The sequence below is a fragment of the Diaminobutyricimonas aerilata genome (assembly GCF_002797715.1).
GTDB classification, from domain to species: Bacteria; Actinomycetota; Actinomycetes; order Actinomycetales; family Microbacteriaceae; genus Diaminobutyricimonas; species Diaminobutyricimonas aerilata.
Window position 1 is genome coordinate 2,257,016 of record NZ_PGFF01000001.1, and the last position, 455,562, is coordinate 2,712,577.

The window sequence follows — 455,562 nt, forward strand, 5'->3', positions numbered from 1 at the left end:
CTTTGAGTCGCGCGTTCTCGGCGCGCACCGCGGCCTGGGTCGCGCGCTCGGTCACGAGCCACTCGGGCATCTGCTGGAGCAGTTCGGTGATCTGCTGCGTCGTGAGGGCCTCGTCGATGCCGGCGCGGGCCAGTCCCGACACGGAGACCCCGAGCTTCGCCGCCACGACGGGACGCGGGTGCGGTCCGGTGCGTCGCAGCTCGGCGAGCCACTCCGGCGGTTCCGACTGCAGGCGGTCGAACTCGCTGCGCGAGATGTCGCCCTCGCGGAACTCCTCCGGGGTCGCCGGAAGGTACACCCCGAGCTTCTTCGCCGCCGTGGCCGGTTTCATGAGCTGCTCGTTGCGTGCCATGCCCCCAGGGTATCGGCGGCGCGGCCGCCCACGGGCTGGCTACCCTGGGCGCATGCCGGATCGTCTCGTCGTCGCCTTCGTCCCCGGCGTCTCGCCCTCGAAGTGGGCCCGCGTCTGGAACGACCGGATGCGCGGGGTCACCCTCGAGCTGCGTGCGGTGAGCGAGGCGGAGGCCGTGCAGGCGCTCGAGGACGGGTCGGCGCACATGGCGCTCGTGCGGCTGCCGATCGAGAAGGAGGGGCGGCACGTGATCCCGCTCTGGGACGAGCCACCGGTCGTCGTCGCGTCGCGCGACTCCGCCGTCGCCGCCGTCGACGAGCTGTCACCGGAGGATCTCGCGGGCCTGGGTGAACCCGTGCTCGAGGGCCGCGACGCGGCCGTCATGGAGCTCGTGGCTGCGGGAGTCGGCGTCGCCGTCATGCCGCAGCAGGTCGCGCGGGCGCTGTCGCGCCGCGATGTGCTCGCCCGGCCGCTCATCGGCGGCACGCCGACGCGCATCGGACTCGCGTGGCCCAGCGAGCATCCGTCGCCCCATGCCGACGAGTTCATCGGCATCGTGCGCGGACGCACGGCGAACAGCTCGCGCGGAAGCGATCCGATCCGCCGTCCCCCGGCCGGCGACGGTCCCCGTCGACGCCCGACACGCGGCGGAAGACCCGAGCGACGGTGACCTCCGGGTCGGCGATTGTCGTCGTCCCGCTGCGCCCCCGCGCCTCGAGCACGACTCGAACCGATCGGCCACCGTCGCTCCCTAGCCCCCCGGCTAGTTCACTGATGACGCTACGCGCCGACGCGGGGGCGCGCTGCCCCCAGTCCGGTTGTCGGCGAAAAGGAGGACAAGCGGGGCACGTCACGCGAACGGGGGCGCGCGCACCAGGTGCCTCGGCTTCTATCGTGAGGGGACGGTGAGCCCCGGCCACTGCACCAGGTACCGAGTCAGGGGACACACGACATGATCAACGGCTTCGACTGCTTCGGACCCGGCGTCGAGCCGCTCCAGTTGCGCTTCGTCGACGACGATCGCGAGTGGGTGGCGGAGGTCGGCTTCGTGACCGGTCCGCTCGGCGATGGCGACGTGCACGCGATCGTGCAGTTCCGCGCGACCGACGGACGGGTGCTGCCGAGCTACTACTGCTCGACCCTGCTCGAACGGCCCGCCCGAGCCCGCCGTTCGCTGCGCTCCGCCGACGGTTCCACGGCGATCGGTGCCGAGACCATGCGGGCGGTCGAGGATTGGATGCGCGGCGCCCCGCGCAGCGTCGGCACGGCGACCGATGGCGAGCTGCTCGTCGACGGTCGTCCCGCGGCGTCGCTGCGGGAGGTCGAGCTCGCGCTCGGCACCCCCGACGGGACCTCGCGCGTCGCCTGGGACTCGAACGGACGTCGAACCGGCATCACGGTGCGCTCGAAACGGATCCAGCGCGCGTCGTAGGCTCGCCGCATGACCCCGCTCGCCTCCGCGCTCGAGCGCGGTCCGATCGTGCTCGACGGCGGCCTCGGCACCCTGCTCGAGGCGAACGGCCACGACCTCTAGTCGTCGCTGTGGTCTGCGCGACTGCTCGATGACGACCCCGACGCCATCCTCGACGCTCACCGCAGCTATTTCGCCGCGGGGGCCCGGGTCGGCATCAGCGCGTCGTACCAGGTGAGCTTCGATGCGAGCGGCGACCGGGCGCGGCACCTGCTGCGGCGGAGCGTCGAGCTGTGCGCCGCCGCCCGCGACGAGGCGGTCTCCGCCGACGGTGTGGAGCGCTGGGTGGCCGCCTCGGTGGGACCGTACGGCGCCATGCTCGCCGACGGCTCGGAGTACCGCGGCGACTACGGCGTCGACGTCGGCCACCTGCGCTCGTGGCACGCGCGTCGCCTCGACGTGCTGTGCGAGACGGATGCCGATGTGCTCGCGGTCGAGACCATCCCGAGTCTCGACGAGGTCGGCGCGATCGCTACGGAGCTCATGGGACGCGGCAGGCCGGCCTGGATCTCGGTGACCGCCGCGCGCGGCACGTTGCGGTCGGGCGAGAGCCTCGCCGAGGCCTTCCGGATCGCCGCGGCCGTGCCCGAAGTGGTCGCGGTCGGCGTGAACTGCACCGATCCGGTCGAGGTGGCCGGGGCGATCGGCGCGGCGCGGTCGGTGACCTCGAAACCCGTCGTCGTGTACCCGAACAGCGGCGAGCAGTGGGACGCCGGGGCGCGCACCTGGACCGGCAGGGCCGGCTTCCCGCCCGTGCTCGTCGCGGAATGGATCGCCGCGGGCGCCGCCCTCGTGGGCGGCTGCTGTCGTGTCGGGCCGGCCGAGATCGAGTCGATCGTCGGAGCGTGCGATTAGGCTCGAATCATGGTGTCGGGGATGCGGCGAGCGAGTCTCGAGGTGCTGCGCGCGGAAGCGCGCGACGAGCTCCAGACCGTGATCCTCGAACGCTGCCGCCACGGCGAGGACCCCTGGGAGTTCATGTCGGAGCTGCCCACGATCGACGAGCTCGTCGTCTACATCCTGCGCGCCGACGCGATCACCGCGAACGGCGGCGCGATGCCGAACCCGACGCGCGAGTACCGCGTGCTGCGGCAGATCGCGCTGGATCATCCACCACTGACACGCACGGTCTGGTCGCTCATCGGGCGGCTCGCCGCCTGACGAGCCCGCCGCCGCTCAGTCGAGCGCGGCGCCCGCCTCGCGGAACCGCTTCGCCGCCCGCTTCGCTTCACGCAACGCCGCGCGAGCGGCGTCGTTCTCGCTGTCGGCGAGCGCCCGCAGGTGCCCGGGCGCATCGGACGTGCCGAGCCGCGCGGCGAGCGCCGACGCGTCCCGGTGCTCGCCCAGCGCATCCTGCAGCGCCTCGGCTGCCTCGCCGAGCGCACGGACCTTGCCCCCGAACAGCGGGGCCGCGTCGGAGGTGAGCGCCTCGGCGAGGTAACGGGTTCGACGAGCCGCCTTACGGGCGGCGTGGCGGGACGCGTCGTCGTCGGCCTTCTTCCACCGCTTCTCGGCGCGACGGGCCGCGCGCAACAGCTGTTCACGCACGAGCGGCCGACCGGGCTCGAGGGCGTTCTCGCCGAGCGGCGGGCGCGCGACGAGATCATCGAGCGCGTCGAGGGCGTCGAACCACCGCGGGGAGTCGAGCACCTCGGTCACCGCCTCGTAGGCGGTGCGGTACTCGTCGAGCGCTTCGCCGATGAGCGCCGGCCCGAGTTCGGCGAGCTCGTCGCCGACGGCCTCCGCCTCCGCTCCCAGCAGTGCGGTCAGGCGGGCCCGGCGCACTTCGGCGTCCCGGGCACGGCCGAGGGCTCGGCCGACCTCGCCGAGCGCGTCGCGCACGGGATCGACGGCCGACGCGTCGAGCACTCCCCGGAGGGCGGCGAGCACCGCGCGGACACGCCGGATCGCGGTGCGGAGGGCATGCACCCCGTCCGTCTCGTCGGTGCGGGCGCCCGGGTCCGCCGCGACGAGGGCGTCGAGCTGCGCCGCGATGAGGGCGCGCGCGATCTCGAGGGCGCTCGAGTCCCGCCCCGCCGCCGCGACGGGAGGCAGATCGGTCAGGCTCGATCGACCGAGGGCCCGCGCGAGCTTGGACGCGCTCGAGGCGGGTTCGGCACCGGCGGTCTCGAGTTCGCGCTGCACCGCGTCGAGCAGCGCGGCACGCTTCTTGCCCCCTTCGGGCGCGCCGGAGAGCAGCTCCACCTCCCACTCCCGCCAGATGCGCAGGATGCCCGTGCCGACGTCGGTCGCCGAGACGAGGTCGTCGGCCACCTCGAAGAGCGGTTCGCCGTCGTCGCCGTGCACGCGCGTCACCGTGCGGCTCGTGCTCAACCGGGCCACCTCACGCAGCGGACGACCCCGCAGCACGCCGGCGACGTGCGTCAGCAGTTCGGCGGGGGGCTCGTCCGCGAGCGGAGCGTGCAGTTCGACGCGCCCGAGCCGAGCGGGCAGCTTGATGTGCCAGCCCTCGTCCCCTCCCCCGGCACGGCGTCGCAGCGTGATCAGTCGGCGGGCGAGATCCCGACGTTCCGTGTCGAAGTAGACCGCCCGCAGGATGACGGTCTCCTCCGGATGCACCTCGCCGAACCGGGCCAGGGGCGGAACCGCGATGCGGTCATCCACGTCGTACTTGCGTTCCGATTCGAGCGAGCGGGAGACGGCCATGGAACCTGTCTACCGCGTCGTGGTGCGTGCCGGCTGGGCAGAATGTACTCATGACGCGAACCGCGCTGGCCATCCTCTCCCGTCCCTCCCTCGACGCCCCGGCGCACGACGGCGCGATCGAGCCCTTCGCGCTCGTCGACCCGACGAGCCCGCAGCTCAGCGCCCTCGACCTCGCCGCCACGCGCGGCGACGGCGTCTTCGAGACCATCAGCGTCGGCGACGGCCGCCCGCAGGCGCTCGAGCCGCACCTGCGTCGCTTCGCGCGCTCGGCCGCCACACTCGACCTGCCCGCCCCCGACGTCGACGCCTGGCGTGAGGCGATCCTGTCGGTCGTGGCGACACTCGATCCGGCTCCGGAGGCGGCGATCAAGACGGTGCTGAGCCGCGGCGTCGAGGGCGATGGGCGGCCCACCGGGTGGGTGTACGGCTGGATCGTCGGCGACCACTCCCGCGTGCGCACCGAGGGGGTGCGGGTCGTCGTGCTCGACCGCGGCTACCGGCACGATGTCGAGCGCACCTCCCCGTGGCTGCTCGCGGGAGCGAAGACGCTCTCCTACGCGGTCAACCGGGCCGTGCTGCGCGAGGCGGCCCGGCGCGGCGCCGACGATGTGATCTTCGTCTCGAGCGACGGCTACGTGCTCGAAGGGCCGACCTCGACGGTGGTCTATCGGCGCGGTGGCGCGCTGTTCACCCCCGGCACGGGCCTCGGCATCCTCGAGGGCACGACCCAGGGGTCGCTCTTCACCTTCGCCGAGGAGCGCGGGATGTCGACCGGGTACGAATTGCTCACCCCCGCCGAACTCGCGGAGGCCGACGACATCTGGCTCGTCTCGAGCGTGCGGCACGCGGCACCGGTGCGCGAGTACGAGGGTCGACCGATGCGCGTGGACGCGGAGTTCACGGCGGCGATGAACGACTACTTGCGCACGCGAGTCGACTGATCCCGCACCGGCGCGCTCAGCACGCTCTCAGGCTCGCACCTCTTCTCCAGCACGCGCCGCTACCGTTCCCGCATGAATGCGACGACGGAGTGCCTCACCGACTGGTTCCGGCGGCAGCGCTGGTACGGCGGGAAGGGCAGGCTCCCTCAGTTGCGCAGCATCGGCTCGTGGGAGCTCCCGAGCGACGAGCCGGGCGTGCGCATCCGCACCCTCCTCGTGATGGACGACGGGGGCGCGACACCCACGCTCTACCAGGTGCCGGTGACCGAGCGCCCGACCATCCCGAAGGGATGGGGACACCACCTCATCGGTCGCGTCGGTGACGACGCGTACCTGTTCGACGGCCCGCACGATCCCGCGTACGCGCGGGCTCTGCTGCGCCTGCTCACCGGCGGCGCGTCGATCGGGGAGGACCGCGCGTCGGCGCGCGGGCACCTCACCGACGCCTCCCTCCTGGCCGACGCCCCGCACATCGAGTCGAAGGTGCTCAGCGGGGAGCAGTCGAACACGTCGATCGTGATCGACGTCAACGACGGCACGGTGTCGCGCCCGATCATCTGCAAGGTCTTCCGCGCCCTGCACCACGGGGAGAATCCCGACGTCGTGTTGCAGACCGCCCTCTCGGCGGCGGGCTCACCGCACGTGCCCGCCTGCATCGGATCGGTGACCGGCGAGTGGGACGACGAGGGCCGCCCCGGCGGGCGTGCTCTCGGACATCTCGCGTTCGCGCAGGAGTTCCTTCCGGGCGTCGAGGACGCGTGGAAGGTCGCGTTGCGCGCCGCCCAGGACGGCGTCGACTTCGCCGCCCGGGCGGAGGCGCTCGGCCAGGCCACCGCGAACGTCCACCGCACCCTCGCCGAGGTGATGGCGACGCGCGAGCCGAGCCTCGGCGACACCGTCGCCGCCGTGAGCACGTGGCATCAGCGTCTCGCGATCGCGATCCACGAGGTTCCGCAGATCGCCGAGCACCGCGCCGCGATCGAGGCCGTGTACGACACCGCCCAGCAGTCCCCGTGGCCGCGCCTGCAGCGCATCCACGGCGACTACCACCTCGGGCAGGTGCTCGCCGTGCCGGGTCGCGGATGGGTGCTGCTCGACTTCGAGGGCGAACCGCTGCGTCCGATGCACGAGCGGGATCAGCTCGACTCGCCGTTGCGCGACGTCGCCGGCATGCTGCGCTCGTTCGACTACGTCGCCGGATCCACGGCACTCACCCGTCCCGGCACCTCGGCGGCGGGCTGGGCGTCCGACGCGCGCCGGGCGTTCCTCGACGGCTACATCGCCGCCTCCGGCCACGACCTGCGGGCGCACCGGGCGCTGCTCGATGCGTTCGAGATCGACAAGGCCGTCTACGAAGCGGTCTACGAAGCGCGCAACCGCCCGGATTGGCTGCCCATCCCCCTCGCGGCGGTCGCACGACTGGCCTCGCGCGGCATGGCCGACACGTCGGCGTGAGCGCGCTCAGGCGTTCTTGAGCGGGTCGTTGCCCCAGTTCATGAGCGAGTAGCGCCAGCGGGAGTGCTCGACGTCGTCGGCCGGCCCCTGCGCCCGGTGACGGTGCACGTACCCGACGACCTTGCGCATCCATTCGACGTCGTCGGCATCGAGGTCGGATTTCTTCTTGCCGAGGATCTCGACGATGCGTCGGCCGGACTTGTGTCCCGTCGACTCGCCGCCGTCGCTCTTGTCGCCGACGGAGCGGGACTCCTCCGTCTCGAGCCACTCCTCGAGCTCGTGAGCCGTCATGTTGACGGCCTCGTTCCAGTCGGTCCACACGTCGTCGAGGCCGTCCACGTTCGCAGTCATGCAGCCATGCTCGCCCCGGGAGCGGTCGCCCGCCATACGTCGAGGTGAGTCCCACGGAACGCGCAGCCAGCGATGGCAGAGTGACCATGCCCGACCGATCCGACTACCCCGACTCTCATCACATGGAACCCACACGAGTACTGCTCGGCTACGCGCCGCTCGCGGTCGGTGCGATCCTCCCTGTGCTCGTCATCTGGGACTCCAGCATCCGTCGTCGCTCGCACCCCGGTTGGCCGGCCGTCCTGCAGGGCGTGCTCGGGGTCGGCATGCTCGTCTGCGCCGCCGCGGCGGTGATCGTGTCGGTGTCGCTGCTCGCGAGCTACTCGGTGCACGACACCCGAGCGCACGACCAGGTGATGTTCGCCCTCATCGTCGGCGAGGTCGTGCTCGGTGTCTTCTGCGCCATGACGCTCGTCGCCGGGCTGGCGTGGCCTGCGCAGCCGGTTCCGCGGCGCGGTTTCACGATCCTCGTGCTGCTCGCCGACGTACTCATCGTGAGCGCGGGCACCTGGTACGCCACCTCGATGCTGCCGGATGCGGCAGCCATGATGATCCGGCAGTTCTGAGCGCTCCCGCCTCGAGCGGCCTGTGGACACTTTTTGGCGAACGCTTACCCGCGCCGTAGTCTGTCGATCGACCCCCGTAAGGGGCACGGAGTCAACGACGATGAAGTGGTGGGGCGATGAAGTCGATTTCGAGACGGCAATTGCTGAGTCTGGGCGTGGGGGCGTCCGCGGCGGCGGTGCTCGCCGGGTGCTCGACTCCCGGCAGCAGGCTCGTGAACGCGGAACCGGCCATCGCGCCGGCGGCCGCGGGTGAGAAGGTCCGGCTCACCTACTGGGCGTGGCTGAAAGACCTGCAGAAGGTCTGCGACATCTGGAACGCCAAGAATCCGGATGTGCAGGTCGACGCCATCTGGATCCAGGGCGGCAACGCGGGCGGCTACCAGAAGATGTACGCCGCCCTCGCCGCGGGCGGTGGCCCCGACATCGGGCAGGTCGAGATGCGGCAGATCCCCGAGTTCCTGCTCGCCAACGGTCTCGTCGATCTCGGCCGGTACGGAGCCGAGGAGTACGCGGACCGCTACGACGAGGGCATCTGGAGTCAGGTCAAGTTCGGCGAGGGCATCTACGGCATTCCGCAGGACAGCGGCCCGATGGCGTTCTACTACCAGCCGGAACTGCTGGATGCGGTCGGTGCCGCGCCACCGGCGACGTGGGACGAGTGGCTCGAGGTCGCGGCCGCCATCCGCGAGACCGGACCGGGGAACTACCTCGAGTGCTTCCCCGTCTCCGACGCTTCGCCGTTCACGGCGTACGCGACCCAGGCGGGCGCGCGATGGTTCGAGATCGACGGCGACGAGTGGATCGTCAACATGACCGACGACGCGAGCATCGCGACGGCGGAGTTCTTCGACCGCGCGATCGACGAGGACCTCGTCGAGACGGGGTTCGGCGCCTACAGCCCCGGCTGGTTCGCCGCCGCGGGCGACGGTCGCATCGCCGCCGTCACCGGAGCCTCGTGGGCAGACGCGCTCATCCAGGGCGTCAGCGGCGGTGAGGGCAGGTGGCGCGTCGCGCCGATGCAGACGTGGCCCTCGGGCGGCTACGGGTCGACGTACCTGGGCGGGTCGACGGCCGCGGTGCTCGCCAACTCGCGGCATCCGAAAGAGGCCATGGACTTCTGCGTGTGGATGACCACCGACCCCGAGGGCATCGACGCGATGATCAAGTACTGCGGCATCGGCTGGTCGCCCGCCTCCGACTACATCGGCGAGGCGCGACAGCAGCCGAGCGAGTGGTTCAGCGGCCAGAACTACAACGAGGAGGTCTTCGTGCCGGCCGCGAAGGAGCAGAACCTCGACTGGACGTGGTCACCACTCACCCAGTACGCGCTCAACACGCTGCAGGACAACTTCCGTCGCAAGCTCACCGGCGGTCTCACCCTCGTCGACGCGCTCGAGCGCACGCAGTCCGCCGTGGTCGACGCCTTCCGCAACAAGGGACTCACCGTGAGGAGCGCCGCATGACCGTCGCACCGACTCCGGTCGCTCGCACCGGACAGCGCCCCACTGCCGCGGACTCCTCCTCCCCCGCCCGGCCGCGCACCATGCGGCGGGCGCAGAACCGGGCGCCGTGGATCCTCCTCGCCCCGTTCCTGCTGCTCTTCGTGCTCACCTTCCTGCTGCCGATCCTCGTCGCCATCGGCCAGAGCTTCACCGCGATCGACCGGGAGGGTCTGTTCGGCGAGGAGGGCGTCACGAGCCGGTTCGCCGGATTCGACAACTACGCCCTCGCGCTCGCCAACGACGGCTTCGTCGCCTCGATCGGGCGGATGCTGTTGTTCGGCATCGTGCAGGTGCCCGTGATGATCGTGCTGTGCACGGTGCTCGCACTGCTGCTCGAGTCGGCGAGCGCCAAGTGGCCGCAGTTCTTCCGCGCCGCGTACTTCATGCCGTACGGCGTGCCTGGGGTGATCGCGACGATCCTCTGGTCGTTCCTCTACGTGCCCGGGCTGAGCCCGTTCATCGACGTCGCCGGCGCGCTCGGGATCCGACTCGACTTCCTCGGTCCCGACACGGTGCTGTGGTCGATCGCGAACATCGTGACCTGGACGTACACCGGCTACAACATGCTCATCGTGGTGGCGCAGCTGAAGTCCATCCCCCGGGAGGTGTACGAGGCCGCCCGCGTCGACGGCGCCAACGCCTGGCGACTGGCGTGGACGGTGCAGCTGCCGCTCATCCGCCCGGCGCTCGTGCTGACGACCGTGTTCTCGATCATCGGCACCCTGCAGTTGTTCGTCGAACCGCAACTGCTGCAGAACGTCGCGCCGGCGATCGACTCGGAGTACACCCCCAACCTCAGCGCGTACACGAACGCGTTCGCGTTCAACGACTACGGCGTCGCCTCGGCGCAAGCGGTGCTGATCGCCCTCGCGGCGTTCGTGCTCTCGTACGTGTTCCTGGCCCTCAGCAACCGGAAGGCGAAGCGATGACCGACGCACTCACCCGCCCCGTGACCGCCGAGGCGGCGCGGCCCCGCTCGGCCCGTGAGGCGGCACGCCCGGCTCGCAGCCATCTCGCCGCGAGCCGCCGCTCGACGATCATCGTCACGGCCGTGCTCGTGGTCGTCGCCCTGTACTTCCTCGTGCCGGTGTACTGGGTCGTCGTCGCGGCGACGAAGACCACCGAGGACCTCTTCGCGACGAGCGGATTCTGGTTCGGGTCGACCTTCAACCTGTTCGAGAACCTGCGGCTCGTCTTCACCTACGACGACGGCGCCTTCGTGCGCTGGTTCCTCAACAGCCTGCTGTATTCGGGGATCGGCGGGGTGCTCGCGACCTACTTCGCGGCCGCCGGCGGGTACGCGCTCGCGAAGTACGACTTCCGCGGCCGCGAGCTGGTGTTCGGGTTCGTGCTCGGCGGGGTGCTCGTGCCGGCGACGGCGACGGCCCTTCCGCTGTTCCTGCTGTTCAGCCAGATGGGACTCACGAACACCTACTGGAGCGTGCTCATCCCCTCGCTCGTGTCGCCGTTCGGGTTGTTCCTGTGCCGCATCTACGCGCAGGCGTCGATCGACTCGTCGATGCTCGAATCCGGGCGCATCGACGGTGCGAGCGAGCTGCGGATCTTCCACTCGATCGCCCTGCGCACGATGATGCCCGCGCTCGTGACGGTGTTCCTGTTCCAGCTCGTGGGCATCTGGAACAACTACTTCCTGCCGCTCGTGATGCTCGCCGACGATCAGCTCTATCCGATCACCCTGGGCATCAACAACTGGCGGGCCCAGGTCGACCGGTTGCCGGAGTTCTACCAGCTCACCACGGGAGGGGTGCTCGTCTCGATCATCCCGCTCGCGATCGCGATGATCGTGCTGCAGCGGTTCTGGCGCGGTGGTCTCACCGACGGGGCGGTCAAGGGCTGAACCGGCGACCGAGTCCTCCCGTGCGCTGAGCAGTTGCGGAGCGAGCGCTGGGCAGGGTCTGCACGAACGCCGATCCCCCTCGACCTCGCCGCGCGACCCGCGTAGACCGGGAGGATGCGAGCACTCACATGGCAGGGTAAACGGTCCGTCAGCGTCGAAGAGGTGCCCGACCCGCGCATCGAGTTCCCGACGGATGCGATCGTGCGCATCACGTCGACCGCGATCTGCGGATCGGATCTGCACCTCTACGAGTTGTTCGGCCCGTTCATCGACAAGGGCGACGTGCTCGGTCACGAACCGATGGGCGTCGTGGTCGAGGTGGGATCGGCGATCACCGGGCTGAAGGTGGGCGACCGCGTCGTCGTGCCCTTCAACATCGCGTGCGGCGAGTGCTTCATGTGCCGGCACGGGCTGCAGTCGCAGTGCGAGACGACGCAGGTGCGTGAGCACGGGAACGGTGCCGCGCTCTTCGGCTACACGAAGCTCTACGGACAGGTCCCCGGCGGTCAGGCCGAACTCCTCCGCGTGCCCCTCGCCGACTACAACACGGTCAAGGTCGGCACCGGACTGCCGGATGACCGCTATCTCTTCTTGAGCGACATCCTCCCGACCGCGTGGCAGGGCGTGAAGTACGCCGACGTGCGCCCCGGCGGGTCCCTCGTCGTGATGGGACTCGGACCGGTCGGGCAGTTCGCGAGCCGAGTCGGCCGCCACCTCGGATACGAGGTGCTCGCGGTCGACCCGGTGCCCGAGCGCCGGGCGATGGCGGAGCGGCACGGCATCGAGACGTACGACCTCACCGACGACATCGTCGATCGGCTGCGCGACCGGACCGACGGGCGCGGCGCCGACGGGGTCGTCGACGCGGTCGGCATGGAGGCGCACGGCAACACCGGCATCGCCCTCGCGCAGCAGGCGGTCGGTCTGCTGCCCGACGCGATCGCGCAGAAGGCGATGGACAAGATGGGCCTCGACCGGCTCGCGGCCGTGTACGCGTCGATCGACGTGGTGCGCCGCGGGGGCGTGGTCTCCCTGAGCGGCGTCTACGCCGGCGAAGCCGACGTGCTGCCGATGAAGACGATGTTCGACAAGCAGATCGGTCTGAAGATGGGCCAGTGCAACGTGAAGCGCTGGATCGACGACCTGCTCCCGCTCGTCGAGGATCCCGCCGATCCGCTCGGGGTCGAGGACCTCACGACCCACCGTGTGCCGCTCGACCGCGCGCCCGAGCTGTACGAGACGTTCCAGAAGAAGAGCGACGGCTGCATCAAGGTGGTGCTCGAGCCGTGACCATCCCCCGCATCCCCGGCGATCAGTCGATCGCGTTCCTCACCGAGGGTTACCGTTTCGCGTCGCGGCGGTTCGACCAGGTCGAGGGCGACGCGTTCGCCACCCGCCTCATGGGCCGACCGGTGTCGTTCCTGCGGGGACCGGACGCCGCGCGGTTCTTCTACGAGGGCGGACGGTTCACGCGCGATCGCGCGCTCCCCCGCTCCGTGCTGCACACCCTGCAGGACGAGGGCAGCGTGCAGACCCTCGTCGGTCATGCGCACGGTCATCGCAAGGCGATGTTCCTCGACCTGATGACCGAGGCGGGCGTCCGGCGACTGCGTGACGCCTTCGCCGAGGAGTGGTTGCGCTGCGTCGACGGGTGGGCGACGCGCGACCGCGTCGTGCTGCAACGCGAGCTCCCGCTGCCGCTCACCCGCGCCGCGTGTCGCTGGGTCGGTGTGCCGACCGGCGACGACGGTGCGCGGGCGCACGAGTTCGCCGAGATGGTCGCGCGCGCCGGCACCTTCGGACCGGCGAACTGGTACGCCCGTGCGCTCCGGCGTCGCACCGAGCGGTGGGCGCAGCAGCTCATCCGCGACGTGCGTGAGGGCATCCTGCCGGTCGACGACGACACTCCGGCGGCCGCGATCGCCCGCCACCGCGACGAGCGCGGCGAAGAGCTGCCCGTCGAGGTGGCGGCGGTCGAACTGCTCAACGTACTGCGACCCACCGTGGCCGTCGGCCGGTACCTCGTGTTCGTGGCGTGGGCGCTTCATCGTCATCCCAACTGGCGCATCCGGTTCGCCGCCGGCGACGACGCGTTCGTCTACCCCTTCGCGCAGGAGGTGCGGCGGTTCTTCCCCTTCTTCCCCGTCGTCGGCGGACGCGCGGCGCGCGCGTCCGAGTTCGCGGGCCACTCCTTCGAGGCCGGCGACTGGGTCATGCTCGACCTGTTCGGCACGGACCGGCATCCCGGCGTCTGGCCGGACGCCGACCGGTTCCGCCCCGAGCGCTTCCACCACGGGGCCCCGGGTCTCAACGAGCTCGTCCCGCAGGGCGGCGGCCACCCGCACGACGGTCATCGGTGCCCGGGCGAGGACCCGACGATCGAGCTCATCGCCGAGTTCGCGCGTCTGCTCACCCGCGAGACGGAGTACGAGGTGCCCGAGCAGGACCTGCGCATCAGCCTGCGCCGCATGCCCGCGCAGCCGCAGAGCGGGATGGTGCTCACGCACGTGCGGCGCAAGGACGCGTCCGCGGTGCGCGGCACCGCGCCGGTCGGCCCGCACACGACCTGACCGTCGCGTGCCCGCGGGCCATAGGGTGGGATCGAACCCAGCACCCGTCCGGAGGAGCATCGTGGCCGCATCCGAGAACACCTTCCGCGCCGCCGTCGTGCAGTTCGAGCCCACGCCGGACGCGCCGGAGGTCAACCTCGCGACGGTCGAGCGGATGGCCCGGGCGGCGGTCGCCGACGGCGCACGCCTGGTCGCCTTCCCCGAGATGTGCCTGCTCGGCTACTGGCATCTCACGAAGCAGTCGACCGCGCGACTGCGGGAGCTCGCGGAACCGGTCGACGGGCCGAGCCTGCGCGCCGTCCGCGCCCTCGCGACCGGACTCGAGGCGGGCATCGGTGTCGGGTTCCTCGAGCACGGCCCGGATGACCGGCTCTACAACTCCTACGCCGTCGCGCTTCCCGACGGCACCCTGCACGTGCACCGCAAGCTGCACGCGTTCGAGCACGAGTCGATCTCCAGCGGAGACCGCTACACCGTGTTCGACACCCCATGGGGCATCCGGATGGGCGTGCTCATCTGCTGGGACAACAACCTCGTCGAGAACGTGCGCGCCACCGCGCTCGCCGGGGCAACGGTGCTGATCGCCCCGCATCAGACCGGCGGCACCTCCTCGCGCAGCCCGCACGGGATGCGGCCCATCCCGATGGAGCTGTGGGAGGCACGCGAGAGCGATCCGGCGGCCATCGAGGCGGCGTTCCGCGGACACAGCGGACGGGAGTGGCTGTTGCGCTGGCTGCCCTCGCGCGCCCACGACAACGGCATCTTCGTGTTGTTCTCGAACGGGGTCGGGCGGGACGACGACGAGGTGCGCACCGGCAACTCGATGATCCTCGACCCCTACGGGCGGATCGTCGCCGAGACGTGGGCCGCCCGCGACGACACGGTCATCGCCGACCTCGACCTCGACCTCGTGCCGCTCTCGACGGGACAGCGATGGATCCGCGGCCGTCGACCGGAGCTGTACGAACCGCTCACGCGGCGCACCGGCGACGAGCTCGAACCCCGGGCCGCGCGGTTCTCCGACGACCCGGTGCGCCCTCTCGGCGAGCCGGCTCAGGGCTGAGGAGCGAGCGCGCGCTCCGGCGGATTCGGGTCCCCGACCCAGGCGGACGCCCCGTGCTCCAGGCGCCGGAACCGCACGCCCGCGGCGTGCAGGCGGTCGAGGTGACGCTCGAGGCGGGCGTGGAACTCCCCGAAGTCGCGCTCCCGACCCGGTTCGAGGCGGCGGCGCCACACCGTCTCGGCGAACGCGCACAACCGGGGGAACATCATGTACTCCGCATGCTCCGTGGTGGGCACGTACTCGGTCCACAGGTTCGCCTGGGCGCCGACGATCCGCCCTGCCGCCTCACCCAGTTCGGCAGGGTGCGGTTCGAACGCGAACACGCGCTCGAGTGACACGACCGGGTCGGGGAATCCGACCGGCTCCGCCGGGTGCGTCGACTGTGGCAGGTCGAAGTACACCTCGTCGCGCGGCGACATGACGACGTCGTGCCCGGCTCGGGCGGCGCGCACCCCCTCGGCGCGACCGCGCCACGCCATCACGAGGGTGTCCTGCGGGGCGCCGCCCTGCACGACCTCGTCCCACGCCACCAGGCGGCGCCCGTGCGCCCGCAGCAGCTCGTCGACCCGGGCGGTGAACCACCCCTGCAGCGCCTCCTCGCCGGCGAGGCCGAGCTCGGCGATCCGGCGCTGGGCGACCGGGGATGCGCGCCACTCGCGCTTGGGCACTTCGTCGCCGCCGGCATGGATGTAGGCGCCCGGGAAGATGCTCGTCACCTCATCGAGCACGGCCCGCACGAAGTCGAGGGTGGCCGGTCCGACGTCGAGGACGCGGGTGCTCACTCCCCAGCGCGTGCGCACCTCGGCGGGTTCGCCGCTGCCGAGCTCCGGATACGCCGCAAGGGCCGCCTGCACGTGACCGGGCAGGTCGACCTCGGGCACCACGGTGATGTGCCGTCGGGCGGCGTAGGCGACGATGTGCTCGAGCTCTTCGCGCGTGTAGGCGCCGCCGTGCGGGGTGCCGTCGTAGTCCACGTCGTCGCGTTCGTCGTCGTAGCCCACGAGCGACTCGGGCCGCCGGCCGCCGACCTCGGTGAGCCGGGGGTAGGCGGGGACGGGGAGGCGCCAGCCCTGATCGTCGGTGAGGTGCAGGTGCAGCACGTTGAGCTTGTGCGCGGCGAGCTGGTCGATCACCCGGAGTACGAACGACGCGGGCATGAAGTGCCGGGCGACATCGAGCATGAATCCGCGCCACCGGTACTCGGGTTCGTCCTCGATGTGCACGTGCGGCACGCGGATCGGCTCGGATCCCGTCGCCGGGTCGATCAGGCGGGTGCGATCGGTCGGGATGCGATGGGCCGGATACAGCTGCAGCAGCGTCTGCCGGGCGAGGAAGACGCCGGCCGCGTCGCCACCGCGGATCCGGACTCCGTCGTCGTCGATGTCGAGCCCGTACGCCTCGGGCGGGAGCGCCGGGTCGATCCGTTCGTGTACCTGCCCCTCGCTCGAGAGGAGGAACGTGCCGTGTCCGCGCCGCACGAGGCGGGGTCGCGGCACGAGGGCGAGGTCGTCGGGAGGCAGCATCGCGTCCATTTCGCTATGGGAACGATGTCACCCTAACTTCTGCCCCGCGCCCGGGGCAACGCGCGCGGACACCTGTGCGCGGGGCATCCGGTCGACGGACGCCCCACGCATCAGGGGTCAGCGTCGGCGCGCCACCGCTTCGGTGAGCAGCGCGACGAGCGCCTCGAGCTGCACCGTCGACTCGGCGCCGATCTCCTCGTCGCTGCCGTCGAGGGCACGCGCAGCGAGCCCGGCCTTCGAGTCGATGAGCTCGGCGATCTTCGAGTCGAGCGTCTGCGCCGCGAGGATGCGCCACGCGGTGACCGGCAGCTCCTGGCCGATCCGGTGCACCCGGTCGATCGCCTGGGTCTGCTCGGCATCCGTCCAGCTCAGCTCCGCGAGCACCACGTTCGAGGCGACCTGCAGGTTCACACCGACACCGGCCGCGGTGAGCGAGCAGACCGCGACGGAGACGTCGGGATCGGTGAGGAACGCGTCGATCTGCGCCTGACGGGTCTTCGCCGTCTGATCGCCACGGATCGAGATCGTACGCAGTCCCGCACGGGCGAACTGCTCCTCCGCCGTGTCCATCACGTCGATGTGCTTGGCGAAGAAGACGACCTTGCCCACGTTGCGGGCCAGATTGACGGTGTAGTCGGCCGCGAGGCCCGCCTTCGCCTGACCGATGCGTCGCACCATGCTGAAGACGTTGTCCCCGGCGCTGCTCGACTTCGATTCCTCGAGATCGGCGTGCGCGACGGTGCGGATGACCGTGGCCGGGTCGGCATCGGGCCGCGAGGCCATCACGCGGTCGAAGCGCTCGAGCAGTCGCGCGACGAGCTTGCGCTCCGACTCGCGCACCGAGCGTCCCACCTCCCCGTCGAGCTCGACGGTGATGTCCGCGATGCGACGGGCCGGGATGTCGGCGGCGACGTCGACCTTCTTGCGGCGCACGATGCCCATGTCGATCACGGCTTGACGCGCCGCGGCGAAGAATCCGGGGTCCCCCGGAGTGAGCCCCGTCTCGTCGAGGCGGCGCATGAGCTCGGCGCGCGGCTTCTTCTCGTCGATCCAGCCGAGGAACTGCCAGATCATCCGGAAGTCCTCGATCTGGTTGATCAGCGGCGTTCCGGTGAGCGCGATCATGAGCGCTCTCGGGGACACGGCGCGGATGCTGCGCGAGAGCGACAGCACGTTCTGCGAGCGCTGGGACTCCTTGTTCTTGATGAAGTGCGCCTCGTCGACGATCATGCCCTTGAAGCCGCGCTTGGAGAGCCAGTAGACATGGCGGTCGAGGATCTCGTAGTTGACGATCACGACGTCGGCATAGGCATCGATGTTCTCGCCGTCACCGTTCACGACCGTGGCGGTGCGCTTCGGCGTCCAGAGCGCCACCTCGCGAGCCCAGTTGACCTTCACGACGTTGGGGGTCACGACGAGCAGCGGGTACGACCCGGTCGCGTTCGCCGCGAGCAGCGCCTGTGCGGTCTTGCCGAGGCCGGGCTCGTCGGCGAGCAGGTAGGTGCGGTGACCCTCACGGGCGGATTCGACGAAGCGGGCCTGGTGCGGCATGAGCTGCAGTCGTCCCGGCGTGTCGAGGCTCTCCACCGGCGGCAGGTCCATGCTCGCCGCCGTGCCGCCCGCGCCGTACTCGAAGGAGCGGAACAGCGGCTCGATGAGCTCCCAGTTCGCCAGGCGGCTCGAGGTCGGTTCGACCGGCTGCACGGCGCTGAAGTCGGGCGCGAGGAAGGGGTTCGACATCTGGTAGCGGCGCACCGGCGCAGGGACCACCTGGCGTTCGGTGGACGCGTCGGGCTGCGGCGCCTCGTCGGTGATGATGAGCTCGTCGGGGCTCAGCTCCACGCCGGCCGACATGAGCAGGTCGCGGCGCATCTCCCGCGCGGCGGCGCTCACCGGGGCGTCGTCCTGCAGCAGGGTGATGAGCGAGGTGTCGCGAGCGGCGGTCTTCGCGAGGATCGCCGCGAGTCCGTCGAGTCGGCGCTGCGCTTCGACGCGTTCGGCGTCGGGGATCGTGGTGTCGGTCTTGATGCGGGCGCGTTCCTCGCGCAGCAGCACCGTGGCGACCTGGAACCGCGTGCGGTTCGCCGCGCGCACCGGGCCGCGCTGCGCGGCGGCCTCGACCTCGCGCGCGACGCGGGCGAGCACGGGGATGACGCCCGCCTCGTCCGAGTGGGGACGCCTCGAGCGTCCGCGCGCTGCCGCACGGGCGCGACCGGGGGCTTGACGTTGGGCCGGGTTGGCCATGCTCCTCCTGAGCTTGAAAATCCGGGACCGTGGCGATGGTGGCGGGATCCCCGGATGCTGCGCCGACAGAGTTCGTCGGCCGTGTACTCGGCGCGTGCGAGTTGTCCAGACCCAGCAGGGAACGCTGGTGGGTTCGCGGCGCTACAGGAAGTGTACGCCCTCCGGCCGCGCGGCGGGGCACGCCGAGCGCGAAAACGCAACGACGCGTGCCGAGTCGGTCGGGGTCAGCGCGCGGCGAGGTCCCGGACCGTCGGACCCTCGAGGCGCGTACCGTCCGCGGCGAAGCGCGACCCGTGCGCCGGGCAGTCCCAGGTGCGCTCCTGGTCGTTCCACGCCACCATCGCGTGCAGGTGGGGGCAGAGCGCCGACACCTTGCACGTGACGCCGTCGACCGTGGAGATCGCCGTCGCCTTCAACCCGTCCCGGCCGATCTCGCCCTGTCCTTCGGCGGGCGGCTGATCCGGCAGCGGCTTCGCGACCGCGGCCGTCCACCCCTTGAGGTACTCCCACGCTACCGCGGCGTTCATGCCGAGACCGACCGCCATCGCTCGCGGAGTCGTGACACGGCGGTGCAGCGTCTTCGCCCACGGCTGATGTCCGCCGAGGATGTCGCTCGCGAGGGTGAGGCCGCACTGCACGGCGTTCGTCATGCCCCACTTGTCGTAGCCGGTGGCCAGGAAGATCCGCCCGCGCCCGCGCGGCATCCAGCCGACGAAGGGCACGCCGTGCGGCGTCTCGTAGTCCTGGGCGCTCCAGGTGTGGGTGCGCTCGGCCCCGGGGAACCAGCGCTCGGTCCAATCGACGAGGTCGTCGACGAGCGACGCGGGCGACGGATGGCGGCCGACCTCGTGCCCGTTGCCGCCCACGAGCAGCAGTTCGCCGGACTCGTCGGGGGTCGTGCGCAGCGACCGGGTCGGGCCGTCGACGCTCACGTACATGTCGCTCGGGATGTCGCCGGGAACGCGGAAGCTCAGGCCGTAGGAGCGCTTCGGCCGCAGCTTCGCCCAATAGAGGCCGCGGTCGAGGATCGGCATGCCGGTCGCCACGATGAGGTGACCCGCGCGCACCTCGCCGCGCGTCGTGCGTACCTCCACGGGATCCGAGGCGCGCGCCCCGGTGACCCGCACGTTCTCGACGACCTTGCCGCCGTGCGCCCTCAGGTCGAGTACGAGGGCGCGCAGCACGTCCATCGGGTCGAACTGCGCCTGATCGGCCAGCCGCACCGACGCGGTCGTCTCGAACGGCAGTCCCGCGTCTCCCGAGCGCACGACGGGCAGCCCGGTCGAGCGGGCCGCCTCGTACTCGCGGTCGATGGTGGCCGCACCCTCGACGGTCGTGGCGTAGCTGATGGCGTCGCGCCGCTGCACCGGGATGCCGTGCTCGTCGGCGTAGCGCAGCAACCAGGCCTGTCCCTCGAGGTTCGCCTCGACGTATGCGTCGAGCACCGCCTGGTAGGTGCGGTGCTTGATCTTCTGCAGCTGCGAGCCCTGCAGCACGCTGAGCTTCGCGGTCGTGTTGCCCGTGGTCAGGGCGCCCACCCGGCGCGACTCGAGCACGACCACCCGCCGGCCCGCGCGGGCGAGCAGCAGGGCGGCGACGAGCCCGGTCAGACCGGCGCCGACGACGACCTCGTCGTAGTGGGCGTCAGCCTCGAATTCGTCGGTCTCGATGTTGGGGGCACGATCCAGCCACAGCGATGTCATCGGTTCTCCTCACGACCCGCCCACGGTATCCAGCCCGCCATCGGCGCCGGGCGGCGTGCGGGGAATCCCCAGGAGGGCGGCAGGAAGCCGCCCCGTGTCTAGGGTCGGAGCATGCAGATCGAGATCGTGCGCGGGGATATCACCCGGCAAGAGGTCGACGCGATCGTCAACGCGGCGAACAGCTCGCTGCTCGGCGGAGGCGGCGTCGATGGGGCCATCCACCGCGCGGGCGGGCCGGAGATCCTCGAGGAGTGCCGTCGCCTGCGTGCCACCACCCTTCCGGACGGCCTTCCGACCGGACACGCGGTCGCGACCGGGGCGGGACGCCTGCCCGCGCGGTGGGTCATCCACACCGTCGGGCCGGTGTGGAGCCGCCGGGAGGACCGCACCCCGCTGCTCGAGAGCGCCTACCGCGAATCGCTGCGCGTCGCGGCCGAGCTGGGTGCCGAGAGCGTCGCGTTCCCCGCCGTGTCGGCCGGGGTCTACGGGTGGCCGATGGACGACGCGGCGCGGGTCGCGGTGCGCACGGCGCAGGCGACGGGAGGGGTGCCGCTCGTGCGGTTCGTGTTGTTTTCGGACGACGCCCTCGCGGCGTTCGAACACGCGGCGGCCGGATCCGGTCAGCGCGACGAGGGGTAGGCGAGGCGGCGGAGCGCCCACTCGGCCGGCCCGCGGCGCCCCGCACGCTCGAGGAGCACCGCGAGCACGACGGTGAGCAGCCAGGTCGCGACGGCGACGAGGGCGATGGACCAGCTGCTCAAGTGGGCGCCCACGCCGAGCCCCCACGCGCTCATGAGGGGGGCGAAGACGATCGACTGGGCGAGGTAGCACGAGAGCGAGCGCTTGCCGACCGCCTGCAGCGCGCCGCTGAGCGCCCCGACCGGACGGTCCCTCACGTGGGCGGCGACGAGCCCGAAGACCGCGACGTAGCCGAGCGCGCAGGCCAGACCCGCGAGGGCGTTGACGCCGAAGAACACCCAGTCGACCGCACGCGGGATGCCCAGCAACCCGGCGTTCTGCGCGGCGACGACCGCGCCGACGGTCCACCCGCACGCGATCCCCCCGATCGCGACACGGCGCAGCAGCAGGTGATGGCGCTCCGGCTCCTCGAGCACCCGATGCCGCGCCGCGAGGAACGCGAGCAGGATCGCGATCGGCGTGACGAGGCCGAGCACGCCCTGCCCGGGTGCCAGGAACGCCCAGAAGCCGAGCCGCGCGATGACCGATGCGCCGTAGTCGGTCTCGGCGTTGGGCCCGTGCAGGCTGAACTCCTCCGGGCCGAGCAGGGTGTCCTCCGGGATGGTCGCTAGGAGCGCGCCGCCGACGGCCATGAGGATCGAGGCGAGCGCCAGGAGCGTGGTGAGCACCGTCGCCCACACGCGCAACGTCGCATCTCGGCGGTCGAGGAACAGCCAGGTCAGCAGCAGGCCCGCGAGTCCGTACGCGCCGAGGATGTCGCCCATCCACAGCAGTCCCGCGTGCACTGCGCCGAAGGCGATCATCCACCAGTGCCGCCGCCGCAGCAGCCGCCGCGCCCGCCGACGGTCGGCGCCCGCCTCGCGCTGACGGCGGTACAGCTGCACGATGCCGTAGCCGAACAGGAACGCGAACATGGGATAGGTGCGGCTGTCGATCGCGATGATCGCGAGGGACTGCACGATCCGGTCGGCGAGCGAGGCGTCGAGCGGATGCGCGCTCGTGAGCGGCGCCGGTTCGTCCCACAGGTACACCGGTGCGTTCGCGATCGCGATGAGCAGGAGCATCGCGCCTCGCGCGAGATCGGGGGCGATCGCGCGTCCGCTCAAGCCGAGCGGCACCATCGGTGCGGGACGGGTCCGGGTCATGCGGTCCAGTCTCGCGATCCGATCGGCCGCGCACATCGGCCGATCGGCCGAGCCCCCATCGACCGGTGGACCGTCCACCCGCTTCCGGCGAACGGGCGGCGCCGCTAGCGTGCCCCCATGACGTACACGCCCGGCTCCCTCGAGTGGCTGCTCGATTCCGACCCGGCACTGCGTTGGCAGGTCGAACGCGACCTCGCCGGCGCACCGCGCGAGACGTGGGAGGCCACCCGCGCCCGGGTCGCCACCGAGGGCTTCGGGGCCCGACTGCTCGCGCTGCAGGATGCCGACGGACAGTGGGCGGGCGGGGCCTACTTCCCCACGAGATCCACACCCGATGCGACGGGCCCGGTCGGGGAGGACCGGCAGCCGTGGACCGCGACCACCTGGTCGCTCAACTCGCTCCGCGAATGGGGCCTCGACGCACGCGCGCTCGGCCGAACCGCCGAACTGCTCGCCGAGAACAGCCGCTGGGAGTACGACGGGCTGCCCTACTGGGGCGGCGAGGTCGACTGCTGCATCAACGCGTACACCCTCGCCAACGGCGCCTGGCTCGGTGTGGACGTGTCCGCGCTCGCCGAGTGGTTCCCCGCCCATCGGCTCCCCGACGGCGGATGGAACTGTCAATGGGTCGAGGGCTCGACGCGCTCCTCGTTCCACTCCACCCTCAACACGCTCAAGGGCATCCTCTCCTACGAGGCCGCGACGGGCGGGTCGGACGAGCTGCGGGCCGCGAGGCATGCCGGTGAGGAGTACCTGCTCGAGCGCCGGCTGCTCCACCGCCGCTCGACGGGGGAACCCGTCGGGCCGTGGGCGACGCACTTCGCGTACCCGTTCCGCTGGGTCTACAGCGCACTCAACGCGACCGACTACTTCCGCGCGGCGGCCCTGCACGAGGGAGTCGCCCCCGATGCGCGCCTGTCCGACGCGATCGACGTGATCCGTGCGGCTCGGCGCGCGGACGGCACCTGGCTGCAGGAACGACGCCACGGCGGGCAGGCGTGGTTCGAGGTGGACGTGCCGCCGGGCGAGCCCTCGAAGTGGCTCACCCTCTACGCGACTCGCGTGCTCGACTGGTGGGACCGGGCGGTCTGATTCCCATCGCCGGTCGGCCACGCGGGGCGGCTGCTCAAGCGGAATCCGCGTCCCGGAGGAAGTCGAGGATCGCGCGCGCGAGAGCGGTAGGGGCCTCGAGCGCGACGTAGTGGCCGACGCCGTCGAGATGTACCGAGTCGATCCTCCCCACCGCGATCCGTTCGACGGTGCGCAGGGTGAACGGCCCACCCCCCGCTCCGACGGCCAAGACGGGCATGGCGAGCGGACGCCGTGCCGCGAGCGACCGAAGGGCTTCTCCCTCTGAGAGCATCGACCGATAAAGACCGGCCGCCCCGTGCCACCCGTCCGCGCGGGAGTACGTACGGGCGAACTCGTCGATGTCATCCGGCCCGACCGCGCCGGCGACTGCGATCATCCCCGGAAACGCCCAGTCGCCGAGGAACTCCCGCTCCCTCCCCTTGAGGAGCATCTCGGGCACGCCAGGGGCGGCCATCACCCCGATGTGCCAGGAACCGCCGCGGGTGACATCGGCGAGGTCCTCGAGTCCGAACCCGCCGAGTCCCATCTCGATCGCCGTGAAGCTGCGAACGAGGTCGGGATGCGTCGCGGCCATTCGGAACGCGGCGGCTCCGGCGATGTCCTGCGACGTGAGGTGTACCGGGCCGACGCCGAGGTGCTCGACGAATTGCTTGAGGTCGATCGCGGCCGTCTCGCTGTCGTGGTCGACGTCAGCCGCGCTCGAGTCGCCGAAGCCTCGGAGATCGACGGCGAACACGCGATGTTCCTCCGCCAGCGATGGGATCACTTCGTGGAATGCCCACCAGGTCTCCGGGAAGCCGTGTACGAGGACGATCGGTGTCCCCGCCGATCCGGCGCTCACATAGTGAAGGTCCGCGCCGTCGAGGTGAGCGGTGTGGTGGGTGATACCGGCGATGGTGGCGCGGTCGGTGGACATGCGGGCTCCTCAAATTGACAACCTAGTTGTCTGATAATAGACAGCTTGGTTGTCTTTGTCCAGACCGTATCCTGGGACCATGTCGCGATCCGGCGCCGACCTGGCGCTTCTCCTCCTCGGCGGGTATCGCACGCTCGTGGAGAGCGCGATGACCGAGCTCGCGTCGCATGGCCACGGCGACTTCCGTCCCGGACACGAGTTCGCGATGCGGGCGATCGCCAGCGGCGCGGACAGCGCGTCGGAGCTGGGTCGTCGGATGTCCGTGACGAAGCAGGCCGCCGCCAAGACGATCGCAGTGCTGACGGAGCGCGGCTATGTCACGAGCGCGCCGGACCCGGCCGATGGCCGGCGGAAGCGCCTGCAGGTGACTCCGCGCGGCATCGAGGCCATGGAGCTGGGCGAAGCGGCATTCGAGCGGTCGCGCGCCGCCTGGGAGGAGCGGCTCAGCACCGCCGAGCTGGTCCGAGTGGAGTCCGCCCTGCGGACCGTCGTCGGCGATCGCGTCGTCGATCCGGAGGCCGCCGGATGGAGCACCGACTCCCCGGCCTGAGGCGCCCTCGACCTCACGCCCCGCGCGGTGCCGCTCCGTCGCCCGTGTGGATCTCGAGCTCGTCGCGGGTGGGTGTCCCGGGCCGGCGGGCGACCGGCCGGTCGAGGTAGAAGATCGCCGTCGAGGCGATGTCGTCGCGCAGCGGCAGGTACCGCCAGCCGCTGCGCCAGCCGAGCGCCTGGATGTCCACCCGCAGCGCCGTGGCGAAATGGATGGGGTCGGCGATGTGCCAGCGGTACATGCCGAACCGCTGCTGCGCCGTGTACAACCCGTCGGGCCGGATGACCTGCGGCATCCCGAGGTAAGGGGTCGAGTACTCGGTGTAGCCCTGTCCCGGCACGTCGAAGTTCCATGCCCCGCCGAAGTAGTCCTCCGTGCCGGTGCCGCAGATGGTCGGGTACTCGTCGTCGTCGTCGAGGTAGAACTTGATCTCGCCCTCGCCCCACCAGCCGTTCGAGTTGACGCCCCACGCGAGGTAGGTGCCGACGTACCGGCCGGCGCCCTCCACGCCCTCGACGATGGTGTGCGGGGTGAGGTGCTCGAGCGGATTGCTGCGACGCCACTGCGCGTGGAAGTAGTCCTCGCCGGAGTAGTCCCCGCCGACCTCGTAGGTGATCTGGTAGTACACCCGCACGTCGCTAGGCGAGAGGTTCTCGAGCGTCAGCCGGGCACTCTCGCGGAACGGCATGGGCCAGTACGAGTTGAACCCGCCGTTCGGGTTCGCCGCGACGGCTTGCGAAGTCACCTGGGCGAAGCGCCCCCAGCCGTTGCAGAAGAAGTCGCCGTAGGGCACCTCGACGGCCGGCTCCTCGGCGCCGTCCCAGTACGCGCGGAGGATGAGCTCCCGCCAGTTGTCGACGTGCGTCGTGATCCAGATGTGCTGGATGCGCCCGCCGCCGGCGATGGCGGCGAGTTCGAACGTCTCGCCCGCCCTGATGTCGACGCTCGGGGAGATCTTCCATCCGGGGCCGAGATCGCGGGCGCTCTCGGCCCCGGTCCCCTCGGTGGCGCGCCCTCCCCCGCCGGGAGCACCGTCGAAGTTCTCGGGGCTGATGGATCGGGTGCGCACGTCGCGACGCGTCGCCAGGGTGCTGATGTCCGACAGGACCACGGTGTCCCCTCCTCGCGCGCCACGGCGCGACCGCTTGGAATCGATTTCGTCACAGTAGGCTTGGCGCCACGGCGTGTCAACCGGAGGCGCCGCGCGACGGGCGCGGCGTGGCGCAGCGGAGGGAGGCGGCATGGCGACGATCTACGAGGTCGCGGCCCTCGCCGGGGTGAGCCCGGCGACCGTCTCGCGGGTGTTCAACGGCGCGCGCGTCTCCGAGGGCAAGGCCCGCGCCGTGCGGGACGCCGCGGAACAGTTGCGTTTCGTGCCGAACCGCACCGCCCGCACGCTGCGGCGGCAGAACTCCGAGGTCATCGCCCTCGTCATCCCCGACATCGAGAACCCCTTCTTCACCTCGCTCGCCCGCGGGGTCGAAGACCGCGCGCAAGCCGCCGGGTACTCCGTCGTGCTGTGCAACACCGACGAGGATCCGGCGAAGGAATCCACCTACCTCGACATCGCCATCAGCGAGAACATGGCGGGCGTCGTGCTCGCCCCCGCGTCGGATCACAGCGACCTGCACCGGCTCATCGAACGCAACCGGCCGATCGTCGCGATCGACCGGGGCACGAGCTTCGAGATCGACGGGGTGATGACCGACAACCGCGCGGCCGGCCATTCCGCGACCTCCGCCCTCGCCGCGGCCGGGCACCGCCGGATCGCGCTCATCACCGGCCCGGAGGGCATCGAGACGGCCGACGAGCGGCTGCGCGGGTGGGCCCAGGTCGTCGGCGCCGACACCGCGCACGACTACGTGCGCCGGGCGAACTATCGCGTCGACGGCGGTCGCGCCGCGATGACGTCGCTGCTCGAGATGCCCGAACCACCCGACGCCGTCGTGGCGGGCAACAACCTCATGGGCGTCGGCGCTCTGCAGGTGCTCACCGGCGCGGGACGGATGCCGCCCGAGTTCGGGGTGGCCGTCATCGGCGACCTTCCGTTCACCACGCTCCGGCCGACCGCGATCACGCGGGTACAGCTGCCGGCGCGGCAGATGGGGGTGACGGCGGCGACGATGCTCATCGAGCGCATCGGCGGCGACACGCAGCCCGCCCGCACCGTCGTGCTGCGCAACACCCTCGTGCCGGCGACACCGGGCGTCCGCGCGCTCTGAGCTGAGAGCTGCGCGTGCGCGCCTCCGATGTCGTTGCATCTTGAAATCGATTTCTGGCATGCTGGCCGCATCGGCGACGGAGACGACGGGAGGCGACGTGGGAACAACGGCGCCCCCGGGACCGCTCCGGCGCGACTCGAGTCCGCAAGGAGCACCATGACCCTCGTCTACGACGTCCCCGCCGCACCGCAGCGACCGGCCCTCGAGCCGCGCACCGCGTGGCTCATCTCGAGCGGCGACCTGCGCGAATCCGCGAATCTCGCCGGCTGGCCCACGCAGGCCGCGATGGAGGAGGCGATCGGCACGGCGTTCGCCGAGCTGGGGTGGCGCGTGCACCGTGCGAATCCGGTCGACCCGGCACTCGGGCACGGGTTCATCCGCAGCCAGCGCATGGGACTCGAGGTGTTCAAGGGCATCCCCGTCGACGCGCCGCTCGTGGTGGCCGAGGCGGTGTGGCAGTACAGCCACCACGTGCTCGCCGGACTCCGCACCCACCGCGGGCCCATCCTCACCGTCGCGAACTTCGCCGGCGACTGGCCCGGCCTCGTCGGGCTGCTCGGGCTCAACGCCGGCCTCACGAAGATGGGCGTCGAGTACTCCACCATCTGGAGCGTCGACTTCACCGACGCGTGGTTCCGTGACGGGCTGCGGTCGTGGGTCGAGACAGGATGCATCGAGCACGACGCCTCGCACGTGCGCCCGCTGCCGGCGCTGCCGCCGAGCGCCGAGGTCGAGCTCGGACGCGCGCTCGCCGACCAGTTGCTCGCCGACAAGGCGATCATCGGCGTCTTCGACGAGGGCTGCATGGGCATGTACAACGCGATCTTCGACGACGAGCTGCTCAACCGGATCGGTGTCTACAAGGAGCGGCTGTCGCAATCGGCGCTCTACGCCGAGATGCTCACGGTCGACGATGCCGAGGCGGATGCGGTCGGCGAGTGGCTGCGCGACCGGGGCATGCGCTTCCGCATCGGCACCGACGAGGCGACCGAACTCACCGAGGCGCAGCTGCGCTGGCAGTTCAAGATGTACATCGCCGCGCTGCGGATCGCCGACGACTTCGGGCTCGACGCGGTGGGCATCCAGTACCAACAGGGCCTGAAGGACCTCGTGCCGGCGAGCGACCTCGCCGAGGGGCTGCTCAACGCGACCGATCGGCCGCCGGTCACCAGCCGCGACGGCGGCCGGGTGCTGCACGAGGGGCGCGCCTTCCCGCACTTCAACGAGGCCGATGAGGGGGTCGCCGTCGACGCGCTCGTGACCGACCGCGTGTGGCGGGCCATGGGGCTCGTTCCCGACAACACCCTGCACGACGTGCGCTGGGGCGAGGAGTTCGACGGCCGCTTCGTGTGGGTGTACGAGATCTCGGGCTCGGTCCCCGCGTCCCACCTCGGCGGCTACGAGCACGCCGAGGGCTGGCGGCAGGGTCCGGTGTTCTTCCCGGCCGGCGGCAGCACCATCAACGGGGTCTCGAAGCCCGGAGAGGTCGTGCTGAGCCGCGTGTTCATCGCCGACGGCGTGCTGCAGGCGGATGTCTTCCGCGCCTCCGTCGTGGAGCTCCCGGAGGAGGAGACACGGCGCCGCAAGGAGGCGACGAATCCGGAGTGGCCGATCGCGCACGTCGTGCTGCACGGCGTCACCCGCGACCAGTTCATGGCCCGGCACAAGGCCAACCACGCCCAGCTCGTCTACGCTCCGGACGCTGAGACGGCCGACCGGGGGTTGCTCGCGAAGGCCGCCATGCTCGACCGGCTGGGTGTGCGCGTGAACCTCGTGGGCGACGTCGCGCTGTGACCGGGGTGCGACCCGCACGCGGCTAGGCTCGCGCCATGACGGCGCCCTCCTCCCCGGTACCGCGCTCCGCCCGTCCGCTCACCGATGCCGACCGGGCGGCCGTCGAGAACCTGCGCGCCCTCGTGCGCGTGCCGACCGTGTCGCTCCCCGACGCCGTCGACGCGTCGACGCTCGACGCCTTCGCCGCGGTGCTCGCGGACCGGTATCCGCGGGTGCACGCGCGCGCGGACGTCGAGCGGATCGCGGACCACTCGCTGCTGTTCCGGATCCATGGCCGGGGCACGGCCGATCCGGTCGTGCTCATGGCGCACTACGACGTCGTGCCGGTCGACGAACAGGCGTGGACGCGGCCGCCGTTCTCCGCCGACCTCGTGGGCGAGGGAGTCGACGCCGTCGTGTGGGGTCGCGGAACCCTCGACGACAAGGGCGTGCTCGCGGCGATCCTCGAGGCGTGCGAGCGCATCCCCGAGTCGGCCGAGCGAGCGGACGGCGACATCTACCTCAGCTTCGGCTTCGACGAGGAGACGACGGGCAGCGGCGCCCTCGGCGTCGTTGCGGAGTTGGAACGCCGTGGCGTGCGCCCGCGTCTCGTGCTCGACGAGGGTGGAGCCGTCGTCGAGGGGGCGTTCCCCGGCGTCGAGCGCCCACTCGCCGTGGTGGGAGTGAGTGAGAAGGGGATCGCGACGCTGCGTCTGCGCACCCGGGAGCCGGGCGGGCACGCCTCCACTCCCCCGACACTTCCCGCGACGGCGCGCCTCGCGCGGGCGATCACACGCCTGCAACGCCGTCCGTTCCCGGCACGGCTGGATGCGCCCACCCGCGCGATGGTCGCCCGGCTCGCCCCGCATGCGACGGGGCCGCTGAGGACGGTGTTCCGCGCCGTGCGCGTGACGGCGCCGCTCGTGTGCGCCGTGCTCGCTCGCGCGACGCCCGAGACGCGCGCGATGGTTCGCACCACCCAGGCGGTGACCGAGCTCACCGGCTCCCCGGCCGCGAACGTGCTCGCGCAGCAGGCGACCGCGAGCGTGAACATCCGCATCGCCGTCGGATCGAGCGTCGACGAGGTCGTGCGTCACGTCCGTCGGGCGATCCGCGACGACGCCGTCGAGGTCGAGGTCGTCCATGCGACGGAGCCGTCGCCGGTGTCGCCGAGCGAAGGGCCCGCGTGGGGGCTCCTCGAAGCGGTCATCGGTGAGGTGTACCCCGACGCGATCGTAACCCCCTACGTGATGCTCCAGGCGAGCGACAGCCGTCACTTCACTCGCATCAGCGATGCCGTCTACCGGTTCCTGCCGTTCGATCTGACCACCGCGGAGCGCGCGAGCATCCACGCGGCCGACGAACGCATCCGGGTCGACACGTTCCTGCGGGCGGTGCGCTTCTTCGAGCTCCTGCTCGCGCGGCTCTGACGCCGCCTTTCAGTACCCGGGGAGCCGGATCGCGCCGCTCATCGGCGGCTGCTCGCGCAACCGTTCGAGGGCCGGTCGCAGTTCACCGAGCACGGCTTCGTAGCCGGCCGTCGAGAAGTGCAGCCGGTCCTCCGTGTACTCCGGGCTCAGCTCGCCGTCTTCGAGCGCGAGCACCGGCCACAGGTCGAGGTACTGGCCGTGCACCGTGGCCACGAACTGGCGGAGGTGGCGGTTGGCGTCCTGGATGCGGTCGGCGAATTCGCGCCCGCGCGGCGGGATCGAGACGAGCAGCAGGCGCGCGCCGGGAAGGTCGCGGCGCAGGGTCACCATGATCGTCTCGACGTTGCGCACGACGTGCTCGACGGAACGACGGGCGCTCAGGTCGTTCGTGCCGACGAGCAGCACGACCTCGTCGGGATCGGCGTCGACGATGCGCTCGATGCGGGCGAGCACGTCGTCGGTCGTGGCGCCGCCGACGCCGTGGTTGATCACCTCATCGTCGATCCACTCGTCCCAGTTGCCGCCTTCGATGAGGCTGTCGCCCACGAAGGCGATCCGTGTCGTCGCGTCGGTCATCCGTGCACTCCTTCGTCGGATCGGGTTCTGAGGGGGTCCTCCATCTTCCGCCGCCCGACCTCGGCGGCGCCACCCGAGCGCCGGATCCGCAGGCGATCGTGACCCTCGAGCAGTTCGACGAGCTCGGGAGGCCCGAGCACCTCGAAGGGCCACTGCAGCCAGATCAGCGCGCCGGCGAGCGGTTCGAGGTACCGATCGGACGGCGACCAGATGGTGCGGTCGCCGTCGGCTTCGAAGTCGTCGGCGTACGCACCCATCCATTCGCGAACCGCCTCGATCGGAGCGTCGATGCGGATGCGTGCGGTGAATCCGGTCGGCAGGCCACCGAGACGGTCGACCACGAATGCGGCGGCGTCTCCTCCGGGCACCTCTCGCGGGGTGAAGCGCACACGGGTCTCGAACACGTCGTCGATGCGGTCGACGCGCAGGGTGCGCCAGTCCGCGCGCTGGAGGTCCCAGCAGACGAGATACCACCGACCCGAGTGCCAGACGAGCCGGACCGGCTCCACCTGCCGACGACTCTCCTCACCGGCCCCGCTCGAATACCGCAGGCGCACCCGCTCCGAGTTGCGGCAGGCGAGTGCGAGCACGGCCAGCACCTCCGCGTCGACCGGGGCGGAGACCCGACGCGGCGTCGTCGGGGTCGTCGCTGCGGCGAGTGCGGCGATGCGGCCGCGCAACCGCGACGGCAGCACCTGCTCGAGTTTCGCGAGCGCCGCCACGTTGAGATCGGCGATGCCGTCGAGCGCGCTCGAGGTGCGCAGGCTGACCGCGAGGGCGACCGCCTCCTCGTCGGTGAAGACGAGTGGGGGCAGGTCGGTGCCGGCGTCGAGCTGGTAGCCCCCGTCGACGCCCCGGTTCGCGTTGACCACGTAGCCGAGGTCGCGCAGCCGCTCGATGTCGCGGCGCAGCGTCCGCCCGCTCACCCCGAGCCGGCGAGCGAGTTCGTCGCCGCTCCAGTACCTGCGGGTCTGCAACAGCGACAGCAGGTGCAGGATGCGCGAGGTCGTCGTGGACTCGGTCATGGAAGCAGTCTGGCGCGGATTGCGGACGGTATCCGTCCTTTTCTCCAGGCGCCGGACCCCTCAGCCGCGTGCGCGGCGCCGACGGCGTCGCGAGATGACCGCCGCGGTGATCCCGGCGGCCAGGAGGAGGGAAGCGAGCACCGCGCCGGCGACGACGGTCGTCACGGATCCGGTCTCCTCCGGCACGGGCGCCGGCGTCGGGGTGTCGTCCGGTGCCGGTCCGGTCGGTGAGGGCGACGGCGTCGACGGATCCGGTGACGGGGTCATCGACGGCACGACGGGCGCCGGGTCGTCGCCTGGATCGATCGGCGTGAACGAGGGTTTGACCGGTTGCGGGATCTCGGTCGGCGCCGGATCCGGTTCCCCGACGGCATCGAGCGGCGCGGCCGGCAGTCCCGCAAGAGTGAGCACGGCGGCGAGCGCCACGGCCGCCGCGGTCATGTCGCCGCTCCCGCTCGGAGCTGCGCCGCCCGCGCGATGCGGCGGGCCATCCCGGCGAAGATGACGCCGTGGAAGGGCAGGATCGCGAACCAGTACAGACGCCCGCCGAGCCCGCGGGGGAAGAACACGGCACGCTGGCGGTACACCGACCCCGTGCCGGCCGGCTCGGTCGCGAGTTCGAGCCACGCGCGACCGGGCAGCCGCATCTCGGCACGCAGCCGCAGGAAGGAGCCGCGGTCCAGCCGCTCGACGCGCCAGAAGTCGAGCGCGTCGCCGGGGCTCAGCCGCTCGGGATCGCGCCGTCCCCGCCGCAGGCCGACACCGCCGACGAGCTTGTCGACCCAGCCGCGCGCAGCCCAGGCGACCGGCATGGAGTACCACCCGTTGTCGCCCCCGATGCCCTCGACCACGCGCCACAGGTCCGCAACCGGCGCGGTGGAGACCACCTCCCGGCGGTCGGTGTACACGATGTGCCCCGTCCAGCGCGGGTCGCTCGGCAGTCGATCGCTCGCCGCTCCCGCGACCGCGGCGTTCTGCCAGCTCGTCTCGATCTCTCCCGCGCGCATCCGGTCGAGCGCGAGCCGCACGGCTCTCCGGTATCCGGTGAGTCCACCGTCGGGTGGCGGGATGTGCTGCGCGATGTCGTCCTCCCGCACGACCGCATTGTGCTGCAGCGATTCGATGATCGGCACGGCGAGCACGCGCGGGATGGGCGTGACGAGGTTCACCCACTGGGAGGCGAGCCACGGGGTGAGCACCGGCAGGGCGGCGATGGGCCGCTGCGGCAGCCCGGCCTCGACCGCGTAGCCGTTCATCATCTGGCCGTAGCGCAGCACATCCGGCCCGCCGATGTCGAAGGTGCGGTTCACCGACGGCGGCAGATCGACCGCGGCGACGAGATAGTGCAGCACGTCGCGCACGGCGATCGGCTGGATGCGGTTGCGCACCCAGCGCGGCGCGGGCATGTAGGGCAGCACCTCGGTGAGGTGGCGGATCATCTCGAACGATGCGGAGCCCGACCCGATGACGACACCGGCCTGCAGCGCGACGGTCGGCACTCCGCTGTGCAGCAGGATCTCTCCGACGGCGGCCCGGGAGGCGAGGTGCCGGCTGAGCGGCCCGTCGGGGTGCAGCCCGCCGAGGTACACGATCCGCCGCGCCCCCGCGCGCGCCGCGGCCCGCGCGACGGTCTCGGCGATGCGCCGCTCGACGTCTTCGAACGCGCCCGCACTCGACATCGAGTGCACGAGGTAGTAGACCGCGTCGCAGCCGTCGACCGCCCGGGCGACGGCCTCCGGGTCGCGGAGGTCGCCCTCGACGACATCGACGTCCGGCGCCCACGGCACGTCCCGTATGCGTTCCACGTCGCGCACGAGCACCCGCACCGTGTGGCCGGCATCGAGCAGGCGCGGCACGAGCCGCCCGCCGATGTACCCGGTCGCTCCGGTGACGAGGATGCGCATGGGCTCACGCTAGGTGCGTGGGCCGTGCGGCGCCTGCGAGTGGCTAGAGCATCCCCTTCGGATGCCACACGGTCTTCGTCTCGGTGAACCGCGTGACGCGTTCGAGCGAACGTCCCGGGATGCCCGGCTCCGGTCGTTGCACGCGCTTGAGCGTCTCCGCCGCCGCGATCTCGAGATCCACCCAGTCGAGGGCGCCCGCCCCGGTGAGGTCGAGCGCGTTGACGTCGGCGTGCGACGCGAGCCACGGCGCGATCTCGGCCGGCGAGCCGGTGAGCACGTTTACCACGCCGCCCGGCACGTCGCTCGTCGCGAGTACCTCGGCGAGGCTGATCGCGCTGAGCGGGAACCGCTCGCTCGCGACGACGACCACGGTGTTGCCGGGCACGAGCGCCGGCGCCACGACCGACACGAGGCCGGCGAGGCTCGACTCCTGCGGGGCCACCACGGCGACGACACCGGTCGGCTCCGGAGCGGAGAGGTTGAAGTACGGCCCGGCGACGGCGTTCGCGTTGCCCGCGACCTGCTGGTACTTGTCCGTCCAGCCGGCGTACCAGACCCAGGTGTCGATGGCCTCGTCGACCTGCGCCTCGGCGACGGACGTGCGCACGCCCTCGACCGACGCGATCTCGTCGACGAACTGCGCACGGCGACCCTCGAGCAGTTCGGCGATCCGGTAGAGCACCTGCCCACGGTTGTAGGCGGTGGCGCCCGACCAGCCCGAGACGGCGGCGCGGGCCGCGACGACGGCATCCCGCGCATCCTTGCGGCTCGCGAGCGCGGCGTTCGCCAGGAACGCGCCCTTCGGGGTGGCGATCTCGTAGGTGCGACCGGACTCGCTGCGCGGGAACTTGCCCCCGATGTAGAGCTTGTACGTCTTCGGCACGGTCAAGCGGGTCACTTCGCGGCTCCTCGGTCGATGCGGGCGGGGCGCGGGGACGACGCCGGTTCGAGGTACGCGGCGAGTCCGTGCCGGCCGCCCTCGCGACCGTATCCGGACTCCTTATAGCCGCCGAACGGCGACGCGGGATCGAAGCGGTTGAACGTGTTCGCCCAGACCACGCCGGCGCGCAGGCGGTCGGCGACGGCGAGGATGCGACTGCCCTTCTCGCTCCAGATCCCGGCGGAGAGTCCGTAGGGCGTGTTGTTCGCCTTCGCGACGGCCTCGGCGGGCGTGCGGAAGGTCAGCACGGAAAGCACCGGACCGAAGACCTCGTCGCGGGAGATGCGGTGGCTCGTCGACACGTTGGTGAAGATCGTCGGGGCGAACCAGAAGCCGTTCTCCGGGATCGCGCACTCCGCCGTCCAGCGCGTCGCGCCCTCCTGTTCACCGATGTCGGAGAGCTCGCGGATGCGGTCGAGCTGTTCGCGGGAGTTGATCGCCCCGATGTCGGTGTTCTTGTCGAGCGGATCGCCGAGCCGCAGCGTCGACAGGCGCTGCTTGAGGCGGTCGACGACCTCGTCGTGGATGTTCTCCTGTACGAGCAGGCGGCTGCCGGCGCAGCACACGTGGCCCTGGTTGAAGAAGATGCCGTTGACGATGCCCTCGATCGCCTGGTCGATGGGCGCGTCGTCGAAGACGATGTTCGCGGCCTTGCCGCCGAGTTCGAGGGTCACCTTCTTGTGCGTGCCGGCGACCGAGCGGGCGATGGCGCGACCGACGGCGGTCGACCCGGTGAAGGCGACCTTGTCGACGTCGCCGTGCTCGACGAGCGCCTGCCCGGTGTCCCCCGCGCCGGTGATGATGTTGACGACACCCTTGGGCAGGTCGGCCTGCTGCACGATCTCCGCGAACAGCAGCGCGGTGAGCGGCGTGGTCTCCGCGGGCTTGAGCACGACGGTGTTGCCCGCGGCGAGCGCCGGTGCGATCTTCCACGCGAGCATGAGCAGCGGGAAGTTCCACGGGATCACCTGCGCGGCCACGCCGAGTGCGCGCGGAGCGGCGCCGAGGCCGGCGTGATCGAGCTTGTCGGCCCAGCCCGCGTAGTAGAAGAACCAGGCGGCGACGAGCGGCACGTCGACGTCGCGGCTCTCCTTGATGGGCTTGCCGTTGTCGAGCGACTCGGCGACGGCGAGCTCGCGCGCCCGCTCCTGCACGAGCCGGGCGATGCGGAACAGGTACTTGCCGCGGTCGCTCCCGCTCATCCGCGACCAGGTGCGGTCGTGGGCGCGGCGGGCGGCCGCGACGGCGCGGTCGACGTCGGAGGCGTCGGCGCTCGCGATCTCGGCGATGCGCTTCTCGGTCGCGGGCGACACCGTCGAGAAGCTCTCGCCGTGCCCGTCGACGAACTCACCGTCGATGAACAGTCCGTAGGAGTCGCGGAGCTTGAGGATCGACGCCGACTCGGGCGCCGGTGCGTAGTCGAGGAATGACATGGGGTGTTCCTTCCGCCGTCGAGGCGAGGTCAGTCGATGGTGACGTAGTCGGCGCCGCTGTAGGCCCCGGTGCGCAGCTTCTGCCGCTGCAAGAGCACGTCGTTGAGCAGGCTCGAGGCGCCGAAGCGGAACAGACTCGGCACGAGCCATTCCTCCCCCGCCGTCTCGGCGACGGTCACGAGGTACTTGATCGCATCCTTCGAGGTGCGGATGCCGCCGGCGGGTTTCACGCCGATGCGCTCGCCGGTGAGCCGATGCCAGTCGCGCACGACGCCGAGCATGAGCAGCGTGACCGGGAGGGTCGCGTTCGTGGTGACCTTGCCCGTCGAGGTCTTGATGAAGTCGCCACCGGCGAGGATCGCGAGCCAGGATGCGCGACGCACGTTGTCGTAGGTGACGAGCTCGCCGGTCTCGAGGATGACCTTGAGGTGGGCGTAGCTGCCGTCCTCGCGACGGCACGCCTCCTTGACGGCGACGATCTGGTCGAACACCTCGCCGTACCGTCCGGAGAGGAAGGCGCCGCGATCGATGACCATGTCGATCTCGTCCGCCCCCGCGGCCACCGCGTCGCGCGTGTCGGCGAGCTTCACCGGCAGGCTCGCCCGGCCGCTCGGGAACGCGGTCGCGACGGCCGCCACCTGGATGCCCTCGTCGCCTCCCGCGGCGTGCAGCGATCCGAGCGCCTCCACCGCGTAGGGCACCATGTCGCCGTAGACGCACACGGCCGCGACGCGCGGTGTCGACGGGTCGGTGGCGTCGGGGGTGATCGCCTTCGCGACGAGGGAGCGCACCTTGCCGGGGGTGTCGGCGCCCTCGAGCGTCGTCAGGTCGATGAGTTCGATGATGCGGTCGAGCGCCCACGCCTTCGAGGTCGTCTTGATGGAACGGGAGCCGAGACCGGCCGCCCGCTCTTCGAGGCCGACGGCGTCGACGCCGGGCAGCCCTTCGAGGTGCAGGCGCAGGCTCTTCTCGGTGAGATCGCCGCCGATGAGCTGCACCGCTCGTTCGGCCGGCGCGAGCGCCGCTGTCGTGGTCTGATTCACCCGGAGAGTCTACCGAGTGGTCCCGTCCGACGGCCGAGAGAGCACCGACGCCGTGAAGGCGGCGTAGTCGTCGTCCCAGCGCTCCCACACCACCGGATGTCCGTGGAGCAGGTCGGCGAGCGCTTCGAGGTGCGCCGCAGCGTGTGCACGGCCCTCCGCGGGCGCGCCGGGGACGTCGACGCGCAGACGGGTGCGGGTGCCGCGCGGCCCACCCGGGGTCGCCTCGAGCCGGAGCACGACAGCGATGTCGCCACCGAGTTCGAGCTCGTGCTCGGTCGTGGCGTGCACCACCGTGGTCACGGTCGACCCTTCGTGGTGCGGGTCGAGCCACTGGATGACCACGTGCGCGCCCGCCGTGAGGGGCGCGCTCACCCGGCCCAGCCAGCCCTCGAGCAGCACCGGATCGACGAGGGCGTCCCACACGATCGCGGGCGCCACGTCGTAGACGCGCTCGAGTTCGCGGGGGGCCATGTTGCGAGCCTACGCGTGGCCTCCGACGGCGCGGCAGCCGATACGCTGGCACCCATGTCGTCGACGGGGTCCGCCGCGCGCCGCAGCGCGGTCGTGCTCGATCTCGTCGTCGGGATCGCCTTCGTCGTGCTGTCGGCGGGGGTCACCGCCGTCGCGGCGATCTACGGGGGCCGCATGCCGGCCGCCGTCGGGATCCCGGTGATCATCGCATCCGTGCTTCTCTGGATCGGAGGACTCGTGCTTCTCGTGCGCGCCCGTCGGACGGGTCGGGTCGGCTTCCACTGGCCGCTCCTCGCCCTCGTCGCCACCCTCGCCGCCCTGTACGGCGGTCTCGCCATCACCGCGGCGGTGCTCTCGTGAGCCTCGCCCTCGCCGTCGACGTCGGCGGCACGAAGGTCGAGACGGGGTTCGTGGCCCCGGACGGCACCGTCGTCGAAGGCAGCCGGATGCGCCGCCCCACCGGCGCGAGCTCGAGCACCGAGGAGCTGTGGTCGAGCGTCGCGGAGTGCATCCGCGCCACCATGGCGACGCTCGGCGACCGTGAGCTGCTCGGCGTCGGGATCGGGTCCGCCGGCCCGATCGACGTGCAGGAGGGCCGGGTCTCCCCCCTCAACCTCGTGGCCTGGCGCGGGTTCCCGCTGCGCGACCGGGTGCAGGAGCTGGTGCCCGGCGTGCCGGTGACGCTCCGCATGGACGGCCTCGCCATCGCCCTCGCCGAGCACTGGGTGGGCGCGGCGCAGGGGTACGACGACGTCATGGGCGTCATCGTGTCGACCGGGATCGGCGGCGGGCTCGTGCTGCACGGCTCGACCGTCGCGGGGCCGACCGGCAACGCCGGACACATCGGTCACATCGAGGTCGGCGGCTTCGACGACCCGTGCGCGTGCGGCGGCACCGGCTGCGTGGAGGCCATCGCCTCCGGGCCGAAGACCGTCGCGTGGGCGCGCCGCCAGGGGTTCACCGGCCTCACCGGTGAGGATCTCGCCGCGGCCCACGCCGCCGGCGACGAGATCGCCATCGCGGCCGTCGCGCGGTCCGGGCTCGCCATCGGGCGCGCCATCGCGAGCGCCACGGCCCTCGTCGATCTGCAGATCGTCGCCATCGGCGGCGGCTTCTCGCACGTCTCTCCCGCGCTGTTCGACCACATCCGGGCGGCCATCGACGAGCGCGTGCAGTTCGGGTTCGTCACGAAGGTGAAGGTCGTGCCTTCGGGCCTGTCGGGTGCCGGTCCGCTCATCGGAGCGGGCGCCCTCGTGCACCGCGCGGAACTCGTCCCCCCGCTCTGAGCCGCGGGGAGGTCAGCGTCGGCGGGCGACCTCTTCGTCGACGAACACGGGCCGCCGCAGCAGGAAACCGGCGACGACCGCGACGATGTTGGTCGAGAGCAGGAACACGATCGCTCCCGTCCATTCGCCGCTCGCGTCGTGCATGAGTCCGACGAGCACGGGGCCGGAGCACCCGGCGACGTAGCCGATGCCCTGCACGAACCCGCTGAGCGCGACCGACTGGCGGTGACCGCGAGTGCGCAGGTTGATGAGCACGAGCGCGAGCGGGAAGAGCATCGGACCGAGTCCGATGAGCAGCACCCACAGGACCGTCAGCGGGGCCGGCGCGACCAGGAGTCCGCCGTAGCCGAGGAGGAAGAACGCGACGCCCGCGAAGGCGAGCGGACTCGCGTCGCGCATCCGGGACGCGAGGATCGGCACGATCACGGAAGCGGGCAGACCGGCGATCGCGAACAAGGCGAGCAGCGCACCCGCTTCCGCTTCGCTGCTGCCGGCGAGATCGCGCACGATGGAGGGCAGCCAGGCGAAGGCCGCGTACGCGTTGAGGCTCGAGACCGCGAAGACAGCGGTGATCGCCCATGCCGTGGGTGAACGCCACAACCCGCCGGCGAGGGGCGCACCCTGATCCGGGTCCTCGGGAGCACCGCCTGCCGCGCGATGCGCCGCGGCCTGCACGACCCACGGGATGAGCGCGATGAACGCGACGAGGAACCAGCTGCCGAGCGACACCCGCCAGCCCGCCGCATCCGCCACCGGCACCGCCACGAGGGCGGGCACGGCGGTGCTGATCGCCATGAGGGTCGCGTAGCCGGAGGTGATGAGGCCCACCCGGTCGGGGAAGTACCGCTTGATGATCGGCGGCAGCAGCACGTTGCCGACGCCGATGCCGAGCAGCGCCACGATGGTGCCGACGAGCAGCAGGGTGGTGTTCGGCGCGAGGGCGCGGCCGAGGTGCCCGATCGTCATGGCGAGGATCGCGACCATGAGCGCGCGTTCGAGTCCGAGCGCGCGCGAGAACAGCGGCGCGAGCAACCCGCTCACGGCGAATGCGACGGGAGGGGCCGCGCCGATGAGGCCGAGCGTCGGGGCGTCGATCGGCAGTTCGTTCGAGATGCGGTCGACGATCGGCGAGACGGCGGCGACGGCGGTGCGGAGGTTGATCGCGACGAGCACGATGCCGAGCAGGGCCGCCGTCCGTCCCGCCCAGAGCGGACGCAGGGAAGCCGGAGGCACCCGTCGATCCTAGGCGCTCCTGTGTGGGCCGTCGGTCGCCGGTCGGCACCGCTCACGTCGTCGCCGAGGTCGCGGCGGCGCACCCGCTCGTCGACGCCGGGGGTCGCGCCGATGCACCCGCTCGTCGAGCGCACGCGACGCCGCCGGTCGACGCTGCGACGCATCCGCTCCTCGAGTGCACGCGACGCCGCCGGTCGACGCTGCGACGCATCCGCTCGTCGAGTAGCGACGAAGGAGCGTATCGAGACGCCCACGAACCGCGTCGATCTGCGTGACCGTCGAGCGCCGCTCGCTCGACCCGCTGCCGACCCGGAGAACCCGGTCGCTGAGCCTGTCGAAGCGACCCCGCGAACGCTCTTTCGCCACTCCTTCACAACCGGTTGGAGATCGCACCTATCCACCGCGAAACCTCCGCCTGATCGGGGGAAACGGAATGTCGGTGGTCCGGTTCACACTCTTCATATGGACGAAGCAGCGGCGCTCATCGAGCAGGCGGAACACCTCCTCCGCCGCGCCGCCGCCCTCCCGGTGGAGCACCTCACCGACACGGCCCTGTGCGACCTGACCGGTCGCACTGAGCAGGTGGGTCGTTTGGCTGACGCGCTACGCGTTGCAATGGCTGGTGAGATCGCCGAACGCTCCCGACCCGAGCTTCGCACGGAGGGCCTCGGCTACCGGCACGGGTGCGCACGCCCGCCGCACCTGATCGAGCGCATCACCCGCATCTCGCAGGCCGAGGCCGCGAGGCGGATCCGCCTCGCCGGCGCGCTTCGGCCTCGGCTGGCACTCTCGGGCGAGGTGTCGCCCGCCTCACGTCCGATGGTGGCGGATGCGGTGCGGAGTGGACGGATCGGTGTGGAGTCGGCAGGGCACATCGTCCGCATCCTCGACAGCGCCGACACCGCCACGCCCACTCAACTCGAGAAGGCCGAGCGGATGCTCGTGGAGGCGGCCGAGACGGAGTCGGCGGATCTGGTGAAGACCCAAGCCGTGGTGTGGCGCGAATACCTCGACCCCGATGGTGCCCGCCCCCGCGACGAGGTCCTCCGCGCGCAGCGTCGGTTCTCGATCGGACGGGAAGTGAACGGGATGACCCCGTTCACCGGACTCGCCGACCCGCTCTCCGCGGGGCTGTTGCGTGCGGCGATGGCGGAGGGCACCGCCCCGGACCGGCAACCACGTTTCCTCAACGCCGACGACCTCGACGCGAGCGACCCACTTCTGGACCCGCGGACGCGGGATCAACGCCAGTTCGACATCCTCATCGGCCTCGTGACGGCGGGCGTGCGGGCGCCGGGCGGATCGTTGCGACCGACCGCGATGGTGAACATCGTCGTCCAAGCCCACCACCTCGACCGCGGCACCGGGGCGGCGTGGATCGACGACGTCACCGAACCGATCAGCGCGTTCACCGCCCGCACCCTCCTCTGCGACGCAGACACCAGCACCATCGTTCTCGGCGCGAACGGCGAAGTACTGCACCTCGGCCGTAAGGAACGGCTCTTCAGCCCAGCGCAACGCCGCGCTCTCGCGGTCCGGGACGGTGGATGCGTGTGGCCCGGGTGCACCGCCCCACCATCCTGGTGCCACGCCCACCACCTCCTCGAATGGGAACACGGCGGCCCCACCGACCTCGACAACGGAGTACTGCTCTGCGCCGCCCATCACCACATGCTCCACAACAGCGGCTACCGGATGAAGGCGATCCGCGGGAAACCCCACCTCCTCGCCCCACCCCACATCGACCCCCACCAGAGGTGGCGCCCACTCGGACGACAACGCGCCACCCGAACACCCGCCGCCGCACGCTCCGGCTGAGCAACACGGTCGCTGGCCCGGTGAAGCGACGGGTCGTACGGGGTGTTCCCTTCGACAAGCTCAGGGAACGGAACAGGGCCGACCGCGGACGCGCGACGGGTAGGGTGACTGCGCCATGGATCTCGCCGACCACCTCCCGCTGAGCCACCGCCGCGCGGTCGACGAGACGGGCGTGTCGAGCGACTGGTCCACCTCCGCCGCCGAGGTGCTGCGCGGGTTCGCCGCGCTGCTCGACCCCACGGCGGACGACGCCTCCACGGAGCCGACCACGTCGACCGACTCGACCGGTTCACCCGACGCGCAGGCCCTCGTCCGTGCCGTGCTGGAGCGTCTCGGACGAACCACCGATGCGCACGCCGTCATCGACGCCACCACCCTCCGCTCCGCAGCCGACGAACTCGAGGCGAGCAGCGGCCGGGTGCGGGTCGAGACCCTCGGCGAATGCCTCGCCGACCTCGTGCTCGCCGGGCGGGCCGCCGACCTGCCGGTGCGCATCGATCCCGTCGCCGCGGGAGCCGCGGTGCTCGCCCGCGCCCTGTCCGGTCCGTCCCGCATCCGCGGTCTCGTGCGTGGCCGCACCCTCGTCGCGACCGACGGCGACTGGCGCCTCGGGAGCGGGCCGGTGCTCGAACGCACCTGCGCCGAGTTCCTCGTGCTGTTCTACCGCTCCTGAGCCGCCGCGGGCACGTCGAGGATGCGCCGCGCGGCCGCCTCGTCCGCCTTCAATTGCACGATGAGCGGGTCGATGCCGTCGAACTTCGCCATCGGACGCAGATACTCGACGAACTCGACCTCCACCTGACGGTCGTACAGGTCGAAGTCGCGGTCGATCGCCCACGCCTCGACCTGGCGTGCGGGCACACCCTCGAACGTCGGGTTGTTGCCGATCGAGATCGCGGCCGGATGTCGTTCACCGTCGACCACGAGGTATCCGGCGTAGACGCCGTCGGCGGGCAGGAACCCCTCGAGCCGCGGGTGCAGGTTCGCCGTGGGGAACCCGAGCAGCCGCCCGCGCTGTTCGCCGCGCACGACGGTCGACCGCACCGACGGGTGACGTCCGAGCAGCAACGACACCTCGCGCACCCGGCCCTCCTGCAGCAGCTCCCGGATCCAGGTGGACGACGCGCGCCGTTCCCCGTCCGGACGCACATCGGGGATGAGGTCGACCGTGAAGCCGTGCTCCGCACCGAGGCGTCGCAGCAGCTCCACGTCGCCGCGACCGCGGCGGCCGAACCGGAAGTCCTCTCCCACGAGCACGAGACGCGCGTGCAGGGCCTCGACGAGCACCTCGCGCACGAAGTCCTCGGGCTCCTGGGTGCTGCGCTGTTCGTCGAACCGCAGCATGAGCGTCGCGTCCACACCGGCGGCGGCGATCAGTTCGAGCTTCTGCTCGTTGCTCGTGAGCGACTCCGGGCACTTCTCGGGTGCGAGGAGGCGCAGCGGATGACGGTCGAACGTCACGACGACCGACCGTAGGCCGGCCGCCTCCGCCCTCGCACGCAACTCGGCGATGACGGCCCGGTGTCCGGCATGCACGCCGTCGAACTTGCCGATCGTGACGGCGCTGGCTGCCCAGTCCGACGGCACCTCCGCGGGTTCGAAGAAGCGCTGCATCACGCCTCCTCGGGCGACGGGCGGTGACGGGCGAGCCAGATCAGGCCGAGCACCGGCAGCACGAGCGGGATGAACACGTAGCCGCGGCCGTAGACCGACCACACCGTGTCGGCGGGGAACAGCTGCGCGTCGACGATGCTGAGCGTGCCGATGACGAGCACCCCGAGCAGTTCGAAGGCGATCGTCGCCCACGCGACCCGGTACCAGGTGCGCCCCTTCGCGACGAGCGCGACGGTCGCCGCGATGTAGACGACACCGGCGAGCGCGGAGAGCAGGTACGCCACGGGCGCCTCCTCGAAGCGGGTGGCGATCTGCACGATCGATCGGGCGGTGGCGGCGAGCGCGAGGATCGCGTACACGGCGACGAGCACGCGGCCCGCGCCGACCGCGCGCGACGAACGGCGCGGTGTGGTCTCGGTGGACATCCCCTCCAGGATAGAGCGGCGCGCCGGGTGCACCGTGTCAGGCGACCTGCACGAACCAGATCTGGTTCATACGCCACACCATGACAGCGACGGCGAGGGCGGCGACGCCGAGGATGACCGTGCTCCACCGGTCCCGCGTGATGAGCGCCCATAGGGCCGCGAGCGGCGGCAGCAGCGCCGCGCTGATCAGGTACACCCAGAACTCGAGACCGTCACCGGTGGGCAGGTTCCCGAAGGCGGGGGCGGCGATCGCCACCACGACCTGAGCGATGAGCAGCAGCTCGACGAGGGCGAGCGCGCCGAGCGTGTAGTCGTTCGGCGCACGCCCCACGAGACCGAGCACGAGGGCGAACAGCCCGGCGGCCACCGCGACGACGACCTGGACGGTCGTGAACCACTCGATCACGCGAGCACCTCCGCGGTCGGGAAGTTGACCAGCGGCCGCAGCACTCCGCGTTCGACGCGCGCGATGCCCGCGAGTCGTCCCTCCGGAGTCGTGACGGCGATCGGCCCGCCGTCCTCGGCGCCGTCGACGCTCACCCGCTTGCCGTGGGCGAGGTCGCGCACTCCGTCGGCGTCGAGCCGCAGTTCGGGGTACAGCGCCGTCGCGACGGTGACGGGCGCGAGGGCGCCGTCGCGCACGTGCTCGTCGAGCGGCACCGCATCCGTCACCCGGAACGGCCCGACGCGCGTGCGCCGCAGTGCCGTGAGGTGCCCGCCGACGCCGAGGGCGGCGCCGAGATCGCGGGCGAGGGCACGGATGTAGGTGCCGGACGAGCACACGACCCGCACGTCGACGTCGAGGTACGGGTGGCCCTCGTCGGTGGTCCCACGGTCGAGGCCGCGCACCTCGAACTCGGCGACGGTGACCGGGCGCGCGGGGAGGTCGACCTCCTCCCCCGACCGCACGCGGGCGTAGGAGCGTCGGCCGTCGACCTTGATGGCGCTCACCGAGCTCGGGACCTGCAGGATCTCGCCGGTGAGGTCCGCCACCGCGTCACGGATCCGGGCCTCGTCGACCGCGCCGACGAGTTCGGCGGAGGCTCGGGAGACGATCTCACCCTCGGCGTCGTCGGTGACCGTGGCGGCACCGAGCCGGATGACCGCCTCGTACTCCTTGTCGAGTCCGACGAGGTAGGTGAGCAGCCGGGTCGACGAGTCGAGTCCGAGCAGGAGCAGGCCGGTCGCGGCGGGATCGAGGGTGCCGGCGTGGCCGACCTTGCGCGTGCCGGCGAGGCGCCGCGTGCGGGCGACGACGTCGTGGCTGGTGAGCCCGAGCGGTTTGTCGACGAGCACGATGCCGCCGGGATGCCGGGCTGCTCCACGGGAGCCGTCGACGGGCAGGCGGGGCTCGGTCACCGGGACAGGGTAGCAACGCGTCGGGTGGGAGGAGCGCCCGCGTAGGATCGCGGCATGCGGGCGGGCGTGATCGGGGCGGGTGCCGTGGGCGGCGCGCTCGCGGCGCTGCTGCACCGCGGCGGCCACGAGGTGCACGTGACGGCGCGTGGCGAGCATCTCGCGACCCTGCGCGAGAGCGGCCTGCATCTCACGGGCGCGTGGGGCGAGCACCGCGCCGCCGTCTCGGCGGCGGAGACGCTTCCGGCCGGTGTGCAGTTCGTCATCGCCGCCACGAAGGCCCAGGATGCGCCGGCGGCGATCCGCGCCAACGCCCCGGTGCTCAAGGGCATCCCCCTCGTCGTCGTGCAGAACGGGCTGGGCGGAGTCGACGCGGCACGCTCGGCCGCCCCGGACGCCGACGTGATCGGCGGGCTCGCCGTCTTCGCGGCCTCCCATCTGCGACCCGGAGAGGTGGAGGTCACGGCCGCGGGTCCGCTCTACCTCGGCGGCGGGGTGGGCGAGCACGACGTGCCCGCTCGGTTCGCCGCATCCGTGCTCTCGCCGCTGCTTCCCGTGGAGGTCGTGGCCGACTTCACCGGTGCGCAGTGGAGCAAGCTCGTCGTCAACCAGGTGAACGCCCTGCCGGCGATCACCGGGATGAGCGTGCAGGAGGTGGTTGCGCACTCCGGCCTGCGCCGCGTGATGACCGACAGCATGCGGGAGAACGTGCGGGTGGGACTCACGCGTGGGATCGAATTCGGTCCGCTCCAGGGGCTCACCCACCGGCGGTTGAGGCTGTTCGCGGCCCTGCCGCTCTCGATCGGGCAGCTGCTCCCGCGGCTGATGGCCCGGCGCATGGGCGCGGTGCCGAATCCGGGTTCGACGCTGCAGAGCATCCGGCGGGGTCAGCCGAGCGAGATCGACCACCTCAACGGCGCGGTCGTGCGCGCATCCGAACGCACCAATCAGACGGCGCGCGTCAACCGGCTGCTCGTCGAGCTCGTGCACGAGGTGGAGCGCACGGGCCGGTTCCTCACCCCCGACGAGGTGCTCGAGCGCGTCGCCGCGCCGGGTCGCTGACCAGCGTCCGCGCTCAGCAGCTGTCGGCGAAGTTCCGCCGCGGATGCTGCGGGTCGGTCACGTCGACGATGGCCGTCGAGAGCCGATCGGCCGAGCCGGGCACCGGGTCGCCCGAATCGAGCCAGAAGGTGTAGCTCCAACTGCCGCTCAATGGCGGGGCGTGGAGTCCGGTGCCGTGCGCGACGAGGATCGCCGCCCCGTCGCCGGCGCGGAAGGGCCCCGCGACGCGGTCGGGGAAGTCCTCCGTGACCTCGGCGGTCTCGGCGTCGTGCCCGGCGCGTCGCAGCGCCTCGGCGAGATGCTCGGCGAACTCGGCACCCACCTCGGGGCGCGTTCCGTCCACACCGACCAGGCGGCGACCGGTGCGGTAGTTGTGCAGGATCTCCGTCGCGAAGGCGTCGTAGGAGGCCGTGGTCGGGTCGGTCATGGGCCGAGCCTAGGGTGAAGGGATGGGTGACGCCTCGGAACGTGCACCGGCTGCGATCGCACAGAACGTGATCGCCCCGGCGGTCGTCGCCTGGTACCGCGAGCACCGGCGCGACCTGCCCTGGCGGGAGCCCGGCTTCCCCGCGTGGGGCACCCTCGTGAGCGAGTTCATGCTGCAGCAGACGCCGGTCGCCCGGGTCATCCCGCGGCTCGCCGAGTGGCTCGACCGCTGGCCGACACCCGGCCACCTCGCCGCCTCGCCGGCTGGCGACGCCGTGCGGGCGTGGGATCGGCTCGGCTACCCGCGACGGGCCCTCAATCTGCACGCCGCCGCGGTCGCGATCACCGAGCGGCACGGCGGTCGGGTTCCGCCCGACGTCGACGCGCTGCTCGAACTCCCCGGCGTCGGTCCGTACACCGCCCGCGCGGTCGCCGTCTTCGCGTACGGGTTGCGTCATCCCGTCGTCGACACGAACGTGCGGCGTGTGCTCGCCCGCGCCGTCGACGGCGCCGCTCTGCCGGGCCCGGCGTCGACCCGGCGCGACCTCGCCGCGATGGAGGCGTTGCTGCCCGACGACGACGCCGACGCGGCCGTGTTCAACGCGGGGGCGATGGAGCTCGGCGCGGTCGTGTGCACCGCACGGTCGCCGCGGTGCGAGGAGTGCCCCATCCGCTCGGCGTGCGCGTGGCGCGCCGCCGGGTACCCGGCGCACGAGGGACCGCGCGCACCCGTGCAGAAGCGGTACGAGGGCTCGGACCGCCAGGCTCGCGGGGTGATCCTCGGGGAGCTGCGCCGGAGCGAGGTGCCCGTACCGGAGGGTGCGCTCGCCTCCCTCTGGCCGGATGCCGCGCAGTTCGCGCGCGCTCTCGCCGGGCTCGAGCGCGACGGTCTCGTGCGCGCCCACGACGACGGCTGGGTACTCCCCGACTGAGCGTTCGCCCGACGGCGTCGTGCGGCGATGCGACGACACCTAGCGTGGTCGCACCATCACCGAGGAGGACCCATGAGCGACCCCATCGACCCGGCTCCGAGCACCGACGACTCCGCGGCGGGCAACAACGCCGATTTCGGCGACCTGCCCGACGACCTCCCCCTCACCGACGACGACGCGCTGAGCTCCGACGACGCCCCGTCGACGGCGGATTCGCGCGACGACGTCGACGGCGCCTTCGACGGCATCGACATCACTCAGAGCGACGGGCCCGACCTGCAGGCGGGCGACGACCTCGACACCGGCGCCGGCCGCTGAGATCCTGCCGACGCGCTTCTCGTCCGCGAGGAGGGCGCGCCGGCGCATCCGGTCGCTCTAGCGTCGAAGGATGCCCGAGACCGCTCTGATCCGCTGGCGCCACGGGGACCGGATCTCCGGCGCCTACCCGACCCACGTCATCACCGACACGGCGGAGGAGGTCGCCCTCTGGCAACCGGCCGGCGTGGTCGGATGGCGCTCCAGCGGAGACCGCGGCGGACCGCGGGGGCGCAACATGCTTCCGGGTGGCTGGGACGGCGCGTATGAGCCCCACGAGTGGACCGGCGACGGGGTGCTGCGCGTGTACCGCCCGGGCGACCCGTGGTCGGTGTGGCGGTGGCTCGGCGACGACGGCTGGTCGTCGCACTTCTACGTCAACCTCGAGACGCCGTGGCGTCGGACGGCGATCGGCTTCGACTCGTCCGACTGGTATCTGGATCTCGTGGTCGGACCGGACTCGTGGCGCTTCAAAGACGAGGACGAACTCGAGTGGGCGACCGGGGCGGGCATCCTCACCGCCGGGCAACGCGCCCGGATCGATTCCGCCGCGCGCGACGCGGTCGCGCTCGTGACCCGCCGCGGCTGGCCCTTCGACGCGGACTGGGACCGGTGGTCGCCGTTGCCGCGATCGCTGCCGCCGCTCCCCGACGACTGGGCAGACACCCGGATCTGACGGGCCCGGGTCCCCCTGCGCGACCGCTGAGCGGCGCCGCGGCGGGCGTTCCGTTCGTCGGCGGCGCGATGCACACTGGGGTCGTGCCCGAACTGCCCGAAGTCCACGCCCTCGCGGCGGACCTCGACGCCCGCCTGCGGGGCCGGGTCGTCGACCGCCTCGATGTCGTGTCGTTCGCCGTGTTGAAGACGTTCGATCCCCTGGTCTCCGCCCTCGCGGGGCAGACGGTGTGGCGGGTCACCCGTCACGGCAAGTTCCTCGACCTCGCGATCGGCGACCTGCACCTCGTCGGCCACCTCGCGCGGGCGGGGTGGATCCGCTGGCGCGACGGGGCCCCGGCCGCGTCCGGGCGGCCCGGGAAGGGTCCCCTCGCGGCGCGGCTCGTGCTCGACGAGGGCGACGGGCTCGACATCACCGAGGCGGGCACGAAGAAGAGCCTCGCCCTGTACGTGGTCACCGACCCGACACTCGTGCCGGGGATCGCGAGCCTCGGCCCGGATCCGCTCGACGGCGCCTTCACGGTCGACGTGCTGGGAGGCATCCTCAAGCGCGCCGGACGCGCTCAGATCAAGGGCGTGCTGCGCAATCAGGGGAACATCGCCGGCATCGGCAACGCCTACTCCGACGAGATCCTGCACGTCGCGAAGATGTCGCCGTTCAAACCGGCGACTCTCGACGAGGACGAGACGGCACGACTGTACGACGCCATCCGCTCGACCCTCGGTGATGCGATCGCCCGCTCGGAGGGACTCGCGGCGTCCGAACTCAAGAAGGAGAAGAAGTCGGGCATGCGGGTGCACGGTCGCACCGGCGAGGCGTGCCCGGTGTGCGGCGACACGGTGCGCGAGGTGATCTTCGCCGACTCGACGCTGCAGTACTGCCCGACGTGTCAGACGGGCGGCAAGCCGCTCGCCGACCGGCTGCTGTCGCGCCTCGTGAAGTGAGGCGGGGGCGGCTCAGCGCTCGTCGTCGTCTTCGTCGTCCTCGTCGTCCTCACGCGGCTTGACGTACGGGTCCTCGTCGCCGGCGTAGGTCGCGTTCACGGCGAGCGTCGACACCTCGGTGTCGCGCTGGCGCGCCTCGGCGAGCAACCGCTCGATCGAGGCTGCGTTCTCCGGCACCGCGTCCGCGATGAACTCGAGGCTCGGGGTGAGCCGCGCGGTGATGTTGCGGCCGACCTCGGTGCGCAGCATGCCGGTCGCCGCCTTGAGGGCCGCGGCGCTGTCCTCGCGCTCCTGGTCGGTGCCGTACACCGTGTAGAAGATCGAGGCGTGCTGCAGGTCGCCCGTTACGCGCACATCCGTGATGGTCACGAATCCGAGCCGCGGGTCGCGCAGGCCGCGGTCGAGGCGGCGCGCGACGATCTCCTTGATCCGGTCCGCCATCTTGCGGGCCCGCTGCGGATCAGCCATTCCACATCCTCTTCTCTCTCCCACATCCGGAGCGGCGACGAACCGCGTCAGGGTCGCAGCCGTCTCCCTCCCTGGGGAATCGGGGTAGGGGTCCCCGCCGTCCCCAGGGAGGGAGACGGCGGAGACCCCACCACGGGCTTACGCCCGAGGCTTCTCGCGCATTTCGATCGTCTCGATCTCGTCGCCGATCTGGATGTCGTTGTACTTGCCCAGACCGATACCGGCCTCGAAGTCGGTGCGCACCTCGGTGACGTCGTCCTTGAAGCGGCGCAGCGACTCGATGGCCAGGTTGTCCGCGATGACGACGCCGTCGCGGATGACACGGGCCTTCGCGTTGCGGGTGATGGTCCCGCTGCGCACGATGACACCGGCGATGTTGCCGAACTTGCTCGAGCGGAACACCTCGCGGATCTCGGCGACACCGCTCTGCACCTCTTCGTACTCCGGCTTGAGCATTCCCTTGAGGGAGTTCTCGATCTCCTCCAGGGCGGAGTAGATGACGGAGTAGAAGCGGATGTCGACGCCCTCGCGCGCGGCGCGCTCGCGGGCCTTCGTGTCGGGCCGCACGTTGAAGCCCACGATGATCGCGTTGTCGATCGTCGCGAGGTTGACGTCGCTCTCGGTGATGGCACCGACACCGCGGTGGATGATGCGCAGCTGCACGGAGTCGTCGACCTCGATCTTGAGCACGGCCTCTTCGAGCGCCTCGACGGCACCGGAGACGTCACCCTTGATGACGAGGTTGAGCGATTCGACCTTGCCCTGCTCGAGAGCACGGGTGAAGTCCTCGAGGCTGATGCGCTTGCGGGCCTTGGCCAGCGTGGCGTTGCGCTCGACGGCTTCGCGCTTCTCGGCGATCTGACGTGCCGTGCGGTCGTCCTCGGTGACGAGGAACGTGTCGCCGGCTCGCGGGACGCTCGAGAGACCCTGCACCTGCACGGGCCGCGAGGGCTGCGCTTCGGTGACGGTCTCGCCGTTCTCGTCCATCATCGCCCGCACACGGCCGTAGGCCGTGCCGGCGACGATCGCGTCGCCGACCCGCAGCGTTCCCGACTGGATGAGCACGGTCGCAACCGCACCGCGCCCCTTGTCGAGCTTCGCCTCGATCGCGACACCGCGCGCATCCTTGTTCGGGTTGGCGCGCAGGTCGAGTCCCGCGTCGGCGGTGAGGAGCACCGCGTCGAGCAGGTCGGGGATGCCCTTCTGGGTGAGCGCGGAGACGTCGACGAACATCGTGTCGCCGCCGTACTCCTCGGCCACGAGGCCGTACTCGGTGAGCTGCTGACGCACCTTCGCCGGGTTCGCGCCTTCCTTGTCGACCTTGTTCACCGCGACCACGATCGGCACGTTGGCCGCCTGGGCGTGGTTCAGGGCCTCCACCGTCTGCGGCATGATGCCGTCGTCGGCCGCGACCACGAGGATCGCGAGGTCGGTGACCTGCGCACCACGGGCACGCATGGCGGTGAACGCCTCGTGACCCGGGGTGTCGATGAAGGTGATGGCGCGCTCGAAGCCCTCGTGCTCGGTCCACACCTGGTAGGCACCGATGTGCTGGGTGATGCCACCGGCCTCACCCGCGACGACGTTCGCCTGGCGGACCGCATCGAGGAGCTTCGTCTTACCGTGGTCGACGTGACCCATGACGGTCACGACCGGCGGACGGATCTCGAGGTCCTCGTCGCTCTCGTCGGCGAGTTCCTGGTCGAGGTCGATGTCGAAGCCCTCGAGGAGCTCCTTGTCCTCGTCCTCGGGCGAGACGACCTGCACCTTGTAGCCGAGCTCGGCGCCGAGCACCTCGAAGGTGGCCTCGTCGAGCGACTCGGTCGCGGTCGCCATCTCACCGAGCTGGAACAGCACGGTGACGAGGTTTCCGGGGGCGACCTGCATGCCGGTCAGCGACTCGATCTTGTCCGCGAAGTCGGAGATCGACGCGCCGCGGCGCATGCGGATGACCGTGTTGCCGTTGCCGCGGGGAACGCTGACGCCGCCGAGCGACGGGGCATCCCGCATCTCGAACTCTTGCCGCTTCGTCCGCTTCGACTTGCGCGCCTTGCTCTTGCCGCCGCCGCGACCGAAGGCACCCGCGGTACCACCGCCGGGGCCACGACCGCGACCGCCGCCACCACCGGGACGGGGGCCGCTGAAGCCGCCGCCGGGACGCTGGAAGCCGCCGCCCGCACCGCCGCCGGCACCGCCGGGACGCTGGAAGCCGCCGCCGGCACCGCCGGGTCGACCACCACCACCGGGGCGCTGCTGGAAGGGCGCGTTCGGACGCTGTCCGGGCACACCGGGACGCGGGGTGCCGGGGCGCGGCGCGGCCGGACGGGGTCCGCCGGGGCGCTGCATGCCCTGCGAGGGCGCGAACGGGTTGTTGCCCGGACGCGGGATGCCGGGCCGGGGTCCACCCGGTCGAGCCATGCCCTGCGAGGGGGCGTAGGGGTTGTTGCCGGGGCGCGGGATGCCGGGGCGGGGGCCACCGGCCGGGGTGCCCGGCTTGGCCGCGCCGGGCGCGGCCGGAGCGGCGGACGACGCCGCGGGTGCGGCGGGCGCCTGCGGACGCTCGGCGGCGGGGCGCTGCGGCGCCGGAGCACTCGGAGCCGCCTGTGCTGCGGGAGCCGGCTGAGCGGCGGGTGCCGCCTCGGCGGGCGCGGGCTGCGCGGCCGGAGCCGCGGGTGCGGCCGGGCCGGGACGCGGCGCGGACGGCGCCGACGGGGTCGACGCGGCGGCCGGCTTCGCGGGCGCAGCGGCGGGCTTCGCCGGAGCGGCGGAGGCGCCGTCGGCCTGCAGTGCGGCCCTCAGCCGCCGGGCGACCGGCGGCTCGATGCTCGAGGACGGTCCCTTGACGAACTCGCCCATCTGCTTGAGCTTCTCAAGCGCGGTCTTGCTGTCGACGCCGAGTTCGCTCGCGATCTCGTGTACGCGTGGTTTTGCCACAATTCTCCTGTCTGGGGCCCGCCCAGACAGGGCGGACGCTAGTGGGTGACGGGTCTCATTTCGAGCCGCTCATTAGTTGTCCATGTGCCGTTCAGCCTGTTCCGTCAGCTGGTAGATGGATTCGGGTGGTTCCCGAGATATGTCAGAACCGGTTCCGCGGCGAGGGGGCCGTCGACCCGGAGCGCACGACCGAAGGCGCGGCGCCGGATGGCGGTCTCGACGCAATCGCGGGTGGGGTGGACCCACGCGCCACGACCCGGCAAGCGGGCTGCGACATCCACGATCACCTGGCCATCGCGCGCGATCACGCGCAGCAAGGCCGATCGTGAGTCACGCTGCCGACAACCGAGGCAGGTTCTGACGGCTTCCAGTGTAGTCCCTCCCGGCCGGAGGTCGACCCCCGGGCGCACGATCTCGCGTTCAGCGGAACGCGCTCAGGCCTCGTCCTCGAGGATCGAGTCGGGCTGGATGTCGATGCGGGCGCCGGTGAGCTTCGCGGCGAGGCGGGCGTTCTGCCCCTCCTTGCCGATCGCGAGCGACAACTGGTAGTCGGGCACGAGCGCCCGCACGGCCTTCGTCGCCGGGTCGATCACGAACGCGCTCGTCACCTTGGCCGGAGACAAGGCGTTCGCGACGAACGTGGCGAGGTCCTCCGCGTAGTCGACGATGTCGATCTTCTCGTTGTTGAGCTCGGCGGTCACGGCCCGCACGCGCTGTCCGAGTTCGCCGATGCAGGCGCCCTTGGCGTTCACGCCCGGCTCCTTCGCCCGCACGGCGATCTTCGTGCGGTGACCGGCCTCGCGGGCGAGCGAGGTGATCTCCACGACGCCGCTCGCGATCTCGGGGACCTCGAGCGCGAAGAGCTTGCGCACGAGCGACGGGTGGGTGCGGCTCACGGTGATCGACGGGCCCTTGAGCCCCTTCGACACGCTCGTGACGTAGACGCGGATGCGGGAGCCGTGCGTGTACTCCTCGCCCGGCACCTGCTCCTCGGGGGGCAGGATGGCCTCGATCGAACCGAGGTCGACGTGCACCATGCGCGGGTTCGGTCCCTGCTGGATGACGCCGGCGACGATGTCGCCTTCGCGTCCGCGGAACTCGCCGAGCACCTTGTCGTCACCGATGTCGCGCAGCCGCTGGTTGATGACCTGCTTCGCGGCGAACGCAGCGATGCGGCCGAAGTCGGACGGGGAGTCGACGGCTTCGCCGATCTGCTCGCCGTTCTCGTCGAACTCGGGCACGTACACGGTCACGTGACCGGTCTTGCGATCGAGCTCCACCCGCGCGCCGGGCGCCTCGGGCTTGTGCTCGCCGGCCGCCTTGGTGTCGCCGGGCGTCTTCTGCTCGCCGACGTGCTTCAGGTAGGCGGTCAGGATGGCCTGCTCGATGATGCGGACGAGCTCGTCGAAGGGGATCTCGCGCTCCCGCTCCAGCATTCGCAGCACGCTGAGGTCGATGTCCACGGGGGCCTCCACTATTCAGATCTCGACGCCGGTACCGCTCTTCCGGCGTTCTCCCTACGATACCCGAGCCGAGCGTCCTGGATCACGTCCCGGTGTTCAACGGACGGCAGGCGAATTGACGATTCGCGTTCACCTGGCGTCGACACGGTGGGCGAGCCGCACTCGCGGCCCCCGCTCCCCCAGCCAGATTGGACCCTCGGTGACCCCTGACCGTCCGCGCTCCCGCCGCCGGCGCCTGCTCCCCGCCTTCGCGGCGACGGCAGCCGTGCTCGCGCCGCTCGCCGCCGCACCGCTCCCCGCCACCGCGGCGGAGGACCTCGCGTCGCGCTTCACCCTCGCGGTGCTGCCCGACACGCAGTTCTACGCCCGCTACTCCGCCGACCAGTTCATGCCGCGCTACGGCAACGACCCGTTCGCCGTGCAGACGCAGTGGCTCGCCGACCACGCCGAGGAGCTGAAGGTGCCCTTCGTGGCCCACCTCGGCGATGTCGTCGACCGGGTCGGCACGACGCGCGAGTGGGAGGCCGCCGACCGTGCGATGCAGACCCTCGACGACGCCGACGTGCCCTACTCGATCCTCGCCGGCAACCACGACGTGCGGAACTCGGCCGACGACTGGTACGACACCGACTACGACCTCGCGAACGAGCCCTTCGTGCAGTGGTTCGGCGCCGAGCGCGCAGCGGAACAGTCGACCTACGGCGGCAGCGACCCGACCGGGTTCAACCAGTACCACGTGTTCGAGGCGGAGGGACAGCAGTTCCTCGTGCTCGCGCTCAGCTGGCGCGCCTCCGACGCGACCCTCGCCTGGGCCCAGGAGGTGCTCGACGCGAACCCCACCCTCCCGGTCATCCTCACCACCCACTCGCTGCTGAACATCCAGCCCGACGGCGTCTCGCCCAAGGAGGACCCGTACGGCCAGCGCCTCTGGGAGAAGCTGATCCGCGCGAACGACCAGATCTTCCTGACCTTCAACGGCCACTTCCACGGCTCGACGCAGCTGACGAAGACCAACGACTTCGGTCACCCGGTCACGCAGGTGCTCATGGACTACCAGATGGCGTACGAGGGCGGCAACGGCTTCCTCGGCCTGCTCGAGTTCGACCTCACGAACAACCGGATCTCGGTGCAGACGGCGTCGCCGTGGGTGGTCTGGAAGCCGCGCGAGTCGCTCACCTCGTACGACCAGGCGTTCCTCGAGGAGCCGAACCAGCAGTTCACGATCGACCTCGACTTCGAGGAGCGCTTCGCCCGGTTCGCGCCCGACTTCACCGCGGGCACGCCCGACGAGCCGTCGCTCACCCAGAAGGCGCGCGACATCCTGCTCGACGGGTTCGAGGGCCCGGAGCCGATCGACCTGCAGCAGCCGGGCTCGCGTGACGACTTCGTCGAGGTCGAGGGCACGCTCGCGCACTGGCGCTTCGGCGGCACCGGGGAGGGCGTCGTGGCCGAGGGTCAGACCTTCGAGGACATCGCCGGCGACGCCGACCTGCACCGCGTTCCGATCACCGCGAGCGGCTCCGACTCCGCCCAGGTGGGCGATGTGACCGTGGACGACGACGCGAACCCGTTCTCGTCGGATTCGGCCGCCGTGTGCTTCGCGAACAGCGACAAGCGCACCGACCGGTTCAGCATCCTCGCCACCGAGGACACCGCGGCGGTCAACAACGCGCAGCTCGAGAACGGCTACACGATCGAGACGTTCCTCAAGATCGACGAATCGTGGAACTCGGATGCGAACAGCTGGATGAAGGCGATCGTGCGCTCCGGCAACCGCAGCCAGCTGCCCGGCATGCCGTGGTCGCAGTGGGACTACACCGCCTCACCCGTCGCTCTGGGACTCTCGAACCTCAAGGAGTTCCAGTGGACCGAGGTGCCCGTGACGACCACCAAGGGCGACCGCACCGCGTGGTCGGGCGAGATCATCCTCGACCGCTGGGTGCACGTCGCGATGGTGAACGACCCGGCGAAGCAGACCACCACCATGTACGTCGACGGCGCCCCGGTGCTGCGCAATGCGACCGACACCCTCGGTCACAGCCTCAACGAGGACATGCCGTGGGTGTTCGGCGCCGACTGGGTCGACGACCACGCCACGAACGGCTGGGCGGGCTGCATCGGCGAGACGCGCGTGATCGACCACCCGACCACCCCGGAGCAGTGGCTCACCGCGCGCCCCGACCTGTCGGGCTTCTCGGCGGAGCTCCCGACCGGCACCCTGCCGGCCGGCACCGTGATCGACGAGATCACCGGTGAGGGCACCCCCGGCGCCACGGTGACGCTCACCGGCGACCTCGCCGGCACCGCCGTCGTCGCGGAGGACGGCTCGTGGAGCATCCCGGTCGGCGAGCAGGTCGCCGCCGGCGGCGCCGCCCACGCGGGCATGCGGAGCGCCGCCGTGCTCCCCCGCGCCGCGCTCGCCCCGGGCGAGTACGCGGTCGAGGTGCGCCAGGGCTTCGGCCCGCGCGTCTCCGACCCGATCGGCAGCACGTTCGCGATCGCCGCGGCCCCGACCGACCCCGGTACGGGCACCCCGGGCACGGGCACTCCCGGCTCCGGTACACCGGGCTCGGGCACTCCGCGCCCGGCCGGTGACGGTCTCGCCTCGACGGGCGGCACCGTGTCGCCGATCGTGCCGATCGGCGCGGGCGTGCTGCTGCTCGCCGGTCTCGCCGGCGTGCTGATCGCCCGACGCCGCCGGACGGGCGCCGCCCAGGCCGGCACCGAGTCGGCCGAGTAACACCTCCCACGGGAAGGGCCCCGCACGACTCGCGTCGTGCGGGGCCCTTCCTCGTGCGCTCGCGCCCTCGACGTGTCGGGTCAGCCGATACGGGCGACGACCTCGTCGACCGAGAGCTTGACGCGCTCGCCGCTGCGGCGGTCCCACAGCTCGACGAATCCCTCCGCGGCGTCGCGGCCGACGATGACGATCGTCGGTACTCCGATGAGCTCCGCGTCGCCGAACTTGACGCCCGGCGAGACCTTCGGACGGTCGTCGTAGAGCACCTCGAGTCCGCCCTGCTCGAGGCGGCCGGCGAGCGCATCCGCGACCTCGAACACCGCCGCATCCTTGCCGGTGGCGACGACGTGCACGTCGAACGGGCTAACCTCGGCGGGCCAGATGAGGCCCTTCTCGTCGTTGTTGCTCTCGGCGATGACGGCGAGGATGCGCGTGACGCCGATGCCGTAAGAGCCCATCGTGACCGTCACGAGCTTGCCGTTCTCGTCGAGAACCTTGAGCCCGAGCTCCTCGGCGAAGAACCGGCCGAGCTGGAACACGTGCCCGATCTCCATGCCGCGGGCGATCTCGACCGGTCCGGAACCGTCGGGCGACGGGTCGCCGGGGCGCACCTCCGCCGCCTCGACCCATCCGTCGCCGACGAAGTCGCGACCGGCGACGAGACCGAACACGTGCTTCTCGTGCTCGTTGGCCCCGGTGATCCACGAGGTGCCGTCCACGACGCGCGGGTCGAGCAGGTACCGGATGTTCGTCGCCGACTCGAGGCCCAGCACGGGTCCGGTGGGCGACCAGGGGCCGATGTAGCCCTTCACGAGACCGGCGTTCGAGTCGAAGTCCGCCTCGGTCGCGGGCTCGACGTCGGCGGGCGCGAACGCCACCTCGACGCGCTTCATGTCCACGTCGCGGTCACCGGGGATGCCGATGACGACGAGCTCGCGGGTGCCGTCGAGGTGGGTCAGGGCGAGCACGACGTTCTTGAGGGTGTCGGCCGCCGTCCAGGCGCGGTCCTCACGCGGGTAGCGATCGTTCGCGAGGTCGACGAGCGTCGCGATCGTCGGAGTTCCGGGCGAGTCGAGGATCGTCGCCTCGGGCAGCCCCTCAGTGGGCTGCGGGTCAGGGGCGACGGTCGTGAACGCCTCGACATTGGCGGCGTATCCGCCGTCCGTGCGCACGAAGGAGTCCTCGCCGATGGGAGTCGGGTGCAGGAACTCCTCGCTGCGGGCACCGCCCATCAGGCCGTTGTCGGCGGCGACGATGACGTACTCGAGGCCGAGGCGGGAGAAGATCCGCTCGTAGGCGTCGCGCTGCGCCATGTAGCTGATCTCGAGCCCCTCGTCGGTGTAGTCGAACGAGTAGGCGTCCTTCATCGTGAACTCGCGGCCGCGCAGCAGACCGGCGCGCGGGCGGGCCTCGTCGCGGTACTTGTCCTGGATCTGGTAGATCGACAGGGGCAGGTCCTTGTACGAGGAGTACAGGTCTTTGACCATGAGGGTGAACATCTCCTCATGGGTGGGTGCGAGCAGGTAGTCGGCGCCCTTGCGGTCCTTGAGACGGAAGATGCCGTCGCCGTAGGTCTCCCAGCGGCCGGAGCGCTCGTAGGGCTCCTTCGGCAGCAACGCCGGGAAGTGCACCTCCTGGGCACCCGCGGCGGCCATCTCCTCGCGGATGATCTTCTCGATCCGGGCCTTCACCCGCAAACCGAGCGGGAGCCAGGCGAAGATGCCCGGTCCCTGCCGGCGGATGTAGCCGGCGCGCACGAGCAGGCGGTGGCTCTGCACCTCGGCGTCGGCGGGGTCTTCGCGGAGGGTGCGGAGGAAGAGCTGGGTCAGGCGAGTGGGCACCGCCCCATGCTATCGACGCGGATGCGGAGCTTCGTCGGCGCGGCCGCGTTGCGGCTAGGCCCGGTGGGAGCAGGGGGGCTGCCCCCACCGGGAAGGTCGACGGGGACGGTGTTCGGCCCACCCCCGGACCGAGCTTCATCGTCCCGTCTCAGCGCACTCTCGGCGCAGCCCCAATCCGGGGGTGCCGCACGCGGATGATCGACCACAATCCCGGTCGCCGAGCCTGTCGAAGCGGCCATCCCGCGCCACCCACTCCGCCTCCACTACTCCTCCACAGGAGCCTCCGTGAACCGGTTCTCCACAGCGAAAGGCGCTCCTGATCGGGATAAATGCAATGTCCGTGGCACCCCTCACACTGAGGACATGAACACAGCAGCGGCCCTCATCGAGCAGGCGGAACACCTGCTCCGCGAGGCCGCCGCGCTGCCCACCGACACCCTCACCGACACGGAAGTGTGCGACCTCACCGCCCGCAGCGAAGCCGCGGGCCGGGTGCTCGACGCACTTCGAGTGGTGGCCGCCGGTGAGCTCGCGGGACGGTCGCGGCGCGAGCTCGGCACCGAGGGGCTCGCCTACCGTCACGGCTGCACCCGGCCCGCGCACCTGATCGAACGGCTCACGCTCGTGTCGCAACGCGAGGCAGGCGCTCGCATCCGCCTCGCCGACGCGCTGCGTGACCGTGTCGCCCTCACCGGTGAAGTGCTTCCCGCCCGCCACCCCGCGGTCGCGGACGCGGTACGCGACGGGCGCATCGGCACCGAATCGGCCGCGCGGATCGTCGACATGCTCGACACCGCGGCCGACGGATGTGCCGACTACGAGGCACTCGAGCAGGCGGAGCGCGACCTCGTCGACCTCGCCACGTTGCACTCGGCCGACGCGCTGAAGGCAGCGCTGGCGGTGTGGCAGGCGCGCCTCGACCCGGACGGCGTCCGCCCCCGTGACGAGATCCTCCGCGCACAACGCCGGTTCACGATGGGACGAGAGCGGGACGGGATGACACCGTTCTCGGGTGTCGCCGACCCGTTCTCCGCGGGCCTGTTGCGCGCCGCGATGGCGGACAGCGCTGCACCCGACCGAACGCCCCGGTTCCTGGACCCCGACGACCTCGACCCGGCCGACCCGCGCCTCGATCCGCGAACGAGGGACCAACGGCAGTTCGACACCCTCATCGGACTGGTCACCGCTGGACTGCGAAACCCGGGCGAGAGCGGGTCGCTACGTCCGACGGCGTTGGTCAACATCATCGTCACCGCCGACGACCTCCGCACCGGTGAAGGGGTGGCGTGGATCGACGACATCGACACCCCGATCAGCGCGTTCACCGCCCACGCCCTCACCTGCGACGCCGACACGTCCACCATCGTGCTGGGCGCGAACGGCGAAGTGCTCCACCTCGGTCGGAGGGAGCGCCTCTTCACCGCCGCGCAACGTCGGGCCCTCGCTGTCCGAGACGGTGGCTGCGTCTGGCCCGGCTGCACAGCCCCACCGTCGTGGTGTCACGCGCACCACATCGTCGAATGGAGCGACAACGGCCCCACCGACGTGAACAACGGGGTGCTGCTGTGCCCCGCGCATCACACGATGCTGCACGCCAGCACCTACCGGCTCCGGATGATCCGCGGCAAACCGCACCTGCTCGCCCCACCCCACATCGACCGAGAACAGCAGTGGCGCCCCGTCGGACGACAACGTGCAACCATGCGCGCCCCCGCCACCGCGAGATCCCGCTAAGCCCCACGCTCGCCGCGCCCGTCCGAGCGCCGCGCAGACGCCGCCCGGCGAAGGTCAGACGGTGACGACCTCGGGGGTGCCGGTCTCGCTCGCGGGCATCTCGGCCGCGAGGCGGTTCGCCTCGTCGATGAGCGTCTGCACGATCTCCGACTCGGGGACCGTCTTGATGACCTCGCCCTTGACGAAGATCTGGCCCTTGCCGTTGCCGGAGGCGACACCGAGGTCCGCCTCGCGGGCCTCGCCCGGTCCGTTCACGACGCAGCCCATGACCGCGACGCGCAGCGGCACCGTCATGCCCTGCAGGCCCTCCGTCACGCTGTCGGCGAGGGAGTACACGTCGACCTGGGCGCGGCCGCACGACGGGCACGACACGATCTCGAGCTTGCGCTCGCGCAGATTGAGCGACTGCAGGATCTGCAGGCCCACCTTGACCTCCTCCGCGGGAGGGGCGGAGAGCGAGACGCGGATGGTGTCGCCGATGCCCTCCGACAGCAGGATGCCGAACGCGGTGGCGGACTTGATGGTGCCCTGGAACGCGGGGCCGGCCTCGGTCACGCCGAGGTGGAGCGGCCAGTCCCCACGCTGGGCGAGCAACCGGTACGCCTGCACCATGATCACCGGGTCGTTGTGCTTGACCGAGATCTTGAAGTCGTGGAAGTCGTGCTCCTCGAACAGGCTCGCCTCCCAGACGGCGCTCTCGACGAGCGCCTCCGGGGTCGCCTTGCCGTACTTCTGGAGCAGTCGAGGGTCGAGCGATCCGGCGTTGACGCCGATGCGCAGTGAGACGCCCGCATCCTTCGCCGCCTTCGCGATCGCGCCGACCTGGTCGTCGAACTTGCGGATGTTGCCCGGGTTCACGCGCACGGCCGCGCATCCGGCGTCGATCGCCTGGAAGACGTACTTCGGCTGGAAGTGGATGTCGGCGATGACCGGGATCTGGCTCTTCTTCGCGATGATCGGCAACGCGTCGGCGTCGTCCTGGCTCGGCACGGCGACGCGCACGATGTCGCAACCGGACGCGGTGAGCTCGGCGATCTGCTGGAGGGTCGCGTTGATGTTCGTGGTGGGCGTCGTGGTCATCGACTGCACGCTCACGGGTGCGTCACCACCGACCAGCACCTTGCCGACCTTGATCTGGCGGGACTTGCGTCGGGGGGCGAGCACCTCCGGCTTGCGGGGCATTCCGATGTTCACTGCGGGCACCCCCTCAGCCTACGCGCGAGGCGGTGAACGGATGCTGTGGTGCGCGCGTCGGACGGGTGGCGTCCGCTAGCCGACCAGGGTGATGGGCTTGACGATGTCGGCGTAGATGAGCAGCACGCTCATGCCGCCGAGCAGGATCACGACCGCGAAGGTCAGCGGGATGATCTTCGCGGTGTCGACGGGGCCCGGATCGGGTCGGCGGAAGAGCTTCGCGAACCCGCGCCGGATCGCCTCCCACAGCGCGCCGGCGACGTGTCCGCCGTCGAGCGGCATCAGCGGGATGAGGTTGAACACGAACAGCGCCACGTTGAGCGAGGCGAGCAGACCGATGAGCGCGGCGACGCGATCGGCGACCGGCGCGGTGTCGATGCTCGCGATCTCGCCGGCGAGACGACCCACCCCGACGACCGAGACGGGACCGTTGGGGTCGCGCTCCTCGCTGCCGAACGCCGCGTTCCACACGTCGATGAGTCGCTGCGGCAGGTTGAGGATGAGCTGACCGACCCGCACGACGTTGTCGCCGACCGCGGGAAGCACCTCGGTGATCGGCTGTCGCACGTTCTCGGTCGCGGCACCGATGCCGACGAAGCCGACGTCCTGGGTGATGGGCTCCCCCGCGGCGTCGGTGCGCACCTGTCCATCCGCGTCGAACGCGTAGCGCTCCGACAGCAGCGGCGTCACCTCGAGGTCCACCTGCTCGCCGTCGCGCTCGACGACGACCGCGAGTGGTTCGTCGGGCGATTCGCGGATGATCTCGGTCGCCTGCTGCCACGACGTGATGCCGGTGCCGTCGATGCTCACCAGCCGGTCCCCCGGCCGGATGCCGGCCTCCGCCCCGGGCGCGGCCGGATCGTCGGCGGCGCACTCCTGCCGCTCGCTCGTCGCCGGAAGCACGCACGCGCTCACCGATCCGACGGTCGTGCTGAGCTGGGCGACGCCGAAGCCCATGAGCAGCACGCCGTAGAGCACGACGGCGATCACGAGGTTCATGAACGGTCCGCCGAGCATGATGACGATGCGCTTGAGCACCGGGAGCTTGTAGAAGACCCGCTGCTCCTCGCCCGGCGTGATGGTCTGGGCTGAGGCGTCCCGCGCATCCTGCACGAGGGTCTGGAAGAACCCGGTGCTCGCCGTGCGGGCCATGCCGCCGGGGCGCGTGGGCGGGAACATGCCGGCCATCGAGATGTATCCGCCGAGCGGGAGCGCCTTGACGCCGTACTCGGTCTCGCCGCGGCGCCGCGACCAGAGCGTCGGGCCGAAGCCGATCATGTACTGGCCGACCTTGACCCCGAACAGTTTCGCGGGCACGAGGTGGCCGATCTCGTGCAGGCCGATGGAGACACCGAGCCCCACGACGACGACGAGGATACCGACGACGTAGAGGAGCACCGATTCCACCTGCTCAGCGTAGGGGCAGCCACCTCCGAGCATGCTGCGGACCGGTCCCCCGATGGTCCTCCGATGGGGGGACACGGCCTACCATGAGCCCCATGACGACCATCGACACCGGCGAGGGCGTCGCCGCCCTGGGTGGCGTCGGCCATCTCTTCGGCGGCCGCTACCGCGCCGAGGAACTGGTCGGCCGTGGCGGCATGGCCTCCGTGTACCGCGCGGTGGACCAGTCGCTCGGCCGCACGGTCGCGCTCAAAGTGTTCCGGCGCGATCTGGCCGATGCCGACGACGTGCGTCGGCAGCACGAGGAGATCCAGCTCGTCGCCTCGCTCAACCACCCCGGCCTCGTCACCCTCTACGACGCCGTCGCGGACGAGGACGGTCGCGCGTTCCTCGTGCTCGAGTTCGTCGCCGGCCGGGAGCTCCGGCTGCTGTTGCACGAGGGCCCTCTCGATCCCGCCTCCGTCGCCGTCATCGGCGCGGATGTCGCCGAGGCGCTCGCCTACACGCACGCCCGGGGCATCGTGCACCGCGACGTGAAGCCCGGCAACATCCTGATCCCCGACGGCGAAGCCGCCTCGACCGGTCCCCGGGCGAAGCTCGCGGACTTCGGGATCGCCCGCATCGTGGACGGCACCCGGCTCACCTCCACCGGATCGGTGCTCGGCACGGCGAGCTACCTGAGCCCCGAGCAGGCGGTCGGGGGCGCAGTCGGCCCGGCGAGCGACGTGTACTCCTTCGGTCTCGTGCTGCTCGAGTGCCTCACCGGCGCCCGGGCCTTCGAGGGCAGCGGTCTCGAGGCCGCGGCTGCGCGCCTGGCGCGCGACCCGGTGGTGCCCGACCACCTCGGCGCGTGGGCGCCCCTGCTGCGCGAGATGACGACGCGGGAGCCGCAGCAGCGCCCGTCGGCCGGACAGGTCGCGGAACGCCTGCGGATGATCGCCGCGCATCCGGCGGAGCTGCTCGAGCCCACCCGCCGGCTCCCGGCGACCCCGCTGCCCTCCACCGAGGCGATGGCTCACGCCACTGTGCCCTCGACCGCGGAGACGAGCGGTTCGGAGCCCGGAGTGCCAGTGCCGTCGCCGTCGCCGTCGCCGTCGCCGTCGCCGTCGCCGTCGCCGTCGCCGTCGACCCAGCAGCTGCCGGCCGCGACGGTGGACTCCACCGATCGGGCCGACCGGCGCCCCCGCCGCCGCCGGTGGGTGCTCGCCGCCGTGCTCGCCCTGCTTGTGGTCGCAGCGGTCCTCGTGCCCCTCCTGGTGCCCGGCATCCTCTCCGGCGCCGCCGAGCCCTCGGCCACACCGGACTATCCCGCCGTCGAGGGCACCCTCGGCGAGCACCTCGACCGGCTGCAGAGGAGTGTGGCGCCGTGAGACGACGACTGACGCTCGCCGCCGCGACCGCGGCGATGACGGCGGCTCTGCTCGCCGGCTGCGCCGCGAACCCCTACCCCGCCGAGACCGCGGACGCGTTGCAGCAGAAGGTGCTCACCGTGTCGCAGACGATCGCCGCGGGCGACCTCGCCGCGGCGCGCACCCAGCTCGACGAACTGCAGGCGAGCATCGACGCGGCCCACGACGACGACCGCCTCACCGCGGATCGACACGACGACATCGCGACCGCGATCGCGCTCGTGCGCGCCGACCTCGAAGCCACCCTCGCCCAGCAGGCTCAGCAGGCCGCCGAGGCCGAAGCCGCGCGAATCGAGCAGGAGACGGCCCTGCGCGAGCAGGAGGAGGCGCAGCGTCAGCAGGAGGAGGCGCAGCGCCAGCAGCAGGAGAACGACGACGACGACGAGAAGGGCAAGCCCGAGGGACCGGAGAAGCCCGAGAAGCCGGAGAAGCCCGAAAAGGGCGACTGACGCCGGACCGTCACCTCGACGCGTTCACCGGTGCGTCAGCGGGAGCGGGCGATGAGTTCGTCGGCCGCCGCGCGGGCCTCGCGCTCCGCCTCGAGCACCCCGTCGAGCGTCATCTCCAGCGGGTCGTGGGCGTCGACGACGGCGCGCACGGTATCGACGATGTCGAGGAAGCCGATGCGCCCGTCGTGGAACGCGTCGACGGCCTGCTCGTTCGCGGCGTTGTACACGGCGGGATAGGTCGCCCCGGCGAGGCCGACCTGCTTGGCGAGTCCCACCGCGGGGAACGCCTCGTCATCGAGCGGCTCGAACGTCCAGGTGGATGCCGTCGACCAGTCGAGCGGTCGCCCCACCCCGGGCACGCGGTGCGGCCAGTCGAGCCCGAGGGAGATCGGCAGCTTCATGTCGGGCGGCGAGGCCTGCGCGATGGTCGACCCGTCGACGAACTCGACCATCGAGTGCACGATCGACTGCGGATGCACCGTGACCTCGATGCGCTCGAAGGGCACGCCGAACAGCAGGTGCGCCTCGATCACCTCGAGGCCCTTGTTCACGAGCGTCGCCGAGTTCGTGGTGATGACCCGGCCCATGTTCCAGGTCGGATGCGCGAGGGCGTCCGACGGCGACACGTTCCTCATCTGCTCCCGGGTGCGGCCGCGGAACGGCCCGCCGGACGCGGTGACGACGAGGCGCGCCACCTCGTCCCCCGAGCCGGAGCGCAGGGCCTGCGCGATGGCGGAGTGCTCGGAGTCCACCGGCACGAGTTGTCCGGGTGCGGCCCGCTCCGTGACGAGCGAACCGCCGACGATGAGGCTCTCCTTGTTCGCGAGAGCGAGCACGCGGCCCTCGTCGAGCGCGGCGAGCGTGGGCGCGAGGCCCACCGAGCCGGTGATGGCGTTGAGCACGACGTCCGCCTCGACGTCGCGCACGAGCTCAGTGGCCTCCTCGGCGCCGATCGCGATCGCGTCGACGCCGAACCGCCGCGCCTGCTCGGTCGCGAGTTCCCGGTTGCGACCGGCGGCGACGCCGACGAGTTCGAACCGGTCGGGGTTCTCGGAGATGACCTCGAGGGCCTGCACGCCGATCGACCCCGTCGACCCGAGCAGGAGGACGCGGCGCACGGTGCGGCTCAGTTCGTGGCGAGGATGTCGACGACGAAGACGAGCACGCTGTCGCCCTTGATGAGCTCGCCGCTCCCGGCCTCGCCGTAGCCCTCGCTCGGCGGGATGACGGCGATCACCTGGGAACCGACCTTCTGGCCGACGAGTGCGGCCTTGAACCCGGGGATGACGCCGTCGGTCGGGAAGGTGGCGGGTTCGCCGCGCTCCCAGCTGCTGTCGAAGACCTCGTTCGAGTCCCAGATCACGCCCGTGTAGTGCACGGTGACGCTCGCGCCCTCTTCGACCGTGGGTCCGTCACCGACGATCAGCGGAGCGATCTCGAGTTCCGTCGGTGCCGGCTCGTCCGGGACGGTGATCGTGGGCGCCCCGTCCTCGTCGAGTTCGACCTTCGGGAACTCGGTCGGAACATCGGCCACCTCGCCCTCGGCGCGCTCGAGGGGCGGGTCGGCGATCGCGACGAGGTCGGCGATGATGACGGCGGAGCTGCCCTCCTGCACGAGCGGCTGCTGGCTGTTCTCGCCGAAGTCGCCGGACGGCGCGACCGAGACGATGCGCGTGCCGGCGGGCGAGCACTCGAGCGTCTTCACGATCGCCGGCACGAAGCTCTCGTCGAGGGTGATCTGCTCGGGGGCCGAGCCGTCGTGGCCGCTCGAGAGGATCTCGTCGCCGGTCGCCCCGTCGAGCAGGGTGATCTCGGCCGTCACGGTGTCGCCCTCGCGGGCGACCGGACCCTCGCCGTCGATGACGACGGTGCGCTGCATCTTCTCGACGGTGAGCGGGAAGTCGAAGTTGACCTCCGGCTTCGCGCCGAGCTCACCGTCGACGGTCACGCCGTTGGATGCGCCGCCCGCGGCGGGTGCCTCGCAATTGCCGCCGGAGGTGCTGTCGGCGACATCGCCGCCGCCGCCTCCCGTTGCGGTGCACGCGCTGAGGGTGAGGAGCAGACCCGCCGCGGCGGTGAGAGCGAGACGGGAACGCATGGGGGAACTCTTTCGTCGGTCGACACGCAAGGCTCCAGTCTGACAGGCCTCACCTGAAGACGCCCACCGCATCCGCTGCGACGTAGCCTGAAGGCATGACGTTCACGGTCCCCCAGCAGCGCCACCTCGTCACCGAACTGCCCGGGCCCCGGTCCCGTGCCCTCCAGGAGCGACGCGAGCGCTCCGTCAGCCGCGGTGCCGGCACCCTCGCCAACATCTACATGGATCACGGCTCGGGCGCGATCCTCGTCGACGTCGACGGCAACCGCCTCATCGACCTCGGCTGCGGCATCGGCGTGACCACGATCGGTCACGCCCACCCGGAGATCGCCGCCGCGGCGTCGGAACAGGCGTCGAAGCTCACCCACACCCTGTTCACGGTGACGCCGTACGAGAACTACGTTCGCGTCGCCGAGAAGCTCGCCGAGATCACCCCGGGCGACTTCGAGAAGCACTCGATCCTCGTGAACTCGGGCGCTGAGGCGGTGGAGAACGCCGTCAAGATCGCCCGCAAGTACACGGGCCGGCGCGCGATCGTCGCCCTCGACCACGCCTTCCACGGCCGTACCAACCTCACGATGCAGATGACCTACCGGCCGTGGCCGGAGCGGGCCGGCATGGGCCCCTTCCCCGGCGAGATCTACTCGGTGCCGGTGAGCTATCCCTTCCGGGACGGGCTGAGCGGCGAGGAGGCGGCGGAGCGGACGATCGACTACATCCGCACCCACATCGGGGCGACGGAGGTCGCCGCCTTCTTCGTCGAACCGATCCAGGGCGACGGCGGCATCGTCATTCCCGCGCCGGGCTTCTTCCAGCGCATCGCGGAGTTCTGCGCGGAGAACGGCATCGTGTTCGTCGCCGACGAGATCCAGGCGGGCATCGCGCGCACCGGCACCTGGTACTCGATCGAGCACCACCCGGGCGTCGTTCCGGACCTCGTGACGAGTGCGAAGGGCATCGCGGGCGGGTTCCCGCTCGCCGCGGTCACCGGTCGCGCCGAGATCATGGATGCGGTGCAGCCCGGCGGAATCGGCGGCACCTTCGGCGGCAACCCGGTGTCGACGGCGGCGGCCCTCGCCGTGTTCGACCTCATCGAGCGCGAGGATCTGCTGGGCGAGGCGCGGCGCGTCGAGCGCGCGCTGCAGGCGCGGATCGGCGATTGGGCGGACCGCTTCGACGTGGTGGGCGAGGTGCGCGGCAAGGGCGCCATGTTCGGCGTCGAACTCGTGAAGCCCGGCACCCGCACCCCGAACCCGGAGGCGCTGCAGGCGGTGCTCACGCACGCGACGACCAACGGCGTCATCGCCCTCGACGCCGGCAGCTGGGACTCGGTGCTGCGCATCATGCCGAGCGTCGTGATCAGCGAAGAACTCATCGACGACGCCGCCTCGGTGCTCGAGGAGGCGCTCGAGCGTCTCTGAACGACGTGAACGGCCCCGCGGATCGAGCATCCGCGGGGCCGTTCCGTCGAGTGGGGTCAGCGGCCGGAGGGCACGACCGCGAAGGACTCGTCGAGCTCGACCTCGACCTCCGTGCCGTCCGCGAGGCGCACCTCGACCTCGAAGGCGTGGTCGGCGTCGTCGCTGCGGTCGACGTCGACGACCTCGCCGCCGCCGGTCTCGGCGAGCGCCGCGTCGGCCGCGCGGGCGATCTCGTCGTCGGTGAGGGGTTCGAGAGTCGTCGAGCCGGTGGCGTCGTCGGTCGTATCGGTCGCATCGCCTTCGTGCTGGTCGGCGTCCGCCGCGTCGCCGTCGCGGCCGTCGTCCCCGCGGTCGACCGCGACGACCTCGTAGTCACCGTCGAGCAGCACGTCGATCTCTCGGCCGTCGGGCCGGGTGATCTCGAGCTCGAAGCCGCCCCCGTCGCGACGCTCGGAGTCGGTCACGCTGCCGTCGCCGACCTCGGCGAGCGCCACCTCGCTCGCGCGGTCGAGCGCGTCGCCGGCGAGGGCGTCGTCGTCGTTCTCGGAGAGGGCCCACGCGGTACCGGCGCCGCCGAGCACGAGCACGCCCGCGGCGAGCGAGCCGATCCAGATGACGCGCTTGCGCGAACGCCGCCGCTCCGAGCCCTCCGTCGACGGGGTCGTCGCGTGGACCTCGGTGGCGGCGGACTCGTTGGGGGTGGACTGGGGCTGGGGTGTCGTCTCATCGGTCATGGCTCCACCCTCGCGGGCGGGCACTGAAGCGCGGCTGAAGCGACCTGAAGGCGCGTTCAGCCGGCCGACGACGGGAGCGTGACGCGGAAACGCGCCCCGCCCAGGGGCGAAGTCTCCACCCGTGCCGCTCCCCCGTGGGCGCGCGCCACGTCGGCGACGATCGCGAGTCCCAGTCCCGAGCCGCCCGCGTCGCGCGCGCGTGCCTCGTCGAGGCGCACGAACCGCTCGAACACCCGCGCGCGCTCCGACTCGGGAATCCCGGCGCCGTCGTCGTCGACGATCAGCTCCACGTGGGCGCCGAGGTCGGTGAGCGCGACGTCGACCCGGGTCACCGCGTGCCGCCGCGCGTTGTCGACGAGGTTGCGCACGAGCCGCCCGAGCAGCTGCGGTTCACCGTCCACCCGCGCCGCACCGATGCCGCGGCCGTCGACCCGAACGCGCTGGTCGGTCCGGCTGCGCTCCACCTCGGCGAGCACGAGGTCGTCGAGGTCCACGGCGCCCGTGGGCAGGGCGCGGCCGCGCTCGTCGAGGCGACTGAGCAGCAGCAGCCCGTCGACGAGCTGCTGCAGGCGCTCCCCCTCCTCGAGCACGGCATCGGCGAGTTCACGGCCGGGAACCCGCTCGGGGTGCGCGTACGCCACCTCGGCGAATTGCCGCATGGAGGCGAGCGGAGAGCGCAGCTCGTGCGCCGCGTCGGAGACGAACCGGCGCTGTGCGCGCTGTGCGGCCTCGAGCCGGTCGAGCATCCCGTTCATCGTGCCGGCGAGCCGGGCGATCTCGTCGCCCGACGCGGGCTCGGGCACGCGGCGCTCGAGGTCGTCGGAGCCGATGCGGTCGACCTCGGCCCGGATGCGCTCGACCGGCGCGAGGGCGCGCCCGACCACGATCCAGGTCGTCGCCGCGACCAGCATGGCGAGCACCGGCGCGGCGAGTGCGAGCAGCCAGGTCGTCGTCGACACCGCGTCGTCGACCTCCTCGAGGCTGCGCGCGACCACGAGGTCGTACTCCTCGCCGGCGATCTCGACCTCGTCGCGCACCAGCACGTGCTTCTCGCCGTCGATCCGGATCGTCGTGTCGCCCGCGTCGGGCACCCGCGGCGGGTCGTCGCCGTCCCCGTCGCCGTCGCTCTGCGACACCACCTCGCCGTCGCGGCTCAACAGGGCGACCCCCTCGACGTCCTCGGGCAGCTCCGGTCGTCCGCTGCGCTCCAGACCGCTCGCGATGCCCTCGAGCTGCTGCTCGGCGGCGAGCTCGACGGTCTCGGTGAGCGAGCCGTCGAGCAGGGCGACGAAGCCTGCGGAGCCGGCGAGCAGCGCGAGCGCGACCACGACGGTCGCCCCCGCGGTGGCGCGGAACCGCATCGAGGCGCTGCGACGGAAGCCCCGCATCCGTCAGCCCCCGTCGGCGGCGAGTCGGTAGCCCGACCCCCGCACCGTCTGGATGGCGTCGCGACCGAAGGGGCGGTCGAGCTTGTTGCGCAGGTGCCGCACGTACACCTCCACGATGTTCGGGTCGCCCTCGAAGTCGAAGTCCCACACGTTGCCGAGCACCTCGCGTTTGGAGACGACCTCGCCCTTGCGTCGCATGAGGAAGTCGAGCACGGCCAGCTCGCGCGCGGTCAGGTCGACCTCGGTGCCGCCGCGGCTGACGCGCCGCGCGGCCGGGTCGTAGCGCAGGTCACCGGCTTCGAGCACGACCGGCCGGTCGCGCGCGCCGCGCCGCACGAGGGCGCGGATGCGGGCCACGAGCACGGCGAACGAGAACGGTTTGGTGAGGTAGTCGTCGGCGCCGGTGTCGAGCGCCTCCACCTGGTCCCACTCGCCGTCCTTCGCCGTGAGCATGAGCACCGGCGTCCAGTCCTCTTCCGCACGGAGCGTCTGGCACACCCGGTAGCCGCTCATCCCCGGCATCATGATGTCGAGCACGATCACGTCGTAGTCGTTCTCGCGGGCGAGCCACAGACCGTCGGTGCCGGTGTGCGCGAGATCCACCGCGAACCCCTCCGCCTCGAGCCCGCGGCGCACCCCGTCGGCGAGACGGCGCTCATCGTCGACGACCAGGATGCGCATGCGATCAGTCTGGCGTGCCGGTGCTGAAGCGGGGCTGAAGCGGCACCGCGGTCACCGGTCTCCGCGGCGAGCGCGCTGTCGACTATCCGGCGAGCGCGCTGTCGCCTATGCGGCGAGCGCGATGTCGCCTATGCGGCGAGCGCGATGTCGCCTATGCGGCGAGCGCGATGTCCGGCCGGCGCTCCGAGTACGGGGCCGGCAGCGGCGCGATCTCGCGCACGACGTGCAGTTCGGTCGGCCGCACGTCCACGGTCGGCGTGAGGTCGAGCACGAGCGCCTCATCGGCCACCTCGCGCAGCAGGTCGAGCAGCGTCAGGTCGAACACCCGCAGGATGGTGTCGAGGATCTCGCTCGACGCCTCCTTGCGCCCCCGCTCGATCTCGCTGAGGTACGGCATCGACACGCTCGACCGCTCGGAGAGCTCACGCAGCGTCAGCCCGCGCTCGAGGCGGATGCGCCGCAGCGCCTGACCGAGGACGTGTCGCAGGAGCATGACGGCACGGTATCGCGGGTGGCCCGTCCGCCTGAAGCGGATTCGCCGTGAGCGGAATCCGACCCCGACCGGGCCTTCAGGCGGTCAGCGCGACGGGTTCGTGATGCACGGGGAAGTTGACGGATGCGGCGATGAAGCACTTCGCCGCGGCCTCCGCGTGCAGCGACTGGGCGAGCTCCGTGTCGCCGCTCGCGATCGTGACGCGGGGGCGCAGGGTGACCGATGCGAACGCTCCACCGCCGTCCGCCGTCGTGTGCAGCGTGCCGACCGCGTCGTCGCTGTACTCGGTGACGATGACGCCGTGCCGGGTGGCGACGTGCAGGTAGCTGAGCAGGTGGCACTCCGACAGCGCGGCGAGCAACAGCTCCTCGGGGTTCCACCGGTCGCGGTCACCGTGGAAGACGCGGTCGCTCGACACCGCGATCTCGTGTTTGCCGTCGGCGCGCAGCACGCCGTCGCGGCCGTAGTCCCGGTAGCCGGAGGTGCCCGTACCGCGATTGCCCGTCCAACGGATCGAGACGGCGTAGTCGTGGTCGGTGCGCATGGCGGCTCCCGGGGGGTGTCGAGGGGCGGGAATAGACTCATCCCACCATGACTGACATCCTCGCCGCCCCCGCCACCACCGTTCCCCAGGAGCGCAAGATCGTCACCGCGATCCCCGGTCCGCGGTCGCAGGAGCTGCAGCGACGCCGACTCGAGGTCGTCAGCGACGGGGTCTCGTCGGCGCTGCCGGTGTTCATCGAGCGCGCGCACGGCGCGATCGTCGAAGACGTCGATGGCAACCGCTTCATCGACCTCGGCGCCGGGATCGGCGTCACGACCATCGGGCACACGGTCGAGTCCGTCGTCGCCGCGGCGACGGCCCAGCTGCAGAAGGTCACCCACACGCTGTTCACGATCACCCCGTACGAGGAGTACGTGCGGGTCGCCGAACTGCTCGCCCAGCACACGCCGGGCGACTTCGCGAAGAAGACGGTTCTCGTCAACTCCGGGGCGGAAGCGGTCGAGAACGCGGTCAAGATCGCCCGCAAGCACACCCGTCGCCCCGGTGTGGCGGTGCTCGAGCACGCGTACCACGGCCGCACGAACCTCACCATGGCGATGAACTTCAAGGCGTCGCCGTACTCCACCGGATTCGGTCCGTTCGCAGGCGATGTGTACCGCGCCCCGAACTCCTACCCGTTCCATGACGGTCTCGACGGACAGGCCGCCGCGCAGCGCACGATCTCGTACCTCGAGAAGACCGTGGGCGCGAGCGACCTCGCCTGCCTCGTGGTCGAGCCGATCCAGGGCGAGGGCGGATTCGTCGTGCCCGCCGACGGGTACCTGCCCGCCCTGCAGGAGTGGTGCACCGCGAACGGCATCGTGTTCGTCGCCGACGAGATCCAGAGCGGCATGGCCCGCACCGGCGCGTACTACGCGAGCGAGCACTTCGGACTCGTGCCCGACCTCGTGCTGAGCGCGAAGGGCATCGCCGCGGGTCTGCCCCTCGCCGCGGTCACCGGCCGCGCCGAGATCATGGACTCCGCCCAGCCGGGCGGACTCGGCGGCACCTTCGGCGGCAACCCGGTGGCCGCGGCCGCCGCGATCGCCGTGTTCGAGCTCATCGAGCGGGAGGATCTGCTCGGCGCCGGTCGCCGCATCGAGGCGACGCTCAAGCCCGCCCTCGAGCAGCTGCGCGCCAAGTACCCGGTGATCGCGGATGTGCGGGGCATCGGCGCGATGCTCGCGATCGAGCTCATCGACCCGGCGACCGGCGCTCCCGCCGCCGACGTCGTGACCGACGTCGCGGCCCGCGCCGCGCAGGAGGGCGTGCTCGTGCTCACCGCGGGCACCTACGGCAACGTGCTGCGCTTCCTTCCCAGCCTCGCCATCAGCGACGAGCTGCTGCTCGACGCGATCGGCGTGCTCGACCGCGCCCTCGCCGCCCGGTGACGGCTCCGCTCGACGCGAGCGGCGTGCGCGAGCTCGCCGTGCTCGAACGCTCCGGTTTCCTCGAGTCCCGGCATCTCGGGGTCGCCGCGGTGGTCGCGCCCGACGGCTCCCTCCTGCGCGCCGTCGGCGATGTCGAGGCGCTCATCTTCCCGAGGTCGAGCCTCAAGCCCGTGCAGGCGGTGGCGGTGCTGCGCGCCGGAGCGGTGCTCGACGACGATCAGCTCGCCCTCGCGACGGCGAGCCACAGCGGCACCGATCGGCACCTCGCCGTGGTCGCGTCGACGCTCGCGTCGGTCGGTCTCGACGAGGGCGCCCTCGGCACTCCGGCCGACCGACCGCTCGACCCGGCCGCGCGCGCCGCGCATCCGGAACCGCGTCGGATCGCGATGACCTGCTCGGGCAAGCACGCCGCGTTCCTCGCCGCGTGCGTCGCGAACGACTGGTCGACCCACGACTACCTGGACCCCGCCCACCCGCTGCAGCAGCGCATCCGGGATGCCGTCGCCGAGTTCACCGGGCAGCCGGTGGAGCACAGCGGTGTCGACGGCTGCGGGGCGCCCGTGCACGCGGTGAGCACGCGGGGGCTCGCCCGGGCGATCGGCCGCATCGGTCGTGAGGGTTCGGACGACCCGCACGCGTCCCGGCTCGCCGCCGCCGTGCGCGCGCGACCGTGGGCCGTCGCCGGACCCGGCCGACCCGACACCGTCGCGATCGAGCGCCTCGGCGTGTTCTCGAAGTTCGGGGCGGAGGGCATCATGGTCATGGCCACCGCCGACGGCACCGCCGTCGCGCTCAAGATGCTCGACGGCAACGGCCGGGCCGCGACCATGGTCGCGCTCGAGTTGCTCGTGCAGGCCGGCGCGGTCGCCCGCGACGCGGTCGACGAGGTGATCGCCGCGACGACGGATCCGGTCACCGGCGGCGACACCGTGGTCGGACGGCTGCGGCCCTCGCCGGAACTCGCCGCCGAGGCGTAGAGGTCGCTCAGGCGTAGAGACCGGCGACCGCGTCGCGGAACGCCTCGGTGTGCCGGGCGACGTCCTCCGACGTGGTCGACGGCGCCATGAGCGCCATGTTGTGGAACGGCGTGATGAGCAGCCCGCGGTTGAGCGCGTGCAGGTGCAGGTACTGCTGCAACGGGAAGTCGTCGGCGTCCGCCGCCTCACGTCCGTCGCGCGGCGCGGTGGCGCGGAAGCTGTACTCCGCGCGGGCCCCGAGCTGCGTCACCTGCCACGGCACCTCGAACTCGTCGATCGCGGCCTGCACTCCGGCGGTCCACTCGGACGCGCGCGCGATCATCCCGGGATACACCTCGGCCGTGAGCACCTCGCCGAGGGTCGCGCGGATGCCCGCGAGCGAGAGCGCGTTGCCCGCGAGGGTGCCGCCCACTCCCCCGACATCGATGTCCTCGAGTCCGTGCTCACCGCCGCGGAGCCGCACGCGCACCCGCTCGGCGAGCTCGGCCGTGAGCCCGAACGCGCCCGCCGGCACGCCGCCGGCGATCGTCTTGCCGACGACGACCGCATCCGGACGCAGCCCGTCGCGCGCGGTCATCCCGCCCGGTCCGGCGCACAGCGTGTGGGTCTCGTCGATGACGAGCACGACCCCGAACCGATCGCACAGCTCGCGGACGGCGTCGTGCCAGCCCGGCTCGGGCAGCACGATGCCGATGTTCGTCATCGCCGGTTCGATGAGCACCGCGGCGACCTCGCCCGTGGCGAGCGCCGCCTCGAACGCGGGCACATCGTTGAACGGCACGACGACCGTCGTCTCGTCGAGCGGCACCGGCGCGCCGATGTTGCCGCGACGCGCGACCACCCGACCGGAGTCGTCGAGGGTCGCGAAGGCCTCGTCGACCGAGCCGTGGTAGCTGTAGTCGATCACGAGCACCTTGCGCCGCCCGGTCACATGCCGGGCGTAGCGGATGACGGAGCGGTTCGCATCCGTGGCCGACAGGGTGAACTGCCACGACGGCACCCCGAAGCGGTCGGCGAGCAGCTCCGCGGCGGCCGCGGCGTCGTCGGTCGGCAGCATGAAGGTCGACCCGCGCGCGAGCCGCTCCGAGAGCGCCCGCACCGCCGCCTCGGGGGCGTGACCGACCATCGCGCCGGTGTCGCCGAGGCAGAGGTCGACGTGGTCGATGCCGTCGACGCACGTGAAGTGCGAACCGGCGGCACTGTCGACGTACACCGGCCAGGGGCCGGGCCACTTGCTCATCCAGAGCATCGGTACCCCGTCGGGCAGGTGCGCGGAGGCGTCACGCCAGCGCTCCTCCGAGCGCGGGCGGGCAGCGCGGAACGCCGCCACCTCCTGATCCCAGAGCCGCTCGAGCCGTGCCCGGTCGAGGGTGTTCACGAGGTGCTCCCCATGCGCTTGCGGCGCGCCGCCGCGGTCAGCTGCGCGACGATCACGATGGCGATCGCGAGCAGGAACACCGCCGACGCGATGACGTTCGCCTCGGCGGGGATGCCGCGGGCCGCCGCGGTGTAGACGTACTTCGGGAAGGTCACGACCGGGCCCGAGTTGAAGTTCGTGATGATGAAGTCGTCGAAGCTCAACGCGAACGACAGCAGCGCCGCGGCGATGATGCCGGGCAGCAGCAGCGGGAACGTGATGCGCCAGAACACCTGCGCGGGCGAGGCGTAGAGGTCGCGGCCGGCCTCCTCGAGCGCCGGGTCGAGCGACGCGACGCGCGCCCGCACGGTGACGACGACGAAGCTGATGCAGAACATCACGTGCGCGAGGATGATCGTGCCGAGCCCCTTCTGCACGCCCGCACTGAGGAACTGCGCGGCCAGGCCGGCGCCGAGCACCACCTCGGGCGTCGCCATCGGGAGGAAGAGCAGGAGCGTCGTCGCCGCGCGGGCACGGAAGCGGTACCGCACGAGGGCGATCGCGATCGCCGTGCCGAGCGCCGTCGCGATGACGGTCGACACGGTCGCGATGAGCACGCTGTTGCCGAACGCCTCGCACACGCCTTGCGAGTTGCAGACGGTGAGCCAGTTGTCGAGGGTGAACCCGCGCCACACGATGTTCGTGCGACGGGAGTCGTTGAACGAGAAGGCGATCGTGTACGCGATCGGGATGAGCAGGAAGACGAGCGCGATGATCGCGTAGATCGCGAGTCCCCACCGCCCCACCCCGAGCCGGAATCCCCGACGGGCTGGGCGCGGCGGTGTCGTCGCCGCGTCGGCGACGGCGGCGCCGGCCTGGATGGTCACAACAGGTCCTCCGTTCCGCTCCGCTTCACGTACACGCTCACGAGGATCAGGATGGCGGCCATGAGCACGACCGAGAGGGCCGCCGCCGCCGGATAGTTCTGCAGCACGAGGAAGTTCGTCTCGATGACGTTGCCGATCATCGCGGTGTCGGTGCTGCCGAGGAAGTCGCGGCTCGCGTTGATGTAGTCCCCCGCGGCGGGGATGAAGGTGAGGAGGGTGCCCGAGACGACGCCGGGCATCGACAACGGCAGGGTGATCCGCCAGAACGTCGACGCGGGCGGGGCGTAGAGGTCCGCGCCGGCCTCGACGTAGCGCAGGTCGAGCCGTTCGAGGCTCGTGTAGATCGGCAGGCACATGAACGGGATGAAGTTGTAGGTGAGGCCGAAGATCACCGAGAACGGGGTGCCGGTCAGGTGCGCGTCGGCCGGGAGCAGCGCGAACGCCTGCAGCGCGGTGACGAGCGGTCCCTCATCCGACAGCACCTGCTTCCACGCCAGGGTGCGCAGCAGGAAGCTGATGAAGAACGGCGCGATGACGAGCGTGAGGGCGAGCGCCTGCCACAGCGGGTAGCGGCGCAGCTTGACGCCGATGAAGTAGGCCAGCGGATAGCTGAACAGCAGGGCGAGCACGGTCGCCGCTGCCGCGTAGCCGAACGACCGGAGCACGTGCGGCCAGTAGCCGTCGAGCACCTCGAGGTAGTTCTCCCAGCGGAACGCGTAGTCGAACTGCCCGATGTCGCCGAACTCACGCGGTGCCTGCAGGCTCGTCATGACGAGCGCGATGAGCGGGGCGAGGAAGAAGACGGCGAGGTAGAGCAGTCCGGGCAGCAACAGCCAGAGGGCGATGAGCCCGCGCCGCCGGGGCGCCGGTTCGGTGGGCGGGGCGGCGGTGGCGAACGCTCCGAACGCCATGGGTCAGGCGCCTTCCGCTTCGGCCTCGAGCTGCTGCAGTCGCTGCTGCGCGATGGACTCCGTGTCGGCGTCGGCATCGAACCGCACGGCCGCGCCCGGCTCGTCGGACAGGCCGAAGCCGTGCTCGATGCGCCAGCTCACCCACACCTCCGCGCCTTCGTTCACGACGGGCCCGAACACCATGTTCTGCGCGAACACGGTGACGACCCCGACACCCGGCACGGCGACGAGATACGTCGTGCTGACTCCGCTGAACGACACGTCGACGACGCGGCCGGGGCCGAGGATGTTGACGCCCGCCGCCGGGGCGGGTTCCTCGGTGTGCAGCAGGAGCTTCTCCGGGCGCACGCCGACCGTCACTTCGCCGGTGTGACGCTGCGCGCGATCCCGCGGCACCTCGAGGCGCCGCCCGGCGACGTCGACCACGATCGATGACGCGCTCGCCGTGGCGATCGGACCGGTGAACAGGTTCGACTGGCCGAGGAACGTCGCGACGAAGGCGGTGCGCGGCAGCTCGTAGAGCTCTTCCGGGGCACCCATCTGCTCGATGCGTCCCTTGTTCATGACCGCGACGGTGTCGGCCATGGTCATGGCCTCCTCCTGGTCGTGCGTCACGTGCAGGAAGGTGAGACCCACCTCGCTCTGGATGCGTTTCAGTTCGAGCTGCATCTGGCGGCGGAGTTTGAGGTCGAGCGCGCCGAGCGGCTCGTCGAGCAGGAGCAGTGCCGGGCGGTTCACGATCGCCCGGGCGAGCGCGACGCGCTGCTGCTGCCCGCCGGAGAGCTGCGACGGACGACGCTGAGCGAGGTGGTCGAGCTCGACGAGGGCGAGCGCCTCGTGGGCGCGGGTCGCGGCGTCCTTGACGCCGCGCCGCTTCAACCCGAAGGCGACGTTCTCGATGATCGACATGTGCGGGAACAGCGCGTAGCTCTGGAAGACCGTGTTGACCGGCCGCTGGTGCGGTTTCGTCGCGGTGACGTCGTCACCGCCGATGAGCACCCGCCCGTCCGTCGGCTCCTCGAGCCCGGCGACGAGTCGCAGGGTCGTCGTCTTGCCGCAACCGGAGGGGCCGAGCAGGGCGAAGAACGACCCGGCGGGGATCGAGAGGTGCAGGTCGTCGATCGCCGTGAATCCGGGGAACCGCTTGGTGATGCCGTCGAGCTGGAGGTCCGCGCCGGCCTCGTCGAACTTGTGTGTCACGTTCAGGCGCCGAGCAGCACGCTCTGGAAGTCCGACCCGTACTTCTGTTCCTCGGCACTCGTGAGGGTGCGGAACGCGTGCACGGTCGACAGGGTCTCGTCGTCGGGGAAGATCAGCTGGTTCTCGGCGAGCGCCGGGTCGATCGCCGCCGCGGCCTCCTTGGCTCCGACGACGGGGGTCACGTAGTTGACCCAGGCCGCGACCTCGGCGGCGACCTCGGGCTCGTAGTAGTAGTTCATGAGCGTCTCGGCGTTGGTCTTGCGGGTGGAGCCGATCGGCACGACGAAGGTGTCGTTCCAGATCGTGCCGCCCGCGGCGGGGATCGCGAACTTCCACTTCTCGCGGCCCTCTTCGGCGTTGAGGGTCGTGATGTCGCCTGACCAGCAGATGGCGGCGAGCGTGTCGCCGTTCGCGAGGTCTTCGAGGTAGGCGTTGCCCTTGACGTTGCGGATCTGACCGGACTCGACATGCTCCCGGAACACGTCGAGGCCCTTCTCGAAGTCGGCGTCGTCGAAGTCGGTGATGTCGAGGCCCTCGTCGAGCATGATCACCCCGATGGTGTCGCGCATCTCCGAGAGCACGCCGACACGGCCCTTGAGCTCGGGCGCCCACAGGTCGCTCACCGAGGCGAGGCCCTGAGGGAGCTCGTCGACGTTCCAGGCGATCCCGGCGAAGCCGCCCTGCCACGGCAGCGACTTCTTGCGCCCCGGGTCGAAGTCGGGGTCGGCGAGGCTCGGCGTGAGGTTCTTGATGTTCGGGATGTTGTCGTGTTCGAGTTCCTGCACGTACCCGAGGCGGACGAGCCGGGCGACCATCCACTCGGTGAGGCACACCGTGTCGGCGCCGATGTCCTGTCCGAGGGCGAGCTGGTCGCGCACCTTCGCGTAGTACGTGTTGTTGTCGTCGACGTCGACGTTGTAGGTGACGTCGATGCCGGTCTGCTCGATGAAGCGCTCGAGCGTGGGGTAGTTGCCCTCGTCGTCCTCGTCCATGTAGCCGGGCCAATTGGCCCAGACGAGACGCTTGTCGGAGTCGGACTTGTCCTCGGCCGGCTTCGGCGGTTCGTTGCCGCCTTGGGCGCAGGCGCTGAGCGTGAGGGCCGCGGCACCGAGACCACCGGCGGTCATCAGCGACCGCCGGGAGAGCTGCGCGCGCCGCGCTCCCGCGATGAGCTGCCGGATGAGGGGGTCTTCGGGAAGACGACGAGACATGTGCGACTCCTTCTCGTTGGGCGCGAGGGTCCGCGACCGGAGCCGCGTGGAACGATCCTGGCACAGCGCGGATTCGATCGGTACGCCTGGACGCCCGATTCCTGCACTGCGAAACATAGAATTCACGAAATCAGCGGTTCTGCGCCGAAATCCTTGCGGATTCCATCGTGCTCGCTCGCTAGCCTGGTGCCATGAGGATCGCCATCCCGACCGAGGTGAAGAACAACGAGTTCCGTGTCGCGATCACCCCGTCGGGTGCTCACGACCTGGTCGCCCGCGGCCACGAGGTGCTCGTGCAGTCCGGCGCCGGCGAGGGATCGTCGCTGCCCGACGCGGCCTACGTCGACGCCGGGGCCCGCATCCTCCCCGACGCCGAGGCCGCGTGGGGTGAGGCCGAGCTGCTGCTCAAGGTGAAGGAGCCGATCGAGAGCGAGTACGGGTTCTTCCGCGACGATCTCGTGCTGTTCGCCTACCTGCACCTCGCCGCCGAACCGGAGCTCACCCGCGCGCTCACCGGTGCGCGGATGACGGCGATCGCGTACGAGACGGTGCAGCTGCCCAACCGCGCGCTTCCGCTGCTCGCACCGATGAGCGAGGTGGCCGGTCGACTGGCTCCGATCGTCGGGGCGAACGCGATGCTCAAGCCGAACGGCGGACCGGGGCTCCTCGTCCCCGGCGTGCCCGGCACCTACCCGGCGAAGGTCGTCGTGCTCGGGGGCGGCGTGGCCGGTACGAACGCGGTGTCGGTCGCGGTCGGCCTGGGCGCCGACGTGACCGTGCTCGACACGAACCTGGCCCGGCTGCGCGAGCTCGACGCCCTCTACGCCGGCCGCATCCGCACGATCGCGTCGAACGCGTACGAGATCGAGCGGGCCGTGCTCGACGCGGACCTCGTGATCGGCTCGGTGCTCGTGCCGGGGGCGAAAGCGCCGAAGCTCGTGAGCAACGCGCTCGTCTCGCGCATGAAGCCGGGCAGCGTGCTCGTCGACATCGCCGTCGACCAGGGCGGCTGCTTCGAGGACTCCCACCCGACGACCCACGCGGACCCCACCTTCCCGGTGCACGGGTCGCTGTTCTACTGCGTCGCGAACATGCCCGGGGCCGTGCCGCACACCTCCACCTTCGCCCTGACGAACGCGACCCTGCCGTACGTACGGGCCGTCGCCGACTCGGGATGGCTGCCGGCGGCACGCGCCGATGCCTCTCTCGCGGCCGGCCTGAACACGCACGACGGCGCCGTGGTGAACACCCCGGTCGCGGAGGCGCACGGGATGCCGCACTCCGAGCTCGCCGACCTGTTGGGCTGACGGACGTCACGGCGCCGCTCGACGGCGACGCGGCGCACCGCCGGACGTCGGCGGAGAGCCTGTTTCGATCGCTGCACGTCTCAGCCGACCGTCGGGCTCGAGCAGCCACCCGGCGACGTCCGGCGGTAGTGGCGGCGGCAGCTCGCGCCGCCGGGTGAGGGTGCGCAGCTCCGCCACGGTGCATCCGTCGAAGAGGACCGGCAACCGTCTGCCGAGCTCGGTCACCGCGTTCCAGTGGCCCTGCCACACGTCGGGATCGCCGACGAGCACGGTCGGCGCTGCGCCGGAGCCGACCTCGAGCTGCGGGCGGTCGTGGGCAGCGACGTCGGCGATGCGGAGCGCCGGACCGGCGTCCCGCCAGCGGGCGATCAGCTCACGTGGTCGTGCCGAGACGACGACGAGGCCCTCCCGGCCGGGATGCACCCGTACCGCTCGGACGTGCTCGTCGGCCGCCGGCAGCCGGTGCGGGAGGGCGACCTGCAGCCGCCGACCGTCGAGGTGTGCGCCGCCGGGTGGCAGCCGCGGCCCCCAATTGTCTGCGGATCCGCCGGCCATGAGGTGCTCCTGCCGGTCGTCGATGCGCAACAGCAGTCGCGTGCGACATGCGGCCAGCACGTGCGCGAGCCGACCGCTCGCGCGGGCGACCGTCATGGCGGCCCGCACGCCGCCGGCCGGTCCCTCCCGCAGCAGGCGGACCAGCCGGTCGAGCATCACCGTCGCGTACTCGTCCCCCGCGGCGTGCAGCACCGCATCGAGGTCGTCGAGCAGCAGGAGCGCCGGCACAGCTCCGGCGAACGCCTCCTCGGCGTCGTCGAGGGCGTCCCACACCTGCGCGAGTCTCGCCGCCGGGCGGATGACCGGAACGCGGGCCTCGGCGTGGAGGGCGGCCAGGAGGGTCGATCTGCCCGACCGGGCGGAGCCGACGGCGACGAGGTGTCCCTCCGTCCAGGTGAGCACCTCCTGCCGTTGCTCGGAAGGGACGTCGAGCACGCCGACGACGATCCCGTCGTGGTCGCCGAGCGTCGACCGCGGAATCGCCGAGGGCAGCGGCGGCAGCCAGGGACGGTGCACGGCCACTGTCGGGTGGAGGGCTGCGACGCCGGCGATGTCGGCGGCGCCGGCGAGGGCGACCTGGACCGGCACGGCCGGTTCACCTCGCCGCACGACGAGCGCGCGCCCGGCCGGGGTGGCCGCGAGTTCCGCCGCGTGCGGCACCCCGAGCACCGCCGTGCTGTCGGCGGCCGAGGTGACCCGCAACGACACGCGCAGTCCCGCGTTCGCAAGCACCGCGTCCCGCACGACCCCTGCCGGTCGTTGAGTGCAGAGCACGAGGTGCACGCCGAGCGAGCGTCCGCGCGCCGCGAGATCGGCGACGAGGGAGTGCAGATCGGGGAACTGTTCGGCGAGCACCGCGTACTCGTCGACGAGCACCACGAGCCGTGCGAGCCCGGCGACCTGTTCAATCGAACGGGCGCCCACCTCGGCGAGCAGTCGTTCCCGTCGCCGCAGCTCCGCGCCGAGGCTCTCGAGGGCGCGGCGCGCCTCGCCGTCGTCGAGGTCGGTGAGCACGCCGACCACGTGCGGGAGCGATTCGAGCGGCGCGAACGCGGCGCCGCCCTTGAAGTCGACGAGCAGGAAGGTGACTCGATCGGGGGCGTGACGCGCGGCCATCGCCAGCACCCAGGCGATGAGCAGTTCGCTCTTGCCGCTTCCCGTCGTGCCGGCCACGACCGCGTGCGGACCGTCGACGGCGAGGTCGAGGGCGAACTCCCCTTCACCGTCGTGACCGATGGAGGCGTCGAGACCGCGACCGCCGGAGGGCGAGTTGGTGAGCGTCGAGAACGGCACCGCGGCGGGCGGCGCGGGAACGGCGCCGAGGTGCTCCGCCGCTCGAGCGAGCGTCGAGGCGAACTCCTGCGCCTCGGATCGGGTGAGGTAGGGCACGTCGAGGCGGACGTCGACTCGACCGTCGGGGTGGCGCTGCAGGCGCGGCGAGCCGTCGCCCACCCGCACCACGACGCGGCAGTCCCGCGGCAGACCCGCCGCATCCTCCGCCCAGGCGACACACACCGAGCCCTCGTCGCCGACGAGATCCACCCGGGCCGGATCGCGCCCGGTCCGATGCCGGTGCGGGAGTCGGAGGAACTCCTCCTCCGTGTCGCCGACGACCGCGGTTCCCGACGGCGGGAGACGCGAGGCGAGCTGCGCGAGCACTCCTCGCACGTAGGCGCGGGCGACCACCTCCGGACCGACGACACCGATGCCGAGTCGGGCGTCCACCGCCACCGGCGCGTCGGTGAGCGTCCGCGCGCGACGACGCAGTGCGGCGATCGACTCGTGCTCACGGGCCGGCGCTTCGGGGCTGACCCGCACCCTGCTCGGCGAGTCGCCGCGGCCCAGCATCACGGGGACCGGCGACGACGCGGGATGACGCCATCGCTCCGGGTCGTTCGCCGCCATCGCGACGACCGCCGCGGGGCCGGCTACCGCGAGGTCGAGGGCCGCCCGCTCCAGCGCGTGCAGCGCGGCGAGGGCACCCGTCCGCTCCTCGCATTCGCGCCGGATGCGCTGCTCCTCGCGGCGGGCGTGCCGTCGTCGGTGCACGCGGCCGTCGACGGTGCTCGCCACGGCGATGAGCGGCCCGAGCAGAGCGAAGGCGAGCGCGAACGGCGAGCGGGTGATCGCCCACAGCACGACGGCCGCCGCGACGGGCGCGAGGGTCGCGAGCACCGGGAACGGCGCCGGCTGGTGGGGGGTGGCGGGGTCGGGCAGCACGAACCGGAGGTCGTCGACGGGAGGAGCGGACATCCCTCCCAGCACATCGCGCCGCGGCGTGCCGCGGTGCCCGGATCGGGCGATCGGTGCGTGCGAGCCGGTTCGAGGGAACTGGGGAGGATCAGCTCACGACGAAGAACTGCTCGCCGATGTCGACGCGCGCCCCGCGGGCCACGACGTAACGGCGACCAGGCTCGCAGCGCCGGGGTGCCGCGTCCGGCTCGCGCACGATCGTGCCGTTGCCGGAGAACCGGTCGAGCACCCAGAACGCGCCGCCCTCCTGGCCGAACTCGAGGTGCGTCTTCGACACCGACTTGCCCGGATCGAGCAACGGCACGAGATGGTCGAAGAACTCGCCGGGCTGCGGCACGGGATTGCGGCCGAGCAGGCCGGTCCCGAACACCGTGACACTCTCCCCCGTGCTGAACTGGAGCACGAATCGCGCCCCGGCCGGTCGATGCGAGACGAGCCGGGTGGCCTCGACGTCTTCGAACGACTCCGGATGCGCGGGCGCCGCCGCCGGCGACGCAGGAGCGGCGGGCCACGCAGGCGCGGTGGGCGACGCAGGCGCGGTGGGCGACGCGGGAGCGGTGGGCGCGACCGGAGCGGCGTGCTGCGGGTGGGCGTGCGGCAGCACTCCACTCGGCCGGGCACCGAGCGGCGGCTGCACGAGCGGCGGACGCGGTGCGTCGGGCGGGACCGGAGCGGCATGCCGGGCGTGCAACTCGGCCGATGCCGTGGCCGTCCGTTCGGCGCGCGGCGCGGGCTCCGGCTCGGCGGAGGGCACCGCTTCGACGGATGACGCGGGTTCCGGCGCGGCGGAGGGCGCCGGGTCCGGCGCGGCGGGACGCGCCGCGGGCGCGTCGGACGGAGCGTCGTCGCTCGGCGGCTCGGGCGCGGGTGTGGCGGGTTGCGGCCGGAGCCGGGGTGAGGTCTGAGCCGCGGGAGAGGCGGGGTCGAGCGACGACCACGAGGGCAGATCGAGATCGAGCACACGCTCGGGGCGCGCCGGGGCGTTTGGAGCCGGCGGCTCCGCCGACTCGACAGGGGGCTCTCGCAACTGCAGCGGCGTGATCCGGATCGTGTCGTTCACGGCGGTCGGCGGTGGTGTCGCGCGGACCGTCACCGCGCGACCGCATTCGCCGCAGAACAGGGCACCGCTCGGGAGCGGTGTGCCGCAGTACGCGCAGTCCACGTGTCTCCCCCTACCGTGCCGGTCGTCGTCCAGCATAACGACGCAGTGATCGCAGTGAGAGGCGTGCACGGAGACGCTCCCAGCGGGTGAGCTTGGCATCCATCGCCTGCTTCAATTCGTCGACGCTGCGCCACACGCGATCCGGGTCGTCCTCCGGCGGGGCGCCCGGTGCGAACGACGCGCGGTCGGCGATGTAGGCGAGGATGCGCGACTTCGTGCCTCCCACCGTCTCGGCGACCTCGCTGCGGGTGGCCGTCGCGGTCGGCCGGTACCCGTGGTCGAGGGCCGCGTCGGCGAACTCGTCCCACCCGCCGCGGATCCGGTCCCGCGGGTCCGCGGCGCGACGACGACGGCGGGCACGCAGCACCTTGCTGCCGATGATGGCGAGGAACGGGGAGGCGAGGATCGCGAGCGCGAGCAGCGACCATCCCGCGACGGCGAGCACGGTGAGCAGGAGGGCCAGCAGCGGGTCGAGGGCCTCCGGCTGCTCCTGGTCGCTCTCGGGCGGCACCTGGTCGTCGCGCTCATCCGGTTGCGTCGCCGGCGGCGGCACGACGGGCTGGGGCCGCGAGACGGGCGTCGGTTCCTCGGGCGGAGCCTCCGGGATGGGCCGCACGGCGGGGTTGGGGTCGACGGCGACCCAGCCGCGTTCCGCCGTGTCGATCTCGATCCACGCGGTCACGTCGTCGCCGCGCACGGTGGTGGTCGAGCCGACCTCCTCGGGCGCGAAGCCGAACACGACGCGAGCGGGGAACCCGAGCTGCCTCGCCATGAGCGCGGCGGTGACGGCGTACTGCTCGGCGTCGCCGATCATGAGCGGTTCGGTGAGCAGTTGCGTGATCCGGTCCGCGGAGTGCCCGGACCGGCTCGGCGGTTCGTCCTCTTGCCCGTGGCTGATGTACCCGTCGCGCGCGAGTCCCTCGAGCGCGTCGACGAGGGCGGCGCCCGGCGTCGTCGCCGCCGCGGCGTACTGGTCGAGCCGCTCCGCGAGCTCTTCGGGCACCACCTCCGGGTCGGGCACGACCGCGGCGCCGGGGTTGATGCCCTCGAGCTCCTCGATCGTCGGCTCGTCGGGCACGATCGCCTGCAGCCGGTACATGTCACCCGGCCGGAGCCCGTCGACGACGGCGGCGGTGTCGGTCACCGGATTGAAGTAGAACCGTTCGCTGAGCGCGCCGGCATCGGCGCCGGCGAAGTCGATCGCCTCGAACGCGCCGACCGTGGGCAGCCACACGCCCGAGTAGTCGCGGATGCGCACCTCGAGCTCGACCGGATCGCCGGCGAGATCGCCCTGGTCGAAACGGTCCGGCACGCGCGTGAAGCGCCCCGAGGCATCCGCCGCATCGCCGGAACCCACCGCGTAGACGACGCCGTCGTAGCTGTCGAGCGTCGCGATCCGCACCCGGTCGCCTTCGCGCAGGCCGTCGATGTCGAACAGCGCCGCGTCCTCGCGGTCCTCGCGCAGGTATCCGCGGAAGCCCGAGAGCGGGCTCACGTAGTCGCGGGGGTCGAAGGGACGGGCGACCACGGTGCGCAGGACGTCGCGTTCGGAGGTCGTGGGCAGGGCGGATGCGGCCGCGAACGACGCGCCCGCGGCGAGCGCGACGAGCACTCCGGCGGCGACGAGGGCACGGGTCGCGCCGGCGAGCGTCGAGCCCCGGGTCTCCAGTTCGTCGCCCGGCGCGCCCTGCCGGGCGAGCAGGGCGATCGACGCCCGCCGCCGCGCCCAGCGGCGCCAGACCACCCAGAGCAGCACGCTCGCGACGAGCAGCACCGGCACCCAGAAGCCGAGCTCCCGGTCGTCGGGACCGAGCGCGAGGGCGATCACGAACACGGTCAGCGGGGCGATCGCGCCGAGCTCGCCGAACCGCGCGCGCAATCCGACCGAGAGTCCCACGACGGTCGCCACCAGCAGCAGCACGAAGGCCGGCACGAGCAGCGCCTGGTAGGCGCCGACCGGCAGGGCGATGGTGAGCAGTTGCTTCCAGCCGAGAGCGATCGCGAGCACGAGCTCCCGGAGGCCCTCGAGCGTGGGCAGCACGCCGCGCAGGGCCAGCCGCGGCACCGCGAGCGGCACCCCGAGGGCGAGCACCGCGAGCAGCCCCGCGAGGAACACGAGGAACGACGACCAGCGCAGCAGCGCTCCGAGCACGGCGACGACGGTTCCGCCGAGCACCGCCCCGACGGCGACGACGAGGAACTGCGGGTCGCGGTAGATCGGGTAGAGCGCCGCGGCCGCGCACGCGATCGCCGCCCAGAAGAGCAGCACGGTGCCGAGTACGGTCACCGCATCCGGTCGGCGCCTCATGTCGCCGCCGACCGGGCGAGGGCCTTCTGCAGATCGGCGAGGTAGCCGATCGTGAGCACCCGTAGCCCCGCCACCTGGCGCAGTCCCGGCACGGTGTCCGGATCGCACACGATCGCGACGACCTCGACGCCGATCGGGAAGAAGGCGGATGCAGTGCGCAGCTGCGCCGGGGTCGGCAGCGAGCCGCAGACGAGGAAGGCGACCGAGACCCCGCCGATCTTCGTCGCGGTGACGCGGGCGAGGTCGACGACGCCGAGCGCCGAGTCGGCCTGTTCGACACCCGCGAGGTCGTCGAGCAGGCGGGTGCGGGTGACGGTCGAGAGGGTGCGCACCGCGAACACCTTGCGCTTGGCGAACTCGGGCGTCCGCTCGCTCGCGACGACCGAGAGGGTGCGCGTGTCGCGGATGGCCCGCGCCCCGAGCGACGCGGCTGCGCTCACCGCGAGTTCGAACTCATCCTCGGTGGCGTAGTCGCCCGTCGCGAGGCTCAGGGCCACCACGAGGTGGCTGCGCCGGGTCTCCTCGAACTGGCGCACCATGTAGGTGCCCGTCTTCGCGGTCGACTTCCAGTGGATGTAGCGCCGGTCGTCACCCGGCGAGTACTCGCGCAAGGCGTGAAACGATACGTCGGCCGAGCTCAGATCGCGGGTCGGACTGCCCTCGAGGTCGCGGATGAACCCGGTGCTCGTGCTCGGTATCGCGATCGTGTGCGGGTGCACGTACAGGCTGCGGCTCCCGGCCCAGACGACCTCGCGGCGGACGAGCCCGATCGGATCGGCGCGCACGCTGCGCACCGGCCCGAGCTCGATGACGCCGCGCCGCGCGGTCGGCACGACGAACCGGCGGCGCGCCTCCGCTCCCCCGCGCAGGCCGGGGAGGGCGAGTTCGGCGAGACCCCGGCCCACCGGGATCTCGACGGTGAGCCCGAGGATCGCCCGTCGGGCCGGGTTGCGCACGATGACCTCGCCCTCGGCGGGATCGCCCACCGTCACTCGCGGCGCGGGCAGGTCGAGGTCCACGTCGACCGTGAGCCGGCCGATGAGGTACAGGGCACCGACGACGAGCAGCACGAGCCCGAGCCACGCCACCACGACGAGTTCCTGCAGTCCGAATCCGTAGCCGGCGAGGAACGCCGCGGGCACGACGGCGAGCGCCGTCCAGCCGAGCGGGGTGACGACCGAGGCGGCACGGCGGGCGTGGGCGCCCACCCGCTCCCGCGCGAGACGCAGCAGCCGCACGATGCCGACCACCGCATCCGCCCCGGCTCCCGTGCGGTCGCCGACGATGCGCGTGCGCGCGTTCGTGAGACCCTGCGTCGAGGAGACCGTCTCGGAACGGGGACCCGTGCTGCGCGAGGTACGTCCGGAGTCGGTGCGGTACGTCACACGGCGAGCCTGTCGCTCGGCGGCGGCGTCTCGATGAGCAGCTGGCTCACGATGCTCGGCGCCGTGACGCCGTCGAACTCCGCCTCCGGGTCGAGCACGAGTCGGTGCGAGAGCACCGGGTCCGCGAGCTGCTTGATGTCGTCGGGCACGACGTAGTGCCGGCCGTTCGCGGCGGCGAGGGTCTTGGCGGCACGGATGAGGGCGAGGGCGCCGCGCACGCTCACGCCGAGCCGCACCTCCTGCGCGGATCGGGTCGCGTCGACGAGGCGGCTCACGTAGTCGTTGATCGAGGGGTCGACGTGCACGGTGCGGGCGAGGTTGGCCATCTCGACGACGGTCGCCGCGGAGATCACCGGCGGCACGGTGACCTCGTGTCCGCGGTGGGTCGCACCCTCGAGGATGCGCAGCGTCGAGGCGTGGTCGGGATACCCGATGGACGCCTTCATGAGGAACCGGTCGAGTTGCGCTTCGGGCAGGCGGTAGGTGCCGGCCTGTTCGATCGGGTTCTGCGTCGCGATCACCATGAAGGGCGCGCCCACGGGGTGCGTCTGGCCGTCGACGGTGACGTGGTTCTCCTCCATGACCTCGAGCAGCGCCGATTGCGTCTTCGGGCTCGCCCGGTTGATCTCGTCGGCGAGCACGATGTTGGAGAAGATCGGCCCGCGGTGGAACTCGAAGTGGTTCGACTGCTGGTCGAACACGCTCACCCCGGTGATGTCGCCGGGCAGCAGGTCGGGGGTGAACTGCACCCGGTTGCTCGTGCCGTCGACGCTCTGCGCGATCGCCCGCGCGAAAGAGGTCTTCCCGGTGCCCGGGTAATCCTCGAGCAGCAGGTGCCCCTCGCTCACGAGGGTCACGAAGCCGAGGCGCACGACGAACGTCTTGCCGAGCAGCACCTGCTCCACGTTCGCCACCAGCCGCCCGAAGATCCCCGAGAACCAGCCCGCCTGTTCCGGCGTCATCGTCATGCCCGTGCCCCTACTTTCCCCAGAGTGTCCATCATGGCGTGCACGCGCCCTCCCCGTAGCCGGGGTCCTGGTATGTCGCCACGGTCGCCTTCACCCGCGCGGCCCTGGCGCCCTCAGGTGCGGCGGTGTCGGATGCATAGTTGAAGTCCGTCCACTCCCAGCCGCCCGTCGGCACGCCGAAGATGTCCTTCTCAGGAATCTCGTAAGCAAGCACAAAAGAATCTGGCGCCACACCGGCGTTGTTTGGCGCCGTGAGCTGCGGGAGCTGCGCGGGGGCGCAGGAGGCGACGTCGGCACGGGTGTCGATCGGAACAACGGCCGCGGTAGCCGCCGATTCAGGCCCGCAATACGTGTCAGAAGCGTCCCTACAGGCGCGAACGGTCACTGAGAAGGGTGTCCCGTATACGACAGACCCGAACTCCGTCAACCAGTCCCCTCTTGATACGTTCTTCCAGTCATCGTTCGCACTTAGGCGGTACTGGAACTTGTTCGCGATTCCGGGCGCGGCGATGGAATCGATACGCACGTCGAACTGTCCAGAATCAGAACGCGCGGCCACTTCTAACGTGGCGGAGGCCTGACCGGGGGGGCGCTTCGCTTCAATCGGCGGTGTGGACCCGACCGAGCAGAAGAATCCGTTGTAGGCGTACACGTGATAGGTGTACTGCCGACCATCGTCGAACTCAGTGTCTTCGTATGGCGAACTCTCGACAGCTGCGGAAGTAGGACACGACCCGGCGCCTTCGCCAGTCGACCGCGCGACAAAATACTTCACGTTCTCCTGAGCAACGCCGTTAGGAGAACTCGGCGCCCATTCGACGATGATCCTGCTAGTGCCTGAAGGGTCTCGAGTCATTGATGCGTGAGGCTCCGGGGCGCTTGGTGCCCCGACTGTCCGGGTCACCGGAGAACTTGTGCGCGCCCACTGGTCGTCAGATTGAACTTGCGACGCGTTGCGCGCGAATACGGTGACAACCACCGTGACATTGGGCGGCAGGGTGATGCCGCGCGCCGAGGTCGACAGGCTCGTCGTGCCGGCCGACACGTCGAAGCGCTCGTCGATGCCGGCTCCGCTGATCTGCACGCCGTAGTTGCGCACGGCGCTCCCCGCCCCGGTGTCCGGCACGGCCGGCCAGGAGATCCGCAGGTCGCCCTCGGCGGCCGATGTCGCGACGGCGTTCACGGACGTCGGCGCCGGCGGCACGTTGTCGGCGCTCAGCGGCACGCTGGGAGCGCCGGCGGCCGAATCGCCGACCGCGTTCGTGGCGATCACCTGGAAGCGGTAGCTCCGGCCGAGCTCGAGGCCCTGCAGGCGGCACAACGTCTGGGTGCCGCAGTCGAAGGAGTACCCGCCCTCCGTGCTGACGACGCGGTAACCGGTGATCGGCGCGTTGTTGAAGGCGGGCGGGGTGATCCGCAGCGTCAACTCCCCGCTGACGAAGCCGCCCTGGCGTTCCGGAGCCGCCGGCGCGTCGGGCACGTCCTGCACCGACACCGTGACGAGCCCCCACACCGTCCGGTCCGGATCGCCCGTCGCATCCGTCACCTGGTATTGCAGCGTCGTGTCGCCCGGTGTCGCGCTGTCCGCGACGGTGACCGAGAGCCGGGAGTTGTCGGAGCTCGGCGAGATCTGCACTCCGCGTGGCACGCCGGCGTCGAGCCCGCGGATGGCGGTGACCCGCAGCGCACTGCCGGGGAAGGGGTTGGTCGCCTCGTCGTTGGCGAGCACGTCGATCGTCGTCGACGCGCCACGGCGGGCGAGTCCCTGGTCGGGTGCCGGGCGGGCGAGAGGCCGCGTCGATGCGACGACGTTGAGGGTGATGCGCCCGGGCTGGCCGGCGTTCACCTCGTCACGTACGCCGAGGCCGACCGACGCGGAGGTGCCCTTCACGGCGCTCTCGTCAGCCGTGAGCGTCAACCGCTGACCGTCGACCCGGGCGGTGAAGCCCTGCGGCGGCTGCACGACGGAGTAGGCGAGCTCGTCGAGGTCGTCGTCGTACGGATAGCTGGTGAGGCGCACGAGGTCGATGACCTTCTGCTGACCGGGCTCGAACTCGATGACGCCTCCGGTGAACGCCGGCGGCTGGTTCTCACGGGGTTCGACCCGGATGGGCAGCACGAGGGTCGCCACACGGCCCCGCGGATCGTCCGCGGTCGCCCCGTCGGTCACCTCGAACGAGATGGACGCCGGGCCGAAGTAGCGGTCGGCCGACACGAAGCGCAGCGTCGTCGAGTTGACGACGAGATCACTGCCGTCGGAGTGCGTCGCGCGCACCGAGCTCGTGTCGGTGAGCCGCACGCCCCGGCCGCCCACGGCGAGCACGCGATCGTTGAGGTCGATGGTGAGCGTCTCCTCGCTCTTGACCACGAGCGGCGGGGCGGTGCGATCCAGCTGCGGCAGCGCGTCGTCGAGTCCCGGCACCCAGATGAACGCGTAGGAGCGCACGGAGTCGTCGTCCGGATGGGAGACCGAGAAGGGGATGATCTGGCTCTTCGCCGTGACGGCCACCCGGATGCGCTTGTCGGCCGTCACCTCCGCGGATCCGCCCCATCCGGGCAGTACCCGCACGCCGAGGTCGCGCACGTCACCCTCGGCGAAGAACACGTTCCGGAGCACATCGACCTCGAGCTGTTCACGATCGAGCACGTCGGAGAGGGTGAGCACCGTGTCGTCGGCGAGCGGATGCGCGAGCGGCGCCTCCGGATCGACGATCACGCGCACGAAGTTCGAGCTCGTGCCTCCCACCGCGTTCTCGATCGTGTAGACGAGTCCGTAGGCGCCCGGAGCGGACGGGGGCGTGACCCGCACGACCGTGTCGTCGATGATCTCGGCGGCGATGTCGGCGGAGTTCGGCTCGACGGCGGCCACCCGCAGCTCCCGGCCGTCCGGGTCGGAGTCGTTGCCGAGCACCTGCACCGAGATGGAGCCGCCCGGGCGCATGAACACCTCGTCCTCGATCGCGACCGGATTGCGGGCGCCGTCCGAGCGGGGCACGATGCCGACCCGCACGGTACCGACCGCCCGGGCGCCGAGGGAGTCGATGACCGAGTAGGTGAAGCTGTCGGTTCCCGCGGAGTAGTCGCCCGCCTCGTACTCGATGACGTTCGACTCGACCGAGACGACCGAGCCCTTCTCGGGGTTCGTCTCCTGTCCGAGCAACTGCACCGAGTCGCCGTCCGGGTCGATGCCGGTGAGCGGCACCTCGACGCGCACGGTCTCCCCCGCGAGTACGCGCGCGGTGATCGGCCGCGGCACCGGCGGGGCGTTGACGTCGGGGTTCGCCTCGCGCACGGTGATGCGCACCTCGGCCTGCGCCGTCTGCTCCGACGGTCCGCCGATCTGGTAGACGGCGGTGTACACCCCGGCGGCCTCGGGGGCGAGGTAGCGCAACCGGTCTCCGGAGGCGAAGAGCAGTCCCCCGCCGTCCGGCACGCCGCGCACGAGTGCGGGAAGCAGCCGCACCTGCTCGCCGTCGGGCTGCTCGTCGTTGGCGAGCACCGGGATGTCGACGACGTCGCCGACGCGCACCGATGCGGTGTCGTCGCGGGCGATGGGCGGTTGCAGCTGGTCGGGGTTCGGGATCTCGACGACCGTGATGCTGCCGTCGGCTTCGGCGAGTCCGTTGCTGATGCGGTAGCCGAACGTCACCGGACCCTCGAGCGGCGCGGTAAGCGTGACGCGCACCCGCGACTGGGTGAGGACTTCGGCGCGCACACCGGAGTCGGGGGCGAGACCGCTGACGCCGGTCACGACGAGCACGCCGCCGGCCGGGTCGCGGTCGGTGCCGGCGATGTCGAGCGTCTCGCTGTTGAGGGTGCGCACGAAGACGGTCTTCGGCGTCGTGACGGGCGGGGTGTTCGGGTCCGGCGGGGCGGTGACGTCGACGCGGATACTGCCGGTGGCCGTCTGGTCGCCGTCGGTCACGACGTAGTCGAGGTAGTGCACGCGCACCTCGCTGCTCACGAAGGTGAACGTGCCGTCGTCGTAGTTGGGCACGATCGTCGCCCCGGTCTTCTCCGGCACGGCGCTCAGGGTCACGGTGCCGCGGCCGCCGCGCACGTGCTTGAGCGGTTCGATCGTCTTCTCCTCGCCGGCGTACGCGGCTTCGGGGAACGAGTCGGCGATGAGAGTCGTCGTGTCGCGCACCGTGATCTCGAGCGAGCCCGTACCGCTGTCGCGGCCGTCGCTCACGGTGAGCGCAACCGACCGGCGGTCGCCGCCGCCCCCGCCCTCGATGAAGCGCACCGAGCCCTCCGGCTTGAAGGTCGCCTGATCGGGCGCGGTCGCGACCGCCGCGGTCAGATAGAAGGGGTCGGCGTCGGGGTCGATCCAGTCGCCGAGCACGTGGCTCGTGACGCGCAGCGTCGGCATGACCTCGGCGCGGGTGGGTCGAACCTGCGCGGGCGCGGAATTCTCGTCCGCTCCGCGGACGGTGACGGTCGCGACGGCGCTCGCCGTGCCGCCGCGCCCGTCGTCGATGGAGTACGGGATGGTGAGCACCCCGGTCGCGGTCGGCTCGAGCGTGAGCTGCAGCTGCTGCCGTTGCGCGATGACGTCGATGCGCCCGAGCGACTCGTCGACGGCCCCGACCTCGGTGATGACGATCACGTCGCCGTTCGCGTCGTAGTCGTTGAGGAGCACGGGAAGGATGTTCGACCGCCCCGGTCGTGCGCCGAGGTCGTCGTCCACCGCGACGGGCGGCAGCTGGGTCTTCTCCGTCTCGGGCGGGGTCGTCGTGTCGTTCTCGGTGACCTCCTCCTCGTCGCGCTCCTCGTCGATGAGGTCGGCCCAGTTGTCGATGTGCTGGCCGGCGGCCTGAACGGCCCACGCGTCGCCGGCGGTCGCGTCGTTGAGCACGATGTGGGTGCCGTGCGCGGTGAAGCGCAGCTCCGGGTTCGACGCCATGCCGCTCAGCCGGAGCGTCTCCGCCTCGCCGCAATCGCGCCACGCGACGCCGCCCGCCCAGGCCGCGAAGTCGCATCCGTCGAGATGCTGCGGCCGCGCCGCCTCGCCCGCCCCGTCGATCTCGGCCACCACGGGGTCGCCTCCGAACGGCGCCGCGACGACGCCGCCGTCGAAGGCGACGAGCACCCGGTCGCCGTCGGCCGACGCGGTCTGCAGTTGCGGGGAGCCGTCGGCCGGGATGAGGTCGGAGAGGTCGATCGACTCGCCGTCGACGACGAGCTCGCGCGAGTCCCGGTCGAGCACCGCCCATCGACCGGCGACGGTCGTCACCTGCACGTCGTCGGCGTCGTCGAAGCCCGGATCGTGGGTCGATACGACGCGCGCCGTCGAGTCGGTGTCGACGACGGACACCTGCCCGAGTTCCGGCGAGTACACGACCGCGCGGCCGCGCTCGTCGACGGCGGCGACCGAGTCGGCGCCGAGGGCGAGATCGGGTTCACCGGCGGCATCGAAGGTGTCGAGCTCGCTCGCATCCGTCGCCCACAGTCCGCCGGAGCCGCGTTCGTGCACGACGACGCGATCACCGGCGAGGAACACCTCACCCTCGTCCGGCGGGAGCGGGATGCTCTCACCCGCCTGCGCGGTCGCGGGGTCGATGACCTCGAGGCGCGCGTTGGCCGCGTCGTGCACGAGCACGGTCGAGCCGTTCTGCAGCACGTCAAGGTCGCTTCCGGCGAGCGGGAGCACCGTGTCGAGTTCGAAGACCTGGGTGTTCGCGCGACCGACCGCCTGCTGGGAGCCGTTCACCACCCACACCGAGCCGTCGTCGAGGTCGACGCGCTGCTCGACGTATCCGTTCGAGGTCAGCGCGACCGAGGCCACGAGAGCCGCGACCACGGAACCGCTCGTCAGCGTGGCGACGAGGGAACGGTTCCCGGCGATCCATGCGCCGATCCTCACGACTCAGCCCGACGCATCCGCGCACTTCTCGCCGCTGGTCCGGCCGGTGCGCCCTTCACGGTTGACCGTGACGGTGATGCACACGCGCTCATCGGGGGCGGCGTCGACCACGTAGCGCGAACCCTGCTGAACACTCGACGTGCCTCCGGCGACGTCGACCTGGTAGCTGTCCCCCTCGGCGAGACCGGGGTCCGCCCACGAGAACTCGACCGCTCCGCTCTGCCGTTCGGCCCGGATGTCGGCCACGACGGGGATCTCGTCGGAGCCGGCGCGGATGAGCACCCACGTGGCCATCGCGCCGAGTCCGATCACGAGCACCGCGCTCGCGACGAGACTCCACGCGAGCACCTGCATGCCGCGGGTCTGCTGCGCGGGGCGCGTGCCGGTGGAACGCGGACCGGGCACCTCGTCCCGCAGCACCGTGCCGACCGAGCTGTACGCGCCCGCCGCGGCGGCCGGCCGACGGCGTCGACGACGGCCCGCCGCGGCGACGGGAGCGGAGGCGCCGCGCACGCGGGTGCGGTCTTCGAGGTCGGCGACGGTCGCGAGCGCCCAGTCGTCCATCGCGACCTCGATCGCGGTCTGCGGCACGCCGAGTTCGCTCTCGACCTGCTGGAGCTCGTGCACGAGTTCGAGCACCGACGCGGGGCGGTCCTCCGGCTTGCGGGACATCGCCCGGCGCAGCACGCGCTCGAGCGAGGCGGGCACGTCGGGCCGGTCGATCGGCTGCGGCTTGCCCTTGTTGATGCGCGACATGAGGTCGGTCGACGAGTTCGCCCCTCCGACGATCTCGAACGGCGAGCGACCGGCGAGCAGCGAGTACACGGTCGCGGCGAGCGACCAGACCTCGGTCGCCACGGTGCCCGGGGTCTCGTCCATGAGCACTTCGGGGGCGGACCACGGGATCGACATGCCGACGGAGTCCTGGTGCTGCGATTCGCTGAGGGTCGCGGCGATGCCGAAGTCGGAGAGCACCGGATGCCCGTAGGCGGTCATCAGGATGTTGGAGGGCTTGATGTCGCGGTGCAGCACCCCCTGGCGATGGGCCGTCTCGACGGCGCTGCCGATCTTGACCGCGACCCGGAGGACCTCGGGCACCGGCACGCGCTCCCGGCGGTACCGCTCGCTGAGCGACGACGAGCACAGCTCCATGACGAGGTAGGGGCGCCCGTCGGCGGAGACGCTCGCCTGATAGACGGTGAGGATCGACGGATGCGCGCTGAGCTGGGCCATGAGGTTGGCCTCGGCCTGGAACATCTGCCGCACCTGGTCGTTGACGACCTCCGACAGCATCACCTTGACGGCGACCTGCCGCCGCGGCATGTTCTGCTCGTAGAGGAACACGTCGGCGAACCCGCCGGATCCGAGGATGTGCAGGTGGGAGAACCCGGGCAGCACGGGAGGCTGGGACGGCAGACGACGCACCACGAGAACCCCCTCCTCGGCTCGGGAAACTGCCTCATTGTAGGCAGGCAAATGGCCGATCAGGACCGACTTACCCCCGAACGGGGGGACGTGGTGTCCAGCTCGTTCCCAGCCGGGGCGTCGAGCACGTCGAGCACGATGACGCTGATGTTGTCGCGGCCCCCGGAGGCCAGGGCGGCGTCGACGAGGGCGTGTGCCGTCTCCTTCGCGGCGAGGCCGGCGCCGAGGTGGAGGCTGAGCCGCTGGCGGTCGACCTCCTTGGTCAGACCGTCGGAGCAGACCAGCAGCCGCATGCCCTTCTCGATGGGCAGCAGCCAGTTGTCGGGCTGGGGTCGCACGTTGAACCCGACGGCGCGCGTGATGACGTTGCTGTCGGGGTGGAATTCGGCATCGTCGGGGTGCAGCACCCCGGAGTCGACGAGCTCCTGCACGATCGAGTGGTCGACGGTCACCTGGGCGAGTTCGCCCTCGCCGTAACGGTAGACGCGGCTGTCGCCGATGTTGAACACGGCGAAATACGGGTTCCCGCTCTGCAGCACGAGGGCGGCCCCGGTGACGGTGGTGCCGACGCCGAGCTCCCCCTCGTCGGCGATCCCGCCGATGTCGGTCGTCGCGGACTCGAGAGCCTCGACGAGTTCGTGCAGCTCGAGGTAGGGCTCTCCCGCGATCTCCGACAGCCGCGCGACGACGGCGGCGCTCGCCAGATCCCCGGCGGCGTGGCCGCCCATCCCGTCGGCGACGGCGAAGATCGGCGGCTCGGCGATGAGGCTGTCCTCATTCGCGGCACGACGCAGACCGACGTTGCTCACCGAGGCCCACGACAGCACGATGCGCTCGTCGCGGCCCGGCACCGTCACCTCGTGCCGCTCCGAATTCCGGCCGAGTTGTGTCACCGTCGATCTCCCATGGCCCTCAGAGCCTAGCCGAGCCGCTCGCGCCCGAGCACCTCGACGGCCGCGCCGTCGCCGAGGTCGAGCACGGTGCCGGGCGTCACGACGACCGATTCCCCCGGTCGCATCATGCGCGGAGGCGCCCCGGGGGTGGACAGCCGCGTGCCGTTCGTGGAGCGCAGATCGGTGACGACGAGGGTCGTGCCGGAGGGCCGGATCACGACGTGGGTCGAGGAGACCTCGCTCGTCGGCGACGGCACCGTCACCAGCCGGGGCGGCACCGGGCCGGGCACCCGGGGCGGGCTCGGCCGACGGCCGATGAGCACGACGCCGTCGACCGGCACGACCTCGTCGGCGATCCGCAACCGGTATGCGGCGGCCGGAGCTGCGGGCGGCGGCGCGACCGCCGGCGGGCGTGCAGCGGGAACCACGGGTGCCGGGGCGGTCGAACGCACGAGCACCGTGTCGTCGACGTCCGCGGCCGCGCCGCGCGCCCGGAGCACCGTGTCATCGGTGTCCGGCGGGGCGCCGACCCCGCGGTCCGGCGCGCCCGCCGGCCGCAGGACGGTGTCGTCGAGATCCGGCTCGTGCTCGGAGCGCGGGCCGCTCACTCGCCGATGTACGACATCACGTGCTTGATGCGCGTGTAGTCCTCGAAGCCGTACGCCGAGAGGTCCTTGCCGTATCCGGAGTGCTTGAAGCCGCCGTGCGGCATCTCGGCCACGAGCGGGATGTGGGTGTTGATCCACACGCAGCCGAAGTCGAGGTGCTTGGCGAACCGCATCGCCCGGCCGTGATTGGAGGTCCACACGCTCGAGGACAACCCGTACTCGACGCCGTTCGCCCACTCGAGCGCTTGCGCCTCGTCGCGGAACGACTGCACGGTGATGACCGGCCCGAAGATCTCGTTCTGGATGGCGTCGTCGTCCTGACGCAACCCGGTGACCACCGACGCCTCGTAGAAGTAGCCGCGGTCGCCCTGACGGGCACCGCCGAGCCGCACGTCGGCGTGCGAGGGCAGCGCGTCGACCATGCCGGCGACCCGGTCGAACTGGTCCGCGTTGTTGAGCGGTCCGAACAGCACGTCCTCGTGCGGCGCGCCGGTGCGCGCGTTCTCGCGCGCCCAGGCGACCATCGCGTCGACGAACTCGTCGTGCACGTTCTCGTGGACGAGCACGCGGGTGGCCGCCGTGCAGTCCTGCCCGGCGTTGAAGTAGCCGGCTGTGCCGATGCCCTCGACCGCCTTGGCGATGTCGGCGTCGTCGAACACGACGACCGGTGCCTTGCCCCCGAGCTCGAGGTGCACGCGTTTGAGGTCGCCGGCCGCCGCCCGGGCGACCTCCATGCCGGCCCGCACGGATCCGGTGATCGACACGAGCTGCGGCGTGCGGTGATCGATCATCGCCGCGCCCGTGCCGCGATCGCCCGTGATGACGTTGAGCACGCCCTTGGGCAGGAACTCGGCCGCGACCTCGGCGAGCAGGAGCGTCGACGACGGCGTCGTGTCGCTCGGCTTGAGCACGGTCGTGTTGCCCGCGGCGAGCGCCGGGGCGAACTTCCACACGGCCATGTTGAGCGGGTAGTTCCACGGCGTCACCTGCCCGACGACGCCGATCGGCTCGCGGCGGATGAAGGAGGTGTGATCGGCCATGTACTCGCCGGCCGACTTGCCCTCGAGGTTGCGGGCGGCGCCGGCGAAGAAGCGGATCTGGTCGACCGAGACGAGGATCTCGTCCTCGATGAGGCTTCCGCGCGGCTTGCCGGTGTCCTTCGACTCGAGGTCGGCGAACTCCTCCGCGCGCTTCTCCACCGCGTCGGCGATGCGGAACAGGGCGAGCTGCCGCTCCGCGGGGGTCGTCTCGCCCCACAGCTCGAAGGCCGCGGCGGCGGCGCGGTACGCGGTGTCGACGTCGGCGGCGGTCGAGACCGGGGAGGTGGCGTAGACCTCCTCGGTCGCCGGGTCGACGAGGTCGATCGACGACTCGGCCGAGCTGTCGACGTAGCGGCCGTCGATGAAGTTGCGGAGTTCGGTCATGCGAACCATGATGACCCACCCCGCTGCGGGATGCCACTACGGATTCCGGCGGATTCGACCCGTTCGGGTTGCGGATCCGCTTGTCTGAGCCCGGTCGCGCTGACAGAATCGACGCATGAGCGCCCCGGGCCGCCCTTCCGCGAAACCGATCACCCTCGACGACGTGTCGAAGGCGATCATCGAGCAGCTCCAGGAGGACGGTCGCCGTTCGTACGCCGAGATCGGCAAGGCCGTCGGACTCAGCGAGGCGGCCGTGCGGCAGCGCGTGCAGAAACTGACCGAGTCCGGCGTCATGCAGGTCGTGGCCGTCACCGATCCGATGCAGCTGGGCTTCTACCGCCAGGCGATGATCGGCATCCGGGTCTCGGGCGACACGACGATCGTGGCCGACGAGCTCGGGCGGCTGCCCGCCGTGGACTACGTCGTGCTCACGGCCGGCAGCTTCGACCTGCTCGTCGAGGTCGTGTGCGAGAACGACGACGACCTCATCGAGCTGCTCAACCGCCGCATCCGCGGCATCGAGGGTGTCCAGTCCACCGAGACCTTCGTCTACCTCCGACTGCACAAGCAGTTCTACAACTGGGGAACCCGATAACCATGACCACCACCGAACAGCCCGTCACGACGGTCGGCGACGCCGACCTGCAGCAGAAGGCCAAAGACCACCTCTGGATGCACTTCGCCCGCCAGTCGGTGATGGAGTCCGGATCGGGTGTGCCGATCATCGTCAAGGGCGAGGGCCACCACATCTGGGACACCCAGGGCAAGCGGTACATCGACGGCCTCTCCGGACTCTTCGTCGTCAACGCCGGTCACGGGCGTCGCCGGCTCGCCGAGGTCGCGGCCCGGCAGGCCGAGGAACTGGCCTTCTTCCCGCTGTGGTCGTACGCGCATCCGTCGGCCATCGAGCTCGCCGATCGTCTCGCCGCGTACGCGCCGGGCGATCTCAACCGGGTGTTCTTCTCCACCGGCGGCGGCGAGGCGGTCGAGACCGCGTTCAAGCTCGCGAAGTACTACTGGAAGCTGCAGGGCCGCCCCACCAAGCACAAGGTGATCTCGCGGGCCGTCGCCTACCACGGCACCCCGCAGGGCGCCCTCGCGATCACCGGCATCCCGGCGATGAAGCAGATGTTCGAGCCCGTCACCCCGGGCGGCTTCCGCGTTCCGAACACGAACTACTACCGCGCCGAAGAGATGGGGTTCACCGCTTCGACGAGCTCCACACTCGGGGCGGAGGAGCAGTTCGGCCTCTGGGCGGCCAACCGCATCGAGGAGATGATCCTCTTCGAAGGCCCGGAAACGGTCGCCGCGGTGTTCCTCGAGCCGGTGCAGAACTCCGGCGGATGCTTCCCGCCGCCTCCCGGGTACTTCCAGCGGGTGCGTGAGATCTGCGACCAGTACGACGTGCTGCTCGTCTCCGACGAGGTCATCTGCGCGTTCGGGCGGATCGGGCACATGTTCGCGTGCGACGAGTACGGCTACGTGCCCGACATGATCACGTGCGCGAAGGGCATGACGAGCGGGTACTCCCCCATCGGCGCGACGATCGTGAGCGATCGCCTCTACGAGCCCTTCAAGCACGGCGACACGTCGTTCTATCACGGGTACACCTTCGGCGGGCATCCGGTCTCGGCCGCGGTCGCCCTCGAGAACCTCGACATCTTCGAGGAGGAGCGGCTCAACGAACGCGTCCGCGAGAACTCCCCGGTGTTCCGCTCGACGCTCGAGCGGCTGAACGACCTGCCCATCGTCGGCGACGTCCGCGGCGACGGCTACTTCTTCGGCATCGAGCTCGTGAAGGACAAGGCGACGAAGGAGACCTTCACCGACGAGGAGTCCGAGCACCTGCTGCGCGGCTTCCTCTCGAAGGCGCTCTTCGACGCGGGCCTCTACTGCCGGGCCGACGACCGCGGAGACCCCGTCGTGCAGCTCGCGCCGCCGCTGACGACCGGCCCCGCCGAGTTCGACGAGATCGAGAGCATCCTGCGCGGAGTCCTCACCGAGGCCTGGACGCGGCTCTGAGCGGCGCGGCGGCGGAGCGCTCCGGATACCGGGCACTCAGCTTCTGGCACGACTCGGTGCCGGAGCCGCTCGCGCCGCGGGAGCCGCTGAGTCCCGGGGAACGAGCCGACGTCGCGATCATCGGCGGCGGTCTCACCGGGTTGTGGACGGCGTACTACCTCACGGAGCTCGACCCGTCGCTCGAGATCGTGGTGCTCGAGAAGGAGATTGCCGGCTTCGGCGCATCCGGGCGCAACGGCGGCTGGTGCAGCGCGCTGTTCCCGCGCTCGGCGTCGTCCCTCGCCCGCGCGCACGGCCGTGATGCGGCGATCGCGATGCGCCGGGCGATGATCGACACCGTCGCCGAGGTCGGCAGGGTCGTCGCCGCAGAGGGCATCGAGTGCGACTTCGTGCGCGGCGGCACCGTGTCGTTCGTGCGGGGTCCGGCGCAACGCCGCGCCGCGCAGCACGAGCTCGGCGAGGCGGCGGCGTTCGGGGTCGACGAACTCGAGTTCCGCAGCGGGCCGCGCGACCACGTGTTCGACCCGCACTGCGCTCGTGTGCACCCGGCGCGCCTCGTGCGGGGACTGGCTCGCGTCGTGGAAGCCCGGGGGGTGCGCATCCGCGAGCAGACCGAGGTGCTCGACTGGGCACCGGGGCGCGTCAGCACCGCGCTCGGCGACCTCGAGGCCGGCGCGATCGTCGTCGCGCTCGAGGGGTACTCGGCGACGCTTCCCCGCACGCGCCGCGAGGTGCTGCCGCTCTATTCGCTCATGATCGCGACGGAACCGCTCCCCGAGTCGACCTGGGATGCGATCGGCATCGCGCACGGACAGACCTTCACCGATTACCGCCACCTCCTCGTCTACGGCCAGCGCACCGCCGACGACCGCGTGGCGTTCGGCGGCCGTGGCGCCCGGTACCACTGGGGCAGCAGCGTGCGGCCCGGATACGACCGCGTCGACCGGGTGTTCGAGCATCTGCGCAGCGCCCTCGTCGACCTCCTGCCGGAGGTCGGGGATGCGCGGGTGAGCCACCGCTGGGGCGGACCGCTCGGAGTTCCGCGCGACTGGCACGCGTCGGTGCGGTTCGACCGGGACACGCGCATCGGGTCCGCGGGCGGCTATGTGGGCGACGGCCTCAGCACCACGAACCTGGCCGGACGCACGCTCGCCCGGCTCATCACGGGCTGGGACGACGAACTGACCCACCTCCCCTGGGTGCAGCACCGTTCCCCGCGCTGGGAGCCGGAGCCGTTCCGTTTCGCCGGCGCGAACGCGGGACTCCTCGCGATGACCGCCGCCGACGCCGAGGAGCGACTGACGCGTCGCCCGTCGCTCGCCGCACGGCTCATGGGTCCGCTCGTCGGGCACTGACCCGGCCGGTCCCTGAGCCTGTCGAAGGGCCCGTCCTGAGCCTGTCGAAGGGCCCGTCCTGAGCCTGTCGAAGGGTCGCCAGGTTAAATCTTCGTGACACGTCAACGAAATGGGGAATGAATCGTCGCTCCATGCGATTGCATGGAGTCATGAGCATCACGACAGACATCCACCCGCAGTACATCGTCGGCACCTGGCGCCTCGACCCGACCCACTCCGAGATCACCTTCTCGGTGCGTCACCTCGCCATCAGCAAGGTGCGGGGCACGTTCGAATCGTTCGATGCGACGATCGTCACGGCGGAGAACCCGGCCGACTCGACCATCGAGGCCACCATCGACGTCGGGTCGATCAACACGAAGCAGAAGGACCGCGACGCCCACCTCCGCACGAGCGACTTCTTCCTCGTCGACGAGCACCCCACGGCGACCTTCCGCTCGACCTCCATCTCGGGCACGCCCGACGACTTCCAGGTCACCGGCGATCTGACGCTGCGCGGCGTGACCAAGTCGGTCGTGCTGACCGGAGAGTTCGGCGGGATCGTCACCGACGGCTACGGACAGACCAAGGCCGGCGCCACCGCCCGCACCAAGATCAACCGCCACGACTTCGGCGTCAGCTGGAACGCCGCGCTCGAGGCCGGCGGCTTCACCCTGGGTGACGACGTCACCATCGACTTCGACCTCCAGGTCGTGCTCCAGAAGTAGCGGTCCCGCAGGTGTCGGAGGGGTCGCGTCATGCGGCCCCTCCTTTCTTTCGCCCGGACGACCACTGAGCTAAGCTCGTGAGGTCCGCGCCCCCGATCGGAGCACCTCGTGATGATGTCGATACGCAAGCGCATCGCGCCGCCGGTTCCCGGCCGCGCGACAGCGCGCTAGTCGTCCCCCGCTAGCCCCGCGCGCCCCCGGGACCCGGCCCACTCCCCCAGTGGCCGGGCCAGCTCTGCTGTGCCCTCGTTCCGGAAGGCAGCGCATGTCGCGCACCCCGTCGAACCGAGCGCGGTTCTCACAGAATTTCCTGCACTCCCCCGAGGCGATCGAGCGCATCGTCTCCGTCGCACGGCCGCGCGGGCTCGTGCTCGAACCGGGTGGGGGCGGAGGAGCGCTGACCCGTGCCCTCACGCCGCACGCCACCGTCTGGACGTGGGAGATCGACCCGCGGTGGGCGGCCGTGCTCCGCGACCGCACCGATGCGCGCGTCATGCTCGGCGACTTCGCCCGCTCCCGCCCACCGGACCGCGACTTCCAGGTGGTCGGCAACATCCCCTACTCCGCGACGGCGCGCATCATCGACTGGTGCTTGCAGGCGAGGGGATGCCGCAGCGCCACCGTGCTCGTGCAGCTCGAGGTCGCCCTCAAGCGGTCGGGCGGCTACGGGCGGTGGTCGAGACTCACCGCCGCGACGTGGCCGACCCATCGGTGGAGCTACCACGGCAGGGTCGACGCCACGGCGTTCCGTCCCGTCCCTCGCGTGCACTCCGGCATCCTGCGCATCGAGCGCCGGGACCGTCCGGTGCTCGATGCGACCGGATCCCGCGTGCACGCGCGCGTCGTCGAGGCCGCATTCGGCGGCGCAGGGGGCAGCGTCGCGGCGTCTCTCGCGCGCACGTTCGGGGCGCGGAACGCTTTCGCCTGGTCGCACCTCGCCCGGGGGCGGGTCGCGTCGGGCGTGCACCCCGACGAATGGATCACCGTGGCCCGGCGGCTGGTCGCGCGCGGCGGACGTGACCGGTGAGCCGCCTCCCAGGCGTGCTGCCTAGCGTCGAGGCATCCGCCCGCTCGGAAGGAGCCCGCCGTGACCGCGACCGCGCTCGAGCACCGACCCACCTCGCCGGGCCGCTCCGCGCTCGCCCTCGTGCTGTTCCTCCTGATCGCCTATGCCGTCGCGGCGTTCGGATCGCTCTCGACGATCGCGAACGTCGACGGCTGGTACGCCGAGGCCGAGAAGGCCTCCTGGAGTCCGCCGAACCAGCTGTTCGGGCCGGTGTGGACCGTGCTCTACGCGCTCATGTCGATCGCGGCGTGGCTCGTCTGGCGTCGTCGCGACCGGCCCGGTGCGCGTGCGGCGCTCGCGCTGTACGTCGCGCAGCTCGTGCTCAACGCCGTGTGGACGCCCGTGTTCTTCGGCGCCTACCCGGCCCTCGGGCCCGCAGCGCTGTGGATCGCGGCCGCGATCATCGTCGCGCTCGACGTCGCGGTGCTGCTCACTATGCTGCGGTTCCGGCCGATCGACCGCCGGGCGGCCTGGCTACTGGTGCCCTACTGGGCGTGGGTGCTGTTCGCCACGACGCTCAACGTCGCCGCCGCCGTGCTCAACAGCTGAGCGCGGTCTCGCTCCAACGCACGCTCCCGGTCGCTCAGTCGAGCGGGAAGAGCTCGGTGATCCGGTCGAGCTGCTCGCCGTCCGGATGCCAGGCGTCCGCCGCGACGGCGTTGCGGGCGATCTGCTCCGGCGTCGTCGCCCCGGCGATCACGCTCGCCAGCTGCGGGCGCGACAGGAGCCAGACGAACGTCGCCTCGAGCATCCCGACGCCCCACTCCTCGCACAGGGACCGGAACCGCTCCACCGCATCCCACGGCACCTCGTCGAGCACGTGCGGGCGCTGCCTCATGATGCGACTGTCGGCCGGGCCGCCGTCGCGGGTGAACTTGCCGGTGAACACGCCGTTGAACAGCGGGAAGTAGGGCAGGAAGCCCATGCCGGTCTTCTCGAGCGCCGGCAGGAGCTCCCGCTCCACTCCGCGGCGGAGCAGGCTGTACTCGTTCTGCGCCGAGACGAATCGGGTGAGGCCGGCGGTGCGCGCGGTCCAGTCGGCGTCGACGGCCTGCCAGGCGTCGAGGTTGGAGTGACCGATGTAGCGCACCTTGCCTTCGCGCACGAGGTCGTCGAGCACCGAGAGCGTCTCCTCGATCGGCGTCGCCGGGTCGGGCGTGTGCAATTGGTAGAGGTCGATCCAGTCTGTCTGCAATCGTCGGAGCGAATCCTCGACGGCGAGGCGCACGTACCGACGTGACCCCTTCGCACCCCAGGCCTCGCGGGGACCGTGCCGGTCGCTGTGACCGAACTTCGTGGCGAGCACCACCCGCTCTCGGCGACCGCGCAGCGCCTCGCCGAGCAGCGTCTCGCTCAGTCCGAACTCCTCGCCATAGATGTCGGCCGTGTCGAACAGCGTCACCCCGGCGTCGATGGCTGAGTCGATGAGGGCCGTCGTCCCCTCTTGCGAGTAGCTCGCCGTGCCCGGTCGACCGAGGTTGTTGCAGCCGAGTCCGATGACCGAGACGCGCAGTCCCGAGGTGCCGAGGTTCCTGTACTCCATGGCACTCATCCTCCCCCACATCGCGATCCGGGCGTCCGTCCCCGATGTCCGAAATCCGCGAGTGGATGTCCGGGGCGCTCGTTACAGTCGGATCATGCTCAGCACCGCGACCCTTCCCGACGCGCTCCGTCGCGTCGACAGCCCCATCGGGCGCATCCTGCTCACCGGCGACGGCGAGGCCGTCACCGGACTGTCCATGCAACGTGCCGGAGCGCTCCCGCTCGATGACGCGCCCGAGCAGTCCGACGACGTGCTCGACGCCGCCGCGGCTCAGCTCACCGAGTACTTCGCCGGACGGCGGCGCTCGTTCGACGTGCCGGTCCGGCTGGTCGGCACGGACTTCCAACGCGCCGTGTGGGACTACCTCGCCACCATCCCGTACGGCGAGATCGTCTCGTACGGCGCCATCGGGCTCGCCACGGGCCGCCCCACCGCGGGTCGAGCGGTCGGCGGCGCCGTCGGCGCGAATCCGGTTCCGCTGCTCGTCCCGTGCCACCGTGTGCTCGGCATCTCCCGACGCATCACCGGCTACAGCGGCGGCGACGGCATCCCGACGAAGGCGTGGCTGCTCGCCCACGAGGGCATCGAGCACCGCGCGTGACCGACGACCCCGAGCGCTGCGGATGGGCGGGCACAGATCCGGAGTACCGTCGCTACCACGACGAGGAGTGGGGCTTCCCGCTGCACGGTGATCGACCGCTCTTCGAGAAGATCAGCCTCGAGGGATTCCAGGCCGGCCTGTCCTGGATCACCATCCTCCGCCGCCGCCCGGCGTTCCGGGAGCTGTTCCACGGCTTCGAGATCGATGCCGTCGCCGCGATCACCCCCGACGACGTCGACCGACTCATGACCGACACCCGCATCATCCGCAACCGGGCCAAGATCGAGGCCACGATCGGCAACGCGCGCGCGGTGCAGCAGCTCACGGCGCACGATCCGGGAGCGCTCGACCGTCTCGTGTGGTCGTTCGCACCGGTCGCGCACGCACGGCCCGCGACGCTCGCCGACATCCCCGCGGTCACGGCCGAGTCCACCGCGCTCTCGAAGGCGTTGCGGGCTCACGGGTTCCGATTCGTCGGTCCCACGACGATGTACGCCCTCATGCAGTCCGCCGGGCTCGTCGACGATCACGTCGCCGGATGCTGGCGTGCCGCCGAGGCGGCCGTCGGCGCGTAGGGAGCCGGTTCAGACCGGGTTGCGTCGGCCGTGGCCGGCGTACGGACCCTGCCAGCCGTTCTGCGCGAACACCTCGGGACGGTACCGGTGCTCGGCGAACGCCATCACGAAGAGCCAGACGACGGGCGCGAAGACGCCGAGCACGACCCACGCGCCCTCGCGCCCGAACGCGAGCCCCGTACGTTACATGCCGATGCAGAGGAAGACGAACGTGACGATGCTGCCGCCGGGGATCAGCCCGAGCAGGGCGAGCCAGCCGGGTTGCCCGCCCACCTCGAGCCAGACCCAGACGTTGTAGAACGGCACCCACGCCTTCCACTGCTCGACGCCGACCTTCGTGAAGAAGAACATCAGGGCGATCGCCTGCACCGCGTAGACGAGCGCCGCGATGAGAAGGAACGACACGAAGAAGGTGCCGAAGAACAGCGCCATGAACTCCGGAGGCAACACCGGGTTCACCAGGTCGTCGTCGTGCATGCGCGCTCCCGTCGTCGGCGGTCAGACCACGAGGTCGAGCACACCCGCACCGCTCGGCGTGAGCCGGAACCCCGCGGACGGCGCCCACTCGATCAGCGACGCCAGGTCCGCATGAACGATACCGGAGTCGAGCACGGCTCGCGTGAAGCGGCCCTTGCCCGACTTGTTGAAGTGGTTGAGCGCCTTGCGGGTGCCGTCCGGCGTCTCGGTCACGACACGCACGTAGGCCGCGTCCGGTCGCACGGGCGCCGGCCCGAGGGCGACGTAGCCCTCCGAGCGGAGGTCGAGCACGACGCCGTCGTGCTCGGCGAGCCGGGCGGAGACGCCCGTCGCCCAGTGACGACGCAACACGAGGTCGGGCAATCGCGAGTCGTGCGACAACCGGTACGCCGGGATCGGGTCGAGGGCGCCGACGAGTCCGAAGAGCGCCGAGTGCACGACGACGTGACGCCCCGCGAACCCGCGCTCCGGGGCGCCGAGCGAGGCGGCGTCGAGGGCGTCGTAGAGCACACCCGTGTACCGGTCGATCGCCGGCATCACCGGCGAATGGCGGATGTTCCGGTTGCGGTCGATCTCGAACCGCTGCGTCGGGCCGAGCTTGAGCGCCGCGGCGGCGGTCGTCGCGTTCCGGCTCACCCGGGCGAGGGCCGCGAGGGCGGCGCGGCGTTCCCGGGTGAGTTCCGGAAAGCTCAGCGCGGCCAGGTCGAGGCTCGACTCGGCGACTCCCCCGTCGCGCTTGGTCTCGGAGGGAGGAAGGATCAGGAACATCAGTCCGTCACGAAGGCGATCGCGCGTTCCGCGTTCGCGTCGATCGGATGCACGGAGTCGAGGGTCACCCGCGGGGCCAGCGCGGCCTCACCCGACCATTCCGCGTACTCCTCGAGACTCTGCTCGACGGCGTGCCAGGTGGGCTCGGCGAGGTGCGCGAGGTTCCGGCGCCGCTTCTCGAGCCGGCGCCGGTGGACCTCCGGGTCGCTGCACTCGATCTCGACGAATCGCAGCGGCACCTTGTGCTTCGCGGCGAGACGCACCCACTGCTCACGGGCGGGACCGACGGCGTTGACCGCGTCGACGATGACCGTCTGCCCGGCCGCGAGAATCGCGTCGGCGAGGGTCTCGGCAACGAGGTACGCCGCGAGCCCCGTCGGCTGATCCGGGTCGATGCCCGCGGTGAGGATCGCCGACTCGAGCGGATCGACCGAGACGGTCGCCACGCCGAGCCGGCGCCCCACGAGGGCCGCGATGGTGCTCTTGCCCGCGCCGGGCAGACCCGCCATCGCGATGAGCATCGTCAGACCAACGCGGCGTTGCGCGCGACGATCGTCACGGTGTCGTGCTCGACCGAGAGGAACCCGTCTTCGGCGTTGGCGGTGACGTTGCCGCCGCCCGCGACCGTGACACGCACCTCACCGGCACCGAGGATGGCGAGCAGCGGCTCGTGCCCCGGGAGGATGCCGATCTCGCCCTCGGTGGTCCGGGCGATGATCTGCGACGCCTCGCCGGACCACACCTCGTGATCCGCCGAGACGACGCTGACCTTGAGAGCGGCCATGATCAGCCGTTGTCCTTCTGGATCTGTGCCCACTTCTCCTCGACGTCGGAGATCGATCCGACGTTGAAGAAGGCCTGCTCGGCCACGTGGTCGAAGTCACCGCGCACGATCGCGTCGAACGACTCGATCGTGTCCTTGAGCGGAACCGTCGAGCCCTCGACACCGGTGAACTTCTTCGCCATGTAGGTGTTCTGCGAGAGGAACTGCTGGATGCGGCGCGCACGCGACACCGTGATCTTGTCCTCTTCGCTCAGCTCGTCGACACCGAGGATCGCGATGATCTCCTGCAGCTCCTTGTTCTTCTGCAGGATCTGCTTCACGCTCGTCGCGACGCGGTAGTGGTCCTCACCCAAGTAGCGGGGGTCCATGATGCGGCTCGTCGAGCTCAGCGGGTCCACGGCCGGGTAGAGACCGCGCGAGGCGATCTCACGGCTGAGCTCCGTGGTGGCGTCGAGGTGCGCGAAGGTCGTCGCGGGGGCCGGGTCGGTGTAGTCGTCGGCCGGCACGTAGATCGCCTGCAGCGAGGTGATCGAGTGACCGCGCGTCGAGGTGATGCGTTCCTGGAGCACACCCATCTCGTCGGCGAGGTTCGGCTGGTAGCCCACCGCGGACGGCATGCGGCCGAGCAGCGTCGAGACCTCGGAACCGGCCTGCGTGAAGCGGAAGATGTTGTCGATGAACAGCAGCACGTCCTGCTTCTGCACGTCGCGGAAGTACTCCGCCATCGTCAGCGCCGACAGCGCGACACGCAGTCGCGTTCCCGGCGGCTCGTCCATCTGGCCGAAGACGAGAGCGGTCTTGTCGAACACACCCGCCTCCTCCATCTCCTGGATGAGGTCGTTGCCCTCACGGGTGCGCTCACCGACACCGGCGAACACCGACACACCACCGTGGTCCTGCGCGACACGCTGGATCATCTCCTGGATGAGCACCGTCTTGCCGACACCCGCACCACCGAAGAGACCGATCTTGCCGCCCAGCACGTACGGGGTGAGCAGGTCGATGACCTTGATGCCGGTCTCGAAGAGCTGGGTCTTCGACTCGAGCTGGTCGAACGCCGGGGGCTTGCGGTGGATGGGCCAGCGCTCGGTGACCTCGAGCGTCTCGCCCGGAGTGCCGTTGAGCACCTCGCCGATGACGTTGAAGACCTTGCCCTTGGTGACGTCGCCGACGGGCACCGAGATGGCCTCGCCGAGGTCGCGCACCTCCTGGCCGCGCACGAGCCCGTCGGTGGGCTTCAGCGCGATGGCGCGGACGAGGTCGTCACCCAGATGCTGGGCGACCTCGAGCACGAGGCGCGTGCTCTGCTCGCCGATCGTGATCGTCGTCTCGAGCGCGTTGTAGATCTCGGGGATCGAGTCGTGAGGGAACTCGATGTCGACGACCGGTCCGGTGACGCGTGCGATGCGTCCGACGCCGGTCGTGGCCGACGCCTCGGGCGTCGTGACGGGGACTGTCGTGCTCATGGCTTCCCTTTTCTCCTGGTTAGTGCTTCGCCGAGGCCAGGGCGTCCGCGCCGCCCACGATCTCGGAAATCTGCTGCGTGATCTCGGCCTGGCGCGCGTTGTTCGCCAACCGGGTGTAGTCGAGGATGAGCTTGTCGGCATTGTCGCTCGCCGACTTCATCGCCTTCTGGGTGGCGGCGTGCTTCGCGGCCGCCGACTGGAGCATCGCGTTGAAGATGCGGCTCTCGATGTAGACCGGGAGCAGCGCATCCAGCACGTCGCCGACCTCGGGCTCGAACTCGTAGAGCGGCAGGATCTCGTCGCCGGGCTCGTCCACGCCCTCCACCACTTCGAGCGGAAGCAGGCGCACCGTCTCCGGCACCTGCGAGATCATGCTCACGAAGCGGTTGTAGACGATGTGGATCTCGTCCACGCCGCCCTCGTCGGTGGGCTGGATGAAGCGCTCGACGAGCGCCTGACCGATCTCCCGGGCCGTCTCGACGTCGGGGTTGTCGGTGCCGCCGGTCCACTGCCGCTCGGAGTCGCGCTTGCGGAAGGTGAAGTACCCCACCGCCTTGCGCCCGATGAGGTAGTGGATGACCTCTTTGCCCTCGGCCTCGAGCCGCGCCCGCAGTTCGCCCGCCTCGCGGATGACCTGCGAGTTGAACGCTCCGGCGAGGCCGCGGTCGGAGGTGAACAGCACGATCGCCGCGCGACGCGGGTTCTCGGGCTCGGTGGTGAGGATGTGGTCCACGTTCGAGAAGGTCGCGACGGCCGAGACCGCGCGCGTCACCGCCCGCGAGTACGGAGTCGAGGCGGCGACGCGCTGCTGCGCCTTCTGGATGCGCGACGCCGAGATCAGCTCCATGGCGCGGGTGATCTTCTTGGTCGTCTGGGCAGAACGGATCTTCTGCCGGTAGACCCGGAGTTGCGCTCCCATGTCGTTACTTTCCCTCTAGCTGGAACTCGTCGGCCGCGTTCAGCGACGGCCCTTGACGATCTTTTCCTGGTTGATGTCCTCGTCGGCGAGCTCTTCGAACTGCTCCTTGCCCGGGCCGCTCAGCGAGGAGCCGTCGCCGGTCTGGAACTCGAGCTTGAACTCGTCGATCTTCTTGTCGAGGGCGGCGACGGTGTCGTCGTCGAGCACGTTGGTCTCGCGCAGGGTGCTGAGGATCTCGGTGTTGCGACCGAGGTAGTCCAGCAGCTCACGCTCGAAGCGCAGGATGTCTTCGACGGGCACCTCGTCGAGCTTGCCGTTGGTGCCGGCCCAGATCGAGACGACCTGCTCCTCCACCGGGTACGGCGAGTACTGCGGCTGCTTGAGCAGCTCGGTCAGACGCGCACCACGGGCCAGCTGGCGACGGCTCGTCGCGTCGAGGTCCGACGCGAACATCGCGAAGGCCTCGAGCGAGCGGTACTGCGACAGCTCGAGCTTGAGCGTTCCGGAGACCTTCTTGATCGACTTCACCTGGGCGTCACCACCGACGCGCGACACCGAGATGCCGACGTCGACCGCGGGACGCTGGTTCGCGTTGAACAGGTCGGACTGCAGGAAGATCTGCCCGTCGGTGATCGAGATCACGTTGGTCGGGATGTACGCCGAGACGTCGTTCGCCTTGGTCTCGATGATCGGGAGTCCGGTCATCGATCCGGCACCGAGCTCGTCGGAGAGCTTCGCGCAACGCTCCAGCAGGCGGGAGTGCAGGTAGAACACGTCGCCCGGGTACGCCTCGCGGCCCGGCGGGCGGCGCAGCAGGAGGGACACGGCGCGGTACGCCTCGGCCTGCTTCGACAGGTCGTCGAAGATGATGAGCACGTGCTTGCCGCCGTACATCCAGTGCTGGCCGATGGCCGAGCCGGTGTAGGGCGCGAGGTACTTGAAGCCGGCGGGGTCCGACGCGGGCGAGGCGACGATGGTGGTGTACTCCATCGCGCCGGCGTCCTCGAGGGCGCCCTTCACCGCGGCGATGGTCGAGCCCTTCTGGCCGATCGCGACGTAGATGCAGCGAACCTGCTTGTTGACGTCGCCCGACTCCCAGTTGGCCTTCTGGTTCAGGATCGTGTCGATCGCGATGGCGGTCTTGCCGGTCTGGCGGTCGCCGATGATGAGCTGACGCTGTCCGCGACCGATCGGGATCATCGCGTCGATCGCCTTGATGCCGGTCTGCATGGGCTCGTGCACGCTCTTGCGCTGCATGACGCCGGGCGCCTGCAGCTCGAGGGCGCGACGGCCTTCCGACGCGATCTCACCGAGACCGTCGATCGGATTGCCGAGCGGGTCGACGACGCGGCCGAGGTAGCCGTCGCCGACGGGCACCGAGAGCACCTCGCCCGTGCGGGTGACCTCCATCCCCTCCTCGATGCCGGCGAACTCGCCGAGCACGATGGTGCCGATCTCGTTCTCGTCGAGGTTCTGCGCGAGCCCGAGGGTGCCGTCCGCGAAGCGGATGAGCTCGTTGGCCATCACGCCGGGGAGGCCCTCGACGTGCGCGATGCCGTCGCCCGCGTCGGTGACGTACCCGACCTCGGTCGTCGACGCCTGGCTCGGCTCGTACGCGCGCACGAAGTCCTTGAGTGCGTCGCGGATCTCATCCGGGCTGATCGTGATGTCTGCCATGGGTTGTTCCTTCGGGGTTTGCGCTGGGATCAGCCAGCGAGCTGAAGTCTGAGGTCGTTGAGCTTGGCGGCGATGCTGCCGTCGATGACGTCGTTCCCGACCTGCACGCGGAGTCCGCCGAGCACGCGGGGGTCGATGACCTGGTTCAGTCGCACGTGGCGCCCGTACCGGGCCGTGAGGCTCTGCTCGAGGCGGTCCAGCTGCGCCGGCGCCACGGGTGTCGCACTCGTGACCGTGGCCACCAGCCGACCGCCCTGGTCGGCCACCACGGTCGAGGCGTACCGCAGTGATTCTCTCAGGCTGCGGCCGCGAGGCTGCTGAACGAGGTGACGCACGATCGCGATGGTCTGCGGCTGGGCCTTGCCGGTGAGCAACCGGTCGACGAGGCCGACCTTCTGGTCGACGCCGCTCAGCTTGCTGCCGATCGCGAGTTCGAGCGTGGGGTCCGACGCGACCGCCGAGGCGACCGTGAAGAGCTCCCGCTCGAGGCCGTCGTCGGCCGACGCTGCGATCGCGCGCAGCCCGAGCTCCTCGACGCCGCCGAGGAGCTCCTCGGGGGTCGACCAGCGGGTCGAGGCCACCGAGTCGAGCACGGCCCTCGCCGTCGCGCCGAAGCCGGCGAACACCGCCGCGACGAGCGCGCGCTTCTCGGCCGCTCCCGCGGAGGGGTCGGCGAGTGCGGACCGGAGCTGGGCGGAGCCGCCCAGCACACGGCCGGCCTGGAGCAGCTGCTCACCGGTCGAGGCGTCGACGTTCTGGCCGTCGAGCACCTCGCGCGCGGCGGCGAGTGCTTCTCTCGTCGCTGATCCCACGGGTTACGCCTTCGCCTGCTCGGAGGCCTCGAGGTCCGCGAGGAAGCGGTCCACGATCGCCTGCGACTTCGCGTCGTCGGAGAGGCTCTCGCCGATGACGCCCGACGCGAGGTCGATCGCCAGCGTGCCGACCTCGGAACGCAGGGACACGAGCGCAGCCTGCCGCTCGGCCTCGATCTGCGCCTGGGCGTTCGCGGTGATGCGCGCCGCCTCGGCGTTCGCCTGCTCCTTGAGCTCGGCGAGGATCTTCTGGCCGTCGACGCGGGCCTGCTCGCGGATGCGAGCCGCTTCGCTGCGCGCGTCGGCGAGCTGCTTGTTGTACTCCTCGAGCGCCGCGGCCGCTTCGGCCTGGGCGTTCTCGGCCTTCTTGATACCGCCCTCGATCTGCTCCGCGCGCTCGTCGAGCGTCTTCTGGATGCGCGGGAGCACACGCCAGATGAAGAACGCCGCGACGATCGCGAAGATGACCGCCGACCAGAAGATGTCGTAGAACTCCGGCAGCAGCGGGTTCCGCGCAGTCTCGGCCTCGCCGTGCGTCTCGAACGGTGCCAACAGGAATGCGTTCAGCATCCTGCCTCCTTAAGCGGGGTCGAGATTACGGGAAGGGGATGAAGGCGACGGCGATGCCGATGAACGCCAGCGCCTCGGTGAAGGCGATGCCGAGGAACATCAGGCCGGTGAGGCGGCCCTGCAGCTCGGGCTGGCGTGCGACCGACTCGACGGTCTTGCCGACGACGATGCCCACGCCGATGGCGGGTCCGATCGTGGCGATGCCGAAGGCGACAGGGGCGATGTGACCCGTGAGTTCAGCGACGTTCACGTGTATTTCCTTCCGTGGTGAGTGGACTCGGCGGGCGCCGGGTCCGCTTAGTGCTCTTCAACCAGCGCGAGCTGGATGTAGACAGCGGTGAGCAGGGTGAAGACGTAGGCCTGGAGGGCGGCCACGAGCAGCTCGAAGAGCGTGAACGCGAACCCGAAGGCGAAGGTGCCGACGCTGAACAGGCTGTAGAAGCCGCCGGCGGTGAAGAGGAAGAAGTGCGTCGCCGAGAAGCAGAGCACGAGCAGCATGTGGCCCGCGACCATGTTCATGAGAAGACGGATGGCGAGCGTCACGGGGCGGAGGATGAAGGTCGAGACGAACTCGATCGGCGTCACGATGATGTACACCGGCAGCGGAACGCCCGAGGGGAACAGCGAGTTCTTGAAGAACGCCCCGGGGTGCTTGCGCACGCCGGCGTAGATGAACGCGATGTACGAGACGATCGCGAGCACGATCGGGAGCCCCACGACCGACGATCCGGCGATGTTGAGCAGCGGCACGATGCCCGTGAGGTTCAGGAAGATGATCGTGAAGAACATCGGCACGAGCAGCGGCAGGAACCGCTTGCCGTCCTTCTCGCCGAGCGTGTTGAAGACGATGTTGTCGCGCACGAAGCCGACCGCGAGCTCGATGACGCTCTGACCGCGGCCCGGGATGGTGCGCATGCGTCGCGTGCCGAGCCAGAAGACGAGCAGCAGCACCGCGATGGCGATGAAGCGCACGAGGATGATGCGGTTGATCGCGAACGGCGTGCCCTCGAAGAGGAGCACTTCCGGGAAGAAGTCGTCGAGGGACGGCCCGTGGAACTCTCCGCCGTCGGAGGCAAACGGTACGACCAGATTGAGAGCGTTTGCTAGCAGCGCTGACTCCTGAATCGGGGCGTGCGAGCACGCGGCGATCGGGCAAGAAGGGGGGCTTTCGTCCCCCAGCCTAGCAAGGAAGAATGCCCCCCGACGAATCGGGAGGCGGATCCGGTGTCAGCGGCCGCTGCGGGGCTCCCCCGGCAGGTCGATGTCGCTCACGTACGGGATGCGCGCACGCACGAAGGCGAGCACGTCCGCGGCGAGCGAGCCGAGCACCGCGACGACGATCGTGATGAAGAGCACGTACGGGTTGAGGAAGTCCTGGCCGCCGAGCAGGATCACGAGCACCAGGAAGATCACGAGCTTGAGCAGCCAACCGCCCATGACGATGCCGAAGAAGAGCGGGCTGAACAACTCCCCCTTCGACACGCTCACCGCAGCGAGGATCGTGAGCGCGGTCAGTCCGAGGAACACCGCGGTCATCGCCGCCCCGACGAGGGCGCCGAGCAGCCCCGGCACACCGTCGACCGCGAAGCCGATCGCGCCGCCGATCACGGCGATCGCGAGGGCGAGCAGTGCGCCGTACAGGGCGGCGCGCTTGAGCAACGGGGCGGCGGTCATTCTTTCCTGTCCTTCAGTCGTCGGAGTGCCGCATCCGTCTGGCGCGGGTCGGGCTGGTCGTCGATTTCGTTGGACGCCTCGTCGAGCGGGTCGAAGCGCGCGGTCGCCTCGTCGGCGCCGAGTTCGTCCGGGCTGAGCGACTGGACGGCGGTCTCGACCGCCTTGCGCCGGGTGAGCGGCAACAGGGTGACGACGGTGCACGCGACGAGGCCGACCGAGATGAAGGCGAGGGCCCACGCCCAGTGCACGAACAGCGGCAGCAGGCATCCGACCGCGACGACCGTCGTCCAGGCGTAGAAGATGAACACCGCGTGCTGGTGCGTGTGCCCCATGTCGAGCAGGCGGTGGTGCAGATGCCGACGATCGGCCGAGAACGGGGACTTGCCCGCGCCGAGCCGGCGCACGACGGCGAGCCCGAAGTCGAGCAGGGGCACGACGAGGATCGCGAACGGCAGGATGATCGGGATGAGCGACGGCAGCAGTTGCGACCGGCTGATGGTCTGCGGATCCACCTGCGTCGTCACCGCGATCGCGGAGGCGGCCATCAGCAGTCCGACGAGCAGCGCCCCCGAGTCGCCCATGAACAGACGCGCAGGCCGCTTCAACTGGCCCCGCACCTCCACACGCCAGTTGTACGGGATGAAGCCCAGACACGCACCGCCGAGCAGCACCGTCAGCAGCGACGCGAGGTTGAAGTACTCGGTGCGTCCGCCCGCCTGCAGCAGGTAGGCGTAGATGAAGAAGACACCGCTCGCGATCATCGCGACCCCGGCGACGAGTCCGTCGAGCCCGTCGATGAAGTTCATCGCGTTCATGACGAGCACAACGGCGAGCACGGTGAGCATGAACGACTGCGTCGGCGAGAGCAGGTACACCCCCACGACCGGCTCGCTCGTCTCCGACGGTACGACGATCGGCAGCGACACGAGCTGGATGCCGCCCCAGGCGAGCACACCGCCGGCGAGGATCTGCGCGCCGAGCTTGATCGTCCAGTCGAGATCCCACAGGTCGTCGACGACGCCGACCACCACGATCAGCAGGGCCGCGAGCAGGATCGCGAGGATGCGGTCCGGATGGTCGAAGACGATGTCGAACTCGTCGAGCTGCGACGCGAGGGCGAGGGCCGCGAGCACGCCGAGGAACATCGCGACGCCGCCGAGGCGGGGCGTCGGGCTCGTGTGCACGTCCCGGTCGCGGATCTTCGGGTACAGCTTGAAGCGCAGGCCCAGCCGCCACGTCACGTAGGCGAGCACGGCGGTCGATCCCGCCGACACCACACCGACGAGCGCGTAGAAGACTATGCGCACTTGTCGGCCCCGACCACCTCGACGATCTGCTCGTCGGGGATGACGCCGTGCCGCACGATGCGCAGCTTGCCGCCCTCCGCGAGCAGTCCCGTCGCGTCGACGATCGTCGACGACGGTTCGGCGGCCCCGGGGTAGTCCTCCCCCGCGCGTCCGTCTTCGAGGTAGACGGCGACGCTCTCGCCGAGCATGACCTCGGCGTCCGTCGCGGTCAGCGCGGGGGGCTGACCACTGAGATTGGCGCTCGACACGGCGAGCGGACCGGTCTCGGACAGCAGCTCGAGCGCGATCCGGTTGCGCGGCATGCGCAGCGCGACGGTGCCGCCGGTGTCGCCGAGGTCCCAGTGCAGCGACGGCTGCGCGGGGAGGATGACCGTGAGCCCGCCGGGCCAGAAGCGCTCGACGAGCGCGTCGACCTCCGGCGGCACGCGCTCGGCGAGTGCGGCGAGGGTCGGGATGCCCGGGATGAGCACGGGCGGCGGGGCCGTGCGGCCCTTGGCCGCGAGCAGCCGCTGCACGGCGGCGGGCGAGAACGCGTCGGCCGCGACGCCGTACACCGTGTCGGTGGGCATCACGACCAGTTCGCCGCGGCCGATCGCCGACCGCGCCAGGCGCATACCGGTCAGCAGCTCGTCGTCACGCGAACAGTCGTAGATGGGGGCCATGTCGCCCTACATCGTAGTGCGACCCTCGAGCGGGGTCGTGGAGGGCGGACTCAGGCGCGCGTGGCCGAGGTCGCCCGATCGCGCCCGAGCAGGTCGCGATGGGTCGCCGGAGCACGCCAGCCGTCCGAAGTGAGGAGCGCCGCGATCTCGGCCGCCTGCAGTTCGCCGTGCTCGATCACGAGCGTGCCGCCGGCGCGCAGCAGCCTGCTCGCGGTGCGCGACACCTGTCGCACGACGTCGAGGCCGTCGTCACCGCCGTAGAGCGCCGCGGCGGGATCGAACAGCCGCACCTCGGGATCGCGGGGCACCGCATCCGCCGGGATGTACGGCGGGTTCGAGACGACGACGTCGACGACGCCGTCGAGCTCAGGCAGGGCGTCGGCGAGATCGGCGAACACGAGCCGGGCGTTGTCGGCGCCGGTCTCGCGGAAGTTCTGCTTCGCCCAGATGAACGCCTGGGGCGAGTTCTCGACGGCGTGCACGCGTGCGTGCGGCACCTCGGTGGCGAGGGCGAGGGCGATCGCTCCGCTGCCGGTGCCGAGGTCGACGCCGACGGGTTCGGCCGACGGCACGGCCGCGAGCGCGTCGATCGCGATCTGGGCGACCGACTCCGTCTCCGGTCGGGGCACGAAGACCCCGGGTCCGACGGCGAGATCAAGGGAGCGGAACCCGGCGCGACCGGTGATGTGCTGCAACGGCTCCCGGGCGGCACGGCGCTCGACCGCCTCGGTCGCCGCGAGCAGATCGTCGGACGCGAGCTGCGCATCCGTCACCAGTCGCGCCTGCAGCGCTCCGCGCCCGAGCCCGAGCACGTGGCCGAGCAGCAGTTCGGCGTCGGCCTCCGGCGTGGGCACGCCGGCACGCGTGAGCACGCCGACGGCGTGGTCCCGGAAGGCCCGCAGGGTGACGGGGTTCATGCGCGGGGGCTCACTGGTCGCCGAGGTCGGCGAGCCGTGCCTCCTCGTCGGCCTGGATGCACGAGTCGATGACGGGATCGAGCGCGCCATCCATGACCTGGTCGAGGTTGTAGGCCTTGTATCCGGTGCGGTGGTCGGCGATCCGGTTCTCGGGGAAGTTGTAGGTGCGGATGCGCTCGGAGCGGTCCATGCCCCGGATCTGGCTCTTGCGGGCATCCGAGGCGGCGGCGGCGAGTTCCTCCTGCTGGCGCGCGAGGATGCGGGCGCGCAGCACGCGCATGGCGGCCTCGCGGTTCTGCAGCTGGCTCTTCTCGTTCTGCATCGACACGACGATGCCGGTCGGCAGGTGCGTGATGCGCACGGCGGAGTCGGTCGTGTTGACGGACTGGCCGCCGGGGCCGCTCGAGCGGTAGACGTCGATCTTGAGGTCGTTCGAGTTGATCTCGACCTCGCCGGGCTCGTCGACCTCGGGGAAGACGAGCACACCGGTCGTCGAGGTGTGGATGCGTCCCTGCGACTCGGTCGCCGGCACGCGCTGCACGCGGTGCACGCCGCCCTCGTACTTGAGGTGCGCCCACACGCCCTGCGCCGGGTCGGTCGAATTCGACTTGATCGCGACCTGCACGTCCTTATAGCCGCCGAGGTCCGACTCGGTGCGGTCGAGCAGCTCGGTCTTCCAGCCCTTCGACTCCGCGTAGTGCAGGTACATGCGCAACAGGTCGGCGGCGAACAGGGCGCTCTCGGCCCCGCCTTCGCCCCCCTTGATCTCCATGATCACGTCGCGCCCGTCATCGGGGTCGCGCGGGATGAGCAGCCGGCGCAGCTTCTCCTGAGTGGCCTCGACCTGCTCTTCGAGCGTCGGGACCTCCTCGGCGAACGCCGCGTCCTCCTTGGCGAGCTCGCGCGCCGCCTCGAGGTCGTCGGTCGCCTGCTGCCACGCCGTGTGCGCGGCGGCGATGCGGCTCAGTTCCGCGTACCGCCGGTTGATCCTCTTCGCTCTGGCCGCATCCGCGTGAACGGCGGGATCCGACAGCTGCTGCTGCAGATCCTCGTGCTCGGCCAGCAGCACCGCCACCGACTCGAACACGGGTCAGTCGTGGTGGCCGTGGCCGTTGCCGTTGCCGTGCCCGTTGCCCGGCTGCGGCAGCGACTTCTGGATCTGCATGAGGAACTCGACGTTGCTGCCGGTCTCCTTGAGCTTTCCGAGCACGATCTCGAGCGCCTGCTGCGGGTCGAGGCCGGCGAGGGCACGACGCAGCTTCCAGGTGACCTTGACCTCGTCGACACCGAGCAGCATCTCCTCGCGGCGGGTGCTCGACGCGTTGACGTCGACGGCCGGGAAGATCCGCTTGTCGGCGAGCTGCCGCGAGAGGCGCAGCTCCATGTTGCCGGTGCCCTTGAACTCCTCGAAGATGACCTCGTCCATCTTGGACCCGGTCTCGACGAGCGCGGTGGCGAGGATGGTCAGCGAGCCGCCGTCCTCGATGTTGCGCGCGGCGCCGAAGAAGCGCTTCGGCGGGTACAGCGCCGACGAGTCGACACCGCCGGAGAGTATGCGACCCGACGCGGGAGCGGCCAGGTTGTAGGCGCGGCCGAGGCGGGTGATCGAGTCGAGCAGCACGACGACGTCGTGTCCGAGCTCGACGAGTCGCTTGGCGCGCTCGATCGCGAGCTCGGCCACGGTCGTGTGGTCCTCGGCGGGGCGGTCGAAGGTCGAGGCGATGACCTCACCCTTCACCGTGCGCTGCATGTCGGTGACCTCTTCGGGCCGCTCGTCGACGAGCACGACCATGAGGTGGGCCTCGGGGTTGTTCTTCGCGATCGCGTTCGCGATGGCCTGCAGCACGACCGTCTTGCCGGCCTTCGGCGGCGACACGATGAGACCGCGCTGCCCCTTGCCGATCGGCGACACGAGGTCGATGATGCGGGTCGAGATCTTCGCCGGCTCGGTCTCGAGGCGCAGTCGCTCCTGCGGGTAGAGCGGCGTGAGCTTGCCGAATTCCACGCGCTCGGCGAGCTCGTCGTGGGGCAGCCCGTTCACGCTGTCGATCTTGACGATCGCGTTGTACTTCTGGCGGCCCTGGCCCTGCTCGCCCTCGCGGGGCTGGCGGATGGCGCCGACGACGGCGTCGCCCTTGCGCAGGTTGTACTTCTTGACCTGCCCGAGCGAGACGTAGACGTCGTTCGCCCCCGGCAGGTAGCCGCTCGTGCGCACGAAGGCGTAGTTGTCGAGCACGTCGAGGATGCCCGCGATCGGGATGAGCACGTCGTCGTCGGAGATCTCCGGCTCGAACTCGTCGTTCTGCGCGCCGCGTCCACGCTTGCGGTCGCGGTAACGGCCCCGGCCGCCGCGTCCGTCGTCCTGGGCGTCGCGCTGCTGCTGGGTCTGCTGCTGGCCACCCTCGGTGCGGCCGCTCTCGCCCTGCTGCTGACGGTCACCGCGCTGGCGGTCACCCTGCTGCTGACGGTCGCCCTGCTGACGGTCACCCTGCTGCTGACGGTCGCCCTGCTGCTGACGGTCGCCCTGCTGACGGTCACCCTGCTGCTGACGGTCGCCCTGCTGACGGTCGCCCTGCTCCTGGCGGTCGCCTCCGCGGTTGCGGTTGCGGCGCCGGCCCTGACGCTGCTCGCCCGAGTCGGAGGACGACTCGACGTCACCGTCGGCGGACTCCTGGGCGTCGTCCGACGAGACCTCGGCGGCGTCCTGCTGCGGCTGCTCGCCGCGGCCGCGTCCGCGGCGGCGCGGCGACTCGGTCGACGGTGCCTGCTCGGCGGCGGGCTGATCGGCCGGACCGGCCTCGGTGGCCTGCTCGGTGGCTTGCTGGTCGGTGGGCTGCTGGGCGGTGGTCGGCTGGTCGGCGGCCGGCGCGACGTCGGCGAGCGGCACGAGACCCGTGTCGGCCGAGTTCACGTGCGAGACGGCGGCGACGGGCGCCTCGCCCGGAGCGGCGGTGACCCGTCGGCTGCCGCGACGTCGCGGAGTGGCGGTTGCGGTCGGGGCGGGGGCCTGCGGCGCCTCCACCGGGGCGGCGGCGGGAGCCGTCTCCACCGGAGCGACGTCCGCCGGCGCGGCGTCGGCAGCGGGGGCCTCGACCTCGACCGGCAGGTCGAGCTGCGGGGCGTCGGCGGCGACGGTCTCGCCGCCCTGGCTGTCGGAGATCAGGTCCACGAGTTCTCCTTTACGAAGTTTCGAGGCAGCGGGGAGGCCGAGCCGAGCCGCGAGTGCCTGCAGCTCGGGCAGCCTCAGCTTCGCGAGATCGGTGCGGGACTCCACGACGGGAGGGTGCGAGGGCGCGTCAGTCAAGGGGTGATTCCTTATCTCCCGAGCAGAGAACGTTCTCGGGCTTCAGCATCGGCCGGATCGCCGGCGTGTGATGCTGCGGTAAGCGAGTGCTTGAAATGGATGCTGTCCGGGGCCGCTGCGTCAAACCAGCGCGTCAACCGAATGCGGCACCACTGTAGCACCTTTGAAGTCGACGGCCAGCATGAGCGCCTGCCACGCCGTGTCGGCGTTCGCGTCGACGAGGGCGGCGGCGACCTGCCGTTCGGCAGGGCTGCTGCCGAGCACGAGGATGGACGGACCGGCACCCGAGACGACGGCCGCGAGACCGTTCGCGCGCAGCACGGTGATGAGCCGATCGGTCTCGGGCATCGCGCTCGCGCGGTAGCTCTGGTGCAGCTTGTCCTCGGTCGCCGCGTGCAGCAGCTCGGGGCTCTGGATGAGCGCGGCGATGAGCAGGGCGGAGCGTGAGACGTTGAAGATCGCGTCCTCGTGCGGCACCGATGCGGGCTGCAGGCTGCGGGCGAGCTTCGTCGACATGGTGGCCTCGGGCACGAGGATGAGCGGCGAGACGCCGCGGTGCACGGTGAGCTTCTTGTGCTGCGGGCCGTCCGGCGTCATCCACGCGATCGTGAGGCCGCCGAAGATCGCCGGGGCGACGTTGTCGGGGTGGCCCTCGAGGTCGGTGGCCAACGTCAGCACGTCTTGCGCGTCGAGTTCGACGATGCCCTCGAGCAGCCCCTTCGCCGCCATGATGCCCGCGACGATCGCCGCGCCGGAGCTGCCCATGCCGCGGCCGTGCGGGATCGAGTTGTGCGCGACGAGGTCGAGGCCCGGCATCGGGACTCCCGCGCGCGCGAAGGCGTGGCCGATCGAGCGCACGACGAGGTTCGACTCGTCCGTCGGCACCTCGCCCTCGCCGACACCGCGCACGTCCACCGTGGCGCCGGGCTGCTCGCGCACGGTCACCTCGAGCTCGTCGTAGAGGGCGACCGCGAGTCCCAGGGTGTCGAACCCCGGTCCGAGGTTGGCGCTCGTCGCCGGGACCTTGACGTGGACCGACCGGCCCACCGGGACGGCGGTCATGACCGCCCGAGTCCGAGCACGCCGGCGATCTCGTCGACGTCGACCGGCACGACCGTCGGGCTCGCCTCGACGCCGTCCGGTCCGCGGAGGGCCCACTGCGGGTCCTTGAGTCCGTGCCCGGTCACCGTGAGCACGACGGTCGCGCCGCGCGGCACCGCGCCCGCTTCCGAGCGCTCGAGCAGCCCGGCGACGCTGATGGCGGAGGCGGGTTCGACGAAGATGCCGACCTCACGGGAGAGGATGCGGTGAGCGGCGAGGATCGCGTCGTCGTCGATGGCCCCGAAGTACCCGTCGGTGGCTTCGCGCGCCTCGAGGGCGAGCTTCCACGAGGCGGGATTCCCGATGCGGATCGCGCTCGCGATCGTGTCGGGATGGCTGACCACCTCGCCGCGGACGATCGGGGCGCTGCCTGCGGCCTGGAAGCCGAACATGCGCGGCAGCTTGGTGCTGATGCCCCGCTCGAGCTCCTCGCGGTATCCGCGGGTGTACGCGGTGTAGTTGCCCGCGTTGCCGACGGGGATGAAGTGGAAGTCGGGGGCGTCTTCGAGCACCTCGACGACCTCGAACGCGGCGGTCTTCTGCCCCTCGATGCGGTCGTTGTTGACCGAGTTGACGAGGTGCACCGGGTAGTTCGCGGCGAGATCGCGGGCGATGTCGAGGCAGTCGTCGAAGTTGCCCTGCACCTGCAGCAGCTCGGCGTTGTGCGCGATGGCCTGGCTCAGCTTGCCCATGGCGATCTTGCCCTCGGGCACGAGCACCGCGGCGGTGATGCCGGCGTGGGTCGCGTACGCGGCGGCCGAGGCGGAGGTGTTGCCGGTCGAGGCGCAGATCACGGCCTTCGCGCCGTGCTCCACGGCCTTCGAGATCGCCATCGTCATGCCGCGGTCCTTGAACGACCCGGTCGGGTTCATGCCCTCGTACTTGACGAACACCCGCGCGCCCGTGCGCTCGCTGAGCGCGGGCGCCGGCAGGAGCGGAGTGCCGCCCTCGCCGAGGGTCACGACCGGGGTCGCGTCGGTGACGTCGAGGCGGTCGGCGTATTCGCGGAGCACGCCGCGCCACTGATGAGCCATCGCTCTATAGTCCTTCTACTCGCAGAACGGATTCGACCGAGTCGACGACGTTCCGGGATTCGAGCGCATCGACGGTCGCGGCCAGAGCGGCCTCGCTCGCCTCGTGGGTGCCGATCACCAGGGTAGCGGTGGCCGGTCCACTCTCCTGACCATCGCCGACATGCTGCTCGACCGCTTCGACCGACACGCCGTTGTCGCTGAACACCCCCGCGATGGCGGCGAGCACACCCGGCTGGTCGAGCACGCGCAACGTGATCTGGTACCGCGTGGTGACGGCGGTGATGGGCAGCGCGGGCAGGTCGGCGTGGGTCGATTCCGCGACGCCGGGGCCGCCGACGACGTGCCGGCGTGCGGCGGAGACGAGGTCGCCCAGCACCGCCGACGCCGTCTCGAGCCCACCCGCGCCGGCGCCGTAGAACATCAGGCTGCCCGCGGCCTCGGCCTCGAGGAAGACCGCGTTGTTGGCTCCGTGCACCGCGGCGAGCGGGTGCGCGAGCGGCACGAGGGCCGGGTGCACGCGGGCGCTCACGCCGTGCACGCCGGTCGCGGGGTCGGTCGCGCGTTCGCAGATCGCGAGGAGCTTGACGACGTAGCCGGCCTTGCGGGCGGCCACGACCTGGTCGTGCGTGATCGAGGTGATGCCCTCGCGGTAGACCGCCTCGAGCGGCACGCTCGTGTGGAAGGCGAGACTCGCGAGGATCGCCGCCTTCTGCGCCGCGTCGTAACCCTCGATGTCGGCGGTGGGGTCGGCCTCGGCGTAGCCGAGCTCGGTCGCGACGGCGAGCGCGTCGTGCAGGCTCTCCCCCGTCGAGTCCATGCGGTCGAGGATGAAGTTGGTCGTGCCGTTCACGATGCCGAGGATGCGCTCGACCCGGTCGCCGGCGAGGCTGTCGCGCAGCGGGCGGATGATCGGGATCGCCCCGCCGACGGCGGCCTCGTAGTAGAGCTGGGCACCGACCTGCTCGGCGGCCTCGAACAGCTCCGGCCCGTGCGTGGCGAGCAGCGCCTTGTTGCCGGTGATGACGTCGGCGCCCGAGTTGATCGCGGTGAGGATGTGGGTGCGGGCGGGCTCGAGGCCGCCGATGAGCTCGACGACGATGTCGGCGCCGAGGATGAGCGACTCGGCGTCGGTCGTCAGCAGCTCGCGCGGGATGTCGGCACGACGGGGGGCGTCGAGGTCGCGCACGGCGACGCCGACGAGCTCGAGCCCGGCGCCGACGCGCTGCGCGAGCTCCTCCCGGTGCTCGAGCAGCAGTTTGGCGACCTGCGAGCCCACCGACCCCGCTCCGAGGATGGCGATGCGCAGGTTGCGGTACTCGATCATGCTCGATCTCCGGTGTCGGTTCGGGTGGCGGGGGCGGTGGCCGTGGTGAGGCCCATGTCGCGGGCGAGGAGGTCGTCCTCCGTCTCGCCGCGGACGATCAGGCGGGCGTCGCCGTCGCGCACCGCGACGACGGGTGGACGCCCGAGGTAGTTGTAGTTGCTCGCGAGCGACCAGCAGTACGCGCCGGTCGCCGGCACGCCGAGCAGGTCGCCGGGGCGGATGTCGCCCGGCAGGTACTCCGCGTGCACGACGATGTCGCCGCTCTCGCAGTGCTTGCCGACGACCCGCGAGAGCACCGGCTCGGCGTCGGAGGCGCGGGAGAGCACGCGGGCGGAGTACTCGGCTCCGTACAGCGCCGGTCGGATGTTGTCGCCCATGCCGCCGTCGACGCTCACGTAGAGCCGGGTCGCCGAACCCGTCGGCGCCACGCGCTCGACCGGCTCCCCCGCCTGCACGGGGTCGGGCACGGGGAGGGAGACCTCGACGGGCTTGATCGTGCCCACTTCATACACCGTGACGGTCGACGGACCGATGATCGCGCGGCCCGGCTCGACGGCGACGGCCGGCACGGGGATGCCGAGCTCGGCGCACGCGTCGGCGACGATGTCGGCGAGGGCGGCGGCGATGCCGGCCACATCCGGTGCCTCGTCGACCTCGGTGTAGGCGATGCCGAATCCGCCGCCGAGATTGAGCTCGGGCACCGGCCCGCCGGCGAGCAGTCGCGCGTGCACGGGCAGCAGCCGGTTCGCGGCCTCGGCGAAGCCCTGGGTCTCGAAGATCTGCGACCCGATGTGCGAGTGGAGCCCGAGGAACTCGAGCGAGTCCTCGGCGCGGATGGCCGCGACGAGCCGCTCGACCTCGGTGAGGGGTACGCCGAACTTCTGGTCCTCGCGGGCGGTGGCGAGGAACTCGTGGGTGTGGGCGTGCACGCCGGAGTTGACCCGCAAGCGGACCGCCTGGCGCCGGCCGTGACGGCGGGCGGTCTCGGCGACCCGGCCGATCTCGGCCTCGCTGTCGAGCACGATCGCGCCGAGCCCGACGCTCACCGCACGATCGAGTTCGCGGTCGGACTTGTTGTTGCCGTGCAGTCCGAGGGCGGCGGGCTCCACCCCCGCGGCGAGCGCCACGGCGAGTTCACCGCCGCTCGCGACGTCGATGCGCAGTCCGGCCTCGCGGACCCAGCGTGCGACCTCTGTGCTGAGGAACGCCTTACCCGCGTAGTACACCGCCGCGCGGGAGCCGACGCGCGCGAACTCACGATCGAATGCCGCCCGCACGTGCTCCGCACGCCCACGCACATCAGCCTCGTCGACGACGTAGACGGGGGTGCCGAAGCGCTCGCGGATCTCGTCCACGCCGACGCCCCCGATGCGCACGACCCCGTCGGCGCCGCGTTCCACCGCCGACGACCAGACGCGGTCGGGCAGGGCGTTCACATCACGCGGCTCACGCAGCCACTCGGGAGCGAGCGGATTGACGGGCACGAGACCTCACAGGGGATCGGGTTCATCGACGGTGAGGCGAGCGGACCCGGCTTGGTCCCTGAAGCCACACGCATAGTACCGAACCCGGCACCCGCCTCAGTGCTTCGACGAGCTCAGCAGGACCGCTTCGACGAGCTCAGCACAAGCGCTTCGACGGGCTCAGCACGAGCGCTTCGACGAGCTCAGCACGAGCGCTTCGACGAGCTCAGCACGAGCCCCGGTCGGAGAGGGTGTCGCTCGAGAGCACGAGGTCGCGCGCGCTCACGGTGATGACCAGCGCGTCGGCCTGGATGATCGCGTCCTCCAGCACGACGCCGCGCGGCAGTAGCTCGGCGGCGCAGAAGGGCACCTCGAGGCGGGAGATGTCGGGGAAGATCTGGTCGAGCCGCAACGACGCTCCCCCACCGGTGAGCGTCACCTCGGCGGGCGTGAGGAGGATGCGGCCGTCGTCCACGGACGGGGCGAGATCGGCGAGGAAGCTGATGTCGAGCCCGAGGAACTCGGTGGCGCCTTCGTAGCGCACCACCCCGTCGACCAGCTGGAAACCGCCCACCGCGTCGACCGGGGTCACGACCTCGTTGAGCGCCTCGGAGTCGATCACGAGCCGGCCCGTGCCGCTGCGCACCGGCGTCGTGCGATCCGTGGGCACCCCGTTCGCGACGATGCTCGCCGACGCGGTCGTGCCCTCGACGGCGATGCTCGGGGCGTCGAGGATCACCTGGTCGAACGAGCCGGCCAGGTACTGGGCGAGGAACGAGAAGCCGCCGATGTGCACGTCGACCGCGCCCGAGCCCTCCGGTAACCGCGAGGCGATCTCCGCCTCGAGGCGCTGCTGGGCGTAGTGCCGGCCGAGGGAGTCCGCCGCGACGAGGCCGCCGACGATCAGCACGAGCAGCACCGACAGCACGATCGGCCACCGCTTGCGCCGCGGGCGCGGCGTGGCCGGCTCGAGCACCACGGTCTGCTGCTCGCCGCTCATGTCACATCCGGTCCGGGGCGCTCACGCCGAGCAGATGCAAGGCGTTGCGCAGCACCTGACCCGTCGCGTCGTTGAGCCACAGCCGCGTGCGGTGCAGATCGCCGACGGGCTCGTCGCCGAGCGGGATGATGCGGCAGTTGTCGTACCACTTGTGGTACGAAGCGGCCAGTTGCTCGGCGTAACGCGCGATGCGGTGCGGCTCACGAAGCTGCGCGGCCTGGGCGACGATGCGCGGGAACTCGGCGAGCGCCCCGAGCAGCACGCTCTCGGTCTCGTGCTCGAGCAGCCCCGCGTCGAATCCGGAACGATCCACTCCCGAGTCGATCGCGTTCCGCGCCACCGAGCGGGTGCGGGCGTGCGCGTACTGCACGTAGAAGACGGGGTTGTCGTTCGTGCGCTTCTGCAGCAGCTCGGGGTCGAGGGTGAGCGGCGAGTCGGCCGGGTAGCGAGCGAGGGAGTACCGCAGCGCATCCGTGCCGAGCCACGCCTGCAGGTCGTTGAGCTCGATGACATTGCCGGCACGCTTCGACAGTCGCGCCCCGTTGATGCTGACGAGCTGTCCGATGAGCACCTCGATGTCGCGGTCCGGATCGTCGCCGGCCGCCCCCGCGAGCGCCTTCAGCCGGTGCACGTAGCCGTGGTGGTCGGCGCCCAGCAGGTAGATCTTGTGCGCGAAGCCGCGGTCGCTCTTGCTCAGGTAGTAGGCGGCGTCGGCGGCGAAGTAGGTGTACACGCCGTTGCCGCGCCGGATGACCCGGTCCTTGTCGTCGCCGAAGTCGGTCGTGCGCACCCACACGGCGTCGTCCTCGTCGAAGACGTGGCCCTGCGCGCGCAAGCGGTCGACGGCCTGGTCGATCGCGCTCGGCACGCCGCCGTCGCCGGGAGCGTGGAGCTGCCGCTCGCTGAACCACACGTCGAAGTGCACGTTGAAACGCTCGAGCGATTCCCGGATCTCCGCGAGCTGCAGCTCGTACCCGAGCTCACGGGCGACGGCGAGGGCCTCGTCGGCGGGCAGCTCGAGCAGGTCGGGACGCCGCTCGAGTGCCTGCTGGGCGAGCTCGCCGATGTAGGCGCCCGGGTACCCGTTCTCCGGCGTCGGCTCGCCCTTCGCCGCGGCGAGCACCGACGCCCCGAAGTTGTCCATCTGGTTGCCGGCGTCGTTGATGTAGAACTCGCTGGCGAGAGCGGCGCCGGACGCCTTGAGCACCCGGGCGAGGGAGTCGCCGAGGGCGGCCCACCGCGTGTGCCCGATGTGCAGGGGTCCGGTCGGGTTGGCCGACACGAACTCGAGGTTGATGCTCTGCCCCGCGAGGGAGTCGTTGCGCCCGTACTCGTCGCCGGATTCGACGATCGTGCGTGCCACCTCGCCCGCCGCGGCGGCGTCGAGGGTCAGGTTGATGAACCCGGGTCCGGCCACCTCGACCGACGCGATGCCCGGCAGGGCGCGGAAGCCCTCGGCGAGCTCGGCCGCGAGATCGCGCGGCGGCACGCCGAGCGGCTTCGCGAGCCGCATGGCGATGTTGGTCGCCCAGTCCCCGTGATCCCGGTTGCGAGGCCGCTCGAGCGGCACCTCGGACACGTCCGCTCCCCCGCCTCGTCGCTCGACGACGTCCGTGACGACGGTGAGCAGGAGGGCGGAGAGGTCGGCGGGATTCACGGTGCCCGATCCTACCGGCCCCCGTCGCGGGGGCGGCCGGGTCATCCTGCAGACGGATTTCCCGGGCCGGGGCGATTCCCGTTCGTGTCGGCGCGGCACTGGCACGCATGATGGGGGGCATGGGTCAGGTCGTCGTCCGTCCGTTCGCTGCGCTCGCCGTCGTCGGCGCGCTCGCCGCCGCGCTCGCGGCGTGCACCCCCACCGGAGAGGGAGCGGAGCCCGATCCGACCTCGACACCGCGACCGAGCGCATCCGGGTCCGCCTCGGCGACGCCCGAGCCGACTCCGACCGAAGACCCGATCGTCGGGGAGCCGGTCGGGGTGGACTGCGATCAGCTGGTCACGCCGGATGTCATGTACGCCTACAACCCGAACTTCGCGCTGCTGCCCGAGCCGACGATCGACGAGGGCTCGGATGCCGCGATCGCGCAGGAGCAGAAGGGGCTCGTCTGCCAGTGGCAGAACCTGACGAGCAACGAACTGCTCACCGTCGCGGTCGCGAAACTGCCCGACGAGGCCTTGACGCTGCAGAAGAACCGCGCGTTCGGCGAGAGCACGATGGTGCCCACCTACGGTGTGGAGGGATACTTCACCGTCGCAGACGGGGTCGGCGAGGCCGACGCGTTCGATCGCGACTACTGGGTCTCGACGCGGTCGAGCTTCTACCTCGAGCCGGGCGACGCCATCGACATCGTCGCGGCTTCGCTCGCCGCCCTTCCCTGATCGGCGTGCTCAGCCGAGCTGCACGGGCGCGGTGTGGTCGTCGCCGGGCAGTTCGTCGACGGTCGCGCTGACCTCGAGCCGGGTGAGCTCGAGGTCGGCGAGCGTGTTCGTGAGGAACGCCGTGTCGGCCGCGTCGCGCCCGGTGGAGATGCGCAGGAGCGACTGCCGCGGGGCGAGACCCGTCGCGTCGAGCACGAACCAGCGACCATCGACCGCCGCCTCGACGACGGCGTGGAAGTCCATCGGGGCGAGGCCCGGCGCGTACACCGCCACGAGGCGCGCGGGCACGTCGAGGGCGCGGAGCATCGCGATCACCAGGTGTGCGAAGTCGCGGCACACCCCCCGCCGGGACAGCAGCGTCTCCATCGCACTGTCGGTCGGTGAACTCGATCCCGACACGTACGCCGTGCGCCCGTTCACCCAGTCGCGCACCGCCCGCAGGAGGTCGTGCCCGGCGAGTCCGGCGAAGAGTTCGCGCGCGGTCGGCGTGAGCGCGTCCGAGGGGCAGTAACGGCTCGGCCGGGCGTAGACGATCGCGTCGAGCGGTGTGACGGACGGCGGTTCCGCCTGCCCGCTCACGACCGCGCGGTACCGCAGCGCCAGCCGGCCGGGGCCCGCGCGGAGGGCGTGCAGCCGTGTGTCGTGCAGGTCGGCGAGCTCGGTCGCCTCGACGGGGCGTCCGTCGAGGGACAGCTCGAGCTCCTCGTCCCGTTCCACCCCGTCGGCGACGGCGACCGCGAACGCGAGTGCGGTGGAATCGCCGAGAAGAGCCTCGATGTCGGCGGTGACGACGCGTCTCACGGCCACAGCCTGTCGCGACGCCAGCCGACTCCGAACCGGCGGTAGCGCACCCGCATCTGGTCGCGATCCGGCGTCGCCTGCCAGAACTCGACGGTCTCCGGTTCCACGTAGTACGCCGTCCAGTCCTCGGGCACGAAGTCGGGCTGCTCCGCGACCAACCGCTGGGCGTCGGCGAGCTGCTGCTCGGCGTCGTCCGGCATCTCGCTGCTCTGGCGGCCGGCGATCGCGCCGGCGCGGGCGATCGGATGCCGCGAGAGGAAGTCGCGCTCGGCGATCTCGCGTTCGGCGACCCGCACGGTGCCGGTCACCCGCAGCTGGCGACCCTGCTCCCGCCAGTAGAGCACGAGCGCGGCACGGGGGTTGCCCTCGAGCTCGAGGCCCTTGGGTCCGGAGTTCACCGACGCGAACCAGAGACCGCGCTCGTCGACGTCTTTCAGCAGCAGCGTGCGCGCGTTCGGCACCCCGTCCTCGGTCGCCGTGGCGAGCGTCATGGCGTGCGGCACGGCCACGCCGGCGTCGATGGCCTGCTGCACCCACTCGATGACGGCCGGCAGCGGCTCCTCCGGCAGCGCGTCCGGGTCGAAGAGGGGCAGCCGAGCCTCGAAGGGCTTCAGGGAACGCAGCCGGGAGCGCAGGTCGTCGGGGGTGGCCATGGTCTCAACCTAGGCGGCCCACACCCCCGCCGACAGCCCGGCACGGCGACCACGGAGGCGCGGTCGAGGGCACCGCGGATGGTCTAGGGTTGGAGCGCACGCCTCCGTAGCTCAGGGGATAGAGCGCCGGTTTCCGGTACCGAAGGTCGGGGGTTCGAATCCCTCCGGGGGCACCAATGCCCCAGCGCCCATGGCGCTGGGGCTTTTTCTCTGCGGCACGACGGTGCGGGCCTCGGCGGTACCCTTGGCCCTCGTGCGTGTCGTCATCGCCCCGGACTCCTTCAAAGGCTCGCTGACCGCTCGCGAGGTCGCCGCGGCGATCGCCGCGGGATGGCGCGAGCAGCGCCCCGACGACGAGCTCGTGCTCGTGCCGCTCGCGGACGGAGGCGAGGGCACCCTCGACGCGATGGAGCAGGCGATGCCGGATGCCGCGCGTCGCTCCGCGGGCACGGTCACCGGACCGGACGGGCGGCCCGTCGCCGGCGAGTACCTGGCACTGCCCGGCGGCGTCGCGGTGGTCGAACTCGCGCAGTCGTCGGGGCTGCCGCTCATGGGCGGCCTCGACCCGCTCCACGCGACCACGCGCGGGCTCGGTGAGGTGATCGGGCGCGCGCTCGACGACGGCGCGACCTCGATCGTCGTGGGACTCGGCGGGTCGGCCTCGACCGACGGGGGCGCGGGCGCCCTCCGCGCGCTCGGACTGCGGCTGCTCGACGAGCACGGCGCCGACGTGTCCGACGGAGGGGCGGCACTCCTCGAGGTGCGCACCGTCGACCGGTCGGGCCTCCGTCCCATCCCCGGGGGCGTGACCCTTCTGAGCGACGTCACCGCCCCGCTGCTCGGCCCGACGGGCGCCGCGGCGGTGTTCGGGCCGCAGAAGGGCGCCGCCGAGCACGACGTCGCACTGCTCGACCGTGCCCTCGCGCACTTCGCCTCCCTGCTCGGCGGCGATCCGTCCGTGGCGGGCACGGGCGCCGCGGGTGGCACCGGGTTCGGTCTCCTCGCCGCCTACGACGCCCGCATCGTCTCGGGCGCCGACCATCTCGCGGCGCTCGTCGGCCTGCCCGAGCGCATCGCCGCATCCGATCTCGTCCTCTCCGGCGAAGGACGCTTCGACGAGCAGTCGCTCGGCGGCAAGATCGTCGGCCGCACGCTCGCCACGGCCCGTGCCGCGGGGGTGCCCGCCGGGGTGATCGCGGGACAGATCACCACGGCCCCGCCGCAGTGGGGCGTCGCGCTGACCGCGATCGCCGGCTCGGTGGAGCAGGCGATCGCCGAGCCGGCGAAGTGGCTCGAGGCCGCCGGGCGCATGGCCGCCCGCGAACTCGGCTGAGCACTCCCCCAACGGAACGTCCTCCCCGCCCGTCTCAGTAAGGGAAGGGAGGATCGCCGTGAGCACGACACTGCTGCCCGCCGGCGTCCACGGCAGAATGGCGTCGACACCGAGGAGCACCGTGCCGCACGACCGCGAGGCAGCCGGGCCGGACGAGCCCTCCGCCGTGCGCCGTGAGGAGCCCTGGGAGGCCGTCGTGGCGCGGCTCGTCGCCGACCGCGGCGACGCGTTGCTGCGCTACGCGCAACTGCTGTGCGGCAGCCCCGATGACGCCGCCGACCTGGTGCAGGACGCGCTCGTGAAGACCTTCGGCCGGCTGCGGGCCGGACTCACGGTGCAGAGCGCCGAGGCGTACGTGCGCCGCAGCATCCTGACCACCCACGTGGACCGGGCGCGACGACGGCAACGCTGGAGGCGCATCGCCCACCTCGCGTACCGGCCCGACGAGGTGCCTGCAGCGACCGACGCGCTCCAGGAGCGCATGGATCTCACCGAGCAGTTGCAGCGACTGTCCCCGCGCGAGCGGGCCTGCGTCGTGCTGCGCTACTACGAGGACCTCAAGGTCGACGACATCGCCGAGTGGCTCGGGATCAGCCCCGGGACGGTCAAGCGCTACCTCAGCGACGCGCTCGCGAAGCTCGCGATCGCGCTCGATCCGGCGCACGACGCGGGAAGCGGAGGGGGGCACCATGGCCGATGAACGCGGACTCCGCGACGCCTTGGATGGGCACCGGAACGACCCGACGCCGACGATCGACGTGGGATCGGTCGTGCGTCGAGCGCGCGGACGGCGCCGCGTGCGAAAGTTCGCCGCCGGCGCGGGTGTCGTGGCGTCGGCGGCCGCGGTCGTGACGGCGGTCGTCGTGACGCTCCCGCCCCAGGCGACGGTCACCTCCGGAGGCGCCGAGTCGGGCGCCGCGGATGGCGCACCGGGAACCGGCGCCCCCGACTCGGCGGAGGAGTCGACCGACTCGTTCTCGACGACCGACCTGGCCCCGGCCTACAAGGTGAACGGATGCGAGGGCGCCGTCGCCCTCCCCGTCGCCGTGGACGGCCTCACGGTCGACGTCGAGTTCCCCGCGGACGCCCCGGTCGGCACTCCCCTCGCGGGCGTCGTCGTGCTGACCAACGACGGCGTGGCAGCGGTGCGGGGCACGGCCTCGGCGCCTCCGGCCACGACCCTCGGCGAGGAGGGGATCGTGCGGTGGCACTCGAGCGACCTCGGAGCCGTCGCCGTCATCGACCTCGCGCCCGGCGCATCCGTGCGTCTCGACGCGACCGTGCAGCCGGTCCGGTGCACGGCCGACGACGAGGCGCTCCCGAGCCTGCCCGACGATCTCCCCGCCGTCCCCGCCGGCGAGTACACCGTGTCGGCGGCCCTCGACGTGACGCTGAGCGACGGACGGGTCGTGCAGCTCGTGAGCGCGCCGGAACCGGTCACCCTGCGCTGAGGATGCCGACATCCGGCGTCGCTAGACTCCGAGCCACGTTCCGTCGGTGGAGGGAGATCCGGACGATGCGGTCGGTGCGCACCCTGGCGGTCGCCGCCCTCGCGGCGGTGCTCATCGCGGCGCCGACGGCGGCGCAGGCCGCCGCCCCCATCGACCTCGGCGGCGAGTACGTCGTCGACCAGGTCGGTGCCCTCGAGGACCGTGGACCCGAAGTGCTCGACGCCCTCGACCGGCTCTACGACCAGTCGGGGCTGCAGTTGTTCGTGGTCTACGTCGACCGCTTCGACGGGGCCGAGGACGGCTGGGCCGACGCGACCGCCGAACGCAACGGCCTCGGACGCAACGACGTGCTTCTCGCGGTCGCGACCGACGACCGCAACTACGAGCTCTCGACCGACCTCGACATCCCGCTCACCGAGGCGCAACTCGACGACGTCGAGGCGATCGCCCTCGAGCCGAGTCTGCGCGAGAACGACTGGGCCGGAGCCGCCGTGGCCACCGCCGACGGGCTCGCCGCGGTCGCGCAGGGGCTGCCGGTGCCGGAGCCCGACATCACGCCGGGCGAGCCCGACCCGGGCCAGCGGAACGCCTTCCCCTGGGGAACGGTGCTGCTCATCGGCCTCGGCGTGCTCGCGGCGGCCATCGTCGTCTTCCTCGTCGCCGCCGCCGTCGCACGCCGACGTCGTGCCGCCGAACTCTCGCGCGCCGCCGCCGACCGGGAACGTGAGCTCGAGACGCGCGCCGGCGGCATGCTCGTGGCGCTCGACGACGCGCTCACCACCAGCCGCCAGGAGCTCGGATTCGCGATCGCCGAATTCGGCGAGCAGGCCACCCGCGACTTCGCGGTCGCGATCGACGAGGCGGCGGCGCAGGTCGGCGAGGCGTTCCAGCTGCGCCAGCAGCTCGACGACACGACGCAGGAGACGCCCGAGCAGCGGGCCGCCATCTCCCGGCGCATCATCCAGCTCTGCGAAGGCGCGGATGCGGTGCTCGACGCCCAGCTCGACGCGTTCGAGGCGCTGCGCGACCTCGAGAAGGCGGCCCCCACCCTCGTGCCGGAGCTCGGGGCGCGGCTCACCCCGCTCCGCGAGCGGATCGCCACGACGGCGGCCACCCTGACGGCGGCCGGGCAGCGCTTCGACGAGGCCGCGCTCGCCGCGGTGGCGGGGAACGCCGAGCAAGCCGACGAGGTGCTCCGCATCGCCGACACCTCGCTCACCGAGGCCCGTGCCCGGCTCGCGGCGGGCACCTCCGCCGCCGGCCCCGCTCGCGCCGCGCAGGTCGCGCTCGCCCAGGCCGACGCGCTGCTCGACGCGGTGGGCACGCACCTGCGCAACCTCGATGAAGCGGCGCAGCGCCTCGACGCCGCGATCGCCGACACCGAATCCGATCTCACCGCCGCCGGGTCGGCGCCGACCGAGGAGGTGACCCGCGCCATCGGCGACGCACGTGCCGCCCTCGACCGGGCGCGTGCCGGACGCCGCTCCCCCGTCGAGGCCGCTCAAGAGCTGCTGAGCGCGAACGCGCAGCTCGACGCGGTGCTCACGGCCGTGCGAACCGAGCAGGAGAACCGGGCACGGGCGACGACCGCACTCGTCACGGCGGTGCAGGCCGCGCGCACCCGCGTCGCCGCGGCGGCGCAGTTCATCGACACCCGACGCGGGGCCGTCGGCGCCGGCCCGCGCACCCGCCTCTCCGAGGCCCAGCGTCAGCTGCTCGACGCCGAGACCCTCGGTCAGACCGACCCCGTGGCCGCCCTCGGTCGCGCCCAGCATGCCTCCGCGCTCGCCGACTCGGCACTCGGACTCGCTCGCGCCGACCGCGACAGGTGGTCGGCCGCGCCGCACCCGGCGCAATCGGGTGCCGCCGAACTCGGCGGACTGCTCGGCTACCTGCTCGGCGGAGACGACGACGGATACGGCTACGACGGAGGCGGATGGTCCTCGGGCCGTCGCAGCGGCGGTTGGTCGGGCGGTTCCTCCGGAGGCCTGTTCGGCGGGTCCTCGGGCGGCTGGTCCTCCGGTCGGTCCTCGAGCAGCGGATCCCGACGCTCCTCCGGCGGCAGCCGACGCAGTTCCCGGAGCAGCGGCGGATCGCGCAGCAGCCGGCGCGGCAGATTCTGACTCGAACCCACCCGAACGACACCACGACAGGAAAGGACGCCAGCACATGGCCAAGCAATCGATCCTCGGGCGCATCGCCCAGCTCGCGAAGGCGAACATCAACGCGCTGCTCGACCAGGCCGAGGACCCGCAGCTCATGCTCGACCAGATGGTCCGCGACTACACGAACAGCATCGCGGAGGCCGAGAGCGCCGTCGCCGACACCATCGGCAACCTGCGGATGCTCGAGCAGGACCACCGCGAAGACGTCGCCGCCGCGCAGGACTGGGGCCGCAAGGCGCTCGCCGCGAGCGCGAAGGCCGACGAGCTGCGTGCGGCAGGCAACCCCACCGACGCCGACAAGTTCGACCGGCTCGCCAAGGTCGCGATCGGCAAGCAGCTCGCCGCCGAGAACGAGGCGAAGCAGGCCGAGCCGACGATCGCCTCGCAGAACGAGGTCGTCGAGAAGCTCAAGACCGGTCTCGGCACGATGCGCGACAAGCTCGAGCAGCTGAAGACCAAGCGCAGCGAGCTCATCGCGCGCCAGAAGACAGCGGAGGCGCAGTCCCGCGTGATCGACGCGGTCAAGAGCATCGACATCCTCGACCCCACGAGCGAGATCGGACGCTTCGAAGACAAGATCCGCCGCGAAGAGGCCCGCGTGATGGGGCAGCAGGAACTCGCCGCCTCGACGCTCGACTCCCAGTTCGAGAGCCTCGAAGACCTCGATCGGGAGACCGAGATCGAGGCGCGGCTCGCCGCCCTCAAGAGCGGCGGCGCGAAAGCGGTGACCGCTGGCGAGTGACGCGGTGCGGTCGGGGCGGTTCCGCGCCGCCCCGACCACCTTCGGACCCGATCGCCTCCCGGGTCTCGACATCGCTCGTGCCCTCGCGGTGCTCGGCATGTTCGCCGCGCACACGATCGCACGTGACGGCGCCGAGAGCCTCGTCAACGGGCGCTCCTCCGTGCTGTTCGCGACGCTCGCGGGGGTGTCGCTCGGCCTCATGACCGGCGGTCCGACGCCCTCGCGCGGGACCGCCCGGTTCGCCGGGGCCGCCTCCATCGCGATGCGGGGTCTCCTGCTGCTCGCGCTCGGCCTGCTGTTGTGGGGCCTCCGCACCGACATCGCCGTGATCCTCGACTACTACGGCGTGATGTTCCTCCTGCTGCTTCCGGTGCTCTTCGCGCCGCGCTGGGTGGTCGCGATCGTGGGCGCCGCGGCGGCCGTGGTCGGCCCGGTCGCGAAGGAGGCCGCCCTCGGCGCTGTGCCGGAGGGCGGCTCGCTCGTGCTCGATCGCCTGCTCACCGGCTACTACCCCGCCCTCATCTGGCTCGCCTACCTCGCCGCCGGGCTCATCGCCGCCCGCAGCGACCTGCGCCGTGCGCGCACCCAGACCGTCGTCGCGGTCACCGGACTGCTCGGCATGGTGCTCGGCTACGGCGGTGCCGCCCTGCTGCCGGGAGTCGACGCCGAGGCGCACTCGGACTCGACCGCCGAGGTGCTCGGTTCCGGCGGACTCGCTCTCGTCGTGATCGCGATTCTCGTCTGGCTCACCTCGCCCGAGCGGCGAGCCCTCGGGCGCGCAGCCCGGATCGTCACGTGGCCCCTCGCCGCGACGGGGTCGATGGCCCTGACGGTGTACGTGGCCCAGCTGCTCGTGCTCGCCGCGTGGATCGACACCCGACCCGACCGCTTCGACGTCGACTACCCGCCGACGTTGTTCGCCGCGCTCGCGGTCGGCTCGATCCTTTTCGGCACGGTGTGGCGCGCCACCCTCGGCGCGGGGCCGCTCGAGCGACTGTTCCGCGCGCTGACGATCACCCCCTTCCGGCGCACCCGCTGACCGCACGTCCCGCTCCCGCCGGCGCGGTTTCCCGTCAGTAGATGCCCTTTCGCCGCGCCGATGAGGGCATCTACTGACGGGAAACGGACCAAACCGGTGATCCGCTGGGTGCGCGGAGCAGCGGGAATCCCCGCGGGGGCGGAGCAGTTGGGGCGGACATGACGACCATCGGATTCATCGGTTCAGGACACATCGGCAGCCAGCTCGCGCGCCTCGCGGTCGCGCAGGGCCACGACGTGGTGCTCAGCAACTCGCGCGGCCCGGAGACCCTCGGCGACCTCGTCGCCGAGCTCGGCGACCAGGCGCGAGCGGGCACCGTGCAGGGAGCGGCCGAGGCGGCCGACATCGCCGTCGTCACCATCCCGCTGCGCGCGATCGACAGCGTGCCCGCCGAGCCGCTCGCCGGCAAGGTCGTCATCGACACGAACAACTACTACCCGCAGCGCGACGGCCACATCGCCGAGCTGGACGCCGAGACCACGACGAGCGCGGAGCTGCTGCAAGCGCGCCTGCCCCAGTCGCACGTGGTGAAGGCGTTCAACCACATCTACTCGAGCGCGCTCACGCAGGAGGGGCAGCCCGCCGGCACCGAGGACCGGCGTGCCCTCGTCGTGGCCGGCGACGACGAGGACGCCAAGCGCGTCGTCGGCGAGCTCATCGACTCCTTCGGATTCGACGTCGTCGATGCCGGTCCGCTGAGCGAAGGCTGGCGCATCCAGCGCGACACACCCGGATACGGCCCGCGGCGCACCGCGGACGAGCTGCGCGCCGACCTCGCAGCCGCGAAGCGGTACCGCGACATGTGAACCGTCGAGGGTGGGGGCGGTGCCACACTGAAGGCATGGCCCTCACCTTCGTCGTCGTTCCGCAGTGGCAGGGATCGGGCTCGTCCCGCGCGATGCAGCTCGTCGACGGGGCGGAGGCGATCCGCGGAGACCTGCCGAGCACCGCGACGCGCGTCGTCGAGGTCCCCCTCGAGGCCGGCGACGGCGAAGGCTCCGGCATCGAGCGGTGGAGCTCCGTGCGCGTCGTGCGCGAGCGGCTCACCGACCAGCTCGCGCGCCTCGACGGCCCGGCCCTGACCGTCGGAGGCGACTGCGGCGTGGAGTGGGCCGCCGTCGAGCACGTCGCCCACCGCGACATCGCGCTCGTCTGGTTCGACGCGCATCCCGACCTCAACTCCCCCGCCGAATCGACGAGCGGCGCCTTCCACGGCATGGTGCTGCGCACGCTGATCGAACGCGGCCTGCCCGCCGACCGCGTGGTGCTCGCGGGCACCCGCTCGTTCGACGATGCCGAATCGGAGTACGTCGCGACCTCGGGCATCCGACACGTGCCCGTCTCCGATCTCACGACGCCGGATGCGCTGGTCGCCGCGGTCGAGGCGACGGGCGCGCGAGAGGTGTACGTGCACGTCGACCTCGACGTGCTCGATCCCGAGGAGATCACCGGCCTCAGTCATCCGGAGCCGTTCGGCCTCGACGGGTCCACCCTCGCCACGCTCATCGGAGCCCTGCGCGACCGCTGGCCCCTCGCCGGTGCGGGACTCATGGAGTTCGCGCCCGCGTCGCCCGCGGCGGCGAACGACGACCTGCCGGTCATCCTGCGGGTCATCGGCGCCCTGACGGCCCCGCGTCCCGCCCCGTAGCATCGGCAGATGGAGTCCCGGATCACCGTCGACCGCGACGGACACGTTCTGCTCATCGGCCTGAACCGCACCGACAAGCGCAACGCCGCCGACCTGCCGATGCTGCAGGAGCTCGCACTCGCCTACGGCGAGCTCGAACGCGATCCCGAGCTGCGGGCCGGTCTCGTCTACGCGCACGGCGACCACTTCACGGCCGGTCTCGACCTCGCCGACATCGCGCCCCGCATCGGCCCCGACGGCATCGACACGGTTCCCGACGGTGGGCTCGACCCGTGGCAGGTCACGGGCGCGCGACGCAGCAAACCCGTGGTGCTGGCCGTGCAGGGCATCTGCTTCACCCTCGGCATCGAGCTCGCGCTCGCGAGCGACATCGTCGTCGCCGCGGACTCGACCCGGTTCGCGCAGCTCGAGGTGAGTCGCGGCATCCTCCCCTTCGGTGGCGCGACGCTACGGTTCCCGGCCGCGGTCGGCTGGGGAGCGGCCATGCGGTGGATGCTCACCGGTGACGAGTTCGACGCCGCCGAGGCGCACCGCATCGGCCTCGTGCAGGAGGTCGTGCCGCACGGCGGGCAGTACGACCGCGGGCTCGCGCTGGCTCGACGCATCGCCGCGCAGGCGCCGCTCGCCGTGCAGGCCACCCTCGAGAACGCCCGTCGTGCCCTGCACGACCGCGCCGGCGCGGCGGAGGCCCTGCAACCCGCTCTCGTGCGTCTCGCCGCGAGCGACGACGCCCGCATCGGCATGGAGGCGTTCCTCGCCCGCACCCCCGCGGAATTCACCGGCCGCTGACCCGATCGCGGCGCTAGCCTCGAGCCATGACTGAATACGACCTGATCGTCATCGGTGCCGGCGCAGTGGGAGAGAACGTCGCGGACCGCGCCGTTCAGGGCGGATTGTCCGCCGTTCTCGTCGAAGCCGAACTCGTGGGCGGCGAGTGCTCCTACTGGGCCTGCATGCCCTCCAAGGCGCTGCTGCGCAGCGGCTCGGCGCTGCGCGCCGCGCGCCGCGTCGCCGGAGCCCGTGAGGCGGTGACCGGAGACCTCGACGTGCGCGCGGTACTCGACCGACGCAACGCGTTCACCAGCAACTGGTCCGATGCGGGACAGGTCGACTGGGTGCGCGGCGCCGGCATCGACCTCGTGCGCGGACACGCCCGCTTCACCGGCCCGAAGCGCATCGAGGTGACGGGTGAGGATGGCACGGTCACCGAGCTCGTGGCCCGCCACGCGGTCTGCGTGAGCGTCGGCACCGACCCGAAGATCCCCGACATCCCCGGTCTCGCCGAGGCGAACCCGTGGGGCAGCCGCGAGGCCACGAGCGCCCAGGAGGTGCCCGCGAGCCTCGCGATCCTCGGCGGCGGTGTCGTCGCCTCCGAGATGGCCACCGCGTGGGCGACCCTCGGCAGCAGGGTCACCCTCATCGCCCGCAGCGGCCTGCTCGAGGGCATGGAGCCGTTCGCCGGCGAGGCGGTCGAGCGGTCGCTGCGCGAACTCGGCGTCGACGTGCGCCTGCACACCGCGACGGAACGCGTGACGCGCTCGGAGGACGGCGTGCACATCGAACTCGGCACCGGCGAGTCGGTGACGGCGAGCGAGGTGCTCGTGGCCACGGGCCGCACGCCGCGCACCGGCGACCTGGGCCTCGAGACGATCGGACTCACCCCCGGGGACTGGCTGCGCGTCGACGACACGCTGCAGGTCGAGGGTTTCGACTGGCTGTACGCCACCGGCGACGTGAACCACCGCGCCCTGCTCACCCACCAGGGCAAGTACCAGGCCCGTGCGGCCGGCGACGTCATCGCCGCGCGCGCCCGCGGACTCGCGGTGTCCGACGCGCCGTGGGGCACCCATGTCGCCACGGCCGATCACGCGACCGTGCCCCAGGTGACGTTCACCGACCCGGAGGTCGCCTCCGTCGGGCTCACCGCGCGCCAGGCCGAGGAGGCCGGCTACGACACCCGCGTCGTCGACTACGAGATCGGCTGGGTCGCCGGGGCGAGCGTGCACGCCGACGACTACGCGGGAACGGCTCGGATGGTCGTCGACGAGAGCCGCGGCGTGCTGCTCGGCGTCACCTTCGTCGGGCCGGACGTGAGCGAGATGCTGCAGGCCGCGACCATCGCGATCGTCGGCGAGGTGCCGATCGAGCGGCTCTGGCACGCGGTGCCCGCCTATCCCACGGTGAACGAGGTCTGGCTGCGGCTGCTCGAGGCCTACGGTCGCCCGGGGGCGGAGGCGCGCACGCCGGCGTAGACGCCGAGCAGCGAGGTCGCCGTCGTCGCCCAGCCGAAGCGGGCGGCATGCTCGAGCGCGGCAGGGCGGGCGCCGGATCGATCGGCCGCCAGCACGCGGTCGAGTACGGCCGCCCACGCGCGCGGATCGCGACCGTCGACGAGTTCGCCGGACGCGCCGTCGGCGACGGCCTCGCGAAGTCCGCCGCTGCGTGCGGCGACCACGGGCACCCCCACGGCGGCGGCCTCGAGCGCGGAGGCCCCGAAGAGCTCGCCCCACGAGGGCACGAGAACCACGGAGGCGGCCGCCATCAGGCGGGCCCGCGCGCGGTCCCCGAGGGGACTCACGCGGCGCACGTCGGCGCCGACGCCCAGTCGGCGCGCCAGCTCGAGCATCCCGGTCGCGTCCCCCGCGCCCGGGGCCACGAGCACCGGTACCCACCCGCGCAACGCGTGTAGTTCGGCGAGCGCGAGCACGGCGAGCTCGTGCCCGCTCCACGGGGTGACCGCTCCGGGGATGACGATGAGGGGCCGTGACGGGTCGATGCCGAGGTCGAGGCGCACCGCCTCGGCCTCCGCCTCGTCCGCCGTGCGGAACAGCTCGGTGTCGACGCCGGGCGGCACGACCCACACCCGGTCGGCCGGGGCCCCCACCTGGTCGAGGAGCGCGGTCGCCTCCGCCGACGAGGACGCGACGACGGCGTCGGCCTGGTTGACGAGGAAGGTCTCGGATCGCCGGCGCCGTTCGGAGGGCGACGGCACCCCGGGCGGGCGGTCGGCGTCGAGTACGGCGGCGAGGCTCGCGAACGAGACCACGAGCGGCAGCCCCAGCTCGATCGCGACCGGCAGGGCGGCGAGCCCGCTCGTCCAGGAGTGGGCGTGCAGCACGTCGTAGCGCGGGGACCCGGCGCGGGCGAACACCGCGATCGCCTCGCCGAACTCGTCGACGGCGGTCGACGGGTCGTCGCCGAGGGCGACGGGCAGGTCGCGCAGGGTGACGCCGTCGACGGTGCGCACCCCGCCGGACCCGGGTGACACGACCTCGACCGGCACGTCGAGCCGTGCGAGAGCGCGCGCCGTACCGAGCAGGATCGGATCCGGTGCGGTGACCTCCGGGGCGTCCGGATGCGGCATCGACACGAGAGCCACTCTCGGCAGCACGCTCATGCCGTCACTGTAATGTGCGCAGCATGGCGGCTCCTGGGGTTCCGATCGCCCTGCGCGGCGCCGTGGCCTGGGCGTCGCGGCGGCGTCCGCTGCGCGCGGTGCTGCTGCACCCCGCGGTCGCACGACCGGGGTACTGGCTCGCCAGCGCGTGCGGAGCCCTCTGGGGCGGGCTGCTCGGCGGTTTCCGCTACCGGCGGCGCGGCGGGGTGGTCGTCTGCGCCGGCCTGCCGCGATGGGCCTTCGGCCGCGGGGGCACCACGATCGGCGCGGTGTACCTGACGCGCGACACGGTCTCGGATGCGGTGCTGCGTCACGAGGCGGTGCACCGGGCGCAGTGGCGGCGATACGGCCTCGTGTTCCCGGTGCTGTACTTCGCGGCCGGCGTCGATCCGCACACCAACCGCTTCGAGGTCGAGGCAGGCTTGCGAGAGGGAGGGTACCGATGAGCACCATCGTCATCACCGGGGGCAGCTCCGGTATCGGCGCCGCCGCCGCCCGCGAGCTCGCGCGGCGCGGCCACGACCTCATCGTCGTCGGCCGTGACGCCGGGCGCACCCGGTCGGTCGCCGCGGAATGCGGCGGCACCGCCCTGCTCGCGGATTTCTCTCGACTCGACGAGGTGCGCGGGCTCGCCGACGAACTCGCCCGCCTGCCGCGCATCGACGTGCTCGCGAACAATGCGGGCGGTCTCATGCACCGGCGCGAGCTCACGGTCGACGGGTTCGAGCGCACGCTGCAGCTGAACCACCTCGCCCCGTACCTGCTGACCCGGCTGCTGCAGCCGCGCCTCACCGCATCCGGCGCGCGGGTGCTCCACACGGCGAGCGTGGCGAACCTCGTCGCGTGGCGCCGGTTCGAGACCCTCGACTGGAGCGACCGCCGCTGGGGCGGGGGCTGGCGGGCGTACGGCACGAGCAAGCTCGTCACGATCCTCTTCGCCCGCGAGCTCGCGCGGCGCACCGGGCTCGAGAGCTACTCGTTCCATCCGGGCTACGTGCGCACGTCGTTCGGCGCCGAGTCCCCGATCCTGCGCCGCTTCACGAACCTCGTGGAGTCGGCGCAGATCTCGCCGGAGTCTGGCGCGGCGCCGCTCGTGCAGCTCGCGACAGCGGACGAGGTGCCCGGCGAGAACGGCGGCTACTTCTCGCAATTGCAGCCGGAAGGGCGCGCGCAGCGTCGGGCGAAGGACCCGGAGCTCGCGGCGCGCATCTGGGCGCGCAGTGCCGAGCTGCTGCACCTGCCCGTCGATTGACGAGCGACGGTACAGGCGGGTTCAGCCGAGCTCGGACCGGCCGCGGCGCCAGTACCCCATGAACGCGACGTCGGAGCGGTGCAGTCCTACCTCGCGCACGAGGTGCCGACGCAGCCCGGCGATGCAGCCGGCCTCGCCGGCGAGCCAGGCGTAGAGCTCGCGCGACGGGGTTGCAGCGGGCACCTCCCACAGCGCGTCGGCGTCGACGTCGATCTCGTCGAGGCCCTCGCCCCCGTCGTCCGTGACGACCATCTCGCTCACGTAGGCGCGCACGGCCCGGTCGAGGGCGACGCCGTGCTCCAGTTCCGGCCGGCTCTCACGGGCGAGCCAGGTGACCGTCACTCCCCCGGGTGCGGCCACGGGCTGCACGTCGGCTTCGCTCGGCACCTCGATGAACGCGCGACCGCGGGCCTTGCGCGGAAGGGATTCGAGGATGCTGCAGATCGCGGGCGCGGCCGACTCGTCGCCGGCGAGCAGCACGCGGGCGGCGTCGCCGGGGTTCCATTCGACGCCGGGGGCCGGAGCGTCGGCGGCGACGGGTCCGATCGCCTCGGGCGCGACGAGGTGGATGATCTCGCCGACGCGGGCGCGACGCACCCAACGCGTCGCAGGACCCTCGTCGCCGTGGACGACGAAGTCGACGTCGAGTTCGCCCACCTCGGGTCGGGCGGCGCGGATCGTGTAGGTGCGCAGCACGCAGCGTTCCTGTTCGGGCATCGCCCGCCACGCGGCGAACCAGTCCGTGGCCCGGGGGATATGGCGCGACCCGGTGACCGGATGCGGGACCGCGATCTTGATGCGCTGGTCGAAGCCCGCCGCGTGCACGGAGCGCAGCTCGTCGCCGCGGAAGGTCACGCGCACGAGGTGTCGTCCCACCGGCGTCACCGCGGCGACCTCGGCCGCGAGCACGGCGTACTCGACGCGCGTGGGCAGCGTGATCGGGGTGGTGGGGAGCGACATCACGCCAAGTATGGCATGCCTAACCTAAGCCGTCACGGTCAGGAGGTCGGCTCGCAGCTTCACCACATCGACGGATGCCGTCGCTGCCACCGCAGCCGGCGCTCGAGCTGGGCGCCGATCGCGAGCAGCACGTCCTCCCGGCCCGGGCGACCGATGAGCTGCACACCCATCGGCAGGCCGGCCGAGGTCTCACCGACCGGCAGGGTGATCGCGGGCAGCCCGCTCACGTTCACGAAGCTCGTGAACGGGGTGTACTGCACCTGCTGCGCGAAGTTCCGCTCGCCGTCCTCCGCATCCCACCATCCGATCGGTCGCGGCGTCTGCGCGAGCGCGGGGGTGATGACGGCGTCGAACGGGGCGAACGAGCGGATGACCCGCCGCTCGAACCCGGTCAGCACGGCGAGCGCCTCCGCGAGCTCCCGGGCGGAGAGGGCACGTCCGCGCTCGACGAGCCAGCGGGTGAGGGGCTCGAGCAGGTCGAGCTGCTCGCCCTCGGCGGGGATTCCCGCGGCGCCGGCCTGCCAGATCGTGCGGAAGGCGGGCGCGTATTCGGGTGACGGACCGAAGTCGAGCTCCTCGATGCCGTGCCCGAGGGCGTCCAGTTCGCGCAGCGCGGTGTCGAGCACGTCGCGCGCGGCGGGATCGAGCGCGATCTCGTACGCCTCGTCCCACGGGCTCGAGGTCATGACGGCGAGCTGGAAGCGACCCTCGCCGCGAACGGCGGCGTTGAGCAGCGCACCCCCGTCCCATGCGGGAGCGCGGGTGGAGAACTCCCACGCTCCCTCGCTCATGGCGTCGAGCAGGAGCGCGGCGTCGGCGACCGTGCGGGCGAGCGGGCCCGGGACCACGAGCCCGGCCAGCCGGTCGAGGCCGCTCCCCGCGGGGATGCGACCGCGCGACGGTTTGAGTCCCACGAGGCCGGTCGCCGCGGCGGGGATGCGCACGGATCCGCCCCCGTCGCTGCCCGGCGCGACCGGCAGCAGACCGGCGCTCACCGCGACGGCGGCGCCGCCGCTCGACCCACCGGGTCCGAGGGCCGTGTTCCACGGGTTGCGGGCGGGAGGCGCGGCGAGCCCCTCCGTGTAGCTGGGCAGTCCGAACTCGGGCGCGGCGGTCGCGCCGAGGCTCACGGCGCCCGCCGCATCGAGCACGTGCACGAGCTCGTCGGATTCCGCCGGCACGAAATCGCGGAACAACCGCGAACCGAAGGTCGTGCGGGCACCGGCACGACGGGTCAGGTCCTTCTCGGCGAGCGGCAGCCCCCACAGCGTGGCCGCGCGGGAGGCCGAGCGGGCGATCGCGTCCGCCCGGTCGAGCGCGCCCTCCGCCGAGACCGTCGTGAACGCCCCGAGCACGGGATTGAGGCGCGCGATGCGTTCCAGATAGTGCTCGGCGAGCTCCCGCGGCGACACCTCCCCCCGGCGCAACCATTCGACTTGCTCCTGGGCGGTGAGGTGGTGCAGCTCGAACACGCGTCGAGCCTAGATCGCTCCGGGCGGCGCCTCGAACGGCCGGCGCGCTCCCGCGGCCCGCATCGCGCGCCTCGCGGAGGCGAGCGGCTCGTCGTCCTCCCAGCGGCGGATTCCGATCGTCGCGAGGGGTGTTAGATTCCCCCGGGAAAGGGGCGACATGCGGGGACGTGCGACGGCACTGGCCGGGATGGCGGTGCTCGTGGCGGTGGTGAGCGGTTGCTCCGCGGAAGCCGCCCCGGATGACGACGCCCCCGCGCACAGCGCCCCGCCCGAGACCGGTCAGACGCCGGAACCGGCCGCCACCTCCGAACCCGCCCGCTTCGAGCAGCCGGAGTCGTGCGAGGAGCTCGTGCCGGAGAGCCGCCTGACCACGTTCGAGAAGACGGGGTTGACGCTGCTCGGCGGCCCCGGCGGCGTCTACGGCACCGACTACTTCGCCGACCCGACCCCGGAGGAGCAGTCCGGCGGGATCACCTGCATCTGGGGTGTCGACGGCAACGACGGCACGACGATGGTGTTGTCGGTGGCACCGATGTCGCCCGCGAATCGCGCCCAGGTGGTCGGCGACCTCGTCGCGCAGGGTCTCAACGAACGCAAGGCGGGCGACGCCGTCGTCTACGAGGTCATCGGCGACACGGAGGGCTTCCCCGCGATCGTCAACGTGCTGCGCAGCGACAGCTGGATGTCGGTGCTGAGCGCGACCGGCGGCCAGGCCGCCTACGACGACGCGATCGCGATCTGCGACGAGATGACGGAACTGGCCTACTCGTCCTGACCGGGATCGTCGAGCTCCTGGAACGCGGTGATCTGCAGCCCACCGGGTGCCTCGAGGCGCGCGTTGAGCGAGCGCCACGGCGTCTCGACCGGCTCGGCGACGACCTCCGCTCCCCCGTCGGCGAGGCGCCGCGTGGTCTCGGCGGCGTCATCGACCTCGAATGCGACCCGGATGCTCAACGCATATGGTCGCGCGGTCGGTCGGCCCACCTCCACATCGTCGATGTAGCGAATCTGGGCAGGATTGGCGATCTCGAGGGTCGCAGCGGGCACCTCGAGGATCGTGACGTGCGCGCCGCCGCCGGCGGCGAACGCGCCCTGTTCGCGCAAGCCGAGCACGTCGCGGTAGAAGGCGACGGCGGCGTCGTAGTCCTCGGTCTCGACGACGAGGCGGAGTTGTCGTGCGGTCATGATCCGAGCCTGGCAGTCCGCACCGACACAGGCCAGTCCCGAACAGGACGGAGAGGGGTCGTCAGCGCTTCTTCAGCGACTTCTGCATGAGCACCGTGCCCAGCCAGCGGTCGAACTTGTAGCCGACCTTGCCCATGTGCCCGATCTGCTCGAAACCGAAGCGCTGGTGCATGGCGATCGACGCCTCCGCCCCGCGATCCGCGATCACGGCGATGATCTCGCGCACGCCGGCCTCCCGGCTCGTCTCGATGAGTTCGGCGAGCAGCGCCGTGCCGAGCCCCTTGCCCGTCGAAGCGGCGCGCAGGTAGATCGAGTTCTCCACCGTGTACCGGTAGGCCGCCTTCTCCTTCCATGGGTACACGTACGCGTAGCCGAGGATCTGCCCGCTGGGGCTCTGCGCGACCAGCCACGGGAAGCCCAGCTTGCGCACGTGCGCGAACTTCGAGCGCAACGCGCGGAGGGTCGTCGGCTTCTCGTCGAAGGTCACCGTCGAGTTCGCGACGTAGTGGTTGTAGATCTCGCGGATGTCGGGCAGGTCCGCCTCGGTGGCCGGCCGGATGCTGAAGGCGAAGGGCGCCTCCGGCTCGGGCTTCTTCCGCAGGTGAGGAGGCAGTTGCCGTCGCGGGGAGTATTCCTCTTCGAGCACCGAGCCCCTCCTGTCGTCGCGTGCGATTCTAGGCGGCCGGCGCGGCGCTCACGCGCCGAGCGACCAGTCCACGGGAGCCGATCCCTGCTCGGCGAGCAGCGCGTTGACCCGGCTGAACGGTCGTGAGCCGAAGAACCCCTTCGACGCGGACAGCGGGCTCGGATGCACCGATTGCACGACCGGCACGTCGCCGAGCATCGGCCGCAGTGTCGCCGCATCCCGGCCCCACAGCACGGCGACGAGCGGGGTGTCGCGCGCGACGAGCGTGCGGATGGCGTGCTCGGTCACCTCTTCCCACCCGCGGCCGCGGTGGGAGCCGCTCGCGCCCGGCCGCACGGTGAGCACGCGGTTGAGCAGCATGACACCGGAGCGCGCCCACGGGGTGAGGTCGCCGTGCTCGGGCGGGGTGATGCCGAGGTCATCGCGCAGCTCGCGGTAGATGTTCTGCAGGCTGCGCGGGATCGGGCGCACGTGCGCGTCGACGGCGAACGACAGGCCGATGGGATGCCCGGGCGTCGGATACGGATCCTGCCCGACGATGAGCACCCGCACCTCGGCGAGGGGGAAGGTGAACGCCCGCAGCACGTTCTCGCCCGCGGGGAGGTATCCGTGGCCCGCGGCCGTCTCGCCGCGCAGGAAGTCCCCGAGCTCCGCGATGCGGCCCGCGACCGGTTCGAGGGCGGTGGCCCAGTCCGGGTCGACGAGCTCCGCGAGCGGACGACGCGTCCCCGTCGTCATGCGGACCCGGTCACTCGGCGCCGAGCGTCGCCACGAGCACGCCCGTTCCGTCGTCGGAGACCTGCCACACGCTCCCCCGGCCGGCGACGTGGAAGCCTCCGTCGCTCACGACGAGCACGGTGCTCTCGTCGATCGCGACACCGCCGTCGACGAGACCGGCCTCGGTCGCGGCGATGAGCCGCCCGAGGGTCCCCCACTGGGCGGCGTGGGCGTCGACCGCGATGTCGACGAGGGCGAGCCCCTCGAGAACGGTCACCTCGTCGAGGTCCTCGCCGGCCTCCTCGGGGCACACCGGCACGCCCGCGATCCGCCAGCCGCCGACGATCGCCCGGTCGGCGGCGATCGCCGCGCCGGCGGAGAACCCGAGGTATGGCAGCCCGTCGGCGACGAGCAGTCGGATCTCGTCGATCCGCGGCGCGATCGCGGTGAGGTAGGCGGGGGTGAGTCCGCCGCCCACGAGCAGGGCGTCCACGGCGGTGAACGCCGACGAGGGCAGCTCCTCGCCGGGGTGGAGCACGGTCGCGACAGGATCGCAGCTCGCGGTCGAGCGCAACAGGCCGGTCCAGCGTTCCAGCTGTTCCGCGCCGTCGTCGAGCGGGCCGTCGGTGACGATGACGACCCGGATGCGCGGGACCACGCGCCCCGCGCCGGCGGCGCGCGCTTCGGCCTCGGCGATGAACGGACGGTACAGGTCGTCGGCGACCGAGGCATCCCATCCACCGCCGACCAGGTGAATGCTCATTCCGAAAGCCTAGATGCCCTAGCATCGCGGCATGACGTCGGCGTCGGCCCGCACGCGCGCCGGCGCGGTCACGTTCCGGCTGGTCGGCTACCTCTTCCTCGTCGAGATCGTCAGCGGCGTGCTACAGGGCTATTACGTGCCCCTCATCCCCGACCTCGTCGAGCATCTCGGCATCCGCGATGCGGACTTCAACTGGTTCGAGGCGGCGCAGCTGCTGCTCTCGGCGATCGTCGTGCCGGTGCTCGCGAAGCTCGGCGACATGTTCGGTCACAAGCGCATCCTGCTGGCCTCCACCGCGCTGACGGCCGGGGCGAGCTGGTGGCTCGCCTTCACGGGCGACTTCACCTCCTTCCTGCTCGCGTGGGCGCTGCAGGGCTTCTACGTCGTGTGGCTGCCGCTCGAGGTCGCCCTCATCTTCGACCGCGGTCGCGCGACGGGCACGGCGGCGAGCGCCACGCGGCGCGCGGCCGGGCTGCTCGTCGTCGCACTCGAGGCGGGGGCGATCATCGGAGCACTCGGCGGCGGACGCATCTTCCGCGCCCTCGGCGAGCAGGTGACACCCACCCTCGCGGTGCCCGCCGTCGCCGTCACGCTCGTGTTCTTCGCCGTGTTGTTCGGGGTGCCCGAGTCGACCCCGGTGCCCGGCCGGCGGCTCGACACGGGCGGATTCGTGCTCCTGACCCTGGCGCTGCTGACGATCACGAGCGGGCTGACGTTCCTGCGGCTCTCCGGTCCGGAGTCGTGGTGGGTGTACCTGCTGATGGCGGGCGGGGTCGCGCTCGTCGTGCCCTTCGTGCGGCGGGAGCTGCGGCACCCCGATCCGGCGATCGACGTGCGCGTGCTGCGGCAGCCGTCGATGTGGCCGATCCAGCTCACCGCGGGCCTCGTGGGCATCAGCATCCTCGGCGCGCAGGCGCCGCTCAGCACGTTCGCCGGCACCGACCCCGTCAACGGCTACGGGCTGGGGCTGGCCGCCGACGAGATCTCGAACGTCATCGGCGCCTACCTCGTGGCCATGATCGTCGGCGCGCTGCTGTTCCCACTCGTGTCGACCCGCTTCTCGCCCCGGGTCGCCCTCATCGCCGCGGCCTTCCTCGTCGCCGGCGGCTACCTCGCGTTCGTGCCCTTCCACGACTCGGTGCTGCACGTGACGGTCAACATGATCGTCGCGGGCATGGGCTCGGGAGCGCTCGTCGGCGCCCTGCCGGCGGCCGCGGCGGCCGCCGCCCCGCGTGGGCAGACGGGAGTGGCGACCGCGCTCACGAACACGACGAAGACGATCGGCGGGTCGTTCGCCTCGGCCGTGTTCGCGGTGCTGCTCGTCGCCGCGGGTGCCGAGGCGGTGACCGCGACCGCGTCGAGCCTCGCCGGCTACCTCGCGGTGTTCGCGATCTGCGGCGTCGGCGCGCTCATCGCGGCGGTGCTGCTGTTCCTCGTGCCGCGGCTCGCCTTCGCCGACCCGGCCCCCGATGCGCCCGACCCCGGTCGGGTCACTGCTTGACGCGGAGCTCGCCCTTCATGACCTTGTGCGGTGCGGCCTGCGCCACCGGCTTGATCGTGAGGGAGTCGATGTTCACGTGCGCCGGCAGGTCGAGCGCGTGGGCGATCGCCTCGGCGACGTCCTCGGCGACGAGGGGTCCGGGCACGTTCGCGTACACCGAGTCGGCGCGCTCCCTGTCGCCGCCGAAGCGCACGAGCGAGAACTCCTCGGTGCGCACCATGCCCGGGGCGATCTCGACCACCCGCAGCGGCTCCCCCGCGAGTTCGAGCCGCAGCGCCTCGACGAGTGCACGTTCGGCGAACTTCGCCGCGTTGTAGCCGGAGCCGCCCTCGTAGACCACGTGGGCCGCGATCGAGGTGACCGTGAGGATGTCGGCGACCCCCGCATCCGTCGCGCCGCGTCGCAACTGGGGCAGCAGGGCAGCCGTCACCCGCTGGGTGGCGAGCACGTTCACCTCGTACATGCGCCGCCAGTCCTCCGGGTCGGAGTCCTCAACCGAGGCGAGACCGAACGCGCCGCCGGCGTTGTTGACGAGCGCGTGCAGCGGCGCCCCGCCCGCGATCGTGTCGCGCAACCGCGCGACGTCGGCGGCGGAAGTCAGGTCGGCGACCACGAACTCGGCGCCGATCTCGTCGGCGAGCGCCTCGAGCCGGTCCGCGCGTCGCGCGACGGCGACGACCTCCCAGCCCCGTCGACGCAGTTCCCGGGCGGTCGCCGCCCCGATCCCCGAACTCGCCCCGGTCACCACAGCCCGCCGCGTCATCCGCGCTCCCTTCCGATCCGTCGGCACCACGCTAGCGGCGCCGGGAGCACGGCCCGGCCGTCGGTAGGCTGACCGGATGACGACCACGCTGCCGGAGGGGGCGGCCGCCGCCGCTCAGCGCCGGGTTCCGCTGTGGGACAACGCCCGGTTCGTGTGCGTGACCCTCGTCGTCATCGGGCACGCGATCCAGCGGCAGATCAGCGACAGCGACAACGCCCTCATCGTCTACCTGTTCGTCTACGCGTGGCACATGCCCGCGTTCGCGATCATCAGCGGCTACTTCTCGAAGTCGGGCGCGCCGAACGGGCGGCAGATGAAGAAGGTGCTCACCGACATCCTGCTGCCCTACCTGATCATGGAGACCATCTGGACCTCCGTGCAGTTCCTCGTGGAAGGCAAACGCGAGTTCAACCCCACCCAGCCGTCGTGGACGCTCTGGTTCCTGCTCGCGCTCGGCATCTTCCGGCTGATCCTGCCCTACCTCGCCCTCATCCGCTGGCCGTTGTTCTGGGCCGTCGCCCTGTCGATCGGCGCCGGATACTTCGACAACATCGACACGACGTTCTCGCTCTCGCGGGCGATCGGCATCCTGCCGTTCTTCGTGCTCGGCTGGAAGGTCCGCGAGTGGGGTCTCGTCGAGAAGTACCGGCTGATGGACGCCCAGGCGTGGTGGCTGCGTCTCGCCGCGGTCGTCGTCGGTGCGGCGTGGCTCGTCGTCGTGGTCGCGTACCTGCCCTTCTGGCGGCAGATCGAGTTGCGGTACTGGTTCTTCTACGACCGCTCCTACGTCGGCATCGGTGAGGACCAGTGGTGGGGCGGCATCGTCCGCCTCGCGGTCATCGCCCTCGCCGTGCTGCTCTCGGCGTGCTTCCTCGTGCTCATTCCCCGCGGTGAGACGTGGATGACCGGGTTCGGTCAGGCGACGATGTACATCTACCTGCTGCACTCTTTCGTGCTCTACCCCATCCGCGAGACCGGGCTGTTGAAGGACGCGCACGCGACGAACGTGTGGCTGCTGTCGATGGTGTTCGCGAGCATCGCCATCTCGATCGCCCTCGCGAGTCCGCTCGTGCGGCGCGTATTCCGGCCGATCATCGAGCCGAAGCCGGACTGGTTGTTCGTCGACAGGGACGCCGGGCGCACCAGCAAGGTCGATCCGACCGGGTCGCGGCGCCGGGGCTGACCCGCGTTACGGCGTGTGTCACCCGGCGTTGACCGCGACGGGCGCGATGCCTAGCGTGGCCCGGTGACGGTGCGACGACGGCGCCGCGACGACAGCCCCGGAGGAACCCGATGACCGACTGGAAGTTCGAGACCAAGCAGATCCACTCGGGCGCCGCGCCCGACCCGGTGACGAACGCCCGCGCCACCCCGATCTACAAGACGACCTCGTACGTCTTCAACAACGCCGACCACGCGAAGAACCTCTTCGCCCTCGCGGAGTTCGGCAACATCTACACCCGCATCATGAACCCGACGCAGGACGTCGTCGAGAAGCGCGTCGCCGCGCTCGAGGGCGGCACCGCCGCTCTCGCGGTCGCCTCCGGCTCGGCCGCCATCACCTACGCGGTGCTCAACATCGCCCAGGCCGGCGACCACATCGTCTCGTCGAGCTCGATCTACGGCGGCACCTACAACCTCTTCAAGTACACGCTGCAGAAGCTCGGCATCGAGGTCACCTTCGTCGAGAACCAGGACGACGCCGAGGAGTGGCGTCGCGCGGTGCGTCCGAACACGAAGCTGCTGTTCGCCGAGACGATCGGCAACCCGCGCATCAACGTGCTCGACATCGAGCTCGTCGCGGAGGTCGCCCACTCGAACGACCTGCCGCTCATCGTGGACAACACGATCGCGACGCCGTACCTGATCCGTCCGTTCGAGCATGGTGCCGACATCGTCGTGCACTCGGCCACGAAGTTCCTCGGCGGGCACGGCACGGTCATCGGCGGCGTCCTCGTCGACGGCGGCAAGTTCCCGTGGTCGCAGCACGTCGACAAGTTCCCGGGGCTGACCGAGCCCGACCCCTCGTATCACGGGGCGAGCTACACCGGTGTGCTCGGCGACGCGATCGCCTACGTCATCAAGGCGCGCGTGCAGCTGCTGCGCGACACGGGCGCGGCGCTCGCCCCCGACAGCGCGTTCACGCTGCTGCAGGGCATCGAGACGCTCAGCCTGCGCATCGAGCGTCACGTGCAGAACACCCAGGCGATCGCCGAGTGGCTCGAGGGCCACGACGACGTCGCGTCGGTGAACTACTCGGGCCTTCCCTCGAGCCCCTGGTACGAGACGGCGAACAAGTACGCTCCCCTCGGCGTCGGCGCGGTGCTGTCGTTCGAGCTCAAGGGCGGCGTGGATGCGGGTCGCGCGCTCGTCGAGAGCGTCACCCTGTTCAGCCACCTGGCGAACATCGGCGACGTGCGCAGCCTGATCATCCACCCCGCGTCGACGACCCACTCGCAGCTCACCCCGGAGCAGCAGCTCACGGCCGGCGTCACGCCGGGCCTCGTGCGCCTGTCGGTGGGACTGGAGAACGTCGAGGACCTCAAGGCCGACCTCGAGGCGGGCTTCACCGCGGCGCGCAACGTGTCGCGCGCGGCCGCCTCGGCCTGATCCGCTCCCAGGGCCCCGACCCCGCGTCCGCGCGGGGTCGGGGCCCTGTGCCGTTCCGCACGTAACACTGCGCCGGGCTTCCCGCCCGGCCCGACATACTGGCTGCACCATGGATTGGCAGACCCCCGAGGACGCCGTGCCGTCGGCGTTCGTCACCGAGGCGAACGTGCGCTCCCTGCTCGGCAAGCCCCCGGCGACCGGCGCCTGGCGCGAAGGCGATCCCGTCGGCGACCGCCGCTTCGCCGCGCTCGGTCCGCTCGCCCTCGAGGGCGGCGGCCGGCTCCCCGCCGTGCGCCTCGCATACGAGACGTGGGGCGAGCTCGACGCGGACGCCGGCAATGCAGTGCTCGTGCTGCACGCGCTGACCGGCGACAGTCATGTCACGGGTGCGCCCGGTCCGGGGCATGCGACCGGCGGCTGGTGGCCGGACCTCGTCGGACCGGGTCGCGCGATCGACACCGACCGCTTCTTCGTCGTGGCGCCCAACATGCTGGGCGGGTGCCAGGGCTCGACCGGTCCCGCGTCGTTCGCCCCCGACGGCCGGGAGTGGGCCGCCCGGTTCCCGTACCTGACCATCCGCGACCAGGTGGCGGCGCAAGCCGCGCTCGCCGACGCGCTCGGCATCGAGCGGTGGGCGGCGGTCGTCGGCGGTTCGATGGGCGGCATGCAGGCGCTCGAGTGGGCGGCGGGGCTCCCCGACCGCGTGGAGCGGCTCGCCGTGCTCTCCGCCCCGCCGTCGTCGACGGCGGACCAGATCGCGCTCAACTCGGTGCAGCTCGAGGCGATCCGGATGGACCCGACGTTCCGCGACGGCGACTACTACGACGCCCCCGACGGGGAGGGACCGCACCGCGGACTCGCGCTCGCCCGCCGGATGGCGCTGCTCAACTACCGCGCGCCGGCGGAGCTCAACGACCGGTTCGGCACGTCGTGGCAGAGCGGGCTCAGTCCGCTCGGCGGCGGTGGTCGGTTCGCCGTCGAGAGCTACCTCGACTTCCACGGCAACAAGTTCACCCGCCGGTTCGATGCGAACAGCTACATCACCCTCGTCGACGCCATGAGTTCGCACGACGTCGGTCGGGGTCGCGGCGGCGTGGAGGCCGCGCTGCGTTCCGTGACCGCCCGCACGCTCGTGGTCGGGATCGACTCGGACCGGCTGTTCCCCGTCTCGGGGCAGCACCGCATCGCCCGCGCCATCCCGGGCACCGTGCATGGGGACGAGGCGGTCGTCATCGAATCGCCGTTCGGGCACGACGGGTTCCTCATCGAGCACGCGGCGGTCGGCACGCGCCTGTCGGAGCTGCTCGCCTACTGACCCCCGAATCGGGACAATCGAGTGTTGTTCAGGAGTCTGTACACTCGTCAGCGGGGGTGATCAGATGGGGAACCCGAACCCATCGGTCGCTGACCGGGAACACATCAGAGTGAGCCTCGTCGACGACCACCGGCTCGTGCTCGACGGCCTCGAGGCGCGATTGCGCGACGCCGATGGCATCGAGCTCGTCGCGGTCGAGACGACGTGGTCGCAGCTCGTCGCGCACTCGCGCTTTCCCGGTGACGTGACCGTGCTCGACCTGTATCTCGACGACCACATCCCGGTGACCGCGAAGCTCGGCACCATCGCCGCGGCGGGGGGCCGCGCCGTGGTGATCAGCAGGCACGCGGATCCGGGCGCGGTCGCCACGGCCCTGCGCGCCGGAGCGAAGGCGTTCGTGCCGAAGACCGCCGGAGTCGACGACCTCCTGGCCGCGATCCGCTCGGTCGCCGACGGCGGCGAGTATCTCGCGCCGGAGCTCTCGGAGCGCGTGCAGGCCGCCGGCAGCACCGCCGACCCGAACCTCGGACGCCGAGAGCAGCGCGCGCTGGTGCTCTACGCCCGCGGACACAACGTGCGCGAAGTGGCGGCCGAGATGGGCACCACCGAGGAGACGGTGAAGTCGTACATCAAGCGTGCCCGACGCAAGTACCGAGAGGTCGGCGTCGACATCGGCACCCGCATCCTGCTGCGCCGGCACGCCGTGCGCGAGGGATGGCTCGCTCCCGACTCGCGCTGAGCGCGCCCGGCGCCCAGCCGGGCCGCTCTACGATGACGGGATGCGCGCACGACCGGTCTCCCTGACGGGCGCGATCGCCGTGACCGTCCTCGGGCTGCTCACGGGGTGCGGCGCGCCTGCCGAGGTCGTGCCGCCGCTCGACGGGCTTCCCGACGGCGTGAGTGTCGAGGTCGTGCAGAACCGCAGTGACGTCGTGCCCCGACGACTGCAGATCAAGGTCGTCAACGACCTCGACGTGCCGCTCGAGGTCAACTCGGTCACCTTCGATTCCGCCGCGTTCGTCGAGCCGGCGGTGTGGGAGCGCGGCACGACGGTGCCCGCCGGCACCGCGCGGGATCTGCCGGTGGAGCTGCCGGAGGCGAGTTGCGCGACCGAGGAGGCCCGCGCCTCCGTCGCCATCTCGTTCGAGGTCGAGGGGCGCCGTGCCGTCGCGACCGTCGAGCCGGCGGACCCGCTCGACCAGTTGCCGGAACTCACCCTCGCCGACTGCGTGCGCGCCGACGTGGAGCGCGCCACCGAGGTCGAGCTCGGACCCCTCGTGGGAGGCGGCCCCGGCGTGCCCGCCCTGCTCGAGGTGAGCGCCCGCCCGACCGGAGACACCGAGGCGACCCTCGAACGCATCCGTTCGACCGTGCTGTTCACCGTGCTCGACGCGAGCGGGGCACGCGCGACCGATGTGGCGCTCGCCGACCTGCCTCAGCCCACGCCGGCGGAGGGATCGACGGAGGATGACGCCACGCGACGCTGGGCCGTGCCGATCGCGCCTTCGCGGTGCGACGCGCACGCGCTCGCCGAGGACAAACAGGGCACGCTGTTCGGCTTCGACGTGACGACGACCCGCGGAAGCGCGGTCTACGAACGGGCGGCCTCGGAGGAACTGCGTCACGACCTCTACGCGTTCTACGCCCAGTACTGCGGCCTGACGGGCCCTTAAACGGAGCCGGGGCCGCGCGATCACGCGGCCCCTGGCCGATCCCCCGATACGGGTCGCGTCGAGACGCTTCCCCCAGTGCCGTGTCCGGGTTCCGGCACCGTTCCGGTCCTCCCCGCTAGGTCGGTGAGGCCCGGAACATGATTCTGTGTGGCTCCACCGTGGTGGATCGCCCCTCTTGTTCCGAGTAGAACTGTACCGGCCGTTCCACCCCGCGGGGAGCCGGGGTTACCCCCACTTCTGGTGATAACTGTCAGAATGGGTGCGGCGTTGCGGACAGGGGGATCCTCGAACGGCATGGAACTGATCACCAGAGAGCGTGACCGACTGCTCCACCGCACCTCACGGGTGTACGGGTTGAGCTTCGCGGTGGTGTCGTTGCTGTGCCTGGTGATCCCCGGCGCGGTCGACACCACGGCGCTCGTGCTCGCCGCCCCCTTCTACGTCCTGCTCGGCGTCGCGTTCTGGCGGATCGGCGCGGCGACCTCCTCCGCCTGGATCCTCACGGCCGCCGCCTCCGGCCTGATCGCCGTCGTGCTCACGACCCTGCTCTCGGCGACGCCTCCGGAGGCCAACGGCATCACGGCCGTCATGCAGCTCGCCGCCGGGTCGCTCGGCGCGCTCGCGGCCCCGCTCACCGTCAGCCCGCGCCGCATCGTCGTGCTCGTCGGACTGTTCGTGCTCATCGCCGGAACGACCCTCATCGCGACGTGGGACCTGCAGGACCCGCTGCGCACCGCCGCTCTGCTCGCCCTCGGCTGGGGCCTGCCGACGGTCATCGGCCTGTGGGTGTGCGCGGCCGTGCCGCGGGCGGCGAAGCGCATCGGCAGTATCGGACGCGCACACCGCGCGGAGCGGCAGGCGAGCGAGCTCGAGGCGCAACGCCGTCAGGGCGCACGGCTGCTGCACGACACGGTGCTCGCGACCCTCACGCTGCTCGCCCACTCCGGCGTCGGCGTCTCCCCCGAGGCGCTGCAGCAGCAGGCGGGCGACGACGCCCGACTGCTGCGCCAGCTGCGGCTCGGGGGCACGCCCGTGCCGCCGCCGACGAGTCCCGTGTCGACCGAGCCCGTCGAAGAGACCGTGCTCGGCACGACCCTCGAGTCGGTGAAGCAGCGATTCGGGCGGATGGGCCTCGAGGTCAGTTGGCACGGCACCGGGCAGGTGCTGCTGCCGAGCGACGTGCTCGACGCATTCCTGCTGTCGCTCGCCGAGTGCCTCGAGAACGTGCGCCGCCACTCCGGGGTGACGCAGGCGCACGTGACGATCACCGACGACGAGACCACGGTGCGCGCGCTCGTGACCGACTCCGGCGTCGGATTCAGCCTCGACGGGGTCGAGGAGCACAAGCTGGGCTTCAAGGAGTCGGTCGTCGGCCGGTTGCGCGAGGTCGGCGGCAACGCCCGCCTGTTCTCGGCGCCGGGCCAGGGCACCACCGTCGTGCTGGAGGTACCGCGATGAGCTTCTCCCGCCCCGACGAGAACACCCTCGGCGCGCCCATCACGCGCAGCGGCCGCCGCGCCACGGAGGTCGCCCGCCGGTTCGCCCGCCCGGGCACCGCGCACCGCGGCAGCCTCGGCACCACCTTCCTCGCCGCGGGCGCCGCGATCGTCGTCGCGATCCGCCTGCTCTACGGCTTCGCCTGGTTCGTCGTCTACTGGGACGAGTACCCCGTGCCCCTCGCGGCCCTCTCGGCGTGGGCGGTGCTGCTCGCCGTGAGCATCGCCGCGGTCGTGCTCTTCCGGGTGACCGGCGAGCGGATGGCCGACTGGATGTTCGGGCTCTTCCTCGCCGCACTCGGCGGAGCGGTCGCCCTCGACCTCATCGCCATCTGGGGACTGCACGACGTCGGACGCTACGCGACCGCCGCCGTGAGCGCCGGGATGGTGCTGCTGCTCGTGCTCACCCTCCGCTCCTCGGGCGAGATCATCGCCGCCGCGGGCGCCATCGGGCTCGCCCTCGCCGTCGCCATGGCGGTGAACACGCGGCCGCTCGTCGAGCACCTGGCCCAGCAGATCAGCACCCTCGCGTTCGCGGTGCTGCCCGCCGTGATCGGCGTCGTCGTCGTCCGCGGGTTCCGCCGCATGGTGCGCATCGAACTCGACCGCGTGCTCGTGCAGAGCACCGTCTCCGCCCCGCGCTTCGCGGTCGGCATGCTCGCGTCGGAGGAGCTCGCCCGGCTCGACCTCGACGCCGAGAAGCTGCTCGACTCCGTCGCGAACGGCGAGGTGGCGCTCCCCCTCGACCCGCGCACCGCATCCGTGGCCGCGTCGCTCGCGACCGAGCTGCGCCTGCACCTCATCGAGGGCCGCCGGGAGACCTGGCTCTACCACGCCATCACCGAGTCGGGAATGCTCGGCCAGTCGGTGACCCTCACCGACCCGTCGAGCCTCGCCGGACTGCTCGATCCGTCGCAGCGCGACGGTCTGCTCTCCGCCGTCTGGCTCGTCATCAGCGACGGCGCGACGACGAACCCCAACCGCTCCGTGCACATCACCCTCGGCCCGGTGCGGCCGACCGGTCGCCCCGACCGCCGCATCCTCGTGCCGATCGTCATGAAGACGACGGGACTCCCCCGCAATCGTGTCGATCCGGCGGTCTGGGATGCGCTGGGTAAGGTGGGGCCATACGACGACTCGACCGAGGATGCGAGCCTCCGCGTGCAGATCGACTGCGCCGTGGACAGCCCCGCCGAGGTGGCCTCGACCCACAGCTCCCAGGGAAGGTAAGCACATGGCAGATCAGCCGCGCATCCGTCTGGCCCTCGTCGACGACCACCGCATGCTGCTCGGCGCGCTCACGGAGTGGATCCGCGGCGCGGCCGACGACATCTCGATGGTCGCCGCCGTGGCGACGTGGCCCGAGCTGCTGACCCATCCCGAGTTCCCGGTCGACGTCGTGCTGCTCGACCTCGACCTCAAGGACAACATCCCGGTCGCCCTCAAGATCTCGACGCTCAAGACGACGGGCGTGAAGGTCGTGCTCATGAGCACCTACTCGGAGCCGAACGTGGTGCGCGAGGCGCTCGCCGCCGGCGCACTCGGCTACCTCGTCAAGAGCGAGGACGCGAGCATGATCGTCGAGGCCATCCGCGCCGCCTACGCGGGCGAGTCGTTCGTGTCGGCCGAGCTCGACCTCGCCCTCAACGCGAACGACGTCGGCGGCTCGCCGAAGCTCAGCGCGCAGGAGCGACGCGTCATGGCGCTCTACGGCGGCGGCGAGCCCGTGAAGGCGGTCGCCTACCAGCTCGGGATCTCCGAGGAGACGGCGAAGAGCTACCTCAAGCGCATCCGCGAGAAGTACCGGGTCGCCGGCTTCGACGTCGGCACGAAGGTCGCGCTGCGCAAGCGCGCCATCCAGGACGGCATCCTGCTCGAGACCGGCCAGCCGCGCGACTTCTGATCCGCGTCCGGCCGCCTAGGGCAGCGGGATGGAGTCGGTCGCCGGATGGGTGTGCGGCACGCGCCGTGAGCTCACCGCGCTGATGACGGCGACGATCACGCCGAGACCGCAGAGCACGAGCCCCACCCACGCCGGGGCGATGTAGCCCCAGCCGGCGGCGATGACGATGCCGCCGAGCCACGCGCCGAGGCTGTTGCCGATGTTGAGCGCGGAGTGGTTGACGGCCGCCGCGAGGGTCTGACTGTCGCCGGCGACATCCATCAGCCGGGTCTGCACCGCGGGCGACAGGGCGGATGCGGTCGCGCCGATCGCGAACAGGAACACGAAGAGCGTCGCAGCCCATTGGGCGGTGAGCGCGAAGCCGAGCAGCGAGACGGCGAAGAGCGCGAAGAACACGAACATCGAGCGCAGCACGTCGCGGTCGGCGAGCCAGCCGCCAGCGAAGTTGCCGATCGTCATGCCCAGGCCGAGGGCGATGAGCGCCACCGGCACGAGCGTCTTGTCGAGCCCGGTGACCTCGGTGACGACGGGCGAGACGTAGCTGTAGACGGCGAAGAACCCGCCGAAGCCGATCGCCCCGACCGCGAGGGCGAGCCACACCTGCGGGCGACGGAATGCGCCGAGTTCGCGCTTCATCGTCGCACCGGGGTCGCCCGCCTGCCACGGCACGAACGCGAGCACCGCGACGAAGGTGAGGGCGAAGATCGCGGCGACCGCGAGGTAGGCGATCCGCCAGCCGGCGACCTGCCCGAGCAGGGTGATCGACGGCACGCCGATCACGTTGGCGACGGTGAGTCCGGAGAGCACGAGGGCGACACCCTGAGCGCGCTTGCCGGGGCCCATCAGTTCGGCGGCGACGAGGGATGCGATGCCGAAGTAGGCGCCGTGCGGCAGCGCCGCGGCGAAGCGCGCCGCGAGCACCCATCCGAAACTCGGCAGCAGCGCGGAGGCGATCGTGCCGACGGTGAAGGCGGCGAGCAGCGTGAGCAGCAGCGTGCGGCGCGGGAATCGGGCCGACGTCGCGGCGATCGTCGGGGCGCCGACGACGACCCCGAGGGCGTAGGCGGAGATGAGGAGCCCCGCCTGGGCGATCGCGTGCTCGGGAGAGGCGTCGTACTGCTGCGGCAGCAGGTCCGCGGCGAGGTCGGGCAGCAGACCCATGGCGACGAACTCGGTCGCGCCGATGCCGAATCCGCCGAGGGCGAGCGACAGCAGGGCCAGGCGCACCCGGCCGGGGGTGAGAGTCTCCACGAGCGGACCGTTCTTCGAAGGGTGGATGGGACTCGCCGTCGAGCGTCGTCAGCCTACCCGCGTCGCACGCCCCTCCCCGCTGGTCGAGGTGGCTCCGGCCGACCGGCGATCCGCAGTCACGGAGTTCCTCGCCGGTCGAGTAGGCGCGGCGAAGCCCGCCGTATCGAGACCTCCCCGATCGGACCCGGCTCGCCCCAGCCGAGACGCGCGATCAGTCGTTCCGACGTTCGAGTGCCGCTTCGAGGCGCTCGAGCTTGCCGTCGAGCTCTCCCGTGCGGCCGGGGCGGATGTCGGCCTTCAGCACGAGCGAGACCCGCGTGCCGTAGGCGGCGACCGCATCCGTGGCCCGTTTGACGACGTCGAACACCTCGTCCCACTCCCCCTCGATCTCGGTGAACATCGAGGAGGTGCGGTTCGGCAGGCCGGACTCGCGCACCACCCGCACGGCGGCCGCGACCGCGTCGTGCACCGAGTCGGATCCGGAGCCGCCGCTGGGGGCCACCGAGAAGGCCACGATCATGTCCTGCTCCCGTCGTCGAGGTCGTCTCCAGGGTACGGCGGAACGGATCCCGGGGCCCCTGTCGATCCGGGCCTCGGGCGGCGGCGGCCCCCTGTCGGCGGCAGCGGGAGCGGAACTCCTCCGCGACACACCGGTGCAAGCGGCACGACGCGCGGCCGCGGCCGCGGTCCATCCGCGCTCAGTGCCACAACGGATCCATGTGCATCCGCGCTCAGTGAGGCGGTCGCACCCGCGCGCAGCCGCGCTCAGTGCCGCGGTCGCACCCGCGCGAGCCGCGCCACCGCCCACCCGAGCAGCACGACGAGCAGCGCGTTCCGCAGGGTGAGCATGGCGAGCATGAGCGGCTCGAGCGCGAGCAGGTGCCCGTACAGGTACGGGTACACGACGTGCGTGAGCGCCGCGATGGCGAGCACGAGCACGACCGGCACGCGTGCGCCGCGGCATCCGGTCACGAGCCACAGCACGACCGGCACGGCGAGCCACGACGCGAACTGGGGCGAGCCGACCTTGTTGACGACGATGAGTGCCGTCACGAGCGCGAGCGACAGCGGCGCGAGGAGGTCGGCGAGTGCGGCGCCGCGGGCGGCGGCGCGGATGCCCAGCACGACGATGCCCGCGACGACGACGAGCATGAGCGGGGTGGTGAGCGCGCTCGCGATGTCGACACCGGGACCGCGGATCTGGAACGTCAGGATGTCGCGGTCGTAGTACAGCAGCGACGGATCGACCGCCCACGCCCGCCACATCCACCACGTGCTGACGGGCGCCTCGATCTGCAGCCCGCGACCGGTCTGGGTCGTGATGAAGCTGAACAGCTCCGTTCCGGCGCCGTAGAGCGCGGGCACGAGCACCACGAGCGAGCTCGTGACGACGGCGACGCCGAGCAGCGGCGCACGGTGCCGGGCGGCGACCAGCAACGCGGCGAAGAGCGCCGCGGGCCACACCTTGACCCACGCGCCGAGCACGAAGAGCGCGCCGGCGACCCGCGGATGCCGCAGCACGAGCGTCGCCGCGACGATGCCGAGCGGCACGGTGACGGCGTCGATGCGCGACAGCGCGATCGGTCCGAGCAGCGCGAGGAACGCCAGCCACCACCACGCCGCGCGGCCGTGCCGCAGCGGCCCGTGCAGACCGAGCAGCGCGGCGAGCGCCACCGCGTCGAGCAGCAGCACGATCGTGAGCCACGTGCTCGCGTACAGCGCCGGCCCGAAGGCGTGCGCGACGAGCATCGGCGCGAGGGCGCCGATCGGGTACACCCACGGGCCGTCGACGCCGACCCAGAAGTCGTTCGTGAACGCCTGCTCGACCCAGTACTTGTAGACGAGGGTCACATCCCCCATCGGCAGGCTCGGGTGGAACAGCGCCACGAGCCCGTAGCCCAGATGCAGCACGCAGAATGCCGCCCACGCGGCGGCCCGCTGGCCAACGAGCGGCGCGAGGGGGTGACGGATGCGCTCGGCGGCGGGCGCGTGCGTCATGCCGTTCAGCGTACCGACGTAACAATCCGTCAACCGTCGCCCGCACGACGCGCGCCGCGCCCCACAATGGACGGACACCGCACCCGAGGAGTCCCGTCATGCCCTTCCGCCGCTCCCGCGCCCTCGTCGGCCTCACCGCCGCCGCGGCGACGCTCACCCTCGCCGCCTGCACCGCCGGCGGCGACACGGATGCGGGCGGGTCCGGGGATTCGGAGTGGGTCACCGAGGGCAAGTTCACGGTCGCGACGGGCGAGCCGGCCTACGGTCCGTGGGTCGTCGACGACGCGCCCGAGACCGGCGAGGGGTTCGAGGCGGCCGTCGCGTACGCCGTGGCCGAGCAGCTCGGGTTCGACGAGGGTGACGTGCAGTGGGTGCGCACGGGGTTCGAGGAGGCGATCCAGCCCGGCCCAAAGGACTTCGACGTGAACCTGCAGCAGTTCTCGATCACCGACGAGCGCCGTCAGGCGGTCGACTTCAGCTCGCCGTACTACGAGACGACCCAGGTCGTCATCGCGACGGGGTCCTCTCCCGCGGCCGAGGCCACCTCGCTCGCCGACCTCAAGCCGCTGCTGATCGGCGCGCAGACCGGCACGACGAGTTTCACCGCGATCGAGACCTCGATCGCGCCCGACCAGCCCGCGCAGGCCTTCACCACGAACGACGACGCGAAGGCGGCGCTCGAGGCCGGCCAGGTCGACGCGATCGTCGTCGACCTGCCGACCGCGTTCTACCTGACGTCGGCCGAGCTCACCGACGGGGTCATCGTCGGCCAGCTGCCGCAAGAGGAAGGCACGGGCGACGAGTTCGGTTTCGTGCTCGAGAAGGACAGCCCGCTCACCGAGCGCGTCACCGAGGCGGTCGACGCGCTCCGAGAGGACGGCACGCTGCAGGAGCTCGCGGACCAGTGGCTCACCGAGGCGGGCGACGCGCCCGTGCTCCAGTAGTACCGTTCTCGGGGTGACCGCACCCGCATCCCGCACGCTGAGCGAGCTGGAGCTCGAACGGCGCACGTACCGCCGCAGGCAGGGCGTGCGTTCCGTGCTGGTCAGCGCCGCCTCCACCATCGTGTTCGCGGTCGTCGTGTATCTCGCGATCATCAACACGCCCGGCTGGGCCCGCGTGCAGCAGACCTTCTTCGACCCCGTCGTGCTGGCGGATGCGTGGCCGCGGGTGATCGAGGGTTTCCTGCTCAACGTGCGGGTGCTCGTCGTCGCCGCCCTCGGCGTGCTCGTCGTCTCGTTGCTCGTCGCGACGCTGCGCACCCTGCGCGGACCCGTGTTCTTCCCGCTGCGGGCCCTCGCGGCCGGCTACACCGACCTATTCCGCGGCATGCCGCTCATCATCGTGCTCTACCTCGTCGGCTTCGGCATCCCCGGCCTGCGCTTCACCGACTCGCGCATCCCCGCCGAGGTGCTCGGCACGATCGCCCTCGTGCTCGTGTACTCGGCGTACGTGTCGGAGGTGTTCCGCGCGGGCATCGAGTCGGTGCATCCGTCGCAACGTCTCGCCGCGCGGTCGCTCGGGCTCAGCCACGCGAAGACGATGCGGCTCGTGGTCGTTCCGCAGGCGGTGCGGAAGGTGACGCCCGCCCTCATGAACGATTTCGTCGCGATGCAGAAGGACGTCGGGCTGATCTCGGTGCTCGGGGCGGTGGATGCGGTGCGCGCGGCGCAGATCGAGACGGCGCAGGCGTTCAACTTCACCCCCTACGTGCTCGCCGGTCTGTTGTTCGTCGCCCTCGCTCTGCCGATGATCCGCTTCACCGACTGGTACACGGCGCGCCTGCGCGCCCGCGAGCAGATCGGGTCGCTCGTATGACCGCCGTGCTGCGCCTCGAGGGCGTGTACAAGGCGTTCGGCGACACCGAGGTGCTGCGCGGCATCGACCTCGCGGTGGCCGAGCACGAGGTCGTCGCCCTCATCGGAGCGAGCGGCTCGGGCAAGTCGACGCTGTTGCGCACCGTGAACCTGCTCGAGCGCATCGATGACGGACGCATCCTGTTGCGCGACGACGACATCAGCGACCCGAGGGTGAGGGCGGATGCGGTGCGTTCGCGCATCGGGGTCGTGTTCCAGCACTACAACCTCTTCCCGCATCTCTCGGTCCTCGACAACGTGACGCTCGCCGCGCGGCACGTGCAGGGTGTTCCCCGCGTCGAGGCGGAAGGCCGGGGTCGTGAACTGCTTGCCCGCATCGGACTCGCCGACAAGGCGAAGGACTACCCCGACCGGCTCTCCGGTGGTCAGCAGCAGCGGGTCGCGATCGTGCGCGCGATTGCGACGCGACCGGAGCTGCTGCTGCTCGACGAGATCACGAGCGCCCTCGATCCGGAGCTCGTCGGCGAAGTGCTCGACCTCGTACGCGACCTCAAGAACGAGGGCACCACGATCGTCATGGCGACGCACGAGATGGCGTTCGCGCGCGACGTGGCCGACCGGGTGGTGTTCCTCGACCGGGGCGTGATCGTCGAGCAGGGCCCGCCCGAGCGCATCCTCGTCGATCCGGTCGAGCCCCGCACCCGCGAGTTCCTCGCCCGCTTCACCGCCTGACGCGCCGCCCGTCAGCTCCCTTCGACAGGCTCAGGGAGCGTGCGGCTCCCTTCGGCAGGCTCAGGGGCGGTTGGTCAGCGTTCGGCGAGCAGCTCGGCGATCGTCGCCGGCAACGCCGCGATGAGACCGAGCACGGTGACCGGTCCCCCGCCGGATGCACGCTCGCCGGCGAGTCCGTGCAGCACCGCGGCGGTCGCGGCGAGGCGGGCCGGGAGCGTCGGGTCGTCGGCGACGCCGTCGGCGTGCGTCGCGAGCAGGGCCCCGAGGATGCCGCCCAGCGCATCGCCGGACCCGGCTGTCGCAAGCCAGGCGGGCGCGCTGCGCGCCGTGAGTCGCACCCCGCCCCCGACGACGTGCGTCGTGTGTCCCTTCAGCAGCACCGTCACACCGAAACGGTCGGCGGCGCGCTCCGCCCAGTCCGCCGGATCCGACTCGATGTCCGCGCGATCGGCGCCGAGCATCCGGGCCAGCTCCCCCGCGTGCGGAGTGATCACGGCGACACCGCCCGCCCGTTCGGCGAGGTCGAGCGCGCCGGCGTCGAACACCGTGGGCAGCCCCTGCTCGATCGCCTCGTCGAGCCGCCGTGCCGCCTCCGGTTCCCGGTCCGCCGCATCCATGCCGCTGCCGAGCAGCCACGCCTGCACGCGGCCCGGTGCGGTGACCGCCTCGGGCCGCCGCTGCAGCACGAAGTCGGCGGCGCGTTCGGGCCCGAGGTAGCGCAGCATCCCGACGCCGGTGTGCAGCGCCGCCTCGACGCCCAGCACCGCCGCCCCGGGGTAGCGGGTCGAGCCGGTCAGCACCCCGAGCACGCCGCGCCGGTACTTGTCGTCGTCCTCGCGCGGCACCGCGATGTGGCGTGCCGCGTCGTCCCGCCCGAACAGTTCGGTCATCCGGCCACGATAGTTTGGGCGGGTGAGTCTGAGCATCCCCGGTCGTGTCGTCGTCTTCGATTACGGGGAGGTCATCTCCGTCACCCCGTCCGATGCGGATCGGGCCGAGATCCTCGCGCTCGCCGGCGTCGACGAGGAGCCCTTCTGGGCCGCCTACTGGGCCCACCGCGACGGCCTCGATCAGGGCACGGTCACGATCGAGCAGTACTGGCGCGCCGTCGCGGCCGAGACCGGCGCCGACTGGAGCACCTCTCGCATCCAGCAGCTCTGGTCCGCCGACTTCCGCGGTTGGATCAGCGTCGACCCGGCCGTGATCGACCTCATCGAACGGCTGCACGCCGGCGGCACCCGCATCGCGCTGCTGTCGAACGCCGGTTTCGACTACTCGAGCCCTTTCCGGTACTCGCCGATGGGTCGATTCTTCGAGCGGATGTTCGTGAGCGCCGAGATGGACGCGATCAAGCCGGACCCCGCCATCTACTCCGAGGTCGCCGCCGAGCTCGGCATCCGACCCGACGAGATGGTGTTCATCGACAACAAGCTCGTCAACGTCGAGGGCGCCCGTGCTCTGGGCGTCGTGGCGCACCACTTCGAGGGCGTCGAGGGCCTCCGCGGCTTCCTCGAGGGTCTCGCCGCGTGAGCGCGCTCTTCACGCCGTTCGAGGTGCGCGGCACGCGCATCCGCAACCGCGTCTGGGTCTCGCCCATGTGCCAGTACACCGTCACTGCACGCGACGGGGTGCCGACCGACTGGCACCTCGTACACCTCGGTTCGATGGCCCGCGGCGGCGCCGGCCTCGTGATGGCCGAAGCCTCGGCGGTCGTGCCCGAGGGGCGCATCAGCCCGGAGGACACGGGCATCTGGAACGACGCGCAAGCGGCCGCCTGGGCCCCGGTGGCGCGTTTCATCGCCGATCAGGGCGCGGTGCCCGCCATCCAGCTCGCACACGCCGGACGCAAGGCGTCCGTGGTGCGCGAATGGGGCGAGGGCGGCCGGCGCGGCACCCTGCCCGCCGAAGAGGGCGGCTGGTCGACGGTGTCGGCGAGCGCGGAACCGTTCCCCCGCTTCGCCGCGCCGCGCGCTCTCGAGTCCGACGAACTGCCCGGCATCGTGGAGGCCTTCGCCGCGGCCGCACGCCGCGCGGTGGAGGCCGGGTTCGAGGTCGTCGAGGTTCACGCGGCACACGGCTATCTGCTGCACCAGTTCCTCTCCCCGCTCAGCAACTTCCGCGACGACGCCTACGGCGGGTCGCTCGAGAACCGCGCCCGACTGGTGCTCGAGGTCGTGCGCGCCGTGCGCGCGGCCGTCGGTGACGACGTGCCGGTGTTCGTGCGATTCTCCGCGACGGACTGGACGGAGGGCGGCTGGGACGTCGAGCAGACCTCCACCGTCGCCGGCTGGGCGTGCGACGCCGGCGCCGACCTCGTCGACGTGTCCACCGGCGGACTCGTCCTCGCGAAGATCCCGACCGGCCCCGGTTACCAGGTGCCGTTCGCGGAGGAGGTCGCAGCCACGTCGGGCGTGCCCGTCAACGCCGTCGGGCTCATCGACGACGCCGAGCATGCGGAACGGATCGTCGCCGCCGGGCAGGCGGACGCGGTGATGGTCGGGCGCGGATTCCTGCGCGACCCTCACCTCGCGATGCGCTGGGCGCAGGAGCTCGGCGAGACCCTCGAATACTGGCCCGGCCAGTACGCCCGGGCGCTGCCGTTCGCCTGACGGTCGCACGGCGGTCCCCCTCGACAGGCTCAGGGAACGAACGGTCACTGAGCCTGTCGATGCGGTCAGCGCGGCGGTCCCCCTCGACAGGCTCAGGATCGAACGGTCGCTGAGCCTGTCGAAGCGATCAGTTGCGCCTGGTCGCGTCCTGCACTTCGCCGACGAGCTCTTCGATGATGTCCTCGAGGAACAGCACCCCGCGGGTCGCCCCCTGCTCGTCGAACACGCGCGCCACATGCGCACCCGTGCGACGGAGCGTCGCGAGGGCGTCCTCGAGCTCCATGTCGCGGAACACCGACACGAGCTGACGGATCCGCTTCGGCGGCACCGGGTCGGTGAACTCGTCCTCGGGCAGGTCGATGACGTCCTTCAGGTGCAGGTACCCGGTCGGCTCCCCCCGCTCGTCGACGAGCACGTACCGGCTGAAGCCGCGCTGTGCGACCGCGCGTTCCACCTCCGCCGGCGTCGCATCCTCCCCCAGCGTGACGATCTTCTCCAGACCGATCGCCACATCCCGCACCCGCTTGCTCGTGAACTCGAAGGTCGCCGACAGCGTGCCGCTCGCATCCGTCAGCACGCCCTCGCGGGTGGACTGCGCCACGATCGTCGCGACCTCGTCGAGGGTGAAGGCGCTCGTCGCCTCATCCTTCGGCTCCACCCGGAACAATCGCACGGCGCCGTTCGCGATGGCGTTGAGCGCGCGGATGATCGGGCCGAACACCCGCCCGATCGTCACGAGCGGCGGCGCGAGCAGCAGCACCGCGCGATCCGGGATCGAGAACGAGAGGTTCTTCGGCACCATCTCGCCGAGCACGACGTGCAGGAACGAGACGATGACCAGCGCGATGAGGAACGAGACCGTGCTGATGACCTCCTCCGACCAGCCGGTGAGGGCGATCGGCGCCTCCAGCAAGTGGTGGAGCGCCGGCTCGGACACGTTCAGGATGAGCAGCGAGCACACGGTGATGCCCAGCTGACTCGTTGCGAGCATGAGCGTCGCGTGCTCCATCGCCCACAGCGCCGTCTTCGCGGCGCGGGATCCGGATTCGGCGAGCGGCTCGATCTGCGACCGGCGTGCGGAGATCACCGCGAACTCGGCGCCGACGAAGAACGCGTTGGCGGCGAGCAGACCGAACAACCAGATGATGCCCCAGACGTCGTCGCTCATCGGGCGGCCTCCGTGCTCTCGTCCTCACGGCGCGGGGTGAACCGCACGCGGTCCACGCGGCGGCCGTCGAGCCGTTCGACGCGGAACGTGCCCGCGGCGACCTCGACGGTGTCCCCGACGACGGGAAGGCGGCCCAGTTCGCTCATGATCCAGCCGCCGACGGTCTCGTACGGACCCTCTTCGGGAACGCTGACACCGGCGCGTTCGCGCAGTTCGTCGGGGCGCAGCATGCCGGGGAAGGTGAGCCAGTCGCGGCTGCGCACGACGTCGACGCGGCGCCGGTCGTGTTCATCCGACACCTCGCCGACGAGTTCCTCGACGAGGTCCTCGAGCGTCGCGACGCCGGCCGTGCCGCCGTACTCGTCGAGCACGACGGCCATCTGGTATCCGCGGCCGCGCAGCTCGCCGAGGAGCGTGTCGAGCGGCATCGTGTCGGGCACGCGCAGGGCATCCGTCTGCAGAGCCGACACGGGCACATCCGCCCGACGCTCGCGCGGCACGGCGACCGCCTGCTTGACGTGCACGAGACCCACGACGTCGTCGATGCCGTCGTCGGTCACCGGGAACCGCGAGTAGCCGGTGCGGCGGGCCTGGTCGATGACGCTCTCCGCGCTGTCGGTGCGGGCGACGGCGACGACGCGCGGGCGGGGAGTCATCACGTCCTGGGCGCTGTGATCGCTGAAGGCGAGGCTGCGCGCGAGGAGCGTCGCCGTGTCGGCCTCGAGGCTGCCCTCCATGGCGGACCGGCGCACGAGGGAGCTCAGCTCCTCCGCCGTGCGCGCGCCGGAGAGCTCCTCCTTCGGCTCGATGCCGACGGCACGCAGGAGGAGGTTCGCCGTGTTGTTCAGCAGGCTCACCGCAGGGCGGAACACGATCGTGAACGCCCACTGTGCGGGCATCACGAGCTTGGCGGTGTGACGCGGCAGCGCGAGCGCGAAGTTCTTCGGTACGAGCTCGCCGACGATCATCGACAGCAGGGTCGCGAGGGCCACCGCGACGACGGTCGCGATCGGTTCGACGGCCCCCTCGGGAACGCCGGCGGCCCCGAACGGACCCGACAGCAGCGCGGTGAGCGCCGGCTCCATCGTGTATCCGGTGAGCAGCGTGGTCAGGGTGATGCCGAGCTGCGCACTCGAGAGGTGGGTGCTCGTGATCTTGAGCGCGCTGATGGTGGGGCCGAGGTTGCTCTCGCCCCGCTCCTGCCGCGCTTCGAGGTCGGAGCGGTCGAGATTGACGAGCGCGAACTCGCTCGCGACGAAGATCCCGGTGCCGATGGTCAGGAGCAGCCCGACGCCCAGCATGATCAGCTCATACACGACGAGGGCCCCCGATCACCGGCGAGGGTCTATGGGAGGGCGCTGACGTACTAGACGGAGGGTCATCCATTGTGGCGTCGAGTATACGGGTGCCCCGCCCGCCCGCGGCTGGACGCCCGCCGCATCCGCCCCGACTGCTCGCCGCCGCCCGCCGGGGACGCACTCCCGAACGCCGTTCTACAGAAGCGCGCCTTCGCCCCCCGCGGAGAGCACTCTGACCAGCCGTCCACGCCCCGTCGCGCCACAACAACGCGCTCCCGCTACAGCCGACCCTTCGTCACGCTACTGAAACGCGCTCCCGCCATCGTTTCTTCTGCTGCGCTAGCGCGGAAGTGGCGCGCGAGCCGCGCCGCCGCGACTCCTCCACATTGGCCTTGGCCACGCCGCTGCGCGCATCCTCGCCTCGCGACGGGCACGCGGGAAGGCGCGCGGCGCAGGCTGATGCGTGTCCGAACATCCCGCACTCATCACAAGCCAGGACTTCGAGTCCATGGGAGCACATCCCGGGTATCTCCGGACCCAGGCGAAGCGGGGACGGCTCGTGCGAGTCGTCCCCGGTTCGTTCCTGGACGCGGAGCTGTGGCGAAGGCTCGATGATCGGCAGCGACATCGGCTCCGCGTGGCGGCGATCGCAGAGCGAACGCACGTCGGGTACGTCTACTCGCATCACGCGGCGGCCGCGGTGCACGGCATGGAGCTGCTGCGTGACTGGCCGACGACGGTCGACGTGACGGTCGATCGGGCTTCGGGCGGACGGAGCACCGGATGGCTGCGGCGGCGCGCACTCGGCATCCCGCCGGCGGAGCACCTCGCCGAGAGGGACGGACTCGTGGTCACCTCCGCGGCACGCACCGCAGTGGATCTGGCGCGGGTGCTGCCGTTCGGTGACGCGGTCGTCGCGATGGACTCGGCGCTCCGACACCGCGAGGGCGGGCCACTCGCGACCGCGGAGGAAATCGGCGCCGTTGTCACCGACCTGGCGGCGGAACGGCGTATTGCCCGCGCCCATGCCGCGCTGGGCTCGGCGGCCGTCGGCGCGGAATCGGTCGCGGAGTCGGTCAGCCGACTGGTGATCAGGGAACTCGGCTTCCCCGCGCCGACGCTGCAGCACGAAGTCAGCACCGCGGAGGGCGAGCGCTTCCGTCTCGACTTCTACTGGGCCGGAGTCGGTGTCGGCGGCGAATGCGACGGGCGCGCGAAGTACCGCGATCCCATGATGTTGAGCGGGCGGCATCCCGCCGACGTGGTCATCGCGGAGAAGAATCGCGAGAACCGCCTCCGCCGGGTGCTCCGCGGTCTCGCCCGATGGGAACCGGTCGACGTGCTGCGGCCGGCGTCGCTCTTCGACATCCTGTCCGACGTGGGCCTACCGAGTACCCAAGCCCGGCCGTCGCGCGACACTTCCGCGTTCCAGCTGCAGTGTTTCCGGTGGCCGAGGCGCGAAACCGTAGCGCGACCGCTCTGAGGGGTGCCCCGGCCGACCGCGGCCCGGTTGCGGGGCATGAGCCCGTGCCGCCCGGGTGCCCGGGCCCGGCCGCGATGAGGAACCCGTGCCGCCCGGGTACCTCGCCTGTGTCGCCGCTACCAGGAGACGGGGAGCGCCTTGCCCTCCTCGTACCCGGCGGCGCTCTGCAGGCCAACCACGGCGCGCTCGCGGAACTCGGGCACCGTGCGGGCGCCCGCGTAGGTGAAGGAGCTGCGCAGGCCCGAGGTGATCATGTCGAGCAGATCCTCGATCGAGGGGCGCAGCGGGTCGAGGTAGATCTTCGAGCTCGAGATGCCCTCGGCGAAGAGCTCCTTGCGCGCGAGCTCGTAGGGGCTGAGCCGGCCGAACCGCGCCTGCACCGCCTTCGTCGACGCCATGCCCCAGCTCTGCTTGTACACGCGGCCGTCGTCATCCGTCTCGAGAGTGCCGGGCGCCTCGATCGTGCCGGCGAACCACGAGCCGATCATGACGGATGCGGCGCCTGCGGCGAGCGCGAGGGCGACGTCGCGCGGGTAGCGCACGCCCCCGTCGGCCCACACGTGGGCGCCGAGCTCGTGCGCGGCCTGCGCCGTCTCGAGCACGGCGGAGAACTGGGGACGACCGACGGCCGTCATCATGCGCGTCGTGCACATCGCGCCGGGGCCCACCCCGACCTTGAGGATGTCCGCCCCCGCCTCGACAAGGTCGCGCGCACCCTCCGCGGTGACGATGTTGCCCGCGACGATGGGCACACCGAGGCCGAGGTCGGCGACGATGCGGATGGCGCGGAGCATCGACTCCTGGTGACCGTGCGCGGTGTCGATGACGAGGGTGTCGACGCCGGCTTCGACGAGCGCGCGCGCCTTGCGCTCGACGTCGCCGTTGATGCCGAGCGCCGCCGCGACGCGGAGGCGTCCGGATGCGTCGACGGCGGGCTGGTAGATCGTCGAACGCAGGGCGCTGCGGCGACTGAGCGTTCCGACGACCTGTCCGTGGTGCAGCACGGGCGCGAACTGCAGGTCCGCGGCGACGAGGAGGTCGAACGCCGCGCGGGGGGTCTCGATGTCGTCGACGTCGATGGAGGTGAGCGGACCGTGCAGCAGGTCGCCGAGTCGCGCATCCGGCAGCGCCGTGCCGAGCCGGGTCGCGGCGATGCAGCCGAGGTACTCGCCGTCGGCGCCGATGAGCACGACGCCGTGCCCGTCGAGGGCGGGGATGAGGGTGCGCGCGTGCGACACGGTGTCGTCCGCGGCGAGGGTGAGCGGCGTGTCGAACCAGGTGGGCTGGCGCTTGACCCACCGGATCGCCTCATCCAGCTGCTGCAGCGGCATGTCCTGCGGCAGCACCCCGAGTCCACCCCGCCGGGCGAGGGCGGCGGCGAGCGTCGGACCCGTGACCGAGTTCATGTTGGCCGACACGATGGGGATGCGCGCACCCGTCCCGTCGTCGGGTGCGAGGTCGACGTCGAGACGGCTCGTGACGTCCGATCTGCTGGGCACGAGGAAGACGTCGGAGTAGGTGAGGTCGTGAGGGGCGGACCCGCCGGTGAAGCGCATGGGTCAACGGTAACCGGGCATGCCCAGCGGGAGCCGAGCGAAGTGCTTAAGATTGACAGGGCGTCCGACGGTGGATGCCGTGTGTGCACGAGCGAGAGACGAGAGTGGGCGGTCGGCTGTGTCGAGCCAAGTGACCGGAACAACCCCTGGCGACGAGTCGTCGGCGGAATTCGGCGCGAACGAGTGGCTGGTGGACGAGATGTACGAGAAGTACATCAACGACAAGGACTCGGTGGACCGCTCCTGGTGGCCGATCCTCGAGGAGTACCACCGCGCTGCGGATCCCACTCCCACCACCAGCATCCCGGTCGTCTCCGCCGATGGCGAGGGCGCGAGCCCCCGGCGAGACGCGCCGAGCGCCCCGCAGCAGGAGGCGCCGCAGAGCGCGCCGCCGCAGAGCGCGCCGAGTGCTCCCCAGGCCACCGCGCCGGCGCCCCAGCCGCCGCAGCCCCAGCCGGCCGAGTCGACGGATGTGCAGGCGCAGCCGGGCGCGGAGCAGCAGGCGACCGGCGGCGAGCCGCAGATCCCGACCGAGGTCGCTCCGGCGCAGGACGTCGCTCCCGCCGCGCAGGCCGACGGCGCCGCGGCACCCGCCCCCGCGAAGTCGGACGAGGGCCCCACGACCGGCAGCCAGCCGGTGGCGCGCACCACGTCGGTGCAGCCGAAGCCCCAGCCGATCCCCGCCGACGCCCCCGTCACCGCCCCCGTCGCGGTGCAGGAGCCCGAGCAGGACAAGGTCACCCCGCTGCGCGGCGTGAGCAAGACCATCGCGGCGAACATGGACGCGAGCCTCACCGTGCCGACCGCGACGAGCGTGCGCACCGTGCCGGCGAAGCTCATGATCGACAACCGCATCGTGATCAACAACCACCTGAAGAGGGCGCGCGGCGGCAAGGTCTCGTTCACGCACCTCATCGCGTGGGCGATGGTGCAGGCAATCAAGGAGTTCCCGAGCCAGAACGTCTACTACGACGAGGTCGACGGCAAGCCCTCGGTCGTCACCCCGGCGCACACCAACCTCGGAATCGCGATCGACCTCCCCCGCCCCGACGGCACGCGCACCCTCGTGGTGCCCGGCATCAAGCGGGCGGACACGATGGGCTTCGGCGAGTTCCTCACCGCCTACGAGGACGTCGTCAAGCGCGCCCGCGACAACAAGCTCACCGCGTCGGACTTCCAGGGCAACACGATCTCGCTCACCAACCCGGGCGGCATCGGCACGGTGCACTCGGTCCCGCGCCTCATGCGCGGGCAGGGCTGCATCATCGGCGCGGGCGCCCTCGAGTACCCGGCCGAGTTCCAGGGCTCCTCCCCGAAGACGCTCGTCGAGCTCGGCATCGGCAAGACGATCACGCTCACGAGCACCTACGACCACCGCGTCATCCAGGGCGCAGGTTCCGGCGAGTTCCTCAAGAAGGTGCACGAGCTGCTCATCGGCCAGCGCGGCTTCTACGAGGCGATCTTCGCGGCGCTGCGCATCCCGTACTCCCCCATCCACTGGAACCCCGACATCAACGTCGACCTGTCGGAGCGGGTGAGCAAGACCTCCCGCGTGCAGGAGCTCATCAACTCCTACCGCGTGCGCGGCCACCTGATGGCCGACATCGACCCGCTCGAGTACCGGCAGCGTTCGCACCCCGACCTCGAGATCGAGAGCCACGGGCTGACCTTCTGGGACCTGGACCGCGAGTTCGTCACCGGCGGATTCGGCGGCAAGCGCGCCGCCCTGCTGCGCGACATCCTCGGCGTGCTGCGCGACTCCTACTGCCGCACCGTCGGCATCGAGTACATGCACATCCAGGATCCGGCCCAGCGCGCCTGGTTCCAGGAGCACCTCGAGCGGCCCTACACGAAGCCGACCCACGACGAGCAGATGCGCATCCTCGGCAAGCTCAACGAGGCCGAGGCGTTCGAGACGTTCCTGCAGACCAAGTACGTCGGCCAGAAGCGCTTCAGCCTCGAGGGCGGCGAGTCGACCATCGCGCTGCTGGATGCGATCCTGCGCGGCGCGGCCGAGCACGAGATGGAGGAGGTCGCCATCGGCATGGCGCACCGCGGCCGTCTCAACGTGCTCACCAACATCGCCGGCAAGACCTACGGACAGATCTTCCGCGAGTTCGAGGGCACCCAGGACCCGCGCACGGTGCAGGGTTCCGGCGACGTGAAGTACCACCTCGGCACCGAGGGCACCTTCACGAGCACCTCCGGCAAGGAGATCCCGGTCTACCTCGCGGCGAACCCCTCGCACCTCGAGGCCGTCGACGGCGTGCTCGAGGGCATCGTGCGGGCCAAGCAGGACCGCCGCCCGCCGGGCACCTTCAACGTGCTGCCGATCCTCATCCACGGCGACGCGGCGATGGCCGGCCAGGGCGTCGTGGCGGAGACGCTGCAGTTCTCGCAGCTGCGCGGCTACCGCACCGGCGGCACGATCCACCTCGTGGTGAACAACCAGGTCGGGTTCACGACCCCGCCGGAGGAGAGCCGCAGCTCGGTGTACTCCACCGACGTCGCGAAGACCATTCAGGCGCCGGTGTTCCATGTGAACGGCGACGACCCGGAGGCCGTCGTGCGCGTCGCGGAGCTCGCGTTCGCCTACCGGCAGCAGTTCAAGCGCGACGTCGTGATCGACCTCGTCTGCTACCGCCGCCGCGGCCACAACGAGGGCGACGACCCGTCGATGACGCAGCCGCTCATGTACAACCTCATCGAGGCCAAGCGCAGCGTGCGCACGCTGTACACGGAGGCCCTCGTCGGCCGCGGTGACATCACCAAGGAGGAGTACGAGGCCGCGCACCGCGACTTCCAGGACCGCCTGGAGCGCGCCTTCGCGGAGACCCACGCCGCGCAGACCGGCTCGATGCCCGTCATCTCGAGCGACGAGAACGCCGTCTCCGACCTGGAGCGCCCGGACTCGCAGCAGGACGACCGCACCGGCGAGCCCGCGTCGACCGGCATCGACAAGTCGGTCGTCGACCTCATCGGTGACGCGCACGACAACCCGCCCGCCGGGTTCACCATCCACCCGAAGCTGCAGGCCCTGCTCAGGAAGCGCGTCGACATGACCCGCAACGGCGGCATCGACTGGGCGTTCGCCGAGCTGCTCGCCCTCGGCTCCCTCCTCGTCGAGGGCACCCCGGTGCGTCTTGCCGGGCAGGACAGCCGTCGCGGCACGTTCGTGCAGCGTCACGCGGTGCTGCACGACCGCGAGAACGGTCAGGAGTGGATCCCGCTCAACAACCTCACCGACAACCAGGCGCGCTTCTGGATCTACGACTCGCTGCTGAGCGAGTACGCGGCGATGGCGTTCGAGTACGGCTACTCGGTCGAGCGGGCGGATGCGTTGGTGCTGTGGGAGGCCCAGTTCGGCGATTTCGCGAACGGCGCCCAGATCGTGATCGACGAGTTCATCTCGAGCGCGGAGCAGAAGTGGGGCCAGCGTTCGAGCGTCGTGCTGCTGCTGCCGCACGGCTACGAGGGACAGGGTCCCGACCACTCGTCGGCCCGCATCGAGCGGTACCTGCAGCTCGCGGCGGAGGACAACATGACGATCGCGCGTCCCTCGACGCCGGCGTCGTACTTCCACCTGCTGCGCCGCCAGGCGTACGCCCGCCCGCGCCGTCCGCTCATCGTGTTCACCCCGAAGGCGATGCTGCGGCTGCGCGGCGCGACGAGCGACGTGTCCGCGCTGACCGAGGGCCGGTTCCTGCCGGTGCTCGACCAGCCGCACGAGAACCCGTCGACCGTGCGGCGCGTGCTGCTGCACTCCGGCAAGCTTCACTACGACCTCAAGAACGAGATCGACAAGCGCGGCGTCGCCGACCAGTTCGCGCTCGTGCGACTCGAGCAGCTGCATCCGCTGCCGGTGGCCGACCTGCAGCAGGTGCTCGACCGCTACCCGAACGCCGACCTCATGTGGGTGCAGGAGGAGCCGGAGAACCAGGGCGCGTGGCCGTTCCTGTGCCTCGAGCTCAACCGGCACCTCGGCGACCGTCGCCTCACGCTGTCGTCGCGTCCCGCGGCGGCGTCTCCGGCGACCGGATCGACGAAGCGCAGCGCCAAGGAGCAGGTCGACCTGATCGAACGCGCGCTCGCGCTCTAGCGAGCCACGGTACGACGAAGGGCGCCGGGAGGGATCCCGGCGCCCTTCGTCGTCGTGCGGCGTCGTCGCCGGTGTCCCGGCGGTCGCGCCGGGGATGCGTCGGGGTCTACGCGGGGGTGCTCAGCCGGGCGAGCACCGCGTCGCGCAGGTGCGCGGGGGCGGTCTCCTGGCACGCCTTGCGCACCTTCTCGGTGAGGGTGAGGCCCACGAGGTGCTCGGCGCTGCAGTCGGTGCAGTGCGCGAGGTGCTCCTCGATGTCCTGCACGTCCTGCGAGCTCAGCTCGCGGTGCAGGTACTCCTCGAGTTCGGCCTTCGCCTTGTCGCAGCCGCAGTCGGTCATTTCGTTCTCCCAGTGGCGGGCACGGTGATCCCCCGATCCCGTGCGTAGTCGGTCAGCAGCGTGCGCAGCAGTCGTCGGCCGCGGTGCAGACGACTCATCACGGTGCCGACCGGCGTCTTCATGATGTCGGCGATCTCCTGGTACGAGAACCCCTCCACGTCGGCCAGGTAGACGGCCAACCGGAAGTCCTCGGGCACCTGCTGCAGCGCATCCTTCACCGCGCTGTCGGGCAGATGGTCGATGGCCTCCGCTTCGGCCGAACGCGTCGCCGACGAGGTGGCCGACTCGGCGCTGCCGAGCTGCCAGTCCTCGAGGTCGTCGATCGTGCCCTGGTACGGGTTCCGCTGGTTCTTGCGGTACCCGTTGATGAAGGTGTTGGTGAGGATGCGGTAGAGCCAGGCCTTCAGATTGGTGCCCTGCTGGAACTGGCCGAACGCGGCGAACGCCTTCACGAACGTCTCCTGCACGAGGTCGCCCGCGTCGCTCGGATTCCGCGTCATCCGCATGGCGGCGGCGTACAGCTGGTCCATGTACGGCAGGGCCTGCTCTTCGAACAGGCTGCGCACATCCGGCTGCTCGCGCTCGGTGTCGTCCGGTGTCTCGTCCATCGCGGTCGAGTCTAGAACGGGTGCCTCCATGACGAGCATGCGCACCCCTCCGTTCCTCGTTCCCGTGCCGATACTCTGGTAACCGATGCAGATCACCAGGTATTCCGCTCCCGAGTTCGATCCGTACGGCGACAATCGTCCGGTCGACGATCCGGATGCCTCCGGCTGGATCGCGCCGACGGCGACGGGGCCCCTGGATGCCCGGCTGCGACTGCCCGGATCGAAGAGCCTGACCAACCGCGAGCTCGTGCTCGCCGCCCTCGCCGACGGCCCGTCGACGTTGCGCGCCCCGCTGCACTCGCGCGACACATCCCTCATGGTCGAGGCGCTGCGCGCCCTCGGTGTCGGCGTCGAGGAGGTCGGCGACGACCGCGGGTTCGGTCGCGATCTGCTCGTGACCCCGGCGGAGCTGTTCGGCGGGTCGACGATCGACTGCGGGCTCGCCGGCACGGTCATGCGCTTCCTGCCCCCCGTCGCCGCGCTCGCGCTCGGTCCCGTCGCGTTCGACGGCGACGAGGCGGCGCGACGCCGCCCGATGCGCACGACGATCGACGCCTTGCGTCAGCTCGGGGTCGACGTCAACGACGACGGCCGCGGCGCCCTGCCCTTCAGCCTGTACGGCACCGGCTCCGTGCGCGGCGGCGAGGTCGCGATCGACGCCTCCGCGTCGAGCCAGTTCGTCTCCGGACTGCTTCTCGCGGCCCCGCGGTTCGAGCTCGGGCTCACGCTGCGCCACACCGGCGAGCGCCTCCCGAGCATGCCGCACATCGAGATGACGATCGCCGCCCTCGCCGCCCGCGGGGTGGGTGTCGAGACGCCGGAACCGGGCGTGTGGATCGTGCCGGCCGCCCCCATCCGCGCCCTCGACGTCGACATCGAACCCGACCTCTCGAACGCGGCACCGTTCCTCGTCGCCGCGCTCGTCGCCGGCGGCACGGTGCGCATCGAGGGCTGGCCGGAGGCGACCACCCAGGTCGGCGCGGAACTCGAGCGGCTGCTCCCCCTCTTCGGTGCCCGCGTCGAGCGCGACGGCGACGACCTCATCGTCGACGGCGGACGCGGCGTGATCGGCGGGGACGCACCGAGGGCCGTCGATCTCGACCTCTCGATCGGCGGGGAGCTCACCCCCGCCCTCGCGGCCCTCGCCGCGTTCGCCGACGGTCCCAGCCGCATCACCGGCGTCGAGCACCTCCGCGGACATGAGACCGACCGCCTGGCGGCCCTCGCGGCCGAGATCACCGCCCTCGGCGGCGAGGTCTCCGAGCTCGACGACGGGCTCGCGATCACCCCGCGCCCGCTGCACGGCGGCGCCTGGCGCGCCTACGAAGACCACCGGATGGCCCACGCGGGTGCGATCGTGGGTCTCGCCGTGCCCGAGGTCGCCATCGACGACATCGCCACGACGTCGAAGACCCTCCCGCAGTTCCCCGAGCTGTGGACGCAGGGGCTGTTGCGACGCGGGCTCGCGGCGTCCGCCGACGCGGTGTGAGTCGATGAGCTGGCTCACCGACGTCGAGGATGACGACGAGTACTCCGACTACGACGAGTCGAGCGCGCGTGTGCGCCCCAACCCGAAGGGCAACCGGCCGCGCACGAAGACCCGCCCCGGCCACGAGGACGCGATCCCCGGCCGGGTGCTCACGGTCGACCGGGGGCGGTTCACCGTGCTGGTCGGCGAGGACACCGCCGAGGAGCGCACCGTGCTCGCCGCTCGTGCTCGCGAACTCGGCCGCACGGCGATCGTCGCCAACGACACCGTCGAGCTCGTCGGCGACACCACGGGCACGGTCGGCTCCCTCGCCCGCGTCGTGCGCGTCGCCGAGCGCAGCACGCTGCTGCGCCGCAGCGCCGACGACACGGATGCGGTCGAGCGCGTCATCGTCGCCAACGCGGAGCAGATGCTCATCGTGATCGCCGCGGCGAATCCCGAGCCGCGGCCGCGACTCGTCGACCGCTACCTCGTCGCCGCGTTCGACGCCGGTGTCCGTCCGATCATCTGCGTCACCAAGACCGATCTCGCCGATCCCGAGCCGTTCCTGGCCAACTTCGCGGGACTGGACCTCGAGGTGTTCCGACGCGGCCAGGACGACGATGTCACGGAGCTCGCCGCCGCCCTCCGCGGCCGCGTGACGGTCGCCGTAGGGCATTCGGGGGTCGGCAAGTCCACGCTCGTCAACGCCCTCGTGCCGGGCGCGCACCGCGCTATCGGTCGGGTCAACGCGGTCACCGGCCGCGGACGGCACACGTCGTCGTCGACCGTGCTGCTGCGCCTGTCCGGAGGCGGCTGGGTCATCGACACTCCCGGCGTGCGGTCGTTCGGCCTCGGGCACGTCAACACCGACAACATCCTGCGCGGCTTCGACGACCTGGCGCGGGTCGCGGCGGAATGTCCGCGTGGATGCACGCACCTGCCGGATGCGCCGGACTGCGAACTCAACGAGGCCGTCGCCCGGGGCGAATTGAGTGCGGATCGCGTCGATTCGCTGCAGCGACTGCTGACGACCCTCGTGCCCGAGCACGGGGCTACGCTGAACCGGTGACCGACTTCTCGCTCGCCGACGACCTCGCTCTCGCCCTCACGCTCGCCGCCGACGCCGATCTCATCTCGTACGACCGGTACCGCGCCCGCGACCTGGATGTGACGCTCAAGCCGGACAGCAGCTTCGTCACCGACGCGGACACCGCGGTCGAACGCGCCATCCGTGCCGGCATCGAGGCGGCCCGCCCGGGCGACGGCATCTACGGCGAGGAGTACGGCGTCCAGGGCGACTCCACCCGGCAGTGGATCATCGACCCGATCGACGGCACGGCGAACTTCTTGCGCGGCCTGCCGATCTGGGGCACGCTCATCGCGCTCGCGGTCGACGGGGTGCCGGTGGTGGGCGCCGTCAGCTCCCCCGCGCTGCAGCGACGGTGGTGGGCCGCCCGCGGGCACGGCGCCTGGGTGTCGGAACAGCACGGCGAGCCGCACCCGTTGCGGGTCAGCAGCGTCGGCGACCTCGCCGAGGCGAACATCAGCTACAACCGCATCCAGGGCTGGGATGAGAAGGGCCGCCTGGACGCGGTGCTCGAGTTGACCCGCGCCGCCTGGCGTTCCCGCGCCATCGGCGACATGTGGTCGTACATGCTGCTCGCCGAGGGCGCCCTCGACGTCGTGACCGAACCGGAGCTGCAGCCCTACGACATGGCCGCGCTCATCCCGATCATCGAGGAGGCCGGGGGCCGGTTCACCGACCTCGACGGCACGCCCGGCCCGTGGGGCGGCAGCGCGCTCGCCACCAACGGCGCATTGCATACCGCCGCGCTGGCGATCGTCAAGGGGTGACCGGAGCGAATCCGTTTCGCTAGGCTCGCAGCGGCGTGATCGCGCCGCTCAGCACCCGCACAGCACCCGGAGCCGTCATGTCGTCCTCTCCCCTTGCCCGCACCCTCGCGGTGGCCGCCATCGCCCTCGCGGGCGTCACGCTGAGCGGCTGCAGCCTGCTGAGCCAGTTCGGCGGCGCGGGTTCCGCTCCGCAGCGCGACGAGCAGAACCAGGTGACCGAGGCGCAGGATGACGCCGACGTCTTCGCCATCATGGTCGGCGACTGTCTGAACGACGGCGAGCAGACCGACACCGAGGTGATGACCCTGCCGATCGTGCCGTGCGACGAGGAGCACGACAGCGAGGCCTTCCACTCGGAGGACCTGCCCGACGGCGAGTACCCGGGCCAGGAGGCGGTGGCCGCGTCGGCCGAGGAGATCTGCGCCGCGCAGTTCCCCGCGTTCGCGGGCATCGCGTTCGAGGAGAGCACGCTCAACTTCGGCTACTACAGCCCCACCCAGGAGAGCTGGGAGCAGCGCGACGATCGCGAGATCCTCTGCACGATCTACGCCCTCGACCCCGAGACCGGGGAGCCCGTGCGCACGACCGGCACGCTCGAGGGTGCCGCCCGCTGATCCTCGCCGCCCGAGGCGCGCTAGGCTCGCCGCGTGACTGCAAGCGCTTGCACTGACGACCCGCTCGCCGCGTTCGACGCCTACACCGACGCTCTCGTCGCCTCCGTTGCGTCCCGGGCCGACGTGCTCGGGCTCGTGCTGCTCGGGTCCGGCGCGGAACCGCATCGGATCGACGAGTGGAGCGACCACGACTTCTACCTCGTCGTCGACGACGGCGCGGCCGAGGACTACCGCCTGGACCTCTCCTGGCTGCCGGACGCGGAGCGCATCGTGCTCGCGCCACGCGAGACGGAGCACGGACTCAAGGTCGTCTACGACGACGGGCACGTGCTCGAGTTCGCCGTGGCGACCCTCGGCGAGGTGGCCGGCTTCGGCACCAACCACTGGCGCGTCGTGCTCGATCGCGGCGAAGTGGAACCCGTCATCCGTGCCGCCGCCGCGCGCTCGGCGCTGCTTCCCGAGCCCGACCCGGCGCGCGACATCCGCCTCTTCCTCGCCCAGCTGCTCATCGGCACCGGTCGCGCGCGACGCGGTGAGCTGCTGACCGCGGGCGAGTCCGTGCGCGGGCACGCCCTCAAAGCCCTCCTCGCCGTCTGGCGCTCCCGCGTGGACGCCGAGCACCCGGAGCATCTCGACCGGCTCGATGTGCACCGTCGGTTCGAGCGGGTCTACCCGGCCGCGGCCGCCGAGCTCGCGGCGGCATCGAGCTCGGAGCCCGAGCCCGCTGCCCGCGCCCTGCTCGAGATCGCCGAGCGCGGACTCGCGCCCGGGTGGTCGGAGTGGCCGACGGAAGCGGTGGCCGCGATCCGGCGCCGGCTCGACTGGTGAGAACGCACGAAGGCCGCCCCGGGGGACGGCCTTCGTGTCTGTCGCGCGACTGCGGCTCGCGATGGTGGAGATGGGGGGAATCGAACCCCCGTCCATCGCTGTGAGCCTGCGCCTTCTACGGGCGTAGCCTATGGAAGCGTTCTACTCGGCTCCGACCTTTGTCACAGGCACCCAGGTCGACGAGCCCAGCCCGAGTGCAAGTCCCACGACGCCCTCAGGCGTGACGTCGCAGCAAGCCTCCTAGATAACGCCAGAACCGGGTCGGAGGCATCACCCGGCCTGACGGACCTTCAGACTCTTACTTACGCAGCAAGAGCGAGGTCGGTGCGCTTAACGTTGGCACCTATGTTTTGCAGAGATCGTTAACGAGATAACCCTGCATCCTCGGCCCGCTTCTCGCAGTTTCGCAGGCGATGTCGAAACCGATCATCCCCTCGAGTGCGAGTCGCAGTCGCGCGCTGTGGAGTTGTCAACCGCACCTTCCGGTGCAGCCCTCCATGCTAGCGCGCGACCGCGAGTCGCACCATCCACGCCCGATCCGTCAGGCTGCGCCCTCGGCGAACGCGAGGGCGACGTCGTCGTGCACGAGCATCATGTTCACAGCCGCCGCCGCACGCGAACCCCCCGCCGCGGCGGGAAGCACCTGCGCCATCGGTTCGACGACGTTCCCGACGGCGGAGACGCCCGGCACCGACGTCGCGCCGGTGAAGTCGACGCGCACGAGTTCGACGCCGATGTTCGGCTCGAGCACGGTCTCGGCGCCGAGCGCCCGCAGCAGGGCGTCGTTCGGCCGCGGATCCGACGCCACGAACACGGCGTCGCGCTCGAGCACCGAGCCGTCCGCGAGGTCGAGGGCGACGCGGTCGCCGATGCGACGCACCGCGGTCACGGCGGTGCGGAGCACGCGTCCACCACGCACCTCGACACCGCGCACCTGCTCGGGGTCGAGCTCCGCCTCGCCGACGACGGTGAGGTCATCGGTCCACTGGGTCAGCAGGAGCGCCTGGTGCCCCGACCCCGGCTTGACGGCGAGCACCGCGATCGCCTGGTCGCGCACCTCCCATCCGTGGCAGTACGGACAGTGGTGCACCTTCTCGCCCCACAGCTCGGTGAGTCCCGGGATGTCCGGCAGCACGTCGGTGAGCCCGGTCGCGACGATCAGACGACGGGCGCGGGCGCTCGTGCCGGATGCGCGCGTCACCGTGAAGTCGCCCACGGCCCCGGTCACCGACGCCACCGTGTCGTCGACGTACGCGACCCCGTAGGCGCTCGCCTCGATGCGCATGTCGGCCACGAGCTCGAGCGGGTTCGCCCCCTCCCGGCCCGGGTAGGAGTGCACTCCCGATGCGAAGCGATTGCGCGGCGACCCGCCGTCGATGACGAGTACCCGCCGCCGGGCGCGGCCGAGGGTGAGCGCGGCGCTCGACCCTGCGGCGGCGCCCCCGATGATGATGACGTCGTAGTTGTCCATGCCCGCACGGTAGGAAGCCGGTTCCCTCCTCGCGAGCGAATTTGCGGATCTGGCAAACTCGGAGGCATGGAACTGCCCGCGCGACTGCGCGAACGTCGACGCCGCGCCGGCCTCACCCTCGCCGTCGCGGCGGAGCGCGCCGGCCTGTCGGTGAGCACCCTCTCGCGGATGGAGACCGGGGAGCGCCGGGTGCCCCTCGAGACGGCGATCGACCTCGCCCGCGCCTACGGCGTCAGCCTCGACGAACTCGTCGCCGACCCGACGGTCTCCACTCCTGAGGTGCAACGCCACGGCACGCGCACCTACACGGCGCTCGGGCCGACCCTGCGCACGCATCGGGCCCATCGCATCACGATCGAGGCGAGCGACGTGCATCCGACACCCCGCGTGCACGCCGGGCGGGAGTGGTTGTACGTGCTCTCGGGGCGGATGCGCCTCGTGCTGGGCGATGAGGACATCACGGTCGCGGCGGGCGAGACGGCCGAGTTCGATACGCGCCTCCCCCACTGGTTCGGCAGCGACGGAAGCGGCCGCGTCGACCTGCTCAGCCTGTTCGACACGGAGGGTGAGCGCATCCACCTGCGCGTGCAGACCTCGCCGAAGCGGGAGGGGTGAGCCGGCCTATTCGCCGAGGTAGCGGCGGGCCGCCATCGCGCGGTCGGCCTCGCGGCGGTCCTGCCGCTCGCGCAGGGTCTGCCGCTTGTCGTACTCCCGCTTGCCCTTCGCGAGGGCGATCTCGACCTTCGCGCGACCGTCGCTGAAGTACAACTGCAGCGGCACGAGGGTGTACCCGCCCTCCTTGACCTTGCTGGAGAGCTTGAGGATCTGCTCCTTGTGCAGCAGCAGCTTCCGCTTGCGGCGCGGGGGGTGGTTCGTCCAGGTGCCCTGGTTGTACTCGGGGATGTGCACGGCGTCGAGCCATGCTTCGCCGCCATCGATGTACGCGTAGCCGTCGACGAGGGACGCGCGACCGGCCCGCAACGACTTCACCTCGGTTCCCGAGAGCACCATTCCGGCCTCATAGGTGTCTTCGATGGTGTAGTCATGGCGGGCTTTGCGATTGGTGGCCACGACCTTCTGACCACGTTCCCTGGGCACGACACGTTCCTTTCGACGCGCTCGGCGGGTGCCGAGCAGCCTGTCAGCTTAGCGCAGCGTCGCTGGGGAACGCGAGCGCGGTCGCCTAGCCTGTCGTGAGGAGGATCTCTCATGGACTACACCGCCGCTCCGAAACCGTGGGCACCGATCGAGGCCGCGGAGGTGCGGCGACTCGCGATCGCGATCGTGATCTCGATTGCGGTGGGTGCCGTCGTCGGCGTCTTCCTCGGCCTCCCGGCCCTCACCTCCGGGGATCCGTCGAGGGTCGCTCGCGCGCTCCTGTACATCGGTTCGGGCGTCTGCCTGGCCGGGTTCCTCGGCGCGAGCCTGGGCGGATGGCGCCTCATCGCGGGTGAGAACGACTTCGCGGGCCGCGATCGCCCGGTCGTGCGACGTGTGCGACGGACGGTCCTCCGCGGCAAGACGGAGACGCTCGACGAGTACGAGTCGGAGATCGCCGCCCGCTTCGCCCGCGCCTATCCGACCATCGCGGTGGCGCGGCTCGTGGCCTACGGCCTGCTGGTGCTCAGTGCCGGACTCAACCAGACCGCGACGCTGACTCGTGAACCCGGTGCCGTCATGCCCGTGGTGCTGACCGGCGCAGTCGGGCTGGTCCTCATCGGCCTGGTGTGCCAGACGACCGTCCTCGTACGACGCGCCCGACGTTACCGCTTGACGCGTACGTCGCCGTCACTGACCTGAGCATTCCCTGTATGGCGCGGTAGACCGATCCGTCGATCGAGTTGAGTGTGCTTCACCTCGAGATGGGACCCGAACCATGAGAGTCGTCGCGTACGTCCTGACCGTTCTGCTCGTCACCGCTGTGATGGTCGGCGAGACCGTGCTGCTGCTCCTCACCTCCACCCACCGCGAGCCGGGGACCACCGGCATCGCCGGCGCCGGTCTCGGCGTGATGGTCTACGGGCCACTCATGCTCGGCAGCGTCGCCGCCTGGTGGCGGATGCGTGACGCGAGCGACGCCGGCCGCTACTACCGCCTCTGGCTGATCTGGACCGCAGTGGCGTCTGCGGTCGGGGCGGCCCTCGTCGTTGTCGGCGGCGTACTGTCGGGCACCGCCCCGTGGGCGGTGGCGATCGTCATCGCGACCGGCGTCGTACTGCTCGCGGTGGCCGTGCCCCTCGGCGACCGGGTGCGCCGCTCCGCGGACCGGCATCGTGAGCCCTCGGCGGAGCACTGGACACCGACCGGGCCCGGTGCCGTGGTGCGCGTCGTCCGCATCACCGCCATCACCTTCGCCGCCGTGCTGCTCGTCGGCGTCGTCGGCGCCGCCGTGCTCGCCGCGACGGTCGACCCGGACCTCTTCGGCGACACGGTCCTCCTGGCGGTCCCGCTCGCGTTCTTCGGCGCCGGACTCGCCTGCGCACTCGCCGGTCTGCGCGTGTCCAAGAATCTGCGCGAGGCGGCGGCGGGCGATATCGGCACGCTCCGTAAGCTCATGCGTGTCGTGCTGCGGGGCAAGCCGGAGTCCCTGGACGACACCGAACAGGTCGCCGCGGCCCGGTACGCGGCGGGCATCCCCATCGCCCTCGGCATCCAGCTCGCGTTCCTCGGCCTGCTCTACGCCGGCCTGGTCATCCAGCAGGTGATCACGCTGCTCGGGAGCGACGGTGGCTCCCCGATGCAGCTCGCGATCCTCGTGCTGCTCGTCCTCATGCTCGCGGTCGTCGTACCGCTCACCGTCGTGCGCATCCGTCGAGCCCGGCGGTACGCGCGGGAGCACGCCGACCTGCTGCAGCCCGAGACGGTCTAGCGGGCGACCTCGCGCACGAACGCGGTGACGGCATCCGCCGTCGTGGCGAGGTGCTGGGCGTGGGTGAAACCGCTCACCTTCGTGCGCGGCTTCAGCTCGTGCTCCCCGTCCTCGAGCCAGAACAGGCGGATGCCCGCACCGAGCGAGTACCCGGGCACCTCGTCGCGCGTGCCGAACGGGTCGCGCGTGCCCTGGCAGATGAGCGCGGGCGTCGCGAGGTGCTCGAGATGGGCGGTGCGCAGCTTCTCGGGCGATCCGGGCGGATGGAACGGGTAGCCGAGGCACACGAGCCCCGCGACAGCGCCTTGCGCATGCAGGTCGTCCGCGACCATGCTCGCGACCCGGCCGCCCATGGACTTGCCGCCGATGACGACCGCCCCTCCCGCATCCGAGACGATCCGCGCGACGGCGTCGCGGTACTCCCCCATCACGGTCTCGGCTCGCGGCGGCGGCTTGCGGGTGCCGCTGCGCCGGGCCGCCATGTACGCGAACTCGAACCGCGCGACCCGGATGCCGCGGTCGGCGAGGAGCCCGGCCATCCGGTCCATCCACGGGGAGTCCATCGCCGCGCCGGCGCCGTGCGCGAGCACGAGCACGGGCGCGTCGTCGGGTCCGGTCCACAGCAGGTCGATCGCCATCCACCGAGCCTACGGATTCAGCCGGTCGCCCGACGGCTCGGCCGGGTCCACGAGGTGGTCGAGGGCGGCTCCGCCTCCCGCCACGTGGCGAGTACGACTGCGGCGACGGCGGTGGTGAGGAGGAGTTGCAGCAGCGCGCCGCCCAGCCCGCTCGTCGGCAGCAGCCCATCGGCGGCGTTGACGCCGGCGTGGAGCGCCACGGCCGCCCACGCGCCGCCCCGCCACCGCTCGCTCACCGCGAGCGCGATGACGCTGAGCGGCAGGAAGGAGACGAAGAAGACGGCGACCTCCTCGAGCGGCATCCGGCTCTGCCCGGTGCCCTCGAGGGCGAACAGCGGCACGTGCCACACCGCCCAGATCGCCCCGACGACGAGCGCCGTCGAGAGCCGCCCGCGGGTCGCCCGCAGTCGCGGCTGCAGCCATCCGCGCCAGCCGAACTCCTCAGCGATCGGACCGGCGAGCAGCACGAAGCCGAGCACCACGAGCGGACCACCGAGTGACGCGACCATGTCGCCCGCGTGCGCCGCGATCCCCGGAGCCGGGTGGAAGACGAGCGCCGTCGCGAGCGCCGGTGCGACACCGAGCACCACGGCGAGCGGCAGCCAACGCGACGGACGCACGGTGCGTCGCGCGCGTTTGACCGGATCGTTCAACCACATGGCGAGCGCCGCGAGCGACGGACCGGCGGCCGCGAGTCCGAACACGAGCTGCACCGCACCCGACGTCACATCCACGCGCAGCACCCCGAGCACGGTCCACGGGATCCAACTCAACCCGAAGGCGAGCAGCAGGAACAACCGGATGCGGCGACGCGGCGCGTGCACGATGTGGCGGGTCATGTCGCCACTGTGCCGCGGGGCGACGAGCGTCACATCCCGCCGCGGTAGGGCGCGGGATGCGACGGAGGGGTCACACCTTCAGGTACCGGCGTATCGCGACGTTGGCCGAGAGCGCGGCGAGCAGGATGCCGATCACGAACAGGATCGGCACCACGATGAGTGCGTCGTCCATCGACACGAACGGCTGCGTCTGCGACACCTGTTCGCTCAGGTAGCCCTGCACGAAGAACCGCACGAGCAGCGTGATCGCCGCCCCCGCGAGCACCGATCCGATGAGGGCCGCGAACACGCCCTCCAGGATGAACGGCGTCTGGATGAAGCGGTTCGACGCGCCCACGAGGCGCATGATGCCGAGCTCGCGTCGCCGCGAGAAGGCGCTGAGCCGGATGGTCGTCGCGATCAGCAGCACCGCGGCGACGAGCATGAGCACCGCGATCCCGATGGCCGTGTAACTCGCGGCGTTGAGGGCGCTGAGGATGGGGTCGAGGTACTCCCGCAGGTCCTGCACCTGTTCGACTCCGGCCTGACCGGCGAGCGACTCGCGGATCACCGCGCTCTTGGTGGGATCGACGAGGTTCACCCAGAACGTCTGGTTCATGTATTCGGGGGTGACGATGTCGGCGATCGCGTTGCCGGCGTACTGGGTCTGGAAGTTCTCGTACGCCTGCTGCTGCGTCTCGAGCTCGACCCGCTCGATGTACGGCTCGAGGGTCGGCGAGTCGAGCAGCTGCTGCACCTGCGCGACCTGCTCCTCGGTGGCCGCCGTGCCGTTGCAGGCGGGGGTGGTGGCGAAGCCGTTGCACATGTAGACGGCGACCTGGGCGCGGTCGTACCAATAGCCCTTCATCTGCCCGATCTGCATCTGCAGCAGGATCGCGGCGCCCACGAAGGTGAGCGAGATGAAGGTGACGAGGATGACCGAGATCACCATCGAGATGTTGCGGCGCAGGCCCTGCCCGACCTCCGACATCACGAGTCCGAACCTCATCGGGTCACCCCCTGGGCGGAAGCATCCGACTGCAGTCCGAAGGTCTGCACCGGGATGGTCTGCGTCAGGTAGCCGCCGCGACGCTCGTCGCGCACCACCTGTCCGCCGATGAGTTCGATGACGCGGCGCTGCATCTGGTCGACGATGCCGGCGTCGTGCGTGGCCATGACGACGGTCGTGCCGCCGGCGTTGATGCGCTCGAGCAGCGTCATGATGCCGGCGCTCGTCGTGGGGTCGAGGTTTCCCGTGGGCTCATCGGCGAGCAGCACGGCCGGCTTGTTCACCACGGCGCGGGCGATCGCCACACGCTGCTGCTCACCACCGCTCAACTCGTGCGGGAAGCGCTGCGCCTTGCTGCCGAGGCCCACCATCTTGAGCGTGTCGGGCACGGCCTCCTGGATGAAGCCCTTGCTCTTGCCGATCACCTGGAGCGTGAACGCGACATTGTCGAACACCGTCTTGTTCGGCAACAGCCGGAAGTCCTGGAACACGACGCCGAGGTTGCGGCGGAAGTACGGCACCTTGCGGCTCGAGATCCGGCCGAGGTCCTGCCCGAGCACGTGGATCTTGCCCTTGGTCGGCCGCTCCTCTTTGAGGATGAGCCGCAGGAGGCTGGACTTCCCGGACCCGGACGCGCCGACGAGGAAGACGAACTCCCCCTTCAGCACTTCGAGCGTGACCGCATCGAGCGCCGGACGCGGGTTGCGCGAGTACAGCTTGGTGACCTCGTCGAATCGAATCATGACGGATCGAGCGTAGGTCGGTCGTCGCATTATCGCGGCAGCGACTCGCCCGTGGTAGAGCCTGAACGTCGCCTGGCACCCGGAGCCGAGACCTTCTCGTTCCCAGGCCCGGTTCCTACCGTGGCCGACATCCACGATGGGCGAGCCGCCACAGACCCGCGCCGTCATAGTCAATCCCCGACTGGAGGTTCCATCGATGTTCTTTCACCGCCAGGAGTTGCAGTTCAAGTCGACTCCCGACAAGCCCGACGCCGTCTTCGCCCGCAAGCTGCAGGAGGTGCTCGGTGGTCAGTACGGCGAGATCACCGTCGCACTGCAGTACAACTTCCAGGCCTGGAACGCGCACATCCCCGGCAAGTACCGCGACCTGCTGTTCGGCATCGGGGCGGAGGAGATGGGACACGTCGAGATGCTCGCGACGATGATCGCGCAGCTGCTCGAGAAGGCCCCGCTCGGCATCACCGGCGACGCCGTGCAGGACGATCCGACCGTTGCCGCCGTCGTCGGGGGAATGGATGTGCAGCACGCGATCGTCGCGGGCGCCGGCGCCCGCGCCGTCGACAGCAACGGCAACCCGTGGTCGGGCAGCTACATCACCGCGAGCGGCAACATGCTCGCCGACTTCACGGCGAACGCCAACGCGGAGATGCAGGGCCGCCTGCAGGTGGCGCGGCTGTACCACATGACCGACGACCACGGCATCCGGGATCTGCTCTCGTTCCTGCTCGCGCGCGACACCATGCACCAGAACCAGTGGATGGCGGCGGCCGCGGAGCTGCGCGCGGAGGGCCTCGAGGACTTCCCGGTGCCGAGCAACTTCCCCCTCAAGAAGGAGCACCGTCCGGTGTCGTACGAGTACATCAACTTCTCCGACGGCGCTGCGGCAGCCGAGGGCACCTGGGCGAGCGGCCCGACCCCCGACGGCAAGGGCGAGTTCACCTACGTGGAGGCGCCCGGCACGACGAAGACGGTGCCCACTCCCCCGCCGACCCACCCGGACTCGCGGTTCTACGGCACGACCGAGCTGCCGAACACGGTCGAGAAGATCGCCGGAGCCGTGCAGGACAAGCTCAACAAGGAGTGACCGGGACTCCCGGAGGGTCGCGCCGCACGGCGCGGCCCTCCGCCGCTCGGCGCTCCCTCTGGGCGGCCGTGCTCGCCGGTGCGGGCGCGATGGCGGCGATCGACGAGATCGTCTTCCACCAGATCCTCGGCTGGCACCACTTCGTCGACCGCTCGACGACGGATGTGGGTCTGCTCTCCGACGGCGTGCTCCACGCCGTCGAGCTCGTGGCGATCGTGGCCGGCGTCGTGCTGCTCGTGGACGCCCGGCGGATCGGGTTGTTCGATCGTCGTCATGCGGTCGCGGGCGCTCTGATCGGGCTCGGTGGGTTCCAGGTCTTCGACGGCGTCGTGCACCACAAGGTGCTCGGCCTCCACCAGGTGCGCTACGACGTCGACCTGGTGCCGTACGACCTCGCGTGGATCGGCGGCGGGGTACTCCTCCTGCTCGCCGGCTGCGTCGCGCTCGTGCTCGCGCGCCGTCGCGCGTGATGCACGCGCATCCTGCGGCACCCGGCGCCCTCACGGCTCTGCTCGTGGGGCTCGCCGCCGTCGCCGTGGTCGCCTATCTCGCGGCAGCCGTCCGCAGCACGCGATCGGGCCGCGGATGGCCGGTGGTCCGCTCGGCGTGCTGGGTGGGCGGATGCGCGGCCCTCGCCGCCCCGGCCCTCCTCGGCGCGTCCGGCTCCCCGGGCGGTTTCGTCGAGCACATGCGCGAACACGTGCTCGTCGGGATGGTGGCGCCGACACTCCTCGCGCTCGCGCGTCCGGCGACCCTCGCCTTGCGCACCCTCTCCCCGGTGCCCGCGCGACGGCTCGCGCGCGTGCTCGGCAGCCGTCCCGTGGCGGTGGTGGCGCATCCGGTCGTCGCGGGCGCCCTCACGGCGGTCCCGCTGTGGCTGCTGTACACGACCCCGCTCGGCACGATCGTGCTCTCGGATGCGGTGCTGCACACCCTGCTGCTCGGGCACTTCGTCGCAGCGGGCTACCTGCTCGCGGGCAGCACCCTCGAGCTCGAGCCGACGCGGCACCCGCACCCGGCCCTCCTGCGCGGAGCGGTGCTCGTGGCGACGGCCGCGGCGCACGCCGCGCTCGCGAAGTGGATCGCCGTCCATCCGCCGGCCGGCGTCGCTCCCGGCGAGGCACTCGAGGGCGCCCGGCTCATGTGGACCGTGGGCGACGGCGTCGAGCTCGTGCTGCTCGCCGTCTTCTTCGTGCGCTGGACCCGCTCCCGCGCCCGCGTGCGCGCGCTCACCGCCTGACGCGACGCGCGGGCTACTTCAACTTCTCGCCGCGGATGCCGAGAACGACCCCGAAGACGATGCAGACGAGCCCGGCGATGGGGAGGACATCGACCCGTCGAGGCACGTCCCCCTGCGCGGCGACCAACCACACGAGCCCGACCGCCAGGAGCGCCACGCCGATGACGACGAGCCACCAGGCGGAGAGGGGTTGTTTCGGACGATTCCGCAGGAACACCCGTCGAAGGTAACCGACGCCTGGCGGTTTTCTTGCGTATCGTGGCGTTCGCGCCACTGGTCGCGTCCGTCCCTCGCGGGGCACGATTCCTGCGGCGCACAGCAGGAGGTCGTATGCCGCAGCGAAACCACCGGGTCGTCGTGCTCGTGCTCGAGGGTGCGAAGCCGCTCGACGTCGGCATCCCCGCCCAGGTGTTCACGACCCGCACGGGCATGCCCTACGAGGTGCGGGTGTGCGGCGCCGCTCCCGGGCTGGTGACCGGCGGCGACGGACTCGCCTACCACGTGGCCGAAGGGCTCGAGGCGCTCGAGAGCGCCGACACCGTCTTCATCCCCGGCTACCGGGAGCCCGCGCGGGAAGACCCGCCCGCCGCCGTCATCGAGGCGTTGCGCCGCGCCCACGCGCGAGGCGCGCGCCTCGCCGCGATCTCCACGGGCGCGTTCGCCCTCGCGGCGACCGGGCTGCTCGACGGCCGCCGCGCGACCACGCACTGGAACTACGCCGGCATCCTCGCCCGCCGCCACCCGCGGGTGCGTGTCGACGCGAACGTGCTGTTCGTCGACGAGGGCAGCGTGCTCACCTCCGCGGGCGCCGCGTCGGGCGTCGACCTGTGCCTCCACCTCATCCGCCGCGACCACGGAGTCGGCTTGTCGAACACCGTCGCCCGCCGTCTCGTCGCGGCGCCGTACCGCAGCGGCGGGCAGGCGCAGTACGTTCCGCGCAGCGTGCCCGAACCGCTCGGGGACCAGTTCGCCGCGACCCGTCAGTGGGCGCTCGACCACCTGGAGGAGCCGCTCACCGTCACTTCGCTCGCCCGCCACGCCCGCGTCTCGCCCCGCACCTTCTCGCGCCGGTTCGTCGACGACACCGGGTACACGCCGATGCAGTGGGTGCTGCGCGCCCGGGTCGACCTCGCCCGGGAGCTGCTCGAGCGCTCCGACCTCGGCGTCGAGGCCATCGCCCATCGCGTGGGCCTCGGCACCGGGGCGAATCTGCGGATGCACTTCCAGCGCATCCTCGGCACCTCGCCGAGCGAGTACCGGCGCACCTTCGTGCGTCCGGCCGCCTGAAACGCGCACCGCACCGCTGGCACGAACCTTTCGGGCGATGTCTTTCCGCCACCTCCCGCCCGGTCGCGCAGACAGGGATCGTAGACGCCGGAAAGGAACCACCATGACCCGCATCGCCATCAACGGATTCGGCCGCATCGGACGCAACGTGCTGCGCGCCCTGCTCGAACGCGACACCGACCTCGAGGTCGTCGCCATCAACGACCTCACCGAGCCCGAGGCCCTCGCGCAGCTGTTGCGCTTCGACAGCTCCCTCGGCCGCCTCCGCCGCCCCGTCGAGGTCGACGGTGACACACTCGTCGTCGACGGCCGGCGCATCCGCGTGCTCGCCGAGCGCGAGCCGGCAAACCTGCCGTGGGCCGAGCTCGAGGTCGAACTGGTGCTCGAAGCGACCGGCCGTTTCACCTCCGCGGACGCCGCGCGTGCCCACCTCGACGCGGGCGCGCAGCGCGTGCTCGTGAGCGCACCCGCCACCGGCGCCGACGTCACCCTCGCCTACGGCGTGAACACCGAGGCCTACGACCCGGCCTCGCACGTCATCATCTCGAACGCGTCGTGCACGACGAACGCACTCGCCCCGCTCGCTCAGGTGCTCGACGACCTGGCCGGCATCGAGCACGGGTTCATGACGACCGTGCACGCCTACACGCAGGAGCAGAACCTGCAGGACGGCCCGCACCGTGACCCGCGTCGCGCCCGCGGCGCGGCGGTCAACATCGTGCCCACGACGACCGGTGCCGCCAAGGCGATCGGCCTCGTGCTGCCGTCGCTCGACGGCAAGCTCTCGGGCGACTCGATCCGCGTGCCCGTTCCCGTCGGGTCGATCGTCGAGTTGAACACGACGGTCGCGCGCGACGTGACCCGCGATGAGGTGCTCGCCGCCTACCGCACCGCCGCCGAGGGGCGGCTCGCCGGCATCCTCGACTACTCGGAGGATCCGCTCGTCTCGAGCGACATCACGGGTGAGCCCGCGTCGTCGATCTTCGACGCGGCACTCACGCGCGTCGAGGGCCGCCATATCAAGGTGGTCGCCTGGTACGACAACGAGTGGGGCTTCTCCAACCGCGTCGTCGACACCCTCGGGCTCATCGCCGCGAAGTAGCGGGCTCTAGCCGCCGAGCGTGCCCGTTGGCGACAAGAAATGGCGTGATTCGCGCCGAATCTGTCGCGAAGTGGCACGTTCGGCGGTTCCCTTCGACAGGCTCAGGACGGGCCCTTCGACAGGCTCAGGGCAAGTGGCGCTCAGTCGTCGTGCGACTGCTTGCGCCAGCGGATGCCCGCGGCGATGAACCCGTCGAGCTCGCCGTCGAACACCGTGGCGGGGTTGCCGACCTCGTAGCCGGTGCGCAGGTCCTTCACGAGCTGCTGCCCGTAGAGGAAGTAGGAGCGCATCTGGTCGCCCCAGCTCGCCGTGATGGTGCCGGCGAGCTCCTTCTTCTTGGCGGCCTCCTGCTCGCGCTTGAGCAGCAGCAGGCGGGTCTGCAGCACGCGCATCGCGGCGGCACGGTTCTGGATCTGCGACTTCTCGTTCTGCATCGACACGACGATGCCGGTCGGGATGTGCGTCAGCCGCACCGCCGAGTCGGTCGTGTTGACCGACTGACCACCGGGACCGGACGAGCGGAACACGTCGACGCGGATGTCGCCCTCGGGGATCTCGACCTGCTGCGCCTCCTCCATCACGGGGATGACCTCGACGGCCGCGAAGCTCGTCTGGCGCTTGTCGGCGCCGCCGAACGGGCTGATGCGGGCCAGGCGGTGCGTGCCGGCCTCGACGCTCAGCGTGCCGAACGCGTACGGCGCGTCGATCTCGAAGGTCGCGGACTTGATCCCCGCGCCTTCGGCGTAGGAGGTGTCCATCACCTTGACCGGGTACTTGTGCTTCTCCGCCCAGCGCAGGTACATGCGCATGAGCATCTCGGCGAAATCGGTGGCGTCGTCGCCGCCGGCACCCGAGCGGATCGTGACGACGGCGGCACGGTCGTCGTATTCGCCGTCGAGGAGGGTCTGCACCTCGAGGTCGCCGATCACCTTCTGGATGGCGAGGAGCTCCTCCTTCGCCTCCTGGGCGCTCTCCTCGTCCTGCGCCTCGTTCGCCATCTCGATGAGCACCTCGAGGTCGTCGAGGCGCCGGCCGATGGCGGTGACGCGGCTGAGCTCCGACTGCCGGTGGCTGAGGGCGCTCGTGACCTTCTGCGCGCTCTCGGGGTCGTCCCAGAGGTTCGGCGCGGCGGCCTGCTCGTTGAGGTCGGCGATCTCCTTCTCGAGTCGCTCCACCCCGATGACGCTGAGGATGTCCGCGAAGGTGCTGCGGAGTTCGGCGATCTGGGCGGCGAGGTCGATATCGATCATGGCGTCACCAGCCTACCGGCGGCATCCACCTCCGGAGGCGATGCCCGGATGCGCGGGTAGGGTCGAGCGGGTGACCGACGCGCTGCCCTTCCGCTGGCGTTCGGTGGCCGTGCCCGTCTTCGCACCGGCGCTGTTGTTCTCGATCGGCGAGGGCGCGATCATCCCCGCGATCCCGCTCGTGGCCGACGACCTCGGAGCGACGCTCGCGATCGCCGGCCTCGTCGCCGCTGCGCTCACCGTCGGCGAGTTGCTCGGCAACGTGCCGAGCGGATGGCTGGTGAGCCGGATCGGGGAACGCCCGACGATGATCGGGGCGGCCGTGCTGTCGCTCGCCGGACTCGCGGTGTGCGTGATGGCGACGGCACCGTGGATGCTCGGCATCGGTGTGCTGCTGATCGGGCTCTCCGCCGCCGCCTATGCGCTCGCGCGCCACGCGTTCCTCACCGTGACGGTGCCGCTCGCCTATCGGGCGCGCGCCCTCTCGACACTCGGCGGCGTGTACCGCGGCGGTGTCTTCATCGGCCCGTTCATCGCGGCCGCGGTGATCGGCTGGGCCGGTTCCGCGCAGTCCGCCTTCTGGATCCACGTCGTGGCATGCCTCGCGACCATCGCGCTGCTGCTCGCCCTGCCCGACCCGGGCCGGCGCACCGAGGCGGGGGCGGCACGCACGACGGCCGGTCTGTTCCGCACCCTGCGCCGCCGTCGTGACGTGCTCGCCCGGCTCGGTGCGGGAGCCGCGCTCGTCGGGGCGATGCGGGCGAGCCGGCAGGTGATCCTGCCGTTGTGGGCGGTGAACCTCGGGCTCGACGGGGCGACGACCGCGCTCATCATCGGCGTCGCCGGCGGGGTCGACTTCGCCCTCTTCTACGTGAGCGGCCACATCATGGACCGCTTCGGGCGGCTGTGGAGCGCGCTGCCCTCGATGATCGGACTCGGCGTCGGCCACCTCGTGCTCGCCTTCACGCACGACGTGCCGGATGCGGTCACCTGGTTCATCGTGGCGGCGATCGTCATGTCGGTGGCGAACGGGATCGGCAGCGGGATCCTCATGACGCTCGGCGCAGATCTCGCCGATCCCGGCGACCCCGCGCCGTTCCTCGGGGCGTGGCGTTTCACCGGCGGACTCGGCGGGGCGAGCGCCCCGATCGTCGTCGCCGCGGTCACCGGGCTGGGCTCGATCGCCGTCGCCGCGGGCGTGATGGGAGTGCTCGGGTTCGCGGGCGCCGCGATCCTCGCCCGTTATGTTCCGCGCTACTCGCCGCACCGCTGACCCGCTGACCCGCTGACGCGGGAGGGTCGGCCCGATCAGGCCGCGTCGTAGCGCGGGTGAGACGGCGTGCGGACGAACCGCACCTCGTCCACGGGCTTGAGCACCGAGGGATCGTCGACGAAGCCGACCCGCAGCGGTGTGCCGGCGGCCTCCCGCGTGGCCGTGACGCCGCGCGCCGGCGGCACGTGATCGTCGCCCCACTGGCCGAGCGCCCCGAGCACGACCAGCAGCTGCGTGCCCGCCTCGGTCGGGTGGTAGCTCATCCGTGCTCGGGAGCCCTCGACGCGATACTCGCGCTTCTCGAGCACTCCCGACTCGACGAGCGTCTTCAATCGCGTCGCGAGGATGTTCGGCGCGATGCCGAGCACCTCGGTGAATTCGTCGAAGCGGGTCGCGCCGTTGGTGAGCGCCTCCCGCAGGATGAGCAGCGTCCACCGCTCACCGACGATGCCGAGGGTGCGCTCGATGGAGCAGAACGCATCCTCGGCGGGGGTGGTGACCCGCGATTCGGCACTCATGAGGAGCAGCCTAGGCTGGATCGCTCGGCGGGAGTCATGCGCGCCCGCGGGGCGGTTGCACGGGGATGTCGAGCTCGGCGACGGCCGCTCCGAGCTCCGACTCCGTGGCCGAGGCCTGCTGCAGACCACGTGCCACGAGCTGCCCGATCCGTTGCTGCGTCTCGGGACGACCTACCGAGTTCCGGAAGGCGTCGATCTGCGGCGGGAACTCCTCATCCGGGGGCAGTGACGCCGAATCGACGAACGCCTTCACCTCCTGCAGTGCTCGCGAGTCGAACCGCGACACCCGCTCCGCGAACGCCGTGACGAAGTCGTCCAGCTCCCCGTCCGGAAGGGCCCGGTTGACGTATCCGTAACGTTCGGCCAGCTCGCCGTCGTAGTCGTCCGCGCCGACCAGTATCTCGAGTGCGCGACCGCGTCCGATCAAGCGCGGCAGGCGCGACGGCGTGCCGCCTCCGGGAACCGCGCCGACGCCGACCTCGAACTGCCCGAGCACCGCCTTCTCCCGGCTGGCGAAGCGGATATCGGTGGCGAGCACGAATTCGCTTCCCGCCCCCCGGGTGCGGCCCCGGATGGAGCTGACGGTGATCGCCGGCACCTTGCTCAGCCGGATGAGCACGTCGATCCACGGGCTGTAGCCGGTCGGGCCGACCGGCAGGGCGGCCAGCACCCGGGGGTCGGCGGCGATGTCCCAGTGGGCGAGGAAATAGTCCTCGATCGCCGACTCGAAGACGACCACCGACACATAGGGGTCGGTCTCGAGTTCGTGCACCAGCTCGCGCAGCTCGATGACGAGTTGCGGACCGATGAGGTTGATGGGCGGGGCGTCGAACGCTACGCGCCACAGGGCGGGGGATGTCCGCGTGACGCGGAGCTGTTCGTAGGTCATGCGGGCACGGTAGTCCCCTGACTTGCAGAATGCAATGCAGATGGTTCCGCGCAGGGCGAACGTCGCACCGACGCTCGGCGCGACGCCACGGGTCGATCGTGCGAGGTCAGCGGTCGAGCAGTGCAGCGACCGCGTCGGCGTCGTCGCGGTACAGGCGTGCGTGGCCGAGCAGATGAGCGCCTTCCTGTGGCGCGCGCAGCTCCGAGAAGTCGGCGAGTTCCCGCAACCGCGGCACGACGGCGGTCAAGACGTCGTCGGGATCGGCGTCACCGTACGCGGCGCACAAGAGATGCAGCCGGCGGCGGCGCTCCGCGCCGTCGATCGGGGAGCCGGGGTCGACCTCGCCGACGCCGAGCGGAACCAGGCGGTAGGCGAGGTAAGCGAGGTCCCACCTCCGCGGACCCGGGGACGCCGTGTCGAAGTCGATGACACCCGTGAGCCGGCGCTGCGCGTCGACCACGAAGTTGTACGGCGCGAAGTCGTTGTGGCAGATCACCTCGGCCGGCTCATGGGCGGGCATCCGCCACACCGCACCGGCGCGGTCGAAGCCGAGGGTCGCGCCATGGAGGCGGCGGAGCCGGAGCCCGGCCTCGCGCAGTAGCGCGTCGCTCCACAACCACTCGGGCATCGGATGATCGGGCGACTCCCCGGGGAGGAAGTCGAGCACCTCGCGGCCGTCGCCGTCGACGCCGTGCGGTCGGGGCACCCAATCGATGCCCCGCGAACGCAGGTGGGCGAGCAGCCGGTGCACCGTCGGCGTCCACGGTCCGGCCGGGCGGTGCACCCGATCGCCGATCCGCTCGACGACGTTCATGCCGCCGCCGGCGAGCACTTCGCGCTCCGTCATGCCCCCATCGTGGCAGGCGCCGGTTCGGACGCCTCGGTGTTCGCGTTCCGGCGACGGGTCACGAGCGGGGCGAGCAGGGCGAAGAGCGCGGCGAGCACGGCGACGCCGATCATCGCGCCGCGCAAGCCGAACCCGTCGGCGAGCAGCCCGACGTAGACCGGTCCGACGAGGAATCCGAGATATGCGGTCGTCGCGACGGCGGAGGTGGCGCGGCCGCGGCGATCGGCCGGGACGCCCTCGGTGGCGCGGCTGAGAAGAGTCGGGAAGAGCACCGAGGTACCCATGGCCGCGAGGGCGAGGCCGCCGAGCGCCACGGGCACGACGGTGGCCGTCGCGAGCACGAGCGTGCCGAGAAGAGCGGCGCCGGCGCCGGCGAGGAGCAGCAGGCCGGCCGGCACCCGCGTGAAGATCCCCGCAGCGAAGCGCGTCAGCGCGGCGAAGACCGCGAAGGTGGCGGGGGCGATGGCGGTCAGGCCGACGGACGCGTCGAGCTCGTCGGCGAGGAAGATGGCGCTCCAGCTCTGGTGCGCGTTCTCCGTCGCGAAGGCGACCGCGCCCACGAGTCCCACCGCGACGAACGGCAGGGCCAGCCGCATCGCTTCCCGACGCCGCACCGCGACGGTCGGAGTGGCCGCGTGCGGCCGATCGCCGAGCATCAGCACCGCGACGCTCGCGACCGCCATGAGGGCGGCCGCGCCTGCGAACACGGCGACGGCATCGGCGCCGAGGGCTCGCAACCCGCCGGTGCCGAGGCTGCCCACCACGACGAAGGAGGAGAAGACGGCGTGCGAGATCGTGATGACGCGACCGCCGGAGCGCTGCTCGGCGAGTCCCGCGAGGGCGTTCGAGGCGACATCGGCCGCGCCCGAGGTGGCGCCCACGAGCAGCATGCCGAGGGCGAGCGTGGCGAAGTCGCGGGAGACGATGGCGATGACGAGGCCCGAGAGCGCGAGGGCGAGCATGAGGGCGCCCGCGATGCGGGCGCCGAAGCGATCGACGGCGCGCCCGGTGAGCATCATCGCCGGCAGTGCTCCGAGCCCGACGAGGAGCAGGGCCGTTCCCAGTTCCGCGTCGGTGACCGACGCAGCGTCGCGGAGTGCGGGAAGGGCGGCGCCCCACGTGCCCCAGAACAGGCCGAAGGCGGCGAACGCGGAATGGGAGGCGGTCGAGGATCGCATTTGTGTAACGGTACACAGGTATGCTCGTGCTGTGAAGCCCGAGCGCGTGACGATGCGGCAGGTGGCCGCCGAGGCGGGCGTCGCGCCCATGACCGTGAGCTACACGTACACGCGGCCCGACCGCGTGGCGCCGGCCACCCGGGCGCGGGTGCTCGACGCGGCCGAGCGGCTCGGCTACCGGGGGCCGGATCCGGTGGCGCGTTCGCTGCGCAGCGGATCGACCGCGAACCTCGGGGTCGTGCTCGGCGAGCACCTCACCTACGCGTTCGAGGACCCGCAGGCGGCGCGGTTCCTCGCGGGGGTGTCCCGGGTCTGCGTCGAGAACCGGCTCGGTCTCGTGCTCATCCCGAGCACCGGTGAACAAACCGATGTGGACCGCGTCCGCGAAGCAGCCGTCGACGGCTTCGTACTGTGGACGACCGTCCACGACGACCCCGTGCTCGCCGCCGTCGCGGCGACCGGCCGACCCGCGGCGATCCAGGGCGGCCCCGCCGCCCCCGGCATCGTGGTCGTCGGCCCGGACGACCGCACCGCCGCGACCGCCATCGCCGCCCACCTGCTGGAGGGCGCCACGACGCCGCTCGTGCTGTCGTTCCCGCTCGACCGGGAACGGCGACCGGGACTGCTGCGGGGCCCGTCGCCGGAGGTGCCGTTCCCCATCACCGCCACCCGCCTCGCCGGGTACCGCGATGCCGTCGAGGCGTCCGGACGGTCGTGGGGCGACCTACCGGTCGCGGTCGTGGCTCGCAACTCCCGAGACGATGCGCGTCAGGCCATCGAGGACGCGCTCCGGCACGTGCATCCGGACGCCGTCATCGCAATGGGCGACGAGATCGCCGCCGGCGCGATCGACGTGCTCGGCGACTCCGCGCGGGTCTGCGGCTGGGACGACAGCCCGCTCGCCGCGACACTCGGCATCCCGAGCGTGCGCCAGTCGCTGTTCGACCAGGGTGTCGCGTGCGCGCGCATCGCCGCCGGACTCGCCACGACCGCCGACCCGGTCGCCTGGGAGCTCGCGCTGCGCTGAACTACTCGGCCCGCACCCCCGCGGCGTCACCGTCGCGGAGCGCGTCGAGTACCTCCGCCAGGTCGGAGCCGGTGCGGAGGAGCGCCACGCTGCGGGCGGCGATCGAGCCGAGTCGCCGTTGCAGCACCGCCTCCACATCCGCGGTGATGCCGAATCCGCGTAGGCCCGCCATGACCTCGCGGACGGCCGGCACGCCGTAGCCGCTCGCGCGGAGCGCCGCGACGATGCGCGCCTCCCGCACGTCCGAGGGACGATAGCGACGCGCGCCGAGCGAGGTGACGCGTTCCGGCACGACGAGCCCCTCCGCCTCCCAGTGACGCAGCGTCGACGCCCGCACCCCGAGCGCGTCCGCCAGTTCCGCGATCGTCATCGCCGCGTCATCCGCCCCATCGAGATCGGCGCGCTCGGCGCGGATCACGGCGAGCGCGCGGAGCGCGTGCCGCACGTCGTCGCGCTCGCGTTCCAGACGTACGTGCGCGGCACCGACCGCCGCCGCGGCATCTGCGACCGACATCGACCAGATCGATGCGAGCAGTCGCCGCGCCTCGACGGGGCCGACCGCCGCGGCAAGCCCCCGGTACGCGCGGGCCGCGACCTCATGAACGCGGGAGTACGACCGGTACCCGTTCGCCTCGCGCCGCGCGGGCGGGATGACGCCGAGCCGCTCGAGGTCCCGGATCTGCTGCACCGAGTACCCGACGGCTCGCGCCAGGTCGACGGTGCGCCGCATGACTCTCCTCCCCCGAGTCCACATAAGCACTTCAAGTGGACGCTTGAACCATGAGTATGGACGAGATCATCGAACTGGTGCGATCACTTCCCGGATCGCTCGTGGTCACCCCCGGCCCCGGCGACGGCACACCCGAGCTCGCGTGGGGCGACGCCTTCTTCTACCACGCGCCCGATGGCGTGATGCCGACGAACGAGCAGCCCTACGCGACGGTCGTCACGAAGGACTATCCCGACGACACCGCGTCCCGACTCGGGAACGGCCGATGGAGGGTCAACATCCACGTCGGCCGCGCGACCTTCGTCGAGTTGACCGGCGAGAACCCCCGCGATCTCGGGTCGCACTGGGATCACGCCGCGGAGGACATGCTCATGCCCCACCCGGTCTACGGCGCGCTCGGGTGGCTCGCCGTCATCGATCCGGGGCCGGCGACATCCGCGACGCTCGAGCGGCTGCTGCGCGACGCCCACCACGCCGCACGCGCCCGCCACGAGCGTCGCGAGGCCCGCGCATCCGGGTAGCCGGGGCCGGCGTGGGCGCTCAGTGCGCGCCGGGCACCTCGAAGTCGAACACGGCCGAGTCGAACGCGGTGTAGCCGGAGTAGTCGATGAGCTCGTACAACCGCTTCCGGGTGAGCATGTCGGGCACCGTCGCCGCTTGCGTGCCGCTCGCCCGCAGCTCGTCGAGGCCGCGCTCGACGGCCCCCATCGCGAGGCGCAGCAGCGTGACCGGGTAGATGACGATGCGCACGCCGGCGTCGGCGAGCTGCTGCGTGGTGAACAACTCGCTCTTGCCGAACTCCGTCATGTTGGCGAGCACCGGCACGTCGACCGCGGAGCAGATCGCCTCGAACTCGGCGAGATCGGCCATCGCCTCCGGGAAGATCGCGTCGGCGCCGGCGTCCACGAGCTGCTTCGCCCGGTCGACCGCCGCTGCGAGGCCGTCGAGGGCGCGGATGTCGGTGCGGGCCATGATGAGCAGGTCCGGGTCGCGGCGCGCATCCGCCGCGGCGCGGATGCGCTTCACGGCGGTGTCGGCGTCGACGACGGCCTTGCCGTCGAGGTGACCGCAGCGCTTCGGGTTCACCTGGTCCTCGATGTGCAGGCCGGCGACCCCGGCATCCTCGAGCGTCTGCACCGTGCGCGCGACGTTCATCGGCTCGCCGAAGCCGGTGTCGGCGTCGACGAGGGCCGGCAGGTCGGTCATCCGGGCGATCTGCTGCGCCCGTCCGGCGACCTCGCTCAGCGTGGTCAGACCGATGTCGGGCAGCCCGAGCTCGGCGCTCACGACCGCGCCCGACACGTAGACCCCGTCGAAGCCCTTCTGCTGGATGAGCGCGGTGCTCAACGGCGTGAACGCGCCGGGAAACTGCAGCAGCTCCCCCGACGCGAGACGCTCGCGCAGGAGGCGGCGCTTCTCGGATGCGGTGCGGGTCGAATAGAGCACGGGTCCTCCTAGAAGATGCCGCCGCGGGTGACGGGCGGCAGGCCGATGTCGACGGTGAGGGCGCCGAGCTCGTCGGCCGAGAGCGACGGCAGACGCTCCGCCGCCGCGAGGAAGCGCTCGACCTCCGCATCCGGCACCACCCCCTCGGCGAGGGTGCGAAACTTGCGCACGTAGTCGGCGCGCTCGAACGGCCGGGCACCGAGCGGATGCGCGTCGGCGACCGCGATCTCGTCGACCACGCGGGAACCGTCGGCGAGTTCGATCTCGACGCGTCCGCCGAACGCCTTCTCGGCGGGGTCCGTCGAGTGGTAGCGGCGGGTCCACTCCGGGTCCTCCGCCGTGGTCACCGAGCGCCAGAGCGCGACCGTGTCGGGGCGGGCGGCGCGCTGCGGCGCGTAGCTGCGCTCGTGGTGCCACTCGCCGTCCTGCAACGCGACGGTGAAGATGTACGGGATCGAGTGGTCGAGCGTCTCCCGGCTCGCCGTCGGGTCGTACTTCTGCGGGTCGTTCGCGCCCGAGCCGATCACGTAGTGGGTGTGATGGCTCGTGTGCAGCACCACGGAGCGCACGTTGGCCGGATCGCGCAGGTCCGGGCGCGCCGCGCCGAGCCGCCGGGCGAGGTCGATCCACGCCTGCGCCTGGTACTCGGCCGAGTGCTCCTTCGTGTAGCTGTCGAGGATCGCCCGGCGGGGCTCGCCGGCCTCGGGCAGCGGCACCGAGTAGCGGCCCGCGGGACCGTCGAGCAACCAGGCGATGAACCCGTCCTCCCCCTCGTAGATCGGGGTGGGGCTCGTCTGCCCCCGCATCGCGCGATCGACCGCCTCGATCGCCATCTTGCCGGCGAAGGCGGGGGCGTACGCCTTCCAGGTGGAGATCTCCCCCTTGCGCGACTGCCGGGTCGCGGTCGTCGTGTGCAGCGCCTGCCCGACCGCGTGGAAGATCGTCTCGCGGTCGAGGCCGAGCAGCGTGCCGATACCGGCGGCGGCGCTCGGGCCGAGGTGGGCGACGTGGTCGATCTTGTGCTTGTGGAGGCTGATCGCCCGAACCAGGTCGATCTGGATCTCGTACCCGGTCACGATGCCGTGCAGCAGGTCCTCACCGCTCCGGCCGGTGTGCTGCGCGACGGCGAGGACTGCGGGGATGTTGTCGCCCGGATGCGAGTAGTCCGCGGCGAGGAAGGTGTCGTGATAGTCGAGTTCCCGCACGGCCACGCCGTTCGCCCACGCCGCCCACTCCGGGCTCACCCGGTCGAGCACGCCGAACACCGTCGCACCGGGAGTGAACGGATGCCGCTGCGCCTGGCCACGTGCCGCTTCGACGGGGGCACGGCGCAGCGAGGCGACCGCGACGGCGGCGTTGTCGATGACGCGGTTGATCACCATGTCGGTCACCGCATCCGTCACCGGCACGCGTTCGGCGGCGACCTCCGCGATGCGCCAGGCGAGCTGCTGCTCGCGGGGCAGGTTCTCGTCGCTGCGGTGGGTCCTGACCTCGTGTTCACGCACCCGCCCAGCCTAAGCGGGGCGGATGCGTGAGGCGGGTCAGCGGTAGCGGCGACCCTCGTCGCGGCGGAACAGCACGAGCGCGAGGGCGAGCAGCACGATCGTCCACGCCGCGATGCCGACGACGACCCACCATTCGAGGTCACCACCCTGCACCGCCCACACCACGAACTCGCGGGCGTGCCGAGACGGCAGGAACCGCGACAGGATGTCGAGCCACTCCGCGAACAGCTGCGGGGGCAGGAACAGGCCGCCGCCGAAGGCGAGCCCGAACATCACGACCTGCACGACCGCGATCGCGGCCTTCGCCGGCATGGCGTAGCCGATGCAGATGCCGGCGAACATGAACGGTAGCGCCGCGACGGCGAGCGCCAGCATGCCGAGCAGCACTCGACCGAACGACGCCTCGGCCGCGGTGAAGGCGCCGCCGATGACGATCACCGGCACGATCGACACGAGCGCGAGCACGCCGGTCGACAGCACGTGCGCGAGCACGCGCGAGATGCCGGGCGCGGGAAGGGTGCGCAGGTACGGATCCCACGGCTTCTCGCGGTTCTCGGCGATCGTCAAGCCGAAGCCGAACAGGCCGTTCGCGAGCACGGCGAAGACGCTCAGCGAGATGACCGCTTGCGTCGCGAACACCGGGTCGTCGGCGACGGCGCGGTTCGGCACCACGAAGAACAGCAAGGACAGGGCGGGGAACACGAGCGACCCGATGATGGCGATCGGCACGCGGGCGGTCTCGAGCAGCGAGTACTTGGCGTGCACGAGGGTGAGCGCGAGGGCGGACATCAGGCGACCTTCCGATCGGATGCGGTGAGAGTGAGGAACGCCTCTTCGAGCGAGGCGCCCCGCACGGTGAGGTCGCGGAACGGCAGTCCGGACCGCACGAGGTCGCCGACGAACGCGTCCGAGTCGCGCACGGAGAACTCGGTCGCCTCCCCGCTCGGCGCCCAGCTCTCGGCGCCGAGCGCGGCGATCCGCTCCGGGACATCCGTCACCAGGCGCACGCGGCGCACGCGCACCCGACCCAGCACCGCGTCGAGATGGTCGTCGGCGAGCACCCGCCCGCCACCGAGTACGACGACGCGTTCGGCGAGCGCCTCGATCTCCTCGAGATAGTGACTCGTCACGACGACCGTGGCGCCGCGCTCGTGCTGGCGCCGCAGCGCGTCCCAGAGCGCGTGCCGGGCGTCGACGTCCAGCCCGGTCGTCGGCTCGTCGAGCAGCACGAGTCGCGGATCACCGGCGAACGCGAGCGCGACGCTGACCCGCCGGCGCTGGCCGCCCGAGAGCGATCCGGTCTGCCGTTTGAGCAGGTCGGAGAGGCCGAACTCCGCCGCGAGTTCCCCGCGGGGAACCCGACGTTCGAAGTGGGCGCCGACGAAGTCGATGACCTCGCCGACGGTGAGGGTCGCGGGCAGCGCGGTCTCTTGCGGCGTGCTGCCGAGCGACTGTCGTCGCGCCGCTTCCGCGGGGTTGCCGCCGAACAGCTCGACGCGCCCGGAGCTGGGTCGGCGCAGCCCCTGCAGCAGCGAGATGACGGTCGACTTGCCGGCGCCGTTCGGCCCGAGCAGACCGAGGATCTGCCCCGGCCGGATGTCGAGGGTCACGTCATCGACGGCGGTCACCTCCCCGAATCGTCGGGTGACCCGGTCGAGGCGGGCGAGCGGTGCGGTCACGGGGTGCCTCCGAGCAGGTTCTGGAGAGTGTCGGTGTAGTCCTCGAACGCGCGGCGTCCGAGACGGCTGAGCCGCAGGTAGGTGACGGGCGTGCGTCCCTGGTGGGTCTTCTCCACCTCGACGTACGCGGCGTCCTCGAGCTTGCGCAGATGGGTGGACAGGTTGCCCGCCGTCATGTCGAGCAACTCCTGCAGGCGCGGGAAGGCTATGCTCTCCCCGTCCGCGAGGGTGGCGAGGGCCGCGGTGATGCGCAGTCGCGCCTGGGCGTGGATGACCGGATCGAGGTCGACCATCAGACGACCCAGCGCCCGGAGCGCAGCAGCGCGGCGGCGACGATCCCGCCCACGAGGAACCCGCCGCCGCCGGCGAGCGCGAAGAACAGGTAGTGGTGGGGGTAGCCGAAGAACGGCGCCACCAGTCCGACGAGCGCGATCCACGCGCCCATCCAGATCATCGGCACGATGCGCCAGAAGCCGCCGGCGAGCGCGTAGAAGATCCCGACGATGAGGGCGGAGGAGGTCGGGAAGAAGATGTTCAGCAGGTCCGGGTCCATGCCGTTGCGGGTCAGACCGACGGCGAAGACGTACATCGCGAAGAACGACGCCGACCCGGTGACGCCGAACACGGCGCCGTTGAAGTTCGCCTCCTTCGTCTGCTTCACCCCGCGCCCCATGCGCGCCCCGAGCACCGCGGAGGCGATGACCGCGGCGATCATGAGCGCGATGAAGGTGCCGACCGCGACCGGCAGGGGGATCGCGAACCCGGGACGCGCCCCGTCGATGAGGAACAGCGCGCCGAATCCGACGACCCAGGCGATGCCCCACGCCGCCACGATCCACGGTGTCGCGGCGGCCATCCGCCGTTCCATCTCGGACTGCTGCGTCTGGATGAGCGCGAGCATCGCCGCGGGGTCGAGGGGCGCGTCGTCGTCGGGTGCGGGTCGGGCGTTCATGAGGCCTCCGGGATCAGCAGCGGCAGCAGGGCCGCGGGCAGAGTGGTGAGCAGGTTGACGAGGGCGTGCGCGAGCACGAGCGGCATGAGGCGGCGCTGGCGCGCCGCGATGAGCCCGGAGCCGATGCCCCAGAAGAGGAACGCGACGGCGTAGACCACCATCGCGTCGGGCCCGGGTGCGAAGAAGAGGTGTTGCACGCCGAACGCGACGGCGGGGAGCGCGACCGCGAGCACCGGACGTCCGGCGCGGGCGAGGGCGCCCTGTGCGACCCCGCGGAAGAGCGCCTCCTCGGCCGGGGCGTTGAGCGGCGCGAAGGTCGCGACCACGACCAATCCGAGCACGACCGCGACGGCGGTCGGGAACCCCGGCGTCACCGTCGGCACGAAGACGGTCTCGAACCGGTCGAACGCGTCGGCACCGTGCAGCGCGAACATCGTGCCCACGACGGCGAGGCAGAAGGGCACGTACAGCACGGCGATCCACAGCACCGCCCAGAGCGCGTCCCGGCCGAGGCGGCTGCGGTCGAAGCCGAGCAGCGTGCGCAGGGTCCCGCCGTCGCGCCTCACCCGCCGACGCACGGCCCACAGGGTGATCAGGTTGACGGGGATGAGCGCGAGGGAGGCGATGAGCGGCGTGGGCGGGAACGCCGTCTCGAGGCCGATCGCGGCTACGAGCGCGGTCGCGGCGGCGACGGCGAGCGCCACGGCGACGACGCGGGCCGCGCACCACAGCAGCGCCTCGCGCAGCCCGCTCGCCCCATCGGTGCTGGTCGCCATCGCCGCCGTCGTCACACTCACGCGTACTTTGTATCGCAAACCACTCTGTCATGTCTAGCACTTTGCATGCTCGCGGTGCCGTCGAGCGTGCCTCCATCCGACGCGGAACCGGCCCCCTCCGACCCGAAACGTCGGATGAGGGCACGCTCGACGGATCAGCCGTCCGCGAACCCGCGCTCGGCGAGCGGCGGGACGACGCAGAGCGGATGCCCGGGGCGACGTACCATGGAGGGCTCATGTCCGCGACCCTGCCCGCGATCTCGTTCCCGCCCGACCTGCCGGTCAGCCAGATGCGGGACGACATCGCGCGCGCCATCCGCGAGAACCAGGTCGTCATCGTCGCCGGGGAGACCGGGTCGGGCAAGACGACCCAGCTGCCGAAGATCTGCCTCGAGCTCGGCCGCGAGTCGATCGGGCACACCCAGCCGCGCCGCATCGCCGCCCGCACCATCGCGGAACGCATCGCCGAGGAGCTCGACCAGGAGGTCGGCGGTCTCGTCGGCTACCAGGTGCGGTTCACGGACCGCGTCGGCGCCTCGACGCGGATCAAGCTGATGACCGACGGCATCCTGCTCAACGAGATCAACTTCGACCGCGACCTCAAGCGCTACGACACGATCATCATCGACGAGGCGCACGAGCGCAGCCTCACGATCGACTTCCTGCTCGGCTACCTCAAGCGGCTGCTCCCCCGCCGCCCCGACCTCAAGGTCATCGTCACGAGCGCGACGATCGACCCGGAGAGCTTCGCCCGTCACTTCGCCTCCGCCGACGGCACGCCCGCCCCGGTGATCGAGGTGAGCGGCCGTACCTACCCCGTCGAGGTGCGCTACCGGCCGCTCGTGGCCGACCGCGCCCCCGCCGACGAGGACGCCGAAGAGGACGAGGGCACCCCGGGCCGGGACCTCGACCCGATCGAGGGCATCAACGCCGCGCTCGACGAGCTCGCCCGCGAGGCGCCCGGCGACGTGCTCGTGTTCCTCAGCGGCGAGAACGAGATCCGCGACGCGGAGGACGCGATCCGCGGCCGCAACCTCCCCGGCACCGAGGTGCTGCCGCTCTACGGACGCCTCTCGTCCGCCGACCAGCACCGCGTCTTCCAGCGCACCGCGACCCCGGGGATCCGGCGCCGGATCGTGCTCGCGACGAACGTCGCCGAGACGAGCCTCACGGTGCCGGGCATCAAGTACGTGATCGACGCCGGCACGGCGCGCATCAGCCGCTACAGCGTGCGCTCGAAGGTTCAGCGATTGCCGATCGAGCCGATCTCGCAGGCCTCGGCGAATCAGCGCTCGGGACGTTCCGGCCGCACGAGCCCGGGCATCGCCATCCGCCTGTATTCGCAGGAGGACTTCGAGCGGCGACCCGAGTTCACCGACCCGGAGATCGTGCGCACGAACCTCGCCGCGGTCATCCTGCAGATGATCTCGCTCAAGCTCGGCGACATCCGCGAGTTCCCGTTCCTGCAGCCGCCGGATCCGCGCGGCGTGAAGGACGGACTCGACCTGCTGCGCGAGCTCGGTGCCATCCGCAGCACCCGCGACGGCGGCGGCAGCGAGATCACCCGCGTCGGACGCCAGCTCACCCGCCTGCCGATCGACCCGCGCTTCGCCCGCATGGTGATCGAGTCGAAGCGCCACGGCGTGACGCGCGAGGTCATGGCGATCGTCGCCGGCCTCTCCATCCAGGATCCGCGGGAGCGACCGCTCGAGAAGCGGCCGCAGGCGGATGCCGCGCACGCGCGGTTCACCGACCCGAAGAGCGACTTCCTGTCGCTGCTGAACCTCTGGAACCACCTGCAACAGAAGCAGGCGGAGCTCTCCGGCAATCAGTTCCGCCGCCTGTGCCGCACCGAGTACCTCAACTTCCTGCGCGTGCGCGAGTGGCAGGACGTCTATCGTCAGCTCACCCGCACCGCCAAGCAGCTCGAACTCGAGGTCGGCGAGCCGCGCATCGACCCGGACGGCATCCACAAGTCGCTGCTCGCCGGTCTGCTGAGCCAGATCGGGTTGCGGGATGCGGTCAAGCGCGACTACATCGGGGCCCGCAACCAGCGCTTCGTGATCTTCCCCGGCTCCGGCCTTGCGAAGAAGCAGCCGGAGGCGGTGATGGCGGCGGAACTCGTGGAGACCAGCCGCCTGTTCGCCCGCACGGCCGCGGCGATCGATCCCGCGTGGGCGGAGCCGCTCGCCGGCGATCTCGTCAAGCGCACCTACGGCGAGCCGCACTGGGAGAAGCGCCAGGGCGCCGCGGTCGCGTACGAGCGGGTGACCCTCTACGGCGTGCCGATCATCGCCCGGCGCCGGGTGCAGTTCGCCCGCATCGATCCGGTGCATGCGCGCGACCTGTTCATCCGCCACGCGCTCGTCGAGGGCGACTGGCCGCGCGAGATCTCCCGCGACCGGCTGTACGACTTCGACCGGGCCAACCGCCGGGTGCGCGCCGAGCTCGAGGAGCTCGAGGAACGCACCCGCCGCCGCGACATCCTGGTCGACGACGAGGCGATCGTCGAGTTCTACGACCGGCGCATCCCGGCCGATGTCGCCTCCGTGCGCGGGTTCGAATCGTGGTGGCGGCAGGCGCGCAAGGAGCAGCCGGATCTGCTCACGATGACCGAACGCGACCTGCTCGGCGACGACGAACCGACCATCGACGAGGACGCGTTCCCGGCCGAGTGGCATCAGGGTGATCAGACCCTCCGGCTGTCGTACCGTTTCGAACCCGGTGCCGCCGACGACGGGGTGACGGTGACCGTGCCGCTGCCGCTGCTCGCGCGTCTCTCCCCCGCGGGGTTCGACTGGCTCGTCCCCGGCCTGCGCGAAGACCTCGTCGTCGCGCTCATCAAGAGCCTGCCGAAGGCGATCCGCCGCAACGTCGTTCCCGCCGCCGACTGGGCGAAGCGCCTGCTCGATGCGGTGCCCGCCGACGCGGATGTCACGGAGCAGTCGATCACCGAGTTCCTGGCCGTGCAGATCCAGCGGATGACCCACACGCCCGTGGCGGCGGAGGACTTCGACCTCGAACGACTGCCCCCGCACCTGAGGATGGGCTTCGCCGTCGCCGACCAGCGGGGTCGCGTGCTCGCCCGCGGCACCGACCTCGAGGCGCTGCAGCACAAGCTCCGCACCCGCGTGCGCGACTCGGTCGCCGCCGTGACGGAGCGCACGCCGAACGCCATCGAGCGCGCCGGCCTCACGTCATGGGATCTGGATGCCCTCCCCCGGGTGCTCGACACCCGCACCGGCGGGAACGTCGTGCGCGGCTACCCGGCGCTCGTCGACGAGGGCGCCTCCGTCGCCATCCGGGTGCTGCCGACGCCGGACGAGCAGGCCCGGGCGCACGCGCGGGGCGTGCGCCGGCTGCTCGCCCTGACGATCCCGTCACCGCTCGGCTACGTGCGGGAGCACCTCAGCCAGAACGAGAAGCTGCTGCTCGCGACGAGCCCGTACCCGAGCATCCAGGCCCTCTTCGACGACTGCCTCATCGCGTGCGTCGACGCCGGCGTGCGGGAACTGCACCCCGACGGCCTGCTCTGGACGCGGGAGGACTTCGAGGCCGCCCGCCACCACATCTCGGCCGGGCTCGTCGACGCGCTGTACGGCGCCGTCTCGACCGTGACGACGATCCTCGGCGCGGCGCGCGAGGCGGAGAAGGCGCTCAAGCAGTCGACGAGCATGGCCGTGCTGCCGGCGCTCACCGACGCCCGGGAGCAGCTCGCCGGGCTGCTGTTCCCCGGGTTCGTCTCCGCGACCGGACTCGACCGTCTCCGACACCTGCCGCGCTACCTGCGCGGGGTGGCCCACCGGGTGCAGCGGCTCCCCACCGACGTCGCCCGCGACCGGGTGTGGATGACGGAGGTGCAGACCGCGACGACGCGCTTCCGCGACGCGGGCGGGCGGATCCCGCCGCCCCCGGATGCGCCCGAGCGGCTCGTGCGGGCACGCTGGCTGCTCGAGGAGTTGCGGATCGGCCTGTTCGCGCAGCACCTGGGCACCGCGGAGCCCGCGTCGCTGCAGCGCATCGCGAAGGCCCTCGCGAGCTGACTCAGCGCGCGTCTCCATCATGTCGGGACAGGAACCCGAGCACCGACGGCACGACCTCCTCGCGCAACTCGAACGGCAGGGCGTGTCCAGCGCGGTCGAAGACCGTGACGTGAGCGTCGGGGATCATGGCCGAGGCGCGCCGCGCGGCGCGTTCCGGCCGAAGCAATGCCGACCTGCCCGCAAGGATCACGTGGGTGGGCACGGCGAGGCGCTGCAGGTCCTGGTCAGTCAGCGTCTTCGGCCACGGGAGCCGAGCCCGGAAATCACGCATCGCAAGTGTGGCCAGGTGCTTCTCGCGCGGGTCTACCGCGTAGCCGGGCGAAGTCAACCGCTCGAGGCGCGCGACGGCCTTGGGGCTGGGCCGCGCACCCACCGCGAAGAACTCGGCGAGCGTGGTGAGCGGCACTCGCGTGAGAACGCCGCTCGGCTCGATCAGCGTCAGCGACGCGAGGTCCCTTCGAGAGTGCAGGGCAACGGAGGCCGCGTGCCATGCGCCGTTCGAGTAGCCGAGAACGTGCGGCGTCTCGAGGCGCAGACCGGTGATGAGTTCGTCGAACCACCGCGCGAAATCGGCGCGGCCGCGCACGGGCGCCGTCTGGACGCTTCGGCCGGCCGTGCCGATGGTGTCGACGGCGAGGATGGTGCGATTCTCGCCGAGATCGGCCGCCAGCGGATGCCACGACATACCGTTCGCAGCGAGCGGATGGAGCAGGACCAGCGGCCTACCGGTCCCGCCGCCCGAGCGCCGAAGGAAGGTCGGGCCGAACGACGTCTCCACCACGGTCTCGTCGGTCTCACCGGGCCAGAATTCCCTCTCGATCGCGCGATACGCCGTGATGTAGGTGTCGCGGGCCTTCTCGTCGACGAACCTTCCGACGGCTGGTTTCGGCATCGCTCTCCTTTTTGGTACGTCCATACCATAATAGGGTCGGAAGCGATGGAAGGGAACAGATGCCCCGTCATGCCGATCACGGCGCACGCCGCCGTCAGATCACCGGGGCCGCTCGCACACTCATCGCGCGGGACGGTCTGAGCAGCGCCAGCTTCGCGAACGTCTCCGCCGAAGCGGGTGTCTCGGTGCGCCTCATCCAGTACTACTTCGGAGACAAGAAGTCCTTGCTGCACGCCGTCTTCCAGGCGGTCATCGGCGACATCGCGGCTCGATTCCCCACGACCGCCTTCGACGGCGCGACGACCCGTCGCGATCCCCGAGAGACCGTCCTGACGATCCTCGAAGCACTCCTGCCCATGACGGCCGCGCAGCGGGCCGACGCGATCGTGCTCGCGTCGTTCCATGCCGCGACCCTGACGACGGCCGACGTGGAGACTCGCCACACGACAGAACCGCTCCGAATCCTGCATCGCGAACTGCTGCCTGTTCTGACCGACGCGGCATCGGGCGAGCCCTCGCCCGACGACACCGCCGCCATCGCCGACGCCCTCCTGCTCGCCTCCACAGGCCTGGCGCAGAGCATGCTGGCCGGCTACACAGCTCCCGATAACGCTCGTCGCATTCTCCGACTGCTCGTCGCGCGCCTCATCCCGTCGACCGACACCTGACGAGCGCGGTCAGCCGACGTAGGACTCGAGTTCCGGCCCGGGCTGCAGCACGGCGTTGACGATCGCGCGGATGGCGAACTCGTTGGCCTCCCCCAGGTCCATGACCTCCGGTTCGAGCAGCCACTGCAGCTGCAGCCCGTCCATCACGGCCAGGATGCTCGCCGAGGCCACCGCCACCGTGCTCCGATCGGTGACGCCCTGCCTCGCGCAGAGCTCGGCGAACGCATTCGAGACCTCTCGGCGCAGCGTCGTGTACCGCTCCTCGAAGTAGCTCCTGCCCGGATGCCCGTCGGTGACGGCCTCGGATGAGAGCACCGTGTAGGTCTGCACGATGCCGGGCCGGCGGGCGTTGGCGAACGCCGTGCGCACCAGGTGGATGAAGAGGTCCGGGCCACCGGGGATGTGCTTCTCCTCGAGGTCGGCCACGTCGGCCTGGTCGCGGTAGCTCAACACCTCGAGCAGCAGCTTCTGCTTCGAACCAAAGTGGTGCAGCACCCCGGCGTGCGTCATCCCGACCTGTTCGGCGATGTCGGCGAGGGTGCCGTTGGCGTAGCCCTTGTTGCCGAAGATCTCGACGGCGGCCTTGAGGATCTCGGTGCGTTTGTGCGCGGTCGAAGGTCGCACGCGCGCTCCGTTCGACGTTTCGTCGGTCACGGCGTCTCCTCTCTGCGGGCGAGTGTAACGGGACCCCACGACCCGCTTGCGATGTTACTTACTTGTCGGTAACCTCGCGGCAGCTTACTTTCTCGACAGTAAGTGATGGAACCGCCGGGTGATGCCGCCCGGTCCCACAGCACAATGACCAGTGCCCCAAGGAGAAGCAATGAAGCTTAGGAAACCTCTCGTCGCAGCGGCCGCGGCCGTCGCGATCGGCGTCTCGGTTCTCGCCGGATGCTCGGCCGGCGGCGGCGACACCGGCGGGAACGGGGGCGACTCCCCCGCGCTCACGATCGCGAAGCCCGACGGCGCGATCACCACCGAGTCGAACAACCCCTGGGTGGGCGACTCGTCGGCCAACCGGCTCGGATACAAGAACGTGCTCTTCGAGCCGCTCGCGATGGTGAACCTCGTCGGCGACAACGAGACGACCCCGTGGCTCGCCGAGAAGGTCGAGTGGAACGCCGACTACACCGAACTGCGCGTGACCCCGCGCTCGGGCGTCACCTGGAACGACGGTGAGGAGTTCACCGCCGACGACATCGTGTTCACGTTCGACCTCATCCGGAACACCCCGGCCCTCGACACCGGCAACCTGCAGCTCACCGACGTGGCCAAGGACGGCGACGACGTCGTGCTGAAGTTCGCCGAGTCGAAGTTCGTGAAGCAGGCCCAGGTGCTGCACATCGCGATCGTGCCCGAGCACATCTGGAAGGACGCCGGCGACCCGACGACCTTCGCCAACCCGGAGCCCGTCGGCACCGGCCCGTACACGCTCGACAGCTTCAGCAGCCAGTCGGTGACGCTGCAGGCGCGCGACGACTACTGGGGCGGCGACCTCGCCGTGCCCACGCTGTACTACATCTCGTACAACGACAACACGGCACTCACGACCGCTCTCGCGAACGGGGACGCGGACTGGGCGCAGGCGTTCATCCCGAACGTGCAGGACGCTTTCGTGAACAAGGACCCGGAGCACAACGTCTTCTGGGCGGCGAACGTGCTGGCACCCGACGTGCTGTTCGTCAACCACACCAAGAAGCCCTTCAACGACCTCGCCTTCCGTCAGGCCGTCAACATGGTCATCGACCGTGAGGCGCACACCGAGATCGCGCGCGAGAACGCCGGCCCGGTGCTCACCTCGGTGACCGGACTCCCGACCCCCGTCGGCGAGAAGTACATCGCGCCCGAATACGAGGGCGTCGAGTTCGAGCTCGACGTCGACGGAGCCCGCACGATCCTCGAGGACGCCGGCTACACGTGGGACGGCGACGCTCTCATCGACCCCGACGGCGAGCCCGTCACCTTCACCCTCCAGGTGCCGCAGGGCTGGAACGACTACGTCACCGGCATCAGCCTCATCGCCGACCAGGTGAAGGAGACCCTCGGTGCCGACGCCAAGGTCGACACCCCCGACGCCGACACGTGGTGGGCCAACAAGCGCTCCGGCGACTTCGACGCCATCATGCACTGGACCGACAGCGGCACCACGCCGTACGACCTCTACTCCGACACGATGGACGGTCGCTGGCTGCTCGTCGGTGACGAGGTGGACTACAACTTCGGCCGCTACGAGAACCCGCGGGCGACGGAGCTGCTGAACACCTACGCCACCTCCGCGAGCGAGGAGGAGCGCACGGCCGCCCTGCAGGAGATCCAGAAGATCTTCGTCGAGGAGGTCCCCGTGATCCCCGTCGGCACGCACCCGTACCTCGGTGAGTACAACACCCGCGGATACGTCGGGTGGCCGGGTGAGGACGACCAGTACGCGACGGCCGACCCGACGCAGGTCACCGTCCCGCTCATCCTCACCAAGCTCAAGCCGGCCGAGTAATCGTTCCGGGCGGGGGCGGGTGCGCACACCGCGCGCCCGTCCCCGCCGCGCCCGGACGCCACGAAAGCGAAGGACCATGTCCGATCCTCTACTCACCGTGCGCGACTTCTCGGTCGTGTACGACGTCGAACCGCCCGTCGAGGCGGTCAAGCACGTCACCCTCGAACTGCAGCGGGGCGAGATCCTCGGCCTCGCCGGGGAAAGCGGCTGCGGCAAGACGACCCTCGCCTACGGCGTCCAGCGTCTGCTCCGCGCCCCCGCCGTCATCACCTCCGGCAGCGTCGTCTTCCACGACGCCTCCGGCGAGCACGTCGATCTGAACGCCCTCGACGTCGAACAGATGCGGCGGTTCCGCTGGGACAAGATCTCCATGGTCTTCCAGGGGGCGATGAACGCCCTCAACCCGGTCACCACGATCGGCGCACAACTGGACGACGTCTTCCTCGTGCACCGTCCCGACATGAGCCGTCTCGAGCGGCGTGCGGCGTGCGCGAAGCTGCTCGACATCGTCGCGGTCGGTCGCGAACGACTGCGCGCCTACCCGCACGAACTGTCGGGCGGGATGCGTCAACGCGTCATGATCGCGATGGCGCTCGCGCTGCGCCCGCAGCTCATGGTGATGGACGAGCCGACGACCGCGCTCGACGTGCTCGTGCAGCGCGAGATCCTCCGCCAGATCTCCCAACTGCGTCACGAGTTCGGCTTCTCGGTCATCTTCATCACCCACGACCTCCCACTGCTGCTCGAGATCAGCGACCGCATCGCGGTCATGCGCGCCGGCGAGATCGTCGAACTCGCGCCCGCCCGCCAGCTGTGGGAGCACCCGCAGCACGAATACACGAGGAAGCTGCTCGCCTCCTTCCCCCGGCTCACCGGCGAGCGGGGGGTGCTGGTCCGATGACGACCCTCGAATTCCGCCACGTCACGAAGCGCTACCGCCTGCGCGGCGCGGCCCCGATCCTCGCCCTCGACGACGTCAGTTTCACCCTCCGCGACCGGCAGACGATCGCCCTCGTCGGTCAGTCCGGCAGTGGTAAGTCGACGATCGCCAAGATCCTCACGCAGCTCGAGACCCCCAGCGCCGGGGAGGTGCTCCTCGACGGGGCGCCGATCCCGCAGCGCGGACGCGGCCTGCGTCGCTACCGGCAGCAGTTGCGGATGGTGTTCCAGGACCCGTTCGCCTCACTGAACCCCTCCCACTCGATCCGCTACCACCTCGAGCGTCCGCTCCGGCTCGACCGGGTCGTGCCGAAGGACGAGACCGAGGCCGAGGTGCGCCGGCTGCTCGAGCGCGTGCGTCTCGACGCCGACTCGGTCATCGATCGCCGCCCGCACGAGCTCTCGGGCGGGCAGCGCCAGCGCGTCGCCATCGCTCGGGCCCTCGCCTCCCGACCGTCCCTGCTCGTGGCCGACGAGCCGGTGTCGATGCTCGACGTCTCCATCCGGCTCGGAGTGCTCACCCTCCTCGCCGACCTGCAGCGGGAGGAGGGACTGGGTGTGCTGTACATCACCCACGACCTCGCCACGGCGCGGCACTTCAGCGACGAGATCATGGTGCTCCACCACGGCCGCGTCGTCGAGCACGGCCCGGCGGACGACGTCATCCTCAACCCGCAGCACGAGTACACCCGCGAACTCCGCGCCGCGTCCCCGGACCCGGAGAAGCACTTCGCGGATCTGTCCGCGCGTCCGTTCGGAGACATCGCATGAAGACCAACGTCCGCTTCATCGTCAGTCGCGCCGCCTTCTACCTGTTCACCGCGTGGGCGGCCATCACGATCAACTTCTTCCTGCCGCGCATGATGAAGGGCGATCCGGTCACCGCGTACATGCAGAAGAACGCCGGCCAGATCACGCCGGAGGCCGAGCGGGCCCTGCGCATCCTGTTCGGTCTCGACCAGAACACGTCGCTGTGGCAGCAGTACCTCGACTACTGGGGCCTGCTCTTCAGCGGCGACCTGGGCCGGTCGTTCTCGAACGGGCTCGCCCCCGTCGCCGACGTGATCGCCTCGGCACTGCCGTGGACGCTCGGTCTCGTGGGGTTCGCGACGATCCTGTCGTTCCTGCTCGGCACTGCCGCCGGGGCCCTCATCGGGTGGCGCCGCGGCAGTCGAGCCGACGTCATCGTGCCGATCTCGACGTTCTTCAGCACGGTGCCGTACTTCTGGCTCGGCCTCATCGCGATCGCCGTCTTCTCATCGGTGCTCGGCTGGTTCCCGGCCTCCCACGCCTACGACAAGGGCGCCCGGCCCGCCTTCACCTTCGACTTCGTCGCCCAGGTGATCGCGCACGGCACCCTCCCGGCCCTCACGATCATCGTCGCATCGCTCGGCGGGTGGATCCTCGGCATGCGCAACATGATGCTCACCGTGCTCGATGAGGACTACGTGACCGTCGCGCAGGCGAAGGGGATGCCCAACGATCGCGTGCTGTGGCGTTACGCCGCCCGCAACGCGATGCTGCCCCAGCTGTCGAGCTTCGCCCTGTCGCTCGGCTTCATCGTCGGCGGCACGATCGTGATGGAGATGGTCTTCTCCTACCCCGGCGTCGGCAAGCTGCTGCTCGACGCGACCACCGCGAAGGACTACCCGCTCATGCAGGGTCTGTTCCTCATCATCACGCTCGCCGTGCTGCTCGCGAACATCCTCGCCGACATCGCGCACGCCGTGCTCGACCCGCGCACCCGCCAGACGGAGGCCTGACATGACGACTTCGAACAGCACCCTCCCCGACGGTTCGCCGGCCGGCACAGGTCTTCTCGTCACCCCACCGGCCGCTCCCCCGGCCGCTCCCCCGGCCGCGCCCTCGCGGCGCACGTTCTCGGCGCAACTGCGCTCGTCGTTCGCGATGTTCCGCAACCGCAAGTCGATCGCGGGTCTCGCGATCCTCGGCGTCTTCGTCGTGGTCGCCCTGCTGGGCGACGTCATCGCGCCGTACGGTCCGCTCGAGAAGGACTACACCGCGCTGCGGCAGGCGCCGTCGTGGTCGCATCTGCTCGGCACCACCCACATGGGCGAAGACGTCTTCAGCCAGATCGTCTACGGCACGCGCGGTGTGCTCGTCGTCGGATTCCTTGCCGGCATCATGGGCACCGCGATCGCCGTGATCATGGGCGTCGTGTCGGGCTACACGCGCGGCTGGCGCAGCGAGTCGCTCTCGGCGCTGACGAACGTGTTCCTCGTCATCCCCGGCCTGCCGCTCATCATCATCGTCGCGTCGCAGTTCGAGGATCCGCCCCTCGTGCTCATCGCGGCGGTCCTCGCGCTCACCGGCTGGGCGTGGGGTGCTCGGGTGCTGCGCGCGCAGACGATGTCGCTGCGCAACCGCGACTTCATCCAGGCCGCGCGGGCCAACGGCGAGCCGCTGCGGCGGATCATCTTCGTCGAGATGCTTCCGAATCTGCTGGCCATCATCGCGTCGAGCTTCGTCGGCACCGTCACCGCCGCTGTGCTCGGCCTCACGACGCTCGCGTTCATCGGCGTCATCCCGATCAGCAACCTGAACTGGGGCACCATCCTGTTCTGGGCGCAGCAGAACGGCGCCTTCCCCGACTACTGGTGGTGGTACGTCCCCGCGGGTCTGTGCATCGCGTTCCTCGGCGTCGCCCTGTCGCTCATCAACTTCGGCATCGACGAGTACGTCAACCCGCGCCTGCGTTCCGCCGGTGAACGGGCGCGAGCCCTCAAGAAGAAGGGCCTCGACGTGAACGACGCCGTCACCGCGGTCCGCACCGCACCTCAGGAGTCGACCACCCGATGACGATCGACACGCAGGTCGAGACCCTGCCCTTCCGCGATCCCGCCCTGCCCGTCGCCGCGCGTGTGGCCGACCTCCTCGAGCGGATGACCGTCGAGGAGAAGATCGGGCAGATGCTGCAGCTCGACGCCCGCGACGACCTCGACGACCACATCCTGCGCCGTCACGTCGGCTCGATCCTCCACACCTCGCCGGAGCGGTTGTTCCAGGCGCACGAGCTGACCCAGCGCACCCGGCTGCAGATCCCGCTCCTCGTGGGCGAGGACTGCATCCACGGTCACTCCTTCTGGCCCGGGGCGACGATCTACCCGACCCAGCTCGGCATCGCCGCGACCTGGAGCGCGGAACTCACCGAACGGGTCGCTCGCGCCACCGCGGAGGAGGTCGCCGTCACGGGCATCCACTGGACGTTCTCGCCGGTGCTCTGCATCGCCCGCGACCTCCGGTGGGGACGGGTCGACGAGACCTTCGGCGAGGATCCGTTCCTCATCGGCGAACTCGCCTCCGCGATGGTGCGCGGCTACCAGGGAAGCGGACTCGACGACCCGACCGCGATCCTCGCCACGGCCAAGCACTTCGCCGGCTACTCCGAGACGCAGGGCGGTCGCGACGCGAGCGAGGCCGACATCTCCCGCCGGAAGCTCCGTTCGTGGTTCCTCCCGCCGTTCGAGCGGGTGGCCCGGGAGGGCTGCCGCACGTTCATGCTCGGCTACCAGACGACCGACGGGGTGCCGATCACGACGAACGACTGGCTGCTGAGCGATGTGCTCCGCGGCGAGTGGGGCTACACCGGAACGCTCATCACCGACTGGGACAACGTCGGCCGGATGGTCTGGGAGCAGCGTGTGCAACCCGACTACGCCCACGCCGCGGCCTCCGCGGTGCGGGCCGGGAACGACATGGTCATGACCACGCCGCGATTCTTCGAGGGCGCGATCGAGGCCGTGCAACTCGGGATGCTCGACGACACCGCCTTCGACGACGCCGTGGCCCGCATCCTCACCCTCAAGTTCGAACTCGGGCTCTTCGAGAACCCACGGCTGCCCGCCCCGGAGCGCGATGCGGTCGTGGGCAGCGCCGCGCACCGGGAACTCAACCTCGAGGTCGCGCGGCGCTCGCTCGTGCTGCTCGAGAACGACGGCGTGCTGCCCCTCGACGCGGGGCGAGCAACCCGTGTCGCGGTGGTCGGCCCGCTCGCCGACGATGCGCAGACGCAGCTCGGGGACTGGGCGGGCGGATCCGGCCAGGCCGGCTGGCTCGACGGACAGCCGCGCGAGATGATCACGACCGTGCTCGACGGTCTGCGCGAGGTCGCCGGGTGGGACGTCGTGCACGCGCGCGGCGCCGACATCCTCACCCTCGAACCGGACCCGGCCGGCCCCACCTTTCCCGACGGCCAGCCGCGGCCGCCGCTGTTGCGGGCCTGCCCGCCCGACTCGGAGCTCATCGCCGAGGCGGTCGCCGCCGCGGAGGAGGCGGATGTGGTCGTCGCCGTCGTCGGCGACCGCATCGAACTGGTCGGTGAAGGCCGATCCACCGCGACGCTCGAGCTCATCGGCGGCCAGATCGCCCTGCTCGACGCGGTCATCGCGACCGGCACCCCGGTGATCGTCGTGCTGCTCGCCTCGAAGCCGCTCGTGCTGCCGCCCTCGGTGGCGGATGCGGCGGCGGTCGTGTGGGCCGCGAATCCGGGCATGGAGGGCGGTCGCGCCCTCGCCGACGTGATCACCGGCGCGGTCGAGCCGTCGGGCCGGTTGCCGATCTCCTTCGCCCGCCACGTCGGGCAGCAGCCCACCTATTACAACCAGATCCGTGGCCAGCACGGCGACCGGTACGCCGACCTCACCCAGGCGCCGGCGTGGGCGTTCGGCGAAGGACGGTCGTACACGACGGTCGAGTACGGCGACCTCACCCTCGAGTCGGTCGCACTGGGACGAGCCGAGACGATCGTCGCGCACGTGACCGTGGCGAACACCGGCACCCGGCCGACGCGCGAGACCGTGCAGCTCTACGTGCGCGACTCGGTCACGAGCGTGAGCTGGACCGACCGCGAGTTGAAGGCGTTCCGCCAGGTGGACCTCGCCCCCGGCGAGCACGCGCGGGTGCGCCTTGAGCTGCCGGTGTCGGAGTGCACGATCGTGGACGCGGAGGGGAGACGGGTGGTCGAGCCCGGAGAGTTCGAACTGCTCGTCGGTCGCTCGTCGCGCGCGAGCGACCTGCTGTCGGCGGGCTTCGTCGTGCGCTGACCCATCGCATCCGGTCGGCCGCCGTTACTCTGATCGCATGTCCGCCCCGACCGATCGCGCCGTGCGTGCCACGGTGAAGGACGTCGCTCTGCGGGCGGGAGTGTCGCCGAAGACGGTGTCGAACGTGCTCAACGGCGTCGTGTTCGTGCGCCCCGACACGCGGGAACGCGTCGAGGCCGCGATGCTGGAGCTCGACTACGTGCCGAACCTGAGCGCCCGCGGGTTGCGCAACGGACGCTCCGGCATCGTCGCACTCGCCCTTCCGGCCCTCGACACCGCGTACTCGTCCGAGATGTCGCACGCGTTCGTGGAGGTCGCGCACGAACGCGGCATGGCCGTGCTGTTCGAAGAGACCGGCGCCGAACCGCAGCGGGAATGGGAGCTCATCTCCCGGGCGCGTGCCCACCTCATCGACGGGGTCGTGCTCAACCCGGTACGGCTCGACGAGAGCGCCGTCGGACACGGCGCCGACCTCCCGCCGGTGGTGCTCATCGGCGAAGTCGAGCAGCACCGCACCGATCAGGTGTGGGTCGACAGCGTGGACGCCGCCCGCAAGATGACGCAACACCTGCTCGACCAGGGCTGCCGCCGGATCGCCGTGGTCGGCACCGTCGGCGGCGGTTTCGACTCGTCGACGGCGCGGCAGCGCACGGCCGGCTACCGCGCGGCGCTCGAGACGGCGGGCGTGCCGCACGACCCGCGGCTCGAGGTCGGCTGCCAGGACTGGACGACCGCGAACGCCGCGCGCGCATTCGGCGCGCTGCTCGACTCCGGTGTCGAGGTCGACGCGTGCTTCTGCTTCACCGACTCGATGGCCCTCGGCGCCCTGCACGCCCTCTGGAGCCGTGGCATCCGCGTGCCCGACGACATGCTCGTGGCCGGTTTCGACGATGTGGACGCGGCCCGCTTCGCCGTCCCGCCGCTCACGACGGTCGCGTTCGACAAGCGGGAGTTCGCCACGGCCGCACTGTCGCTGCTCGCAGAGCGGTTCCTCGACCGGGACCGCGAGCCGCGCCTGATCTCGATCCCCCACCGCGTCGTCGTGCGGGAGAGCACGACCCGCTGATCTCGTTCTCTGCGAGAGCGCCCGCGACGCGCGCTCGGATGCTGACATCCGACCCGCGCTCCGAGTAGTGTCCCCCGCAAGAGGTTGCATACCCCGTTACAACGATGTAATGATCGAGCGATCACGAAGGAGTGACGATGGATCGATTGCGGAACACCCGCCCGTCTCCAGCATTCAGCCGGAGATCCATGCTGCTGGGTTCGGCAGCAGCGCTCGGAAGTGCGGCCCTCGGCAGCACCCTGCTGAGCGGCTGCGCGACCGGCCCGGGAAGCAATGTGGCACAGCTGAAGTTCTGGCACCTGCTCAGCGGCGGCGACGGCGTCGTCATGGCCGGACTCGTCGAGGCGGCCAACGAGGCCAACACGACCTTCCACGCCACGCAGACCGTGCTGACGTGGGGGGCGCCGTACTACACGAAGCTCGCCATGGCGTCCGCGGGAGGTCGCGCGCCGGACCTCGCGGTCATGCACGCGTCGCGCATCCCCGGGTACGCGCCGGGAGGGCTGCTCGATCCGTGGGATCTGTCGCTGCTGCGCGAATTCGGCGTGACCGAACAGAGCTTCCCCGCCCGCATCTGGGAGAAGGGGTTCATCGACGACAGGTTGTACTCGATCGCGCTCGACGCGCATCCGTTCGTCATGATGTACAACACCGACTACGCCGAGCAGGCGGGAGTGCTCGACTCCGACGGCAAGCTCGTGGAGACCACGAGTCCCGAGGAGTTCATCGAGGTCGCCCGCGCCATGCAGGGCGCATCCGGCAATCGGGGTCTCTCGTACGGGTACCTCAACGACGGGGCGCAGATGTGGCGGCTCTGGTACACGTTCTACCGGCAGATGGAAGGCGAGATCGAGCTGCCGGTGGGCGGCGAGGCGCGCATCGATGAGGAACCCGCGGTCCGCTCGTTCGAGTTCATGCAGCAGCTGCTCGACGACGACATCGCCACCTCGCGCAACGACTACGCGACCGCCGTCGCCGAGTTCGTGAGCGGACAATCCGGCATCTTCTTCACGGGGGTGTGGGAGCTGCCCACGATGAAGAACGCCGAACTGCCCGTCGGCGGCGCGCCGATCCCGACGCTGTTCGGCACTCCGGCCGCCTACGCCGATTCCCACGCCTTCGTGCTGCCCCATCAGACGCAGCCCGATGAGAAGAAGCGGCGCGAGGCGTACCGCTTCGTCGCGGAGATCCTCAAGGGCTCGTTCGACTGGGCGGGGGCCGGACACATCCCGGCGTACGTGCCCATCACCGAAGACCCGGCATACGCGGAGCTCTCACCGCAGGCCGACTACGCCGGTGCTGCGGAGATCATCAACTACGACCCGCCGGCATGGTTCACCGGGTCGGGGTCGGACTTCCAGAACATCTTCGGCGAGTTCGCGCAGCCGGTGCTCCTGAGCGGCGCTGACCCCGCCGCGGCGGTCAGCGGATTCCGCCAGCGCCTCAACGCGCTCCTGTCCAAGCCCAACCCGGTCTGAAACGAAGGAGTTTCGCATGACTACCTCCGCAGTCGGCAATCGCGCCGTCGCGACGGCGGCCCCGGCCGCCGACGACGCCACCAGCATCCGACGTGGTTCGCACCGCCGCCGCAACAACGCCACGGCGTGGGCGTTCCTCGCCCCCTTCCTCGTGTTCTTCGTGCTCTTCCTCGTGTGGCCGATGATCCACGGGATCTACCTCAGCCTCACCGATCAGTCCCTCACCGGCAGCGGTGGCGCGCTCATCGGCATCGACAACTACCTCGAGGCGTTCGCGGATGCGGAGATGTGGGGGGCGATCTGGAACACCATCTGGTTCACCCTCCTGTCGACCGTGCCGCTCGTGCTCGTGGCACTCGTCATGGCGCTGCTCGTCGACCAGGGGCTCCCCGGACAGTGGCTCTGGCGACTGTCGTACTTCATGCCGTTCCTGCTCGCCTCGACGGTGGTCTCGCTCATCTGGATCTGGATGATGAACCCGCAGCTGGGTCTGTTCAACACCGTCCTGCAGGCGGTCGGACTCGAGCCGGTCCCCTGGCTTCAGGATCCCTCGGTGTCGATGATCTCCATCGTCATCGCGACCGTGTGGTGGACGGTCGGATTCAACTTCCTGCTCTACCTGGCGGCGCTGCAGAACATCCCGGAGCAGCAGTACGAAGCGGCGTCGATCGACGGTGCCGGCAAGTGGCGGCAGCTCTTCGGGATCACCCTCCCGCAGCTCGGCCCGACCACGGCACTCATCGTGATCCTGCAGGTGCTCGCCTCGCTCAAGGTCTTCGACCAGATCTACCAGATGATGAATCAGCTGGTCACGCCGGCCACCCAGTCGGCGGTGATCTACATCTTCGATGTGGGCTTCACCGGCTACCGGTTCGGCTACTCGTCGGCGATCTCGTACATCTTCTTCGCGATCGTGCTCATCGTCTCGCTCGTCCAGTTCCGCGTCACCGCACGAAGGGGTGCATGACCATGGCCACCGCAACTCTCACTCCGACCCGCGCACGCCAACTGCGCTCCACCGGTCGCCGACCCGGGGAGAAGCGCTTCGGCGTGGGTCGCGTCGTCGCCTTCGCGATCCTCGCCCTTCTCGCGATCACCTGGCTCATCCCCGTGCTGTGGGCCGTCGCCACCTCCCTGCAGTCCGAAGCGGATGCCGGATCGGCGCCGGTCAGCTGGATCGGCGAGTCCGGGATCACCTTCGAGGCCTACGCGAAGGTGCTCGCCGAGGGCAACGTGGGGCTGTGGACGCTCAACAGCGTGCTGACCTCGGTGATCATCACGGCGCTCACCGTCGCGACGTCGGCCCTCGCCGCGTACGCGTTCTCGCGCCTCGACTTCGCCGGGCGCCGCTGGCTGTACTTCGCCATCATCGCCGCGATCATCATCCCGCCGCAGGTGCTCATCATCCCGTTGTTCTACGAGATGCTCGCCTTCGGCATGGTCGACACCTACCTCGGGCTGATCCTGCCGCAGGTGGTGGCACCGGCGATGGTGTTCATCCTCAAGAAGTTCTTCGACGCCGTGCCGATCGAACTCGAGGAGGCGGCACGCGTGGACGGCGCCAGCCGCCTGCGCGTGTTCTGGTCGATCGTGCTCCCGCTGTCCCGACCGATCCTCGCCGCGGTGTCGATCTTCGTGTTCATCCAGGCCTGGAACAACTTCCTCTGGCCCTTCCTCATCATCAACGACACCTCGCTCATGACCCTGCCGGTCGGACTGCAGACGGTGAAGAGCGCATTCGGCGTGCAGTACGCGCAGACGATGGCGATGTCGATCCTCGCCGCGCTGCCGCTCATCGTTCTGTTCCTGTTCTTCCAGCGGCAGATCATCAAGGGCATCGCCACCACCGGATTCGGCGGCCAGTAGGCCGCACGCGTCAGCGGTGCGGCGGCCGCGAGGCCGCCGCACCGTCCCTCCCTCACCACGGAAACAGGAGAACCATGTCCCACGCCCGCATCACGCTCGACCGCGACTTCACCATCGGGGAGGTGCCTCGCCGGATCTTCGGCTCGTTCGTCGAGCACATGGGACGCTGCGTGTACACCGGCATCTACGAGCCCGGTCACCCCTCCGCCGACGAGGAGGGCTTCCGCACCGACGTACTCGAACTCGTCAAGGAGATGGGTCCCACCGTCATCCGCTACCCCGGGGGCAACTTCGTCTCGGGCTACAACTGGGAGGACGGCGTCGGGCCGGTCGAGCAGCGCCCGCGCCGCCTCGACGGCGCCTGGCACACCGTCGAGAGCAACGCGTTCGGGCTGCACGAGTTCGTGCGCTGGTCGAAGAAGGCGGGCACCGAGATCATGGAGGCCATCAACCTCGGCACGCGAGGGGTGGATGCGGCACGCGAGCTCGTCGAGTACGCGAATCACCCGGGCGGCACCTACCTCTCCGATCTGCGCAAGCAGCACGGCACCGCGGAGCCGTTCGACATCCGCCTGTGGTGCCTCGGCAACGAGCTCGACGGTCCGTGGCAGATCGGCCACAAGACCGCCGACGAATACGGCCGCCTCGCGCAGGAGGCCGGCAAGGCGATGCGCTTCGTCGACCCGGATCTCGAACTCGTGGCGGTCGGCAGCTCGAGCTCGGCCATGCCGACCTTCGGCTCGTGGGAGCACACCGTGCTGAGCCACGCCTACGACGAAGTCGACTACATCTCCATGCACGCCTACTACCAGGAGGAGGACGGCGACGCGCAGAGCTTCCTCGCCACCTCGCTCGACACCGACTACTTCATCGAGTCTGTCGTCGCCACGGCCGACGCGGTGCGGGCGAAGCGCAAGGCGAAGAAGTTCATCAACATCTCCTTCGACGAGTGGAACGTCTGGTACCAGCGCGGCCTCGACACCGACGACCAGCCGCACAAGGTGTCGAAGGGGTGGCGGGAGTACCCGCGGCTCATCGAAGACGAGTACAACGTGACCGATGCGGTCGTCGTCGGCACGCTGCTCAACTCGCTGCTGCGGCACGGCGACCGGGTGACGATCGCGAACCAGGCGCAGCTCGTGAATGTGATCGCGCCGATCCGCAGCGAAGAGAACGGACCGGCGTGGCGGCAGACCAGCTTCTGGCCGTTCGCGCGCATGTCGGAGCTCGCCCGTGGGCAGATCCTGCGCGTCGCCGTCGACTCCGACAAGGTCGCGACGAAGAAGTTCGGCGACGCCGACCTGGTCGACGTGAGCGCCACGTGGGACGAGGAGCACGGCCGCGTCGCGCTCTTCCTCGCGAACCGCGGCCTCGACGACGCGGCGGACGTGGAGGTGGTGCTGCGCGGGCTCGGCGCCTCGGGCGTGCGCCGCGCCGAGGTGCTCGACATCCCCAAGGGCGGCGACCGCTTCACGACCAACACCGAGCAGTCGCAGCCGGTCGGACTCCGCCCGCTCGACGGGGTGGGCATCGACGAGGGCGTGCTCAAGCTCACCCTCCCGGCGCTCTCGTGGGCGGTCGTCGAGCTCGACGTCTCGACCGTGTGAGCCATGCCGCTCCAGCCGGCCGACGTCGAGGCCGCCGCGCGCATCCGGGATGCGGAGCGCGCGCGCCTCGACGCGGCCGGCATCGGCGGGGAACTCGAGCTCGTCGGCGGATCGAGCGTCACCGGGGCGCTCACCCACGGCGACATCGACCTGCACCTGCGGGTGCCGGTCGCCGAGTTCGACGCGACCGTCGAGCTGATGTACGACCTCTACGTCGACGTGAAGCGCGAGATCTGGCAACCGACCCTCGCCGCCTTCGAGCGGATCGGCATGCCGCCGGTCGGGGTCGCGGTCACGCCGCTCGGCTCGGAGCACGACGAGCGGTTCTCCCGTTCGTGGACGCTGTTGCGCGCGCATCCGGAGCTCATCACCGAGTACAACGCCATGAAGCGAGCGGACGACGGGCCGGATGGGCCCGGATACGAGGCGCGCAAGTCGGCGTTCTTCGACCACCTCGTGGCGATCGACCTCGACGACCCCTGAGTTCGGGGAGATCCCCGCCCGACTCTCCCACCGGGCGGTCGGCTGCCGTGGCTAGGCTCGGAGCACCGCGATGCAACCACACGGTGAACGGCCCGGTCGGGCGGTGGGGATTCTCATGACACACGACGAAGTCGACCTGCTGGTGCCCCTCGAGGACGCGCCGCGACCGCCGCTGGCCGGGCAGCTCACGGTCGCACTGCTGGTCCTGTTCGCCGGGGTGATCGTGCTCACTGTGCTGTACGCGTGGCTGCTGCAGGAGAAGTGGTGGCCGATCCTGGCTCTCACCTTCGCGGGGATCGCCGGGCAGCTCGGCACCGACTTCGAACACGGGGTGCGCTGAACCGCGGCGGTCCGCAGGCCGGATGCCCTCCCGCGGCGACACGTCGGCGACGTAGCATCGACCCATGGTCACCGCCGTCATCGTCGACGCCGTGCGCACCGCATCCGGTCGCGGCAAACCGGGCGGCGCCCTCGCGCACCACCACCCCGCCGATCTCCTGGGTCGGGTGCTCCGCGCACTCGTCGACCGTCACGGCCTCGACCCGGCGCTCATCGACGACGTGATCGGCGGATGCCTGGGTCAGATCCGGCAGCAGGCGGTCAACGTCACCCGCAATGCGGTGCTGTCGGCCGGGTTCCCCGAGACGGTGCCCGCGACGACGATCGACCGGCAGTGCGGGTCGAGCCAGCAGGCCGTGCACTTCGCCGCCCAGGGCGTCGCCGCCGGCGCGTACGACCTCGTCATCGCGTGCGGCGTCGAACTGATGAGCACCGTGCCGATCGGCGCGGCGACCCTCGGCGAGGACCCGTACGGCCCCCGCATCGCCGAGCGGTACCCGGGCGGACTCGTCGGGCAGGGCATCAGTGCCGAACTCATCAGCGCGCGGTGGGGCCTCGAGCGCGACGAGCTCGACGCGTACGCCGCGCGCTCGCACGCGCTCGCGGCGGCGGCGGACTTCTCCGGCGAGATCCTCCCCGTCGACGGTCACGCGAGCGACGAGACCGTGCGCCCCGGCACGACCGTCGAGGCCCTCGCCGGCCTGCGTCCCGCCTTCGAGGACGAGCGGATGCGGGAACGGTTCCCCGAGATCGACTGGCGCATCACCGCGGGGAACTCCTCGCCGCTCACCGACGGTGCCTCCGCGGTGCTCATCGCGAGCGAAACCGCCGCCGAACGACTCGGGCTGCCCGTGCGAGCGCGGTTCCGAGCATTCGACGTCATCGGCTCCGACCCGGTCGAGATGCTCACCGCGATCATCCCGGCGACTCGGCGGGTGCTGGAGAAGGCGGGTCTCGGCATCGACGACATCGACGCGTTCGAGGTGAACGAGGCGTTCGCCCCGGTGCCGCTCGCCTGGCAGCGCGAACTCGGCGCCGACCCGGATCGGCTCAACCCCCGCGGCGGTGCCATCGCGCTCGGACACGCGCTCGGTTCGAGCGGAACCCGCCTGCTCACCACCCTGCTCGGCACCCTCGAGTCGACCGGCGGCCGGGTCGGACTGCAGACGATGTGCGAAGGCGGCGGCATGGCGAACGCCCTCGTGCTGGAGCGCGTCTGATGCGCCTCGAAGGCGCCGCGGCGCTCGTCACGGGCGGCGCCTCGGGACTCGGCCTCGCCACCGTGCGGGCCCTCGTCACCGCCGGCGCGCGCGTCGTCGCCGTCGACCTGCCGGGAGCGGAAGCGGCGGCACGGGTGGCCGACGCGGGCGCGGAGTTCGCGGAAGGCGACGTCACCGACGAGCACGCCCTCTCGGCGGCGCTCGACCTCGCGGAGGGGCTCGGCTCCTTGCGGATCGCGGTCGCGTGCGCGGGCATCGCCCCGCCGGCGAAGCTGCTCGGCCGCGACGGTCCGCTGCCCCTCGATCGCATCGACCGAGTGCTCCGCGTCGATCTGCTCGGCACGCTCAACCTCGCGCGGCTCGCCGCCGAGCGCATCGCCCGCACCGACCCGGTCGACGGCGAGCGCGGCGTGCTGGTGACGACCGCATCCGTCGCCGCGTTCGACGGGCAGATCGGGCAGGTCGCCTACGCCGCCGCGAAGGCCGGAGTCGCCGGTGCGACGCTGCCGATGGCTCGAGAGCTGGCCGCCCACCTCATCCGCGTCGTCTCGATCGCGCCGGGGATCTTCGACACGCCTCTCCTCGCGGCGCTGCCCGAGGCGGCCCGCGAATCGCTCGGCGCCCAGGTGCCGCATCCGTCGCGCCTCGGACGCCCCGAGGAGTTCGCGGCCCTCGTGCTGCACGTCGTCGACAATCCGATGCTCAACGGCGAGGTCATCCGCCTCGACGGCGGCATCCGGATGGCGCCGCGCTAGAACGCCTGGGCTGCGTGCAGGCGCGCGTAGGCGCCCTGCTGCGCGAGGAGTTCGTCGTGCGCCCCGATCTCGACGATGCGTCCTCGTTCGAGCACGACGATGCGGTCGGCGGAGCGGATCGTCGACAACCGGTGCGCGACGATGAGGGTCGTGCGTCCCTCCATGAGGCGATCGAGGGCTTGCTTCACGAGCGCCTCCGATGCGGAATCGAGCGCGCTCGTCGCCTCGTCGAGCAGCAGCACCCGCGGGTCGCGGATGAGGGCGCGGGCGATCGCGAGGCGCTGACGCTGGCCGCCGGAGAGCCGGGCGCCGCGTTCGCCCACCATCGTGTTCCAGCCCTCGGGAAGCTGCTCGACGATCTCGAGGGCGTTCGCATCGCGGAGCGCGCGGGTGACGCGATCGTCGTCGACCGGGCCGAGCCCGTAGGTGACGTTGTCGCGGATCGAGCCCTCGTACAGCACCGACTCCTGCGGCACGACCGACACGAAGCGGCGATAGCTGCGCAGGTCGAGGCTCTGCATGTTCTGCAGGTCGAGCGCCATCCGTCCGGAGGTCGGACGCAGGAACCCGAGCGCGAGATTCACGATCGTCGATTTGCCCGATCCGCTCGGACCGACGAAGGCCACGGTCTCCCCCGCCGCGATGTCGAGGTCGATGCCGCTCAGCGCGGGGCGCTCGTCGCGGTCGTAGCTGAACGAGACGTTGTCGAAGGTGAGACGGCCCTGCACCCCGTCGACGCGACGCTTGCCGGCATTCTGCTCGACATCGGGATCCTGTAGCACCTCCGCGATCGAGCGGATCGACTCACGCCCCCGCGCGAGGGCCGGCATGAGGTTGAGCAGCGCGACGATGCCGGTCGTCAGGAGCGTGAAGTAGGTGCTCAACAGCACCACCTGGCCGGGCGTGATGTCGAGGAAGCCGGTGAGCGCCGCGCCGGCGGCGAGCACGAGGCACGCGACCGCGAGCAGCTGGAACGAGAGCCACGACACCGCCCCGAACCGCCCGGTCACCCGGTCCAGGGCGTGACCGGCGCTGCGCACGTTCTCCGCGCTGCCCGCGACCCGGTCGGCGGCATGCTCCTCGAGACCGTGGGCGCGGGTGATCGGCATGAGCGTGGCCATCTCGCCGACGCGTGCCGAGAACTGCTCCACCTGCCGGCGGAACGCCTCGTTGCGCTGGTGCGACAGCTTGCGAACGAACAGCAGCAGCGCGACGCCGAGCGGCACGGTGACGAGGAAGACGATGAGGAACGCGGGCACCTGGATCGCCGTCATCGTGATCGCGCCGCCCAGGATGCCGACGGCCGTCATCGTCGGCGGATACGACTGCTGCAGCATCTGCTCGATCGTCTCGACGTCACGCACGACCTTGGTCTGGATGACCGACGCGCTCGCCCGTGTATGGAAACCGATGGAGAGGTTCTGCAGGCGTTCCACGAGCACGTTGCGCAGGTCGGCGCCGACCTGCCGGTACACGCGGCTGAACTGGTCGTTGTAGAAGATGCCGACCGGGTAGTTCTGCAGCAGCACCCCGAACGCGAGGCCGCCGTAGAGCGCGAGCTCGGGCAGCGGGCGGTGCTCGACGACCGTGTCGATGATCGCCGCGGTGAGCACGGGCATGAGCCACGTGGGCGAGTCCTTGATGACGTACGCGACCGTCAGGAGCGCGAACCGGCCGCGATGCATCCCGAGGATGCGGAACAGCGAGCGGAACGGATGGTCGCCGTCGATCCGCTGCAGCGGCCCGGGCGGCCCGTCAGGCCCTGGCGGGCGGCCTCCACCGCCGTTGCGGGCGGTGGGCAGCGGCGTCGACACGCGATCCAGTATCGTCTCCGACGGTGTGGGAACGTTGCACTATTGCGTGCGCGCGTCGGGTGATTCGCCGGCCGAATGGTGCATCTCGACCGCCGGTCCGCCGCCGTTCGTCCGCCTCACAGCGCCGGTTCCCTCCCCGTTCACGGACGGGCTTCCCCATGGCCTTACCTTGCGGTCATGACGATCGGCGTGATCCACACGGAAGACGAGCAGAGCGGCGGCGCGCGCCGCGTCCGCGCCGGCTGGTCACTCGCCGCCGCGGCGCTGCTCCTCGGCTCGGGGACGCTGCAGGTGCTGGCTTCCTTGGAGCGATGGGTCGTCTACCGCGAGTCGTGGACGCGCCAGGACATCTCCGTCGAAGACCACCTCTTCGACTATTACATCGTCGCGGATCCGTGGGAGAGCCTCGGAATCACGGCCGCGCTCTTCGGCGTCGGACTGCTGCTCCTCGCGGGCGGCGTGCTCGCCGCGGCACGGGCGACAGCGCAGAACCGACTCGACGGCATGCTCGCGACGGTCGTCGCCGTCGCCTTCGGGATCGATGGCGCGCATGCTCTCATCTCGGCCGCGCTCGACGCCCCCTCCGTTCTGCAGTACCCGATCCAGATGTGGATACCGGCCCTCGTCGAGGTCGGGGGGCTCGTGGCGCTCGCTGCGCGTTCGTGGCGCGTGTCGCGCGCGACCTCCCTCGCATATGTGCTCCTGCTGGGCGGCACGCTGCCCGGCTATCTGTTCGCGATGTTCCTGATCGCGCCCACGATCGCCGGCTATCAATCGCACGACACCACCCCGTGGACCGAGACGGTCATTGCGGCGACGACCGTGCTGGCCGGTGCCGCGATGCTCGTCGCGGCGGCGGCGTCCGGGTTTCCCGGCCGCGGGGCACGCGACGCGTGACCGCGGGCGCGGTCAGCGAGCCGCGGGGCCGGACGCGATCTCGAGCCGCTTGCGGAAGCAGATCGAGTTCGAGATGAGCGTGTAGTTGCCGAACGGCGGGATCTGCTCGTAGCCGAGCTTCTCGTACAGCGCCACCGCCTCGGGCTGGCGGTCACCGGTCTGCAGCAGGAGCGCGTCGCCACCCGCGTCGATCGTCGCCCGTTCGATCTCGGCGAGCAGCGCGTGCCCGAGCCCCCGTCCGCGGTGCGACGGCACGACGATCACGTTCTTCAGCTCGAAGTAGTCGTCGACGCGACGCAGAGCGGCGTGCCCGACCGGCTCGCCGTCGTCGGTCGCGAGCACGCACGTCACCACCGTCGCCGGGTCGATCGTGAAGGCGATCGCCGCCTTGCGCGGGAAGTCCGGGTCGTGGTCGTGACTGCCCTCGTAGCGCTCGTTCATCTCCTCGGACATGAGGCGCCGCAGCACGGCACCCCGCTCATCCGACCAGGGCACACGGGAGATCTCGACGGTCACCGATCGAGCCTAGACCGCCTCCGCGCACTCCTCCGAGCCCGTTCGTACCGGGTTCGCTTCGACGGGCTGAGGGAACGGGCGCCCGCGCTACTGCTTCCGTCTCGCGCTACTCGTTTTCCTGGCGCGCATGCGCGGCGGGGCAGCGCGACCGGCCCCCAGGGAAAGCAGGCCGCTCGGGGAACGGACACGGGATCGACGGGCACCAGACCGGCGGGCCCGCGGAACGCACCATGACGGAACGACGGAACCCCCCGCGCCGAGCGCGAGGGGTTCCGTGCGGTGGGGTGTCACTCGGCCTTGGCGCCGACCTTCACTCCCGAGTTGACCTCGTACGACGTGTTCGTCGACTCGAAGAAGTTCACGAGCTGCAGCGTGTCGTTCGCGGTCGCCATCCACTTGGCCGGGTTCGCGACGTTGTACTCCGCCTCGAAGCCGAGCTCCTCGAGACGCCGGTCCGCCAGGTACTTCACGTACTGGTTGATGTAGTTGGCGTTGAGACCCAGGATGCCGTTGGGCAGCAGGTCACGGTTGTACGCCTCTTCCATCTCGACCGCATCCAGGATCATCTGCTTGATCTCGGCGGCGAACTCCGGCGTCTGCAGGTCGGGGTTCTCGTCGAGCACCGTGAGGATCAGGTTGATGCCGAACTTCAGGTGCAGCGACTCGTCGCGCACGATCCAGTCCATGAGCGAACCGAAGTTGCGCAGCAGATTCCGCTGACGGAACGACAGCGCCACCATGAAGCCCGAGTAGAACCAGATGCCCTCGAGGATGATGTTGTAGGCGACGAGGTTCCGGATGAAGTCCTTCTTGCCCTCCGTCGTCGTGATGTCGAGGGTCTCCTCGGTCATCCGCTTGATGTAGCGGACCTCGAACTCCTCCTTGCGGGCCATCGACGGCACGTCGACGTGGGAGTTGTAGGCCTGATCGCGGTCGATCGGGAAGGTCTCGAGCACGTACTCGAACGACATGCAGTGGTTCGCCTCCTCCCACATCTGCTTCGCGAGGTAGAGGTGCGCCTCGGGAGCCTTGATGTAGGGGTAGACGCCGAACGCGAGCGCCTTGTTGACGAGCAGCTCGTTCGGGTTGAAGTAGCTCATGAGGAACGTGATCGCGTGGCGTTCCTCATCGGTCATCTTCTTGAAGTCGGCGATGTCCTCGCCGAGCTGCACCTCGTTGGGGAACCAGGTGTTCGCGACAGCCTGGTCGTAGAGGTCCATCGCCCATTTGTAGGTGACCGGTTTGAGGAGGAGTCCCTCCTGGATGCCGGTGCCGAGAATGCCGGACACGTCAGTCCTTTCCTACTGGCACGAATCGCACTGCAGTGCGTCCATGGGGTCTTCGGGCACGTAGTAGTCGAACGTACTCGCGGATGCTGTGGTCTGGCCGTTCATCAGTTGTCCTTCGCGGTGAGGCCGCCGAAGCCGAAGCCCTTGCGGGCCGGCGCCGCGACGGCGGGTTCGGCGGCCGGCTCGGCCGAGACGGGGGCGGGCGTGCCGGGCGTGGCCGCGCCGAATCCGCGCTTGGTGCCTTCGCCGATCTGCTCCGACTTGTTGACGCGCACCGTCGACTGCTCGGCCGTGTGGCGCGGCTTCATGTGCAGGTAGTACGTCGTCTTCACGCCGCGCTCCCACGCCGACGTGTAGATGTCCATCATGTCGTCGATGTCGCGCGTCTCGAGGTACATGTTGCGGCTGATCGCCTGGTCGATCCACTTCTGCGCGCGGGCCGCGACCTCGAGGAACGCGTACGGCGAGAGCTGGAAGCTCGTCTTGTACACGGCCTTGATGTGGTCCGGGATCGCCGCGATGTTCTGGATGTCGCCCTGGCTGCGCAGGATCGCCTCGCGCACCGAGTCCCAGAGGCCGAGGCGCTGCAGGTCGGTCACGAGGTTGCGGTTGACCTCGAGGAACTTGCCGTTCGAGGTCGCGCGGCTGAAGATCTGCGAGAACTGCGGGTCGAGACCCGGGGTGGTGCCGGCGACGAGGCCGATGGATGCGGTGGGCGCGATCGCCATGAGCGTCGCATTGCGCATGCCACCCTTGACCTTGGCGCGCAGCGCGTCCCAGTCGAGTCGCGAGGTGCGGTTGACCTTGACCTCGACGCCGCGGTCGGCCTCGGTGAGGTCGATCGAGTCGAGCGGCACCATGCCCTGCGACCAGCGGCTGCCCTGGAAGTTCGGGTACGCCCCGCGCTCCTGCGCCAGGTTCGCCGACTCGTCGATCGCCGCGTACGAGACGTGCTCCATGATCTCGTCGATCAGGTCGTACGCCTCTTCGCTCTCGTAGCTCAGACCGAGCTTCTCGACGACGTCGGTGAAGCCCATGACGCCGAGGCCGACGGCGCGGTTCTGCTGGTTGGAGTAGTCGGCCTCCTTGACGCTCGACCGCGTGATGTCGATGAGGTTGTCGAGCTGACGCACGGCGAGACGCGCGCTCTCCTCGATCTTGGCGAAGTCGAGGCGGCCGTTCGCGAGGTGCCGCGACAGGTTGATCGAGGCGAGGTTGCAGACCGAGACGTTGTCGATGTCCTGCGGGAGCGTGATCTCGGTGCAGAGGTTCGACAGGTGGATGGTGCCGGTGTTGTTGTTCAGGGCACGGTTGTTGATCGTGTCCTTCCAGGTCAGCCACGGGTGGCTGGTCGACTGGAGGGAGATGAGGATCGCCTTGAACTGCTCGCGGGCGCGGATCTTCTTGAACATCCGCAGTTCGCCGCGCTCGGCCTTCTCGACGTACTCGGCGTAGCGCTTCGAGAACGCCTTGCCGTAGAGCTCGTTGAGGTCGGCGACCTCGAGCGGGTCGAAGAGGTACCAGTCGTCGTCGTTCTGCACGCGCTTCATGAACTCGTCGCTGATCCACACGGCCGTGTTGGCGGTGCGGGTGCGGCGGTAGGGGTCGCCGGAGTTCTGACGCAGGTCGAGGAACTCGCCGAAGTCGAGGTGCCAGTTCTCCATGTAGAAGCACAGCGCGCCGAACTTCTTGCCGCCGCGGCTGACCGCACGCAGGATCGAGTCGATCGTGTGCATGAACGGGATCGGGCCGGTCGACGTGGTGTTGTTCGAGCGGATGGGCGAGCCCTGGGCACGGAGCTTCGTGACCGAGAGGCCGATGCCGCCGGTGCCCTTGGTGAGCCACATCACGTCGCGGGTCGTCTTCGCGATGTGCTCCATGTCGTCCTGCATCTCCATGACGAAGCAGTTCGCGAGCTGGGGGTAGATGGTGCCTGCGTTGACGAGGGTCGACCCGGCGGCGAGGTACTCGAGCTTCGACATCTTCTCGTAGAAGGCGATCGCGTGGCTCGTGGGGTCGGCCTCGTTGAGCGAGAGGCCCATCGCGATGCGCATCCAGAAGTACTGCGGCACCTCGAGGGCGTCGCCGTTGCGGCCCTTGATGCCGTAGCGGTTGTTGAGGGTGACGACGCCGATGTACTTGAGCAGCTCGTCGTGGGCCGGCTCGAGGGCGGCCGCGAGACGGTCGAAGTCGAACATCTGGGTCAGGCGCGGGTCGAGCAGACCCTCCTCGACGCCGCGGCGCACGTTCTTCTCGAAGTGCTGCTCGTGCAGCGACTTGAGCTCGTCGGCGGTCTCGTAGTCGCCGAGCACGCGCTTGTAGATGGTCTTCAGCAGGAGGCGGGCCGCGACGGTGTCGAAGGCGGGGTCGTCCTTGACGTTCTGCAGCGCCACCTGGATGACGGCCTCGTCGAGCTGCTGGGTGGTGATGCCGTCGAACAGGGTGAGTTCGAGCTCCGACGCGATCTGGGTGACCCAGGTGATGTTGTCGTCGAGACCGGCGCTGGCGTGCTCGATCGCGAGGTTGATCTTGTTCGCGTCGTACGGCTCACGCTCGCCGTTCCGCTTCACTACCGTGATGGCCACTGTCGGCTCCTCCTCTTGCGCGGCGGGTACCCGCGCGACCCCGAAATCTGTTGTCCGCCTCGATCCCCCGGGCGGCGTGAGAACACTATATATCGGGCCACCGACACGGTGTCATCCCTAGATGTAGTGGGCGTGTCGTCCACAGCTGTGCATAAGTTCGCGGGCTTATGCACACGTTATCCGCCGCCTCCGACGCGGGATCCCGGGCCTGCGGCGGCGATAGACTCCACTGCTTGTGAGTAGTTACGCGGATCTGTTGAAGACGCCGGGCGTCGCGCGGATCATCGCGGCGCAGCTCACGGCGCGTTTCCCCAACGGGATGCTCTCGCTCGCCTACCTCCTGCACGTCGAACGCGCGACCGGATCGTACGGCGCCGCGGGACTCGTCCTCGCCGCGACGAGCGTGGGCCAGGCGATCGCCGGACCGCTCACCAGCCGGTGGATGGGCCGCTGGGGTATGCGTCCCGTGCTCAGCCTCACCCTCGTGGTGTGCGTGCTGTCGATGGCCGGCATCGCCTTCTTGCCGCTCGAGGTGTGGGGCTACATGGCGATCGGGTTCGTCGGCGGTCTCGCCACCCCGCCCGTCCAGCCGGCGGTGCGCACGATCTACCCGAAGATGGTGACCTCGCGGCAGCTCACCCCGCTGTTCTCGCTCGATGCGTCGGCGCAGGAGATCATCTGGGTCGCCGCGCCCGTCGTGACCACGTTCATCGCCACGCAGATCTCGACGGTGCTCGCGATCGTCGTCGCGATGGTCTTCATGGTGGGCGGCGGCGCGTGGTTCATCGCCTCACCCGAGGTGGGGCGGGTGCGCATCCCCCGCAGCAAGCGGGCGTTCGGCGTCGTGCTGCGGCGCCCGCCGGTGCTGCTGTCGACCGTCGTCGGATTCCTGCTCATCGGCGCCTGCGCGGCGGTCGAGGCGGCCGTCGTCGCGACGTTCGGGCACGGCGGACCCGAATCCGGCATCGTGCTCGCGATCTTCGCGATCGGCTCGCTCGCCGGAGGCCTCGCGCTCGGCCACATCCCGGTCGGGCCGTGGGCGATGACCCGGCGCATGCTCATCGTCTTCATCGGCATGGCCGGCGTCGTGTTCTGGCTCGACTTCTGGTGGCTGTCGGTGTGGCTGCTCATCGCCGGCATCGGCATCGCGCCGGCGCTCGCGGTGATGTTCGCGATCGTCTCCTCGAGCGTGAAGTTCAGCGACACCGCCGAGGCGTACGGATGGGTCGGCACCGGTCAGCTGATCGGTGCGGCCCTCGGTTCCGCCGTCGCCGGGTTCCTCATCGACGGCTACGGCGCGACCGGCGGGTACCTCACCGCGGCGGCGATCGCGCTGCTCGGCGTCATCGTCTCCGCCGTCTTCAAACGCGCCCATCCGGACCTCCGCGGCCGCGACGCGAGCCCCATCCCCGACACCGAGCCCGTGCCGGTGCAGCCGAGCTGACCCATCCGTCGCCCGCGCCGCGCACCCTCGTCCAGTGGCGTCGAAAGCCCTTCATCCAGCGTTCTCACGGGGCCTTTGCCGCCAGTGGACATAACGCCGGCGAGCGCGCGCCGCGGTCAGCGCAGCGGGCGCAGCGCCTCGCTGAGCGGGCCGAGCTCGTCGAGCATCCGGTTCAGGAGTCCGCGCTCGCGATCCTCCGCCGCGAACGCTCCGTCGACGAGGCGACCGCCGACGAACGGGATCTCGACGTTCGAGCCGGTCTTCACGAGCCCGAGGGTCGTCAGGACGGGTTCGAACGCCGCCACCGAGCGGCTTCCGCCCGACACGCCGCCGTAGCTGACGAAGCCGACCGGCTTGCGGCCCCACTCCCGGAACAGATAGTCCACGGCGTTCTTGAGCGCGGGCGAGAGGCTGTGGTTGTACTCAGGCGTCACGAACACGAAGGCGTCGGCGGCCGTCACCCGCTCGCTCCACGCCATCGTGTACGGCCGCGTGTACTCGTGCTTCGCGGGGTGGTTCGGCTCGTCCATGAGCGGCAGCGCCAGTTCGGCGAGGTCGACGAAGTCCACCTCGAAGCCGCCGTGCCGTTCGACCTCCGCCCGCACCCACTGCGCGACCGGCAGGCCGACCCGCCCCTCGCGCACGCTGCCGACGATGATCATGAGACGTGTCATCCGAACTCCCTTTCGACCGAATAATGGGAGTCGTGAACGAGATCCCCCGGATTCAACTTAACGACGGCCGCAGCATTCCCCAGCTCGGCCTCGGCGTCTACAAGGTCGCGGATGCCGCGGCCGGCGAACTGGTGCAGAGCGCCATCGAGGCCGGTTACCGCCACATCGACACCGCGACCCTCTACCGCAACGAGCGCGGGGTGGGTGCCGGGATGCGCGCCTCCGGTGTGCCGCGGGAGGAGCTCTTCGTCACCACCAAGGTGTGGAACGACGACCAGGGCCGGGACCGCACGCTGCGCGCGTTCGACGAGAGCATCGGGCTGCTCGGTCTCGACTACATCGACCTCTACCTCATTCATTGGCCCGCCCCCACCCAGGACCGCTACGTCGAGACCTGGCACGCGCTCGAGGAACTCAAGGCGAGCGGTCGGGTCCGCTCCATCGGGGTGAGCAACTTCGAGCCGCACCACCTCGAGCGGCTCGCCGCCGAGAGCGAGACGGTGCCCGTCGTCAACCAGGTGGAGCTGCATCCGTGGCTCTCCCAGCGCGCGGTGCGCGAATACGGTGCCGAGCACGGCATCGTCACGGAGGCGTGGAGTCCGCTCGCCCGCGGACGCGTGCTCGACGACGCGGTGCTCGCCGCGCTCGCCGAGCGCTACGAGCGCACCCCCGCGCAGGTCGTGCTGCGCTGGCACCTGCAGCTCGGCAACGTCGTCATCCCGAAGTCCTCGTCGATCGAGCGGGTGCGCGAGAACGCGGACGTCTTCGGGTTCGAACTCGACGACGACGCGATGCAGCGGATCGCCGGGCTCGAGTCGGGCGACCGCACGGGTCTGCACCCCGACCAGCACGGTTGACCCCACCGGCCACCCGGCCGCTCCGCCGCCCGCCCGGCCGCTCCGCCGCCCACCCGCTCCGCCGCCCCACCGAGCGCTCTGCCGCCTTGGTCGGTTTCCCGTCAGTAGACGCCCTCGTGGCGCATCCGTAAGGGCACCTACTGACGGGAAACGGATCGGCGACGGCCGGTCGCGGCGGGCGTGTACGGACGAGTCGGCGGATGACGCAAACCGCGGCGGGACTTCCGAGCGCGTGCGGCACGTGGTTAGGCTTGACCGACTGAATTCCAACGATGTAATCCGAGAGGCGTCATGTCCGCACCGCTCACCGACCTCCCCCGCGCCACCGAACTCGACGGCACGTATCCGCGCCCGCAGCTGGTGCGCCGGAACCACGCCGACCTGACCGGCACGTGGCGCTTCGCGATCGGCGACGACGGCGCGTCCCGTCTCACCGGTGTGCGCGAGTTCGACCGCGACATCGTCGTGCCGTATCCGCCGGAGTCCCCCGCATCGGGCGTGCATGAGACGGGCTTCCTCCCGGTCGTCTGGTACGGCCGTACACTCACCGCCGACGACCTCGCGGCCGCCGGGTTCCGCGGCGACGGCGACCGCGCGATCCTGCACTTCGGCGCGGTCGACTACATCGCCGACGTGTGGCTCGACGGGCAGCACCTGGGGCGCCACGAGGGCGGGCAGACGCCGTTCTCGTTCGAGGTCACTCACCTCGTCGCCGCGGCGGGCGAGCACCGTCTCGTCGTGCGCGCGCAGGACGACCCGCGCGACGTCACCCAGCCGCGCGGCAAGCAGGACTGGCGCGAGCAGCCGACCGAGATCTGGTACGAGCGCACGACGGGCATCTGGCAGCCCGTGTGGCTCGAGGCTGTCGCCCCGGTGCACGTGCGCCGGCTCGCCTGGACCCCGGACGTGCCCGGTCGCGCGATCGATCTGCTCGCCGAGATCGACGGATGGACGCGCGGCGACGACGCGCAGCTCACCGTGCGTCTCGCTCTCGGCGACGAGACCCTGACGGTGCAGTCCGTGCAGGTGCTCGACACGGAGGTGCGGTTGCGGCTCGCGCTCGCGGTGCAGGAGAACGGGCAGCAGCACGAGAAGCTGCTCTGGTCACCCGAGTACCCGCAGCTCATCGACGCGGAGGTCGTGCTGATCGATGCGGTGGGCCGCCGCGACGAGATCGCGAGCTACCTGGGGCTGCGGAGCGTCGCCATCGACCACGGCCGTTTCCTGCTCAACGACCGGCCGTTCTTCGTGCGCTCCGTGCTCGAGCAGGGCTACTGGCCCGACACGCACCTCGCGGCGTCCGCGGAGACGCTCCGCCGGGAGGTCGAGCTCATCAAGGAGTCGGGGTTCAACTCGGCGCGCATCCACCAGAAGGCCGAGGACCCGCGCTTCCTGTACTGGTGCGACCGGCTGGGCCTCACCATCTGGGGGGAGACCGCCAATGCGTACGCGTTCTCACCGCGGGCGGTGCAGCGACTGATCGCCGAGTGGACCGACCTCGTTCGACGTGACCACTCGCATCCGTCGATCATCACGTGGGTGCCGCTCAACGAGAGCTGGGGGGTGCAGCACGGACCGCAGAGCACCGCGCAGCAGCAGTACACGAGGGCGCTCGCCGCCCTCACCCGCACCCTCGACCCGAGTCGCCCGGTGGTCTCGAACGACGGATGGGAGCACACCGACTCCGACCTGCTCACGGTGCACGACTACGCGAGCACCGGCGCCGAGCTCGCCGCGCGATACGACACCCGCGAGCTGCTCGCGCGAGTGCTCGACGACATGGGGCCGGCGGGCCGCCGACTGTGGCTTGAGGGCGCACCCGCCTCCGACATCCCGGTGATGCTCACCGAGTTCGGCGGGGTCAAGTACACCGAGGGTGACGACGCCGGCTGGGGGTATTCGGTCGCGACGGATGCCGCGGACTTCGAGCGGCGCCTGCGCGACATCATGGATGCGGTCAAGGGCAGCGAGCTGCTCTCCGGGTTCTGCTACACGCAGTTCACCGACACCCGGCAGGAGGTCAATGGCGTGCTGCGCGAGGACCGCACGCCGAAGCTGCCGTTCGAGACGCTGCGGGAGATCTTCGGCCGCTGAGCCGCGGCCCGCTGGTCGAGTAGGGCGCGCAGCGCCCGTATCGAGACCCGCGGCCAGGAACCCGGATTCGGGTCACCGGTTGCGAGGTCTCGATACCGCGGGCTTCGCCGCGCCTACTCGACCGGCGGAACCGATCTCGACGTGAGGTGCGCCGGACGGCCCGGGTTCACCAGCGGGGGTGGATCGCCTCGCGGAAGTAGCGGTCGTAGAGGTCGCGTACCGCCGTCGTGAACTCCTCGCCGAGGGGCTCGACGGGGCCCGCCGCGGCGTTGCCGCGCGCCTGTTCGGGGTTGCGGGCACCCGGGATGACGGTGCTCACGCCGTCGAGCTGGGCGACCCAGGCGAGCGCGGCGCGAGCGGGCTCGAGCCCGTGCTGACGGGCGAGGTCGGCGAACTCCTGCGCGGCCGCGATTCCGGAGTCGTAGTCCACGCCCGAGAAGGTCTCCCCCACGTCGAAGGCCTCGCCGTTGCGGTTGTAGTTGCGGTGGTCGTTCTCGGCGAACGTCGTCTCGCGCGTGTACTTGCCGCTCAACAGTCCCGAGGCGAGCGGCACGCGGGCGATGATGCCGACCCCGGCCTCCACCGCCGCGGGCAGCACCCGGTCGAGCGGCTTGAGGCGGAACGCGTTGAGGATGATCTGCACCGTCGCGACGTTCGGTCGCGCGATCGCGGTGAGGGCCTCATCCGCGGTCTCGACGCTCACCCCGTACGACGCGATCGCCCCGTCGGCGACGAGGGTGTCGAGCGCGTCGAACACACGGTCGTCGGAGTAGACGGCGGTCGGCGGGCAGTGCAGCTGCACGAGCGGGAGGGTGTCCATGTCGAGGTTCCGGCGCGAACGGTCGGTCCAGGCGCGGAAGTTCTCGAGCGTGTAGTTCTCGGGCACCTGGTCGACGCGCCGACCCATCTTCGTGGCGACGAAGACCGGGGCACCGGTGTCGGCGAGGAAGCGGCCGATGAGCTGTTCGCTGCGGCCGTCGCCGTACACGTCGGCGGTGTCGAAGACGGTGACGCCGGCGTCGACCGACGCCTGCAGCACCGCGGTGGCATCCTCTTCGCTCACCTCGCCCCAGTCGGCACCGAGCTGCCAGGTTCCGAGGCCGATGGAGGAGACGGTCGCACCCGTGCGACCCAGCGTTCGTGTCTGCATGGGCTCAGCGTAGAACGGCCACCTGACCGACGAGCGAATGCCGCCGAACGTTGGGTGGTGGTCGGGTGTGACCCGTCCGTAGCGTGAGCCCATGAGGCGCACAGGGATGACGGTGATCGCGCTCGGCGCGGTGCTCGCGTTGGGCGGATGCGGGGCGATGGGGGCGAGCGACTCGGGCGGCTCGACGGCGGAGCAGGCGCCCGCCGCGCCGGCTCCGATCCCGGGCGCGGTCGACGACGCGGAGGGCGCCGCGGGCGGCGGCACCATCCCGTACGCCGAAGCAACGGATCCGGATGCGGGCCGACAGGTCGTCCGCTCCGGCACGATGACCCTCACGGCCGACGACCCTGCGGCCGCGGCATCGGAGGCGGCCGCCCTCGCGATCGGTGCAGGCGGTCGTGTCGACTCCCGTTCGCTCGTCGCCGGCGACGACGACTCCTCCGCGCGCGCCTCCCTCGTGTTGCGCGTGCCGGCCGAGGAACTCGACGCCGTGATCGACGACCTCGACGCGCTCGGCGACGTGCGGAACGTGTCGACGTCGGCGACCGACGTGACGACGCAGACGCAGGATCTGGACGCACGGATCACGGCGCTGCGCGCCTCCGTCGATCGGCTGCTCGCCCTGCTCGTGCAGGCGGACGACACCGACGTGCTGCTGCAGCTCGAGACCGCGATCTCCGAACGTCAGGGCGAGCTGGAGGGTCTCGAGGCGCAGCGCCGCTCCCTCGCCGATCAGGTCGCGATGTCGAGCCTCGCCGTCGAGATCGCGGCGCCCGACGCGGTGCCCGCCGACGAACCCGGAACGTTCCTCGACGGGCTCAACGTCGGGTGGGGGAGCCTCGTCGCCTTCTTCTCCGGCGTGCTCGTCGCGTTCGGGGCGGCGCTGCCCTGGCTCGCGCTGCTCGCCTCGCTCGCCGCGGTGGTCGCGCTCATCGTGCGTCGGGCGACCCGCCGCGGCCGTCCACGGAACACGGTCGAAGACGTCGGGACCGGCGCTCAACACTGACGAGCGCTGAGCAGTAGCTGGGGGATCTTCGAGAGCGCCACGCGCGACCGAGGCGCGCTTCTAGCGTGCCGATATGACCATCGCCGACGCCCCCGCCTCCCCCGACGCCTCCTCGTCCGACGGGATCGTGCAGCAGCGCCCGATGCGGATGCCCCGCCCGCGCGGCCCGGTGAGCGAGTCGGTGTTCGAGCTGCTCGTGCGCGGCACCGCACCGGCGGACCTCGACGAGGCGCTCGACGCCGCCCTCGCCGGCACGGCCGATATCGTCGCCGACGACGACCTGCAGCTCGCGCTGTTCTGCCTCTACGAGCTGCACTACGGCGGTATCGAAGGGGTCGACGACGCGCTCGAGTGGAATCCCGACGCACTCGCGGCGCGCGCCCGCATCGAGGTCGCATTCGAGCGCGCCCTGCGCGAGCGCGTCGCCGTGCCCGACCGCGACGACCGCCCGGTGGCCGACGTGCTCTTCGAGCTGACCGGTAAGGACGGCGGCCCCAGCCTGTCCCGGTACGTCGCGCGCACCGCGACCCTCGAGCAGGTGCGCGAACTGCTCATGCTCCGCACGATGTACACGCTCAAGGAGGCGGATCCGCACTCCTGGGCGGTGCCGCGCTTGAGCGGCCGGTCGAAGGCCGCGCTCGTCGAGATCCAGTCCGACGAGTACGGCGGCGGTCGACCGCAGCGGGTCCACTCCGCGATCTTCGTCCGCACCCTGCGGGCGGCCGGCCTCGATCCGGCGTACGGCGCCTACCTCGACGTGGTTCCGGGCATCATCCTCGCCTCGACCAACATGATGTCGCTGTTCGGTCTGCACCGCCGGCTGCGCGGGGCGATCGTGGGCCACCTCGCCGCGTTCGAGATGACGTCGTCGATTCCGAGCCGGCTGGTCGGCAACGGCCTGCGTCGCTTGGGCTTCGACGACGACGCCACCTGGTACTTCGACGAGCACGTCGAAGCGGATGCGGTGCACGAGCAGATCGCGGCGCGCGACATGGCCGGCGGTCTCGTCGCCGCGGAACCGCGACTGCGCGACGAGGTCGTGTTCGGAGCGGCCGCGTGCCTCGCCGTCGACGGATGGGGTGCGCAGCACATCCTGGACGCCTGGGAGGCGGGCCGGTCGTCGCTGCGCACGGCGTGACGACGGTGCCATCGCCCGGAGGGACGCCCGCCCGACTCGCGGCGGAGTACGTGCTGCCGGTCCGCTGGACGGAGGACTCGGGCCTCCCGGAGCTCACCGGATACCTGCTGCGCCTCGCCGCGCACCTCGACGTCACGGTCGTCGACGGCTCGCCGGACCCGGTCTTCGCGGCGCATGCGCGCGTGTGGGCCGGGGCCGTGCGCCACGTCGCACCGGAGGAGTGGCCGGGCCGCAACGGCAAGGTCGCCGGGGTGATGACCGGGGTGCACCACGCCCGCCACGACGCGATCGTGCTCGGCGACGATGACGTGCGACACACCCCGGAGACGCTGCGGCGACTGGTCGAGCTGCTCGACGGGGGCGATGTCGTGGTGCCGCAGAACTTCTTCCGACCTACCCCCTGGCACGCCCGGTGGGACACCGCCCGGTCGCTCATCAACCGCGCGTTCGGATCCGACCACCCCGGCACCCTCGCCGTGCGGCGGTCGACGCTGCTGCACGCCGGCGGGTACGACGGCGACGTGCTGTTCGAGAATCTCGAGCTCATCCGCACCGTCCGCGCGGTCGGCGGACGCATCATCCGCGCCGACGACCTCTTCATCGAACGTCGGCCGCCGACCCCCCGCCACTTCCGCGAGCAGCGCGTGCGCCAGGCGTACGACGGCTTCGCGCAGCCCGCTCGGCTCGTCGCCGAGCTGGCCCTGGCCCCGATGCTCGTCTGGGCCGCGCGACGACCGGGGCGACTGCTCGGCATCGCCGCGATCGCGATCGGCGTCGCCGAGTTCGGCCGGCGACGCCGCGGCGGCCGGCGGGTGTTCGCCCCGACCGCCGCACTGTGGGCCCCTGCGTGGGTGCTCGAGCGTGCGGTGTGCGCCTGGCTCGCGGTGGGCGCGCGCGTCAGGGGTGGCGCGCGCTACACCGGCGGACGCATCCCCCGCGCCGGTTCGTCACCGCGCGTCCTGCGCGCCCGAGGAGGTCACCGTGTCCCGTGAGCATCCCGACGAGGTCAGCATCGTCGCGTACCCGGACGGCCCGCTGCTCGTGCGTGGACCGGCGCAACTCGTCGACGCCGACGGCACGCCCATCCACCGTGAGCGCCGCACGGTCGCCCTGTGCCGGTGCGGCAAGTCGACGATCAAGCCGTTCTGCGACGGCACGCACAAACTCATCGGGTTCCGCACCGAGCCGCCCCCGCCGGCCTGACGAGGGTGGGTAGACGGGTCCGTCTGCGCGGGCGGTCCGCAGCGCCCGAGAGTTGACTGGACGGGGGCGCGCGCCGACGAGCACGTGATTAACGTGGCCCCACCGACTCATCGAAGGAGATTCCGTGCAGAACGTCGACATCCCCACGATCGAACAGGTTCAGGAGCTCAGCGCGGAACGGGGGCCGTGCATCTCGCTCTACGTCGACATCGAACCGGGCGCCCTGCAGGCCCAGAACGCCCGGGTCGCGTTGAAGAGTCTCGCGAACGACGCCGACCGGGAGCTCACCGAACGAGGTGTGCCCGAAGATCAGGTCAAGGCCACCTGCGCGCACATCCGCAACATCATCGACGACGAGGAGTTCTGGCGCTTCCAGGCCCGCAGCGTCGCCGTGTTCGCCAGCCCCACGACCGTGCGCAGCTACCGGATGGCGAATCGCGTGCATACCGAGGTGACGGCATCGGACCGCTTCCGACTGGGGCAGCTCCTCCACGCCCTCGCCTTCCCCTACGGAGCGTGGGTGCTCGTGCTGTCGGAGAAGAACGCCCGCCTCGTCGGCGTCGCGGCGGACGCCGGAGCGCACACGGTGGACGTCGACGGACTGCCGCCGGACACGTCGGTGCTCGAACGCACCGCGATCGCCGACCGTGCCGCCATGCCGCGCCCGCAAGGCGCGACCGGTGACCGGATCGAGCAGCAGAAGTACGCGCGCCTCGCGCAGGAGGCGATCCTGCCGATCGTGAAGGCGAGCGGGCTGCCGCTCATCCTCGCAGCGGCCCAGCCGCTCGTGCCCGCCTACCAGGCGATCAACGAGTACCCGCATTTCGTCGAGGAGATCATCGACGGCAACCACGACAACACGAGCGACGACGAACTCGGCCGGCGGGCCGTGCCCATCCTCGATGCGCTGTACGCGCGCCAGCTCGAGTCGTGGCGGGAGGAGTTCCAGCAGCTCGAGAACGAGGGCAGGGCCGTGACGGACGTGTCGGAGACGGCGCGCGCGGCGACCTTCGGCGCGGTCGACTCGCTCATGATCGACCTCGACAGCGAGCTGTACGGGCGACTGGCCGACGACGACGGCGCGGTGCAGTTCGGCGACGAGGCCCATCGCGGCGACTACGCGATCCTCGACGAGATCGCCGCGCGAGTGCTGCAGGCGAGCGGCCGGGTGCTGCCGGTGCACGCGGGCGACCTGCCGAACGGCTCCCCCGTCGCCGCGATCCTCCGCTACGGCGTCTAGCGCGGACGGGCCGCTCGAGGGGAACCAGTCCGTACGACGGGTCTCGATACGGCGGGCTCCGCCGCGCCTACTCGACCAGCGGGACGGACGTTTCACCCGCCGGTCGAGTAGGGCGCCCCAGCGCCCGTATCGAGACCTCCCGACCGCAGACTCTGCCCCGTGGGGGTCTCGATACGGCGGGCTCCGCCGCGCCTACTCGACCGGCGGGACGGGACCGTTCCCTGAGCCTGTCGAAGGGAACCCGCCCGCACGACCGGTCTCGATACGGCGGGCTCCGCCGCGCCTACTCGACCCGCGGGATCGGGGTGGCGTCGATGCGGTGCGTGCGGGCGGCGAGGTCGGCGTGCAGCACGGCGTGGTGCTCGCCCGCCGTCCACGCGAGCTCGAGTTCGGTCGCGCTCACCGCGCGGACCGAGAACGCACCCTCGAACGCCGGATGCGCCGAGCGCAGCCGCACGAGGTCGAGCAGCGCCCGCGGCACCTCGCCGGCGAGCGCCGCGTCGATCTCGTCGCGCGTGTAGACGTGCCGGTTCACGTCCCGCCCCTGACCGGTGCGGCGGAAGAGCTCGACGTCGTCGAGTCCGGCCAGCAGCCCCACGTAGTACACCTGCGGCTCGCCGGGCACGAAGAACTGCACGGCCCGCGCGAGCAGGTAGCTGCCCGCATCCGCCTCCAGCACGCTGAAGAACGTCGCGTTGATCTGATGCGGCATCGGCGCCCACGCCGGTATGACGGACGCGATGCTCGAGTGCCCGTCGGTCGCGGCGGCGGCGCGGTCGAAGATCGCCGCCATCTCCTCCGTCGACAGCAGACCCGGGCGGTCACCGCTCGGGCCCGCGTCGATCACGCCGATGCCGTCGTGGGTGTCGAGCACCGTCACGGCGTTCCGCGGGCGGATCTCGAGCCAGCGGATGAGCCGGTCGATCGTGCCCGTGCCGAGCGAGTGCAGCAGCAGCGGCGGCAACGCGAAGTCGTAGACGAGGTCGACGAGCGGCGCGATCGCCTGCTGCTGCGTGTAGTGGGCGTGCACCTCGACGAGCACCCGCATGCCGTACTCGCGCACCATCGCGGTGATCTCGCGCACGAACCCGAGGGTGTGCTCGGTCATGAAGCTGTCGCTGCCGGGCGTCTTCACGGCGTAGCCGACCGCGTCCAGTCGCACCGTCGTCACCCCGCCGTCGGCGAGCGCCGCGAGCACGCGCCGCAGGTAGGCGTGGGCGGCCGGATGGGCGACGTCGAGGTCGACCTGGCTCGGCATGAAGGTGGTCCAGACGAGGCGGCGCGTGCCGTCCGGCGACTGGTAGGAGGTGAACGGGAGGCCGGGCCGGGGACGGTAGAACGCGGTGATCTCGCGCTCGGTTCCGCCGTTCGGGAACACCGTGTCGAAGGTGAGGAACATGCCGTGGTGCTCCGACGCCTCCCCGTCGGCGAGCCAGTCGCGGAACTCCCCCGACGACGCGGAGACGTGGTTGACGATGAGATCGGCCGTCACCTCCCGGCGGGCGGCGATGGCGCGCACGTCGTCCCAGTCGCCGAGGCGCGGGTCGACGGTCGCGTGATCGATCGGGTCGAACCCGGCGTCGGCACCGTCGAAGGGCACGAAGAAGGGCAGGATGTGCACGCCCGCGAACTCGGCGAGCGGACCGTCGAGCAGGTCGCGCAGTCCCGTCATGCCGCCGCCGAAGCGGTCGGCGTAGGCGAGCAGGCTCACCCCGCGGGTGGTCACCGCAGCGCCTCGGCGAGCGCGGCGACACCACCGGAGGGCGAGGTGAGCACCGGGATGCCCGGCTCGGCACCTTCGACCGCCGCGGCCATCGACGCCTGGGCGAGCACGATGACGTCGGCGGCCGCCTCTCCCCCGTCGACGGCGGCGACCGCGTCGCGTACGAGGCTGTCGTGGGTCGACTGGTCCCCCGCCGAGCGGGCGGCCGCCGCACCCTCGAGGACGGTCGCCGTGAGGGTCGCGCCGCTGCCGGCGGCGTCGATCTCGCGCTGGATGAGCCGGCCGGTCGGGCCGAGGGTCGCCTCGAGGGTCGCGAGCACCACGATCCGTCCGCCCTCACCGGCGCGGGCGACGGCGTCGCGGGCCATCGGGGCGTCCACGCGGAGCACGGGCACGGCGGCCTCCGCCGCCGCCTCCTCCACCGCTTCGCCGATCGAGGAGCACGTCACGAGCACCGCGTGCGCCCCGTCTTCGACGAGGTGGCGCACGTGGGTGCGCACCTGCCGACGCACCTCATCCGTCACCCCCTCGCGGATGGCGGTCGCGAGCAGTCCCGCATCGACGGCATGAACGACGTCCGCGCCCGGCACGCTCTGCGTCACGAGTTCCTGGAACGTCGCGGCGAGTGCCGGCACCGTGTGCAGCAGCCCGACGCGGGGCCCGGTCACGCCTGCCTCCACGGACGGGCCTTGCGATCGACGACCTCGACGAGCCGTTCGAGCCGCGGCACGGAGACCTCGCGCAGGCGGGCGGGCACGTCCCCCGCGCCGACGACGTCGCTCCACAGCGCGCGCCCGGCGAGGAATCCGCTCGCGCCGGCACGGCAGGCGGCCTCGACGGCGGGCAGGAATCGGTTGCGGTCGACGCCTTGCGAGAGCACGACCCACGGGCCGGTGATGGCGCGGCCGAGCCGCTCACTCGCGGCGTGCTGTGCGTCGGCGTCCCCGGCGCCGGCGAGCGGCACCTGCACTTTGTAGAGGCTCTGGCCGAGCGGCGAGAGCTCCTCGGCGGCTTCGACGATCGCGTCGTCGAGGTCCCACGTGCCCGCGTCGACCTCCTCCGGCGTCGCGCGCACCACGGGTTCGAGCACCGAGAGCAGGTTGCGGGCGGCGGCGGCCTCGACGAAGTCGCGGGCGAGCTGCACGCGTTGTTCGCGGTTGTCGTCGCGGCGCCAGATGATGAGCAGCTTGAGCGCGGCGACCCCGGTGAGGTCGAAGTCGGGGGCGAGTACGTGCGAGTCGAGCCCGGTCTCCTCGACGGGGCCTCCGTCGGCTTGTTCGAGGGCGTCGGCGGCGAGGATGAGCCCCGCGCTTCCGGGAAGCCGGCTCTCGTCGCGGAGGCGGTCGAAGCCGTAGTGCCGGTCGATGAGGAATCCGGAGGCGAGCGGCCCGAGGGCGTCGGCGACGTCGAGCTTGAACTGCACGAGCACGTCGTCGGCGGGCCGGCCCGCGCCGGCCTGGTCGAACATGTGGCGGAGGCTCTCGCGCTGGTCCATCGCGACCATCGCGAGTCCGCCGCCGGGGCGGGCGATCGCGTCGAGCGTGGGGGCGGGGGTGTCGGTCATCGTGCTCCTTCGGGGGTGGTCGAGATGCCCGCGATGCGGGCCAGCGTGGGGAAGCCGGCGATGGCCGCGCTGTAGTCGCCGGCGGCGGGGGCGACGGGCCGCGCGGGCAGCACGGGCGCGGTGTGGCCGAGCGTGCGTTCGACGGCGATCATCGCGGCTCCCGTGGCGACCGGTTCGCGCGCGGTGACGAGGGCGAGCGGCGCGGGGCTCACGGCGGCCTTGATGGCCGCGAACTCGGGATTGCGCGCCGGTCCGCCGAGCACGGCGATGCGTTCCGGATGACCGTCGCCGGCGAGGGCGGTCTGCGCGTCGTACATCCACCGCGCGTGCAGCGCGAGCCCGTCGAGCAGGGCTCGGGCGCGGGTGCGCCGGTCGGATCCGGCGGCGTCGACCCACACGAGTCGCGCGTGGGGGTCCGGCGCGGGCGTCTGCCGCCCACGCGGGTAGGGCAGCACCGCGACCTCGACCGGTCCGTCGGGGAGGTCGGCGAACGCCCGGTGCTCCGGCACTCCCTCCTCCGCGCACCACTGACGCAGCAGGGCACCCGCGGCCGAGTGTCCCGCGAGCAGCACTTCGGCGTCGTCGCGGATGCTGCGCACGATGCTCATGCCGGTGGCCGCGACGGCCGCCCGGTCGGCGGGGTGGTGGAGCATCCGGAGCACGGCCTCCGCGGTGCCGACGGAGTCCGCGACGCTTCCGGGGGCGCGCAGGCCCGCCGCCCACGCCCCGACGGAGTGGTCGTGCCCGGCGACGACGACCGGAACGCCCCGCGTGGTGACCGCGGACGCCCCGACGGCGGGGAGCATGCCGGCGTGCATCCCGACGGCATCGAGCAGTTCGTCGTCCCACCCGGACGGGGTCGTGCCCTCGGGGAGGCGGTACGCGCCGGTGCGGCCGGCGAGCGTGTGGTCGGTGACGTGCTCGCCGGTGAGCGCGAGCGCGACCAGGTCGGCCACGCCCACCCAGCGACGCATCGCCCCGAAGGTCGTCGGTTGGGTGCGCCGCAGCCACGCCCACGTCGCGAGCGGCGTCTTCGGCCCCGGGGGCACGCCCGTGCGGGCGAACAGTTCCGGCCCGAAGCGGTCGAGGAGGGCGGCGGCGTCGGCGGCGCCGCGCGCGCCGTCCCAGCGCACGAGGGGGGTCAGCGGCACGTTGGAGGCGTCGAGGGCGACGCCGGTCTCGGCCATCGACGCGATGCCGATCGCGGCGACGGACCGACCGGCGGTCAGGGTGTCGACGAGGCCGCGCACCGCGTCGCCGACGCCGTCCGCGTCGGCCGGGGTGGCCACCGAGCGCACGTCGAGCTCGCGCACCGTGTCGTCGATGGCGACGAGCGCGACCTTCGTGTTGGTGCTGCCGACGTCGATGCCGAGCGCGAGCACGGCATCCGCGGTGGGGGTGGCGCCGGACACGCTCCCATTGTGTTCGTTGTCGAACACATCGGTCAAGGAGTGTGCGGTGATTGACAACGTCGCGGCTGGATGCTGGGATGAGCGACGTGCGATACACCGAGGCCCCCGCGCGTCGCGCCGAGCTGCTGCGCCGCCTCGAGATCGACGGCTACGTCTCCTCCACCGCCCTCGCGAACGAGCTCGGGGTGTCGGAGATGACCATCCGGCGCGACCTGCGCCGCCTGCAACTCGACGGATCCGCGCGACGGGTGATCGGCGGGGCGACCGGAGGCATCCCGTTCGCCGAACGGAACCGCGCGGCGAGCGACGAGAAGCGGGCGATCGCCGCGGCGTGCGCGCGGCTGCTCACCGACGCCGCGACCGTCGCCCTCGACGCCGGCACCACGGTCGCGCCGCTGCCCGCGCTCCTCGAGCCCGGCACGACCGTCGTGACCCACTCGGTGCCGGTCATCACGGCGTGCGCCGCCCGCGACGACCTCGAGCTCATCGGCCTCGGGGGCAGCTACCAGCCCGACACGCGCTCGTTCACGGGTCCCGCGGCAGAACACACCCTCGACACGCTCTCGGTCGACGTCGCCGTACTCTCCGCCACCGCCGTCGACTCCACCGGGCTGCTCTGCGCCAACGCCCTCGACGCCGCCCTCAAGCGGCGCATGGCCGCCATCGCTACCCGACGCATCCTGCTCGTCGACTCGGGCAAGCTCAGCGCCCGCGCCCCCATCCGCTTCGGCACCCTCGACCTCGTCGACGTCGTCGTGACGGATGCCCGGGCCACCCCCGATCAGCTCGCCCTGCTCGCGTCGGGGGGCGCCGAGGTGGTGACGGCGTGAGCGGACCGTTCCTGGGCGTGATCGCCGACGACGTGACCGGCGCGTGCGACCTCGCGGGCACGGTCGCCGAGCTCGGGCACTCGACATCCGTGCACCTCGGGGCGCCGCACGGCGACCTCGATGCGGACGCGGACTGCATCGTCGTCGCGCTGAAGACCCGCACGATCGACCCCGACGACGCGGTCGCGCACTCGGTGGCCGCCGCCCGCGCGCTGCTCGACGCCGGTGCCGCCCGGCTCTATCAGAAGTACTGCTCCACATTCGACTCGACCCCGCGCGGCAACATCGGTCCCGTCGCCGACGCTCTCCTCGCGTTGCTCGGACGCGACGCCGTGTCGATCGGCACCCCGGCCACCCCGCAGGCCGGGCGCACCCAGTACCTCGGCCACCTCTTCGTCCACGACCGGCTGCTGTCGGAGTCGTCGCTGCGCGACCATCCGCTCACGCCCATGCGCGACCCCGATCTCGTGCGGGTGCTCTCCGCCCAGTCGGCACACCGGGTCGGACTCGTCCCGCACGCCGCCGTGCGGTGGGGACCGTCGGCGGTCGTCGACGCCGTGCGGTCGGCGAGCGCCGAGCACGTGCTCGTCGACGCCCTCGACGACGGTGACCTCGATGTGATCGCGGCCGCGATCGACGACGTCGACTCCCCCGTGCTGCTCGGCGGCGGAGCGGGTCTCGCCGCCGCCCTCGCGCGACGCGCCCTGCCCGCCACCGCCGCCGCCCCCCTGCCCGCGGTCGAACCGGGACGCCGCCTCGTGCTCTCCGGCAGCGGATCGGAACGCACCCGCGAACAGGTCGCCGCGTTCGCCGGGACGGTGCTGCGCCTCGACCCGCTCGCCCTTGCCGGCGACCCGGATGCGCTCGACGCGCTGCTCGCGGCGACCGACGAGGCGCTCGCGGGCGATGCCGCGGTGCTCGTCTCGGCTACGGACGAACCGGATGCGGTACGGCGCGCCCAGACGGAACTGGGCGTCGAGCGGGCCGCCGGCCTCGTGGAGGATGCCCTCGCGCGCATCGCCGTGCACGCCGTCGACCGCTCGGGGGTGCGCCGGCTCATCGTCGCCGGCGGGGAGACCTCCGGAGCCGTCGCCGCCGCGCTCGGCGCGACCACGCTGCGCATCGGCCGGCTCGCCGCCCCCGGTGTGCCGTGGGCCGTCGCCGACCGCGAGGGCGTCCTCGTCGCGCTGCTGCTCAAGTCGGGCAATTTCGGCGGTCGCGACCTCTTCACCACCGCGTGGGAGAGCGCCCCGTGACCGGCACCCTCGACGCGCTGCGCGAGCCGCTCGTCGCCGCGTGTCGGCACCTCGCGGCCTCGGGTCTCTCGCCCGGCAGCTCCGGCAATGTCAGCGTGCGCGTCGGGGACCGCATCCTGATGACCCCGACCGGCTCGAGTCTCGCGCGGGTACTGCCCGAACAGCTCGCCATCGTCGACCTCGACGGCGTCGCCGAACCCGGCCCGGCACCCTCGAAGGAGGTGCCCGTGCACCTCGCGATGTACCGCGCCCGCCCCGACGCGACCGCGGTCGTGCACCTGCACTCCCCGCACGCGACGGCGATCTCGTGCCTCCCGCCCGACGAGCACGGACGGGCGGCGCTCCCCGCCCTCACCCCGTACCGCGTCATGCGACTGGGCGACGTGCCCGTCGCGCCGTACGCCCGACCCGGGTCGGCGGAACTCGGGGCGGGGGTCGCGCGGCTCGCGCCCGCGAACGCCGTGGTGTTGCTCGCGAACCACGGCTCGGTCGTCGCGGCGGCCGGGCTCGACGCCGCCGTGGACCTCGCGGAAGAACTGGAGACCGCGGCTCAGGTCACGCTGCTGCTGCGGCAGACGCCGCGCATCGAGCTCGACGCCGAGCAACAGCGCGAACTCCGCGGCTGAGCTCCCGAGGAGGAACGCACCTTCAGCGCTCCCGGCGGGGAACGCGCGGTCGGGCGCGAGGCGGGGCGGGCGGCAGCGACTCCGCGTACGCGAGGGCCGCGTCGGCGAACTCCGGCCACGTCGTCGCGTGCGCCACCGGCACGACGACCCAGTCCCGGAACACCCGGTCCGCGCCCGGGGCGAACACCACGGCACCCGGCAGCGCGAGCGCCCGCGCGTAGGAGGCGCTGCCCGCGCCGAGCCGCAGGGTGAGCCCTCCGTCGACGAGGCAGGCGAACATCCGGCCGCCGATCGAGAGCATCGGGCGGCCCATCATCCGTCCGCGGCGGATGCCCGCGCCCTCGAGCCCCTCGGCGACCGCCTCGAAGTCGCCTACGCCATCCCCGGTCGCGTCCATGGCACCTCCGCGAGGAGTATCCCGCGCCGTGCCGCCTCGTGGAACCCCGCACCCCTCGCTCCGCGTTCGCTGGAGATCGATGGCGCGGGATGGTCTCGCGGCGGGCACGGCGGTTCGCTGGAGCGAGAACCCGGAGGTGTCATGCGGATCCTGACGTGGACGGTGCACGGCTCGTACGCGAACTCCCTCGTGCGCGGCGAGCACGAGTATCTGCTGCCCTGGACGGCGGAGGGCGGACCGTTCTCGAGCGGCCGCGGCGGCTACGACGAGCACTGGCCCCCGCAGGCGCAGAACGCGCCGGTGGAGCACCTGCGCGACGCGCACGTCGACGTCGTGGTGCTGCAGCGCATGGAGGAGCTCGACCTCGCGGAGACGTGGCTCGGCCGGCGCATGGGACGCGACGTTCCGGCCGTGTACATCGAGCACAACACGCCCCGCGGCGATGTGACCGGCATGCGGCATCCGCTCGCCGACCGCGACGACATCCCCATCGTGCACGTCACCCACTTCAACGCGGCGTTCTGGGACAACGGCGTCGCCCCGACCTTCGTCATCGAACACGGCGTCGAGGACCCCGGCCACCTCTACACCGGCGAGATCCCACACCTGGGCGTCGCCATCAACGAACCCGCCCGGCGGTTGCGCGTCACCGGCGCGGACCTGCTGCCCCGGTTCGCGCGAGCCGGCCGCATCGACCTGTTCGGCATCGACGGCGAGAAGCTCGCCGACGTGGTCGGACTCGGGCCGGACCGGCTCACGCACGTCGGCGACATCCCGCTCTCGAGGATGCACCCGCAACTCGCGCGCCGGCGCGTCTACGTGCATCCGAATCGCTGGACCTCGCTCGGACTCGCGTTGCTCGAGGCGATGCACCTCGGCATGCCCGTCGTGGCGTTCGGGTCCACGGAGGCGGCTCGAGCGGTCCCCGCGGAGGCCGGCGTCGTCTCGACCGATGTGGACGAGCTGACCCGGGTCGCGGCGCGGCTGCTCGCCGATCCCGCCGAAGCCGCCGCGCGCGGGGCAGCCGCGCGCGCCCACGCGCTCGAGCACTACGGACTGGATCGCTTCCTGCGGGATTGGGACGCGGTGCTCGGCGAGGTGGCGAGCCGATCGCTCGCCGCCTGATCGCGCCACCCGGCGCAACCGACAGAAAGGGCATCCGAATGGCTGACGTGAATCCGATCGAATTGCAGAAGCACCTGGGCGGGGTCGACTACCCCGCGTCGAAGGACGACCTCGTGAAGGCCGCGGAGGGCAACGGCGCCGACGACGAGACGTTGGAGGCGCTGCGTGCACTCCCCGACCAGGAGTACGGCGCCCCCACCGACGTCACCAAGGCCGTCTCCGGCAACTGAGAGCGGGGCGGCGGCGATGGAGTGGCCGATCAGCCATTGGTTCGACGCGCACGACTACGAGTTCGCCCGTCTCGTGCTGCAACGCGGCGTCGCCGCGGTTTACGTCGTCGCCTTCCTGTCGACCGCCGCCCAGTTCCGCCCCCTCCTCGGGGAGCGCGGGCTGCTGCCCGTCCCCGAGCTGCTGGAACGCGCGCGTCACCTGCGCGGACCGACCCTGTTCCGCTGGCGGTACTCCGACCGGATGCTGCTCGTCGTCGCGTGGACGGGCGTCGCGATCGCGGCCTCGCTCGTGCTCGGCCTGCCGCAGCTCGGACCGCCGTGGGTGCCGATGCTCGCGTTCCTCGCGCTGTGGTTCCTCTACCTCTCGATCGTCAACGTGGGGCAGACGTTCTACGGGTTCGGTTGGGAGATGCTGCTCGTCGAGGCCGGCTTCACGGTCGCGTTCCTCGGCTCCGATCAGGTGCCGCCGCCGCTGCCGGTGCTCGTGCTCGTCGTCTGGCTCGTGTTCCGCCTCGAGTTCGGCGCCGGGATGATCAAGATGCGCGGCGACCGGGTGTGGCGCGACCTGACGGCGCTGTACTACCACCACGAGACGCAGCCGATGCCGAACCCGGTGAGCCGGTTCGCGCACCTGCTGCCGAAGCCCATCCACCGCCTCGAGGTGGTCGGCAACCACATCGCCCAGCTCGTCGTGCCGTTCCTGCTCTTCGTGCCCGGATGGGTCGGCAGCATCGCCGCGCTCGTCGTCATCGCCACCCAGTTGTGGCTCGTGATCAGCGGCAACTTCGCCTGGCTCAACGTGCTCACGATCGTGCTCGCGTTCGCGCCGATCACCGACTCGTTCATGCACGCCGTCATCCCGGCCGCCCCGCTCGACTGGGGCTCCGGCACCACGTCGCCGCTGTGGTGGATGATCGTCGTCGGCATCGTGACGGTCGGCATCCTCGTGCTCTCGTGGCCGGCGCTGCGCAACCTGTTCTCGCGCCGGCAGCTGATGAACGCGGCGTTCAACCGGCTCAACCTCGGCAACGCGTACGGCGCCTTCGGCAGCGTGACGCGCGAGCGCTACGAGGTCGTCGTCGAGGGCACCCGCGACGAGAACCCGCGCTCGGCCGAGTGGCTCGAGTACGAGTTCAAGGGCAAACCGGGCGACGTGCGACGCACCCCGCGCCAGTTCGCCCCGTACCACCTGCGGCTCGACTGGCTCATGTGGTTCCTCGCGCTCGGTTCGCCTGGCGAGCAGTGGTTCATCCCGTTCCTCGCGAAGCTGCTCGAGGCCGACCGGACGACTCTGCGGTTGTTGCGGCGCGATCCGTTCGACGGCGAGCGCCCGCGCTGGGTGCGGGCACGGCTGTACCTCTACCGTTTCAGCACGCGCGAGGAGAAGCGCCGGACGGGCGCCGTGTGGGTGCGCGAGCCCGTCGGCGAGTACGCGCGGCCGATGTCGCTGCGGCGCTGACCCGGGCGCGCTTCGAGCCCGGGTCGGCCCGGGTGGCGACGCCTCAGGCGCGCTTCGACCGCATCGCGCGGGTCTGGGTGAGCGCGGGGTCCGTCTCGAGTCGGCGGTACTCCTCCGACCCGACCGGCACGAGAGCGACCCGTCCCTGCGCGTCGTGATGCAGTCCCCATCCGTACCGTTTGCCGAGGGGCGACGACCGCAGGCACGCCTGGCTGCGGGCGAAGAAACGCTCGCGCTCGACGGCGCGCTCGGGCTCGGGGATGCCCTGACGTTCGGCGTGCACTGCGAACAGCACGTCGTCGGAGGTCGATCCGTACGGATGCGCGGCGATCAGCTCGTACTGAAGCTGCGCGACGGTCGGCTTGTCGCCGCGCGCCGCGGGCGCCTCCGCCGAGGCGACGGGGCAGTCCGGTGCGATCGCGATGAACGTGTCGTAGTAGTTCGTGGTTCCCATGTGCCTCCTCCTGACGCCAGTGTGCCGCGGCGGTGGCGACGACGTCTTGCACATTTCCGACGGACGCCGAGGCCCAGCGCGGGCCGCACGCTGAGCCTGTCGAAGCGGGTCGTACGGCAGGTCCCTTCGACAGGCTCAGGGACCGGGAACGCTCAGGGACCGGACTGGGACGGGTCAGGCGGTGCGATCGGTGAAACCGACGACCGGCCGTCCGTAGGTGAAGCCGCCCGGACGGCGCTCCGGGGCGCCGCTGCGGGCGTACGCGGGACGGAACTGCACGCTCACGCGCGGGCCGACCGCCTTCGCCGTCTTCAGCACGGCGTGCTCGTGCGTGCGTTGGCAGCTGCCGCCCATGACGAGCAGGTCGCCGTGTCCGACCGGGAAGCGCATGACCTCTCCCCCGCCCTTGGGACGGATCGCGAGGCTGCGCGGGGATCCGAGCGACAGGATGCCGATGCGGGTGTCGTTCATGCTGTCGCGGGCGACGTAGTCGCCGTGCCAGGCCACGCTGTCGTTGCCGTTGCGGTAGAAGCAGAGCCCGGCCGTCGCGAACTCGTCGAGTCGGCCCGCCCGGTAGTACCGGTTGAGCGCGCCGCGCGCCTCGGTGAGCGCCGGATCGGGCAACGGATCGCCGTCGCCGTACGAGCTCACGAGTCGCGGCACGTCGACGACGCGGTCGTACATCTCGCGGCGATCCGCCCGCCACGGCACCGTCTCGACGAGACGCTGGAACAGCCCGTCGGAATCCTTCGCCCAGCCCGGCAGCACGTCGACCCACGCGCCCGCACCGAGTTCGATGCGACGCATGGCGCTCAACTCGCCGAACGTGGCCGGGGCATCCGGCTCGTCGAAGAGCGAGGCCTGGAACGCGATGCTCATGCGGGCGAGCCTATCGAACACGTGTTCGAACGTCGAGCCCTTGGCGCGATGCCGTCCGGGGTGGTCCCTTCGACAGGCTCAGGGACCGACAGGCTCGGGGACCGACAGGTTCAGGGACCGGAGGCTCCTCAGGCGATGTTGCGGCGCAGGGGGTCGGGGATGGCGGCGAGCAGCTCGCGCGTGTACTCGTGCTGCGGGTAGTCGGTCACCTGCTCGGTCGGGCCGCTCTCGACCACCCGTCCGTTCTCGAGCACGATCGTCTCGTGCGCGAGCGACCGCGCCGAGAGCAGGTCGTGGGTGATGTAGAGCATCCCGAGATCGCGCTCGTCGACGAGTTTGCGCAGCAGCTCGAGGATCTCCGCGCGGATCGACACGTCCAGGCTCGAGACCGGTTCGTCCGCGACGAGGATCTCCGGATTCGGCGCGAGCGCCCGGGCGATCACGACGCGCTGGCGCTGCCCGCCGGAGAGCTGGTGCGGCAGCTTGTCGATGAACCGCGACGCGGGGGTGAGTCCGACCTGCTCGAGCAGCTGCTCGGCACGGAGGCGCACGTCCTTGCCGGTGACCCCGCCGTAGTTGAGCAGCGGACGCGAGAGCGTGTACGCGACCGTGCGCGTCGGGTTGAGCGAGGAGTACGGGTCTTGGAACACGTACTGCGCTCGCTGCCGGTAGTCCCGCAGCGCGCGCCCGCGCAACTGCTCGACGTGCACTCCCCCGGCGACGACCGAACCCGAATCCGGCCGTTCGATGCCGATGAGGATGCGCGCGAGCGTCGACTTGCCCGACCCGCTCTGGCCCACGAGGGCCGTCACGCGCCCGGTGCGCAACCGCAGCGACACGTCGTCGAGGGCCTGCACCGTCGACTTCGTGCGCCCGCGACCGGTCGCGTAGCGCTTCGACAGGCCCGTCACCTCGAGCAGCGTGTCGTCGTGCTCGGCGGTGCGCCGCAGCGCCGTCTCCCGCGATGCGGCGTACGCGCCGAGGAGCTTGCGGGTGTACTCGTGCTGCGGGGCCGCGAGCAGCTGCCGGGCGCCGTTCTCCTCGACGATCTCGCCGCGGTACATCACGAGCACCCGGTCGGCGATCTCGAGCACCGTGCCGATGTCGTGGCTGATGAACAGCACCGCGAAGCCGAAGCGCCCCTGCAGTTCGCGCAACCGGTCGAGGATGCGGCGCTGCACGAGCACGTCGAGCCCGGTCGTCGGCTCGTCGAGCACGACGAGCCGCGGGTGCAACGCGAGCGCGAGGGCGAGCGCGACCCGCTGCTTCATGCCGCCGGAGAGCTCGTGCGGATACGCGCGCAGCACGTGCGCGTCGAGCGAGACCATCTCGAGCAGCTCGGCCGCCCGCGCCTTCTCGTCCCCGGAGCCCTCGGCATCCGGATGCGCTCGGAACGTCTCGGAGAACTGCTCGCCGATCGTGATGACCGGGTTGAGCGAGTTCATGCTCGACTGGAACACGGTCGACAGCCGCACCCAGCGCAGGCGCCGCAACTCCTCGTCGCCGAGGGTGGAGAGGTCGCGTCCGTCGAAATGGACCGTGCCGCCGATCTGCTTCGCCGGCTTGTCGAGCAGCTGCAGGATCGCGTTGCCGAGCGTCGACTTGCCGCTGCCGCTCTCGCCGACGAGGCCGACGAACTCCCCCGGATCCACGTCGAACGAGACCCCGCGCACCGCGTCGTGGGGATCCTGGTCGCGCGGCGTGTAGCGCACCGACAGGTCGCGCACCTCGAGCAGAGCCATGGTCATTCCTCCCGCAGGTGCGGGTTGCTGAGCGCATCCACACCGAAGTTGATGAGCGTGAAGCTCGTGATGAGCAGCGCGAGCGCGAGACCGGGCGCGACGAGCCACGCCCACTGCCCGATGAGCAGCGCCCCGCCGATCGACGCCTGGTTGAGCATCGTGCCCCAGCTCGTGGTCTGCGGATCGCCGAGGCCGAGGAAGGAGAGACCCGCCTCGCCGCCGATCGCCCCGAGCGCCGCGCCCATGAACCCGACCACGATGAGCGAGCTCATGTTCGGCATGATCTCGCGCACGATGATGCGCCAGGTGCCGTCGCCGGCGAGCTTCGCAGCGGTGACGTAGTCGCGGGTGCGCAACGTCATCACCTGCGACCGCTTGATGCGGGCGCCGTACGCCCAGCCCGTGACGCTGATCACGATGATGATGAGCCACAACCCGCGCACCGGCGAGTACGAGGCGAGCGTCACCATGAGCGGCAGCACCGGCACGACGAGGCCGAGGTTGATGAAGAAGCTCAGCACGTCGTCGACGATCCCCTGCCGGTAGCCGGCGAGCAGTCCGATCGCGAGGCCGATGATCGTGGAGATCACGCCCGCGACGATGCCGACGATCATCGAGGTCTGCGCACCCCAGATGAGCTGGCTGAGGATGTCCTCGCCCTTGTTGGTCGTGCCGAGCCAGAACTCCGCGGTCGGGTCGAGGCTCGGCGCCCCGACCGTCTCCCTCGGCGCGTACGGCGCGATCACCGGGGCGAGCAGCGCGATGAGCGCGAACCCGAGCACCATGAACATGCCGACCCGGCACTTCACGTCGCGCCAGAGCACGACGAACCAGCCGGGGACGCGCCGCTTGCTCGCGATCTCGGCGAGCGCCGCGCCCGCATCCTCGCCCTGCGGGGTGGGCCCGAGCGCTCCGGTGCCGCCTCCCGTGGTCATGCTGCTCATGCGTCCACCTTCCGTCGCACGCGGGGATCGAGCACTCCGTACATGAAGTCGGCGAGCAGGTTGGCCACCAGCACACCCACCGTCGTGAGCAGGAACAGCGTCTGCATGAGCGGGTAGTCGCGGTTCGACACCGCCTCGAGCAGCAGCCGGCCGAGTCCCGGGTAGTTGAAGATCGTCTCGACGAGCAGGGTGCCGCCGAGCAGGCCGCCGAGGGAGATCGCGAATCCGGTCACGCTCGGCAGGATCGCGATGCGGGCACCGTAGGTGAGGGCGATGCGCCGCTCGCCCAGCCCGCGCGCCTTCGCCAGGCGGGTGAAGTCCTCACCGAGGGTCTGCACCATGTTGTTGCGCATGGCGAGGATCCAGCCGATCGGACCGGTGATGAGCAGCGACAGCGCCGGGAGCACCGAGTGCTGGAACGCGTCCGAGATGAACGTGAAGTTCCACCCCGGCGCAGAACCGCCGCCGTAGCCGCCACCCTCGGGGAACCAGCCGAGCTGGAACGCGAAGACGTAGATCAGCAGCAGCGCGATCCAGAAGAACGGCAGCGTGCCGAGGAACGTCGAGCCGAGGGTGAACACCGAGTCGACGCGGGTGCCCCGCCGGTAGGCGGCCCACGTGCCGAGGAGTGTTCCGACGATGAACGAGATGATCGTCGTCACACCGACGAGCACGACGGTCCAGGGCAGAGCCTGCCCGATGACCTCCGACACGGTGTACGGGAAGTACGTGTACGAGACGCCGAACTCCCCGCGGAACACCGCCCCGATGTACTGCCCGTACTGCACGAGGATGTTCTCGCCGCTGATGCCGAGCATGAGGCGCACCGCCTCCACCTGGGCGGGGTCGATCGCGGTGTCCTGCCCGCCGAGGCGACGCAGGATCGCCTCGGCGGGGTCCCCCGGCTGCAGCCGGGGGATCAGGAAGTTCAGCGTGATCGCGGCCCACAGGGTGCCGAGGAAGAACGCGAACCTGCGCAGGAAGTAGCCCATGGGGCGCTCCTAGTCCTGGCCTGCCGGCTGCAGGTTCGTGAGGATGAGCAGGTTGTCGGTCGGCCGCGCGAACGGGTCGTCCTCGTTCGGCCAGCCCTCCGCATTGCGGGTGGAGTACTCGAACCAGTTGGCGCCGTACCAGATCGGCACGAACGGCACCTCGTCCATCATGATCTGCGCGAGACCGGCGATGGCCTCCTTCTGGCCCTCCTCGTCGACGGCGACGCGCAGCTGCTCGAGCAGGGCATCCGTCTCGGGGTCGCGCCAGCGGATCTCGTTGGTCGCGGCCTCCTGCCCGGTGGGCGCGGTCTGGTCGCTCGCGAGCGGCTCCTGGTAGTTGCGGAACATGTTGCACGATCCGCCGCGCACGCCGAAGAGCATCTCGTACTGACCGAGCTTGCGGTCCTGCTCCATGCTCTCGGGGGTGGGCGTCTGCACGTCGAGGGTGATGCCGAGCTCGCCGAGGTTGTCGCGGATGATCTCCGCGGCCTGCACCCAGTCGTTCCAGCCACCGGGCACCTTGAAGGTGTACTCCATGGGCTGACCGCTCGGGTCGATGCGCGTGCCGTCGGCGCCGAGCTCGTACCCGGCCTCGGTGAGGATGCGGTCGGCCTCCTCGAGATCGAAGGGCACGTAGGTGGCGTCGCCCTGCAGCTCCTCCGGCAGGAAGTCCTCCTGCGCCGGCAGCACGAGGTTGGTCTGGCTCGCCGGTTCGACGTAGCCGAACTGGGCCTGCTCGATGATCGTGTCGCGGTCGATGGCGTGCGCCATCGCGCGACGGAACTCGACGTCGTCGAACGGCTTCTGCTCGAGGTTCATGAACAGGCTGATCGGGCTCGCCGACGGGAACCAGTAGTGGTTGTTCTCGGGATCCTTCTGCACGTACGCCTCGTCGATGTTCGGGATGAACATCGCGTTGGTGTCGTAGTCGCCGCGCGCGAGCTTGAGCTGCTCGACCTGGCCGCCGCCGTCCGCCTTCGAGAAGACGATCTCCTGCACCTTGACCTTGTCGGCCTGCCAGTAGTCCTCGTTGCGCTCGATGACGAGCTGCTGCGGGTTGAACGACTTGACCGTCATCGGACCGGTGCCGACGGGCTCGTCGTTGGTGAAGGTCACCGGGTCGTCGACCTCGCTCCAGATGTGCTCAGGGACGACGCGCACGTTGTTGATGAGCGTGAAGGCGGATGCGCCGGGCTCCGTGAAGCTGAAGGTGACCGTCGCGTCATCGGTCGCCTCGACGGCGCTGAGGTACCGCCAGACACCCTGGGTGTCGAGCGCCGGGTTCTCCTTGATGAGGTTGAAGGTGAACGCCACGTCGGCGGCGGTGAGCGGCTCGCCGTCGGTGAACTCGACGCCGTCGCGCAGGGTGAAGGTGAGTGTCTGCGGGTCGACCCATTCGTACTCGGTGGCGAGCCACGGCTGCGCCTCGCAGCTGTAGCCGTTGACGAACATGAGCGGCTCGTACACGTAGTCCCAGGCGGCGAGGCGGGTGGCCTCGAGGAACGGGTTGAAGTTCGACTGCGGGTTCGTGCCACCGCCGAAGTCCCCGTATTGCAGCGAGCTGATCAGGCCGTCCTCGGTGAGGCCGCCCTTCTGGCCCTCCGTCCCCGTGCATCCGGCCAGGGCGGCGATCGAGACGACGGCCGTAGCCGCGATCCCGATGCGCCATCTTCTGCGTGATGTCATCTGACACCTCCTCGTGTCGGGGTCGTGCGGGTGCACGACCGTCAGTTCGCGCCCTCCGGTTCGGGGCAGCCGCAGCTGCCCCGGCGGACGACGTGGGACTCCAGGACCGTCTCGTGGGGCACGTCGCGCCCCTCGATCAGCTCCAGGAGGAGTTCAGCGGTCGTCGACGCGAGGTCGACGAGGGGGCGGGCGACGGTGGTGAGCCCGGGGCGCACGAGTCCGGAGAGCGACACGTCGTCGACACCCGCGATGGCGAAGTCGTGGGGCACCCGCACGCCACGACCGAGGCTCGCGATGAGGAGGCCGAGCGCGGTCTCGTCGTTGGCGCAGACCGCGGCGTCGTATCCGCCGCCGATCACGCGATCGGCCGCCCGCACGCCGTCGGACTGCTGGAGCCCGACCCGCAGCGGCTCCGCGGGCGGTTCGAGTCCGGCCTCGCGGTGGGCGGCCCGGAACGCCTCCCACCGGGCGGTGATGTCGGGGGAACCGTCGGGGGTGCCGACGAAGACGAGCCGCCGGTATCCGTGGTCGTCGAGCAGATGACGCACGAGCCGCCGGATGGCGTCGTTGTCGGTACGCACCGTGACGGGCACGTCGCCGTCGTGGTCGCCGATCACGACGAGCGGCGTGCTGCGGGCCAATTGCGCGATCGTCGCGGTCGGCACGGTGCCGCCGTGCACGGCGATCCCGTCGACGCGGCGGGTCATCGCGAGGAGTTCGTCGCCGGCGTCCTGCCGCAGGTGGGTGCCGACGATGTGCACGCTCATGCGGTGCGCGACCGCGACGCGCTCGAAGCCGTCGATGAGCTCGGCGAAGTAGGGGCCGGAGAGTCCGGGGAAGACGATGCCGAGGGCGCCGTGGCGCCGGCGGGCGAGGGCCTCGCCGAAGTGGCTGGGACGGTAGCCGTACTGCTCGATGGCCGCCTGCACGCGTTCGCGCATCTGGGGCGAGACGCTGCCGACGCCGCGGTAGACCCGCGACACGGTGGCCGTGGACACGCCGGCGATCTTCGCGATCTGCCTCACGTTCATGCCCGGGCTGTCCATCTCGGCCTCCTCGCCGTACGATCGTTCCCGAGTGTAACCGGTTACAGTAACCGGTTACAAGCACCCCCGAACGTCAGTGCCGACAGGAGGCCCCATGACCGGCGACATCCGCCTCGCCCGACGCCGCATCGAGATCGACGGGGAGCCGCGCCTCGTGCTCGCCGGCGAGGTGCACTACTTCCGCCTCGCGCGGCACGAGTGGGAGCACCGGCTGGAGCAGGCCCTCCGGGCCGGTCTCGACACGATTGCGACCTACATTCCGTGGATCTGGCACGAGCTTCCGGACGGCTCGATCGACCTCACCGGCGAGAGCGTGCCCGAGCGCGACGTCGCCGGGTTCCTCGACCTGTGCGCCGAGCGCGGACTGCGCGTCTTCGCGCGGCCGGGACCCTTCGTCATGGCCGAGCTCAAGAACGAGGGGATCCCGTACCGCATCCGCCGCGAGCATCCGCACCTCGTGCCCGTCGGCTGGGACGGCGCCCCCGCGCCGACGCGCGACCTCGACTACCTGCACCCCGACTTCCTCGCCGAGGCGGAGGCCTGGTACGACCGCATCCTGCCGGTGCTCGCGCCACGGCAGCTCCACCGCGGCGGACCGGTCACGGCGGTGCAGATCGACAACGAGGTGGGGATGCTCGCGTGGGTCTCGAACACGCCGCACCTCACCGACGACGCGCTCGCCGCCTTCGCCGAGCGCGTCGGCGCGGACCGGTTGCGTTCCCTGACCGGGTCCGACGACCCCGCCGCGGTGCGTGGCGGTGGACTCGACGTGCTCGCGCTGCACCACGAACTCGGGTTGTTCGCCCGGCACCGCTTCGCCGGCTACCTCGATCGGCTCGCCGCATCCGCCCGTCGCCACGGCATCGAGGTGCCGCTCGCGGTCAACGTGCACGGCACGGGGGGCGGGCGTGGCACGACCTACCCGATCGGGGTGAGCCAGCTCGCGCAGGCGTACCGCGGGCGCGACGGCGTCTTCGCCGGCAGCGACTACTACCTCGGCGAGCTGACGGTGACGAACATCGCCGACCTCTACCTGAGCAACGCGATCATGACCGCCGTCAACGGGCCGGATCAGCCGATGACCTCGCTCGAGTTCGAGGCGGGAACCGGCAACTACGGCGAAGACCTCTCCGCCCTCAACTCCCCCGAATCCGCGGAGCTCAAGACCCTGCTCACCGTCGCGCAGGGCGGGCGGCTCATCAACTACTACCTCTTCGCCGGCGGACGGAACCCGCGCATCGAGGTGCCCGAACCCGACGGCACCGAGCGGATCGCGTTCACCGGCGAGCGCCACGGTTTCGCCGCCCCCGTCGATCCGGAGGGCGAGGAGACGGTCGCGTACGGCGCCATCTCGTCGATCGCCGCCGAACTGCGCGCGCTCGAGCCGGTGCTCGCGGCGGGCGAGGAGGAGCACGACGACCTCGTGTTCGGATTCGTCGCCGACCACTACCTCACCGAGTACCGGCACCCCGCCTCCGCCGAACGCGCGGAGCAGGCGATGGACACGGAACGGCACCGCGGAGCCGGGTTCCGGGATGTGCTGGGTCGCGCCCTCGTGCTGTCCGGCTTCCGATTCGGCGCGGTCGACCTGCAGGCGCTCGCGTCGCCGCAGTCGGAGTGGGCGACCGGGGCGTCCGATGTGCACGCGGGCGCCGCGTGGGTGCCGGAGCTCGGCGACACCGCGATCGTGCTCTCCACCGGGCGCACCCTCGGAGCCGCGGTGCAGCGGTACCTCGCCGACCACGTGCTCTCCGGCGGCAGGCTCGTGCTCACGGGACTCCTGCCCGATCGCGACGACGACGGGCAGCCCTGCTCGGTGCTCGCCGATGCCCTCGGGCTGCGCTCGGCGGGCATCCGCGTCGATGCGGTGACGCCCGACTCCGAGTACTGGCCGACCGTGCGCTCGACCGGGCCGCTCGGCCCGCTGCCCGACGTGCGCGTCGGGTCGGCGCAGCTGCTCGAGGCGACGGGAACGACCGAGGTGGCGACGGTGTTCACCGAGTTCGAGTCGGAGGCGCCGTGCGCCGTGCTCGTGCGCGCGGGTGCCGGTCGCGCGCTCGTGCTCGGCTGCGACTACCCCGTGCACCTCGACACGTGGCGGGCGCTGCTCGCGCTCGTCGACGTGCGGCCGGGGCTGACCGCGGACGCCGCGCGGCCCGGGCTCGTCGCGACGACGGTCGCGACCCCGTCCGGTGAGCGTGCACTCGTCGCGCTCAACGTCGCGCCGTATCCGCTCGAGGCGCGGCTCTCCCTCGACGGCGAGGCGCTCGGCGACCCGGTGCACCTCCCCGCGTTCGGGCACCTGTTGCGCCGCGTCTGACCCGCGTCGCGTCTGGCGGCGCTCGGTCGGTCGGTTTCCCGTCAGTAGTCGCCCTTACCGGAGGCCGATGAGGGCATCTACTGACGGAAAACGGCGCGCGAGCAGTCTCCCGCGGGGCTCAGGCGCCGGCGTTCCAGGGGAGGGCCGTCGCGAGCCGGTCGGCGCGCTCGGCGGGCGCCGCGGCGGCGACGAATCCGTCGGGACGCACGAGGTGGAACCACCCTCGCCGCAGGCGGTGGTCGGGGACCTGCTCGTGGTGGTGCACCGGCACCCCGAGCCGCGACGCGGCCGACTCGACCGCCCCGGGCGGCACGTCGCCGTACACGTGCACCTGCCACCGCATCGACCGCAGCTGCTCGGCCTCCTCCGGTCCGGTCGGTAGGCGCCGCCCGACGACGGTGCCGCGACGGCCGTTGCGTTCCGCCTTCGCCTCGTCGCGCATCCAGTAGTGGATGCGGGTCTGCGACACATACCCGAAGAACCGGGATGCGCCGGGCAGTCGCGGAACGAGCGCCGGCGCGATCGGGGCCACCGCGCGCAGGGCGACGCGGCGGAAGGTCCGCGCGACCGCCCGGTCCGACGTGACGACGTCGAACACCGCATCCGTCGTCGCGATGAGTCGTTGCGCGACCGGACGACGCTCGGCCTCGTACCGGTCGAGGGAGGCGTCGGGGGCGCCGTGCAGCACGACGTCGGCCATCTTCGCGGCGAGGTTGTGGGCATCCTGCAGGCCCGTGTTCATGCCCTGCGCGCCGACCGGGGAGTGCACATGGGCGGCGTCGCCGGCGAGGAACACCGCCCCGCGGCGGAATTCGCGCGCGACCCGGTGGTGCACCCGATAGGTGGAGAACCATCGCGACTCGCGGTAGTCCACGCCGAAGAACCGCCGCAGCCGCTCGCGCACGTGGCGTTCCGCGACCGCGGGCATCTCCGCGTTCCGCACGACGCCGATGAGCCGGTAGTCGTGGCGTCCCGCCATCGGGAACGCGAGCAGGAAGTCGCTCGTGCCGAACCGGATGTTGACGCCGCGCTCGAGCCCGGTGACCCCGACGGCGTCGGCGACGTAGAAGGTGTGCTGATTCGTCGTGCCGTCGAACGGGATGCCCGCGGACTCCCGCACCCGGGAGGAGCCGCCGTCGGCACCGACGCAGTACCGCGCGCGGATCGTCGACGTGCCGTGGTCGGTGCGCACGGTCGCCGTCACGCCGGCGCCGTCGTCGCGGAGGTCGTCGAGTGCGGTCGCCCAGCGCACCGATTCGCCACGTTCCTCGAGTGCGTCGACGAGCATCCGCTCGTTCGCGCTCTGCTCGAGCACGAAGAGCGCGGGGAAGCGGGACAGGCCCGCCGACAGTCGCGAGATGTCGACGCGGCGGAACGCCGTCGACTCGAAGCCGGGCGTCAGCGCGTCGACCCGCTTCGCGCGCTCGAGCACGCGGTCGACGAGCCCCAGCTGGTCGTAGATCTCCATCGTGCGCGCCTGCAGCACGAGCGCCCGGGATTCGCGGGTCGGCTCCGTCTTGCCGTCGATGAGCACGAACCGCACGCCGAGTCGGGAGAGGCAGTTGGCCATCATGAGCCCGGTCGGGCCGGCCCCGACGATGAGCACATCGGTGTCGTCGTCGATCTCGCCCATGCCGGCCTCCCTGCTGGTCGACGTCAGTCAACCACCGCGCAGGCGCGGCGACCAGGGTCAGTCGGCACGGGCCGCCCGGTCGGCGCGGATGAGGCGCACCGCTTCCTCCACCCCTCCCGACCACGGGGCTCCGTGTCCGGGCAGCACCCACCGGGCGCCCAGTCCCTCGAGACGCGTGAGGGATGCGATCGCCTGCTCGGGGTCGTCGGTGAACGGCGCGGCCTGCGGACCGGGGCGACCGGTGAGCACGTGGCGCGTGGTGAGTCCGTCGCCGACGAACACCGCGCCGACGGCGGGCACGTGCACGGCGATGCTGCCCGGCGAGTGCCCGGGCAGTTCGATGATGTGCGGGCTGCCCGGAAGGTCGAGCGTCTCCCCTCCCTGCAGTTCGACCACCTCGGTGAGGTGGGCGGTGCGCGCGCCGCCCTTGCTCAGGCTGTAGGCGAGGAACTGCAGGGTCGGCAGCGGGCGGAAGCCGCCGGCGCTCGCCGAGGGCTTGGCGCCGCCCCGAGCCCGCGCCGCATCCGCCGAGTGCACGAACACGGGCACGCCGTGCTCGCGCCGCAGCCGCTCGGCGAAGCCGAGGTGGTCGGAGTCGCCGTGCGTCAGCACGACGCCGCGCACGTCCTCGATCGCTCGGCCCATGTCGCGGAGCTCGGCGAGCAGGTCGCGCCAGTGTCCGGGCAGTCCGGCGTCGATCACCGTGACGCCCTCGGCCGTGTCGACGAGGTAGGCGGCGACGATGTCGTTGCCGATGCGGTGGAGGTGCGGGGCGAGTTGCATGGGGGACCTTCCGTCGAGTCATGGCTAACGTAGTTAGCCATGATGGCTAATGTCAATAGCTATACTTGGAGCATGCCGACCCCCGACCGCACCTCGCTCGCCGACATCGTGGCCGCCGGACGCGACCTGCTCGAGTCCGACGGGCCCGCCCGGCTCACGATGCAAGCGGTCGCCGACCGCGTCGGCGTGCGCGCACCCTCGCTCTACAAGCGTGTGCGCAACCGCGAGGAGCTCATGGACCTCATCGCCGAGGCGAGCGTCAGGGATCTCGGCGCCCGCTTGCGCGCGGTCGCGGAGGCCGAGCCGGATGCGCGCGGACGGCTGCGAGCGCTCGCGGTCGCGCTACGCGAGTTCGCGCACGCGCACCCGGCGGCGTTCCACCTCGTGTTCACTCCCCCGCCCGGCACGAGCGGCTCGCGCCCCGAGTCGCTCGCCGTGGCGAGCGCGCCGCTCATCGAGGTCGCGGGTGAGCTCGCCGGGCCGGAGCGGGCACTTGATGCCGCGCGCACGGTCACGGCATGGGCCAACGGGTTCCTCGGCATGGAGCTCGGTGGCTCCTTCCGCCTCGGCGGCGACCTGGACGCCGCCTTCGACTACGGCATCGACGCGCTCGCCCGCGCGCTCACCGCATCCGGGGACTGACGCCGCTCAGGAGCGGCTGAGCGCGAGCAGCTCCGGAACGAGCTCGTCGACCTGACGACGCCACTCCGCCTCGGAGAGCCGTGCCCGCGGATCCGAGGCCGCCTCCGACAGCAGGTCGATCACGCGGCGCAGCGCGGCATCGTCGACCTCCGCCGTCCGACCCGCCTCGAAGACGTCGAGCAGCTCGTCGCGCCGGTCGCGCCAGCCGCGTTCGTCGACCGTCGCGGGCGGCGGTGCCGCGCGATCGAGGGCCCGGCGGATGCGCAACACCGTGTTCGGGTCGACGACGAGCTGCGGCATCCGCTCAGCGTACCCGCCGGCTCGGCCCCGGAGGCTGTCGGCACCGGTCCCTGAGCCTCTCGAGTCCGTTCCCTGAGCCTGTCGAAGGCAACCACCACGGAGCTCGACCGTTCCCCCCGTCGGCCGTCGTGCACTGAGCGCGGATGCGGCCGGCGGCCGGCGGCGTGTCGGTTCCGACGTCCGGCGTGTCGCGTCGGAGATCCGCTCTCGCTGCACGGCGCCCGGGGGGGGGCTCAGCCCGCTGCGACCGCCGCGCGACCGAGGGCCAGACGTAGGTCGCCGGGTGCCATGTCGTCGGGGTGGTGGGTGACGAGCACGACGATGCGGTCGGCGAGCGCGACCCGCAGGCGGCGCATGAGCTCACCGGCCGTCGCCGCGTCGAGATGGGCCGTCGGTTCGTCGAGCAGCACGACGTCCGCGCGCGAGAGCAGGGTGCGGGCGATCGCGAGCCGCTGCCGCTGACCGCCCGAGAGCCCGGCGCCCTCCGAACCGAGCCGCGCATCCAGCCCGGCCGGATGGGCCCGCAGCGCGTCGGCGAGCCCGACCGCGTCGAGCGCCGCCCACAGCTCCCCGTCGCGCGGCGCGTCGTCGCGCGGGCGGGCGAGCAGCAGGTTGGCGCGCACCGTCGAGTCGAACAGGTGCCCCTCCTGAGGGCACCACACCATGCGCCGCGCGAGCGAGGTCGCGTCGAGCCCCGCGACGTCCACGCCGTCGAGCAGCACATGGCCGCGCTCCGCCGGGAGCTGTCCCACGAGCACCGAGAGCAGCGTGCTCTTGCCCGCCCCGGACGGTCCCTCGATCGCGAGCCACTCCCCGCGTTGCACGACGGCATCCACCCCCTCGACGACCGGCACGGCGGCTCCGGGCCAGCGCGCGGTCACGCCGTCGATCCGCAGCTCCTCCACGCGCGACGGCCCGGTGTCCGTGGCACGCGGCGCCGGGTCCACGGGATCGGCGAGCTCCCCCGTGCGGCGCAGCGCCGCGGCGAGCGCCGGCGCGTGCTGCACGGCGTCCACCACCGCGAGCAGCGGATCGATGAGTCCGAGCGGCAGCAGGGCGAGCACGGCGACGATCTCGGTCGGCAGCGTGCCCGCGGCGATCCCCGCGACCGTCGCCGGCAGCACGAGCACGGATGCCGCGGTGCACGCGAGCACGACGACGGCGGATCCGAGCCCGGCAGCGAGCGCCGAGCGCCGCACGGTATCGCCGGCGCGCGCGTCGAGCTCGAGAAGTTCCGCGGACGCCCGGTCGGCCGCCCCGTTCGCCCGCAGCTCCGCCGCCGCGGGAAGCGCCGCCGCCATCCGCCGCGTCAGGGCCGACGAGAACCGGCCCGCGCCGGCGGATGCGGCGGAATCGGCGACGAGCGTCACGAGCGGCGCGAGCACGAGCGCGACGGCGAGCGCCGCAGCGAACACGGGCAGGGCGGGCGCGTGCAGCAGGGCGACCGTGACGAGCGCCGCGGCGACCACCGCGACACCCACGGCGACGGGCAGCAGCACGCGCGGCACGAGGTCGCGCACCCGGTCCGCGGTGACCACGAGGTGGTCGAGCGCGGTGCCGCCGCGCAGCAGCGCGCGGGAGGAGCCGCCACGTCGCGCGAGCGCCGTCCACAAGCGGGCACGCCAGCTGCCGAGCGAGCGGAAGATCGCGTCGTGCGTGACGAGCCGCTCGGCGTAGCGCAGCGCGGCACGTCCGACGCCGAAGAACCGCACGCCGACGATGGCGACCATGAGGTACATGATCGGCGGCTGCTGCGACGCCCGCACGATGAGCCACCCCGACACGGCGGTGAGGGCCGCGGCGAACAGCGCGGCGAGCGTGCCGAGCACGATCGCCGCCGCGTAGCGCCCGAGCGCGGGACGCAGGAACGCGATCAGCACGCGCACCGGCGACGCCTCGGCACCGGATGCGGGCGCGTCGGGCGCCGGGATGGTCGGGGCCTCGGGTGCCTGCTCGACGCGCGCCTCGCGCAGTACACCGCGACCGAGCGTCACCCGGCGGTCGGCGACAGCGGCGACCTCGTGCTCGTGGGTCGCGATGAGCACGGCGACGCGTCCGCGGACGCGCGCGAGCTCGTCGACCACGAGCCGCGCGCTGTGGGCGTCGAGGTGCGCGGTGGGCTCGTCGAGCACGAGCAGCTGCGCGCCGTCGGCCACGCGCGCGACGCCGCGCGCCACCGCGAGGCGGCGCAGCTCCCCGGGGCTGAGGCGCGCGGGGTCAGCGGCGGGTTCGTGGAGCCCGAGCCGCCCGAGCACGGCGCGCAACTCGGGGTCGTCGACGCCCGGCGCGTAGCGGCGCAGCTCGCGGAGCACCGTGTCGTCGACGGTGTGCGGATGCTGGGGAACCCAGGCGATCGCGGTCGGCACTTCGAGGGCACCCCCGACGCGTGCGGCGCGGTCGAGTGTGCCGGTGATCGCGCCGAGCAGGGTGCTCTTGCCCGCGCCGGAGGGTCCCTCGACGACGACCGTCTCCCCCGACCGCACCTCGAGGTCGAACCCGGCGAGCACGACGCCGCGCTCCGGGTACGCGACGGTGAGGTCGCGTGCGCGCACGACAGCGCCGTCGGCCGCGCCCCTCGCGATCCGCTCGGTGCGGGCATCCGCGCCGCGGCTCGTCAGTTCCCGTGCCCGGTCGAGCGCGACGGCGCCGGACTGGGCGGCGTGGAACGCGGTGCCGAGGTCGCGGAACGGGGTGAAGCACTCGGGGGCGAGCACGAGCACGAGCAGGCCGATCTCGAGCGGCAGCTCGCCGTGCACGAGGCGCACGCCGACGAACACCGCGACGACGGCGACCGAGATCGTGGAGATGAGTTCGAGCACGAGGGAGGAGAGGAACGCGAGGCGCAGGGTCGCGAGCGTCGTGCGCCGGTGCTCCTCGGAGATCCGGTCGAGGGCCGCCGCCTGCTCGTCGACGCGCCCGAGCCCGACGAGCACCGGCAGCCCGCGGGCGAGCTCGACGAGGTGGTCGGAGAGCCGCGCGAGGGCGGCGACGGACTCGGCCGAGCGGTCCCGCGTGTGCAGCCCGACGAGCGCCATGAACACCGGCACGAGCGGCACCGTGAGCACGACGATGAGGGCGCTCACCCAGTCGGCGGCGAGGATGCGCAGACCGACGACCACCGGGACGACGGCGGCTCCCGTGACCGCCGGCAGCACCCGGCGGGCGAACGCGTCGAGGTCGTCGAGCCCCGACGACGCGAGCTGCGCGGCGGATCCCACGCGGGAGTCGACACCCCCGGCGAGGTACCGGAGCACGAGCGCGCGCCGCACGCGCGACTTCGCGGCGATCGCCGCTCGGGCCGCGACCACCTCGCCGAGCCACGCGGCACCGGCGCGGGCCACCGCGGCGCAGAGGCCCGCGATCACCGCGCCGCGCCATCCGTCGCCGCCGTCGATGACGGCGACGACCCCGCGGGCGAGCGCCTCGGCGAGCACGACGAGTGCGACCGCCCGCACCGCCGCGAGCACGCCGAGCAGGTAGAGCGCGCGCGGGTCGATCGGCCCGAGACGTGCGAGCCGCTCGGCGAGCCGAGCCGGGATGCGCGGCATCAGTGCACCGGGTGGTGCTCGGGGATGTGCCGCTCGCCGATCCGGCGGCGGAACACCCAGTACGTCCACCCCTGGTAGGCGAGCACGAGCGGCACGCCGAACGCGGCGACGACGCTCATGACGCCGAGCGCGTAGTCGCCGCTCGACGCGTTCGACACCGTGAGATCCCACGCGCGATCGAGGGTCGACGGCAGCACCACCGGATACACGGCGGTGAAGATCGCCGCGACGCCGGCGAGCAGCAGCGCCGCCATGCCCGCGAACGCGACGCCCTCGCGGCGGCGGCGCGCGGCGGTCCACGCGACCCCGCCCGCGACGACGGCGAGGGCGGCGAGGCACCAGCTCACGATCGACCCGTCGCGCAGCTGGACGACGAGCACCCAGCCGATCAGCGGCACGAGCGCCACGGGCATCCACCGGGCGGCGAACCGTCCCGCGCTCTCGCGCACGCCGCCCTCGGTCTTGAGCGCGAGGAACGCCGCGGCGTGGGCGAGGCAGAACCCGACGACCGCGAGTCCGCCGAGCACGGCGGGCCAGCCGAACCACGCGAACGGCCCCCCGACACGGTCGCCGTTCTCGTTGAGCGGCAACCCGACCGTCGTGATGGCGAGCAGGGCGCCGACGCCGAACGCGGCGACGAGCGAGCCGAGACCGAGGGCCCGATCCCACCAGCGGGTCCACCGCGCCGTGCGGCCCTTGCCGCGGTACTCGATCGACACCGCGCGCAGGATGAGGGCGAGCAGCACGAACACGAGCGGCAGGTACAGGGCCGAGAGCAGCGACGCGTACCAGAGCGGGAACGCGGCGAAGGTGGCGCCGACCGCGGTGAGCAGCCACACCTCGTTGCCGTCCCAGACGGGTCCGATGGTGTTGAGCATCACGCGGCGACGACGGTCGTCGCGGGTGGAGAACAGCAGGTGCATGCCGACGCCGAGATCGAACCCCTCGAGCAGCAGGTAGCCCGCCCAGAGCACGGCGATGAGCACGAACCAGACGGTGGGCAGCACATCCATGACGGTCCCTTCCGGATGCCGGTCAGTAGGCGAAGGCGAGCACGTCGTCGCGACGCTCCGCGTCCGGGTCGGTGGGCTCATCTCGGCGCGGGCGGATGCCGGCGTCCGGCATCGCGGCGCGCACCCCGGCGCGCACGAACCGGACGAGCAGGGTCACCTCGACGACGGCGAGGGCGCCGTAGACGAGCGCGAGCGAGATGAGGGAGAACAGCAGCTCCCCCGCCGTCACTCCGGGAGACACCGCGGCGGCGGTGAACATGAACACGCCGTCGGTGCCGCTCGGGTTCGGGTTGGGCACCACGACGAAGGGCTGGCGGCCCATCTCGGTGAAGACCCATCCGGCGGTGTTGGCCGCGAAGGGCGCGAGGATGCCGAGCACGGCGAGGCGCATGATCCACTTCGACTCCGGCACGGTGCCCTTGCGGGTCAGCCACAGCGCGACCGCCGCCGCGAAAGCGGCGAGAGCGCCGAATCCGATCATGAGCCGGAAGCCCCAGTAGGTGACCTCCATGAGCGGCACGTACTGGACGGGCTGCCCGGCGCGCTCGCCGTACATCGGGTCGTCGGGCAGGGTCTCGCCGTACTTCTCCTGGTATTCGGGGAGCAGATCGCTGACGCCCTCGATCTCGGTGTCGACGTCGCCGTGTGCGAGGAAGGAGAGCAGCCCGGGCACCTCGATGACGCTCACGACGTCGGAGCAGTCGCGGGAGCCGAGGTTGCCGACCGCGAACACCGAGAAGCTCGTGCCGGTCTTGCACGCCGCCTCGGCGGCGGCCATCTTCATCGGCTGCTGATCGAACATGAGCTTGGCCTGCAGGTCGCCGGTGAGCGCGACGCCGCCGAAGGCGACGACCGCCACCGCGGCCGCGATGCGCAGCGAGCGCAGCCACACCGCGTGGTCGGCCCGATCCCGCGCGGGCTCCGTCGCGGACGCGCCGACGATGACGCGACCGTCGGTGTCGACGGAGTCGAGTCCATCGCGGCGGCGGCGCCACAGCTGGTACCACGCGATGCCGAGGGCGAAGCCGGCGCCGACGCCGAGGGCGCCGAAGATCGTGTGGGTGAAGGCGGCGATCGCGGTGTTGTTGGTCAGCACCGCCCAGATGTCGGTCATCACCGGTCGCCCGTCGACGAGGTCGACGCCCACGGGATGCTGCATCCACGAGTTCGCGACGATGATGAAGTACGCCGAGACCACCGAGCCGGCGACGGCGATCCACAGGGTCGCCAGGTGCAGCTTCTTGGGCAGACGGTCCCAGCCGAAGATCCACAGGCCGAGGAACGTGGACTCGAAGAAGAACGCGAGCAGGCCCTCCATCGCGAGCGGGGCGCCGAACACGTCACCGACGAAGCGGGAGTACTCGCTCCACGCCATCCCGAACTGGAACTCCTGCACGATGCCGGTGGCGACACCCATGATGAAGTTGATCAGGTAGAGCTTTCCCCAGAACTTCGTCATGCGCAGCCAGCGCTCGTCGCCGGTGCGCACCCAGAGGGTCTGCATGATCGCCACGAGCGGGCCGAGTCCGAGGGTGAGCGGCACCATCCAGAAGTGGTACACGGTGGTGATCCCGAACTGCCAGCGCGCGATCTCGAGCGGGTCCACGGATGCCGCCTTCCTTTTTCTACGAGCCGTAGAACTGATTTCTACACCAGCGTAGAACATCTGCGGCACTATTTCTACGTGGCGTAGAACAAGTGTTATGCTGACGGCGCACGGATGCGGGAGGAGGCTGCGATGGCGACGCTCGGCGACCTGGAACGCGGCATCATGGACATCCTCTGGGACACCGGCGACCGGCTCTCCGCCTACGACCTGCGCGATCGACTCGCCGCGGACGGCGGCGAAGCGGGCAAGCGGCTCGCCGCCACGACCGTGCTCACCGTGCTCTCCCGCCTCGAGCACAAGGGCTTCGTCGCCCGCGATCGCGCGAGCCGCCCGCACGTCTACCGGGCCGCCTCGTCGCGCGCCGATCACATGGCCGAGCTCATGCACGAGGTGCTCGGGGGCGCGGCGGATCGCACGGCCGTACTCGAACGCTTCGTGGGGCAGGTGAGCCCGGACGACGCCGACATGTTGCGGCGCCTGCTCGACCGTCCGCGCGACTGACCGACATGATCGGGGCCGCCCTCGCCCTCGCGGCGCTCGCGCTGGCCCTCGCCTGGCCGGTGCCGATCCTGCTCGAGCGGGCCCGCTGGACCCGGCGGGCTCCCGCCACGGCGCTCGTGCTCTGGCAGGCCGTCGCGCTCGCGGGGGGCCTGTCGATGATCGGCGCGCTGCTCACCTTCGGCCTCGCCCCGTTCGGCGCCGACCTCGTCGATGCGGGCCTCGGACTCGTCGATTCGGTCGTCGAGAACCGGCCGCTGCACGCGGCCGATCTCCCTCACCTCTTCGCCCTGTGCGGCGCCGCCCTGCTCGGCGGCCACCTGTTGCTCAACCTCGCGCTCACGATCGTGCGCACCGAGCGCCAGCGCCGTCGGCACGCCAACCTCGTGCAGCTGCTGAGCACCCCGATGCCCGACCGGCCGAACACCCGCGTGCTCGACAACGCGGTGCCGGTCGCTTACTGCCTGCCGAGCGGCGCCCACTCGGTGACGGTGTTCTCCGCCGGCCTGCTTCGGCTGCTCGGCGAACGCGAGCTGCAGGCCGTCGTCGAGCACGAGCGCGCCCACGTCGCCCAGCGGCACGACGTCGTGCTCGTCGCCTTCCGAGCCTGGCACGCGTCGCTGCCGTGGTTCCCCATCGCCAACCGCGCGCAGCGTGAGGTGGGCGCCCTCGTCGAGATGCTCGCGGACGACCGGGCGCGCCGCCACGTCGACGACGAGACCCTCGCGACCGCCATCGCGCTCGTCGCCGGAGGGCCGGATGCGGTGACGGCCGAACCGTCGGAGGTCGCCGTGGCGCCGCGAGCGCGCTGGGCCGAGGTCGCCTCGCCCGATCAGGTGCGCGATCGTGTGCGCCGGCTGCTCATCCGCACCCCGGCGCTCGGCGCTCCCGCCCGCGCCGGCGTGCTCGTCACCGCCCTCGCGCTGCTCGTCGTGCCGACGGCGTTGCTGCTCGGGCCGGCGATCGAGCGCTTGTGAGGCGCGGCGACCGAGCGCGTGTGAGGTTCAGCGACCTCGGCGCGGTGTGCCCGTCATGCCGATGCGGCGGTGGGATTCGATGAGCACGTCGTGGGCGGCCTTCGTCGCCGCCCGCAGCGTGCGGTAGTAGCCGATGAGGCGACGGTCGGCACTCGATTCGGCCCAGGTCACGGCGCGGTAGCCGCGCTCGCCGCCCAGCTCGATCGCACGCACGATCGCGTACGGCCGCCCCTGCGGGGTGACCATGCGCCAGACGCCCGGCTCGGTCTCGACGGCGGAGAGCAGCGGATGCCACTCCGGGATGTGATCGCGCTCGGCGCGACGGCGGGCGTCGACGCCGTCTTGACGATCGTGCTGCATGGCCACGCGGGTGCTCCTCTCGAAGCAGCCGGCCCTGCGATTCGGGAGTGTAGCCGACGCAGCGGACAGCCGCGTCCGAGTTCCGCGCGGCCTCGGTCAGACGGCGGTGAGCCGTTCGACGTACTGCACCACGCGGCGCTGCGCCGCGTCGAGCGTCGCGTATTCGCCGAGGTAGTCGCCGAAGGCGCTGCTCGCGTAGTAGCGGCCATCCTTGCGCTCGACGTATCCGGCGAAGTGCTCCTGGACGCACGCGGTCCAGAAGTCGTCGTCGGCCATCCGCCAGTTCGCCACGGTGCGGACGGTCGGCTGATGGAGGGTCTGGTGCATGCCAATACCATGGCCGAAATTCCGGACGAGGTGACCAAGGTCCCGCGAAGCTCTCAGGAAAGTCCCCGACCGCTCTCCAAGACCACCGTCGCGGCTCCTTTAAACGACCGTCGCGACGGACCCATGGGGTCCGTCGCGACGGGTCGTACCGAAGCTGCTCAGGCGGCTTCGACGAGCGCCGGGGCGCTCACGGCTTCGAGCTCCGCGTCGAGCTCGGCATCGACCTCGACGACGCTGCGGTCGACATCGGGCAGCGGCATCGAGATCGGCGGCATGAAGGTGTGCGGACGCAGCAGCAGCTCGGTGACCCGCGACGGGTCCGCGCAGTACGAGCGCACGTGCGGCTGACCGATCCGCGCCACTTCGTAGACGTCGCCGCGGCGGGTCAGAAACCCGATGAGCGCGTCCATGCCTCCGCGGGTGGATCGCTTGTCGACGATCCTCCAGTGGTTCGGAGCGAAAGGCAGGATGCCGATGTCCGAAGCCTTAGTGATACGACGTTGTTCCTGCCCCACCATGGTCCCTCCCTGACGTTGGTTCTGCACTTACGAATCCGAGTATGGCGAACTCGGCGGCGGGACGTCAGGCCCTTGACGCGGAGGAACGATTTCTGCTATTGGCGAACTCGGCTACATCCTCTCCCCCCATGTCCCGGTCGTATCGCGCGAGGCGGAGCCAGAGAACCGGGAAGGCGACGACATTGAGGCACGCGAGCACCGCGGCGCCGAGGAACGCCGCCGGGAGCCCGACCAGCTCCGTCGCCGCTCCGGCTAGCGCGGCGCCGACCGGCACCGCGCCCCAGCTGAGCACCCGAGAGGCGGCGTAGACCCGGCCGAGCAGCTCCGACGGCGTCGTGCGCTGTCGGATCGTCGCGACGAGCACCCGCCACACACTCGCTCCGGCGCCCGCGACCACGAGGCCGGCCACCACGACCCAGACCGGGGCGCCGAGGGCGACCGGGAGCACGAGCAGCACGGTGCCGACGCAATCGAGCAGGAGCACGAGGGCCGTGCCGAGGCGGCGCTGCACCCGACCCACCACCGTCGACGCGAGGACGCCGCCGACCGCCATCGCGGCGAGCACGAGTCCGTACGCGGTGCTCGACAGCGCGAGCGGCCCGGGGGCGACCGCGGCGAGCACGAACACGGCCGTCCAGGCGCCCCATACGAGGTTCATCGAGGCGGTGAGCAAGGTGAGCGGACGCTGCAGGTCGTGCCGCCACAGGTAGCGGAGACCCGCGAGCACACCCGTGCGTGGTTGCGGGGCACGAGGAGCGGTCGACCGCACGCCGGCACGGCCGAGCATGGCGAGGGAGGCGGCCGCAGCGGCATAGAGCGCACCCCCGGTGGCGAGGGCCGCGGACGCGCCGACGGCGACGAGCACGCCGGCGAGGGGCGGTCCGGCGAGCTGGTTGGCGATGTTCGTGGTCGCCTCCAGTCGTGCGTTCGCCACCGTGAGCCGTTGCGGAACGACGAGTTCGGGAACTGCCGCCACGAGCGCCGTGTCGGCGAGCGTCTCCGTGACCCCGAACACCGCCGCCGCAACGGCGAGCAGCGGGAACGACAGCGCGTCCGCGAGCGCCGCAGCACCGACCGCGCCGAACACCGCCGCCCGCGCCGCATTGACCGTCACGAGCAGCCCACGTCGAGGCACCCGGTCGACGATCCACCCCGCGTGCAGGCCGAGCACGGGCCACGCCGCGGTGGCGATCACCGTGATCGCGGCGACCTCCGCCGGCGATGACCCGATGAGCAGGGCGATGAGCGGCAAGGCGACGAGCACGACCCCGTCGCCCAGGTTGGCCGTGCCGGCCGCGATCCACAGGGCACCGAAGCCGCGGTCCGGGCGGGGCGCGTCGCTCGTCATGCGATCATCCTGCTCCGGCGATTCTCACCGGTCAAGTGCGATTCAGTGGTGATATTGTCGCCGCATGGGATCCCTCGACCACGTTGCGAACGACGTCGCGCTCGAGTTCGCCAACTCGGTCAACGAGCGACCGCATCCGCGGGTCGACTGGTTCGCGGATGCGCGTAGCGCCGCCACCTGGACCGAGTCGATGGGGTGGACGGCCGGGCAGCTGGACGACGCCGGCCTCGACGCGCTCCGGGAGCTCCGCGAGACGATCCACCGCATCGCCCGTGCGTTCCTCGACGGCACGGTCCCCGCATCCGGCGACCTCGCCGCGCTCGCCCGCGCCCACGCGACCGGCCTGCGGGTGATCGGGGTGCAGGCGACCGACGGTCGCCTGCACCGGGCCTGGCCGGAGATCGAGTCGGGTGCGTCCCTCGCCGCCCGTGCCGCGAGCGCGGCGATGGCGCTCTTCGAGAGCGAGCGGCTCACGCGGTTGCGGGCGTGTCCGTCGTGCGGGTGGCTCTTCGTCGACGTCAGCCGGAACGGCGGGCGTCGCTGGTGCTCGATGGAGATGTGCGGAGCGCGCAGCAAGGCGCGGGCCTACTACCGCCGCGGGCACGGCGACTGAGGGCGCTCAACGACGCAGGGCCTCCGCGATGCGCTCGAGGACGGTCTCGTCCTGCAGCGACGTCGCGTCGCCGAGCGGCCGTCCGTCGAGGAGGTCGACGAGCAGCCGGCGCATGATCTTGCCGGAGCGGGTCTTCGGCAGGTCCGGCACGACGTGCACCTCGCGCGGTTTCGCGATCGGCCCGATCGCCGTGGCGAGGTGCGCCCGCAACCGGGCGGTGGGGTCCGCGCCGTCCGCACCCCGGTTCGGCACGACGAAGGCCACGACGGCCTGGCCGGTGGTCGGATCCGCGGCTCCCACCACCCCGGCCTCGGCGACATCCGGATGCGCGACGAGGGCGGACTCGATCTCGATCGTCGAGAGGCGGTGACCGGAGACGTTGATCACGTCGTCCATGCGCCCGAGCAGCCACAGGTCGCCGTCCGCGTCGAGGCGGGCCCCGTCACCCGCGAGGTACGAACCCGGAACCCGCGTCCAGTACGCGTCGCGGTATCGCGCCGGGTCGCCCCACACGGTGCGCGCCATCGACGGCCAGGTGCCGTCGATCACGAGGGCGCCGCCGGAGCCGGCGGGCACGTCCTCTCCCGCGTCGTCGACGACCCGCACGGTGACCCCGGGGAGGGCGCGCGTCGCGGAGCCCGGCTTGAGCGGGGTGACTCCCGGCACGGGGGCCGCGATCGCCGCACCCGTCTCGGACTGCCACCACGTGTCGACGACCGGCGCCCGATCGGCGCCGAGGTGCCGGCGGAACCACACCCAGGCCTCCGGGTTGATCGCCTCCCCCACCGTGCCGAGAAGGCGGATGCTCGACAGGTCCCACTGCGCCGGCGGACCGTCGGGGAACCACGACATGAGGCTGCGGATGAGCGTCGGGGCCGTGTAGTACGTCGTGACGCCGTAGCGCTCGATGATCTCGAAGTGCCGGCCGGGGTGCGGGGTGTTCGGCGTGCCCTCGAAGATGACCGACGTGATGCCGTTCGAGAGCGGGCCGTAGAGCTCGTAGGTGTGGGCGGTGACCCAGGCGAGGTCCGCCGTGCACCAGTACACGTCGTCGTCCTTGGCGTCGAAGAGCGCCCAGTGGGTCCACGACGCCTGCGTGAGGTAGCCGCCGGAGGTGTGCACGAGGCCCTTCGGGCGCCCCGTGGTGCCCGAGGTGTAGATGATGAACAGCGGCGTCTCCGCGTCGAACGCCTCCGCGTCGTGCACCTCGGAGGCCGTGTCGACGACGTCGTGCCACCACACGTCCCGCCCCTCCGTCCACGGGATGTCCGGCGTCGCGTCGCCGGTGCGCCGCACCACGAGCACATGCTCGACCGCCGCGTTGCCGGCGACCGCCGCATCCGCCTGCGCCTTCACCGGCACCGCGGTGCCCCGGCGGAACTGCCCGTCGGAGGTGACGAGCAGTTTCGCGCCGGTGTCTTCGACGCGGAAGCGCAGCGCCTCGGCGGAGAACCCGCCGAACACGAGCGAGTGGATGGCGCCGATCCGCGCGATCGCGAGGGTGATGACGACGGTCTCGATGAGTACCGGCAGGTACACGACGACGCGGTCGCCCTTCCCGACGCCGAGCGCGGTGAGCGCGTTCGCGGCCTGCGACACCCGCCGCTGCAGGTCCGCGTAGGTGACGGTCGCTCGATCACCCGGCTCCCCCTCGAAGTGGAACGCGACCTTGTCGCCGCGGCCGGCCCGCACGTGCCGGTCGACGCAGTTGACGGCGACGTTGAGCCGCCCGCCGGCGAACCACTCGGCGTGCGGCACGCTGTACTCCCCGTCGGCCTGTCGCTGCGCGGGCTGCCACGAGTGCGCCGTGTGCCACGGCGTCTCCCACTCCAGCCGCGCCGCCTGCTGCTCCCACCACGCGACCGGGTCGGCCGCCGCCGCCGCGATCATCGCGTCGTACTGCTCGGGGCCGACGTTCGCCCGCGCGGTGAACTCCGCGGGCGGGTCGAAGACGCGGGACTCGGTGCCGAGGTTCTCGATCGCAGCGCTCATCGTCTTCGACGGTACCCGGGCGCGCTCCGCGCCGCCGGTCGCGGGGAAACGCGCCGTAACGCGGTCCGCCCTCAGCGGTCGAGCTGCAGCCTCCGCCAGGCGACCGACGTCGCCACACCCGACACGAGCGGCACCAGGAGCACGGCCGCGAGCTGCCCGGGCGTCACGTCATCCGGTGTCAGGGCCCAGAGCGCGGGCGCCGCGAAGGGCATCCACCCACCGATCCCGGCGATGACCGACACCTGGGCGATCACGATGATGGCGATCGTGCTCGCCACCCCGGCGAGGAGGCTGCGTGTCACCGTGGTCACCCAGGCCACGGGCGTCACGAGCAACGCCGACAGGAAGGTCATGGCGAGCTGCCGCCCGACCGCGGGCCACTCGTCACCCGGCGAGCCGTAACCGAACGCGATCCCGACCGCGACGGTGCCGGCGACCAGGAGGAGCGCCGCGACCACGGCCCACACGACGAAGCAGACGAGCTTCGCGACGGCGAAGAGCGACCGGGGCACGGGCAGCGCGAACATGCCGGTGATCGTGCCCTCCGTGAACTCCCGCCCGAAGATCCACGCGAGTGCGACTCCGAAGGCGAGAACGGATGCGGCCGCGGTGATCTGCGCCACCACCGCGAGCAGCCGGGACCAGCCCTCCAGGTCGCCGAGCGCGCCGAGACGTTCGGTGACGAGCGTGTTGCCCGCGGCCACCGCCGCGGTCATCCCCACCGCCAGGGCGAGCGTGCCGAGAACGAGAGCCAGCGCCGCTCCGCGCGGAGCGGCACCCGTCGCCGTCTTCATCCCCTCGACGGCGAGAGCGCGGCGGAGCAGGGCGCGCGTCACGACGAAGCCTCCTCATCCGCCAGGACGAGCGAGAAGAACGCGCGCTCGATGTCCACGGCGTCCGGGGCGAGCGATCCGATCACGCGGCCGCGGTTGATCACGGTGATGCGATGCGCGATGCGGGCCACCTCGTCGAGGTGGTGGCTGGAGACGAGCACCGCGCTGCCTCGGGCGGCTCGGCTCGCGAGCGCGTTGCGCAGCAGGATCACGCCGGACGGGTCGAGGGCGTTGCCCGGTTCATCGAGCACGATCACCTCCGGCTCGTGCACGAGGGCCGCCGCCAGTCCGAGGCGCTGGCGGTTGCCGAGGGACAAGCGCCCGAAGCGCACGTCGAGGTACTCGTCCAGGCGGAATTCGGTCGACAGCCCGGCGATGCGCTCATCGGCGAGGGATCGGGGTATGCCGTGCAGGGTCGCCACGGCACGGAGGTTCTGCCGGACCGTCATCGCGGGATAGGCCAGAGGCGCATCGATGAGGTGTCCGACGCGCGACCAGCTCCCCCCTCTGGCCACGTCGGATCCGGCGACCCGGACGGAGCCGGCCTCGGGCCGCAGCATGCCGAGGATCAGACGCAGCAGAGTGGACTTGCCGGCTCCATTGAGTCCGACGAGTGCGTGGATCTCGCCGTGGGCGACGGTCAGATCGATCCCGTTCACGCCCGCGGTGCGGCCGAATCGGCGTGCGACTGCACGCACGTCGACGGGGTGCTCGAGCGCCATCATCCTCCCGGGCCGACGAATCCTCGTGAGCGGCCATCCGGCGCGATCCTACGCTCCGGCGGCACGCCGGTCACCCGGGCGACGACGAACGCCCGGCCGAAGCCGGGCGTTCCGTGGTGGACCCAGGGGGATTCGAACCCCCGACCTTCTCATTGCGAACGAGACGCGCTACCAACTGCGCCATGGGCCCATGTCCGGAGAAAAACCTACCACCTCCGGCGCGGCCCTGCCGACCTCGGTCACGTCGGGCGGTCCCCGGCGGACGCCTGCGATGTGGGCCGGTGGAGCAGCGAGAGCGGATCCTCCGCGCGACACGCTGGGGGCTGAGCACGACACACCGGCAGGGGCGCCGGAATTCCGCGCTCGGTGCCGGGGCAGCGGCAGCGGCAGCCGCCACCAGCCGGCCGCGGGGCGGCGCGGCGGTGGGCGTCGCTCAGCCGGCGGCGCGGCGGCGGCGCAGGGCCGCGTCGATGTCCGGAGCGCGCGTGCCGACCGTGTCGACCTGCCCCATCGTCGCCCAGCGGCTCGGCTTGAGGTGCACGACGGGTGCCGGTGCGGATTCCGGTGTCGGCGCGGTGGCAGCGGCGGGGGCGGCCGCAGTCGCGGGCGTGGCGGCGGGGCGCTCGGCGAGCGCGAACGCCCGCTCCCCGGCGGCCCGCTCGGCCGCGCGCATCCGCTCGACCTGAGCGAGGGCGGCCGCACGGAGATCGGCGGTCGGATCCTCCATGGGGGCGTAGGCGACGGTGCGACGCGAGAGGTAGAGCGGTTTCGGCACGGGCACCGGGGTCCACTCGCGGGCGACCGGCTCCTCGGCCTGCTCGCTCGCGACGGCCGGAGCGGCGCTCGACGAGACGCGCCGACGCGCGGCGGGAGCGGCGACCTCGAGCGGGGCGGCGAGGGCCGCCGCGCGCGCACGACTCACGCTCGCGAGTCGGCCGAGCAGGGCGAAGGACGTCGTCGCGACGAAGGCAGAGAACAGCAGCACGAACCACGACGCCGGGGCCACGCCGGTGCCGATCATGAGCCCGGCCTGCACGACGAAGGCGACGACGGAGGCGAGCAGCGCGAGCGTGGTGAAGGCACGGGTGCGGCGGAGGCGTCGCTGCGCGAGTCGCGTCGCGGTAACCGCGGCGGCCACCCGGGGCTGCGTCGTGGCGAGCCGCGCGGCGGCCGCTCGAGCCGCCGCCGCGTTACGGGCGCGCATGGCGGCCTCCGCCTTCTGCGCCTCCTGCTTGAGCACCTTCTGGTACTCCGCGATGCTGCGCGCGTTGGACTCGGCACGCACCTCCGCCGGCACCTCGGCGGTCTCCGCCATGATGCGCAGCGTCTGCTGCAGTCGCACCGCGTTGCGTTCCGTGGCGAGATACTCGCGACGCTTGAACCACACCGGAACGAGATAGGCCATCCACAGAACGGCCGCGAGCGCCAGCATCACGCCCGCACCACCACCGAAATCCATGGCCCTCAAGATACGGTTGCGCGGGCGCTCCGCCCGGTGGCGCGCCGCGGACCGCGCGTTCTACGACCGGATCCGCGGTTCCCCCGTCGAGCCGACATTGCGGAGCCTCATCACGGTCGCGGCGGATCGCACCGACGCAACGGTGACGAGCATCCGCGACCTCGCCCGCGAAAGGACCTCAGGGCCGCGGTCGCGGAGCGGACAGCGCCTTGATGCGGTCCGCCTCGGGGATGTCGGCGTCCTCGCTCGGCGCGCGGCCCTCGACCCAGCGGTTGAGCACGCCGGCCGGCACATCCTCGACCGTCAACGCGAAGCAGAAGTGGTCGCGCCAGTCGCCGTTGATGTGGATGTAGCGCCGACGCAGTCCCTCGTAGCGGAACCCCAGCTTCTGCACCACCCGCAGGCTCGGCGCATTCTCGGGGCGGATGCAGATCTCCATGCGGTGCAGGCCCATGCCGAAGAAGCAGTGGTCCGTCGCGAGCGCGACCGCCGTGGGCGTGAGTCCGCGCCCGGCGAAACGCTCGGACACCCAGTAGCCGATCGTCGCCGACGACAAGGAGCCGTAGGCGATCGACGAGACGTTGAGCTGACCGGCGAACTCGCCGCGCGACTCGATCGCGAACGGCAGCCCCACCCCATCCCGGGCGTTGGCGAGCAGAGAGCGGATGCTGGCGCGCGTGTCGAAGGAGATCGGCCCGGTCGGGCTGGTCGCCTCCCACTTGCGCAGCCAGCTGCGATTCGCCATGAGCTCGCGTTCGAGCACCCGGGCGTCGCGCACCCGGATCGGCCGCACCGTCACCTCGCCGTGACGCAACGTGGGGATGGAGAGGGGCATGGGACTAGTCGAGCCGCCCGACGAAGTCCTTGAGCCACGAGCGCACGTCGGCGCCGAGGTCGTCGCGGTCGACGGCGATCTGCACGATGGCCTTGATGTAGTCGAGCCGATCGCCGGTGTCGTAGCGGCGGCCGCGGAAGACGATGCCGTACACGCCGCCGACCGCGTCGTCCTTCGCCATCTCTTGCAGCGCATCCGTCAGCTGGATCTCGCCGCCCTTGCCGGGCGCCGTGTTCTCGAGCACCTCGAACACCTCGGGGCGCAGCACGTAGCGGCCGATGATGGCCAGGTTCGAGGGGGCGTCCTCCGGGGAGGGCTTCTCGACCATGCCGGTGATCCGCACCACGTCGTCGTCGCCGGTCGCCTCGACGGTCGCGATGCCGTACATGCTCGTCTGGGCGGGGTCGACCTCGAGCAGAGCGACGACGGAGGTGTTCTTCTCCTGTGCGACCTCGATCATGCGGGAGAGCAGAGCGTCGCGCTCGTCGATGATGTCGTCACCGAGCAGCACGGCGAACGACTGGTGGCCCACGTGCATCTTGGCCCGCAGCACGGCGTGCCCGAGTCCCAGCGGGTCGCCTTGGCGCACGTAGTGCATGTTGGCGAGGTCGCTCGACTTGTTGACGCGGCGCAGCCGCTCCTCGTCACCCTTGAGCTGCAGCGCCGCCTCGAGCTCGGTGACGCGGTCGAAGTGGTTCGCGAGCGCGTGCTTGTTGCGTCCGGTGATCACGAGCACGTCGGTCAGGCCGCACTCGACCGCCTCCTCCACGACGTACTGGATGGCCGGCTTGTCCACGACCGGGAGCATCTCCTTCGGCATGGCCTTGGTCGCCGGCAGGAATCGTGTGCCCAGCCCGGCGGCGGGAATGACAGCTTTGGTGATCGGTTCGCCCATGAGACGACACCCTAGCGGGGGTCAGTGACGGCTTCGCCGGATGAAATGAACCGTTCACATGCGGCTCGTAGAATCGACCCATGACCGACGCGGTGGCGAACGCCAAACGCGCTCTCCGCGCAGAGCTGCGCGAACGGCGACGCACGATGACGGAGCCGGAGCGCGAAGCCGCGTCGAGCCGGCTGACGCAGCACCTGGTGGACCTCGCGAGCGACCTCGGCGTGCGCAGGATCGCCGCCTACCTCTCCCGCCCCGACGAGCCGGACGTCCGTCCGTTCGTCGACTGGGCGTGGCGGCAGGACATCGAGGTGCTGTTGCCCGTCTCGCGGAACGACGGGCTGCTCGACTGGGCACCGTACGACGCCGGCGCGGAGGAGGCGGATCACCTCGGCATGCCGACGCCGACGAGCGAGCTGCTGAGCCCCCTCGCGATCAACGAGGTCGACCTCATCGTCGTGCCGGCGGCCTCGGTCGACCGCACGGGCATGCGGATGGGCTGGGGCCGCGGATACTTCGACAAGACCCTCGGATCCATGGAGAAGTGTCCGCCGGTTTATGCTGTTCTCTTCGACAGCGAGGTCGTCGACGAGGTGCCTCGCGAGCGGCATGACCGCCCCGTCGACGGCGTCGTCACCCCATCCGGCATCACTCATTTCTCGAGGTAATCGTTGCCCACCTATTCCTACCGCTGCACCGAGTGCGGCACCGCGTTCGACATCCAGCAGGCGTTCACCGACGACGCACTTACCGAGTGCCCCACCTGCGGCGGCAAGCTCCGCAAGCTGTTCAGCGCCGTCGGGGTGACCTTCAACGGGTCGGGGTTCTACCGCACCGACAGCCGCGCCAAGCCGTCGTCGTCGTCGTCGTCGTCGGAGTCGAAGGGTTCGTCGTCGTCGTCTTCGGGGTCTTCATCGTCCGGCTCGAGCTCCTCCGGTTCCTCCTCGTCGGGGTCGTCAGGGTCGTCAGGGTCGTCAGGGTCGAGCGCCGCCTAGTCGCGGGCGGGATGACGGCGGCCCTTCGCTAGGCTGCCGGGCGACCGCATCCGTGAAAGGTGTCGCCATGCTCAAGGGTTTCAAGGAGTTCCTGCTGCGCGGGAACGTCGTCGACCTCGCCGTCGCCGTCGTGATCGGAACGGCGTTCACGGCGATCGTGACCTCGCTCGTCACGAATGTGTTCAACCCCGCGATCGGCGCGCTCTTCAACGCGAGCACCCTCGACGACGCGCTCATCGTCACGATCCCGTCGTTCACCGGGGACGGCGCGGACCTGCGTTTCGGCGCCGTGCTCGGCGCCCTGCTGCAGTTCCTCATCGTCGCCGCGGTCGTGTACTTCGTGCTCGTGATGCCGATCAACCACCTCAAGCGGGTGGCGTTCGCCAAGAAGGAGCAGGGCGAGAAGCCCGTCGCCGCCGACACTCCCCCGACGGAGCTCGAACTGCTCAAGGACATCCGCGACCTCATCGCGAAGGGCCAGACCGCCGAGGGACTCGGCGCGGGTCACGACGGCAAGCACACCGCCTGACGCCGGGACCCAGTCCGCCCGCGTCCCTCGACGCCACCCGGCGCGTCTCACGCCGTCGCGCTACACCTTCGCGCTTGCGCGGCTGAAAGTTCTGCCGCGCGAACGACAAGCTGTCGCGCGACGCGATCCGTGACCGGCGCTGACGCGGCCGGCCTGGCCGCGGACGCGGGTCAGTAGTGCGGCGGCTTCTCGGCGCGCAGCCGGGAGTCGTTCTCGGTGCTCGAGTGGCGCGGCGGTTCCGGTGCGGGCGCCGGGTCGGAGCCGGGGGGCGGGTCCGTCGTGACCCGACGGCGCCCGCGTCGTCCGCGGTGCCGCGCCTCCGCCGACGGTTCGGGAAACCCTGCCCCAGATCCCGACTCGCGAGGCGACTCAGGCATCGGCGGTGCGGATGACGGGGATCTCCTCCGTCACCGGCCCCGTGGGCACTCCGAGCAGCACGCAGATGCGGTCAGCGACCGCGTCGGGCTCGCTGAAGAGTTCGAACGCGTGCACGCGGACGTAGTGCCATCCGAGCCGGCGCAGGATCTCGGGACGCAGCCGCAGCGACTCCCGCAGCGACGAACCGAGCAGCGCCGCATCCGTGTCGACGGTGACGCACACACCGCCGTGGGCGGCGACGAGGCCGAGCTTGCCGCGGTGCCCGAGCACCGAGTGCACGCCGCGCGCCTCGAGGCGACGGGCCAGGTCGACGAGCATCGGATCGCTGTCGTCGGGCAGGTGCTCGATCGCATCGCGGGCCGACACCTCGCGCAGGATCTGCGCGAGGGCGACGGCGCCGTGCTGCATGCGGTCCTCGTCGAGGTCGTCGGCGACGAAGCACGACACGACCGTGAGGGCGCGCCGGGCGCGGGTCATCGCCACGGCGAGCAGCCGCTCTCCCCCGGGCTCGCCGAGTGCGCCGAAGTTCGACAGCACACGACCGTGCGGGGTGCGGCCGAAGCCGATGGAGAAGATGACACGGTCGCGGCTCTCCGCCACGGCCTGCTCCACCGTCAGGACGGTGAACGGTTCCGCGCGGTCGGCGACGACGAACTCGGTGAGGTCGGCGCGGCCGGCCACGGCGTTGAGCACCGCCTGCTGCACCCGCACGGCGTGCTTCGCGCTCGCGGTGATGACCATGAGCGACTCGCGCGGTCGCTTCGCGGCGTGATCGAGCACGAGCTCCACCACGCGGGCGACCTCGGCGTCGACGCTCTCGACGGCGCCGGTCTCCTCGTCGGGGAGTCCGCTGCCCTCGCGGATGTGCTCGATCGCGAGGCTGCCGTGACCGAGGAAGCTGCCCGCCCACGGGAACGACTCGATGCGTCCGCCGTAGAAGCGGCGGTTGACGAGCTCGGCGAGGTCCTCGCCCCCGGCGCGGTAGCTGCGCGTGAGCGAGAGGGTCGGCAGCAGCGAGCCGAGACGCGCGAGCGCCGAGTCGGCGTGCAGCTGCTCGATGTCCTCGCCCTCGCGGTGGGCGGAGTTCGTGGGCCGGTCGTCGCGTTCGGCCACCGGGATGGCGGTCTCGAACGCGGCCGGGGTCTGCGTCACCGGGTCTCCGAACGCCACGATCTGCTTGCCGCGACGGATGGCGCCGACGTTCTCGGCGAGGGTCGTCGCCCCCGCGTCGACGAGCACGACCGCGTCGAACGGCATGGTGTCGGTGATCGTGTGCACCTCGTACGGCGACGAGATCCACACCGGCGCGATCGCCCGCGACAGGTGCGGAGCGGTCGTCTGCAGTTCGTACGCCGTGACGCTGGGGTGTCGCAGCAGCTTCTTGAGCCCGTCCGCCTCATCCGGCCAGTCGACGAGTCCGATCTTCCAGTTCTCCGCGAGCTGCCAGCCGAGCAGACCCGCGCTGCCGGCCACGTGCGCCTCGTCGACGAGACGGAAGTCCGCCTCGAGCCGGTCGAGCACGCTCGTGTCGGCGCCGAGCAGCGCGCGCTCCTGCTCGAGCAGCGACTCGAGCGACGAGGTCCACCAGGCGAGTTCGAGTTCCGCCTCGACCTGGTCCTCGGGAACGTGTCGCACGGCGAGGTCGGCGATGAGCGGATCGAGCTGCAGCCCGCGCAGGCGCGTCATGAGCTGCGTGCGCTCCTGCAGGTTGTGCAGAACGTCCGACGGCTCCGCGAGGGCGCCGACGAGTCGGGTGAGGTCGTCGAGCGGCAGCTGCCCGAGGGCGTTCTCCCGGCCGGTGCGACCGAGCGGGCCGTCGAGGGACGCGAGATCCTGCGCCACCTGCTGGTAGGCGACCTGCACATCCGCGATGCCGACCGGCACCTCCGGCACCGCACCGGCGGTCGCGTAGCGCTGCCACAGGATGCGCTGCTGCTGGATCCTGGTGAGCGCACCGTGCAGATCGCTGACGTGCACACCCGGGCGCACGTATTCGCGGGCGAGCTTCTTGAGCCGGCGGCGGTTGCCCGTCGACATCTCCGGCGCGTCGCGCCGCGATGCCGTGGCGGAGATGAGTTCGCTGAGGGAGCGGTCGAACACCATCGGCTGGAACCGGTCGAGCGTCTCGCGCAGGTCGGTGAGCAGCCGCAGGTAGATGCCGAGTTCGGCGATCGTCGTGAAGGGCCGCAGCGCGGTGCCCTCGATGAGGTGGTTCGCGCGCACGAGCAGGCGCGGCAGTGCCTCGTCCGCGAGGCGCTGCGCGAGCGAGTGGGCGTGACCCGCCTCCTCGCCGGTCGCGAAGACGGCGCCGTACCAGGCGGAGTCGCCGGGCCCGTACTTGAATTCGCCGAGGCGCGCGGCCGCCACCATCGCCTCCGCGGCGTCGTGACGGTCGTCGGCGAGCCGCTCGATCGCTTCGCGCGAGAGTCGCGCCGTCGTCGCCGGAGGGGTCGGCAGCAGCGCGAGCCGGCTCAGTTCGGTGACGCAGTCGAGCACGCTGACCCCGAGCGCCGGGTCGGCCTTGGTGAGCGCGCCGCGGTAGTCGAGCAGCACGCGGCGCAGCCGCACGAGCGCGTCATCGACCTCGGCGAGTTGCGGCTTCGCGGCCTTCTCGGCCCGCGAGATCGAGCGGATGACGTCGCGACGCAGCGTGCCGGGGGCGACAGCGAGGCCGGCGAGCCCGATGTCGGCGAAACGCTGCGCGATGCCGTCGAGGGTCGCGCGGCGCGGACTCACGACGAGCACGCGCTTGTTCTGCGCCACGAGCGTGCCGAGGGCGTTGACGATCGTCTGGGTGCCGCCGGTGCCCGGGAGCGTCTTCACGACGACGGAGTTGCCCGCGGCGATCTGCGCGATGACGTTCTCCTGCTCGGCGTCGGCGTCGAGTAGCAGGATGTCGGTGGTCGGCTCCCGGTGGTCGGGGTGGGCGGGTTCGACGGGGCGGTACCCCTCCTCCACCTCCCACTTGGCGCTCGCGTTGCCGGCGAGGGCGTCGAGCACCGGATGCGCGAGGTCGGCGGCGTCGGCGCGCATGGCCCCGGCGACATCGACGAACGAGGAGACCACGAGTCGCGGGAAGACGCGGATGTCGTCGAGGTGCCCGGTGAGGCCGCGCAAGCGGTCGATGACCGCGTTGGGCTTGAAGGAGCCCTCCTGGGTGGTGAGGGCGACGAAGGCGTCGGCGTCGAGCACGATGCCGAACTGGCTGCTCAGGGCGCGGGCGAGTTCGGGGTTGAGGCGCGCGGTGCCGCGCAGTTTGAGTTCGAAGTCGCGGCCGTGGCGCCGGATGCCGAGCGGGCGCAGCAGGATCGGCGCGCGGTACTCGGTGCCGTCGTGCGACCACTCGACGATGCCGATGGCGAGGTGCACGGCGTCGAGTCCGCGGGCCGTCGACAGTTCGACGCCTTTCGACGCGATCGCCCCGGCGGCGAGCTTCGCCTGGCGCAAGGCGAGTTCGTCGCGGATGAGACTCGACAGCATCGTCGTCTTGCCGGTGATGAACTGGGCGAGCCCGCCGGGGTGCGTGGTCGAGAGCTCGATGCGGGAGCGCGGCACGTCGTGGAAGTGCAGCAGCGGGGAGGTGCCGCCGATCGCGGCGAGCTGTTCACGCCAGCGTCGCCAGACGGGCTCGGCCGCGTTCCCCGTGGTCAGCGTGGGATCACCGAGGCTGATCGCGTGGGGAGCGGTCACCTGCTTCTGCACGTGCATCGTCTCCTCCTCGAGGTCGTCCAAGTTCCGTTCGGCGCGCCACACGTGGGCCACCTTAAGCCCGGATCCGCGTGAATCCGTGGAGGATACGCGGGGTTTGTACGATCGGCGCATGGACTCGGAGCTCGCTCGAGCCGTCGCGGTGGCCGTCGTGACGGTGCTCGCCGTGGTCGGCGTGGGAACGATCGCGGGCATGGTCGCCCTGTCGCGCCGGCGGCGGCGCGACGACGCCGCGTCCCGGGAGGGGTTGCGGCGGCTCGAGACGGAGGCCGGCGTGGCGCTCGTGCGGCTCGACGACGCGGTGGCGGAGGCGGAGGCCGAGCTCGGCTTCGCGGTCGCCCAGTTCGGCGAGGAACGCACCCGCGGATTCGCCTCCGCGCTCGAGGAGGCGCGCGTCGTGCTGCGCGACGCCTTCGCGCTGCGCCAGCGGCTCGACGACGCCGAACCCGACTCGGATCGGGAGCGGGCCAGCTGGTCGCGTCGCATCGCCTCGCGCTGCGACGAGGCCCGCACCGCACTCGAGGAACAGTCCCGCGGCTTCACCCGCTTGCGCAGCGCGGAGGCCGATGCGCCCGCGCGGCTCGAGCGCATCCGCCGGTCCCTCGAGGCGGTCGAGCGGCGCGCCGAGGCGCACCCGCGACTGCTGCACGACCTCGCGCAGCGCTACGGCACCGACGCGACCGCCTCCCTCGTCATCGCCGCCGACGAGGTGCGGCGCGCTGTCGCCGACGCGTCCGCGGTGGCGGACGACGCCGAGGCGGGACTCGACGGTCCGGTCACCGCGGTGACGGATCGGATCGCCGAGTCGGAGGCCCTCGCCCGACGCGCCACCGACGCGGCCGACCGAGTGGACGGACTCGCCGCCGCGCTCGACGCGGCGGCCGTGCGTCGGGAGGAGGTGGAGCGGCGCACGGAAGCGGACCTCGAGGAGGCCCGCCGCGCTCGGGACCACGCCCCCGACGCCGAGACGGCGGGCGCCATCAACGACGCGATCGCCGATGTCGAAGACGCGCTGCGGGCGGGCGGCGCGGATCCGATCGCCGCGACCGACCATCTCGCCGACGTGGTCGCCGATCTCGATCACGCGCTCGCCTCCGCACGCTCCCAGGCGCAGCGACTCGAGCATGCGCGGGCGGCGCTCGACACGACCGTGCGCACGACCCGCGACGCGATCGCGGGTGTGCGCGCTCTCGTCGAGAGCGCACGCGGGCAGGTGGGCCCGGATGCGCGCACGCGGCTCGCCGAGGCGGAACGCGAACTCGAGGTGGCGGAGCGCACGCCGGATCCGGTCGAGGCGCTCGACATCGCCCGCCGGGCGGCGACGCACGCTCGGGACGCGGATGCGCTCGCGCGTTACCGCATGCAGTGAGCGGTCAGTAGTCGTAGTCCTCGGCGAGCACCGGGGTCACCGCTGCAGCAGCGCGGGGGCGCGGCACGGAGAGTTCCTTGACCCGCCGTTCCATGTACTGCGCGGTGTCGTCGTCGCGCGGATCGGGCGCCTCGGCGGCCTCCCCGACGGCCACGAGCTCGCTCGCCGGCCCGAGCAGCAGGTTCGCGTCGCTCGGCGAACCGTCCTCGAGCATGACCGGGATGCGGACGTTGTCGGCCTGGCCGTTCCGGGCGAGCGCCGCCGCGTAGTCGATGACGTCATCGGCCAGTCGGTCGCCGGTGAGCACGGACCCGCTGGAGTAGTACACGCGCTTCATGTCTTCACCCTGCCCCGCCGTCGATGAGACGCGCGAGTCGTGTCCAGGTTTCTCACATGCTGCGGTCATCCGCCGCTCATGTGCGACGCGCGTCCACCGCGGCGGAGACGCCCCGCACCGCCGACCGGGGCAGGTGGCGGGCGAGCCAGGTCAGGGCGCGGTAGCGGGCCGTCGGGATGGAGAGCACACGCCCTCGGTCGACGTCGCGCAGGCACGCGGCGACGAGCGCGTCAGCGTCGAGCCACAACCACCTCGGGATCGCCTCGACACCGATCTGCGCCCGCTCGTGGAATTCGGTGCGCACCCATCCGGGACACAGGGCCGTCGCGGTGACGCCGGTGCCGCGGAGTTCGACGGCGAGGGATTCGGTGAACGAGGTGACCCACGCTTTGATGGCGGAGTACGCGCCGAGGCTCACGAACCCGGCGACGCTCGACACGTTGACGATGGCACCGCCGCCGCGACCGCGCATGGCGCGCGCCGCCGCACCGCTCAGCACGAGCACCGCCCGCGCCATGACGTCGAGCGCGCGGTCGTGGGCGGCGACGTCGTCCGAGACGAGCGGGGTGTGGATGCCGTAGCCGGCGTTGTTGATGAGGACGTCTACCGGGCGGTCCGGGTCGGAGAGTCGCTGCGCGACGCGGTCGACGTCCTCCCGCACCGCGAGGTCGGCGACGAGCACCTCCGTCTGTCGCCCGAATCGCACCCGCAGCTCGTCGGCCACCCGTTCCAGTCGGGCGGCGTCCCGCGCGACGAGCACGATGTCGTGGCCGCGGGCGGCGAAGGCTCGGGCGAACGCGGCGCCGATCCCGGCGGTCCCCCCGGTGACGAGTGCGGTCGGCATGCGGCTCAGGGTATCGCCGGGCGCCGGCGCCCGGCCCGTCCGTGGACTCGGCCTGCGCCGCGTGCGGACGCGGCGGGGGTGGCGGATGCGGCGACGGTGCGGATGCCGCCCTGGGTGTCGGAAATTCAGGAGTCGCGCACTTCCGGCGTGCCCGACGGCGTGCCGAGCCGTGTCGGGAATTCAGGAGATCGGCGGCGTCGAAGCCTCCGCGTCCACGGGATTCCCAGGGCTCTCACCCCGCGGCCACTCGGCTGTTCCTGAATTCCCGACGCCACCGCGCCTGCGGGGCGGGGCATGACTCCTGAATTTCCGACGTGCGTGCGTCGGCACGCCCCTCCTGAATTCTCGACACGACGGCGACGCGGCCCGGGAGCGGCATGCGGCAGGTGGGTATTCGCTGTGCCGGACGGCGGGGACGCCGCACCTACCAGGAGCGCGACCTAGCGTCCCTGCAGGAGCAGCGGAGGGAACATGCCATGTCGTTGAAGAACCGGGTGGTCGTCATCACGGGCGCCTCGAGCGGGATCGGTCGCGCCGCGGCGCTGCGTTTCGCGGCGAAGAGGGCGTCGCTCGTGCTCGCCGCGCGCTCCCAGGAGGAACTGGATGCGGTGGCCGCGCAGTGCCGGGAGCTCGGGTCGGACGCCCTCGTCGTCGCGACAGACGTGACCGACGCGGACGCCGTGCAGGTGCTCGCGAGTCGCGCCGTGCAACGGTTCGGACGCATCGACGTGTGGGTCAACGATGCGTCGGTGGGGTTCTACTCGCCGTTCCTCGATGCGCCCATCGAGGACTTCCGGCGCGTGCTCGACGTCAACGTCATGGGCTACGTGCACGGCGCCCGCGCCGCCCTCGGGGTGATGCGCGCCCAGGGCGAGGGCGTGCTCGTCAACGTCGCGTCGATCGCCGGTGAGATCGCGATGCCCTACGCCTCCGCCTACTCGATGTCGAAGGCCGCGGTCCGCGCGATGGCCGGGAGCCTGCGCAACGAGCTGCGCCTCGAGGGAGTGCGGGGCGTGAAGATCGCGACCGTGCTTCCCGGCACGGTCGACACCCCCTTCTTCGAGAACGCGGCCAACTACACCGGTCGCCGCGTGCTCGCGATGCCCCCGGTGAACTCCGTCGACCGGGTCGCGCGCGCGGTCGTCTCCGCCGCGATCGCCCCGCGGCGCGAGATCGCCGTCGGCACGGGCGCGCATGCCCTCGTGCGGCAGCACCGCATGACGCCGAAGCTCATCGACGGCGTGTTGAGTGCCCAGGTCGACCGCACCCATCTCTCGACCACCGAGCCGGCCCCACCGACGAGTGGCAACCTCTACCGGCCCTCCGGAGAGGTGGCCGGTCACGGCACCGACGGCGGATGGGGCGGGCGACGCAGAACGGCCGTCCGTCGAGTGCTCGGCGTCGGACTGCTCGTCGGCGGTGGCGCCTACCTGGTGCGTCGCTGGGGCCGGTGACGGGCGGTCACCGCGCCGCCATCAACCCCGATCGGTAGGCGAGCACCACGAGCTGCACGCGGTCTCGGGCGTCGAGCTTGAGCAGGATGCGCGCGACGTGCGTCTTGACCGTCGTGAGCGAGACGGTGAAGGCCCGCGCGATCTCGGCGTTGGTCATGCCCTCCGCGATCGCGTAGAAGACGTCGACCTCGCGCGGGGTCAGGAGCGCGAGGGGTCCCTCGTCCCGGTGGCGGGTCGGGATGCGGATGGGAACGGTCGCCGGGTGCGGGGCGTCGAGCGCCTCCCCCGCGGCGGGGTCGACCAGACGCAGGCGCGGTTCGCCGACGATGGGCACGGATCCAGTTGTCGCGTTCAATGCTGATCGTCCATTCCCGTGATGTGCACGGCGTAGCCGACACATCCCGCTCGGGTCCAGTCATAGGGTTCGTCGGTCTGCTCGCCGTAGAGGGCGGCGAAGAAGGCGGTGGGGTCGACCCCGGAGCGGATCCACTGGTCCATCGCCGCGGCCCCGGTCTCGCCGTCTCCGGCCGTGGCGGCGAGATAGGCGAGGTAGTCGAAGCCGGAGGCGGTCATGCAGGCCGTGATGATGCGGTCCTGCAGGGCGCCGATCGCCGTGTTGAGGGCATCCGGGATGAGCGTGTCGGGCGGATAGGTGTTGCCCTCGTCGACGAGCGCCTGCTCCTCGGCGCTGAGGGTGTACTCGAACATCACCATGGTCTCGGTGGCCGGGGTCGCCCCGGGTGCCGGTGCTCCTTCGGTGGCCGGCGCCGGCTCACTCTCGACCGCGATCCGGGTGCTCTCGCCCTCGACCATGAGCTTCGTCTGGGCTGGCTCGTCCATCGGCGCGGGTGCCGGGGTGGCGGTCGCCGTGATGATGCCGACCGCGGCGGTGCCGGCGATCAGGGTGAGTCCCGCGGAGGCGAGCACGACCGTCATGAGCTTCCTCATCGGGCGTCCTCCGTCTCGATCGGGGTCGAGGAGATCGGCAGCCACCACACCGCGACCGCGAGGTACAGCAGGGCGGCGCCGATCGATTCGGCCACGACGAACGACGGCCAGTCCGGTAGCCGGGCGAGCAACGGGGTGAGCACGGTGTCGTAGTGCGTGAGGTAGTGGATCACGAGGTGTCCCATGCCGAACACGGCACCGATGAGCCACAACGCGCCGATCGACCGGGTGATCCGTCGTGCGAGCAGCGCGAGTCCGCACACGAGCGCGATCGAGACGACGATCGTGAGCGCGAGCACCTCCGCGTACTGCTGGTCGCGCAGGGTCTGCGAGGCGAGGGTGAGGCTCATGAGCATGCCGCCGATGGCGAAGAGCGCGGATGCCGTGATCGCGATGACGAGCAGCGTCACGGGCAGGTGCCGGCCGCTGAACGCGATGCGGGCACCGCCGACGACGCGGCGCTGAGCGGCCCGCCAGGCGAGGTCGGCCGGCACTCCGCGCAGGCTGCGCGACACGATCGCGACGGCGAGCGCGCGACCGGTCATGCCGGTGGCGTCGGCGTGCGCGCTGTGGTCGTGCAGGTCGGCGGCGAGCTCGTCGAGCCTCTCGTTGGCGACCTCGGGCGGGAGCCCACGCGTGTAGCGGGTCGCCCACCAGCGCGACCATTGGGCGGCGCGGCGGTACTCGATCGAGCGCGAGGCGCTCATGCGAAGGCCGTTCCCGGTTCGGCACCGGTGACGGGACGACCGGCGCGTGAGGCCGCGAGGGCACGCGCGCCGGCCCCGCTGACACGGTAGTGCCGGCGTCGCGGTCGCCCCTCGGCCTCGGAGAGCGCCACGTCTTCCCACGAGCTCTCGAGCAGTCCGGCATCCGAGAGCCGGCCGAGCGCCTTGTAGAGGGTGCCGTGGGCGGTCAGCCCGCCGGCGCCGTCGCGTTCGGCGATCTTGCGCGCCAGGGCGAAGCCGTAGAAATCGCTGCCCGCGGCCTGCAGTTCGAGCCCCGCTTCGAGGATGTGCACCTCGAGAGGGAGGAGCGACCCCGGCTTCCGTCTGACCATGGGTCGACTATAGGAAGATATCTTCCCGTAAACAAGGGGGAATTCTCAGTTCCTCCCCTCCCCCGGCCGGGGCGGTGCGTGGCTGAGGAGTGGATGCGAGCGGATTCCCCCCGGGCGACCTCACCGGCGATGATGCAGGAATGCGGCGCATCTACTACGCGAACGGAAGCGTGCTCACCGACGACATGACGTGCAAGGCACTGCTGCGTTATGCGCGAGCGCTCGCGGAGGCCGACCTCGCCGACGTCGTGCAGGTGCCCATCCGTCAGGAGGACGGCGCGATCGTCTACTCCCACTTCCTCATCGGTCCGGCGAGTCAGATCTTCTCGAACCCGGTCGGGGAACCGAACACCGAACCGTTCGATGCCGCGATCATCGAGAAGCTCGAGAGCGCCACCGCACGACTGCATCCCGCCCGGCCGGACTGGTCGGAGGAGATGACCGACGTGCCCGACCTGGACATGCCCTCCTTCAGCTGACTCCGCTCGCGTCCCCCACAGGTGAGAGCTCGTCACAGGCGTCCGATATCCTGCCGCGAGTGACCGAGCACCCCCCGACCGTCCGCCTCTCGCTGTTCGGCCCCGTGACCGTGCGGCGCGACGACGTCGCCCTCCCGATCGGCGGCGACATCCCTCGTGCCATCGTCGCGCGGCTCGCGGTCGACGCCGGTGTCGCCGTGCCCGCCGACGAACTCGTGCGGGATGTGTGGGGTGACGCGCCGGCGAGCATCCTGACGAGTCTGCGCTCGCACGTCTCCCGGCTGCGCGGCGGCCCGCTCGCCGACCTGCTCGAGGGCGGACGCGACGGCTACCGGTTGACCCTCGAGCCCACGGCGATCGACGCCCGCCGCATCGCGGCTGCGGCCGACCGCGCCGAGGGTGCCCCGATCGACGCGGACCTCGCGGCGGAACTCGCGGACCTGGAACGAGCGTGGGACGGCGACCCGCTCGCCGACCTCACCGGATTCCCGTTCCTCGAGACGGCACGGGCACGGATGCGGAACGACCGGCTCCGCGCCGCGCTCGCGCTCGCCCGCGTGCGCCTCGACCGCGGCGAGAACGCGACGGCGTCGCTCGGGCTCACCGACATCGCCGCCGAGCACCCGCTCGACGACGACGTGCAGACCCTGCTCTCCACCGCGCTCGCGCGGTCGGGCCGCACGAGCGACGCGCTGGCCGCACTCGACGCCGCCCAACGCGAGGGCGGCACCCTCTCCCCCGCCCTCGCCGACCTGCGCTCGCGCATCCTGCGGCAGGAGCCGGAGGTGCTCGGCACGACCGCGGTCAGCGCCGAGACGGTGCAGCGCACGGGCGTGCCCATCCCGCTCACGCCGCTCGTCGGGCGCACCCCGGAGCTCGAGGCGCTCACGCGTGCGCGCGCGGCGGCCCGACTGGTGACCCTCGTCGGCGCGGCCGGCGTCGGCAAGACGCGACTCGTGGTGGAGCACGCCCGCGCGGCGACCTCCGAGACCGACGACGAGCAGTGGCTCGCCGACCTCACCGTCGTCGACCGCGGCGACAAGGTGCCGTCGCTGCTCGCCGATCTCGTCGGAGCCCACGAGGCGGACCTCGACGCCATCGCGCGGCGCCTCTCCGGCCGCCGCGTTCTGCTCGTGCTCGACAACGCCGAGCATGTGCTCGACGCCGTGCGTTCCGCCGTCGAGACGCTGCTCGCGCGCGCGGTCGGACTCACGATCGTCGTCACGAGCCGCGAACAGCTCGGCATCCGGGGCGAGCGGATCGTGCGCATCGGCCCGCTCGACGGTTCCCGACTCGGCGAGGCCGTGACGATCTTCGAGCAGCGGGCGCAGGAATCCTCACCCGGGTTCGAGGTGAACGAGGCGACCGCCGAACTCGTGCGCGAGGTGTGCCGCACCCTCGACGGCATCCCCCTCGCCCTCAACCTCGCGGCGAGCCGCCTCGACGTGCTGCCCCTGCCCGCCCTGGTGCGGTCGCTGCAGCGCGGCACCGACCTCGCCGCCGGCAGCGGTCGACACGGCAGCCTCGCGAACGCGATCGGGTGGAGCGCGGCACTGCTCGAGGAGCACGAGCGCGACCTCATGACGCAACTGGCGCTGTTCGTCGGTCCGTTCACCCTCGACGCCGTCGCCGGTATCTGCGAGAGCGCGGCGGGCGACCCGGTCGCGCTCACCGCGGGACTCGTGCGCAAGTCGCTCGTCGCGGTCACCGGTGACGAGGGCGGTGAGCGGCGCTACCGCCTGCTCGACTCCATCCGCGCCTACTTCGCGCAGCAGCCGAAGACCTTCCCGGTCGAGGAGTGGCGCGCCCGGCATGCGGTGTGGATGGCGGGTTTCGCCGTCGAGAAGGGCGGTCTGCTCGTCACCGCGGACGCCCGTCCCGCGCACATCGCCCTCGATCACGCGCGCCCCGACCTGCAGCTCGCTCTCGACACCGCCGTGGCGATGGGGTCGCGACCGCTCGCGCTCATGCTCTTCGCCGGTCAGGCCACCCATTGGTTCCGCCGCGGTCTCTTCGGCGAGGGTCTCGGTTCCGCCGAGCGTGCGTTCGCGGTACCGGGAGAGGCGCCGCCGCCGCTCGAGGGACGCGCCCTGCTCGGGCGCACGATGCTCGCCTATCAGAGCGGCGACGCGGTGTCGGCCTTCGGCTACATCCGGGAGGCGGCACGCCTCGGCAACGAGTCCGGCGACGCCGACCTCGAGGCGATCGCGCTCGCCAACGACGCGTACGGGCTCGCGCTGCTCGGCGACCCGACCGCGGCGGAGAGCCTCATGGAGCGCGCCGTCACGCTGTCGGAGCACTCTCCGGCGTGGGTCCGCGGCGAGGTGGAGATGTGCCACGGGCAGATGCAGCGCGGACTCGGTCGTCCGGCGCAGGCGCTGCGGGTGCTCGCGCGAGCCCGGGCCCTCGCGGCGGAGGCCGGCTATCGCTGGGCGGAGACCTCGGCCACCTACGTCACGGGCAAGGTGCTCATCGACGTCGGCCGCGGCGCCGACGCCGTCGCGGTACTGCGCCCCGGAGTGGCCGGGGCACTCGCGTCCGACGACCCGACGAGCGCGCTCGCACTGCTCAACGCGCTCGGTGGAGCGGCGGCGCTGCTCGGCAAGCCGGAGGTGGGCGCGACCCTCTTCGGCATGGTCGACGCGATGGGCGTGCGATACGAGTACAACCCGGTCACCACCGAAGGGGCGGATGCGCAGAGCCACCGCGACCGCGTGCGCGCCGCGCTCGACGCCGAGGCGTTCGAAGCGGCCGAGCAGCGCGGTCGCGGGCTCGGCTTCTCAGCCGCGCTGGAGCTCGCCGCGACGCTCTGAGCCGGCGACCGCATCCGGGGCGCCGATGATCGGCATCTCCACCGTCGCCGGCAGCTCGGGACCGCGGTCGAGCGGGCAGGGGGCCGACGTGGCCTTGAGCCACGCCCCCTCGTACGCGAGCGGCACGAAGCCGAGCGCCTCGTTGATGGAGAGCATGTGGCGGTTCTCCTCCGCGTTGACCGTCGTGACCGACGGGTGCGGATAGCCGCCGGCGCGCAGTTGCTGCAGGTTGGCGATCTTGAGCAGCATGCCGAGCCGGTGACCGCGGTGCTCGCGCAGCACGAGGGTGTCCTGCTGCACGACCGGGCGACGGGTGTCGAGGGGCACGAGCAGCTGGGTGAAGCCGACCAGGCGCCCGCTCGGGATGTGCTCGACCGCGCTCGTGAGCACGGTCACCGTGCCGAGACGGCCGCGTTCGGATTCGATGAGCCGCTCGACGCTCCACGGATCCTCGGGTTCGTCGAGTCCGGCGCTCGGGGCGTCGGTGCTCATCCGGGTGCGCAGGTGCGCCATGTCGGCGTGCCGGCGCTCCGGCGTGAGGTCGCTCCAGCCCTCCACGCGGTAGTCGGCACCGGCCGCCGCGTCGGCCTCCACGCGATGCGCCTCGAGCACGCCGTCGGCGAGGGGCAGGGCGAGCCGGCTCGCGCGCTCCACCTGTTCGAGCGAGTATCCGCGGGCGAGCAGGAAGCGCACCTCGGCGTTGCCGAGCGGCACCGAGCCGAAACCGGTGGGGGCCGGAATGCGCGGGCCCGCTCCGTCGCGGGAGACGGTGTAGACGATCACGCGGGTGCAGCCGCGATCGTGGGCGAGGTCCTCGAGCAGGTCGGCGAGGGCGCGGCCGATGCCGAGGTGCCGGTAGTCGGGCAGCACCTGCACCGAGATCCACGCCGTGTCGGTGTCGCTGCCGAGCGCGAACTGGATGGTGCCGCGCGCGACGATGCGGTCGTCGGCGCGCGCGGCGAAGAGCAGCTTCGGTTCGTACGGGTCGAGCCAGCCGGGCAGCAGCTCCGCCGCCGGGTACTCGAACTCGTCGGTGCCGAACCCCTCGGTCTCGACGGCGTTGCGCACGTCGATGGTGCCGAGGAACGCCTCCGCATCGGGAGCGTCGATCGTGGCCGGGATGGGCACCGGCTCGATCACGAATCGTGACATGGTGTGGTCCTTTCGGAGGTCGTCTGCTCGACCGTAATCGCGCAGCCGGGGTGCGCATCCGGCCGCCGAGCCCGTCGCAATCGGTCTGCAACGTCCGGCTCGACTACGCTCGATCGGCGTGGACGGCATGAGCGGGGCGGGGTCGTCGACGACCGTCTCCCTGCTCGGACCGGTGACGGTGCGGCACGGGGAGGTCGCCCTTCCGATCGGCGGCGACATCCCCCGCGCGATCGTCGCCCGACTGGCCCTGAGCGCCGGTACCGTCGTGGCGACCGAGACGCTCGTGGCCGACATCTGGGCCGAGCCGTCGGACCGCATCGTGGTGAGTCTGCGGGCCCACATCTCTCGCCTGCGGCAGGGCGCCCTCGGCGACATCGTCGAGGGAGGACGCCAGGGGTACCGGCTCCTGCTCGACCCCGACGCGGTGGATGCGGTGCGCTTCAGTGCCGTCGTGGGCGCGGCGGACGATCCTTCCCGCGCCATCGCCGACCGCATCCACGACCTCGATGTGGCGCTCGGCTGGTGGCGCGGACGCCCGCTCGCCGACCTGCCCGACGTGCCGTTCGTGGAGGACGCCCGCGCGCGACTGCTCGAGGAACAGCGTCTCGCCGCCCTCGCCCTCGCCCGCCTGCGGCTCGACGCGGGCGACGCCGCGGCCGCCCGCCTCGACCTCGAACGTCTGACCGCCGAGCGTCCCCTCGATGAGGCGCCGACGCTCCTGCTCGCGACGGCCCTGGCCCGCGGCGGCCGCACGAGCGACGCGCTCGCCGCCCTCGACGCGTACGGCGAGCGGTTGCTCGATCAGCAGGGCCTCGATGTGCCGGCGGACGTGCGGGCGCTGCGCGCGGACATCGTCCGTCAGGATCCCCGCGTGCTCGGGCTCACCGCCGAGGCCGCGCCGGTGCGCAGCAACGTGCCGATCCCGCTCACCCCGATCGTCGGCCGCGCCGTGGAGCTCGAGCAGCTCGCGCAGGCACGCGGCGTGTCCCGACTGGTGACCCTCGTCGGACCGGCCGGTGTCGGCAAGACACGTCTGCTCATCGAGCACGCCCGCCAGTCGGGAGCGGTGGACGAAGAGCATTATCTCGCCGACCTCACGACGACCGAGCCCGGGGGTGTCGCCGCGCTCGTGGCGGGACTCGTCGGGGCGGCGTCCGCCACGGCGGCCGCGATCGCGACCCGCCTCGAGGGGCGTCGTGTGCTGCTCATGCTCGACAACGCCGAACACGTGCTCGCCGAGACTCGGGGCCTCGTCACGGAGCTGCTGGCCGCCACCGAACGACTCACCGCCGTGGCGACGAGCCGCGAACCCCTCGGCATCGCCGGTGAGCGTCTGCTGCGGGTCGCGCCGTTCGACGGCGACCGGCTCCCGGATGCGGTGGCCGTCTTCACGCAGCGCGCGCAAGACGTCGACGACACGTTCGAGTTGACCGAGTCGACCGCCGACCTCGTGGCGGAGGTCTGCCGGCTGCTCGACGGCATCCCGCTCGCGGTCGAGCTCGCGGCGAGTCGTCTCGATGTGCTGCCCCTGTCCGCCCTGCTCGCGTCGCTGCCCACCGGCACGGGCCTCGGCGCCGGCCGCGGACGCCATGCGAGCCTCGGCAACGCGATCGAGTGGAGCACCGCCCTGCTGAGCGACTCGGAGCGGTCGCTGCTGGATCAGCTCGCCCGCTTCGCCGGCCCCTTCACCCTCGATTCCGTGGAGGGCATCTGCGACACCGGCTCCGAACCGGTCGTCGTCGTCATGCTCGAACTCGTGCGCAAGTCGCTCGTCGCGGTGAGCGGTGACGACGCGGGTGACCGCCGGTACCGGCTCCTGCGCGCCATCCGTCAGCACGTGCGCGACACCGATGACTCGGATGCGGGGGCCTGGTTCGACCGTCACGCCCGCTGGATGGCCGGTTTCGCGGCGTCGACGGCCGAACGACTGTCGAGCCCGGATGCGCGCGCCGCGCAGGCCGACCTCGATGCCACGCGCGCCGACCTGCGCCTCGCCCTCGACACCGCCGTACGCACCGGCGAGCGCCGCCTGGCCCTCGAGCTCTTCATCACCCTCGCGTCGTACTGGTACCGCAGGGGCCAGGTCGACGAGGCGCTCGACGCCGCGGAACGTGCGGACGCCGTCGAGGGCGACACCGACCCGTCACTCGAGGCACGCTTCCGCCGCGGCCGGGCGCTCATCGCCTACCGTGCGGGCAACGGCGCGGACATCACCCGGTACACCGTCGAAGCGGCCGAACTCGCCCGCGAATCCGGAGACGCCCCGCTCGAGGCGGTCGCTCTGGCGAACTACGCCTACACCTCCACCCTGTTCGGCGACGCCGAGCAGGGACGCGAGATGATGCGCCGTTCGCTCGAACTCGCCGATTCGGCGCCGCCCGCCATCCGGAGCGAGATCGAACTGTGCCACGGACAGCTGTTGCGGGCGATCGGGCGCCCGCAGGACGCGCTGCGCGCCCTCGCCCGCGCGCAGCACCTCGCGAGCGCGAACGGTCCCGGGTGGATCCAGGCGTTCGCCCCCTACATGACCGCGAAGGTGCTGCTCGACCTGCGCCGCGGCCGCGACGCCATCGCGGTGCTCAAGCCGGGTCTCGCGAGCGCACTCGCCACCGACGACCCGACGAGCGCGCTCATCATGCTGCACGCGATCGCGGCCTCCACCGCGTACATCGAGCGGCACGAGGTGGGCGCGCGGCTGCTCGGCATGATCGACGCGACGGGCACCCGGTACGGCTACGACACGGCGTCGTCGGAGGGTCCCGATGCGGAGGATCAGCGCCGCCGCGTGCGCGAAGGACTCACGGATGCGGCGTTCGAGCGCGCCTACCGCGCCGGTCGGACGCTCGGTTTCGCCGAGGCGCGGGAGCTCGTGGAGTCCCTCCCCTCCTGAACGCCCGCAGCCGTGCGACCCATGTGTTGCACGCGGATTGCAGCGCGTCGAGCAGCCGAAACGGGCCGGTCGGTTCTTCCTAACGTTCTCGGCATGCCCACGAACAGCGCCCGCATCCTCGCCCTCACCGTCCTCCCCCTGACCCTCGCGGTCGCCGCCCTCACCGGTTGTGCCGCATCCGACCCGACGCCCGCCCCCGCCCCGGCGAGCGACTCGTCCGCCGACGGCGGCTCCGCCCCGGCGTCGGGCGAGGACTTCGGCTTCCTGCTCGAGATCGAGCAGAGCGCGATCGCCGTGATCGCCGAGCAGTGGATCAACAACGACTGCAGCGTCGACCTCGCCCTGAGCCCCGACGACATCGTGTGTGCCGACATCCTCGCCGGTGCCGACCTGGCCGCGAGCTACGAGGAGGTCGCCGGTGGCCTCGACTCGCTCGAGGGCGACCCGGCTGCCACGGACGCGCTCCGTGCCGCCTTCGAGGCGTCGGCCGACGCCGGCCGCGCGTGGTCGGACGCCGGATGCGCCGACGAGATCACCGACGATTGCGCCGACGAGGGCGAAGAGCTGATCTCCACCCTGCTCGCCCTCGACACGGCGTTCGACGCCTGGTCCGCCTGAGTCCGCACTCTCGCCCCTCCCCGAAAGGAACCCGATGCTTCCCCGCATCTCCGCCCGCCGCATCGGCGCGGGCACCGCGGTCGGCGCGATCGCCCTGTCGCTGACCTTCGGCGGCGCCGCGTTCGCCGACGATCTCGTCGCCGCACCGTCGACCTCATCGGCGAGCGCCGAGCCCGCAGCCCCGGCCGACGCGGCGCCGGAACCCGCCCCCGCATCCGCTCCGGAACCGACGCCGGAGCCTGCACTCGAGCCGGCTTCCGCACCCGAACCGGCTCCGGAACCGGGTCCCGCTCCCGAATCGGCGCAGGCACCGACGACGGCCGAACTCTCGACGCCCGCCACACCCGAGCCGGCTGCGCCCGCACCGTCGCCGGTCACAGCCGCCACCGCGGCCGCGGACACCGTGCCGCCCGTCGTCGCGCTGAGCTTCCCGGATCCCGATACGAGCGGCTGGCACACCCGCCCGATCCCGGTCGGTGTCACGAGCGCCGACGAAGGCTCCGGCGTCACGCACATCGAGTACGCGTACGAGAACAGCGGCGACGCGGTACAGAGGATCGACGGCCCTTCCGGCACTGTGACCTTCGAGGCGGACGGGCGGTACGACGTGACCTTCCGGGCCGTCGATGCCGCGGGGAACAGGTCCGCTCCGATCGTCTACGAGGTGAAGAAGGACACATCGACCCCGTACGTGCTCGCGTGGCGTCCGTCGCCGGGGAAGGTCGTCGCGCAAGACAGCGTGTTCGAACTCGAATACTTCTGCACCGACATCGGTTCCGGTGTCGAGGTCTGCGACGACACGGCTCGTGACGCGCAGAACCGGCTGGACACGAGCACCCTCGGTGTGCACGAGTTCGCCATCGAGCTCGTCGACAAGGCGGGCAACCGGGCGACGATCCCCTACCGCTACACCGTCTCCGACGACACCTCGGCACCCCTGCCGACGATCGAGTACCTCGGTGACCGCGACGGCGACTGGCTGACCAGCGATGACGCGATGCTGCGCTTCTCGGCCACGGATGAGACCGGCGAAGTGCGGTGGACCTTCCGCGTGGACGGCGAGCCCCGGTCCGAGCGATCCGCTGTGGTGGAGATCCCCCTCGGGGAAGGTCGGCACATCATCGAGTGGCAGGTCGCCGACCCCATCGGCAACGTCACCGACTACACGACGATCCGGATCGGTCGCGACACGATCGCTCCCGCGATCGCCTTCGCGGCGACAGATGTGGCAGGCGCTCCGGTCGCGTCGGGTGCCGTCGTGCACCAGGGCTCGACGCTGAAGCTCGGCTTCGAGTGCACGGATGCCGCCTCCGGCGTTGCGGACTGCGCCGGTGAGGTCGCGAACGGCCACGCCCTCGACACGAGCGCGCTCGGCCTGCACACCGTGCGGGTCGAGACCACCGACAACGCGGGGCATGAGTCGAGCGCGCTCTTCGAGTACACCGTCGAGGCGCCGACCCCCGGCACCGACCCCGACCCGGGCACCGACCCGGACACGAACCCCGGCACCGGCTCGGGCGGCACCCCCGTACCCCCCACGGGGCCCGCCCAGCCGGCGCCGGTACGGCCTGCAACGTCCGCCGTGGCGAGCGAGCATGAGCTCGCGAGCACCGGCGCGGCGCAGGCCGCGGGCGTCGCGGCTCTCATCGCGGCGCTCATCACGGCGGGCTTCACGCTGACCGCGGTCAGCCGAGCCCGCCGCGCGGACCGCTGACGCGCATCCGCCCCACCCGACGGGCCGCCTCTCCCCAGGAGGCGGCCCGTCGTCGTGTTCCCCGCGGTCGAGTCTGCGCCGCCCACGGCCGTCATCCGCTGGTCGAGTAGGCGCGCGAAGCCGCCGTATCGAGACCCGCCCGACGATCACCCGTCATCCACGACACCCCGGCGCACGACATTGCAGCCCGGTTGCAGCCGCCGACGACCCCGATTCCGGCGTGAACCCCTCTCATAACGTCGGAATCGACCGGATCCCCCGACACAGAAGGACCGATATGACCACCCGCACCAGCTCCCGCCGCGTCGCGGCGGGTGCCGCCACCGGAGCGATCCTGCTCTCCCTCGCCTACGGCGGGGCCGCCGCAGTCGCCGACGAGATCGCCCCCGCGGTCGACGCGGCGCCGGCCGCGACCGAGTCGCCCGCGCAGCCCGCCGAGGCCCCCGCCGCCGAGGCGCCCGCCGCCCCCGCGGTCGAGCAGGCCCCGGATGCCGCGCCCGCCGCCGCATCGCCCGCCGAGACGCTCGCCGAGCCGTCCGAGCCCGAGCAGCCGACCGAGCCCGACGAGCCGACCGACCCGCAGGAGCCGACCGACCCCGAGGAGCCCACCGAGCCGGAGGATCCCGACGTGATCGCCCCGGCCCTGGTCGTCGCGATGCCCGCTCCCGCGCCGCGCGGCTGGTACACCGAGCCGGTCAGCATCGAGCTCGTCGCCGGCGACGCCGAGAGCGGTGTCGCCTCGATCATGTGGCAGGTCGACGGAGGGCCGGCGCAGACCATCCCCGGTGACATCGGCATCGCCACCATCGGCTTCGGCGGCGACCACGAATTCGCCGCGTGGGCGGTGGATGTCGCCGGCAACAGCTCCGAGGTCGCGACCCGCACGGTGATGATCGACATGGCGGCCCCCTACGTCCAGTCGTTCTCGCAGCCGCAGGACGCCGTGTTCCAGCTCGGCGCGGACGTCACGCTCGAGTTCGAGTGCTCCGACGACCTGTCGGGCGTCGACATGTGCATCACCGGTGAACTCCCGAACGGCAAGCTCGACACGAGCACCGTGGGCGACCACACCGTCGACGTGATCGCGGTCGACGTGGCCGGCAACCAGACCGTCATCCCGTACCGCTACTCGGTCACCGACGCCGACACCTCGGCGCCCGCGATCACCGCCACCGCATCGGGCACGCACGTCAACGACCAGTGGTTCACGGGCACCGACGCGAAGGTCACCCTCGAGGTGGCGGATGCCACGGAAGAGGGCGTGTCGATCCACTACACGATCCCCGGCATGCCCGAGGTGTCGGTCGACGGCACGTCGACGGAGTTCCTCGTCCCGAGCGACGGCGCCTTCGACATCGCCTACTACGCCGAGGACGCCGCGGGCAACCGCAGCGAGACGCAGACGATCACGGTGCGCCGTGACACCGTGGTGCCGACGATCGCGTACGCGGCGCACTACACGGACGGCACCCCGGTCGAGAACGGGGCGGTCGTGCCGCAGAACGCCGAGATCGAGTTCGGGCACGAGTGCGTCGACAGCATCTCCGGTGTCGCGGATTGCACGAGCGAGGTGCAGAACGGCGAGTTCCTCGACACCAAAGACCTCGGCGGGCACTCGGTGCTGCTCATGAGCACGGATGCGGCCGGCAACGAGGTGAGCGTCATCTTCGACTACACCGTCGAGGAGCCGAGCGAGCCGACCGATCCGGGTAACGGCGGCGAGGAGCCGACCGACCCCGTCGGTGATGGCGGCGCCCCCGCCCAGCCCGGCACCGGCCAGCCCGCGCCGGCCGTCGTGACCCCGGCCCGCAACACCGCCGATGACGACCGCCTCGCGTCGACCGGCGTCTCGCAGGTCGCCGGCATCGCGGGCCTCGTGGCCGCGCTCCTGGCGGGAGGATTCGGCCTCACCGCCCTCGGCGTCGCCCGCCGTCGCCGCGCCAGCTGACGCCGAGCGATTCACGAAGGGCCGCCCGGATTCCGGGCGGCCCTTTCCGCATACCCGGGCCGCCCGTCCGCATACTCGGGCGGCCCTTCCGCATCCGCATTGCAACACCGTTGCAGCGCTCCGCGACGCTCTCCCGGCACTGAACACCGCTCATAACGTGGTTCCCGACCTGATCCCCCGAGTAACAAGGACAGCCATGAACACCCGCATCAGCTCTCGCCGCGTCGCCGCGGGCGCCGCCACCGGAGCGATCCTGCTCTCCCTCGTCTACGGCGGGGCGGCGGTCGCCGACGAGATCGGGCCCGCCGCCGAGCAGGCGCCCGTCTCAACCGACGCACCCGCCGCGGCTGTGGCCCAGCCCGCCGCCACCGACGCGCCCGTCGAGGCTCCGACCCAGCCCACCGCCGAACCGACGACCGGACCGACCAAGCAGGCGCCGGTCGAGCCGGCTCGACCCGCCGCGGACCCGGCGTCCGCTGCCACGCCGGCACCGGCTGAGCCGGAGGTCGCGACCTCGCAGCCGATCGCCCTGGCCGACCCAGACACGACCGCGCCGTCGATCATCGTCGAGGTGCCGCCCGCATCCCCCCGCGGCTGGTACACCGGCGCAGTCAAGATCACGCTCGCCGCGGGCGACCCGGGGAACAACCTGCGAGGCATCGTGTACTCCATCGACGGTGGTCCGGAGCACTGGATCGTCGGTCCCGGCGGCGCGGCCACGATCGAGACCGGCGGAGAGCACGTATTCAGCGCCTACGCGGTCGATTGGGCGGACAACCGCTCGGCCGTGGCCACGAGTGCCGTGAACATCGACCTGGCCGCGCCGTACGTGGCGACGTTCTCGCAGCCGCAGGACTCGGTCTATCCGCTCGACTTCGAGGTAAGCCTCGGCTACCTCTGCGCGGACGACCTCTCCGGCGTCGACTCCTGCTACGACGAGGACCGCCTCGAGGGCATGCTCGACACGAGCACCGTGGGCGAGCACACGGTCGACGTGATGGCGCGCGATGTCGCCGGCAACGAGACCGTCATCCCGTTCCGGTACTCCGTGGTCGACGACGACATCACCGCTCCCGCGATCACCGCCGTCGCATCCGGTCCGCACACGAACGATGAGTGGTTCACCGGGGAGACCCGCGTCGAGTTCCAGGTGCATGACACCACAGAGGAGGGCGTGTCGATCACCTATCAGGTGCCGGGCCGGTGGCCGACCACGGTGCGTGACACGCGGGCCGCGACGTTGATCGACACCGACGGGGTGTTCGACATCACCTACTACGCCGAGGACGCGGCGGGCAACCGCAGTGAGCAGCAGACGATCACGGTGCGCCGCGACACCGTCGTGCCGGTCATCGCCCACGCGGCCCACGACGCATCCGGAGCACCCGTCGGGAACGGCGCCGTCGTCGCCCAGAACGCGGAGATCGAGTTCGGTTACGAATGCACCGACACGACCTCGGGCGTCGCGGAGTGCTCCAGTGAGGTGCAGAGCGGCGAGCTGCTCGACACTCGGGACCTCGGCGGTCATTCCGTGCTGCTGACGAGCACCGACGCCGCCGGCAACGAGGTCAGCGTCATCTTCGACTACACCGTCGAAGAGGTCGTCGACCCCGTCGACCCCGGCAACGGCGGTGAAGAGCCGACCGACCCCATCGGCGGCGCCCCCGACCAGCCCGGCACCGCACAGCCCACCCCGGCCGTCGTGACCCCCGCGCGCAGCACCACCTCGGACGACGACCGCCTCGCATCCACCGGTGTCGAGCAGGTCACCCCGCTCGGTGTGCTGACCGCGGGCATGCTCGCGGTCGGGTCCGCCCTCATCGCGATCGGTCTGCGTCGCCGCAGCGCCCGCTGATCCATCCGCGAACGAGCGGGCCGTTGCCTTCGGGCGGCGGCCCGCTTCGTCGTGCCGGCCCCGCCCAGGGTTGCGCTTCGACAGGCTCGCTCAGCGACCACCCATCGCCGAGCTCGGCGAGCGCGACGTCCATCCGAGGATCGACCCGACTGCATCGCACGGCCGACGCCTGCGGCGGCACGCATCCGTAAGCTCGGGGCAATGGGTGAGTGGACGTGGCAGGCCGGGTTCGGCGTCTTCGGGGGGCTGCTGCTCTTCGGAGCGCTGCTCGTACCCGCGGTCATGGTGCAGTACCGCCGGTACGGCCGCATCAGCGCGCGGCGGATGCTCGGCGCGGTCGCGCTCAGCATCTACGGTGTCGCCCTGGTCGCCTACACGCTGCTGCCTCTCCCGTCACCTGAGCAGGCCTGCGCGGCGGACCAGTCGCGGCTCGTCAACCTCATCCCCTTCCACTTCATCGACGACATCGCGCGCGAGAATCCGGGCGCGTCACCACTCGGCCTGGCTACCAGCCGGGCGTCGCTGCAGGTCGTGTTGAACGTGGCCCTTTTCGTGCCGCTCGGCGTGTTCGTGCGGCGCTACTTCCACCGCGGCACGCTCACGACCACGATCGTCGGCTTCGCCGGATCGGTGCTCATCGAGCTGACGCAGTACACCGGCCTGTTCGGTCTCTACGCCTGCTCCTACCGCGTCGCCGATGTCGACGACGTGCTCGCCAACACGCTCGGCGCGGTGCTCGGCGGACTCGTCGCCCCCGCCGTGCTGTGGTGGATGCCCCGACGACGCGACCTCGAAGCGACGCGCCTCGAGCCGCGGCCGGTGAGCGGCTGGCGGCGCTGGTTGGGCATGCTGCTCGACGTGCTGATCTTCGGCTTCATCAGCTCCGTCGTCTCGGTTGCCGCCACCCTCCTCCGCACCCTCATCGCGGGCACGTCGGAGGTCGCCCCGCACCCGATCGAACACGTCGTCGCGCACCTCGTGCCCGGGCTGCTCGTGTTCTTCGTCCCGGCGCTCTTCGGATACGGCGCGTCGCTCGGTCAGCGGATCGTGTTCCTCGCGCCCGTCTGGGACGGCGCGCCCGGATCCACCGGGCAACGTCTGGCGCGGGCATCCGTCACCGGCGGCGCCTACACGCTCGGGCTCGCGCTCGGCGACTTCGGCGGTTACGCGCCGTTCGCGCTGCTGAGCGTGCTGACCTCGCTCGTGGTGCTCGTGTCGTTCACGTCGGTGCCGTTCACGCGCGGGCACCGCGGTCTCTCCGGCGCGCTCACCGGAGCCGACATGGCGGACGCCCGCGCACTGCCGCACGTGCCGACCGCGACCGCCGCTCTCACCCCACCCGGCTGAGCGCGTCGGAGCGGGCTGCGCGTCCGTTCCCTTCGACAGGGCTCAGGGAACGGAGCCCTACCGCTCCCCGCCCGACGTCACGCCGGGCAGGAACTCGTCCGGAAGCTCAGCGACCGGCACGATGACCATGTCCTGCACCTTCCAGTCGAGCGAGGAGCACAGCTCCCGCGCCTGCTCGAGTTGTTCGAGCTTCGGCATGCGCCCGCGCTTGGGCACCACGAACGACTCGATGTGGAACACGTGTCCCTCGTCCCGCACGCGCGAGCGGGCCTGCTCGACCCACCGCAGCTCCCGCAGGGTGCGGTCGATGCGCGCGGCGAGCGGATGCGGCTTCTTGTCGTCGTACGTCTTCGCCGACGCGTCCATGAGCGCGCCGATCGCGCCGCGCACGTTCTTCATCCCGTCCCAGCCGATGCTCGCCGAGATGATGAGCGCCGCGGCCGCGTCCGCCCACCAGAGTCCGACCCCGATGCCGAGGATGCCCGCGATGCCCGCGGCCGCGGTCTGCCAGTCGGCCTTGTTCATGTCGGCGTCGGCATACAGCACCTTGTCGTGCAGCGCTTCGGCGCGCTTGAGCTTCATCCGGCCGAGGATGACGGGCGGGATGCTCGTGATCGCGAGGGCGGCGATCATGAGCCAGCCCAACCAGAAGGTGACGCCGAAGAGGGTGATGCCGCCGATGCTCGGATGCTCCGCGGACACGAGCTTGGATGCGGAGTCGAAGAAGAGGTAGAAGCCCATCACGAGCAGCGCCACCGCGGCGACGAGGTGCGCGACGCCCGTCGCGCGGTGGAAGCCGTACGGATGCGCGACGGTCGGCTTCAACCGCACCACCCGCGTCGCGACGAGGAACGCGATCGGCGGGAGGAACGAGAGCATGTCCTCGATCCACGCCGCCCGCATGGCCTGCGAACTGCCGAGCACGAGGGCCACGATCGTCACCGTGACGGCGAGGAATCCGATGGTCGCCCACTCGAGGCGCGTGGCCTGGGCGAGGGCGCGCTGTTGCTCATCCGGCAGCCTGGTGTGTCCGAACCAGCCCTTCGGGTTCGTGCGCTCGCTCACGCTCATGCCTTCTCCGTGAGGAACGTCTCGAGTTCGAGCAGGAACGCGTTCTCGCCCATCCGGGTGAGCATCACGTGCTTCACGGTCTCGCCCTGCTCATCGACCTCGTCGACGTACGCGGCGGTCATCGCCGCCTTCTCCGACCACGGGGTGTCGTTCGCGAACCCGCCGACGGCCATGTCGATCTCGCCGCGGTCGAGCCGGTCGATGAGTTCCTGCTCGCTGCCGGTCACCCACTCGACTCGCGCGTCCAGGTGCTCCGCGAACCGCTCGACGAGTTCCGGTTCACTGCCGGTCGGCACGGCACCGTCGATCTGCACCCACTCCTCGTTGGCGGTCGCGCCGACCACGAGCGTGCCACCGCGCACGCGGTCGAGGGTGCCGTACGGGTCGGTCGGGATGCTGACGCCGCATGCGGTCAGCGCCGCCGCCAGCACGCCGGTCACCAGGAGCGCGATGGTGCGTCTCACGATTCCCCTCCCCCGGTCCGTCTCGGTGCCGAGGCTAGTCCGGAGGACCGGCCGCTGTCAGCCGGCGTTCAGCGTGCGTCCAGAAGTGGATCGGGCCTACTTGACGCTGCCCGCGGCGAGCCCGCCGACGAGGCGCCGCTGGAAGAGCACCGCGGCGGCGAAGACGGGCACGATCCCGACGAGGGAGGCGGCCGCGATCTTGCCGTAGTGGGGCGTGCGCTCGCCGTAGAACATCGACAGCACCACGGGCAGCGTCTGGGCGTCGTCGCTCTGCGTGAGGAACGTGGCCAGCAGGAACTCGTTGTAGTTCAGGATCGCCACGATGATGCCGATCGAGACGAGGGCGGGCGAGACGACCGGCGCGATGATCGACAGCAGCAGTCGCACCGGGCCGGCCCCGTCCATCCGCGCCGCCTCGTCGAGCTCGCTGGGCAGTCTGCGCAGGAAACCCTCCAGCAGCCAGATCGCGACCGGCAGGTTCACGAGCGCGTAGACGAGCGTGAGCCCGATGAGGGTGTTGTTGAGTTCCAGGATGCGCAACAGGGTGAACAACGGCACCACGGCGACGATCGGCGGCAGCAGCCACGGGCTCATGAGCGTTCCGCCGAGGGTGGCCCCGCCGGTGCGGTACCGCACGATCGCCCACGCCGCCGGCAGGGCGAACGCGAGCGTGAGCGCCGCGCCGACCGCGGCGGCGAAGAGGGAGTTGCCCACACCGCGCAACAGCTCCGTGCCGGTGACGACGTCCGACCAGTTCGACCACGCCGGTGTTGCGGGCACGAGCACGCCCGAGGTGACCTCGTCGCGGCCCATGAGCGACACCGACGCGAGGTAGGCGAGCGGCACGATCACGACGGCGAGGGTGATCGCCACGACGGCGGTGGACATGCGGTTCCCACCCGGGCGGGTGGTGCGTTCACGACTCATGGTTCGCCTGCAACCTCCGGGTCAGGAACGCGACGGGAAGGGTGACGACGGTCACCACGACGGCGAGCAACAGGGTGACGGCGGCGGCCATACCGACGTCGAACTCCCGCAACGCGAGCTGGTAGACGATGTACGACGCCGTCGTCGTCGACTGCCCCGGACCGCCCGAGGTCATCATGAAGATCAGGTCGAACACCTTGAAGGCGAGCACGAGGCGGATGAAGAACGCCGCCGCCACGACCCCGGCGATCGCGGGCAGGGTGATGTGCCGGAACAACCCGAACCCGTGGGCGCCGTCGAGCCGCGCCGCCTCGATCGGCTCCTCGTCCTGCGCGAGGAGCGCGGTGAACACGAGGAGCGCCACGAGCGGGGTCCACTCCCACACGTCGGCGACGGCGATCGCCGGCAGCGACCACGCGGACGACGACAGCGGCGACACGCTCGCGGGGTCCCCGCCCGCGAACCCGGTCACGGTGGCGAGCAGTCCGCCGCCGGGGTTGTAGACGAGCTTCCACAGCGTGCCGACGATCACCGGCGGCATGATGAGCGGCAGCAGCAGCACGGTGCGTACGATCGAGCCGCTCGCCACCGAGTGCCGCAACGCGAGCGCAACCACCACCCCGAGCACGAGACTCACGACCGAGACGCCGACCGCGTACGCCGTGCCGCGCACGAGCGAAGCGACGATGTCCGCATCCAGCAGCGCCGCTTCGAGGTTCGCCGTGCCGACCCACTCCTGGAACGGCTTGCCGAGCGACGACTCCGAGAACGCGGCGGCGACGATGAACAGCAGCGGGTAGAGACCGAGCACGAGCAGGGCGAGCACGGCCGGGCTGACGAACAGCCGATGCGCCCGCGCATCCCCCCGCCGTGAACGGCGACGGATGCGCGAGCGCACGGCTGCCGCGGGGAGCGGCAGGGAGGTCTCAGCCAAGGATCTCTTCCCACTCGGACTGCACGCGCTTCATCGTCTCCTCGGCGGAACCACCGTCGCCGGCGATGAGCTTCGCGAGCTCGTCGGTGAGGATCTCGGCCGCCTGCGTCGCGTTCTCCCCCGTCGGCCAGGCGAGCGTGCCCTGCAGCGTCGCGCGGTTCACCTCCTGCAGCTCCGGGTAGGCCTCGCCGTACGCGGCGCTCTCGAGCGACGACCTGCGGTTCGGGTCGATGCCGGTCTGCGGGTCCGAGACGAGCAGCTCCTCGTTCACCTCGCTCGACGCCGCCCACTTGATGAACTCCTTGGCGAGCTCCTCCTTCTCGGTGTTCTCCGCGATCACCCACGTGAACCCGGCGACGAGGGAGGCGCGCGACTCGGTGTTGTCGCCGCCGACCGGCAGGGTGGTGACGCCCCACTTGTCCTTCACCGTGGAGTCCTCGCCGATCTGCGATCCGACGCCGAGGTCGGTCCAGTTCTCGATGAAGGCGGCCTTGCCGGCGTACCAGGCGCCGTTGCCCTCACCGAACGCGGTCGTCGCGGGCGTCGGCACGGCCGAGTCGAGCGCGTCGACGAGCGACTGGGCCGCCGCGATCGCCTCCGGCGAGTCGATCGCGGGCTTGCCGTCGTCGTCGACGAACTCCCCGCCGAATCCGGCGAGCCGGTTCGCGTAGCTCGCCCCGAGGATGAGCGGCGACTTCTGCCCGAAGATGACGTTGCCGTACACCCCGTTGGCGGACTCGTTGCGGGTGATCGTCGCGGACTGCTCGATGTACTCGTCCCACGTCGCCGGCGGAGTGGTGAAGCCGTTCCGCGCGAGGATCTCCTTGTTGTAGAAGAGCACGTGGGTGTCGCCGTCGAACGGCAGTCCGTACCGCTGCCCGTCGACGAGCGTGTACGGGTCGTAGATCGAGGGGATGAAGTCCTCGGTGTCGATCTCGTCGTCGGACTCGATCCAGTCGGTGAGGTCCTTGATGGCCCCGTCGGCGGCGAGGTCGCCGATCGATACGTACCAGGGCGCCGCGACGTCGATGGTGTTGGCCCCGGACTGCTGGTCGAGGGCGAGGGTGTTGCCGATCTCGTCGTAGGGCACGATGACCGGCTTGATGACGGCGCCGGTCTCCTTCTCGAACTCCTTGGCGAGGAGGTTCGCCGCCCCCTCGTGCGAGGTGATCATGAGCACGCTCAGTTCCTCGCCCGAGAAGTCCCCGTCGCCCTCGGAGGCGGACGAGCCGGAGGCGCATCCGGCGAGCACGAAGGCGGCCGCAACGAACGCGGCGGGAAGGGCGAGTCGGCGTCGCGAGACGGCGGCGTCGGTCATGGGAGGTCCTCCTCGGGTCGGCGCTCGGGTGAACGCGTCGCTCATGTTAGGGAGACCTCGACGGACCGCACGAGAGCGCGTGTAAGACGGTGCAACGCACCGTCATCCGGCGAAACAATCCGCGTCACACGGCCGGATGCGTTGTGTTGCGTCGTGTTGCGCGGCCCCTCCCGCGGGCCCGAGAGCCGTTGTTAGTCTCCCGACCGTCGGGCCGCCACCGGCCGGGAACGAAGGGAATGCGCGTGAGCAAGAGGATCATCCTGAACGCGTTCGACATGAGCTGCGTCACGCACCAGGCCCCGGGTCTGTGGCGTCATCCGGAGAATCGGGCCGACGAGTACGCGCGCCTGGAGTACTGGACGGAACTCGCGCAGCTGCTCGAGCGCGGCACCTTCGACGGGTTGTTCCTCGCCGACGTCGTCGGCGTGTACGACGTGTACCGCGGCTCCGGCGCCGCGGCCCTGCGCGATGCGGCGCAGGTGCCGGTCGGCGATCCGCTGCTGCAGATCCCCGCGATGGCGGCGGTGACCCGGCACCTCGGGTTCGGCGTGACGGTCGCCTCCACCTACGAGCTGCCGTACGCGCTCGCCCGCACCTTCACGACGCTCGACCACTTCACGAACGGCCGCGTCGGCTGGAACGTCGTCACGTCGTACCTCGAGAGCGCCGCCCGCAACCTCGGACTCGGCACCCAGATCAAGCACGACGACCGCTACGAGATCGCGGAGGAGTTCCTCGATGTGGTCTACAAGCTGTGGGAGGGGTCGTGGGAAGACGGCGCGGTGCGGCGCGACCGGGAGTCCGGCGTCTTCACCGATCCGGAGAAGGTGCACCCGATCGAGCACCACGGCAAGTTCTACGACGTGCCCGGCTTCCACCTCTCCGAGCCGTCGCCGCAGCGCACCCCGGTGATCTTCCAGGCCGGCGCCTCGCCGCGCGGCCGGGAGTTCGCAGCGCGTCACGGCGAGGCGATCTTCATCAACGGGCTCGTGCCCGAGGTCACCCGGCGCATCACCGACGACATCCGCGACCGCGCCGAGGCGCAGGGCCGTCCGCGCGAATCGGTCAAGATCCTCACCCTCGCGACCGTGATCGTGGCCGAGACGGATGCGGCGGCACAGGCGAAGTACGACGACTACCGCCGCTACGTCTCACGCGAGGGCGCCCTCGCGCTCTACGGAGGATGGTCGGGCCTCGACCTGTCCACGTACGACCCGGACCAGGTGCTGCGTTACGTCGACACGGACGCCGCCCGGTCCGCGCTGTCGATCTTCACCACGGCCGACCCGACCCGCGAGTGGACGACCGGCGACATCGCCGACTACGTCGGCATCGGCGGCATCGGTCCGGTCATCGTCGGCAGCCCGACCACGGTCGCCGACGAGCTCGAGCGCTGGGTCGAGGTGGGCGGCATCGACGGGTTCAACCTCGCCTACGTGGTGACGCCGGGCACCTTCGAGGACTTCGTCGAACTCGCGGTACCCGAGCTGCGGCGCCGCGGACGGGTGTGGGAGGAGTACCCCGAGGGCACCTTCCGCGACCGGTTGAGCGGCAGCCCGGTCGTGCCCGAGTGGCATCCCGCCCACCGGTACCGCGGCGCGTTCGCCGACGCCCCGAGCGTCGCCGACTCCGAGGCGCCGGTCGGCGCCCCCGCCGCCGCCCACTGAGCACCGACATCTCGTCAGGAGGACGACATGACTTCCACCGCTTCCGACACCCGCGCCGCCCGCAGCCCCTGGCACGGCGAGGCGGATGCTGCCGAGCTCGAACGCTGGACGGGGGTCGCCGAGCGCGTCGCGGCCACGCTTCAGCAGGATGCGCTCGAACGCGACCGCGCCAACGCGCAGCCGTTCGGGGAGAGCCGGCTGCTCAAGGAGGCGGGGCTCACCACCCTGCTCGACCCGGCCGAGTACGGCGGGGGCGGCGCGCACTGGGAGTCCGCGTTGCTCGCGGTGCGCATCCTCGCCCGCACCGACGCGTCGATCGCGCAGCTGCTCGGCTACCACTACATCAACTCGGCGAACATCGCCCTGATCGCCCCGGCGGACGAGCGGGAGCAGTGGTACCGGCGGTCGATCGAGGGCCGCTGGCTGTGGGGCGACTCCGTCAACCCGGTCGACCCCGACCTCGCGCTCACCCCCGACGGCGACGGGTTCCGGCTCACCGGCACGAAGCGCTTCTCCACCGGTTCCGGCGTCGGCGACGCGTTGCTCATCAACGCCGTCGTTTCGGAGGGACCGCACGCCGGCCGGTTCGCGTTCGTGGTGCTGCCGTTCGGGCACGAAGGGGTGGAACTCGTCGACGGGTGGGACTTCCTCGGCCAGCGCCTCTCGGCGAGCAACACCGTGCGCTATCACGACGTGCGCGTCGACCCGGAGCACGTGCTCGGCTTCGCGAGCGACGACCCGTTCGAGACGCTCGTCACCCCGGGCATCCAGCTCGTCTTCGGCAACCTCTACCTCGGCATCGCCCAGGGCGCGCTCGAACAGGCGCGCCGCCTCACCAACGCCCGGCCCAACTCGTGGTTCCTGAGTCCGGCCGAGCTGTACCGCGACGACCCGTTCGTGCGCCGCCTGTACGGCGAGCTCGTCGCCCGCACCGCCGCCGTCGAGGCGCTCGCCGATCGCGCGAACCGGTCGTTCGATCGCACGATCTCGCTCGGGCACGAGCTGACCGCCGAACACCGGGCGGCCCTCGAGATCGAGATCGCGACGCTCAAGGTCGTCTCGAGCGACACCGCGATCGACGTCGCCAACCGCGTGTTCGAGGCGACCGGATCGAGCTCGGCCGCCTCGTCGGTGGGTCTCGACCTGCACTGGCGCAACATCCGCACCCACTCGCTGCACGACCCCGTCGACTACAAGAAGCTCGAGGTGGGGGCGCATTTCCTCACCGGCGTCGTGCAGCCGATCTCGCTCTACACCTGACCGGCAGGAGACCCCGATGACGCTCACCGATTCCGCTCGGCGCTCCACCCTCGACGAGGCGCGCGCCCGCTTCCGTCCGCTGTTCGACGTGTTCCGCGCCGACGCCGCCCGTCGCGACCGCGACCGCGAGCTGCCCACGGATGCGGTGCGGGCGCTCAAAGAGGCCGGATTCGGTGCGCTGCGCATCCCGGTGCACTACGGCGGCGCGGGGTTGTCGCTGACCGAGTTCACGTCGCTGCTCGTCGAGCTCGCGGAGGCCGACTCGAACCTGCCGCAGATCTTCCGCGGACACATCGCCTTCGTCGAGGAGCAGCTCTGGGCCGCCGACGAGGCCACGCGCGCGGAGTGGTTCACCCGCTTCGTGGCCGGCGAGACGGTCGGCAACGCGTGGAGCGAGACGGGCGCCGCCACCGTCGGCAGCTCCGAGACGGTGCTGCGGCGTGACGGCGACGCGTGGCGCCTCACCGGCCGCAAGTACTACACGACCGGCACGCTGTTCTCGGAGTGGGCGGAGGTGACGGCGACCACCGAGGACGGCGCACAGGTGACCGTGCTCGTCTCGACCGCGCTGCCCGAGGTGACGGTCTCCGACGACTGGGACGGTTTCGGGCAGCGGCTGACCGGCACCGGCACGGCCGTGTTCGACGGCGCCCGCGTGGAGGCCCGGCACGTCACCGCATTCGGCGACCGCTTCACGTACCAGACCGCGCTGTTCCAGCTCGTGCTGTTGAGCGTGCTCGCCGGGGTCGCGCACGCGGCGGCGCGGGACGCGGCGGACGAGCTGCGCGCCCGCAGCCGCGTGTACAGCCACGGTCTCGCCGAGCAGGCGCGCCACGACGGGCAGCTGCTCGCGGTCGTCGGCGAGGTTTCATCGGTCGCGTTCACCGCGGGTGCCGTGGTCGAGCGCGTCGCGCGCGCCCTGGAGCGCGCGGTCGACCTGGAGCGTGAACGCGGCAGCGACGAGCACCGCCGTGCCGCCGCGGAGGCGGAGATCGCCGCGGCGCAAGGTCAGGTGGTGCTGAGCGAGTCCGTTCCGCGCGCCGCGACCGTGCTCTTCAACGCCCTCGGCGCATCCGCCACGTCGGGCGCGAAGGACCTCGACCGGCACTGGCGCAACGCCCGCACGGTCGCCTCGCACAACCCGGTGGTCTACAAGTCCCGCATCGTCGGCGACTGGGCGGTCAACGGCACGGTCCCCCCGTTCATCTGGGAGGTCGGCGCCTCGCGCGTGCAGGGCTGACCCGCTACACATCCGCGCTCGCGCGCCAGTCCACGCCCGACGCGCTACAGGATCGCCGTGCCGCGCCAGTCCGGGCGCGACCCGCTACACATTTGCGGTCGCGCGCCTGTTTCTCTTGGCGCGCCGACGCGAACTCGTAGCGCGACGGCTCACACCCGATCCGCTACACATCCGCGGCGGCGCGACGGCTCACACCCGACGCGCTACACATCCGCGGCTGCGCGCCTGTCCTTCCTGGCGCGCCGGCGCGAACTCGTAGCGCGACGATGACCGCCCGATCCGCTACACATCCGCGGCGGCGCGACGGCTCACGCCCGATCCGCTACACATCCGCCGTCGCGCGCCTGTTCTTCCTGGCGCGCCGGCGCGAACTCGTAGCGCGACGGTGACCGGCCGCTACCGGCCCGCGCGCTCCGTCAGGCCCGGCGGCGCGCCTGCACGAGCGCGACGACGCCGCCGATGACGGGGAGGCAGCCGAGGATGCGGTCGAGCCGGCGGAACCCGGGCGCGAAGACGACGATCATCACGACCGCGAGGTAGATCGCGCCGTGGGTGGGCCCGATCGCCTGCGTGACCGCGCGCACGTGCACCGTCGCGAGGTTGATGAGCAACGCAGCGAGAGTGCCGACCTCGAGCACCGACAGCACGGTGAGCGCGCGAAGCACGCCGCGACTGGGGGTGTCCGGGCGATCCGTCGCGGCGGTCATCCGACGTAGTCCGATCCGGGACGCACGACCATGAGGATGACGACGGCCGCCCACATGAGGTTGAAGACGCCGGCGAGCATGCCGAGGCGGCTGATGCGCACGGGCGGCTCGGCGAGCGCGGCGGCTTGCGCGGGCACGATGCGGAAGGCGAGCAGCGCGCCCGCGAGCGCGGTGACGATCATCGCGACGGTGATCCACACCTCGCCGACGCGCCCCTGCACGAAGGCGAGCGCGAGCCCGATGATCGGCACGGCGAGCCCGAGCAGTCCGTACACGCGGGTGATGCGGTGCAGGGCGCCGGCGACGCGCGGCGAGCGCTCGCCCGCCGGGTGCCGGTCGCTCGTCGGAGCGCCCGGCGCGAGGGGAACGTAGCGGGGGAACAGGGATGCCGCGACGGCGACGGGACCCACGAAGAGGATCCCACCGAGCACGTGCGCGGCGAGGAGAAAGGCTTCCATGGCCACCCTTCAGTTCGGCTGATGGTTGCTTCAGCCTAACTGAAGGTCAGCGTTCCTCGAACCGCTCCCGCATCGCGCCCTCGAGCGCGTCCGCCACCGCTCGCATGGCCGGAGTTGCGAAGAGCCGCGCGTCGAGCTCGGCAAGGTCGGCCGTCACGGCGGCGAGCAGGTCGGTGCCAGCATCCGTGACCGACAGCGCGGCCGGCCTCCCGTTCGCGGACACCTCGGAACGCACCCAGCCGGCGGCGACGAGCGAGCCGATGAGGGTGTGCGTGCTCTGCACGGTGATGCCCGATCGGCGCGCGAGCTCGCTGAGCGACAGGCCCGGCGCCGACGCGATGTGCCCGAGGATGCCGTACTTGCGCACGTTCAGCCCGCGCGGCTCGAGCGCCTCGGCGAGCGCCCGCTCCACCGAGCGCGACACGGTGAGCAGCGCGATCGTCGCGTTGAACGGCGGCATCGGCCGATCGGCGGGCTGCTCGGCTTCCATCCCGCCATCCTGCCGCACCCCAACCGCCGACACGGTGGCGCTACAGCCGTGCGTCTCGCGCGGCGGGGAAGACTGCCGCGCGAGCGCACGACGAATCGCGCCCCGCGCGGAGCCCGCTCACCGGCGTCGCGCGTACTCCGAGATCACGACGCCGGAACGGAACGTCGTCGTCGACACCTCGTCGAACGCGCGCGGCGCATAGCCGCTCGCGGCGAACAGCGGGATGCCGTCGCCGAGTACCAGGGGGCTCCGCTTCAGCACGAGCCGGTCGATCTCATCGACGAGGGTCGTCGCGAGCGCGCTGCCGCCGCACAGCCAGATGGAGCGGCCCGGTTCCGCCTTGAGCCGGCGGACCACCTCGACGGGGTTCTCGTCGGTGACGGTGAGGTTCGGCCGTTCGCCGAGGTCGTCGTGCAGGTGCGAGCGGGTGAACACCACCTGGTCGAGGTGCCGATACGGGCTCGTGAGTCCGTGGGGCAGGCCCACGGCGTAGGTGTTCCAGCCCATGACCACGGTGTCGAACCGGCCGGCGGACTGGTCGAGGTCCATCGCCGCGGCGGCGACGGTGGGGATCGTGTCCGGAAAGCGCTCGAAGATCCCCTGCATGTGGTCGCCCTCCATCGGGAAGGCGTCGAACTGTCCGTCGGGCCCGGCGATGTAGCCGTCGAGGCTGACGGCGACGTAGTAGACGAGCTCTCGCATGACACTCCTATTCACAACGGACGTAGTGGATAGTGAGAGTACAACATCCGTAGTGGTTCCGCTACCATCGGTTCATGGCGAGGAATGAGGAACGGCGACGACTGCTGGCGGATGCCGGCCTGCGGGTGCTCGCCACGGAGGGGTCGCGCGGACTCACGCACCGGGCGCTCGACGAGGCCGCGGCGGTGCCGCCCGGCACGACGTCGAATTACTTCCGCACTCGCCGTGCGCTCATCGACGGGCTCGTGCACCGCATCGGCGAGCGACTCGCGCCGGATCCGGATGACCTCGAGCGGCGCGCATCCGAGCCCCCCAGCCGGGCGCTGTTCGCGGAGTACGTGCGCGACATCGTGCGCCGGCTCACCACGAACCGCGAGGTGACGCTCGCCCTCTTCGAGCTGCGCCTCGAGAGCAGCCGTCGCCCCGAGGTCGCGGCGGTGCTCGGCGCGTGGCTGCGCGCCGGATTCGACGGCGACGTCGCGTTCAACGAGGCAGCGGGCCTACCCGGCGGCCGACGCGAGATCGCCCTCTTCCACTACGCGATCGACGGGCTGCTGTTCGACCGGTTGACGACGCCGCTCGACGCCGACACCTCGACCGATGAGGTCGTCGACGCCCTCGTCGCAGGACTCCTGCCCCGCTGACCGGGCCGGTCTCGGGGCCGGGGTCGCTGAGACCCCCGACTCCCGCCGAGACCCGCCTACCCCTTGATGCCGCCCGACACGAGGTCCAGCCGCCAGTAGCGCTGCAGGAACAGCACGAGCGCGAGCAGCGGGATGATCGACACGGCGGCGCCCGTGATCGCCACCGAGTACAGGGCGGGCGTGCCCGACCCCTTCGCGAGCAGCGTGAACAGGCCGACGGTGAGCGGATACATGTCCTGGTCCGAGAGCATGATGTACGGCAGCAGGAAGTTGTTCCACGTGCCGATGAACTGCAGCAGGAACACCGTCACCATCCCGGGCACCATGAGCGGCAGCACGATCTGCTGGAAGATCCGCCACTCCCCCGCCCCGTCGATCCGCGCCGCTTCGAGCGTCTCCTGCGGCACCGCCGACATCGCGTACACGCGCGACAGGTAGATCCCGAAGGGGCTGATGATGCTCGGCAGCAGCACCGACCAGTGCGTGCCCACGAGGTTGAACTCGCTCAGCAGCAGGTATTGCGGCACGGCGAGCACGATGCCCGGGATGAGCACCCCGGCGAGGATCGAGAGGAACAGGAACGAGCGCCCGCGGAACTCGTACTTCGCGAGCGCGTACCCGGCCATCGCCGACACGAACACCGACAGCAGGGACCCGACGCCGGAGTAGATGAGCGAGTTGACGCACCACATCAGGTACTGCCCGCCCTGGTAGGCGAAGAGCGACCCGAGGTTCTCGAACAACCCGGTTCCGGGGGCGAAAGTGAACGTGGTGAAGAGCTCACCGCGCGTCTTGCTCGCCGCGAGGTACACCCAGACGACGGGGATGAGGCAGTAGATCGCGCCGAGCACGAGCACGATCGTGGGCAGCAGCCCCCATCCGCCGTCGCGGCTGCGCTGGCGGGCGCGATCGGTGCGAGCGGATGCGGGGCGCGGTCGGGTGGAGACGGCGGCGGTCACGAGTTCACTCCCATGCGCTTGCGGTTGACGATCCGCAGGATGATCACCGAGACGAGCACGGTGCCGACGGCGAGCACGGTGGAGGCGGCGGCAGCCTGGGGCAGGTCGTCGGTTCCGAACGCGTCGCGGTAGATGGTCATGAGCGGCACCCACGTGTTCGAGATGGCGCTCGTCATCGGCTGCAGGGTCGCCGGCTCGCTGTAGAGCTGCAGCGTGCCGATGAGGGAGAACACCCCGGTGAGCACGAGGGCGGGAACCACGAGGGGCACCTTGATGCGCAGCGCGATCTGCGTCTCGGTCGCGCCGTCAAGGCGGGCGGATTCGTAGATCTCGCTCGGGATGCCCCGCAGCGACGTGTAGATGATGATCATGTTGAACCCGACCCCGCCCCAGATGGCGATGTTCGCGAGCGAGCCGAACAGCCCCGGCTCTTCGAGGAACGGGATGGTGCCGAGCCCGAGCGCCCGGGTGATGTACGAGAACGGGCTCGTGCTGGGCAGGTACATGAACCCCCACAGCAGCGCCGCGACCACGCCGGGTACGGCGTAGGGGATGAAGATGGCGGTGCGTCCGAACCGCTTGAGCCGCGCGGCCGGGGTGTCGAGCAGGAGCGCGAAGAGCAGCGCGAGCCCGAGGGTGAGCGGCACGGCGATGATGCCGTAGACGAAGAGCCGGCCGAACCCGGCGGCGAAGTCGGGGTTGGTGAGCACGGCGACGTAGTTCTCGAAGCCGACGAACACATCCGTCTTGCGCCCGAGCAGCCCGCCCTCGATGCGGTAGGCGCGCAGGCTCAGCCACACGGCGTAGCCGACCGGGATGAGCATGAACGCGATGTAGAGGATCACCGCGGGCGCGGTGAACAGGTACGGGGCGAGCCGGTTGCCGCGACTCTGGCGGCGTCCGGATGCGCGGGGCGCGGCGCGCCGCGAAGGGGCGGGGGCTCCGGGCGGGGCCGCGGAGCGCGGCGTCTGCACGGTGGTCGACATCGGTGGCGTCCTTACTTTCGAACCGTGGGGGCGGAGGGGCGGAGGGGGTGCCGGCCGCGAACCCGGCCGGCACCCGCATCCGTTCGACTACCCGTTGCTGACCGGGAAGCCGGTCTCCTTCATGTCGGCGATGACCGCCTCCTGCGTGGCGATGAACGCGTCACGCCACGGAGTGCCGTTGCGGATGGCCTTGGTCAGCTCGTCTTCGAAGGTGCTCTTGGCGAGGTTGACGTTCGGTCCCCACGTGACCGGGATGGTGTCGGAGGCGATGTCGGCGGCGACCGTGTAGAAGTCGGTCTGCTGCGGCATGAGCGACGGCGGGTCGTTGCTCTCCGCCATCTCCTGGCCGACGGTCGAGGCCGGGTAGAGGCTCTGCGTGTTGATGAGCAGCTCGTTGCCCTCTTCGCTCGCGTTGAGCCACGCGGCGAACTTCGTCGCCTCCTCCGGGTGCTCGCTGTCCTTCGTCACGACCACGGCGGATCCGCCCTGGTACGCGACCGCCTTGTCGCCCGCGGTCCACTGCGGAAGCGGCGCCATGGCCCACTTGCCCGCGGTCTCGGGCGCGACCGACTCGATGACGCTCGGCGCCCACACGGCGCTCGGCCAGGAGAGGATCGTGCCCGCGTTGACGGCGGCGTTGTACTCGGGGGTGAGCAGCGGCTCGGTCTGGATGAGACCCTCCGCGGCGAGCGACTCGAAGAAGTCGGCCACCTCGAGCGACGCCTCGTCCGCAATCCCGACCGTCCACTCCTCGCCGTCGATCGCCCACCACTGGGCGCCGGCCTGGGTGGCGACGCCGGCGAAGAAGCCGAACTCGCCGGGCGGCATCGTGGTGATGACGGTGTTCGGGTCGGCGGCCTTCACCGCGGCGGCGGAGGCGCGGAACTCCTCCCACGTCGTCGGCACGGGAACGCCGAGCTCGGCGAAGCGGTCTTCACGGAACACGAACGCCATCGGTCCGACGTCTTGCGGCACCCCGTAGACAGCGCCGTCGAAGGTGGTCTGCTCCCACGTGCCCTCGGTGAACGCATCCTGCACGTCGCTGACGTAGTCGGTGATCTCGAGCGGAACGTCGGCCACGATGAGCGACGGCAGCGTCGTGTACTCGACGAGCGCGAGGTCGGGGGCGTTGCCGGCGCGAGCGGCGGTGAGCAGTTTCGCGGAGGAGTCGTCGCCACCACCGGCATCCGTGTACTTGATCTGGATGTCGGGGTTCTCTTCGTTCCACTGGTCGACGACGCTCTGGCTCTCGGCCGCCCAGGCCCAGTATTCGAGCGTGACAGGTCCGTCGGAGTCGCCGCCCGCGGCGCTGCAGCCGCTGAGTGCCGCGATGGCGACGGCCGTGGCGCTGAAGGCCACGAGGGGTCGGATGCGCATCAGGATCTCCTTTGATGTGTGCGGGTCGGCGGTGACCGCCGATTGACCGACAGCCTGAACCGGCGATGCGAGTTTGTCAACAGGCAAAACAAAGTCGATCGATGCCCGGATGCCGTGGGCGGCAGCGCGAGCGGGTCTAGGCTGCGTCGCGACAGCGAATCGAGGGTCAGTGTCCGAAGTACTCGACAGCGCCGCCGCGATGGTGGGCGGCGGCGCCGGCAGCGCCTCCTCCCGCGAGTGGGCCGGTGCGGGCGATGGCGCCGCCTGGCCCCCGCTCGCCGAGACCGAGCGCGGGGCGCTGCGCGAGCTGCTCATCCACGGGCCGCTCCCCCGCGCCGAGATCGCCCGTCGTCTCGGCATGTCGCGGGCGAGCCTGACCCGGGTCACCCGCGCCCTCATGGAGCACGGGCTCATCGCCGAGGGCGAGGTCGAGCTGCGCGGGGCGACCGGTCGCCCGAGCGAGCTGCTCGTCGTGCGACGGGACGCCCGGCACTTCTTCGGTGTGAAGCTCACGGGCGACACCGCCTTCGCCGTGGTCACCGACCTCGGCGCGCGGATCGTCGCCCGCCACGAGGAACCGATCGTCTCGACGGAGGTCGACGCGGTCATCGACCAGATCGTCGCCGCGCACGCGCGCTTCGCCGCCGACTACCCCGCGATCACCGCCGGCGGGGTCACCCTCGCGGGCGACCTGACCGAGGTCGGCGGCCGGCAGATCGTGAAGGACTCGCCGTTCCTGGGCTGGCACGACGTGTTCCTCGCCGACCTCGTCACCGAGCGCCTCGGCATCCCGATGAGCGCCGAGAACGACGTGCGCGCCCTCACCGCGACCGAGCACTGGTTCGGCGCTGGAGTCGGCTGCCGCTCCCTCGCGCTCATCACCATCGGCGCCGGAATCGGCTTCGGCTTCGTCATCGACGACCGCCTGGTGACCGGCCACCATGGTCGCGCGGGGAGCCTCGACCACCTGCCGATCGACCCGGCCGGCCCGATCTGCGGTCGCGGACATCGCGGCTGCGCGAGCGCCGTGCTGCCGAGCCCCGCGATCGTCGACGCCCTCAGAATGCCCGGGCTCGACTACCCCGGCGTCGTCGCCCTCGCCCGCGACGGCCACGCTCCGGCACTGCGCGCCTTCGCCGACGCGGGACACGCCCTCGGCGTGCTCATCGGCACGGTCGCGAACGCGCTCGACCCGCAGAAGATCGTGCTCACCGGTGACGGGCTGCCGCTCATGGAGCTCGCGGGCGACGTCGTGCACTCGGTGATCGACCAGGTGCGCGCCCCCGGCGTGCCGCCGATCGAGCTCGATGTGCAGCCGTTCGAGTTCGACGAATGGGCCCGTGCGGGTGCCGTGCTCGGCATCCGCACCGCCCTGCAGTTCTGACCGGGTTTGTTACGCATGTTGACAAAGGCGGCGCATCCGCCCCAGGGTTGAGGGCGGCGCGATCGCGCCGACACGCTCATCGAAGGGGATGCCCCGTGGCTCGTCGCGCCGTTACCCGACCCTCCACCCGCCGCGAGCTGCCGGCCTGGCCGACGGACGGCCTGAGCTTCGGTGGCGACTACAACCCGGAGCAGTGGTCGCCCGAGGTGTGGCGGGAGGACGTGCGGCTCATGCGCGAGGCGGGCGTCAACATCGTGACCCTCGGGGTGTTCTCGTGGGGGCTGCTCGAGCCGCGCGAGGGCGAGTTCGAGTGGGGCTGGTTCGACGAGATCATCGGGCTGCTGCACGAGAACGGCATCGCGATCGACCTCGCCACCCCGACCGCCGCGCCGCCGAGCTGGCTGCTGCACGCGCATCCGGACCTGCCCCCGCTCGACGCCCATGGCGAGCGCGAGACCCCGGGCGGGCGACTCGGCTGGTGCCCGAGCTCGCCGGTGTTCCGCGAGCACGCGCTGCGCATCGTGCGGGCGATCGCCGAGCGCTATGGCGACCACCCGGCCGTGAAGCTGTGGCACGTGAGCAACGAGCTCGGCGGCGGCAACGGGCGCTGCCACTGCGAGGTGTCGACGGCGCGGTTCCAGGAGTGGCTGCGCGAGCAGTACGGCACGATCGAGGCGGTCAACGCCGCGTGGGGTTCCGCGTTCTGGGGCCACACCTTCACCGCGTTCGAGCAGATCACGACGCCGACCGGTGACGCCCGCAAGACGAACCCGGGCCGGTTCCTCGACTTCGAGCGCTTCTCCTCCGACGAGCTGCTCGAGCATTACCTCGCCGAGGCGGCGGTGCTGCGCGAGCTCTCCGACCGCCCCGTCACCACCAACCTCATGGTCGGCGCGGGCGGCCACGTGGTCGACTACTCCGACTGGGCGCAGCACGTCGACGTCGTGGCGAACGACCACTACACGATCGTCGACGACCCGCTGCGGCAGCAGGATCTCTCCTTCGCGGGCGACCGGATGCGCGGCCTCGCGGTCGACCGCAAGCCCTGGCTGCTCATGGAGCACTCCACGGGGGCGCCGAGCTGGCAGGAACGCAACCGCGCGAAGGCGCCCGGCGAGATCGTGCGCAACGCGCTCGCGCACGTGGCCCGCGGGTCGGATGGCGCGATGTTCTTCCAGTGGCGCGCCTCCACCGCGGGAACGGAGCAGTTCCACTCGGCGATGCTGCCGCACGCCGGCACCGCGAGCCGGGTGTGGCGCGAGATCGTGCAGCTCGGCGACGCGCTGCAGAAGCTCAAGCCGATCGCCGGGTCGCCGGTGGAGCCGGCGAAGGTGGCGCTACTCGTCGACGAGGAGTCGGCGTGGTCGCTGCAGCAGGGACTCAAGCCGCACCGCGCGCTGCGCTACGCCCGCGAGACGCGGCTGTGGCACCGCGCGTTCTGGCAGCGTCAGGTGCTCGTCGACGTGCTGCCGGTCGACAGCGACCTCGAGGGCTACGACCTCGTCATCCTGCCCACCCTGTTCGTCGTCTCCGACGCGCAGGCGGCCCGTATCGACGCGTTCGTGCGCGCCGGCGGCACCGCGCTCGTCACCTACCTCTCCGGCGTCGTCGACGAGACGAACCGGGTGCGCGGCGGCGGCTACCCGGGCGCGTTCCGTGACCTGATCGGCGTGACGACGGAGGAGTTCCGTCCGCTGCAGACCTACGAGACCGTGCGGCTCTCCGACGGCGGCGTGGTGACCGACTGGAGCGAGGACACCAACCTGCACGGCGCCGAGCCGATCGTCACCTACGCCGACGGCGACTCCGCCGGCCGCGTCGCGGTCTCCCGCAACACCGTCGGCGACGGCGCCGCCTGGTACGTGTCGGCGATGCTGCCCTTCGAGTCGGCGGAGCGCCTCGCCGACCGCCTCATCGACGAGCTCGCCCTCCCCCGCGCGGTCGAGGCGAGCCCCGCGGTCGAGGCGGTGCGGCGCGTCACGCCGGAGGGCGGCGTGCTGTTCCTCATCAACCACTCCGACGCCGACGAGACGGTCGCCGTCTCCGGCGAGTCGCTGCTCGACGACGCGGTGTTCGACGGCGAGGCGCTCGTGCCGGCCGGCGCCGTCGTCGTGGTGCGGGAGGCGGCGCTGTGACGTTCGACCCGAGTCGCGCATCCGCGACCCCGCCCGTGCACGTGCTGCGCGCCGCGGGCGTCGGCGTCGTCATCGCGCTGCACCAGGAGTCGCTGCCCGAGGTGGTGCACTGGGGCGCCGACATCGGCCCGCTCACCGAGGAGGAGGGGCGGCAGCTGCTGCTCGCGGTGGCGCGCCCGCCGTCGCCGAGCGCGCTGGATCACCCGTGGCCGCTCACCCTCGTTCCGGGCGAGCACGACGGATGGGAGGGGCGGCCGGGCCTCGCCGGGCACGTCGACCGGCGGGCGCTGCTGCCGCGCTGGCGCACCACGAGCGTCGAGGGCGACGAGTCCCGCCTGCGCGTCGAGGCGGCGGCGGATGCGCTGCGGCTCGTCATCGAGCTGACCCTCGATGAGTCGGGGGTGCTGAAGGTGCAGCACGAGCTGCTCAACGACGGCACCGAGCCGGTGGATCTCGCGATCCTCGAGCAGACGATGCCGGTCGGCGACCTCGCGAGCGAGGTGCTCGACTTCTCGGGACGCTGGACGCGCGAGCGCGCCCCGCAGCGCCGCCCGCTCACCCAGGGCAGCGTCGCCCGCGAGTCGCGCCGCGGCCGCACCGGGCACGACTCCCCCATGGTCCTCGCGCTCGGCACGCCGGGGTTCGGCGACCAGCAGGGCGAGCTGTGGGCGGTGCACCTGGCGTGGAGCGGCGACTCCGTCTACCGCGTCGACGCGCTGCCCGAAGCCCGCACGGTGATCGGCGCGGGCGCGCTGCTGCGTCCGGGCGAGATCACGGTCGAGCCGGGTGCCTCGTTCCGCACCCCCGCGGCGATGTTCGTGTGGAGCGACGAGGGGCTCGACGGCATCGGCCGCCGCTTCCACCGTTTCGTGCGCAACCGGCCGCAGCATCCGAAGCGCCCCCGCCCGGTGACGCTCAACACGTGGGAGGCCGTGTACTTCGACCACGACCTCGGCAAGCTCACCGAACTCGCTCGCGTCGCCGCCGACATCGGCGTGGAGCGCTTCGTGCTCGACGATGGCTGGTTCCTGGGTCGCCGCGACGACACCGCGGGCCTCGGCGACTGGCGCGTCGACCCGTCCGTGTGGCCGGAGGGACTGCACCCACTCGTGGACGCGGTGCGCAGCCACGGCATGGAGTTCGGCCTCTGGTTCGAGCCCGAGATGGTGAACCTGAACTCGCAGCTGGCCCGCGAGCATCCGGACTGGCTGCTGCAACCGATCGAGAACGAGGTGCGCCCCTGGCGTGGCCAGTTCGTGCTCGACGTGTCGCGGCCGGAGGTGTTCGACTACCTGCTCGAGTCGATCTCGGCGCTCGTGACCGAGTACCGCCTCGACTACATCAAATGGGACCAGAACCGCGACCTCATCGAGGCGGTCAACACCGGTCGCGCGAACGTGCACCGCCACACGTCAGCGGTGTACGACCTGCTCGCCGCGCTGAAGCAGCGCCACCCGGGCCTGGAGATCGAGTCCTGTGCCTCCGGCGGCGCCAGGGTCGACCTGGGCATCCTCGAGCACACGGACCGCGTGTGGGCCTCCGACACGAACGACCCGGTGGAGCGCCTCGCCATCCAACGATGGACCGAACTGCTCCTCCCCCCGGAACTCATCGGAGCCCACGTCGGCCCACCCGTCGCCCACACCACCAAGCGCGCCACGAGCCTCGACTTCCGCATCGCCGTGGCGATGTTCGGCCACTTCGGCATCGAGTGGGACATCACCACGTGTTCGTCTAGCGAGCTAGACGAACTGCGCGAGGGCATCGCGGCGTACAAACGGCTGCGCGGATTGCTGCACACTGGCGACGTATGGCACCTGCCCACCGGCGACTCTGGTACGACTGCGACGTCGATCGTGGCGGCGGATGGGTCGGGTGCGGTCCTGCGGCTGGCGCGGTCCGAGAGCGGGCCGCGGGCGCTACCGGCGCTGCTGCGGGTGCCTGGGTTGGACGGCTCGTCCGAGTTCCACCTCTCGGCGCTCGGGGTGGGCGAAGGTGCGCACAGCACGCCCGCGGAGTCGCTCAGCTCCGCCGGGGCCGTCCGCTCAACCGGAAGCGCGTTGGGCGCGGTCGGTGTCCGGATGCCCCTGCTGCATCCGTCCGAGGCGATTGTCCTGAATTTGGAAGCTCGCTAGCGCAGGCAGGTGATGCCAGAGCCCGCGCCGAGCACTACGGCGCGACGTCGTCGCCGTCCGGCTCCCGGATCGCCCGTAGTCGCATCCGCGCGTCGGCGAGCTCCTGCTCGTACTTGGGTGAGGTGACGACGTCCACCTGTCGCTCCAGCATCGCTTCGAGGCCGCCGACGACCTGGAACTCCGGTGTCGGAAGCTCGTTGCCCTCGATAAGTGCGGACAGCCACTCGAGGAGCACGAGCGCCTCGTCCTGGGTGAAGTCGACCCATACGCGGTCCCCCTCAGTCATCTCGTGACCCTCCGTTTTGCGCCGCGCTGCTCGACCTCATATTGCGCGAGCCATCCCGGAAGCGCACGCCTCGTTTGGGATCAGCTGGCACCCGCTATGTCGGTTCTGACGGGCGCGCTCGCGTTCAACCGCACGCGAGAGGTGGTGAATTTCGCCCGTGCTCGCGTGATGTCGAGATCCTTCACGAGCGCAGCCAGCAGATCGTCGTAAACGCCCCTGTAGGTCGTCAATTCCTCAGCCGAGATCGTGGTTTCGTCGGAGCGCTCGAACCGCTTATCCCAGTGCGGATTCCATCGGATATCTTTGCGTCGCCAACTCGACCGGCGCCGGAACGCGCCGGTGCGGATGACCGCGTCCTCACCCCAGCCTCCGAAGGTGCGGAAGCTGAGCTTCATGAGGGCCCGGTAGGCATCGGTCACCTCGGCGCTGAAGAGGGGCGCCGCCACGTTGAACCTCGAATCGAGCCGCCTCTTCAGATCGACGATGTCGACAGGAGAGTCGTCGCGCCAGGTCCCGATGAACGTCATATAACACATGAGCCAATTCAGGTCCGGAACGAGCTGGGTGTAGTACTCGAGCCGGGTGCGCTGCAGCAATTCGCTGCGCGATTGACGGCGGGTGATGACGAGTCCGAAGGCGACGACGGCCAGGGGCGTGACTGCGCTTCCCACGGCCGAAACGACATCCGTCCATAGCGGTTCGCTCATGTTGCCCGCCTCCCCCAGTCAGGCGACCCCGTTCAGTCGCTTCCTCATCATGGCGTCGAACGGCTTTGGCCGCGATGGCGACCGCCTTTCCTCAGTGCCCCGAGGAATCTACAGCGCGCGACGGGATGAACCTCCTCAGGTACTCGCGCAACGCCGGGTCGCACACGTACACGTACGTGCCCCAAATGCCACGTGTCAGGAGCACCGCGTAAATGTTCCTGATGAAGCGTAGGAGGTCGTCGTCGCTGTAGGTCTTGCCGAGAAGGGGATTGTTCTCCTTCCCCTTCTTGTCGAAGTACGAGGTGCGATCGACGATGAGCCGGCCGTGTTCCGGGTCGTAGCGGAGGTCGGGGCCGACGATCACTCCCGCGTAGTTGAGGTCGTAACCCTGCACAGTGTGGATCGAGCCCACCTCCTCGATCGAGCCCGGGGAGGCGATCCAGTCCGTGGCGGTGCTGTTCCACCGCAGTCGCAGACCGTCGACCTCGATGTCGAACGCCGACTTGTCAGTTTTGCTCCTCCACGGCCACGCGTAACCGGCTACAAGGCGGGCCAGCCCGCGTTCGTTCTCTCGCTCACGGATCTCGCGCTGCATGTCGCCGAGGCTGTCGAAGAGCCTGAGGTCATAATCGCCGAAGTCCGAAAGCACCTCGTCGCGGGCATCCGGACGCCCCTCGAGCATGCGACGTATGTAGGCCACATAGTCGCTGCCGGCCTTCACTCGCATCTGGGAAGCCAGTCGGTAGTGCCGGTGCAGCCCCTTCGCTTCGCGCACGAGTGAATCAACTGTCTCGGGAGCGAGGTCGGCTGGCCGGACGCTCTGCGCGGCGTCGAGCAAAAAGATCTGATGCCGGCTCTTCGCCCGGATCCAGTCCAGCTGCGTTTTCGTCGCGTCGTCCATCCCGAATAAGCGCTCGTTGATCAAACGGAAGTCCCGGTTCAATACGCCCGAAGGCTGGTTCGCGCGAAGGTTCAGACGATGCGTCTCGTCGACAATGAGCAGGTCGTAGTACCCGTCGGAGCGCCCCACGTCGAAGGGGGTCATCACCATGCGCGGCCAGAGGCCGGGCGTCTTTCGGAACACCTTCTCGATCGACTTACGGAGTGACTGCTGGGGCACGACGATGCCGATCTTCAGGTCAGCGAGCAGCTCGCGATAGCCCTCGGTGAAGAAGTCCGCGAAAAGGGAGTCGCTGTCCAAATCGTCAGCGGGCGCTGTGGTCGCAATATCCACGAGCAACTTCAGCAGGTAGATCGCAACCACGGTCTTGCCCGTGCCCGGATCGCCTTGAATAACGATGGTGCTGGTGGTCTCCGCCTGCAGGTCGGTGAAGAAGCCTTCAAGGATGTCCTCGACGGCGATCGCCTGGTCTTGCGTGAGGGCCTTGAAGGGCGAGAGCTTGAACAGGTCGCTGTTCTCGATCTCCGGGATGGTCCGGGTGAAGACGCCGTCGTTTCTGAGCTGCTCGAAGACGTCCCGGAACGATTCGCGGTACTTCTCGCGCTCGTAGTAGTCCGCTTCCGTGATGCCGTCGTTGCGGTTCAATACGCAATACGCGCCGTCGCCCGCGAGCATCCGGATGAGGTAGGACTCGAGGTCGAGGCAGACGGACTTGTTGAAGCGTTCGTCGAGCACCACGCGGAGAGTCGTCAGGTGTTGCTTCTCGGGGGAAGCGAGGTGTTGGCGCATGCGGCCGACAGCGTTCCGTGACTCGCCCACGTACACGTCATCGAGTGACTCCCGTGCCGTTCCGGGAATCGAGTTCGGCCCATCGAGGACGTACACGACGGGCCAATTGGTGTGCCGCGGATCCAGAGGGGCCCAGGACTCGATCCCGTTCAGCTCGAACCTGAGGCGTTCGACCTTAGAGCGCGTCATACTTCGTGCTGCGGCCGCGGGCCTTCTCGACGGGGTACTTCTCGCGCGTCTTCGCGAGCTTGTCGAGGATCAACTGGTTCGGATCCACGCCGAGTCGATCCGCGAGCAGCATGCAATAGGTGAGCACGTCCGCCAGCTCGTCCCGCACTCGGGCATCGTCGGCTGCGTCGCCCCATTGGAAGCACTCGAGCAACTCCCCGGACTCGATGGCGATGCTCTTGGCGAGGTTCTCAGGCGTATGGAATCGCTCCCAATCACGCTCGGCAACGAATGACGCGAGTTTGTCCCTCACGGTTCCATCCATCGCCTCAACGTAGCGGACGGCGGCCGGACGGACCGACTCGCAATTAACCAAGCTTCACCCACAACGCGCTGAGACGCACATGGCGGGAGCGGCTCAATCATGTGTGCCGCCGCTCGTCGCCCTGAGCCTGCGACGTAGACCAAGGTCAGGAGAGACGCCAGGGCATGCCGGGTTCCGCTGGCTGCAATGCGCCCGACCCGCGCAAGTCCTGCCCGGCCCACCGGAGGTCGTATTGCCACGTGTAGAACAGCCCTCCCGAGACGCGCAAGTCGCGCTCGTGATCTCGCCAAATGATCTCGCTGATCTGCAGAATCGTCCCTGTACCACCGAGCTCCCGCAGGGCCGCCAAGATCCATCCGCCTAAGTCACCCTTAGTCGCCATTTTGGACGTCCTTTCATGGATCCTGCGCGAGTCGGAAGCGGCTGCATCGTCGCTGCGAACAGGCCCGGCAGCTACAGCAGCCGCTCGAGCTCAAGGGCGATCGCCTTCGCGAGCGGGATCGGAACGGCATTGCCGATCTGACGCGCGATAGCCGTCTTGGATCCGACGAATCGATGCGTGGACGGGAATCCCTGGAGAAGCGCCGCCTCGTAGTGCGTCAGCGCCCGCGGGGCGACGGGGTGGAGATACCGGCCCTTCTCCGGCTTGAAGAACTCCGTCCTGATCGTCACGGACGGCTTGTCCCAACGCAGCCGACCCATCACGTCCGCTGTTCCGGTGGTGTGCCGCTGCCAGCAAGGCGCGAGGAGGTCGTGGGGGATGTCGAAACGGTTGCCGCCCTCCGGTATGTGGGCGAACCGCTTGAGGGACAGCTCGGAGTACGTCCGTCCGAGATGCAGCTCCTCGGCACTGAAGCTCCCTGCGTACGACCGACCGGCGAATTCGTAGGACCGACTGGGCGGCAGGTCGACCCCGGTCGCTTCAACCGGAACACCGCTAAGCGCTTCGGCGACGGTCACCCAACGTCCACTGTGGGTCGGCGTCGGGAAAGCAGGCGGTGCGACATCCTTACGGTGGCCGATCATCACGGCACGCTTGCGGACCTGCGCCGCACCGTAATCGGCCGCATTCAGGATGCGATGCTCGAACGAGTAGTCCTGAAGGTTTCCGTCACCGATCGCGCGCGAGAACGCCTCGAACTGGGGCGACTTCGCGAAGGCAGCGACGTTCTCCACCACGAAGTACTTCGGGCGCACCGTCGCGATGGTCTGAGCGTAGAGCTCCCATAACGCGTTCCGCTCGTCCTGTACGTCCTGCCGACCGAGCGTCGAGAACCCCTGGCACGGGGGGCCTCCCACGATTACATCCACGGATTGCGGAGCACGCCCTTCCGCCAGCCACTTCTGGATGGGGCCGGCGTACACGACACCGGAGCCGAAGGTCGCCGTGTACGACGCCGCGGCGGCGAAATCCATCTCGACCGCCTGAACCGTACGGAAGCGAGGCGACGCCTCGTGGAAGCCCGCCGTCAACCCACCCGCTCCGGCGAAGAGGTCCAGGACGGAGATCGGGTCTTCATGCATATGACTGAGACTAGCCGGCGGGTGTGACCATGGCCGTCAACGGCGCGGTCTCCGGCGGCGAGGGTCGAGACGAGCTTGGAGTACCGTCGATTCCATGGGTGCGCCGTCGTGGGCTTCGAGCGATGGGGTTGCCCGTTCCATGCGATCCAACCGCGGCAGGGACACAAAACCCGAGCTGGCGATACGAAGGCTGCTCCATGCCGCTGGCTACCGGTATCGAGTCGACACGGCACCTATACCGGGAATGCGGCGTCGCGCTGACATCGTCTTCACACGACGCCGTATCGCTGTCTTCATCGACGGGTGTTTCTGGCACGGGTGCCCCCAGCACTACACCGCCCCGAAAACGAATGCGGATTTCTGGGCGCGCAAGGTCGAAGCGAACCGAGCCAGGGATTCGGACACCGATCGGACGCTAAGGGCGGCGGGTTGGACAGTTCTCCGGGTGTGGGAGCACGAGAGTCCAGCGGAGATGTTCGCCGCGGTGCGGTCGGCGATGGAGGACACCACGGGCTCAGGTACCGACCGCTCCTGAGCTCTCGCTCACGAGTGTCGCGCAGAGAGAAGCCAGTTCGTCATCCGTCATTGCAAAGGGGTCCGTGAAGGCGAGGCGCCGTCGGAACCGCGCTGTCGAGTCCCGGATGACAGCACGCCGGTGCTCGCCATCGCCCGTCGCGCTGATCACGGCTCTGCTCAGATGCACGGTCAGACGAGCATCTCCGCCGATGGCCCGTCTTTCGAGGAGCTGGTTCAAGTCGCTCTCCGAGAGTGAACGCAGCACGTCCGGCGCGCTCTCGAAGACGGTTCCGTGCCACCAGAGACGGGCCCAGGTGTGTCGCGTCAGGTCGCTGGCGATCCAGCGTTCCCTGTTGCCGCGGCCGAAGCGCCACTGAGTCACATGCGGAAGGGCGACAAGCGCGAGGAAGTGCCACACTTCACGAGCGCTAGCTTCAGCCCAAGGGATCTTCATGTGGCGAGTCAGCACGAACGCCGCTTCCCGGTCGAAGGCTACCCGCTGAGCCGCTGTCGACGTTCCAGGGAAACCCGCTCGCTGTGCGGCGACGACGAGCTCGTCGACCAAAGCGTTCACACGGTCCTCTGCGATTCGGGTGCCACCCGTGGGGGCGAACGTCTGCGCAGGATGTGAGAGCAGCGGTGCCGGTGTCTCCTCCTCTGCGAACAGGGCGAAGGCCTGCCCGATCGGCAAGCGTGGCCAAAGGTCCGTCATGAGAACTGCCTCCCATGGCCACGGGAGCGTACGAGGCCAGCCAACCTGGCGAGATACGCGGCGCGCTCCGTCGAGTCGACTGCTATTGAGTGCAGGCCGTGGCTTTCGGCAGCCTTAAGGAAGCCGCGGAGGACGGCTCCTACCGATTCCGCGACCCAGTCGTCCCGGGCCAGTAGCGCTTCCCGATCGAGTACCGCCAGCTCGAACAACAGGGACGCCACCTCTCCCTCCAGAACTGCGAGCAGCGTCTGCTGGGTGGTGCTCGCGGACCGCGCTTCAATGGCGCGTACCAATTCCGAGTCGCGGCTGTTGATGAGCAGCAGGAATCCCCCGTGGAACGGAGCATCCAGATCGGCCGTGGTTTCAAGGCGCCAACTCGCGGACACATCGATCTTGGTGCTGGCGAAGTCGACGACCGCCGTGGGGAACATGGTCGTGTTGGATTCGACGGTCAGGCGGTGAGCGTGCTCGGCAAGCACTGCGCCGGGGGCGGTGGGGACGGTGGGGCGGTGCACACCCTGGACTGGCGTCGGCGTGAGTGAAGTGACGATGTCGAGGGATCCCGCCACCCGCTGGCCGTGCAGCGTCCCCTGCAGGACCACCGGGGCCGAGGCGACCACGTCCGACTGTGCGATCAAGGAACGCATACCGGATGCGCTACTCGTCCAGGACGCGGTGAGACGGAGCGGGGTTCCAGCCGGAAGACCGGTGTCCATCCATGCCGCATCCACGTCGACATGGACGGTCTGACTGATGGTCAGAGTTGTATCCGTATCCCACACAGCGAGCGCTGCTGGTAATGCGGTCCAACCCTCGTCGAACATGGTCCAGGGCTCGAATCGAACGGTGTCCGGGCGCGGAACGAGATAGGGGAGAGCGCCGCTGGCCGCCATCAGAGCACCCGTCTCACGACGATGTCCACCACGACGAAGGGCACATACTGGGCGTAAACCCACCACTCGCTCTCACCGCCCGGTCCCAACCGGATCCCCGCGCCGGGGATCGGTGCGCCGCCGGTGACAGGTGCCCACTGCAGGATGCGGGGCTTGTGCGCGTGCGCGGGTGCAGTCGCCTCGGCACTGCCTCCGTCGAGTTTCACCACTGCGTCAGCCGTGAGTTGGATTTCCTGCTCCAGCTCGCTCACCCGCACTTTTGTGACCAAGAACGGTGCCTCTCCGCGGTCTACCAGATGGGTTCGATCGATGACCCTTACGATCGGCTTCCTCGACCGATTCCCTTGGCCCGAGGAAGCGCCGCCTCCCTCCGTGTTCTGGTCTGCCGCGGCCATCGCCATGGGAGCCAGGAGCGTACCGAGCCGCGCAGAGAACGCGGCGAGGCCGACACGTTCGGTCGCGCCGGTCGCGAGTGGGCCATCGAACCGCTCCGTCAAATGGCGGCGGATCTGATGCCTGGTCCTGGACACCACCCCATAGGCCGTTCCGCTCAATCCCTTCTCGATCCAGGCGTCGTGCGTCGGAGGCTCCGCAGCAGCGAAGTAGCGGTCGGCATCCTCGGAGGCCCGGAACACACCTCCGTACCGGAGTGATGGATTCACGTGCTCCGGCCCTTCGAGATAGTCCACCACCAGTTCCGCCTGCCGCATACGTGCGATGTGCCGGACCGGCGCGTCGAACGGACGAGCCGACTCGATCACGGGCGCCTCTGAAAGAGCGGCGTTGGCACCGACTGCAACGGACAGCTGCCCGACATCGATCGGCTTCGTTGACCGCTGGATTTGGCGGCCGTTGCCCCCGCGGATCTCGAGGAGCGCCTCGACGAAAGGTTGCAGCTCGTCGATGGAAGCAGGATCCGGTATGACCACGTCGCGGCCATCGACATCGACGGCGAACTTCATTCGATGCTCGTCCTCGCCCACCATCTTCGGCCACAGGTGCCAGAGGATCGCGGAGGCGAGGTGGTCCCCGACCTGGTCAACACGACGCACTTCGCCATCGGGGGTCAGGCCCGTCATCGCGCCGATGACGACGATGTCTGTGCCCGTCTCGCCGCCAGCGAACGGCCGGAATCCGAGTCGGTCCCGCACGGCGTCGGCCGCATCACCCAACAGCGGGTCCGGGACGTCGTCATCCGAGACGACACCCCACCAATGTCGACCGGTGAACCGCTGCTCATCAACGAAGAAGCTGTTCCCGATGCCTGCACCCATCAGTCGTCGCTGCTCGGGCTCTTCCCCTGCTCGACTGTCGGCGATGATGACGCCCGGCGTGCTCAACCGGTAGAAGATTCCCTTGCCGAACCCGAAGGTACCGCCGCCGAGCGCAGTGTCCCGCGGTTCCCCGACATTGCGCATGAACTGCACGAAATCGCTGCGCTCCCCCGCCGCGGCTTTCATACCGGCTCGCATCGGCCCGCCGAGTCCCGCCGTTCCTCGATCGGATACCACGAGCATAAGGCTGTCCTCGGTCAGCGACGCCGACAGGTCTTGAATCGATTCCCCTGCGGGTCCGGGCGTCAATAGTTCGTTCCACACGGCGGCGCGCGCCCCGAGGCGCTGCAGACTCACCCGGAATTCCACAGGTTTCAACCCGATGCGGGCATCCCAGCTGTTCTGAGCCGCTTCGCGGACCAGGATCTCGAGCGGGTCGAGTGAGGGGCGACCGAGTTGGTTGGCGATGCCTTCGGCAGCCGCCGAACCCTCAGGCGCGAAGGGCTGCGACCACCAGCGCGGAGGCGTCATCGTCTCACCCCGGTGAAGACGTCGTCGACTGTCGTGGGCCTGCCGTGCGGCATGAGGACGTTGAGCGCCAGGTCGTATCGGACACGGTCCACGCCTTCCGGGACGATGCCGCCAGCGAGGCGACTGGTCGAGAGGGAAGGCACCGCGTCGGACATGGGAATCGCGCGTACACCTTCGATCGCGTAGCGGTCGGCATGGAGGTTCTCCGTCCATCCCGTGAGTGCGAGCAGTGCCTCGAATTGGGCTTGCTCGACTGTGGCTATGCGGATCTCCGCAATCAATTCGTCAATGCTTTGCCCGGCCGGCTCGTCCGTGACACTGATGAGCAGCAGCTCCAACTCGCGACCGTCGTGGGATTCGAGCTGATCCAGGCCGTGGATCGTCACCGCTGAGGCGTTCGCCCCGACACCCTTCACTTCCAAGCACATCCCCGCCACCTCGAAGTCGTGCCGCTCCCGGAGCGGGCCCCGCCAGGCAGACACGGGCATGCCCGTCGCGCTCCTGACACCGGCGAGCAACACGGAGAGCTCCGCGTAGAGCCCGAGGCGGGCCTCGGGCGAAAGCGCTCCGAAACGGCTGGTCCGGAAGAGGCGTCTCCATCGCTCGATGCAGGTGAGTGCAGCAGCCTGAACATCCGCGGCGTCGCGTACGGACTCCAGCACGTCGCCGATGACCTCATCGAACTCCCGCCGTAGTGTCCCGTCAGGACAGGAGAGGTCTAGGTTGGCGGATACCGAGCCTCCGATCTCGAGCCATCGGCTGGACACCTCAAGGTTCTGTCTTGGCGCAGGGGTGACGGGCTTGATGTCCGAGATCGGTATCAGGAGATGGCGTACGCCATTCCGGTCCAGGGCGATGCGGCAGGGGAAGCCGTTGAGTCGGAGGTCGAGATCGAACGCTTCTAGTTCGCGGTCGCGCGGCGCTTGCAGCACCGCCCAACCGGTCTCCAACTGCTTCTCAATACTCACGCCTCGGACTCCGAGTCGCTCTCAAGGATCTCCTCGAGGCCCTCTGCGTCCTCGACGTTTTTCAGGTCGACCGCGACGTGGGTGGCGAAGATGCGGTTCTTCTCAGCGGCATCTCCGGGGAAGACCACGCCGATTCCGATCACAGGGAACACAGCGTCTAGCGGATCACGTGTTTTCGAATGCACGTTCTGAGGCTTGCTGGTCCTGTCGATCGGATAGACGACGAGCAAGCCTTGCTTTCCGAGCTCATCGTCCTCGTTGCGCTTCGCCGTAAGGTCCTGCTCTCGCAGCAGGCGGAGCTCAGCGAGTGGGACAGGTAAGTCGAGAGCGCGATCGACCTTGCTCATGAGCGTCTTGATGTCCGCCCGCGTCTTCCCCTGCTCGCGCAGCCGCGCGCGGACCACGGACGGGACTTGCAAGCCGCCCAGATCGACGATCTCGGTCTTACCGTCTTTCTCGCCCGCCACCACAGCCACTGACCACTTGCTGAGGCTCGGCGTCTCGGACGACTGTTGCTTGGCGATGTACTTGCGCATCAATTCGGTGTCGAGGTCCGTCGACTCCTCGTGCACCTGATACTGCTCGAGGAATTGGACGATCTCCGCGGCATCCACGTTCCGATACAGGGTGACCGAACTTTTCTTCACCTCTGCATGCGACCGCGCCACCCTCTCGACGAGGCGGCGGGTCGCCTCGAGGTTGCGCTCGAGCCATTCGGCGTCCTTGTGGTTGAAATAGCGCGTCTGCAGTCGGCGGCCGGCGAAGGAGACGTAGGCGGGAATGGCTGCGCCCATCTTCGCGGTGACACGTAAGAGGGGATGAGTGCGGATACGAACCGCGACTTCGACCGGTGTCGCATTCTGCTGCTGGTAGTAGTCGATGTCCGCACGCATCTCGTGCTCCACGGTGGAGAGGTGCCGGAATGCGGCTACGAGCGCTTCGGTCATCCAGATCCGAGGCAAATCCTCGTAGCCCGTCCGGAAACCGAACCACCGCCCCATCTGCAGGAGCGTGTCGTATGCGCTCGCTGAGCGGACGAAGAAACTGACGACCAATCCCTCCAGCGTCAGGCCACGGGAGAGCGTATTGCCCCCCACCGCGATGGCGACGACCTTCTCTTCTCCCTCGTAGTTGAGGCGGTCCGCGCTCCTGTAGTTGTCCAAAACGACCTTCGTGCGCTCGACGACGTTGAGAAGATGGGCGCGCACTTCCTCCCAAGACGTCTGAACGCGGCCGAAATCCTCCGCAGGCACCCTCACGGACTCGCGGTCCCAGTGCGCACGCCATTCCTCCAACGCCACGCCGCCCGAACGGATCTGCGAGATCGCGGCCCGCCGTAACGCTTCGAGAGGCTCGCGATACGCCTCGTGCACGTCGATCTTGACCGACGTGTGAATCAACATGGTGCTGTGGTCCAGCAGACCCCGGGCGCGCTTGGCCGCCGTCGCCAGCCAGAACCACCGGATGGCGTCAGCGAGCTCGTCGGTGATGGCCGGGGTGAATCCTGGGACATCGGCCTTGGTGAGCGGAAGCAGATCGCCCACCGTCTCCTCCGGCACCAGCCGCACCATGTCGTACCCGTCCAGAGCTCGCCCCGAGTCGTCTGTCTCGACGACATCACGGCCAAAGATCTTGTCTGGCCCGAAGTAGCCGTCCGGCCTAGGAAGATTGAGGATGAAGTCGCGGGGGTAGAGGTCGTTCTTCTCGGACGGGTCGATGAACACATTGGCGAACGGCGTCGCCGTGTACCCAATGTAGGTGCTCCGTGGCATGTACCCGAGGATCTTTTGGATCAGCGGATTGATCTGATTCGTCGCCACCGACGCCTGATCGGCTTCGTCGTCGATGACGAGCACCCGAGCGGTTTTCAGCGCATCCTGAGCGCCGGGCTCCTCCAGCCACTTGACGAGCCGGCGAAGCACCGCTGCGTTCTTCTTAACGACCGCAAGCAGACTCTTGTCCGAGCTGAGGGCGGCTGAGGCGGAGAAGGTTGGCTTGATGAAGTCCTTGTCCTCGCTCGTGAGAGTCATCCAGCGGTCCGGATTGAGGGACCTGAGCTGCGCATCGAGCCGCTTCTGGGTCTGTCTCCGCAGCCCGTTGTGGATGCCTGAGAGGACGATCACCATGCGGTAGTCCTCGTCGGCGAGCTTCGCGATCACTGATGTGAAGTTCGTCGTCTTGCCACTCTGCACGTAGCCGACAACGAGCCCCTTCGCCCGGAAAGAAGGCTTCGACGGACGAGGAGTATGGGCGACCACATGATCGGACGCCCTGTCCAAGCCGTCCAGACGATCCTCGCTCCAGCCGTCGGACACGAAGTGCTGCTTCAACGGATTCCAGAAGATGGAATCGTCGCCGGCTCCCGAATACCACGGCTCATGGTGTGTGGCTGCGATCACCAACGGGCCGCCGCTGTGCACCTTCGCGACGGCGTTCTCGTACTGCTCCGCCAACTCTGCGATCTTCTCGTCCGGCAGGTCACCTTGCAGTCGGGCCTTCGACGCCTCGACGCCGAACTTTTTCGCGTAATCCGCGAACATGACGAACAGACCCGACACCATTCCCCCGCACCCTCAAGCCCTTGCATTCCTAGCATTGGGCTCACGTGACGCGCGCCCCCCGCTTCGGGGGCAGCATCGCTTCAGGCTTGGCTGCGGCGTCGGAGATACTCGTAGTCGTTCGTTCCCACTCTGCTCGCTTGTGCTGACAGAGCGGCTATCACGCTCTGAGCCTTATCGAGCCGGAGATCTCCGAGCCACTGGAACCGCTGGCCCCGTTCTCCGAATCCCCAATGCCCGTCATTCCATGTGCCCACCACGGCACGCTTGGGCGAGGAAGGTTCGAAAGCGATCGAGCGGAGGTCAGCGAGAGACAACTTGTGAGTCAGCGTTCGAGGGCCGCCCTCTTCTCGTACCACAATCGCGAAACGGCCAGCGTCCCCCGGGGTCAAGGGCAGGAACGGGAACCGCGTCTCCTTGTCGAGACGAGTGCTGTCGCACAGTGGTTGCAAGCACAACAGGTATTCCGTGAGGACCGAGTAGGTGTAACGACCGCCCGCCTCCGTGCCGGGAACGCGGCGACGGGACCGTCGGGCCACAATAGACCCCAGTCGCAGGGTTGGCGGCAATCCGTCTTCGCCTTCTAGGTATCCGTCCCTCGCCAGGCTGGACAGGATCGAAAAATTCATGTCAGCGTCATGGGCAACTTCGCGCACGGCGGACTCGATCCCATCCAACGCCAAAGAGGTCACGCTCGACGTCTTCTCCAACTTATGAAGGTCAGCGCCCTTCTGCACGCGAACGAGGTCACCTTCGTGGCTTTTCATAAGCGTGGCGACGGCGTCGGCGGTCGAGACGCTTACGGCGGGCGTTTTCGCGTTCTTCCACACGAAGCGGTGAGAGTCGTCGGCAGACCCTCCCCGAATGGCTGCGGCTACGCGCTCGTCCGATAGGTGTTGTCGCACAGCACCGTTCGAGATCAAGGCCTCCACTTCGTCGGCGAAGAGGGACACCAGGAATTCCTCGGTAGCTGCCGGCGTAGTCATCGCTCTGTGGGCGATCATCGGGGCGTCCAGGCCACCATGGAAACGCTGCAGCAACCGGTGGGCTTGGTCCCGAAGCACGGCGAGTGACGTCAGAGCGATGCTCGGAAGGATGCCGTTTGCAGCGAAACCGGTGAATTCTCGGATGACTCGCGCCGCAACATCGTCGACTGACACTTCGTCTGGCTCGGCAGGGCCTTCGGCATGAACCTTTGAGAAGAAGACGATCCTGGCGTCGCCTACTGTCACCGACAACGCTTCTTCACCGCCATCAAAGACCTGATCGAACTTCTTCCTCAACCGCTCAAGTACCGACGCCTTAACCCTTTCCAGGTCGCGCTCACCCGAGTAGATGCAGATAAGTCGCAAGCGCGAGCCGACTTTGGAGTCCTGCGCAAGCACGGTTTCGATGAAGCTGAAGCTTGTGGGATCTTCCCCAATGGCCACGTCGCCGGTTGTCACCGCCGGCGCGCTGCCAATCAACCAATCGAGGATCACCACATCCGCTCGCCGAGCGAGCGACCCGAGAAGAGCGAGGTCCCGTTCTCGGCCGTCGCCAGACGGAGCTAGGACAGCACAGTTCATACCTAGCTGAGCAAACGCACGAACTACCTTCTCCGTGTCTAGTTCGCCAGCATCCTCCGCGCCGCGACTTGGCGGATGTTCTTCCGCCATGCCGCCGTAGCTATCATCGAAAACCGCAGCGCCAGACGTAGCGGTGTACGCTCCTCCGGAAGGCGTGTAAGCCTCATCGTCGAAAATAACTACCGATTGCAAAAATTGCTCGGCTGCACGAGTTGCTTCAGGCGCCCGAGTCATCACCTTGCACCCTTTCAATCTTGAACGCTGCACCGGGGTTGTTCGCTTCCAGAACGAGTCGCCAACCGTCGCGGGCTAGCAAGTCCCGAGCGAGAGATAACCCGAGCCCGCGGCCACCCCGCCTGCGGCCGAAACCGCGGACGAAGATCGCCTCTCGATCCGCAGGGCGGACGCCCGGCCCATTGTCCGCAATAAGGAAAGCCCCGTGCCGAGCGTCCAGGCGAACGGCGCGCCCGGTTTCTCGCTCCAGAACCCAATGCATCGCATTATCGACGAGGTTCACGAACACCGGGTAAAAGGTGCTCGGGTAACCTTTTACGGCCGCCCGCAGGAAGGCGTCAGTCGCCGTGATTTCGATTGCGTTGACTCGCATGCGTTCTTCGAATACGCCGAGCAGGAAGGCATGAATATCCGCTCCCGCGATCGAGGAAGCTTCGCGGTATAGCCTGCGTTGCAGAGGGGTGAAAAGTCGGAGGTAACCGTCAAGGTGCGTGAATGCCGCTCGGATGTCCCGCACCAATGGGGCGAGGGGAGGAGTCGCGCGAGCCCATGGATCCAACCCTCGCAGCCCGTTACGCACAGAGGCGATACTCGCCTCGAACTCATGACTGATAACCTGAACGGCCTGCCCTAACTGGACGAGTTCCAAGTTCTCGTCGATCTGCTCTTCCAAATCGAGAATGCGCTCCTTCAGATCGACCGTCTCATGGTGCAGCCCTTCCTGCGAGACGAGGTCCTCTGCCCGTCTCCGTGTCGAGCGCATTTCTTCAAGCCTTCGTTCGGCGGACGCCTCGATCTCTCGAGCCGTGGCTGCTTCGCCGCCGTCAACCCGACCAAGCGACTCAATCAGGTCACGAGCCGACTCTTCGAACTGCGTAACGGACTGGTCCGCGTGCGCCCCTAGTACTTCACGCGCCGCGTCGGCTGCTTGCCTCACTTCGGCCGCCATGCTCGTTAACTCCCTCTGCCGATTTTCAGCGAGAAGCCGAAGTCGTCGAAGGACTGGCGAGTCGACCGGCTCGTCTTGGGGCATTCCGAGCTTGTGGCGCGCGCTCAACAACAGCACCTCGATCTCGTCGAACGCTTGCTGCATCACCGCAGACGCATCGCCCGACAATCGCTTGTAGGCAGCCCAATCCCGTTCCAGCTCGGACGTCAACGGCAACCCTGCGGGGCGGCTGATCGCGATTCCGGCGCGAAGTTTGAAGAGCGCTTCTACCGAGACTGACGCGAGGGAGGGAAGATCTGAAGCGAGCTCTTGCCGCACGAGGTGAGCGAGTCCCGACCGGGTATCTCGCAGGACGCCTTGCACACCCGAAGCGAAGGCGCCTGACTCAACGGACCCGATCGCTTTATGAAGCTCTTTGCGGAACTCGTCCCGAGCTCTTTTCTCAGCTTTTGATTGCTCCGCGCGTCGGGCAACATTCTGACGCTGATCACGCCAAGTCGGATCCGCGGATGTCCGGCGCGAAAAATATGAAGCAGCGATCTGAATCAAGAAGCCGCTAAGGATTGATTCAAAATCTCGGAAAGCAGCATTCTCACGGAAACCTTCTCGTCCCGCCTTCTCCTGTAGGCGATGGTTCGATTGGCTGTCCAGAGAGACCGCACCGAACATGCGCCGGTACGAGAAGTAGTATGTGCCCGCATTCAGGGTACGTCGTTTCTCGATCTCAAGATAGTCGACGTCTGAGTTGCCGTAGGGCAGTACACGGATGCCATCGCGGTAAACGTACAACCCCCCTATACGATTCAATCTTGCGGTCATCTCGACGAACTCGTCCGGACTGAGCGTGGATTCGGATGCCTTCCCCTGCACGTACCCGAACTTGATTGAGAACGGGCCGCACGCTGTTCTTTCGTTACGGGCGTTGCCCTTCCACAGCTCTACAATGTCGACCGGCTTATCGCCGTAAATTCGTAGTTGCCCATGGAAGCGGCCGAGTTCATCGAACTCCCCCTCCACCGTGTGGTCCGCGTGGGCGAAGTCACTTTCGTCCCAAAAACGGGCCACCCCCTCGATCAGGTCTGACCCTTGAGCGCCGTCCCACCTCCAGAATGACGTCGCGAAATCAGGTGTCGAACTTGTGGGGGTAATCGGATTTGTGAACCCAATCAGGAATTTCTGGAAGTCGCTGATGGGAGCTCCGGATCCCTGCTCTTTGCGTTCCTCGAGCGCGGCTTCGAGATCTTCGCTGACAGGGCTCACTATGTACGTCGTGCCAGGCTCCGCTGCTAGGTTGGGGCCCTCGGCGGCGCAATATGGTCGAGGGTCGAAAGTCAGAAGATCGAGCTCGCGACGGATGCGATCCTGCCGATCCTTCCCGACGCGAGCGCCCAACTCGCTCAAGGAGGCGCGCACTTCGTCGCTCATTGAGACGAGTAGAGCGGGCGATACATCCGCGATCGTTTTCACAGTGCGAACGGGAACAACTACATCATTCAAGGTGAGTCCTGGAACCTCGAACAAAGTCCACTGAAGGAGCGCCACCACGAGCTCACCGGGAGCGCCCGAGCGCGCACCGCGCGCGCCACTGACGACTAGTAACTGAGGCCCGAGAGTCGCGACGGCCAAGCGACCGATGCCTTTTTCTCCCATCTGGCGCCGCGGCTCCATGCCGGGAGGGGGCGCGGAAGCGGTCTCGCGGCGATCTGCGACTTTGCTATCCGTCCCGATAACCAACCAACGTTCGAGGAAATCGGTGATGGACATCCCTGTGCCATTGTCACGAATCGTGACGGCGCTCCGCGCAGGGTAGTAGTCGCCTCGGACCTCTGTTGCGTAGGCGTCATAAGCGTTCTTGAAGATTTCGGAGACGGCAGTAGGTATGCCTGCAATCTGCTGCCTGCCGAGCATATCGATCGTTCGTGCGCTCGACTGGAAAACGGCCACCGACTACCCCATTCGTACGTGCGGGTCGCGACCTCGTTGACCGCGGACGAGAATTTCGAGCCTAAAAACAAGCTCACCTTCAGTATCTTGACCTATTCACGGCCCGAAGCACGAGCGCGCGGGAGCACTTCTTGGCGTTTCGCCTTTGCTGCATGAGAGTGACTCGCGACAGCTCTCGGTCGCGACCATGCCTGTGCCCCTGGAGGGACTCGAACCCCCAACCCTTTCCTTAGGACGGAACTGCTCTTCCATTGAGCTACAGAGGCGGATACGTCGACGAGTCTACCGAGCGGGGCAGGGTCGTTCGTGGTGGTCGCTTCGACAAGCTCAGCGCCAAGTCCCGTCAACGGGCGGTGGAGACGGTGACGGTGAACTTCGGGGTGCGCGACACCTGACGGGTGCCGCCGACGATGCGGTAGAGGGCCGGGCGGTAGGTGAGGTGCGAGTTGTAGACGGTCCACAGTTCGCCGCCCGGCTTGAGCACACGGGCCGCCTCCTCGAAGAGTCGGAGCGCGACGCCGGCGTGCACGGTCGACCCGGTGTGGAACGGCGGGTTGAGCAGCACGAGGTCCGCGCACGCGTCCGGCTGCTGCGACAGGCCGTCGTCGCGGCGCACGGTGATCGCCACCTCGTTCGCCTCCGCTGTGGCTCGAGTGGAGGCGACGGCCGCGGCGGAGGTGTCGGTCGCGAGCACCGCGAGCTCCGGACGCGTACGGGCGAGGGCGGTGGCGAGCAGACCGGTGCCGCATCCGAGGTCCACGGCCGTGCGGGCATCCGGATTCATCTCATCCAGGTGCCGCAGCAGCTCGCGCGTGCCGAGGTCGAGCTTCGGACCGGCGAAGGCGGCGCCGTGGGCGACGACCCAGAGGCCGAGCTCGTCGAGGTAGGCGCGCTGCGGCCACGCCGACTCCGCGGACGGGCGCGGGTCGCGAGCGCGGATGACGCGGGACTTCTGGCGTCCGAGGGAGGCGCGCACGTCACCGAAGTGCCGTCCGAGCACCTCGTTCATCGCGATTGACATGTGCTTGAGTCGCCCGCCCGCGAACACGGTCACCGACGGGTCGGCGAAGCGCGCGATCGTCTCGGCGACCTCGTCCAGCTCGCTGAGCGACTTCGGCATCTGCATGAGCACGACGCGGGACCCGGTCAGCAGCTCCTCGCCCAGGTCGAGGGAGCGGAAGCCCGTCACGCCCGTCGCGGCGGCGTTGTTCTGCAGAGCGAGCTCGCCCGTGTACGAGTCCTGGTGGGTGCGGATGTCCGCGGCGTCGTGCAGCGCGAGCGCCCCAAGGGTGAGGGCGCCGTAGCGGTCGCCGATCACCACGACCTCGCCCGGGGCGGCAGCGTGGAGGTCGTCGGCGGCCTCGTCGAGGATCAGGTGGTCGGAGGCGTCGTAGGCGAAGAGGTTGTCGGCTTCGACGTCCGGGAAGCGGCGGAGGGCCGTGAAGTCGAAGTCGGGCATGGGTTCCACCGTAGAGGCCCGTCGCGGCGCTCGATCGACGATGGCGGTCGATAGTGTCGACAAGCCGAACCGGCATCGACTGCAGAATGCGGGGCACTATGGCCGACGTCGGCACTAAGTACGAGACGCGAACCGTGCGGACATTGCGCGGCACGGAACCGCGAACGATTGCGAAGTGGGAAAAGGAGGGCTGGGAGGTCGTCTCTCAGTCACATACTCGGCTCCAGACGGAGCTGAAAATTCGCCGACCTAAGCCAGCGACTCCGTGGCGCCTCTACGCCATCGGGGGAGGCGTTGCGGCCGTGCTACTCACCGTCGCTATCGTCACGGGGATCATCAACGAAGGAGGTAGCTCCGGGCGGAATGAGGCCGCTGGGAACTCACGCGACGACGGCACTTCAGCTCCGAGCACGGCTGCCTCTAATGAACCTGAGCCAAGCGCCTCCTCCGCCCCGGCTGCGATCGCTTTGACCCCTGAGAGCAACGCTGAGCTCGCGGCGCTACTACAGCTTGGCAATATTTGCGACGATTCCATCGCCGCCTTCGCTGAGAAGTACAAGGGCGCAATGATCGCTTTTGATGGAAGCATTGGCGCCCTCAACAACCACAACGGCGCAACGACCCGGTACGACCTGCTGCTCGGTGCGGGCGACTTCAGCGAGACCTCGGCCCCCGGACCGGCCTTTCAGTATCGCGATGTCAATCTCACCAACGACCTGCATTACGTCGGGGTCGTACCCGACACGATCGGCGTTGGAACGAATCTGCGGGTGACCGCCGAAGTGGATGAGTACGAGCCGAACACCTGCCTCTTCCTTCTGGAGCCAGTCGAGACGTCCATCCGTTAGAGCGAGTGGTCGAGGAGCCCGCTTCGACAGGCGCAGCGACCGGCCCGAGAGGGTGGGTGCACGGCGCCCTCCCTCCCGCACATCCGCATCCATACCGTGGAACCATGACGAACAGCGGAACGCACAACACCACGTGGACCGAGGGCTCGCAGGTGGGGCTCTGGGTCACCGCCGACCGGCGGATCCGGCACGAGTTGCGCGCCGACGGCACCTACGTCGAGGCGCGCGGGCAGCGTGAGGCCGCGTACACCGGCCGCTACTGGATGGAGGGCACCCACATCGAGTACCTCGACGACACCGGGTTCACCGCCGACGGCGACTTCGTCGACGGCGTCCTGTACCACGCCGGGATGGTGCTGACGAAGGATGACTGACGAGCTCGGCGCGTTCCTGCGGGCCAGCCGCAACCGCACCGACCCCGCCCGCCACGGCTTCGGCGGCGCGGTGCGGCGCCGGGTCGCCGGGCTGCGCCGCGAGGAGGTCGCCGCCCTCGCCGGCGTCAGCGTCGACTACTACACGCGGCTCGAGCAGGGGCGTGAGACCCGGCCGTCGCTGCAGGTGGTCGACGCCCTCGCGGGGGTGTTCGACCTCGACCGGGATGCGCGACAGCACGTCTACCGCCTCGCCGGCCTCATGCCGATCATCGACCTAGCCCCCAGCGGCGACGCGCCCTCGCCCGAGCTGCGGCAGCTGCTCGACGCCTGGCCGCACACCCCCGCCGTGGTGTTCAACCACGCCTACGACGTGCTCGCCTCCAACCGGATCGGCGAGGCGCTCTTCGCGCCCTTCGATCCGGAGCGGAACCTGCTGCTGTCGGTGTTCCTCGACCCCGGTGCGCGTTCGTTCTACGACGACTGGCCCGCCGCCGCCCGCAACAGCGCCGGCGCGCTGCGGTTCGCGCTCGGGCAGGTTCCGGATGACCGGCGCCTGCTCGATGTGCTCGAGACGTTGCTGCGGCACAGCGTCGAGTTCCGCCGCCTCTGGGACGACCCCGAGGTGCGCGGCAAGAGCATGGAGTTCAAGCGCCTCAACCACCCGCAGGTGGGTCTGCTCGAGCTGACGATGCAGACCTTCGAGGTGCGCAGCGCCCCCGGCCAGCAGCTCATCGTCTACCACCCCGCGCCCGGCAGCCGGTCCGACGACGGCCTGCGCATCCTCGGCACGCTCGCCGAGACCGCGTCTCGACGGCTACTCGAGGACCCCCGCTCGGCAGGCCCCTCCATCGCGGGTAGTCGAGCGCCGGCGCTGGCGCCCGATTGCTGTGTTGGCACGCACCGCGCGGGATCCGTTCGGGAGCGGTAACGTCCGGTGCTCGGCCGCTCGATAGCATGTGAGCGAGTCTCCGGAAAGGACCCCATGCGTTCGACCTCGAGGATCCTGCCGCTGCTCGGCGCGGCCGCGATCGCCCTGTCGCTCACCGGCTGCACGAACCTCCTGGGAGCGCCCCTCTCAGCCGACGAGCGTGAGGCCGCGCCGGAGACCCCGACCGTGTCGGAAGAGGCGCAGCGCGCGTACTACGACAACGTCGTGCTGCTCTTCGAACTCTCCGAGACCGTACTCGGCGACGAGGCCGGTTCGTTCGGGGCGCCCACCGTGCGGGGCACGTGGAGCGAGGTCGACGAGGCGGCTCACGACGAACAGATCGAGGCGGGGCTCGCCGCGTGCGAAATGCTCGAGCATCCCGACGCCGCACCGGATGCCGAGCTGCGCACTCTGATGCCGTGGCTCGCCTCCCGGTTCCTCTGCGAAGACCAGCGCACCGCTGCCGAAGAGGCCGTGAGCGCCGAATACGGCGACGAGATCCTGCGAGTGCTCGACGCCTCGTTGCTGAAGGGCGGCGCGGACGCCAAGGACGTCTTTCAGGCCGTCGACACCTGCGGGGTGACCATCGAGCTGTTCTACACGTTGTCCGCCGAGTACACCCCCGACTACTTCTGCTGGATCATGCGCGCCAACGTCAACAGCGGCAACGATCACGAGGACGACTTCCTCTTCCTCTTCCGGCACACGGACGACGAACAAGAACTCGCCGACGCGAAGTTCGACGAGTGGGCCCGCCAGATGGGTGCCACCCCGAACTTCCTCGGCGAACTCAGCGAACAGCCACGCTGACGCGGGCGGATGGCGGGTGCGCCGGTATCGCGTCACGTCGCGGGCGCCGGCCCTCGTGTCGCCTCACCGGATCACGCCGGCTTCGACCCGCGGATCACCGACCGCCGCCGAGACTCCAAGTCGGATCTCCGACGATGGCGGAGGTCTCGCGCCACAGACGCTCCCGCTCTTCTTGCTGAGCGGCGAACGTGGGCAGCGGCACGACCTTCCCGTGCTCGTCGACGTAGACCTCCTCGGCCGAGCGCTGCCGACCGTCGGAGATGAGATCGCGGTAGACCGCAGCGATCGCGGCGGGATCCGCCGCCACACGATTCTTCGGCGCGTAGAGCATGCGCAACAGTGCCGGCTGCGCCGCGAGCCGGTCGGCGTCCAACCGCACGGCCGGAACTCGCAGACACGACACGCTCACGCGCTCGCCCGCCAGCTCGGCGAGGTGGACGGCCGTCATCGTCTGGGCGAGCTTCGAGTGGTAGTACGCCTTCACCGGGGTGTACCAGTCCGCCGAGTCGAGTTCGCCGTACCGGATGCGGATGCGCGGCATCGTCACGATGCCCTTGCTCGCGATGAACAACAACCGCGGTGATGCGGATGCGGCGAGTGCCGCGCTCACCCGAGCGGTGAACTCGAACGGGCCGAGGTGGTTGGTCTGCCAGACGGCCTCGTGCCCGTCGGGGGTGAACACCGCCTGCTTCTGCGACTGGTCGAACACCGCGGCGTTGTTGATGAGCGCGTCGAGCGGGCCGTCTGCGACGAGCCGTTCCGCCGCGGCACTCACGCTCGCGCGGGAGGAGAGATCCAGTCGCTGGATCTGGATGCGCGGGTCGTCGCCGAGGGCGGCGCGGGCGCGGTCGACGCTGCGGCAGAGGGCCACCACATGGTGTCCTTCGGCGGCGAGCAAGCGGGCGGCGCGGAGGCCGATGCCGGCGTTCGCGCCGGTGATGGCGATCCTCATGGGGTTCCCTTCGGGGCGTTGCGTTCGGAGGGTCTCGATAGGGCGGGCTCCGCCGCGCCTACTCGACCAGCGAGAGCAGAGGCGCGGTAGAGGCCGGGGAGGATGTGCTCGAACAGGCCCACCTCCTCGATGTTGTGCTTCAGCCAGGCCTGCGACATGCCCTCGACCCAGACCTTCGAGCGCAGGTAGGCGTTGATCGGACGCCCGAGACGCGACCGCGACCCGAGATCGAGGACGCTCACGTAGTGGGTGCGCCCGCGGCCCTCCGACCAGGTGTGCTCGAGCTGGAAGAACTGCGCCCCGGCGATGCGCATGACGAGACGGATGCCCGTGCGGTCGAGCTTCTCCACCCGGTCGATCGTGTCGACGCGGAAGCGCTCATCGCGCCCCATCGCCTCGACGATGCGGAATCGTGCACCCTCCGCCGCCCCGCCATCCGGTGCCTCGCGGGCGAGCGCCCAGTGGATGTGGTCGAGCGGATGCCACACCCGGTAGCGCTGCCGGATCGCACCCGCGTACGGCATGGTGTCGCCGATGTGCGAGAACCACCACAGCAGCATGTCGGGGGTCACTCCCTCGAGCGGTTCGTGGTCGATCGTGAGGCGGAGGCGCCGGCCTGGGAACTCCTCGATCGTCGTCGTGGCGCTCGAGACCGGCCGCAGCGGATGCAGAAGGGGCAGCGGATCGGGGAGAGGGAGGCGGCGGGCCATGGGTTCGGGCTTTCGTTCGGGTTCGCGTGGGGGTCTCGATACGGCGGGCTCCGCTGCGCCTACCCGACCAGCGGGCCGGGAACGCGACGGGGGGCGCGTCAGGCGAAGACGCGGAAAGGGTCGTACCCGGCGCGCACCGCGTCGAGACGCCGGGCGGTGTCGGGCGCCCAGATGCGATCGCGGTGCTCCCCCGGGTTCGCGGGGCCGACGAAGTTCGGCTGCAGCTCTTCCGCGACCCAGGGATGCATCGCGGAGAAGACGCCCTCGATGACGGCGGGGATGACGGTGTCGAGCAGTTCGGGCACGGGAGCGCCGACGATGTGCAGCGCGAACGCGGCGTCGCGGCCGGCGATCGCGTTCGGCGCACCCGCGGGTCGCGCGACCGCACCGCCCAGCAGACGCAGCTCGACGGCGGCGAGCGGCACCGGCGCATCCGGGCCCACCGCGGCGAGCAGCGCGTCGAGTGCGGCGTCGTCGAGGTCGCGCAGCAGCACACCGCCCTCGGTGTACGGCATGGGTTCGGCCGGATCCTGGTGGATCGCGCCGAGTTGCGCGTACGGCAGGTCCGCCACCCGCTCGAGCAGCGGCGTGCGCACCGCGCGCAGCGGGGCGAGCAGTCGCTCCCCCTCGGCGGCGGTGCCGGTGTAGGCGACCCGCACGTGCAGCACCGTCTGCCCGCGCAGCGGCTCCGGGATGAACGGCGCCGGGGGCAGCCGCAGGATCGCCGCCGACGTGCCGAACTCCTCCGGCAACGCGGCGCTCCAGTCGTTCCAGGCGTGCAGCACCGGCTCGATGTCGGGCGCCGCGAAGTAGACGCCGCCACCCCACAGCGTCGCGAGCGGGAACAGGTCGATCGTGACCGAGACGACGATGCCGAGTCCGACCTTGCCGCCGCGCAACGCCCAGAAGAGGTCGGCGTGACTCTCGGCGTTGACGATGAGGTGCTCGCCCACGCCGGTGACCACTTCGATCTCGCGCACGTGGTCGGCAGCGAAACCGAACTGCCGGGCGATCGGGCCCAGTCCGCCGCCGAGCAGGTAGCCGACCACGCCGACGTGCGGTGCCGATCCGGCGAGAGGGGCGAGCCCGTGCGGAGCGGCGGCGTCGAGCACGTCCTGCCAGCGGGCACCCGCACCGATGCGGGCGACCCGGGTCTCGGCGTCGACCTCGACCGAGCTCAGGCCACGGGTCACGAGGATGATTCCCGCATCCACCGGGCCGAGCAGGCCGTGCCCGGTGCCGATGGCCTTCACCGTGAGCGACTGCCGTCCGGCGATCTGCACGACCGCGGAGACGTCGGCGGGCTTCGACGGCGTGACGATGAGCGGGGCGCGGTGCCGCCAGGCCGTGTTGAAGGCGGGCACCAGGTCGGCGGCGGTCGGCTCCCCCGCGACGAAGACGCGGCCGGGCAGCGCCTGCCGGAGTTCGCGGAGTGCGGCCGCGACGTTGTACGGCTGCACCAGCTGGTGATCGATGAGGTCGGACATGGCGGCTCCCGGGTGTCGAAGGATGCGCAGCGCTTCCGCTGCTCCGCCATTGCCCCACGGCCGGCTTGACCGGCACTTGCGCGGGACTTACGGCACCGGCCTGCCGGGCGCGAGGCACCGCAAGGGGCACGCAGGCGGAGGTTCCTACCTTCGGCGACATGACCACTTCTCCACGCCGCGTCCGGCGGCTTCCGCTTCTCGGCGCCACCGCGCTGATCCTGCCGCTCCTGGTTCTCACCGGCTGCGGCATCATCCCCACCGCCCCCGCAGCCCCAGCATCCGGCGCCGTCGACTTCGAGGGGGTGCAGTCCGCGACGATCCAGATCGAGGCGGTCGGCACCTTCGTCGACCCCGAACAGGGCGGATACGAAGCCGCCGGCCGCGGTTCGGGCTTCATCGTGAACGACGAAGGTCTCGCGGTCACCAACAACCACGTCGTCGTCGGCGCGGGCACGCTCGATGTGTGGGTCGGTGGAGACACGGGCACGACCCTCAATGCGAAGGTGCTCGGCTCGAGCGAGTGCCTCGACCTCGCCGTCATCCAGCTGCAGAAGGGCGACTATCCGCACTTCGACTGGCGCAAGGGCGAGATCGCCACGGCGACCGACGTCTACGCCGCGGGTTTCCCTCTCGGCGACCCCACGTTCACCATGACGCGCGGCATCGTGTCGAAGGCGTCGACCGCGGGTGAGACGCCGTGGGCGTCGATCGACAACGTGATCGAGCACGACGCGAAGATCCGCGGCGGCAACTCCGGCGGCCCGCTCGTCGACGGGAAGGGCCGCCTCGTCGGCGTCAACTACGCCGGCAACGACCAGTACGACACCAACCTCGCGATCCACCGCGACGAGGTGCTGGCGGTGGTCGACGACCTGGCGAAGGGCGAGAGCGTGTTGAGTCTCGGCATTAACGCGCACGCCATCGCCGATGAGGAGGGCAACGGGCTGGGGGTCTGGGTCAGTTCCGTCGCCGCCGGCTCCGTCGCCGACGAGTCGGGCATCGAACCCGGGGACCTGCTCACCCGCCTGCAGGGCGTGACCCTCGCCTCCGATGGCACCCTGTCGGACTACTGCGACGTGCTGCGCACCCACGGGGTCGACGCGACCCTCGACGTCGACGTGTACCGCCCCTCCGACGGCGTGTACTACCGCGGACAGGTGAACGGCGACCCGCTCGAGGCCGTGCAAGTCGTATCGCAGGGCGGCGACGCCCCCGAAAGCGGAGCGGCGGCCGGTGAGTTCGTCACCGTCACCGACGACTCCGGCGCGGTGACGGTCGAGGTGCCCGCGGCGTGGAGCGACGTCGATGGATCGGGCTACACGAACGACGACGGCACCTGGTCGAGCGTCATCGCGACCCCCGACATGGCCGGCTTCAGCGACGGGTGGAACACTCCCGGCGTCTGGGTCTCCGCGTCGCCCGACGCCGCGCAGAACACGACCACCGATGCGCTGCTCGCCTCGGCGAACGAGTTCCTGCTCACCGAGTGCACGTCGCAGGGTTCGCAGCCGTTCGACGACGGCGTGCACTCCGGCGTGTTCGAGATCTACGAGGGCTGCGCGGACAGCGGCGCCGCGTACCTGTTCCTGGCCGCGGAGGCGAACGACGGCTCGTACATCATCACCGTCGCCGTGCAGGCGAACACCGAAGACGACCTCGCTGCCATCGATCGCATCATCGGCAGCTTCGTCGCCGCGTTCTGACCCTGCGGATGCCGTCCGCCGCTCCGGCGGACGGCATCCGGTCTGGAGACTCCCGTGACCCTCGCCCTCCACCACCTGCCCGAACGGACCGACACTCCCTCGCCGTGGACGGCGGAGGAAGCCGTGCTCGTGGTCACCCGTGCCGGCTCCGTCGTGCAGGTGACCGACGCTGCGCGGCGGATGCTCGCCGGGCGCGGGCTCACCGCCGACGCCCGCCTCACCGGGCCGCTGCTCGAGACGATCGGCGGCGTGTGGGCGCGAGCGGGGCGGTTCCCCGGCGATCCGGTCGCGCCCGTGCGTGCACACCTGCCGGGCGGCATCGTGGGCCGCGCCGTCGTGGTGCGGGGCGACCGCGGAGTCCGCCACGCCGTCATCACCCTGTCGCGCTCACGCGCGCACGGTGCCGTGTCGACACTCGCCGCGACGCACGGTCTCACGGCCCGGGAGACGGACGTCGTGATGCAGGTGCTCACGGGCGCTCCGACGAAGCGCATCGCCGCGGACCTGCGACTGTCGGCCTACACGGTGCAGGACCACCTCAAGGCGGTCTTCGCCAAGATCGGCGTCGGCAGCCGTGCGCAACTGGTCGCCCTCGTGCTCGACCGGCTCGACCTCACTGACTGACGGTCGTGCGCACCCACCCGGGCGCCGCGCCGAGTGCGTCGCCGACATGGTCGGTGAGCGCGGCGTCCGCGTCTCGATGCTCCGCCGCAAGAGCGTTCTCGCCGAGGGCGTCTGCGAGCCGGGCCAATAGAGCGTCCATCGTGCCCCATACCGCGAGGCCGCTGCCGACATCGATGAGCTGCCCGGCGAGTGGGCGCAGTCGTGCGTACACCTCGTCGAGCCGTGGCGAGCCGAGCAGCAGAGCCGTCTCGGCCGCCTGCGCCCACTCGAGCTCGCTGCCCCAGTGCGTCACTCCGGGCAGCCGGCGGATGTTCCAGCGCGACTGCCGCTCGCGGGCCTCGTCCGGCCGACCGGCCTGGGCGAGGGCGAGCACCGCGGTCCAGCGCAGCGGCGTGTGCTCCGGGGCCGCGGCCGCCTCGACGAGGGGGTCGGCGAGAGCACCGGGGTCGCCGTCCATCCGTTCGAGGGAATAGGCGTGGATGAGCCGCACCCATTCCGCGCCCCACAGGGTGGTGCGCGCGAAACGGTCGGCGGCGTCCGCGGCGAGCTCGCGGGCGAGCCGGAACTCGCCGCGCAGGATGGCGCGCCCCGTCACCTGGGTGGCGAGCTGGCTGTCGAGCTCCTCACGCAGCAGCCGGGGCACGAGGCGGGCCAGCCGGTCGAGGTCGTCCTCGTATCCGGCGATGTCGGCGTGACGCAGTCGCAGACTGACCCGGTGCATCCGCGCGACCGCCTCGGTCAGCGGCGGCAGCCCGTGCCCGGCGAGGGCGAGTGACTCGTCCAGGGCGGCGAGACGGATGGCATCGCGGCCGGGGAACCAGTTCGCGATGAAGAGGTTGTTCAGCACCCGCCCCCGCAACACCGGGTCGCCGACCTGGCGCGCGAGTTCCGCCGCACGCTCGGCCTCGCCGACACCGCGCAGGCGTTCGTCGCCGTAATAGCGCTCCACCGCGAGGGTGCCGAGCAGCTCCGCTCGCGCGCGCCATTCCTCCGGGGGCAACTCGGACACGAGACGCTCGAGCAGCGCGATGGTGCCGGCGTCGTGTTCGTCGAACTGCCGCCAGTTCCAGAAGGTGACCCCGCCGTACATGGTGACGGCGCGTACCAACAGCTCCCGGTCGTCGAGGAGTTCCGCCAGTTCGATCGCCCGACCGAGCGCCTCGGCGGCGCGCAGGACATCGCCGTCGAGCCGGCGTTCCTCGGCCAGGGCGAGCAAGGTCGCGAACCTCTCGGGGCGCGTCCCGGCGCTCACCTCGAGCATCTCGAGAGCCCGTTCGCGGTGGGTCGCCGCCCGCGGGTAGGCGTGCGCTGCGCGGGCGTGGTCGGCCGCGGCCACACTGGCGCGATACGCGTCACGCGACGGCATGCCCGCCGCCGCCTCGTAACGGTGGTTCGCGTACTGCTCGAGGTCGCCCGTGCCCTCCGGGTCGCGGCGCGCCATGGCGTCGGCGAGTCGCCCGTGCAGAGCGGCGCGTCGTTCGTCGCCCAGTTCAGCGAGTACCGCCTCCCGCGCGAGGTCGTGGGTGAAGCTCCATTCCCGGCCATCGCCGTGCACGAGCCCGCGCTCGCGGGCCGCATCGAGCAGCTCCGGCACGCGCGCGGGCACCACCTCGGCGGCATCCGCGAGCAGCGCCGTCGCGCATCGTCGTCCGCCCACCGCCATGAGCTGCAGCGCCCCGCGCGTGTCGTCGTCGAGGTCGGCCATCCAGCTGCGCAGCAACTCGATGGCGGACGAGGGCACGACGGTGCGCGGGCCCGCGGCGATCATCTGCCGCAGGAAGTAGGGGTTGCCACCGGTCCAGTCGAGCAGCTGCTGCACGACCACGGGCGAGGTGCCTGCCGGAAGCATGGCGCCGACCTCCGCCCGCCCGAACGGGTCGAGGTCGAACGCGTTCGTGTGCGGCAGACGGGCGATGTCCGCGAGCCGACGCGCGATCACCCCGTCGGGCGCGAGCCCCGAACGGCTCGCGAGCACGAGCGTGCAGGCACGGCGGGCGATGCCGGAGGCCAGCGCGAGCGTCGTGAGCACGGTGCTCTCGTCGGCCCACTGCAGATCGTCGAACACGAGCACGACGGGGCGACGACGCGCGTGCTCGACCACGCGGGCGCAGATCGCTTGTGCAAGGCGGAAGCGCCCTTCGTCCGACCCTGCGGCTCCGCCCGGCAACCGGTCGATGATCGCCTGCAACTCGCCGGCCCCGTCCCCGCTGCCGAGCGCTCCGAGTACCTCCTCCCACATCCACAACGGCGGTGTACCCGGGCCCTGCACGCCACGGGCGACCACCGCCGTGACCCCACGGCCATCGGCCGCCGCGACGGCATGCTCGATCAGCACCGTCTTGCCGATTCCGGGTTCGCCCGAGAGCAGCACCACACGGCCCGCGCCCGCGGCGGCGGAGCGGATGGCGTAGTCGATCGCGCTGAGCTCGGCGCGCCGCGAGATGATCTCGATGCCCGGCGCGGATGCGGTGGGCACGTCGTCGGACGAGGACTGCAGCAGGCGCTGGTGCAGTCGACGGGTGAGCGGGTCGGGGTCGACGCCGAGTTCCTCGGCGAGCAGTCGGCGGAACTCGTCGAAGCTCGCGAGCGCGAGCGCGGTCGTTCCCGCCGCGTGCTGTGCACGCATCCGCAGTCGCCATCGCCGCTCGTTGAGCCGGTCCTCGGTGAGCAGCTCCTCGATCAGCTTCTCGGCATCACCGCCGTGACCGAGTTCGATGAGGGCGGCGGCGCGCGTTTCGCGGGCATCCGACAGGCGTGACCCGAGGCGGGTCTGCACGGCACGCAGGTCATCGCCGAGCACCGCACCGCCGAACGGCTCCCCCGTCCAGAGCTCCTCCGCGCTGCGGGCGGCCTCGAGGGCGGCAGTCCACTCCTGCGCGTCGGCGTGGGTGCGGGCCTCGGTCGATACCTGCACGAACCGGGTGACGTCGATCTGGTGTTGCGGTCCGAGCAGCACGTACCCGTGCCCGCGGGTCTCCACCTCGAACGGTGTGCCGGCGAGCTGCCTCCGCAGCCGCGAGACATACACATGGAGGGAGGCCTGCGCCGAGTCGGGTGCGTCGTCGGGCCACAGTTCGGCGATCAGGCGGTCGGTCGGCACGACGCGGCCATCGGCGACGGCGAGCCGGGCGAGCAGCGTGACGACGCGACCGGGCCGCAACACCGCTCCGGACAGCGAGATGGTGCCCAGCAGACGGAGAAGGGGCGGGTCGTCGCTCACGATGCCGTCGCGGGCAGCCCGCGGAGGTAGGCCGCGATCACGGTGGCGGGGTCCGCGCGATGGCCCGAGTCGACCCCGCTGCCGGCCAACCGGTCGAAGAGCAGTCCGTCGACGACCACGAGGAGTCCCCGCGCGGCCTCGTCCACATCGGGGGCTCCGGCGGCCGACACGACGGCCCGGGCGCCGGCGAGCATCTGTTCGCGGATCGGAGACGAGTTGGTGATGAAGCGGTGCAGCTCCCGGTCGGAGTGCAGGTCGACCGCGAGCGCGAAGCGGGCGAGCTGGTCATCCGACCGGGCCGCGATGCGTTCGAGAAGCGCCGCGAGCGCCCCTGCTGCGTCGGTCACGGTCGCGCCCTCCCGTTCGACGACGGCGGATGCGGGGCTCGCGCTCAGATCCGCGCGTGTGCGGTTCGCGAGTCGGTGCACCACCAGTTCGATGAGCTGCTTGCGCGTGCGCACGTAGTACGAGGTCGACCCGGTCGGGAGATCGAGTTCCCTGTCCACGGCACGGTGGGTGAGCGAGCGCAGTCCCTCGCGGGCCACGATGCGGATCGCCGCGTCGGCGATGGAGGCGCGGCGGTCGGATGCGGCCTCGCCGGGGCGATTATCCGGCTCGTTTCTCGTCATCGTGGTGTCCCCTTCTCGCGCCACCGAGGGTAGATGCTCTACGTCCGTAGAGTCAACGGCGCCGCGTGCAGGCTCGGGTCTTCCACTCGATCCTCTACGGATGTAGAGTACGCATGCAATCATCCTCTACACAAGTAGAGGATGAGATCGAGGAGGAGTCATGAGGGTCGGAATCATCGGGGCCGGGATCGGCGGTCTGGCGACCGCCGTCGGCCTGCAACGAGCGGGAGTCGAGACGCACGTCTTCGAGCAGGCATCGAGACTGCAGCCGATCGGCTCCGGCCTGTCGATCTTCGGCAACGGTCGCACCGCGCTCCGTTCGATCGGGCTCGGCGACGGGTTCGACCGCATCGCGGCGGCGAGCGCCGCGAAACTCACGGCGGGGCAACGACGTCCCGACGGCGCCTGGCTCTCGGTCACTCCCGCTCGCGCGGTCGCCCCGTTGCGCATCGTGCACCGCGCGGACCTGCACGACCTCCTGGTCGGCGCCGTCGACCCGTCGACCCTGCACCTCGGATCGGCCGTCGAGGCGATCGGCACCGATGGTGCCGTCGCCAGCGCGGATCTCGTCGCCGAGCGATTCGACGTGGTCGTCGCGGCGGACGGCATCCGCAGCCGTACCCGGGCCGCGCTATGGCCCGACGATCCCGGTGTGCGCTACTCCGGATACAGCACGTGGCGTGGCGTCACGGACGTTCCCGTGGCGCTGGATGCGGCCGGGGAGACCTGGGGCGACGGGTTGCGCTTCGGCCTGGCACCACTGGTCGATGGGCGGGTCTACTGGTTCGCGGTCGCCACGATGCCGGAGGGGGCGCCCGCCGCGGGCGAGAAGGAGCGGGTGCAGGAGCTGTTCGGCCGCTGGCACGCGCCCATCGCCGATCTGATCGCGGCAACCGACGCCGCGGCGATCGTGCGGCATCCGATCTCCGACCTCGCCGGACCGCTGCGCACGTTCGTCCGCGACCGCACCGCGCTGCTCGGCGACGCCGCCCACGCCATGACACCCGACCTCGGTCAGGGCGCCAACCAGGCCCTCGAAGATGCGGCCACCCTGAGCGCGCTGCTCGCCGCATCCGCCCGTGGCGACGGCGACCTCCAGGGCGCGCTGACGAGCTACGACGCCCTGCGCCGCCCGCGCACCCAGCAGATCGCGAAGCGCGCTCGGATGGTGGGCCGGCTGGCGCAGTCGTCGGGCCGTGTGCGCACCGCCCTGCGCGACGCGGTCACCCGTGCCACCCCGCCCTCGACGTTCGAGAAGCAGCTCGACGGCATCCAGTCGTGGCGGGCACCGGCCGGACTCAACTGAACCGTGGCACGTCGGAAGCGCCGGTGCGACCTGGTCGCACCGGCGCTTCGTGTGTCAGGGGGTCAGGCGCCCGCGCCGCACTCCTCCGGCGTCGCTCGCCGCAACGGCAGCTCGGGCACCGGCTGGATGTCGTCGGCGGCGGCGGTGACCCCGTCGTAGGTGATCGTGCCCGAGGTGTAATCGATCGTGAGGAACGCGCCCCCGTGCTCGGTGCGTTCGAACGACACGTCGCCCTCCCACGTGCCGAACAGCGTGTCGCCGCCGAAGCTCAGGGTCGCCTTCTCGGTGACGAAGCCGATGCCGCCGACCGGGTCGAGGCTGAAGGCGATTTCGCCGCGGAGCGTGCCGCCGTTGCCCGCGGGAACGCCCTCGCGGTGGATGACCCAGTCGCCCTCCATCCCGTCGCACTTGACGCCCGAGTACGTGACCCCGTCCTCCTCGACGTCGACGACCCATCCCTCCGCGACGGCATAGTCGAGTTCGAGCAGCCCGATGCCGCGATTGGACGTGACCGTGTAGAGCACGGTTCCGGTGCCGTCGCGATCCTCGGGCCCGGTGTAGGTGACGACGGCGGGCGTCGGCTTCGGGAAGCTCTCCGGCTCGACCTTCGCCCCGCCTTCCGTCAACGCGGCCGCGGCCATGCCCTCGATCTCGGCGGAGTCGACACGGCTCGTCGCCGTGATCGACTGCTCGAGCTGCTGGCCCGGTCGGGTGAGCGCGTCGGGCCCGGGAGTGACGGCGACCGTGAGGCACGATCCGCCGCGCAGGAACTCCTCGACCAGTTCGAGGATGAGCTGCGCGGATTCGTTCCCGGAGTCGCGCTGGGCCGCTTCGAAGTCAGCAGCCTGCTCGGAGGTGACGTGCTGACTTCGCCGCACCACCTCCCACTCCCCCTCGACCTCGAAGTCCCCGGCGGAGACGTCTCCCACCGATTCGAAGCTCCCGGCGCCCTCGATGTAGCTGCCGGTGCCCGCGTCTCCCCGGCTGGAGAGGGCGCCGCTCACCTCGACCGTGAACGCGCTGATGCGCGCGTCGTCGTTCACCCGCGCCGTGAACGCCACGCTCTGGTCGTAGTCGCCGGTGAATCCCGGAGCCGCGGTCGCGGCGCCCAGCGACACGTTGCCGGCCAGGCGACCATCCGCATCCGGGCAGGCCTGCACCTCGATGTCGCTCTGCAGGTCGAGGGAGCCTCCCGCGTCGTTCACGCGAGTGCTCCCGGATGCCGTCAGCGCTCCCCCGGTGAAGCTTCCCGTGAGGCTCGAATCGCCGAGCGCGAACGACAGGTCCGCGTCGAGCGCGCCCGCTCCGATGCGCCCCGCGTCGGCCGCGGCGACGAGGGCCTCCTGCACGGTCCACGGGGTGTGCAGCAGACCGAGGTAGGCGCCGCTGAAGTCGTGGCCGGTGACTGGGTTGTCGACGACGGTGTCCATGGTCGCCGTGCCGAGTGCCGAGGGCGGCGACCCCGCATCCGCGAACATCGCGGCGAGCGAGGCGTCGGCCCGCTCGGCGAGCGGACGCAGTGCGTCCCGCAGGGTGCCGGCGGCGGCACGTTCGCCGAGTTCGTACATGAGGTCGTCGAGTCGCGCCGACGCGTCGGTGATCGCGGCGATCCGGTCTCGGGCGTCCCGCGCGGTCGGAGTGGGTGCGGGCGGGGGCGCCGCGCAACCGGCGAGCAGTGTGAGCAGCAGAACGCCCGCCGGGAGCGCGACGCCGCCGATGCCGAGCAGGAGCAGTCCGCTCGGGGTGATGCGGCGGCCTCGCGTGGTCACCGTCCGGAGCGGGATGTGCGAGCTGCGGCGCACCCGTCCGAGTTCGACCCCGCGGAAGGCGAGACGCGCACGGAGGCGACGCCGTCCGCCCACACCGCTCACCCGCACCCGCACGCCACGGGCGAGTTGGTGCGACTCCTCCGGCGCGGTCATCGATTCTGCTCGCGATACCAGGCGATCGTGCGGGCCGCGGCCTCGCGATACGAGGTCGGATCGGTGCCGAACACGCCGGTGAAACGGGACGCGTCGATGGTGAACGGCTGCTCGAACTGGTACAGCATCTCCGCGCCCTCCCGGGCCAGCGGCCACACGGCGCCGAGCGCGCGTCCCGCCCGGCTGCTGAGCGTGCGGTACCGCATCCGTGACCCTGCCGCGGCGTAGGCGATCGACATGAGCTCGCGACCCGTGATCGCCGGCGGGGTCGGGATGTGCCACGCCGCGCCGTCCGCGCGGTCGTCGTCGGCGAGCACGATGAGCCCGCGAGCGAAATCGTCGATGTAGAGCGGGGAGAACGGCAGCGTCGGATCGCCGAGGTAGGTCGCGGTGCGCCCGCGCGCGGCGGCGCCGAACAGGTTCGCCCCGAGGAGCGATCCAACGCCAGGACCGAAGAGCTCGGGGGCGCGACCGATCACGACGCGCACCGTGCCTCGGGCGTGCGCGTGCAGCAGCGACTCGGCGAGGAAGGCACGCAGCGCGCCCTTGTTACTCACCGGCAGCGACGGCAGGTCCTCCCGCATGGGGCCGTCGACGCGACCGTACATCCAGGTGTCGTCGGCGAAGACGAGCTTCGCGTCGGAAGCGGCAGCGGCTCGGATGAGGTGGTGCGTGATCCGCGGGAAGTCGACGAGCCAGCGCGCGAACGTGGGCATTGCACAGTGATAGACGACATCCGATCCGGCGATCGCCGCGCGCAGCCCGCGCTCGTCGAGCGCGTCGGCGTGCACCTGCTCCACATCGCTCGGGGCGTTGCGTAGCGGGCCGCGCGTGACCGTGCGCACGCGGGAACCGCGCGCCGTCAGCTCGCGCAGCAGCACCCGCCCGGTGGCGCCGTTCGCGCCGACGATCGTGTGAACGGGGATGTTCGTGGTCATGGTGTCCTCCCGGACGGTCGTTGAGGCGGGGTCAGAACATGCCGCCGTGGGCGCGTTGCAGCGCGGCGAACATGTCGGTCCGCCGGTGTTCCCCCGGGTTGCGGTCGTCGAGCGACCGGCTCGTGTCAGCGGTCGCGGGGCGAATCACCGCCGGCACGATGGCGGGCGACACACCGATGCGGGCGGCGGGGCGGAGGCGCGGGATGCGGGCCAGCGCCCGGGTGGTGATCGCGGTGAGCGACATGTGGTCCTCCAAGGCGGAGCACGTCGGCCGCGCTCATCGCCCCGAAGGTAGGAGGAACAGTGCAGGGGCACATCCCATAAAGCCGGGGTCTTCGACTCACCGCAGCTGCGCCGTCATGATCGACCGACGCGGGCGCGGCTCGCCCTCCCACCCCCGCTTCCACCGGTACGACCCGGCGCGCCGCGCCTCCCGCGGCATCGACCCGAGGGCGTACCGACTGGTCAGCTCCTTGATCGCGGCGGCCAGCAAGCCGACGTACACGGTGCGCTTCGGTCGCCCGTCGCCATCGGTCAGCTGCACCACGCCATGGCCGCGGCCGAGGCTCATACTGAGCCCGATGTACCGGTTGCTGAACGGCTCCGCGGATCCGCCGGCGAACTCCGCCGCGATCATCTCCGCGACATGCGCCCCCATCGGCAGCGCGGTCGCGCACGCCATCCGCAGCACGGCCTGCCGTTCCGCGGGCATCGCCACCGCATCCCCGGCGCCGAAGATCCTCGGGTGCGCGACGCTCGCGAGGCGCTCGTCGACGAGCAGGCGTCCGAGGCGATCGACGGTCAGACCGCTCTCGGCGGCGAGCTCCGGAACCGCGAAGGAGCCCGACCAGATGGTGAGATCGCTCGCCAGTCGGCGGCCATCGGCGAGCAGGAGATGCCGCTCGAGTTCGGCCTCCACCCGCGCGTGTTCGAGGACTCCGACGCGCAGGCGGCGGAGTCGCGCACGGACGACGCGACGAGCGACGGGCCCGAGCATGGGCGCCACCACGCCGGAGGTGACGAGGGTGACGCGTAGGGGCCGGCGGTCCGCGATCTCGGCGGCGGTCTCGATGCCCGTCGCGCCGCCCCCGACCACCGTGACCGTCGCGCCGGGCGGAAGGCGTCGCATCCGCTCGCGCACATCGTGCGCGGCTTCCAGGTCGTTGAGCGATGCGCGCCGTGCATCCGCCGCCCCGCTGCCCACGGCGTAGACGAGGTAGTCGTAGTCGGTGGTGGTGCCGTCATCGAGGAGCACGCGATTGCCGGCGGCGTCGATGCGCTGCACGCGACCGAGCCGGTGGCGGATGCCAGGGGTCAGCATCGCCGTGAGGGGCACTTCGGCGCTCCGGCCGGTTGCGACGTGCTCGTGCAGGCGGATGCGGTCGACGAACGTCGCCCGCGGACTCACCACCATCACCTCGACGTCGGGAGGGCACAGATGGCGGAGGCGGTTCGCCGCCATGACGCCGGCGTATCCGGCGCCGATCACGACGACGCGGCGAATGGGTGCGGAGGTTGACATGCGGCGCACGGTAGTGGCGCGGCACCCCGCAGGGATCCCGCAAGTCTGGTGCAACCGCTCCGGCGGAGGGTGGCGGGATGACGAACCCTTCGACGACTGTCACGGCGCGCCCCGCCACGCGTGACGATGTGCCACAGCTCGCGGCGGCGCTCGGCGCCGCCTTCCAGACCGATCCCGTCATGTCGTGGATCTACCCCGATCCGGGTCACCGGGCACGGCGCGTGGCGCCGATGTTCGAGGTGCTCGCACGGCGCTTCCACCTCCGACACGGGCACACCCAGGTCGCTACTGACGGAGCACGCACGCTCGGCGGCGCCATGTGGGACCCGCCGGAACACTGGCAGGTGGGCGCGGTCCGCACCCTTCTCGCGCTCCCTCAGGCCGTCGCGGCGATGGGCGGCGCGACCGGACGCGGCCTCGCGGTGACGAACGCCTTCGAGGCCGTGCACCCGTACGAACCGCACTTCTACCTCGCCTACATCGGCGCACGCCCCGAGGCGCAGGGTCGCGGCGTCGGCTCGACGCTCATGCGTTTCGCCCTCGCCGAGGCGGACCGGCTCCGGATGCCCGCGTACCTCGAGTCGAGCGACGAGGCCAACGTCGGGTACTACGAACGGTTCGGTTTCCGCGTCGTCGGGGAGGTACGCCTCCCGCACGGACCGCTCGTACCGACAATGTGGCGCCCAGCGCAGAGCTGAGCGACCGTATCGTCGACATACCGGGGCGCCGGCTGGGAACGCGCGACGCGCGGCGACCGGCTCAGCGATCGGGCCGCCGTCACCTGCCGAGGTGCGCGAGCGACGTCACGAGTGTGTCGGGCAACCCCTCGGGCCACACGAACAGCGGCGCCGCCTCGCGCTGCTGCGCGAAGCCGTGCAGCGCCACCCACAGTGCCGTCGCGTCGCGGAAAGGGTCGGTGCTCGCCGACACGCCCTCGGCGACACACGCCTCGATGGCTTCGACGAGCACGGCGAGCGCGTTCAGGCCGAGCTGGTTCAGCCGCTCGGCACGCTCCGGGTGCTCGTCCACCACCTTCGCCGCGTTCCACACCCCGCCGAACATCAGTGCGTAGTGCTGCGGATGCTGCTGGGCGTAGTCGAGGTAACGTGCGGCGATCTCGCGCAACCGCCGCTCGGCGGGCAGGTCGTCGAGGTCGGCGCGGAGGGTTGCCGCGAGGTCGGCGAAGGCGTCCTCCGCGACCGTCGCCATGATCGAGTCGACGTCGGGGAAGTGCCGGTAGATCGACGGGGCGGCGAAGCCGGCGCGACGGGCGATCGAGCGCAAGGTGATGGGCTCACCCTCCCCCAGCAGCTCGCGTGCGGTGTCGAGGATCTCGTCGCGCAGGCGGACGCCCTGGCCGCGCGGGTTGCGCGACCGCTCCACCTGTCCGACGGTTCCCGAGGTCACGGCCATGAGGTTACCCCCGTCATCCGCCGGCGGCGTCGTGAGCACCGCCGAGCAGCACGATCTTGCCCGCGTGGCTGCGCGACTCCACCGCGTGCATCGCCTCCCGAACCTGCGACAGCGGATACCGCTCGGCGATTTGCGGACGGATGGCGCCCAGCCGCACGAGCTCCAGCAACGCATCCACCGCCTCCCGCTGGCCGGCGTTGAAGCGCGACCGGTCGCGTCGGCCCGCCCAGAAGTCGAAGAACCCGCCCGAACGCCCGTCAGGCAGCGCGCTCCACAAGGCGAGCCGCAGGATGAGCTTCAGCACCGGGATGCGCGGGTTGCCGCGGTCGTTCACCGTCGCGACGCTGCCGTACGAGACGAGCCGCCCGCCGCGGCGCAGCAGCCGCCACGACTCGCGCAAGCCGGGTCCGCCGATGTGGTCGAAGACCGCGTCGACGCCCTCGGGCGCAAGCAGCCGCAGCTGGTCGTACGCGTCGGGGGCGCGATAGTCCACCGGCTCGACGCTGCGGGCGCGCAGCGCCTCGTGGTGCTGCGGCGACGCGGTGCCAAGCACACGCAGCCCGTCGTGCCGGGCGAGTTGCACGAGCAGGTCGCCCACTCCCCCGTTCGCGCCGAGCACGACGACGGTTCTGCCGGCGCGCGGTCGCGCCATGGCGTGCAGCATCTTGTATGCCGTGATGCCGTTGACGAGCAGCGCCTCGACGGTCGCGGCGTCGATGTCGTCGGGGACGGGCAGCAGGTCGGCTGCGTCCACCACGACCCGGCTCGCCCATCCGCCGGTCTTGGTGACCGCGGCGACGCGACGGCCGAGCGTGGACGGGTCGACGCCGGCGCCGACCGCCTCGACGCGACCGACGAGGTCGTAGCCGGGCACGAAGGGGAACGCGGGCTGGTCGTAGTACCGGCCGCGCATCATCTGCTGCTCGGCGAAGGAGATGCCGGTCGCCTCCATCCGCACGAGCACCTGGCCGGCGCCCGGGGTGGGCGGCGTCTGGTCGCGGAGTTCGAGTCCGTCTGGATCGGTGATGCGCGGCAGCACCACCTCGATCGACTCGGTGGTCGACGGAGCGCTCGTGGTCGCGGCATCCGTGTTCTCGGTCGCGGGCATCAGCGGCGACCCTTCCAGTAGAGGCGCACCAGCAGCGCGACGGCGGCGAGCACGATGAGGGTGAGGAACGCCGGATGCATGTCCTTCGACAGGCTCGGCGCCGGGTCGTCGCGCAGGTTGAGGACGGCGAGCGGGATCGCGTACAGGGCGGCGACGGCGGTCGCCCACCAGCGTGCAAAGTGCACGCGGGCGTCGGTGAAGCTGCCGATCAGCACGACGAGCACGGGCACGAGGGCGATCATCGCGAACTCGGTGAGCAGCAGCACGGGCACGGCCCACGCGGCGACGTGGAAATAAAGCGGCGCGCGCCGCGTCGAGGTCGTCGGAGGGGCGGCAGTGGTGGTCATGAGATTCCGTTCCGTAGTTTGCTTACGGGCGTAAACCTACTCCTTAAGTGAACGGGTGTAAAGCGATCGTTGCGGATGCGCGAACGAACTGGGTGATCGGCGCCTCCGCGCCGGAGCCGCGCTCCGCGGGGGTCTCGATACGGCGGGCTTCGCCGCGCCTACTCGACCAGCGAGGGCGGCTTGACCCTGTGGCGAGCACACGGTGTCCGATGGGCTGGACCCGAGGGGAAGGACGCCCGATGACCGACCACATGTATGCCGAGCAGCACGCCCGCGATTCCACCAGGAAACGACCCGGCTGGGTCGAGATCGGTGTCGGGCTCGGCGTCGGTGTGCTCGTGCTGATCGCGATCGCACTACTGACCCCGCTCGCGAGCGGCTCCGACCCGGTCGTCTACGGACTGCTGCTGGCCGCGGCATCCGGCGCTCTCGGGCTCATCGGATTCGCGGCAGCCTTCGCCGTGCGCCTGCGCTCGTGGGGCGCCTTCAACGTGCGCCGCACGACGTGGAAGTGGATCGCGCTCGGGGCGCTCGCGGGAGTTGTCGCCCTGCTGCTCAAGGGACTCGTGAACTTCGGCGTCATCGCGCTGACGGGCCTCGACGACTCCCCGCAGGCGCCGTACGGCGACGCGGCCGGCGGCGGCGTGCTGCCGCTCATCCTCACCTTCGCGTTCCTCACGATCCTGACGCCGCTCGGCGAGGAGTTCCTGTTCCGCGGCGTGATCGCCACGGCGCTGCTGCGCTACGGCTGGTGGGCCGGCGTAGTGGGCAGCTCCGTCGTGTTCGCGCTCTTCCACGGCATCAGCCTCGCGCTGCCGTCGGCCCTCGTCGTCGGGATCATCGCGGCCGAGATGATGCGGCGCAGCCGGTCGATCTGGCCCGCCGTGATGGTGCACGTGGTCAACAACGCGGCGTTGCCCCTCTTCGTGCTGATCGCGGGGAGCGCCGCGGTCGCCTGAACCTGCGGCGCGCGGTACCCGTCGGCCGGGCCGGGCGCTTTGGCGCCCGTATCGACCTCCAGCAGCGAGGGCACCGACCACGGATTCGCGCACACGGCGTCGGCCGACTTCGCGTCGCCGATGCGTGAGTTTCCCTCCGGCCGGTATTGTCATGGGGCCTGCCTGCCTCGTGGGGGACGTGCTGAGCAGGTCGACTTGTGTGCTTGCGAACGGGGGCTCCAGTGGGCGAAGCGATGGACGGCGTGGGCACGGGTACCGGCCCATCGGAGGCATCGGGGGCGTACGTCGCGGAGCTCGGGCCGACGCTGAGCAGCTCGTTTGGAAATCCCGCGGCAGTCACCGCACTGGTGATCCCGCCTGCCGTCATCTCGGTGCTCGCGTTGGTGCCCGTGTCGCTGCTGTCGCCGAACGCCGCGTCGCTCCTCAACGGCGCGATCGTGCCCGTCGACCCGCCGACTTGGTTTCCCGTCGTTCAATCGACGCTGCTCGTGCTGTGGGCGATCGCGCTCGCCTTCGGTTCCGCGGCGGCGGCGTTCGCGGTCGCGGCGCGCGCCGGAGGGATTCGTGCGAGCGTGACCGACGCCTGGCGCGAGGCCGGTCGGCGGGCACTCCCGCTGTCGATCGTGTTCATCGTGCTCGGCATCATCGGCGCGGCAGTGACGGGGGCGACGCTGGCACTGGCGGCGGTCTCGCATGTTGCGGTGGCGCTGGTGTTCATCGCGGTCGCCATCGTCGTGATCGCTCCGATCCTGGCGGCACCCTCGACGGCACTTCTCGCTCGGCGGGGGCCTTTCGCGGCCCTTCGTCACGCCGCATCCGTGCCTCGGTGGAGCCGAGACGCCGTGGTCGCACGCACCCGCATGTCGCTCGGCGTGGGGCTCGGCGTTGCTCTCGCGCTCGGCACCGTGTGGCTCACCCGCGATCTCGAGGGCTCCGTGCTCGCTGTGCTGCTCCGCGATGTCCTCCGCGCTGCGGCGCTCTACGCGGGTGTGCTCTTCGCAATCGGATGGCTCACGACTGTGGCGGTTGAGGCGCGGGAGATCGGGCGTTTCCCCTGGCAGGTGACACCGGTGCGGGTCCGACACCCCAGTCGGGCTCTCGCGTTGATCGGACTGGTGGCGGTGGTCGCGGCACCGATCTTGGGCGGACTCGTCGCCGCTGTGAATCCCGGCGGGCTTGCGCGAATCACAGTCGCGGAGGCCGGCAGGCATTGGGAAGACATCGAGGCGGTCCCTCTCGGTGATGGGGCCGCGGTGTTCAGTTCAATCGGCGACGAGGGCGGGCGAACGAGCATCTGCTTGGAGGCGACGTGCCGCGACTTCGACAGTCCGCACTACGGCGGCGTGTCGGCGGTCGGCCTGCCGAACGGGTCGGTTCTGTACGTGCGTGTCGGCCCGGTGCTCAGCGACGGCCACAACTTCGAACAGATCGAGGTCGTCGCGGCGAAGTTCGAACCGTCCGAGGCCGCGGGCGTCCCCGAGCGCGACGAACATGATCAACCCGTCCAGCTGCGGTTGACTGCCGACGATGATCCGCTCGGCACCGCTTCGACGCTCTGGACCGAGGACCTCGACGAGGATGCGTACGGCGACCCGGATCAGGTCGATGACACGGTCACCACCATCGGACTCGACGCGCGCGGATTGCCGGTGGTCGCTCTGCTGACCGCCTCGGAGGTGGCCGACTACGGCACGCTGAGGGTCTTCCGCTGCTCCGACGACGCGTGCACGGACTCGAAACTCTCCGCCCAGGCCGACGTGCTGTGGCAGTACCCGTTCGCGTCCGCGGAATGGGCGATGGCGGACATGGTCGTTCTCCCCGACGGCACCGTCGGGGTCGCCGTCGTGCATCCTCACAACGGACCGGCACCCCTGCAGTTCGTGGCGTTCCCTCCGGAAGGTGATCCGACGGTGACCGTGCTCGACGACATGCCGCGGGAGATGGGCATCGGCGACCGGGATCGCAGCTCCGGAGTGCGCGCCGCGGTCAACGGCGAGGGCACCGCGACACTGGCCTGGCGTGCACTCGGCGAGATGACAGGGCATCTGCTGACCTGTGGTGACGCCACCTGCTCCACGCACACGACAGTCGACACGCTGCCGTCGGGGTCGGATCCGTACTATCCCTCGGCGACCCTCGCCATCGACGACAGCGGCCGACCGCTGTATCTGCGCCGCGACGTGAGCGGGGTGGTCCGCCTGGTGTCATGCGAGGACGTCACCTGCGCGACGACCAGCGAAACCGCGCTTGCGATGCCTGAGTACCCCGGCGGGCCGATGGCGCTGACCCTTGGGGTGGACGGCCGGCCCATCATCGTCGCCGCTGCTCCGCCCGTCGATCGCGAACTGGAGCGCAGGATCACGGAGCGCTCCTTGGTGCTGGAGTGCGCCGATCTGCGCTGCGGACTGAATTGACGCCGTCCGACCCATGACATCGATCGAAGCGGCGAACGACGTCGAGGGGGTCGGGCACGGGCGAGAGCAACGCATCCACCGTGTCCTGCTGTCCGGCGTCACCCCTCCTCGTGCAGCTGCTCCCACGTCCCGTACCGGTCCTCGAGCACCTCAGTCGTGCCACCGATGTGACCGCTGACATACGCATCGCGGATCGCCGGGTGAGCGGCGACAACGGCCTCGCTCACGTCGTGGGCGAAGCGATCGGGATTCGGCCCGCACCCGACCAGCGCCAGTCCCACCGCGAGGGCGGCGGTGACCGCCGCGAGCATCCGTCTCATGCGACTCACGCTATCGCCGAGTGATGCTCGGTGTGGTGGCTGGGCCGGGGGGGCTCGATGGGGCGGGCTTCGCCGCGGATGCCCGACCGGCGGTCGGCGGACGGTACGCCGGCGGGCGCGGCCCCGGTCAGCGCCCGGGGAGCTGCTGCAGCGCTTGCGAGCGCTGCGCCACGAGGTCGGCGTACCGCCCGTCGCGTTCGGCCCAGCGGTGCATCTGCACGCCCTGCACGAGCACCTCGTTCGGCGTCGGCTCCTGAGCGAGCAGGCTGAGCACCTCGTCGAGGAAGCCGTCGAGCGGCAGCGCGTGCGGGTTCACCTTCTCCTGCCCGGCGGTCGCGACGGCCGGCGGTACGAGCTCGACGACCTCGACCCCCGTGCCGGCGAGCTGCGCCCGCAGCGCCTCGGTGTAGGCATGCACCCCCGCCTTCGACGCCGCATAGCTCGCCATGAGCGGGAACGGCAGGAACGCGATGCCCGAACTCACCGTTACGAGCGCGCCCGCGCCGCGCGCGATGAGGTGCGGCGTGAACGCATCCGTCACCCGGATGGTGCCGAGCAGGTTCGTCTCGATCGACCGTTGCGCCGCGTCGAAGTGGGCGGGGTCGCGCAGGTCTTCGGTGAGCATGACGCCGGACATCGCGACGACGAGATCGAGCTGCGGATGCTGTGCGAGCACGTCGTCGCGGGCATCCGTGACGGATGCCCCGTCGGTGACGTCGATCTCGACGGTGCCGAGGCCCTCGGCCTCGAGGTCGGAGAAGCGGTCGCGGCGGCGCCCGCCGACGACGACGGTGCCGCCGAGGTCGCGGAGCCGGCGGGCGAGTCCGAGGCCGATCCCGCTCGTGCCGCCGACGATGAGCGCGGTGCGGTTCTGCAGTTCCATGGGGTCTCCTTCGTTTTCGAATGACGGGAACCACGATCCGCCCGCCCCCGGAATGGCGGGAGATCCCCGCTGGTCCGGGGAGTGGGAGGACCCCCTCTCGCGACGGCGCACGCGACTACCGTGGGCCGGGTGGACGACGAGCAGAACCGGCTGGGCAGCTACCTGCGCGCCCGCCGCGGGCTCGTCACCCCGGAGCGCGCGGGCATCCCCGCGGGACCGAACCGGCGCGTGCCGGGACTCCGCCGCGAAGAGGTCGCGATGCTCGCCGGCATCAGCGCCGACTACTACCTGCGCCTGGAGCGCGGGCGCGACTCCAACCCCTCGCCGCAGGTGATCGCCGCGCTCGCGCGGGTACTGCAGCTCGACGAGGTCGAGCACGAGTATCTGCTGCGCCTCGCGACACCGGCCCCGCGCATCCGCCCACGACGCCGAGCGGAACGCGTGCCGCCGCGACTGCACCACCTGCTCGCCGCGCTCGAGGTGCCGGCGTTCATCGAGGGTCGCGCCTTCGACGTGCTCGCCTCGAATCCGCTCGCCGTCGCGCTCTCCCCGCGGCTGCAGCCGGGCCACAACCGGCTGCGCTCGCTGCTGCTCGACCCGGAGGAGCGGGAGTTCCAGTCGGATTGGGAGGCCGCCACCGAGGGGTTCGTCGGCGCGTTCCGTCGATCCATCGAGGGCGGGGCGGACGACGCGCGCGTCGTCGAACTCGTCGGTGAGCTGTCGCTCGCGAGCGCCCGGTTCCGCACCCTGTGGGCGCGGCAGGACGTGCGCCCGCTCACCGGCGGCACCACGACCGTGCACCACCCGGTCGTCGGAGAACTGCGGCTGCACCGCGACAAACTCCCGGCCGACGACGTCGTGCTCGTCGTCTACTACGCGGATGCGCACAGCGAGAGCGCGGAGAAGCTGCGCGTGCTCGACTCGCTCGCCGCTCAGTCGGCCTGAGTCGCGGCGTCGGCGTCGCGCGCCGTCACCGCCGCGGCGATGCGCTCGAGCAGTCCGGGCAGCCGGTCGAGCACCTCCCGTTCCCGCTCGTCGAGGGCCTCGCGGATGGCCAGCGCGATCGTGCCCGCCCGCAACCGCCGCTCCTCCTCGATCGCGGCGACGCCCGCATCCGTCGCGGCGATGAGCAGGCCGCGCGCATCCGCGGGATCGGGTCGGCGTTCGACGAGCCCCCCGGCCTCGAGTTCAGCGACGGCGCTGCTCATGCTCTGGTGCCGCACGCCCCGTCGGCGGGCGAGGGCGGCGATGCTGTGCTCGCCGTCGCGCACGAGGAACCCGAGCGTCTCGATCTGCCCTTGCGGCAGCGGATGCGGGGCGGCCCGCACCGCACGCACGGCGACCCCGACGGCGTTGCGGAGACGCTCGGCGCGCTCGAGTTCCTCGGGCGTCAGGGTCGAGATCGAATCGAAGGAGTTCATGTTCCGAATATACAGTCCACCTGTGTACTATGCAGTTTGCCTGTACAACTCGGCGCAACGCCGGATCGATCGGAGACGACCATGCAACTCACCAAACACACCCACGCGACCATCACCCTCGAGAAGAACGGCCGTACTCTGCTGATCGATCCGGGCGCCTACACGCCCGACGCGCGCGAGCTCATCGGCACGGCGGATGCGGTGCTCGTCACGCACGAGCATCCGGATCACCTCGACGTCGACGCCGTGCGCGACGGACTCACGTCCCGCCTCGAGCTCGAGGTGTTCGCACCGGCGTCCGTGACCGCGACGCTCGACGGGTTCGGCGATCGCGTGCACACTGTGAGCGCCGGAGACGCGTTCGAGACCGCCGGATTCCGCGTCGCGGTCTACGGCGACGCGCACGAGCTCATCCACTCCGACATCCCGAACATCGACAACGTCGGGTACCTCGTCGACGGCGCCGTGCTGCATCCGGGCGACGCCTATCTCGTTCCCGGCGTGCCGGTCGACACGCTCCTCGTGCCGACGAGCGGACCGTGGACCCGCACCGGCGCCGCGATCGACTTCGTGCGGGCGGTCGCGCCGCGACGTACCGTCCAGATCCACGACCTGATGCTGAGCCCGGTCGGCACCGCGTCGGCGGAGATGTTCCTCGGCGAAGCGCTCACCGGCGTGCCGCTCACGACGCTCGCGGTGGGCGAGTCCGTGCAGGTGTGACACCCGGTTCGGGCGCATCCCACCCGGCGGAGAACATGCCCCGGACGAGCTCGACCGCCGCGCGGGTGTGCTCCCACGGGTCCCCGTCCTCACCTTCGTACTCGATCGTGATGGGGCCGCGGTAGCCGGAGTCGCGCACGATGGTGAGCGCCGCCGTCACATCGAACGGCGACCCCGCGGTGGCGGTGAGCGGCCCGAACGACTTGGCGTGCACGAGCTCCGCATGCGGAGCCAACTCGCGCACCGCGTCGTAGAGCGGGGCGAAGTCGACGGTGGACGCGTCCACCTGCTGTCCCGCGAACGCGGCCTGACTGAGTCCGACCATCGGCTCCAGGTTGCCCAGGTCGAGGAGCAGACCGAGTCGGTCGGTGCCCACCGCCTCGAGAAGGTCGAGCAGATAGGCCGGGCTCGAGCTGATTCCGCCGTGGTTCTCGACGAGCAGGCGCATCCCCTGCGACGCCGCCTGGTCGCCGAGCTCCCGCAGTGTAGCCACCAGCACGGTCTCGTCGCGCGAGGTCCCCGCGATCGGCGACCCCGCGTTGACCCGCACGAAACCCGCCCCGAGCGTGGCTGCGATCTCGAACCAGCGGAGCGTCGCCTGCACGTCCGCTCGTCGACGCGAGTCGTCGGGGTCGGCGAGATCGCCGACATCGATCGGTACGGTCAGCAGCTCGACTCCGGCCGAAGCCAACGCGTCGGCCATCCGCTGCACGTGCTCGTCATCGGGATCGGTCCACTGGATCTGGCAGATCTCGACCGCCTCGACGGCGAAGGCGTCGCGCGCACGACCAGGTAGTTCGTCGAGCGGCCACACGGCCGGATACGGCACGACGAACTCGGCGGTGCTTCCGTCCGGTTGCCGGTAGTCCAGCCGAAGGGGTCCGAGCTCACTGCGGAGGCTGAAGCTCGAGACGGCGATCGTCATCGTTGACCGGCGTACACGTCGACGACGAGTCGCTCGAGGTCGAATCCGTCGGGGAGACCGCTCACCTGCACCACCCGCGCCTCGCCATCGCGCAGGTCGAAGTAGTTGTCGCTGAGGCGGACGCCGGGCGCAGGCGAGAGCACCCGGACGAGGTAGGCGTACCCGTGCGCCGTGATCGACACCGTCGCCGCGCCCGGCCCATCAGGCTCGGCCCGGGTCTCCAGCGTCACGTTGCCGAAGTGGGTGTCCTTCACCTCGGAGAAGAACAGCCGGTTCGGCGGGAAGGCGTCGTCGGGACTCGACACCCAGGCAAGCCTGTCCGGACCGCGCTCGTAACTACCGGGCTGGGCGCGCCACGCGACCCGCGATGCGCCGGCGGGAAGGTGCTCCTCCACGGACTCGACGCGGTCGGCGGCACCTTCGAACCTTGCGAGGGTGACGACGGCACGCACGATGCGCGAGTGCCTGCCGCTGTTCGACAGCCACAGCTCAAGCGCGCCGTCGTCGGACTCTCGGAAGCTCGCGAGCACGGGCGAGTAGGCGCGCTTGGCGAAGTAATAGCCCGCTTTCGGCACCAGGTCGTAGTCGATCACCGACCAGCTGAACCCCGGCCAGACGTCGTTGAACTGCCACACCAGGGTGCCGCTGCAGTGCGGGAAGCGGCGTCGGTAGTGCTCGATGCCGAACTTCAGCCCCTCGCCCTGCGACACCATGGTGAAGTCGACGTACTCGCCGATCGTCTCCGGAAGGCCGGTGACGATCTCGAGCACCGGGTCGTGCTTGTCCTTGGGGTTGTCCTTATTGTGGTGGTCGAACGACTCGCTGTGCACAGTCAGGTCGTCCGGGCGGATCCACCGCTGCAGCGTGCTCAGTTCCGGCGCGGCGTGGATGCCGAACTCGCTGATGAACTTGCCCTTGTCGAGCGCGTACCGTCGGTAGTGCCGCGACTCACCCACGGACTCGAACGGCCCGCCGCCGGCGCCGAAGTCGAAGCCGTGCCACACCTCCCACGCGTGACGGTCTCCGTCGAGCACACCGTTGACGGCCATGAAACCCTCTTCCGGGGCTTCACCCCACGGGCTTCCGGGCCAATAGGGCGTGCCCCCGTCGAACCGCTCGACCGCATCGGGGAGGATGCGGTAAAAGAAGTCGTAACCCCAGTCTCCCGGCTCGTAGTTCTGCCAGGCGAAGCCGTGGATGAGCTGCACCTCGTTGTTCCCGCTCCAGAGCGCCATGGACGCGCGATTGCGCAGCCTTTTCACCTGATACTCGGCCTCGGCAGCAACTTCGCGCTGCAGCGTCGGGTCCTCGCTGGGGTAGTCGATGCAGGCGAACATGAAGTCGTGCCAGACGAGCACCCCGGCCTCGTCAGTGGCGGCGTAGAACGCGTCCTGTTCGTAGATGCCGCCACCCCAGATGCGCAGCATGTTCATGCCGCCGTCCCGAGCCAGTCCGACGAGGTCGCGGTGACGCTCCGGGCTCACCGAGCCGACGAACATGCTCGCGGGCAGCCACGCCGCGCCACGCGCGAAGAGGGGCACGCCGTTGAGCACGAAGCGGAACTGCCGACCCCCCTCCTCGAAGTCGGCCGGCTGCTCGATCTTCACCGTGCGGAGCCCGACACGGTCCGTGACGCGGTCCAGTTCGATGTCGTCGGCGCTGAGCACCACAGCCACGTCGTAGAGCGCGGGGTCGCCGAGGTCGTGCGTCCACCACAGCCGTGCGTCGTCGACCTCGACCCTGGCGCGAGCCTCGCTCTCCCCGGCCGGAATCACGAGCGGCACGCGCTTCGCACGACCGTCGGGCGCCGTGAGGGTCACCTCCGCACGCAGCGGTCCCTCCCCGGCGAACCGGTCCACCTCGACGAGCACGCTCAGTGCGGCCCGCGCGCCGTCGACGTCCACGTGGTCCGTGCGCACGTGGTGCCCGGAGATCACGGCCCGCTTCTCCCTCACGAGCTCCACCGCGCGCCAGATGCCGATCGACGGCACACGCGGGCCGAAGTCCCAGCCCCACGAGAAGGTCGCCTTGCGCCGGAGTGTCGACAGCGGGAGGTTCTCCGACATCATCCCCTCGCCTTCGGCGGGCGCGTCATCCGGCCCCGGCTCCGGCGCGAGCTGGCTGAACGCGTCACCGAGCCGGCGACCCATCTCCGTGACGCTCTCGGGCACCTCGAGTCCGGCCAGCGGCGGGGAGAAGCGCAGAGCCAGCTCGTTGTCGGCGAGCGCCCGGCTCGTCACATCGAAGACGGCGGGGCGGAACATGTTCTCGTGCGAGCCCAGCTTCTCGCCGTTGAGCCAAACGTCGACGACCGTGTCGAGACCGTGGAACACCAGCCTCAACCGCTCGTCGTCGGCGAGGTCGACGGGGGCGGCGAACCGTCCGCGGTACCACCAGTCCCGCTCCTCGACCCAGCGGATCTCGGTCTCGTTCCGGTCGCGGTAGGGGTGCGGGATGCGCTCGGCGGCAAGCAGGGATTCGTGCACGCCGCCGGGCACGATCGCCGGGATCCAATCGTGGGCGGCGTCGAGGGCGACGCGCGGGTCGGCGATGCCGGGCTCGGTCGCGGCGATGGCGAACTCGTGTATGGGCGTGCGGGTGCTGGTCACGACGGTGCTTCCTTGTCGGGTCGAGTGGGTCGGTGGTGTTCGGTCAGGAGCGCGTGAGGGGAGCCACGCCGGGGGCGCCGTGCTCCTGCCCGATCTCGGGCACGCGCAACACGGCCACGGCCCCGAGCACGCCGAGAACCGCGAGGAAGCCGAAGAAGAGTGTGTAGCCGCCCAGCATCAGCAGCACCGGTGCGAGGAAGGGCACGACCGACTGCGGCAGCGAGTTGGCGATGTTGATGATCGCGAGGTCTTTGCCCGCATCCTTGCTGCTCGGGAGCACGCGAACGCACATCGCCAGGTCGATCGCGAAGAACGCGCCGGTGGCGAGACCGATGATGGCGGTGGCGACGTAGACGACGGTGACAGAGGGCGCGAACGCCATCAGCAGGAGGCCCGTGGCGCCGAGCAGTCCCGCGCCGACCACGAACGGCTTCTGCCGCTTGACGAGGTCGGAGAGGTAGCCGGCGACGACGCTCGAGACGGCGAGGAGGGCGACGGAGAGCAGCGAAAGACCCAGCACGATGGCGCCGACATCCGCGGTGCTGATGCCGAATCGCTGGATGAGGAAGAACGCGTTGTACGTGCCGCTCGCGAAGACGCAGGTGATGAGGAAGCGCACGAGCCAGGCCCAGCCGAAGGCGGGGTGTCGACGCGGGTTGATCCAGAAGGTCTGCGCGATCGCCCGCAGGTCCAGCCGCCTCGCCGCCCGGTCGATGTGCTGGCGCGGGTCGCGCACGAGCAGCACCGCGATCACGCCCGCGACGGCCGCGACGGCAGCGATTACGTGCCACTGAGTCGGGGAACCGGCCTGCACGCTGTTCGCGATGCCGATGCCGAGGAGCGGGCCGATCGCGATCGTGAGGCCGAGCAGACCCGAGACGCCGCCACGTCGCAGCGGTGGCACCTGGTCTGGCACGAGCGCGGTGGTCGCTGCGGACTGGAAGTTGAACAGCGCCTGGATCACGCACCAGAGCACGACGACCTGCCACACTTCCGTGGTGAAGCTGATCGCCACCAGCGCCACGGCGCCGGCGAGCGCGCCGAACAGGATCCACGTGCGTCGCCGACCGAACCGCGCGGTCGTGAGGTCGCTGATGCGGCCGCCGATCGGGTTGAACAGTAGCGCGCACAGCGCGCCGAACCCGGTGACGACGCCGAATGCGGAGGTCGCGTCGCTGCCGTCGAGCAAATCCGTGAGGTGCAGTGTGAGGAGGAGCTGGAGCGGGGTCAGCAGCGCGATGTAGTTGCCGATCTGGGACACCATGAGCGCCGGCACGAGGCGACCCATGCGCGTTCGCGGTTTAGTCGACCAATCCTCTTCGATCGGCGCGATGGTCTGGGGGATGTCGGCGGTCACGGGCGGCACTCCTTCGTGCGGTGATGATGGTGATGTGGAAGCTACTCCTAAATGGAAGTGACTACCAAATCAACGTTGTTCCCACGATCGGTCTACTCTCGACCTATGGGACTGCGGACGATCAAGGCACAGCGCACGCGCGAGGCGATCATCGACATCGCCATCGATCTGTTCGAGAACCAGGGCTACGACCAGACGACGATGGAGCAGATCGCCGAAGGGGCTGAGGTCGGCATCTCGACCCTGTACCGCTACTTCCCGAGCAAAGAGCTCATCGTTCTCGCTCCGATCATGGCCGGCATCGGCGGCCTCGCCGCCGCCCTGCACGCGCGTCCCCAACGGGAGGACCTCGCCATCGCCCTCGGACACGCGTTGCACGAGGTACTGGACCAGGATGAGTCTTCGGAGCAGCGGTTGCTGGTGCTCCGGGCGATCCTCGACCGGTCGACGGGTCCTCGGGCACGACTGTGGGACTTGTGGCATCAGGAGCGCAGCCTGCTCGAGGAGGCAATCGCGGCGCGGACGGGCGCCGAGGTGAGCGAGCCATGGGTCGCCATCACGGCACACACCACCATGACGGTGCTGCAGATGGCACTCGACCAGTGGCGGTCCGAAGTGCCGAGAAGGCATCCCGCCGAGATCGCCGACGAGCTCATCCGCGTCTACCAGTCAGGCTCGATCGTGATCCCCCGTCTGCCTTGATGCATGCCGGGCCCCGAGCGGCGCCTCGACCGGCCGGGCGATCCTTCCGCTCTCCATTGACGTGTGGGCGCCGTGCCACCTATTTTGAGTGATAAATCACGCAATCGGTGACCAGGAGGATTCATGGCTTCCCTCGACGCGCTCATGCGCGCCAATCTGCTCGAGGTGTTCGGCGAGCGCGATGCTGACAGGCGGCTCGACGCGATCCGCCGCACTTACACGGATGACGTGGTCTTCGCCGACGCGGAGGGTGGCGTGGAGGGTCACGACGCGCTGAACGCCAAAGCGCAGAGCATCCTCGACGGCGCGCCCGGCTTCGTGTTCCGTCCCGCCGGCGACGCCTACGAGATCCAGGACATGGGCTATCTCGCGTGGGAGTTCGGCCCCGAGGGCGCCGATCCCGTCGTGCGCGGCGCCGACATGGGCTTCGTGCGCGACGGCGCGCTCGCCAAGGTCTACACGGTCCTGTTCCACTGACCGGTGGGGCCCGGCGCCGGCGGAACGACATGAGCGACTACGACGTCTCGAGCGAGTCGCCCTACGCCTTCCTCGATGACCGCGAGGTCCGCGCCTGGTACGCCTACATGAAGGTGCACCTGCGGCTGCGTTACGAGATGAACCGGCAACTGCGCGCCGACCACGGCATCTCCCTCGCCGACTACGACGTGCTCGTCGCCCTCGTGAGCGACGAGCACGGCACCCTCACCGTCTCCGACCTCGCCACCCGCATCGGCGCAGAGCGCAGCCGCGTCTCGCACCACGTGCAGCGGATGGCCGGGCGCGACCTGCTCGAGATGCGACCGAGCAGCACCGATCGCCGGGCGACGGACGTGGTGCTGACAAATGCGGGACGCCGGCTGCTCGCGGACGTCTCGCCGAGTCACATCGCCTTCGTGCGGTCGGTGTTCCTCGATACCCTGACGCCCGGGCAGCTCGACCAGATGGCCGAGTCGTTCGAGGGCGTGTACGAGCGGCTCATCGCCAAGGGCACGCTGCCCCGCCCCGCCGACCACCCGTAGCCGCGGTATCGCTGATCGAGTAAACGCGGAAAGTCGCCGTAGCGAGATTCCGTGGGCGCTTCGACCGGCTCGCTTCGACGGGCTCGCTTCGACAGGCTCAGCGAGCGTGCCTGCCGAAGATCCCGTGCCCGGAGCCTGTCGAAGGGCACACCTGCTACGCCGGCCTGACCGGCTGGCGCAGCACCGTCTTGAGCTTCTCCGGCGCGGTGCGCCGCGGGTCGCTCAGGTAGATCTCGTGGTGGTGCCCGTTGAACGTCAGCCCGTGCTGCGGCAGGTACTCGTGGTGCAACCGGTCGAGAGTCGGGCCCTCGTCGTCGTAGGCACCGATGTGCAGGATCTGCGCGCTCGTACCCTCCGAGATGCGGCGGAGCTCGACGGGCGGCAGCTGCTTCTTCCCCTCCGCCTTCTCGATCGCGGTGTGCACCATCTCGGCGGTGATCCAGTCGGGCTGGACGATGAGCATGGTCCAGTCCCAGGCGCTCTTGTCGCGGGTGAGGAAGGTGGACATGTCCTCCGCCCACCACAGCCCCTCGAGCGGACCGACCACGAAGTCGCGGTCGAGCTCCCGCTTGCTCGCGAACTTGATCCCGTACGACACCGAGTACAGCGCCTCGACCGCATCCGCATATCCACTCGACGTGTTGGGGTCGCCGTGGCCGTCCACCGCCAGGTAGCTCAGCTCCGGCACCTCGACGACCTCGAAGCCCTTCGCGCTCGGCGCGTACAGACGCTTGTGCGCCTTCTTGATGTCGTACTTCGCGGGCGCGTCGCTGGCCATGCGTCGCATGGTAACCACTCCCCATCGCGTTCGACAGGTACGCGACGGGAAGATGAGCACATGACCGCTTTCGCGCAGTTCACCCCCGTCGCTCCCATCGACGCGACGACGATCGACCGCTACGCCGCCTCGGTGCCCCCGGAGATCGTCGCCGCGTGGCGCGAGCACGGCTCCGGGTACGTCGGTGACGGTTTCTTCCGCTTCGTCGATCCGGCTCGCGCGGACCAGATGCTCGCGGGCATCGGGCTGCCCGCCGGGTCCGTCGTCCTGTTCACGACCGCCCTGGCCGACGTGATCGCCTGGGCGAACGGCATGGTGCTCGTGGTCAAGTTCCGATGGGGCGTGATGGACGTGGCGCAGAACCTGACCTTCCCGCGGCTCGCCGCGCTCGTGTCGGATCCGATCGCGCGCGACGCGACGTGGGAGTGGCAGCCGTACCCGGCGAAGGTCGCGAGCGACGGGGTGCCGCACTTCGAGCAGTGCTACGGATTCGTTCCGCTCCTCGCGCTCGGCGGGCCGCCGGCACCGCAGAACCTGCAGCTCGGCGGGCTGTACGAGCACATCGCGCTCATCGCGCAGCTCGCCGGCGCACCGAAGCTCCGCGGGTTCCTGCGGATGCCCGACGCAGAGGGGCGGCCCATCCCGCCCGCGGTGCCCGTCGACCGCACGTCGCTGCCCGTCGCCCAGCAGGAGCTCGCGCAGTGGGGCGAGGACCTGTTCCGGCGCATCGCGGAAGGCGCGGGCCAGCAGCTCACCGAGCCGATCCACGTCATCCCCGTCGATGACGGTGTGGCGGTCATCCGCGCGATCCGCGGTGGCGGCACCATCTTCGTCGCCGCGGACCGGTCCGCGCTGTACCAGGGGTCATCCGTCGGCTTCGACCAGGGCGTCGGCGCATTCCGGGCCGGCCAGCGCACGCCGATCGAGAAGTTCGGCGGCGCGCGGTAGCGCATCCGACCTGGCTCGCTGCGGTCTGCGCCGATCTGTGTCGCGATCGCGTCGCTTTCCAACTGAGAAAGTCATATGCTTTCCCACATGGAAAACGACTTCGAGCACGGGCAGCCGTCGCCGGCCGACGCGCGCGCCGCTCTCTCGAGCCTCGACGCCGACGGCGCCCGCCTCGCGCAGCACGTCGTCACCCCGTGGTGGTATCACCCCGCGCTCGGCGCGGTCGTGGCACTGCTCACCGGGGCCCAGGCGCTGCCGATGCCCGTGGCGATCGTGCTGGTCGCGGTCGGAATCGCGGCGCTCCCAGTGCTCACGACCACCTACAGCCGGCGCTACGGAGTCGCCGTCAGCCAGCCTGCCGGTCCGCGCAGCCGCCGCCTGTTGCACCTCGCCCTGGCGATGGTGATCGCGGCAATGGCCGCCTCGCTGACCATCCGACTCGGAGCGCTGCCCACCTGGTGGGCGCTGGCACCGACCACCCTTGCGTTCGCCATGACCGTCGTCCTCGGCCGCCGCTACGACGGAGCGCTCCGCGACGAGCTCGCACACCGCGCATGACGTCACCCGTCGCCCCCGCGTTCAACGAGGTCATCCACGCGCCCATCCGCCTGCGGATCTGTGCCCTGCTGCGCCGCGTCGACGAACTGGAATTCGCCGTCGTGCGGGATGCCCTGCAGGTGACGGATGCGACCCTGTCGAAGAACACCAAGGTGCTCGGCGATGCCGGCCTGCTCACGGTACGCAAGGAGAGGTCGCCCGCTCGGGCGGACGCTCGCCGACTCACGTGGCTCGCACTGACCGCGGAGGGGCGCACCGCTCTCGAATCGCACCTCGCCGCGCTCGGCCAGATCGCCGAAAGCAGTCCGACACCCGCTCAGTGATTCGCACGCGCCCGATGCGGCGGGCTTCGCCGCGCCTACTCGACCAGCGAGCACCTCACGCGGCAGGCGCGAGGAACTCCTCCCACTGCGGTTGCGCGCGCTCGACCCCGCGCACCAGCCAGTAGGCGCCGTGCGGGGCGCGCGGCTTGATCCGCAGCGTCCAGCCCATCTCCTGCGGGGTGCGGTCGCTCTTGATGTTGTTGCACTTGAGGCAGCAGGCGACCAGGTTCTCCCAGCTGTCCGCTCCCCCGCGCGAGCGCGGCTGCACGTGGTCGATGGTGGTCGCGGAGGCCCCGCAGTACGCGCACCGGTTGCTGTCGCGGCGCAGCACGCCGCGGCGCGAGACCGGCACGGCCCGCCCGTTCTGGATGCGCACGTAGCGTCTCAGCACGATGACCGACGGGCGGTCCCAGCTGCCCGAGGTGCCGAACACGGGGTGCTCGGAATCCTGGGCGACGATCGACGCCTTGCCGTTCATCACGAGCACGAGTGCTCGCTTGAACGACACGACCGCGAGGGGCTCGTAGCCCGCGTTGAGGACGAGTGTGCGCATGGTCAGCCTCTCGAAAGGGCCTGGACGGCTTCCAGACATTCGAACCGGGGTGGTGCAAGCGGAACCGCCGTACCCGGGAGGCAAACAAAAAGGCGCCGTCGCGAACGACAGCGCCTCAGAGGTCACGAGCGTGCTGGTGCACACTCGCGAGAATGCAGTGCCGTATGTGGAACAGAACGCGCGCATCCACGGGTTGGATGTTGCGCTCTCTGAGCATCCGGCTCTCCCTGGTCTCGAGTTTCCGAGAGCACCAGGGTAAACCACATCCGCGGCACGCCATACCACAGGCGCGCCGGTTCACCTGCCGTTCAGCGAGCGGATGCCCGGGGCGGCGTTCCGCTCGGGTTTCCGTGGAGGGCGGCATTGAGCGCGGACATCCTGAGCGACGCGCCGTTACGAGGGCGCGACGACTGGGGTGTCGCGGAAGAAGTCCGCTCTCAGTGCCGGACACCTCCCGCCCGGGCACAACAAGAAGCGGCGCACCCGATCACTCGGATGCGCCGCTTCTGCAGTTCAGTACGTCAGATGCCGTACCGCACGAAGTAGTGGTTCGACGTGTAGATCGGACGCTCGTTCACGACGCGGCCCGGCATGGGGGCGTCGATGAAGTTGCCGTTGCCGGTGTAGATGCCGACGTGTCCGCCGCCGTCCGTGATGACGAGGTCGCCCGGAAGCGCGTCGGCCGGCGCGATCTTCGTGCCGTTGGCTCCCTGGCGGGCCGAGGAGTGCGGCAGCGAGATGCCGAACTGCGCGTACACGTACATCGTGAGGCCGGAGCAGTCGAAGCCGGCCGGGGTCGCGCCGCCGTAGACGTAGGGGACGCCGAGGTACTGGCGGGCGACGTTGACGACCTGGTTGCCGTCGAAGCTCGGGTAGGGCGGGTTCGCGAGGAAGTCGGATGCGCCGGGTCCGCTGTAGGAGGCGAGCTGCGTGCGCTGCTGCTCGCGCTGGGCGGCGATCTGGCGGGCCTGTTCGGCGGCGCGCGCCGCGGCGAGCTCCTCCGGGGTGGTCGCGGTGAAGTTGTCGCGGGTGGCGACGTTCGCGGCGGCGTCGGCCGGCACGATCACGTTCTGCGAGTTCGACTCGCGGAACTCGGCGGCCGCGGCATCCGATTCGGCGTTCGCCGTCGTGGTGGTGCTGAACGCGTAGGCCGGGAGGGCCAGCGTGGCGACCAGGCCGGTGGCCAGGGTCATCACGGCCACGTTCTTGGCGACGCCCTTGCGGGTGGACTTCGCGGTCACGGGGGTGGTCTTCTTCAGGTCGCCCGCCGGTCGGCGCGGTTCCATGGCTCGGGTCAAGAGGGAGTCTCCAGGCCTCAGCAGCTCTAGGGAGCCACCCCATCCAATCGTGTCGAGTTCACGTCGCGACCCGGGAGATGAGCGGATGAGGCATCCCGGACCCGGTCCTGTCGGCCGTGTGCTGGCCTGTAGGACTCCCCCACGCTACGTGAAGGTAACGAAATTGTCACGCCCGTACCCCGATTGACCCCCGAACGGGGCGTCGGTCCTCCTTGAGGAGGACAGGCGATCCGGGATGCGGCAGGGCCGAAAGTCCCGGAATCCCGCGGAATCCTGCCGGGTCGCGCGAGCTCGAGCGACTTCCCGTCCCATAGTGCGGGTGAAACGCGTCCGCACCCGCAATTCGCGACGGGAACTCGGGCGCGACGCGGCGACGGAAGGACCCGGCGAGCGCCGTGACCGGCGCCGACGCTCAGGCGGCGAGGTAGATGTGCGTCGCGACCTCGACGGGCAGCTCGAGCCCGGACTCGACGCCGTCGACCTGCACGAGCACGTAGGTGCCGGCGGCGGAGACGCGGGCGGTCGCGCCCGGCTTGACGCCCGCATCCTGCAGCTGCTGCAGCAGCTCGGGGTCGAACTGCACCGGCTCACCGAGGCGGCGGATGACGCCGACGGCTCCGTCGGGCGACTGGGCCACCACCCGGGTGAGGCTGATGACACCGTCCATGAAGCGCGGGGTGGGGCTGTCGCCGAGCTCGTCGAGGCCCGGGATGGGGTTGCCGTACGGCGACTCGGTGGGGTGGTTCAGCATCTCGAGCAGGCGGCGCTCGACCTGCTCGCTCATCACGTGCTCCCAGCGACACGCCTCTTCGTGCACGTACGCCCAGTCGAGGCCGATCACGTCGGCGAGGAGGCGCTCCGCGAGGCGGTGCTTGCGCATCACGTGGGTCGCCTTGCGGCGACCGTCCTCGGTGAGGGCCAGGTGGCGGTCGCCTTCGACGACGACGAGGCCGTCACGCTCCATGCGGCCGACGGTCTGCGACACGGTCGGGCCCGAGTGCCCGAGACGCTCCGAGATACGGGCGCGCAGCGGAACGATGTTCTCCTCCTCGAGATCGAGGATCGTGCGCAGGTACATCTCGGTCGTGTCGACGAGATCCGTCATCGGTGCCCTCCCTCTGGCGTCGTCACAGCCTACCCAATTGAGGGTCGCCTTACCTGATAACGATTCTCGCCTGTGCGCCATTCCGAATTGACAGCGGTTCACGAAGCGCGCTAGTTGTTAACGACAATCGTTTTCAATACGGCGTGCCGCCGTGCTTGCAGTAGAGAGTCCGCCATGTCCGAGGGTCGACGCCGTGCCCTGTCATCCCGCGCCGCCGCGACGATCGCCGCCGCTCTCGTCGTCGGGGCGGGCGCGTCCGCCCCGGTGCACGCGGTCGGGCTGCCCGACGTGAACGCCCACGGGGCCGTCGTGCTGAACGGCGGCACTCTCACCCTCGCGTCCACTCTCGAGGGCGGCCACCTCTCGACCCGGGTCGAGACCACGGATGCACGACACTGGGCGCCCGAGAACGTCATCGTGCACGCTCCGCCGAGCACCGCCACGACCGTCGGCGCCGAGCAGCCGCACCTCGGGGATCCGGGGACGCCGATCTGGACCCTGCCGTCGGAGCCGACCGTCGACGCCCCCACCCTGGGCTGGAGCATCGCGGGCGCGACCGCCCACGAGGACGTGCTCTGGACGCTCGAGGCCGCCGAGGGTGCCGGTGACGTCGTGCTGACGGCGCAGCCGGCGAGCACCGAACCCCTCTTCTCGACCCGCGACGGTGTCGACGACACCGATGCGTTCCCGATCCCCGCCGGCACGACGGCGGCGGGGCCGTGGGCGTTCACCGCCGAGGGCGTCTACTGCCTCTCGTTCACCCGCTCGGTCACCCCGACCGGCGGGACGACCACGACCGACGCCTTCCCCCTCACGATCGCGGTCGGCGATGTGGACGTGGACGGCATCGACCCGGCCGACTGCACCGCGGAGGAGCCGCCGGTCGAGGAACCGACGGACCCCGTCTGGGACGTGCCGAACGGCGCGGTCAACGCCGCCGGTGCCACCGTGCTCAACGACGGGCACGTCGACGTCGCCGCACTCGTCGACGGCGGCGCGCTCGTCACCCGCGTGAAGGACACGACCGAGTCGTCCACCCCGACCTGGCGCGACCCGGACGCGACGGTGCTGCAACTGCTGCCCGGCTCGCGGACCACCGTGCCCGACCTGCCGGCGTTCTCGTTCCTCGGGGTGCCGGGTGCCGACCTCTGGCAGCTCTCCCACATCCAGCAGCCGGGTCTGTTGTGGCCCGGCTGGTCGACGGAGGCGATCCCGGCCGGCTCCCTGGCGGGCGGGGTCAGCTGGGCGCTCACGGGGGCCGACGGACCGGGCGATTTCCTGCTCTACCAGCCCTCGGCGCAACTGGGCGCGGTCGACGTGCTGTTCTCCACCCGCGACGGCATCACGGCCGCCGACGGCTTCGCCATCCCGCAGGCGACCCACGCGCACGGCGCGTGGTCGTTCACCGCCGAGGGCGACTACTGCCTCGCCTTCCAGCGAGCCGCGACTCTGCCTTCCGGCGCCGTGGTGCGGGACGACTTCACCCTCGCCGTCGCCGTCGGCACGGCCGACGTCATGGGCCTCGACCCCGCGGATTGCGCCGATCGCGTCGGTGGCGATCCCGGATCGACTCCCCCGCCGCCCGCGCCGGGGCCCGCCCCGCAAACGCCGGACGCGACGGCTCCGGTGCGCGAGGTGCCCGCCGCACAGTGCACGGCGAGCGCCACGATCCTCTCCGCCGGTCACATCGACTACGCCTCCCGGATCGTCGACGGCGGGCTGCGCTCCCTCATCGGCGACGACACCTCGGGCACGAAGGTGTACCGCGATCCGGAGGGCGTCATCCTCTGGCTCAAACCGGATGCCCGACTCACCCTTCCCGGCGGTTACGGTGCCGTCGGACCGGCCGGATCCACCGTGTGGCAGGTACCCCAGTCGCAGAACCCGGCGCTCATCTGGCTCGGCTGGAACACCGAGTCGCTCAACTCCGGCAACGCCCGCGGCACCGTCTCGTGGTCGCTCGACCGCGTGCAGGGACCGGGCTCGGTCAAGGTGTACCTCACGGGCGCGTTCGGCGGTGTGCAGACGATGGTGTTCGACGGCGGCGGCCGCTACGAGATCCCGCTCGGCGTGCACGCGCACGCCAACTGGGCGTTCAGCACGGAGGGCGTCTACCGGCTCACGATGACGCAGGCGGTCACCCTGTCCGACGGGCGCCGCACGAGCGACACGAGTACCGTCACCGTCGCCGTCGGCGCCGTCGACCCCGCCTCGGCCGCCGCCGGCACCGCGTGCGGCGCCGTCTCCCGCCCGCTCTCCCTCCCCCACGAGAAGGCCGGCACGCTGCGGTCGGCGTCGCAGGTGTCGGCGGATGCGGCGAGCGCCGACGCCCGCCCGGTGCGCATCGAGCGCGAGGGCGACGACCCGGTCGCCGCCCCGTTCGCCGCGCTCACGAGCGGCGCCCCGGTGCCGCTGCTGCTGAGCGTGCTCGGCGCGCTGCTGCTCGCGGGCGCGGTGTTCACCGGTGCGCTCTGGTGGACCCGGTCGAGCGCGACCCGGTCGGGCGTGAGCCGACGGGCCGCGAGGTGACCCGCCGGATCGCCGTCGCGGCGGCGGGTGCCCTGCTGCTCGCCGGCTGCGCGAGCCCGGCCGCCCTCACCCCCGACGACGGACGGCTGCAGGTGGTCACGACGACGGGACTGCTCGCCGACCTCGTGCGCAACGTCGGCGGCGACCTCGTGCGCGCCGTCGCGCTCGTGCCCGACGGCGCCGACCCCCACGGCTACGAGCCGACCCTGCGCGACGCGGCGGACGCGGCGCACGCCGACGTGGCGTTCAGCAACTACGCCCTGCAGGAGCCGCGGGGCGTCATCCGCACGCTCGAGGCGAATCTGCGACCGCAGGCGACGCACGTCTCGCTCGCGGAGGAGTCCGCGAAGTACGCGGCCGAGCTCATCCCCCTGATCGAGAACGCGAACCTCGACACGATCTGGCTCGGGGTGCGCGCCCAGGGTGCCGGCGCGGCCTACGGGGCCGACCCGTCGTCGGAGGTGCTGTTCACCGTCACCGCCGTCGACGGGCCGGGCGACGTGTTCGCCTACCTGACCGGCACGTTCGGCGACACCGACGTCTACCTCGACTCGAGCGACGGCTTCGACGCGGCGGGCGGCTACCTCGACGACACGATGACGCTGCCGCTCGACGCCCACACGCACCTCTCCTGGGCGTTCACCGAACCGGGCGTCTACACGCTCGACGCGCAGGCGCGCGTGCAGGCCGGGCAGAGCGCACGCCCGGTGCCGGTGGATGAGGCGCGCTTCGTCTTCGCCGTTGGCGTCGACCCGGCGCGCGCACAACGCCCCGACGCGGCCGTGCTCGACTCCGGCCACGCCGACCTCACCGTCGACCTCGACGGCGGACGTCTCGAGGTGCGCTACGACGCGCAGGGCGGCACGACGCGCAGCGCCACGGCGGCGGATGCGCACGGCCACAGCCACGGCGGGGGGATGCCCTTCGCGCCCGACGAGGTCGTCATCGCCGTGCCCTCCCGCGCCCTCGACGAGGTACCGGACGGCCGCCAGTTCGCCTTCCTGGGGGCGCCGGGGTCGCGGCTCTACCAGTTGCCGCAGGCGGTGCTGGGGCGCAACGTGCACGGCGAGATCGATCCGCACCTGCTGCAGAACGTGCGCAACGCGATGGCGTACACGCAGCTGATCCGCGACACCCTCGTCGACGCCGACCCCGAGCACGCGCGGGAGTACCGCGCGAACGCCGACGCGTACCTCGCCGAACTCACCGAGCTCGACGACGACGTGCGCGAGCGCCTCGCCGACATCCCCGAGGAGCACCGCGACGTGGTCACCACCCACGCCGCGTTCGGCTACCTCGCGGACGCGTACGGGTTGCGGGTCGCCGGCACCGTGACCCCGACCCCGTCCGTCGAGGCGTCGCTCGCCGACCGGCGCAAGCTCGCCGAGACGATCCGCACCCTCGAGGTGCCCGCGGTCTTCCTCGAACCGCACCGCGCCGGCCGCACCTCGACCCTCGCCGACATCGCCCGGGGACTCGGCATCGCCGTGTGCCCGCTCTACGGCGACACCCTCGACGGCACCGTCGGCTCCTACATCGAGCTCATGCGGTTCAACGCGGAGAGCCTGCACGACTGCCTCACCCCTGTTCACAGCACCAGCACCGACCCGGAAGCACGATGACCCGCACCCGTTTCCTCACCCGCGCCCTGCCCGCCGCCGCCCTGCTGCTCGCCGCGGCGTCGCTGCTCGCGCCGACCGCCGCATCCGCGACCGGCACCGACCTCGATCAGACCCTCGACGAGAACATGGCGGTGGTGGGCGGCGAGCGCGTGCTCGACGTCGGCCACGTCGACATGGGCCCGAAGTTCGTCGACGGCGAGTGGAGGTTCCTCATCCACGACGACGTCGCCAAGGCCGATGCGAACGCGACGAGCGTGTGGCGCTACCCCGACGAGACGGTGCTGCACGTGAACGACGCATCGCAGCTCACGGTGCCCGACGACCCCGCCTACGCGTTCCTCGGCGCCGAACCGGGTTCGCCGGTGTGGGTGGTGCCGCAGACGCAGAACCCCGACGTCGTCTGGCTCGGCTGGAACACGCAGGACCCGGAGGTCATGCAGAGCATCGACCGCGGCATCACCCTGTCGCTCACCGGCGCGGAGGGACCGGGCACCGTGACGGTCTACCTGCAGTCCGGCTCGTTCGGCGAACCGCAGGTGCTGTGGGACTCGCGTGTGACCGAGCCGCAGGCGGCATGGGTCGACGTCAACACGCACACCCACGCCAACTGGGTGTTCACGCAGCCGGGCGTCTACCTGCTCGAGCTGACCGCCGAGGCGGACCTCGTCGACGGGTCCACCGTCTCCGACACGCAGGTCGTACGGTTCGCCGTCGGCTCGTCCACCCCGCCCGTCGACGCCTTCGCGGCGACGTGGGGCGGCACGGGCGCGGCGGCAGCGGCGGACGCCGACCCGCGGGCCGCGACCGAGCCCGCCGCGGTCCCGGCCGAGGCCGGCAGCGATCCGCTCGTGCCGATCCTGCTCGGGGCGATCGCGGTCGTCGCGCTCGCTCTCGTCGCGGGCATCGTCGTCGCCGTCGTGCGCGGCAACCGCGCCAAGCGCGCGGTGCTCGCGGACCGTGGTGAGGAGTCGGCCGGATGACCGCCGCGCTCACGGTCGAGGCGACCGGGGTCGAGCTCGGCGGCCGGCGGGTGCTGCACGACGTGCGGCTCGAGGTGCGCCGGGGCGAACTCGTCGGTCTCATCGGCCCGAACGGCGCCGGCAAGACCACCCTGCTGCGCACCATCCTCGGACTGGTGCCCGCCGCATCCGGCAGCGTGCGCATCGACGGCGACTCCAGCCGGGCCGGGAGCGCCGCGATCGGATACGTGCCACAGCGGCACGACATCGCCTGGGACTTCCCGATCTCGGTCGCCCACACCGTGCTCTCCGGGCTCACGGGTCGACTCGGACTGCGGCGCCGACCCGGCGTGGCCGAGTGGGAGGCGGTCGCGGACGCGCTCGACCGGGTGCGGATGACCGACCTCGCCGACCGCCCCATCGGTCGGCTCTCCGGGGGGCAGCGGCAGCGCGTGCTCGTCGCCCGGGCGCTCGTGCTGCGTCCCGCCGTGCTGCTGCTCGACGAGCCCTTCACGGGATTGGACATGCCCACGCAGGACCTGCTCTCCGCCCTCTTCGTCGACCTCGCCCGCGAAGGCCGGGCCGTGCTCATGACGACGCACGACCTGCCGTCGGCGCTGCACTCCTGCGACCGCATCGTGCTGCTCAACCGCACCGTCATCGCCTGCGGGACGCCCGCACAGCTCGCCGGCGATCCCGCCGCGTGGATGGCCGCCTTCAGCGTCGGCCGCGACTCCGCACTGCTGCGCATCCTCGAGGCGGCGTGATGAGTCCGCTCGACTTCCTCTCCGACCTCCTCGACCCCGACCTGGCGTTCCTCGGCAAGGCCCTCGCGGTCGCCGTCATGTCGTCGATCGTGTGCGGCGTGGTGGGCACCTTCGTGGTGCTGCGCGGCATGGCGTTCATCGGCGACGCCGTCGCGCACTCCGTCTTCCCCGGGCTCGCGATCGCGTTCGTCGTCTCGGGCAACCTCGTGCTCGGCGGCACGATCGCGGGGGTGCTCACGGCCGTGCTCGTCGCCGTGTTCGCGCAGAACCGTCGCGTGAAAGAGGACTCCGTCATCGGGGTGTTCTTCGTCGGCAGCTTCGCGCTCGGCATCGTGATCCTCGCGCAGGCGCCCGGGTACGCCGGCAGCCTGCAGCAGTTCCTGTTCGGGTCGATCACCGGCATCCCCGACAGCGACCTGCTCGTGGTGGGCGGCATGGGCCTGCTCGTGCTGCTCGTGCTCTCCGCCGTGCACAAGGAACTCGTCGCCGTGAGCCTCGACCGGGAGTCGGCGCGTGCGATGGGGCTGCCCGTGTTCGCGCTGGATCTGGTGCTCTACGTGCTCGTCACCCTCGCCGTGGTGATCAGCGTGCAGACGATCGGCAACATCCTCGTGCTGGCCCTGCTCATCACCCCTCCCGCGACCGCGCGGCTGCTCACCGACCGGCTCGGCGTCATGATGCTGCTCTCCCCCGTGATCGGCGGACTCGGCGCGCTCGTCGGTCTCTACCTCTCGTGGGCGTGGGAGGTGCCCACCGGCGGCACGATCGTGCTCGTGCTCACGGGCGGGTTCCTGCTCGCCTGGTTCCTCGCGCCGCGCGGCCTGCTCGGCAGGCGCCTCGCCCGGCGACGTGCGGATGCGCACACCGAGGACGCGCTCGCACCGGGAGCGGACGACGCCCCTGTGCCGGCGGAGGCGCGCGCATGAACGCCGGCCACCGCGGCCGCACGGGCTGGCTGCTGCCCTCCGCCACCGCGCTGCTCGCTGCCCTCGGCGCAGGTGCGCTCGTGGCCGCGGCTCTCCTCCCCGCCCCGCAGCAGGCGGCCGCGCCGACTCCCGAGCGGAGCGCCCCGACCGACACGGCGCAACCGGTGCCGGAACGGCGGCACGACGCGCAGGCGGCGACACCCGTCGCGGACCTCGCCGACCCGGCATGGCTGGCCCGCACCTCCGTCGCGACGGACATCCCGCCCCGCGCGCTCGCCGCCTACGCCGGCGCCGCGCTGGATGCCGAACAGACCCATCCCGGGTGCGGCCTCGGCTGGAACACCCTCGCCGCGATCGGCCTCGTCGAGTCGGGACACGGCACCCTCGGCGGCGGCGCCCTCGACGGCGACGGTGTCGCGTCGCCGCCCGTCGTCGGCGTTCCGCTCGACGGTCGCGGCGTCGACGCCGTGGCCGACACCGACGGCGGCGCGCTCGACGGCGACGGCACCTGGGATCGCGCCGTCGGACCGATGCAGTTCATCCCGTCGACCTGGGCGTCGACCGCCCGAGACGGGGACCGCGACGGCCGCACCGACATCCACGACCTCGACGACGCCGCCCTCACCGCTGCGGAGCACTTGTGCGACGTGGGCGGCGACCTCACCGAGCCGTCTGCGTGGATCGCGGCGATCGGCGCCTACAACTCCTCCGTTGACTACAACAACCGCGTCGCCGCCGCGGCCGACGACTACGCCGCGCGCGCCTCCGCCTGACCTCCCCCCAGCACCCCGAAGAAAGGAACACCCCCGTGATCACTTCCACCCGAAGGCGGCGGCCCGCCGCCTTCCTCACCGCCGCGGCGGTCGCGGCAGGAGCACTCCTGCTGCCGGCCCTCCCCGCGGCGGCGGCCGACGGACCCGCGCCCCAGCCGCGCGAGCATCGTCTGCTGCAGGACATCCACACCGACGCGATCTCGACCTTCCTCGAGAACGGGCAGCTGTCGCTCGGCACGAAGGCCGACGTGCCCGAGGGCAACGGCACCCGCTTCGCCGCCGACGATGTGTGGTTCCACGTCGATCACGACGCCCGGATGACGGCCCCGGCCGGCATCGAGTTCGTCGCGCCCGCCGGCGCGGAGATCTGGCTCGCGCCCATGACCCAGAACCCGGAGACGATCTGGCCGGGCTTCTCGACGGAGTCGGTGCCGAACAACGCGATCGACGGCAACAACACCACCTTCCGCCTCGTCGACGTCGAGGGACCGGGCAAGTTCGAGCTGTTCACGTTCGGCTCCTTCGGCCAGCCCAACCGCCTGTGGTCGTCGACCGAGGACCTGAAGTCGTTCACCGTGCAGCGCACCCACATGCACGCGAACTGGGCGTTCACGGCGCCGGGCATCTACCGGATCACGATCGAGGGGTTGGTGACCATCGGCGGCATCCCGTCGACGTCGACCGCGACGTACACCTTCGTGGTGGGCGACGCGCCGGTGCTGGCGGAGACCTCGGTCGCGCTCGAGACGTCCGCGACGGACCTCGTGCTCGGCGATCCCCTCACCCTCGACGCGACGGTCGAACCGGCCGCCGTCGACGGGTTCGTGGAGTTCCGCGCCGGCGGGAGCGTGATCGGCCACGAGCGCGTGGCCGACGGACGCGCGAGTCTCACCGTGCCGCAGCTCGGCGTCGGAGTGCACGCGATCACCGCGGCGTTCGTGCCGGAGACCCTGAACCTCGCCACCGCATCCGTGTCGGCGCCCGTGCAGGTCACGGTCACCGAAGAGGCGGGCGGCGACGTCTTCGCCATTCGCGGCATCGCCGAGGCGTACGCGCCCGGCGGCCTGCTGACCGCCCGCGTCGTGGGCGCCACCCTCGACCAGGGTGAGGAGTTCGAATGGCTCATACGTCCGATCGGCGCCTCCCATGGCGGCGACCCCGTCACCGGCACGGGAACCGACGCTTCCGCGGGGCGACTGGAGCTCCCGGTCGACATCTCGCACGACGGTTTCGAGCTCAGCGTGCGGCTCCTCTCCGGCGACCCCGTCGAGCAGCAGACCGTGTGGGTGCCCATCGAGGTGACCCCGGCGGCTCAGGCCGTCACGGCGGTGCTGGAGACGGCGACCCCGACGTACCTCGGCGACCCGTCCGTGCTCGCCATCGACGGTGCACCCGGGGAGGGCGAGAGTCTGCAGCTCGTGTTGAGTTACGGCGGCTTGTGGTACCCCACACCCGACGGCGTGAGGGTCGAGGGCTCGCGCATCGTCGTCGACAGCCCGTTCGCCTTCACGGGTGAGTGGGCGGTGCAGACCGTGCGCGACGGCGTCGCGGTCGCCCAGTCCGCTCCGATCGCGGTCGAGGTGCGCGAGCGCGAGGTTCTGATCGCCGGCGTGCAGGGCGTCTACCGCGACGGGGCGACGCTCCGCGCCACCGGCGAGGTGTACCCGCAGCGGGACGACCTCTACTACGTGTGGCAGTACATGAACCTGAACACCGATCCGTGGACGAACCGCATCGTGAAGGAGGGCTCCGGTGCCGAGGCGCTGAGCGTCGAGATGCCGCTCACCGTCGCTGACGACGACGGGATGCTGTTCCTCATCGCCCACGTGGGCGACGCGGCCGGGCCGATGGTCGGGCAGACCAACGTGCCGGTGCTCGTCTCCGACGCCGACCCCGACACCCAGCTGTTCTTCTTCCAGGGTCTGAGCGGTCACTACCACCAGGGCGGCGCGATCGACCTCGTGCTCGCCGCCGACCCCGCCCTCGCGGAGGGCGACACGGTGGCGTGGGACTGGCGCTGGCCCGGACAGGAGTGGACCACGGTGCCCGGCGCCTCGGGCCTCAAGCACCGCCTCACCGCGGAGCAGGCACTCGACGGCGTCGAGGTGCGGGCGACGCTCGCGTTCGCGGGCGGAGGTGAGCCGATCGTCGCCGAGCCGGTGACGATCCACGTCGACGACCACGGTGCCGCGCCGCGGCAGAAGCTGAGCATCACCGGTCTCGCCGAGCAGTACACCGCCGGTGACGAGGTGACTCTCGATGCGACCGTGACTCCCGCATCCGTCATCGACCGGTACGACTGGTTCGTGCAGCGCGCGGGCGAGAGCACCCCGATGCTGGTCGAGGACCAGCACGACTCGACGCTCACCTTCGCCGCGACCGAGGATCTCGACGGGGCCGCGGTCTTCGCCCGGCTGACCCTGCCCGACGGCACGCCGTACGTGGAGTCGACCCCGGTGTCGCTGAACATCGTCGAGGCGCCGCCGGTCGAGACCGAGATCACCGTCTCGGGCCTCGAGGAGTCGTACACGGCCGGGGACGCACTCACCCTGACCGCCGCGCAGGATCCGGACACCGGCGAGGACCACTGGCACTGGTTCATCCGTGCCGCGGGCTCCGAGGAGTTCGTGGTCATCCCCGGCCAGGCGACCGCCACCCTCACCCGCACGGTGTCGGAGGCGGACGACGGGGCCGCGATCATCGCGCGGCTCTACGGCCACGATCACGCCGTGATCGGCGAATCGGAGCCGGTCGTGCTGAACGTCGAGCCCGTCGACCCGGGTCCGGGCCCGGGTGAGCCCGGTCCCGACGCGAAGCCGACCGGTGCTCCCGCACCGCGCACGGCGGCGGACGTCGACGGATACGCGGAAGGCGGGCTCGCGCTCGACTCCGCCACGGTGAAGCAGGGTCAGGTGCTCACGGTCGGGCTCGGCGAGGAGCGCGCGGGCGAGTGGACGGCCGCGTGGCTGCTCTCCACCCCGACGCTGCTCGGCGGCGACTGGGCGCAGGCCGACTCGGCCGGGGCGCTCACCGTGCGCATCCCCGAGGACGCGGAGGTCGGGGCACACCGCCTCGCGGTGTTCGATGCCGAGGGTGAGCTCGTCGGGTGGGCGTCCCTCACCGTCACGGCCGCCGACGGCACGGTGCCCACCGGCACGCTCGCGCAGACCGGCGGCGAGCTCCGCCCGGAACTGCTCGTGCTCCCGCTGCTGTTCGGGGTCATCGGCACGCTGCTGCTGCTGCGCCGCCGCGCCAGCACGCGGTAAGGCACACGACGACGGGGCGGCCGGGTACTCCGGCCGCCCCGTTCTCGCGCCTGAGCGTGGGCACTCCTAGACTCCGAGCATGGTCGCCCCCGCCGCTCCCCGCGCAGCGGATGCGCGACTCACGTGGATCGTCGGCGGTTCGCTGCTCCTCGCCACCGTCGTTATCGAGGCCGTGCTCATGTCGGTGCCGATGGGATTCTCCGCGGTCGCCGCCACGACCTCCTCGGCCGCCTTCTCTGCCGCGCTCCTCGTCTTCGCCTTCGGCATCCGCCGCGCGGGCAGCGTCACCCACCGCCGCCCGCTCGGAACGACGGCGATCACCGTGCTGGCCCTATGGACGCTGCTCTCCCCGCTGCTGAGCGAGCTGCTCTACACGCCGGGACCCGATTCGCCCGCGCTCTTCGCCTACGGCTACGCCGACGCCCTCATCCAGGCGCTCGCCTCGCTCATCGCGGTCGCGCAGATCGGGCGCATCGGCGTCATCCCCCACCCGTGGCGGTGGGCACCGGCGTGGGTGCTCGCCGCGACGGCCGTGCCGACTCTGCTCACGCAGACGTTCGTGTTCGGCGACGCGTTCCGCGATCCCGGGCTGCTGTCCGCTGTCGTCGCCCTCCAGGGCCTCGTGCATGTCGGCGGCACGATCTTACTCGGCGTGCTCGCGCTCGTGCTTGCCGAGCGCATGCGCCGGCCGCGCACGGTGCCGGTGTTCCGCGGTCAGGACAGCAGCGCCTCGTAGGGAGCCGTCGGCACGACGCCGTCGCGTTCACGGAGGAGCCGGCCGTCGAGCGCTCAGAGCGCGAGCATGCCGAACATCAGCATCGTGAACGGCGCAAGGATCATGAGCGGCACCCCGACTCCCGCGATGACGGCGGTCCGCCGCTTGCGGGTGCCCATCCGGCGACCCGACTCGTCGACCAGGTTCAGCTGCGCGTCGCCGACGCGGCTGTCGCGGTAGCGCGACGCCTGCTTCGTCAGCTCTGCCGCGGTGCGCTCGACCAGCAGGAACGCGCGTCGCACATCGGCGGAGAACAGAAGGGCCGGGAACGAGTTGATCGGGAAACGGAAGAAGAGTCGGTCATCGAGCACCTCCGCCCCGAACTGCGCCGCACCGGCGTCATCGAGCATCGCCGCCATGACGTCGGGTGTGAACAGGTAGAGGGCGTCCCGCTCGTAGCCGGGCGGGCAGAGCAGGGTGAACGTGCGATCGAACTCGAGCCCCATCGAATAGCGCGCACCGTGGTCGAGATCGGAGTCGTCGACATCCTCGCGGCGCAGCAGGGCGATGTGCGGCAGACGGCGCGGCAACGGCACCGCGACGTACCAGCCGTACTCGAGCGTCACCGGGTACGGGGTCTCGGTCGTGGGTCGGAAGTCCGCCGGAACCGGGCGGTGGAAGAAGCGGTAGCCGATCTCGAACGGCGGGAGCGGTGAGTCGGGCGCCGGGTGCAGCCGGTGGCGGACCCGCTGCGTCATGCCCTCCTGCCCGGCCGGGGCGGGAAGCTCGCCCTCCTCGATCGTCTGCGGCCGGTAGTCGAAGGCGTTCGCTTCGGCGAATCGGCCGAGCTTGCCGGCCGCGTCGATCATGGGCCGTCCATGGAGGCGGTTCCACACGAGGAAGGCCAGCATCGGCCCGACGAACGCGGCGAGCGCCAGCACACCGCACACCGCGAAGAAGAGGCGCTGCGAGTCGCTGTCCGCCACGAACAAGCCGACGGGCGCGAACACCACGACCGCTCCCGCGGCGAACATGAGCACGATGAGCGCCGTCCCGAGTCGGCTCGGGAACGGGCGGGTCAGACGTCGGAAGGTCGCCCGACCTGTCTCGAGCGCCGAGAAGTCGACATCCCGGAACAGTCGCAGCTCCGGCTCGCGTGGCATCCGCACGCTCCGACTGTAGGGATGAGCTGCGCTCCGCTCGACTTCGACGCGCACCCCCGGACGCAAATAGACTCCCCGCATGCCCACGGTCACCATCCCCAGTGAGTTGCTGCCCGCCGACGGCCGATTCGGCTGCGGACCGTCGAAGGTGCGCCAGGCGCAGCTCGACTGGCTCGCGTCGGAGGGCGCCCGCATCATGGGCACCTCGCACCGGCAGGCACCGGTGAAGCAGCTCGTCGCACGTGTGCGCTCGGGCCTCACCGAGCTCTTCCGCCTGCCCGACGGCTACGAGATCATCCTCGGCAACGGCGGATCGACCGCGTTCTGGGAGGCCGCCGCGTTCGGACTCATCGAACGCCGCAGCGAGAACCTCACCTTCGGCGAGTTCGGCGCCAAGTTCGCCGCCGCCGCGAACGCGCCATGGCTGCAGGCCCCCAAGGTGATCGACGCGCCGGGCGGATCCCGCAGCGAGGTCGAGGTCATCAGCGGCGTCGACGTGTACGCCTGGCCGCACAACGAGACCTCCACGGGCGTGATGGCGCCGGTGAAGCGGGTGCACGGCGACGAGGGTGCGCTCACCGTCATCGACGCGACGAGCGCCGCCGGCGGAGTGGACGTCGACCTCACCGAGAGCGACGTCTACTACTTCGCGCCGCAGAAGAACTTCGCGAGCGACGGCGGCCTCTGGTTCGCCGCCGTGAGTCCGGCCGCGATCGAGCGGATCGAGCGGATCGCCGCATCCGACCGTTACATCCCCGAGTTCCTGAGCCTCCAGAACGCGCTCGACAACTCTCGCCTCGAGCAGACCCTCAACACCCCCGCGCTCGGCACGCTGCTGCTGCTCGAGAACCAGCTCGACTGGATGAACGGCAACGGCGGACTCGCCTGGGCGGACGCCCGCACGAAGGAGTCGTCGAACGCGCTGTACGAATGGGCGGATGCCTCGAACTACGCGACCCCGTTCGTCGCGAACCCGGAGCACCGCTCGCAGGTCGTCGTCACGATCGACTTCGACGACGCGATCGACGCGAAGACGGTCGCCTCGACGCTGCGCGAGAACGGTGTCGTCGACGTCGAGCCGTACCGCAAGCTCGGCCGCAACCAGCTGCGCGTCGCGACGTTCGTGGCGATCGAGCCGGACGACATCCGTCAGCTCATCCGCAGCATCGAGTTCGTGGTCGATAGCCTGTAGCAATGCGACTGTGGCTCAAGGACTCGGAGCGCCGCCCCGATCCGGAGCCGGTGAACACGGATGACCGGCGAGCGCTGCTCGCCGGCACCGCACTCTGGCTGGTCGCCCTAGTCGTCGTTCTTGCGGCGCCGGCGCTGACGGCGGACGGGCGCGGCTGGTTCGTCTGGACCTGCATCGTCGGCCTCGCGCTCGGGCTGCTCGGCCTGCTCTACGCCCAGCTCACCCGCCGCTGACCCCTCGACGGCGACATCCGCGTCGTCGTCCTCGTCGTCGTCGTCCGACTCGTCGTCGTCGTCGTCGTGCTCGTCGTCGTCGTCGTGCTCGTCGCCCGTGACGGCGAGCTCCGGATCGACGCCGTCGTACACGTCGTCGCCCAGGTCGTCCGCCTCGTCGGCGTCCGCGTCGAGCTCGTCGTGCTCGTCGTCGTCATCATCGTCGTCGTCCGACTCGTCGTCCTCGGCTTCCGCGGCGGCGGCCGCGGCAGCGGCCTGGGCCGCCTGCCACTCCTCGAGACGCTCCGACCACGGCAGCCACTCCGGCGCGAGCAGCGAGCCCTCGCCGGGCATGAGCTCGGACTCCATCACGGTCGGTTCGGCGTCGCCGACGGTCGCGATGCTGACGGTCCACTTCCATCCGGGGTACCCGGGCAGGGTCGACTCGAACAGCACGGAGACGACGCCGTCGCCCTCGTCGAGCGTGCGCACGTACGGACCGATGTTGCGGGCGTCCGTGTTCTCGAGCAGCGCCTCGCGGGCGAGCGCCGTGATGCTGTCGTTCGTGGGCGCGAGTCGGGGTTCCGGGGTCGGTTCCGTCGCGGAGACGTCCGCCTCGGCCGGCTCAGACATCCAGCTCGTCGGCCACTCGGCGCAGCAGGGCCGCGATCTTGCGGCTGTGCGCGTTGTCGGGGTACCGGCCGCGCTTGAGGTTGCCGCCGATGCCGTCGAGGAGCTTCACCAGGTCTTCGACGATGATCGCCATGTCGTCCGCGGGCTTGCGGTTCATCTTCACCACGCTCGGCGGCGACTCGACGATGCGTGCGGAGAGCGCCTGAACGCCGCGCTTGCCGTCGACGATCCCGAACTCGAGCTTCGTACCGGCCTTCACCTTCGCCCCCGCGGGCAGCGCCGAGGCGTGCAGGAAGACCTCCTGGCCGTCGTCGCTGCTGACGAAGCCGAAGCCCTTGTCTTCGTCGTAGAACTTCACTCTGCCGGTGGGCATGGCAAACACCTCTTGTGATCTCGGTAACTCTCGATTGTAAGGGGCGGGGCCTTCGGGCCGTATCCTGGAGGAATGAGCACCCCGAGCCCGGTCACCGCGCATCGTGCCGAGCGTGTGCTCGCGTACATGATCGCGGCCATCGTCGCGCTCTCGCTCATCTGCTTCATCGCGATCATCGTCGCGACCGCGGCGGGCATGCAGCAGACGCTCCTCAGCGGCGGCATCTGGAGCATCATCGCCGTGCTGCCGATGATCGGACTCCCCTTCGCCTTCGTGCTCATCATCGTGCTGCTGCTGGTGAGCCTCACCCGACGCAGCCGGGCCGCGAAGGATGCCCGTAGCTAGCGGGTCCGCCCTTTCGCTCGCCGGGCGTCTGAGAGCGATGGACGACCAGGCGCTCACCCGGTTGCTGCACGACCGTGAGGTGAAGCCGAACGGCATCCGCGATGTCTTCGATCTGGCGGATGCGCTGCTCGATCGCTCTTCGGTGCAGCAGGCGCTCGCGCGACTCGACCGACCCACCCTCGCCGTGCTCGCCGCGGCGAGCGCCGGAACGCTCGACGACATCGACGACCCCACCCAGAGGCTGCAGCGCCTGCACGGCCTCGCCCTGCTCGACGCCGAACCCGAAGCGCCCGCCACCGCGCCCCTCGTCTACGACTCGGTGAACGAGCAGCTCGATTCCTGGCCGTCGCTCGGCCTGCCCTCACGCGACGACCTCATCTCGGGCAGCGCGCCGGCCGCCCTCGAGTCCGTGTCGACCACGGACCGCCGATTCATCGACCGCGCCGCCGCCGATCACGCGTTCGGCGCGACGACGGCGGTCGCCGAACTGCTCGCGGCGCTCGAGCTGCAGCCCGCGCGCGAGCTGCACCGCGGTGGCATGTCGCTGCCGGATGCGAAGCGCCTCGCGGCGAGCGCCGGCGTCGAACTCGACGCGGTGCCCGCGGTGCGCCGCATCGCCGAGAACGCGCAGCTCGCGCAACTCGCCGGCGGACTCTGGTCGGCCGCGCCCCTCGCCGCCGAGTGGGCCGACCGCGCCACCGCGGCCCGCTGGACCCACCTCGCCTCCGCCTGGCTCGACCGCCTGCCCCCGGAACTGCGCGAGGTGCTCGTCGAGCGTCTCCACGCCGTGTGGGGCGAGGGGTTCGCCGACTACGTCGACTGGTTCTTCCCCGCGGGCGGCGACCGGATGCGCGAGCGCGTCTCCGAGCACCTCGCCGACGCGGAGCGGCTCGGCATCACCGCATCCGGTGCCCCGTCGACGGCGGGCATGCACCTGCTGCGCGGTGAGCCCGCCGAGGCGGAGGCCGCGATGGCGGAGCTGTTCCCCGGCGAGGTCGAGAAGGTCTACCTGCAGCACGACCTCACGATCGTGTCGCCCGGACCCCTGGCCCCGGCGATCGACGCCCGGCTGCGGCGCATCGCCGATGTGGAGTCCCGTTCGCTCGCGTCGAGCTACCGCGTCACCCGGCAGAGCCTCACCCGCGCGCTCGGCGGCGGCGAGACGGCCGAGTCGCTGCGCCGGTTCCTCGCGAGCATCTCGCTCACCGGCATCCCGCAACCGCTCGACTACCTGATCGGCGAGACGAGTTCGCGCTACGGAGCCCTGCGCGTCGGCGCGATCGACCCGTCGGCGGCGACACCGGGCACGGCGGACGCCTCCGCCCGCAGCTACGTGCGCTCCGACGACACCGGGCTGCTGGGCACGGTCGCTGTCGACCAGGAGCTCTCCGCCATCGCGCTCGAACCGGTCGGACCGCACCGCCTCATCAGCCGGTTCCCCGTCGAGGTGGTGCTGTGGAGCCTGCACGACGCCCGCTACCCGGTCGTCGCGGAGGATGCGGAGGGCCGCACGATCGAGATCGAGCGTCCGCGCACCCGGCAGCCGGCCCCGGAACCCACCGACCCGGTCGCGGCGCTGCTCACCCGACTGCGCGACACCCGCACCGTCGAGCCGGAGGAGACCGGTCAGGCGTGGATCGCACGCCAGCTCGAGCAGGCCGTGAAGGCCCGCACGATCGTCGACGTGACGGTGACCCTGCCGAACGGGTCGGAGGCGGTGTACCGCGTCGAGCCGACCGGACTCGCCGGCGGCCGCGTGCGCGGCCGCGACGCGAAGGCCGACATCGAGCGCACGCTGCCCCTCTCCCACATCAGCGCGGTCACCCCGCTCCCCTGACCACCGGTCGCTCAACCCGCCGAAGCGCGGTCGCTGAGCCCGTCGAAGCGCGGTCGCTGAGCTTGTCGAAGCGCGGTCGCTGAGCTTGTCGAAGCGCCCACACGGAGTTCGCTTCGACAGGCTCAGGGAACGCCGCTCGCTGAGCCCGTCGAAGCGCGGTCGCTGAGCAGTTCCGCGGGGCAACTCGCATCCGCGGTAGGAAATACCGGCGCGGATGAGACTTATGCCGCGAAAGCGCCGCGCGGGGTTCCCTTCGACAGGCTCAGGGAACGCCACCGGAATACCCCCACCCGCGCCGGCGTTCGATTCCGAGCGGCAGACGCCTGCCGCGCGACGACGAGCGGGTCGGCGGGCGCGACGTCCGGCTGACCTAGACTGGAAGGTCATGACCGGCGGACCCCTGATCGTGCAGAGCGATCGCACCGTACTGCTCGAGGTGGCGCACCCCGATGCGGAGGACGCGCGCCACGAGCTCGCGGTCTTCGCCGAGCTCGAGCGCGCCCCCGAGCACATGCACACCTACCGCATCACGCGGCTCGGCCTGTGGAACGCGCGCGCCGCCGGACACGAGGCCGCCGACATGATCGGCACGCTCGAGCGCTGGTCGAAGTTCCCGATCCCGCAGTCCGTCGCCGTCGACATCGACGAGACCGTCGGCCGCTACGGCCGCCTCGTGATCGAGCGCGACGACGAGGGAGAACTCGTGCTGCGCAGCACGGATCCCGCGGTGCTCAGCGAGGTCACGCGCAACAAGCGGATCGGACCGCTGCTCGGGGTGCGCCGCACCTCGCAGGTGTGGACGCTCATGCCGTGGGCGCGCGGGCAAGTGAAGCAGGAGCTCGTGAAGATCGGCTGGCCCGCCGATGATCTCGCCGGCTACACCCCCGGCACACCGCATCCGATCGACCTCAAGGAAGACGGCTGGCACCTGCGTGACTACCAGCTGAAGGCGGTCGACAACTTCTTCGAGGGCGGCTCCGGCGTCGTCGTGCTGCCCTGTGGCGCGGGCAAGACGCTCGTCGGCGCGGGCGCGATGGCGAAGGCCGACACGACGACGCTCATCCTCGTCACCAACACCGTCTCGGCGCGCCAGTGGCGCAGCGAGCTCCTCAAGCGCACGAGCCTCACCGAGGACGAGATCGGCGAGTACTCCGGTCAGCTCAAGGAGATCAAGCCGGTCACCATCGCGACGTACCAGATCCTCACGGCGAAACGGAAGGGCGAGTTCGCCCACCTCGCGCTGCTCGACGCGCTCGACTGGGGTCTCGTGGTCTACGACGAGGTGCACCTGCTGCCCGCGCCGGTGTTCAAGCTCACCGCCGAACTGCAGGCGCGACGTCGCCTCGGGCTCACCGCGACCCTCGTGCGCGAAGACGGACGCGAGTCGGATGTGTTCAGCCTGATCGGTCCGAAGCGGTTCGATGCGCCGTGGAAGGAGATCGAGGCCCAGGGCTACATCTCCCCCGCCTCCTGCTACGAGGTGCGGGTCGACCTGCCGCAGCAGGAGCGGCTCGAGTACGCGGCGTCCGCCGACGACGAGCGGTACCGCCTCGCGGCGACCGCGCCGGCGAAGATGCAGGTCGTGCGCGACCTCGTCGAGAAGCACCAGGGCGAGCGCATCCTCGTGATCGGCCAGTATCTCGACCAGATCGAGCAGCTCGCCGAGACCCTCGACGCCCCGCAGCTGACCGGCGCGACGCCGGTGCCGGAGCGCGAGCGCCTGTTCCAGGAGTTCCGCGACGGCGTGACGAAGGTGCTCGTCGTCTCGAAGGTCGCCAACTTCTCGGTCGACCTCCCGGAGGCGACCGTCGCGATCCAGGTGTCCGGCTCGTTCGGCTCCCGGCAGGAGGAGGCTCAGCGCCTCGGCCGGCTGCTGCGTCCGAAGGAGAGCGGGCTGCCGGCGAACTTCTACACGCTCGTCGCGCGAGACACCGTCGACCAGGACTTCGCGCAGAACCGGCAGCGCTTCCTCGCCGAGCAGGGCTACAGCTACACGATCCTCGACTCCGACACGATCGCCGCCTGAGTCGGTCCCAGCCGCCGTCCCCGGAGGCACACAGCGCACTCGGACCCGGCGGGCAGCGCGCCCGCACGCGCCCCGGATGATGCACATCCGCCCCGCTGACACGACATACAGGCGGCGTCCAGCAAGCGTGCAGATACTTGGGGCATGGCTGACGGACCCAAGATTCTCATCGTCGACGACGAGCCCAACATCCGCGACCTCCTCACCACGTCGCTGCGATTCGCCGGCTTCGCCGTGCGCGCCGTGGGGAACGGGGCCGCCGCCATCTCGGCAGTGCTCGAAGAGGAGCCCGACCTCATCATCCTCGACGTGATGCTGCCCGACATGAACGGCTTCGGCGTCACCAAGCGCCTGCGCTCGAGCGGCTACACCTCGCCCATCCTGTTCCTCACCGCGAAGGACGACACCGAGGACAAGATCACCGGCCTCACGGTAGGCGGCGACGACTACGTCACCAAGCCGTTCAGCCTCGACGAGATCGTCGCCCGCATCAAGGCCATCCTGCGCCGCACGATGCAGGACGACGAAGACGCGATCATCCGCGCCGGCGAGCTCACGATGGACCAGGACACCCACGAGGTCACCATCGGCAACGAGCAGGTCGAGCTCAGCCCGACCGAGTTCAAACTGCTGCGCTACCTCATGCTCAACCCCAACCGGGTGCTGTCGAAGGCGCAGATCCTCGATCACGTGTGGGAGTACGACTTCAACGGCGACGCCGGAATCGTGGAGAGTTACATCAGCTACCTGCGGCGTAAGCTCGACCAGTACTCGAGCGAGCCGATCATCCAGACCAAGCGCGGTTTCGGATACATGCTCAAAGCCAACAAGGTCTAACCCTCACCCATGCACCGTCACCTCTCCGCGTGGTGGAACGGGATCTCCCTCCGCACCAAGATCACGGGAGTGACGGTCCTCCTCCTCACGCTCGGCCTGCTCGTCGCGGGCGCGGGCACGATGTCGCTGCTCAACGCGTACCTCCTGCAAGAGGTGGACTCGCGGGTCGCGACGGCGCGTGACTCGCTCGCGAACGAGTCCATCGAGCGCACGAGCGAAGGGTGCAAGGTCAGCACCGGGCCCACGGAGGAGTACTACATCGCGGTGATCTCTGCCGATGGCGACGACGTGCTGTGCGACAACCGCGGAGTCGGACAGCCCGCCCCGGACCTGTCGAAGCTCTCCTTCGAGCGCACCCAGGACTTCGAGGGGCAGGCGTTCACCGCCTACTCCCCCGGCAAGGTCGCGCAGTGGCGGGTGATCGCGAGCGAGGGCCGCATCGCCGGCACCGACGCCGACGTCTCCGTGGTCGTCGGCCTCGACCTCACCAGCACGAACGACGTCGTCGCCCGCTTCGCCGCGATCTTCATGTTCTTCGCCATCGCCGTCGTCGTGCTCGGCGGTGCGCTCACGCGCCTGCTCGTCATGACCACGTTCGCGCCGCTGCGGGATGTGGAGGAGACGGCGGCGCGCTTCGCCGACGGCGACTTCAATCAGCGCATGTCGGGAGCACTCCCGAACACGGAGGTCGGCCGCCTCAACCGCTCCCTCAACGCGATGCTCGCCCGCATCGACCGCGCGTTCGCCGATCGCGCCAAGACGATCGAGCAGATGCGCCGCTTCGTCGGCGACGCGAGCCACGAGCTGCGCACCCCGCTCGTGTCGGTGCGCGGCTACGCCGAGCTCTACCGGATGGGCGCGATCGCCTCCGAGCACGACGTGGCGCAGGCGATGGACCGCATCGAGAAGGAGGCGATCCGCATGTCGGAGCTCGTCTCCGACCTTCTGGAGCTGGCCCGGCTCGACGAGGCGCGCCCGGTCTCCCTCGCCCCCGTCGACCTCGTGCCGATCGCCCACGACGTCGCGCTCGACGCGACCGCCCAGTCCCCCGACCGCACCGTGACGGTGGTGCCGCTCGAGTTCGAGCCGGCCGAGGTCGAGGCCCCGACCGACGACGAGGCGACTCCGGATGCGGACGCCGGCCCGACCCGCCGATTCGGTCTGCGGTCGACCGGGGCGAACGCCACCGGTCCGGTCGTCTTCTCCGGCGAACGCTGGGCCCGCCTGCGCAACCGTCGCGGTCGCCCGCAGAAGCAGGAGGAGGCGCCGCTCGCGCCCCGCACGATCATCGACGACGAGGTGCGGGCGAGCGTCAGCGGCGACGAGAACAAGATCCGCCAGGTCGTGACCAACCTCATGGGCAACGCCATGCGGTACACCCCCGACGGCAGCCCGATCGAGATCGGTGTCGGCGCGGACCGCGAGCGCGGCTACGGCGTCATCGCCGTCATCGACCACGGCCCGGGCATCCCGCCCCAGCTGCGCGAGAAGATCTTCCAGCGCTTCTGGCGCGCCGACAGCTCGCGCACCCGTGAGACCGGCGGCAGCGGCCTCGGACTCGCGATCGTCTCGGCGATCGTCCGGTCGCACAACGGCGTCGTCGAGGTGGACGAGACACCGGGGGGCGGCGCGACCTTCCGCGTGCTGCTGCCCCTCCTCCCCACCGCCGAGCCGTCCCCAACCACACAGTCCACCCCGGCCGGGAGCGTCGCGGGCTCGTAGCGTCGACGGCATGACCCGTTACCACGTCGATGCCGATGCCGTCCTCTCCGTCACCGCCGCCGTCCGCGGCTCGATCAGCCGCATCCAGAGCGAGGTGAGCGGCCTGCACGGTCAGCTCACCAACCTGCAGGGGTCGTGGGGCGGTCAAGCCGCGACCGCCTTCCAGTCGGTCATCACCGACTGGCGCGCCACCCAGCTGCGCGTCGAAGAGAGCCTCGCGCAGATCACCACCGCGCTCGGCCAGGCCGGTCAGCAGTACGCCGACATCGAGTCGGCGAACGCGCGACTGTTCGGCCGCTAGGCGCCGAAGCGCTCCAGGCGGCAGCCGCGGAGTTCGAGCGAATCGACGCCCTCGCTCGCACCGGCGTCACCGTCGCCGGGATGACCGGCGATCTCGTCGGCCACGAGGCGCCCCACCGCGGCGGCGAGAGTGACCCCGGAGTGCATGACACTCACGTACAGGCCCGGCCGACCCGGCACGGCGCCGACGATCGGTTCGCCGTCGATCGGCATCGGCCGCCAACCGATGTCGACCGACACCAGCCTCACGTCGCGGGTGCGGTCGAGCTCCGCACGCAGCCGATCGACGGCCCGCCGGGCGGTGCGGGCGAGATCGTGTTGGGACTGCTCTCCGGTGTACTCGAGCGGCAGGAGCAGCACGCCCTCGCGGTCCTGACGCACCTCGAAGTCCGGGCCCGCCACGATGCCGTGCACGACCCGCCGGGCGCTGCGCGCCCGCACGAGCACCGCCGGGGAGGAGTGCACGGGCACATGGACACCGACCGCGGCGCACAGCGCAGCCGTTCCGACCCCGGCCGCGACGACGACGGTGCCCGCGCGCACGTCGCCGCGCGGGGTACGCACCCCGATCACCAACTCCCCCTCGATAAGCAACCCGGTCACGGGGGTGCCGACGTGCACGCGCGCGCCCCGCGCGACGGCGGCATCGACGAGCGCCTCGGTCGCCGCCACCGGGTCGACCGCGCCGTCCTCCGGCGAATGCACGGCCCCGAGCGGCGGGGTGCGCAGCCCCGGCTCGACGGCCGCGATCGCCGCCGCGTCCAACCATCCGTTCGTCGCTGCCGGCGGCCAGGTGAGCGAACCGGACCACGTGACGTCGAGCTCGGGCACCTCGCTCTCGAGGCGGCGGTATTCGTCGACCGCGATCCGTCGCAGGGGCGCGGAGGGGACATCCGGCACCTCGGTCGCGCCGATCCACGCGAAGGACGCTCCGGTCGCGCCGGATGCAGGGAGACCGGCATCGAAGATCGTCACCGCGAGCCCGCGGGAGGCGAGGTGATACGCGATCGACGCGCCGACGATGCCGGCGCCGACCACGGCGACGTCGACGGGCGCGTCGGAGTGTGCGTGCGAGTCGGCGGGAAGGTGCGAGTCGTCAGGCGCGTCATGGGAGACGGGCGATGAATGAGCCACGGGGAAGACATCCGATTCTGAGCAGGGGGAGACGATCGCCGCGTGAACGCGGAGGGGCCGGAGTCCTGCTACAAGCTCATGTCTCCGACAGTAGCGGCCGCCGCCGGAGGACGACAAGGGCTCTGGCGCCTCGGCTTCCGTCGCGGGGTCCGCGCCGTTACGGTGGTCGGCATGACGTATCGCGCCGCACGATTTCTGCGCCCCCGACCGGTCCCCGGTCGTGTGGGCCTGATCGCGCGCGCGTAGGTCCCGCGCCGAGCCGCTCGGGGGTGTCTCCTCGAACCGACTCGACACGAAGGACCTGCCATGCCCCACCTCTCCTCCCGCGAACTCGCGGACGCCCTCGCCCTGCGTGACCTCAGCGACCCTGCCCGTGGGGCCCACGCGATGCAGACACTGCTCGACGCGGTCATCGATGCGGCCGCATCGGTGACCGTCGACCGGCCGCATATCCGTCTCGTGAGGGACTCGCCGCTCGTTCCCGTGGCCGACAATTACGACCGGCTCGGATTCCCGATCGCCGACGTCACCCGAGACCGCCGCTACACCCGGTACGTCAGTGACCGGGTCATGCTCCGCAGCCACACGTCCGCCGCGATCCCCGGTCTGCTCGACCGGCTGGCGACGCTGCCGGAACCGGCGCACGACGACCTCATCGTGCTGCCCGGGCTCGTCTACCGCCGGGACTCGATCGACCGCACCCACGTCGGCGAGCCGCATCAGGTGGACCTGTGGCGCCTGTCGTCCCGCGCCCGCTTCGGCGTCGACGAGTTGCTCGCGCTGGCCGGCGCGATCGTGCAGGCCGTCTTCCCGGGCGCCGAGTGGCGCGCGGAACCCGCCACCCACCCGTACACCCGGGACGGGCGGCAGATCGACGTGCGCATCGACGGGGAGTGGCTCGAGCTCGCCGAGTGCGGAGTCGTCGCCGACCACCTGTGGACCGGTGCGGGGCTCGACCCTGCCCGGTGGTCCGGCCTCGCCCTCGGGATGGGACTCGACCGTGCGCTCATGCTGCGCAAGGGCATCCCCGACATCCGGGTGCTGCGGTCGGTCGATCCGAGGGTGCAGCGCCAGCTGCTCGACCTCGAGCCGTGGCGACCGGTCTCGATCATGCCGCCGTTGCGGCGGGATCTCTCGATCGTGGTCGACGGGCTCGACGACGCGGAGACCCTCGGCGATCGCGTGCGGTCCGCGCTCGGCGCAGACGCGGACGACCTCGAATCGATCGAGCTGCTCGCGCTCACCCCGTGGGCGGACCTGCCGGAGTCCGCTCGGGACCGCCTGGCCCTGCGGCCCGATCAGGCGAACGCGCTCGTTCGTCTCACCCTGCGTCCGCTCGACCGCACGCTCACCGATCCGGAGGCCAACCGCATCCGCGACCGGGTGTACCGGGTGTTGCACCGCGGTCCCGTGCTCGAGCTGATCGCCGGGTGACGTGCGGGCGGGTTAACGCCGTGTGGGCGGCTCCCCGAAGGGAACCGCCCACACGTGGTGTTGCGACTGGATCAGAAGTCCATGCCACCGCTCGGGTCGCCGACCGGAGCCGGGTTCTTCTCCGGCTTGTCGGCCACGACGGCCTCGGTGGTGAGGAACAGACCGGCGATCGACGCCGCGTTGAGCAGCGCCGAACGGGTGACCTTCACCGGGTCGTTGATGCCCGCCTCGAGCATGTCGACGTACTCACCGGTCGCGGCGTTGAGGCCCTGGCCGGCGGGGAGGTTGCGCACCTTGTCGACCACGACGCCCGGCTCGAGACCGGCGTTGAGGGCGATCTGCTTCAGCGGAGCGTCGATCGCGACACGCACGATGTTCGCACCCGTCGCCTCGTCACCGACGAGACCGGTGATCGCGTCGCCCTGGAACGCCTTGAGGCCGGCCTGGATGAGGGCCACGCCACCACCGGCGACGATGCCCTCCTCGACGGCGGCCTTCGCGTTGCGCACGGCGTCCTCGATGCGGTGCTTGCGCTCCTTGAGCTCGACCTCGGTCGCGGCACCCGCCTTGATGACGGCCACGCCGCCGGCGAGCTTCGCGAGGCGCTCCTGGAGCTTCTCGCGGTCGTAGTCGCTGTCGGTGTTGTCGATCTCGGCACGGATCTGACGCACGCGACCGGCGATCTGCTCGCTGTCGCCGGCGCCCTCGACGATCGTGGTCTCGTCCTTGGTCACGACGACCTTGCGGGCGCGACCGAGCAGGTCGAGGGTCGTGTTCTCGAGCTTGAGACCGATCTCCTCGCTGATGACGGCACCACCGGTGAGGATGGCGATGTCCTGCAGCATGGCCTTGCGGCGGTCGCCGAAGCCGGGGGCCTTGACGGCGACCGACTTGAAGATGCCGCGGATCTTGTTGAGCACGAGCGTCGCGAGCGCCTCACCGTCGATGTCCTCGGCGATGATGAGCAGCTGCTTGTTGGCCTGGATGACCTTGTCGACGACCGGCAGGAGGTCCTTGATCGCGGAGATCTTGGAGTTGACGATCAGGATGTACGGGTCTTCGAAGACCGCTTCCTGACGCTCCGGGTCGGTGACGAAGTAGGGGTTGATGAAGCCCTTGTCGAAGCGCATACCCTCGGTGAGCTCGAGCTCGGTGCCGAAGGTGTTCGACTCCTCGACGGTGACGACACCCTCCTTGCCCACCTTGTCGATGGCCTCGGCGATGAGCGCACCGATGGTCTCGTCGGCGGCCGAGATCGACGCGGTGGCGGCGATCTCCTCCTTGGTCTCGACCTCCTTGGCGCTCGCGATGAGCGCGTCGGAGACGGCCTGGGTGGCCTTCTCGATGCCGCGCTTGAGGCTGATGGGGTCGGCGCCGGCCGCGACGTTGCGCAGGCCCTCGCGGACGAGCGCCTGGGCGAGCACGACCGAGGTCGTGGTGCCGTCTCCGGCGACGTCGTCGGTCTTCTTGGCGACCTCCTTGACGAGCTCCGCACCGATCTTCTCGTACGGGTCGTCGAGCTCGATCTCCTTGGCGATCGAAACGCCGTCGTTCGTGATGGTGGGGGCGCCCCACTTCTTCTCCAGGACGACGTTGCGTCCACGCGGTCCGAGCGTGACCTTGACGGCGTCGGCCAGGGTGTTGAGGCCGCGCTCGAGGCCGCGGCGGGCCTCTTCGTCGAAAGCGATGATCTTAGCCATGTGTGTTCCTCGTCCCTCCCGGACGTATGAATCAGCGTGAGGTTGGCACTCAGCAGAAACGAGTGCTAACTGATTCTGGCACTCCCCATGACCGAGTGCAAGTGAGGGTACCCGGCCCCGTTCACCGCCCGCAGGGCCGGGAAACGAAGAACGCCGCCCGCGGCAGCGGACGGCGTTCGACGAGGTTCAGTCGGGGTTCGCGCTCAGGCGAGGCGAACCGACTCGGCCTGCGGCCCCTTCGATCCGGTACCCACCTCGAAGACGACCTGCTGGCCCTCTTCGAGGACCTTGTAGCCGCTCATGTCGATCGCGGAGTAGTGGACGAACACGTCCTGGCCTCCGCCCTCGACGGTGATGAAGCCGAAGCCCTTCTCTGCGTTGAACCACTTCACGGTCCCAGTCGCCATGGTGTTGCTCCCTGCTGCTGCGGTGCTGCGTAGTGCGTGCGGCCCGTGCGGAATCGCCAGTGCCGGGTCGACGCGGGCCGCAACCCGCACCCCTCCGGCCCGCTGGCGGATGCGGGTGCTCTGCCTTTCGCGCGCCGGATGGGCGACCAAGCCAGATGCTAACGGAGCGATGTGTCGCCAACAGGCCCGAAAACCCCAGATGACGCCGTGCTCACGACAATTCAACAAGAATTAAACACGGGCGTAACACCCGGGCCATGAAGCGGCGCCTATTCGGCTCGATCGGCGCCTAACACGACGGTCACCGGGGCACCGGGGTACGCGTCGGAGAGCTGCACGTCGCCCGGTTCGCCGATCGCCGCGAGGATGCCGCGGGCGATGCCCTCGAACTGCTCGCCGTTGTAGAAGACGATCGTGTCGGGGAAATCGCGGTCGGCCGCCGTGTTGCGCGCGCCCACGGGCCAACCCTGCTCCTCGAGGGTGTCGCCGATCTGCTCGTCGAGCTCGTCGACGGGGCTCGCGTTGAGCACGGTGATGGTGAGTCCGAGCGCGGGGTCGATCGCCGAAGGATCCGTCACCGGCTCCGCGGTCGCAGGCGGAGCCTCGGTGGGGGGAGGCGAACTCTCCCCCGCGAGGGAGGGCAGGTCGAACCGGAAGCTGTCGTTGACGAGCGCGAGTCCGATGACGCCGACGAGCACGAGCACACCGGTCGCGAGCGCCGCCCAGGCGAACCGGATCCATCCGCGCCCCTTGCGCGCCGGCGCCCGATGAGCGCCCACCCGCGGCAGGGTCGGGATGTCGTCGAATTCGTCTCTCGGGAACTTGGCCATGGTCCTCAGCGCTCGTCGAAGGGGCGACCCGCGCCGCCGTCGGCACCGAACACGCGGGTGCCGCGGGCGGCGGTGCGGGCATCGCGAAGGCGACGCAGCCGTCCGACGAGCATCGGGTCGTAGCGAACGGCGTCGACGTCGTCGATCAGGCCGTTCAGCAGTTGATAGTAGCGGGCGGGCGTGAGAGAGAACCGCTCGCGGATGGCCGCCTCCTTCGCCCCGACGTGACGCGACCACTCGCGTTCGAAGTCGAGGATGCGGCGGTCGCGCTCACTGAGCGTGTCCGGCGCGCGTTCGGGTACGGCTCCCATCCGCGTCATCGTAGAACCGCTCGACATCCCCGTCGCGGCGGCGCGCCCGCGCGCCCCGGATGCGCCGCGCTACAGCTCCATCCGCGCTACAGATCCGCGCTCACGCGACAACGTCGATCCGACGCGCTACACAACCGTGCGTGCGCCACACCTTCTTCTGCCGCACGAGCGCGATTGTGTAGCGGCACCGGTCAGCGCCGTGGCGGGATCGGGCGGCCCGGTCAGTCGAGGGTGCGGCGGCCCGACTCCGGCGGGGCGGCGGCGCGCGGGTCAGGCGGGGATGCGGCGCAGGGTCTCGCCGTGCGGTTCCGCGAAGGCGAGCGGATGCCCGTCGAGCGCGAGCAGGAACGGCGCGTCGGAGGGCGGTACGGCGGCCGGCGCCGTGTCGGGGTAGAGGCCGGCGAACTCGAGGCTCACCCAGTGCACCCCGAGTCGGCGCACCTCCTCCCGGAACCGCTCCCGGCGAGCGCGCGGCAGGTAGGCGAGCACGCCCGTCGTGACGACGACGGGCGCCGCGTCGTCCGGCACCTCGGCGACGAGCCGGGCGAGGTCGTCGACCGCGTCGCCGCGCTCGACCACCACCGGATCCTGTGCGGCGATGCCGAGCGCGGCGTCCAGTCGCCCCCGCCGCTCCGGCTCGTCCGCCGGCAGCAGCGCACGCAGCCACGCCGCGTCGGCCGGGTCGGCCGCGTCGAGCGGCGCGCGGTCGATGCCGCGCCGCCACACCACCTGCGGCAACCCCGCCGGCGGCGCGACCGCGCCGTCCGTCGCGCAATCGAGCACCAGTCGGGAGTCGCCGACCACGGGCCCGCCGATCACGGGCCCGCCGATCACGGGCCCGCCGTCGTAGCGGTAGGCGTAGCGGTCGAGCTGCAGGCACAACCCGGCCGCGGCGCCGACCTCGATGATTGCGAGCGGCCAGTCGATCCGCGCGAGTGCGGGCAGCAGCGCGGCGCACCGACCCGGTTCGTTCGTCTGCGTCGCGCGCACGAGCGCCTCCGCCTCGACCTCCGCCCACCGCGTCAGAAGCCGCTCGCGCAGCTCCGGCCACGAGGCATCCGCCCAGCCGCGCAGCCGCGCGCACGCGAAGACGAGCGCGGGCTGTCGACGCTGGTCCGGCAGCCGGTCGATGAGCGCGAGCACCTCGTCGTCGGCCGCGACACCCTCCGCCCACGCCGCGGTGAGCGGCGAACGGCGTCGCATCTCGTCGGCGAACCGGCGGTACCACGCCGCGGTCTCCATCAGCGGGGAAGCGTCGAGTCGGCGGGACGGTACATCGAGATGTGCTGGATACCCGCCTCGTCATAGGCCTCGCCGAAGGCCGCGAACCCGAACCGTTCGTACACCCCGCGCACCGCGACTTGCGCGTGCAGCATCATCGCGAGGCGTCCATGACGCCGTATTACCTCGTCGAGCAGGTCGCGCGCGAGGCCCTCGCCGCGCCGATCGGCGCGCACGACGACCCGCCCGACGACGAGGTGCGCGTCACGGTGTTCGGGCACCGGATCCACGAGAACCCGCAGGTAGGCGGCCGCTCCCTGGTCGTCGGCGATCCACACGTGCTGCGTGGCGGGTTCCAGATCGCGGAAGTCGAGCTCGGTCTCGTCGACCCTCTGCTCGACCAGGAACACATCGGTTCTCAGTTTGAGGATCGAATAGAGTTCCCGGGTCGTGAGTTCGCTCCACGGGCGGACCATGAGGGAACGTTCGGGCACGCCCGCGAGTTTATTCTGACGAAGGATGTCCCTTCGCTAGGAGAGGAAACCGACCACCATGGGTTACAAGGTCGAGAAGAGCGAGCAGGAGTGGCGCGAGGAGCTGTCCCCGGAGCAGTTCGCGGTGCTGCGCCAGTCCGCCACCGAGCGGGCATGGACGGGTGAGCTGCTCGACGAGTCGCGCGCCGGTCTCTACACGTGTGCCGCGTGCAACGCGGAGCTGTTCAAGAGCGGCACGAAGTTCGATTCCGGATGCGGTTGGCCGAGCTTCTACGAGTCGGTGCGGCCGGAGGCGGTTCAGCTCATCGAGGACACGAGCCTCGGCATGGTCCGCACCGAGGTGCGCTGCGCGAACTGCGGTTCGCACCTGGGTCACGTGTTCGACGACGGATTCGGCACGCCGACGGGTGACCGCTACTGCATGAACTCCCTCGCGCTGAACTTCGAGGCCGAGTAGGTGACGGCCGCCGAGGCGATGCTTCGGCGCCGGTCGCAATCCCGTGTGACTCCGGACGCCCCGGACACCGCGGAGATCGTGCGCCTCACCGAGGTCGCCGCGACGATGGCCGACTACGGCTCGCTGCGGCCGTGGCGGTTGATCGAACTGCGCGGTGACGCCCGGGCACGCCTCGGCGCCGCTTTCGTGGAGGCGTCGTCGGCCGAGGGCAAGCACGCGGAGAAACTCGCGGGCAAACCGTTGCGCGCGTCCCTGCTCATCGCGGTCGTCGCGAGCCGGCAGGAGAACTTCAAGGTGCACGCGTGGGAGCAGGACATCGCCGCGGCCGGCGTGGGCCACGCGCTCAATCTGCTGCTGCACGAGGCCGGCTGGGGCGCCATGTGGCGTTCCGGCCCGCTCACCCGTACCGATCCGGTGCGCCGGATGCACGGACTGGCCGACAACGAGGAGCTGCTCGGCTGGCTCTACGTCGGCGGTCTGACCGAGAAGCCGAGCCCCGACCGAAAGCCGGCGCCGGTGGAGAGCCTCGTCACCACCCTGCGGTAGCGCGCGTCACCCGGCGGTCGGGTCGGAGTCGGTGAGCGAGAGCGACGGCTCCTTCTCGAATGACCGCTCACCGTGCACGGCGAGTTCGGCGAGCGCCGCCTCCTTGTCGCCCGACTCGACGAGTCGGAGCAGGTGGCGGTGCCGGCCGACGTGCTCGTGCAGGTCTTCGTAATAGCGCTCCCGCGCGATGAGGTTGCGCGACATGCACAGCAGCAGCTGCTGCTGCACGGAGGCGTAGAGCTCCTCGAGCCGCCGATGACGGGCGATGCGGATGAGCGCGGAGTGGAACAGGTAGCCGGCCTGCACGAGCGCACCCCGGTCCTCGGCGTCCGCACACCGCTCCATCTCGTCGAGCGCGCGCCGGGCGGGATCCAGCAGCGCGTCATCGGCGACCGGGATGCCGAGTTCGAAGGCCATGCGTTCGAAGGTGGAGCGCAGGGTGAGGATCTCGAAGACGTCTTCCTCATCGAGCGTCGCGACGAACGCACCACGCCGGGGCCGCGTCGAGACGAGACCCTCGGTCTCGAGCACCCGCAGTGCCTCGCGCAGCGGGGGCCGGCTGATGGCGAGGTCCTCGGTGAGCCGCTCCTCGATGAGCCGCTCCCCCGGTTGCAGCTCGCCCGCGAGGATCTTCTTGCGGATGGCGTCCGCGGCGAGCACCACCAGACTCGGTGCCTCCAGGCCCACGCCCGGATCCCTGCCTACGTCGCTGCGCCTCATGGTTCCTCCTCGGGGCTCACAGCCTCCCGGATGGGAGCGCTCCCCTTCAAGAGGCGCTCCCGAAATCGGACTATTGCATTCTGACTACGGTCTGTTGTAGACAATATACGCCGCACCGCGTCCGTCGGGCAGCACCGTAGCAACACTCAAAGTCGAGGAGAAGCGTTGACATCGTCGTCCGCCGTGATCGTGGGTCTGGGTAACCTCGGCTCCCCGCTCGCCTCCCGACTGCTCGAGGTCGGGTGGGATGTCGCCGTGCTCGACACGGCCGAGGAACGCGTCGCCGAGCTGCGCGGCGAGGGCGCCCGCGAGATCGACGTCGCCGACCTCGGCCGCGAACCGCTCGTCTGCTTCGTCGTGCCGGGCGAGCAGGCGATCCGTTCGGTGCTCGAGCGCGTCGAGGGCCCCCTCGAGGGACTCGTCGTCGTGATCAGCACCCTCGCCCCGCAGACGGCGATCGACGTGGCAGCGACCCTCGCCGAGCGCGGTGCGCGGATGATCGACGCGCCCGTCAGCGGCGGGGCCGACCGGGCCCGCGCCGGCGAACTCACCGTGCTCGTCGGCGGCGCCGACGAGCACGTGGCCGACGCCCGACCGCTGCTCGACGCGATCGGGGACACCGTGCTGCACGTCGGACCGGTCGGCGCGGGATCGGCGGCCAAGCTCGCCAACCAGCTCGTCACGTTCGCGTCGCTCGGCGCCGTGCTCGAGGCCGCCCGGCTCGCGGACGCGTACGGCGTCGCCGAGTCGACCGTCATCGAGGCCCTCGGCACCGCGACCGGGGACACATGGGTCGGCCGCACGTGGGGGTTCTACGACGACCTCGCCGCCGACTACGACCGACGCGACGTGCCCGACGACGACCGGCCGTGGGTGAAGGACCTCGCCGCCGTGCGAGCCGCGGCCTCCGGCGCGGGACTCGAGGTCCCGGTCGCCGACGTGCTCTCCCGCACGCTCGCCGACGACATCCGCACCCACGCGCAGCGGTCCCGGCAGACCGATTCCGAAGGCGCACAGGAAGGCGCAGACGCATGACCGAACGACTCGCCCCGGGCATCATGGCCGATGCCCCCGGACGCCGCTGGAGCCGCGGCACCAAGAACGCCGCGAAACGGCGGGAGGCCGGCGTCGCCGCGCTCTTCCTCACCCCGTGGATGCTCGGCCTCGTGCTGCTCACCCTCGGACCGATGCTCTACTCGCTCTACCTCGCGTTCACCGACTACGACCTGCTCTCGCCGCCGCGCTGGGTCGGGCTCGACAACTTCACCGCGATGGCGAGCGATCCGCGCTTCCTCGCCTCGGCGGGGGTCACGTTCGCCTACGTCGCCGTGTCGGTGCCGCTGCTGCTGGTCATCTCGATGCTCGTGGCGCTGCTGCTCAACACGAAGATGCGCTTCCTCACCGGATACCGCGCGCTGTTCTATCTGCCCTCGCTGCTCGGCGCGAGCGTCGCGATCGCCGCGCTGTGGCGGCAGGTGTTCGGCGACGAGGGACTCCTCAATGCCGCCCTCGCGATCTTCGGCATCGAGCACGGCAGCTGGGTGGGCGATCCGAGCACGGCCCTCGGCACGATCGTCGTGCTCTCGGTGTGGGCCTTCGGCTCGACGATGATCATCTTCCTCGCCGGGCTCCGCCAGGTGCCGAGCGAGCTGTACGAGGCCGCCGCCGTCGACGGGGCGGGCCGCATCCGCCGGTTCTTCAGCATCACCGTGCCGATGCTCACGCCGCTCATCTTCTTCAACGCGCTCATGGGCACCATCAACGCCTTCCAGGCGTTCACCGGCGCCTACGTCATCAGCGGCGGCACCGGCGGGCCGGTCAACTCGACCCTCTTCTACACGCTCTACCTCTACCAGCGCGGCTTCGCGCAGCTCGACATGGGCTACGCCTCCGCGATGGCCTGGCTGCTCGTGCTCGTGCTGGCCGTCTTCACCGCCCTCTTCTTCTGGAGCGCGCGGTACTGGGTGTTCTACGGAGACAAGTGACATGACGACGACGTCGATCCGGATGCCCCGGCGCATCTTCCCCACCACGGTCGTGAAGCATCCCGTGCTGTTCGGGATCGTGCGGCACACCCTGCTGGTCTGCCTGCTGGTCGTGCTGCTCTATCCGCTGCTGTGGATGGTGGCCGCGTCGTTCCGGCCGAACAACGAGATCTTCAACGGGCTCGGTCTCTTCACCGGCAACTTCACGCTCGACAACTACGTGAACGGATGGGGTGCCGGCCAGCTCGGCTTCTCGCAGTACTTCCTCAACTCGTTCCTCGTGACGGCGCTGTCGATCGTCGGCAACCTGATCTCCTGCTCGCTCACCGCCTACGCCTTCGCCCGGCTCGAGTTCCCGTTCAAGCGCACCCTGTTCGCGATCCTGCTCGGCACGATGCTGCTGCCGTACCACGTGACCCTCGTGCCGCAGTACATCCTGTTCAACGAGCTCGACTGGATCAACACGTACCTGCCGCTCGTGGTGCCGAAGTTCCTCGGCACGGAGGCGTTCTTCATCTTCCTGATGGTGCAGTTCATCCGCACCCTCCCCCGCGAGCTCGACGAGTCCGCCCGCCTCGACGGCGCGGGGCACTTCGGGATCTTCGCGCGCATCATCATGCCGCTCGCGCTCCCGGCGATCGGCACCACCGCGATGTTCACCTTCATCGCGAGTTGGAACGACTTCCTCGGCCCGCTGCTCTACGTCAACCGGGCCGACCTGCAGACGGTGCCCCTGGCACTCCAGACGTTCCTCGACTCCACGGGGGAGAACGCCTTCGGTGAATTGTTCGCGATGTCGACACTGTCGCTCGCGCCGATCGTCGGCTTCTTCATCGTGTCTCAGCGACTGCTCATCGAGGGCATCGCGACCACCGGAATGAAGTAAGGAAAGGACGGCAACACGATGAAGTGGACCAGACGCGGACTGGGGGCGCTCGCGCTCGGAACGAGCGCGCTCCTCCTGGCCGGCTGCAGCGGCGGAGGCGGCAACGCCGGCGGTGGGGGCGGCGGCGACGCCGTCGACGGCACCGGCGAGGTCACCGGCGCGATCGAGATCGCCTGGTGGGGCGGCGACGCGCGCAACGAGAAGACCAACGCGGTCATCGACATGTTCGAAGAGGCGAACGAGGGCGTGACGGCGAACGGGCAGTCCGCCGACTTCCAGGGCTACTTCGACCGGCTGAATGTGCAGGCGGCGAGCAAGAGCCTGCCGTGCGCGGTGCAGCTGCAGGGCCGCCAGGTGAACGATTACACCTCGCGCGACCTGCTGCTGCCGCTCGACCCGATGATCGAGGCGGGCGTCATCGACGTGAGCGACATCCCCGAGGCCGTCGTCGACACGGGACGCGGGCCCGACGGCAACCTCTACTTCCTGCCGTACGGCGCCGCGTACGACGCCGTGGGCGTCAACACGACGCTCGCCCAGCAGGCCGGCGTCGAACTCCCCGCCGAGGGCTACGACTGGGACGACTTCGTCACGTTCCTCGAGGATGCGGCCGAGAACCTGCCCGAGGGCACCCGCGCGATCGACAGCAACGGCGGCCGGCCGAACTTCTTCATCGGCTGGACGCAGGCGAACGGCAAGACGCTGTTCGACGAGGACGGCAAGCTCGGCTTCACCGAGGACGACCTCGTCGAGTACTGGACGATGTGGGAGGACCTGCGCGCCGCGGGCGTGACCGAGACCGCGGAGCGTACGGCCGAGGAACCGTCCGGGCCCGACCAGGGGTACTTCGCGAACGGGCAGCTCATGACCGACACGATCCCGGGCAACGCCCTCACCCCCGTCACGGCGGTGCTCGACGGCAAGGGACAGGGCCACGAGGTCACGACGATCCCCTACCCGAGCGGCGCCGAGGGGTCGGGCAACGCCCTCTACCCGTCCGGCTTCGCGATCCCCCGCTCGTGCGACAACGTGCCGACGGCCGCGGCGTTTGTGAACTTCTTCACCAACGACCTCGACGCGGGACTCGTGTTCGCCTCCGACAACGGCGCCGCCACCAACACCAAGGTGCTCGAGGCGCAGCTGGCCGACCCGGCCCTGTCGGAGACGAAGAAGCACGAGCTGGAGCTGTTCCAGCGGATCGTCGAGAACGACCCGCCCTCGATCGTGTTCCCTCCCGGATACCAGGCGACCTTCGAGGCCGCGTTCCGTCAGGCCTACGAGCAGGTCGCATTCGGCCGCCAGTCGGTCGAAGAGGCCGCCGCTTCGTTCATCGCCGAGGCGAACGCCGGCCTCGGCAGCTGACCGGCGACCGACGAGCGAGAGGCCCGACTGTTCATGACCGACACCGACAACGACCCCCGGACTCCGGACCGGGCCGCCTTGGAGGGCATCCGGGTGCTCGATCTGAGCCAGGTGATGTCCGGTCCGTTCTGCACCATGATGCTCGCGGATCTCGGCGCCGACGTGATCAAGATCGAGAACCCCCAACAGGGCGATCAGACCCGTAAGTCGTGGGGGTACTCGGTCATCGGCGAGGACAGTCGGGCCTTCCTCTCGCTCAACCGCAACAAGCGCAGCGTCAGCCTGGACCTCAAGGATCCGGCCGGGCTCGAGCGGTTCCTCGCCCTCGCGGCCGAGGCCGACGTGGTCATCGAGAACTTTCGGCCGGGCGTCGCCGCCCGGCTGGGGGTGCACTACGACGCGGTGCGGGCCGTCAACCCGCGCATCGTCTATGCGAGCATCTCGGGCTTCGGCCAGACGGGTCCGTACTCGGCGTACCCGGGCTACGACCTCATCGCCCAGGCGATGACCGGGGTGATGAGCGTGATGGGCGAGCCGGACGGCCCTCCCGTGAAGTCCGCCATCCCGATCGCCGACCTCGGCGCCGGCATGTTCGCGACGATCGGCATCCTCGCCGCACTGCTCGCCCGCGGGGAGGACGGCGAGGGGCAGTACCTCGAGACGTCCCTGTTCGAGTCGGCGCTCGCGATGTCGGTGTGGGAGTCGACCGAGTACTGGTCGACCGGTGAGAGCCCGCGGCCGCTCGGTTCGGCGAACCGCATGTCGGCGCCGTACCAGGCGGTGGCCACGAGCGACGGCTACCTCACCATCGGGGCGAACAACGAGAAGCTCTGGCGGGGACTGTGCGCCGTGCTGGAGGCGCCCGAGCTCGTCGACGACGCGCGCTTCGCCGACAACAACCAGCGGATGGCGCACCGCACCGAGCTGATCGAGGAGCTCGAACGCCGGTTCGCCACCCGCACGACCGACGAATGGGTGAGCGCGCTGCTCGACGCCGGCGTGCCCGCGGGCCCCATCCGCGACTACAAGCAGGTGCTCACCTCCGATCCGCACGTGAAGGCGCGCGGGATGATCGCGAGCTTCCAGCACCCGGTCGAGGGCGAGACGCAAGTGCTCGCCTCGCCGCTCAAGCTCTCCCGCACGCCGGTGAGCGTGCGGTCCGCTCCCCCGCTGCTCGGGCAGCACACCGACGAGGTGTTCGCCGAGTGGCTGCCGCGGGTGACCACCGCGTCGGAGGACGCGTGAGCGGAGCAGCGGTGCACGTCGAGCACGCGGGGGGTGTGTCGACGTTCCGGATCTCGAACCCCGGCAAGCGCAACGCCTTCACCTGGACGATGTACGAGCAGCTCGAACGCGGCGTGCGTGAGCTGCCCGCGTCGACGCGCGCCGTCGTGCTGCGCGGGGACGCGGAGGACGGCTTCGCGGCGGGCACCGACATCCGCCAGTTCAGCGGATTCTCGGGCCAGGACGGCCTCGAGTACGAGCGCACGGTCGGGCGGGTGCTCGACGCGGTGCTCGCGGTCGAGGTGCCCGTCATCTCGCTCGTGCAGCGCACCGCCGTGGGCGCGGGACTCGCACTCGCGTGCTGCAGCGACGTCGTGATCGCCGAACGCGGCGCCCTCTTCGGCGCTCCGATCGCCCGCACACTCGGCAATTGCATCCCGGCCGCCGTGTTCGCGCGGCTGCGGGCGCGCGCCGGCGAGGCGAACGCCCTCACGATGATGCTGACCGCGACCCTCATCCCCGCGGAACGGCTCGAGGGCACGGGATTCGTGTTCCGTGCCGTGGAGGCGGGCGAGCTCGACGCGCACGCCGACGAACTGGTGCGCCGCATCCTCAGCTCCGCGCCTCTCACCCTGCGTGCGCTCAAGGAGATGAACCGCCGCATCACGGCCGCCGTGCCCGTGCCGGAGGCCGACGACCTGCTGCTCGAGTGCTACGGCAGCGCCGACTTCGCCGAGGGCGTGTCCGCGTTCCTCGACGGCCGACGACCCGAATGGAGTGGACGATGACCCGCACGATCGACGCGCACCAGCACTTCTGGCGCACCGCCGCACAGGAGCAGCCGTGGCGCACGGACGCGCACGCCGCCCTCGAGCGCGACTTCCTCTACGACGACCTCGTGCCGGAGCTCGACGCCGCCGGCGTCGACGCGACCGTCGTGATGCAGTCGGTCGACGAGCCGGCGGAGAACGACCGGCTCGCCGAGTTCGCCGCGGAGGGGCGGATCGCCGGCATCGTCGCGTGGCTCGATGTGCGCAGCGGCACCGCCGCCCTCGCGGAGCTGGAGCGGCGGAGCCTGCCGAAGCTCAGCGGGGTGCGGTGCCTCGTCGCGAAGGACCCGCTGCACTGGCTCGGCGACGCGGACGTGCTCGCGCTCTTCCGCGAACTCGCCGCGCGCGGGCTCGCCTGGGACGTCGTGCCCATCACGATCGACCAGGTGCGCGCCGTCACGACACTCGCCCGGGCCGTGCCCGACCTGCAGATCGTCGTCGACCACCTCGGGCGTCCGCCGCTCGACACCGGCGGCTGGGATCCGTGGGCGTCGCACCTGACCGAGCTCGCGCAGTCGCCGAACGTGGCCGTCAAGGTCTCGATCGGCATCGACGCCCTCACGGCGTGGAACGCATGGGACCGGGAGGCGATCCGCCCCTACGTCGAGCAGGTGGTCGCGGCGTTCGGCCCTTCGCGGCTCATGCTCGGCAGCAACTGGCCGGTCGTGCTGCTGCGCGCGAGCTACCGCGACGCGTGGACCGACCTCCGCTCGCTCGCGTTCGACCTCGTGCCCGACGAGACCGGGCGGGCCGAGCTGCTCGGCGGGACCGCCGAACGCGTCTACCACCTCGGGGAGGTGTGATCCCGCCCCACCGTCCCCCCGCATCCGATCGACCGAGAACAGCACGAAAGGCAGTCATGACCACCCTCAACCCCACCCACTTCCGCTACGAGAAGGCCGACCCGGCCGAGCTCGCGAGCCTCTACCAGCACCTGCGCGTGTGCGACGTCGTCGACGCGATGGACGGCATCGGCTACTTCAACATCGGCCTCATGGACACCCAGGTGCGCCCGCTCTGGAACGGCATGCAGTTCTGGGGCGAGGCGGCCACCATCCGCTGTGTGCCCTCCAACAAGCCGATGTGGAAGCTCGACACCACCGAGGACATCGTCGCCGCCCACGGACGCTGGTTCGCCGAGACGAGCCACGCCCGCCTGCCGCAGGACCTCAAGCCCGGCCACGTGATCGTCATGGACTCCGGCGGCGGCCCCGAGGTCGGCTTCTGGGGATCGGAGAACGCGATGGCCGCGGTGCTCGGCGGCGCGGTCGGCATCATCACCGACGGCTACTGCCGCGACACCGCCGAGGTGGCCGCGCAGAAGAGCCCGGTGGTCGCCCGCCACCGCGGACGCACCATCATCCCCGGCCGCATCCAGGCGATCGAGACGCAGACCACGATCGCGTGCGGCGGCGTGCAGGTGAACCCCGGTGACATCGTCGGGGCGGATGACGACGGTGTCGTGGTCGTGCCGGCCCACATCGCGCAGGAGGTCGCCGTGCACGCCCGCGCGATCCTGCTCGCCGACATGGCGTCGCGCCGCCGTCACTACGAGAATCTCGGCATGCGCCCCGACTCGTCCGTCGACATCGACGCCATCGAGGCGTACTACGCGGGGGTCTGACCGATGGACTACCGCCGGCACGTCCGGACCGTCCTCCCGGAAGCGGGACCGGGAACTCTCCTCGGGCGGGTCTTCGACCCGGAGGAGCGGGGGCCGAGCGTCGTCACCGTGCGCGGTGACCGGGTCGTCGACCTGACCGCGGTCGCGTCGACGACCTCGGAGCTCCTGGACCGTCCGGACGTGCTGGCGGTGCTCCGCGACGCGGAGGGCCGCAAGGAGTGGCCCCTGCAGGAGGTGCTCGACGCCACGCTGAGCGGGGACGCCTCATCGCCTCACCTGCTCGCTCCGATCGACCTGCAGGTGATCAAGGCCGCGGGGGTGACCTTCGCGAAGAGCATGATCGAGCGCGTCATCGAGGAGCGGGCGAAGGGCGACGCGACGAAGGCGCTCGAGCTGCGTTCGCGCATCGACACGGTGCTCGGCGGCGCGCTGCGCGGCGTGAAGCCGGGCTCCCCCGAGGCGGAGGAGGTGAAGCGGATCCTCCTCGCCGAGGGCCTGTGGTCGCAGTACCTCGAGGTGGGCATCGGACCGGATCCGGAGATCTTCACGAAGGCTCCGGTGCTCTCCGCCGTCGGCACCGGGCAGCCGATCGGCGTGCTCGAACGCTCGACGTGGAACAACCCGGAGCCCGAGGTGGTGCTCGCGGTGACCTCCGACGGCCGGCCGGTCGGAGCGACGCTCGGCAACGACGTGAACCTGCGGGACTTCGAGGGCCGCAGCGCACTGCTGCTCACCGAGGCGAAGGACAACAACGCCTCGTGCGCGATCGGTCCGTTCATCCGGGTGTTCGACGCGGAGTTCGGCATCGACGACGTGCGCCGGCTCACCGTGTCGCTGCACGTGGACGGGCCGGAGGGGTTCACGCTGCGCGACTCGAGCTCGATGAGCGAGATGAGTCGCGAGCTCGAGGAGCTCGTGAGCCATGCGTGGGGCTCGCACCACCGCTACCCGGACGGCTTCGTGCTGTTCACCGGCACGCTCTTCGCCCCGACGCAGGACCGCGACGAACCCGGCTCCGGGTTCACCCACCGCACCGGCGACATCGTCACCATCTCGACGCCGGCGCTCGGCACCCTCGTCAACGAGGTGATGAGCGCGGAGGCGGCACCGGATTGGCGGTTCGGCATCCGGGAGCTCATCGCGAACCTCGCCGGACGCGGACTGCTCGGAGACGCACCCCGATGAGCGGCGGCATCGTCGTCACCGATCAGGCCTTCGGCGGGGTGGAGCGCGAGCGCGCCCTCGCCGAGCGGCACGGGGTGCCGTTCGCGGAGTTCTCGTGCCGCACCGAGGACGAGACGGTCGAGGCCGTCGCCGGCGCGCGCGTCGCGCTCGTGAACTTCGCCCCGATGACCCGCCGGGTGCTCGCCGCGCTCGCCGACGGGGCGACCGTCATCCGCTACGGCATCGGATTCGACAACGTCGACGTCGCCGCCGCGACGGAACTCGGGGTCGCCGTCTGCAACGTGCCGGACTACGGCGCCGACACGGTCGCCGACCACACCGTCGCGTCGCTGCTCGGGCTGCTGCGGCGGCTCAAGGGGTACGACCGGGCGGTCCGCGAACGCGGCTGGCTCGGGGCGGGCGAGCTCGGACCGCTGCGGGGTTTCGCCGAGACGACCGTGGGACTCGTCGGCACGGGCCGGATCGGCCGGTCCGTCGCCGCCCGCCTGCGGCCGTTCGGCTTCCGCATCGTCGCGAGCGATCCCTTCGTCTCCGCCGAGCAGCTCGCGCCGCTCGGCATCGAGCTCGTGTCGTTCGACGAGCTGCTGCGGATCTCGCACGCGGTCTCGCTGCACGCCCCGCTCACGCCGGAGAACGAGCACCTCATCGACGCCGCCGCGCTCGCCGCGATGCCCGAAGGCGCCGTGCTCGTGAACACCTCCCGCGGCGGACTCGTCGACACGCTCGCCCTCGCGGATGCACTGCGCAGCGGGCACCTCGCGGGCGCGGCGCTCGACGTGGTCGAACCGGAGCCCCTGCCCGACGGCTCCCCGCTGCGCGAGATCGATGCCGTCGTGCTCACCCCGCACGCCGCGTTCTTCTCCGACACCTCGCTCGCCGCGTTGCAGCGGCTCGCGACCGAGGAGGCCGAACGGGCCCTGCTCGGGCAGCCGTTGCGCTGCCGCGTGGCCTGACGCGCCGCGCCGCGCCGCGGCTCAGTGCCGCACGTGGGTCAGGCGGAGGACGACGAGCGCAGCGCCCGGCTCGGCGTCGCGGCGATCGCCACGGCGACGAGTGTGAGCAATGTGCCCGCCACCGTCGTCCAGACGATCTCGTGACCCGGAACGGGGAGGGCGAAGTCGAGCGCGAGCGACATGATCAGCTGACCGGCGATCGTGCCGAGGCCGAGCAGCAGCACGCCGACGATCCGCACGACGATCGCCGCGGACGCGATGAAGATCACCCCGATGGATCCGCCGAGGTAGAGGTACGGCTCGCTCGGCAGCCCCGTCGGCCATCCCGCGACGGCCCCGTGCACGGCGAACGCGACCACGAGCACGACGGTCCCGACGACGAAGTTGTTGAAGGTCGCGGTGAGCGCCGAGTCGGCGACGGTGCGCACCTGACCGTTGACCGCCTGCTGCCACCCGATCCCCGCGCCGGCGAGGAACGGCATGACGAGCATCCACAGCGGGATGTCGCCGGTGATCTGCGCCGAGACCGCCCAGACGACCGCGGCGAGCGCGAGCAGTGATCCGGCGAGACGCGAGACGGTCACCGTCTTCGGTGCCATCGTGCCCATCCCCTGCCGGTCGATGATGAGCCCGCTGATGGTCTGCCCGCTCACGATGGCGACCGTGAAGAGCGCGACGCCGAGCACGGCGGCGGTGAGTCCCTGCGACAGCACGAGGAAGGCGCCCGCCGCGCCGCCGACGAGGTACCACCACGGCATGGAGCGGGAGCGCAGGGCCTGCGCGATGAGCCGGAGTCCGGTGCGTCCGCGCTTCCACGCCAGCATCGCGATCACGAGGATGACGAGGCCGGAGCCGAACGAGATGACCGCGGCGAGGTACCCGTCGCCGATCCTCTGCCCCAGTTCGCCGTTGATGCGCGACTGCACCGCGGTCATCGCGCCGATGACGACGGATGCGGCGATCGCGAGGGCATGGACGAGGCGGGATGCGGGCGGCGTGGTCATCACCCCCACGCTAACGCGCGCGCGGCCGGTAGGATTTCGTGCGCCCGCCTCCTTAGCTCAGTTGGCCAGAGCACCGCTCTTGTAAAGCGGGGGTCGTCGGTTCGAACCCGACAGGAGGCTCCACCTCCCGCGTGCCGCTACGCTCGCGACATGTCGACTCCGCAGACGGGCTGGACCCGCGAACAGCTCGCGATCGGCGCCGTCGTGTGCGGCGTCCTCGCCTTCGCCGGGGTCGTGAACGTGACGCTCGCGACCGAGCTCTGGATGACGGTCGTCGCGCTGGTCGTCACGGCGCTGGGCGTCATCGGCTGTTTGGCGTGCCTGCGCGCCGCGTTCCGCCGGCGCCCGCGACGCTGACGGGCGCAAACCTGCGCGTCACCTCAGGGTTCGGGGTCCGCCCCCCCCCCAGGGTGCTCCAGAAGCCGCGAACATGCCGGGGAGGAGGGCTCATGCTGCGCACCGCGATCACCGTCAATCAGACCCGGTTCTATCTCGCCCAGGGTCAGGACCCGGCCGGGCTGAGAACCGCCATGATCGACGCGGTGCACGGCGGTGGGGCGTTCGTGCGATTCACCGAGGTCGGTAACCGGAAGGTGGAGGTGCTCGTGAGCCCCGGGGTCAGCATCATCTTCGAAGAAGACGAGGTGGAGGCGGACGACCGCGACACGGGCGACGTCGATCATCCGTTCATCGCTCCCGCGGATGCGCGACGCGGCTACATCGACTTCGACTTCGACTTCTCCGGGTGACCCTCCGTAGCAGGTCCCCGGACGCCGCGCCACCCCTGGCGCCCCTCGTCCGGGGGGCAATAGCCTCGGGATGAGCCAACCCGTCAGGGCGCGCAGTTCTCGTCACTCCTTTCGACGGCTGCCGGCCGCGGAAGGCACCACATGATCTACTCGTTCCGTCACATGGACCGCCATCGGGGCCTGCGCCCGGATCACATCGCCGTCCATCCCATGGTCGCCGGCGGGTGGCGCATCGTCGACATGCGGATGATCTCGGCCGGCATGGAATGCGTGCTCGGCTTCGTCGCCCGCCGCGGGGACGTCTTCGAGGTCGTGCGGATCGACACCCCGCACTCACGCACCTATTGCGCGGACCTCGACGAGGCCGTGGGCGTCGTGTTGCGTCCGCACGTGTTCTATCCGTGGCTGCCGCACTTCGGTGCCCGGCTCCCCGCACCCCGGGTCGCCCTCGCCGCCTGACCGGCCGTCCCGGCCCAGACCTCAGTGGTCGTCGTGGCCGTGGTCGTGCGCGAGTTCGCCCTCCCAGGCCTCGCGACCCTCGTGGATGGCGAACACCGCGATGACGAACGCCGCGACGGGGTCGAGCCACCACGCGCCGGTGAGCGTGAAGATGCCGACGCCGAGCACGGTGGACACGCTCAGCAGCACGCAGATGCGCGTCTCGGCGGCGTCGGCGAGGATGAGCGGGTCGCCGAGACGACGGCCCACCCGGGTCTTCGCGGCCGCGAGCAACGGCATCACGACGATCGATGCGGCGAGAAGCACGAGGCTCACCACCGAGGTGTCGGGCCGCTCGGCGGTCACGAGGCTGCGGATGCCCTCGACCGTCACGTAGGCGGCGAGCAGGAAGAACGTCGCCGCGACGAGCCGCAGCGTGATCCGCTCCTTGCGCTCGTCGGCATGGCCGTGCCGCAGTCGTGCCGTGAGCCGCAGGGCGACGAGCACGCCCGCGATCGACTCGATGCCGGAGTCGATCCCGAATCCGATCACGGAGACGAGCCCCGCGGCGACGCCCGCCGCGATCGCGACGGCCCCCTCGACCACGTTGTAGGCGACGGTGAACTGGGCGAGCCGCAACCCGCGACGGGTGAGCCGCTCGGTCTCGTCGGCGGTCAGAACGCTGCCGTCGGACGTCATCCGGCGATGGTACCCGGCGCGCCGGCGACGCCGCGCCGCCCGCTCACTGCGTCGGCCGGAACCCTCGGAGCCGCAAGCTGTTGGTGACGACGAACACCGACGAGACCGCCATCGCGGCGCCGGCGAGCAACGGGTTCAGCAGGCCGAGCATAGCGATCGGCAGCGCCGCGACGTTGTACGCGAACGCCCAGAACAGGTTGCCCTTGATGATGCCGAGCGTGCGGCGGGCGAGGCGGATGGCGTCGGGCACGACGAGCAGGTCTGCGCTCACGACGGTGATGTCGCTCGCCGCGATCGCGGCGTCCGTCCCCCCGCCCATCGCGATCCCGAGATCCGCGGCGGCGAGCGCCGCGGAGTCGTTCACGCCGTCGCCGACCATGGCGACGACCGCGCCGGACGCCTGCAGCTGTCGCACCGCATCGAGCTTGCCCGCGGGCGTGACTCCGGCGCGCACGTCGTCGATGCCGACCGCTTCGGCGACCGTGTGGGCGGCGCCGGCGTTGTCGCCGGTGAGCAGCACCGGCCGCAAGCCGAGGCGGCGCAGGCGACGCACGGCCTCCGCGCTGCCGGATTTCACGGTGTCGGCGACGCCCACGGCGCCGCGTACCCGGCCGTCCCAGCCCACGACGATGACGGTGGTGCCCGCCGCCTCCGCGTCGGCGATCTCGCGCGCCAGGGCGTGCGGCACCTCCATCGCCCACTCCGACTCCAGCCAGGCGGCTCGCCCCGCGACGACGAGACGATCCCCGACCACGGCCTGCACGCCGAGTCCCGCGTGCGAAGCGAAGTCCGAGGCGGGCTGCACGTCGTCCGCGGCACGCACCACGGCGCGGGCGATCGGATGCTCCGACCCGTGCTCCGCCGCCGCGGCGACACGCAGCACCTCCTCCGTCGATTCGCCGTCGACCGCGCGCACGAGCCGTACGGCCATCTCGCCGGTGGTCACCGTGCCGGTCTTGTCGAGCACGACCGTGTCGATGCGGCGGGTCTGCTCGAGCACCTGCGGCCCGCGGATGAGGATGCCGAGTTGGGAGCCACGCCCGGTGCCCACGAGCAGGGCGGTCGGCGTCGCGAGGCCGAGCGCGCACGGGCAGGCGATGATGAGGGTCGCCACCGCGGCAGTGAAGGCCACCTCGATCGGCGCTCCGGCCAGCAGCCAGCCGGCGAGCGCCACGAGGGCGAGCCCGATGACGACCGGCACGAACACGGCGGAGATGCGGTCCGCGAGGCGCTGCACCCGTGCCTTGCCGGTCTGCGCCTGTTCGACGAGCCGCCCCAGTCGGGCGAGCTCGGTGTCCGACCCGACGCGCGTGATCTCGACCAGGAGCCGACCGGCGACGTTCACCGTCGCGCCGGTCACGCGCGATCCGGCGGCCACCTCGACCGGCACGGATTCGCCGGTGAGCATGCTCGCATCGACCGCCGAGGCGCCCTCCACGACGAGCCCGTCGGAGGGGATCTTCTCCCCCGGTCGCACGACCACGCGGTCGCCCGGCACGAGCGACGCGACGGGCACGGGCGACTCGGCACCGTCGCGCAGCAGTGTCGCGTGCTTGGCACCCAGTTCGAGCAGCGCGCGCAGGGCGGCGGACGACTCCTTCTTCGCCCGCGCCTCGGCGTACCGCCCGGCGAGGATGAACACCGTGACGGCGGTGGCGACCTCGAGGTAGATCTCCCCCGCCCCCGCCTCCGGGGTCCCGATGAGGGTGAACTCCATCGTCATGCCGGGCATGCCGGCGTCGCCCAGGAACAGGGCGTACAGCGACCAGCCGAATGCGGCGAGCACGCCGAGGCTGATGAGGGTGTCCATCGTGGCGGCGCCGTGGCGGGCGTTGACCGCAGCGGCCCGGTGGAACGGCCAGGCGCCCCACACGGCGACCGGGGCGGCGAGGGTGAGGGCGAGCCACTGCCAGTTCGCGAACTGCAGGGGGGCGATCATGGACATCGCGACGACGGGAACCGTGAGCACGAGCGAGACGAGGAGTCGCCGGCGCAGTTCGCGGGTGTCGTCGGCCTGCGGCGCACCCGTGTCGTCCTGCACCGTCGGTGCGGGGAGCTCGGCGCGGTAGCCGGCGCCCTCGACCGTCGCGATGAGCTGCGTCGTCTCGACACCGTCCGGCACCCGCACGAGCGCCTTCTCGGTCGCATAGTTCACCGTGGCCTCGACCCCGGGCAGCTTGTTGAGCTTGCGCTCGATCCGGGTCGCGCACGACGCGCAGGTCATGCCGCCGATGTCGAGCTCGACGTCGGTGAGCGTGGTCACGGGCGCGGATCGCTGAGCGAGTATCCCGCCTCGCCGACCGCGGCGCGCACGGCGTCCGGGTCGATCGGAGCGTCGCTCGACACGGTGACGGTCGACGCGGCGCCGGGGCGCAGGTCGACCTCGACGTGCTGCACGCCCTCGAGGGCGGTGAGCTCCTCGGTCACGCTCATCACGCAGTGCCCGCAGGTCATGCCCTCGACGAGGTAGTCGGCGGTGGTGGTCATGTCGTCCTCCGTGTGCTGGTTCTCCGCCCAAGGTACCCCCTGGGGGTACCACTCTACGTGGTGTTCCGCCGTGATCGTCAACCCCGCGTATCCGAATGGGGCTCACTCCCCATGGCGGGCGGCACACCGGCTCTGAGAGGGTGGACGCATGGACCTCTCCTTCGTCTTCGGACCCGTCGGCCTCACCATCGCCGGTGTCGCCGTCGCCCTGCTGGTCGCCTTCCTCATCGCGCGGGGCATGTACCGCGTCGCGGCCCCGGACGAGGCCATCATCGTCACCGGCCGTCGCGCCCGGCGGACGACGGACGCGCAGGGCAAGGAGACGAGCCTCTCCGGCCAGCGGGTCGTGCACGGCTCCGGCGTCTTCGTCGCCCCGTTCTTCCAGAAGGCGTTCAAGGTGTCGCTGCGTTCGCGCGCGATCGGCATCCAGGGGGTGGCGCAGACCTCCAACGGCATCACCATCCAGGTGGATGCGGTCGCCGTCGTGAAGATCGGCGACAGCGACGCGGCGATCCGCGCGGCCGCCCAGCGGTTCCTCGAGCAGGACAAGCAGATCGACCAGTTCACCCAGGAGGTGCTGTCGGGATCCCTGCGCGCCAGCATCGGCGGATCGACGGTCAAGCAGATCATCGAGGACCGTGCCGCGCTCGGCGACGCCGTGCTCATGGGCGCACGCGAGTCGCTCGCCAACCAGGGACTCGATGTCGACTCCTTCCAGATCAAGGAGATCAGCGACCAGCTCGACTACATCTCCGACCTGGGTCGGCCCGAGCAGGCGCTCGTGCGCCAGGCGGCCGAGATCGCCGAGGCCGAAGCGGACAAGAAGGCCCAGCAGGCGCGGATCGCCGCCGACGAGGCGATCGCCGACGCGAACCGGATGCTGTCGCTCAAGAACGCCGCCATCCAGCTCGAGACCGACAAGGCGAAGGCCGAGGCCGAGGCCGCGAAGCCCCTCGCCGACGCCCGTGCGCAGCAGGGCATCATCGCCGAGCGCGAGCTGACCGCCCAGCGCCAGGCGCAGCTCCGCGAAGCGGAGCTGCAATCGGAGATCCGCGTCGTCGCGGACGCCGAGGCGTACCGCATCCGCCAGATCGCCGAAGCGCAGGCCCAGGCCGCCGTGCTGACCGCGAACGCCGACCGCGACCGCCGCATCGCGGAGTCGCAGGCGTTGCGCGCGGAGGGTGACGCGGAGGCCGAGGCGATCCTCGCGAAGGGAAAGGCGGAGGCCGAGGCGACCCGCTTGCGCGCCGAAGCCCTCTCCGAGGAGTCGGAGGCGCTCATCCGGCTGCGTCTCGTGGAGTCGCTGCCCGAGATCGCGCGTCGACTCGCGGAGCCGATGTCGAACATCGACCAGCTCACGGTCGTCTCGACCGACGGAGCGAGCCAGCTCGGCAAGAACGTCGTCAGCGGCGTGACCCAGCTCGACGCGATGCTGAGCTCGACCCTCGGTGTCGGCGTGAAGGACCTGCTCGGCGGGTTCGCCGGCGGGGCCGCGGCGACGGCGGCCGCCGCCGCGACGCACGGCAACGGCGACGCCGCGCCGGCGGAGCGATCCTGACCGCCCCCGTCATCCGCATCGCCGCCGGACTCATCGTCGACGACGCGGGGCGCATGCTCCTCGTGCGCAAACGCGGCACGACCGTGTTCATGCAACCCGGCGGCAAGCTCGAGCCCGGTGAGGACGGCGCCCAGGCGCTCGCGCGTGAACTCAACGAGGAGCTCGGGCTGCCCGTGTCGACGCTCGGCTACGAGTTCCTCGGACGGTTCGACGCGGCCGCCGCGAACGAGGCCGGTCACCGGGTGGATGCGGATGTGTTCGCCGTGCCCACTCCGCGCGACATCGCCGTCGCCGCTGAGATCGAGGAGGCGCTCTGGGCGGACGTGGAAGAGGCGCGAGCGTTGCCGCTCGCGCCTCTCACGCTCGATCACCTGATCCCGATCGTGGTCACCCGCCTCGGCGGCTGACCGCGCCGGTCACGAGGTCGGAGTCGGGGTGGGGGTCGGGGTCGACTCCTCGGTGAACGTGTCGCCGGCCGCTTCGGCGATGAAGCTCGCGAACGCCTGCGCGTCGCTCGGCGCGCCGCGGTAGACCGCGCCGTTCACGAGCACGAGAGGCGTCGACTCGAGTCGCTCGACCTCGTCGGTGCCGTCGATCGGGCCGTTCTGGGCCCGTGTCGAGGCGTCCTGCGCCCAGTTCATGAAGTCGCCGTCCTGGATGCACTCCTCGATGTCGTCGACGTTCTCGACGCCCTCGACACCGGAGATGAGCTCCGCGATCTCCTCGTTGGTGAGACCCGGCGTGCCCTCCGCGGGCTGGTTCTCGAACATCGCCGTGTTGACGCCGAAGAACGCGTCGGGCGAGTTCTCCGCGACGCAGCCCATGGCCGCGACGGCGCGGGTGGAGTAGCGCGTGCCCTGCGAGGCGCGGTCGAGGATCGAGATCGGATGGATCTCGAGCGTGATCGCGTCCTCGTCGAGCAGCGTCTGCAGCTGCTCGCTGTTCGCCTGCTCGAACTGCGCACAGAACGGGCACATGTAGTCGAGGTAGACCCGCACGTCGATCTCGTCGTCCTCGTTCTCGGGGAACGGAGTCGGGTCCTCGCCGGCCTTGATGCCGGGCGTCTGCACGGCCGTGAGGCCCTGCTCGATCTTGATGCCGTCCGCGAGCATGTTCTGCGGACCGGGGCCGGCCGGGCGGATCGAGTTCACGATCACGAGTGCGACGATCGCCACGATCGCGAGGGTGCCGAGGATGATGCCGCCTTGCAGCAGCACCTTCTTACGACGGTCCTTCTTTTTCTGCTCCTCGCGCAGCTGGCGCGCCTTCTCACGTGCCGCCTCACGGCGCTGGTTCTTCGTCAGGCGGTCGCCCGCTCCCCCGTCGGTCATCAAACCTCGCTCTATCGGGCCCGGTGGCCACTTGCCTGTGCAGGCTCCTCGGGTCGGAGCCTGGGCGATCGTACGTACCGCGTCTGAGAGGTCTCTCGGCGGCAGCTGAAACAGCCTAGCGAAGCCGTATGCTCCCGTTCGGTTCACACCCTCGTTCGCGGGGTGGCATACTGAACCCCACAGGTCGACGGCGCCCGAGCTTCAGACGTCATCGATCATCCATTCACAACGGATCGTCCGGCACGTACCTGCCGGTGAAGGAGAACACGAAGACAATGGCATCAGTCACGTTCGACCAGGCCACCCGCCTCTACCCGGGCTCGACGGTTCCCGCCGTCGACAAGATCGACCTCGAGGTCGCCGACGGCGAATTCCTCGTGCTCGTCGGCCCCTCCGGCTGCGGCAAGTCGACCACCCTGCGCATGCTCGCCGGCCTCGAAGAGGTCAACGAGGGCCGCATCCTCATCGGCGACCGCGACGTCACTGACGTGCCGCCGAAGGACCGCGACATCGCGATGGTGTTCCAGAACTACGCGCTGTACCCGCACATGACCGTCGCCGAGAACATGGGCTTCGCGCTCAAGATCGCCGGCATCGGCAAGGAGGAGCGCGCCCAGCGTGTGCTCGAGGCGGCGAAGCTGCTCGACCTCGAGCCCTACCTCGGCCGCAAGCCGAAGGCGCTCTCCGGTGGTCAGCGTCAGCGCGTCGCCATGGGTCGCGCCATCGTGCGTCAGCCGCAGGTGTTCCTCATGGACGAGCCGCTGTCGAACCTCGACGCGAAGCTCCGCGCCTCGACCCGCACGCAGATCGCGTCGCTGCAGCGCCGCCTCGGCGTCACCACGGTCTACGTCACGCACGACCAGATCGAGGCGCTCACCATGGGCGACCGCATCGCGGTGCTCAAGGACGGCATCCTGCAGCAGGTCGGCACCCCGCGCGACCTGTACGAGAAGCCCGCCAACGTGTTCGTCGCCGGATTCATCGGCTCGCCGGCCATGAACCTCTTCCCGGCCGACGTGGTCGACGGCGGACTCAAGTTCGGCACGGCCGTCGCGCCGGTCGACCGTGAGACCCTCGGCACCGTCGCGGGCCGCAAGGTCACCGTCGGCGTGCGTCCGGAGGACCTCATCGTCGCGAACGGCGGCGAGGGCCTGCAGGTCGAGGTCGACGTCGTCGAGGAACTCGGCTCGGACGGCAACCTCTACGGCCACACCGAGGTCGACGGCCAGCGCGTCGACATCGTCGCCCGCGTCGACGGCCGCGTTCACCCGAACGCCGGTGACCGCGTCTTCATCACCCCGAAGCCGGCGCACGTCCACGCGTTCGACACCGAGTCGGGCGCGCGCCTGACCCCGGCGGTCGTCGCCTGATCGCACCACCTTCTGGGCGAGCCCGTCACCACGTGTGACGGGCTCGTCCCTTTTCCGGGGGAGAATCGACAGCATGGCTGGTTCACTCAACATCACGTCGGCGACGGTCGACCCGGGGCTGCTCGACCTGCCCTGGAACCTGCCGCTCGAGTTGTGGCCCGACGAGGTCATCGCGGCACTGCCCAAGGGCATCTCGCGGCACCTCGTGCGCTTCGTGCACCTCGGCGGGTACGTCGTCGCGATCAAGGAGACGACCCAGGAGCTCGCCGCCCGCGAGTACGACATGCTGCGTACGCTGCAGCGCCTCGACATCCCGTGCGTCGACCCGGTCGCCGTCATCACGAACCGCACCGACGACGAGGGCACCCCGCTCGACCCGGTGCTCGTGACCCGGCACTTGAAGTTCTCGCTCCCCTACCGCGCGCTCTACTCGCAGACCCTGCGCCCCGAGACGGCGACCCGACTGGTCGATGCCCTCGCGTTGCTGCTCGTGCGCCTGCACATCGCCGGGTTCTTCTGGGGAGACGTGTCGCTGTCGAACACCCTCTTCCGCCGCGACGCGGGTGCCTTCGCCGCCTACCTCGTCGACGCGGAGACGGGGCAGCTGTACGACGGCGGACTCTCGAACGGGCAGCGTGAGAACGACCTCGAGATCGCTCGCGTGAACATCGCCGGCGAGCTGCTCGACCTCGAGGCGGGCAACCGCCTCGACGAGGCCCTCGACCCGGTCGAGGTGAGCAGCCGCATCGTCGCCCAGTACCGGATGCTCTGGCGCGAGCTCACCGGAGCCGAGAAGTTCGACCAATCCGAGCGGTGGCGCATCGCGCAGCGCGTCGAGCGGTTGAACGACCTCGGCTTCGACATCGAGGAACTCGCCATCCGCACCGACGACGCGGGTACGACCGTGCACATCCAGCCGAAGGTCGTCGACGCCGGCCACCATTCGCGCCGGCTGCTGCGACTCACGGGCCTCGATGCGGGCGAGAACCAGGCGCGCCGTCTGCTCAACGACCTCGACTCCTACCGGGCGAGCTCACGCCGGAAGGACGTCGACGAGGAGGTGATCGCGCACGAGTGGCTCGCCCGCGTGTTCGAGCCGATCACCCGCGCGATCCCCCGCGACCTGACCCGCAAGCTCGAGCCGGCGGAAGTCTTCCATCAGCTGCTCGACCACCGCTGGTACATGTCGCAGAACGAGGGCCGCGACGTGCCCCTCTCGGAGGCGCTCACCTCGTACATCGACACGGTGCTGCGGCACCGTCGCGACGAGGTGACCGTGATCGACCCGCCGACGGGCGCGATCACCCTCCCGACCGACATCGTCGACGAGGACGACTGGCGCGCGAAGGTCTGATCCGCCGCGCGGAGGTCTGACCCGCCGCGCAACGTCTGCCCCGTCGGGCCCGGCTCAGCGCCGGGCCGCGGCCTCCGCACGCAGCTTCGACACCTCGTAGAGGGCGACGCTCGTCGCGATCCCGGCGTTGAGCGACTCGACGTCGGAGCTGATCGGCACCGAGACGACCGCGTCGCACGTCTCCGTGACCAGTCGCGACAGGCCCTTGCCCTCGCTGCCGGTGACGATCACGATCGGCTCGGTCGCGAAGCCGAGGCCCGGCAGGTCCACGTCGCCCCCGCCGTCGAGGCCCAGCACGAACACGCCGCGCTCCTTGAGCGCCTTGAGCGTCTGCGTGAGATTCGCGGCCATCGCGACCTTCACGCGGGCCGCCGCTCCGGCAGAGGTCTTCCATGCCGACGCCGTCACGCCGACCGAGCGGCGCTGCGGCACGATGACACCGTGCCCGCCGAACGCGCCGACCGAGCGGATGATCGCGCCGAGGTTGCGCGGGTCCGTCACGCCGTCCAGAGCGACGAGCAGCGGGGTCTGACCGCGGTTGATCGCCGCGTCGAGCAGCTCGAGCGGGTGCGCGTACTCGTACGGCGGCACCTTGAGCGCCAGCCCCTGGTGCACGCTGTCCGGACCGGTGAGGCGGTCGAGCTCCGGACGCATGACCTCGAGCACCGGGATGCCGCGACGATTGGCGAGCGCGAGCACCTCCCGCACGCGGTCGTCCATCTCGAGTCGCGTCGCCATGTACAGCGTCGTCGCGGGGATCTTCGCCCGCAGCGCCTCGACGACCGAGTTGCGACCGGTCACCATCTCGGCGTCGTCCGAGGACTTGCGCGGGGCACGCGCGCGGGGCGCATCCGTACCGCCCTTGCCCGAGCGTGACCGGGCCGCCTCGAGACGCTCCTGAGCGGCCTTGCGCTTGCCGGCCGGGTGCCAGGTGCGGTCCTCCGCCTTCGGAGTGGGGCCCTTGCCCTCGAGCGCTTGACGCCCCTGTCCGCCCGACCCGACGGTCGCGCCCTTCTTGCCCTTGCGTGCGCCTGGGCGCCCCGGCTTAGCCATCGATCCTCCAGTGAGATCCGGTCGGTGAGTCCTCCACGACGACACCGGCGCCGGCGAGGTGGTCTCGGATGCGGTCGGCACCCGCGAAATCGCGTGCGGCGCGCAGGTTCTCGCGGTCGGCGATGAGCTGTTCGACGAGTGTGCCCAGGGCGCGGGCGGTCGCGTCATCCGTTGCGCCCGCCCACTCGGGTGCGAGCGGGTCCATGCCGAGCACCTGCAGCATCGCCGTGACCTCACCGCGCGCGTGCGCGGCCTCGTCGAGATCCTCGGAGTCGAGGGCCACGTTGCCCTCGCGCACCCGTTCGTGCAGCACGCCGAGCGCCTGCGGAACGGAGAGGTCGTCGTCCATCGCCTCGGCGAACGCGTCGGGCACGACAGGGGCGCCGACCGACGCGAAGCGCGTGCCGTCGAGCCGGCGCGCCGCCCGCAGCAGGAACTGCTCGATGCGGTCGAGGGCCGCCTCCGCCTCTTCGAGCGCACCGTCGTGGTAGTCGATCGTGGAACGGTAGTGCGCGGCACCGAGGTAGTAGCGGATGACGAGCGGTGCGGCCATGCCGAGGAAATCGGCCGCGTAGATCGAGT

At 70.9% G+C, this 455,562-nt stretch carries 425 protein-coding genes, 4 tRNA genes, 1 other RNA gene and 2 pseudogenes (2 of these 432 only partly in view); 204 read left to right on the forward strand and 228 right to left on the reverse strand.

What is annotated here, in order from left to right; all coding sequences use genetic code 11:
- Positions 1-352 carry the 5' portion of a DUF5997 family protein gene (locus tag CLV46_RS10920; protein ID WP_100364793.1) on the reverse strand. The gene continues 23 nt to the left of window position 1, outside the view, so the window shows 352 of its 375 coding nt (coding positions 1-352); it begins with the start codon at positions 350-352; its stop codon lies off the left edge, out of view.
- 52 nt (positions 353-404) lie between these two features.
- Between CLV46_RS10920 and CLV46_RS10925 the strand changes: the two genes are divergently transcribed.
- The 4 genes from CLV46_RS10925 (at position 405) to CLV46_RS10940 (ending at position 2,984) form a co-directional block, all read left to right on the forward strand.
- Entirely contained in the window at positions 405-1,022 is a 618-nt protein-coding gene (locus CLV46_RS10925; RefSeq protein WP_157802302.1) for a LysR family transcriptional regulator substrate-binding protein, read from the forward strand.
- Positions 1,023-1,304: 282 nt separating this feature from the next.
- Positions 1,305-1,784, forward strand: a complete 480-nt coding sequence (locus tag CLV46_RS10930) for a hypothetical protein (protein ID WP_100364795.1) — start codon at positions 1,305-1,307, stop codon at positions 1,782-1,784.
- Positions 1,785-1,892: 108 nt separating this feature from the next.
- Positions 1,893-2,678, forward strand: a complete 786-nt coding sequence (mmuM, locus tag CLV46_RS10935; RefSeq protein WP_281253589.1) for a homocysteine S-methyltransferase — start codon at positions 1,893-1,895, stop codon at positions 2,676-2,678.
- A 9-nt stretch (positions 2,679-2,687) separates the two neighbouring features.
- Complete coding sequence (locus tag CLV46_RS10940) at positions 2,688-2,984, forward strand: tryptophan synthase subunit alpha (protein WP_100364796.1); 297 nt, start codon at positions 2,688-2,690, stop codon at positions 2,982-2,984.
- A 15-nt stretch (positions 2,985-2,999) separates the two neighbouring features.
- On the opposite strand, the gene CLV46_RS10945 is transcribed toward CLV46_RS10940, so the two are convergent.
- Positions 3,000-4,490: a CYTH and CHAD domain-containing protein gene (locus tag CLV46_RS10945; protein WP_100364797.1), complete on the reverse strand. Its 1,491-nt coding sequence runs from the start codon at positions 4,488-4,490 to the stop codon at positions 3,000-3,002.
- Positions 4,491-4,540: 50 nt separating this feature from the next.
- On the opposite strand from CLV46_RS10945, the gene CLV46_RS10950 reads away from it, so the two are divergent.
- Both CLV46_RS10950 and CLV46_RS10955 read left to right on the forward strand, forming a co-directional pair.
- A complete protein-coding gene (locus CLV46_RS10950; protein ID WP_100364798.1) occupies positions 4,541-5,431 on the forward strand; it encodes an aminodeoxychorismate lyase in 891 nt (296 codons plus the stop codon).
- A 72-nt stretch (positions 5,432-5,503) separates the two neighbouring features.
- Positions 5,504-6,886: a maltokinase N-terminal cap-like domain-containing protein gene (locus CLV46_RS10955; protein ID WP_100364799.1), complete on the forward strand. Its 1,383-nt coding sequence runs from the start codon at positions 5,504-5,506 to the stop codon at positions 6,884-6,886.
- 6 nt (positions 6,887-6,892) lie between these two features.
- Here CLV46_RS10955 and CLV46_RS10960 read toward each other — a convergent pair whose 3' ends face one another.
- Positions 6,893-7,237: a DUF3140 domain-containing protein gene (locus CLV46_RS10960; protein WP_100364800.1), complete on the reverse strand. Its 345-nt coding sequence runs from the start codon at positions 7,235-7,237 to the stop codon at positions 6,893-6,895.
- Between the two features lie 122 nt (positions 7,238-7,359).
- Here CLV46_RS10960 and CLV46_RS10965 point away from each other — a divergent pair, with 122 nt between their 5' ends.
- From CLV46_RS10965 to CLV46_RS10995, 7 genes are all read left to right on the forward strand, one after another.
- Positions 7,360-7,803: a hypothetical protein gene (locus CLV46_RS10965; protein WP_100364801.1), complete on the forward strand. Its 444-nt coding sequence runs from the start codon at positions 7,360-7,362 to the stop codon at positions 7,801-7,803.
- Between the two features lie 116 nt (positions 7,804-7,919).
- Positions 7,920-9,266, forward strand: coding sequence for an ABC transporter substrate-binding protein (locus CLV46_RS10970; RefSeq protein WP_100364802.1), 1,347 nt, complete (start codon positions 7,920-7,922; stop codon positions 9,264-9,266).
- A gap of 80 nt (positions 9,267-9,346) precedes the next feature.
- Positions 9,347-10,234 (forward strand): carbohydrate ABC transporter permease, encoded by an 888-nt coding sequence (locus CLV46_RS10975; protein WP_245867063.1) that lies wholly within the window; start codon positions 9,347-9,349, stop codon positions 10,232-10,234.
- Positions 10,231-11,163: a carbohydrate ABC transporter permease gene (locus CLV46_RS10980; protein WP_100364804.1), complete on the forward strand. Its 933-nt coding sequence runs from the start codon at positions 10,231-10,233 to the stop codon at positions 11,161-11,163. The genes CLV46_RS10975 and CLV46_RS10980 overlap by 4 nt, the downstream gene beginning before the upstream one ends.
- Before the next feature lie 114 nt (positions 11,164-11,277).
- Positions 11,278-12,453: an alcohol dehydrogenase catalytic domain-containing protein gene (locus tag CLV46_RS10985; protein ID WP_100364805.1), complete on the forward strand. Its 1,176-nt coding sequence runs from the start codon at positions 11,278-11,280 to the stop codon at positions 12,451-12,453.
- Positions 12,450-13,733, forward strand: a complete 1,284-nt coding sequence (locus tag CLV46_RS10990; RefSeq protein WP_245866748.1) for a cytochrome P450 — start codon at positions 12,450-12,452, stop codon at positions 13,731-13,733. The genes CLV46_RS10985 and CLV46_RS10990 overlap by 4 nt, the downstream gene beginning before the upstream one ends.
- Before the next feature lie 61 nt (positions 13,734-13,794).
- Positions 13,795-14,796, forward strand: coding sequence for a nitrilase family protein (locus CLV46_RS10995; protein WP_100364806.1), 1,002 nt, complete (start codon positions 13,795-13,797; stop codon positions 14,794-14,796).
- Here CLV46_RS10995 and CLV46_RS11000 read toward each other — a convergent pair.
- The 3 genes from CLV46_RS11000 to CLV46_RS11010 form a co-directional block, all read right to left on the reverse strand.
- Positions 14,787-16,328, reverse strand: a complete 1,542-nt coding sequence (locus tag CLV46_RS11000; protein WP_211282184.1) for a beta-N-acetylhexosaminidase — start codon at positions 16,326-16,328, stop codon at positions 14,787-14,789. The two genes, CLV46_RS10995 and CLV46_RS11000, sit on opposite strands and share 10 nt — an antisense overlap.
- Positions 16,329-16,436: 108 nt before the next feature.
- A complete protein-coding gene (locus CLV46_RS11005) occupies positions 16,437-18,563 on the reverse strand; it encodes a DEAD/DEAH box helicase (RefSeq protein ID WP_100364807.1) in 2,127 nt (708 codons plus the stop codon).
- Between the two features lie 224 nt (positions 18,564-18,787).
- Positions 18,788-20,266, reverse strand: a complete 1,479-nt coding sequence (locus CLV46_RS11010) for an FAD-dependent oxidoreductase (protein WP_100364808.1) — start codon at positions 20,264-20,266, stop codon at positions 18,788-18,790.
- Between the two features lie 111 nt (positions 20,267-20,377).
- Between CLV46_RS11010 and CLV46_RS11015 the strand changes: the two genes are divergently transcribed.
- Positions 20,378-20,905: an O-acetyl-ADP-ribose deacetylase gene (locus tag CLV46_RS11015; protein ID WP_100364809.1), complete on the forward strand. Its 528-nt coding sequence runs from the start codon at positions 20,378-20,380 to the stop codon at positions 20,903-20,905.
- On the opposite strand, the gene CLV46_RS11020 is transcribed toward CLV46_RS11015, so the two are convergent.
- On the reverse strand, positions 20,887-22,110 hold the full coding sequence (locus tag CLV46_RS11020) for a DUF418 domain-containing protein (RefSeq protein ID WP_100366024.1): 1,224 nt from the start codon (positions 22,108-22,110) through the stop codon (positions 20,887-20,889). The two genes, CLV46_RS11015 and CLV46_RS11020, sit on opposite strands and share 19 nt — an antisense overlap.
- A gap of 117 nt (positions 22,111-22,227) precedes the next feature.
- Between CLV46_RS11020 and CLV46_RS11025 the strand changes: the two genes are divergently transcribed.
- Positions 22,228-23,202: a squalene cyclase gene (locus tag CLV46_RS11025; protein WP_100364810.1), complete on the forward strand. Its 975-nt coding sequence runs from the start codon at positions 22,228-22,230 to the stop codon at positions 23,200-23,202.
- A 34-nt stretch (positions 23,203-23,236) separates the two neighbouring features.
- Here the strand turns inward: CLV46_RS11025 and CLV46_RS11030 are convergent, their stop codons facing one another.
- Complete coding sequence (locus tag CLV46_RS11030; protein ID WP_100364811.1) at positions 23,237-24,118, reverse strand: alpha/beta fold hydrolase; 882 nt, start codon at positions 24,116-24,118, stop codon at positions 23,237-23,239.
- Positions 24,119-24,197: 79 nt separating this feature from the next.
- On the opposite strand from CLV46_RS11030, the gene CLV46_RS11035 reads away from it, so the two are divergent.
- The gene (locus CLV46_RS11035) at positions 24,198-24,668 is read left to right on the forward strand and encodes a MarR family winged helix-turn-helix transcriptional regulator (RefSeq protein ID WP_100364812.1); all 471 of its coding nucleotides are present in this window, start codon (positions 24,198-24,200) and stop codon (positions 24,666-24,668) included.
- Between the two features lie 13 nt (positions 24,669-24,681).
- Here the strand turns inward: CLV46_RS11035 and CLV46_RS11040 are convergent, their stop codons facing one another.
- Positions 24,682-25,779 carry a glycoside hydrolase family 172 protein gene (locus CLV46_RS11040; RefSeq protein ID WP_100364813.1) on the reverse strand — a complete coding sequence of 366 codons (1,098 nt, stop codon included), beginning with the start codon at positions 25,777-25,779 and terminating at the stop codon, positions 24,682-24,684.
- 130 nt (positions 25,780-25,909) lie between these two features.
- Here CLV46_RS11040 and CLV46_RS11045 point away from each other — a divergent pair, with 130 nt between their 5' ends.
- The 3 genes from CLV46_RS11045 (at position 25,910) to CLV46_RS11055 (ending at position 30,093) form a co-directional block, all read left to right on the forward strand.
- Positions 25,910-26,890: a LacI family DNA-binding transcriptional regulator gene (locus CLV46_RS11045; RefSeq protein WP_100364814.1), complete on the forward strand. Its 981-nt coding sequence runs from the start codon at positions 25,910-25,912 to the stop codon at positions 26,888-26,890.
- A 156-nt stretch (positions 26,891-27,046) separates the two neighbouring features.
- Complete coding sequence (locus tag CLV46_RS11050; protein ID WP_100364815.1) at positions 27,047-28,684, forward strand: fucose isomerase; 1,638 nt, start codon at positions 27,047-27,049, stop codon at positions 28,682-28,684.
- 35 nt (positions 28,685-28,719) lie between these two features.
- On the forward strand, positions 28,720-30,093 hold the full coding sequence (locus CLV46_RS11055) for a M20/M25/M40 family metallo-hydrolase (RefSeq protein ID WP_100364816.1): 1,374 nt from the start codon (positions 28,720-28,722) through the stop codon (positions 30,091-30,093).
- A 9-nt stretch (positions 30,094-30,102) separates the two neighbouring features.
- Here CLV46_RS11055 and CLV46_RS11060 read toward each other — a convergent pair whose 3' ends face one another.
- The 8 genes from CLV46_RS11060 to CLV46_RS11095 are packed head-to-tail and all read right to left on the reverse strand — an operon-like array spanning position 30,103 to position 37,485.
- Positions 30,103-30,669 carry a GDSL-type esterase/lipase family protein gene (locus CLV46_RS11060; RefSeq protein WP_100364817.1) on the reverse strand — a complete coding sequence of 189 codons (567 nt, stop codon included), beginning with the start codon at positions 30,667-30,669 and terminating at the stop codon, positions 30,103-30,105.
- A complete protein-coding gene (locus CLV46_RS11065; RefSeq protein WP_100364818.1) occupies positions 30,666-31,694 on the reverse strand; it encodes a helix-turn-helix transcriptional regulator in 1,029 nt (342 codons plus the stop codon). Before CLV46_RS11065 ends, CLV46_RS11060 begins: the two co-directional genes overlap by 4 nt.
- A 60-nt stretch (positions 31,695-31,754) precedes the next feature.
- Positions 31,755-32,135, reverse strand: a complete 381-nt coding sequence (locus CLV46_RS11070; RefSeq protein WP_100364819.1) for a hypothetical protein — start codon at positions 32,133-32,135, stop codon at positions 31,755-31,757.
- Positions 32,132-33,598 carry an SDR family oxidoreductase gene (locus tag CLV46_RS11075; protein WP_100364820.1) on the reverse strand — a complete coding sequence of 489 codons (1,467 nt, stop codon included), beginning with the start codon at positions 33,596-33,598 and terminating at the stop codon, positions 32,132-32,134. The genes CLV46_RS11070 and CLV46_RS11075 overlap by 4 nt, the downstream gene beginning before the upstream one ends.
- A 43-nt stretch (positions 33,599-33,641) precedes the next feature.
- On the reverse strand, positions 33,642-34,496 hold the full coding sequence (locus CLV46_RS11080; protein WP_100364821.1) for an aldehyde dehydrogenase family protein: 855 nt from the start codon (positions 34,494-34,496) through the stop codon (positions 33,642-33,644).
- Entirely contained in the window at positions 34,493-35,971 is a 1,479-nt protein-coding gene (locus CLV46_RS11085; RefSeq protein WP_100364822.1) for an aldehyde dehydrogenase family protein, read from the reverse strand. The genes CLV46_RS11080 and CLV46_RS11085 overlap by 4 nt, the downstream gene beginning before the upstream one ends.
- Before the next feature lie 29 nt (positions 35,972-36,000).
- The gene (deoC, locus tag CLV46_RS11090; RefSeq protein ID WP_100364823.1) at positions 36,001-37,014 is read right to left on the reverse strand and encodes a deoxyribose-phosphate aldolase; all 1,014 of its coding nucleotides are present in this window, start codon (positions 37,012-37,014) and stop codon (positions 36,001-36,003) included.
- A gap of 9 nt (positions 37,015-37,023) precedes the next feature.
- Entirely contained in the window at positions 37,024-37,485 is a 462-nt protein-coding gene (locus CLV46_RS11095; protein WP_100364824.1) for an SRPBCC family protein, read from the reverse strand.
- 54 nt (positions 37,486-37,539) lie between these two features.
- Here CLV46_RS11095 and CLV46_RS11100 point away from each other — a divergent pair, with 54 nt between their 5' ends.
- Entirely contained in the window at positions 37,540-37,845 is a 306-nt protein-coding gene (locus tag CLV46_RS11100; RefSeq protein ID WP_100364825.1) for a hypothetical protein, read from the forward strand.
- Complete coding sequence (locus CLV46_RS11105; RefSeq protein WP_100364826.1) at positions 37,842-38,771, forward strand: ROK family protein; 930 nt, start codon at positions 37,842-37,844, stop codon at positions 38,769-38,771. Before CLV46_RS11100 ends, CLV46_RS11105 begins: the two co-directional genes overlap by 4 nt.
- Positions 38,772-38,783: 12 nt before the next feature.
- Here CLV46_RS11105 and CLV46_RS11110 read toward each other — a convergent pair whose 3' ends face one another.
- A complete protein-coding gene (locus CLV46_RS11110) occupies positions 38,784-40,004 on the reverse strand; it encodes an MFS transporter (protein WP_100364827.1) in 1,221 nt (406 codons plus the stop codon).
- A gap of 462 nt (positions 40,005-40,466) precedes the next feature.
- Here CLV46_RS11110 and CLV46_RS11115 point away from each other — a divergent pair, with 462 nt between their 5' ends.
- Together CLV46_RS11115 and CLV46_RS11120 are read left to right on the forward strand one after the other, a co-directional pair.
- Positions 40,467-41,822, forward strand: a complete 1,356-nt coding sequence (locus tag CLV46_RS11115; protein WP_157802303.1) for an HNH endonuclease signature motif containing protein — start codon at positions 40,467-40,469, stop codon at positions 41,820-41,822.
- Between the two features lie 115 nt (positions 41,823-41,937).
- The gene (locus CLV46_RS11120) at positions 41,938-42,495 is read left to right on the forward strand and encodes a hypothetical protein (RefSeq protein ID WP_100364829.1); all 558 of its coding nucleotides are present in this window, start codon (positions 41,938-41,940) and stop codon (positions 42,493-42,495) included.
- On the opposite strand, the gene CLV46_RS11125 is transcribed toward CLV46_RS11120, so the two are convergent.
- Genes CLV46_RS11125 through truB form a run of 4 tightly spaced genes read right to left on the reverse strand, consistent with a single transcriptional unit; the run spans position 42,483 to position 45,220 of the window.
- Positions 42,483-43,436, reverse strand: coding sequence for a bifunctional riboflavin kinase/FAD synthetase (locus CLV46_RS11125; protein WP_100364830.1), 954 nt, complete (start codon positions 43,434-43,436; stop codon positions 42,483-42,485). The two genes, CLV46_RS11120 and CLV46_RS11125, sit on opposite strands and share 13 nt — an antisense overlap.
- Entirely contained in the window at positions 43,436-43,861 is a 426-nt protein-coding gene (locus CLV46_RS11130; protein WP_100364831.1) for a hypothetical protein, read from the reverse strand. Before CLV46_RS11130 ends, CLV46_RS11125 begins: the two co-directional genes overlap by 1 nt.
- A 37-nt stretch (positions 43,862-43,898) precedes the next feature.
- Complete coding sequence (locus tag CLV46_RS11135; RefSeq protein ID WP_100364832.1) at positions 43,899-44,267, reverse strand: hypothetical protein; 369 nt, start codon at positions 44,265-44,267, stop codon at positions 43,899-43,901.
- On the reverse strand, positions 44,264-45,220 hold the full coding sequence (gene truB / locus CLV46_RS11140) for a tRNA pseudouridine(55) synthase TruB (RefSeq protein WP_245866752.1): 957 nt from the start codon (positions 45,218-45,220) through the stop codon (positions 44,264-44,266). Before truB ends, CLV46_RS11135 begins: the two co-directional genes overlap by 4 nt.
- A gap of 54 nt (positions 45,221-45,274) precedes the next feature.
- On the opposite strand from truB, the gene CLV46_RS11145 reads away from it, so the two are divergent.
- Positions 45,275-46,279: a ketopantoate reductase family protein gene (locus CLV46_RS11145; RefSeq protein WP_100364834.1), complete on the forward strand. Its 1,005-nt coding sequence runs from the start codon at positions 45,275-45,277 to the stop codon at positions 46,277-46,279.
- 13 nt (positions 46,280-46,292) lie between these two features.
- Here CLV46_RS11145 and CLV46_RS11150 read toward each other — a convergent pair whose 3' ends face one another.
- Positions 46,293-46,706: a hypothetical protein gene (locus CLV46_RS11150; RefSeq protein WP_100364835.1), complete on the reverse strand. Its 414-nt coding sequence runs from the start codon at positions 46,704-46,706 to the stop codon at positions 46,293-46,295.
- A 22-nt stretch (positions 46,707-46,728) separates the two neighbouring features.
- Between CLV46_RS11150 and CLV46_RS11155 the strand changes: the two genes are divergently transcribed.
- The 4 genes from CLV46_RS11155 (at position 46,729) to CLV46_RS11170 (ending at position 49,572) form a co-directional block, all read left to right on the forward strand.
- Positions 46,729-47,637: an HhH-GPD family protein gene (locus CLV46_RS11155; RefSeq protein ID WP_100364836.1), complete on the forward strand. Its 909-nt coding sequence runs from the start codon at positions 46,729-46,731 to the stop codon at positions 47,635-47,637.
- 72 nt (positions 47,638-47,709) lie between these two features.
- A complete protein-coding gene (locus CLV46_RS11160) occupies positions 47,710-47,955 on the forward strand; it encodes a hypothetical protein (RefSeq protein ID WP_100364837.1) in 246 nt (81 codons plus the stop codon).
- Between the two features lie 70 nt (positions 47,956-48,025).
- Complete coding sequence (locus CLV46_RS11165) at positions 48,026-48,628, forward strand: ribonuclease FAU-1 family protein (RefSeq protein ID WP_100364838.1); 603 nt, start codon at positions 48,026-48,028, stop codon at positions 48,626-48,628.
- A gap of 83 nt (positions 48,629-48,711) precedes the next feature.
- Entirely contained in the window at positions 48,712-49,572 is an 861-nt protein-coding gene (locus CLV46_RS11170; protein WP_100364839.1) for an Fpg/Nei family DNA glycosylase, read from the forward strand.
- A 12-nt stretch (positions 49,573-49,584) separates the two neighbouring features.
- Here CLV46_RS11170 and rbfA read toward each other — a convergent pair whose 3' ends face one another.
- The 4 genes from rbfA to nusA all read right to left on the reverse strand — a co-directional run bounded on the left by rbfA (position 49,585) and on the right by nusA (position 54,437).
- A complete protein-coding gene (gene rbfA, locus CLV46_RS11175; RefSeq protein WP_100364840.1) occupies positions 49,585-50,040 on the reverse strand; it encodes a 30S ribosome-binding factor RbfA in 456 nt (151 codons plus the stop codon).
- Between the two features lie 138 nt (positions 50,041-50,178).
- A complete protein-coding gene (gene infB, locus CLV46_RS11180) occupies positions 50,179-52,974 on the reverse strand; it encodes a translation initiation factor IF-2 (protein ID WP_100364841.1) in 2,796 nt (931 codons plus the stop codon).
- Positions 52,975-53,078: 104 nt separating this feature from the next.
- Positions 53,079-53,384, reverse strand: coding sequence for a YlxR family protein (locus tag CLV46_RS11185; protein ID WP_281253571.1), 306 nt, complete (start codon positions 53,382-53,384; stop codon positions 53,079-53,081).
- A gap of 24 nt (positions 53,385-53,408) precedes the next feature.
- Positions 53,409-54,437, reverse strand: coding sequence for a transcription termination factor NusA (nusA, locus tag CLV46_RS11190; RefSeq protein ID WP_100364842.1), 1,029 nt, complete (start codon positions 54,435-54,437; stop codon positions 53,409-53,411).
- Positions 54,438-54,636: 199 nt separating this feature from the next.
- Between nusA and CLV46_RS11195 the strand changes: the two genes are divergently transcribed.
- Positions 54,637-57,177: a metallophosphoesterase gene (locus CLV46_RS11195; RefSeq protein ID WP_211282185.1), complete on the forward strand. Its 2,541-nt coding sequence runs from the start codon at positions 54,637-54,639 to the stop codon at positions 57,175-57,177.
- Between the two features lie 80 nt (positions 57,178-57,257).
- On the opposite strand, the gene CLV46_RS11200 is transcribed toward CLV46_RS11195, so the two are convergent.
- Entirely contained in the window at positions 57,258-59,018 is a 1,761-nt protein-coding gene (locus CLV46_RS11200; protein WP_100364844.1) for a proline--tRNA ligase, read from the reverse strand.
- Between the two features lie 363 nt (positions 59,019-59,381).
- Between CLV46_RS11200 and CLV46_RS11205 the strand changes: the two genes are divergently transcribed.
- Positions 59,382-60,752, forward strand: a complete 1,371-nt coding sequence (locus tag CLV46_RS11205; protein ID WP_100364845.1) for an HNH endonuclease signature motif containing protein — start codon at positions 59,382-59,384, stop codon at positions 60,750-60,752.
- Positions 60,753-60,806: 54 nt separating this feature from the next.
- Here the strand turns inward: CLV46_RS11205 and ispG are convergent, their stop codons facing one another.
- Both ispG and CLV46_RS11215 read right to left on the reverse strand, forming a co-directional pair.
- Positions 60,807-61,955, reverse strand: coding sequence for a flavodoxin-dependent (E)-4-hydroxy-3-methylbut-2-enyl-diphosphate synthase (ispG, locus tag CLV46_RS11210; protein ID WP_211282186.1), 1,149 nt, complete (start codon positions 61,953-61,955; stop codon positions 60,807-60,809).
- A 66-nt stretch (positions 61,956-62,021) separates the two neighbouring features.
- Positions 62,022-63,353 carry a M50 family metallopeptidase gene (locus CLV46_RS11215; RefSeq protein ID WP_245866753.1) on the reverse strand — a complete coding sequence of 444 codons (1,332 nt, stop codon included), beginning with the start codon at positions 63,351-63,353 and terminating at the stop codon, positions 62,022-62,024.
- A 92-nt stretch (positions 63,354-63,445) separates the two neighbouring features.
- On the opposite strand from CLV46_RS11215, the gene CLV46_RS11220 reads away from it, so the two are divergent.
- Together CLV46_RS11220 and CLV46_RS11225 are read left to right on the forward strand one after the other, a co-directional pair.
- On the forward strand, positions 63,446-64,720 hold the full coding sequence (locus tag CLV46_RS11220) for a serine/threonine-protein kinase (RefSeq protein ID WP_100364846.1): 1,275 nt from the start codon (positions 63,446-63,448) through the stop codon (positions 64,718-64,720).
- Positions 64,717-65,208: a hypothetical protein gene (locus CLV46_RS11225; protein ID WP_100364847.1), complete on the forward strand. Its 492-nt coding sequence runs from the start codon at positions 64,717-64,719 to the stop codon at positions 65,206-65,208. The genes CLV46_RS11220 and CLV46_RS11225 overlap by 4 nt, the downstream gene beginning before the upstream one ends.
- Positions 65,209-65,243: 35 nt before the next feature.
- Here CLV46_RS11225 and dxr read toward each other — a convergent pair whose 3' ends face one another.
- Positions 65,244-66,326: a 1-deoxy-D-xylulose-5-phosphate reductoisomerase gene (gene dxr, locus CLV46_RS11230; protein ID WP_100364848.1), complete on the reverse strand. Its 1,083-nt coding sequence runs from the start codon at positions 66,324-66,326 to the stop codon at positions 65,244-65,246.
- 8 nt (positions 66,327-66,334) lie between these two features.
- Positions 66,335-67,306 carry an FKBP-type peptidyl-prolyl cis-trans isomerase gene (locus CLV46_RS11235; RefSeq protein ID WP_100364849.1) on the reverse strand — a complete coding sequence of 324 codons (972 nt, stop codon included), beginning with the start codon at positions 67,304-67,306 and terminating at the stop codon, positions 66,335-66,337.
- 95 nt (positions 67,307-67,401) lie between these two features.
- Here CLV46_RS11235 and CLV46_RS11240 point away from each other — a divergent pair, with 95 nt between their 5' ends.
- A complete protein-coding gene (locus CLV46_RS11240; protein WP_100364850.1) occupies positions 67,402-68,727 on the forward strand; it encodes an aminotransferase class III-fold pyridoxal phosphate-dependent enzyme in 1,326 nt (441 codons plus the stop codon).
- Positions 68,728-68,783: 56 nt separating this feature from the next.
- On the opposite strand, the gene CLV46_RS11245 is transcribed toward CLV46_RS11240, so the two are convergent.
- The 5 genes from CLV46_RS11245 to CLV46_RS11265 form a co-directional block, all read right to left on the reverse strand.
- Positions 68,784-69,461: a PepSY domain-containing protein gene (locus tag CLV46_RS11245; RefSeq protein ID WP_100364851.1), complete on the reverse strand. Its 678-nt coding sequence runs from the start codon at positions 69,459-69,461 to the stop codon at positions 68,784-68,786.
- A 56-nt stretch (positions 69,462-69,517) separates the two neighbouring features.
- Positions 69,518-70,849, reverse strand: a complete 1,332-nt coding sequence (locus CLV46_RS11250; RefSeq protein WP_245866756.1) for a sensor histidine kinase — start codon at positions 70,847-70,849, stop codon at positions 69,518-69,520.
- Between the two features lie 3 nt (positions 70,850-70,852).
- Complete coding sequence (locus tag CLV46_RS11255) at positions 70,853-71,530, reverse strand: response regulator transcription factor (RefSeq protein ID WP_100364853.1); 678 nt, start codon at positions 71,528-71,530, stop codon at positions 70,853-70,855.
- Positions 71,531-71,681: 151 nt separating this feature from the next.
- The gene (locus CLV46_RS17070; RefSeq protein WP_100364854.1) at positions 71,682-72,023 is read right to left on the reverse strand and encodes a helix-turn-helix domain-containing protein; all 342 of its coding nucleotides are present in this window, start codon (positions 72,021-72,023) and stop codon (positions 71,682-71,684) included.
- Positions 72,024-72,099: 76 nt separating this feature from the next.
- Positions 72,100-72,567: an OsmC family protein gene (locus tag CLV46_RS11265; protein ID WP_100364855.1), complete on the reverse strand. Its 468-nt coding sequence runs from the start codon at positions 72,565-72,567 to the stop codon at positions 72,100-72,102.
- Positions 72,568-72,614: 47 nt separating this feature from the next.
- Between CLV46_RS11265 and gabT the strand changes: the two genes are divergently transcribed.
- Together gabT and CLV46_RS11275 are read left to right on the forward strand one after the other, a co-directional pair.
- The gene (gene gabT / locus CLV46_RS11270) at positions 72,615-73,958 is read left to right on the forward strand and encodes a 4-aminobutyrate--2-oxoglutarate transaminase (RefSeq protein ID WP_100364856.1); all 1,344 of its coding nucleotides are present in this window, start codon (positions 72,615-72,617) and stop codon (positions 73,956-73,958) included.
- On the forward strand, positions 73,955-74,935 hold the full coding sequence (locus CLV46_RS11275) for an asparaginase (protein WP_100364857.1): 981 nt from the start codon (positions 73,955-73,957) through the stop codon (positions 74,933-74,935). Before gabT ends, CLV46_RS11275 begins: the two co-directional genes overlap by 4 nt.
- A 7-nt stretch (positions 74,936-74,942) precedes the next feature.
- Here the strand turns inward: CLV46_RS11275 and CLV46_RS11280 are convergent, their stop codons facing one another.
- The 5 genes from CLV46_RS11280 to CLV46_RS11300 form a co-directional block, all read right to left on the reverse strand.
- The gene (locus CLV46_RS11280) at positions 74,943-76,313 is read right to left on the reverse strand and encodes a transaminase (RefSeq protein ID WP_100364858.1); all 1,371 of its coding nucleotides are present in this window, start codon (positions 76,311-76,313) and stop codon (positions 74,943-74,945) included.
- Positions 76,310-77,098 carry an ABC transporter permease gene (locus tag CLV46_RS11285; protein WP_211282262.1) on the reverse strand — a complete coding sequence of 263 codons (789 nt, stop codon included), beginning with the start codon at positions 77,096-77,098 and terminating at the stop codon, positions 76,310-76,312. Before CLV46_RS11285 ends, CLV46_RS11280 begins: the two co-directional genes overlap by 4 nt.
- A 77-nt stretch (positions 77,099-77,175) precedes the next feature.
- The gene (locus CLV46_RS11290) at positions 77,176-78,090 is read right to left on the reverse strand and encodes an ABC transporter permease (RefSeq protein WP_100364859.1); all 915 of its coding nucleotides are present in this window, start codon (positions 78,088-78,090) and stop codon (positions 77,176-77,178) included.
- Between the two features lie 3 nt (positions 78,091-78,093).
- Positions 78,094-79,290: an ABC transporter ATP-binding protein gene (locus CLV46_RS11295; protein ID WP_245866760.1), complete on the reverse strand. Its 1,197-nt coding sequence runs from the start codon at positions 79,288-79,290 to the stop codon at positions 78,094-78,096.
- A gap of 2 nt (positions 79,291-79,292) precedes the next feature.
- Positions 79,293-80,501 (reverse strand): ABC transporter substrate-binding protein, encoded by a 1,209-nt coding sequence (locus CLV46_RS11300; RefSeq protein ID WP_100364860.1) that lies wholly within the window; start codon positions 80,499-80,501, stop codon positions 79,293-79,295.
- A 191-nt stretch (positions 80,502-80,692) separates the two neighbouring features.
- Here CLV46_RS11300 and ald point away from each other — a divergent pair, with 191 nt between their 5' ends.
- Entirely contained in the window at positions 80,693-81,808 is a 1,116-nt protein-coding gene (ald, locus tag CLV46_RS11305) for an alanine dehydrogenase (protein WP_100364861.1), read from the forward strand.
- A gap of 6 nt (positions 81,809-81,814) precedes the next feature.
- Here the strand turns inward: ald and CLV46_RS11310 are convergent, their stop codons facing one another.
- The 10 genes from CLV46_RS11310 to CLV46_RS11355 all read right to left on the reverse strand — a co-directional run bounded on the left by CLV46_RS11310 (position 81,815) and on the right by CLV46_RS11355 (position 100,664).
- On the reverse strand, positions 81,815-84,616 hold the full coding sequence (locus CLV46_RS11310; protein WP_100364862.1) for an FtsK/SpoIIIE domain-containing protein: 2,802 nt from the start codon (positions 84,614-84,616) through the stop codon (positions 81,815-81,817).
- An 88-nt stretch (positions 84,617-84,704) separates the two neighbouring features.
- Positions 84,705-85,676, reverse strand: coding sequence for an FHA domain-containing protein (locus tag CLV46_RS11315; RefSeq protein ID WP_157802304.1), 972 nt, complete (start codon positions 85,674-85,676; stop codon positions 84,705-84,707).
- Positions 85,677-85,788: 112 nt separating this feature from the next.
- The gene (locus CLV46_RS11320; RefSeq protein WP_157802305.1) at positions 85,789-88,086 is read right to left on the reverse strand and encodes a transglutaminase-like domain-containing protein; all 2,298 of its coding nucleotides are present in this window, start codon (positions 88,084-88,086) and stop codon (positions 85,789-85,791) included.
- Complete coding sequence (locus CLV46_RS11325; protein WP_100364865.1) at positions 88,083-89,471, reverse strand: DUF58 domain-containing protein; 1,389 nt, start codon at positions 89,469-89,471, stop codon at positions 88,083-88,085. Before CLV46_RS11325 ends, CLV46_RS11320 begins: the two co-directional genes overlap by 4 nt.
- Complete coding sequence (locus tag CLV46_RS11330) at positions 89,468-90,439, reverse strand: AAA family ATPase (protein ID WP_100364866.1); 972 nt, start codon at positions 90,437-90,439, stop codon at positions 89,468-89,470. The genes CLV46_RS11325 and CLV46_RS11330 overlap by 4 nt, the downstream gene beginning before the upstream one ends.
- A gap of 31 nt (positions 90,440-90,470) precedes the next feature.
- A complete protein-coding gene (locus CLV46_RS11335) occupies positions 90,471-96,305 on the reverse strand; it encodes an Ig-like domain-containing protein (protein ID WP_100364867.1) in 5,835 nt (1,944 codons plus the stop codon).
- 3 nt (positions 96,306-96,308) lie between these two features.
- Positions 96,309-97,733, reverse strand: coding sequence for a serine/threonine-protein kinase (locus tag CLV46_RS11340; RefSeq protein ID WP_100364868.1), 1,425 nt, complete (start codon positions 97,731-97,733; stop codon positions 96,309-96,311).
- Between the two features lie 56 nt (positions 97,734-97,789).
- Complete coding sequence (locus CLV46_RS11345) at positions 97,790-98,623, reverse strand: PP2C family protein-serine/threonine phosphatase (protein WP_100364869.1); 834 nt, start codon at positions 98,621-98,623, stop codon at positions 97,790-97,792.
- Between the two features lie 26 nt (positions 98,624-98,649).
- Positions 98,650-99,231, reverse strand: a complete 582-nt coding sequence (locus CLV46_RS11350; RefSeq protein WP_100364870.1) for an FHA domain-containing protein — start codon at positions 99,229-99,231, stop codon at positions 98,650-98,652.
- Positions 99,228-100,664: a gamma-aminobutyraldehyde dehydrogenase gene (locus CLV46_RS11355; protein WP_100364871.1), complete on the reverse strand. Its 1,437-nt coding sequence runs from the start codon at positions 100,662-100,664 to the stop codon at positions 99,228-99,230. Before CLV46_RS11355 ends, CLV46_RS11350 begins: the two co-directional genes overlap by 4 nt.
- Before the next feature lie 106 nt (positions 100,665-100,770).
- On the opposite strand from CLV46_RS11355, the gene CLV46_RS11360 reads away from it, so the two are divergent.
- The 6 genes from CLV46_RS11360 to CLV46_RS11385 all read left to right on the forward strand — a co-directional run bounded on the left by CLV46_RS11360 (position 100,771) and on the right by CLV46_RS11385 (position 106,354).
- Positions 100,771-101,250 carry an Lrp/AsnC family transcriptional regulator gene (locus CLV46_RS11360; protein ID WP_100364872.1) on the forward strand — a complete coding sequence of 160 codons (480 nt, stop codon included), beginning with the start codon at positions 100,771-100,773 and terminating at the stop codon, positions 101,248-101,250.
- Between the two features lie 2 nt (positions 101,251-101,252).
- Positions 101,253-102,677: an aspartate aminotransferase family protein gene (locus CLV46_RS11365; protein ID WP_100364873.1), complete on the forward strand. Its 1,425-nt coding sequence runs from the start codon at positions 101,253-101,255 to the stop codon at positions 102,675-102,677.
- A 56-nt stretch (positions 102,678-102,733) separates the two neighbouring features.
- On the forward strand, positions 102,734-104,032 hold the full coding sequence (locus tag CLV46_RS11370) for an NAD(P)/FAD-dependent oxidoreductase (RefSeq protein WP_211282188.1): 1,299 nt from the start codon (positions 102,734-102,736) through the stop codon (positions 104,030-104,032).
- Positions 104,033-104,181: 149 nt separating this feature from the next.
- Positions 104,182-104,739 carry a YceI family protein gene (locus CLV46_RS11375; protein WP_211282189.1) on the forward strand — a complete coding sequence of 186 codons (558 nt, stop codon included), beginning with the start codon at positions 104,182-104,184 and terminating at the stop codon, positions 104,737-104,739.
- 265 nt (positions 104,740-105,004) lie between these two features.
- Entirely contained in the window at positions 105,005-105,766 is a 762-nt protein-coding gene (locus tag CLV46_RS11380) for a ribosomal RNA small subunit methyltransferase A (RefSeq protein ID WP_100364874.1), read from the forward strand.
- 60 nt (positions 105,767-105,826) lie between these two features.
- The gene (locus CLV46_RS11385) at positions 105,827-106,354 is read left to right on the forward strand and encodes a TspO/MBR family protein (RefSeq protein ID WP_100364875.1); all 528 of its coding nucleotides are present in this window, start codon (positions 105,827-105,829) and stop codon (positions 106,352-106,354) included.
- A 34-nt stretch (positions 106,355-106,388) separates the two neighbouring features.
- On the opposite strand, the gene CLV46_RS11390 is transcribed toward CLV46_RS11385, so the two are convergent.
- Positions 106,389-107,357 (reverse strand): aldo/keto reductase, encoded by a 969-nt coding sequence (locus CLV46_RS11390; RefSeq protein WP_100364876.1) that lies wholly within the window; start codon positions 107,355-107,357, stop codon positions 106,389-106,391.
- An 85-nt stretch (positions 107,358-107,442) separates the two neighbouring features.
- On the opposite strand from CLV46_RS11390, the gene CLV46_RS11395 reads away from it, so the two are divergent.
- Both CLV46_RS11395 and CLV46_RS11400 read left to right on the forward strand, forming a co-directional pair.
- Positions 107,443-107,949, forward strand: a complete 507-nt coding sequence (locus CLV46_RS11395; RefSeq protein WP_100364877.1) for a methylated-DNA--[protein]-cysteine S-methyltransferase — start codon at positions 107,443-107,445, stop codon at positions 107,947-107,949.
- Complete coding sequence (locus tag CLV46_RS11400) at positions 107,946-108,524, forward strand: DNA-3-methyladenine glycosylase I (RefSeq protein ID WP_100364878.1); 579 nt, start codon at positions 107,946-107,948, stop codon at positions 108,522-108,524. Before CLV46_RS11395 ends, CLV46_RS11400 begins: the two co-directional genes overlap by 4 nt.
- Before the next feature lie 9 nt (positions 108,525-108,533).
- On the opposite strand, the gene CLV46_RS17075 is transcribed toward CLV46_RS11400, so the two are convergent.
- The 24 genes from CLV46_RS17075 to argS all read right to left on the reverse strand — a co-directional run bounded on the left by CLV46_RS17075 (position 108,534) and on the right by argS (position 131,440).
- A complete protein-coding gene (locus tag CLV46_RS17075) occupies positions 108,534-108,668 on the reverse strand; it encodes a hypothetical protein (protein ID WP_281253572.1) in 135 nt (44 codons plus the stop codon).
- Positions 108,669-108,707: 39 nt separating this feature from the next.
- Positions 108,708-109,001: a DUF5684 domain-containing protein gene (locus tag CLV46_RS11405; protein ID WP_100364879.1), complete on the reverse strand. Its 294-nt coding sequence runs from the start codon at positions 108,999-109,001 to the stop codon at positions 108,708-108,710.
- A 21-nt stretch (positions 109,002-109,022) separates the two neighbouring features.
- On the reverse strand, positions 109,023-109,769 hold the full coding sequence (locus CLV46_RS11410; protein ID WP_100364880.1) for a YaaA family protein: 747 nt from the start codon (positions 109,767-109,769) through the stop codon (positions 109,023-109,025).
- Positions 109,769-110,278, reverse strand: coding sequence for a P-loop nucleotide/nucleoside kinase family protein (locus CLV46_RS11415; protein WP_245866763.1), 510 nt, complete (start codon positions 110,276-110,278; stop codon positions 109,769-109,771). Before CLV46_RS11415 ends, CLV46_RS11410 begins: the two co-directional genes overlap by 1 nt.
- 14 nt (positions 110,279-110,292) lie before the next feature.
- Entirely contained in the window at positions 110,293-110,553 is a 261-nt protein-coding gene (locus CLV46_RS11420; RefSeq protein WP_100364882.1) for a F0F1 ATP synthase subunit epsilon, read from the reverse strand.
- A gap of 2 nt (positions 110,554-110,555) precedes the next feature.
- Positions 110,556-112,019: a F0F1 ATP synthase subunit beta gene (atpD, locus tag CLV46_RS11425; protein ID WP_100364883.1), complete on the reverse strand. Its 1,464-nt coding sequence runs from the start codon at positions 112,017-112,019 to the stop codon at positions 110,556-110,558.
- Positions 112,020-112,038: 19 nt separating this feature from the next.
- On the reverse strand, positions 112,039-112,938 hold the full coding sequence (locus CLV46_RS11430; protein WP_100364884.1) for a F0F1 ATP synthase subunit gamma: 900 nt from the start codon (positions 112,936-112,938) through the stop codon (positions 112,039-112,041).
- Between the two features lie 39 nt (positions 112,939-112,977).
- On the reverse strand, positions 112,978-114,615 hold the full coding sequence (gene atpA, locus CLV46_RS11435; RefSeq protein ID WP_100364885.1) for a F0F1 ATP synthase subunit alpha: 1,638 nt from the start codon (positions 114,613-114,615) through the stop codon (positions 112,978-112,980).
- 29 nt (positions 114,616-114,644) lie between these two features.
- A complete protein-coding gene (locus CLV46_RS11440; RefSeq protein ID WP_100364886.1) occupies positions 114,645-115,427 on the reverse strand; it encodes a F0F1 ATP synthase subunit delta in 783 nt (260 codons plus the stop codon).
- A 3-nt stretch (positions 115,428-115,430) separates the two neighbouring features.
- On the reverse strand, positions 115,431-115,997 hold the full coding sequence (locus tag CLV46_RS11445) for a F0F1 ATP synthase subunit B (protein WP_100364887.1): 567 nt from the start codon (positions 115,995-115,997) through the stop codon (positions 115,431-115,433).
- A 25-nt stretch (positions 115,998-116,022) separates the two neighbouring features.
- Positions 116,023-116,247 carry an ATP synthase F0 subunit C gene (atpE, locus tag CLV46_RS11450; RefSeq protein ID WP_100364888.1) on the reverse strand — a complete coding sequence of 75 codons (225 nt, stop codon included), beginning with the start codon at positions 116,245-116,247 and terminating at the stop codon, positions 116,023-116,025.
- 47 nt (positions 116,248-116,294) lie between these two features.
- Positions 116,295-117,107, reverse strand: coding sequence for a F0F1 ATP synthase subunit A (gene atpB, locus CLV46_RS11455; protein ID WP_100364889.1), 813 nt, complete (start codon positions 117,105-117,107; stop codon positions 116,295-116,297).
- Positions 117,108-117,224: 117 nt separating this feature from the next.
- A complete protein-coding gene (locus tag CLV46_RS11460) occupies positions 117,225-117,671 on the reverse strand; it encodes a Cg1360 family ATP-synthase-associated protein (protein WP_100364890.1) in 447 nt (148 codons plus the stop codon).
- Positions 117,668-118,972: an MraY family glycosyltransferase gene (locus CLV46_RS11465; protein ID WP_100366032.1), complete on the reverse strand. Its 1,305-nt coding sequence runs from the start codon at positions 118,970-118,972 to the stop codon at positions 117,668-117,670. The genes CLV46_RS11460 and CLV46_RS11465 overlap by 4 nt, the downstream gene beginning before the upstream one ends.
- A complete protein-coding gene (locus CLV46_RS11470) occupies positions 118,969-119,640 on the reverse strand; it encodes an L-threonylcarbamoyladenylate synthase (RefSeq protein WP_100364891.1) in 672 nt (223 codons plus the stop codon). The genes CLV46_RS11465 and CLV46_RS11470 overlap by 4 nt, the downstream gene beginning before the upstream one ends.
- 50 nt (positions 119,641-119,690) lie before the next feature.
- Complete coding sequence (prmC, locus tag CLV46_RS11475) at positions 119,691-120,557, reverse strand: peptide chain release factor N(5)-glutamine methyltransferase (RefSeq protein ID WP_100364892.1); 867 nt, start codon at positions 120,555-120,557, stop codon at positions 119,691-119,693.
- Between the two features lie 10 nt (positions 120,558-120,567).
- Positions 120,568-121,644, reverse strand: coding sequence for a peptide chain release factor 1 (gene prfA, locus CLV46_RS11480; RefSeq protein ID WP_100364893.1), 1,077 nt, complete (start codon positions 121,642-121,644; stop codon positions 120,568-120,570).
- A gap of 3 nt (positions 121,645-121,647) precedes the next feature.
- Positions 121,648-123,831 carry a transcription termination factor Rho gene (rho, locus tag CLV46_RS11485; RefSeq protein ID WP_245866771.1) on the reverse strand — a complete coding sequence of 728 codons (2,184 nt, stop codon included), beginning with the start codon at positions 123,829-123,831 and terminating at the stop codon, positions 121,648-121,650.
- A gap of 150 nt (positions 123,832-123,981) precedes the next feature.
- Positions 123,982-124,923 carry a homoserine kinase gene (gene thrB, locus CLV46_RS11490; RefSeq protein ID WP_100364895.1) on the reverse strand — a complete coding sequence of 314 codons (942 nt, stop codon included), beginning with the start codon at positions 124,921-124,923 and terminating at the stop codon, positions 123,982-123,984.
- Positions 124,920-125,996: a threonine synthase gene (gene thrC, locus CLV46_RS11495; protein ID WP_100364896.1), complete on the reverse strand. Its 1,077-nt coding sequence runs from the start codon at positions 125,994-125,996 to the stop codon at positions 124,920-124,922. Before thrC ends, thrB begins: the two co-directional genes overlap by 4 nt.
- Positions 125,997-126,000: 4 nt before the next feature.
- Positions 126,001-127,320 carry a homoserine dehydrogenase gene (locus CLV46_RS11500; RefSeq protein WP_100364897.1) on the reverse strand — a complete coding sequence of 440 codons (1,320 nt, stop codon included), beginning with the start codon at positions 127,318-127,320 and terminating at the stop codon, positions 126,001-126,003.
- A complete protein-coding gene (locus CLV46_RS11505; protein ID WP_100364898.1) occupies positions 127,317-128,804 on the reverse strand; it encodes a diaminopimelate decarboxylase family protein in 1,488 nt (495 codons plus the stop codon). The genes CLV46_RS11500 and CLV46_RS11505 overlap by 4 nt, the downstream gene beginning before the upstream one ends.
- A gap of 205 nt (positions 128,805-129,009) precedes the next feature.
- Positions 129,010-129,783 (reverse strand): LmeA family phospholipid-binding protein, encoded by a 774-nt coding sequence (locus CLV46_RS11510; protein WP_100364899.1) that lies wholly within the window; start codon positions 129,781-129,783, stop codon positions 129,010-129,012.
- A 1-nt stretch (position 129,784) separates the two neighbouring features.
- The gene (gene argS, locus CLV46_RS11515; protein WP_100364900.1) at positions 129,785-131,440 is read right to left on the reverse strand and encodes an arginine--tRNA ligase; all 1,656 of its coding nucleotides are present in this window, start codon (positions 131,438-131,440) and stop codon (positions 129,785-129,787) included.
- A 119-nt stretch (positions 131,441-131,559) separates the two neighbouring features.
- Here argS and CLV46_RS11520 point away from each other — a divergent pair, with 119 nt between their 5' ends.
- Positions 131,560-132,162 (forward strand): hypothetical protein, encoded by a 603-nt coding sequence (locus CLV46_RS11520; protein WP_100364901.1) that lies wholly within the window; start codon positions 131,560-131,562, stop codon positions 132,160-132,162.
- Between the two features lie 9 nt (positions 132,163-132,171).
- Here the strand turns inward: CLV46_RS11520 and CLV46_RS11525 are convergent, their stop codons facing one another.
- Both CLV46_RS11525 and CLV46_RS11530 read right to left on the reverse strand, forming a co-directional pair.
- Positions 132,172-132,963: a transglutaminase-like domain-containing protein gene (locus tag CLV46_RS11525; RefSeq protein ID WP_100366033.1), complete on the reverse strand. Its 792-nt coding sequence runs from the start codon at positions 132,961-132,963 to the stop codon at positions 132,172-132,174.
- Entirely contained in the window at positions 132,960-133,616 is a 657-nt protein-coding gene (locus CLV46_RS11530; protein WP_100364902.1) for a pyridoxine/pyridoxamine 5'-phosphate oxidase, read from the reverse strand. The genes CLV46_RS11525 and CLV46_RS11530 overlap by 4 nt, the downstream gene beginning before the upstream one ends.
- Positions 133,617-133,716: 100 nt before the next feature.
- On the opposite strand from CLV46_RS11530, the gene CLV46_RS11535 reads away from it, so the two are divergent.
- The 11 genes from CLV46_RS11535 (at position 133,717) to CLV46_RS11580 (ending at position 144,246) form a co-directional block, all read left to right on the forward strand.
- Positions 133,717-133,792: transfer RNA gene (locus CLV46_RS11535), tRNA-Arg, on the forward strand.
- Between the two features lie 77 nt (positions 133,793-133,869).
- Entirely contained in the window at positions 133,870-134,949 is a 1,080-nt protein-coding gene (locus CLV46_RS11540) for a glycerate kinase (protein WP_157802306.1), read from the forward strand.
- 58 nt (positions 134,950-135,007) lie between these two features.
- The gene (locus tag CLV46_RS11545; RefSeq protein ID WP_245866774.1) at positions 135,008-135,649 is read left to right on the forward strand and encodes a sigma-70 family RNA polymerase sigma factor; all 642 of its coding nucleotides are present in this window, start codon (positions 135,008-135,010) and stop codon (positions 135,647-135,649) included.
- Positions 135,639-136,400: a hypothetical protein gene (locus tag CLV46_RS16790; protein WP_170028564.1), complete on the forward strand. Its 762-nt coding sequence runs from the start codon at positions 135,639-135,641 to the stop codon at positions 136,398-136,400. The genes CLV46_RS11545 and CLV46_RS16790 overlap by 11 nt, the downstream gene beginning before the upstream one ends.
- A gap of 74 nt (positions 136,401-136,474) precedes the next feature.
- Positions 136,475-138,523 carry a TPM domain-containing protein gene (locus CLV46_RS11550; RefSeq protein ID WP_170028566.1) on the forward strand — a complete coding sequence of 683 codons (2,049 nt, stop codon included), beginning with the start codon at positions 136,475-136,477 and terminating at the stop codon, positions 138,521-138,523.
- A 46-nt stretch (positions 138,524-138,569) separates the two neighbouring features.
- Positions 138,570-139,307 (forward strand): PspA/IM30 family protein, encoded by a 738-nt coding sequence (locus tag CLV46_RS11555; protein WP_100364905.1) that lies wholly within the window; start codon positions 138,570-138,572, stop codon positions 139,305-139,307.
- A gap of 4 nt (positions 139,308-139,311) precedes the next feature.
- Positions 139,312-140,346 (forward strand): DUF418 domain-containing protein, encoded by a 1,035-nt coding sequence (locus CLV46_RS11560; protein ID WP_100364906.1) that lies wholly within the window; start codon positions 139,312-139,314, stop codon positions 140,344-140,346.
- A gap of 158 nt (positions 140,347-140,504) precedes the next feature.
- The gene (locus tag CLV46_RS11565) at positions 140,505-141,152 is read left to right on the forward strand and encodes an NADPH-dependent F420 reductase (RefSeq protein WP_100364907.1); all 648 of its coding nucleotides are present in this window, start codon (positions 140,505-140,507) and stop codon (positions 141,150-141,152) included.
- A gap of 35 nt (positions 141,153-141,187) precedes the next feature.
- Positions 141,188-141,994 carry an arginase family protein gene (locus CLV46_RS11570; protein ID WP_100364908.1) on the forward strand — a complete coding sequence of 269 codons (807 nt, stop codon included), beginning with the start codon at positions 141,188-141,190 and terminating at the stop codon, positions 141,992-141,994.
- Positions 141,995-142,003: 9 nt separating this feature from the next.
- Positions 142,004-142,783, forward strand: coding sequence for a crotonase/enoyl-CoA hydratase family protein (locus CLV46_RS11575; protein ID WP_100364909.1), 780 nt, complete (start codon positions 142,004-142,006; stop codon positions 142,781-142,783).
- A gap of 26 nt (positions 142,784-142,809) precedes the next feature.
- Complete coding sequence (locus CLV46_RS11580) at positions 142,810-144,246, forward strand: dihydrolipoyl dehydrogenase family protein (protein WP_100364910.1); 1,437 nt, start codon at positions 142,810-142,812, stop codon at positions 144,244-144,246.
- On the opposite strand, the gene CLV46_RS11585 is transcribed toward CLV46_RS11580, so the two are convergent.
- Entirely contained in the window at positions 144,207-145,391 is a 1,185-nt protein-coding gene (locus tag CLV46_RS11585) for a glycosyltransferase (protein WP_100364911.1), read from the reverse strand. The two genes, CLV46_RS11580 and CLV46_RS11585, sit on opposite strands and share 40 nt — an antisense overlap.
- A 23-nt stretch (positions 145,392-145,414) precedes the next feature.
- Between CLV46_RS11585 and CLV46_RS11590 the strand changes: the two genes are divergently transcribed.
- Both CLV46_RS11590 and CLV46_RS11595 read left to right on the forward strand, forming a co-directional pair.
- Entirely contained in the window at positions 145,415-145,837 is a 423-nt protein-coding gene (locus CLV46_RS11590; RefSeq protein ID WP_245866777.1) for a hypothetical protein, read from the forward strand.
- A complete protein-coding gene (locus tag CLV46_RS11595) occupies positions 145,834-146,643 on the forward strand; it encodes an SDR family NAD(P)-dependent oxidoreductase (RefSeq protein ID WP_100364913.1) in 810 nt (269 codons plus the stop codon). Before CLV46_RS11590 ends, CLV46_RS11595 begins: the two co-directional genes overlap by 4 nt.
- 21 nt (positions 146,644-146,664) lie before the next feature.
- Here CLV46_RS11595 and CLV46_RS11600 read toward each other — a convergent pair whose 3' ends face one another.
- Positions 146,665-147,603 carry a siderophore-interacting protein gene (locus tag CLV46_RS11600; protein WP_100364914.1) on the reverse strand — a complete coding sequence of 313 codons (939 nt, stop codon included), beginning with the start codon at positions 147,601-147,603 and terminating at the stop codon, positions 146,665-146,667.
- Between the two features lie 59 nt (positions 147,604-147,662).
- Positions 147,663-149,075: an amidase gene (locus tag CLV46_RS11605; protein ID WP_100364915.1), complete on the reverse strand. Its 1,413-nt coding sequence runs from the start codon at positions 149,073-149,075 to the stop codon at positions 147,663-147,665.
- A 157-nt stretch (positions 149,076-149,232) separates the two neighbouring features.
- On the opposite strand from CLV46_RS11605, the gene CLV46_RS11610 reads away from it, so the two are divergent.
- Positions 149,233-149,850, forward strand: coding sequence for a hypothetical protein (locus tag CLV46_RS11610; RefSeq protein WP_157802307.1), 618 nt, complete (start codon positions 149,233-149,235; stop codon positions 149,848-149,850).
- Here the strand turns inward: CLV46_RS11610 and CLV46_RS11615 are convergent.
- The 4 genes from CLV46_RS11615 to CLV46_RS11630 form a co-directional block, all read right to left on the reverse strand.
- Complete coding sequence (locus CLV46_RS11615; protein WP_100364917.1) at positions 149,838-150,260, reverse strand: VOC family protein; 423 nt, start codon at positions 150,258-150,260, stop codon at positions 149,838-149,840. The genes CLV46_RS11610 and CLV46_RS11615 overlap by 13 nt on opposite strands.
- A 61-nt stretch (positions 150,261-150,321) precedes the next feature.
- Positions 150,322-150,906, reverse strand: coding sequence for a GNAT family N-acetyltransferase (locus tag CLV46_RS11620; RefSeq protein ID WP_100364918.1), 585 nt, complete (start codon positions 150,904-150,906; stop codon positions 150,322-150,324).
- Positions 150,907-150,954: 48 nt separating this feature from the next.
- Positions 150,955-151,644, reverse strand: a complete 690-nt coding sequence (locus CLV46_RS11625; protein ID WP_100364919.1) for a uracil-DNA glycosylase — start codon at positions 151,642-151,644, stop codon at positions 150,955-150,957.
- 10 nt (positions 151,645-151,654) lie between these two features.
- Positions 151,655-152,386 carry a Type 1 glutamine amidotransferase-like domain-containing protein gene (locus tag CLV46_RS11630; protein WP_100364920.1) on the reverse strand — a complete coding sequence of 244 codons (732 nt, stop codon included), beginning with the start codon at positions 152,384-152,386 and terminating at the stop codon, positions 151,655-151,657.
- Positions 152,387-152,417: 31 nt separating this feature from the next.
- Here CLV46_RS11630 and CLV46_RS11635 point away from each other — a divergent pair, with 31 nt between their 5' ends.
- Complete coding sequence (locus CLV46_RS11635) at positions 152,418-153,887, forward strand: MFS transporter (protein ID WP_100364921.1); 1,470 nt, start codon at positions 152,418-152,420, stop codon at positions 153,885-153,887.
- Here the strand turns inward: CLV46_RS11635 and CLV46_RS11640 are convergent.
- A complete protein-coding gene (locus tag CLV46_RS11640; protein WP_100364922.1) occupies positions 153,877-154,650 on the reverse strand; it encodes an SDR family oxidoreductase in 774 nt (257 codons plus the stop codon). The two genes, CLV46_RS11635 and CLV46_RS11640, sit on opposite strands and share 11 nt — an antisense overlap.
- 76 nt (positions 154,651-154,726) lie before the next feature.
- Here CLV46_RS11640 and CLV46_RS11645 point away from each other — a divergent pair, with 76 nt between their 5' ends.
- The 8 genes and pseudogenes from CLV46_RS11645 to CLV46_RS11680 all read left to right on the forward strand — a co-directional run bounded on the left by CLV46_RS11645 (position 154,727) and on the right by CLV46_RS11680 (position 163,647).
- The gene (locus CLV46_RS11645) at positions 154,727-155,833 is read left to right on the forward strand and encodes an acyltransferase family protein (RefSeq protein WP_100364923.1); all 1,107 of its coding nucleotides are present in this window, start codon (positions 154,727-154,729) and stop codon (positions 155,831-155,833) included.
- Positions 155,834-155,871: 38 nt separating this feature from the next.
- A pseudogene (locus tag CLV46_RS11650) lies at positions 155,872-157,260 on the forward strand (bifunctional o-acetylhomoserine/o-acetylserine sulfhydrylase); the annotation flags it as partial.
- 109 nt (positions 157,261-157,369) lie between these two features.
- Positions 157,370-158,575: a homoserine O-acetyltransferase MetX gene (metX, locus tag CLV46_RS11655; protein WP_100364925.1), complete on the forward strand. Its 1,206-nt coding sequence runs from the start codon at positions 157,370-157,372 to the stop codon at positions 158,573-158,575.
- A gap of 109 nt (positions 158,576-158,684) precedes the next feature.
- Positions 158,685-159,314, forward strand: a complete 630-nt coding sequence (locus CLV46_RS11660; RefSeq protein ID WP_245866780.1) for a response regulator transcription factor — start codon at positions 158,685-158,687, stop codon at positions 159,312-159,314.
- Between the two features lie 40 nt (positions 159,315-159,354).
- Complete coding sequence (locus CLV46_RS11665) at positions 159,355-160,248, forward strand: hypothetical protein (RefSeq protein WP_100364927.1); 894 nt, start codon at positions 159,355-159,357, stop codon at positions 160,246-160,248.
- A gap of 294 nt (positions 160,249-160,542) precedes the next feature.
- Positions 160,543-161,706: a sensor histidine kinase gene (locus CLV46_RS11670; RefSeq protein ID WP_100364928.1), complete on the forward strand. Its 1,164-nt coding sequence runs from the start codon at positions 160,543-160,545 to the stop codon at positions 161,704-161,706.
- Positions 161,703-162,974: a hypothetical protein gene (locus tag CLV46_RS11675; RefSeq protein ID WP_100364929.1), complete on the forward strand. Its 1,272-nt coding sequence runs from the start codon at positions 161,703-161,705 to the stop codon at positions 162,972-162,974. The genes CLV46_RS11670 and CLV46_RS11675 overlap by 4 nt, the downstream gene beginning before the upstream one ends.
- Positions 162,975-162,978: 4 nt before the next feature.
- Positions 162,979-163,647, forward strand: coding sequence for a response regulator transcription factor (locus tag CLV46_RS11680; RefSeq protein ID WP_100364930.1), 669 nt, complete (start codon positions 162,979-162,981; stop codon positions 163,645-163,647).
- Positions 163,648-163,662: 15 nt separating this feature from the next.
- Here CLV46_RS11680 and CLV46_RS11685 read toward each other — a convergent pair whose 3' ends face one another.
- The 3 genes from CLV46_RS11685 to CLV46_RS11695 all read right to left on the reverse strand — a co-directional run bounded on the left by CLV46_RS11685 (position 163,663) and on the right by CLV46_RS11695 (position 166,896).
- Positions 163,663-164,898 carry an MFS transporter gene (locus CLV46_RS11685; RefSeq protein WP_100364931.1) on the reverse strand — a complete coding sequence of 412 codons (1,236 nt, stop codon included), beginning with the start codon at positions 164,896-164,898 and terminating at the stop codon, positions 163,663-163,665.
- A 211-nt stretch (positions 164,899-165,109) separates the two neighbouring features.
- A complete protein-coding gene (locus CLV46_RS11690; protein ID WP_100364932.1) occupies positions 165,110-165,418 on the reverse strand; it encodes a thiamine-binding protein in 309 nt (102 codons plus the stop codon).
- Positions 165,419-165,663: 245 nt separating this feature from the next.
- The gene (locus CLV46_RS11695) at positions 165,664-166,896 is read right to left on the reverse strand and encodes a glycosyltransferase 87 family protein (protein WP_100364933.1); all 1,233 of its coding nucleotides are present in this window, start codon (positions 166,894-166,896) and stop codon (positions 165,664-165,666) included.
- Between the two features lie 98 nt (positions 166,897-166,994).
- Between CLV46_RS11695 and CLV46_RS11700 the strand changes: the two genes are divergently transcribed.
- Genes CLV46_RS11700 through CLV46_RS11710 form a run of 3 tightly spaced genes read left to right on the forward strand, consistent with a single transcriptional unit; the run spans position 166,995 to position 169,445 of the window.
- Positions 166,995-167,840: an ABC transporter substrate-binding protein gene (locus CLV46_RS11700; RefSeq protein WP_100364934.1), complete on the forward strand. Its 846-nt coding sequence runs from the start codon at positions 166,995-166,997 to the stop codon at positions 167,838-167,840.
- 13 nt (positions 167,841-167,853) lie between these two features.
- Complete coding sequence (locus CLV46_RS11705; RefSeq protein ID WP_100364935.1) at positions 167,854-168,714, forward strand: amino acid ABC transporter permease; 861 nt, start codon at positions 167,854-167,856, stop codon at positions 168,712-168,714.
- Complete coding sequence (locus tag CLV46_RS11710) at positions 168,711-169,445, forward strand: amino acid ABC transporter ATP-binding protein (protein ID WP_100364936.1); 735 nt, start codon at positions 168,711-168,713, stop codon at positions 169,443-169,445. The genes CLV46_RS11705 and CLV46_RS11710 overlap by 4 nt, the downstream gene beginning before the upstream one ends.
- Positions 169,446-169,519: 74 nt before the next feature.
- Here CLV46_RS11710 and CLV46_RS11715 read toward each other — a convergent pair whose 3' ends face one another.
- Positions 169,520-170,335, reverse strand: a complete 816-nt coding sequence (locus CLV46_RS11715) for an ADP-dependent NAD(P)H-hydrate dehydratase (protein WP_100364937.1) — start codon at positions 170,333-170,335, stop codon at positions 169,520-169,522.
- Between the two features lie 22 nt (positions 170,336-170,357).
- Between CLV46_RS11715 and CLV46_RS11720 the strand changes: the two genes are divergently transcribed.
- Both CLV46_RS11720 and CLV46_RS11725 read left to right on the forward strand, forming a co-directional pair.
- Positions 170,358-170,975 carry an HAD family hydrolase gene (locus tag CLV46_RS11720; protein ID WP_100364938.1) on the forward strand — a complete coding sequence of 206 codons (618 nt, stop codon included), beginning with the start codon at positions 170,358-170,360 and terminating at the stop codon, positions 170,973-170,975.
- Positions 170,972-172,054 carry an NADH:flavin oxidoreductase/NADH oxidase gene (locus CLV46_RS11725; RefSeq protein WP_100364939.1) on the forward strand — a complete coding sequence of 361 codons (1,083 nt, stop codon included), beginning with the start codon at positions 170,972-170,974 and terminating at the stop codon, positions 172,052-172,054. Before CLV46_RS11720 ends, CLV46_RS11725 begins: the two co-directional genes overlap by 4 nt.
- Positions 172,055-172,181: 127 nt before the next feature.
- On the opposite strand, the gene CLV46_RS11730 is transcribed toward CLV46_RS11725, so the two are convergent.
- Positions 172,182-173,222 (reverse strand): hemolysin family protein, encoded by a 1,041-nt coding sequence (locus CLV46_RS11730; protein ID WP_100364940.1) that lies wholly within the window; start codon positions 173,220-173,222, stop codon positions 172,182-172,184.
- Positions 173,219-174,523: a hemolysin family protein gene (locus CLV46_RS11735; RefSeq protein WP_100364941.1), complete on the reverse strand. Its 1,305-nt coding sequence runs from the start codon at positions 174,521-174,523 to the stop codon at positions 173,219-173,221. The genes CLV46_RS11730 and CLV46_RS11735 overlap by 4 nt, the downstream gene beginning before the upstream one ends.
- A gap of 844 nt (positions 174,524-175,367) precedes the next feature.
- On the opposite strand from CLV46_RS11735, the gene CLV46_RS11740 reads away from it, so the two are divergent.
- Complete coding sequence (locus tag CLV46_RS11740; RefSeq protein ID WP_157802308.1) at positions 175,368-176,003, forward strand: hypothetical protein; 636 nt, start codon at positions 175,368-175,370, stop codon at positions 176,001-176,003.
- Positions 176,004-176,119: 116 nt separating this feature from the next.
- Here CLV46_RS11740 and guaB1 read toward each other — a convergent pair whose 3' ends face one another.
- Positions 176,120-177,559 carry a GMP reductase gene (gene guaB1, locus CLV46_RS11745; RefSeq protein ID WP_100364943.1) on the reverse strand — a complete coding sequence of 480 codons (1,440 nt, stop codon included), beginning with the start codon at positions 177,557-177,559 and terminating at the stop codon, positions 176,120-176,122.
- 130 nt (positions 177,560-177,689) lie between these two features.
- Here guaB1 and CLV46_RS11750 point away from each other — a divergent pair, with 130 nt between their 5' ends.
- Positions 177,690-181,658, forward strand: coding sequence for a multifunctional oxoglutarate decarboxylase/oxoglutarate dehydrogenase thiamine pyrophosphate-binding subunit/dihydrolipoyllysine-residue succinyltransferase subunit (locus CLV46_RS11750; protein ID WP_281253573.1), 3,969 nt, complete (start codon positions 177,690-177,692; stop codon positions 181,656-181,658).
- A 106-nt stretch (positions 181,659-181,764) separates the two neighbouring features.
- Here the strand turns inward: CLV46_RS11750 and CLV46_RS11755 are convergent, their stop codons facing one another.
- Together CLV46_RS11755 and CLV46_RS11760 are read right to left on the reverse strand one after the other, a co-directional pair.
- The gene (locus tag CLV46_RS11755; protein ID WP_100364945.1) at positions 181,765-181,998 is read right to left on the reverse strand and encodes an anti-sigma factor family protein; all 234 of its coding nucleotides are present in this window, start codon (positions 181,996-181,998) and stop codon (positions 181,765-181,767) included.
- Entirely contained in the window at positions 181,995-182,606 is a 612-nt protein-coding gene (locus CLV46_RS11760) for a sigma-70 family RNA polymerase sigma factor (RefSeq protein ID WP_245866786.1), read from the reverse strand. Before CLV46_RS11760 ends, CLV46_RS11755 begins: the two co-directional genes overlap by 4 nt.
- 85 nt (positions 182,607-182,691) lie before the next feature.
- Here CLV46_RS11760 and aroA point away from each other — a divergent pair, with 85 nt between their 5' ends.
- From aroA to CLV46_RS11785, 5 genes are all read left to right on the forward strand, one after another.
- On the forward strand, positions 182,692-184,095 hold the full coding sequence (aroA, locus tag CLV46_RS11765; RefSeq protein WP_100364946.1) for a 3-phosphoshikimate 1-carboxyvinyltransferase: 1,404 nt from the start codon (positions 182,692-182,694) through the stop codon (positions 184,093-184,095).
- Positions 184,096-184,099: 4 nt separating this feature from the next.
- On the forward strand, positions 184,100-185,146 hold the full coding sequence (rsgA, locus tag CLV46_RS11770) for a ribosome small subunit-dependent GTPase A (RefSeq protein WP_100364947.1): 1,047 nt from the start codon (positions 184,100-184,102) through the stop codon (positions 185,144-185,146).
- Positions 185,143-185,931 (forward strand): histidinol-phosphatase, encoded by a 789-nt coding sequence (gene hisN, locus CLV46_RS11775; protein WP_170028568.1) that lies wholly within the window; start codon positions 185,143-185,145, stop codon positions 185,929-185,931. Before rsgA ends, hisN begins: the two co-directional genes overlap by 4 nt.
- A gap of 77 nt (positions 185,932-186,008) precedes the next feature.
- Positions 186,009-186,545 carry a septum formation family protein gene (locus tag CLV46_RS11780; RefSeq protein WP_100366036.1) on the forward strand — a complete coding sequence of 179 codons (537 nt, stop codon included), beginning with the start codon at positions 186,009-186,011 and terminating at the stop codon, positions 186,543-186,545.
- 33 nt (positions 186,546-186,578) lie between these two features.
- Positions 186,579-187,373: a hypothetical protein gene (locus tag CLV46_RS11785; protein WP_100364949.1), complete on the forward strand. Its 795-nt coding sequence runs from the start codon at positions 186,579-186,581 to the stop codon at positions 187,371-187,373.
- A 62-nt stretch (positions 187,374-187,435) separates the two neighbouring features.
- On the opposite strand, the gene ssrA is transcribed toward CLV46_RS11785, so the two are convergent.
- Together ssrA and CLV46_RS11795 are read right to left on the reverse strand one after the other, a co-directional pair.
- Positions 187,436-187,807, reverse strand: a transfer-messenger RNA (tmRNA) gene (gene ssrA / locus CLV46_RS11790).
- A 107-nt stretch (positions 187,808-187,914) separates the two neighbouring features.
- The gene (locus CLV46_RS11795; RefSeq protein WP_100364950.1) at positions 187,915-188,844 is read right to left on the reverse strand and encodes an NAD(P)/FAD-dependent oxidoreductase; all 930 of its coding nucleotides are present in this window, start codon (positions 188,842-188,844) and stop codon (positions 187,915-187,917) included.
- 66 nt (positions 188,845-188,910) lie between these two features.
- Here CLV46_RS11795 and CLV46_RS11800 point away from each other — a divergent pair, with 66 nt between their 5' ends.
- Positions 188,911-189,459 (forward strand): helix-turn-helix domain-containing protein, encoded by a 549-nt coding sequence (locus tag CLV46_RS11800; RefSeq protein ID WP_100364951.1) that lies wholly within the window; start codon positions 188,911-188,913, stop codon positions 189,457-189,459.
- Positions 189,460-189,465: 6 nt separating this feature from the next.
- Here the strand turns inward: CLV46_RS11800 and smpB are convergent, their stop codons facing one another.
- Entirely contained in the window at positions 189,466-189,942 is a 477-nt protein-coding gene (smpB, locus tag CLV46_RS11805; RefSeq protein ID WP_100364952.1) for an SsrA-binding protein SmpB, read from the reverse strand.
- A gap of 111 nt (positions 189,943-190,053) precedes the next feature.
- On the opposite strand from smpB, the gene CLV46_RS11810 reads away from it, so the two are divergent.
- Complete coding sequence (locus tag CLV46_RS11810) at positions 190,054-190,644, forward strand: hypothetical protein (RefSeq protein ID WP_100364953.1); 591 nt, start codon at positions 190,054-190,056, stop codon at positions 190,642-190,644.
- Between the two features lie 76 nt (positions 190,645-190,720).
- Entirely contained in the window at positions 190,721-191,713 is a 993-nt protein-coding gene (locus CLV46_RS11815; RefSeq protein WP_100364954.1) for a hypothetical protein, read from the forward strand.
- Here the strand turns inward: CLV46_RS11815 and CLV46_RS11820 are convergent.
- The 4 genes from CLV46_RS11820 to ftsE all read right to left on the reverse strand — a co-directional run bounded on the left by CLV46_RS11820 (position 191,710) and on the right by ftsE (position 194,921).
- Entirely contained in the window at positions 191,710-192,351 is a 642-nt protein-coding gene (locus tag CLV46_RS11820; RefSeq protein ID WP_100364955.1) for an alpha/beta family hydrolase, read from the reverse strand. The two genes, CLV46_RS11815 and CLV46_RS11820, sit on opposite strands and share 4 nt — an antisense overlap.
- Positions 192,352-192,368: 17 nt before the next feature.
- Positions 192,369-193,190: a CPBP family intramembrane glutamic endopeptidase gene (locus CLV46_RS11825; protein ID WP_100364956.1), complete on the reverse strand. Its 822-nt coding sequence runs from the start codon at positions 193,188-193,190 to the stop codon at positions 192,369-192,371.
- 70 nt (positions 193,191-193,260) lie between these two features.
- Positions 193,261-194,178: a permease-like cell division protein FtsX gene (ftsX, locus tag CLV46_RS11830; RefSeq protein WP_100364957.1), complete on the reverse strand. Its 918-nt coding sequence runs from the start codon at positions 194,176-194,178 to the stop codon at positions 193,261-193,263.
- Entirely contained in the window at positions 194,175-194,921 is a 747-nt protein-coding gene (gene ftsE, locus CLV46_RS11835) for a cell division ATP-binding protein FtsE (protein ID WP_100364958.1), read from the reverse strand. The genes ftsX and ftsE overlap by 4 nt, the downstream gene beginning before the upstream one ends.
- Positions 194,922-195,117: 196 nt before the next feature.
- Between ftsE and CLV46_RS11840 the strand changes: the two genes are divergently transcribed.
- Genes CLV46_RS11840 through CLV46_RS11850 form a run of 3 tightly spaced genes read left to right on the forward strand, consistent with a single transcriptional unit; the run spans position 195,118 to position 197,245 of the window.
- Positions 195,118-196,005, forward strand: coding sequence for a manganese catalase (locus CLV46_RS11840; protein ID WP_100364959.1), 888 nt, complete (start codon positions 195,118-195,120; stop codon positions 196,003-196,005).
- On the forward strand, positions 196,002-196,475 hold the full coding sequence (locus tag CLV46_RS11845) for a DUF2243 domain-containing protein (RefSeq protein ID WP_100364960.1): 474 nt from the start codon (positions 196,002-196,004) through the stop codon (positions 196,473-196,475). The genes CLV46_RS11840 and CLV46_RS11845 overlap by 4 nt, the downstream gene beginning before the upstream one ends.
- Complete coding sequence (locus tag CLV46_RS11850; RefSeq protein WP_157802309.1) at positions 196,475-197,245, forward strand: cytochrome c oxidase assembly protein; 771 nt, start codon at positions 196,475-196,477, stop codon at positions 197,243-197,245. The genes CLV46_RS11845 and CLV46_RS11850 overlap by 1 nt, the downstream gene beginning before the upstream one ends.
- A gap of 13 nt (positions 197,246-197,258) precedes the next feature.
- Here the strand turns inward: CLV46_RS11850 and CLV46_RS11855 are convergent, their stop codons facing one another.
- A complete protein-coding gene (locus CLV46_RS11855) occupies positions 197,259-197,462 on the reverse strand; it encodes a hypothetical protein (RefSeq protein ID WP_100364962.1) in 204 nt (67 codons plus the stop codon).
- Between the two features lie 113 nt (positions 197,463-197,575).
- On the opposite strand from CLV46_RS11855, the gene CLV46_RS11860 reads away from it, so the two are divergent.
- Entirely contained in the window at positions 197,576-198,532 is a 957-nt protein-coding gene (locus tag CLV46_RS11860) for a GlxA family transcriptional regulator (RefSeq protein ID WP_100364963.1), read from the forward strand.
- Between the two features lie 103 nt (positions 198,533-198,635).
- On the forward strand, positions 198,636-199,634 hold the full coding sequence (gene gap, locus CLV46_RS11865; RefSeq protein WP_100364964.1) for a type I glyceraldehyde-3-phosphate dehydrogenase: 999 nt from the start codon (positions 198,636-198,638) through the stop codon (positions 199,632-199,634).
- Positions 199,635-199,774: 140 nt separating this feature from the next.
- Here the strand turns inward: gap and prfB are convergent, their stop codons facing one another.
- Complete coding sequence (gene prfB, locus CLV46_RS11870) at positions 199,775-200,884, reverse strand: peptide chain release factor 2 (protein ID WP_100364965.1); 1,110 nt, start codon at positions 200,882-200,884, stop codon at positions 199,775-199,777.
- A gap of 40 nt (positions 200,885-200,924) precedes the next feature.
- Between prfB and CLV46_RS11875 the strand changes: the two genes are divergently transcribed.
- Positions 200,925-202,154, forward strand: coding sequence for an MFS transporter (locus CLV46_RS11875; protein WP_100364966.1), 1,230 nt, complete (start codon positions 200,925-200,927; stop codon positions 202,152-202,154).
- Positions 202,155-202,189: 35 nt separating this feature from the next.
- On the opposite strand, the gene CLV46_RS11880 is transcribed toward CLV46_RS11875, so the two are convergent.
- From CLV46_RS11880 to CLV46_RS11895, 4 genes are all read right to left on the reverse strand, one after another.
- Entirely contained in the window at positions 202,190-202,672 is a 483-nt protein-coding gene (locus tag CLV46_RS11880; RefSeq protein WP_100364967.1) for a winged helix-turn-helix transcriptional regulator, read from the reverse strand.
- A gap of 34 nt (positions 202,673-202,706) precedes the next feature.
- On the reverse strand, positions 202,707-203,561 hold the full coding sequence (locus CLV46_RS11885) for an enoyl-CoA hydratase/isomerase family protein (RefSeq protein ID WP_100364968.1): 855 nt from the start codon (positions 203,559-203,561) through the stop codon (positions 202,707-202,709).
- Positions 203,562-203,667: 106 nt separating this feature from the next.
- Positions 203,668-204,408, reverse strand: coding sequence for an aminoglycoside phosphotransferase family protein (locus CLV46_RS11890; protein ID WP_100364969.1), 741 nt, complete (start codon positions 204,406-204,408; stop codon positions 203,668-203,670).
- Positions 204,405-205,586, reverse strand: a complete 1,182-nt coding sequence (locus tag CLV46_RS11895; RefSeq protein WP_157802310.1) for an MFS transporter — start codon at positions 205,584-205,586, stop codon at positions 204,405-204,407. The genes CLV46_RS11890 and CLV46_RS11895 overlap by 4 nt, the downstream gene beginning before the upstream one ends.
- Positions 205,587-205,617: 31 nt before the next feature.
- On the opposite strand from CLV46_RS11895, the gene CLV46_RS11900 reads away from it, so the two are divergent.
- Positions 205,618-206,613 (forward strand): LacI family DNA-binding transcriptional regulator, encoded by a 996-nt coding sequence (locus CLV46_RS11900; protein ID WP_211282190.1) that lies wholly within the window; start codon positions 205,618-205,620, stop codon positions 206,611-206,613.
- A 1-nt stretch (position 206,614) separates the two neighbouring features.
- Here CLV46_RS11900 and CLV46_RS11905 read toward each other — a convergent pair whose 3' ends face one another.
- Positions 206,615-207,343 (reverse strand): MerR family transcriptional regulator, encoded by a 729-nt coding sequence (locus CLV46_RS11905; RefSeq protein ID WP_100364971.1) that lies wholly within the window; start codon positions 207,341-207,343, stop codon positions 206,615-206,617.
- 50 nt (positions 207,344-207,393) lie between these two features.
- Here CLV46_RS11905 and CLV46_RS11910 point away from each other — a divergent pair, with 50 nt between their 5' ends.
- A complete protein-coding gene (locus CLV46_RS11910; protein ID WP_211282191.1) occupies positions 207,394-207,864 on the forward strand; it encodes a DUF6194 family protein in 471 nt (156 codons plus the stop codon).
- Between the two features lie 19 nt (positions 207,865-207,883).
- Here the strand turns inward: CLV46_RS11910 and prpB are convergent, their stop codons facing one another.
- From prpB to CLV46_RS11945, 7 genes are read right to left on the reverse strand one after another with little or no spacing between them, the layout of a single operon-like run.
- Positions 207,884-208,789: a methylisocitrate lyase gene (prpB, locus tag CLV46_RS11915; protein WP_100364973.1), complete on the reverse strand. Its 906-nt coding sequence runs from the start codon at positions 208,787-208,789 to the stop codon at positions 207,884-207,886.
- Between the two features lie 8 nt (positions 208,790-208,797).
- Positions 208,798-210,294 (reverse strand): MmgE/PrpD family protein, encoded by a 1,497-nt coding sequence (locus tag CLV46_RS11920; protein ID WP_100364974.1) that lies wholly within the window; start codon positions 210,292-210,294, stop codon positions 208,798-208,800.
- Positions 210,295-210,330: 36 nt separating this feature from the next.
- Complete coding sequence (locus CLV46_RS11925; RefSeq protein ID WP_100364975.1) at positions 210,331-211,083, reverse strand: ABC transporter permease; 753 nt, start codon at positions 211,081-211,083, stop codon at positions 210,331-210,333.
- Entirely contained in the window at positions 211,083-211,973 is an 891-nt protein-coding gene (locus CLV46_RS11930) for an ABC transporter ATP-binding protein (protein ID WP_100364976.1), read from the reverse strand. Before CLV46_RS11930 ends, CLV46_RS11925 begins: the two co-directional genes overlap by 1 nt.
- Complete coding sequence (locus tag CLV46_RS11935; RefSeq protein WP_100364977.1) at positions 211,970-212,266, reverse strand: transcriptional regulator; 297 nt, start codon at positions 212,264-212,266, stop codon at positions 211,970-211,972. Before CLV46_RS11935 ends, CLV46_RS11930 begins: the two co-directional genes overlap by 4 nt.
- Entirely contained in the window at positions 212,266-212,925 is a 660-nt protein-coding gene (locus CLV46_RS11940) for a hypothetical protein (protein WP_100364978.1), read from the reverse strand. Before CLV46_RS11940 ends, CLV46_RS11935 begins: the two co-directional genes overlap by 1 nt.
- Positions 212,922-213,722 (reverse strand): CPBP family intramembrane glutamic endopeptidase, encoded by an 801-nt coding sequence (locus CLV46_RS11945; protein WP_157802311.1) that lies wholly within the window; start codon positions 213,720-213,722, stop codon positions 212,922-212,924. Before CLV46_RS11945 ends, CLV46_RS11940 begins: the two co-directional genes overlap by 4 nt.
- Positions 213,723-213,937: 215 nt before the next feature.
- Between CLV46_RS11945 and hrpA the strand changes: the two genes are divergently transcribed.
- Positions 213,938-217,744: an ATP-dependent RNA helicase HrpA gene (hrpA, locus tag CLV46_RS11950; RefSeq protein ID WP_100364980.1), complete on the forward strand. Its 3,807-nt coding sequence runs from the start codon at positions 213,938-213,940 to the stop codon at positions 217,742-217,744.
- A 1-nt stretch (position 217,745) separates the two neighbouring features.
- On the opposite strand, the gene CLV46_RS11955 is transcribed toward hrpA, so the two are convergent.
- Complete coding sequence (locus CLV46_RS11955) at positions 217,746-218,636, reverse strand: alpha/beta fold hydrolase (RefSeq protein ID WP_157802312.1); 891 nt, start codon at positions 218,634-218,636, stop codon at positions 217,746-217,748.
- 59 nt (positions 218,637-218,695) lie between these two features.
- On the opposite strand from CLV46_RS11955, the gene CLV46_RS11960 reads away from it, so the two are divergent.
- Positions 218,696-219,304, forward strand: coding sequence for a TetR/AcrR family transcriptional regulator (locus tag CLV46_RS11960; RefSeq protein WP_100364982.1), 609 nt, complete (start codon positions 218,696-218,698; stop codon positions 219,302-219,304).
- A 9-nt stretch (positions 219,305-219,313) separates the two neighbouring features.
- On the opposite strand, the gene CLV46_RS11965 is transcribed toward CLV46_RS11960, so the two are convergent.
- Positions 219,314-219,958, reverse strand: a complete 645-nt coding sequence (locus CLV46_RS11965) for a TetR/AcrR family transcriptional regulator (RefSeq protein ID WP_100364983.1) — start codon at positions 219,956-219,958, stop codon at positions 219,314-219,316.
- Positions 219,959-220,127: 169 nt separating this feature from the next.
- On the opposite strand from CLV46_RS11965, the gene CLV46_RS11970 reads away from it, so the two are divergent.
- The 15 genes from CLV46_RS11970 to CLV46_RS12040 all read left to right on the forward strand — a co-directional run bounded on the left by CLV46_RS11970 (position 220,128) and on the right by CLV46_RS12040 (position 236,611).
- Positions 220,128-221,795, forward strand: coding sequence for an ABC transporter substrate-binding protein (locus CLV46_RS11970; protein ID WP_100364984.1), 1,668 nt, complete (start codon positions 220,128-220,130; stop codon positions 221,793-221,795).
- Positions 221,796-221,871: 76 nt separating this feature from the next.
- Positions 221,872-222,696 (forward strand): ABC transporter ATP-binding protein, encoded by an 825-nt coding sequence (locus CLV46_RS11975; RefSeq protein WP_100364985.1) that lies wholly within the window; start codon positions 221,872-221,874, stop codon positions 222,694-222,696.
- Positions 222,693-223,505 (forward strand): ABC transporter ATP-binding protein, encoded by an 813-nt coding sequence (locus CLV46_RS11980; RefSeq protein WP_100364986.1) that lies wholly within the window; start codon positions 222,693-222,695, stop codon positions 223,503-223,505. Before CLV46_RS11975 ends, CLV46_RS11980 begins: the two co-directional genes overlap by 4 nt.
- Positions 223,502-224,497, forward strand: a complete 996-nt coding sequence (locus CLV46_RS11985; protein ID WP_100364987.1) for an ABC transporter permease — start codon at positions 223,502-223,504, stop codon at positions 224,495-224,497. The genes CLV46_RS11980 and CLV46_RS11985 overlap by 4 nt, the downstream gene beginning before the upstream one ends.
- A gap of 1 nt (position 224,498) precedes the next feature.
- The gene (locus tag CLV46_RS11990; RefSeq protein ID WP_100364988.1) at positions 224,499-225,554 is read left to right on the forward strand and encodes an ABC transporter permease; all 1,056 of its coding nucleotides are present in this window, start codon (positions 224,499-224,501) and stop codon (positions 225,552-225,554) included.
- On the forward strand, positions 225,551-227,797 hold the full coding sequence (locus tag CLV46_RS11995) for an exo-beta-d-1,3/1,6-glucosidase (protein WP_100364989.1): 2,247 nt from the start codon (positions 225,551-225,553) through the stop codon (positions 227,795-227,797). Before CLV46_RS11990 ends, CLV46_RS11995 begins: the two co-directional genes overlap by 4 nt.
- Positions 227,798-227,834: 37 nt before the next feature.
- Positions 227,835-228,863: a LacI family DNA-binding transcriptional regulator gene (locus tag CLV46_RS12000; protein ID WP_425430411.1), complete on the forward strand. Its 1,029-nt coding sequence runs from the start codon at positions 227,835-227,837 to the stop codon at positions 228,861-228,863.
- Positions 228,864-229,051: 188 nt separating this feature from the next.
- On the forward strand, positions 229,052-230,341 hold the full coding sequence (locus tag CLV46_RS12005) for an extracellular solute-binding protein (protein ID WP_245866791.1): 1,290 nt from the start codon (positions 229,052-229,054) through the stop codon (positions 230,339-230,341).
- Positions 230,342-230,357: 16 nt separating this feature from the next.
- The gene (locus CLV46_RS12010; protein WP_100364991.1) at positions 230,358-231,308 is read left to right on the forward strand and encodes a carbohydrate ABC transporter permease; all 951 of its coding nucleotides are present in this window, start codon (positions 230,358-230,360) and stop codon (positions 231,306-231,308) included.
- Between the two features lie 2 nt (positions 231,309-231,310).
- On the forward strand, positions 231,311-232,207 hold the full coding sequence (locus CLV46_RS12015) for a carbohydrate ABC transporter permease (protein ID WP_100364992.1): 897 nt from the start codon (positions 231,311-231,313) through the stop codon (positions 232,205-232,207).
- Between the two features lie 74 nt (positions 232,208-232,281).
- Positions 232,282-233,814, forward strand: a complete 1,533-nt coding sequence (gene arfA, locus CLV46_RS12020; RefSeq protein WP_100364993.1) for an arabinosylfuranosidase ArfA — start codon at positions 232,282-232,284, stop codon at positions 233,812-233,814.
- 3 nt (positions 233,815-233,817) lie between these two features.
- Positions 233,818-234,297, forward strand: a complete 480-nt coding sequence (locus CLV46_RS12025) for a GrpB family protein (protein WP_100364994.1) — start codon at positions 233,818-233,820, stop codon at positions 234,295-234,297.
- 115 nt (positions 234,298-234,412) lie between these two features.
- Positions 234,413-234,637, forward strand: coding sequence for a hypothetical protein (locus CLV46_RS12030; protein WP_100364995.1), 225 nt, complete (start codon positions 234,413-234,415; stop codon positions 234,635-234,637).
- Positions 234,638-234,701: 64 nt separating this feature from the next.
- On the forward strand, positions 234,702-235,856 hold the full coding sequence (locus CLV46_RS12035; RefSeq protein ID WP_100364996.1) for a thiolase family protein: 1,155 nt from the start codon (positions 234,702-234,704) through the stop codon (positions 235,854-235,856).
- A complete protein-coding gene (locus tag CLV46_RS12040) occupies positions 235,856-236,611 on the forward strand; it encodes an SDR family NAD(P)-dependent oxidoreductase (RefSeq protein ID WP_100364997.1) in 756 nt (251 codons plus the stop codon). The genes CLV46_RS12035 and CLV46_RS12040 overlap by 1 nt, the downstream gene beginning before the upstream one ends.
- Here CLV46_RS12040 and CLV46_RS12045 read toward each other — a convergent pair.
- Positions 236,608-238,425 carry an ABC transporter ATP-binding protein gene (locus CLV46_RS12045; RefSeq protein WP_342746115.1) on the reverse strand — a complete coding sequence of 606 codons (1,818 nt, stop codon included), beginning with the start codon at positions 238,423-238,425 and terminating at the stop codon, positions 236,608-236,610. The genes CLV46_RS12040 and CLV46_RS12045 overlap by 4 nt on opposite strands.
- A gap of 177 nt (positions 238,426-238,602) precedes the next feature.
- Between CLV46_RS12045 and CLV46_RS12050 the strand changes: the two genes are divergently transcribed.
- Entirely contained in the window at positions 238,603-239,322 is a 720-nt protein-coding gene (locus CLV46_RS12050) for a hypothetical protein (protein WP_100364998.1), read from the forward strand.
- A 12-nt stretch (positions 239,323-239,334) separates the two neighbouring features.
- Here the strand turns inward: CLV46_RS12050 and CLV46_RS12055 are convergent, their stop codons facing one another.
- From CLV46_RS12055 to CLV46_RS12065, 3 genes are all read right to left on the reverse strand, one after another.
- Positions 239,335-239,838, reverse strand: coding sequence for a GNAT family N-acetyltransferase (locus CLV46_RS12055; protein WP_100364999.1), 504 nt, complete (start codon positions 239,836-239,838; stop codon positions 239,335-239,337).
- A gap of 287 nt (positions 239,839-240,125) precedes the next feature.
- Positions 240,126-241,127 carry a ribonucleotide-diphosphate reductase subunit beta gene (locus tag CLV46_RS12060; protein ID WP_100365000.1) on the reverse strand — a complete coding sequence of 334 codons (1,002 nt, stop codon included), beginning with the start codon at positions 241,125-241,127 and terminating at the stop codon, positions 240,126-240,128.
- A 104-nt stretch (positions 241,128-241,231) separates the two neighbouring features.
- Positions 241,232-243,712, reverse strand: a complete 2,481-nt coding sequence (locus CLV46_RS12065) for a ribonucleoside-diphosphate reductase subunit alpha (RefSeq protein WP_211282192.1) — start codon at positions 243,710-243,712, stop codon at positions 241,232-241,234.
- A 235-nt stretch (positions 243,713-243,947) separates the two neighbouring features.
- On the opposite strand from CLV46_RS12065, the gene CLV46_RS12070 reads away from it, so the two are divergent.
- Entirely contained in the window at positions 243,948-245,156 is a 1,209-nt protein-coding gene (locus tag CLV46_RS12070) for an MFS transporter (RefSeq protein WP_100365001.1), read from the forward strand.
- Between the two features lie 116 nt (positions 245,157-245,272).
- Here CLV46_RS12070 and CLV46_RS12075 read toward each other — a convergent pair whose 3' ends face one another.
- Positions 245,273-245,830 (reverse strand): NADPH-dependent FMN reductase, encoded by a 558-nt coding sequence (locus tag CLV46_RS12075; RefSeq protein ID WP_100365002.1) that lies wholly within the window; start codon positions 245,828-245,830, stop codon positions 245,273-245,275.
- Positions 245,831-245,853: 23 nt separating this feature from the next.
- Between CLV46_RS12075 and CLV46_RS12080 the strand changes: the two genes are divergently transcribed.
- Together CLV46_RS12080 and CLV46_RS12085 are read left to right on the forward strand one after the other, a co-directional pair.
- On the forward strand, positions 245,854-246,687 hold the full coding sequence (locus CLV46_RS12080) for an aldo/keto reductase (protein WP_211282267.1): 834 nt from the start codon (positions 245,854-245,856) through the stop codon (positions 246,685-246,687).
- 291 nt (positions 246,688-246,978) lie between these two features.
- Positions 246,979-248,781: a glycoside hydrolase family 2 protein gene (locus CLV46_RS12085; protein ID WP_100365003.1), complete on the forward strand. Its 1,803-nt coding sequence runs from the start codon at positions 246,979-246,981 to the stop codon at positions 248,779-248,781.
- Positions 248,782-248,947: 166 nt separating this feature from the next.
- On the opposite strand, the gene CLV46_RS12090 is transcribed toward CLV46_RS12085, so the two are convergent.
- On the reverse strand, positions 248,948-249,931 hold the full coding sequence (locus CLV46_RS12090; RefSeq protein ID WP_100365004.1) for an aldo/keto reductase: 984 nt from the start codon (positions 249,929-249,931) through the stop codon (positions 248,948-248,950).
- Between the two features lie 91 nt (positions 249,932-250,022).
- On the opposite strand from CLV46_RS12090, the gene CLV46_RS12095 reads away from it, so the two are divergent.
- The 5 genes from CLV46_RS12095 (at position 250,023) to CLV46_RS12115 (ending at position 254,518) form a co-directional block, all read left to right on the forward strand.
- Positions 250,023-250,937 (forward strand): DUF4349 domain-containing protein, encoded by a 915-nt coding sequence (locus CLV46_RS12095; protein ID WP_100365005.1) that lies wholly within the window; start codon positions 250,023-250,025, stop codon positions 250,935-250,937.
- Between the two features lie 142 nt (positions 250,938-251,079).
- Entirely contained in the window at positions 251,080-252,075 is a 996-nt protein-coding gene (locus tag CLV46_RS12100; protein WP_100366042.1) for an iron-containing redox enzyme family protein, read from the forward strand.
- The gene (locus CLV46_RS12105; RefSeq protein WP_245866794.1) at positions 252,072-253,067 is read left to right on the forward strand and encodes a glycosyltransferase family 2 protein; all 996 of its coding nucleotides are present in this window, start codon (positions 252,072-252,074) and stop codon (positions 253,065-253,067) included. The genes CLV46_RS12100 and CLV46_RS12105 overlap by 4 nt, the downstream gene beginning before the upstream one ends.
- On the forward strand, positions 253,057-253,278 hold the full coding sequence (locus CLV46_RS12110) for a CDGSH iron-sulfur domain-containing protein (RefSeq protein WP_100365007.1): 222 nt from the start codon (positions 253,057-253,059) through the stop codon (positions 253,276-253,278). Before CLV46_RS12105 ends, CLV46_RS12110 begins: the two co-directional genes overlap by 11 nt.
- 124 nt (positions 253,279-253,402) lie before the next feature.
- Complete coding sequence (locus tag CLV46_RS12115) at positions 253,403-254,518, forward strand: baeRF11 domain-containing protein (RefSeq protein WP_100365008.1); 1,116 nt, start codon at positions 253,403-253,405, stop codon at positions 254,516-254,518.
- Positions 254,519-254,801: 283 nt separating this feature from the next.
- Here the strand turns inward: CLV46_RS12115 and gtfA are convergent, their stop codons facing one another.
- From gtfA to CLV46_RS12135, 4 genes are read right to left on the reverse strand one after another with little or no spacing between them, the layout of a single operon-like run.
- Complete coding sequence (gene gtfA, locus CLV46_RS12120; protein WP_245866796.1) at positions 254,802-256,244, reverse strand: sucrose phosphorylase; 1,443 nt, start codon at positions 256,242-256,244, stop codon at positions 254,802-254,804.
- Complete coding sequence (locus tag CLV46_RS16710; protein ID WP_157802313.1) at positions 256,241-256,909, reverse strand: aspartate/glutamate racemase family protein; 669 nt, start codon at positions 256,907-256,909, stop codon at positions 256,241-256,243. Before CLV46_RS16710 ends, gtfA begins: the two co-directional genes overlap by 4 nt.
- Positions 256,906-257,805 (reverse strand): hypothetical protein, encoded by a 900-nt coding sequence (locus CLV46_RS12130; protein ID WP_100365010.1) that lies wholly within the window; start codon positions 257,803-257,805, stop codon positions 256,906-256,908. Before CLV46_RS12130 ends, CLV46_RS16710 begins: the two co-directional genes overlap by 4 nt.
- Positions 257,802-259,217 (reverse strand): FGGY-family carbohydrate kinase, encoded by a 1,416-nt coding sequence (locus CLV46_RS12135; protein ID WP_157802314.1) that lies wholly within the window; start codon positions 259,215-259,217, stop codon positions 257,802-257,804. Before CLV46_RS12135 ends, CLV46_RS12130 begins: the two co-directional genes overlap by 4 nt.
- A 77-nt stretch (positions 259,218-259,294) precedes the next feature.
- On the opposite strand from CLV46_RS12135, the gene CLV46_RS12140 reads away from it, so the two are divergent.
- The 3 genes from CLV46_RS12140 to CLV46_RS12150 are packed head-to-tail and all read left to right on the forward strand — an operon-like array spanning position 259,295 to position 261,929.
- Positions 259,295-260,047, forward strand: a complete 753-nt coding sequence (locus CLV46_RS12140; protein ID WP_245866799.1) for a DeoR/GlpR family DNA-binding transcription regulator — start codon at positions 259,295-259,297, stop codon at positions 260,045-260,047.
- Complete coding sequence (gene otnK / locus CLV46_RS12145) at positions 260,044-261,303, forward strand: 3-oxo-tetronate kinase (protein WP_100365012.1); 1,260 nt, start codon at positions 260,044-260,046, stop codon at positions 261,301-261,303. The genes CLV46_RS12140 and otnK overlap by 4 nt, the downstream gene beginning before the upstream one ends.
- A complete protein-coding gene (locus CLV46_RS12150) occupies positions 261,300-261,929 on the forward strand; it encodes a class II aldolase/adducin family protein (RefSeq protein WP_245866801.1) in 630 nt (209 codons plus the stop codon). Before otnK ends, CLV46_RS12150 begins: the two co-directional genes overlap by 4 nt.
- A gap of 22 nt (positions 261,930-261,951) precedes the next feature.
- On the opposite strand, the gene CLV46_RS12155 is transcribed toward CLV46_RS12150, so the two are convergent.
- Positions 261,952-262,326: a hypothetical protein gene (locus CLV46_RS12155; protein ID WP_100365014.1), complete on the reverse strand. Its 375-nt coding sequence runs from the start codon at positions 262,324-262,326 to the stop codon at positions 261,952-261,954.
- 141 nt (positions 262,327-262,467) lie between these two features.
- On the opposite strand from CLV46_RS12155, the gene CLV46_RS12160 reads away from it, so the two are divergent.
- The 3 genes from CLV46_RS12160 to CLV46_RS12170 are packed head-to-tail and all read left to right on the forward strand — an operon-like array spanning position 262,468 to position 265,140.
- A complete protein-coding gene (locus CLV46_RS12160) occupies positions 262,468-263,451 on the forward strand; it encodes a glycosyltransferase (RefSeq protein ID WP_100365015.1) in 984 nt (327 codons plus the stop codon).
- Positions 263,452-263,489: 38 nt separating this feature from the next.
- On the forward strand, positions 263,490-263,681 hold the full coding sequence (locus CLV46_RS12165; protein WP_100365016.1) for a DUF2795 domain-containing protein: 192 nt from the start codon (positions 263,490-263,492) through the stop codon (positions 263,679-263,681).
- A 16-nt stretch (positions 263,682-263,697) separates the two neighbouring features.
- Complete coding sequence (locus CLV46_RS12170) at positions 263,698-265,140, forward strand: lipase maturation factor family protein (protein WP_100365017.1); 1,443 nt, start codon at positions 263,698-263,700, stop codon at positions 265,138-265,140.
- Between the two features lie 43 nt (positions 265,141-265,183).
- Here CLV46_RS12170 and CLV46_RS12175 read toward each other — a convergent pair whose 3' ends face one another.
- The 7 genes from CLV46_RS12175 to CLV46_RS12205 form a co-directional block, all read right to left on the reverse strand.
- Positions 265,184-265,594, reverse strand: a complete 411-nt coding sequence (locus CLV46_RS12175; RefSeq protein ID WP_100365018.1) for a DUF6157 family protein — start codon at positions 265,592-265,594, stop codon at positions 265,184-265,186.
- A gap of 174 nt (positions 265,595-265,768) precedes the next feature.
- Positions 265,769-266,473 carry an alpha-ketoglutarate-dependent dioxygenase AlkB gene (locus CLV46_RS12180; protein ID WP_100365019.1) on the reverse strand — a complete coding sequence of 235 codons (705 nt, stop codon included), beginning with the start codon at positions 266,471-266,473 and terminating at the stop codon, positions 265,769-265,771.
- Between the two features lie 128 nt (positions 266,474-266,601).
- Entirely contained in the window at positions 266,602-268,215 is a 1,614-nt protein-coding gene (locus CLV46_RS12185; protein ID WP_245866804.1) for an ABC transporter ATP-binding protein, read from the reverse strand.
- A gap of 2 nt (positions 268,216-268,217) precedes the next feature.
- Entirely contained in the window at positions 268,218-269,159 is a 942-nt protein-coding gene (locus tag CLV46_RS12190; RefSeq protein WP_245866807.1) for an ABC transporter permease, read from the reverse strand.
- Positions 269,156-270,151, reverse strand: a complete 996-nt coding sequence (locus CLV46_RS12195; RefSeq protein WP_100365021.1) for an ABC transporter permease — start codon at positions 270,149-270,151, stop codon at positions 269,156-269,158. The genes CLV46_RS12190 and CLV46_RS12195 overlap by 4 nt, the downstream gene beginning before the upstream one ends.
- 9 nt (positions 270,152-270,160) lie before the next feature.
- Positions 270,161-271,837, reverse strand: a complete 1,677-nt coding sequence (locus CLV46_RS12200; RefSeq protein WP_100365022.1) for an ABC transporter substrate-binding protein — start codon at positions 271,835-271,837, stop codon at positions 270,161-270,163.
- A gap of 41 nt (positions 271,838-271,878) precedes the next feature.
- Positions 271,879-272,883 (reverse strand): LacI family DNA-binding transcriptional regulator, encoded by a 1,005-nt coding sequence (locus CLV46_RS12205; RefSeq protein ID WP_100365023.1) that lies wholly within the window; start codon positions 272,881-272,883, stop codon positions 271,879-271,881.
- 94 nt (positions 272,884-272,977) lie between these two features.
- On the opposite strand from CLV46_RS12205, the gene CLV46_RS12210 reads away from it, so the two are divergent.
- Positions 272,978-275,203, forward strand: coding sequence for a beta-galactosidase (locus tag CLV46_RS12210; protein WP_100365024.1), 2,226 nt, complete (start codon positions 272,978-272,980; stop codon positions 275,201-275,203).
- A gap of 118 nt (positions 275,204-275,321) precedes the next feature.
- Here CLV46_RS12210 and CLV46_RS12215 read toward each other — a convergent pair whose 3' ends face one another.
- Positions 275,322-276,836, reverse strand: a complete 1,515-nt coding sequence (locus tag CLV46_RS12215; protein ID WP_100365025.1) for an FAD-dependent monooxygenase — start codon at positions 276,834-276,836, stop codon at positions 275,322-275,324.
- Between the two features lie 57 nt (positions 276,837-276,893).
- A complete protein-coding gene (locus CLV46_RS12220; RefSeq protein WP_100365026.1) occupies positions 276,894-277,619 on the reverse strand; it encodes an MBL fold metallo-hydrolase in 726 nt (241 codons plus the stop codon).
- A 72-nt stretch (positions 277,620-277,691) separates the two neighbouring features.
- On the opposite strand from CLV46_RS12220, the gene CLV46_RS12225 reads away from it, so the two are divergent.
- A complete protein-coding gene (locus CLV46_RS12225) occupies positions 277,692-278,261 on the forward strand; it encodes a TetR/AcrR family transcriptional regulator (protein ID WP_100365027.1) in 570 nt (189 codons plus the stop codon).
- 6 nt (positions 278,262-278,267) lie between these two features.
- On the opposite strand, the gene CLV46_RS12230 is transcribed toward CLV46_RS12225, so the two are convergent.
- The 4 genes from CLV46_RS12230 to CLV46_RS12245 all read right to left on the reverse strand — a co-directional run bounded on the left by CLV46_RS12230 (position 278,268) and on the right by CLV46_RS12245 (position 284,728).
- Positions 278,268-278,561, reverse strand: coding sequence for a hypothetical protein (locus tag CLV46_RS12230; RefSeq protein ID WP_100365028.1), 294 nt, complete (start codon positions 278,559-278,561; stop codon positions 278,268-278,270).
- Positions 278,562-278,794: 233 nt separating this feature from the next.
- Positions 278,795-282,109 (reverse strand): thiol reductant ABC exporter subunit CydC, encoded by a 3,315-nt coding sequence (gene cydC, locus CLV46_RS12235; protein WP_100365029.1) that lies wholly within the window; start codon positions 282,107-282,109, stop codon positions 278,795-278,797.
- Positions 282,109-283,122, reverse strand: coding sequence for a cytochrome d ubiquinol oxidase subunit II (gene cydB, locus CLV46_RS12240; protein WP_100365030.1), 1,014 nt, complete (start codon positions 283,120-283,122; stop codon positions 282,109-282,111). Before cydB ends, cydC begins: the two co-directional genes overlap by 1 nt.
- Before the next feature lie 22 nt (positions 283,123-283,144).
- Entirely contained in the window at positions 283,145-284,728 is a 1,584-nt protein-coding gene (locus CLV46_RS12245; protein ID WP_100365031.1) for a cytochrome ubiquinol oxidase subunit I, read from the reverse strand.
- A 132-nt stretch (positions 284,729-284,860) separates the two neighbouring features.
- Between CLV46_RS12245 and CLV46_RS12250 the strand changes: the two genes are divergently transcribed.
- Complete coding sequence (locus CLV46_RS12250) at positions 284,861-285,232, forward strand: BlaI/MecI/CopY family transcriptional regulator (RefSeq protein ID WP_100365032.1); 372 nt, start codon at positions 284,861-284,863, stop codon at positions 285,230-285,232.
- Between the two features lie 5 nt (positions 285,233-285,237).
- Entirely contained in the window at positions 285,238-286,206 is a 969-nt protein-coding gene (locus CLV46_RS12255) for a M56 family metallopeptidase (protein ID WP_100365033.1), read from the forward strand.
- A gap of 27 nt (positions 286,207-286,233) precedes the next feature.
- Here CLV46_RS12255 and CLV46_RS12260 read toward each other — a convergent pair whose 3' ends face one another.
- The 4 genes from CLV46_RS12260 to CLV46_RS12275 form a co-directional block, all read right to left on the reverse strand.
- On the reverse strand, positions 286,234-286,572 hold the full coding sequence (locus tag CLV46_RS12260) for a hypothetical protein (protein ID WP_100365034.1): 339 nt from the start codon (positions 286,570-286,572) through the stop codon (positions 286,234-286,236).
- Positions 286,573-286,662: 90 nt separating this feature from the next.
- Positions 286,663-286,893 (reverse strand): hypothetical protein, encoded by a 231-nt coding sequence (locus CLV46_RS12265; RefSeq protein ID WP_100365035.1) that lies wholly within the window; start codon positions 286,891-286,893, stop codon positions 286,663-286,665.
- A 158-nt stretch (positions 286,894-287,051) separates the two neighbouring features.
- Entirely contained in the window at positions 287,052-287,303 is a 252-nt protein-coding gene (locus tag CLV46_RS12270) for a hypothetical protein (protein ID WP_100365036.1), read from the reverse strand.
- Positions 287,304-287,475: 172 nt separating this feature from the next.
- On the reverse strand, positions 287,476-288,759 hold the full coding sequence (locus CLV46_RS12275) for an MFS transporter (protein ID WP_100365037.1): 1,284 nt from the start codon (positions 288,757-288,759) through the stop codon (positions 287,476-287,478).
- Between the two features lie 64 nt (positions 288,760-288,823).
- Here CLV46_RS12275 and CLV46_RS12280 point away from each other — a divergent pair, with 64 nt between their 5' ends.
- Positions 288,824-289,372: a CGNR zinc finger domain-containing protein gene (locus CLV46_RS12280; protein ID WP_100365038.1), complete on the forward strand. Its 549-nt coding sequence runs from the start codon at positions 288,824-288,826 to the stop codon at positions 289,370-289,372.
- A 6-nt stretch (positions 289,373-289,378) separates the two neighbouring features.
- On the opposite strand, the gene acs is transcribed toward CLV46_RS12280, so the two are convergent.
- The 7 genes from acs to galU form a co-directional block, all read right to left on the reverse strand.
- Complete coding sequence (gene acs / locus CLV46_RS12285; protein ID WP_100365039.1) at positions 289,379-291,364, reverse strand: acetate--CoA ligase; 1,986 nt, start codon at positions 291,362-291,364, stop codon at positions 289,379-289,381.
- 71 nt (positions 291,365-291,435) lie between these two features.
- Positions 291,436-292,200, reverse strand: coding sequence for an ABC transporter permease (locus CLV46_RS12290; protein ID WP_100365040.1), 765 nt, complete (start codon positions 292,198-292,200; stop codon positions 291,436-291,438).
- Entirely contained in the window at positions 292,197-292,919 is a 723-nt protein-coding gene (locus CLV46_RS12295) for an ABC transporter ATP-binding protein (RefSeq protein WP_211282193.1), read from the reverse strand. Before CLV46_RS12295 ends, CLV46_RS12290 begins: the two co-directional genes overlap by 4 nt.
- A gap of 114 nt (positions 292,920-293,033) precedes the next feature.
- Positions 293,034-293,109 (reverse strand) — tRNA-Ala (locus tag CLV46_RS12300).
- Between the two features lie 243 nt (positions 293,110-293,352).
- The gene (locus tag CLV46_RS12305; protein WP_100365042.1) at positions 293,353-294,378 is read right to left on the reverse strand and encodes a hypothetical protein; all 1,026 of its coding nucleotides are present in this window, start codon (positions 294,376-294,378) and stop codon (positions 293,353-293,355) included.
- 178 nt (positions 294,379-294,556) lie between these two features.
- Positions 294,557-295,213: a GNAT family N-acetyltransferase gene (locus tag CLV46_RS12310; protein WP_100365043.1), complete on the reverse strand. Its 657-nt coding sequence runs from the start codon at positions 295,211-295,213 to the stop codon at positions 294,557-294,559.
- Between the two features lie 4 nt (positions 295,214-295,217).
- On the reverse strand, positions 295,218-296,108 hold the full coding sequence (gene galU / locus CLV46_RS12315; RefSeq protein ID WP_100365044.1) for a UTP--glucose-1-phosphate uridylyltransferase GalU: 891 nt from the start codon (positions 296,106-296,108) through the stop codon (positions 295,218-295,220).
- Between the two features lie 80 nt (positions 296,109-296,188).
- Between galU and CLV46_RS12320 the strand changes: the two genes are divergently transcribed.
- From CLV46_RS12320 to mscL, 3 genes are all read left to right on the forward strand, one after another.
- A complete protein-coding gene (locus CLV46_RS12320; RefSeq protein ID WP_100365045.1) occupies positions 296,189-296,773 on the forward strand; it encodes a 5-formyltetrahydrofolate cyclo-ligase in 585 nt (194 codons plus the stop codon).
- Between the two features lie 3 nt (positions 296,774-296,776).
- Entirely contained in the window at positions 296,777-297,100 is a 324-nt protein-coding gene (locus CLV46_RS12325) for an FmdB family zinc ribbon protein (RefSeq protein ID WP_100365046.1), read from the forward strand.
- Between the two features lie 67 nt (positions 297,101-297,167).
- Positions 297,168-297,629: a large conductance mechanosensitive channel protein MscL gene (gene mscL, locus CLV46_RS12330; protein ID WP_100365047.1), complete on the forward strand. Its 462-nt coding sequence runs from the start codon at positions 297,168-297,170 to the stop codon at positions 297,627-297,629.
- A gap of 369 nt (positions 297,630-297,998) precedes the next feature.
- On the opposite strand, the gene CLV46_RS12335 is transcribed toward mscL, so the two are convergent.
- Positions 297,999-301,715 (reverse strand): DUF4011 domain-containing protein, encoded by a 3,717-nt coding sequence (locus CLV46_RS12335; RefSeq protein WP_245867077.1) that lies wholly within the window; start codon positions 301,713-301,715, stop codon positions 297,999-298,001.
- Between the two features lie 112 nt (positions 301,716-301,827).
- Between CLV46_RS12335 and CLV46_RS12340 the strand changes: the two genes are divergently transcribed.
- Positions 301,828-303,084: a hypothetical protein gene (locus CLV46_RS12340; protein ID WP_100365049.1), complete on the forward strand. Its 1,257-nt coding sequence runs from the start codon at positions 301,828-301,830 to the stop codon at positions 303,082-303,084.
- Positions 303,085-303,088: 4 nt separating this feature from the next.
- On the opposite strand, the gene CLV46_RS12345 is transcribed toward CLV46_RS12340, so the two are convergent.
- Positions 303,089-303,421, reverse strand: coding sequence for a hypothetical protein (locus CLV46_RS12345; RefSeq protein WP_100365050.1), 333 nt, complete (start codon positions 303,419-303,421; stop codon positions 303,089-303,091).
- A 76-nt stretch (positions 303,422-303,497) separates the two neighbouring features.
- Positions 303,498-304,265, reverse strand: coding sequence for an SDR family NAD(P)-dependent oxidoreductase (locus CLV46_RS12350; RefSeq protein WP_100365051.1), 768 nt, complete (start codon positions 304,263-304,265; stop codon positions 303,498-303,500).
- A gap of 476 nt (positions 304,266-304,741) precedes the next feature.
- On the opposite strand from CLV46_RS12350, the gene CLV46_RS12355 reads away from it, so the two are divergent.
- Positions 304,742-305,719, forward strand: coding sequence for an SDR family NAD(P)-dependent oxidoreductase (locus CLV46_RS12355; protein WP_100365052.1), 978 nt, complete (start codon positions 304,742-304,744; stop codon positions 305,717-305,719).
- A 7-nt stretch (positions 305,720-305,726) separates the two neighbouring features.
- Here CLV46_RS12355 and CLV46_RS17125 read toward each other — a convergent pair whose 3' ends face one another.
- From CLV46_RS17125 to CLV46_RS12375, 4 genes are read right to left on the reverse strand one after another with little or no spacing between them, the layout of a single operon-like run.
- Positions 305,727-306,074 (reverse strand): response regulator transcription factor, encoded by a 348-nt coding sequence (locus tag CLV46_RS17125; protein ID WP_342746116.1) that lies wholly within the window; start codon positions 306,072-306,074, stop codon positions 305,727-305,729.
- Positions 306,071-306,667 carry a hypothetical protein gene (locus CLV46_RS12365; RefSeq protein WP_157802315.1) on the reverse strand — a complete coding sequence of 199 codons (597 nt, stop codon included), beginning with the start codon at positions 306,665-306,667 and terminating at the stop codon, positions 306,071-306,073. The genes CLV46_RS17125 and CLV46_RS12365 overlap by 4 nt, the downstream gene beginning before the upstream one ends.
- Positions 306,664-307,374 (reverse strand): hypothetical protein, encoded by a 711-nt coding sequence (locus CLV46_RS12370; RefSeq protein ID WP_100365055.1) that lies wholly within the window; start codon positions 307,372-307,374, stop codon positions 306,664-306,666. The genes CLV46_RS12365 and CLV46_RS12370 overlap by 4 nt, the downstream gene beginning before the upstream one ends.
- On the reverse strand, positions 307,371-307,724 hold the full coding sequence (locus CLV46_RS12375; RefSeq protein ID WP_100365056.1) for a PadR family transcriptional regulator: 354 nt from the start codon (positions 307,722-307,724) through the stop codon (positions 307,371-307,373). Before CLV46_RS12375 ends, CLV46_RS12370 begins: the two co-directional genes overlap by 4 nt.
- A 140-nt stretch (positions 307,725-307,864) precedes the next feature.
- Here CLV46_RS12375 and CLV46_RS12380 point away from each other — a divergent pair, with 140 nt between their 5' ends.
- Both CLV46_RS12380 and CLV46_RS12385 read left to right on the forward strand, forming a co-directional pair.
- The gene (locus CLV46_RS12380; protein ID WP_100365057.1) at positions 307,865-308,203 is read left to right on the forward strand and encodes a hypothetical protein; all 339 of its coding nucleotides are present in this window, start codon (positions 307,865-307,867) and stop codon (positions 308,201-308,203) included.
- 59 nt (positions 308,204-308,262) lie between these two features.
- Positions 308,263-311,016 carry an ATP-binding protein gene (locus CLV46_RS12385; RefSeq protein WP_100365058.1) on the forward strand — a complete coding sequence of 918 codons (2,754 nt, stop codon included), beginning with the start codon at positions 308,263-308,265 and terminating at the stop codon, positions 311,014-311,016.
- Here CLV46_RS12385 and CLV46_RS12390 read toward each other — a convergent pair.
- Positions 310,984-312,168 carry a GNAT family N-acetyltransferase gene (locus CLV46_RS12390; RefSeq protein WP_170028570.1) on the reverse strand — a complete coding sequence of 395 codons (1,185 nt, stop codon included), beginning with the start codon at positions 312,166-312,168 and terminating at the stop codon, positions 310,984-310,986. The genes CLV46_RS12385 and CLV46_RS12390 overlap by 33 nt on opposite strands.
- A gap of 127 nt (positions 312,169-312,295) precedes the next feature.
- Here CLV46_RS12390 and CLV46_RS12395 point away from each other — a divergent pair, with 127 nt between their 5' ends.
- The 6 genes from CLV46_RS12395 to CLV46_RS12420 all read left to right on the forward strand — a co-directional run bounded on the left by CLV46_RS12395 (position 312,296) and on the right by CLV46_RS12420 (position 322,540).
- Complete coding sequence (locus tag CLV46_RS12395) at positions 312,296-315,058, forward strand: AfsR/SARP family transcriptional regulator (protein WP_245867080.1); 2,763 nt, start codon at positions 312,296-312,298, stop codon at positions 315,056-315,058.
- A 93-nt stretch (positions 315,059-315,151) separates the two neighbouring features.
- Positions 315,152-315,676 (forward strand): hypothetical protein, encoded by a 525-nt coding sequence (locus CLV46_RS12400; RefSeq protein ID WP_100365060.1) that lies wholly within the window; start codon positions 315,152-315,154, stop codon positions 315,674-315,676.
- A 34-nt stretch (positions 315,677-315,710) separates the two neighbouring features.
- A complete protein-coding gene (locus CLV46_RS12405) occupies positions 315,711-317,390 on the forward strand; it encodes an OmpL47-type beta-barrel domain-containing protein (protein WP_100365061.1) in 1,680 nt (559 codons plus the stop codon).
- Between the two features lie 277 nt (positions 317,391-317,667).
- Positions 317,668-319,338, forward strand: a complete 1,671-nt coding sequence (locus CLV46_RS12410) for a hypothetical protein (RefSeq protein WP_100365062.1) — start codon at positions 317,668-317,670, stop codon at positions 319,336-319,338.
- A gap of 196 nt (positions 319,339-319,534) precedes the next feature.
- On the forward strand, positions 319,535-321,193 hold the full coding sequence (locus CLV46_RS12415) for a hypothetical protein (protein ID WP_100365063.1): 1,659 nt from the start codon (positions 319,535-319,537) through the stop codon (positions 321,191-321,193).
- A gap of 201 nt (positions 321,194-321,394) precedes the next feature.
- A complete protein-coding gene (locus CLV46_RS12420; RefSeq protein ID WP_100365064.1) occupies positions 321,395-322,540 on the forward strand; it encodes a VanZ family protein in 1,146 nt (381 codons plus the stop codon).
- A gap of 57 nt (positions 322,541-322,597) precedes the next feature.
- On the opposite strand, the gene CLV46_RS12425 is transcribed toward CLV46_RS12420, so the two are convergent.
- From CLV46_RS12425 to CLV46_RS12445, 5 genes are all read right to left on the reverse strand, one after another.
- Positions 322,598-323,611, reverse strand: a complete 1,014-nt coding sequence (locus tag CLV46_RS12425; protein ID WP_100365065.1) for a cation efflux transmembrane domain-containing protein — start codon at positions 323,609-323,611, stop codon at positions 322,598-322,600.
- Positions 323,608-324,075, reverse strand: coding sequence for a transporter substrate-binding domain-containing protein (locus CLV46_RS12430; RefSeq protein ID WP_100365066.1), 468 nt, complete (start codon positions 324,073-324,075; stop codon positions 323,608-323,610). The genes CLV46_RS12425 and CLV46_RS12430 overlap by 4 nt, the downstream gene beginning before the upstream one ends.
- A 96-nt stretch (positions 324,076-324,171) precedes the next feature.
- The gene (locus tag CLV46_RS12435) at positions 324,172-324,963 is read right to left on the reverse strand and encodes a carbohydrate ABC transporter permease (RefSeq protein WP_245866810.1); all 792 of its coding nucleotides are present in this window, start codon (positions 324,961-324,963) and stop codon (positions 324,172-324,174) included.
- A gap of 28 nt (positions 324,964-324,991) precedes the next feature.
- Entirely contained in the window at positions 324,992-325,936 is a 945-nt protein-coding gene (locus CLV46_RS12440) for a carbohydrate ABC transporter permease (protein ID WP_100365068.1), read from the reverse strand.
- Positions 325,929-327,254 (reverse strand): ABC transporter substrate-binding protein, encoded by a 1,326-nt coding sequence (locus CLV46_RS12445; protein WP_100365069.1) that lies wholly within the window; start codon positions 327,252-327,254, stop codon positions 325,929-325,931. The genes CLV46_RS12440 and CLV46_RS12445 overlap by 8 nt, the downstream gene beginning before the upstream one ends.
- Before the next feature lie 242 nt (positions 327,255-327,496).
- Between CLV46_RS12445 and CLV46_RS12450 the strand changes: the two genes are divergently transcribed.
- From CLV46_RS12450 to CLV46_RS12460, 3 genes are read left to right on the forward strand one after another with little or no spacing between them, the layout of a single operon-like run.
- On the forward strand, positions 327,497-328,921 hold the full coding sequence (locus tag CLV46_RS12450) for an LLM class flavin-dependent oxidoreductase (protein ID WP_100366047.1): 1,425 nt from the start codon (positions 327,497-327,499) through the stop codon (positions 328,919-328,921).
- Between the two features lie 27 nt (positions 328,922-328,948).
- The gene (locus CLV46_RS12455) at positions 328,949-330,181 is read left to right on the forward strand and encodes an acyl-CoA dehydrogenase family protein (RefSeq protein WP_100365070.1); all 1,233 of its coding nucleotides are present in this window, start codon (positions 328,949-328,951) and stop codon (positions 330,179-330,181) included.
- Between the two features lie 16 nt (positions 330,182-330,197).
- Positions 330,198-331,421: an acyl-CoA dehydrogenase family protein gene (locus CLV46_RS12460; RefSeq protein WP_100365071.1), complete on the forward strand. Its 1,224-nt coding sequence runs from the start codon at positions 330,198-330,200 to the stop codon at positions 331,419-331,421.
- Positions 331,422-331,837: 416 nt separating this feature from the next.
- Here the strand turns inward: CLV46_RS12460 and CLV46_RS12465 are convergent, their stop codons facing one another.
- The 4 genes from CLV46_RS12465 to CLV46_RS12480 form a co-directional block, all read right to left on the reverse strand.
- Positions 331,838-332,128, reverse strand: coding sequence for a hypothetical protein (locus CLV46_RS12465; protein ID WP_100365072.1), 291 nt, complete (start codon positions 332,126-332,128; stop codon positions 331,838-331,840).
- Entirely contained in the window at positions 332,125-332,586 is a 462-nt protein-coding gene (locus CLV46_RS12470) for a hypothetical protein (RefSeq protein WP_100365073.1), read from the reverse strand. Before CLV46_RS12470 ends, CLV46_RS12465 begins: the two co-directional genes overlap by 4 nt.
- A 46-nt stretch (positions 332,587-332,632) precedes the next feature.
- A complete protein-coding gene (locus CLV46_RS12475) occupies positions 332,633-333,076 on the reverse strand; it encodes a MarR family winged helix-turn-helix transcriptional regulator (RefSeq protein ID WP_100365074.1) in 444 nt (147 codons plus the stop codon).
- A 117-nt stretch (positions 333,077-333,193) separates the two neighbouring features.
- Positions 333,194-333,778 carry a dihydrofolate reductase family protein gene (locus CLV46_RS12480; RefSeq protein ID WP_100365075.1) on the reverse strand — a complete coding sequence of 195 codons (585 nt, stop codon included), beginning with the start codon at positions 333,776-333,778 and terminating at the stop codon, positions 333,194-333,196.
- Positions 333,779-333,852: 74 nt separating this feature from the next.
- Between CLV46_RS12480 and CLV46_RS12485 the strand changes: the two genes are divergently transcribed.
- On the forward strand, positions 333,853-334,422 hold the full coding sequence (locus CLV46_RS12485) for a TetR/AcrR family transcriptional regulator (protein ID WP_100365076.1): 570 nt from the start codon (positions 333,853-333,855) through the stop codon (positions 334,420-334,422).
- 56 nt (positions 334,423-334,478) lie between these two features.
- Here CLV46_RS12485 and CLV46_RS12490 read toward each other — a convergent pair whose 3' ends face one another.
- From CLV46_RS12490 to CLV46_RS12500, 3 genes are all read right to left on the reverse strand, one after another.
- Complete coding sequence (locus tag CLV46_RS12490) at positions 334,479-335,381, reverse strand: carbohydrate ABC transporter permease (RefSeq protein WP_100365077.1); 903 nt, start codon at positions 335,379-335,381, stop codon at positions 334,479-334,481.
- A complete protein-coding gene (locus CLV46_RS12495) occupies positions 335,378-336,367 on the reverse strand; it encodes a carbohydrate ABC transporter permease (protein ID WP_245866814.1) in 990 nt (329 codons plus the stop codon). Before CLV46_RS12495 ends, CLV46_RS12490 begins: the two co-directional genes overlap by 4 nt.
- A gap of 87 nt (positions 336,368-336,454) precedes the next feature.
- On the reverse strand, positions 336,455-337,744 hold the full coding sequence (locus CLV46_RS12500; RefSeq protein ID WP_245866815.1) for an ABC transporter substrate-binding protein: 1,290 nt from the start codon (positions 337,742-337,744) through the stop codon (positions 336,455-336,457).
- Positions 337,745-337,913: 169 nt separating this feature from the next.
- Between CLV46_RS12500 and CLV46_RS12505 the strand changes: the two genes are divergently transcribed.
- The 3 genes from CLV46_RS12505 (at position 337,914) to CLV46_RS12515 (ending at position 343,398) form a co-directional block, all read left to right on the forward strand.
- Complete coding sequence (locus CLV46_RS12505) at positions 337,914-339,128, forward strand: ROK family transcriptional regulator (protein WP_245866818.1); 1,215 nt, start codon at positions 337,914-337,916, stop codon at positions 339,126-339,128.
- A 95-nt stretch (positions 339,129-339,223) separates the two neighbouring features.
- Positions 339,224-341,263: a beta-galactosidase gene (locus tag CLV46_RS12510; RefSeq protein WP_100365078.1), complete on the forward strand. Its 2,040-nt coding sequence runs from the start codon at positions 339,224-339,226 to the stop codon at positions 341,261-341,263.
- On the forward strand, positions 341,260-343,398 hold the full coding sequence (locus CLV46_RS12515; RefSeq protein WP_245866820.1) for an alpha-galactosidase: 2,139 nt from the start codon (positions 341,260-341,262) through the stop codon (positions 343,396-343,398). Before CLV46_RS12510 ends, CLV46_RS12515 begins: the two co-directional genes overlap by 4 nt.
- 34 nt (positions 343,399-343,432) lie before the next feature.
- Here CLV46_RS12515 and CLV46_RS12520 read toward each other — a convergent pair whose 3' ends face one another.
- The 5 genes from CLV46_RS12520 to CLV46_RS12545 form a co-directional block, all read right to left on the reverse strand.
- The gene (locus tag CLV46_RS12520; RefSeq protein WP_100365079.1) at positions 343,433-343,684 is read right to left on the reverse strand and encodes a hypothetical protein; all 252 of its coding nucleotides are present in this window, start codon (positions 343,682-343,684) and stop codon (positions 343,433-343,435) included.
- A gap of 80 nt (positions 343,685-343,764) precedes the next feature.
- Positions 343,765-344,391, reverse strand: a complete 627-nt coding sequence (locus tag CLV46_RS12525) for a hypothetical protein (RefSeq protein ID WP_157802317.1) — start codon at positions 344,389-344,391, stop codon at positions 343,765-343,767.
- 91 nt (positions 344,392-344,482) lie between these two features.
- A complete protein-coding gene (locus tag CLV46_RS12530) occupies positions 344,483-346,030 on the reverse strand; it encodes a DNA/RNA helicase domain-containing protein (protein ID WP_342746117.1) in 1,548 nt (515 codons plus the stop codon).
- 226 nt (positions 346,031-346,256) lie between these two features.
- Complete coding sequence (locus tag CLV46_RS12535) at positions 346,257-346,574, reverse strand: nucleotide pyrophosphohydrolase (protein ID WP_100365082.1); 318 nt, start codon at positions 346,572-346,574, stop codon at positions 346,257-346,259.
- A 453-nt stretch (positions 346,575-347,027) separates the two neighbouring features.
- Positions 347,028-348,098 (reverse strand): DNA cytosine methyltransferase, encoded by a 1,071-nt coding sequence (locus tag CLV46_RS12545; protein WP_100365084.1) that lies wholly within the window; start codon positions 348,096-348,098, stop codon positions 347,028-347,030.
- A 139-nt stretch (positions 348,099-348,237) separates the two neighbouring features.
- Here CLV46_RS12545 and CLV46_RS12550 point away from each other — a divergent pair, with 139 nt between their 5' ends.
- The gene (locus CLV46_RS12550) at positions 348,238-348,633 is read left to right on the forward strand and encodes a DNA mismatch endonuclease Vsr (RefSeq protein WP_100365085.1); all 396 of its coding nucleotides are present in this window, start codon (positions 348,238-348,240) and stop codon (positions 348,631-348,633) included.
- Here the strand turns inward: CLV46_RS12550 and CLV46_RS12555 are convergent.
- The 9 genes from CLV46_RS12555 to CLV46_RS12595 all read right to left on the reverse strand — a co-directional run bounded on the left by CLV46_RS12555 (position 348,613) and on the right by CLV46_RS12595 (position 361,704).
- Positions 348,613-349,326: a DUF6339 family protein gene (locus CLV46_RS12555; protein WP_100365086.1), complete on the reverse strand. Its 714-nt coding sequence runs from the start codon at positions 349,324-349,326 to the stop codon at positions 348,613-348,615. The genes CLV46_RS12550 and CLV46_RS12555 overlap by 21 nt on opposite strands.
- Positions 349,323-350,219 carry a hypothetical protein gene (locus tag CLV46_RS12560; RefSeq protein ID WP_157802318.1) on the reverse strand — a complete coding sequence of 299 codons (897 nt, stop codon included), beginning with the start codon at positions 350,217-350,219 and terminating at the stop codon, positions 349,323-349,325. The genes CLV46_RS12555 and CLV46_RS12560 overlap by 4 nt, the downstream gene beginning before the upstream one ends.
- Positions 350,219-352,024 carry a hypothetical protein gene (locus CLV46_RS12565; protein ID WP_157802319.1) on the reverse strand — a complete coding sequence of 602 codons (1,806 nt, stop codon included), beginning with the start codon at positions 352,022-352,024 and terminating at the stop codon, positions 350,219-350,221. Before CLV46_RS12565 ends, CLV46_RS12560 begins: the two co-directional genes overlap by 1 nt.
- Positions 352,021-352,992 carry a PD-(D/E)XK motif protein gene (locus CLV46_RS12570; protein WP_100365089.1) on the reverse strand — a complete coding sequence of 324 codons (972 nt, stop codon included), beginning with the start codon at positions 352,990-352,992 and terminating at the stop codon, positions 352,021-352,023. The genes CLV46_RS12565 and CLV46_RS12570 overlap by 4 nt, the downstream gene beginning before the upstream one ends.
- Entirely contained in the window at positions 352,989-355,553 is a 2,565-nt protein-coding gene (locus CLV46_RS12575) for a Z1 domain-containing protein (protein WP_100365090.1), read from the reverse strand. Before CLV46_RS12575 ends, CLV46_RS12570 begins: the two co-directional genes overlap by 4 nt.
- Positions 355,554-355,633: 80 nt before the next feature.
- Positions 355,634-357,352, reverse strand: a complete 1,719-nt coding sequence (locus CLV46_RS12580) for a response regulator receiver domain (RefSeq protein WP_245866826.1) — start codon at positions 357,350-357,352, stop codon at positions 355,634-355,636.
- Positions 357,336-360,245, reverse strand: coding sequence for an ATP-binding protein (locus CLV46_RS12585; protein WP_157802320.1), 2,910 nt, complete (start codon positions 360,243-360,245; stop codon positions 357,336-357,338). Before CLV46_RS12585 ends, CLV46_RS12580 begins: the two co-directional genes overlap by 17 nt.
- 194 nt (positions 360,246-360,439) lie before the next feature.
- Positions 360,440-360,511 (reverse strand) — tRNA-Arg (locus tag CLV46_RS12590).
- 77 nt (positions 360,512-360,588) lie between these two features.
- Complete coding sequence (locus tag CLV46_RS12595) at positions 360,589-361,704, reverse strand: class I SAM-dependent methyltransferase (protein ID WP_100365093.1); 1,116 nt, start codon at positions 361,702-361,704, stop codon at positions 360,589-360,591.
- A 302-nt stretch (positions 361,705-362,006) separates the two neighbouring features.
- Between CLV46_RS12595 and CLV46_RS12600 the strand changes: the two genes are divergently transcribed.
- From CLV46_RS12600 to CLV46_RS12615, 4 genes are all read left to right on the forward strand, one after another.
- Complete coding sequence (locus CLV46_RS12600) at positions 362,007-362,552, forward strand: DUF4839 domain-containing protein (protein WP_157802321.1); 546 nt, start codon at positions 362,007-362,009, stop codon at positions 362,550-362,552.
- Between the two features lie 104 nt (positions 362,553-362,656).
- Complete coding sequence (locus CLV46_RS12605) at positions 362,657-362,926, forward strand: Atu4866 domain-containing protein (RefSeq protein ID WP_100365095.1); 270 nt, start codon at positions 362,657-362,659, stop codon at positions 362,924-362,926.
- Complete coding sequence (locus CLV46_RS12610) at positions 362,919-363,854, forward strand: helix-turn-helix transcriptional regulator (RefSeq protein ID WP_100365096.1); 936 nt, start codon at positions 362,919-362,921, stop codon at positions 363,852-363,854. Before CLV46_RS12605 ends, CLV46_RS12610 begins: the two co-directional genes overlap by 8 nt.
- Before the next feature lie 54 nt (positions 363,855-363,908).
- On the forward strand, positions 363,909-364,664 hold the full coding sequence (locus tag CLV46_RS12615) for a hypothetical protein (RefSeq protein WP_100365097.1): 756 nt from the start codon (positions 363,909-363,911) through the stop codon (positions 364,662-364,664).
- A gap of 94 nt (positions 364,665-364,758) precedes the next feature.
- Here CLV46_RS12615 and CLV46_RS12620 read toward each other — a convergent pair whose 3' ends face one another.
- The 3 genes from CLV46_RS12620 to CLV46_RS12630 all read right to left on the reverse strand — a co-directional run bounded on the left by CLV46_RS12620 (position 364,759) and on the right by CLV46_RS12630 (position 367,813).
- Positions 364,759-365,616: an SDR family NAD(P)-dependent oxidoreductase gene (locus tag CLV46_RS12620; RefSeq protein WP_100365098.1), complete on the reverse strand. Its 858-nt coding sequence runs from the start codon at positions 365,614-365,616 to the stop codon at positions 364,759-364,761.
- Complete coding sequence (locus CLV46_RS12625; RefSeq protein ID WP_211282194.1) at positions 365,613-366,326, reverse strand: hypothetical protein; 714 nt, start codon at positions 366,324-366,326, stop codon at positions 365,613-365,615. The genes CLV46_RS12620 and CLV46_RS12625 overlap by 4 nt, the downstream gene beginning before the upstream one ends.
- A 98-nt stretch (positions 366,327-366,424) precedes the next feature.
- A complete protein-coding gene (locus tag CLV46_RS12630; RefSeq protein WP_100365099.1) occupies positions 366,425-367,813 on the reverse strand; it encodes an FAD-binding oxidoreductase in 1,389 nt (462 codons plus the stop codon).
- A 158-nt stretch (positions 367,814-367,971) separates the two neighbouring features.
- On the opposite strand from CLV46_RS12630, the gene CLV46_RS12635 reads away from it, so the two are divergent.
- Together CLV46_RS12635 and CLV46_RS16865 are read left to right on the forward strand one after the other, a co-directional pair.
- The gene (locus CLV46_RS12635; RefSeq protein ID WP_100365100.1) at positions 367,972-369,516 is read left to right on the forward strand and encodes a S1C family serine protease; all 1,545 of its coding nucleotides are present in this window, start codon (positions 367,972-367,974) and stop codon (positions 369,514-369,516) included.
- A gap of 54 nt (positions 369,517-369,570) precedes the next feature.
- Positions 369,571-370,140 carry a helix-turn-helix transcriptional regulator gene (locus CLV46_RS16865; RefSeq protein WP_245866828.1) on the forward strand — a complete coding sequence of 190 codons (570 nt, stop codon included), beginning with the start codon at positions 369,571-369,573 and terminating at the stop codon, positions 370,138-370,140.
- Here the strand turns inward: CLV46_RS16865 and CLV46_RS12645 are convergent.
- Together CLV46_RS12645 and CLV46_RS12650 are read right to left on the reverse strand one after the other, a co-directional pair.
- Positions 370,130-373,360 carry an ATP-binding protein gene (locus CLV46_RS12645; protein WP_100365101.1) on the reverse strand — a complete coding sequence of 1,077 codons (3,231 nt, stop codon included), beginning with the start codon at positions 373,358-373,360 and terminating at the stop codon, positions 370,130-370,132. The genes CLV46_RS16865 and CLV46_RS12645 overlap by 11 nt on opposite strands.
- Complete coding sequence (locus CLV46_RS12650; RefSeq protein ID WP_100365102.1) at positions 373,357-373,989, reverse strand: TetR/AcrR family transcriptional regulator; 633 nt, start codon at positions 373,987-373,989, stop codon at positions 373,357-373,359. Before CLV46_RS12650 ends, CLV46_RS12645 begins: the two co-directional genes overlap by 4 nt.
- Before the next feature lie 160 nt (positions 373,990-374,149).
- Between CLV46_RS12650 and CLV46_RS12655 the strand changes: the two genes are divergently transcribed.
- Positions 374,150-375,295: an FAD-dependent monooxygenase gene (locus CLV46_RS12655; protein ID WP_100365103.1), complete on the forward strand. Its 1,146-nt coding sequence runs from the start codon at positions 374,150-374,152 to the stop codon at positions 375,293-375,295.
- A 62-nt stretch (positions 375,296-375,357) separates the two neighbouring features.
- Here CLV46_RS12655 and CLV46_RS12660 read toward each other — a convergent pair whose 3' ends face one another.
- The 4 genes from CLV46_RS12660 to CLV46_RS12675 all read right to left on the reverse strand — a co-directional run bounded on the left by CLV46_RS12660 (position 375,358) and on the right by CLV46_RS12675 (position 379,677).
- Positions 375,358-377,217 (reverse strand): hypothetical protein, encoded by a 1,860-nt coding sequence (locus CLV46_RS12660; protein ID WP_100365104.1) that lies wholly within the window; start codon positions 377,215-377,217, stop codon positions 375,358-375,360.
- The gene (locus CLV46_RS12665) at positions 377,214-378,155 is read right to left on the reverse strand and encodes an NAD-dependent epimerase/dehydratase family protein (RefSeq protein ID WP_100365105.1); all 942 of its coding nucleotides are present in this window, start codon (positions 378,153-378,155) and stop codon (positions 377,214-377,216) included. The genes CLV46_RS12660 and CLV46_RS12665 overlap by 4 nt, the downstream gene beginning before the upstream one ends.
- Before the next feature lie 31 nt (positions 378,156-378,186).
- The gene (locus CLV46_RS12670) at positions 378,187-378,399 is read right to left on the reverse strand and encodes a hypothetical protein (RefSeq protein ID WP_100365106.1); all 213 of its coding nucleotides are present in this window, start codon (positions 378,397-378,399) and stop codon (positions 378,187-378,189) included.
- A gap of 96 nt (positions 378,400-378,495) precedes the next feature.
- Positions 378,496-379,677: an NAD(P)/FAD-dependent oxidoreductase gene (locus CLV46_RS12675; RefSeq protein WP_100365107.1), complete on the reverse strand. Its 1,182-nt coding sequence runs from the start codon at positions 379,675-379,677 to the stop codon at positions 378,496-378,498.
- A gap of 77 nt (positions 379,678-379,754) precedes the next feature.
- Here CLV46_RS12675 and CLV46_RS12680 point away from each other — a divergent pair, with 77 nt between their 5' ends.
- Positions 379,755-380,375, forward strand: coding sequence for a GNAT family N-acetyltransferase (locus CLV46_RS12680; protein ID WP_100365108.1), 621 nt, complete (start codon positions 379,755-379,757; stop codon positions 380,373-380,375).
- A 79-nt stretch (positions 380,376-380,454) separates the two neighbouring features.
- Here the strand turns inward: CLV46_RS12680 and CLV46_RS12685 are convergent, their stop codons facing one another.
- Genes CLV46_RS12685 through CLV46_RS12695 form a run of 3 tightly spaced genes read right to left on the reverse strand, consistent with a single transcriptional unit; the run spans position 380,455 to position 382,545 of the window.
- A complete protein-coding gene (locus CLV46_RS12685; RefSeq protein WP_211282195.1) occupies positions 380,455-381,084 on the reverse strand; it encodes a TetR/AcrR family transcriptional regulator in 630 nt (209 codons plus the stop codon).
- A 19-nt stretch (positions 381,085-381,103) separates the two neighbouring features.
- Positions 381,104-382,198 carry a medium chain dehydrogenase/reductase family protein gene (locus tag CLV46_RS12690; RefSeq protein WP_100365110.1) on the reverse strand — a complete coding sequence of 365 codons (1,095 nt, stop codon included), beginning with the start codon at positions 382,196-382,198 and terminating at the stop codon, positions 381,104-381,106.
- Positions 382,198-382,545 (reverse strand): hypothetical protein, encoded by a 348-nt coding sequence (locus CLV46_RS12695; protein WP_100365111.1) that lies wholly within the window; start codon positions 382,543-382,545, stop codon positions 382,198-382,200. The genes CLV46_RS12690 and CLV46_RS12695 overlap by 1 nt, the downstream gene beginning before the upstream one ends.
- A 239-nt stretch (positions 382,546-382,784) precedes the next feature.
- Between CLV46_RS12695 and CLV46_RS12700 the strand changes: the two genes are divergently transcribed.
- Both CLV46_RS12700 and CLV46_RS12705 read left to right on the forward strand, forming a co-directional pair.
- Positions 382,785-383,504: a CPBP family intramembrane glutamic endopeptidase gene (locus CLV46_RS12700; protein ID WP_100365112.1), complete on the forward strand. Its 720-nt coding sequence runs from the start codon at positions 382,785-382,787 to the stop codon at positions 383,502-383,504.
- 221 nt (positions 383,505-383,725) lie between these two features.
- Complete coding sequence (locus tag CLV46_RS12705) at positions 383,726-385,918, forward strand: hypothetical protein (protein WP_157802322.1); 2,193 nt, start codon at positions 383,726-383,728, stop codon at positions 385,916-385,918.
- Positions 385,919-386,016: 98 nt separating this feature from the next.
- On the opposite strand, the gene CLV46_RS12710 is transcribed toward CLV46_RS12705, so the two are convergent.
- Both CLV46_RS12710 and CLV46_RS12715 read right to left on the reverse strand, forming a co-directional pair.
- Positions 386,017-386,238, reverse strand: coding sequence for a hypothetical protein (locus tag CLV46_RS12710; RefSeq protein WP_157802323.1), 222 nt, complete (start codon positions 386,236-386,238; stop codon positions 386,017-386,019).
- 127 nt (positions 386,239-386,365) lie between these two features.
- Complete coding sequence (locus tag CLV46_RS12715; RefSeq protein WP_100365115.1) at positions 386,366-387,121, reverse strand: SDR family oxidoreductase; 756 nt, start codon at positions 387,119-387,121, stop codon at positions 386,366-386,368.
- A 129-nt stretch (positions 387,122-387,250) separates the two neighbouring features.
- On the opposite strand from CLV46_RS12715, the gene CLV46_RS12720 reads away from it, so the two are divergent.
- The gene (locus CLV46_RS12720; RefSeq protein ID WP_170028572.1) at positions 387,251-388,066 is read left to right on the forward strand and encodes a helix-turn-helix domain-containing protein; all 816 of its coding nucleotides are present in this window, start codon (positions 387,251-387,253) and stop codon (positions 388,064-388,066) included.
- Here the strand turns inward: CLV46_RS12720 and CLV46_RS12725 are convergent.
- A complete protein-coding gene (locus CLV46_RS12725; protein WP_100365117.1) occupies positions 388,054-388,542 on the reverse strand; it encodes a MarR family winged helix-turn-helix transcriptional regulator in 489 nt (162 codons plus the stop codon). The two genes, CLV46_RS12720 and CLV46_RS12725, sit on opposite strands and share 13 nt — an antisense overlap.
- Before the next feature lie 81 nt (positions 388,543-388,623).
- Here CLV46_RS12725 and CLV46_RS12730 point away from each other — a divergent pair, with 81 nt between their 5' ends.
- The gene (locus CLV46_RS12730; RefSeq protein ID WP_100365118.1) at positions 388,624-389,262 is read left to right on the forward strand and encodes an MBL fold metallo-hydrolase; all 639 of its coding nucleotides are present in this window, start codon (positions 388,624-388,626) and stop codon (positions 389,260-389,262) included.
- Here the strand turns inward: CLV46_RS12730 and CLV46_RS12735 are convergent.
- The 3 genes from CLV46_RS12735 to CLV46_RS12745 are packed head-to-tail and all read right to left on the reverse strand — an operon-like array spanning position 389,225 to position 394,153.
- Positions 389,225-390,187: a sugar phosphate isomerase/epimerase family protein gene (locus tag CLV46_RS12735; protein ID WP_100365119.1), complete on the reverse strand. Its 963-nt coding sequence runs from the start codon at positions 390,185-390,187 to the stop codon at positions 389,225-389,227. The genes CLV46_RS12730 and CLV46_RS12735 overlap by 38 nt on opposite strands.
- A complete protein-coding gene (locus CLV46_RS12740) occupies positions 390,184-392,796 on the reverse strand; it encodes a glycoside hydrolase family 2 protein (RefSeq protein WP_211282196.1) in 2,613 nt (870 codons plus the stop codon). Before CLV46_RS12740 ends, CLV46_RS12735 begins: the two co-directional genes overlap by 4 nt.
- A gap of 43 nt (positions 392,797-392,839) precedes the next feature.
- Complete coding sequence (locus CLV46_RS12745; RefSeq protein WP_211282197.1) at positions 392,840-394,153, reverse strand: MFS transporter; 1,314 nt, start codon at positions 394,151-394,153, stop codon at positions 392,840-392,842.
- Positions 394,154-394,258: 105 nt separating this feature from the next.
- On the opposite strand from CLV46_RS12745, the gene CLV46_RS12750 reads away from it, so the two are divergent.
- The 3 genes from CLV46_RS12750 to CLV46_RS12760 all read left to right on the forward strand — a co-directional run bounded on the left by CLV46_RS12750 (position 394,259) and on the right by CLV46_RS12760 (position 395,874).
- A complete protein-coding gene (locus CLV46_RS12750; protein WP_157802324.1) occupies positions 394,259-394,855 on the forward strand; it encodes a TetR/AcrR family transcriptional regulator in 597 nt (198 codons plus the stop codon).
- Positions 394,856-394,978: 123 nt separating this feature from the next.
- Positions 394,979-395,332, forward strand: coding sequence for a nuclear transport factor 2 family protein (locus CLV46_RS12755; RefSeq protein WP_100365122.1), 354 nt, complete (start codon positions 394,979-394,981; stop codon positions 395,330-395,332).
- Positions 395,333-395,361: 29 nt separating this feature from the next.
- Positions 395,362-395,874, forward strand: a complete 513-nt coding sequence (locus CLV46_RS12760; RefSeq protein WP_100365123.1) for a MarR family winged helix-turn-helix transcriptional regulator — start codon at positions 395,362-395,364, stop codon at positions 395,872-395,874.
- Positions 395,875-396,028: 154 nt separating this feature from the next.
- Here CLV46_RS12760 and CLV46_RS12765 read toward each other — a convergent pair whose 3' ends face one another.
- The gene (locus CLV46_RS12765) at positions 396,029-396,652 is read right to left on the reverse strand and encodes a GyrI-like domain-containing protein (RefSeq protein ID WP_100365124.1); all 624 of its coding nucleotides are present in this window, start codon (positions 396,650-396,652) and stop codon (positions 396,029-396,031) included.
- Positions 396,653-396,712: 60 nt separating this feature from the next.
- Between CLV46_RS12765 and CLV46_RS12770 the strand changes: the two genes are divergently transcribed.
- From CLV46_RS12770 to CLV46_RS12780, 3 genes are all read left to right on the forward strand, one after another.
- A complete protein-coding gene (locus tag CLV46_RS12770) occupies positions 396,713-397,600 on the forward strand; it encodes a T6SS immunity protein Tdi1 domain-containing protein (protein WP_100365125.1) in 888 nt (295 codons plus the stop codon).
- An 87-nt stretch (positions 397,601-397,687) separates the two neighbouring features.
- Entirely contained in the window at positions 397,688-398,158 is a 471-nt protein-coding gene (locus CLV46_RS12775; protein ID WP_100365126.1) for a hypothetical protein, read from the forward strand.
- On the forward strand, positions 398,155-398,481 hold the full coding sequence (locus CLV46_RS12780; RefSeq protein WP_100365127.1) for a transcriptional regulator: 327 nt from the start codon (positions 398,155-398,157) through the stop codon (positions 398,479-398,481). The genes CLV46_RS12775 and CLV46_RS12780 overlap by 4 nt, the downstream gene beginning before the upstream one ends.
- Before the next feature lie 55 nt (positions 398,482-398,536).
- Here CLV46_RS12780 and CLV46_RS12785 read toward each other — a convergent pair whose 3' ends face one another.
- The 3 genes from CLV46_RS12785 to CLV46_RS12795 form a co-directional block, all read right to left on the reverse strand.
- The gene (locus tag CLV46_RS12785) at positions 398,537-399,034 is read right to left on the reverse strand and encodes an HNH endonuclease (protein WP_100365128.1); all 498 of its coding nucleotides are present in this window, start codon (positions 399,032-399,034) and stop codon (positions 398,537-398,539) included.
- A 521-nt stretch (positions 399,035-399,555) separates the two neighbouring features.
- On the reverse strand, positions 399,556-400,332 hold the full coding sequence (locus CLV46_RS12790; protein ID WP_211282198.1) for a C40 family peptidase: 777 nt from the start codon (positions 400,330-400,332) through the stop codon (positions 399,556-399,558).
- Positions 400,333-400,744: 412 nt separating this feature from the next.
- Positions 400,745-401,437, reverse strand: a complete 693-nt coding sequence (locus CLV46_RS12795) for an iron-dependent transcriptional repressor DtxR (RefSeq protein WP_100365130.1) — start codon at positions 401,435-401,437, stop codon at positions 400,745-400,747.
- A gap of 174 nt (positions 401,438-401,611) precedes the next feature.
- On the opposite strand from CLV46_RS12795, the gene CLV46_RS12800 reads away from it, so the two are divergent.
- The 8 genes from CLV46_RS12800 to CLV46_RS12835 all read left to right on the forward strand — a co-directional run bounded on the left by CLV46_RS12800 (position 401,612) and on the right by CLV46_RS12835 (position 413,015).
- Positions 401,612-403,966, forward strand: a complete 2,355-nt coding sequence (locus tag CLV46_RS12800; RefSeq protein ID WP_100365131.1) for a TIGR03773 family transporter-associated surface protein — start codon at positions 401,612-401,614, stop codon at positions 403,964-403,966.
- Entirely contained in the window at positions 403,912-405,588 is a 1,677-nt protein-coding gene (locus CLV46_RS12805; protein ID WP_211282199.1) for an anchored repeat ABC transporter, substrate-binding protein, read from the forward strand. Before CLV46_RS12800 ends, CLV46_RS12805 begins: the two co-directional genes overlap by 55 nt.
- Positions 405,585-406,568, forward strand: a complete 984-nt coding sequence (locus CLV46_RS12810) for a choice-of-anchor M domain-containing protein (protein ID WP_100365132.1) — start codon at positions 405,585-405,587, stop codon at positions 406,566-406,568. Before CLV46_RS12805 ends, CLV46_RS12810 begins: the two co-directional genes overlap by 4 nt.
- On the forward strand, positions 406,565-407,314 hold the full coding sequence (locus CLV46_RS12815; protein ID WP_100365133.1) for an anchored repeat-type ABC transporter ATP-binding subunit: 750 nt from the start codon (positions 406,565-406,567) through the stop codon (positions 407,312-407,314). The genes CLV46_RS12810 and CLV46_RS12815 overlap by 4 nt, the downstream gene beginning before the upstream one ends.
- Positions 407,311-408,240: an anchored repeat-type ABC transporter permease subunit gene (locus CLV46_RS12820; protein ID WP_211282200.1), complete on the forward strand. Its 930-nt coding sequence runs from the start codon at positions 407,311-407,313 to the stop codon at positions 408,238-408,240. The genes CLV46_RS12815 and CLV46_RS12820 overlap by 4 nt, the downstream gene beginning before the upstream one ends.
- A complete protein-coding gene (locus CLV46_RS12825; protein WP_100365135.1) occupies positions 408,237-409,013 on the forward strand; it encodes a lytic transglycosylase domain-containing protein in 777 nt (258 codons plus the stop codon). The genes CLV46_RS12820 and CLV46_RS12825 overlap by 4 nt, the downstream gene beginning before the upstream one ends.
- A gap of 35 nt (positions 409,014-409,048) precedes the next feature.
- Positions 409,049-412,279 (forward strand): choice-of-anchor M domain-containing protein, encoded by a 3,231-nt coding sequence (locus tag CLV46_RS12830; RefSeq protein ID WP_100365136.1) that lies wholly within the window; start codon positions 409,049-409,051, stop codon positions 412,277-412,279.
- A gap of 79 nt (positions 412,280-412,358) precedes the next feature.
- Positions 412,359-413,015: a hypothetical protein gene (locus tag CLV46_RS12835; RefSeq protein WP_100365137.1), complete on the forward strand. Its 657-nt coding sequence runs from the start codon at positions 412,359-412,361 to the stop codon at positions 413,013-413,015.
- A 53-nt stretch (positions 413,016-413,068) separates the two neighbouring features.
- Here CLV46_RS12835 and CLV46_RS12840 read toward each other — a convergent pair whose 3' ends face one another.
- Positions 413,069-414,163: an MFS transporter gene (locus CLV46_RS12840; protein WP_157802325.1), complete on the reverse strand. Its 1,095-nt coding sequence runs from the start codon at positions 414,161-414,163 to the stop codon at positions 413,069-413,071.
- 73 nt (positions 414,164-414,236) lie between these two features.
- Between CLV46_RS12840 and serC the strand changes: the two genes are divergently transcribed.
- Positions 414,237-415,349, forward strand: coding sequence for a phosphoserine transaminase (gene serC, locus CLV46_RS12845; protein WP_100365139.1), 1,113 nt, complete (start codon positions 414,237-414,239; stop codon positions 415,347-415,349).
- Positions 415,350-415,351: 2 nt separating this feature from the next.
- A pseudogene (locus CLV46_RS17000) lies at positions 415,352-415,498 on the forward strand (DUF2530 domain-containing protein); the annotation flags it as partial.
- On the opposite strand, the gene CLV46_RS12855 reads toward CLV46_RS17000, so the two are convergent.
- Complete coding sequence (locus CLV46_RS12855; protein WP_157802326.1) at positions 415,457-416,194, reverse strand: DUF3027 domain-containing protein; 738 nt, start codon at positions 416,192-416,194, stop codon at positions 415,457-415,459. The pseudogene CLV46_RS17000 and the gene CLV46_RS12855 overlap by 42 nt on opposite strands.
- Entirely contained in the window at positions 416,187-416,567 is a 381-nt protein-coding gene (locus CLV46_RS12860; protein ID WP_100365141.1) for a cold-shock protein, read from the reverse strand. Before CLV46_RS12860 ends, CLV46_RS12855 begins: the two co-directional genes overlap by 8 nt.
- Before the next feature lie 72 nt (positions 416,568-416,639).
- On the opposite strand from CLV46_RS12860, the gene CLV46_RS16720 reads away from it, so the two are divergent.
- The 6 genes from CLV46_RS16720 (at position 416,640) to CLV46_RS12890 (ending at position 423,635) form a co-directional block, all read left to right on the forward strand.
- Complete coding sequence (locus CLV46_RS16720; RefSeq protein ID WP_157802327.1) at positions 416,640-416,912, forward strand: multidrug ABC transporter ATPase; 273 nt, start codon at positions 416,640-416,642, stop codon at positions 416,910-416,912.
- 37 nt (positions 416,913-416,949) lie between these two features.
- Entirely contained in the window at positions 416,950-418,749 is a 1,800-nt protein-coding gene (locus CLV46_RS12870; RefSeq protein ID WP_245866832.1) for a helicase-associated domain-containing protein, read from the forward strand.
- A 385-nt stretch (positions 418,750-419,134) separates the two neighbouring features.
- Positions 419,135-420,775 carry a DNA repair helicase XPB gene (locus tag CLV46_RS12875; RefSeq protein ID WP_100365144.1) on the forward strand — a complete coding sequence of 547 codons (1,641 nt, stop codon included), beginning with the start codon at positions 419,135-419,137 and terminating at the stop codon, positions 420,773-420,775.
- 144 nt (positions 420,776-420,919) lie between these two features.
- On the forward strand, positions 420,920-421,612 hold the full coding sequence (locus CLV46_RS12880) for a response regulator transcription factor (protein WP_100365145.1): 693 nt from the start codon (positions 420,920-420,922) through the stop codon (positions 421,610-421,612).
- Between the two features lie 9 nt (positions 421,613-421,621).
- Positions 421,622-423,334 (forward strand): sensor histidine kinase, encoded by a 1,713-nt coding sequence (locus CLV46_RS12885; RefSeq protein ID WP_100365146.1) that lies wholly within the window; start codon positions 421,622-421,624, stop codon positions 423,332-423,334.
- Between the two features lie 10 nt (positions 423,335-423,344).
- Entirely contained in the window at positions 423,345-423,635 is a 291-nt protein-coding gene (locus CLV46_RS12890) for a WXG100 family type VII secretion target (protein ID WP_100365147.1), read from the forward strand.
- Here CLV46_RS12890 and CLV46_RS12895 read toward each other — a convergent pair.
- Positions 423,632-424,768: an NAD(P)/FAD-dependent oxidoreductase gene (locus CLV46_RS12895; protein ID WP_100365148.1), complete on the reverse strand. Its 1,137-nt coding sequence runs from the start codon at positions 424,766-424,768 to the stop codon at positions 423,632-423,634. The two genes, CLV46_RS12890 and CLV46_RS12895, sit on opposite strands and share 4 nt — an antisense overlap.
- A gap of 306 nt (positions 424,769-425,074) precedes the next feature.
- On the opposite strand from CLV46_RS12895, the gene srmL reads away from it, so the two are divergent.
- A complete protein-coding gene (srmL, locus tag CLV46_RS12900) occupies positions 425,075-426,202 on the forward strand; it encodes a PheS-related mystery ligase SrmL (protein WP_100365149.1) in 1,128 nt (375 codons plus the stop codon).
- 71 nt (positions 426,203-426,273) lie between these two features.
- Here srmL and groL read toward each other — a convergent pair whose 3' ends face one another.
- The 6 genes from groL to CLV46_RS12930 form a co-directional block, all read right to left on the reverse strand.
- Positions 426,274-427,902, reverse strand: a complete 1,629-nt coding sequence (gene groL, locus CLV46_RS12905; protein WP_100365150.1) for a chaperonin GroEL — start codon at positions 427,900-427,902, stop codon at positions 426,274-426,276.
- A gap of 203 nt (positions 427,903-428,105) precedes the next feature.
- Positions 428,106-428,309, reverse strand: coding sequence for a cold-shock protein (locus tag CLV46_RS12910; protein WP_100365151.1), 204 nt, complete (start codon positions 428,307-428,309; stop codon positions 428,106-428,108).
- 269 nt (positions 428,310-428,578) lie between these two features.
- The gene (locus CLV46_RS12915; protein WP_100365152.1) at positions 428,579-429,139 is read right to left on the reverse strand and encodes a LytR C-terminal domain-containing protein; all 561 of its coding nucleotides are present in this window, start codon (positions 429,137-429,139) and stop codon (positions 428,579-428,581) included.
- 5 nt (positions 429,140-429,144) lie between these two features.
- Complete coding sequence (locus CLV46_RS12920) at positions 429,145-429,450, reverse strand: DUF3263 domain-containing protein (protein ID WP_211282201.1); 306 nt, start codon at positions 429,448-429,450, stop codon at positions 429,145-429,147.
- A 270-nt stretch (positions 429,451-429,720) separates the two neighbouring features.
- Positions 429,721-430,692 (reverse strand): DUF2332 domain-containing protein, encoded by a 972-nt coding sequence (locus CLV46_RS12925; protein ID WP_100365154.1) that lies wholly within the window; start codon positions 430,690-430,692, stop codon positions 429,721-429,723.
- On the reverse strand, positions 430,692-431,165 hold the full coding sequence (locus CLV46_RS12930; protein ID WP_245866835.1) for a GNAT family N-acetyltransferase: 474 nt from the start codon (positions 431,163-431,165) through the stop codon (positions 430,692-430,694). The genes CLV46_RS12925 and CLV46_RS12930 overlap by 1 nt, the downstream gene beginning before the upstream one ends.
- A 58-nt stretch (positions 431,166-431,223) precedes the next feature.
- Here CLV46_RS12930 and msrB point away from each other — a divergent pair, with 58 nt between their 5' ends.
- Together msrB and CLV46_RS12940 are read left to right on the forward strand one after the other, a co-directional pair.
- On the forward strand, positions 431,224-431,622 hold the full coding sequence (gene msrB, locus CLV46_RS12935; protein ID WP_100365156.1) for a peptide-methionine (R)-S-oxide reductase MsrB: 399 nt from the start codon (positions 431,224-431,226) through the stop codon (positions 431,620-431,622).
- An 18-nt stretch (positions 431,623-431,640) separates the two neighbouring features.
- On the forward strand, positions 431,641-432,168 hold the full coding sequence (locus CLV46_RS12940) for a nitroreductase family protein (protein ID WP_100366055.1): 528 nt from the start codon (positions 431,641-431,643) through the stop codon (positions 432,166-432,168).
- A 6-nt stretch (positions 432,169-432,174) separates the two neighbouring features.
- On the opposite strand, the gene CLV46_RS12945 is transcribed toward CLV46_RS12940, so the two are convergent.
- Positions 432,175-432,888 (reverse strand): GntR family transcriptional regulator, encoded by a 714-nt coding sequence (locus CLV46_RS12945; protein WP_100365157.1) that lies wholly within the window; start codon positions 432,886-432,888, stop codon positions 432,175-432,177.
- Between the two features lie 165 nt (positions 432,889-433,053).
- On the opposite strand from CLV46_RS12945, the gene CLV46_RS12950 reads away from it, so the two are divergent.
- The 10 genes from CLV46_RS12950 to CLV46_RS12995 all read left to right on the forward strand — a co-directional run bounded on the left by CLV46_RS12950 (position 433,054) and on the right by CLV46_RS12995 (position 442,937).
- A complete protein-coding gene (locus CLV46_RS12950; RefSeq protein WP_100365158.1) occupies positions 433,054-433,923 on the forward strand; it encodes an NAD(P)-dependent oxidoreductase in 870 nt (289 codons plus the stop codon).
- Complete coding sequence (locus CLV46_RS12955; RefSeq protein WP_100365159.1) at positions 433,920-434,873, forward strand: carbohydrate ABC transporter permease; 954 nt, start codon at positions 433,920-433,922, stop codon at positions 434,871-434,873. The genes CLV46_RS12950 and CLV46_RS12955 overlap by 4 nt, the downstream gene beginning before the upstream one ends.
- A gap of 1 nt (position 434,874) precedes the next feature.
- Positions 434,875-435,759 carry a carbohydrate ABC transporter permease gene (locus CLV46_RS12960; protein WP_100365160.1) on the forward strand — a complete coding sequence of 295 codons (885 nt, stop codon included), beginning with the start codon at positions 434,875-434,877 and terminating at the stop codon, positions 435,757-435,759.
- An 18-nt stretch (positions 435,760-435,777) separates the two neighbouring features.
- Positions 435,778-437,121, forward strand: coding sequence for an ABC transporter substrate-binding protein (locus CLV46_RS12965; RefSeq protein ID WP_100365161.1), 1,344 nt, complete (start codon positions 435,778-435,780; stop codon positions 437,119-437,121).
- 33 nt (positions 437,122-437,154) lie between these two features.
- Positions 437,155-438,366, forward strand: a complete 1,212-nt coding sequence (locus CLV46_RS12970; RefSeq protein WP_100365162.1) for a CaiB/BaiF CoA transferase family protein — start codon at positions 437,155-437,157, stop codon at positions 438,364-438,366.
- Positions 438,363-439,133, forward strand: a complete 771-nt coding sequence (locus tag CLV46_RS12975) for an enoyl-CoA hydratase-related protein (RefSeq protein WP_157802328.1) — start codon at positions 438,363-438,365, stop codon at positions 439,131-439,133. The genes CLV46_RS12970 and CLV46_RS12975 overlap by 4 nt, the downstream gene beginning before the upstream one ends.
- Positions 439,130-439,978, forward strand: coding sequence for an amidohydrolase family protein (locus tag CLV46_RS12980; protein ID WP_157802329.1), 849 nt, complete (start codon positions 439,130-439,132; stop codon positions 439,976-439,978). The genes CLV46_RS12975 and CLV46_RS12980 overlap by 4 nt, the downstream gene beginning before the upstream one ends.
- 56 nt (positions 439,979-440,034) lie before the next feature.
- Entirely contained in the window at positions 440,035-440,799 is a 765-nt protein-coding gene (locus CLV46_RS12985) for an RraA family protein (RefSeq protein ID WP_100365165.1), read from the forward strand.
- Between the two features lie 108 nt (positions 440,800-440,907).
- Entirely contained in the window at positions 440,908-441,984 is a 1,077-nt protein-coding gene (locus CLV46_RS12990) for a fumarylacetoacetate hydrolase family protein (RefSeq protein ID WP_342746118.1), read from the forward strand.
- Complete coding sequence (locus CLV46_RS12995) at positions 441,981-442,937, forward strand: C-terminal binding protein (protein ID WP_100365167.1); 957 nt, start codon at positions 441,981-441,983, stop codon at positions 442,935-442,937. Before CLV46_RS12990 ends, CLV46_RS12995 begins: the two co-directional genes overlap by 4 nt.
- 38 nt (positions 442,938-442,975) lie before the next feature.
- Here CLV46_RS12995 and CLV46_RS13000 read toward each other — a convergent pair whose 3' ends face one another.
- Positions 442,976-443,941 carry a DMT family transporter gene (locus CLV46_RS13000; protein WP_100366056.1) on the reverse strand — a complete coding sequence of 322 codons (966 nt, stop codon included), beginning with the start codon at positions 443,939-443,941 and terminating at the stop codon, positions 442,976-442,978.
- Between the two features lie 46 nt (positions 443,942-443,987).
- Here CLV46_RS13000 and CLV46_RS13005 point away from each other — a divergent pair.
- From CLV46_RS13005 to CLV46_RS13020, 4 genes are all read left to right on the forward strand, one after another.
- Positions 443,988-444,064 (forward strand) — tRNA-Thr (locus CLV46_RS13005).
- 27 nt (positions 444,065-444,091) lie between these two features.
- Positions 444,092-444,298: a hypothetical protein gene (locus CLV46_RS13010; protein WP_100365168.1), complete on the forward strand. Its 207-nt coding sequence runs from the start codon at positions 444,092-444,094 to the stop codon at positions 444,296-444,298.
- 92 nt (positions 444,299-444,390) lie between these two features.
- Entirely contained in the window at positions 444,391-444,690 is a 300-nt protein-coding gene (locus tag CLV46_RS13015; RefSeq protein WP_100365169.1) for a hypothetical protein, read from the forward strand.
- Positions 444,691-444,831: 141 nt separating this feature from the next.
- Positions 444,832-445,149: a hypothetical protein gene (locus CLV46_RS13020; protein ID WP_100365170.1), complete on the forward strand. Its 318-nt coding sequence runs from the start codon at positions 444,832-444,834 to the stop codon at positions 445,147-445,149.
- Positions 445,150-445,170: 21 nt separating this feature from the next.
- On the opposite strand, the gene CLV46_RS13025 is transcribed toward CLV46_RS13020, so the two are convergent.
- The 3 genes from CLV46_RS13025 to CLV46_RS13035 are packed head-to-tail and all read right to left on the reverse strand — an operon-like array spanning position 445,171 to position 448,314.
- The gene (locus CLV46_RS13025; RefSeq protein WP_100365171.1) at positions 445,171-445,827 is read right to left on the reverse strand and encodes a cation diffusion facilitator family transporter; all 657 of its coding nucleotides are present in this window, start codon (positions 445,825-445,827) and stop codon (positions 445,171-445,173) included.
- 43 nt (positions 445,828-445,870) lie between these two features.
- Entirely contained in the window at positions 445,871-448,090 is a 2,220-nt protein-coding gene (locus CLV46_RS13030; RefSeq protein ID WP_281253575.1) for a heavy metal translocating P-type ATPase, read from the reverse strand.
- Complete coding sequence (locus CLV46_RS13035; protein ID WP_100365172.1) at positions 448,087-448,314, reverse strand: heavy-metal-associated domain-containing protein; 228 nt, start codon at positions 448,312-448,314, stop codon at positions 448,087-448,089. The genes CLV46_RS13030 and CLV46_RS13035 overlap by 4 nt, the downstream gene beginning before the upstream one ends.
- Positions 448,315-448,462: 148 nt before the next feature.
- Here CLV46_RS13035 and CLV46_RS13040 point away from each other — a divergent pair, with 148 nt between their 5' ends.
- Both CLV46_RS13040 and CLV46_RS13045 read left to right on the forward strand, forming a co-directional pair.
- Positions 448,463-449,872 (forward strand): flotillin family protein, encoded by a 1,410-nt coding sequence (locus tag CLV46_RS13040; RefSeq protein WP_100365173.1) that lies wholly within the window; start codon positions 448,463-448,465, stop codon positions 449,870-449,872.
- A 17-nt stretch (positions 449,873-449,889) separates the two neighbouring features.
- Positions 449,890-450,279 (forward strand): NUDIX hydrolase, encoded by a 390-nt coding sequence (locus tag CLV46_RS13045; protein ID WP_425430426.1) that lies wholly within the window; start codon positions 449,890-449,892, stop codon positions 450,277-450,279.
- 9 nt (positions 450,280-450,288) lie between these two features.
- Here CLV46_RS13045 and CLV46_RS13050 read toward each other — a convergent pair whose 3' ends face one another.
- Positions 450,289-451,203 carry a DsbA family protein gene (locus CLV46_RS13050; RefSeq protein WP_100365175.1) on the reverse strand — a complete coding sequence of 305 codons (915 nt, stop codon included), beginning with the start codon at positions 451,201-451,203 and terminating at the stop codon, positions 450,289-450,291.
- 275 nt (positions 451,204-451,478) lie between these two features.
- Here CLV46_RS13050 and CLV46_RS13055 point away from each other — a divergent pair, with 275 nt between their 5' ends.
- Together CLV46_RS13055 and CLV46_RS13060 are read left to right on the forward strand one after the other, a co-directional pair.
- Positions 451,479-452,573 (forward strand): ABC transporter ATP-binding protein, encoded by a 1,095-nt coding sequence (locus tag CLV46_RS13055; RefSeq protein ID WP_100365176.1) that lies wholly within the window; start codon positions 451,479-451,481, stop codon positions 452,571-452,573.
- 73 nt (positions 452,574-452,646) lie between these two features.
- Complete coding sequence (locus CLV46_RS13060; RefSeq protein WP_100365177.1) at positions 452,647-453,927, forward strand: DUF4032 domain-containing protein; 1,281 nt, start codon at positions 452,647-452,649, stop codon at positions 453,925-453,927.
- 54 nt (positions 453,928-453,981) lie between these two features.
- Here CLV46_RS13060 and rlmB read toward each other — a convergent pair whose 3' ends face one another.
- Both rlmB and cysS read right to left on the reverse strand, forming a co-directional pair.
- Positions 453,982-454,980: a 23S rRNA (guanosine(2251)-2'-O)-methyltransferase RlmB gene (gene rlmB / locus CLV46_RS13065; protein ID WP_100365178.1), complete on the reverse strand. Its 999-nt coding sequence runs from the start codon at positions 454,978-454,980 to the stop codon at positions 453,982-453,984.
- Positions 454,973-455,562 carry the end of a cysteine--tRNA ligase gene (cysS, locus tag CLV46_RS13070; RefSeq protein ID WP_100366058.1) on the reverse strand. 829 nt of this gene lie beyond the right edge of the window, so only the last 590 of its 1,419 coding nucleotides appear in the window; the start codon falls outside the window, past its right edge; the stop codon is at positions 454,973-454,975. Before cysS ends, rlmB begins: the two co-directional genes overlap by 8 nt.

Bases quoted from the DNA above. Each gene is read 5' to 3' on its own strand.
- CLV46_RS12575 (WP_100365090.1), bottom strand. From the start codon at position 355,553: ATGGTGTCGGGTCTGTTCGTCATGTTCGCGGATTACGCGAAAAAGTTC.
- CLV46_RS11165 (WP_100364838.1), top strand. From the start codon at position 48,026: ATGCCCGAGACCGCTCTGATCCGCTGGCGCCACGGGGACCGGATCTCC.
- CLV46_RS10965 (WP_100364801.1), top strand. From the start codon at position 7,360: ATGGAACCCACACGAGTACTGCTCGGCTACGCGCCGCTCGCGGTCGGT.
- CLV46_RS12940 (WP_100366055.1), top strand. From the start codon at position 431,641: ATGCTTCGGCGCCGGTCGCAATCCCGTGTGACTCCGGACGCCCCGGAC.
- prfB (WP_100364965.1), bottom strand. From the start codon at position 200,884: ATGATCGATATCGACCTCGCCGCCCAGATCGCCGAACTCCGCAGCACC.
- CLV46_RS12210 (WP_100365024.1), top strand. From the start codon at position 272,978: ATGACCGGCGACATCCGCCTCGCCCGACGCCGCATCGAGATCGACGGG.
- CLV46_RS12620 (WP_100365098.1), bottom strand. From the start codon at position 365,616: ATGAGGATCGCCATCACCGGCGCGAACGCCGGCATCGGCCTCCGCGCC.
- CLV46_RS12180 (WP_100365019.1), bottom strand. From the start codon at position 266,473: ATGAGCATCGCGTTCCAGGCCTCGCTCTTCGACGAGCCGGATGCCCCG.
- CLV46_RS12275 (WP_100365037.1), bottom strand. From the start codon at position 288,759: ATGACGAGCGACGCGCCCCGCCCGGACCGCGGCTTCGGTGCCCTGTGG.
- CLV46_RS12425 (WP_100365065.1), bottom strand. From the start codon at position 323,611: ATGAGCGTGAGCGAGCGCACGAACCCGAAGGGCTGGTTCGGACACACC.
- CLV46_RS12835 (WP_100365137.1), top strand. From the start codon at position 412,359: ATGGTCGCCCCCGCCGCTCCCCGCGCAGCGGATGCGCGACTCACGTGG.
- CLV46_RS11055 (WP_100364816.1), top strand. From the start codon at position 28,720: ATGACGGCGCCCTCCTCCCCGGTACCGCGCTCCGCCCGTCCGCTCACC.
- CLV46_RS11880 (WP_100364967.1), bottom strand. From the start codon at position 202,672: ATGAGTGCCGAATCGCGGGTCACCACCCCCGCCGAGGATGCGTTCTGC.
- thrC (WP_100364896.1), bottom strand. From the start codon at position 125,996: ATGGCTCATCAGTGGCGCGGCGTGCTCCGCGAATACGCCGACCGCCTC.
- cydC (WP_100365029.1), bottom strand. From the start codon at position 282,109: ATGCCGCGCATCCCGGCTCGGCTCGCCGAGCGGCTCGCACGTCTCGGG.
- CLV46_RS11810 (WP_100364953.1), top strand. From the start codon at position 190,054: ATGGACTACACCGCCGCTCCGAAACCGTGGGCACCGATCGAGGCCGCG.
- CLV46_RS12500 (WP_245866815.1), bottom strand. From the start codon at position 337,744: ATGCGCATCCGACCCCTCGTGGCCTTCAGCGCCACGGCCGTCGCCATC.
- CLV46_RS12690 (WP_100365110.1), bottom strand. From the start codon at position 382,198: ATGCCCGCGACCGAGAACACGGATGCCGCGACCACGAGCGCTCCGTCG.
- galU (WP_100365044.1), bottom strand. From the start codon at position 296,108: ATGGGCGAACCGATCACCAAAGCTGTCATTCCCGCCGCCGGGCTGGGC.
- CLV46_RS11925 (WP_100364975.1), bottom strand. From the start codon at position 211,083: ATGTCCGCCCTCGCGCTCACCCTCGTGCACGCCAAGTACTCGCTGCTC.
- CLV46_RS12960 (WP_100365160.1), top strand. From the start codon at position 434,875: ATGACGACGACGTCGATCCGGATGCCCCGGCGCATCTTCCCCACCACG.
- CLV46_RS12160 (WP_100365015.1), top strand. From the start codon at position 262,468: ATGCGGATCCTGACGTGGACGGTGCACGGCTCGTACGCGAACTCCCTC.
- CLV46_RS17070 (WP_100364854.1), bottom strand. From the start codon at position 72,023: ATGCTCCTGCGACACGTCCTCGGTCAGGCGCTGCGGCGCATCCGCCTC.
- CLV46_RS12565 (WP_157802319.1), bottom strand. From the start codon at position 352,024: ATGACGCCTCCGCGCTGGTGGTCGCAGCCCTTCGCGCCTGAGGGTTCG.
- CLV46_RS11380 (WP_100364874.1), top strand. From the start codon at position 105,005: ATGTCGCGCACCCCGTCGAACCGAGCGCGGTTCTCACAGAATTTCCTG.
- CLV46_RS12695 (WP_100365111.1), bottom strand. From the start codon at position 382,545: ATGACCACCACTGCCGCCCCTCCGACGACCTCGACGCGGCGCGCGCCG.
- CLV46_RS11530 (WP_100364902.1), bottom strand. From the start codon at position 133,616: ATGGCCACCCCCGACGACCTGCGCTCCCGGCTGCGTTCCCTGAAGCCC.
- CLV46_RS12995 (WP_100365167.1), top strand. From the start codon at position 441,981: ATGAGCGGCGGCATCGTCGTCACCGATCAGGCCTTCGGCGGGGTGGAG.
- CLV46_RS12420 (WP_100365064.1), top strand. From the start codon at position 321,395: ATGGGTGAGTGGACGTGGCAGGCCGGGTTCGGCGTCTTCGGGGGGCTG.
- CLV46_RS12800 (WP_100365131.1), top strand. From the start codon at position 401,612: ATGTCCGAGGGTCGACGCCGTGCCCTGTCATCCCGCGCCGCCGCGACG.
- CLV46_RS12350 (WP_100365051.1), bottom strand. From the start codon at position 304,265: ATGCCGACCGCACTCGTCACCGGGGGGACCGCCGGGATCGGCGCCGCG.
- CLV46_RS13035 (WP_100365172.1), bottom strand. From the start codon at position 448,314: ATGACCACCACCGCCGACTACCTCGTCGAGGGCATGACCTGCGGGCAC.
- CLV46_RS12655 (WP_100365103.1), top strand. From the start codon at position 374,150: ATGAGGGTCGGAATCATCGGGGCCGGGATCGGCGGTCTGGCGACCGCC.
- CLV46_RS12965 (WP_100365161.1), top strand. From the start codon at position 435,778: ATGAAGTGGACCAGACGCGGACTGGGGGCGCTCGCGCTCGGAACGAGC.
- CLV46_RS12270 (WP_100365036.1), bottom strand. From the start codon at position 287,303: ATGGACGCGCTCATCGGGTTTCTGACCCGCCGCGGCGACGTCTACGAA.
- CLV46_RS11885 (WP_100364968.1), bottom strand. From the start codon at position 203,561: ATGACCTACGAACAGCTCCGCGTCACGCGGACATCCCCCGCCCTGTGG.
- CLV46_RS10985 (WP_100364805.1), top strand. From the start codon at position 11,278: ATGCGAGCACTCACATGGCAGGGTAAACGGTCCGTCAGCGTCGAAGAG.
- serC (WP_100365139.1), top strand. From the start codon at position 414,237: ATGCCCACGGTCACCATCCCCAGTGAGTTGCTGCCCGCCGACGGCCGA.
- CLV46_RS11010 (WP_100364808.1), bottom strand. From the start codon at position 20,266: ATGACATCGCTGTGGCTGGATCGTGCCCCCAACATCGAGACCGACGAA.
- CLV46_RS11840 (WP_100364959.1), top strand. From the start codon at position 195,118: ATGTTCTTTCACCGCCAGGAGTTGCAGTTCAAGTCGACTCCCGACAAG.
- CLV46_RS11780 (WP_100366036.1), top strand. From the start codon at position 186,009: ATGTCGTCCTCTCCCCTTGCCCGCACCCTCGCGGTGGCCGCCATCGCC.
- CLV46_RS11595 (WP_100364913.1), top strand. From the start codon at position 145,834: ATGAGCACCATCGTCATCACCGGGGGCAGCTCCGGTATCGGCGCCGCC.
- CLV46_RS11700 (WP_100364934.1), top strand. From the start codon at position 166,995: ATGCCCTTCCGCCGCTCCCGCGCCCTCGTCGGCCTCACCGCCGCCGCG.
- CLV46_RS11980 (WP_100364986.1), top strand. From the start codon at position 222,693: ATGACGACCCTCGAATTCCGCCACGTCACGAAGCGCTACCGCCTGCGC.
- CLV46_RS11050 (WP_100364815.1), top strand. From the start codon at position 27,047: ATGACCCTCGTCTACGACGTCCCCGCCGCACCGCAGCGACCGGCCCTC.
- CLV46_RS12760 (WP_100365123.1), top strand. From the start codon at position 395,362: ATGAGCGACTACGACGTCTCGAGCGAGTCGCCCTACGCCTTCCTCGAT.
- CLV46_RS12015 (WP_100364992.1), top strand. From the start codon at position 231,311: ATGGCCACCGCAACTCTCACTCCGACCCGCGCACGCCAACTGCGCTCC.
- CLV46_RS12000 (WP_425430411.1), top strand. From the start codon at position 227,835: ATGTCCGCCCCGACCGATCGCGCCGTGCGTGCCACGGTGAAGGACGTC.
- CLV46_RS12040 (WP_100364997.1), top strand. From the start codon at position 235,856: ATGCGCCTCGAAGGCGCCGCGGCGCTCGTCACGGGCGGCGCCTCGGGA.
- CLV46_RS12785 (WP_100365128.1), bottom strand. From the start codon at position 399,034: ATGCGCACACTCGTCCTCAACGCGGGCTACGAGCCCCTCGCGGTCGTG.
- CLV46_RS11375 (WP_211282189.1), top strand. From the start codon at position 104,182: ATGAGCATCACGACAGACATCCACCCGCAGTACATCGTCGGCACCTGG.
- atpD (WP_100364883.1), bottom strand. From the start codon at position 112,019: ATGAGCACGACAGTCCCCGTCACGACGCCCGAGGCGTCGGCCACGACC.
- CLV46_RS11695 (WP_100364933.1), bottom strand. From the start codon at position 166,896: ATGACGCACGCGCCCGCCGCCGAGCGCATCCGTCACCCCCTCGCGCCG.
- CLV46_RS12395 (WP_245867080.1), top strand. From the start codon at position 312,296: ATGAGCGGGGCGGGGTCGTCGACGACCGTCTCCCTGCTCGGACCGGTG.
- CLV46_RS12340 (WP_100365049.1), top strand. From the start codon at position 301,828: ATGGACTCGGAGCTCGCTCGAGCCGTCGCGGTGGCCGTCGTGACGGTG.
- CLV46_RS10930 (WP_100364795.1), top strand. From the start codon at position 1,305: ATGATCAACGGCTTCGACTGCTTCGGACCCGGCGTCGAGCCGCTCCAG.
- CLV46_RS11075 (WP_100364820.1), bottom strand. From the start codon at position 33,598: ATGCGCATCCTCGTCACCGGAGCGACCGGGTACATCGGCGGGCGGCTC.
- CLV46_RS12610 (WP_100365096.1), top strand. From the start codon at position 362,919: ATGACTGACGAGCTCGGCGCGTTCCTGCGGGCCAGCCGCAACCGCACC.
- CLV46_RS11800 (WP_100364951.1), top strand. From the start codon at position 188,911: ATGGAACTGCCCGCGCGACTGCGCGAACGTCGACGCCGCGCCGGCCTC.
- rlmB (WP_100365178.1), bottom strand. From the start codon at position 454,980: ATGGCTAAGCCGGGGCGCCCAGGCGCACGCAAGGGCAAGAAGGGCGCG.
- CLV46_RS11940 (WP_100364978.1), bottom strand. From the start codon at position 212,925: ATGAACGCCCGACCCGCACCCGACGACGACGCGCCCCTCGACCCCGCG.
- CLV46_RS12140 (WP_245866799.1), top strand. From the start codon at position 259,295: ATGAGCGACGTGCGATACACCGAGGCCCCCGCGCGTCGCGCCGAGCTG.
- CLV46_RS12185 (WP_245866804.1), bottom strand. From the start codon at position 268,215: ATGGCTCTGCTCGAGGTGCGCGACCTGTCGGTGCGCTACACGCCGCGC.
- CLV46_RS12635 (WP_100365100.1), top strand. From the start codon at position 367,972: ATGACCACTTCTCCACGCCGCGTCCGGCGGCTTCCGCTTCTCGGCGCC.
- CLV46_RS12885 (WP_100365146.1), top strand. From the start codon at position 421,622: ATGCACCGTCACCTCTCCGCGTGGTGGAACGGGATCTCCCTCCGCACC.
- CLV46_RS11910 (WP_211282191.1), top strand. From the start codon at position 207,394: ATGAGTATGGACGAGATCATCGAACTGGTGCGATCACTTCCCGGATCG.
- CLV46_RS11255 (WP_100364853.1), bottom strand. From the start codon at position 71,530: ATGCGCATCCTGGTCGTCGACGATGAGCGCCGTCTCGCCGACGGGGTG.
- CLV46_RS11070 (WP_100364819.1), bottom strand. From the start codon at position 32,135: ATGACCGCGGCGGCCGTGGCGCTCGCCGCCGTGCTCACTCTTGCGGGA.
- CLV46_RS12255 (WP_100365033.1), top strand. From the start codon at position 285,238: ATGATCGGGGCCGCCCTCGCCCTCGCGGCGCTCGCGCTGGCCCTCGCC.
- CLV46_RS12190 (WP_245866807.1), bottom strand. From the start codon at position 269,159: ATGAGCAGCATGACCACGGGAGGCGGCACCGGAGCGCTCGGGCCCACC.
- CLV46_RS11500 (WP_100364897.1), bottom strand. From the start codon at position 127,320: ATGATCGAGTACCGCAACCTGCGCATCGCCATCCTCGGAGCGGGGTCG.
- CLV46_RS12265 (WP_100365035.1), bottom strand. From the start codon at position 286,893: ATGCACCAGACCCTCCATCAGCCGACCGTCCGCACCGTGGCGAACTGG.
- CLV46_RS16790 (WP_170028564.1), top strand. From the start codon at position 135,639: ATGGCCGATGAACGCGGACTCCGCGACGCCTTGGATGGGCACCGGAAC.
- CLV46_RS11420 (WP_100364882.1), bottom strand. From the start codon at position 110,553: ATGGCCGCTCTCAAGGTCAGCGTCGTCTCGGCGGATCACGAGGTGTGG.
- CLV46_RS12775 (WP_100365126.1), top strand. From the start codon at position 397,688: ATGGAAAACGACTTCGAGCACGGGCAGCCGTCGCCGGCCGACGCGCGC.
- CLV46_RS13000 (WP_100366056.1), bottom strand. From the start codon at position 443,941: ATGACCACGCCGCCCGCATCCCGCCTCGTCCATGCCCTCGCGATCGCC.
- CLV46_RS12665 (WP_100365105.1), bottom strand. From the start codon at position 378,155: ATGACCACGAACATCCCCGTTCACACGATCGTCGGCGCGAACGGCGCC.
- CLV46_RS11675 (WP_100364929.1), top strand. From the start codon at position 161,703: ATGAGCTTCTCCCGCCCCGACGAGAACACCCTCGGCGCGCCCATCACG.
- CLV46_RS12085 (WP_100365003.1), top strand. From the start codon at position 246,979: ATGTCCGCACCGCTCACCGACCTCCCCCGCGCCACCGAACTCGACGGC.
- CLV46_RS11690 (WP_100364932.1), bottom strand. From the start codon at position 165,418: ATGATCGTGGCCTTCTCGGTGGCCCCCAGCGGCGGCTCCGGATCCGAC.
- CLV46_RS12390 (WP_170028570.1), bottom strand. From the start codon at position 312,168: ATGTCACGATTCGTGATCGAGCCGGTGCCCATCCCGGCCACGATCGAC.
- acs (WP_100365039.1), bottom strand. From the start codon at position 291,364: ATGAGCGCTGCGATCGAGAACCTCGGCACCGAGTCCCGCGTCTTCGAC.
- CLV46_RS12480 (WP_100365075.1), bottom strand. From the start codon at position 333,778: ATGCGAGAGCTCGTCTACTACGTCGCCGTCAGCCTCGACGGCTACATC.
- CLV46_RS11115 (WP_157802303.1), top strand. From the start codon at position 40,467: ATGGACGAAGCAGCGGCGCTCATCGAGCAGGCGGAACACCTCCTCCGC.
- CLV46_RS12130 (WP_100365010.1), bottom strand. From the start codon at position 257,805: ATGACCGACACCCCCGCCCCCACGCTCGACGCGATCGCCCGCCCCGGC.
- CLV46_RS12375 (WP_100365056.1), bottom strand. From the start codon at position 307,724: ATGGTCAGACGGAAGCCGGGGTCGCTCCTCCCTCTCGAGGTGCACATC.
- CLV46_RS11245 (WP_100364851.1), bottom strand. From the start codon at position 69,461: ATGACCGATGAGACGACACCCCAGCCCCAGTCCACCCCCAACGAGTCC.
- CLV46_RS12555 (WP_100365086.1), bottom strand. From the start codon at position 349,326: ATGACGGACCTTTGGCCACGCTTGCCGATCGGGCAGGCCTTCGCCCTG.
- CLV46_RS12005 (WP_245866791.1), top strand. From the start codon at position 229,052: ATGCTGCTGGGTTCGGCAGCAGCGCTCGGAAGTGCGGCCCTCGGCAGC.
- arfA (WP_100364993.1), top strand. From the start codon at position 232,282: ATGTCCCACGCCCGCATCACGCTCGACCGCGACTTCACCATCGGGGAG.
- CLV46_RS12670 (WP_100365106.1), bottom strand. From the start codon at position 378,399: ATGTCGCTCACCGCGATCACCACCCGGGCGCTGGCCCGCATCCCGCGC.
- rsgA (WP_100364947.1), top strand. From the start codon at position 184,100: ATGAGCTGGCTCACCGACGTCGAGGATGACGACGAGTACTCCGACTAC.
- CLV46_RS12580 (WP_245866826.1), bottom strand. From the start codon at position 357,352: ATGACTCGGGCGCCTGAAGCAACTCGTGCAGCCGAGCAATTTTTGCAA.
- CLV46_RS11320 (WP_157802305.1), bottom strand. From the start codon at position 88,086: ATGAGGCGCCGACCGGATGCGGTGACCGTACTCGGCACCGTGCTGCTC.
- prmC (WP_100364892.1), bottom strand. From the start codon at position 120,557: ATGAACCCCGTCACCCTGCGGGCCTTCCGGGACCACGCCGTCGGCGTG.
- CLV46_RS11220 (WP_100364846.1), top strand. From the start codon at position 63,446: ATGACGACCATCGACACCGGCGAGGGCGTCGCCGCCCTGGGTGGCGTC.
- CLV46_RS12915 (WP_100365152.1), bottom strand. From the start codon at position 429,139: ATGGCCAAGTTCCCGAGAGACGAATTCGACGACATCCCGACCCTGCCG.
- CLV46_RS13060 (WP_100365177.1), top strand. From the start codon at position 452,647: ATGGCTGGTTCACTCAACATCACGTCGGCGACGGTCGACCCGGGGCTG.
- CLV46_RS13040 (WP_100365173.1), top strand. From the start codon at position 448,463: ATGGACCTCTCCTTCGTCTTCGGACCCGTCGGCCTCACCATCGCCGGT.
- CLV46_RS10940 (WP_100364796.1), top strand. From the start codon at position 2,688: ATGGTGTCGGGGATGCGGCGAGCGAGTCTCGAGGTGCTGCGCGCGGAA.
- CLV46_RS12155 (WP_100365014.1), bottom strand. From the start codon at position 262,326: ATGGACGCGACCGGGGATGGCGTAGGCGACTTCGAGGCGGTCGCCGAG.
- CLV46_RS13010 (WP_100365168.1), top strand. From the start codon at position 444,092: ATGTCGACTCCGCAGACGGGCTGGACCCGCGAACAGCTCGCGATCGGC.
- CLV46_RS12605 (WP_100365095.1), top strand. From the start codon at position 362,657: ATGACGAACAGCGGAACGCACAACACCACGTGGACCGAGGGCTCGCAG.
- CLV46_RS11565 (WP_100364907.1), top strand. From the start codon at position 140,505: ATGACGACCATCGGATTCATCGGTTCAGGACACATCGGCAGCCAGCTC.
- atpA (WP_100364885.1), bottom strand. From the start codon at position 114,615: ATGGCAGACATCACGATCAGCCCGGATGAGATCCGCGACGCACTCAAG.
- CLV46_RS12295 (WP_211282193.1), bottom strand. From the start codon at position 292,919: ATGGCGCTCGAGCACCCCGTCGACGTGCGTGCAGTCGCACGCCGATTC.
- srmL (WP_100365149.1), top strand. From the start codon at position 425,075: ATGCCCCACCTCTCCTCCCGCGAACTCGCGGACGCCCTCGCCCTGCGT.
- CLV46_RS11065 (WP_100364818.1), bottom strand. From the start codon at position 31,694: ATGACCGAGTCCACGACGACCTCGCGCATCCTGCACCTGCTGTCGCTG.
- CLV46_RS11035 (WP_100364812.1), top strand. From the start codon at position 24,198: ATGTCGCGATCCGGCGCCGACCTGGCGCTTCTCCTCCTCGGCGGGTAT.
- CLV46_RS12815 (WP_100365133.1), top strand. From the start codon at position 406,565: ATGACCGCCGCGCTCACGGTCGAGGCGACCGGGGTCGAGCTCGGCGGC.
- CLV46_RS11390 (WP_100364876.1), bottom strand. From the start codon at position 107,357: ATGAGTGCCATGGAGTACAGGAACCTCGGCACCTCGGGACTGCGCGTC.
- CLV46_RS11265 (WP_100364855.1), bottom strand. From the start codon at position 72,567: ATGCGCACCGACCACGACTACGCCGTCTCGATCCGTTGGACGGGCAAT.
- CLV46_RS10975 (WP_245867063.1), top strand. From the start codon at position 9,347: ATGCGGCGGGCGCAGAACCGGGCGCCGTGGATCCTCCTCGCCCCGTTC.
- CLV46_RS12175 (WP_100365018.1), bottom strand. From the start codon at position 265,594: ATGGGAACCACGAACTACTACGACACGTTCATCGCGATCGCACCGGAC.
- guaB1 (WP_100364943.1), bottom strand. From the start codon at position 177,559: ATGCGCTTCACCGGCGGGTCCGCCCCTCACGACCTCACCTACTCCGAC.
- CLV46_RS12365 (WP_157802315.1), bottom strand. From the start codon at position 306,667: ATGAGGAAGCTCATGACGGTCGTGCTCGCCTCCGCGGGACTCACCCTG.
- CLV46_RS12980 (WP_157802329.1), top strand. From the start codon at position 439,130: ATGACCCGCACGATCGACGCGCACCAGCACTTCTGGCGCACCGCCGCA.
- CLV46_RS12215 (WP_100365025.1), bottom strand. From the start codon at position 276,836: ATGGGCGAGATCGACGACGACACCGATGTGCTCATCGTCGGGGCCGGC.
- CLV46_RS12680 (WP_100365108.1), top strand. From the start codon at position 379,755: ATGACGAACCCTTCGACGACTGTCACGGCGCGCCCCGCCACGCGTGAC.
- CLV46_RS12095 (WP_100365005.1), top strand. From the start codon at position 250,023: ATGAGGCGCACAGGGATGACGGTGATCGCGCTCGGCGCGGTGCTCGCG.
- CLV46_RS12855 (WP_157802326.1), bottom strand. From the start codon at position 416,194: ATGTCTGAGCCGGCCGAGGCGGACGTCTCCGCGACGGAACCGACCCCG.
- CLV46_RS12445 (WP_100365069.1), bottom strand. From the start codon at position 327,254: ATGACCGACGCCGCCGTCTCGCGACGCCGACTCGCCCTTCCCGCCGCG.
- CLV46_RS11520 (WP_100364901.1), top strand. From the start codon at position 131,560: ATGGGTCAGGTCGTCGTCCGTCCGTTCGCTGCGCTCGCCGTCGTCGGC.
- ald (WP_100364861.1), top strand. From the start codon at position 80,693: ATGAGGATCGCCATCCCGACCGAGGTGAAGAACAACGAGTTCCGTGTC.
- CLV46_RS12405 (WP_100365061.1), top strand. From the start codon at position 315,711: ATGCTTCCCCGCATCTCCGCCCGCCGCATCGGCGCGGGCACCGCGGTC.
- CLV46_RS12030 (WP_100364995.1), top strand. From the start codon at position 234,413: ATGACACACGACGAAGTCGACCTGCTGGTGCCCCTCGAGGACGCGCCG.
- CLV46_RS11510 (WP_100364899.1), bottom strand. From the start codon at position 129,783: ATGAGCGGCGAGCAGCAGACCGTGGTGCTCGAGCCGGCCACGCCGCGC.
- CLV46_RS13050 (WP_100365175.1), bottom strand. From the start codon at position 451,203: ATGACCGACGGGGGAGCGGGCGACCGCCTGACGAAGAACCAGCGCCGT.
- CLV46_RS12200 (WP_100365022.1), bottom strand. From the start codon at position 271,837: ATGACATCACGCAGAAGATGGCGCATCGGGATCGCGGCTACGGCCGTC.
- CLV46_RS12700 (WP_100365112.1), top strand. From the start codon at position 382,785: ATGACCGACCACATGTATGCCGAGCAGCACGCCCGCGATTCCACCAGG.
- thrB (WP_100364895.1), bottom strand. From the start codon at position 124,923: ATGACCGCCGTCCCGGTGGGCCGGTCGGTCCACGTCAAGGTCCCGGCG.
- CLV46_RS12195 (WP_100365021.1), bottom strand. From the start codon at position 270,151: ATGGGCTACTTCCTGCGCAGGTTCGCGTTCTTCCTCGGCACCCTGTGG.
- CLV46_RS12310 (WP_100365043.1), bottom strand. From the start codon at position 295,213: ATGCCCCTCTCCATCCCCACGTTGCGTCACGGCGAGGTGACGGTGCGG.
- CLV46_RS12750 (WP_157802324.1), top strand. From the start codon at position 394,259: ATGGGACTGCGGACGATCAAGGCACAGCGCACGCGCGAGGCGATCATC.
- CLV46_RS12485 (WP_100365076.1), top strand. From the start codon at position 333,853: ATGGCGAGGAATGAGGAACGGCGACGACTGCTGGCGGATGCCGGCCTG.
- CLV46_RS11150 (WP_100364835.1), bottom strand. From the start codon at position 46,706: ATGACCGACCCGACCACGGCCTCCTACGACGCCTTCGCGACGGAGATC.
- CLV46_RS11330 (WP_100364866.1), bottom strand. From the start codon at position 90,439: ATGACGATGACGCCGGAACAGGCGGGCTGGTTCTCGGGGATCTTCGGG.
- CLV46_RS10945 (WP_100364797.1), bottom strand. From the start codon at position 4,490: ATGGCCGTCTCCCGCTCGCTCGAATCGGAACGCAAGTACGACGTGGAT.
- CLV46_RS11935 (WP_100364977.1), bottom strand. From the start codon at position 212,266: ATGGTCGACCTCGATCCGGTCATCCACGCCCAGGCGCGACTGCGCATC.
- CLV46_RS11355 (WP_100364871.1), bottom strand. From the start codon at position 100,664: ATGGTTCGCATGACCGAACTCCGCAACTTCATCGACGGCCGCTACGTC.
- CLV46_RS12825 (WP_100365135.1), top strand. From the start codon at position 408,237: ATGAACGCCGGCCACCGCGGCCGCACGGGCTGGCTGCTGCCCTCCGCC.
- CLV46_RS12550 (WP_100365085.1), top strand. From the start codon at position 348,238: ATGCGATCCAACCGCGGCAGGGACACAAAACCCGAGCTGGCGATACGA.
- CLV46_RS11850 (WP_157802309.1), top strand. From the start codon at position 196,475: ATGCACGCGCATCCTGCGGCACCCGGCGCCCTCACGGCTCTGCTCGTG.
- CLV46_RS12435 (WP_245866810.1), bottom strand. From the start codon at position 324,963: ATGTCCACCGCCGTCGTGGCGATCACCCTCGCCGTCGTGATCGTGCCG.
- CLV46_RS11460 (WP_100364890.1), bottom strand. From the start codon at position 117,671: ATGACCGCCGCCCCGTTGCTCAAGCGCGCCGCCCTGTACGGCGCACTG.
- CLV46_RS11580 (WP_100364910.1), top strand. From the start codon at position 142,810: ATGACTGAATACGACCTGATCGTCATCGGTGCCGGCGCAGTGGGAGAG.
- CLV46_RS12075 (WP_100365002.1), bottom strand. From the start codon at position 245,830: ATGACACGTCTCATGATCATCGTCGGCAGCGTGCGCGAGGGGCGGGTC.
- aroA (WP_100364946.1), top strand. From the start codon at position 182,692: ATGCAGATCACCAGGTATTCCGCTCCCGAGTTCGATCCGTACGGCGAC.
- CLV46_RS11095 (WP_100364824.1), bottom strand. From the start codon at position 37,485: ATGGCCCCCCGCGAACTCGAGCGCGTCTACGACGTGGCGCCCGCGATC.
- CLV46_RS12890 (WP_100365147.1), top strand. From the start codon at position 423,345: ATGACCCGTTACCACGTCGATGCCGATGCCGTCCTCTCCGTCACCGCC.
- CLV46_RS11985 (WP_100364987.1), top strand. From the start codon at position 223,502: ATGAAGACCAACGTCCGCTTCATCGTCAGTCGCGCCGCCTTCTACCTG.
- CLV46_RS11970 (WP_100364984.1), top strand. From the start codon at position 220,128: ATGAAGCTTAGGAAACCTCTCGTCGCAGCGGCCGCGGCCGTCGCGATC.
- CLV46_RS12470 (WP_100365073.1), bottom strand. From the start codon at position 332,586: ATGGAAGCCTTTCTCCTCGCCGCGCACGTGCTCGGTGGGATCCTCTTC.
- CLV46_RS10980 (WP_100364804.1), top strand. From the start codon at position 10,231: ATGACCGACGCACTCACCCGCCCCGTGACCGCCGAGGCGGCGCGGCCC.
- CLV46_RS12250 (WP_100365032.1), top strand. From the start codon at position 284,861: ATGGCGACGCTCGGCGACCTGGAACGCGGCATCATGGACATCCTCTGG.
- CLV46_RS12765 (WP_100365124.1), bottom strand. From the start codon at position 396,652: ATGGCCAGCGACGCGCCCGCGAAGTACGACATCAAGAAGGCGCACAAG.
- CLV46_RS11665 (WP_100364927.1), top strand. From the start codon at position 159,355: ATGCGCGCACGACCGGTCTCCCTGACGGGCGCGATCGCCGTGACCGTC.
- CLV46_RS12400 (WP_100365060.1), top strand. From the start codon at position 315,152: ATGCCCACGAACAGCGCCCGCATCCTCGCCCTCACCGTCCTCCCCCTG.
- CLV46_RS11640 (WP_100364922.1), bottom strand. From the start codon at position 154,650: ATGACGCGGCGGGCTGTGGTGACCGGGGCGAGTTCGGGGATCGGGGCG.
- CLV46_RS12810 (WP_100365132.1), top strand. From the start codon at position 405,585: ATGACCCGCACCCGTTTCCTCACCCGCGCCCTGCCCGCCGCCGCCCTG.
- metX (WP_100364925.1), top strand. From the start codon at position 157,370: ATGGATTGGCAGACCCCCGAGGACGCCGTGCCGTCGGCGTTCGTCACC.
- CLV46_RS12230 (WP_100365028.1), bottom strand. From the start codon at position 278,561: ATGCCGCAGCTCGTCGTCGACCCGAACACGGTGTTGCGCATCCGCCGG.
- CLV46_RS11730 (WP_100364940.1), bottom strand. From the start codon at position 173,222: ATGAGCGACGACGTCTGGGGCATCATCTGGTTGTTCGGTCTGCTCGCC.
- CLV46_RS12495 (WP_245866814.1), bottom strand. From the start codon at position 336,367: ATGTCGACCACCGTGCAGACGCCGCGCTCCGCGGCCCCGCCCGGAGCC.
- CLV46_RS11625 (WP_100364919.1), bottom strand. From the start codon at position 151,644: ATGACGACGGGGACGCGTCGTCCGCTCGCGGAGCTCGTCGACCCGGAC.
- CLV46_RS11760 (WP_245866786.1), bottom strand. From the start codon at position 182,606: ATGGACGAGACACCGGACGACACCGAGCGCGAGCAGCCGGATGTGCGC.
- CLV46_RS12035 (WP_100364996.1), top strand. From the start codon at position 234,702: ATGGTCACCGCCGTCATCGTCGACGCCGTGCGCACCGCATCCGGTCGC.
- CLV46_RS11130 (WP_100364831.1), bottom strand. From the start codon at position 43,861: ATGTCCACCGAGACCACACCGCGCCGTTCGTCGCGCGCGGTCGGCGCG.
- mscL (WP_100365047.1), top strand. From the start codon at position 297,168: ATGCTCAAGGGTTTCAAGGAGTTCCTGCTGCGCGGGAACGTCGTCGAC.
- CLV46_RS11735 (WP_100364941.1), bottom strand. From the start codon at position 174,523: ATGCTGGGCGTCGGGCTGCTCCTGACCATCGGCACCGGGATCTTCGTC.
- CLV46_RS12955 (WP_100365159.1), top strand. From the start codon at position 433,920: ATGACCGAACGACTCGCCCCGGGCATCATGGCCGATGCCCCCGGACGC.
- CLV46_RS11085 (WP_100364822.1), bottom strand. From the start codon at position 35,971: ATGTCATTCCTCGACTACGCACCGGCGCCCGAGTCGGCGTCGATCCTC.
- CLV46_RS11825 (WP_100364956.1), bottom strand. From the start codon at position 193,190: ATGACCCGCCACATCGTGCACGCGCCGCGTCGCCGCATCCGGTTGTTC.
- CLV46_RS12345 (WP_100365050.1), bottom strand. From the start codon at position 303,421: ATGAAGCGCGTGTACTACTCCAGCGGGTCCGTGCTCACCGGCGACCGA.
- CLV46_RS12710 (WP_157802323.1), bottom strand. From the start codon at position 386,238: ATGAGACGGATGCTCGCGGCGGTCACCGCCGCCCTCGCGGTGGGACTG.
- CLV46_RS11125 (WP_100364830.1), bottom strand. From the start codon at position 43,436: ATGCAGCGCTTCTTCGAACCCGCGGAGGTGCCGTCGGACTGGGCAGCC.
- CLV46_RS12355 (WP_100365052.1), top strand. From the start codon at position 304,742: ATGTCGTTGAAGAACCGGGTGGTCGTCATCACGGGCGCCTCGAGCGGG.
- CLV46_RS11905 (WP_100364971.1), bottom strand. From the start codon at position 207,343: ATGCGGCGCACCGTCGACCTGGCGCGAGCCGTCGGGTACTCGGTGCAG.
- CLV46_RS12735 (WP_100365119.1), bottom strand. From the start codon at position 390,187: ATGACGATCGCCGTCTCGAGCTTCAGCCTCCGCAGTGAGCTCGGACCC.
- CLV46_RS12465 (WP_100365072.1), bottom strand. From the start codon at position 332,128: ATGACCGCCGCGACGGATCGCCCGGACACCCCCAGTCGCGGCGTGCTT.
- CLV46_RS11470 (WP_100364891.1), bottom strand. From the start codon at position 119,640: ATGGCCCCCATCTACGACTGTTCGCGTGACGACGAGCTGCTGACCGGT.
- CLV46_RS12455 (WP_100365070.1), top strand. From the start codon at position 328,949: ATGACTTCCACCGCTTCCGACACCCGCGCCGCCCGCAGCCCCTGGCAC.
- CLV46_RS11005 (WP_100364807.1), bottom strand. From the start codon at position 18,563: ATGGCCAACCCGGCCCAACGTCAAGCCCCCGGTCGCGCCCGTGCGGCA.
- msrB (WP_100365156.1), top strand. From the start codon at position 431,224: ATGGGTTACAAGGTCGAGAAGAGCGAGCAGGAGTGGCGCGAGGAGCTG.
- ftsX (WP_100364957.1), bottom strand. From the start codon at position 194,178: ATGAGGTTCGGACTCGTGATGTCGGAGGTCGGGCAGGGCCTGCGCCGC.
- CLV46_RS11890 (WP_100364969.1), bottom strand. From the start codon at position 204,408: ATGACGGAGCGCGAAGTGCTCGCCGGCGGCGGCATGAACGTCGTCGAG.
- CLV46_RS10950 (WP_100364798.1), top strand. From the start codon at position 4,541: ATGACGCGAACCGCGCTGGCCATCCTCTCCCGTCCCTCCCTCGACGCC.
- CLV46_RS11365 (WP_100364873.1), top strand. From the start codon at position 101,253: ATGACCACCACCGAACAGCCCGTCACGACGGTCGGCGACGCCGACCTG.
- CLV46_RS11630 (WP_100364920.1), bottom strand. From the start codon at position 152,386: ATGAGCATTCACCTGGTCGGCGGTGGATGGGATGCCTCGGTCGCCGAC.
- CLV46_RS12205 (WP_100365023.1), bottom strand. From the start codon at position 272,883: ATGGACAGCCCGGGCATGAACGTGAGGCAGATCGCGAAGATCGCCGGC.
- CLV46_RS11235 (WP_100364849.1), bottom strand. From the start codon at position 67,306: ATGCGTTCCCGTCTCGCTCTCACCGCCGCGGCGGGTCTGCTCCTCACC.
- hrpA (WP_100364980.1), top strand. From the start codon at position 213,938: ATGTCCGCGACCCTGCCCGCGATCTCGTTCCCGCCCGACCTGCCGGTC.
- CLV46_RS11100 (WP_100364825.1), top strand. From the start codon at position 37,540: ATGTCGTCGACGGGGTCCGCCGCGCGCCGCAGCGCGGTCGTGCTCGAT.
- CLV46_RS13025 (WP_100365171.1), bottom strand. From the start codon at position 445,827: ATGACGTCCGACGGCAGCGTTCTGACCGCCGACGAGACCGAGCGGCTC.
- CLV46_RS11205 (WP_100364845.1), top strand. From the start codon at position 59,382: ATGAACACAGCAGCGGCCCTCATCGAGCAGGCGGAACACCTGCTCCGC.
- CLV46_RS11960 (WP_100364982.1), top strand. From the start codon at position 218,696: ATGCCCCGTCATGCCGATCACGGCGCACGCCGCCGTCAGATCACCGGG.
- CLV46_RS16720 (WP_157802327.1), top strand. From the start codon at position 416,640: ATGAGCACCCCGAGCCCGGTCACCGCGCATCGTGCCGAGCGTGTGCTC.
- CLV46_RS11000 (WP_211282184.1), bottom strand. From the start codon at position 16,328: ATGGACGCGATGCTGCCTCCCGACGACCTCGCCCTCGTGCCGCGACCC.
- CLV46_RS12770 (WP_100365125.1), top strand. From the start codon at position 396,713: ATGACCGCTTTCGCGCAGTTCACCCCCGTCGCTCCCATCGACGCGACG.
- CLV46_RS12650 (WP_100365102.1), bottom strand. From the start codon at position 373,989: ATGACGAGAAACGAGCCGGATAATCGCCCCGGCGAGGCCGCATCCGAC.
- gap (WP_100364964.1), top strand. From the start codon at position 198,636: ATGACCCGCATCGCCATCAACGGATTCGGCCGCATCGGACGCAACGTG.
- CLV46_RS12380 (WP_100365057.1), top strand. From the start codon at position 307,865: ATGCGGCGCATCTACTACGCGAACGGAAGCGTGCTCACCGACGACATG.
- CLV46_RS12410 (WP_100365062.1), top strand. From the start codon at position 317,668: ATGACCACCCGCACCAGCTCCCGCCGCGTCGCGGCGGGTGCCGCCACC.
- CLV46_RS11570 (WP_100364908.1), top strand. From the start codon at position 141,188: ATGGCCCTCACCTTCGTCGTCGTTCCGCAGTGGCAGGGATCGGGCTCG.
- CLV46_RS12860 (WP_100365141.1), bottom strand. From the start codon at position 416,567: ATGCCCACCGGCAGAGTGAAGTTCTACGACGAAGACAAGGGCTTCGGC.
- CLV46_RS12170 (WP_100365017.1), top strand. From the start codon at position 263,698: ATGGAGTGGCCGATCAGCCATTGGTTCGACGCGCACGACTACGAGTTC.
- CLV46_RS12080 (WP_211282267.1), top strand. From the start codon at position 245,854: ATGGGAGTCGTGAACGAGATCCCCCGGATTCAACTTAACGACGGCCGC.
- CLV46_RS12460 (WP_100365071.1), top strand. From the start codon at position 330,198: ATGACGCTCACCGATTCCGCTCGGCGCTCCACCCTCGACGAGGCGCGC.
- CLV46_RS11310 (WP_100364862.1), bottom strand. From the start codon at position 84,616: ATGTCCGCTCCTCCCGTCGACGACCTCCGGTTCGTGCTGCCCGACCCC.
- CLV46_RS12220 (WP_100365026.1), bottom strand. From the start codon at position 277,619: ATGCAACTCGCCCCGCACCTCCACCGCATCGGCAACGACATCGTCGCC.
- groL (WP_100365150.1), bottom strand. From the start codon at position 427,902: ATGGCTAAGATCATCGCTTTCGACGAAGAGGCCCGCCGCGGCCTCGAG.
- CLV46_RS12225 (WP_100365027.1), top strand. From the start codon at position 277,692: ATGCCGACCCCCGACCGCACCTCGCTCGCCGACATCGTGGCCGCCGGA.
- CLV46_RS12625 (WP_211282194.1), bottom strand. From the start codon at position 366,326: ATGGCCCGCCGCCTCCCTCTCCCCGATCCGCTGCCCCTTCTGCATCCG.
- CLV46_RS11300 (WP_100364860.1), bottom strand. From the start codon at position 80,501: ATGTCTCGTCGTCTTCCCGAAGACCCCCTCATCCGGCAGCTCATCGCG.
- CLV46_RS11710 (WP_100364936.1), top strand. From the start codon at position 168,711: ATGACCGCCGTGCTGCGCCTCGAGGGCGTGTACAAGGCGTTCGGCGAC.
- CLV46_RS12870 (WP_245866832.1), top strand. From the start codon at position 416,950: ATGGACGACCAGGCGCTCACCCGGTTGCTGCACGACCGTGAGGTGAAG.
- rbfA (WP_100364840.1), bottom strand. From the start codon at position 50,040: ATGGCTGATCCGCAGCGGGCCCGCAAGATGGCGGACCGGATCAAGGAG.
- CLV46_RS12675 (WP_100365107.1), bottom strand. From the start codon at position 379,677: ATGTCAACCTCCGCACCCATTCGCCGCGTCGTCGTGATCGGCGCCGGA.
- CLV46_RS11715 (WP_100364937.1), bottom strand. From the start codon at position 170,335: ATGACCGAACTGTTCGGGCGGGACGACGCGGCACGCCACATCGCGGTG.
- CLV46_RS11410 (WP_100364880.1), bottom strand. From the start codon at position 109,769: ATGTTCCTGATCCTTCCTCCCTCCGAGACCAAGCGCGACGGGGGAGTC.
- CLV46_RS12560 (WP_157802318.1), bottom strand. From the start codon at position 350,219: ATGGCGGCCAGCGGCGCTCTCCCCTATCTCGTTCCGCGCCCGGACACC.
- CLV46_RS12090 (WP_100365004.1), bottom strand. From the start codon at position 249,931: ATGCAGACACGAACGCTGGGTCGCACGGGTGCGACCGTCTCCTCCATC.
- CLV46_RS10960 (WP_100364800.1), bottom strand. From the start codon at position 7,237: ATGACTGCGAACGTGGACGGCCTCGACGACGTGTGGACCGACTGGAAC.
- CLV46_RS12010 (WP_100364991.1), top strand. From the start codon at position 230,358: ATGACTACCTCCGCAGTCGGCAATCGCGCCGTCGCGACGGCGGCCCCG.
- CLV46_RS11445 (WP_100364887.1), bottom strand. From the start codon at position 115,997: ATGCTGAACGCATTCCTGTTGGCACCGTTCGAGACGCACGGCGAGGCC.
- CLV46_RS11020 (WP_100366024.1), bottom strand. From the start codon at position 22,110: ATGACCCGGACCCGTCCCGCACCGATGGTGCCGCTCGGCTTGAGCGGA.
- CLV46_RS12780 (WP_100365127.1), top strand. From the start codon at position 398,155: ATGACGTCACCCGTCGCCCCCGCGTTCAACGAGGTCATCCACGCGCCC.
- CLV46_RS11045 (WP_100364814.1), top strand. From the start codon at position 25,910: ATGGCGACGATCTACGAGGTCGCGGCCCTCGCCGGGGTGAGCCCGGCG.
- CLV46_RS12520 (WP_100365079.1), bottom strand. From the start codon at position 343,684: ATGACTGAGGGGGACCGCGTATGGGTCGACTTCACCCAGGACGAGGCG.
- CLV46_RS12370 (WP_100365055.1), bottom strand. From the start codon at position 307,374: ATGAGCGCCTCGCGCTCGATCGAGTACCGCCGCGCCGCCCAATGGTCG.
- CLV46_RS11025 (WP_100364810.1), top strand. From the start codon at position 22,228: ATGACGTACACGCCCGGCTCCCTCGAGTGGCTGCTCGATTCCGACCCG.
- CLV46_RS12100 (WP_100366042.1), top strand. From the start codon at position 251,080: ATGCGGATGCCCCGCCCGCGCGGCCCGGTGAGCGAGTCGGTGTTCGAG.
- CLV46_RS12415 (WP_100365063.1), top strand. From the start codon at position 319,535: ATGAACACCCGCATCAGCTCTCGCCGCGTCGCCGCGGGCGCCGCCACC.
- CLV46_RS11290 (WP_100364859.1), bottom strand. From the start codon at position 78,090: ATGGCGTTCGGAGCGTTCGCCACCGCCGCCCCGCCCACCGAACCGGCG.
- CLV46_RS12725 (WP_100365117.1), bottom strand. From the start codon at position 388,542: ATGAACTCCTTCGATTCGATCTCGACCCTGACGCCCGAGGAACTCGAG.
- CLV46_RS11155 (WP_100364836.1), top strand. From the start codon at position 46,729: ATGGGTGACGCCTCGGAACGTGCACCGGCTGCGATCGCACAGAACGTG.
- CLV46_RS12535 (WP_100365082.1), bottom strand. From the start codon at position 346,574: ATGGATGGAACCGTGAGGGACAAACTCGCGTCATTCGTTGCCGAGCGT.
- CLV46_RS11030 (WP_100364811.1), bottom strand. From the start codon at position 24,118: ATGTCCACCGACCGCGCCACCATCGCCGGTATCACCCACCACACCGCT.
- CLV46_RS12920 (WP_211282201.1), bottom strand. From the start codon at position 429,450: ATGGGAGCCGTACCCGAACGCGCGCCGGACACGCTCAGTGAGCGCGAC.
- CLV46_RS13015 (WP_100365169.1), top strand. From the start codon at position 444,391: ATGCTGCGCACCGCGATCACCGTCAATCAGACCCGGTTCTATCTCGCC.
- CLV46_RS11955 (WP_157802312.1), bottom strand. From the start codon at position 218,636: ATGCCGAAACCAGCCGTCGGAAGGTTCGTCGACGAGAAGGCCCGCGAC.
- CLV46_RS12880 (WP_100365145.1), top strand. From the start codon at position 420,920: ATGGCTGACGGACCCAAGATTCTCATCGTCGACGACGAGCCCAACATC.
- CLV46_RS11160 (WP_100364837.1), top strand. From the start codon at position 47,710: ATGAGCGACCCCATCGACCCGGCTCCGAGCACCGACGACTCCGCGGCG.
- CLV46_RS11015 (WP_100364809.1), top strand. From the start codon at position 20,378: ATGCAGATCGAGATCGTGCGCGGGGATATCACCCGGCAAGAGGTCGAC.
- CLV46_RS12875 (WP_100365144.1), top strand. From the start codon at position 419,135: ATGACCGGCGGACCCCTGATCGTGCAGAGCGATCGCACCGTACTGCTC.
- CLV46_RS12630 (WP_100365099.1), bottom strand. From the start codon at position 367,813: ATGTCCGACCTCATCGATCACCAGCTGGTGCAGCCGTACAACGTCGCG.
- CLV46_RS11360 (WP_100364872.1), top strand. From the start codon at position 100,771: ATGAGCGCCCCGGGCCGCCCTTCCGCGAAACCGATCACCCTCGACGAC.
- CLV46_RS12595 (WP_100365093.1), bottom strand. From the start codon at position 361,704: ATGCCCGACTTCGACTTCACGGCCCTCCGCCGCTTCCCGGACGTCGAA.
- CLV46_RS12025 (WP_100364994.1), top strand. From the start codon at position 233,818: ATGCCGCTCCAGCCGGCCGACGTCGAGGCCGCCGCGCGCATCCGGGAT.
- CLV46_RS12925 (WP_100365154.1), bottom strand. From the start codon at position 430,692: ATGGAGACCGCGGCGTGGTACCGCCGGTTCGCCGACGAGATGCGACGC.
- CLV46_RS12280 (WP_100365038.1), top strand. From the start codon at position 288,824: ATGGGATCCCTCGACCACGTTGCGAACGACGTCGCGCTCGAGTTCGCC.
- CLV46_RS12050 (WP_100364998.1), top strand. From the start codon at position 238,603: ATGACGATCGGCGTGATCCACACGGAAGACGAGCAGAGCGGCGGCGCG.
- CLV46_RS12525 (WP_157802317.1), bottom strand. From the start codon at position 344,391: ATGAGCGAACCGCTATGGACGGATGTCGTTTCGGCCGTGGGAAGCGCA.
- ftsE (WP_100364958.1), bottom strand. From the start codon at position 194,921: ATGATTCGATTCGACGAGGTCACCAAGCTGTACTCGCGCAACCCGCGT.
- CLV46_RS11615 (WP_100364917.1), bottom strand. From the start codon at position 150,260: ATGACCGCACGACAACTCCGCCTCGTCGTCGAGACCGAGGACTACGAC.
- CLV46_RS11680 (WP_100364930.1), top strand. From the start codon at position 162,979: ATGGCAGATCAGCCGCGCATCCGTCTGGCCCTCGTCGACGACCACCGC.
- CLV46_RS13055 (WP_100365176.1), top strand. From the start codon at position 451,479: ATGGCATCAGTCACGTTCGACCAGGCCACCCGCCTCTACCCGGGCTCG.
- CLV46_RS11415 (WP_245866763.1), bottom strand. From the start codon at position 110,278: ATGGCGGGTCTGCCCGGCGCGGGCAAGAGCACCATCGCGGCCCTCGTG.
- CLV46_RS12660 (WP_100365104.1), bottom strand. From the start codon at position 377,217: ATGACCGCGCCGGAGGAGTCGCACCAACTCGCCCGTGGCGTGCGGGTG.
- CLV46_RS12335 (WP_245867077.1), bottom strand. From the start codon at position 301,715: ATGCACGTGCAGAAGCAGGTGACCGCTCCCCACGCGATCAGCCTCGGT.
- CLV46_RS11995 (WP_100364989.1), top strand. From the start codon at position 225,551: ATGACGATCGACACGCAGGTCGAGACCCTGCCCTTCCGCGATCCCGCC.
- CLV46_RS11860 (WP_100364963.1), top strand. From the start codon at position 197,576: ATGCCGCAGCGAAACCACCGGGTCGTCGTGCTCGTGCTCGAGGGTGCG.
- CLV46_RS10970 (WP_100364802.1), top strand. From the start codon at position 7,920: ATGAAGTCGATTTCGAGACGGCAATTGCTGAGTCTGGGCGTGGGGGCG.
- CLV46_RS11600 (WP_100364914.1), bottom strand. From the start codon at position 147,603: ATGTCGCTCCCCACCACCCCGATCACGCTGCCCACGCGCGTCGAGTAC.
- CLV46_RS10925 (WP_157802302.1), top strand. From the start codon at position 405: ATGCCGGATCGTCTCGTCGTCGCCTTCGTCCCCGGCGTCTCGCCCTCG.
- CLV46_RS11120 (WP_100364829.1), top strand. From the start codon at position 41,938: ATGGATCTCGCCGACCACCTCCCGCTGAGCCACCGCCGCGCGGTCGAC.
- CLV46_RS12305 (WP_100365042.1), bottom strand. From the start codon at position 294,378: ATGGATTTCGGTGGTGGTGCGGGCGTGATGCTGGCGCTCGCGGCCGTT.
- CLV46_RS11895 (WP_157802310.1), bottom strand. From the start codon at position 205,586: ATGCGATCCTCGACCGCCTCCCATTCCGCGTTCGCCGCCTTCGGCCTG.
- CLV46_RS12715 (WP_100365115.1), bottom strand. From the start codon at position 387,121: ATGGAACTGCAGAACCGCACCGCGCTCATCGTCGGCGGCACGAGCGGG.
- CLV46_RS11875 (WP_100364966.1), top strand. From the start codon at position 200,925: ATGCCCGGATGCGCGGGTAGGGTCGAGCGGGTGACCGACGCGCTGCCC.
- CLV46_RS11575 (WP_100364909.1), top strand. From the start codon at position 142,004: ATGGAGTCCCGGATCACCGTCGACCGCGACGGACACGTTCTGCTCATC.
- CLV46_RS11795 (WP_100364950.1), bottom strand. From the start codon at position 188,844: ATGGACAACTACGACGTCATCATCATCGGGGGCGCCGCCGCAGGGTCG.
- CLV46_RS11250 (WP_245866756.1), bottom strand. From the start codon at position 70,849: ATGCGGGGCTTCCGTCGCAGCGCCTCGATGCGGTTCCGCGCCACCGCG.
- CLV46_RS10955 (WP_100364799.1), top strand. From the start codon at position 5,504: ATGAATGCGACGACGGAGTGCCTCACCGACTGGTTCCGGCGGCAGCGC.
- CLV46_RS12755 (WP_100365122.1), top strand. From the start codon at position 394,979: ATGGCTTCCCTCGACGCGCTCATGCGCGCCAATCTGCTCGAGGTGTTC.
- CLV46_RS11585 (WP_100364911.1), bottom strand. From the start codon at position 145,391: ATGAGCGTGCTGCCGAGAGTGGCTCTCGTGTCGATGCCGCATCCGGAC.
- cydB (WP_100365030.1), bottom strand. From the start codon at position 283,122: ATGGATGTGCTGCCCACCGTCTGGTTCGTGCTCATCGCCGTGCTCTGG.
- CLV46_RS11430 (WP_100364884.1), bottom strand. From the start codon at position 112,938: ATGGGAGCGCAACTCCGGGTCTACCGGCAGAAGATCCGTTCTGCCCAG.
- CLV46_RS12615 (WP_100365097.1), top strand. From the start codon at position 363,909: ATGCGTTCGACCTCGAGGATCCTGCCGCTGCTCGGCGCGGCCGCGATC.
- CLV46_RS11755 (WP_100364945.1), bottom strand. From the start codon at position 181,998: ATGACCGACTGCGGCTGCGACAAGGCGAAGGCCGAACTCGAGGAGTAC.
- CLV46_RS11975 (WP_100364985.1), top strand. From the start codon at position 221,872: ATGTCCGATCCTCTACTCACCGTGCGCGACTTCTCGGTCGTGTACGAC.
- CLV46_RS12730 (WP_100365118.1), top strand. From the start codon at position 388,624: ATGCAACTCACCAAACACACCCACGCGACCATCACCCTCGAGAAGAAC.
- CLV46_RS11635 (WP_100364921.1), top strand. From the start codon at position 152,418: ATGACGTCGGCGTCGGCCCGCACGCGCGCCGGCGCGGTCACGTTCCGG.
- CLV46_RS11610 (WP_157802307.1), top strand. From the start codon at position 149,233: ATGCGGGGACGTGCGACGGCACTGGCCGGGATGGCGGTGCTCGTGGCG.
- CLV46_RS12545 (WP_100365084.1), bottom strand. From the start codon at position 348,098: ATGCATGAAGACCCGATCTCCGTCCTGGACCTCTTCGCCGGAGCGGGT.
- CLV46_RS12910 (WP_100365151.1), bottom strand. From the start codon at position 428,309: ATGGCGACTGGGACCGTGAAGTGGTTCAACGCAGAGAAGGGCTTCGGC.
- CLV46_RS11590 (WP_245866777.1), top strand. From the start codon at position 145,415: ATGGCGGCTCCTGGGGTTCCGATCGCCCTGCGCGGCGCCGTGGCCTGG.
- gabT (WP_100364856.1), top strand. From the start codon at position 72,615: ATGACTGACATCCTCGCCGCCCCCGCCACCACCGTTCCCCAGGAGCGC.
- CLV46_RS11405 (WP_100364879.1), bottom strand. From the start codon at position 109,001: ATGCACGACGACGACCTGGTGAACCCGGTGTTGCCTCCGGAGTTCATG.
- CLV46_RS13020 (WP_100365170.1), top strand. From the start codon at position 444,832: ATGATCTACTCGTTCCGTCACATGGACCGCCATCGGGGCCTGCGCCCG.
- CLV46_RS11555 (WP_100364905.1), top strand. From the start codon at position 138,570: ATGGCCAAGCAATCGATCCTCGGGCGCATCGCCCAGCTCGCGAAGGCG.
- CLV46_RS11240 (WP_100364850.1), top strand. From the start codon at position 67,402: ATGACGTTCACGGTCCCCCAGCAGCGCCACCTCGTCACCGAACTGCCC.
- CLV46_RS11815 (WP_100364954.1), top strand. From the start codon at position 190,721: ATGAGAGTCGTCGCGTACGTCCTGACCGTTCTGCTCGTCACCGCTGTG.
- CLV46_RS12945 (WP_100365157.1), bottom strand. From the start codon at position 432,888: ATGAGGCGCAGCGACGTAGGCAGGGATCCGGGCGTGGGCCTGGAGGCA.
- CLV46_RS11395 (WP_100364877.1), top strand. From the start codon at position 107,443: ATGCTCAGCACCGCGACCCTTCCCGACGCGCTCCGTCGCGTCGACAGC.
- CLV46_RS12970 (WP_100365162.1), top strand. From the start codon at position 437,155: ATGACCGACACCGACAACGACCCCCGGACTCCGGACCGGGCCGCCTTG.
- CLV46_RS11820 (WP_100364955.1), bottom strand. From the start codon at position 192,351: ATGGCGATCGACCTGCTGTGGACCGGACCCGACGACGCGCCCGTGCTC.
- CLV46_RS11145 (WP_100364834.1), top strand. From the start codon at position 45,275: ATGCGGGCGGGCGTGATCGGGGCGGGTGCCGTGGGCGGCGCGCTCGCG.
- CLV46_RS12475 (WP_100365074.1), bottom strand. From the start codon at position 333,076: ATGGAAGCCGAGCAGCCCGCCGATCGGCCGATGCCGCCGTTCAACGCG.
- CLV46_RS11645 (WP_100364923.1), top strand. From the start codon at position 154,727: ATGACGACCACGCTGCCGGAGGGGGCGGCCGCCGCCGCTCAGCGCCGG.
- CLV46_RS11060 (WP_100364817.1), bottom strand. From the start codon at position 30,669: ATGACCGACGCGACGACACGGATCGCCTTCGTGGGCGACAGCCTCATC.
- CLV46_RS12165 (WP_100365016.1), top strand. From the start codon at position 263,490: ATGGCTGACGTGAATCCGATCGAATTGCAGAAGCACCTGGGCGGGGTC.
- CLV46_RS12795 (WP_100365130.1), bottom strand. From the start codon at position 401,437: ATGACGGATCTCGTCGACACGACCGAGATGTACCTGCGCACGATCCTC.
- CLV46_RS11670 (WP_100364928.1), top strand. From the start codon at position 160,543: ATGGAACTGATCACCAGAGAGCGTGACCGACTGCTCCACCGCACCTCA.
- CLV46_RS12985 (WP_100365165.1), top strand. From the start codon at position 440,035: ATGACCACCCTCAACCCCACCCACTTCCGCTACGAGAAGGCCGACCCG.
- CLV46_RS12320 (WP_100365045.1), top strand. From the start codon at position 296,189: ATGACCGACGCGGTGGCGAACGCCAAACGCGCTCTCCGCGCAGAGCTG.
- CLV46_RS11990 (WP_100364988.1), top strand. From the start codon at position 224,499: ATGACGACTTCGAACAGCACCCTCCCCGACGGTTCGCCGGCCGGCACA.